Origin of the sequence: Bradyrhizobium sp. AZCC 1610 (assembly GCF_036924515.1) — a bacterium.
GTDB lineage: Bacteria > Pseudomonadota > Alphaproteobacteria > Rhizobiales > Xanthobacteraceae > Bradyrhizobium.
This window is the reverse complement of the sequence record NZ_JAZHRR010000001.1, coordinates 5631048-6084119: the sequence shown is the minus strand read 5'-3', so window position 1 is coordinate 6084119 and position 453072 is coordinate 5631048. Positions and strand designations below refer to the sequence as shown.

General features: G+C 62.1%; 432 protein-coding genes, 3 tRNA genes, 1 other RNA gene, 14 pseudogenes and 2 riboswitches (2 of these 452 running past the window's edge). Of the genes and pseudogenes, 259 read left to right on the top strand and 191 right to left on the bottom strand.

Annotated features, from left to right (window positions below; translation table 11 throughout):
* The 5 genes from V1279_RS29920 to V1279_RS29900 all read left to right on the top strand — a co-directional run.
* Positions 1–15, top strand: partial view of a putative quinol monooxygenase gene (locus V1279_RS29920; protein ID WP_212419428.1) — the end only. 285 nt of this gene lie to the left of the window's left edge; 15 of the gene's 300 nt are visible here — the last part of the coding sequence; its start codon lies beyond the left edge, outside the window; its stop codon occupies positions 13–15.
* 21 nt (positions 16–36) lie between these two features.
* Entirely contained in the window at positions 37–615 is a 579-nt protein-coding gene (gene ureE / locus V1279_RS29915) for an urease accessory protein UreE (RefSeq protein WP_334443404.1), read from the top strand.
* Positions 596–1333 carry an urease accessory protein UreF gene (locus tag V1279_RS29910; protein ID WP_334446624.1) on the top strand — a complete coding sequence of 246 codons (738 nt, stop codon included), beginning with the start codon at positions 596–598 and terminating at the stop codon, positions 1331–1333. Before ureE ends, V1279_RS29910 begins: the two co-directional genes overlap by 20 nt.
* Positions 1334–1465: 132 nt before the next feature.
* On the top strand, positions 1466–2104 hold the full coding sequence (gene ureG, locus V1279_RS29905) for an urease accessory protein UreG (RefSeq protein ID WP_334443402.1): 639 nt from the start codon (positions 1466–1468) through the stop codon (positions 2102–2104).
* A 375-nt stretch (positions 2105–2479) separates the two neighbouring features.
* Positions 2480–4129 (top strand): CHASE domain-containing protein, encoded by a 1650-nt coding sequence (locus V1279_RS29900; RefSeq protein WP_334443400.1) that lies wholly within the window; start codon positions 2480–2482, stop codon positions 4127–4129.
* 167 nt (positions 4130–4296) lie between these two features.
* On the opposite strand, the gene V1279_RS29895 is transcribed toward V1279_RS29900, so the two are convergent.
* Both V1279_RS29895 and V1279_RS29890 read right to left on the bottom strand, forming a co-directional pair.
* Positions 4297–4845, bottom strand: a complete 549-nt coding sequence (locus V1279_RS29895; RefSeq protein ID WP_057854563.1) for a sigma-70 family RNA polymerase sigma factor — start codon at positions 4843–4845, stop codon at positions 4297–4299.
* Positions 4845–5042 carry a NepR family anti-sigma factor gene (locus V1279_RS29890; protein ID WP_025588264.1) on the bottom strand — a complete coding sequence of 66 codons (198 nt, stop codon included), beginning with the start codon at positions 5040–5042 and terminating at the stop codon, positions 4845–4847. Before V1279_RS29890 ends, V1279_RS29895 begins: the two co-directional genes overlap by 1 nt.
* 305 nt (positions 5043–5347) lie before the next feature.
* On the opposite strand from V1279_RS29890, the gene V1279_RS29885 reads away from it, so the two are divergent.
* The 7 genes from V1279_RS29885 to V1279_RS29855 all read left to right on the top strand — a co-directional run bounded on the left by V1279_RS29885 (position 5348) and on the right by V1279_RS29855 (position 12430).
* Complete coding sequence (locus V1279_RS29885) at positions 5348–6154, top strand: response regulator (RefSeq protein WP_334443398.1); 807 nt, start codon at positions 5348–5350, stop codon at positions 6152–6154.
* Positions 6155–6330: 176 nt separating this feature from the next.
* Positions 6331–7329 carry a DUF808 domain-containing protein gene (locus V1279_RS29880; protein WP_334443395.1) on the top strand — a complete coding sequence of 333 codons (999 nt, stop codon included), beginning with the start codon at positions 6331–6333 and terminating at the stop codon, positions 7327–7329.
* A gap of 702 nt (positions 7330–8031) precedes the next feature.
* Positions 8032–9306 (top strand): MFS transporter, encoded by a 1275-nt coding sequence (locus tag V1279_RS29875; RefSeq protein WP_334443393.1) that lies wholly within the window; start codon positions 8032–8034, stop codon positions 9304–9306.
* A gap of 266 nt (positions 9307–9572) precedes the next feature.
* Positions 9573–10763 carry a DUF2235 domain-containing protein gene (locus tag V1279_RS29870; RefSeq protein WP_334443391.1) on the top strand — a complete coding sequence of 397 codons (1191 nt, stop codon included), beginning with the start codon at positions 9573–9575 and terminating at the stop codon, positions 10761–10763.
* A 130-nt stretch (positions 10764–10893) separates the two neighbouring features.
* Entirely contained in the window at positions 10894–11127 is a 234-nt protein-coding gene (locus V1279_RS29865) for a hypothetical protein (RefSeq protein WP_334443389.1), read from the top strand.
* Between the two features lie 4 nt (positions 11128–11131).
* Positions 11132–11743 (top strand): 2-hydroxychromene-2-carboxylate isomerase, encoded by a 612-nt coding sequence (locus V1279_RS29860; RefSeq protein ID WP_334443386.1) that lies wholly within the window; start codon positions 11132–11134, stop codon positions 11741–11743.
* 255 nt (positions 11744–11998) lie between these two features.
* Positions 11999–12430 carry a hypothetical protein gene (locus V1279_RS29855; RefSeq protein WP_334443383.1) on the top strand — a complete coding sequence of 144 codons (432 nt, stop codon included), beginning with the start codon at positions 11999–12001 and terminating at the stop codon, positions 12428–12430.
* 999 nt (positions 12431–13429) lie between these two features.
* Here the strand turns inward: V1279_RS29855 and V1279_RS29850 are convergent.
* The 3 genes from V1279_RS29850 to V1279_RS29840 form a co-directional block, all read right to left on the bottom strand.
* Positions 13430–13882: a hypothetical protein gene (locus V1279_RS29850; RefSeq protein ID WP_334443380.1), complete on the bottom strand. Its 453-nt coding sequence runs from the start codon at positions 13880–13882 to the stop codon at positions 13430–13432.
* A gap of 121 nt (positions 13883–14003) precedes the next feature.
* Complete coding sequence (locus tag V1279_RS29845) at positions 14004–14375, bottom strand: DUF883 family protein (RefSeq protein WP_334443377.1); 372 nt, start codon at positions 14373–14375, stop codon at positions 14004–14006.
* Positions 14376–14450: 75 nt separating this feature from the next.
* Positions 14451–15560 (bottom strand): AI-2E family transporter, encoded by a 1110-nt coding sequence (locus tag V1279_RS29840; RefSeq protein ID WP_334443375.1) that lies wholly within the window; start codon positions 15558–15560, stop codon positions 14451–14453.
* 226 nt (positions 15561–15786) lie between these two features.
* Here V1279_RS29840 and V1279_RS29835 point away from each other — a divergent pair, with 226 nt between their 5' ends.
* Positions 15787–16557 (top strand): L,D-transpeptidase, encoded by a 771-nt coding sequence (locus tag V1279_RS29835; RefSeq protein WP_334443373.1) that lies wholly within the window; start codon positions 15787–15789, stop codon positions 16555–16557.
* Between the two features lie 35 nt (positions 16558–16592).
* Positions 16593–17234, top strand: a complete 642-nt coding sequence (locus V1279_RS29830) for a DUF2865 domain-containing protein (protein ID WP_334443370.1) — start codon at positions 16593–16595, stop codon at positions 17232–17234.
* A gap of 96 nt (positions 17235–17330) precedes the next feature.
* On the opposite strand, the gene V1279_RS29825 is transcribed toward V1279_RS29830, so the two are convergent.
* Complete coding sequence (locus tag V1279_RS29825; RefSeq protein WP_334443367.1) at positions 17331–19424, bottom strand: methyl-accepting chemotaxis protein; 2094 nt, start codon at positions 19422–19424, stop codon at positions 17331–17333.
* A 207-nt stretch (positions 19425–19631) separates the two neighbouring features.
* On the opposite strand from V1279_RS29825, the gene V1279_RS29820 reads away from it, so the two are divergent.
* Positions 19632–19787, top strand: coding sequence for a Thivi_2564 family membrane protein (locus tag V1279_RS29820; RefSeq protein ID WP_334443364.1), 156 nt, complete (start codon positions 19632–19634; stop codon positions 19785–19787).
* Positions 19788–19850: 63 nt separating this feature from the next.
* Here the strand turns inward: V1279_RS29820 and V1279_RS29815 are convergent, their stop codons facing one another.
* Positions 19851–20051, bottom strand: a complete 201-nt coding sequence (locus tag V1279_RS29815) for a CsbD family protein (protein WP_334443361.1) — start codon at positions 20049–20051, stop codon at positions 19851–19853.
* A 158-nt stretch (positions 20052–20209) separates the two neighbouring features.
* Here V1279_RS29815 and V1279_RS29810 point away from each other — a divergent pair, with 158 nt between their 5' ends.
* On the top strand, positions 20210–20647 hold the full coding sequence (locus V1279_RS29810) for a hypothetical protein (RefSeq protein ID WP_161855475.1): 438 nt from the start codon (positions 20210–20212) through the stop codon (positions 20645–20647).
* Between the two features lie 101 nt (positions 20648–20748).
* Here V1279_RS29810 and tnpC read toward each other — a convergent pair whose 3' ends face one another.
* From tnpC to cysD, 7 genes are all read right to left on the bottom strand, one after another.
* A complete protein-coding gene (gene tnpC, locus V1279_RS29805) occupies positions 20749–22365 on the bottom strand; it encodes an IS66 family transposase (protein WP_334446238.1) in 1617 nt (538 codons plus the stop codon).
* Between the two features lie 95 nt (positions 22366–22460).
* Entirely contained in the window at positions 22461–22808 is a 348-nt protein-coding gene (tnpB, locus tag V1279_RS29800) for an IS66 family insertion sequence element accessory protein TnpB (RefSeq protein ID WP_334433644.1), read from the bottom strand.
* On the bottom strand, positions 22805–23179 hold the full coding sequence (gene tnpA, locus V1279_RS29795) for an IS66-like element accessory protein TnpA (protein WP_334433643.1): 375 nt from the start codon (positions 23177–23179) through the stop codon (positions 22805–22807). Before tnpA ends, tnpB begins: the two co-directional genes overlap by 4 nt.
* 295 nt (positions 23180–23474) lie before the next feature.
* A complete protein-coding gene (locus V1279_RS29790) occupies positions 23475–26168 on the bottom strand; it encodes a DUF2235 domain-containing protein (RefSeq protein ID WP_334443358.1) in 2694 nt (897 codons plus the stop codon).
* A gap of 252 nt (positions 26169–26420) precedes the next feature.
* Positions 26421–28583: a malate synthase G gene (locus V1279_RS29785; protein ID WP_334443356.1), complete on the bottom strand. Its 2163-nt coding sequence runs from the start codon at positions 28581–28583 to the stop codon at positions 26421–26423.
* A 132-nt stretch (positions 28584–28715) separates the two neighbouring features.
* Entirely contained in the window at positions 28716–30653 is a 1938-nt protein-coding gene (gene cysC / locus V1279_RS29780; RefSeq protein ID WP_334443354.1) for an adenylyl-sulfate kinase, read from the bottom strand.
* Positions 30654–30677: 24 nt separating this feature from the next.
* Positions 30678–31472 (bottom strand): sulfate adenylyltransferase subunit CysD, encoded by a 795-nt coding sequence (cysD, locus tag V1279_RS29775; protein WP_057854570.1) that lies wholly within the window; start codon positions 31470–31472, stop codon positions 30678–30680.
* Positions 31473–31725: 253 nt separating this feature from the next.
* Here cysD and cysG point away from each other — a divergent pair, with 253 nt between their 5' ends.
* From cysG to V1279_RS29715, 12 genes are all read left to right on the top strand, one after another.
* Positions 31726–33162 (top strand): siroheme synthase CysG, encoded by a 1437-nt coding sequence (gene cysG, locus V1279_RS29770; RefSeq protein WP_334443352.1) that lies wholly within the window; start codon positions 31726–31728, stop codon positions 33160–33162.
* Entirely contained in the window at positions 33159–33470 is a 312-nt protein-coding gene (locus V1279_RS29765; RefSeq protein WP_214489196.1) for a DUF2849 domain-containing protein, read from the top strand. Before cysG ends, V1279_RS29765 begins: the two co-directional genes overlap by 4 nt.
* A gap of 12 nt (positions 33471–33482) precedes the next feature.
* Complete coding sequence (locus V1279_RS29760) at positions 33483–35138, top strand: nitrite/sulfite reductase (protein ID WP_334443345.1); 1656 nt, start codon at positions 33483–33485, stop codon at positions 35136–35138.
* The gene (locus V1279_RS29755) at positions 35125–35640 is read left to right on the top strand and encodes a DUF934 domain-containing protein (protein WP_334443342.1); all 516 of its coding nucleotides are present in this window, start codon (positions 35125–35127) and stop codon (positions 35638–35640) included. The genes V1279_RS29760 and V1279_RS29755 overlap by 14 nt, the downstream gene beginning before the upstream one ends.
* Before the next feature lie 2 nt (positions 35641–35642).
* Positions 35643–36368, top strand: coding sequence for a phosphoadenylyl-sulfate reductase (locus V1279_RS29750; protein WP_334446623.1), 726 nt, complete (start codon positions 35643–35645; stop codon positions 36366–36368).
* A gap of 124 nt (positions 36369–36492) precedes the next feature.
* Positions 36493–37482: a sulfate ABC transporter substrate-binding protein gene (locus tag V1279_RS29745; protein ID WP_334443340.1), complete on the top strand. Its 990-nt coding sequence runs from the start codon at positions 36493–36495 to the stop codon at positions 37480–37482.
* A 69-nt stretch (positions 37483–37551) separates the two neighbouring features.
* Positions 37552–38358 carry a sulfate ABC transporter permease subunit CysT gene (cysT, locus tag V1279_RS29740; RefSeq protein ID WP_334446621.1) on the top strand — a complete coding sequence of 269 codons (807 nt, stop codon included), beginning with the start codon at positions 37552–37554 and terminating at the stop codon, positions 38356–38358.
* 10 nt (positions 38359–38368) lie between these two features.
* Entirely contained in the window at positions 38369–39343 is a 975-nt protein-coding gene (cysW, locus tag V1279_RS29735; RefSeq protein WP_334443337.1) for a sulfate ABC transporter permease subunit CysW, read from the top strand.
* A complete protein-coding gene (locus V1279_RS29730; RefSeq protein WP_334443334.1) occupies positions 39333–40382 on the top strand; it encodes a sulfate/molybdate ABC transporter ATP-binding protein in 1050 nt (349 codons plus the stop codon). The genes cysW and V1279_RS29730 overlap by 11 nt, the downstream gene beginning before the upstream one ends.
* A 152-nt stretch (positions 40383–40534) precedes the next feature.
* On the top strand, positions 40535–41083 hold the full coding sequence (locus V1279_RS29725) for a CAP domain-containing protein (RefSeq protein ID WP_442894836.1): 549 nt from the start codon (positions 40535–40537) through the stop codon (positions 41081–41083).
* Positions 41084–41219: 136 nt separating this feature from the next.
* On the top strand, positions 41220–42395 hold the full coding sequence (locus V1279_RS29720) for a DUF3734 domain-containing protein (protein ID WP_334443329.1): 1176 nt from the start codon (positions 41220–41222) through the stop codon (positions 42393–42395).
* Between the two features lie 5 nt (positions 42396–42400).
* Positions 42401–43189, top strand: coding sequence for a 3-hydroxybutyrate dehydrogenase (locus tag V1279_RS29715; protein WP_334443327.1), 789 nt, complete (start codon positions 42401–42403; stop codon positions 43187–43189).
* Positions 43190–43214: 25 nt separating this feature from the next.
* Here the strand turns inward: V1279_RS29715 and V1279_RS29710 are convergent, their stop codons facing one another.
* Both V1279_RS29710 and V1279_RS29705 read right to left on the bottom strand, forming a co-directional pair.
* The gene (locus V1279_RS29710; RefSeq protein WP_334443324.1) at positions 43215–44045 is read right to left on the bottom strand and encodes a sulfite exporter TauE/SafE family protein; all 831 of its coding nucleotides are present in this window, start codon (positions 44043–44045) and stop codon (positions 43215–43217) included.
* Positions 44046–44337: 292 nt separating this feature from the next.
* Positions 44338–45705, bottom strand: a complete 1368-nt coding sequence (locus V1279_RS29705; protein WP_334443321.1) for an oligosaccharide flippase family protein — start codon at positions 45703–45705, stop codon at positions 44338–44340.
* Between the two features lie 313 nt (positions 45706–46018).
* On the opposite strand from V1279_RS29705, the gene V1279_RS29700 reads away from it, so the two are divergent.
* On the top strand, positions 46019–46291 hold the full coding sequence (locus V1279_RS29700; protein ID WP_334443319.1) for a hypothetical protein: 273 nt from the start codon (positions 46019–46021) through the stop codon (positions 46289–46291).
* A 135-nt stretch (positions 46292–46426) separates the two neighbouring features.
* Here V1279_RS29700 and V1279_RS29695 read toward each other — a convergent pair whose 3' ends face one another.
* The gene (locus V1279_RS29695) at positions 46427–47263 is read right to left on the bottom strand and encodes a protein-disulfide reductase DsbD domain-containing protein (RefSeq protein ID WP_334443317.1); all 837 of its coding nucleotides are present in this window, start codon (positions 47261–47263) and stop codon (positions 46427–46429) included.
* 136 nt (positions 47264–47399) lie between these two features.
* Here V1279_RS29695 and V1279_RS29690 point away from each other — a divergent pair, with 136 nt between their 5' ends.
* Positions 47400–48050, top strand: a complete 651-nt coding sequence (locus V1279_RS29690) for a YqgE/AlgH family protein (RefSeq protein WP_334443315.1) — start codon at positions 47400–47402, stop codon at positions 48048–48050.
* Between the two features lie 205 nt (positions 48051–48255).
* On the opposite strand, the gene V1279_RS29685 is transcribed toward V1279_RS29690, so the two are convergent.
* On the bottom strand, positions 48256–49143 hold the full coding sequence (locus V1279_RS29685) for a TauD/TfdA dioxygenase family protein (protein WP_334443312.1): 888 nt from the start codon (positions 49141–49143) through the stop codon (positions 48256–48258).
* A gap of 269 nt (positions 49144–49412) precedes the next feature.
* A complete protein-coding gene (locus V1279_RS29680; protein WP_334443309.1) occupies positions 49413–50192 on the bottom strand; it encodes an SDR family NAD(P)-dependent oxidoreductase in 780 nt (259 codons plus the stop codon).
* Positions 50193–50291: 99 nt separating this feature from the next.
* Between V1279_RS29680 and V1279_RS29675 the strand changes: the two genes are divergently transcribed.
* The 3 genes from V1279_RS29675 (at position 50292) to V1279_RS29665 (ending at position 52069) form a co-directional block, all read left to right on the top strand.
* Positions 50292–50810, top strand: coding sequence for a GNAT family N-acetyltransferase (locus V1279_RS29675; RefSeq protein ID WP_334443307.1), 519 nt, complete (start codon positions 50292–50294; stop codon positions 50808–50810).
* Positions 50811–50831: 21 nt separating this feature from the next.
* Positions 50832–51566, top strand: coding sequence for an SDR family NAD(P)-dependent oxidoreductase (locus V1279_RS29670; protein WP_334443304.1), 735 nt, complete (start codon positions 50832–50834; stop codon positions 51564–51566).
* Between the two features lie 128 nt (positions 51567–51694).
* Entirely contained in the window at positions 51695–52069 is a 375-nt protein-coding gene (locus V1279_RS29665) for a CsbD family protein (RefSeq protein ID WP_334446620.1), read from the top strand.
* Positions 52070–52135: 66 nt separating this feature from the next.
* On the opposite strand, the gene V1279_RS29660 is transcribed toward V1279_RS29665, so the two are convergent.
* Together V1279_RS29660 and V1279_RS29655 are read right to left on the bottom strand one after the other, a co-directional pair.
* Complete coding sequence (locus V1279_RS29660) at positions 52136–53875, bottom strand: SGNH/GDSL hydrolase family protein (protein WP_334443302.1); 1740 nt, start codon at positions 53873–53875, stop codon at positions 52136–52138.
* Positions 53876–54031: 156 nt separating this feature from the next.
* A complete protein-coding gene (locus V1279_RS29655) occupies positions 54032–55408 on the bottom strand; it encodes a lytic murein transglycosylase (RefSeq protein ID WP_334443300.1) in 1377 nt (458 codons plus the stop codon).
* Positions 55409–55635: 227 nt separating this feature from the next.
* Here V1279_RS29655 and galU point away from each other — a divergent pair, with 227 nt between their 5' ends.
* Positions 55636–56514, top strand: a complete 879-nt coding sequence (gene galU / locus V1279_RS29650) for a UTP--glucose-1-phosphate uridylyltransferase GalU (RefSeq protein ID WP_334443297.1) — start codon at positions 55636–55638, stop codon at positions 56512–56514.
* A 210-nt stretch (positions 56515–56724) separates the two neighbouring features.
* Here galU and V1279_RS29645 read toward each other — a convergent pair whose 3' ends face one another.
* On the bottom strand, positions 56725–58218 hold the full coding sequence (locus V1279_RS29645; RefSeq protein ID WP_442894922.1) for a diguanylate cyclase: 1494 nt from the start codon (positions 58216–58218) through the stop codon (positions 56725–56727).
* Positions 58219–58384: 166 nt separating this feature from the next.
* On the opposite strand from V1279_RS29645, the gene V1279_RS29640 reads away from it, so the two are divergent.
* The 6 genes from V1279_RS29640 (at position 58385) to V1279_RS29615 (ending at position 64402) form a co-directional block, all read left to right on the top strand.
* Positions 58385–58642 carry a DUF7662 domain-containing protein gene (locus V1279_RS29640; RefSeq protein WP_334443292.1) on the top strand — a complete coding sequence of 86 codons (258 nt, stop codon included), beginning with the start codon at positions 58385–58387 and terminating at the stop codon, positions 58640–58642.
* Positions 58643–58900: 258 nt separating this feature from the next.
* Complete coding sequence (locus V1279_RS29635; RefSeq protein ID WP_334443289.1) at positions 58901–59404, top strand: copper chaperone PCu(A)C; 504 nt, start codon at positions 58901–58903, stop codon at positions 59402–59404.
* A gap of 121 nt (positions 59405–59525) precedes the next feature.
* Positions 59526–61310 (top strand): PQQ-dependent dehydrogenase, methanol/ethanol family, encoded by a 1785-nt coding sequence (locus V1279_RS29630; RefSeq protein WP_334443287.1) that lies wholly within the window; start codon positions 59526–59528, stop codon positions 61308–61310.
* A gap of 61 nt (positions 61311–61371) precedes the next feature.
* Positions 61372–61935: a c-type cytochrome gene (locus tag V1279_RS29625; RefSeq protein ID WP_334443284.1), complete on the top strand. Its 564-nt coding sequence runs from the start codon at positions 61372–61374 to the stop codon at positions 61933–61935.
* Positions 61935–62582, top strand: coding sequence for a hypothetical protein (locus tag V1279_RS29620; RefSeq protein ID WP_334443281.1), 648 nt, complete (start codon positions 61935–61937; stop codon positions 62580–62582). Before V1279_RS29625 ends, V1279_RS29620 begins: the two co-directional genes overlap by 1 nt.
* Positions 62583–62860: 278 nt before the next feature.
* Positions 62861–64402 carry a L,D-transpeptidase gene (locus tag V1279_RS29615; protein WP_334443279.1) on the top strand — a complete coding sequence of 514 codons (1542 nt, stop codon included), beginning with the start codon at positions 62861–62863 and terminating at the stop codon, positions 64400–64402.
* Between the two features lie 136 nt (positions 64403–64538).
* Here V1279_RS29615 and V1279_RS29610 read toward each other — a convergent pair whose 3' ends face one another.
* Both V1279_RS29610 and V1279_RS29605 read right to left on the bottom strand, forming a co-directional pair.
* The gene (locus tag V1279_RS29610) at positions 64539–67415 is read right to left on the bottom strand and encodes an EAL domain-containing protein (RefSeq protein WP_334443277.1); all 2877 of its coding nucleotides are present in this window, start codon (positions 67413–67415) and stop codon (positions 64539–64541) included.
* Between the two features lie 121 nt (positions 67416–67536).
* Positions 67537–68535 (bottom strand): NAD(P)H-quinone oxidoreductase, encoded by a 999-nt coding sequence (locus V1279_RS29605; protein WP_334443275.1) that lies wholly within the window; start codon positions 68533–68535, stop codon positions 67537–67539.
* A 109-nt stretch (positions 68536–68644) separates the two neighbouring features.
* On the opposite strand from V1279_RS29605, the gene V1279_RS29600 reads away from it, so the two are divergent.
* Together V1279_RS29600 and rcdA are read left to right on the top strand one after the other, a co-directional pair.
* On the top strand, positions 68645–68836 hold the full coding sequence (locus tag V1279_RS29600; protein ID WP_334443273.1) for a DUF1192 domain-containing protein: 192 nt from the start codon (positions 68645–68647) through the stop codon (positions 68834–68836).
* 461 nt (positions 68837–69297) lie between these two features.
* Positions 69298–69810, top strand: coding sequence for a protease adaptor protein RcdA (rcdA, locus tag V1279_RS29595; RefSeq protein WP_334443271.1), 513 nt, complete (start codon positions 69298–69300; stop codon positions 69808–69810).
* A 110-nt stretch (positions 69811–69920) separates the two neighbouring features.
* Here the strand turns inward: rcdA and rpmE are convergent, their stop codons facing one another.
* Positions 69921–70148, bottom strand: a complete 228-nt coding sequence (gene rpmE / locus V1279_RS29590; RefSeq protein WP_025588166.1) for a 50S ribosomal protein L31 — start codon at positions 70146–70148, stop codon at positions 69921–69923.
* A gap of 181 nt (positions 70149–70329) precedes the next feature.
* Between rpmE and V1279_RS29585 the strand changes: the two genes are divergently transcribed.
* The gene (locus V1279_RS29585; protein ID WP_334443264.1) at positions 70330–72186 is read left to right on the top strand and encodes an ABC transporter ATP-binding protein/permease; all 1857 of its coding nucleotides are present in this window, start codon (positions 70330–70332) and stop codon (positions 72184–72186) included.
* A gap of 123 nt (positions 72187–72309) precedes the next feature.
* Here the strand turns inward: V1279_RS29585 and V1279_RS29580 are convergent, their stop codons facing one another.
* From V1279_RS29580 to V1279_RS29570, 3 genes are all read right to left on the bottom strand, one after another.
* On the bottom strand, positions 72310–72759 hold the full coding sequence (locus V1279_RS29580; protein ID WP_334443261.1) for a GNAT family N-acetyltransferase: 450 nt from the start codon (positions 72757–72759) through the stop codon (positions 72310–72312).
* A complete protein-coding gene (locus V1279_RS29575; protein ID WP_334443259.1) occupies positions 72759–73787 on the bottom strand; it encodes a peptidoglycan -binding protein in 1029 nt (342 codons plus the stop codon). The genes V1279_RS29580 and V1279_RS29575 overlap by 1 nt, the downstream gene beginning before the upstream one ends.
* A 145-nt stretch (positions 73788–73932) precedes the next feature.
* Positions 73933–74931 (bottom strand): flagellar motor protein MotA, encoded by a 999-nt coding sequence (locus tag V1279_RS29570; protein WP_334443257.1) that lies wholly within the window; start codon positions 74929–74931, stop codon positions 73933–73935.
* Positions 74932–75106: 175 nt separating this feature from the next.
* Between V1279_RS29570 and V1279_RS29565 the strand changes: the two are divergent.
* From V1279_RS29565 to V1279_RS29550, 4 genes and pseudogenes are all read left to right on the top strand, one after another.
* Positions 75107–75283, top strand: a pseudogene (locus tag V1279_RS29565) (DUF1295 domain-containing protein); the annotation flags it as partial.
* 139 nt (positions 75284–75422) lie between these two features.
* Positions 75423–76466, top strand: a complete 1044-nt coding sequence (locus tag V1279_RS29560) for an SAM-dependent methyltransferase (RefSeq protein WP_334443255.1) — start codon at positions 75423–75425, stop codon at positions 76464–76466.
* 328 nt (positions 76467–76794) lie between these two features.
* Positions 76795–78000, top strand: a complete 1206-nt coding sequence (locus tag V1279_RS29555) for an efflux RND transporter periplasmic adaptor subunit (protein ID WP_334443252.1) — start codon at positions 76795–76797, stop codon at positions 77998–78000.
* 9 nt (positions 78001–78009) lie between these two features.
* Positions 78010–81162, top strand: a complete 3153-nt coding sequence (locus V1279_RS29550; RefSeq protein WP_334443250.1) for a multidrug efflux RND transporter permease subunit — start codon at positions 78010–78012, stop codon at positions 81160–81162.
* A gap of 693 nt (positions 81163–81855) precedes the next feature.
* On the opposite strand, the gene V1279_RS29545 is transcribed toward V1279_RS29550, so the two are convergent.
* Complete coding sequence (locus V1279_RS29545) at positions 81856–82458, bottom strand: DUF4337 domain-containing protein (RefSeq protein WP_334443247.1); 603 nt, start codon at positions 82456–82458, stop codon at positions 81856–81858.
* A gap of 183 nt (positions 82459–82641) precedes the next feature.
* Entirely contained in the window at positions 82642–83097 is a 456-nt protein-coding gene (locus V1279_RS29540) for a VOC family protein (RefSeq protein ID WP_334443245.1), read from the bottom strand.
* A gap of 283 nt (positions 83098–83380) precedes the next feature.
* On the opposite strand from V1279_RS29540, the pseudogene V1279_RS38020 reads away from it, so the two are divergent.
* A pseudogene (locus V1279_RS38020) lies at positions 83381–83629 on the top strand (phage integrase N-terminal SAM-like domain-containing protein); the annotation flags it as partial.
* Between the two features lie 715 nt (positions 83630–84344).
* On the opposite strand, the gene V1279_RS29530 reads toward V1279_RS38020, so the two are convergent.
* Together V1279_RS29530 and V1279_RS29525 are read right to left on the bottom strand one after the other, a co-directional pair.
* Positions 84345–85148: a class I SAM-dependent methyltransferase gene (locus V1279_RS29530; protein ID WP_334443240.1), complete on the bottom strand. Its 804-nt coding sequence runs from the start codon at positions 85146–85148 to the stop codon at positions 84345–84347.
* Positions 85149–85254: 106 nt separating this feature from the next.
* Positions 85255–86223, bottom strand: a complete 969-nt coding sequence (locus V1279_RS29525; protein ID WP_334384053.1) for a Bug family tripartite tricarboxylate transporter substrate binding protein — start codon at positions 86221–86223, stop codon at positions 85255–85257.
* Between the two features lie 298 nt (positions 86224–86521).
* Between V1279_RS29525 and V1279_RS29520 the strand changes: the two genes are divergently transcribed.
* Positions 86522–87460 carry a LysR family transcriptional regulator gene (locus V1279_RS29520; RefSeq protein ID WP_334443238.1) on the top strand — a complete coding sequence of 313 codons (939 nt, stop codon included), beginning with the start codon at positions 86522–86524 and terminating at the stop codon, positions 87458–87460.
* Positions 87461–88389: 929 nt separating this feature from the next.
* Here the strand turns inward: V1279_RS29520 and V1279_RS29515 are convergent.
* Positions 88390–88740, bottom strand: a complete 351-nt coding sequence (locus V1279_RS29515; protein WP_334443236.1) for a hypothetical protein — start codon at positions 88738–88740, stop codon at positions 88390–88392.
* A gap of 296 nt (positions 88741–89036) precedes the next feature.
* Here V1279_RS29515 and V1279_RS29510 point away from each other — a divergent pair.
* A pseudogene (locus V1279_RS29510) lies at positions 89037–89213 on the top strand (transposase); the annotation flags it as partial.
* Positions 89214–89435: 222 nt separating this feature from the next.
* On the opposite strand, the gene V1279_RS29505 reads toward V1279_RS29510, so the two are convergent.
* From V1279_RS29505 to tkt, 8 genes are all read right to left on the bottom strand, one after another.
* Positions 89436–90230 (bottom strand): inositol monophosphatase family protein, encoded by a 795-nt coding sequence (locus V1279_RS29505; RefSeq protein WP_334443233.1) that lies wholly within the window; start codon positions 90228–90230, stop codon positions 89436–89438.
* Positions 90231–90317: 87 nt separating this feature from the next.
* A complete protein-coding gene (locus tag V1279_RS29500) occupies positions 90318–91442 on the bottom strand; it encodes a tetratricopeptide repeat protein (RefSeq protein ID WP_334443231.1) in 1125 nt (374 codons plus the stop codon).
* Positions 91443–91451: 9 nt separating this feature from the next.
* Positions 91452–92153, bottom strand: a complete 702-nt coding sequence (locus tag V1279_RS29495; RefSeq protein WP_334443229.1) for a thiamine phosphate synthase — start codon at positions 92151–92153, stop codon at positions 91452–91454.
* A 17-nt stretch (positions 92154–92170) separates the two neighbouring features.
* Entirely contained in the window at positions 92171–93196 is a 1026-nt protein-coding gene (locus V1279_RS29490) for a class I fructose-bisphosphate aldolase (protein WP_334443227.1), read from the bottom strand.
* Between the two features lie 112 nt (positions 93197–93308).
* A complete protein-coding gene (gene fba, locus V1279_RS29485) occupies positions 93309–94376 on the bottom strand; it encodes a class II fructose-bisphosphate aldolase (RefSeq protein WP_334443225.1) in 1068 nt (355 codons plus the stop codon).
* Positions 94377–94425: 49 nt separating this feature from the next.
* Positions 94426–95622, bottom strand: a complete 1197-nt coding sequence (locus V1279_RS29480; protein ID WP_334443222.1) for a phosphoglycerate kinase — start codon at positions 95620–95622, stop codon at positions 94426–94428.
* Positions 95623–95755: 133 nt separating this feature from the next.
* Positions 95756–96763, bottom strand: coding sequence for a type I glyceraldehyde-3-phosphate dehydrogenase (gene gap, locus V1279_RS29475; protein ID WP_334443220.1), 1008 nt, complete (start codon positions 96761–96763; stop codon positions 95756–95758).
* Between the two features lie 140 nt (positions 96764–96903).
* A complete protein-coding gene (gene tkt / locus V1279_RS29470; RefSeq protein WP_334443218.1) occupies positions 96904–98889 on the bottom strand; it encodes a transketolase in 1986 nt (661 codons plus the stop codon).
* 286 nt (positions 98890–99175) lie between these two features.
* Between tkt and V1279_RS29465 the strand changes: the two genes are divergently transcribed.
* From V1279_RS29465 to V1279_RS29445, 5 genes and pseudogenes are all read left to right on the top strand, one after another.
* Positions 99176–99496 carry a DUF4164 domain-containing protein gene (locus V1279_RS29465; RefSeq protein WP_334443215.1) on the top strand — a complete coding sequence of 107 codons (321 nt, stop codon included), beginning with the start codon at positions 99176–99178 and terminating at the stop codon, positions 99494–99496.
* Complete coding sequence (locus tag V1279_RS29460) at positions 99493–99876, top strand: cell division protein ZapA (protein WP_334443212.1); 384 nt, start codon at positions 99493–99495, stop codon at positions 99874–99876. Before V1279_RS29465 ends, V1279_RS29460 begins: the two co-directional genes overlap by 4 nt.
* A gap of 52 nt (positions 99877–99928) precedes the next feature.
* Positions 99929–100089: non-coding RNA, 6S RNA (ssrS, locus tag V1279_RS29455), on the top strand.
* A 206-nt stretch (positions 100090–100295) separates the two neighbouring features.
* Positions 100296–100897: pseudogene (locus tag V1279_RS29450) on the top strand (5-formyltetrahydrofolate cyclo-ligase).
* The gene (locus V1279_RS29445; protein WP_334443206.1) at positions 100875–101696 is read left to right on the top strand and encodes a TIGR00282 family metallophosphoesterase; all 822 of its coding nucleotides are present in this window, start codon (positions 100875–100877) and stop codon (positions 101694–101696) included. Before V1279_RS29450 ends, V1279_RS29445 begins: the two are co-directional and overlap by 23 nt.
* A 9-nt stretch (positions 101697–101705) precedes the next feature.
* On the opposite strand, the gene V1279_RS29440 is transcribed toward V1279_RS29445, so the two are convergent.
* The 4 genes from V1279_RS29440 to V1279_RS29425 all read right to left on the bottom strand — a co-directional run bounded on the left by V1279_RS29440 (position 101706) and on the right by V1279_RS29425 (position 107441).
* A complete protein-coding gene (locus tag V1279_RS29440; protein WP_334443203.1) occupies positions 101706–103913 on the bottom strand; it encodes a xanthine dehydrogenase family protein molybdopterin-binding subunit in 2208 nt (735 codons plus the stop codon).
* A 5-nt stretch (positions 103914–103918) separates the two neighbouring features.
* Positions 103919–104935 carry an FAD binding domain-containing protein gene (locus tag V1279_RS29435; RefSeq protein ID WP_334443200.1) on the bottom strand — a complete coding sequence of 339 codons (1017 nt, stop codon included), beginning with the start codon at positions 104933–104935 and terminating at the stop codon, positions 103919–103921.
* Entirely contained in the window at positions 104932–105447 is a 516-nt protein-coding gene (locus V1279_RS29430; protein WP_334443198.1) for a (2Fe-2S)-binding protein, read from the bottom strand. The genes V1279_RS29435 and V1279_RS29430 overlap by 4 nt, the downstream gene beginning before the upstream one ends.
* A 236-nt stretch (positions 105448–105683) precedes the next feature.
* Positions 105684–107441, bottom strand: a complete 1758-nt coding sequence (locus tag V1279_RS29425) for a methyl-accepting chemotaxis protein (RefSeq protein WP_334443195.1) — start codon at positions 107439–107441, stop codon at positions 105684–105686.
* Between the two features lie 202 nt (positions 107442–107643).
* Between V1279_RS29425 and V1279_RS29420 the strand changes: the two genes are divergently transcribed.
* From V1279_RS29420 to V1279_RS29375, 10 genes are all read left to right on the top strand, one after another.
* Positions 107644–108390: a YebC/PmpR family DNA-binding transcriptional regulator gene (locus tag V1279_RS29420; RefSeq protein ID WP_334443192.1), complete on the top strand. Its 747-nt coding sequence runs from the start codon at positions 107644–107646 to the stop codon at positions 108388–108390.
* Between the two features lie 210 nt (positions 108391–108600).
* Complete coding sequence (ruvC, locus tag V1279_RS29415) at positions 108601–109128, top strand: crossover junction endodeoxyribonuclease RuvC (RefSeq protein WP_334443189.1); 528 nt, start codon at positions 108601–108603, stop codon at positions 109126–109128.
* Positions 109125–109742, top strand: coding sequence for a Holliday junction branch migration protein RuvA (gene ruvA / locus V1279_RS29410; protein ID WP_334443186.1), 618 nt, complete (start codon positions 109125–109127; stop codon positions 109740–109742). Before ruvC ends, ruvA begins: the two co-directional genes overlap by 4 nt.
* Positions 109739–110233, top strand: coding sequence for a hypothetical protein (locus tag V1279_RS29405; RefSeq protein WP_334443184.1), 495 nt, complete (start codon positions 109739–109741; stop codon positions 110231–110233). Before ruvA ends, V1279_RS29405 begins: the two co-directional genes overlap by 4 nt.
* A 127-nt stretch (positions 110234–110360) precedes the next feature.
* A complete protein-coding gene (locus V1279_RS29400) occupies positions 110361–110780 on the top strand; it encodes a cytidine deaminase (protein ID WP_065726757.1) in 420 nt (139 codons plus the stop codon).
* Positions 110777–111826 carry a Holliday junction branch migration DNA helicase RuvB gene (ruvB, locus tag V1279_RS29395; protein ID WP_334443182.1) on the top strand — a complete coding sequence of 350 codons (1050 nt, stop codon included), beginning with the start codon at positions 110777–110779 and terminating at the stop codon, positions 111824–111826. Before V1279_RS29400 ends, ruvB begins: the two co-directional genes overlap by 4 nt.
* 250 nt (positions 111827–112076) lie before the next feature.
* The gene (locus V1279_RS29390; RefSeq protein WP_334443179.1) at positions 112077–112988 is read left to right on the top strand and encodes a metallophosphoesterase; all 912 of its coding nucleotides are present in this window, start codon (positions 112077–112079) and stop codon (positions 112986–112988) included.
* 216 nt (positions 112989–113204) lie between these two features.
* Complete coding sequence (ybgC, locus tag V1279_RS29385) at positions 113205–113657, top strand: tol-pal system-associated acyl-CoA thioesterase (RefSeq protein WP_334443177.1); 453 nt, start codon at positions 113205–113207, stop codon at positions 113655–113657.
* Positions 113658–113724: 67 nt separating this feature from the next.
* On the top strand, positions 113725–114192 hold the full coding sequence (locus V1279_RS29380) for a nuclear transport factor 2 family protein (protein WP_334443174.1): 468 nt from the start codon (positions 113725–113727) through the stop codon (positions 114190–114192).
* A 4-nt stretch (positions 114193–114196) separates the two neighbouring features.
* A complete protein-coding gene (locus tag V1279_RS29375) occupies positions 114197–114766 on the top strand; it encodes a TetR/AcrR family transcriptional regulator (RefSeq protein WP_334443171.1) in 570 nt (189 codons plus the stop codon).
* A gap of 97 nt (positions 114767–114863) precedes the next feature.
* Here V1279_RS29375 and V1279_RS29370 read toward each other — a convergent pair whose 3' ends face one another.
* Positions 114864–115508, bottom strand: coding sequence for a glutathione binding-like protein (locus V1279_RS29370; RefSeq protein WP_334443168.1), 645 nt, complete (start codon positions 115506–115508; stop codon positions 114864–114866).
* Positions 115509–115616: 108 nt separating this feature from the next.
* Between V1279_RS29370 and V1279_RS29365 the strand changes: the two genes are divergently transcribed.
* A complete protein-coding gene (locus V1279_RS29365; RefSeq protein ID WP_334443165.1) occupies positions 115617–116270 on the top strand; it encodes a TetR/AcrR family transcriptional regulator in 654 nt (217 codons plus the stop codon).
* 233 nt (positions 116271–116503) lie between these two features.
* Positions 116504–116932, top strand: a complete 429-nt coding sequence (locus V1279_RS29360; protein ID WP_334443162.1) for a VOC family protein — start codon at positions 116504–116506, stop codon at positions 116930–116932.
* A gap of 56 nt (positions 116933–116988) precedes the next feature.
* Here the strand turns inward: V1279_RS29360 and V1279_RS29355 are convergent, their stop codons facing one another.
* Positions 116989–117954 (bottom strand): 2-hydroxyacid dehydrogenase, encoded by a 966-nt coding sequence (locus V1279_RS29355; protein ID WP_334446618.1) that lies wholly within the window; start codon positions 117952–117954, stop codon positions 116989–116991.
* A gap of 481 nt (positions 117955–118435) precedes the next feature.
* Between V1279_RS29355 and V1279_RS29350 the strand changes: the two genes are divergently transcribed.
* From V1279_RS29350 to V1279_RS29330, 5 genes are all read left to right on the top strand, one after another.
* Entirely contained in the window at positions 118436–118804 is a 369-nt protein-coding gene (locus tag V1279_RS29350) for a YciI family protein (RefSeq protein WP_334446617.1), read from the top strand.
* Positions 118801–120072 (top strand): RNA polymerase sigma factor, encoded by a 1272-nt coding sequence (locus V1279_RS29345; RefSeq protein ID WP_334443160.1) that lies wholly within the window; start codon positions 118801–118803, stop codon positions 120070–120072. The genes V1279_RS29350 and V1279_RS29345 overlap by 4 nt, the downstream gene beginning before the upstream one ends.
* Positions 120073–120276: 204 nt before the next feature.
* Positions 120277–120690, top strand: coding sequence for a DoxX family protein (locus V1279_RS29340; protein WP_334443157.1), 414 nt, complete (start codon positions 120277–120279; stop codon positions 120688–120690).
* Between the two features lie 37 nt (positions 120691–120727).
* On the top strand, positions 120728–121264 hold the full coding sequence (locus V1279_RS29335; protein WP_334443154.1) for an SRPBCC family protein: 537 nt from the start codon (positions 120728–120730) through the stop codon (positions 121262–121264).
* 163 nt (positions 121265–121427) lie between these two features.
* On the top strand, positions 121428–121841 hold the full coding sequence (locus tag V1279_RS29330) for a VOC family protein (RefSeq protein ID WP_334443151.1): 414 nt from the start codon (positions 121428–121430) through the stop codon (positions 121839–121841).
* 94 nt (positions 121842–121935) lie between these two features.
* Here V1279_RS29330 and V1279_RS29325 read toward each other — a convergent pair whose 3' ends face one another.
* The 4 genes from V1279_RS29325 to V1279_RS29310 all read right to left on the bottom strand — a co-directional run bounded on the left by V1279_RS29325 (position 121936) and on the right by V1279_RS29310 (position 125893).
* The gene (locus V1279_RS29325) at positions 121936–122373 is read right to left on the bottom strand and encodes a hypothetical protein (RefSeq protein WP_334443148.1); all 438 of its coding nucleotides are present in this window, start codon (positions 122371–122373) and stop codon (positions 121936–121938) included.
* Between the two features lie 180 nt (positions 122374–122553).
* Positions 122554–123342, bottom strand: a complete 789-nt coding sequence (locus V1279_RS29320; protein WP_334443145.1) for an SDR family NAD(P)-dependent oxidoreductase — start codon at positions 123340–123342, stop codon at positions 122554–122556.
* Between the two features lie 162 nt (positions 123343–123504).
* Positions 123505–125181: a methyl-accepting chemotaxis protein gene (locus V1279_RS29315; protein ID WP_442894835.1), complete on the bottom strand. Its 1677-nt coding sequence runs from the start codon at positions 125179–125181 to the stop codon at positions 123505–123507.
* Between the two features lie 214 nt (positions 125182–125395).
* Positions 125396–125893, bottom strand: a complete 498-nt coding sequence (locus tag V1279_RS29310) for a winged helix-turn-helix transcriptional regulator (RefSeq protein WP_334443140.1) — start codon at positions 125891–125893, stop codon at positions 125396–125398.
* Between the two features lie 115 nt (positions 125894–126008).
* On the opposite strand from V1279_RS29310, the gene V1279_RS29305 reads away from it, so the two are divergent.
* The 9 genes from V1279_RS29305 (at position 126009) to V1279_RS29265 (ending at position 131973) form a co-directional block, all read left to right on the top strand.
* The gene (locus tag V1279_RS29305; RefSeq protein WP_334443138.1) at positions 126009–126554 is read left to right on the top strand and encodes a dihydrofolate reductase family protein; all 546 of its coding nucleotides are present in this window, start codon (positions 126009–126011) and stop codon (positions 126552–126554) included.
* A 111-nt stretch (positions 126555–126665) separates the two neighbouring features.
* Positions 126666–127319 (top strand): glutathione S-transferase family protein, encoded by a 654-nt coding sequence (locus tag V1279_RS29300; RefSeq protein WP_334443136.1) that lies wholly within the window; start codon positions 126666–126668, stop codon positions 127317–127319.
* Positions 127320–127332: 13 nt separating this feature from the next.
* Positions 127333–127704 carry a nuclear transport factor 2 family protein gene (locus tag V1279_RS29295; RefSeq protein ID WP_334443134.1) on the top strand — a complete coding sequence of 124 codons (372 nt, stop codon included), beginning with the start codon at positions 127333–127335 and terminating at the stop codon, positions 127702–127704.
* 72 nt (positions 127705–127776) lie between these two features.
* Positions 127777–128970 (top strand): serine hydrolase domain-containing protein, encoded by a 1194-nt coding sequence (locus V1279_RS29290; protein ID WP_334443132.1) that lies wholly within the window; start codon positions 127777–127779, stop codon positions 128968–128970.
* Between the two features lie 230 nt (positions 128971–129200).
* Entirely contained in the window at positions 129201–129617 is a 417-nt protein-coding gene (locus V1279_RS29285) for a YciI family protein (RefSeq protein WP_334443130.1), read from the top strand.
* 33 nt (positions 129618–129650) lie between these two features.
* Positions 129651–130076 carry a YciI family protein gene (locus tag V1279_RS29280; protein ID WP_334443128.1) on the top strand — a complete coding sequence of 142 codons (426 nt, stop codon included), beginning with the start codon at positions 129651–129653 and terminating at the stop codon, positions 130074–130076.
* Positions 130077–130162: 86 nt separating this feature from the next.
* A complete protein-coding gene (locus tag V1279_RS29275) occupies positions 130163–130528 on the top strand; it encodes a hypothetical protein (RefSeq protein ID WP_334443125.1) in 366 nt (121 codons plus the stop codon).
* Between the two features lie 121 nt (positions 130529–130649).
* Positions 130650–131378 carry a TetR/AcrR family transcriptional regulator gene (locus tag V1279_RS29270; RefSeq protein WP_334443123.1) on the top strand — a complete coding sequence of 243 codons (729 nt, stop codon included), beginning with the start codon at positions 130650–130652 and terminating at the stop codon, positions 131376–131378.
* Between the two features lie 109 nt (positions 131379–131487).
* The gene (locus tag V1279_RS29265; protein ID WP_334443121.1) at positions 131488–131973 is read left to right on the top strand and encodes a DUF2852 domain-containing protein; all 486 of its coding nucleotides are present in this window, start codon (positions 131488–131490) and stop codon (positions 131971–131973) included.
* Between the two features lie 137 nt (positions 131974–132110).
* Here V1279_RS29265 and V1279_RS29260 read toward each other — a convergent pair whose 3' ends face one another.
* On the bottom strand, positions 132111–133007 hold the full coding sequence (locus V1279_RS29260; protein WP_334443118.1) for a LysR substrate-binding domain-containing protein: 897 nt from the start codon (positions 133005–133007) through the stop codon (positions 132111–132113).
* A gap of 131 nt (positions 133008–133138) precedes the next feature.
* Here V1279_RS29260 and V1279_RS29255 point away from each other — a divergent pair, with 131 nt between their 5' ends.
* Positions 133139–134575 (top strand): MFS transporter, encoded by a 1437-nt coding sequence (locus tag V1279_RS29255; protein WP_334443115.1) that lies wholly within the window; start codon positions 133139–133141, stop codon positions 134573–134575.
* Between the two features lie 66 nt (positions 134576–134641).
* Here the strand turns inward: V1279_RS29255 and V1279_RS29250 are convergent, their stop codons facing one another.
* A complete protein-coding gene (locus V1279_RS29250) occupies positions 134642–135094 on the bottom strand; it encodes a hypothetical protein (RefSeq protein WP_334446616.1) in 453 nt (150 codons plus the stop codon).
* A gap of 389 nt (positions 135095–135483) precedes the next feature.
* Between V1279_RS29250 and V1279_RS29245 the strand changes: the two genes are divergently transcribed.
* A complete protein-coding gene (locus tag V1279_RS29245) occupies positions 135484–136248 on the top strand; it encodes a serine O-acetyltransferase (protein ID WP_334443114.1) in 765 nt (254 codons plus the stop codon).
* 36 nt (positions 136249–136284) lie between these two features.
* Here the strand turns inward: V1279_RS29245 and V1279_RS29240 are convergent, their stop codons facing one another.
* Positions 136285–137550 carry a serine hydrolase domain-containing protein gene (locus tag V1279_RS29240; RefSeq protein WP_334443113.1) on the bottom strand — a complete coding sequence of 422 codons (1266 nt, stop codon included), beginning with the start codon at positions 137548–137550 and terminating at the stop codon, positions 136285–136287.
* 1207 nt (positions 137551–138757) lie between these two features.
* Here V1279_RS29240 and tolQ point away from each other — a divergent pair.
* The 7 genes from tolQ (at position 138758) to pal (ending at position 146536) form a co-directional block, all read left to right on the top strand.
* Positions 138758–139471, top strand: coding sequence for a protein TolQ (gene tolQ, locus V1279_RS29235; RefSeq protein WP_334443111.1), 714 nt, complete (start codon positions 138758–138760; stop codon positions 139469–139471).
* A gap of 37 nt (positions 139472–139508) precedes the next feature.
* Entirely contained in the window at positions 139509–139985 is a 477-nt protein-coding gene (locus tag V1279_RS29230) for a biopolymer transporter ExbD (RefSeq protein WP_334443108.1), read from the top strand.
* A 47-nt stretch (positions 139986–140032) separates the two neighbouring features.
* Positions 140033–140971 (top strand): cell envelope integrity protein TolA, encoded by a 939-nt coding sequence (locus V1279_RS29225; protein ID WP_334443105.1) that lies wholly within the window; start codon positions 140033–140035, stop codon positions 140969–140971.
* 71 nt (positions 140972–141042) lie between these two features.
* Positions 141043–142380: a Tol-Pal system beta propeller repeat protein TolB gene (gene tolB, locus V1279_RS29220; RefSeq protein ID WP_334446615.1), complete on the top strand. Its 1338-nt coding sequence runs from the start codon at positions 141043–141045 to the stop codon at positions 142378–142380.
* A 181-nt stretch (positions 142381–142561) separates the two neighbouring features.
* Entirely contained in the window at positions 142562–144895 is a 2334-nt protein-coding gene (locus V1279_RS29215) for a putative bifunctional diguanylate cyclase/phosphodiesterase (protein WP_334443102.1), read from the top strand.
* Positions 144896–145063: 168 nt separating this feature from the next.
* Positions 145064–145804, top strand: coding sequence for an N-acyl amino acid synthase FeeM domain-containing protein (locus tag V1279_RS29210; protein ID WP_334443100.1), 741 nt, complete (start codon positions 145064–145066; stop codon positions 145802–145804).
* Positions 145805–146044: 240 nt separating this feature from the next.
* Positions 146045–146536, top strand: a complete 492-nt coding sequence (gene pal / locus V1279_RS29205) for a peptidoglycan-associated lipoprotein Pal (protein ID WP_334443098.1) — start codon at positions 146045–146047, stop codon at positions 146534–146536.
* A 49-nt stretch (positions 146537–146585) separates the two neighbouring features.
* Here pal and V1279_RS29200 read toward each other — a convergent pair whose 3' ends face one another.
* Complete coding sequence (locus tag V1279_RS29200; protein ID WP_334443096.1) at positions 146586–147461, bottom strand: alpha/beta fold hydrolase; 876 nt, start codon at positions 147459–147461, stop codon at positions 146586–146588.
* Between the two features lie 181 nt (positions 147462–147642).
* Between V1279_RS29200 and ybgF the strand changes: the two genes are divergently transcribed.
* From ybgF to V1279_RS29180, 4 genes are all read left to right on the top strand, one after another.
* Entirely contained in the window at positions 147643–148791 is a 1149-nt protein-coding gene (gene ybgF / locus V1279_RS29195) for a tol-pal system protein YbgF (RefSeq protein WP_334443093.1), read from the top strand.
* A gap of 50 nt (positions 148792–148841) precedes the next feature.
* Positions 148842–149876 carry a tRNA lysidine(34) synthetase TilS gene (gene tilS, locus V1279_RS29190; RefSeq protein WP_334443090.1) on the top strand — a complete coding sequence of 345 codons (1035 nt, stop codon included), beginning with the start codon at positions 148842–148844 and terminating at the stop codon, positions 149874–149876.
* Between the two features lie 266 nt (positions 149877–150142).
* Positions 150143–152065, top strand: a complete 1923-nt coding sequence (ftsH, locus tag V1279_RS29185; RefSeq protein ID WP_334443087.1) for an ATP-dependent zinc metalloprotease FtsH — start codon at positions 150143–150145, stop codon at positions 152063–152065.
* A gap of 187 nt (positions 152066–152252) precedes the next feature.
* Positions 152253–153443 (top strand): ABC transporter substrate-binding protein, encoded by a 1191-nt coding sequence (locus V1279_RS29180; protein ID WP_334443084.1) that lies wholly within the window; start codon positions 152253–152255, stop codon positions 153441–153443.
* Positions 153444–153597: 154 nt separating this feature from the next.
* On the opposite strand, the gene V1279_RS29175 is transcribed toward V1279_RS29180, so the two are convergent.
* The 6 genes from V1279_RS29175 to V1279_RS29150 form a co-directional block, all read right to left on the bottom strand.
* Positions 153598–153795, bottom strand: a complete 198-nt coding sequence (locus V1279_RS29175; RefSeq protein ID WP_275185808.1) for a hypothetical protein — start codon at positions 153793–153795, stop codon at positions 153598–153600.
* 53 nt (positions 153796–153848) lie between these two features.
* A complete protein-coding gene (metE, locus tag V1279_RS29170; RefSeq protein WP_334443079.1) occupies positions 153849–156209 on the bottom strand; it encodes a 5-methyltetrahydropteroyltriglutamate--homocysteine S-methyltransferase in 2361 nt (786 codons plus the stop codon).
* Between the two features lie 107 nt (positions 156210–156316).
* Positions 156317–156531: riboswitch (cobalamin riboswitch) on the bottom strand.
* Between the two features lie 108 nt (positions 156532–156639).
* Entirely contained in the window at positions 156640–157560 is a 921-nt protein-coding gene (prpB, locus tag V1279_RS29165; RefSeq protein ID WP_334443077.1) for a methylisocitrate lyase, read from the bottom strand.
* Between the two features lie 10 nt (positions 157561–157570).
* Entirely contained in the window at positions 157571–158743 is a 1173-nt protein-coding gene (gene prpC / locus V1279_RS29160) for a bifunctional 2-methylcitrate synthase/citrate synthase (RefSeq protein ID WP_334443074.1), read from the bottom strand.
* A gap of 11 nt (positions 158744–158754) precedes the next feature.
* Positions 158755–160308 carry an MmgE/PrpD family protein gene (locus V1279_RS29155; protein WP_334443071.1) on the bottom strand — a complete coding sequence of 518 codons (1554 nt, stop codon included), beginning with the start codon at positions 160306–160308 and terminating at the stop codon, positions 158755–158757.
* Positions 160305–160736, bottom strand: a complete 432-nt coding sequence (locus V1279_RS29150; RefSeq protein WP_334443069.1) for an acyl-CoA thioesterase — start codon at positions 160734–160736, stop codon at positions 160305–160307. The genes V1279_RS29155 and V1279_RS29150 overlap by 4 nt, the downstream gene beginning before the upstream one ends.
* 134 nt (positions 160737–160870) lie before the next feature.
* On the opposite strand from V1279_RS29150, the gene V1279_RS29145 reads away from it, so the two are divergent.
* The 7 genes from V1279_RS29145 to V1279_RS29115 all read left to right on the top strand — a co-directional run bounded on the left by V1279_RS29145 (position 160871) and on the right by V1279_RS29115 (position 169769).
* Positions 160871–162292 carry a short-chain fatty acyl-CoA regulator family protein gene (locus V1279_RS29145; RefSeq protein ID WP_334443066.1) on the top strand — a complete coding sequence of 474 codons (1422 nt, stop codon included), beginning with the start codon at positions 160871–160873 and terminating at the stop codon, positions 162290–162292.
* Between the two features lie 144 nt (positions 162293–162436).
* A riboswitch (cobalamin riboswitch) is annotated at positions 162437–162651 on the top strand.
* A gap of 115 nt (positions 162652–162766) precedes the next feature.
* Positions 162767–165685 (top strand): ribonucleoside-diphosphate reductase subunit alpha, encoded by a 2919-nt coding sequence (locus V1279_RS29140; RefSeq protein ID WP_334443063.1) that lies wholly within the window; start codon positions 162767–162769, stop codon positions 165683–165685.
* A 26-nt stretch (positions 165686–165711) separates the two neighbouring features.
* Positions 165712–166842: a ribonucleotide-diphosphate reductase subunit beta gene (locus V1279_RS29135; RefSeq protein ID WP_334443060.1), complete on the top strand. Its 1131-nt coding sequence runs from the start codon at positions 165712–165714 to the stop codon at positions 166840–166842.
* Between the two features lie 275 nt (positions 166843–167117).
* Positions 167118–167933, top strand: a complete 816-nt coding sequence (locus V1279_RS29130; RefSeq protein WP_334443057.1) for a glycosyltransferase family 87 protein — start codon at positions 167118–167120, stop codon at positions 167931–167933.
* Positions 167918–168259: a hypothetical protein gene (locus V1279_RS29125; RefSeq protein WP_334443055.1), complete on the top strand. Its 342-nt coding sequence runs from the start codon at positions 167918–167920 to the stop codon at positions 168257–168259. Before V1279_RS29130 ends, V1279_RS29125 begins: the two co-directional genes overlap by 16 nt.
* A 323-nt stretch (positions 168260–168582) precedes the next feature.
* Positions 168583–169257, top strand: coding sequence for a TetR/AcrR family transcriptional regulator (locus tag V1279_RS29120; protein WP_334443053.1), 675 nt, complete (start codon positions 168583–168585; stop codon positions 169255–169257).
* A gap of 86 nt (positions 169258–169343) precedes the next feature.
* Entirely contained in the window at positions 169344–169769 is a 426-nt protein-coding gene (locus tag V1279_RS29115; protein WP_334443051.1) for an OsmC family protein, read from the top strand.
* Between the two features lie 9 nt (positions 169770–169778).
* Here V1279_RS29115 and pyk read toward each other — a convergent pair whose 3' ends face one another.
* Both pyk and V1279_RS29105 read right to left on the bottom strand, forming a co-directional pair.
* Entirely contained in the window at positions 169779–171215 is a 1437-nt protein-coding gene (pyk, locus tag V1279_RS29110; protein WP_334443048.1) for a pyruvate kinase, read from the bottom strand.
* Positions 171212–171793 (bottom strand): DUF1036 domain-containing protein, encoded by a 582-nt coding sequence (locus tag V1279_RS29105; RefSeq protein WP_334443045.1) that lies wholly within the window; start codon positions 171791–171793, stop codon positions 171212–171214. Before V1279_RS29105 ends, pyk begins: the two co-directional genes overlap by 4 nt.
* 200 nt (positions 171794–171993) lie before the next feature.
* Here V1279_RS29105 and V1279_RS29100 point away from each other — a divergent pair, with 200 nt between their 5' ends.
* Together V1279_RS29100 and V1279_RS29095 are read left to right on the top strand one after the other, a co-directional pair.
* Entirely contained in the window at positions 171994–172296 is a 303-nt protein-coding gene (locus V1279_RS29100; RefSeq protein ID WP_334443042.1) for a DUF1244 domain-containing protein, read from the top strand.
* Between the two features lie 256 nt (positions 172297–172552).
* Positions 172553–172828: a DUF2312 domain-containing protein gene (locus tag V1279_RS29095; RefSeq protein ID WP_334443040.1), complete on the top strand. Its 276-nt coding sequence runs from the start codon at positions 172553–172555 to the stop codon at positions 172826–172828.
* A gap of 131 nt (positions 172829–172959) precedes the next feature.
* On the opposite strand, the gene V1279_RS29090 is transcribed toward V1279_RS29095, so the two are convergent.
* The 5 genes from V1279_RS29090 to V1279_RS29070 form a co-directional block, all read right to left on the bottom strand.
* On the bottom strand, positions 172960–174567 hold the full coding sequence (locus V1279_RS29090; protein WP_442894834.1) for a DUF882 domain-containing protein: 1608 nt from the start codon (positions 174565–174567) through the stop codon (positions 172960–172962).
* A gap of 251 nt (positions 174568–174818) precedes the next feature.
* Complete coding sequence (locus tag V1279_RS29085; protein ID WP_334443034.1) at positions 174819–176954, bottom strand: L,D-transpeptidase family protein; 2136 nt, start codon at positions 176952–176954, stop codon at positions 174819–174821.
* A gap of 366 nt (positions 176955–177320) precedes the next feature.
* Positions 177321–178820, bottom strand: a complete 1500-nt coding sequence (locus V1279_RS29080) for a sigma-54-dependent transcriptional regulator (protein ID WP_334443032.1) — start codon at positions 178818–178820, stop codon at positions 177321–177323.
* 101 nt (positions 178821–178921) lie between these two features.
* The gene (locus V1279_RS29075) at positions 178922–179566 is read right to left on the bottom strand and encodes a TerC family protein (RefSeq protein ID WP_334443030.1); all 645 of its coding nucleotides are present in this window, start codon (positions 179564–179566) and stop codon (positions 178922–178924) included.
* 119 nt (positions 179567–179685) lie between these two features.
* Complete coding sequence (locus V1279_RS29070; protein ID WP_334443028.1) at positions 179686–180027, bottom strand: hypothetical protein; 342 nt, start codon at positions 180025–180027, stop codon at positions 179686–179688.
* A 78-nt stretch (positions 180028–180105) separates the two neighbouring features.
* On the opposite strand from V1279_RS29070, the gene V1279_RS29065 reads away from it, so the two are divergent.
* The 14 genes and pseudogenes from V1279_RS29065 (at position 180106) to V1279_RS29000 (ending at position 191118) form a co-directional block, all read left to right on the top strand.
* Entirely contained in the window at positions 180106–180438 is a 333-nt protein-coding gene (locus V1279_RS29065; RefSeq protein ID WP_334443026.1) for a helix-turn-helix domain-containing protein, read from the top strand.
* Complete coding sequence (locus tag V1279_RS29060) at positions 180435–180878, top strand: hypothetical protein (protein ID WP_334443024.1); 444 nt, start codon at positions 180435–180437, stop codon at positions 180876–180878. The genes V1279_RS29065 and V1279_RS29060 overlap by 4 nt, the downstream gene beginning before the upstream one ends.
* A 44-nt stretch (positions 180879–180922) precedes the next feature.
* Positions 180923–182785 carry a M3 family oligoendopeptidase gene (locus V1279_RS29055; RefSeq protein ID WP_334443022.1) on the top strand — a complete coding sequence of 621 codons (1863 nt, stop codon included), beginning with the start codon at positions 180923–180925 and terminating at the stop codon, positions 182783–182785.
* Positions 182786–182878: 93 nt separating this feature from the next.
* Positions 182879–183466, top strand: a complete 588-nt coding sequence (locus tag V1279_RS29050; RefSeq protein WP_334443020.1) for a dioxygenase family protein — start codon at positions 182879–182881, stop codon at positions 183464–183466.
* Positions 183467–183650: 184 nt separating this feature from the next.
* A pseudogene (locus tag V1279_RS29045) lies at positions 183651–183908 on the top strand (AbrB/MazE/SpoVT family DNA-binding domain-containing protein); the annotation flags it as partial.
* Complete coding sequence (locus V1279_RS29040) at positions 183908–184294, top strand: type II toxin-antitoxin system death-on-curing family toxin (RefSeq protein ID WP_334443018.1); 387 nt, start codon at positions 183908–183910, stop codon at positions 184292–184294. The pseudogene V1279_RS29045 and the gene V1279_RS29040, both read left to right, overlap by 1 nt.
* 97 nt (positions 184295–184391) lie before the next feature.
* A complete protein-coding gene (locus V1279_RS29035) occupies positions 184392–184544 on the top strand; it encodes an aa3-type cytochrome c oxidase subunit IV (protein WP_065743146.1) in 153 nt (50 codons plus the stop codon).
* A gap of 131 nt (positions 184545–184675) precedes the next feature.
* Positions 184676–185803: a Re/Si-specific NAD(P)(+) transhydrogenase subunit alpha gene (locus V1279_RS29030; protein ID WP_334443015.1), complete on the top strand. Its 1128-nt coding sequence runs from the start codon at positions 184676–184678 to the stop codon at positions 185801–185803.
* An 11-nt stretch (positions 185804–185814) separates the two neighbouring features.
* Positions 185815–186132, top strand: coding sequence for a proton-translocating transhydrogenase family protein (locus V1279_RS29025; RefSeq protein WP_334443013.1), 318 nt, complete (start codon positions 185815–185817; stop codon positions 186130–186132).
* Between the two features lie 43 nt (positions 186133–186175).
* Positions 186176–187573, top strand: coding sequence for an NAD(P)(+) transhydrogenase (Re/Si-specific) subunit beta (locus V1279_RS29020; protein ID WP_334443011.1), 1398 nt, complete (start codon positions 186176–186178; stop codon positions 187571–187573).
* Positions 187574–187591: 18 nt separating this feature from the next.
* Positions 187592–188398, top strand: coding sequence for an alpha/beta hydrolase (locus V1279_RS29015; protein ID WP_334443009.1), 807 nt, complete (start codon positions 187592–187594; stop codon positions 188396–188398).
* A 54-nt stretch (positions 188399–188452) separates the two neighbouring features.
* Entirely contained in the window at positions 188453–189550 is a 1098-nt protein-coding gene (locus V1279_RS29010) for a calcium:proton antiporter (protein WP_334443006.1), read from the top strand.
* Between the two features lie 15 nt (positions 189551–189565).
* A complete protein-coding gene (locus tag V1279_RS29005) occupies positions 189566–189850 on the top strand; it encodes a cupin domain-containing protein (protein WP_334443003.1) in 285 nt (94 codons plus the stop codon).
* Between the two features lie 206 nt (positions 189851–190056).
* Positions 190057–191118 carry a hypothetical protein gene (locus V1279_RS29000; protein ID WP_334443000.1) on the top strand — a complete coding sequence of 354 codons (1062 nt, stop codon included), beginning with the start codon at positions 190057–190059 and terminating at the stop codon, positions 191116–191118.
* Positions 191119–191129: 11 nt separating this feature from the next.
* Here the strand turns inward: V1279_RS29000 and V1279_RS28995 are convergent, their stop codons facing one another.
* Both V1279_RS28995 and rpsU read right to left on the bottom strand, forming a co-directional pair.
* The gene (locus V1279_RS28995; RefSeq protein WP_334442998.1) at positions 191130–191732 is read right to left on the bottom strand and encodes a tetratricopeptide repeat protein; all 603 of its coding nucleotides are present in this window, start codon (positions 191730–191732) and stop codon (positions 191130–191132) included.
* Between the two features lie 264 nt (positions 191733–191996).
* A complete protein-coding gene (gene rpsU / locus V1279_RS28990) occupies positions 191997–192302 on the bottom strand; it encodes a 30S ribosomal protein S21 (RefSeq protein WP_057838472.1) in 306 nt (101 codons plus the stop codon).
* A gap of 255 nt (positions 192303–192557) precedes the next feature.
* On the opposite strand from rpsU, the gene aqpZ reads away from it, so the two are divergent.
* Positions 192558–193280 carry an aquaporin Z gene (aqpZ, locus tag V1279_RS28985; RefSeq protein ID WP_334442994.1) on the top strand — a complete coding sequence of 241 codons (723 nt, stop codon included), beginning with the start codon at positions 192558–192560 and terminating at the stop codon, positions 193278–193280.
* Positions 193281–193303: 23 nt separating this feature from the next.
* On the opposite strand, the gene V1279_RS28980 is transcribed toward aqpZ, so the two are convergent.
* Both V1279_RS28980 and purE read right to left on the bottom strand, forming a co-directional pair.
* Positions 193304–194407, bottom strand: coding sequence for a 5-(carboxyamino)imidazole ribonucleotide synthase (locus V1279_RS28980; protein ID WP_334442991.1), 1104 nt, complete (start codon positions 194405–194407; stop codon positions 193304–193306).
* Entirely contained in the window at positions 194404–194892 is a 489-nt protein-coding gene (gene purE, locus V1279_RS28975) for a 5-(carboxyamino)imidazole ribonucleotide mutase (RefSeq protein ID WP_334442988.1), read from the bottom strand. Before purE ends, V1279_RS28980 begins: the two co-directional genes overlap by 4 nt.
* Positions 194893–195043: 151 nt before the next feature.
* Between purE and V1279_RS28970 the strand changes: the two genes are divergently transcribed.
* Positions 195044–195727 carry a GGDEF domain-containing protein gene (locus V1279_RS28970; RefSeq protein WP_334442985.1) on the top strand — a complete coding sequence of 228 codons (684 nt, stop codon included), beginning with the start codon at positions 195044–195046 and terminating at the stop codon, positions 195725–195727.
* Between the two features lie 109 nt (positions 195728–195836).
* On the opposite strand, the gene V1279_RS28965 is transcribed toward V1279_RS28970, so the two are convergent.
* The 3 genes from V1279_RS28965 to V1279_RS28955 all read right to left on the bottom strand — a co-directional run bounded on the left by V1279_RS28965 (position 195837) and on the right by V1279_RS28955 (position 196736).
* Entirely contained in the window at positions 195837–196088 is a 252-nt protein-coding gene (locus tag V1279_RS28965) for a hypothetical protein (RefSeq protein ID WP_334442982.1), read from the bottom strand.
* Between the two features lie 23 nt (positions 196089–196111).
* The gene (locus V1279_RS28960) at positions 196112–196324 is read right to left on the bottom strand and encodes a hypothetical protein (RefSeq protein ID WP_214490630.1); all 213 of its coding nucleotides are present in this window, start codon (positions 196322–196324) and stop codon (positions 196112–196114) included.
* A gap of 205 nt (positions 196325–196529) precedes the next feature.
* The gene (locus tag V1279_RS28955) at positions 196530–196736 is read right to left on the bottom strand and encodes a YdcH family protein (RefSeq protein WP_057851906.1); all 207 of its coding nucleotides are present in this window, start codon (positions 196734–196736) and stop codon (positions 196530–196532) included.
* 238 nt (positions 196737–196974) lie between these two features.
* Here V1279_RS28955 and V1279_RS28950 point away from each other — a divergent pair, with 238 nt between their 5' ends.
* Complete coding sequence (locus tag V1279_RS28950; protein WP_082646108.1) at positions 196975–197160, top strand: YdcH family protein; 186 nt, start codon at positions 196975–196977, stop codon at positions 197158–197160.
* A gap of 101 nt (positions 197161–197261) precedes the next feature.
* On the opposite strand, the gene V1279_RS28945 is transcribed toward V1279_RS28950, so the two are convergent.
* Positions 197262–198365, bottom strand: a complete 1104-nt coding sequence (locus tag V1279_RS28945; protein ID WP_334442975.1) for an NAD(P)/FAD-dependent oxidoreductase — start codon at positions 198363–198365, stop codon at positions 197262–197264.
* A 258-nt stretch (positions 198366–198623) separates the two neighbouring features.
* On the opposite strand from V1279_RS28945, the gene V1279_RS28940 reads away from it, so the two are divergent.
* The 4 genes from V1279_RS28940 (at position 198624) to V1279_RS28925 (ending at position 205851) form a co-directional block, all read left to right on the top strand.
* Positions 198624–201329, top strand: a complete 2706-nt coding sequence (locus V1279_RS28940; RefSeq protein WP_334442972.1) for a sensor domain-containing protein — start codon at positions 198624–198626, stop codon at positions 201327–201329.
* Positions 201330–201713: 384 nt separating this feature from the next.
* Positions 201714–203240: an ABC-F family ATP-binding cassette domain-containing protein gene (locus tag V1279_RS28935; RefSeq protein WP_334442969.1), complete on the top strand. Its 1527-nt coding sequence runs from the start codon at positions 201714–201716 to the stop codon at positions 203238–203240.
* Between the two features lie 110 nt (positions 203241–203350).
* Positions 203351–204820, top strand: coding sequence for a glycerol-3-phosphate dehydrogenase (locus V1279_RS28930; protein ID WP_334446613.1), 1470 nt, complete (start codon positions 203351–203353; stop codon positions 204818–204820).
* A complete protein-coding gene (locus V1279_RS28925) occupies positions 204817–205851 on the top strand; it encodes an adenylate/guanylate cyclase domain-containing protein (RefSeq protein ID WP_334442967.1) in 1035 nt (344 codons plus the stop codon). Before V1279_RS28930 ends, V1279_RS28925 begins: the two co-directional genes overlap by 4 nt.
* 37 nt (positions 205852–205888) lie before the next feature.
* Here V1279_RS28925 and V1279_RS28920 read toward each other — a convergent pair whose 3' ends face one another.
* On the bottom strand, positions 205889–207202 hold the full coding sequence (locus V1279_RS28920) for a tetratricopeptide repeat protein (RefSeq protein WP_334442963.1): 1314 nt from the start codon (positions 207200–207202) through the stop codon (positions 205889–205891).
* A gap of 150 nt (positions 207203–207352) precedes the next feature.
* Between V1279_RS28920 and V1279_RS28915 the strand changes: the two genes are divergently transcribed.
* From V1279_RS28915 to V1279_RS28905, 3 genes are read left to right on the top strand one after another with little or no spacing between them, the layout of a single operon-like run.
* Complete coding sequence (locus V1279_RS28915) at positions 207353–208531, top strand: ABC transporter ATP-binding protein (protein ID WP_442894833.1); 1179 nt, start codon at positions 207353–207355, stop codon at positions 208529–208531.
* Positions 208528–209442, top strand: coding sequence for an ABC transporter permease (locus tag V1279_RS28910; RefSeq protein ID WP_334442960.1), 915 nt, complete (start codon positions 208528–208530; stop codon positions 209440–209442). Before V1279_RS28915 ends, V1279_RS28910 begins: the two co-directional genes overlap by 4 nt.
* On the top strand, positions 209442–210257 hold the full coding sequence (locus V1279_RS28905) for an ABC transporter permease (RefSeq protein ID WP_334442957.1): 816 nt from the start codon (positions 209442–209444) through the stop codon (positions 210255–210257). Before V1279_RS28910 ends, V1279_RS28905 begins: the two co-directional genes overlap by 1 nt.
* Positions 210258–210261: 4 nt before the next feature.
* Here V1279_RS28905 and V1279_RS28900 read toward each other — a convergent pair whose 3' ends face one another.
* From V1279_RS28900 to V1279_RS28890, 3 genes are all read right to left on the bottom strand, one after another.
* A complete protein-coding gene (locus V1279_RS28900; RefSeq protein ID WP_334442955.1) occupies positions 210262–211113 on the bottom strand; it encodes a carbohydrate ABC transporter permease in 852 nt (283 codons plus the stop codon).
* Positions 211110–211982, bottom strand: coding sequence for a carbohydrate ABC transporter permease (locus tag V1279_RS28895; RefSeq protein ID WP_334442953.1), 873 nt, complete (start codon positions 211980–211982; stop codon positions 211110–211112). Before V1279_RS28895 ends, V1279_RS28900 begins: the two co-directional genes overlap by 4 nt.
* Before the next feature lie 439 nt (positions 211983–212421).
* Positions 212422–213807, bottom strand: coding sequence for an ABC transporter substrate-binding protein (locus V1279_RS28890; protein ID WP_334442951.1), 1386 nt, complete (start codon positions 213805–213807; stop codon positions 212422–212424).
* 1462 nt (positions 213808–215269) lie between these two features.
* Here V1279_RS28890 and V1279_RS28885 point away from each other — a divergent pair.
* Both V1279_RS28885 and V1279_RS28880 read left to right on the top strand, forming a co-directional pair.
* Positions 215270–215695 (top strand): hypothetical protein, encoded by a 426-nt coding sequence (locus tag V1279_RS28885; RefSeq protein WP_334442949.1) that lies wholly within the window; start codon positions 215270–215272, stop codon positions 215693–215695.
* Between the two features lie 190 nt (positions 215696–215885).
* On the top strand, positions 215886–216584 hold the full coding sequence (locus V1279_RS28880; RefSeq protein WP_334442946.1) for a TOPRIM nucleotidyl transferase/hydrolase domain-containing protein: 699 nt from the start codon (positions 215886–215888) through the stop codon (positions 216582–216584).
* A 206-nt stretch (positions 216585–216790) separates the two neighbouring features.
* Here the strand turns inward: V1279_RS28880 and V1279_RS28875 are convergent, their stop codons facing one another.
* From V1279_RS28875 to V1279_RS28865, 3 genes are all read right to left on the bottom strand, one after another.
* The gene (locus V1279_RS28875) at positions 216791–217033 is read right to left on the bottom strand and encodes a hypothetical protein (RefSeq protein WP_334442943.1); all 243 of its coding nucleotides are present in this window, start codon (positions 217031–217033) and stop codon (positions 216791–216793) included.
* A gap of 10 nt (positions 217034–217043) precedes the next feature.
* Positions 217044–217862 (bottom strand): hypothetical protein, encoded by an 819-nt coding sequence (locus V1279_RS28870; RefSeq protein WP_334442941.1) that lies wholly within the window; start codon positions 217860–217862, stop codon positions 217044–217046.
* A 224-nt stretch (positions 217863–218086) separates the two neighbouring features.
* Entirely contained in the window at positions 218087–218212 is a 126-nt protein-coding gene (locus V1279_RS28865) for a helix-turn-helix domain-containing protein (RefSeq protein WP_334442939.1), read from the bottom strand.
* 95 nt (positions 218213–218307) lie between these two features.
* Between V1279_RS28865 and V1279_RS28860 the strand changes: the two genes are divergently transcribed.
* Complete coding sequence (locus V1279_RS28860; RefSeq protein WP_334442937.1) at positions 218308–218526, top strand: hypothetical protein; 219 nt, start codon at positions 218308–218310, stop codon at positions 218524–218526.
* Between the two features lie 456 nt (positions 218527–218982).
* Here V1279_RS28860 and V1279_RS28855 read toward each other — a convergent pair whose 3' ends face one another.
* The 3 genes from V1279_RS28855 to V1279_RS28845 form a co-directional block, all read right to left on the bottom strand.
* Positions 218983–220185: an extracellular catalytic domain type 1 short-chain-length polyhydroxyalkanoate depolymerase gene (locus V1279_RS28855; RefSeq protein WP_334442935.1), complete on the bottom strand. Its 1203-nt coding sequence runs from the start codon at positions 220183–220185 to the stop codon at positions 218983–218985.
* 5 nt (positions 220186–220190) lie between these two features.
* Positions 220191–220610 carry a CopG family transcriptional regulator gene (locus tag V1279_RS28850; protein WP_334442932.1) on the bottom strand — a complete coding sequence of 140 codons (420 nt, stop codon included), beginning with the start codon at positions 220608–220610 and terminating at the stop codon, positions 220191–220193.
* A 97-nt stretch (positions 220611–220707) separates the two neighbouring features.
* The gene (locus V1279_RS28845) at positions 220708–220887 is read right to left on the bottom strand and encodes a DUF3072 domain-containing protein (RefSeq protein WP_334442930.1); all 180 of its coding nucleotides are present in this window, start codon (positions 220885–220887) and stop codon (positions 220708–220710) included.
* 96 nt (positions 220888–220983) lie between these two features.
* On the opposite strand from V1279_RS28845, the gene V1279_RS28840 reads away from it, so the two are divergent.
* From V1279_RS28840 to V1279_RS28830, 3 genes are all read left to right on the top strand, one after another.
* Positions 220984–221394 (top strand): hypothetical protein, encoded by a 411-nt coding sequence (locus tag V1279_RS28840; protein WP_334442928.1) that lies wholly within the window; start codon positions 220984–220986, stop codon positions 221392–221394.
* Between the two features lie 147 nt (positions 221395–221541).
* Positions 221542–221769, top strand: a complete 228-nt coding sequence (locus V1279_RS28835; protein WP_334442926.1) for a hypothetical protein — start codon at positions 221542–221544, stop codon at positions 221767–221769.
* 19 nt (positions 221770–221788) lie between these two features.
* On the top strand, positions 221789–222121 hold the full coding sequence (locus tag V1279_RS28830; RefSeq protein WP_334442923.1) for a hypothetical protein: 333 nt from the start codon (positions 221789–221791) through the stop codon (positions 222119–222121).
* A 263-nt stretch (positions 222122–222384) separates the two neighbouring features.
* Here V1279_RS28830 and V1279_RS28825 read toward each other — a convergent pair whose 3' ends face one another.
* Both V1279_RS28825 and V1279_RS28820 read right to left on the bottom strand, forming a co-directional pair.
* Complete coding sequence (locus V1279_RS28825; RefSeq protein WP_334442920.1) at positions 222385–222603, bottom strand: hypothetical protein; 219 nt, start codon at positions 222601–222603, stop codon at positions 222385–222387.
* 188 nt (positions 222604–222791) lie between these two features.
* Complete coding sequence (locus V1279_RS28820) at positions 222792–224717, bottom strand: AsmA family protein (RefSeq protein ID WP_334446609.1); 1926 nt, start codon at positions 224715–224717, stop codon at positions 222792–222794.
* Positions 224718–224996: 279 nt separating this feature from the next.
* Between V1279_RS28820 and V1279_RS28815 the strand changes: the two genes are divergently transcribed.
* From V1279_RS28815 to V1279_RS28805, 3 genes are read left to right on the top strand one after another with little or no spacing between them, the layout of a single operon-like run.
* A complete protein-coding gene (locus V1279_RS28815) occupies positions 224997–225734 on the top strand; it encodes a CoA transferase subunit A (RefSeq protein ID WP_334442917.1) in 738 nt (245 codons plus the stop codon).
* Positions 225734–226384, top strand: coding sequence for a 3-oxoacid CoA-transferase subunit B (locus V1279_RS28810; RefSeq protein WP_334442915.1), 651 nt, complete (start codon positions 225734–225736; stop codon positions 226382–226384). The genes V1279_RS28815 and V1279_RS28810 overlap by 1 nt, the downstream gene beginning before the upstream one ends.
* 4 nt (positions 226385–226388) lie before the next feature.
* Positions 226389–227060 (top strand): GNAT family N-acetyltransferase, encoded by a 672-nt coding sequence (locus V1279_RS28805; RefSeq protein WP_334446608.1) that lies wholly within the window; start codon positions 226389–226391, stop codon positions 227058–227060.
* Positions 227061–227157: 97 nt separating this feature from the next.
* Here V1279_RS28805 and V1279_RS28800 read toward each other — a convergent pair whose 3' ends face one another.
* From V1279_RS28800 to V1279_RS28785, 4 genes are all read right to left on the bottom strand, one after another.
* A complete protein-coding gene (locus tag V1279_RS28800) occupies positions 227158–227949 on the bottom strand; it encodes a phytanoyl-CoA dioxygenase family protein (protein ID WP_334442912.1) in 792 nt (263 codons plus the stop codon).
* Positions 227950–228113: 164 nt separating this feature from the next.
* Positions 228114–229760, bottom strand: a complete 1647-nt coding sequence (locus V1279_RS28795) for an ABC transporter permease (protein ID WP_334442909.1) — start codon at positions 229758–229760, stop codon at positions 228114–228116.
* A gap of 103 nt (positions 229761–229863) precedes the next feature.
* The gene (locus V1279_RS28790) at positions 229864–230889 is read right to left on the bottom strand and encodes a Fe(3+) ABC transporter substrate-binding protein (RefSeq protein ID WP_334442906.1); all 1026 of its coding nucleotides are present in this window, start codon (positions 230887–230889) and stop codon (positions 229864–229866) included.
* 214 nt (positions 230890–231103) lie between these two features.
* Positions 231104–232060, bottom strand: coding sequence for a threonine/serine dehydratase (locus tag V1279_RS28785; protein ID WP_334442903.1), 957 nt, complete (start codon positions 232058–232060; stop codon positions 231104–231106).
* A 65-nt stretch (positions 232061–232125) separates the two neighbouring features.
* Between V1279_RS28785 and V1279_RS28780 the strand changes: the two genes are divergently transcribed.
* Positions 232126–232443: an ArsR/SmtB family transcription factor gene (locus V1279_RS28780; protein ID WP_108523173.1), complete on the top strand. Its 318-nt coding sequence runs from the start codon at positions 232126–232128 to the stop codon at positions 232441–232443.
* 136 nt (positions 232444–232579) lie between these two features.
* Positions 232580–233065 (top strand): Crp/Fnr family transcriptional regulator, encoded by a 486-nt coding sequence (locus tag V1279_RS28775; protein WP_334442900.1) that lies wholly within the window; start codon positions 232580–232582, stop codon positions 233063–233065.
* Between the two features lie 72 nt (positions 233066–233137).
* Here V1279_RS28775 and V1279_RS28770 read toward each other — a convergent pair.
* The 10 genes and pseudogenes from V1279_RS28770 to V1279_RS28725 form a co-directional block, all read right to left on the bottom strand.
* A pseudogene (locus tag V1279_RS28770) lies at positions 233138–234073 on the bottom strand (sensor histidine kinase); the annotation flags it as partial.
* A gap of 430 nt (positions 234074–234503) precedes the next feature.
* Positions 234504–235196, bottom strand: a complete 693-nt coding sequence (locus tag V1279_RS28765; protein ID WP_334442896.1) for a response regulator transcription factor — start codon at positions 235194–235196, stop codon at positions 234504–234506.
* 219 nt (positions 235197–235415) lie between these two features.
* Positions 235416–235985 carry a hypothetical protein gene (locus V1279_RS28760; protein ID WP_334442894.1) on the bottom strand — a complete coding sequence of 190 codons (570 nt, stop codon included), beginning with the start codon at positions 235983–235985 and terminating at the stop codon, positions 235416–235418.
* Positions 235986–236252: 267 nt separating this feature from the next.
* Positions 236253–237101, bottom strand: coding sequence for a metallophosphoesterase family protein (locus V1279_RS28755; protein WP_334442892.1), 849 nt, complete (start codon positions 237099–237101; stop codon positions 236253–236255).
* A 373-nt stretch (positions 237102–237474) separates the two neighbouring features.
* Entirely contained in the window at positions 237475–238176 is a 702-nt protein-coding gene (locus V1279_RS28750) for a hypothetical protein (RefSeq protein WP_334442890.1), read from the bottom strand.
* A 52-nt stretch (positions 238177–238228) separates the two neighbouring features.
* Positions 238229–238417, bottom strand: a complete 189-nt coding sequence (locus V1279_RS28745; protein WP_420836838.1) for a hypothetical protein — start codon at positions 238415–238417, stop codon at positions 238229–238231.
* Between the two features lie 388 nt (positions 238418–238805).
* Positions 238806–240305, bottom strand: a complete 1500-nt coding sequence (locus tag V1279_RS28740; RefSeq protein ID WP_334442884.1) for a tripartite tricarboxylate transporter permease — start codon at positions 240303–240305, stop codon at positions 238806–238808.
* Complete coding sequence (locus V1279_RS28735) at positions 240305–240790, bottom strand: tripartite tricarboxylate transporter TctB family protein (protein ID WP_334442882.1); 486 nt, start codon at positions 240788–240790, stop codon at positions 240305–240307. Before V1279_RS28735 ends, V1279_RS28740 begins: the two co-directional genes overlap by 1 nt.
* Positions 240787–241755: a Bug family tripartite tricarboxylate transporter substrate binding protein gene (locus V1279_RS28730; RefSeq protein ID WP_334442880.1), complete on the bottom strand. Its 969-nt coding sequence runs from the start codon at positions 241753–241755 to the stop codon at positions 240787–240789. The genes V1279_RS28735 and V1279_RS28730 overlap by 4 nt, the downstream gene beginning before the upstream one ends.
* Before the next feature lie 117 nt (positions 241756–241872).
* Positions 241873–242532, bottom strand: a complete 660-nt coding sequence (locus V1279_RS28725) for a TetR/AcrR family transcriptional regulator (RefSeq protein WP_334442877.1) — start codon at positions 242530–242532, stop codon at positions 241873–241875.
* 165 nt (positions 242533–242697) lie between these two features.
* Between V1279_RS28725 and V1279_RS28720 the strand changes: the two genes are divergently transcribed.
* Entirely contained in the window at positions 242698–243363 is a 666-nt protein-coding gene (locus V1279_RS28720) for a glutathione S-transferase family protein (RefSeq protein ID WP_334442874.1), read from the top strand.
* Between the two features lie 36 nt (positions 243364–243399).
* On the opposite strand, the gene V1279_RS28715 is transcribed toward V1279_RS28720, so the two are convergent.
* Positions 243400–246519 (bottom strand): PAS domain-containing sensor histidine kinase, encoded by a 3120-nt coding sequence (locus V1279_RS28715; protein WP_334442871.1) that lies wholly within the window; start codon positions 246517–246519, stop codon positions 243400–243402.
* 290 nt (positions 246520–246809) lie between these two features.
* Between V1279_RS28715 and V1279_RS28710 the strand changes: the two genes are divergently transcribed.
* From V1279_RS28710 to V1279_RS28685, 6 genes are all read left to right on the top strand, one after another.
* On the top strand, positions 246810–247193 hold the full coding sequence (locus V1279_RS28710) for a phasin family protein (protein WP_334442868.1): 384 nt from the start codon (positions 246810–246812) through the stop codon (positions 247191–247193).
* A 243-nt stretch (positions 247194–247436) separates the two neighbouring features.
* Positions 247437–247871 (top strand): phasin, encoded by a 435-nt coding sequence (locus V1279_RS28705; RefSeq protein ID WP_334442865.1) that lies wholly within the window; start codon positions 247437–247439, stop codon positions 247869–247871.
* 218 nt (positions 247872–248089) lie between these two features.
* Positions 248090–248166: transfer RNA gene (locus V1279_RS28700), tRNA-His, on the top strand.
* A gap of 131 nt (positions 248167–248297) precedes the next feature.
* Positions 248298–248660, top strand: coding sequence for a hypothetical protein (locus V1279_RS28695; protein WP_334442863.1), 363 nt, complete (start codon positions 248298–248300; stop codon positions 248658–248660).
* A 134-nt stretch (positions 248661–248794) separates the two neighbouring features.
* Positions 248795–249124, top strand: a complete 330-nt coding sequence (locus V1279_RS28690; protein ID WP_442894832.1) for a hypothetical protein — start codon at positions 248795–248797, stop codon at positions 249122–249124.
* Between the two features lie 186 nt (positions 249125–249310).
* Positions 249311–249991: a ParA family protein gene (locus V1279_RS28685; protein WP_334442859.1), complete on the top strand. Its 681-nt coding sequence runs from the start codon at positions 249311–249313 to the stop codon at positions 249989–249991.
* Between the two features lie 176 nt (positions 249992–250167).
* Here V1279_RS28685 and V1279_RS28680 read toward each other — a convergent pair whose 3' ends face one another.
* On the bottom strand, positions 250168–250302 hold the full coding sequence (locus V1279_RS28680; protein ID WP_334442856.1) for a hypothetical protein: 135 nt from the start codon (positions 250300–250302) through the stop codon (positions 250168–250170).
* A 235-nt stretch (positions 250303–250537) separates the two neighbouring features.
* On the opposite strand from V1279_RS28680, the gene V1279_RS28675 reads away from it, so the two are divergent.
* On the top strand, positions 250538–250678 hold the full coding sequence (locus tag V1279_RS28675) for a hypothetical protein (protein WP_334442854.1): 141 nt from the start codon (positions 250538–250540) through the stop codon (positions 250676–250678).
* A gap of 48 nt (positions 250679–250726) precedes the next feature.
* On the opposite strand, the gene dapA is transcribed toward V1279_RS28675, so the two are convergent.
* The 3 genes from dapA to trxB form a co-directional block, all read right to left on the bottom strand.
* Positions 250727–251659: a 4-hydroxy-tetrahydrodipicolinate synthase gene (gene dapA / locus V1279_RS28670; RefSeq protein ID WP_334442851.1), complete on the bottom strand. Its 933-nt coding sequence runs from the start codon at positions 251657–251659 to the stop codon at positions 250727–250729.
* Positions 251660–252253: 594 nt separating this feature from the next.
* Positions 252254–253177 (bottom strand): LysR family transcriptional regulator, encoded by a 924-nt coding sequence (locus tag V1279_RS28665; RefSeq protein ID WP_334442847.1) that lies wholly within the window; start codon positions 253175–253177, stop codon positions 252254–252256.
* Between the two features lie 2 nt (positions 253178–253179).
* Positions 253180–254145 (bottom strand): thioredoxin-disulfide reductase, encoded by a 966-nt coding sequence (gene trxB / locus V1279_RS28660; protein ID WP_334442844.1) that lies wholly within the window; start codon positions 254143–254145, stop codon positions 253180–253182.
* A gap of 280 nt (positions 254146–254425) precedes the next feature.
* Between trxB and V1279_RS28655 the strand changes: the two genes are divergently transcribed.
* The gene (locus V1279_RS28655; RefSeq protein ID WP_025590348.1) at positions 254426–254905 is read left to right on the top strand and encodes an Lrp/AsnC family transcriptional regulator; all 480 of its coding nucleotides are present in this window, start codon (positions 254426–254428) and stop codon (positions 254903–254905) included.
* A gap of 82 nt (positions 254906–254987) precedes the next feature.
* Here the strand turns inward: V1279_RS28655 and V1279_RS28650 are convergent, their stop codons facing one another.
* The 5 genes from V1279_RS28650 to V1279_RS28630 form a co-directional block, all read right to left on the bottom strand.
* Complete coding sequence (locus V1279_RS28650) at positions 254988–255398, bottom strand: DoxX family protein (RefSeq protein WP_334446607.1); 411 nt, start codon at positions 255396–255398, stop codon at positions 254988–254990.
* Between the two features lie 426 nt (positions 255399–255824).
* Complete coding sequence (gene greA / locus V1279_RS28645) at positions 255825–256298, bottom strand: transcription elongation factor GreA (RefSeq protein WP_334442838.1); 474 nt, start codon at positions 256296–256298, stop codon at positions 255825–255827.
* A gap of 218 nt (positions 256299–256516) precedes the next feature.
* Positions 256517–259981, bottom strand: coding sequence for a carbamoyl-phosphate synthase large subunit (carB, locus tag V1279_RS28640; RefSeq protein WP_334442835.1), 3465 nt, complete (start codon positions 259979–259981; stop codon positions 256517–256519).
* A gap of 318 nt (positions 259982–260299) precedes the next feature.
* Positions 260300–260375: transfer RNA gene (locus V1279_RS28635), tRNA-OTHER, on the bottom strand.
* Between the two features lie 64 nt (positions 260376–260439).
* Positions 260440–261159, bottom strand: coding sequence for a class I SAM-dependent methyltransferase (locus V1279_RS28630; protein ID WP_334442832.1), 720 nt, complete (start codon positions 261157–261159; stop codon positions 260440–260442).
* Between the two features lie 78 nt (positions 261160–261237).
* Here V1279_RS28630 and V1279_RS28625 point away from each other — a divergent pair, with 78 nt between their 5' ends.
* Positions 261238–261816: a Dps family protein gene (locus tag V1279_RS28625; RefSeq protein WP_442894831.1), complete on the top strand. Its 579-nt coding sequence runs from the start codon at positions 261238–261240 to the stop codon at positions 261814–261816.
* A gap of 565 nt (positions 261817–262381) precedes the next feature.
* Here the strand turns inward: V1279_RS28625 and V1279_RS28620 are convergent.
* From V1279_RS28620 to V1279_RS28595, 6 genes are all read right to left on the bottom strand, one after another.
* Entirely contained in the window at positions 262382–262813 is a 432-nt protein-coding gene (locus V1279_RS28620; RefSeq protein ID WP_334442828.1) for a DUF2721 domain-containing protein, read from the bottom strand.
* A 27-nt stretch (positions 262814–262840) separates the two neighbouring features.
* Complete coding sequence (locus tag V1279_RS28615; protein ID WP_334442826.1) at positions 262841–264250, bottom strand: DUF1254 domain-containing protein; 1410 nt, start codon at positions 264248–264250, stop codon at positions 262841–262843.
* Between the two features lie 57 nt (positions 264251–264307).
* Positions 264308–265747 carry a DUF1254 domain-containing protein gene (locus V1279_RS28610; protein WP_334442823.1) on the bottom strand — a complete coding sequence of 480 codons (1440 nt, stop codon included), beginning with the start codon at positions 265745–265747 and terminating at the stop codon, positions 264308–264310.
* Between the two features lie 77 nt (positions 265748–265824).
* Entirely contained in the window at positions 265825–267279 is a 1455-nt protein-coding gene (locus V1279_RS28605; protein WP_334442820.1) for a DUF1254 domain-containing protein, read from the bottom strand.
* Between the two features lie 50 nt (positions 267280–267329).
* Positions 267330–268775, bottom strand: coding sequence for a DUF1254 domain-containing protein (locus V1279_RS28600; RefSeq protein ID WP_334442817.1), 1446 nt, complete (start codon positions 268773–268775; stop codon positions 267330–267332).
* A 92-nt stretch (positions 268776–268867) separates the two neighbouring features.
* Positions 268868–269536 carry a hypothetical protein gene (locus V1279_RS28595; protein WP_334442815.1) on the bottom strand — a complete coding sequence of 223 codons (669 nt, stop codon included), beginning with the start codon at positions 269534–269536 and terminating at the stop codon, positions 268868–268870.
* 230 nt (positions 269537–269766) lie between these two features.
* Between V1279_RS28595 and V1279_RS28590 the strand changes: the two genes are divergently transcribed.
* Both V1279_RS28590 and V1279_RS28585 read left to right on the top strand, forming a co-directional pair.
* Positions 269767–270876, top strand: a complete 1110-nt coding sequence (locus tag V1279_RS28590; RefSeq protein ID WP_334442813.1) for an HlyD family secretion protein — start codon at positions 269767–269769, stop codon at positions 270874–270876.
* A gap of 196 nt (positions 270877–271072) precedes the next feature.
* A complete protein-coding gene (locus tag V1279_RS28585) occupies positions 271073–271339 on the top strand; it encodes a hypothetical protein (RefSeq protein ID WP_334442811.1) in 267 nt (88 codons plus the stop codon).
* Here the strand turns inward: V1279_RS28585 and V1279_RS28580 are convergent.
* The 5 genes from V1279_RS28580 to V1279_RS28560 form a co-directional block, all read right to left on the bottom strand.
* Entirely contained in the window at positions 271336–272034 is a 699-nt protein-coding gene (locus V1279_RS28580) for a Crp/Fnr family transcriptional regulator (RefSeq protein WP_334442808.1), read from the bottom strand. The genes V1279_RS28585 and V1279_RS28580 overlap by 4 nt on opposite strands.
* Before the next feature lie 540 nt (positions 272035–272574).
* Positions 272575–273108: a hypothetical protein gene (locus tag V1279_RS28575; protein ID WP_334442806.1), complete on the bottom strand. Its 534-nt coding sequence runs from the start codon at positions 273106–273108 to the stop codon at positions 272575–272577.
* 121 nt (positions 273109–273229) lie between these two features.
* Positions 273230–273439 (bottom strand): hypothetical protein, encoded by a 210-nt coding sequence (locus tag V1279_RS28570; RefSeq protein WP_334446606.1) that lies wholly within the window; start codon positions 273437–273439, stop codon positions 273230–273232.
* A 220-nt stretch (positions 273440–273659) separates the two neighbouring features.
* Positions 273660–274850 (bottom strand): glutamine-hydrolyzing carbamoyl-phosphate synthase small subunit, encoded by a 1191-nt coding sequence (gene carA, locus V1279_RS28565; protein ID WP_334442804.1) that lies wholly within the window; start codon positions 274848–274850, stop codon positions 273660–273662.
* Between the two features lie 147 nt (positions 274851–274997).
* Positions 274998–275378 (bottom strand): hypothetical protein, encoded by a 381-nt coding sequence (locus V1279_RS28560; protein WP_334442801.1) that lies wholly within the window; start codon positions 275376–275378, stop codon positions 274998–275000.
* Positions 275379–275459: 81 nt separating this feature from the next.
* On the opposite strand from V1279_RS28560, the gene V1279_RS28555 reads away from it, so the two are divergent.
* Positions 275460–275915 (top strand): GatB/YqeY domain-containing protein, encoded by a 456-nt coding sequence (locus tag V1279_RS28555; protein WP_334442798.1) that lies wholly within the window; start codon positions 275460–275462, stop codon positions 275913–275915.
* A gap of 129 nt (positions 275916–276044) precedes the next feature.
* Here V1279_RS28555 and V1279_RS28550 read toward each other — a convergent pair whose 3' ends face one another.
* Positions 276045–276356: a hypothetical protein gene (locus V1279_RS28550; protein ID WP_334442796.1), complete on the bottom strand. Its 312-nt coding sequence runs from the start codon at positions 276354–276356 to the stop codon at positions 276045–276047.
* A 114-nt stretch (positions 276357–276470) separates the two neighbouring features.
* Here V1279_RS28550 and V1279_RS28545 point away from each other — a divergent pair.
* The 3 genes and pseudogenes from V1279_RS28545 to V1279_RS28535 form a co-directional block, all read left to right on the top strand.
* Positions 276471–276640 (top strand): annotated as a pseudogene (locus V1279_RS28545) (GTP cyclohydrolase I); the annotation flags it as partial.
* A 22-nt stretch (positions 276641–276662) separates the two neighbouring features.
* Positions 276663–278189, top strand: a complete 1527-nt coding sequence (locus V1279_RS28540; protein ID WP_334442794.1) for an FAD-dependent oxidoreductase — start codon at positions 276663–276665, stop codon at positions 278187–278189.
* 173 nt (positions 278190–278362) lie between these two features.
* Positions 278363–279973, top strand: a complete 1611-nt coding sequence (locus V1279_RS28535) for an acyl-CoA synthetase (protein ID WP_334442792.1) — start codon at positions 278363–278365, stop codon at positions 279971–279973.
* A 140-nt stretch (positions 279974–280113) separates the two neighbouring features.
* On the opposite strand, the gene V1279_RS28530 is transcribed toward V1279_RS28535, so the two are convergent.
* Genes V1279_RS28530 through V1279_RS28520 form a run of 3 tightly spaced genes read right to left on the bottom strand, consistent with a single transcriptional unit; the run spans position 280114 to position 281397 of the window.
* Complete coding sequence (locus tag V1279_RS28530; RefSeq protein ID WP_334442790.1) at positions 280114–280626, bottom strand: SRPBCC family protein; 513 nt, start codon at positions 280624–280626, stop codon at positions 280114–280116.
* Positions 280623–281090 carry an SRPBCC family protein gene (locus V1279_RS28525; RefSeq protein ID WP_334442788.1) on the bottom strand — a complete coding sequence of 156 codons (468 nt, stop codon included), beginning with the start codon at positions 281088–281090 and terminating at the stop codon, positions 280623–280625. The genes V1279_RS28530 and V1279_RS28525 overlap by 4 nt, the downstream gene beginning before the upstream one ends.
* Positions 281083–281397 (bottom strand): ArsR/SmtB family transcription factor, encoded by a 315-nt coding sequence (locus V1279_RS28520; protein WP_334442786.1) that lies wholly within the window; start codon positions 281395–281397, stop codon positions 281083–281085. Before V1279_RS28520 ends, V1279_RS28525 begins: the two co-directional genes overlap by 8 nt.
* Before the next feature lie 119 nt (positions 281398–281516).
* Between V1279_RS28520 and V1279_RS28515 the strand changes: the two genes are divergently transcribed.
* From V1279_RS28515 to V1279_RS28500, 4 genes are all read left to right on the top strand, one after another.
* On the top strand, positions 281517–282962 hold the full coding sequence (locus tag V1279_RS28515) for an LVIVD repeat-containing protein (RefSeq protein WP_334442783.1): 1446 nt from the start codon (positions 281517–281519) through the stop codon (positions 282960–282962).
* Positions 282963–282973: 11 nt separating this feature from the next.
* Positions 282974–283528 carry a hypothetical protein gene (locus tag V1279_RS28510; RefSeq protein WP_334442781.1) on the top strand — a complete coding sequence of 185 codons (555 nt, stop codon included), beginning with the start codon at positions 282974–282976 and terminating at the stop codon, positions 283526–283528.
* Positions 283529–283716: 188 nt separating this feature from the next.
* Positions 283717–284334: a LysE family translocator gene (locus V1279_RS28505; protein ID WP_334442779.1), complete on the top strand. Its 618-nt coding sequence runs from the start codon at positions 283717–283719 to the stop codon at positions 284332–284334.
* A 71-nt stretch (positions 284335–284405) separates the two neighbouring features.
* Complete coding sequence (locus V1279_RS28500; protein WP_334442777.1) at positions 284406–285380, top strand: DUF3592 domain-containing protein; 975 nt, start codon at positions 284406–284408, stop codon at positions 285378–285380.
* Here V1279_RS28500 and V1279_RS28495 read toward each other — a convergent pair.
* A complete protein-coding gene (locus tag V1279_RS28495) occupies positions 285377–286180 on the bottom strand; it encodes an N-formylglutamate amidohydrolase (RefSeq protein WP_334442774.1) in 804 nt (267 codons plus the stop codon). The two genes, V1279_RS28500 and V1279_RS28495, sit on opposite strands and share 4 nt — an antisense overlap.
* Positions 286181–286282: 102 nt before the next feature.
* Here V1279_RS28495 and V1279_RS28490 point away from each other — a divergent pair, with 102 nt between their 5' ends.
* From V1279_RS28490 to V1279_RS28480, 3 genes and pseudogenes are all read left to right on the top strand, one after another.
* Positions 286283–287203 carry a transglutaminase family protein gene (locus tag V1279_RS28490; RefSeq protein WP_334442772.1) on the top strand — a complete coding sequence of 307 codons (921 nt, stop codon included), beginning with the start codon at positions 286283–286285 and terminating at the stop codon, positions 287201–287203.
* A 7-nt stretch (positions 287204–287210) separates the two neighbouring features.
* Positions 287211–287303: pseudogene (locus V1279_RS28485) on the top strand (transglutaminase family protein); the annotation flags it as partial.
* 31 nt (positions 287304–287334) lie between these two features.
* Entirely contained in the window at positions 287335–287733 is a 399-nt protein-coding gene (locus tag V1279_RS28480) for a gamma-glutamylcyclotransferase family protein (RefSeq protein ID WP_334442770.1), read from the top strand.
* A gap of 141 nt (positions 287734–287874) precedes the next feature.
* Here V1279_RS28480 and V1279_RS28475 read toward each other — a convergent pair whose 3' ends face one another.
* The gene (locus V1279_RS28475) at positions 287875–288444 is read right to left on the bottom strand and encodes a chlorite dismutase family protein (protein ID WP_334442767.1); all 570 of its coding nucleotides are present in this window, start codon (positions 288442–288444) and stop codon (positions 287875–287877) included.
* A 313-nt stretch (positions 288445–288757) separates the two neighbouring features.
* Between V1279_RS28475 and dnaG the strand changes: the two genes are divergently transcribed.
* Together dnaG and rpoD are read left to right on the top strand one after the other, a co-directional pair.
* Positions 288758–290779 (top strand): DNA primase, encoded by a 2022-nt coding sequence (gene dnaG / locus V1279_RS28470; protein ID WP_334442763.1) that lies wholly within the window; start codon positions 288758–288760, stop codon positions 290777–290779.
* 394 nt (positions 290780–291173) lie between these two features.
* Positions 291174–293294, top strand: coding sequence for an RNA polymerase sigma factor RpoD (rpoD, locus tag V1279_RS28465; protein ID WP_334442761.1), 2121 nt, complete (start codon positions 291174–291176; stop codon positions 293292–293294).
* 91 nt (positions 293295–293385) lie between these two features.
* Here the strand turns inward: rpoD and tcmP are convergent, their stop codons facing one another.
* Complete coding sequence (gene tcmP / locus V1279_RS28460; RefSeq protein ID WP_334442758.1) at positions 293386–294534, bottom strand: three-Cys-motif partner protein TcmP; 1149 nt, start codon at positions 294532–294534, stop codon at positions 293386–293388.
* A 13-nt stretch (positions 294535–294547) separates the two neighbouring features.
* A complete protein-coding gene (locus tag V1279_RS28455; RefSeq protein WP_334442755.1) occupies positions 294548–295300 on the bottom strand; it encodes a DUF5131 family protein in 753 nt (250 codons plus the stop codon).
* A 192-nt stretch (positions 295301–295492) separates the two neighbouring features.
* Here V1279_RS28455 and V1279_RS28450 point away from each other — a divergent pair, with 192 nt between their 5' ends.
* On the top strand, positions 295493–295873 hold the full coding sequence (locus tag V1279_RS28450; protein WP_334442752.1) for a thiol-disulfide oxidoreductase DCC family protein: 381 nt from the start codon (positions 295493–295495) through the stop codon (positions 295871–295873).
* Positions 295874–295903: 30 nt separating this feature from the next.
* Here V1279_RS28450 and V1279_RS28445 read toward each other — a convergent pair whose 3' ends face one another.
* The 3 genes and pseudogenes from V1279_RS28445 to V1279_RS28435 all read right to left on the bottom strand — a co-directional run bounded on the left by V1279_RS28445 (position 295904) and on the right by V1279_RS28435 (position 298793).
* Positions 295904–296140 (bottom strand): hypothetical protein, encoded by a 237-nt coding sequence (locus V1279_RS28445; protein WP_057849867.1) that lies wholly within the window; start codon positions 296138–296140, stop codon positions 295904–295906.
* Between the two features lie 126 nt (positions 296141–296266).
* A complete protein-coding gene (locus V1279_RS28440; protein WP_334442746.1) occupies positions 296267–297808 on the bottom strand; it encodes a hypothetical protein in 1542 nt (513 codons plus the stop codon).
* Positions 297809–297888: 80 nt separating this feature from the next.
* A pseudogene (locus V1279_RS28435) lies at positions 297889–298793 on the bottom strand (OmpA family protein).
* A gap of 296 nt (positions 298794–299089) precedes the next feature.
* Between V1279_RS28435 and V1279_RS28430 the strand changes: the two are divergent.
* From V1279_RS28430 to V1279_RS28390, 9 genes are all read left to right on the top strand, one after another.
* Complete coding sequence (locus V1279_RS28430) at positions 299090–299842, top strand: lytic murein transglycosylase (protein WP_442894921.1); 753 nt, start codon at positions 299090–299092, stop codon at positions 299840–299842.
* 199 nt (positions 299843–300041) lie between these two features.
* Complete coding sequence (locus tag V1279_RS28425; protein ID WP_334442741.1) at positions 300042–300848, top strand: lytic murein transglycosylase; 807 nt, start codon at positions 300042–300044, stop codon at positions 300846–300848.
* 85 nt (positions 300849–300933) lie between these two features.
* Positions 300934–301218 carry a hypothetical protein gene (locus tag V1279_RS38015; protein WP_442894830.1) on the top strand — a complete coding sequence of 95 codons (285 nt, stop codon included), beginning with the start codon at positions 300934–300936 and terminating at the stop codon, positions 301216–301218.
* A gap of 42 nt (positions 301219–301260) precedes the next feature.
* Positions 301261–301656: a response regulator gene (locus tag V1279_RS28415; RefSeq protein ID WP_334442738.1), complete on the top strand. Its 396-nt coding sequence runs from the start codon at positions 301261–301263 to the stop codon at positions 301654–301656.
* 66 nt (positions 301657–301722) lie between these two features.
* A complete protein-coding gene (locus V1279_RS28410) occupies positions 301723–302340 on the top strand; it encodes a LysE family translocator (RefSeq protein WP_334442736.1) in 618 nt (205 codons plus the stop codon).
* 716 nt (positions 302341–303056) lie between these two features.
* Entirely contained in the window at positions 303057–304286 is a 1230-nt protein-coding gene (locus V1279_RS28405) for a GGDEF domain-containing protein (RefSeq protein ID WP_334442734.1), read from the top strand.
* A gap of 123 nt (positions 304287–304409) precedes the next feature.
* The gene (locus V1279_RS28400; protein WP_334442732.1) at positions 304410–305033 is read left to right on the top strand and encodes a peptidoglycan recognition protein family protein; all 624 of its coding nucleotides are present in this window, start codon (positions 304410–304412) and stop codon (positions 305031–305033) included.
* Between the two features lie 67 nt (positions 305034–305100).
* Positions 305101–305370, top strand: coding sequence for a hypothetical protein (locus V1279_RS28395; RefSeq protein ID WP_334442730.1), 270 nt, complete (start codon positions 305101–305103; stop codon positions 305368–305370).
* Positions 305367–305651, top strand: a complete 285-nt coding sequence (locus tag V1279_RS28390; protein ID WP_334442727.1) for a type II toxin-antitoxin system RelE/ParE family toxin — start codon at positions 305367–305369, stop codon at positions 305649–305651. Before V1279_RS28395 ends, V1279_RS28390 begins: the two co-directional genes overlap by 4 nt.
* A 111-nt stretch (positions 305652–305762) precedes the next feature.
* Here V1279_RS28390 and rpoH read toward each other — a convergent pair whose 3' ends face one another.
* The gene (gene rpoH / locus V1279_RS28385; RefSeq protein WP_334442724.1) at positions 305763–306662 is read right to left on the bottom strand and encodes an RNA polymerase sigma factor RpoH; all 900 of its coding nucleotides are present in this window, start codon (positions 306660–306662) and stop codon (positions 305763–305765) included.
* 215 nt (positions 306663–306877) lie between these two features.
* The gene (locus V1279_RS28380) at positions 306878–308038 is read right to left on the bottom strand and encodes an RluA family pseudouridine synthase (RefSeq protein ID WP_442894920.1); all 1161 of its coding nucleotides are present in this window, start codon (positions 308036–308038) and stop codon (positions 306878–306880) included.
* On the opposite strand from V1279_RS28380, the gene V1279_RS28375 reads away from it, so the two are divergent.
* The 3 genes from V1279_RS28375 (at position 307920) to V1279_RS38010 (ending at position 309039) form a co-directional block, all read left to right on the top strand.
* On the top strand, positions 307920–308258 hold the full coding sequence (locus V1279_RS28375; RefSeq protein WP_334442720.1) for a hypothetical protein: 339 nt from the start codon (positions 307920–307922) through the stop codon (positions 308256–308258). The two genes, V1279_RS28380 and V1279_RS28375, sit on opposite strands and share 119 nt — an antisense overlap.
* Before the next feature lie 132 nt (positions 308259–308390).
* Positions 308391–308465, top strand: a tRNA-Glu gene (locus V1279_RS28370).
* Between the two features lie 391 nt (positions 308466–308856).
* Complete coding sequence (locus V1279_RS38010) at positions 308857–309039, top strand: helix-turn-helix domain-containing protein (RefSeq protein WP_442894829.1); 183 nt, start codon at positions 308857–308859, stop codon at positions 309037–309039.
* Between the two features lie 389 nt (positions 309040–309428).
* Here V1279_RS38010 and V1279_RS28365 read toward each other — a convergent pair whose 3' ends face one another.
* The gene (locus tag V1279_RS28365; protein WP_334442719.1) at positions 309429–310022 is read right to left on the bottom strand and encodes a TetR/AcrR family transcriptional regulator; all 594 of its coding nucleotides are present in this window, start codon (positions 310020–310022) and stop codon (positions 309429–309431) included.
* A gap of 169 nt (positions 310023–310191) precedes the next feature.
* Here V1279_RS28365 and V1279_RS28360 point away from each other — a divergent pair, with 169 nt between their 5' ends.
* The 4 genes and pseudogenes from V1279_RS28360 to V1279_RS28350 form a co-directional block, all read left to right on the top strand.
* Positions 310192–311025 carry an oxidoreductase gene (locus tag V1279_RS28360; protein WP_334442717.1) on the top strand — a complete coding sequence of 278 codons (834 nt, stop codon included), beginning with the start codon at positions 310192–310194 and terminating at the stop codon, positions 311023–311025.
* A 60-nt stretch (positions 311026–311085) separates the two neighbouring features.
* Positions 311086–311382 (top strand): YciI family protein, encoded by a 297-nt coding sequence (locus tag V1279_RS28355; RefSeq protein WP_212423377.1) that lies wholly within the window; start codon positions 311086–311088, stop codon positions 311380–311382.
* 79 nt (positions 311383–311461) lie between these two features.
* Positions 311462–311539: pseudogene (locus tag V1279_RS38005) on the top strand (SDR family NAD(P)-dependent oxidoreductase); the annotation flags it as partial.
* A 5-nt stretch (positions 311540–311544) separates the two neighbouring features.
* Positions 311545–311679: pseudogene (locus V1279_RS28350) on the top strand (SDR family NAD(P)-dependent oxidoreductase); the annotation flags it as partial.
* A gap of 310 nt (positions 311680–311989) precedes the next feature.
* Here V1279_RS28350 and V1279_RS28345 read toward each other — a convergent pair.
* The gene (locus tag V1279_RS28345; protein ID WP_334442713.1) at positions 311990–312796 is read right to left on the bottom strand and encodes a GntR family transcriptional regulator; all 807 of its coding nucleotides are present in this window, start codon (positions 312794–312796) and stop codon (positions 311990–311992) included.
* Positions 312797–313006: 210 nt separating this feature from the next.
* Here V1279_RS28345 and V1279_RS28340 point away from each other — a divergent pair, with 210 nt between their 5' ends.
* The 6 genes and pseudogenes from V1279_RS28340 to V1279_RS28315 form a co-directional block, all read left to right on the top strand.
* Entirely contained in the window at positions 313007–313945 is a 939-nt protein-coding gene (locus V1279_RS28340; RefSeq protein ID WP_334442711.1) for a hydroxymethylglutaryl-CoA lyase, read from the top strand.
* Positions 313946–313947: 2 nt separating this feature from the next.
* Positions 313948–315165: a CaiB/BaiF CoA transferase family protein gene (locus tag V1279_RS28335; RefSeq protein WP_334446605.1), complete on the top strand. Its 1218-nt coding sequence runs from the start codon at positions 313948–313950 to the stop codon at positions 315163–315165.
* A gap of 49 nt (positions 315166–315214) precedes the next feature.
* Positions 315215–316261, top strand: a complete 1047-nt coding sequence (locus tag V1279_RS28330) for an ABC transporter substrate-binding protein (RefSeq protein WP_334442709.1) — start codon at positions 315215–315217, stop codon at positions 316259–316261.
* Positions 316258–317112, top strand: coding sequence for an ABC transporter ATP-binding protein (locus V1279_RS28325; protein WP_442894828.1), 855 nt, complete (start codon positions 316258–316260; stop codon positions 317110–317112). Before V1279_RS28330 ends, V1279_RS28325 begins: the two co-directional genes overlap by 4 nt.
* Positions 317109–317957: an ABC transporter permease gene (locus V1279_RS28320; protein ID WP_334442707.1), complete on the top strand. Its 849-nt coding sequence runs from the start codon at positions 317109–317111 to the stop codon at positions 317955–317957. Before V1279_RS28325 ends, V1279_RS28320 begins: the two co-directional genes overlap by 4 nt.
* Positions 317958–317967: 10 nt before the next feature.
* Positions 317968–318095 (top strand): annotated as a pseudogene (locus tag V1279_RS28315) (IS630 family transposase); the annotation flags it as partial.
* A 119-nt stretch (positions 318096–318214) separates the two neighbouring features.
* Here V1279_RS28315 and fabF read toward each other — a convergent pair.
* The 4 genes from fabF to V1279_RS28295 form a co-directional block, all read right to left on the bottom strand.
* A complete protein-coding gene (fabF, locus tag V1279_RS28310; RefSeq protein WP_334442705.1) occupies positions 318215–319477 on the bottom strand; it encodes a beta-ketoacyl-ACP synthase II in 1263 nt (420 codons plus the stop codon).
* A gap of 43 nt (positions 319478–319520) precedes the next feature.
* Entirely contained in the window at positions 319521–320681 is a 1161-nt protein-coding gene (locus V1279_RS28305) for an iron-containing alcohol dehydrogenase (RefSeq protein ID WP_334442703.1), read from the bottom strand.
* A 372-nt stretch (positions 320682–321053) separates the two neighbouring features.
* The gene (locus V1279_RS28300) at positions 321054–321905 is read right to left on the bottom strand and encodes an alpha/beta fold hydrolase (protein WP_334442701.1); all 852 of its coding nucleotides are present in this window, start codon (positions 321903–321905) and stop codon (positions 321054–321056) included.
* Positions 321906–321937: 32 nt separating this feature from the next.
* Entirely contained in the window at positions 321938–322516 is a 579-nt protein-coding gene (locus V1279_RS28295; RefSeq protein ID WP_334442699.1) for a TetR/AcrR family transcriptional regulator, read from the bottom strand.
* A gap of 213 nt (positions 322517–322729) precedes the next feature.
* Here V1279_RS28295 and V1279_RS28290 point away from each other — a divergent pair, with 213 nt between their 5' ends.
* From V1279_RS28290 to V1279_RS28270, 5 genes are all read left to right on the top strand, one after another.
* Positions 322730–323839: an efflux RND transporter periplasmic adaptor subunit gene (locus V1279_RS28290; protein ID WP_334446603.1), complete on the top strand. Its 1110-nt coding sequence runs from the start codon at positions 322730–322732 to the stop codon at positions 323837–323839.
* Positions 323840–323880: 41 nt separating this feature from the next.
* Positions 323881–324339 carry a nuclear transport factor 2 family protein gene (locus V1279_RS28285; RefSeq protein WP_334442697.1) on the top strand — a complete coding sequence of 153 codons (459 nt, stop codon included), beginning with the start codon at positions 323881–323883 and terminating at the stop codon, positions 324337–324339.
* Positions 324340–324453: 114 nt separating this feature from the next.
* The gene (locus V1279_RS28280; RefSeq protein WP_334442695.1) at positions 324454–327564 is read left to right on the top strand and encodes an efflux RND transporter permease subunit; all 3111 of its coding nucleotides are present in this window, start codon (positions 324454–324456) and stop codon (positions 327562–327564) included.
* A 420-nt stretch (positions 327565–327984) separates the two neighbouring features.
* Positions 327985–329184, top strand: coding sequence for an ABC transporter substrate-binding protein (locus V1279_RS28275; protein WP_334442692.1), 1200 nt, complete (start codon positions 327985–327987; stop codon positions 329182–329184).
* A 182-nt stretch (positions 329185–329366) separates the two neighbouring features.
* On the top strand, positions 329367–331166 hold the full coding sequence (locus V1279_RS28270) for an AMP-binding protein (RefSeq protein WP_334442689.1): 1800 nt from the start codon (positions 329367–329369) through the stop codon (positions 331164–331166).
* Positions 331167–331268: 102 nt separating this feature from the next.
* On the opposite strand, the gene V1279_RS28265 is transcribed toward V1279_RS28270, so the two are convergent.
* Positions 331269–331781, bottom strand: coding sequence for a winged helix-turn-helix transcriptional regulator (locus V1279_RS28265; RefSeq protein WP_334442687.1), 513 nt, complete (start codon positions 331779–331781; stop codon positions 331269–331271).
* Positions 331782–332015: 234 nt separating this feature from the next.
* Here V1279_RS28265 and V1279_RS28260 point away from each other — a divergent pair, with 234 nt between their 5' ends.
* Both V1279_RS28260 and V1279_RS28255 read left to right on the top strand, forming a co-directional pair.
* The gene (locus V1279_RS28260) at positions 332016–332642 is read left to right on the top strand and encodes a 2-hydroxychromene-2-carboxylate isomerase (RefSeq protein ID WP_334442685.1); all 627 of its coding nucleotides are present in this window, start codon (positions 332016–332018) and stop codon (positions 332640–332642) included.
* Between the two features lie 94 nt (positions 332643–332736).
* Positions 332737–333936: a CaiB/BaiF CoA transferase family protein gene (locus tag V1279_RS28255; RefSeq protein ID WP_334442683.1), complete on the top strand. Its 1200-nt coding sequence runs from the start codon at positions 332737–332739 to the stop codon at positions 333934–333936.
* A gap of 32 nt (positions 333937–333968) precedes the next feature.
* Here the strand turns inward: V1279_RS28255 and V1279_RS28250 are convergent, their stop codons facing one another.
* Together V1279_RS28250 and V1279_RS28245 are read right to left on the bottom strand one after the other, a co-directional pair.
* Positions 333969–334646: a glutathione S-transferase family protein gene (locus V1279_RS28250; protein ID WP_334442681.1), complete on the bottom strand. Its 678-nt coding sequence runs from the start codon at positions 334644–334646 to the stop codon at positions 333969–333971.
* Position 334647: 1 nt separating this feature from the next.
* Positions 334648–335391 (bottom strand): SDR family NAD(P)-dependent oxidoreductase, encoded by a 744-nt coding sequence (locus V1279_RS28245; RefSeq protein WP_334442678.1) that lies wholly within the window; start codon positions 335389–335391, stop codon positions 334648–334650.
* Between the two features lie 223 nt (positions 335392–335614).
* Between V1279_RS28245 and V1279_RS28240 the strand changes: the two genes are divergently transcribed.
* From V1279_RS28240 to V1279_RS28205, 8 genes are all read left to right on the top strand, one after another.
* Entirely contained in the window at positions 335615–336169 is a 555-nt protein-coding gene (locus tag V1279_RS28240; RefSeq protein WP_334442676.1) for a hypothetical protein, read from the top strand.
* A gap of 264 nt (positions 336170–336433) precedes the next feature.
* A complete protein-coding gene (locus tag V1279_RS28235; RefSeq protein ID WP_334442674.1) occupies positions 336434–337171 on the top strand; it encodes an SDR family oxidoreductase in 738 nt (245 codons plus the stop codon).
* A 15-nt stretch (positions 337172–337186) separates the two neighbouring features.
* Positions 337187–338368, top strand: a complete 1182-nt coding sequence (locus V1279_RS28230; protein WP_334442671.1) for an acyl-CoA dehydrogenase family protein — start codon at positions 337187–337189, stop codon at positions 338366–338368.
* A 21-nt stretch (positions 338369–338389) separates the two neighbouring features.
* Positions 338390–339514, top strand: a complete 1125-nt coding sequence (locus tag V1279_RS28225) for an acyl-CoA dehydrogenase family protein (RefSeq protein ID WP_334442668.1) — start codon at positions 338390–338392, stop codon at positions 339512–339514.
* Positions 339515–339528: 14 nt separating this feature from the next.
* Complete coding sequence (locus V1279_RS28220; protein ID WP_334442665.1) at positions 339529–340716, top strand: acetyl-CoA C-acyltransferase; 1188 nt, start codon at positions 339529–339531, stop codon at positions 340714–340716.
* A 21-nt stretch (positions 340717–340737) separates the two neighbouring features.
* Positions 340738–341751 carry an NAD(P)H-dependent flavin oxidoreductase gene (locus V1279_RS28215; protein WP_334442662.1) on the top strand — a complete coding sequence of 338 codons (1014 nt, stop codon included), beginning with the start codon at positions 340738–340740 and terminating at the stop codon, positions 341749–341751.
* A 115-nt stretch (positions 341752–341866) separates the two neighbouring features.
* Positions 341867–342520, top strand: a complete 654-nt coding sequence (locus V1279_RS28210; RefSeq protein WP_334442659.1) for a flavin reductase family protein — start codon at positions 341867–341869, stop codon at positions 342518–342520.
* A 15-nt stretch (positions 342521–342535) separates the two neighbouring features.
* Positions 342536–343312 (top strand): enoyl-CoA hydratase-related protein, encoded by a 777-nt coding sequence (locus V1279_RS28205; protein ID WP_334442657.1) that lies wholly within the window; start codon positions 342536–342538, stop codon positions 343310–343312.
* Positions 343313–343336: 24 nt separating this feature from the next.
* On the opposite strand, the gene V1279_RS28200 is transcribed toward V1279_RS28205, so the two are convergent.
* On the bottom strand, positions 343337–344548 hold the full coding sequence (locus tag V1279_RS28200; protein WP_334442655.1) for a multidrug effflux MFS transporter: 1212 nt from the start codon (positions 344546–344548) through the stop codon (positions 343337–343339).
* Between the two features lie 95 nt (positions 344549–344643).
* Positions 344644–345843 (bottom strand): acetyl-CoA C-acyltransferase, encoded by a 1200-nt coding sequence (locus tag V1279_RS28195; RefSeq protein ID WP_334442653.1) that lies wholly within the window; start codon positions 345841–345843, stop codon positions 344644–344646.
* Between the two features lie 279 nt (positions 345844–346122).
* On the opposite strand from V1279_RS28195, the gene V1279_RS28190 reads away from it, so the two are divergent.
* The 5 genes from V1279_RS28190 (at position 346123) to V1279_RS28170 (ending at position 351433) form a co-directional block, all read left to right on the top strand.
* Entirely contained in the window at positions 346123–346638 is a 516-nt protein-coding gene (locus V1279_RS28190; RefSeq protein ID WP_334442651.1) for a TetR/AcrR family transcriptional regulator, read from the top strand.
* A gap of 14 nt (positions 346639–346652) precedes the next feature.
* Positions 346653–348971 (top strand): molybdopterin-dependent oxidoreductase, encoded by a 2319-nt coding sequence (locus V1279_RS28185; RefSeq protein ID WP_334442648.1) that lies wholly within the window; start codon positions 346653–346655, stop codon positions 348969–348971.
* Positions 348972–348991: 20 nt separating this feature from the next.
* Entirely contained in the window at positions 348992–349696 is a 705-nt protein-coding gene (locus tag V1279_RS28180) for an SDR family NAD(P)-dependent oxidoreductase (RefSeq protein ID WP_334442646.1), read from the top strand.
* Between the two features lie 75 nt (positions 349697–349771).
* Positions 349772–350593, top strand: coding sequence for an enoyl-CoA hydratase-related protein (locus V1279_RS28175; RefSeq protein ID WP_334442644.1), 822 nt, complete (start codon positions 349772–349774; stop codon positions 350591–350593).
* A gap of 27 nt (positions 350594–350620) precedes the next feature.
* Complete coding sequence (locus V1279_RS28170; RefSeq protein ID WP_334442642.1) at positions 350621–351433, top strand: SDR family oxidoreductase; 813 nt, start codon at positions 350621–350623, stop codon at positions 351431–351433.
* A 183-nt stretch (positions 351434–351616) separates the two neighbouring features.
* Here V1279_RS28170 and acuI read toward each other — a convergent pair whose 3' ends face one another.
* Positions 351617–352603: an acrylyl-CoA reductase (NADPH) gene (gene acuI / locus V1279_RS28165; RefSeq protein WP_334442640.1), complete on the bottom strand. Its 987-nt coding sequence runs from the start codon at positions 352601–352603 to the stop codon at positions 351617–351619.
* Between the two features lie 522 nt (positions 352604–353125).
* On the opposite strand from acuI, the gene V1279_RS28160 reads away from it, so the two are divergent.
* The 8 genes from V1279_RS28160 (at position 353126) to V1279_RS28125 (ending at position 361284) form a co-directional block, all read left to right on the top strand.
* Positions 353126–353470 carry a winged helix-turn-helix transcriptional regulator gene (locus V1279_RS28160; RefSeq protein WP_334442637.1) on the top strand — a complete coding sequence of 115 codons (345 nt, stop codon included), beginning with the start codon at positions 353126–353128 and terminating at the stop codon, positions 353468–353470.
* 546 nt (positions 353471–354016) lie between these two features.
* Positions 354017–355636, top strand: coding sequence for a class I adenylate-forming enzyme family protein (locus V1279_RS28155; protein WP_334442634.1), 1620 nt, complete (start codon positions 354017–354019; stop codon positions 355634–355636).
* Positions 355637–355821: 185 nt separating this feature from the next.
* Positions 355822–356610, top strand: a complete 789-nt coding sequence (locus V1279_RS28150; protein WP_334442632.1) for a crotonase/enoyl-CoA hydratase family protein — start codon at positions 355822–355824, stop codon at positions 356608–356610.
* Positions 356611–356674: 64 nt separating this feature from the next.
* Positions 356675–357466 (top strand): SDR family oxidoreductase, encoded by a 792-nt coding sequence (locus tag V1279_RS28145; protein ID WP_334442630.1) that lies wholly within the window; start codon positions 356675–356677, stop codon positions 357464–357466.
* Between the two features lie 460 nt (positions 357467–357926).
* Positions 357927–358724: an enoyl-CoA hydratase/isomerase family protein gene (locus V1279_RS28140; protein ID WP_334442627.1), complete on the top strand. Its 798-nt coding sequence runs from the start codon at positions 357927–357929 to the stop codon at positions 358722–358724.
* Position 358725: 1 nt separating this feature from the next.
* Complete coding sequence (locus tag V1279_RS28135) at positions 358726–360018, top strand: CaiB/BaiF CoA transferase family protein (protein WP_334442624.1); 1293 nt, start codon at positions 358726–358728, stop codon at positions 360016–360018.
* A 271-nt stretch (positions 360019–360289) separates the two neighbouring features.
* The gene (locus V1279_RS28130) at positions 360290–360544 is read left to right on the top strand and encodes a hypothetical protein (RefSeq protein ID WP_334442621.1); all 255 of its coding nucleotides are present in this window, start codon (positions 360290–360292) and stop codon (positions 360542–360544) included.
* 50 nt (positions 360545–360594) lie between these two features.
* Entirely contained in the window at positions 360595–361284 is a 690-nt protein-coding gene (locus tag V1279_RS28125; protein WP_334442618.1) for a tripartite tricarboxylate transporter substrate binding protein, read from the top strand.
* A gap of 618 nt (positions 361285–361902) precedes the next feature.
* On the opposite strand, the gene V1279_RS28120 is transcribed toward V1279_RS28125, so the two are convergent.
* A complete protein-coding gene (locus tag V1279_RS28120; RefSeq protein WP_334442615.1) occupies positions 361903–362622 on the bottom strand; it encodes a hypothetical protein in 720 nt (239 codons plus the stop codon).
* A 577-nt stretch (positions 362623–363199) separates the two neighbouring features.
* On the opposite strand from V1279_RS28120, the gene V1279_RS28115 reads away from it, so the two are divergent.
* On the top strand, positions 363200–363703 hold the full coding sequence (locus V1279_RS28115) for a winged helix-turn-helix transcriptional regulator (protein ID WP_334442613.1): 504 nt from the start codon (positions 363200–363202) through the stop codon (positions 363701–363703).
* On the opposite strand, the gene V1279_RS28110 is transcribed toward V1279_RS28115, so the two are convergent.
* From V1279_RS28110 to V1279_RS28095, 4 genes are all read right to left on the bottom strand, one after another.
* Entirely contained in the window at positions 363683–364537 is an 855-nt protein-coding gene (locus V1279_RS28110) for an FAD binding domain-containing protein (protein WP_334442610.1), read from the bottom strand. The genes V1279_RS28115 and V1279_RS28110 overlap by 21 nt on opposite strands.
* On the bottom strand, positions 364534–366906 hold the full coding sequence (locus tag V1279_RS28105) for a xanthine dehydrogenase family protein molybdopterin-binding subunit (RefSeq protein WP_334442608.1): 2373 nt from the start codon (positions 366904–366906) through the stop codon (positions 364534–364536). The genes V1279_RS28110 and V1279_RS28105 overlap by 4 nt, the downstream gene beginning before the upstream one ends.
* Entirely contained in the window at positions 366903–367394 is a 492-nt protein-coding gene (locus V1279_RS28100; RefSeq protein ID WP_334442606.1) for a (2Fe-2S)-binding protein, read from the bottom strand. The genes V1279_RS28105 and V1279_RS28100 overlap by 4 nt, the downstream gene beginning before the upstream one ends.
* 230 nt (positions 367395–367624) lie before the next feature.
* The gene (locus V1279_RS28095) at positions 367625–368134 is read right to left on the bottom strand and encodes a hypothetical protein (RefSeq protein ID WP_334442604.1); all 510 of its coding nucleotides are present in this window, start codon (positions 368132–368134) and stop codon (positions 367625–367627) included.
* A gap of 267 nt (positions 368135–368401) precedes the next feature.
* On the opposite strand from V1279_RS28095, the gene V1279_RS28090 reads away from it, so the two are divergent.
* Positions 368402–368620, top strand: coding sequence for a hypothetical protein (locus tag V1279_RS28090; protein WP_334442602.1), 219 nt, complete (start codon positions 368402–368404; stop codon positions 368618–368620).
* A gap of 51 nt (positions 368621–368671) precedes the next feature.
* Here the strand turns inward: V1279_RS28090 and V1279_RS28085 are convergent, their stop codons facing one another.
* Complete coding sequence (locus V1279_RS28085) at positions 368672–369391, bottom strand: hypothetical protein (protein WP_334442600.1); 720 nt, start codon at positions 369389–369391, stop codon at positions 368672–368674.
* A gap of 107 nt (positions 369392–369498) precedes the next feature.
* The gene (locus V1279_RS28080) at positions 369499–370473 is read right to left on the bottom strand and encodes a zinc-dependent alcohol dehydrogenase family protein (protein WP_334442598.1); all 975 of its coding nucleotides are present in this window, start codon (positions 370471–370473) and stop codon (positions 369499–369501) included.
* 271 nt (positions 370474–370744) lie between these two features.
* On the opposite strand from V1279_RS28080, the gene V1279_RS28075 reads away from it, so the two are divergent.
* The 6 genes from V1279_RS28075 to V1279_RS28050 all read left to right on the top strand — a co-directional run bounded on the left by V1279_RS28075 (position 370745) and on the right by V1279_RS28050 (position 375985).
* Positions 370745–371215, top strand: coding sequence for a winged helix-turn-helix transcriptional regulator (locus tag V1279_RS28075; RefSeq protein WP_334442595.1), 471 nt, complete (start codon positions 370745–370747; stop codon positions 371213–371215).
* A gap of 312 nt (positions 371216–371527) precedes the next feature.
* Positions 371528–371854: a Grx4 family monothiol glutaredoxin gene (gene grxD / locus V1279_RS28070; RefSeq protein ID WP_247829583.1), complete on the top strand. Its 327-nt coding sequence runs from the start codon at positions 371528–371530 to the stop codon at positions 371852–371854.
* A 146-nt stretch (positions 371855–372000) separates the two neighbouring features.
* A complete protein-coding gene (locus V1279_RS28065; RefSeq protein WP_334442592.1) occupies positions 372001–372912 on the top strand; it encodes a LysR substrate-binding domain-containing protein in 912 nt (303 codons plus the stop codon).
* A 110-nt stretch (positions 372913–373022) separates the two neighbouring features.
* Positions 373023–374288 (top strand): aromatic ring-hydroxylating oxygenase subunit alpha, encoded by a 1266-nt coding sequence (locus V1279_RS28060; protein WP_334442590.1) that lies wholly within the window; start codon positions 373023–373025, stop codon positions 374286–374288.
* A 10-nt stretch (positions 374289–374298) separates the two neighbouring features.
* Entirely contained in the window at positions 374299–374805 is a 507-nt protein-coding gene (locus V1279_RS28055) for an aromatic-ring-hydroxylating dioxygenase subunit beta (protein ID WP_247829580.1), read from the top strand.
* 349 nt (positions 374806–375154) lie between these two features.
* The gene (locus V1279_RS28050) at positions 375155–375985 is read left to right on the top strand and encodes a Bug family tripartite tricarboxylate transporter substrate binding protein (RefSeq protein ID WP_334442584.1); all 831 of its coding nucleotides are present in this window, start codon (positions 375155–375157) and stop codon (positions 375983–375985) included.
* A gap of 341 nt (positions 375986–376326) precedes the next feature.
* On the opposite strand, the pseudogene V1279_RS28045 reads toward V1279_RS28050, so the two are convergent.
* The 3 genes and pseudogenes from V1279_RS28045 to V1279_RS28035 form a co-directional block, all read right to left on the bottom strand.
* A pseudogene (locus tag V1279_RS28045) lies at positions 376327–376566 on the bottom strand (tyrosine-type recombinase/integrase); the annotation flags it as partial.
* A 184-nt stretch (positions 376567–376750) separates the two neighbouring features.
* A complete protein-coding gene (locus V1279_RS28040; protein WP_334442581.1) occupies positions 376751–377686 on the bottom strand; it encodes a pirin family protein in 936 nt (311 codons plus the stop codon).
* 271 nt (positions 377687–377957) lie between these two features.
* Entirely contained in the window at positions 377958–378851 is an 894-nt protein-coding gene (locus V1279_RS28035) for a LysR family transcriptional regulator (protein WP_334442578.1), read from the bottom strand.
* A gap of 151 nt (positions 378852–379002) precedes the next feature.
* Between V1279_RS28035 and V1279_RS28030 the strand changes: the two genes are divergently transcribed.
* Together V1279_RS28030 and V1279_RS28025 are read left to right on the top strand one after the other, a co-directional pair.
* A complete protein-coding gene (locus V1279_RS28030; protein WP_334442575.1) occupies positions 379003–379656 on the top strand; it encodes a hydrolase in 654 nt (217 codons plus the stop codon).
* 610 nt (positions 379657–380266) lie between these two features.
* Complete coding sequence (locus V1279_RS28025) at positions 380267–381715, top strand: hypothetical protein (RefSeq protein WP_334442573.1); 1449 nt, start codon at positions 380267–380269, stop codon at positions 381713–381715.
* 1 nt (position 381716) lies between these two features.
* On the opposite strand, the gene V1279_RS28020 is transcribed toward V1279_RS28025, so the two are convergent.
* From V1279_RS28020 to V1279_RS28010, 3 genes are all read right to left on the bottom strand, one after another.
* The gene (locus tag V1279_RS28020) at positions 381717–382400 is read right to left on the bottom strand and encodes a class I SAM-dependent methyltransferase (protein WP_334446602.1); all 684 of its coding nucleotides are present in this window, start codon (positions 382398–382400) and stop codon (positions 381717–381719) included.
* Positions 382401–382410: 10 nt separating this feature from the next.
* Complete coding sequence (locus tag V1279_RS28015; protein ID WP_334442571.1) at positions 382411–383409, bottom strand: glycosyltransferase family 2 protein; 999 nt, start codon at positions 383407–383409, stop codon at positions 382411–382413.
* 687 nt (positions 383410–384096) lie between these two features.
* Complete coding sequence (locus tag V1279_RS28010; protein ID WP_334442569.1) at positions 384097–385278, bottom strand: hypothetical protein; 1182 nt, start codon at positions 385276–385278, stop codon at positions 384097–384099.
* Between the two features lie 487 nt (positions 385279–385765).
* Between V1279_RS28010 and V1279_RS28005 the strand changes: the two genes are divergently transcribed.
* Positions 385766–386392 carry a class I SAM-dependent methyltransferase gene (locus tag V1279_RS28005; protein WP_057855564.1) on the top strand — a complete coding sequence of 209 codons (627 nt, stop codon included), beginning with the start codon at positions 385766–385768 and terminating at the stop codon, positions 386390–386392.
* Between the two features lie 155 nt (positions 386393–386547).
* Here the strand turns inward: V1279_RS28005 and V1279_RS28000 are convergent, their stop codons facing one another.
* Positions 386548–387333 (bottom strand): hypothetical protein, encoded by a 786-nt coding sequence (locus V1279_RS28000; RefSeq protein ID WP_334442564.1) that lies wholly within the window; start codon positions 387331–387333, stop codon positions 386548–386550.
* 312 nt (positions 387334–387645) lie between these two features.
* Here V1279_RS28000 and V1279_RS27995 point away from each other — a divergent pair, with 312 nt between their 5' ends.
* Both V1279_RS27995 and V1279_RS27990 read left to right on the top strand, forming a co-directional pair.
* The gene (locus tag V1279_RS27995) at positions 387646–388233 is read left to right on the top strand and encodes a hypothetical protein (protein WP_334442561.1); all 588 of its coding nucleotides are present in this window, start codon (positions 387646–387648) and stop codon (positions 388231–388233) included.
* Positions 388234–388307: 74 nt separating this feature from the next.
* Positions 388308–389504 (top strand): hypothetical protein, encoded by a 1197-nt coding sequence (locus V1279_RS27990; protein WP_334442559.1) that lies wholly within the window; start codon positions 388308–388310, stop codon positions 389502–389504.
* A 324-nt stretch (positions 389505–389828) separates the two neighbouring features.
* Here the strand turns inward: V1279_RS27990 and V1279_RS27985 are convergent, their stop codons facing one another.
* From V1279_RS27985 to V1279_RS27965, 5 genes are all read right to left on the bottom strand, one after another.
* A complete protein-coding gene (locus V1279_RS27985) occupies positions 389829–390395 on the bottom strand; it encodes a hypothetical protein (protein WP_334442557.1) in 567 nt (188 codons plus the stop codon).
* Positions 390396–391228: 833 nt separating this feature from the next.
* Positions 391229–391495, bottom strand: a complete 267-nt coding sequence (locus V1279_RS27980; protein WP_334442555.1) for an HGGxSTG domain-containing protein — start codon at positions 391493–391495, stop codon at positions 391229–391231.
* Positions 391492–392154, bottom strand: coding sequence for a hypothetical protein (locus V1279_RS27975; RefSeq protein WP_334442552.1), 663 nt, complete (start codon positions 392152–392154; stop codon positions 391492–391494). The genes V1279_RS27980 and V1279_RS27975 overlap by 4 nt, the downstream gene beginning before the upstream one ends.
* Positions 392155–392463: 309 nt before the next feature.
* On the bottom strand, positions 392464–393414 hold the full coding sequence (locus V1279_RS27970; RefSeq protein ID WP_334442549.1) for a hypothetical protein: 951 nt from the start codon (positions 393412–393414) through the stop codon (positions 392464–392466).
* A gap of 67 nt (positions 393415–393481) precedes the next feature.
* The gene (locus V1279_RS27965) at positions 393482–396343 is read right to left on the bottom strand and encodes a penicillin-binding protein 1A (RefSeq protein ID WP_334442545.1); all 2862 of its coding nucleotides are present in this window, start codon (positions 396341–396343) and stop codon (positions 393482–393484) included.
* 145 nt (positions 396344–396488) lie between these two features.
* On the opposite strand from V1279_RS27965, the gene V1279_RS27960 reads away from it, so the two are divergent.
* From V1279_RS27960 to V1279_RS27940, 5 genes are all read left to right on the top strand, one after another.
* Positions 396489–397067, top strand: coding sequence for a hypothetical protein (locus V1279_RS27960; RefSeq protein WP_334442542.1), 579 nt, complete (start codon positions 396489–396491; stop codon positions 397065–397067).
* Between the two features lie 342 nt (positions 397068–397409).
* Positions 397410–398516, top strand: a complete 1107-nt coding sequence (locus V1279_RS27955) for a TRAP transporter substrate-binding protein (RefSeq protein ID WP_334442539.1) — start codon at positions 397410–397412, stop codon at positions 398514–398516.
* Between the two features lie 93 nt (positions 398517–398609).
* On the top strand, positions 398610–399173 hold the full coding sequence (locus V1279_RS27950; RefSeq protein WP_334442536.1) for a TRAP transporter small permease subunit: 564 nt from the start codon (positions 398610–398612) through the stop codon (positions 399171–399173).
* Positions 399170–400594: a TRAP transporter large permease gene (locus tag V1279_RS27945; protein ID WP_334442532.1), complete on the top strand. Its 1425-nt coding sequence runs from the start codon at positions 399170–399172 to the stop codon at positions 400592–400594. Before V1279_RS27950 ends, V1279_RS27945 begins: the two co-directional genes overlap by 4 nt.
* Before the next feature lie 351 nt (positions 400595–400945).
* Complete coding sequence (locus V1279_RS27940) at positions 400946–403732, top strand: UPF0182 family membrane protein (protein ID WP_334442529.1); 2787 nt, start codon at positions 400946–400948, stop codon at positions 403730–403732.
* Between the two features lie 82 nt (positions 403733–403814).
* Here the strand turns inward: V1279_RS27940 and V1279_RS27935 are convergent, their stop codons facing one another.
* The gene (locus V1279_RS27935; RefSeq protein ID WP_334442526.1) at positions 403815–404099 is read right to left on the bottom strand and encodes a hypothetical protein; all 285 of its coding nucleotides are present in this window, start codon (positions 404097–404099) and stop codon (positions 403815–403817) included.
* 411 nt (positions 404100–404510) lie between these two features.
* On the opposite strand from V1279_RS27935, the gene V1279_RS27930 reads away from it, so the two are divergent.
* On the top strand, positions 404511–405716 hold the full coding sequence (locus V1279_RS27930; RefSeq protein WP_334442523.1) for a S1C family serine protease: 1206 nt from the start codon (positions 404511–404513) through the stop codon (positions 405714–405716).
* Positions 405717–406031: 315 nt separating this feature from the next.
* Here the strand turns inward: V1279_RS27930 and V1279_RS27925 are convergent, their stop codons facing one another.
* Positions 406032–406181 carry a hypothetical protein gene (locus V1279_RS27925; RefSeq protein WP_334442520.1) on the bottom strand — a complete coding sequence of 50 codons (150 nt, stop codon included), beginning with the start codon at positions 406179–406181 and terminating at the stop codon, positions 406032–406034.
* 691 nt (positions 406182–406872) lie between these two features.
* Between V1279_RS27925 and V1279_RS27920 the strand changes: the two genes are divergently transcribed.
* Positions 406873–407178, top strand: a complete 306-nt coding sequence (locus V1279_RS27920; RefSeq protein ID WP_334442518.1) for a hypothetical protein — start codon at positions 406873–406875, stop codon at positions 407176–407178.
* Between the two features lie 281 nt (positions 407179–407459).
* On the opposite strand, the gene V1279_RS27915 is transcribed toward V1279_RS27920, so the two are convergent.
* The 4 genes from V1279_RS27915 to V1279_RS27900 form a co-directional block, all read right to left on the bottom strand.
* Positions 407460–407684, bottom strand: a complete 225-nt coding sequence (locus tag V1279_RS27915; RefSeq protein WP_334442516.1) for a tautomerase family protein — start codon at positions 407682–407684, stop codon at positions 407460–407462.
* Positions 407685–407749: 65 nt separating this feature from the next.
* Positions 407750–408139: an OsmC family protein gene (locus V1279_RS27910; RefSeq protein WP_334442515.1), complete on the bottom strand. Its 390-nt coding sequence runs from the start codon at positions 408137–408139 to the stop codon at positions 407750–407752.
* A 293-nt stretch (positions 408140–408432) separates the two neighbouring features.
* The gene (locus V1279_RS27905; RefSeq protein WP_334442514.1) at positions 408433–409503 is read right to left on the bottom strand and encodes an alpha/beta fold hydrolase; all 1071 of its coding nucleotides are present in this window, start codon (positions 409501–409503) and stop codon (positions 408433–408435) included.
* Between the two features lie 164 nt (positions 409504–409667).
* Positions 409668–410024 (bottom strand): YbaN family protein, encoded by a 357-nt coding sequence (locus V1279_RS27900; protein ID WP_334446601.1) that lies wholly within the window; start codon positions 410022–410024, stop codon positions 409668–409670.
* Between the two features lie 26 nt (positions 410025–410050).
* On the opposite strand from V1279_RS27900, the pseudogene V1279_RS27895 reads away from it, so the two are divergent.
* The 6 genes and pseudogenes from V1279_RS27895 to V1279_RS27870 form a co-directional block, all read left to right on the top strand.
* Positions 410051–410206, top strand: a pseudogene (locus V1279_RS27895) (TrbI/VirB10 family protein); the annotation flags it as partial.
* Between the two features lie 117 nt (positions 410207–410323).
* A complete protein-coding gene (locus tag V1279_RS27890; RefSeq protein WP_334442512.1) occupies positions 410324–410512 on the top strand; it encodes a hypothetical protein in 189 nt (62 codons plus the stop codon).
* A gap of 966 nt (positions 410513–411478) precedes the next feature.
* The gene (locus V1279_RS27885; RefSeq protein WP_334442511.1) at positions 411479–411880 is read left to right on the top strand and encodes a hypothetical protein; all 402 of its coding nucleotides are present in this window, start codon (positions 411479–411481) and stop codon (positions 411878–411880) included.
* Between the two features lie 16 nt (positions 411881–411896).
* Positions 411897–413786: a hypothetical protein gene (locus V1279_RS27880; RefSeq protein WP_334442510.1), complete on the top strand. Its 1890-nt coding sequence runs from the start codon at positions 411897–411899 to the stop codon at positions 413784–413786.
* A gap of 77 nt (positions 413787–413863) precedes the next feature.
* A complete protein-coding gene (locus tag V1279_RS27875) occupies positions 413864–414472 on the top strand; it encodes a hypothetical protein (RefSeq protein WP_334442509.1) in 609 nt (202 codons plus the stop codon).
* A 446-nt stretch (positions 414473–414918) separates the two neighbouring features.
* Positions 414919–415347 (top strand): hypothetical protein, encoded by a 429-nt coding sequence (locus V1279_RS27870; RefSeq protein ID WP_334442507.1) that lies wholly within the window; start codon positions 414919–414921, stop codon positions 415345–415347.
* 1021 nt (positions 415348–416368) lie between these two features.
* Here V1279_RS27870 and V1279_RS27865 read toward each other — a convergent pair.
* Both V1279_RS27865 and V1279_RS27860 read right to left on the bottom strand, forming a co-directional pair.
* Entirely contained in the window at positions 416369–416635 is a 267-nt protein-coding gene (locus V1279_RS27865; RefSeq protein ID WP_334442506.1) for an HGGxSTG domain-containing protein, read from the bottom strand.
* Entirely contained in the window at positions 416632–417294 is a 663-nt protein-coding gene (locus tag V1279_RS27860) for a hypothetical protein (protein WP_334442505.1), read from the bottom strand. Before V1279_RS27860 ends, V1279_RS27865 begins: the two co-directional genes overlap by 4 nt.
* A 409-nt stretch (positions 417295–417703) precedes the next feature.
* Here V1279_RS27860 and V1279_RS27855 point away from each other — a divergent pair, with 409 nt between their 5' ends.
* Complete coding sequence (locus V1279_RS27855; RefSeq protein WP_334442504.1) at positions 417704–419194, top strand: amidohydrolase family protein; 1491 nt, start codon at positions 417704–417706, stop codon at positions 419192–419194.
* Between the two features lie 2 nt (positions 419195–419196).
* Positions 419197–420126, top strand: a complete 930-nt coding sequence (locus tag V1279_RS27850; RefSeq protein ID WP_334442503.1) for a CobW family GTP-binding protein — start codon at positions 419197–419199, stop codon at positions 420124–420126.
* 91 nt (positions 420127–420217) lie between these two features.
* On the opposite strand, the gene V1279_RS27845 is transcribed toward V1279_RS27850, so the two are convergent.
* The 4 genes from V1279_RS27845 to V1279_RS27830 all read right to left on the bottom strand — a co-directional run bounded on the left by V1279_RS27845 (position 420218) and on the right by V1279_RS27830 (position 424050).
* Positions 420218–421192 carry a TRAP transporter substrate-binding protein gene (locus tag V1279_RS27845; protein ID WP_442894827.1) on the bottom strand — a complete coding sequence of 325 codons (975 nt, stop codon included), beginning with the start codon at positions 421190–421192 and terminating at the stop codon, positions 420218–420220.
* 14 nt (positions 421193–421206) lie between these two features.
* Positions 421207–422514 carry a TRAP transporter large permease gene (locus tag V1279_RS27840; protein WP_334442502.1) on the bottom strand — a complete coding sequence of 436 codons (1308 nt, stop codon included), beginning with the start codon at positions 422512–422514 and terminating at the stop codon, positions 421207–421209.
* Between the two features lies 1 nt (position 422515).
* A complete protein-coding gene (locus V1279_RS27835) occupies positions 422516–423061 on the bottom strand; it encodes a TRAP transporter small permease (RefSeq protein ID WP_334442501.1) in 546 nt (181 codons plus the stop codon).
* Between the two features lie 209 nt (positions 423062–423270).
* A complete protein-coding gene (locus tag V1279_RS27830; protein WP_334442499.1) occupies positions 423271–424050 on the bottom strand; it encodes a DNA-binding transcriptional regulator in 780 nt (259 codons plus the stop codon).
* A gap of 136 nt (positions 424051–424186) precedes the next feature.
* On the opposite strand from V1279_RS27830, the gene V1279_RS27825 reads away from it, so the two are divergent.
* Genes V1279_RS27825 through V1279_RS27795 form a run of 7 tightly spaced genes read left to right on the top strand, consistent with a single transcriptional unit; the run spans position 424187 to position 431307 of the window.
* Positions 424187–425005 carry an HpcH/HpaI aldolase family protein gene (locus V1279_RS27825; protein ID WP_334442498.1) on the top strand — a complete coding sequence of 273 codons (819 nt, stop codon included), beginning with the start codon at positions 424187–424189 and terminating at the stop codon, positions 425003–425005.
* A complete protein-coding gene (locus V1279_RS27820) occupies positions 424989–425921 on the top strand; it encodes a hypothetical protein (RefSeq protein WP_334442497.1) in 933 nt (310 codons plus the stop codon). Before V1279_RS27825 ends, V1279_RS27820 begins: the two co-directional genes overlap by 17 nt.
* A 24-nt stretch (positions 425922–425945) precedes the next feature.
* Positions 425946–426917, top strand: coding sequence for a DUF6282 family protein (locus V1279_RS27815; RefSeq protein WP_334442496.1), 972 nt, complete (start codon positions 425946–425948; stop codon positions 426915–426917).
* A 59-nt stretch (positions 426918–426976) separates the two neighbouring features.
* Entirely contained in the window at positions 426977–428056 is a 1080-nt protein-coding gene (locus V1279_RS27810) for an alpha/beta hydrolase (RefSeq protein ID WP_334442495.1), read from the top strand.
* A gap of 43 nt (positions 428057–428099) precedes the next feature.
* On the top strand, positions 428100–429068 hold the full coding sequence (locus tag V1279_RS27805) for a Bug family tripartite tricarboxylate transporter substrate binding protein (protein WP_334442494.1): 969 nt from the start codon (positions 428100–428102) through the stop codon (positions 429066–429068).
* A gap of 11 nt (positions 429069–429079) precedes the next feature.
* Positions 429080–429841 carry an SDR family NAD(P)-dependent oxidoreductase gene (locus V1279_RS27800; RefSeq protein WP_334442492.1) on the top strand — a complete coding sequence of 254 codons (762 nt, stop codon included), beginning with the start codon at positions 429080–429082 and terminating at the stop codon, positions 429839–429841.
* Positions 429842–429888: 47 nt separating this feature from the next.
* A complete protein-coding gene (locus V1279_RS27795; RefSeq protein ID WP_334442491.1) occupies positions 429889–431307 on the top strand; it encodes an aldehyde dehydrogenase family protein in 1419 nt (472 codons plus the stop codon).
* A gap of 30 nt (positions 431308–431337) precedes the next feature.
* On the opposite strand, the gene V1279_RS27790 is transcribed toward V1279_RS27795, so the two are convergent.
* The gene (locus V1279_RS27790) at positions 431338–432267 is read right to left on the bottom strand and encodes a GlxA family transcriptional regulator (protein WP_334442490.1); all 930 of its coding nucleotides are present in this window, start codon (positions 432265–432267) and stop codon (positions 431338–431340) included.
* 160 nt (positions 432268–432427) lie between these two features.
* On the opposite strand from V1279_RS27790, the gene V1279_RS27785 reads away from it, so the two are divergent.
* Entirely contained in the window at positions 432428–433258 is an 831-nt protein-coding gene (locus V1279_RS27785; RefSeq protein WP_334442488.1) for a dienelactone hydrolase family protein, read from the top strand.
* 1 nt (position 433259) lies between these two features.
* Here V1279_RS27785 and V1279_RS27780 read toward each other — a convergent pair whose 3' ends face one another.
* Genes V1279_RS27780 through V1279_RS27750 form a run of 7 tightly spaced genes read right to left on the bottom strand, consistent with a single transcriptional unit; the run spans position 433260 to position 441057 of the window.
* On the bottom strand, positions 433260–433787 hold the full coding sequence (locus V1279_RS27780; RefSeq protein ID WP_334442486.1) for a MarR family winged helix-turn-helix transcriptional regulator: 528 nt from the start codon (positions 433785–433787) through the stop codon (positions 433260–433262).
* An 18-nt stretch (positions 433788–433805) separates the two neighbouring features.
* Complete coding sequence (locus tag V1279_RS27775; RefSeq protein ID WP_334442484.1) at positions 433806–434540, bottom strand: SDR family NAD(P)-dependent oxidoreductase; 735 nt, start codon at positions 434538–434540, stop codon at positions 433806–433808.
* A gap of 6 nt (positions 434541–434546) precedes the next feature.
* Entirely contained in the window at positions 434547–435059 is a 513-nt protein-coding gene (locus V1279_RS27770; protein ID WP_334442482.1) for an aromatic-ring-hydroxylating dioxygenase subunit beta, read from the bottom strand.
* 1 nt (position 435060) lies between these two features.
* On the bottom strand, positions 435061–436374 hold the full coding sequence (locus V1279_RS27765; RefSeq protein ID WP_334442481.1) for an aromatic ring-hydroxylating dioxygenase subunit alpha: 1314 nt from the start codon (positions 436372–436374) through the stop codon (positions 435061–435063).
* Between the two features lie 11 nt (positions 436375–436385).
* Positions 436386–437351: a PDR/VanB family oxidoreductase gene (locus V1279_RS27760; RefSeq protein WP_334442480.1), complete on the bottom strand. Its 966-nt coding sequence runs from the start codon at positions 437349–437351 to the stop codon at positions 436386–436388.
* A gap of 2 nt (positions 437352–437353) precedes the next feature.
* Complete coding sequence (locus tag V1279_RS27755; RefSeq protein ID WP_334442479.1) at positions 437354–438898, bottom strand: indolepyruvate oxidoreductase subunit beta family protein; 1545 nt, start codon at positions 438896–438898, stop codon at positions 437354–437356.
* A complete protein-coding gene (locus V1279_RS27750; RefSeq protein WP_334442478.1) occupies positions 438895–441057 on the bottom strand; it encodes an indolepyruvate ferredoxin oxidoreductase subunit alpha in 2163 nt (720 codons plus the stop codon). The genes V1279_RS27755 and V1279_RS27750 overlap by 4 nt, the downstream gene beginning before the upstream one ends.
* A 278-nt stretch (positions 441058–441335) precedes the next feature.
* Here V1279_RS27750 and V1279_RS27745 point away from each other — a divergent pair, with 278 nt between their 5' ends.
* Genes V1279_RS27745 through V1279_RS27710 form a run of 8 tightly spaced genes read left to right on the top strand, consistent with a single transcriptional unit; the run spans position 441336 to position 447794 of the window.
* Positions 441336–442511, top strand: coding sequence for an acyl-CoA dehydrogenase family protein (locus V1279_RS27745; protein WP_334442476.1), 1176 nt, complete (start codon positions 441336–441338; stop codon positions 442509–442511).
* 41 nt (positions 442512–442552) lie between these two features.
* Entirely contained in the window at positions 442553–442957 is a 405-nt protein-coding gene (locus V1279_RS27740; RefSeq protein ID WP_334442474.1) for a RidA family protein, read from the top strand.
* Positions 442958–442999: 42 nt separating this feature from the next.
* Positions 443000–444127, top strand: a complete 1128-nt coding sequence (locus tag V1279_RS27735) for a cupin domain-containing protein (RefSeq protein ID WP_334442473.1) — start codon at positions 443000–443002, stop codon at positions 444125–444127.
* 10 nt (positions 444128–444137) lie between these two features.
* Positions 444138–445049 (top strand): fumarylacetoacetate hydrolase family protein, encoded by a 912-nt coding sequence (locus V1279_RS27730; protein WP_334442472.1) that lies wholly within the window; start codon positions 444138–444140, stop codon positions 445047–445049.
* A gap of 9 nt (positions 445050–445058) precedes the next feature.
* Entirely contained in the window at positions 445059–445202 is a 144-nt protein-coding gene (locus tag V1279_RS27725) for a hypothetical protein (protein WP_334442471.1), read from the top strand.
* Positions 445202–445705, top strand: coding sequence for a flavin reductase family protein (locus V1279_RS27720; protein ID WP_334446599.1), 504 nt, complete (start codon positions 445202–445204; stop codon positions 445703–445705). Before V1279_RS27725 ends, V1279_RS27720 begins: the two co-directional genes overlap by 1 nt.
* Positions 445706–445728: 23 nt before the next feature.
* On the top strand, positions 445729–446820 hold the full coding sequence (locus V1279_RS27715; RefSeq protein WP_334442469.1) for an NAD/NADP-dependent octopine/nopaline dehydrogenase family protein: 1092 nt from the start codon (positions 445729–445731) through the stop codon (positions 446818–446820).
* A complete protein-coding gene (locus V1279_RS27710) occupies positions 446817–447794 on the top strand; it encodes a 3-hydroxybutyryl-CoA dehydrogenase (RefSeq protein ID WP_334442466.1) in 978 nt (325 codons plus the stop codon). The genes V1279_RS27715 and V1279_RS27710 overlap by 4 nt, the downstream gene beginning before the upstream one ends.
* 22 nt (positions 447795–447816) lie before the next feature.
* Here V1279_RS27710 and V1279_RS27705 read toward each other — a convergent pair whose 3' ends face one another.
* The 4 genes from V1279_RS27705 to V1279_RS27690 are packed head-to-tail and all read right to left on the bottom strand — an operon-like array spanning position 447817 to position 452523.
* The gene (locus V1279_RS27705) at positions 447817–448521 is read right to left on the bottom strand and encodes an ABC transporter ATP-binding protein (RefSeq protein WP_442894919.1); all 705 of its coding nucleotides are present in this window, start codon (positions 448519–448521) and stop codon (positions 447817–447819) included.
* Positions 448522–448526: 5 nt separating this feature from the next.
* A complete protein-coding gene (locus tag V1279_RS27700) occupies positions 448527–450296 on the bottom strand; it encodes a branched-chain amino acid ABC transporter ATP-binding protein/permease (RefSeq protein WP_334442462.1) in 1770 nt (589 codons plus the stop codon).
* Complete coding sequence (locus V1279_RS27695; protein WP_334442460.1) at positions 450293–451336, bottom strand: branched-chain amino acid ABC transporter permease; 1044 nt, start codon at positions 451334–451336, stop codon at positions 450293–450295. The genes V1279_RS27700 and V1279_RS27695 overlap by 4 nt, the downstream gene beginning before the upstream one ends.
* A gap of 38 nt (positions 451337–451374) precedes the next feature.
* Positions 451375–452523, bottom strand: coding sequence for an ABC transporter substrate-binding protein (locus V1279_RS27690; RefSeq protein ID WP_334442457.1), 1149 nt, complete (start codon positions 452521–452523; stop codon positions 451375–451377).
* 139 nt (positions 452524–452662) lie between these two features.
* Here V1279_RS27690 and V1279_RS27685 point away from each other — a divergent pair, with 139 nt between their 5' ends.
* Positions 452663–453072, top strand: the 5' portion of a protein-coding gene (locus tag V1279_RS27685; protein ID WP_334442455.1) for an alpha/beta fold hydrolase. It continues 415 nt past the right edge of the window; 410 of the gene's 825 nt are visible here — the first part of the coding sequence; the start codon lies at positions 452663–452665; its stop codon lies off the right edge, out of view.

The window sequence follows — 453072 nt, the reverse complement described above, 5'->3', positions numbered from 1 at the left end:
GTGGAGAAATTCTGACGTGTCTTTGAGCAGGCTAGTATGATCCGCGCCACAAAAGTCCTGGGCCAGCACCGCTGGACGCAAGCCGCGGCCGACACCGTCGTGCTCGATTTCGACGACCGGCACCGGCGGCGGATGGCGATGACTGCTACTCGCGGGCTGGAGTTTCTGCTCGATCTGGAAAACGCAGTCGCGCTGCGCGGCGGCGACGCGCTGGTGCTGGAGGATGGCCGGCTGATCGAGGTGGTCGCGGCTGCAGAGCCCTTGATCGAGATCAGGGGCGCCGATCCGCTGCACCTGGTTCGCATCGCCTGGCATCTCGGCAACCGCCATTTGCCGACGCAGATCATGCCAAAAGGCCTGCGCATTCGCCGCGATCACGTCATCGAGGCGATGGTGAAGGGATTGGGCGCGCGCATCATCGAGATCGAGGCGCCGTTCGATCCCGAGGGCGGGGCGTATGCGCAGGCGGCTCATGATCATGCCGCGCATGATCATGGCCACCATCACCACGGTGATCACGATCACCATCACCATGACGATCACCATCACCACGACGAACATTGCGACCACGATCATCACCACGACGATCACTCCCATGCTCATGACCACAAGTGAGCCCGCGCCGGCCGACGCGAGCAGCGGAATGAATGCGGATGAGGCGGCGGCGCTGTACCGGCTGATGACCTGGCTGTCGCCATCCTTTCCGGTCGGCGCGTTTTCCTATTCCAGCGGCATCGAATGGGCGGTGGAGGCGGGTGACGTCACGGACGCCGCATCGCTGCGCGACTGGCTGGCCGCGATGCTCAATGAGGGCTCCGGCTTCTGCGACGCGGTGTTTTTGGCGCAGGCGCATCGCGCCGCATCCGCGCAAGACGGCGCCGCCTTGCGCGAGATTGCCGAACTCGCGGCTGCCTTCGTGCCCTCGCGCGAGCGCCAGCTCGAGACCTCGACGCAGGGCCGCGCCTTCGTCGAGATCGCACGGTCAGCCTGGGCCTGCGACGGGCTCGACGGCATGGTCGCCGCTTGCGACGGCAGTATGGTTTATCCCGTCGCGGTAGGCCTCGTCAGCGCGGCTCACGCCGTTCCGCTTGCGCCGGCGATGCACGCCTTCCTGCATGCCGTGGTGTCGAACTGGATTTCCGCCGGCGCGCGGCTGGTCCCGCTCGGACAAACCGACAGCCAGCGCATTCTCGCAAGCCTCGAAGCCGATGTGGCGGCCACCGCGAAGCGCGCGCTGGAGGCATCGCTCGACGATCTCGGCAGCGCCACCTTCCGCGCCGACCTCGCCAGCCTGCGCCACGAGACGCAGTATACGCGGTTGTTCCGGTCATGATGCAGCAGGCTGTAGCCCGGATGGAGCGAAGCGTAATCCGGGGCCGTCTCACGTTCGGATCAACCGATCCCGGATTGCGCTGCGCTCCATCCGGGCTACGATCGCGCAAGCGCAACGGAAAGAGCATCGCACATGTCTAACTCTCATGGTCCCCTCCGCATCGGCGTCGGCGGTCCCGTCGGCTCCGGCAAGACCGCGCTGATGGACCTGCTCTGCAAGTCGATGCGGGAGCGCTACGACATCGCCGCGATCACCAACGACATCTACACCAAATGGGATGCGGAGTTCCTGGTGCGCTCGGGCTCGCTGACGCCGGACCGCATTGCCGGCGTCGAGACCGGCGGCTGCCCGCACACCGCGATCCGCGAGGACGCCTCGATGAATCTCGCAGCCGTGGCCGACATGCGCGCGAAATTTCCCGATCTCGACCTGGTGCTGATCGAATCCGGCGGCGACAATCTCGCCGCGACGTTTTCGCCCGAACTCGCCGATCTCACGATCTACGTGATCGACGTCGCCGCCGGCGACAAGATCCCCTCCAAGGGCGGGCCGGGCATCACCCGCTCGGACCTGCTGGTGATCAACAAGATCGACCTCGCGCCGCATGTCGGCGCGTCGCTCGAGAAGATGGAAACCGACGCGAAAAGGATGCGGGGCGAGCGGCCGTTCGTGATGACCAATCTGAAGAAGAGCGAGGGGCTCGATCGCATCATCGGCTTCATCGAGACCAAGGGCGGCCTGCGCCCGGCGGCGAAGGCCAAAGCCGGGTAGGTCAAGACAACCGGCCAAGATGAACGGCCGGGCCAGGCGGGGCGAGCAAGCAGCCGGGCAAGCGGTCAGGCCCAGCGGCCGGGACGGGCGGCGCGTTAACATTAATAATCGGTCCGCCGCCCGCAGCCCCTGATTTGTCCGTCCTCGCCGGAACCAAATCGGCATTGTCAGATTATCAACCTCTGGCCCCGCCAAATCAGCGTTAACGGCGGCCGTGTTGTTTACCTCGCTGCCAACCTGTCAGTTGCGTGCTGATGAACGCTCCGTCATATTCGCCGCGGTTGGCCTTCGCGCTATTGCCATGTGCTTCTGCCCCGGCAGACTCAAAGATGCTTTCAATACGTCTTCGCCAACACGTCATTCCTGAGTAAGCGAGTGGTTCGGCTGGGCTTCATTATCGGCTTTATCGCGCTGATCGGAGTTCTGCTCTCCGGTCTCGCGGCCTATCGCGTTCACGAACAGGAGCTGGCGATCGACGGCATCGCGCTGTCCCGCGCCATCGACGTTCATGCCAGCCTGGTGCAGGACCGGTTGACTGAGCGCGAACTGCTCGCCCGCGTTGCATCCGGATTGTTTCGCGCGCCGTCGGCGGTGAAGGCCAATATGCTGCAGCCGCTACGGTCGGCGATCTATGCGTTCAAGACCGATTTCGTGATCGCGAACTGGATCGCGCGCCTCAAGCCGGGCGATCGGGCCGCGGCGCAGGCAGAGCTGAAGGGCGCCGGTTTCACCAACCCGACGATCAGGGATTTCGACGACCGGCCGCTCGACATCAAGACGATCGACAAGCCACTCGACGTCCTGATGGACCTCGAGCCGCGCAGCGCGGATACGCTGGGCTTTCCGGGCCGCGCCTACGATCGCCATTCGGTGATCGGGCCGATGCTGGCGCAGGCAGCCGCCGCCGGCAAGCCGGTGGCGTCGGACCCGATTCCGCTATTGCGGCAGAACGGGCCGATCGGCCTCGTGCTTGCGTCTGCCATTCTGAAGGATGGCACGGCGGATCCCGTGGGCTTCGTCACGTTCTCCTACGAGCTGGCGCCGTTGATGCTGACCAATGACGACCGCTCGCTGTTTTCGGTGGTGCTGAAGGACCCCAATGACGCCAGCGACGAATATGTCGCCAACGACCAGGGCGTGATCTCCTTGCGCGAGGTCAAGCAGGGCGATCCGTTGCCGTCGGTGGTGCGGACGGTGACATTCGGCGGTCGCGACTGGTCGCTCGGCTACTATGCCAAGAACAACGCCGCACAGCGCGCGCAGCAGACGGCGATCGTCGTGGCGGCCATCGGCTTCGCGCTCACCGGCATCGTCTGCGGCCTGTTCGGCTATGTCGCCTACAACAATCTGCGGCTCAGCCGCGAGATCCAGGTCCGGATCGGTTTCGAGCGGCGGCTGACCGCCGTCATCGACGAGCTCAACCACCGGGTCAAGAACATCCTCGCCGTGATCCAGTCGATCGTGACGCGCACGCTGCGCCACGGCTCCGACATGGACGTGTCGCGCGAGCTACTGATCGGCCGCATCCATGCGATGTCGAACGTGGTGACGCTGCTCAGCGAAAGCCAGTGGCAGGGCGTCAAGCTCAGGGGCTTGTTCGAATCGCGCGCGATTCCGCACGCCGACCGCATCGTGGTCAACGGTCCGGATATCTCCGTCAGCGCGCGGGCCGCGCAGTCGCTGTCGCTGTTGTTCTTCGAACTGGCGTCGCATTCCGACGAGGGCCTGTCGCTGGTCGGCAAGCACCCGCACATCGTCGCCAACTGGGAAGTCACCGGCGAGGAGCCGGATGCGGTCTTTCATTTTCGCTGGGAAGAGTTCAACACCAGCGCGGCGACGCGGCGGGAAGACAGTGATTTCGGCCTCATCCTGCTCGACCGCGTCGCGCCGGAAGCGATGGGCGGCACCGCGAAGCGCTATTTCACCGAAGTGAGTTACGTCTACGAACTCACCGCGCCGATGGAAACCGTCGTTGACATGACCGAGCGCGATCGCACCGAGCAGATTTCCGCGCCGGTGCGGTAGGGCTGCACTGAAAGCTAAGCCCTGTAGCCCGGATGAAGCGAAGCGAAATCCGGGGCCGGTGTATATCGTGGAATCCCGGGTTGCGCTGCGCTTCACCCGGGCTACAACGACGAACCAAAAAGGCGGCCCGCTCGGGCCGCCTTTTCCATGTCATTTCGCTGGCGTCATCACCCGCCATTGCCGCCGATCACCGCGCGCACGGTCTCGTCGGGTCCGAAATCCTCGGCGCCATCGACATAGAGCAGCGCCGACAGTTTCGAGCGTGCGCGGTTGACGCGGCTCTTGATGGTGCCGACTGCGCAGCCGCAGATGGCGGCGGCATCCTCGTAGGAGAAGCCGGAGGCGCCGACAAGAATCAACGCTTCGCGCTGGTCCTGCGGCAGCTTGTCAAGCGCGTTGCGAAACTCCTCGAACTCCAGATGCGCATTTTGCGCCGGCTGGGTCTTCAGAGTTTTCGCGTAATTGCCCTCGGCGTCCTCCACCTCGCGCCGCCGCTTCCGGTAGTCGGAGCGAAACAGGTTGCGCAGGATGGTGAACAGCCACGCCGGCAGGTTCGAGCCGGGCTGGAACGAGTCGATGTTGGCAATGGCGCGCAGCAACGTTTCCTGAACCAGATCGTCCGCACGGTCGCCATTGCCTGACAGCGAGATCGCGAACGCGCGCAGGCTGGGTACCGACGCCAAAATGTCGTCGCGAAGAGAGTCGGTGAGAGGCATTAGTCCCTCCCGTCAGTTTTTGCTGTTTCGTCGATCTGGGCCGCCGCCGCTTCGGGCCCGTCGAGCTTCCGGATCAGCTCTGCAAAGCGGTCCGGCACGCCTTGTCGGACCACGTCGTCGTACATGGCGCGGAGCTGGTGCCCGATCCTGGATTGAATCTCGGCATTGAGCCCGCCCTGCTTTTTTACTTCCTTCATGGTCTGATCCACGCTTCCCCGAGAGTTAAGTCTCTGTGGTTTCAAGAGGTTACCTCGAAATTGGGCCTAGGCCGCCGCGTTATAGGTCAAAGGCTAATGCGAATATGTGCGGATGGTTCCGAAATCTGGGAACTTTTTCTGGAACTTTTTTGTCCCCCGCGAGTAGTCGGGGTTGACAGGGGAACCGGGGTCCCCCCGCCGAAACTAAAATGGCGCCGACGCGGCGCTTTAAGGTTACGCCCGCCCGGCTGAGACCCTAAGTAAGTACGGCCAAGGATACGGCCTAAGATAAGGATGAAATGGGGATGTCCCGATCACAGCTCGTTGCTGAACATCTGCCGCTGTTGCGGCGCTATGCCCGTGCGCTGACCGGAAACCAGGCCTCGGGCGATGCCTATGTGGCCGCCATGCTGGAAGCCCTGCTGCAGGATGGCTCGCTGCTGGACGAACGGCACGGCCCGCGCGCCGGGCTGTTCAAGCTTTTCACCCAGATCTGGAATTCGGTGTCGCTCAACGACAACCCTGATGTCACGACGCTGGCGCTGCCACCGGAGCGCAGGTTGTCGAACATCACGCCGCTGCCGCGGCAGGCATTCCTGCTGCTCTCGCTCGAAGGCTTCTCCGAGGAGGAGGTGGCGTTCATTCTCAATACCGACATCGCCGAAACCCGCGCGTTGACGGATGCCGCCGGCCGCGAGATGGCGGCGGAAATCGCCACCGACGTCTTGATCATCGAGGACGAGACCTTCATCGCGATGGATCTCGAGAGCCTGGTGAAGAACCTCGGTCACAACGTGATCGGCGTCGCCCGCACCCATGCCGATGCGGTGGCGCTGGCCAAGAACAAGAAGCCCGGCCTGATCCTCGCCGACATCCAGCTCGCCGACGGTTCGTCGGGCCTGGATGCGGTCAACGAGCTGTTGAAGGTGTTCGAGGTGCCGGTGGTGTTCATCACCGCCTATCCCGAGCGCTTCCTGACCGGCGAACGCCCCGAGCCCGCGTTCCTGATCTCGAAGCCGTTCCAGCCCGCGATGGTCTCCGCGGTCGCGAGCCAGGCGCTGTTCTTCCAGCGCAACTCGCGCAACCGCGCACCGCGGGCGGCCACTGGCTGATCGAAGCGTCATAGCGTAGAGTTGGAATGATCCGGCGCGCTCCCCCCTGCGCGCCGGATTTTTGTTGAGATTTGATGACCTTTGCGGCTCATGTGCCGGAAGCGGCGCCCCCGCCAATGTCACTTGCCGCGGCAAAGGCCCGCGGCGCACCTTTGATTGAAAGGCGATAGAAATCGATGAGTATCGGGCTGATCGGCCTTCTCGATGATGTCGCCGGTATCGCGAAGGTAGCTGCAGCGTCGCTCGATGATGTGGCCAGCCAGGCTGCGAAAGCGGGCGCGAAGGCGGCAGGTGTCGTCATCGACGATACCGCGGTCACGCCCGGTTACGTGATCGGGTTCGAGCCGAAGCGCGAACTTTCCATTGTAGGGAAGATCGCCGCGGGATCGCTGCGTAACAAGCTGTTGATCCTGCTGCCGGCTGCCTTGGTGCTGAGCTACTTCCTCCCCTGGACGATTACGCCGCTGCTGATGGTGGGCGGTGCCTACCTTTGCTACGAAGGGGTGGAGAAGGTGCTGGAAGCGGTTATGCCCCATCAGGCGCACCAGCACGAAGCCCAGCTCGGCACGGTCGCATTGAACGCGCAGTCGGTTGAGGATGAAAAGGTCGCCAGTGCGATCAAGACCGACTTCATCCTCTCGGCCGAGATCATGGCGATCACGCTGGCGGCCCTCCCCGCAGGGAGCATCTGGAAGCAGGCGCTTGTGCTGGCGGTCGTGGCAATCGGAATCACCGTCGCCGTGTATGGCGTGGTCGCCCTGATCGTGAAAGCCGACGATGTCGGTGTGGCGCTGGCGCGGAGCGATCGCGCCTCGGCCATGGGCCGCGCGCTTGGACGCGGCATCGTTCGCGGCATGCCGGTGCTTCTGACGATTCTCGGCGTGGTCGGCACTGCCGCCATGATCTGGGTTGGCGGCGGCATTATTCTGCATGGCGTCGAGGTCTACGGTCCGCCGGCAATCGGCCACGTCGTCAAGTCCGCAGCCGAGGCTGTGGCCCACGCAATCCCGCCGCTTGCCGCGATCCTCGAATGGGCGGTCGAGGCAGCCATATCCGGCGTGATAGGCCTGCTGGTCGGCGCCGCATCGATTCCGGTCGTCGGATTTATCTTCGCGCCTGCATGGAAATCGCTGAAGCGCTTTCTGCACCGCCGTCAGAGTACGTCCGCTCAGTGAAGGGCCGCTTGTTTTCCCGCTACTGTGCCTCTCTGCGCTTGCGAGCGAGTTTCCTCCACGTCTGTTCCGTATCGAACGTACCCGGTTCCGCTGCGCAAAGCCGGGCTCACAAACCTTCGTATAGCCGGCCCATCCGTTTCGGTGTCGTCCACTTACCTCGGTACAATTGAGCATGGCGCGCGCGGATCCTAACATCGTCACGTCGAGGCAGGATGTACATTACGAATTGCCTGCGCATCGTCGATCTCTCCTCCCGGTCGTCGGCGCCGCCTGCCTCGTCACCTCGGTCGCCGCAATTTCCGTTCGCGCGCGACGATCAAGTGAGCTCGCGAAATGATTTCTGATTGAGCGTGCCATGTGAACCAGTTCACCTCCGGATCGCGACGCCGGCGTTATCATTAACTCTGGTGATTCACCGCCGACATTGGCGATTGCCGGCGTTACCGAGTTCGCGGCCAGGCACCTCCCCCTGGCTCGGGCCACCAGCCTCGAACGCTGGTCGGACTATCCGGCGCGCCCCACCTGCGCGCCGGATTTTTTGTGCGCAAGAGCCATGTGCGCGCTGATGGTGCTGACGCTTGGCGGCGTGACGCCGGCATTGCGGAAGACGGGACGGGCGGGATTGCTTGTTGAACTGCGCTCCACGCCCGCATAGGCTCGCTGCGGCAACAAGAAAACAAACGGGAAACGGCCCTTTAACCGATGCAGTCCGCCGAGCGGCCTTTGCCCTACCGCCGGGGCCTGATCATCGTCGCGACATTGGCCACCGCCTATGTCGCCAGCCATTTTTTCCGCGCCTCCAACGTCACCATCGGTCTCGACCTGATGCGCGATCTGGCCATCGGGCCGGAAGCCCTGGGGGCGCTGACCGGCGCGTTTTTCTTCGGTTTTGCCGCGATGCAGATTCCCTGCGGCTTCTTCTTCGATCGGTTCGGGCCGCGCTACACCGTGGTCGGCATGCTCATCATAGCCAGCCTCGGCGGCGCCCTGTTCACGCTGGCGCCGAGCTGGCCGGTGCTGCTGACCGGCCGGGTGCTGATGGGCGCCGGCTGCGGCGTGATGCTGATCGGCAGCATGGTGGTGATCTCCCGCTGGTTTCCGCCGGACCGCTTCTCGACGCTGACGGCCATGGTGTTGTCGATCGGCCTGCTCGGCAACCTCGCCGCCACCACGCCGCTCGCCTGGGCGTCGGAGGCGGTCGGCTGGCGCCCGGTGTTCGGCGCCGTCGTCGCCTTCACGGCGCTGGCGACTATCGCGATCTGGCTGGTGGTGCGCGACGCGCCGCCCGGTCATCCCTTCCTGAGCCGCAAGGTGGAGCCGCCCGGCGAGATGCTGAAGGGTTTGGTCGAGGTGCTGCGCAACCCGCGCCTGAAGCCGATCCTGGCGCTGAACTTCTGCAACTATGCCTGCACCTTCACCGTGCAGGGCCTGTGGGGCGGCGCATTCCTGCGCGAGGTGCATGGCTTAAGCCCGATCGCGGCCGGCAACGTCCTGCTCAGCGCCGTGATCGCCTACCAGGCCGGCATGCTCGCCTTCGGCCCGCTCGACCGCCGGCTCGACACCCGCAAGGGTATCGCGATCGGCGGCACGCTGGTGATCATTGTTCTGCTCGCGGTCCTGGCGCTGTTTTCTCACCCGCCGGCCTGGCTGCCGGTCACCGTCATCATCGCCATGGGCTTCTTCAGTGCCTCCAGCACGATGGTGATGACGCACGGCCGCGGCATCTTCCCCGATCGGCTGATCGGGCGCGGCATCTCGACCATGAACACATCAGTCATGCTCGGCGTCGCCTGCATGCAGACGCTGTCCGGAATCATCATCGGCGCGTTCGAACCGCTGGCCAGCGGCGCGCGGACGGAAGAGGCTTACCGCGCCCTGTTCGGCACATTGACGCTGGTCCTGATCGTTGCTGTCGCGATCTACAGCAGATCGCAGGATGTGAAGCCGAGTGAGGAGATGCGGGCGGTGGGGCAGTAGCCCCTGCGGCTTCATGGGTGTCGAGGGAGTTGCGACGCGCGGCAACGAGATCGGCTTCGGCACGCCTACCATTCACCGTCGATAGCGGCGGTTCCCTAGGTGCGACCGCAGCGGGAGGGCTAGTCAAGCCAGAAGGCTGATGCTGGTGAATGCAGGAGCGCGTATCCACAAGCTATCCAGCTTCGTCTGTTGTAATAATCACAACTCATGCGTTTAAGTGGTATGCCTCAAACATTGAATTGATCTCACAATTTTGAGTTTTAATGATGTCGGCCATATTCAGTGGATCTAATCCTGACGAGACACAAAAGGAATGGGATCCGGAAAGGGATGGGCACGATAGGTTTCGCGGCGGCGGCGGCGGTCGAATGCCGCCGTATAAAAACTGCAAGCACATTATCTTAGGTATCGATGGAACGTGGCAAGCTGCATATGCAGACATGTTTCAAAGCAACGTTCACCGCCTCAACGTTTCACTCAACTTCGAACAGCTCTCTGGTGATCGAAAATCGCAAATGTTTCTCTATTCTGCGGGGGTCGGAACAGCCAACGAAAGCTCCAGAGAATTTGCTGGCCTAACAGGAGAGGGTGTAAGGGAAATCGTACTTCAAGCGTACATTAACTTGGTCTCAAATTACGCGCCAGGCGACCAAATCTACTTGTTCGGGTTCTCGCGAGGGGCAGTCGCCGCCAGAATTCTTGCGGCGCTTATTTCCAGATCTGGGCTATTGAAGCCAGATTATTTGTCTCTGATCGAGCACGCTTGGATCGACTTTGTTCAAGACAGTCCACGGTTGAATTATTCTGAACTGCGCAACGTGGCTACACACTCCAATGTAAAAGTAGAGTTCTTAGGCTTGTGGGACGTTGTGGCGGGGCCTTTGTTTTCCGACACAGAAAGAAGAAAATATCGGCTCAAGCCCTTTCTTGATGAGGTAGTAAAGAAGGCAGTCCATATTGTTTCAATCGATGAGCGGCGCTGGTCTTTTGCTCCGCTACTTTGGGAAGGCTGCAGAGCAAGTCAGGCGCTTGAGCAGATTTGGTTGCCTGGAATTCATTGCGACGTCGGCGGAGGCTACCAGTCAACATTTCTCGCGACAACCAGCCTGTTGCTGATGATCGACAGGGTCGCTCATCATTGCCCCGAACTATCCTTCGATACAAACTATGTAGAAGGAACACTCCTCGGTCTCATTGAGAGTGAGGACATCGTCATAAACCACGAACGAGTTGTGAAAGAACGTAGACGAAAATTCGTTCAAGAGGTGAACTTCATCAATAGCCGCCATCCTTTGGCGGACCTGCTTGTGGGAAAATCTATCGCAATACGGAATGGCCCAGATCTCTATATTCCGGCTTTCGAAAACGGAGCTGCCATGCAGCCCATGAAATTTGCCGCTCCATATACGGATAGGGTAATTCAAGCAGTGAAACGGAAATTCGATATACTTTCATGAGCCAGACTTCAGATGGCGGCGACCATGATCGGCCTATCGCAATGGGCCTGCCTTGATCCCGGTTGCAGTGCACGATTGCCATTTCGCCCCAGCGGGAGGATGTTTCAACGCAGGCACAAGGGAGAGCGGCATGAGCAAGGCAGGTCTCGACAACCGCCAGGACGGCGAAATCAGCCACAAGCACGGCACCACCCCCATCGGCACATTGCGCAAGATTTACGGGCAAGGTTTTGCCGCCGGTTATCCCCCAACCGACAAGCTGAGCGATGTTTTGCTTCACCTGAACGAGACATCGCTGAGCCAGCTTCGCCGCGACTACAAGACCGGTCATCTGGATCACAAGATCACGAACGCCTCGGGCTGAGAGCATGCCAGTCACCATCGACTACTACATGACGCTCACCTCGCCGTTCACTTACCTCGGCAGCGCGCCGTTCGCCGAGATTGCCGAGCGAAATGGCGCGACCGTCAACATCAAGCCCTGCAAGTTCGGGCCGATCTTCGAGCAGACCGGCGGATTGCCGTTGCCGAAGCGCTCGCCGCAGCGGCGCGCTTACCGGATGATGGAGCTAAAGCGCTGGCGCGAGGTGCGGGGCATTCCGATCAATCTTGAACCGAAGCACTTCCCCTGCGACGACACTGCGGCGACCCGCCTGGTGATCGCGGCCAAGCTGCAAGGCAGGAATGCCCACAGGCTGTCGCTGGAGCTCGCCCGCGCGGTGTGGGAACGTGAGGAAACGCTCGCCGATCCCGCAGCGATCTCGTTGGCCGCCCAGCGCGCCGGCCTCGACGCCGCGGAGCTGCGCGCAGGCGGTCCTTCGGACGCCGAACTCAACGCGCTGCATGAGCAGTATACGCAGGAGGCCCTTAGCGCGGGCGTCTTCGGTGCGCCGAGCTACGTGCTGCCTTCGGGCGAAATCTTCTGGGGCCAGGACCGGCTGGAACTGCTGGAACGTGCTTTGAAGAAGCTGGCGTCTTGAGCAAGCGGCTTAACGAGCAAACGGCTTGGCCCAAAAAAGCAGGGTGCGACCGGCATCACCACGGTCGCACCCTACGTCGCCGGTCAATGGGGCAGGGGGAATAACCGGCTGCCGGGATGACTCCGAGCCCCCGGATTCGTTCCCGCGCTCCGCAGATTTTTTTCGAACACGGTTAAGTGATCGAGAAGCGCCGGACCCCCGGCGGCTCGGCTCGGGTTGTGTCCAGGTCGCCATTGGGGCGCGGGACAGAACGTCATGTCACAGATTTTCAAAGCATTTTTAGCCGCTCTCGCCATCTTTGCCACGTTTGGCGCCGTCCAGCTCGCGTCCGGCCATGACCTCACCGGCCGCCGGCAACTCGCCTCGACCGCTCCCACAGCCGACATCAACCGCGCCGCCAAGGCCGACCGCGCGGCGCTCAGAGCGGCGCAAAACCAGACCGATACGATTACGATCCGCAGCGTCGGCCTCGACGACACGTCCGTGGTGGTGCGTGTTCCCGTGGTCCAGGCGCCCGTGGTCCAAGGGCCCGTGGTTCAAGAGCCCGTGGTCCAGGAGCAGGTACGGAACCGCCCGGCACCGCCGGCCAAGCCCGGCGCCTCGAAGACGGCGATCGCCTGCGAACCGCCGGTCAGCGTTTTGACCGAGGTCGCAAAGCTGCTTCAGCCCGGCCGCTGCGTAACCTGATCGCGCCACGGTGCTGTGAAGCGAGCCGTTACCCCATCGACGGACTGCGAAGTGATTTGCTTTGCGCGCAAGCACAATCTCGACGCACACTTGCGATAAACTGGCACGACGGGCAAATCAGTCAAATCCTGTCCAGCCCTTCCCGCAAAAATATTCCGCTTAACACGCAGGCCAAATCACCGGCATAACTCCGCCCGTCTCACGGCGGATGAGGGGCGTTGGCCATCGTCACGAACGTGCGGTGAGATGCGATGGACGCGAGAGCTGCGACTGACGTGTGTGGCTCAAGCGTACGGCGAAGTCGTGTGGTCCGGACGCCGCGGTGCTGGCGTTAAGTTCTCGAGAAGCAAGCTTCTTGGGGGCGACGGTGGCAAGAAAGCCGTTCACCGGGGAGAGCTCGAAGTAAGCCGTAAAGCCATTGCGCAGGGAAGGCCGGGATGCTCCGCCTGTACCTGTATGCTCGTGTGCGCGTTCCTTGTGCGCAATTGCACACGAGACCGCGGGTGCAGCGCGCACCCGGTCTTCCCTGCGCCCTCTGACAAAGAGGGCGGGAAGTAGATAGCAAACCTCGGGCGCAATGCGTCGCGAGATCGCGGATGTATGTCGGCTCGTCGATCACACCTGAAAAATCCTTTCGTCGTCCCTGCGAACGCACTAGCGTATCTACACATCTTTCGAGTCGAAAAACTGACTCAAGATCAAGGACTTGGTTGTTAACCTGCGACCGAATTTCTTGCGTCTAGCCTAGCGCTGACGTGCGATTTCTCGGCATTCTCGCGGTAACTCTTTGAGAAGACTCCAGAAGATGTGTAGATGCCCTAGTGCGAACGCAGGGACCCATAGCCACCGGCCGAAGTGGTTTCGTAAGGTCGTAGTTACCTTGTCTTTTCTAGCAAGAACTGCCGCGGGGTATGGGTCCTTGCGCCCCGTGCGCAATTGCGCACTAGGCAGGGACGACGATGGAGCGGTTGCTGCGGTAACGCAGACAAACCGGCTCGCCTACTCCGCTGGTGCTTCGCTGGTACTGCTGCTGGCATTGGCGCGGCTGGCGAGAAATCCCAGCGCCAGTCCGCCGACGGCGAGGATCGGGATCAGCTTCTTGACGCCGATGGCGCGGATCACCTGGATGCCGGCCGCAACCAGCATCGGATCGGAGAGCATGGTCTGCGCGGTGGACTTCGCCATCTTCGCCGCCTGTTCGGCGCGCGCCTCGATCTGCTTCTTGCGCACCATGTAGCTGCCGGCCGCGATCAGAGTGACCACGAAGAAGAAGCCCGCGCCGGTCAGGCAGGCCTGCACCGGGCCGTAATTTTGCAGAACGAACACGAAGGCGGCGGCGCACAGAAATGCGGCGGTGATGAGCAACGCCATCGCCGCGGCCGCCGCCAGCGATGTCAGCCGCAGCGTGCTGCTGGCCGAATTCTTGAAATCGTCAATCCATCGCTGAAACATGGCCAAGCCTCGATCTGAAACGCCTCGATCTGAAAACAACAGCGCAACAAACCATGGCGCGCGCCATCATTACCGACGCGACAACGATCTGCGCCCGGGTCCAAGACTACCTGCGCCAAAACTACCTGCGCCACGTCAAGCCGATCAGCAAGCCTATGCCGAGAGCGAGGCCCACGGCTGCCAGCGGACGCTGCGTAATGGCGTCTTCCAGCGTCTCCTCGATGGACGAGGCTGCGTCTTGAGCGGCATCCATCATCGCGCTGCCGCGTTCGGACACATCTTCCACAGCCTGTTCCGCATTGGCGCGCGCCTGCTTGTAGCCGCGCCGCGCCTGCTTGCTGGCGGTGCCGGCAAAACTGTTGAGAGCGTCGGTGATTTGCTCGGTCAGGGCTGCGATATCGTTTTTCACGGCGATTACATCCTTCTGCAGGCGTTCATAGGTCGCTTTGTCGGTCGGATTTCTCGCCGCGGCTTCACCGTTCGTCGTCGACATCGAAAGCTCCCAGGTACTGAAATCAGGTGCGGAACAAACGCCCCGTCGAAGGGGAAGTTCCCGATGCGGAGTTTGCTAGTCCTCCGGCAACTGCGGCGAATCGACCGGCGTCAGATGCTCCTTCACGATCAGCGCGACGATCAGGAGCGGTGACGACAGGAACGCGCCCATCGGGCCCCACAGCCAGGTCCAGAACGCAAGCGTCAGAAACACGGCGAGCGCGTTCAGCGCCAGCCGGCGCCCGACGATCGTCGGCGTCAGGAAATGGCCCTCCAGAAAGGTCATCACTGCAAACATGGCCGGCGCCAGCAGGCCGGCGCCGATGGTCGGAAATGCGACGAGACCGACCACGACCAGGACGGCGAACATCGCCACCGGGCCGATGATCGGAATGAAATTCAGGATCGCAGCCAGCGCGCCGAGACTGGCCGGATTGGGCATGCCCGTGAGCGCACAGATCAGCCCGGTGGCGATGCCGACGCCGATATTGATCGTGGCCACCACCAGGAGGTAGTTGCCGAGATGGTCCTCGATCTCGTTGAGGATCCGCAGCGTCCGCAGCCGCCACGTCCGCTCGCCGAAATTCATGATCAAGGCCCGGCGCAATTCGCGCCAGCTCGCGATGAACAGGATCAGCGTCGCGATGAACAGCAGGAATTCGGCAAAGGTCGGCGACAGGAATTCCAGTGTCGGCTGCACCCAGTCGACCTTCGGCAGATGCAATGTCGTCAGCGTGTCGGGACCGCCCAGCAAGCTCTGCAACTCCTGCCAGAGCGCGAGCGGCCGGTCGAACACGTACATTTTCTCCTTCAGCCGCGCCCCGAGCTCCGGCAGTTTGCTGCTCCATTCGATGGCGGGCGAGGCGATCAGGCCGACCATAAAGGCCGAGCCTGCGCTGACGGCCGCCACGATCAGCACGGCCGCGACCGCGCGCGGGATGCGGTAGCGCTCCAGGAAACTGGCGGCCGGCGAGAGCATGGTGCCGACGATGAAGGCCATCGTGATCGGCAGAAAGAACGCCTTGGCCAGATAAAGTCCGGCGATGACGCATATGATCAGCAGGCCAACGAGGGCGATGGCCACCACTTCCGTGCGGCGGATCACCGGCGGAAATTCGGTCTTGCTGTCAGGGACCGGCGCGCCTCCCCGCTTGGCGGGCGAAGGCTTGGTGGGAATGACGCTCACAATGGCTTTCCCTCGCCCGAAACGGCGATGACACGGCAAAGGCGACGTCGCAAACCGGACTGCGAGCATAACGTGACGCGAACGCGCGGGTTCCAATCGCGCAGGCGTGAGCGGTGTCGCATCAGGCGCGCTGTGGCGTGGCGTCGGCCGCACGGAACCGCCGGGCCGCAGCCGCGTTTGTTGGTGCAGAGCATCCAATGATGCCCACATCCAGCGGGGCAGGCCCATGACACAGTCCACCGATCGCCGGCTTTCGTCGCGCGTGGCAAGCGCGCTCGTCCTCGTCAGCGCCGTCTTGCTGACGCCGTTAGTGACCTCGAGCGCTGCGAGTGCGCAGACGCTCGGCTACGCTTCGACCCAGCCGAATGGATATCCCGCCGATGAGGTGATCGCGTCGGACGAGGGTGCAACGCCCGAGCGGCTTCGCCGCGCCGTCGTCGCCTTTGGTACGGCGGAGGCGCCCGGCACCATCATCATCGATACCGGCAACACCACGCTCTACTACGTGCTCGGACAGGGCCGTGCCATCAGGTACGGCGTCGGCGTCGGCCGCGAAGGCTTTACCTGGTCCGGGGTGCAGACCATCAGCCGCAAGGCGGAATGGCCGGACTGGCATCCACCTGGCGCGATGATCGCGCGCCAGCCCTATCTGCCGCGCTTCATGGCCGGCGGTCCCGGCAATCCGCTCGGCGCGCGGGCGATGTATCTCGGCACCAGCCAGTACCGCATTCACGGCACCAACGATCCCTCGACGATCGGGAAATTCGTCTCGTCGGGATGCATTCGCCTGACCAATGAGGACGTCACCGATCTGTTCAGCCGGGTCGATGTCGGCACCAAAGTCGTGGTGCTGCCGAAGAACGCGCCGGTCATGGCGCGAGGCGGGGATACCAGGACCGGCATCGCGGCTCGTCCAGCCGGCGCGCATCTGCGCCCGGCCGCGGCCGCGCCTTCGGGCCGCCAGGCAATGAACCTTATTGCACCGCAAGTAAACTGAATGGATGCGTCGTGTTGCGTGACAGGAGAAGCTTGATGCGATCGGGAAAACTCACAGCATGGGGGGCAGCCGCGCTGATGTGCGCCTCGGTGCTGGCGCCGGCCGCGCAGGCCCAGGACTTCTTCTCGCAACTGTTCGGCGGCCTCGGCCGCCCGCGCCATCAGCCCTATATCCAGATGCCGTTCGGCAACGACGATGGCCAGGTCTACGCGCCGCGCGGCGAGGGGCGTGGCCGCTATGGCGGCGGCGGCCAGGCGTTTTGCGTGCGGACCTGCGACGGCCGTTATTTCCCGGTCACCGCATCAGACAATGCCAGCCGCGCGGGGTCCTGCAACGGTTTCTGCCCGGCGAGCGAAACCAAAGTGTTTTACGGCAGCAGCATCGACAACGCGACCGCCGAGAACGGCAAGCCCTACTCGGAGCTGCCGAACGCCTTCCGCTATCGCAATGAACTCGTGGCGGGCTGCACCTGCAACGGCAAGGACCAGGTCGGGCTGGCGCCAGTCAAGATCGAGGACGACCCGACGCTACGCAAGGGCGACATCGTCGCTGGCGAGAACGGCCTTCTGGTCGCAGGCCGCAGCGGCGACAGGCGCGGTGCGGAACTGAATTTCTCACCCGCCTCCGACAAGGTCCGCGCCAAGTATGGCCGTGTGCCCGTGGTGGCGCGGGAGTAATCACGAGCTGTCATGGCCGGGCTATCCATCGCCTTCGTAGGAATCTTGTGAAGATGGATGGATGCCCCGGTCAAGCCCGGGCATGACAGTAACGACTTACGCCGCGCGGATCTTGCCGAGGAAATCAGTGACCTGATTGCCCAGTTGCTGGCTCTGTGTCTCCAGCGTCCGGGAAGCCTGCTTCACATCCTCGGCGGCGGCGGCCGCCGCGTCCGCATCGGCCTTCACGCCGGTGATGTTGTCGGACACGTTCTTGGTGCCTTGCGCCGCAAATTGCGTCGAGCGCGTGATCTCTTGCGTGGCCGCGCCCTGTTGCTGCACGGCGGCGGCAATCGCGGTCGCGACCTCGTTGACCTCGCCGATGATGCTGCCGATGCCCTTGATGGCGTCGATGGCTTCGCCCGCGACCCGCTGGATGTCGGAGATCTGCTCGGAGATTTCCTCCGTCGCCTTCGCCGTCTGGCTCGCCAGCGATTTGACTTCGGAGGCGACCACCGCGAAGCCGCGGCCGGCCTCGCCGGCGCGTGCGGCCTCGATGGTGGCGTTGAGCGCTAGGAGGTTGGTCTGGGCGGCGATGGTGTTGATGAGACCGACGACCTCACCGATCCGCCCCGCCGATTGGGCGAGCCCCTGGACGGTGCCGTCGGTGTTGCGCGCCTGGCCGACCGCGCGGCTGGCGATGCTCGCCGCATGCGCCGCCTGCTGGCTGATGTCATTGATCGAGGCGCTGAGCTCTTCGGAAGCCGCGGCAACCGTCTCGACGCTCATCGAGGCCTCGCCGGAAGCCTTGCCGGCGATCTGCACGCGCTCGTTGGTCTGGCGCGAAATCGTCGACAGGCCGGCCGAAGTGGTCCGCATCTGGCCGGAAGCGTCGCCGAGCTGGTTGAGCGTCTGGCGCACCATGCTCTCGAACTCGCCGACATAGCTCTCGATCGCCTGTTGCCGCGCCATGGCGCCGGCGTTGCGCTCGCGCTCCTGCGCCTCGATCCGGGCCTTGTCGGCCGCCTGCTGCTTGAAGGTCTCGAGCGCGCCGGCCAGCGCGCCGATTTCGTCGTGGCGCGCGGCGTAGCCGGTATCGACGTGGAGGTCGCCGGCCGCGACCTTCAGCATGGCATCGCGCATGATGTGCAGCGGCTTGATGACGCGGCGGGTGACGATCGCCATGGCGCCGAACGCGAGCGCCAGCGCGCCGGCCAGCAGCGCGAGCTGCATCGCCAGCGAACGCTGGGCGGTGGAGCGCAAATGCGCGGCGTGATCCTTGGCGGCGTCGAGGGCGGCTTCGGCCACGCCTACGGCGGTGGCGAGACGTCCGACCGTGACCGGAGTCCATTGGTTCGGGGTCAATTCCGCCTTCTCGCCGGCCGCAATCTGCGTGAGCAGCCGATCGCGCAAGGCGAGATATTGCGGCTCGAAATAGCCGGTTTTGGTCGCGGCCATGGCGGCGGAAATCGGCGGAGGCAATTGCATCCCCGCCGCCGTCAATTCCAGCGCACTCCATGCGGCGTCGATGCCGCCGGCATATTTGGTATAGGCGAGCTTCGCCTCCGGCGTGATCTTGCCGGAGCTGAGCCCGATCGAGACGATCAGCGACGCTTCGCCGGCGGTGTTGCGCAACAGCCACGCGATCTGCTTGATCGCGAGCAACTGGTCGATCGTTGCATCCTGGTGATTGATGGCGGCGGCAACCGACCCGGACAGCTTGTCGAGCGTATCCAGCATCGCGGTCGCCGTGTCCATATACTCCTTGGCCAGTGTCTGGCGGCGCGAAGCCTTCGGCTTGCCCATCGCTTCCCAGAACTCCTTCTGCAGCGAGGTCATCGCCTTGAGCAGGCGCTCGAACTCGGGCACCAGCGTCTGCTTCTGCGCGAAGTCGATGCCGCCGAGCAGGCCGAGCGCGTTGTTCATCGCCGGCATTTCGATGTCGCGAATGTTGCGCAGGTACTTCTCGATGTCGGCTTCCATCGGCGCGTCGGAATTCAGCAGCCGGTTGGTCGTGGAGCGGTCGGTGCGCAGATTGTGCATTGCCTTGAACATGTTTGCGGAGGCATCCGCGATCACGGCGATGCGGCTCGCGGCCTGCAAGCGGCCCCAGGAGTCCCAGGCGTTGAGCGAAAATCCAACCACCACGCAGAAGGAGGTGACGAGGATGACGGTCTTCAGCAGCGCGGATACGGTCAGTCGGTTCAACATGATGGTCCCCCAAGACGCCCGGCCATTTGGAGGGACAACGGTAAAGACTTAGGCAGTTTGGAGCCGGGTAGTACTACGGGGTCATTGAAAACGCTTGCGATTTTTGCCGGGAGATTTGCAGTTCCCCAACCGGAACCTGCCGCGCAGGTTCACGTTAACAAACCGCTACCAGCGCATTTTTCGGCGAGTGCCGAAGGGGGGACCCGCATGCTTATAAATGTACTCATCACGTTCCTGGTCGTTATTCTCGTTCTCTATCTCATCAACCTGCTGCCGCTCGACGGCCGCGCCAAGCAGATTGCCCGTGTCGTCGTGATCATCCTCGGGGTGATCTCGCTCTTGAAATACATCGCCGTAATCTAGAGCCGATCAACAGAACGAAAAAGCCCCGGCACATGCCGGGGCTTTCATGCTCAGAAGCGTGACCTACTTCAACGTCCGGAACCAGTCGTCCACGTCCTTGTGGATCTGGTCCTTGGCAAAGCCGTAGCGCTGCTGCAGCTTGCCCTCGAGTTGCTCGCGGCGGCCCTCGATCACGTTGAGATCGTCATCGGTGAGCTTGCCCCACTTCTCCTTGGCGGAGCCCTTGAACTGCTTCCAGTTTCCTTCGATCCTGTTCCAATCCATCATCCCCTCCTGTAATCGAGATGTAAGCATCCGCCCAAGGCCGCGGGAGACTCTGGTCCGAACTCCAGGCCGGCCGTGCAATGATGTGTGGACGGCGTATTTTCCGCGATTGACGGCCGGTTCGTGCGATGGCCTCGTTTCTATCAAGGAGCGAGGTTATGCTGATCGAAGAGCAGCTTCGGGAGCGGCTAAAGAAGGTGGAAGCGCTATATTTCGGCGCGACCACTGCGGGAGAACGTGATGCCGCCGAAGCCGCGGCAGAGCGGCTGAAGGCCAAGCTCGAGGAGGCCTGCCGCCGCGATCCCGCCGTCGAGATGAAGTTCAGCTTGCCGGACCAATGGTCGGTCCGATTGTTCATCGCCTTGTGCCGGCGTTATGGCATTCGGCCGTTCCGATATCCGCGGCAGCGCTCGACGACGATCATGGTCAGGGCACCGCGCCGCTTTTTCGACACCGTGGTGTGGCGGCAGTTTTCTGACCTGCACACGGACCTCTGGCTCTATTTCGAGCAGACGACGGAGCGGCTGATCCGGGAGGCTATCCACGCCGATACTGCGGACGCCGAGACCGCAGTCGAGCCGGCCAGCCTGCGATGATGCGCATCATGCCGCCATCCCAGTTCGTTCGGGTGCGACACTCCAATTCCACGCCAGAAGATCGCGCAGCCCGTCGATGCCGTTTTGACCCGACGTGATAGTTAGGCTGCCTGAGCGGCGGCGGGATTTGACGCCGTGCGTTTCCATTCCCAGGGCAGCAGCTCATGGAGCCGCCCCTGCGGGATGCCGGCGATGCGGCCGAGTACGTCGGCAAGCCAGGCCAGCGGATCGATATCGTTGAGCTTCGCCGTCATGATTAGCGTGGCCATGGCAGCGGCACGATCGGCACCGCGTTCGGAGCCGGCGAACAGCCAGGATTTGCGTCCCAGAGCAAAGCCGCGCAGCGCGCGTTCGGCCGCGTTGTTGGTGAGGCAGATCCGGCCGTCGTCGATGAATCGCGCAAACCGGTCCCAACGCTTGAGCATGTAGTCGATCGGCTCGACAACGGAGGCCGAGCGCGACAGGCGGGCACGCTCCTCCCGCAGCCAGGCTTCCAGGGCCGTCACAAGAGGGGCGCTCTGCTCCTTGCGGACGCGCCGCCGCTCGTCAGCGACAAGGCCATTGATGCCGCGCTCGATATCAAACAGCATATCGATGCGCCTGACGGCCTCCAGCGCGACAGGCGAGATCGCGGCTGCCTTCTTGCCACGCCGGGCATTGGCGGCAATATCAGCCAACTCGAAGAACTGCCGCCTTGCGTGCGCCCAACACAGCGCCGATGTGATCGGCCCCGGCAAGCGGAACGCCGCGTAAAGCTCGTTGTACCCGTCATAAGCGTCGGCCTGCAGAATGCCGGCGAAGTCGCGAAGATGCCGGACGGGATGTTCGTGCCGTCGGTCGCGCGAGGCGTAATACAGCGCCGCCGGCGGTGCCCGACTGCCGAAGGAACGATCGTCACGGACGTAGGTCCAGATGTGCCCCTTGACCGTCTTGCCCTTCGCCAGGATCGGGATCGTGGTGTCGTCACCGTGCAACCGTTCCGCGGCCAGGACATGGGCCTCGATCAGCGCGTGGAGTGGCTGCAGCACCGTCGTGCAGGCGCCCACCTGGTCGGCCAGTGTCGATACGCTCAGATCGATCCCCTCGCGGGCATATCGCTCGCTCTGCCGGTTCAGCGGCTGGTGCTGGCCGAACTTCTCGAACAGGATCATGGCCAGAAGGTTCGGCCCAGCGAAGCCGCGCGGCGTCACATGGAACGGTGCCGGTGGCTGCGCGATCGTCTCGCAGCTCCGGCAGGAGAATCTCTCCCGCACCGTCTGGATCACCTTCCAGGACCTGGGAACGACCTCCAGCGTCTCAGTGACGTCCTCGCCGAGCTTCGACAGCTTCGCCGAGCCGCAGCAGGGACAATTCTCGGGCGCAGCAATCACCACGCGCTCACGCGGCAAATGCTCGGGAAAGGGTTTGCGCGAAGGTCGCCTGCGCTCGAACGACTTGACCGTCTCCGTTCGCGCCGCCGCTTTCTCCGCTGCCAGTTCATCCTCGGTTGCGGCGGCCTCCAGGTCTTCCAGTTGCAGTTCCATCTGTTCGAGAAGCCGCGCCGTGCGTTCCGAGCGGCTGCCGTAGAGTTCGCGCCGCAGCTTCTCGATCTGGAGTTTCAGATGGGCGATCAGCGCTTCATGGCTGGAGAGGTCCGCCTGAGCGGTGGCCGCCTCGGCTTTGGCGCCCGCCGCAACAGCTTCCGCTTCCACTCGCGCGGCGCGCTCCGCGAGGATCATCGCGTGGGCGGCAGCAAGATCGGACGGAAGCGATTCAGACGCGGGTTTCACAAGGCGATGGAATCACATCCATCATCGCCTGCAAGCCAAATCCATCATCCCACCGACGTCGGACGCCAACTTTCCTGCGGATGGCGCCAATCGATCCCCGACAGCAGATAGCCGAGCTGCGCCGGAGAGATCGTTATCGCGCCGTCCGCCACGCTCGGCCACAAAAAGCGGCCTCGCTCCAGCCGCTTCGTGAACAGGCACGCGCCTTGGCCGTCGTGCCAGATCACCTTCAACAGATCGCCCCGACGTCCCCGGAAGCAGAACAGATGACCGCTCAGCGGATCGCGCCGCAGCACCTCCTGCACCAGCAACGACAGGCTCGCAAACCCCTTCCTCATATCGGTGTGGCCGGTCGCGAGCCAGACCCGCACCCCCTGCGGAAGTGGGATCATGGGCGCTCCAACACATCGAGAACCCGGCGAAGCGCCGCCGCATCGACACCAGTGTCGACGATCACGCGAGGCCCGTGCATCAGCACGATCTCGATCCGGCCTGATGCCGTGGTCAGACAGGACGGAGATGGCACGTTCTCCGCAGGGACGACATGTTCCGGCACCGACGTCTGACTGCCCGCCAGGGATTCGCCTCGGATAATCGCCGGTGCAAACACTGTGGTCTCATCCGCCTCGACAAGCCGGCCTTCCCGAGCCAGCCGGCGCCACGTGAACAATTGGCTCGCGGACAGCCCGTTTCGCCGCGCCGTCACCGACACAAGCCGTGGCCCGCTATAGCTCTCCGCCACGATCCGGTGCTTCGCGTCCAATGTCCAACGGCGCCGGGCTCCCGTCGAGATAACGTCAAGCCGAGAGGTCTTCGGAATAGGCGTATGCTCAGTCATACGCCTATGTCTTCACCGTCACATCATTTCAGGCAAGGCGGCCTTCGCCGGAGGAATACATCGAGATGACGATCAACGGACAAAAAGCTCAGGCGTTCCTCCAAGACCGATGCGGCATCGTGACCGGCGATCCGGCGACTCCAGAGACGTCGCCGTCGATCTAATTCCTGATCGTGCCGGCGAAGCCCAGCACAAAGATCTGGATGATCATGATGACCTCTCAGTTCGACAGGCGGGTGCGCTGCACGCTTATCGTGGCGTTGCCGGAATTGTCCTTGTAGAAATAGTCGCGCTTCCACGGCCATCCCCACGCCGCATCGTTGGCGTACAGGAACAGTTCTCCGCTTCGCTTCGGAGTGATCTGAACGTCGAGCTTGTTGGTCCGGGTATCCTCGTCAGGTTCCAGCACGCGCTCGTCACTTCCCATCGATCCGACGCGCGCGATGATCTTGAACGGCTCCACGAACAGGTGACGCTTGAGGGGCCATTTGATCGCCTCCGTCACCTTGGCGACAAAACCTGAATTCAACCTGCCGCGGGTACTGACAACGGTGCCGTCGCCGTCTCGCCAGGCGTGATCCCTGTCCTTCGGATCGGGTGGCGTCACGGTGATGGTGTATTTCTGACCCTGCTCAAGCCAGATGCCCGTCGCGTGGCAGACCTCGCTAATATCCAGTTGCTTCAGCTTTGCGCCGACCGGGCCTATTTCGCAGGTAAAGGGACAGGTGGCGACGCTGGCGATTCGCGTTGAGAGCGGCTTGCCAGGTTCGGCTGGATTGGCCACCCGGCACACCGGCATGTCGTAACTGCAGTTGGCCCTGCGATCGTCGCAGTTGGGCTTGCGCATGGGGTCACAGACGGGTTGACCTTCTCCGCAAAACACGTCGCGGCCGTTGCTGCATTTCGGTGGGTCACCCGGTTTTGGACAGGAGGCAATGCCCGGAGAAACACAGGCGCCCAGACCTTGATCCGTAACCCTTGCGCCGCGGGCAATGGCGTTCGTGATATTGTCGCTCTGGCTGCAGACCCTTCCGCTGGCTTCCTCGAAGCTGAAAACGAGATGGCTGCCGAACAGGACAGCAAGCACAATAAAGCTGCAGGCAAACACCAACGGCAGTATGAAGAGCTTCAGGCCGCGAACCGTTGCTCGGTATGGTCGCCACGTGCGCAGATGGTAGACCATACCATTTGGGGTGAACAGCGCGATCCAGGTTGCCACCATGATAGCGGCGACCGAGTGGCTGATGTGAGCGGCCAGAAATTGCTCTCCGCTCCTGGGCAGGCGTATCCAGGCCGGCAGATGAGCCTGTCCAACGAGATAGGCGATGACCACAAGACTGATGACGCCACAAGCGATCCCGAGCTTTGACGGAGCTGCCGTCGGAGCGGAACGCCAGACACGCTCCATTCTGTCTTCGATTTTTCTTCCGAGCCTGACGCCAAGCCAGATCAGCAAAATGACGAGCAGCCCTAGCACCAGAAAATGACTGGGGTCGCGCGCATAGGCGTTGATCCACAGCGCAAGGCCTCCCGGCAGAACATGACCGACAGCCCTGATGGCTCCGGATACCAGGCTTAGCGGACTGGTGAATTCGCCCGAACTGGGGATGATGCGCGACAGTGGATAGATCGCGATATAGAGCGAAGCGAACACGGTAACGAAGTAGATGATGCGTCGCCGCCAGACGTCGTTCCAGATTTGCTCCTGCATGTCGCATCGCGCCGCTGCCTGCGCCTGGGTCTCCAGGTTTGCCTGCGGCTGGTTGCCGGCGTCGGTAAGGAGGTCATACCGCTGCGGGATGCCGATCGGCGCATATCGATGAGCGCCCCTCTGCGCGCGGATGATCGCCGTCTCGTGAATGGTTGGCGGATTGTTGTCGACACGATCGCCTTCGCGAAGTGAGAATCGCATATGGCTCAGGTCCTCGATCCGTCGCGGACCATAGCGGTAGTAACCACCGAGCCCGTTGCGGGAATCGTACAACCGGCCGTCCTTGTCGCGGCGCCATTCTGCATAGGCCATCATGTCGGGATCGGGATTGGTCGGCTGGCTCGGAATGGTCTTGAACTGCAGGCCGAGCGACTGGGCCTCCCGCATCATCCAATAGAGCGGAATATAGGCGAGCGAGTCGTCAGGGTAGCCGCCGCCGACGTTGGAATGAACGCCGGCAAACCAAACCTGGCTTAGACGCTCGCGCGGCACGCCCTGCTCGTTCCAGAGCACGGGATGGAAGGTTGTCCGCTCGTCGTCAAGCGACAGGGCGTGGCAGGCGCGCTGGATTCGCGGGTCGAAATTTCGATTGGGCAGCTCAAGCGGCCAGATATACTGGCTGACGCCGCGCGCCATCTCATCGATCGGTAATCCGTAGGCAGCGACCGTGTCCCAGACACCCACGAAGTCGATGCGTTCAACAGGTCGGTTCTGTGCCTTGTCGTAGCGTTTACCCGCCAAATAGAGGACAGCGTCGCGAAGCTTCCGAAATGGCCACTCAAGGCGCAGGAACGTATGGAAGCGCTCGGCACGATAGGCGCGATAGGCCATCACCGCCTTTTCGTAGAGCTCCGCCTTGGTCGCTCCGGTGACGAGCCCCTGGTGCAATACCAGGCCGATGACGACACGCATGGTGAAAGCGCCGCGGCTGAAGCCGAAGCCGAATATCTGATCGCCCGGTTGGTAGTTTGCGCAAAGGAATTTATAGATGTCGAGAACGTTGCGCTTGAGGCCCCATCCGAACACGCCGCCCAGGATCGCAAGCGGCTTGAAAGATGAGGTGCCGACGCCGTCATCGTAAAAGGCGACCTGATCGTTTCCCCTGAGATCAAGGCTCTCGAACACGCGCCAGACGTTGGACTTCCAGACCTTGCTGGCCGAATTGCCGGTGCCATCCGACAACAGGATGATGCGCTTGGACATGGATTGCCCCCGAAGAAAAAGCGATTTTGAAAATCAGCCCAGCCAAAATCAATAAAGCCAAAATCAATAATGAGAATGCCGCGTCCTTGCCGGACGCGGCATTCAAATACTGCCTCAGGTTGAGTATCCGCGCAAGTCACTGGCCGCAATCCGGGCCGTGATGCGGTTCGGGATCAGCGGGCTGCTTGCCCACCGAGCGGTGCAACGAAAAAGCCCCGGCATTTGCCGGGGCTTTCGAAAACGTCGCGCTTATCAGCCCGCGGCCTTCGCCTCGCGGCGGCGCGCGGTGAGGATGTATTCGGTGTAGCCGTTCGGCTGCTCGCGGCCCTTGAACACGAGGTCGCAGGCGGCCTGGAAAGCGACACCGTCGAACGAAGGCGCCATCGGCTTGTAAAGCGGGTCGCCGGCATTCTGCTTGTCGACCACGACCGCCATGCGCTTCAGCGATTCCATCACCTGGTCCCTGCTGACAACGCCATGCGCCAGCCAGTTCGCCAGATGCTGGCTGGAAATGCGCAACGTCGCGCGGTCTTCCATCAGGCCGACGTCATGGATGTCGGGCACCTTGGAGCAGCCGACGCCCTGGTCGATCCAGCGCACGACATAGCCGAGGATGCCCTGGCAGTTGTTGTCGATCTCCTGCTTGACGTCGTCGGGCGCCCAGTTCGACTGCGACACCGGGATGGTGAGGATGTCGGAAAGCTTTGCGCGCTGGCCGCCCTTGGCGAGTTCCTGCTGGCGGGCCTGTACGTTGACCTGGTGGTAATGCAGTGCGTGCAGCGTGGCGGCGGTCGGAGAGGGCACCCATGCGGTGGTCGCGCCGGCCTGCGGATGGCCGAGCTTCTGGGTGAGCATGTCGGCCATCTTGTCGGGCGCCGCCCACATGCCCTTGCCGATCTGGGCATGGCCGGGCAGGCCGTCGATCAGGCCCATGTCGACGTTCCAGTCTTCATAGGCCTTGATCCAGGGCTGCGCCTTCATGTCGTTCTTGCGGATCATCGGCCCCGCTTCCATCGAGGTATGGATCTCGTCGCCGGTGCGGTCGAGGAAGCCGGTATTGATGAAGCAGATGCGCTTCGACGCATTCTGGATGCAGGCCTTGAGGTTGATTGTGGTGCGGCGCTCCTCGTCCATGATGCCGACCTTCATGGTGTTTTCCGGCAGGGCGAGCAGCTTCTCGACCTCGCCGAAAAGCTCGCACGTTAGCGCGACCTCGTCGGGGCCGTGCATCTTCGGCTTGACGATGTAGACCGAGCCAGTGCGGCTGTTCTTGGTCTTTGACGAACCCTTGAGGTCGTGGATCGCGAGCAGGCCGGCCACCGCAGCGTCGAGCAGGCCTTCCGGAATCTCCTCGCCCTTCTCGTCGAGAACGGCGTCGGTGAACATATGATGGCCGACATTGCGCATCAAGAGCAGGCTGCGGCCATGCAGAGTCAGCTGCTTGCCGTCGGGCGTCTTGTAGACGCGGTCGGGGTTGAGCGAACGCTTCAGCGTCTTGCCGCCCTTCTCGAAATCGGCCGAGAGCGTGCCGTTCATCAGGCCGAGGGTGTTGCGATAGACCAGCACCTTGTCTTCGGCATCGACAGCAGTCACCGAGTCTTCCATGTCGAGAATGGTGGAGACCGCCGATTCCAGGATCATGTCGGCGACGCCGGCTGGATCGTCCTTGCCGATCGCATGGTTGCGGTCGATCTTGACCTCGACATGCATGCCGTTGTTGACCAGCAGGATCGCGGAAGGTTGCGCGGCATCGTCCTGGAAGCCTGCAAACTGCTCAGCCGACTTCAGCGCGGTGGCATTGCCGCTCTTCAGCTTCACGGCAAGCTGGCCGGCGATGACGCTGTACGACGTCACGTCGGTGTGGCTGCCGGTCGCGAGTGGCACAGCCGCATCGAGGAAGGCCTTGGCCTTGGCGATCACCTTGTCGCCGCGCGCTTTGTTGTAACCCTTGCCGCTCTCGCTCGGGTCATGCGGGATCGCGTCGGTGCCGTAGAAGGCGTCATAGAGGCTGCCCCAGCGCGCGTTCGCCGCGTTCAGGGCGTAGCGGGCATTGGTCAGGGGGACGACGAGCTGCGGTCCGCAGATCTTGCCGATTTCCTCGTCGACGTTGGCGGTCTCGACTGTCTTGGTCGCCGGCTCCGGCAGGAGGTAGCCGATCTCCCTGAGGAAGGCCGTGTATGCGTTCATGTCGAACGGCTTGCCCTTGTTGGCGCGATGCCAGCCATCGATCTTGGCCTGCAGCGCGTCGCGGAAGGCGAGCAGTTCACGATTTTTCGGCCCCAGCTTTTTGACGATGGCCGCGACGCCTGCCCAGAACGCGTCGGGGGAAATTCCGGTCTTGGGGGTCGCCTCCTTGGCGATGAAATCGAACAGGGCAGGGGCGATCTTCAATCCGTGGGCATCGACACGATTCATGATGGGCTTTCTCAAAAGAAATGGCGTTTACACGCTGTTTTCAGGCGAAAAGCAGCAAAAAACGCGCCAAAGGGGCAGCGTTGGCCGCCCTTTTAGCCCTAAAGCCGGGTCGATGAGAAGGCCCCAAAAGGCCTAGATGTTAGCCGCGAGGTCCACCAGCTCGTCGAATAAAATACCGGTCTCCGCCAGCATCCGCTCGATCTCGTCGGTCGCATCCGAAACCGTGCGGGTCGAGGTGTCGATGCTCAGCTCCGCCCGGGCCGGTGGCTGATAGTCATTGCCGATTCCGGTGAAGGCCTGCAGCGTGCCGGCGCGCGCCTTGGCGTAATGGCCCTTGGGGTCGCGGCTCTCGCAGATCTCGGCCGGCGTTGCGACATAGATCTCGCGGAACGTGGTGTCGGCGATGCGGCGGGCGGCGGCACGATCATCCGCCGACGGTGACACCGCGGCGACAACGGCGATATGTCCGTTGCGCGCCAGATGGGTCGCGACTTCGGCGAGCCGCCGGATGTTTTCGGTGCGGTCCAGCGCCGAGAAGCCGAGATCGCCGTTGAGACCGGCGCGCAGCGTATCGCCATCCAGCAGAATGGGCGAGCCGCCACGCGAAAACAGTCGGCGCTCCAGTGCACGCGCCAGCGTCGATTTGCCGGAGCCGGGCAGGCCGGTCAGCCAGATCACCGCTCCGTTGTGGCGGTAGCGCGCCGAGCGTTCCTCGGGACGCAGTGCGGATTCGACCGGCACGATGTCGATCGGGACGGCGCGCTGCCCGGCGTCGACCGACAGCACGAGGCCGCCGCCGGCGATGCGGCCGTTGACTTCGATCACCAGCCGCCCGGTGCGCGGATTATCCTGATAGGGATCGGCCGCGATCGGCTGCGCCAGCGAGATATCGATTTCGCCGACGTGATTGCGCGCGATCGCCTTGGTCTCCTCGTTGGAGAGTTCGCCGGGATCGACGGCCTTCTCGATCGCGACCACACTGGCGCGGCTTTCCCGCGTGCCGAGGCGGATCAGGATCTGATCGCCCTTCGACAGGGGCTTGTCGTGCAGCCAGAAGATCCGCGCCCGAATTCGCCGCGTATCGCGCGGGGTCGCGCCCACATGGGCGATGACATCGCCGCGTTCGATGAACAATTCACGGTCCAGCGTGATGCCGACCGAGCGCCCGGCGCCGTGACTGCCCATGAGCGGCGTCACCGGCCAGCTCTCGACGGTTTTGATCTTCGCGATCTTGCCGGCGGGCATGATGACGATTTCGTCGCCGGCGCTCAAGCTGCCGGACTCGATACGGCCCGCAACGATGCGGCGATCGTCGAATTTGTAGATCGCCTGCACCGGAAGGCGCAGCGCCAGCTGCTCCAGCGGCCGCGCCGGCTCGAGCGCGTCGAGCGCCTCGACCACGGTCGGCCCCTGGTACCAGCCGATCTGCGGTGTGTGCTCGGCAACGCCGTCGCCGTCACGCGCGGAAATCGGAATCACCGCTGACGGCGTCACGCCGAGGCCGATCAGATGCGCCGAAATCTCGTCGCTGATCTCCTTGAATCTGTCAGCACTGAAATCGACGCGGTCCATCTTGTTGACGACAATCGCGACCTGTTTGATGCCCAACAGATGCAGCAGATAACCGTGCCGCCGGGTCTGGTCGCGCACGCCTTCGAGCGCATCGATGATCAGCACGGCGCCATCGGCCTGCGAGGCACCGGTGATCATGTTGCGAAGGAATTCGGCGTGGCCGGGCGCGTCGATCAGCACGACGTCGCGCGAGCGGGTGCGGAAGCGGATTTGCGTGGTGTCGATGGTGATGCCCTGGTCGCGCTCGGTCTGCAGCGCGTCGAGCAGGAACGACCATTCGAACGGCATGCCGCGCCGCGCGCTGACCGCCTTCAGCATCTCCAGCTTGCCATCGGGCAGGCTGCCGGTCTCGTGCAGCAGGCGCCCGACCAACGTGGATTTGCCGTGATCGACGTGGCCAACGATGACGATGCGAACCTGCGGTCGCGTCGTGCCGTTTGGCATCGACGTGGTGCCGTTCGGCGTGGCCGAGACGCTTGCGGGGAGGATCATGTTCATTGCGACGCTCACACCAATTGTCCGTCAGAGATAGCCGGCGACACGCAGCCGCTCGAAAGCGTCTTCGGTCTCGTGATCCAGTGCGCGGCCGGCGCGCTCAGGCACCTTGGTGCCGTCAAGCTCGGTCAGGATTTCATCGATGCTCGACGCGGTGGAAGCCACCGGGTTGGTGATGTCCTGATCGCCCAGCGAGCGATAGCGCTTGCCGTCCTTCGAAAGATAGAGCGGGATGATCGGAATGTTTTCACGCTTGGTGTAGGCCCAGATGTCAGCCTCGGTCCAATGCAGGATCGGGTGGATGCGCAGATGCGCGCCGGGCGGCGGCGAGGCGTTGAACTGGTCCCAGAATTCCGGGGGTTGATCGCGCACATCCCAGCCGCCTTCGAGCCCGCGCGGCGAGAACACGCGCTCCTTGGCGCGGGTCGCCTCTTCATCGCGGCGAATGCCGGCGATCAAGCCGTCGAAACCATATTTGGTCAGCGCCCACTTCAGCCCTTCGGTCTTGCGCGCGGCGGAGCGCGCGGCCGGCGGCAGGGTCGGATCGACGGCGTCGATCGGCGGGCAGGGCTCGATCTTGAGATCGAGGTCCCACTCCTTGCCGAAGCGATCGCGGAACGCATACATCTCGGGAAATTTCTTGCCGGTGTCGACGTGCAGCGCTGGAAACGGCACGCGGCCGAAGAAGGCCTTGCGCGCCAGCCAGATCATCACGTTGGAATCTTTCCCCAGCGACCACAGCAGCGCGAGCTTCTTCAACCGCGCGAACGCCTCCCGCAGAATGTAGATGCTCTGCGCCTCGAGCTCGTCGAGATGGTCCATCGAGGGAGGCGGCAGCCGTCCGTCGGCAAAAATTTGTGGGACGGCGGAGCCATTCGCGACGTCGGCGCCGCGCAACCGGTCTTTGTTGGAGTCGGGGTTGAGAAGATGCATCTCTGGGCCTTGGCCTCGGGGGGCGAAAATTCTATAGTTGCGGTGCAATAGAGAAGAAATAATTTTCTCTTTGCGAGCGTTGAACGACACATATATAGAAAATAATTCCAGTCAACCCCGAAGTGGGGGAAGCGAGTTTCGCATGCGATTTCTACCCGTGTTTCTCGATCTGCAAAGCGGCGTGGTGCTGCTCGTCGGAGCCGGCGAACTCGTGCGCGCGAAATTGCGCTTGCTGGCGTCAGCCGGGGCGCGGGTCCGCTGGTTCGCGACCGACGGCAATCATGATCTTGCTGGCCTCGACGCCACGGATGCAGCGCGGATTGAGCCGGCTTCGAGCGATCCGCTCGCGGCCGACCTCTCGGGCGTCATTGCAATTCTCTGCGCCGGCGCCGGCGACATCGGCGTTGCGATGTCGGCGCGCGCGAAGGCGGTCGGGCTGCCCGTCAATGTGATGGACGACCTCGCGCATTCCACTTTCATCTTTCCTGCGATCGTCGATCGCGGCGACGTGGTCGTTGCCGTCGGCACCGGCGGCGCGTCACCGGTGGTCGCGCGCCGCATTCGCGAGCGCATCGAAGCGGTGCTGCCGGCGCGCATTGGTGATCTCGCCGCCTTCATCGGCAGCTTTCGCAAATCGATGCATGCGCGCATTCCCGAATTCCCGCTACGCCGCCGCTTTTGGGAACGCGTGATCGATGGCCCGATCGGCGCGCTGGTGCTCGCCGGCCGCAAGGACGAGGCTGAAAAAGCGCTGAACGACATCGCCGATCCTTCCGCCTTCGCCGGCGCGAGCAAGGACGGCAAGGCGGAAGGCCGTGTGACGCTGGTCGGCGCCGGGCCGGGCGATCCGGATCTGCTCACCATCAAGGCGCTGCGCGCCCTGCAGGATGCCGACATCGTTTTCTACGACGAGCTGGTCTCGCCGGAAATTCTCGATCGCATTCGTCGCGACGCCGCGCGCGTTCCGGTCGGCCGCCGCGTCGGCAAGCCCGGCGTCGGCCAGGATGCGATCAACAAATTGCTGATTGATGCTGCAAAGGCGGGACAGCGCGCCGTGCGGCTGAAGGGCGGCGATCCCTTCATCTTCGGCCGCGGCGGCGAGGAAATCGAAGTGCTGCGCGCCGCCGGCGTCGCCTATTCGGTAGTGCCCGGCATTACCGCGGGGCTCGGCGCCGCTGCGCAGTTCGAGGCGCCGCTGACCTACCGGCATGAGGCGCTGCGCATCACCTTCCTGACCGCGCACAAGGCAAAGGACGCCGAGACGGTCGACTGGTCGGTGCTGACAGACAAGAAGATGACCATCGTGGTCTATATGGGTATGACCGCGGCGCCGTCGGTCCGCGCAGGCCTGTTGGCCGCGGGCCGGTCGCCGCAAACCCCCGTCGGCATATTTGCGCGGGTGACGCGGCCGGATGCGCAGGCCGTGGTCGGTACGCTCGAAAACCTTCCCGCGCTGGTCGAAAAAATCGATGGCGGTCCCGCCGTCCTCATCATCGGCGACGTCGTGGCGCACTCCGCGCCGTGGCGCCAGTCCAACCTCAATCAAGTCATCTCCAAACTGCTGGATGCTGCCGAATGACCTCTCCGCTTCAACAAAAAATCAAGATCACCGGTCCCTCGATGGTGACCGCCAACCGCACCTCGGATGGCATTGTGATCTATCGCACCGCGCAGCAGGGCTGGTCGGCGAGCTTGTCGGACGCTGCGATCGTCCGCACCTCCGATGAGGCGCGGGCGCTGCTGGCCGAAGCCAATGCCGACGACGTCGGCGCGGTCGGCGCCTATATCGCGCCGGTCGAGCTCAAGGACAGCGGCGAGATCAAACCCGGCAATTTACGCGAACGCATCCGGTCGAAGGGTCTCACCATCGACCTGCTTCCGGCTTAAGGCTGATCCATCATGTACGCATATGACGAACTCGACCGCACGCTGATCACCGAACGCGTGTCCGAATTCCGGGACCAGGTGAAGCGCCGTCTCTCCGGCGAGCTCACCGAGGACGAATTCAAGATGCTGCGGCTGCAGAACGGCGTCTATCTGCAACTGCACGCCTACATGTTCCGCGTCGCCATTCCCTACGGCACGCTGTCGTCGACGCAGTTGCGAGCGTTGGCCCATGTCGCGCGCCGCTACGACCGCGGCTACGGCCATTTCACCACCCGGCAGAACATCCAGTACAACTGGATCAAGCTTGCCGAGCTGCCGGATGCACTGGCCGATCTTGCCGAAGTCGGCATTCACGCCATGCAGACCTCCGGCAACAACATGCGCAACGTCACCTCGGACCAGTGGGCGGGCGTCGCGCCGGGTGAGATCGAGGATCCCCGCATCTGGTCGGAAATCCTGCGGCAGCACACCACGCTGCATCCGGAATTCTCGTTCCTGCCGCGCAAGTTCAAGATCGCCATTACGGCCTCCGACCACGACCGCGCCGCGATCAAGATCCATGACATCGGCTTGCGTCTGTACCGGAATGCGGAAGGCGAGACCGGCTTCGAGGTGCTGGTCGGCGGCGGGCTTGGCCGCACGCCGTTCATCGCCAAGACCATCAAGCCGTTCGTGTCGCGCCGCGATATCCTCAGCTATGTCGAGGCGATCCTGCGCGTCTATAACCAGTACGGCCGCCGCGACAACATCTACAAGGCCCGCATCAAGATCCTGGTGCACGAGCTCGGCATCGAGAAGTTCGCGGCGGAAGTCGAGGAGGAATGGGAACATATTCGCGACAGCGCGCTGACGCTGGAGGATTCCGTGATCGAGGAAATCCGTTCGCGCTTCTCCTATCCGGCTTATGACAAGCTGCCGCACATGCCGGAAGAGCTGAAGAAGGCGGCGCATGATCCGCATTTCGAGGCCTGGCGCCGCAACTCGGTGTTCACGCACAAGGTGCAGGGCTATTCGATCGTGACGCTGTCGCTGAAGCCGGTAGGCGGGCCTCCAGGTGACGCCACCGCCGACCAGATGGATGCAGTCGCCGATCTCGCCGACAAATATTCCTTCGGCGAAATCCGCGTCGGCCACGAGCAGAACCTGGTGCTGCCCCACGTCGCCAAGCGCGATCTGCCCGCGCTGTGGAAGGCGCTTGACAGGATCGGCCTCGCGACGCCGAACATCAATCTGGTCTCCGACATCATTGCCTGCCCGGGGCTGGATTATTGCTCGCTCGCCAATGCACGCTCGATCCCGATCGCGCAGGAATTGACGCGCCGCTTCGCCAATCACGACACCGCGAACATGATCGGCCGCCTGCACATCAATATTTCCGGCTGCATCAACGCCTGCGGACACCACCATGTCGGCCACATCGGCATTCTCGGCGTCGAGAAGAACGGCGAGGAGTTCTACCAGATCACCATCGGCGGCCGCGCCGACGAGAATGCCCAGATGGGCACCTTGATCGGGCCGGCGGTGCCTTACGGCGACGTCGCCGATGTGATCGAGGACATTGTCGAAGCCTATCTTGCCTTGCGCGCGCGCCCCGACGAATTGTTCGTCGATACGGTGAAGCGGCTCGGCGTCGAACCATTCAGGGAGCGGGTCTATGCCACTCGTTAAGGACGGAAAAATTGCAGCCGACCTGTTCGTCCATGTGCCCGACGGCGCCGAACTGCCGGGCGATGGCGCGATCCTGGTTACGGCGGCGCGGTTTCTCGAAGATCCGCAAGCCTTGCTGGCGCGCCCCGGCAAGCTCGGCGTGATCTGGCCGAACAATCGCGACATCGACGATCTCGTGCCGTATCTCGACCGGCTGGCCGCTGTCGCGCTGGTGTTTCCGTCGTTCCGCGACGGCCGCGCCTATAGCCAGGCGCGACTCCTGCGCGAGCGGTACGGGTTCGAAGGCGAGCTGCGCGCCACCGGCCAGGTGCTGCGCGATCAGTTCGTGTTCATGCTGCGTGCGGGCTTCGACGCTTTCGAGGTGAAGAAGGACAGCGACGCGGCGGCGTTTGCGGCTACCACCAAGCGCTATTCGGTGTTCTACCAGCCGACCGGCGATGGCCGCGTCACCGCGCTCAATCGGCGGATGCAGTTGCGTCATTCGGAGAGTGCCGGCCAGTGAGCATGATCGTACAGCACGCCCTCGCCGCGGATGCGGCGATCCTTCATTCGGCGCAGACGCTCGATCATACCTTGCGTGACGCCTCGCCGGCGCATGTCATTGAAACCGCGCTGAAGACCGTCGGCCGCGAACAGCTCGCGCTGGTCTCGTCGTTTGGCACGGAATCGGCGGCGCTGCTCAAGGTGATGGCGGACGTCGATCCAGCCATTCCCGTGATCTTCCTCGATACCGGATGGCTGTTCGAGGAGACGCTCGCCTATCGCGACACGCTGATCGCAACGCTTGGCCTGCGCGACGTTCGTTCGATCAAGCCGCTGGATGAGGCGCTCTCACGCCAGGATCCCGATCGCGAATTGTGGTTTTCCGACCCCGACGCCTGCTGCCGTATCCGCAAGGTGGAACCGCTGGCGCGGGCGCTGAAGCCGTTCTCGGCCTGGATCAACGGACGCAAGCGTTTTCAGGGCGGCGCGCGCGCCGAGATTCCCGTCGTCGAGGACGACGGCGCGAAGCTGAAATTCAATCCGTTCGCCAACGCGTCGCGCGAAGAGATCGAGGCGATCTACAAGCTCGCCAAATTGCCGCCGCACCCGCTGGTCGCCTCCGGCTATCTGTCGGTCGGGTGCATGCCGTGTTCGAGCCGGACCGCGCCGGACGAAGACGCCCGTGCCGGCCGCTGGCGCGGCAAGGGCAAGACAGAATGCGGCATCCATACGATGAAGACTTCATAGGACAATGCCGTTGCGGCACCGCAAACAATGAAACGCGGTTCCGTTGACTGAACGCTCTTTCGCCGCGACTTATATGCTCCATGTTTTTGATGATGTGCCTCATCAAGCTGAATGGAGATCAACGATGATCCTTCGCATTCTGCCGCTCGTCGCGGGATTGCTCTGGGCGAGTTCCGCGCTGTCCGCCGACTACACCCTGCTCAACGTGTCCTACGATCCGACGCGCGAACTCTATGCCGATTTCAACAAGGCGTTCGCAGCGGCCTATCGCAAGGAGACCGGCAAGAGCGTCGAGATCAAGCAGTCGCATGGCGGCTCGGGCTCGCAGGCGCGGGGCGTGATCGACGGCTTGCAGGCCGACATCGTCACGCTGGCGCTGGCCTATGACATCGACGCCATCGCCGCCAAGGGGCTGATGGCGCCGGACTGGCAGAAACGCCTGTCGCTCAATGCGTCGCCCTATACCTCCACCATCGTATTCCTGGTGCGCAAGGGCAATCCCAAGGCCATCAAGGATTGGGACGATCTGATCAAGCCCGGCGTGCAGGTGATTACGCCGAACCCGAAGACCTCGGGCGGCGCGCGCTGGAATTATCTGGCGGCGTGGGGCCATGCGGAAAAGAAATTCGGCTCCGCTGACAAGGCGAAGAAGTTCGTCGCGGATCTCTTCAAGAATGTGCCGGTGCTCGATACCGGTGCGCGCGGCTCAACGGTGACATTCGTCGAGCGCGGCGTCGGCGATGTGCTGCTGGCGTGGGAGAACGAGGCATTCCTGGCGCAGCGCGAATTCGGCAAGGACAAGTTCGAGATCGTGGCGCCGCCACTGTCGATCCTCGCCGAGCCGCCGGTCGCGGTCGTCGACAAGGTTGCCGATAAAAAAGGCACACGCGCCGTCGCCGAGGCCTATCTGAAGCATTGGTATACCAAGGAGGGTCAGGAAATCGCCGCGCGCAATTCCTATCGGCCGCGCGATTCCGAAATCGCGAGGGAGTACGAAAAATCCTTCGCCAAGGTCGAACTTTTCACGATCGACGACGTTTTCGGTGGTTGGACCAAGGCGCAGAAAGATCACTTCGGCGAAGGCGGCATCTTCGACCAGATTTACAAGAATTGATCTGGCCGGCGGCCAGCCGTAGCGGAAGCAGGGGGATTTGTGAGCACAGCGGTCGCACGGCGGACGAGCTTGCCGGGGTTCGGGCTCACCATGGGCCTGACCCTGACGTGGCTCTCCGTCATCATCCTGATCCCGCTCGCCGGTCTGTTTCTCAAAACGCTCGAGCTTTCGCCCGGACAGTTCTGGGAAATTCTCACCAGCCGCCGCACCCTGAATGCGCTGAAGATTTCGTTCGGCCTCTCCTTTGCCGCAGCCTGCGTCAATCTGGTGATGGGGACGATCATCGTGTGGGCGCTGGTGCGTTATCGTTTTCCGGGCCGGCGGCTGTTTGACGCCATCGTCGACATTCCCTTTGCGCTGCCGACCGCGGTCGCGGGCGTGGCGCTGACGCAATTGTTCGCGCAGAAGGGATGGTTGGGAGCGCCGCTCGCCGAACTCGGCATCAAGGTCGCGTTCACGCCGATCGGAATTTTCATTGCGATGGTCTTCATCGGCATCCCCTTCGTGGTGCGGACGGTGCAGCCGGTCCTGATCGATCTCGATCCTGAAATCGAGGAGGCGGCCGCGAGCCTCGGCGCCGACCGCTGGCACACGGTGTTCAGAGTAATCCTGCCGAGCCTGATCCCGGCGCTCTTGACCGGCTTTGCGCTGGCGTTCGCGCGCGCGGTCGGTGAATACGGCTCGGTGATCTTCATCGCCGGCAATCTGCCGAACGTGTCGGAGATCGCGCCGCTCCTGATCGTGATCCGGTTGTCCGAATTTCGTTACGCCGATGCGACGGCAATCGCCGTCATCATGCTGCTCGCTTCGTTCCTGATCATCCTTGTCGTCAATCGCCTGCAACGCTGGGCGCAAACCCGCATTCCCGCGCATTGAGGGCCTGCTGATGTCGACGCAAACGAGCTTTGTGACGCCAGCGAGGCCGCTAAGGGCCTACGCGTCGACGGCGGACCTCGCGATCTCCCCGCCGTCGCACCGCGAGGCGAGCGACCGGGCGCGCGCGGTTGCTTCGCCGAAGGACCTGCGGACCGAGCCCGCACCCGTCCGCTTCATCATCATAGCGCTTGCAGTCGCCTTCCTCACCATCTTTGTCGTGCTGCCGCTGGTCGTGGTGTTCGCATCGGCCTTGTCGAAAGGCCTCAGCGCCTATTTTGCGGCGCTGGCCGAGCCGGAGGCACTTTCGGCGATCAGGCTGACGCTGCTGGTTGCGGCGATCTCGGTCACCCTTAACCTCGTCTTCGGGGTGATCGCGGCCTGGGCGATCGCGAAGTTCGACTTCCGCGGCAAGACCTTCCTGATCACGCTGATCGACCTGCCGTTCTCGGTAAGCCCGGTCATTTCGGGTCTCGTCTTTGTGCTGCTGTTCGGCGCGCAGGGTTATTGGGGCACGTGGCTGCAGGCGCACAACATCCACATCCTATTCGCGGTGCCGGGCATTGTGCTCGCGACCATCTTCGTGACCTTCCCTTTCGTCGCCCGTTCGCTGATCCCCTTGATGCAGGAGCAGGGCACCCAGGAGGAAGAGGCTGCTATCTCGCTCGGAGCATCAGGCCTGCAGACCTTCTTCCGCGTCACTCTGCCCAATATCAAATGGGGCCTGTTGTATGGCGTACTGCTGTGCAACGCGCGCGCCATGGGCGAGTTCGGCGCGGTATCGGTGGTGTCGGGCCATATCCGCGGCGAGACCAACACCATGCCGCTGCTGGTCGAGATCCTGTATAATGAGTATCAATTCGTGGCGTCGTTTGCGATTGCCTCACTCTTGGCGATGCTGGCCCTGATCACGCTGGTCGTAAAGACCGTTCTCGAACAGCGCCTGGACGAAGGACAAACCCCAAGGGACTATCCAAGTGACCATTGAAGTCAAAAATATCGTCAAGAAATTCGGCGCGTTTGCAGCCCTCGACGATGTCGATCTGAAAGTCGGCAAGGGCGAATTGCTGGCGCTGCTTGGTCCATCCGGTTCGGGCAAGACGACGCTGCTGCGGATCATTGCAGGCCTCGACTGGCCCGACGCCGGCGAGGTGCGGATCGACGGCGAGGACGCGCTGGGACACGGTGCCAGCGAGCGCCATGTCGGATTCGTGTTCCAGCACTACGCGCTGTTCCGCCACATGACGGTGTTCGAAAACGTTGCCTTTGGCCTGCGCGTGCAGCCGCGCGCCATCCGCAAGGACGAGGCCACGATCCGCGCCCGCGTCAAGGAGCTGTTGGATCTGGTGCAACTCGACTGGCTGGCCAACCGCTATCCCAGCCAGTTGTCCGGCGGCCAGCGGCAGCGCATTGCACTCGCCCGCGCGCTCGCGATCGAGCCGCGCATCCTGCTGCTCGACGAGCCCTTTGGTGCGCTCGACGCCAAAGTGCGGAAAGAGCTGCGGCAATGGCTGCGCTCGCTGCATTCCGAAATCCACGTGACCTCGATCTTCGTCACCCATGACCAGGAAGAGGCGCTCGAAGTCGCCAACCGCGTGGTGGTGATGGACAAGGGCCGCATCGAGCAGATCGGCACGCCCGGCGATGTCTATGACAATCCCGCCACCGCTTTCGTCCATGGCTTCATCGGCGAATCCATCGTGCTGCCGGTGGAGGTTGCCGGCGGCTCGGTGCGGCTCGGCGGCCGGCCGCTCAATATCGCCGCCGATGGCGCGGTCTCCGGTGCCTCAAAGCTGTTCGTCCGCCGCCACGACATGCAGATCGGACCGGCGGGAACCGGCTCGCTGGAGGGCGCGGTGCGCCATGTCCGCTCGTTCGGCCCGATCCAGCGGGCGGAGATCGCGCTCTCGGGCGGTGAGGGCAAGACCGTGATCGAGATCGACGCCCCGCGGGACCGGGAACTCCAGGCCGGTGAGATCATCGGCCTGCAGCCGCGCCGCTACCGGATTTTCGCGGTCCAGGATTGATGCCGTAGCCCGGGTGAAGCGCAGCGCAACCCGGGGTCCTTCTACGCGGACGGACCGTCCCGGATTGCGCTCCGCTCCATCCGGGCTACGGCGCTGCCGCCCCGGACCAACCACGAAATCGCTCCCCCGTTCACCATTCAGCCACGGTTGGTATGCAACAACGGGCGCGTCCAGCCTTCCGGATTCTTTGGGGGATTCTTTCAGTGAAACGGGCGACCATCGCCATTATCGGGCTTTTGCTGCTTGCCGGCTGCTCGGCAGACGTCAAAATCCCAGATCAGCCGGCCATGTATCTCGACATGGCGCAACCCGGCGCCACGCTCGATCCGGTCGCGGCGGCGATCATGATCTCGCAATACCGCCAGAACAACGGCCTCGGCACCGTGGTGGTCGATCCCGAACTGATCAAGCTCGCCGAGCAGCAGTCGCAGGCGATGGCGGCGCGTAACAAGATGGACCACAATGTGAAGGGCCCGCTGGAGAAGCGGTTGGGCGCTTCCGGCTATCCGGCGACGCTTGCGGTCGAAAATGTCTCGGCCGGATACCACACCTTGGCGGAGGCCTTCTCCGGCTGGCGCGACTCGCCGCCGCACAAGGCCAACATGCTCAAGAACGGTGTCACAAAATTGGGCATCGCAGCAACTTATGCTCCAGGCACCAAATACAAGGTGTTCTGGACACTCATCCTAGCATCAACCTGAAGCAGGTCCGGTTCGGGCTTGGATGCCTCACCGGGCGATAAACTCGGCGTGATCTTTGCTTCCGATCTCGTTAATTGACGCCGTCGCGATCTGCCGCCACGGTGCCGCTGTCATTGTCTACTAGTCGACGGTCACGATGGATTTCTCCGACTCTGCGCCAGCCACCACGCCCGCGATGGCGCAGCGTGTGCTGGTGCTGCAAGGCGGCGGCGCGCTCGGCTCCTATCAGGCCGGCGCCTTTCAGGCGCTGTGTCGCTCGGGTTTCGAACCGGAATGGGTCGCGGGCATTTCGATCGGCGCCATCAATGCTGCGATCATTGCCGGCAACGGTCCTGAAACGCGCGTCGATCGCCTCAAGGAATTCTGGGAGATGGTGTCATCCCCTGTGCCGTGGAATCCCGTCACGTCAGGCGACCGCGCGCGCTCGCTGTTCAACGAAACCAGCGCCGCCCTGATTGCCACCTTCGGTGTGCCGGGCTTCTTCACGCCGCGCATTCCGCCCGCACCGTTGTGGCCACCCGGCAGCTCGCAATCGCAGAGCTATTACGACACCGCGCCGCTCAAGAAGACGCTGGAGCGGCTGGTCGACTTCGATCGCATCAACGATCTGAAAACGCGGCTCAGCGTCGGCGCGGTCGGCGTGGCCTCGGGCAATCTCAGATATTTCGACAATTTCCAATTCAGGAAACTCGGCAAGAAGATCGGCCCGGAGCACATCATGGCCTCCGGCGCGCTGCCGCCCGGCTTTCCTTCCGTCGAGATCGAAGGCGAGCATTACTGGGACGGCGGCATCGCCTCCAATACGCCGCTCGATTACGTGCTGGGTGAGGAAAACAACCGCGATCTCCTGATCTTCCAGATCGATCTGTTCAGCGCGCGGGGCGACTTGCCGACGTCGCTGCTGGAAGCGGCCGAGAGGGAGAAGGACATCCGCTATTCGAGCCGCACCCGCATGAGCACCGACAAGAACAAGCAGGTACACAATGCGCGCAAGGCGCTGCGCGAACTGCTCGGAAAATTGCCCGACAATCTCAAGAGCGATCCGTCGGTGGCAGTCCTCTGCAACGCAGCCAGGGAAAACACTGTCACCGTGGTGCACCTGATCTACAAGAGCAAGAACTACGAATCATCGTCGAAGGACTACGACTTTTCGCATGTCGCCATGGTCGAGCACTGGAACGCGGGCGTCCGCGACGTGCACCTGTCGATGCGTCACAGGGATGTACTGGAGCGCCCGCAATCGGGCGAGACCATGATGGCCTACGATATGACGGGGGATGTTTCGAAGGCCCCCGAAGCCAAGCAGGAGTGAATGGAATGGGTACATTGAAAGGCAAGACCGCCGTCGTGACCGGCTCGACCAGCGGCATCGGATTGGCTTACGCGCGCGCTTTCGCCGCCGCCGGCGCCAATGTCGTCCTCAACGGCATGGGCGTGCCGGCCGATATCGAGCGGGAGCGTTCCGGCATCGAGACCGATTTCAAGGTCCGGGCCGTGCATTCGCCCGCCGACATGACCAAGCCCGCCGAGATCGCCGAAATGATCGCGCTTGGCGAGAAGACTTTTGGCGCGGTCGACGTCCTCGTCAACAATGCCGGCATCCAGTTCGTATCGCCGATCGAGGAATTCCCGCCCGAGAAGTGGGAAGCGATCATCGGCATCAACCTGTCGTCGGCGTTTTACAGCATCCGCGCCGCGGTGCCCGGCATGAAGAAACGCGGCTGGGGCCGCATCATCAATACGGCTTCCGCGCACTCGCTGGTCGCTTCGCCGTTCAAGTCGGCCTATGTCTCGGCCAAGCACGGCATCGCCGGCCTCACCAAGACGGTGGCGCTGGAGCTTGCGACCTTCAAGATCACCTGCAACTGCATCAGCCCGGGCTATGTCTGGACGCCGCTGGTCGAGAAGCAGATTCCCGACACCATGAAGGCGCGCAACATGACCAAGGAGCAGGTCATCAATGACGTGCTTCTTGAAGCACAACCGACCAAGGAGTTCGTGACGTCAGAGCAGGTTGCCGCGCTGGCACTGTTCCTGTGCAGCGACGATGCAGCCCAAATCACCGGCGCGAACCTTTCGATCGACGGCGGCTGGACCGCGGCGTAGGAAACAGGAGCGGCCGGGAGCACTCCTATTGGGTCGTGCTCCTGGCAAAGGCCGCGATGCTCTCTGGCGACAAATGCAGTTCGTTGAAGACAAGCTTGCCGGCGACCAGGACCAGAACAGAGGCCAGTACCACCCTCAACACGGTCTCCGGCACCCGAACCGCACAGTAGCTGCCGATAACGATGCCGGGCAATGAGCCTATCAGCAGCACACCCATCAGCGCCCAATCAACGGAGCCGAGCGCCCAGTGGCCGATGCCTGCCACCAGCGTCAGCGGCACCGCGTGCGCGATGTCGGAGCCGACGATGGTTGCCATCGGCAGGCGCGGATAGAGCAGCAGCAGCGCGGTTACCCCAACTGCGCCGGCGCCCACCGACGAAATCGAGACCAGCACACCTAGCGCTACGCCGACCAGCACGGTCGCGCGGGCGGTCGTCGAAATATCGAGCCCTTCCATACGCCGGCGGTATCGATCCATGATCGCCTTGCGGAAGATCAACGATGTCGCGGTGAGGATAAGCGCAAAGCACAGCACCAGATTGATCAGGCTGCGCGCGGATGCCCCGTTGAGGTCGAGTTGCCACAGCACGAGCAGCGTCACCATGCTCGCCGGAATGCTGCCGCTGGCGAGACGCATCACCGCCGGCCAGTGAATGCTGCGGGCCCAGCCATGCACCACGCTGCCGCCGGCCTTGGTAGCGGCGGCGTATAGCAGATCAGTGCCGACGGCGGTCGCTGGATGAATGCCGAACAGCAGGATCAGCAACGGCGTCATCAGGGAGCCGCCGCCGACACCTGTCATCCCGACCAGCAGGCCGACGCCGAATCCCGATGCAACGTACAGTGGATCAATCATTCCAGGATCAGATCTCGGTTCCAATGCTCAACTATATATCAACGTCGGTACAGCCGTTCCATCGATCGCGAAGGATCGAAGGAAATAAGAATGTTTCATGCGAACAGGTGAGCTCATTGGATATTTTCCCCATTATGCCAGCAACCGACGATAGCTGCGTCCTGCAGCTTCAAATGAGGCAGATACAAGGCATATGCGGAACCGGGGAAACGGGAAAAACCGATTGCTAACTAATTCAGGGCGAACAGGTCAGCGCGGGCGCGGCACTTGCTGTCTCATTGATCTTCCGGGATCAGCGTTTGCCGAACGCCAGCACGTGCAGTCCGAGCCGCCGGCGCACGATCCAGAACAGCAGCACCGTCTCGAACGCCAGCGAGATCGAGGTCGCAGCCGCAGCACCATGGCCGCCGAAGCGCGGCACCAGCATTACGCACAGCACGAGGTTCATGACGAAGGCGAGCGAATAGGCCAGCGCGCAGATGTGCTGGTGGCCGAGCATGTTGAGGAGACGCTCGACCGGGCCGATGGCGGATCGCACCACGAGTCCAACAGCCGCAATGAACATGATGTCGTAGCCGACCACGAATTGCGGTCCGAACAGCCACAGCAGCGGCTTGCCCAGCGCCAGCAGCAGGATGGTCGCGGCCAGCGACGGCCAGAACGTCCACTGGATCGCGTGCGCCACGTAGGCCGCTAGCCGCGGCTTGTCGCCCTGCGCGTGATATTCGGCAAAGCGATGCGCCGTCGTCGCCGCCATCGCATAGTGAATGAAGGAAACCAGCGCCAGCGTCTTCACCACGGCGAAATAGACGCCGACTTCTTCGGAGGAGCGGAACTGCTGCAGCACCAGCACGTCGGTGTAGGACAACAGCAGATAAAAGCTTTCCACCAGCAGGATCGGCAGCGAGACCGCGAGCCAGCCGCGGAAATCATAGGCCTTGGGGCCAGCCTCGATGTGGCCGCCGAGCCTGCGGTTCAGCACGATCATCTGGCCGATCATCGCGATCCATACCGCGGCGGCGCTGGCCCACATTGCGGCGGTGGCGCCGAGATTGAAGCCGAGCACGAAGGAGCCGGCCGTGAGGCCAATGATCAGCGACTGCCGCACGATGAATTGCGGCATCAGGCCGAGCTGCATCCAGTCATGCGAGCGGGCGATGCCGTCCTGGGTGTTGGCAACGACAAATGCCGGCAGCGTCAGGCAGCCGATATAGAGGGGAACGATCGCGTTGGCGTCGATCCACGGCGATAATCCGTTCACCGCGCCCGCCAGCAATAGCGAGACGATCGAGGAGACGGCGAGCGTCATCCAGCGGCTGCCGGAGAGGAAGCCGCGCAGCAGGGCATGCTCGCCGCGGGTTCGATACTCCGGAATGATCTTCTGCGCGGATGCCGAGATGCCGAAATCCATCATGCTGCCGAGCAGCAGCACCCAGGTCCAGACATAGACGTAGATGCCGTAGTCCGAGCCGCCCATCCAGCGCGCCAGCAGGATCTGCGCGAAATAGGCGAGCGCTGCGCTGAAGACGCGGATGATGAAGACCATGCCGGCCAGCCGCCTGGTGACGGAGGCTTCACTGGAGCCGCCAAGCAGCCCACGCAGGCGCGCGATCACGCCGGCAGGCGGAGCGGTTGCGGATTGCGTATCCATCACGGCCACAAGGGTGCATCCCCGAAACGTGCCGCGAGGCGGCGGCGATGGTCGGATGTATCAACCATTCGTTAAGATTCGGTTGGATGGCGGGCTAGCGAGGCGGCGTCCCCGCGCGGCGTATCCGGTGGCTTTGGGCCGCGACGTAACGTCACGTTTCAGGGCGAGATAGCTCCATCACGGCAAGTGACGCCCTGTAACTGAACTCTGCGACTGTGCTTCCGCGAACCCAAGCAGGCCCACGCAACCCAGCGCGCTGGAACTTTTCCGACCTTTTCCAACTTTTAGCCCTGGCCGCATGGTGCGGCCGGGGAGGATAAATATGAAACTACTGCTCGTCACCGCTGTAACGATCACCACCGCGCTGGCTGTCAGCCCGGCTTCTGCCCAGAAGGCTTCTGCCCAGAAGACGGGTTGCACAAGCGAAAACATGGCCAAGCTCGTCGCGTCCGGTAACGCTATGCCTGAGAGCCCCGGCAAATTTGCGATGATGAAAGAGATGGGCGCGGCGAATGCCGCCATGTCAAAGGGCGACATGCGTAGCGCTTGCAAGAGCTACATGCGCGCTCAGCAGATGAGCGGCCAGAAGAGCTAGGAGGACACACGTTTCTGAAGAGGAGAGCTGCCAAGCGCCGGCTCTCCTCTGATTGGAAAGCGTCGCTGCACCGGGTGGAAGCACCTTGCGGCATCGTGGCGCGGCTGAGCACGTCCGCAGCGTCGGCAGGTCGCGTTAATTCAGATTGACATTGAACTCGTAGGCCCGGTCGCCGCCGACCAGCGTCAATTTGAGCGCGGCGCCTTCCGGGCTGGCGCCGGGAGGCAGGCCGTCGAGTTCGAAGGCAAAGCGTTTGACGCCGGGCGGACTTTGCTCGACGAGCCTGGGAACCGGCAGCGCCCAGTCAGGCGTCGGCCCCTCGACGAACAGGCTGACCTCCTTGGCCTCGGGCGCGGTCACGTCGACCAGCACGTTGCCCTTTCCCTCGCGCTTGACGTCGCGGATGGTCAGCGGATTGGGGTCGCCGACATTGGCGGGCTTCGGCACGGTATTGAGCGCATCGGACAGGTTGCCGTCCTCGGTGCTTGCCACGCTGGCAAAAGCGAGTTCGGCATGGGCTTCGACGGGAATGCAGAGCTTGTCGCAAACCGCGTAGCTGATATTGGCCCGCAGCGTCACCGGCTTGTCGGCATTTTTGGCCACGATCCGCAGGGGCAACACGACCTGCTGCTTGTATCCCAACGCGGTGCCGCCGGCGCCGTCGTCAAATTTCTTCGGCGCCGGCCACAGCACGGTCACGGCTTCGACATTGTCCGACTTGGAGAAGTCAAAACGGGGCGGAACGCCGGAATCGCCGGGCGTTCGCCAATAGGTCTTCCATCCCGGCTGCAACTGGATGGCGACTCCGCCGAGCAGCACCGTGCCGCTGCGCGATCCCGCCAGCAACCGGACCGCGGAATGCGCGTCATGTTGCCACGGCGAGGCATCCTCGGCGCGAACTTCCGACGTCGCACACGCGACATACAATGCGGCGACGCCGAGCGCGGCGCGGAGGGGAACTATCACGATCATGGGACGTCTTTACAGGCAAGTTTCGAAGCAAACCATTGAATTGCGTGTGATCGGCCGCCGAATGACGCCGGAAGCTTGATTGACAGAAACCCAACCCGATATCAGGATATGCAATCAGCAAGAGAGGCCTTTGCGGATGAGCCCTGAAGGCAAAACATCGAAGCCCGTTCGCCGCAAAGCCGCCGGCTTTGGCGATAATTCGTCCGGCGAAGGCTACCTGGACGGCCGGCTCTTGATCGCCATGCCGGTTATGGGCGACCCGCGCTTCGAGCGCTCCGTCATCTACATGTGCGCGCATTCGTCGGAAGGGGCGATGGGCATCATCGTCAACCGCCCGGCCGGCAGCATCGATTTTCCGGGATTGCTGGTGCAACTCGACATCATCCAGAGGGCCGACCAGATCAAGCTGCCGGAAAACGCCGAGTCCATGCAGGTGCTGAAGGGTGGCCCGGTCGATACCGGCCGCGGCTTCGTGCTGCATTCGAGCGATTTCTTCATCCAGGATGCGACGCTGAATATCGATGACGGCATCTGCCTGACTGCGACGGTGGACATCCTCAAGGCGATCGCCAAGGGCACCGGACCGAAGCACGCGATCTTGGCGCTCGGCTATGCCGGCTGGGCGCCGGGCCAGCTCGAGGACGAGATTCAGCACAATGGCTGGCTGCATTGCGACGCCGACCCGGAATTGATCTTCGGCGACGACGTCGATGAAAAATACCAGCGCGCGCTGCGCAAGATCGGCATCGACCCCGGCATGCTGTCGAACGAGGCCGGGCACGCCTGAGTTCGTCGCCACCACAACAAAGGCGTCGTCCCTGCGAACGCAGGGACCCATACCGCGTGATCTATCGGGGAAGCGCGGTCGTAGACGCTCTGCGTTCGCCGATTATCATATGAGTTGCTGAACCGAAGCCGTCTTCCTTGTGCCCCTTCCAAGGGCCGCGGCGTATGGGTCCCTGCGTTCGCAGGGACGACAACGTGGAGATTTCCTACTCCGCCGCCTGCTGCTGCACCGTCGGCTCGGTGCCGGCAACGGTCGCGCGGCGCATGTCGCGGGGTTGCGACTGGTCGTAGCGCCGGACGCGGTGCATGGTCTGGCGGTTGTCCCACATCACGAGGTCATGCAACGTCCATTTATGGACATGGACGAATTTCGGCTGCGTGGCGTGCTCGGTGAGATCGCGCAGCAACAGCCGCGCCTCGGGCACGCTCATGCCCTTGATGGCGCCCGCATGCGATGACAGGTACAGCGACTTGCGGCGATGCACCGGATGGGTCCGCACCAGCCGCTGCAGCACCGGCTTGAACATCTCTTTCTCTTCGTCGGAATAATCGAGGAAGCCGAGCGAGCCGCGCGAATACATCAGCGAATGCTCGCAGATCAGATCCTCGATCTCGGCCTTGGTCTCGTCGTCGAGCGCGTCATAGGCCGCGCGCATGTCGGCGAATTCGGTGTTGCCGCCCTTGGGGTTCACCACCCGCGCCGACAGCAGCGAAAATTTTGCCGGGATCGGGCGGAACGAACTGTCGGAATGCCACAGGCAGTTGCCGAGATTGAACAGATGGGTGCGGCTGTCGCGCGGCAGCGGCTTGCCGTCCTTGCCGAGGTTGGAGACGTCGTTCAGCCCCGTGGTCAGCCGGTAGTCTTCCTTCTTGGTGATGGTGCCGCCCCGTGCCTTCTCGCGCTCGCCAAAATTCAGCGCAAAGGCCAGTTGCTGTTCGTCCGTGATGTCCTGGTTGCGGAACAGCAGCACGGCATATTTGTCCATGCCGGCTTCGATGTCGGCCGCTTCCTGCGGCGACAGGGGCTTGCGCAAATCAACGCCCGAAACCTCGCCGAAAAAATGCGGATGAAGCTGCCGGATCGTGACCGTCATGGCGTCTCTCCAGGATGCGGCGGGCGGTTCGTCCCGCTCTCTTTGTAGGAAAAATTACTCGCCGATCGCGCCGTGTCAACGCGACAGAGGCTGTGTGGTGCACACACCTGTCATGCCCGGACTTGATCCGGGCATCCATCAACCTTCACAAAGGGCTTTCGCAGTGGATGGATTGCCGGGTCCCGGCTACGCCAAGGCTTCGCCGTGGCTGTTCTGTGTTGGCGCGCCGAAGCTTTAGCGGAGGCGGCAAGCCCGGCAATGACGGGAAGTCACGCGTTTCGCGCCATCAGCCCGCCGTCCACGGGGATGACAGCGCCGGTCAGGAACGAGGCCGCCGGCAGGCACAAGCTCAGCGTCATGTGCGCCACTTCCTCGGGCTCGCCGTAGCGGCCAAGCGCGGTGCGGCGTCTGGCGTAAATCGTCTTGTGCTCCTCGGAAATCCGCTCGGTGATCGCGGTGCGGATCGGGCCCGGGCAGATGCAGTTCACCGTGATGCCCTCGCGGCCGAGCTCGACGGCAAGGGAGCGCGTCAAGCCGGTGACGCCGGCTTTCGCCGCCGAATAGGGGCCGTGCAATGCGGTCGCGCCGAGCGCCTCGGTCGATGCGATATTGACGATGCGCGGGCATTTCGATCGGCGCAAATGCGGCAACGCCGCGCGGATGATGCGCGGATGCGCGGTCAGCATCACGGCCAGCGCCTTGCCCCAGGCTGCTTCATAACCCTCGTCGTCGATAGCAACCCGCACGGAGATGCCGGCATTGTTGATGACGATATCGAGGGAGCCGAAATGTTCGGCGACGTCGTCGACGACCTTGATGATGTCGTCAGGCTTTGCGACGTCGAGCACCCATGCCTTCGCCGAACCACCAGTTGCGACGATCTCGCCGGCGACGGCGTGGGTGGCGTCCAAGTTGATATCGGTAACGGCGACTTTGGCGCCGTCGTTCGCGAACACCCGCGCCGTGGCGCGGCCCATACCGCTGGCGGCGCCGGTGACCAGAACGGTCAGGCCTTTAACCGAGCGGCTGAGCTGTTTGAATTCTGACATGACGGGATCCGGTCAAGGGATGCGAGGTGCGCGTTGCAGGATTGACAAGGCTGGCACCGATCCGCAGACAGGTCAAACGAAGCCGATCGAGGTGCAATCGTGATCAATATTGGCGGCCCGCAGATACGTCGCCTGGAGCCTGCTGACGCTGCCCTGTATCGAGAGATACGGCTGGAAGCTCTGCAGAGAAATCCGGAGGCTTTTGGCAGCACGTTTGAGAGAGAAAACGCGCAACCGCTATCGTGGTTCGAAGCGGCAATTTCCTGCGCGGCCATCTTCGGCGGATTCCTTGATGGGCGGCTTATGGGAATAGCTGGGTTTGGCGCGCAGGAAGGTACGAAGCACGCGCATAAGGGATTGCTTTGGGCCATGTATGTTCGAAGCGCTGCGCGAAAATCCGGGCTTGGGAAAATGCTTGTCGCGGCTGTTCTGGATCATGCGCGCGGGCGCGTGGAGATGGTCCAGTTGACCGTGGTAAGCGAGAATGAAGCTGCGCGGCGGCTTTACGACACCATGGGCTTTGTCGCGTACGGCTATGAAAAGCGAGCCCTCAAGCACGACGGGCGATATTACGACGAGGTTCTGATGGTCAAATTCCTCGACGAAGGTTTGAATTAGAAAACCAAAAGGATCGCAGGGATGAACGAACTGGATTTCAGCGGCAAGCAGGTGCTGGTGGTCGGCGGCTCCAGCGGCATCGGTAACGGCATCGCGCAGGCCTTCCGCGCCAAGGGCGCGCATGTGGCCGTCTGCGGCACCCGCGCGGACGCTGCCGATTATTCGCCCGACGAAGGATCGCATCTCGAAGGGCTCGACTATTTCCGGCTCGACGTCAGCGACGCTCAAGCCATTGAATCCTTCGAGCCACCTTTCGACAAACTCGACGTGCTGGTGCTGGCGCAAGGCGCGGTGATCTACCGCCGCGGCGAATTCAAAATGGATGGCTTTCGCAAGGTCGTGGAAGTCAACCTGATGAGCCTGATGGCGTGTGCAACGAAATTTCAGGCGATGCTGAGCGCGAGCCAAGGCTCGCTGATCATCGTCAGTTCGACTGCCGCCTATCACTCCACCATGGGCAACCCGGCCTACAACGCTTCGAAGACCGGCGCGGTCGGGCTGACGCGTACGCTCGGCGAGGCGTGGGCCGGCAATGGCATCCGCGTCAACGGCATCGCGCCCGGTCTGGTCGACACCAAGATGACCAAGGCGACGACATCAAATCCGAAACGCCTCGAAGGCGCGCTGGAGCGGATCCCGTTGAAGCGGCTCGGCACGCCCGCCGACATGGCCGGCGCGGCGCTGTTCCTGGCCTCGCCGCTTTCGTCCTACATTATCGGCCAGACCATCGTGGTCGATGGCGGGCTTATACTTTGAGCCAAGTCTTGTGAGCCAAGTCTCCTGTGAGCCATGTCCGTTGAATTGAGGCATTTCGAGCGGCCGGAACCCGAACGGGGCTCGCCGGTTAGCTCCCAAGAAAAACAGGAAAAACGGGAGTGACCGCGATGGACAAGGATCGGATTGCCGGATCGGCCAAGGATTTTGCGGGTAAGGTCGAAAGCACTGTCGGCGACATGGCTGGCGATGCGAAGACGCAAGCCGAGGGCCGCGCGCGCGAAGCGGCCGGCACCGTGCAAAATCTCTACGGCCAAGCCAAGGATGCCGCCCGCGACGCCACCGATGCCGCCGTCAACTATGCCAAGGACGCCTATGAAAACAGCGGCGACACCGTTCGCAGCGGCCAGCAAGCGGTGGCGAAGACCGTGCAGGAAAATCCGCTCGGCGCGCTGTTGGTCGCAGCTGGAATTGGTTTTGCGCTGGCGCTGTTGATGACGCGCCCGCCGCGCCGCCCGCCGCCGCGCTGGCGCTATTACGGCTAGAACGGTCCTCATTGGTTTGCATCGTCCGGAACGCGTGTCTCATCGAGAGGCGTCGGAGGTGAGGCGTCAGAATCGCGTGAGATTGCCCGGCGGGACCTCGGCCGATCGTCCGACACTACCCGGCGGGCGCGGCACGCCGGGGGCCACGGGTCCACGCGGCGGCGGTGCGGCCGCGGGTGGTGGCGCAGGCTGACGCGGCGCGGCGCCGAAGCCGCCGAAGAAATCGCGCAGCGACGGCCCGTTGGTTTGCGCCGGTCTGATCTGCATCGGCGGCGGCGGTCTCCTTTGTTGTTGCTGCAGTGTTTGCTGCGGCGGCGGCAGCAAAAGCTGCTTCTGTCCGGGCACTGCCGCCACCGTTCCGCCCGGCGAGGCGGCTGCTACCGGCGTGTCGCCCTTGGCCTGCTCGCGGCCGATTTCCCGGCGAGGCCAGGCGTAATCGTCGGCGCGACCGGCGGGTGGCGCCAGCGCTTCACCCTTCACCAGCGTGCGCGCAGCGAGCGCATCCACCCCGGCGGGGCGCGAGCCGGGACCGCCGAGCAACTGATCGGTGCCGACGGAAGAGGCCACCAGCGGCATGACGGGTCCGGCCAGCGGACGCGGCGCCGGCTGGCCGGGCGCGACACTGGCCTCGGGCGTTGCCGGTTCGATCGGCACGGCGATCGGCCCCGAGCGCGAAGCAAGCAGGCGCGTCACCTCGCGCTCGACATAATGCGCGAGCTTGCGCGCGCCGGGCCTGGAGAAGAAGACGCCGTCGGCCGTACGCAACTGGCGGATCTGGCCTTCGAAGTCGGGACCTTTTTGCAGGAAGCGGCCGGCTTCATCGACAAAGCCGTCCCAGACGTCGACATAGGTGATACCGGCCTTGCCGGCGCCGTCGCGATACAGCGCATCGAGGAACAGCATGTCGGACGTTCCCTTTTGCCCGCGGATCGCAGGCAGGCCGACCCACAACACCGGTACGCCCTTGGATTTCAGGATGCCGATCAGCTCTTCGATTTTCTTGGCGTAGAGTTCGACCCAGCGCTCGTCGCGGAATTCGTAGAGCCCGCCGCCGGAGCGCGCGCTCTTTTCGGGGGCGGCGATTTGCGCCGCATCATCGTCCTCGGCATCGTCAGCCGTTGCAGTATCAGCCTTCGCGGTGGCCGTGTCTGCCTTGGTTCCATCGGCCTTGCCAGCATCGGCCTTGGCAGTATCAGCCGAGCTTTCGGGCTTTAGCTTTGCATCGCCCGGCTTGCCGCGCGCTTCCTTCTTGTCTTCCTTCTTGTCGGCCTTCTTCTCGATGACCGCCTCGCGGATGGCCTGGCGGTCGTGGAGGCCGAGCATGACGACGATGGCATCCGGCTTTTCGGTGGCGAGGATGCCCTTGGCAGCCGCGGCCCAATCGGCGGGCTCGCCGCGCGGCTGATACTTGATCAGGCCGGAGACGGTCTTGTGCTTGCGGATCACGCCCATGTCGGGCTGCTCGCTATAGGCATCTTCGAGACCATAGCCGAGCCAGTCGGCCATGGCGTCGCCCAGCACCAGCACGTTACGTTCCGGCACCGTGTCGCGCTTGGCGGGCCCAGGCGCACGGGAGAAATCCTGGCGCGGCGCTTGTTGCGGGGCCTGTTGCTGGAATGGCTGAAAGAAATCGCCGCCGAACCAGCTGCCGCCGCTGCGCGGGGCGGGGCGGGAGGGCCCTCCGAAATTGAAGAACTGCGCCGACGCAGGTCCGACGATCCCGATCAGGAGCGCGATCGCAACCGCCAGCGCCACCAGCGGGCCGGTGTCGGTGAACACGCTCAAGAAGGACTTTGGCTTTCGCATCCGGCTCGGTCGCAATGGGTCGTGATGTGTCAAATATAGTAGAGGAATCGGGCCGCAAGCGGGCAGATTATCCCCATAAACCGAGGTTCCGACCTGACCGTCAAGGCTTCTGCCGAATCGTGGTTTTCAGGGTTACTTTCGGGGCTGAAAGCGGGATTAACGCCCCCGCAGCCGCTCCAGCACATCGGAGGAGGCGAATCCGTCCGCCGGAGCCCCGATCGAGGCCTGGAAGCCGCGGAGCGCCTCCCGGGTCTGGCCGCCGAACTGGCCGTCCGGCGTGCCGCGGTAGAAGCCGCGCTGGGCCAGGAGCTGCTGCAGTTCCAGCCGCTCCGCGCGCGACAGCACCCGTTCCTGCCGCGGCCAAGGCTGCACGAACGGCGCCCCGCCGCGCAGGCGGTCGGCAAAATGGCCGATCGCCAGCGCATAGGCCTCGGCCGGGTTGTATTTCATGATCACCCGGAAATTCTGCAGCATCAGGAAGCCGGGCCCCTGCGTGCCGGCAGGCGCCAGCAGATAGGCCTTCTCGGTCGTGTCCGGGAACGGCCTGCCATCGGCGCGCTTCATTCCCTGGCTCTGCCACTGCGCGATCGTCATCGCCTTGGCCTTGTCCGCCAGCATGAAATTAAAACCCTCCGGCAGCACCACCTCGTAGCCCCAGCTCCGCCCGGTCTGCCAGCCGTCCTTCTTGAGGTTGTTGGCGGTGGAGGCGATCAAATCGGCGGCGTTGTCGACGACGTCGCGGCGGCCGTCGCCGTCGGCGTCCACGGCGTAGCGCTTGAAGGCGGTCGGCATGAACTGCGTCGGCCCGAACGCGCCGGCCCAGGAGCCGCGCATCTGTTCGGGACGCAGATCGCCGCGGTTGAGGATTTCGAGCGCGGTGAGGAATTCGTCCTTGAAATAGGCCTGCCGGCGGCCGACGCAGGCCAGCGTCGCCGTCGACTGCACCACGTTGCGGTCGCCCATCTGCGTCGAGTAGTTCGACTCGATGCCCCAGATCGAGGCGATTGCGTAGCGGTCGACGCCGTAGGCTTTCTCCACCGCGTCGAACTGCGGCTTGTATTGTGCGAGGATCTCGCGGCCCTTGGCGAGGCGGTTGTCGTTCACGAGGATGTCGAGATAGTCCCAGATTGCCTTGGTGAATTCGGGCTGCGAATCCATCAGGTCCATGATGCGCAAATCAGGCGCAAGGCCTGCGGTGAAACGCTCGAAGTTTTGCTGGGTCACGCCGCGCCGTGCGGCATCAGGCCACATCGAGGCGACGCAATTTTGAAAGTTCGCGGCGGCCTCCCGGATCGCGGAGGCCGTCATCAGCGGATGGCCGGAAGCGCCGTCCTCGCCGCTCCAGGGCGGCGGGCCGCCGTCCGGGCCGGGCGTGGCCTGCGCCTGCTGCACCGGGCCGGATTTCGGTCCGGAGAAGATGTTGCCGAAAAAGTTCGAAACGCCGTTGCCGGAGGATTGGGCTTGAGATTGGGCCTGCCCGCTGGAACACAACAGCGCGGCCGCGATTAAGATCGCGCCAGTTCGATTGCTCATCGCTCGTTCCATTAGACCCATGCCGTGCCCGTCCGTCGCAATCAACCCCGCGCCAGAAAGGCCCTGTCACGGTTTCCAATAGCTTAACAGAGGGGATTTTGTTGTGGCGACCGGCGGGCGCAAGGGGCGGCGAGACGCTACCATACATCCGCCTTTGTTCAGGGGTGCAAACCGGCTATCAACGTGCAATCAAAGCACTTTCCTCATCTCCAAGGCCCTCGACATCCATGAAAATCCGTAAAGCCGTCTTCCCGGTCGCCGGTCTCGGCACCCGCGTCCTGCCCGCCACCAAGGCGATGCCGAAGGAAATGCTGACCATCGTCGACAAGCCGCTGATCCAGTATGTGGTCGACGAAGCCAGGGAAGCCGGCATCGAGCATTTCGTCTTCGTCACCGGGCGCAACAAGGGCGTGATCGAGGATCATTTCGACCGGATGTTCGAGCTCGACACCACGCTGGCTGCGCGCGGCAAGAAGGCCGAGCAGGACATCCTGGCGCGCGACCAGCCCGAGGCCGGCGCCATGAGTTTTACCCGCCAGCAGGCGCCGCTCGGCCTCGGGCACGCGGTCTGGTGCGCGCGCGACATCGTCGGCGACGAGCCGTTCGCGGTGGTGCTGCCGGACGAACTGGTGCTGAACAGCCCGGGCTGCCTGAAGCAGATGATCGAGGCTGCGGCCAAGCTCGGCGGCAAGTCCAATCTGCTCGCGGTGGAGGCGGTGCCCGACGATCTCACCCACCAATATGGCATTTGCGGCGTCGGCAAGCGGCTCGCCAAAAACATGTTCGAGGTCGACGGCATGGTGGAGAAGCCGCCGAAGGGCACCGCGCCGTCAAACCTGTCGATCACCGGACGCTACATCCTGCAGCCGGAAATCTTCAAGATCCTGGAGACCCAGGAGCGCGGCGCGGGCAACGAGATCCAGCTCACCGATGCGATGAAGACCCTCGCCAAGACGCAAAGCTTCTATGGCGTGGAGTTCGCGGGCGAGCGCCACGATTGCGGCTCGAAACCCGGCTTCCTGCGCGCCAACATCGCCTACGGCATGGCCCGCGCCGATCTGCGCGACGGCCTGCGCGCGGAGATGAAAAAGTATCTGGAGAAGTGAGGAGAGGGACGCATTCCGCGTTTCTCCGCTGTCATCGCCCGCCAACGGGTCGCGCGAATGCGCGCCCGATGACAGGCTCCGGCGGATGATCCAGTACTCCGTGGCATTGGTGATCGATCCGAAGCGGCGCGGCGTACTGGATGCCCGCCGGAGCCTGTCATCCGGCCGGCCAGAGGCCGGACCGGGTGGCGGGCATGACAAGACTGCGCCTTAAGCCACCAGCGCGAGCTTCGGGATCGCGGCGAGCACCGACTGGTTGCGGCCGTTGGCCTTGGCCGCGTAGAGCGCCTTGTCGGCCGCTTCGATGAGATAGGACCAGTCGATTGCCGCCGTCGGTGTCATGCTCGCCACGCCGACGCTGACCGTCGTGACGTTGGGGTCTTCCGCCCACTGCTCGACCTTCCGGCGGATGGTTTCAGCAACGGTAAACGCCTCCACCGCCGACAGGCCTGGCAGCAGTACCGCGAATTCCTCGCCGCCGTAGCGCGCCGGACAGTCGCCCGACCGCCGCACCGAGTCCGAAATGCAGATCGCAATGCCGACCAGCACCTGGTCGCCGGCCTGATGCCCGTAGGTGTCGTTGTAGGCCTTGAAGTGGTCCGCATCGATCATCAGCACCGCGACGGGGGTCTCGCTGCGTGCCGCCCGCCGCCATTCCAGATCGATTTCGGAATCGAATTTGCGCCGGTTCCTCAGGCCGGTGAGCGCATCGGTCGTTGCCAGCTCCTCCAGCTTGCGCTCGGCCTCGGCGCGGCGGCCGATCTCGCGCGCGAGGAACAGCGTGGTGCCGACCACGAACAGGATCAGCACCATCATGACCGCCCCGATCCGTAGCACCTCCCGGTGCCAAAGGCTCAGGATGCTCGCCAGCGGCTTTCCGACCACGACAAAGAACAAGTTCGTGCTGCCGCTTCGAACGTAAAGCCGCGGTGTCGGATCGACCGGCCCGACGCCGGCATAGGCGGTGCCTTGCTTCAAATTGTCCGCGCGCCACTTTGGCCGCTCCGCCAGATTCTTCCCGATGACATCCAGGTCGAAAGGCGTCCGCATGATGATCGTTCGGTCGCGGCGCAGCACCGTGATCGTATCGCCGGGATTGAGGGTCAGCCGGCCGAACAGGTCATGGAAATAAGTGAAACGGATCGAGCCCACCACGACGCCAAAAAAACCACCATCGGTATCGTTGATGCGCCGGCTGAGCACGATCGAATAGGCGCCGCGGCGCAGCATCGGGCGGCTCATGTAAAGGCCTAGATCGGGACTGGCGCGATGGACCTGGAAGTACTCCTCTTCGCTTCGATCCTCCGGTGCCGGATCGAGGCTTGCCGCGTCGTGCGTCAGCTTGCCCTGCGCGTCGAACACCTGGATCGCACCGAAATGTTTGGCGGTGGCGGCGTGATCGAACAGGATCAGGTGCTGGATCTCCCTGCTGACGCCCTTGATCTCCGGCATCACCAGATTGCTGGCGACGTTGCGTAGCGAGAGGTCATAGAGTTCGATATTTCGGCTGATGTCGGCATCGATGCCGGCTGCGAGATTTTCCAGAGTCTGGCGTGCTAGCTCTTCCTCGCCGCGGCGCATGTCGAGCATGACGCTGGTGCAAATCGTGGAGAACCCGATCACGGTCGCGATCGACGACGCGATCAACAGCTTCGCCGACAGCCGCCAGGGTCGGCGGCCGGAGTCTTTCCTGAACCAGCCAATTCTGGTCACAACGCTTTGCCGTCCAAATAACATAGACCGCTCCAAGCCTTCCGGTATGCGGCCGGATATGTTGTTGCGGCCTTAAACGGCGACAGCGATATGATAATCAGTTAACGCTTGGTTGCCGGGAGCGACGGTTTTGTGCAAATCGCCATTGGAGACACAGGTGAACGACTACGACCTGCTGCGGGACTATCTGAAGAAGCAGAAACTTCCTGAATTCGTGCTGAGTTTCGAGCAGATCGAGGAGATCATCGACGCGGCCCTGCCGCGCGCCGCACATCGTGCGTCATGGTGGGAAACCCTCCGTAGTCCACAAGAGAAAATGCCGCAGCGCGAGGCCTGCCTGGAAGCCGGCTACATCGCGACGCGGCAGGCGGATGGAAAGAGCGTGAAGTTCAAGAAGATGCCCGTGAGGCGGTGAGCGCGCGCCGTTCACCCGTCATCACCGCGCGTGCAGCGCCGCGTTTCCGCGCAGGATATCGATTGGTATGGAATATACCGGGCGAGCCTCCTGTTGGATTCATTTTCCAGACGCCGGCCCTACCGTCGCCTCAATTTGGGGCGCAACTAAAAAGACAAGAAGAAAATCAATCGTGGGAGGATGGCGCCGATGAGTCGGACGACATGGTCGTTTGGGCGTCCCGCGCCTGCAAATCTCTGATGGCCGCGGCGATAGCCGATGACCGCCATAGCGACATCAAGTCGTGATGGTGCTCTTGATCGGGCAGGGTGGGCTGCGCTGTTCGGCCGATCCCGCTTTCTCGCGCTCGGACTTGTTGCTGGTCTTGGGCTGGCGCCCGGCTTCGCTGCTGCAGGCGACGCACTGCAGGTGACGAGCGCCCAGGTGCCCGCCTCCGACGAGGTTGGTATCGATCTCCCGCTACTGATGACGATCAGAAACGATGCGGCCGAAGCCGACGCGATACTGCGCGTCCGCTGTCCGTTTGCGAATTTCGCCGTAAAGCACACCGTCGATCGCGGCGAAGGCGCGCCCGCCATGCGCGAGATCAAGTCCATTCCGATCCCGGAGAGCAAGACGATCGAACTCAAGCACGACGGATATCACGTAATGCTGCTGCAGACGCGGCAGAAGCTCGTCGACGGCGAGAGGTTTACATGCGCCGTCGTTTTCCAGAAAGCCGGAACCAAAGAAACGGAGGTGCAGGTTTCACGAACGCCGTGATCGCGACAGCGGACTGGTGAAGCCCGCTGAATGGGGCCCGTCAGCGAAACGCCCGGATATGCCGGACGTTCAATCCAACATGAACTGCCACAAGAACTTGCAAACAAGGAGGGCACTACTCATGGAACGATTTTCCGGTCACACAAAAATGTTAACGCGAGCCTGTCGGCTCGCCGTAGCGGTTGCTGCCGCAAGCGTGCTGGGCGCACTGCCTGTCTCCGCGGACGGGGTCAATCAGGAACGGCTGCTCAACGTCGACAAGGAGCCGGGCAACTGGCTTCATCATCATCAGAATTACTCGGCTCACCGGTTCTCCAGCCTGAAGGAGATCAACCGCGATAACGTGAAGAACCTGAAGGTCGCCTGGACCATGCACCTCGGCGGCATCGAGGGCGGCGGTATCTGGAGCCATGGCGGGCTGGAAGGCACTCCGATTGCCGAAAACGGCTTTCTCTACGTCACCGATGGCTGGGGTTCGGTCTACAAGATCGATGCGCATGGTGGCCGGGGCGTGCTGGTCTGGAAGATGGACCCCAAGACCGACCGTGACTGGGCTGGCGCCGTAGCATGCTGCGGCGTCGACAACCGCGGCGTCGCACTGTGGGGTGATCTCGTCATTTCCCATACGCTTGATGGCCGGCTGATCGCGACCAACAAGGAAACCGGCCAGGTCGTCTGGCAGCGCACGGTGGCCGATCCGGACAAGGGCGAGACGATCACCGGCGCGCCGCTGATCGTCAAGAACATGGCGATCACGGGCGTCGCCGGCGCGGAGTACGGCATCCGTGGCTGGATCGCCGCCACCGACCTTGCGACCCAGAAGGAGGTCTGGCGCACTTACACAATCCCGGGCAAGGGCGAGCCCGGCATCGAGACCTGGAAAGACAGCAACAACGCGGCTGCCGCCGGCGGCGGTTCGACCTGGGTAACCGGCACCTACGATCCCGCAACCGACACCATCATCTGGGGCATCGGCAATCCCGGACCGGACTGGGATAACGCCTACCGGCCGGGCGACAACCTTTACACTGACAGCTCACTGGCCCTCGACGCCACGACCGGCAAGATCAAGTGGCACTATCAGCACACGCCGAACGACCCCTACGACTACGACAGCGTGGCGGAAAACGTGCTGGTCGATATCCCCGGGCCCAGTGGTCCGCGGAAGCTCGCGCTCGAAGCGGACCGCAACGGCTTCGCCTATGCGATCGATCGCACCAACGGCAAGTTCGTCTGGGGCCTCCCCTTCGTCAAGAAAGTCACATGGACCAAAGGGCTCGACGCGGAGACCGGCAAGCCGATCGAGTATGACCCGAACAAGTCCGTGCAGACCTATATCGCGTCGGTGACGCCAAGCCGCACCAACATGGAAACCGACATCTGCCCCGGCAACATGGGCGGCAAGAACTGGCCGCCGACGGCCTACAATCCGGATCTGAAGCTCTGGTACATCCCGGTGATCGAGAGCTGCAATCGCATCAAGGTCGAGGTGATGACGCCGGACAAACTGAAACCGCGGGAGTTCTGGACCGGCGGCGGCCCGAGCCAGCCGTTCAAGATCACCGGCAGCGTGACGGCGATCGATGTGACGACCGGCAAGATCGCCGGCAAAATGGAAACGCCGTTCCCCAATCTGGGCGGCATGCTTGCGACTCCCGACCTCGTCTTCACCGGCCAGCCATCCGGCGAAGTGCATGCCCTTGACGCCAAGTCATTGCAGAAGCTCTGGGAGTTCAACACGGGCGGCGGCGTCAACGCGCCGCCGATGACGTTTACGGTCGATGGCAAACAGTATGTCGCCATTCTGGTTGGCCTCGGCGGCGCCTGGGACAAGTGGTTCATCGATTCGACGCCCGAACTGAAGAAGATACAGCCGGGATCGATGCTCTACGTGTTCGCACTCTGACATCCCAAAAACGGAGGGTCCGCCAACCGCGGGCCCTCCCGCTTCTTCGACAAGAGACGCAATGATGATCTTCAACCGATTCCCGGTGGCGGCAGGCCTGCTCGTGAGCGTCGTCGCCCTGAATTTTACGATTGGTACCGCTGCTTACGGCCAGTCGGCGCAAGCGCCGGCTTCGGATCCGACCAATGCCGGCAAGGCAGTGTTCAGCAAGGCCAATTGCATGGGTTGCCACAAATGGCACGGCAATGGCGGCGGTGGCTATGGCGGCGATGCGCTGTCGCTGCGCAGGACCGAGCTGACGCGGGATCAGATCATTGAAGCCGTCGGCTGCGGGCGGCCGGGCACGGGGATGCCGTTCTTCATGCGCGGCGCCTACGATGAGGTGAAATGCCACGGCATGAACCGCCAGGACGCGGGGGCACAGATGCCGCCCGAGGGCGGAACGTTCCTGCGGCCGAAGGATATCGAAGCCGTCGCCGACTACGTGATCGCCCATATCAAGGGAGCGGGCGAGCCCACTTACGCGGAATGCGTCGCCTTCTTCTCAAACACATCGCGTGTATGCGACGTCTACAAGACGCAGAAGTCGGATGATGCGACCGCCAGCACGGGGAAGAACCAGTGATGCGCAGATTAAAGTTGCCGGGAGTTCTTGCTGCGGGCCTCATGGCCTGGCTGGCGGTCGCGCTGGCGAGCTCGCCGGCCGGTACGGAAGAATTCGGCGGCAACGATCTGCGTGACATTCGCCTCGGAATGGCCGCGGCCGAGTTGGTGGAGACCGGTTACGTCGACTTCTACTGCGCGGCCGATCCGAAGCGCACATTGGCTGGCTGGAAGAGCTGGCGTGACTGTCCTGCCGACGCGAGTGGGACACGGGCGATCCGGTTTGGTTACGATCCCTCGACCAGCCGGGACGGCACCATGGTGGCAGGTCATCCTGCAATTCTGACCCTGCTGATCGACGATACCGGCCATGTCGCCGGTTTGCAGATCGAGACCGATCCGAAGGCGCGTCTCTATATCCGGAAGAAGGCGTTTCTGCTCGGGCTACAGGCCAAATCGCGCTACGGCTCGGACGGCTGGGCATGCACCGAGGGCCAGCCGGATGCAGGAGATCAGCCAGTGGGAGGCATCTACCTCAAGGAGCGCTGCACCAAGACGATCAGCGGCCGTTCGCTCATTGTCGAACGTAATCTGTTCCGCCGCCCCGATCAGGACATCAAGAGTTTCGTCGATGAAACGCGGATCAGCATACTGCGAGCCAGGGATTAGAGCATTGCCGATGGTGCTGGTTGCCTGAGTTGGTCTACCTCTGGAGCAGGCGTCGTCTCGCTTCATGCTGCAGGTCCAAAAAGTACCCAATTTCAGCCGCGAGTCACCCTTCCTGCTACGCGGGCTGTCGTATATGAGAGAATTGCCAACGGAACGTGCCGATAGTCTTAAGGAGCGAATTGGCGGCGTGGACGGCGGCGGCCGTTATTTAATCCAAAAGGCGCGATCTGATACTTGATCGACGGAAGCACGGACAGGCATTTCAACCGGGGCGTGGCATGGTGAATCGAGTTACGACGGCGCGATCCACCGTGGCGATGCGGTGTTGGGGTTCCCCCGCCATCGTGACGCTCGCGGTGATGGCCGCACTGACGGCGCTGACCGCCGGCGCCACGGCGAGACAGGAGCGCCCCAAGCCTCCCACCGAGGCGACGGCGCCGCGCGATGCAGGCGAGCCGATCATGGCGATCGTGTCGATCAAGACCCAGCAAGTCACTATCTACGACGCCGACGGCTGGATCCTGCGCGCGCCGGTATCGACCGGCACCGCGGGACGCGAGACGCCCGCCGGCGTGTTCGCCATCCTCGAGAAGAACAAGGATCACCGCTCGAGCCTCTATGACGATGCCGAGATGCCGAACATGCAGCGCATCACCTGGAACGGCATCGCGCTGCACGGCGGGCCGCTGCCCGGATATGCGGCCTCGCACGGCTGCGTGCGGATGCCTTTTGGCTTTGCCGAGAAGTTGTTCGACAGGACGCGGATCGGGATGCGGGTAATCGTCTCGCCTGATAACGCCGAGCCGGTCGGGTTCTCCCACCCGGCGCTATTCATGCCGAGCCCGGAGGCCATTGCGGCTGCACCGACCCGCGCCGAGACGCTCGCCCGCGAGGCCGCGGAGGCCGCCTGGACTGCCGGGGAGGCGAAGAAAGCCGCCGCGACAGCGGCGCGCGAGGCGGCGGCGCTCAAGGTGTCGCTTCGCAAGCTGGAGGGGCTCAAGACCCGCGCCGACGCCGGGCTCGCCTACGCCGACAAGGCGCTCGCCGCCGCCAGGACCGACGAGGCCAAGGCGCGGGCCGAGGACCTCAAGCAAAAGGCCGCCGCCAAGGCCGCGGAACTGGTGAACCAGATCAACACTGCCAGGAATGACGCGCAGTCGAAACCCGGTGCCGCCGCCGCAAGGGACGCCGCCAAGGCGGCCGAGACCAGGAAGGCCGACACCGCCAAAGCGGCGAGCGAGGCGAAGCTCGCGCTCGAGCCGGTCTCGATCTACATCAGCCGCGCGACGCAGAAGCTTTACGTGCGCCGCCCCACGCATAAGCCGGCACCTGACGGCGGCGGCATCGTGTTCGATGCGACGATTGAGGTTCCGGTCACGATCCGCAATCCCGAAAGACCGATCGGCACGCATGTGTTCACGGCGGTGGCGCGCAACGAGGCGAGCCTGCGCTGGACCGCGGTCACGATCGACAACGGCGACAACGCCAAGGCCGCGCTGGACCGTATCACCATCCCGCAGGAGGTGCTCGATCGCATCGCGCCGACCGCATTGCCGCGATCCTCGATCGTCGTCTCGGACGAGCCGCTGAGCAGCGAGACCAACTATCGCACCGAGTTCGTCGCGGTGCTGAACAACGAGCCCCAGGGCGGCTTCGTGACGCGCCGGCCGACGGTCGATGTCCGCGTTGCGAGCGACGACGTCCAGGGCGATGACGGCTTCGGCTTCTTCAATTTCCCGCGCGGTCCGGCCCCCCAAACCGGCAACACGCGCGGCCGCGGCGGCCAGTACTATCGTCCGGTGCAACCGGGCTGGTGGTAAGACGCGGCACGTCGCGCGCAGGGAAGGCGGGGACCCATAACCACAAGGCGTTGTTGTAGCGAAGGCAATTGGCCCCATCACTTCACGGACAGGCCGCGGCGTATAGGCCCCTGCTTTCGCAGGGGCGACGAAGAGGCTAGCTCGCCGCTTCGAGCCGTTCTTCCGTGAGCAGCCGCATCGCGGCGTCGGCGTCCATCGGCTCGCCGAAGGCAAAGCCCTGGGCGTATTCGCAGCCAAGCTGATAGAGCTCGACCGCATCCGAATCCGTCTCCGCGCCTTCCGCCACCACGTCCATGCCGAGGTCGTGGGCGAGCGCGATGATCGATTTCAGGATCACGGGGCGCGTGCCGCGGCTGGTGGTGCGCACGAAGGACTGGTCGATCTTGATGGTGTCGAAGGGGAAGCGCTGCAGATAGGCCAGCGAGGAATGGCCGGTGCCGAAATCGTCGAGCGACAGCCCGGTGCCGAGTTCGCGGATGCGGGTCAGCATCTGCGCCGCGTGCTCCGGGTTCTCCATGACCAGCGATTCCGTCAGCTCCAGCTTGAGCGTGCCGCGCGCCACCGAGGAGCGCGACAGCACGGTGCGGATATCGTGGATCAAATCGTGGCGCAGCAACTGCCGCGAGGAGACGTTGACGGAGGCAAAGATCGGCTCGCGCGAGCGCATCGCGCGCTGCCACACCGAAAGCTGCCGCGCGGTCTGGTCCATCACGAACATGCCGAGATCGACGATCAGGCCGATCTCTTCGGCAATCGAGATGAATTCCGACGGCGACATCCGGCCGAGCTTGGGATGATCCCAGCGCGCCAGCGCCTCGAAGCCGGCGATCGAGCGGTCTTCCAGCCGTACGATCGGCTGGTACAGGATCGTAATTTCCTGCCGCTCGATGGCACGGCGCAGTTCGCTTTCCAGCGTCAGGCGGTCGGTCTTGCGGGCGCGCATGGCGGGTTTGTAGACGTCGATGCGGTCGCCGCCGATGCGCTTGGAGTGATACATCGCAAGCTCGGCGTCCTTGATGATCTCGTCGGACAATTGCGTTTGCGGATCGGACAGCGCGAGCCCGATGGAAGCGGTCAGGAAGATCTCGCGGTCGTTGAAGGCGATCGGCGCGCGGATGGTCTTGCGGATGGTTTCGGCAAACGCGGTGATGCGCGCCGGATCCTGCTCCGATATCAGGATCAGGCCGAACTGGTCGCCGGCCAGCCGCGCCAGCGTGTCCTGCGGTTTCAGGATGCGCGTCAGCCGCCGTGCCAGCGTCAGCAGGATGGAGTCGCCGACCGCGATGCCGACGGAATCATTGACCTGCTTGAAGCGGTCGAGATCGATCACCATCAGCGTCGGTCGCAGGCTCGGCATGCTCTTGGTGAAATTGGCCACCGCGCGAAGGCGATCCATGAACAATTTGCGGTTCGGAAGACCCGTGAGGTTGTCATGCACGGAGTCGTGGAGCATGCGCTCTTCGGCGTTCTTGATCTCGGTGACGTCGGTCAGCGTGCCGACCACGCGCGAGACCTCGCCGTCGGAGCCGACCACCGGGCGCGCCTTCAGCGCGAACCACATGAAATGGCCATCGGGCGTGCGCAGGCGGAAATCCTGCACCAGTCGGCCGCGGCGCTGGTCGAGCACGCTGTCGAGCGCGGCACGGAAGCGATCCTGGTCGAGCGGGTGCAGCACCTCGAGCCATTTCGCCGCCGGCCCCTCCAGAGTGCCGCGTTTCAGCCCGAGCAGGCTTTCGGTCTCCGGGCTGGTGAACACCTTGTCGGCGGAGACGTCCCAGTCCCAGATCAGGTCGCCGGAGCCCGTCAGCGCCAGCGCGCGGCGCTCGACGTCGGATACCATGCCGGTGGTGGCGCCGCCGCCGGCAAACGCGTGCTGCATGACCGTAAATCCGATCAGCATCACGATCAGCACGAGGCCGCCGAGCAGGGCAGGGCCTACGATGTCGTTGGTGACGGAGCCCGCCACCGTCATGCCGGCTGCAATCACCCAGACCACCAGCAGGAACCAGGTCGGGATCAAGAGCACCGCGCGGTCGAAACCATGCGTCGAGAGATAGACGATCAGCGTAAAGCCGGCGAAGGCGATCAGCACCAGCGAGATGCGCGCGATGCCGGAGGCGACCGCGGGATCGAACAGCGCCAGCGCCACCAGCGAGCCGAGGAAGGCCAGCCAGCCGACGGTGATGTGGGAATAGCGCACGTGCCAACGGCTGAGATTGAGATACGCGAACAGGAACACGAGTAGCGTCGCCGCCAGGATCGCTTCGCCCGCCGCGCGCCAGACGCGCTCGGCGTTGTTCGACATGTCGAGCACCTTGCCCCAGAAGCCGAAATCGACGCCAATATAGACCAGCACCGCCCAGGCCAGCGCGGCGGCGGCGGGGAACATGATGCTGCCCTTCACCACGAACAGAATGGTGAGTACGAGGGCCAGAAGTCCGGAGATGCCGATCACGATACCCTGGTAGAGCGTGAACGAGTTCACCTTGTCCTTGTAGGCGTCGGGCTCCCACAGATAGAGCTGCGGCAGCTTGTCGGTGCGCAGTTCCGAGACGAAGGTGATGACGGCGCCGGGATCGAGCGTGATGCGGAAGATGTCCGCGGTCGCGCTTTCCTGGCGCTCCGGACGATCGCCGGTCGACGGCGTGATGGTGGCGATGCGCGACAGGCCGAGGTCGGGCCACAAGAGACCTGACGACACGATGCGATAATGCGGAGCGACGATCAGGCGGTCGAGCTGGTCGTCGGTATTGTTGGCAAGCGCGAACACAACCCAGTTCTGTCCGCCCTCGCGGGCGCGGACCTCGATGCGGCGGACGATGCCGTCGGTTCCCGGCGCCGTCGAAACCTGGATGCGGTCGGTTTCGCTGCGCTGGTGGTCGAGCACGGCGGTGAGATCGATGGCGGGCGCGTCACTGCGGACGCTGACCGCGTCAATGGCGTGCGCCGTTGGCGCGGTCGCAACAATCATGAGGCCCAGCGCTAACAGCGCAAGGCACCTGATCAGACGCAATGTCAGTACTCCGCGAACAACGACCCTCTCGGGCCTGCGAATGGCCCGGCGTTATCCGCGATAAATGACATGAAAGCGAAGCGAATCAAAGGGTTTCCGCCTTCGCTCCACTTGCGATCGGCTAAACCGCCAACACAATTTTGCCAATATGTGCTGACGTCTCCATCCGCCGGTGTGCGTCGGCGGCTTTTTCCAGCGGGAATGAGCTGTCCATCAGCGGTTTTACGCGTCCTTCGCGCAATAATGGCATGACCTTGGCTTCGATCGCCGCGACCATCGCCGCCTTATCCGCATTAGTACGGGGGCGCAGCGTGGAGCCTGTATGGGTCAGCCGCTTCACCATCACCTTGGCAATGTTGACGGTGACCTTGGGTCCGTTGAGGGTTGCGATCTGCACGATTCGGCCATCTACCGCGGCGGCGTCATAGTTGCGATCGACATAATCGCCGGCGACCATGTCGAGGATCAGGTTGGCGCCCGCATTGTTGGTCTCCGCCTTGACCACGGCGACGAAGTCCTCGGTCTTGTAGTTGATGGCTCTGATGGCACCGAGCTTGAGGCAGGCGTCGATCTTGTCCTGTGAGCCGACGGTCACGATCACTTTCGAGCCGAACGCGTTGGCGAGCTGGATCGCCATGGTGCCGATGCCGGATGAGCCGCCGTGGATTAGCAAGGTTTCGCCCGGCTTCAGCGCGCCGCGCTCGAACACATTGTGCCAGACCGTCATCAGCGTTTCCGGGAGCGCGCCGGCTTCCTGGATCGACAGCGAGGGCGGCACCGCCATCGCCTGCGCGTCTTGCGCAATGCAATATTGGGCGTAGCCGCCGCCCGCCACCAGCGACATCACCTTGTCGCCGAGCTTGTGCTTGGCCGCGCCTTCGCCGAGGGCTACCACCTCGCCGGCGATTTCAAGGCCGGGCAGGTCGCTGGCGCCGGGCGGCGGCGGGTAGGCGCCGGAGCGCTGGGCAACGTCGGGACGGTTGACGCCGGCGGCCATCACCTTGACCAGGATTTCGCCCGGACCGGGCGCAGGCACGGCGCGGGTTTCCGGCAGCAGTACCTCGGGGCCGCCGGGCTTGCTGATGCCGATGACGGTCATTTGCGCGGGCAGCTTTTCCATGATTTGTCCTTGCGAAACGCTAAAGAAGAATTTGAAGGCGGCCCCTGATTAGCCAGCCCGGCTCCGGCTGGCAACCGCTTCACAGGTTCGTTAAATACGGAGGAAACGCATGGCCATCGAGGATGACGACAAGCCGCGGAAAAAAATCACCCACGAGATCGGCCAGGATCTGTCGCTGCTGTCGGTCGAGGAACTGACCGAGCGCATCGCGCTGATGAATTCGGAGATCGAGCGGCTGCAAGCCGCCATGACGAAGAAGCGCGCGTCAAAGGATGCCGCCAATAGCTTCTTCAAGTCGTAGACATCGCGCGACGTCAACTTGTAGCCCGGATGGAGCGTAGCGCAATCCGGGAACGCACCATCCGGTTGCGCCGGCCCCGGATTGCGCTGCGCTCCATCCGGGCTACCCTTCGCAGAACGCAAGTCCAAACTCGGCCAATGGCCGACATGGCAAATAATCCCTAAAGAAAATCGTTCGTTTACGGTCCGTTAAGCTTTCTCCTTTATGACTGGCATCGTCCTCGTTTGGACACCGAGTGGCTCCTGTCCACTCTGTTTGACGCCTCCCTGTTATCAACTTCAAAAGCCGCCGGAAACGGCGGCTCTTTTTTGTGCGCAGCACGGCTATTTTGTGCCCCCACGAGCTGGAAACCATAAATCCGGTTGCCGCTGGACTCTCGACCTCGCCCGAGCAATGATTTGTTCATCATAAGCCGGTGGTTCACAGCCGGCGGGGCAAATAGTGGCGTGAGGGCGTTAACCATGGCGGACCGTTCGCAAAGCGAATCCGCGCTCGTTCAGTTCAGCGAGCGGCTTACCAATTCTGCGGCGTTCGGAACCCTGTTTCGGGAAGGCATGGATCTGGTAGAGGAAACCGCCGCCTATCTCGATGGCGACGGCCGCTCTGAGGCCAAGGCACTCGAACGTTCTGTCAGCCTCACTTACGCAACCGAAAGCATGCGCCTCACCACCCGCCTGATGCAGCTCGCGTCCTGGCTGTTGCTGCATCGCGCGGTCAAGGAAGGCGAGATGACGCTGACCCAGGCCAATCGGGAAAAAACCAAGGTCAAGCTCACGGCCGCCGAACCCGGGTCTGAAGACATGATCGCAAAGCTGCCGCAGCAGTTGCAGGATCTGATTGCACGCTCGATGAGCCTGCAGGCGCGGGTTCGCCGGCTCGACACCACGATCCACACGCCGCTAGCGGAACGGGCCCCGATCGGCAACCCGCTGGTGCCGCAGCTCAACCGCCTGAAGGCGGCTTTCGAGCAGTAAGCTCGGAAACTCCCTTCGCCCGCAATGACGGGTGAAAAACAAAAAAACGCCCCGGCAAACCGGGGCGTTTTTGCATGTCTGGGCGGGAGCAAGGGAGGGTCCGAAAACCCTCAATCCTTCTTGAGGAAGCCCGAAAACTTCTTCTGGAAGCGCGACACACGGCCGCCGCGGTCGAGGAGCTGCTGCGAGCCGCCGGTCCAGGCCGGGTGCGACTTGGGGTCGATATCGAGGTTCAGCTTGTCGCCTTCCTTGCCCCAGGTGGAGCGGGTCTGGTACTCGGTCCCGTCGGTCATCACGACCGTAATCATATGATAATTCGGATGAATTTCGGCTTTCATGGCATATCCTTCGGCGCGCCGGCGCCCGTCGCAAATGTCAGGGGATACGGGATTTGGCGGCTCTATAACGTAAGCCGCCTGCCAAAACAAGCTACGTATAAGCCCTGATTGGGAATCTCCCGGATTTGCCAGAGGGGCCCTGCGGGGCCTATCTGGGGGCGGCAAAAACCGGTCGGATTTCATGAGCGCAGCGGAACAGTTTGAAGCCACCCCCAGCACGCCTCCACGGCGCGATGCCCTGCTCGAGGAGGAGGCCTTCATCGAATCCCAGTTGACGCGGTCGCCGGCCAAGACGAGCGCCAAGCTCCGTCCGCTGCTGGCACTGGCGCCTTACGTCGCGCGCTATCGCGGACGCGCGGCTCTCGCCTTCATCTCGCTGACGATTGCGGCGATCACCACGCTTGTCGTGCCGATCGCGGTCAGGCGCATGATCGATTTCGGCTTCAGCCCCGAAGGCATCGCGCTGATCAACAGCTATTTCAGCGTCATGATCGCCATTGTCGCGGTGCTGGCTGCGGCCAGCGCGTCGCGCTACTACCTCGTCATGACGATCGGCGAGCGCATCGTCGCCGATCTCAGGCGCGACGTGTTCGCGCATCTGGTCTCGCTGTCGCCCGCCTTCTTCGATTCCGCGCGCTCGGGCGAACTGGTGTCGCGGCTGACGGCCGATACCACCCAGATCAAATCCGCGGTCGGCGCCTCGGTGTCGATCGCGCTGCGCAACGTGATGCTGTTCATCGGCGCCGCCGCCATGATGGTGATCACGAGCCCGAAATTGTCGGGTTTCGTGCTGCTGGCGATTCCGCTGATCGTGATTCCGCTGGTGGCGTTCGGGCGCTGGGTACGGCGGCTGTCGCGCAACGCGCAGGATACGCTGGCGGACGCCAGCGCCTACGCCTCCGAACTGATCGGCGCGATCAGGACCGTGCAGGCCTATACCAGCGAGCGACTGGCGACGGGCCGCTTCGGCGGCGAGGTCGAGCAGGCCTATGAGGCGGCGCGCAGCTCGACGCGAGCGCGCGCGGTGCTGACGCTGATCATCATCTTCATCGTGTTCTCCAGCGTCGTGGCGATCCTCTGGGTCGGCTCGCACGATGTGCTGACCGGCCAGATCACGCCGGGCCGGCTCGGCCAGTTCGTGCTGTATGCGGCATTCGCGGCCACCGGTCTCGGCCAGCTCAGCGAGGTCTGGGGCGAAGTCTCGGCCGCCTCGGGCGCCGCCGAGCGGTTGCTTGAGATCCTGCGGGTCAAATCGCAGATCACGGCCCCGCCGCAGCCGGTCGCGCTGCCGCAGCCTGCGCGCGGTGACGTCGGTTTCGAGAATGTCAGCTTCGCCTATCCGACGCGGCCGGACGCGCTTGCGATCGACAATGTCTCGCTCGCGGTTAAGGCGGGAGAAAAAGTCGCGATCGTCGGCCCGTCAGGGGCAGGCAAGAGCACGTTGTTTCACCTTCTGCTGCGCTTTTACGACCCCGCACGCGGCACGATTTCGCTCGACGGGGTACCGGTCAGATCGGCCGATCCGGTTGACGTGCGCGCGCGCATCGCGCTGGTGCCGCAGGACTCGGTGGTGTTCGCGGCCTCCGCGCGCGAAAACATCCGCTTTGGCCGGCCTGACGCCAGCGATGCCGAAGTCGAGCGCGCCGCCGATCTCGCCCATGCCACCGAATTCCTTCGGCGCCTGCCCGGCGGCTTCGCGGCGCAACTCGGCGAGCGCGGCGTGACGCTTTCCGGCGGCCAGCGCCAGCGTATCGCGATCGCGCGCGCGATCCTGCGCGACGCGCCGCTGCTATTGCTCGACGAAGCCACTTCCGCGCTCGATGCGGAAAGCGAGACGCTGGTGCAGACCGCGCTGGAAGAATTGATGCGCCATCGCACCACGCTGGTGATCGCGCACCGCCTCGCGACCGTGCTGTCCTGCGACCGCATTATGGTGATGGATCAGGGCAGGATCGTCGAACAAGGCACGCATGCGGAGCTGGTTGCGGCGAACGGGCTGTACGCGCGGTTGGCGCGGTTGCAGTTCGAGGGAGTTTGAAGCGACATTGCGTTGCGTAGCCCGGATGAAGCATAGCGCAATCCGGGATTCTTGAACGCGGGGCCCCGGATTGCGCTTCGCTCCATCCGGGCTACAACCGTACCGTTGAAGCGCGCAGCGATGTCACCCCTTCCACTCCATCCGCAAGACCGGACGCCCCGATGTCGGATTGACGTCCTCCCCGGCATGCCCAAAGCCGTTGCGCTCGTAGAAGCGGATGGCGCGGGCGTTGTCCTTGTTGACTTTTAGGGTAACGCCGCCGGGCGACAGGCGTTTCGCTTCATCGACCAACGCGCCGGCGAGTTTCGAACCCCAGTGATCGGGGCTGACCACGAGCTGGTCGAGATAGCCTGATCCGTCGATGGTCACGAACCCGATCAGCGCATCCGCGTGTTCGGCGACGATGATCGAAGCATTCGGCACCAGCTCGTTGCGCCAGCGCTCGCGCCACCACGCCACCCGCGCGGTGAAATCGATTGCGGGGTAGGCCTGCTGCCACGTCAGCCGCCACAGTTCGATCGCAGCGTCTTCGTCCTCGGCACGATAGGGACGGAGCGTGAAATCTGCGGTCACTACCGTTCCGTCAGCTTCAGCTCGATGCGGCGGTTGCGCTTGTAGGCGTCTTCGTTCGGCGCGGCGTCGAGCGGCTGGAATTCGGCAAAGCCGGCGGCGACCAGACGCTGTGCGGGGACGCCGAGGAAAACCAGATATTGCACCACGGCGATGGCGCGCGCCGACGACAATTCCCAGTTCGATTTGAACAGCGGAGAGTTGATTGGCCGCATGTCGGTGTGGCCGTCGACCCGCAGCACCCAGCCGATCTCGCTCGGAATCTGCTTGTCCAGATCGATCAGCGCCGTTGCAAGTTTATCCAGCTCGGCGCGGCCCTCGGGCAGCAGCAATGCCTGACCGGTGTCAAAAAATACTTCCGACTGAAAGACAAAACGGTCGCCGACGATCCGGATATCGGGGCGATTGCCCAGAATGGCGCGCAGGCGGCCGAAGAATTCCGAGCGGTAGCGCGACAATTCCTGCACGCGCTGCGCCAGCGCGACATTCAGCCGCTGGCCGAGATCGGCAATCCGCCCCTGCGATTCCTTGTCGCGCTTTTCGGAGGCCTCCAGCGCTTCCTCGAGCGCCGCGAGCTGGCGGCGCAGCGCGCTGATCTGCTGGTTCAGCACCTCGATCTGGGCGAGCGCGCGCGAGGACACCGTCTTTTCGGATTCGAGCGCCTTGTTGAGCTCGCTGGTGCGGCCCTGGGCGTCGCCGCCGGCGCTGGCCAGCCCCTCGTAAAGCCCCTTGATGCGGTCGCGTTCGCTTTCGGCGGCGGCAAGGCCGGCGCGCAGTTGCCCGACCTGGTCGTCGAGCGTGATCTTGCCGAGCTTTTCCAGCGACAGCAGGTCGTTGAGCTGTGCGATCTTGGCGTTGAGCTGCTCCAGCGCCTTGTCCTTGCCGGTGACTTCCTGCGACAGGAAGAACTGCACCACCAGGAATACCGACAGCAGGAACACGATCGACAGCACCAGTGTCGACAGTGCGTCGACGAACCCCGGCCAGTAGTTGAAACCGGATTCGCTGCGGCGTGCACGGGCGAGGGCCATTTTGAATTCTCCGACAATCTCGTGTCCCGGACGCGGTGCAGCGTGGAACGCTGCTCCGCAGAGCCGGGACCTACCAGCGATGGGTCCCGGCTCTGCGTCGCATCACTTTCGTGCTGCGCCGCGTCCGGGACACGAACATTCCACTTCAGCTCTTCTCGGGCTGCTTGGCGATCCGCTCCAGCAGCTTCTTGATCTCGCGGTTTTGCTCGCCCTGGCCGTCGGCCCATTCGCGGATCATTTGCTGTTCGGTGCGCATATGCGCGACCAGGCCCTGGATGGCCTCGGCGAGGTTGGCCATCGCCGCCGTGGTGTTGCGGCTGCCGCCGCTTTCCTCGACCACCGTGCGAAGCCGATCCATCGCATGCTGCAACTCGCCGCCGACGCCGGGTCCGCCGTCGCCGCCATATTCTTTCACCGTGGAGGCGAGCCAGTCCTCGAGGTCGGTATAGAAGCGGTTCTGCGCCTGGCTCGACTGCAGGTCGAGGAAGCCCAGGATCAGCGAACCGGCAAGGCCGAACAGCGAGGACGAGAACGAAATGCCCATGCCGCCGAGCGGGGCCGCCAGTCCCTCCTTCAGGGTGTCGAACAGGGAGCCGGCATCGCCGCCGACCTTCAAACCGTCGATCACCTTGCCGACCGAGCCTACGGTTTCGATCAGACCCCAGAAAGTGCCGAGCAGGCCGAGAAAGACCAGCAAGCCCGTCATATAGCGGGAGATATCGCGGGCCTCATCCAGCCGCGTCGCGATCGAATCCAGCAGATGCCGCATGGTTTGCTGCGAGATCGTCATCCGCCCCGAGCGCTCGCCGCCGAGAATCGCCGCCATCGGCGCCAGCAAGGTCGGCCGCCGCTCGATCGCCAGCCCGGGATCGGCAATACGGAAACTGTTGACCCAGGCCACTTCCGGATAGAGCCGGATCACCTGCCGGAACGACAGGATGATGCCGATCAGGAGCACCCCGCCGATCAGCGCGTTGAGGCCGGGATTGGCAAAGAACGCGACGATGATCTGCTTGTAGAGCACGATCGTGACCAGCGCGCACAGCACCAGGAACACCAGCATCCGCACCAGGAAAATCCGGGGCGAGGACAGTTTGCTCAGTTCGATCTCCATTTCGGAGCGGGAGGAAGGGCCTGAGGGCATTTGCAGGTGTCATCCGTTACGAAAAGCCGCGCTGGGGAACCAATATGGCACAGCGGGCTGGAGAAAAAAGCTGGGAAGCCGCGATTTCGAGTGGACGATGGTGGAACCTCTCCCGAAACCCGGCTTTGACATCAGCGTATTTTGCAACGTTTCGATGTCCAACCGGGATTTTTTCATGACGGCCTTATATCTTGAGGCGCCGTTGGCCAATGCCGCGTCGCTTTCGGTCCTGATGGCGGGCGCCTGGATGGTGCAGCAGCGGACCGGCAATTCCGGTTGGGTCGATACCATCTGGACCTTTTCGCTCGGCCTGGCCAGCGTCGGAGGCGCCCCGCCCAATGCCCGGCAGTGGCGCTATAGCGACCGCCGGTTGCGTACCAGCCCGATCTTCCCGCAGCCGCCGCCGGCATGATCCCGACCCGGAAGGGTCGCGTTAGCGCAGCGTGGGGACCGGCTTCGCAAAGCATCGTGCTTAAAAAGGGAGTGGTCACATGAGCTTCGTCTCCACGATCATGGGCACCGCCGAGCGCGTGCCGCTGCCCGACGCCATTATCCGGGCGGCCATCCACCAGCTCTGCTCGCGCGCCGCCACGAGGCTCGCCACCGGGAACGCGGAAAGCGATGCCTGGCTCGCCGACGAAATGGCGGCGCGCGCCATCGCCGAATATTCCGACGAGGCCGCTATCCGGCGCTACGAGGTGCCGGTCGAGTTCTTTGCCCGCCTGCTCGGTCCCAATCTCAAGTATTCCTGTTGCTTCTACAGGGAGGCGTCCTCGACCCTGCAGGAGGCCGAGGAGGAAGCGCTGCGCCAGACCGTCGAGCACGCCGATCTCGTCGGCGGACAATCGATCCTCGAGCTCGGCTGCGGCTGGGGTTCGCTGTCGCTGTGGATGGCGCGGCAATTTCCGCATTCGCAGGTCACGGCGATTTCCAACTCGAACGCGCAGCGCGAATATATCGAGGGCGAAGCGGGAAAGCGCGGCCTGGCCAATCTGCGCGTCATCACGTCAGACATGAACGTGTTCGTGCCCGAGGCGCGGTTCGACCGCATCGTCTCGATCGAGATGTTCGAGCACATGGTAGACTGGCGCGAACTGATGACGCGTCTGCGCACATGGCTGGAACCCGATGGCCGCTTCTTCCTGCACATCTTCACCCATCGCTCCGGCGCCTATCTGTTCGATCGCGCCGATGGCGAGAACTGGATCGCGCAACGTTTCTTTACCGGCGGCGTGATGCCAAGCCATCATCTGATCCGGCAATATGCCGATCTGCTCGAGGTCGAAAAGGAATGGCGCTGGAGCGGCACGCATTACCAGCGAACGGCACAGGACTGGCTGGGCAATTTCGACACGCACCGCGACGAAATCGAAGGCGTGCTCCGCAAGGTTTACGGCGGCGAGACCGCGTTGAGGATGCGGCGCTGGCGCTGGTTCCTTCTCGCCACCGCAGGCCTGTTCGGTTACGCCGGTGGCAGCGAGTGGGGCGTTAGCCATTACCGGATGAAGGCGGCCGGTCAGGCCGGCCTCAACTGATTCGTGCCGGATGCCTCGCGTTCCGGCATCTGCTGCAATCGTATGCAGCCAAACGACCGTTTCCTGTCGCTGGTTTTCGATCCAAACCAGGAACGCCATTGTGAACCCGGCTCACAATCGAGTGAGTCCGGAAAAATGGACGCTAATTCAGCGCGATAGCGGTTGTGTGACATTGAGCCGCCGCGAGACCGTATTGCGTCGCAGCAGGCTCGCCCTATTCTATATTCCATCAACCGTGAGTTCCCAAGATCGCTTAGGACGTCCTCCTACGACAACGTCGCGAATGCTCAATTCGCGCTCTCCAACTTGAACTGGGGCAATGCTTTCAATGTCCGGACTTCGAACGCAATCGGCATGCATCGTTTTGATGTTGACTGCGATGGCGCCGCTTTTGGCTGGCTGCAATGAACCCATCGCCGCAACCGCAGCGGCAAAGCCGCCCGACCCTGAGGTGGGCACTTTCACCGTCAGATCTCAGGCCCGCGCCATCGTTCGCGAATTGCCCGGCCGAATCGCACCCACCCGGGTTTCGGAAGTCCGTGCGCGGGTTTCAGGCATCGTCGTCGAGCGCCTGTTCGAGCAGGGCACCGAGGTGAAGGCCGGCGATCCCCTGTACCGGATCGACCCCAAACCGTTCGAGGTGGAACTGCAGGCGAGCGAAGCCGCACTGGACAAGGCGGAAGCCGCGCTCGATCTCGCCAGCCAGCACGCCCGGCGCATTGCGACGCTGACCAGCCAGCGCGCCGCGCCCGAGGCAGAGAACGAAAAGGCCATTGGAGCCCAACGCCAGGCTGAGGCGGAAGTTGGCAGCCGCAGGGCCGATGTCGCCCGCGCGAAACTCAATCTCGATTACGCAACGATCCGCGCGCCGATCAGCGGCGTCGTCGGCGCCGCGCTGGTGAGCGAAGGCGCGCTGGTGGTGCAGAACGAGACCACCAGCCTCGCCACGATCCAGCAACTCGATCCAATCTACGCCGACTTCACCCAATCGATAGCGGAGATGAACAAGCTGCGCCGTGCACTCGAAAGCGGCGACCTCGACCGGATCGCGCCCGGAGCGGCCAAGGTTCGCCTCGTGCTCGACGACGGCACGCTCTATCCGATTTCCGGAAAATTGCTGTTTTCCGAAGCCAAAGTGGACGCCTATACCGGGCAGGTCACGCTGCGCGGCCAGTTTCCGAATCCGAATCGCGAACTGCTGCCGGGCATGTATGTCCGCGTCCTGATCGAACAGGGCATCGATTCCGATGCCATGGCCGTGCCGCAGCAGGCGATCCAGCGCGATGCTGGCGGCGCCAGCGAGGTCTTCGTGGTCAAGGACGACGGCCGCGTCGCGACGCAGCCGGTCCGCACCGGCCCGATGCAGGACGGCTTCTGGCTGGTCAGCGAGGGCCTGAAGGACGGCGATCGCGTCATCGTCGACGGGTTCCAGAAGTTTGTTCCCGGCGACAAGGTCAAGTCGAAGGCGTGGATCGATGCGGATGCCTCGGTTGGTACAATTCCAGCCGCACCGGCGACGCAAGCGTCCCACTGAGATCGGGATATGCCCTCCTTCTTCATTGACAGGCCGATCTTCGCCTGGGTGGTTGCGCTTTTCATCTGCCTGATCGGCGCGATTTCGATTCCGCTGCTGGCAGTCGCGCAATATCCGATCATCGCGCCGCCCTCAATTTCGATCTCGACCAGCTATCCCGGCGCGTCGCCGGAAAATCTCTACAACAGCGTCACGCGGCTGATCGAGGAGGAACTCAACGGCGCCTCCGGCATCCTCAATTTCGAATCCACCAGCGACTCGCTGGGGCAGGTCGAAATCATCGCCAACTTCGTGCCTGGCACCGAGACCGGCGCGGCCTCGGTGGAAGTGCAAAACCGCCTCAAGCGCGTCGAGGCGCGGCTGCCGCGCGCGGTGATCCAGCAGGGCATTCTGGTCGAGGAAGCCTCCTCGGCCGTGCTGCAGATCATCACGCTGAACTCGGCCGACGGCTCGCTCGACGAAATCGGCCTCGGCGATTTCATGATCCGCAACGTGCTCGGCGAAATCAGGCGCATTCCCGGCGTCGGCCGCGCCACGCTCTATTCGACCGAGCGTTCCCTGCGCATCTGGGTCGATCCGGCCAAACTGGTCGGCTACGGCCTCACCGCCGACGACGTCAACAAGGCGATAACAGCACAGAACGCGCAGGTGGCCTCGGGCAGCGTCGGCGCCGAGCCGAGCACGCCGGAACAGAAGATTTCCGCGCTGGTGCTGGTCAAGGGCCAGCTCGCCTCGCCCGATGAATTCGGCGCGATCACGCTGCGCGCCAATCCGGACGGATCAACCGTGCGGCTGCGCGATGTCGCGCGCATCGAGATCGGCGGCTTGAGCTACCAGTTCAACACGCGGCTCAACGGCAAGCCGACCGCGGGCCTTTCGGTGCTGCTGTCGCCGACCGGCAACGCGCTCGCAACTGCCAGCGCCGTCGAAGCCAAGATGAAAGAGCTGTCGAAGTTCTTTCCGACCAATATCGGCTACGAAATTCCCTACAACATCACGCCCGTCGTCAAGGCCTCGATCAACAAGGTGCTGATGACGCTGGTCGAGGCGGTGGTGCTGGTCTTTATCGTGATGTTCCTGTTCCTGCAGAACATCCGCTACACCATCATCCCGACCATCGTGGTGCCGGTGGCGCTGCTCGGCACCTGCGCGATACTGATGGCGGCCGGCTATTCCATCAACATGCTGACGATGTTCGGCATGGTGCTGGCGGTCGGCATTCTCGTCGACGACGCCATCGTCGTGGTCGAGAACGTCGAGCGCATCATGGCGGAGGAGGGCCTGCCGCCGAAGGAAGCGACCCGCAAGGCGATGTCGCAGATCACAGGCGCCATCATCGGCATCACGCTGGTGCTGATGGCGGTGTTCGTGCCGATGGCGTTCTTCCCGGGATCGGTCGGCATCATCTACCGCCAGTTCTCGGTCACCATGGTGTCCGCCATCGCTTTCTCCGCGCTGCTGGCGCTCTCGCTGACGCCGGCGCTGTGCGCGACGCTGCTGAAACCGGTTGAAGCAGGCCATGGTCATGCGAAGAAGGGCGTGTTCGGCTGGTTCAACCGTGTGCTCGAGAGCGGCCGCGGCGGTTATACGCGCACCGTCAAGGGATCGCTGAAGCGCACCGGCCGGCTAATGGCGATCTACGCGGTGCTGTTCATCGGCCTGGGCTGGGCCTTCGTGCGGCTGCCCGGCGGCTTCCTGCCGGTCGACGACCAGGGTTTTATCACCACCGACGTGCAGACGCCGTCCGACTCCTCCTATGCCCGCACCGAGGCCGCGGTCGAGCAGGTCGAAAAATATCTCCGCGAGCGCGCCGGCGTCGAGGACGTCACGTTCCTGACCGGCTTCAGCTTCCTCGGCCAGGGCATGAACACCGCGCAGGCCTTCATCACGCTGAAGGACTGGTCGGAGCGGGGCAAAAAGGATTCCGCTGCGGCGATCGTCGCCGACGTCAACCGCGAGCTGTCTTCGATCCGCGACGCCAGGATTTCAGCGCTGCAGCCGCCGCCGATCGACAATCTCGGCAATTCCTCGGGCTTCTCGTTCCGCCTGCAGGACCGCGGGCAGAAGGGTTATCCGGCGCTGGTCGCTGCGTCCGATCGCCTGATCGCGGAAGCCAATGCCGGCCGCGTGCTGCAGAAGGTTTATGTCGAGGGCCTGCCGCCGGCGCCGCAGGTCAATCTGGTGATCGACCGCGAAAAGGCCGGCGCATTCGGCGTCACCTTCGAGGACATCAATCAGACCATCTCGACCAATCTCGGCTCGAACTACATCAACGACTTCCCGAACCGCGGGCGGATGCAGCGCGTGATCGTGCAGGCCGATCGCGCCAGCCGCATGAACGCGGACGACATCCTCAACTACAACGTCAAGAACAGCCGCGGGCAATTGGTGCCGTTCTCCGCCTTTGCCACGGTTCAGTGGTCGAGGGGGCCGACCCAGATCGCGGGCTTCAACTACTATCCCGCCGTGCGCATCTCTGGCGAGGCCAAGCCCGGCTTCACCTCCGGCGACGCCATCGCCGAGATGGAGCGGCTCGCGGGCAAGCTGCCGCGCGGCTTCGGCTACGAATGGACCGGGCAGTCGCTGCAGGAAAAGCTGTCCGGCTCCCAGGCGCCGTTCCTGCTTGGTCTCTCGGTGCTGGTGGTGTTCCTGCTGCTCGCAGCTCTCTACGAAAGCTGGACCATACCGCTCGCGGTGCTGCTGACGGTGCCGCTCGGCATCTGCGGCGCGGTGATCGCGGCGACCATGCGCGGGCTGCCGAACGACGTCTATTTCACCGTCGGCCTGATCACCATCATTGGGCTCGCGGCAAAAGACGCCATCCTCATCATCGAGTTCGCCAAGGATCTGCGCGCGCAGGGCAAGCCGCTGGTCGAGGCAACGGTCGAAGCCTGCTCCTTGCGCTTCCGCCCGATCCTGATGACGGGCCTCGCCTTCGTCTGCGGCGTGCTACCGATGGCGATCGCGACCGGCGCCGGCGGCGCCAGCCAGCAGGCCCTCGGCACCAGCGTCATGGGCGGCATGATCGCGGTGGTGATCCTGGCGCTCTTGATGGTGCCGGTGTTCTTCGTCAGCGTGCAGCGCGTGCTGGCGGGGGACCGCGAGAAGGTGGAGGAGGCGGCGGGAGCCGAGGTGGTCGGCCCGCCGGCGCCAGTGAAGTGATAGACGTTGTCATGCTCCGTGACCTCGCGACGCCAGGGCTTCGCCGGGACCTGCGGTCTCGGGACGTCGACAAGCCTTGGCGCAGGCGGCGGCCGATGCATCCAGTCCATGAACCCATAAATTTGCCGGGCTGACGCCGCGCCAGAGTCGGCTATGCCCCGATAGCCGACGTGCTGCTGCATAGCAGCGAAACGACGCTATGTGCCAACAACGGAAGTCAGAGCAAACTCGCAGCAAGATGCGTGAAGAGCAAAACCGCAATCACGAAAAAAACGAGCCATCCAATGCTGTGCTGAGCGTTTGGATTTCGATGGGTCTGAACTGCGCCCCAAATGAACACGCCCATCACCACAAAAATGGATACTAGAATAACTAAGCCTCGGCCCATAGGATGAGATGATATGTTGGTGTTTGTAAAATAATCGTTGGGCGTTTCACTCGCACTTTACTTAGGCAGCGCTGGCCCCAGCAAGTCTGCTTTGGGTCAAAAGCGTCGTTTACACCGTCCGACGAAGACTTCCGGTGTACCCCGGTGAACGGACATCGTCAGGGCCGATCGGCATGTCGCAAAAGTGCCAACAGGTGACATTCGCGAAGTGAAAGAACCCGCCAACTGAAGCGGCCTCAGTATAGTGCTCCCCTCGTCCTTGCCAAACAGCACCCATCCGACCGGCGCAGCGTGCGTGCGGACCACTATGCTGCCAGAAACGGTATCTCGACCGCCAGTGTATAGCCGTTGACCATCAGCAGGCCACCCGCGGCACCGACGATGCCGCCGACGATCGCAAGCCAGGGCAGCGTCGCGACGATCGAGACCGAGATCAGCACGATGGCGATCTGCAGAAGAGCTTCGGCATAGTCGAAGTAGGGATCCTGCTTCAGCGCATGGTCGCGCCTGCTCTCGTAGTCCTTGGCCCGCGCCATCAATTCCTTCTTGCCCTCCTGCGTCTCGGGCTCGGACTCGTAGCGTGCCGCCGTCTTGCGATAGGCCTCCGCTTTTGCCTTCAGGGCCGTCCTGGCCTCGGCGTTGAGGCTTCCGTCCTGCAGGAACGCCAGTTCGATCGCGTCGGCCGCGAGGTTGTAGTCGGTCTGGCGGATGTTCTTGGCCTGGTAGAAGGCATAGTGGTTCGCGGCATAGATGTTGTTGTTGGTCGCCTCCTTGTCGGCGTTGGCGCCGCCAAGCCCGGTGATGGCCAGCAGCATCGCCAGAATGGCGATGCTGACCGCCGCGCGCTGCTTGAAGCGGTCGTTCTCCTTTTCCTGATCCATCATGTCCGCTGCGTCTTCGGCTTTCATCGATCGGCTCCTCCTCGCTCCTAAAGGGCAGGCACGATAAACAACGGCGTTATGTCACCATCGCGACGCACGAGCACGTTGATTTGTTCCGCAGAATGCGGTCCTGCCTACACCGTGTTCGATAGCGGCTGGAAGGCGACATCACGGATTGCTCGGGTAACGGCGAGTCGCTAGTTGGAGGACCTAGCCAGAAGCGTCTGAGCCGCCCCGCTGCACCAACTCGAGGGTGATGCCCTCGGGACCCTCGAAGAGCCGTAGCTTTCGGCTGATGTAGTCCATTTCGTCGCTCAGCATGGTTACGCCGTTGGCCACGAGGTGCGCAGTGGCCGCCTCAATGTCGTCGACGCGGAACGCGAGGTGATTGAAGCCCCGTTTTCGCAGATTTGTCGGGTGCGCACCCGGATCGGTCCCTGGGATCGGCTCAAACTCAAGCAGCTGGATCTCGAAAGGATAAGCCGCTCCTTCGAGTGCGAGGGTGATGTGCTGCGCTTTCATGCCCGGCATGCCCATGTACCGGGCGGGAAGGCCACCGTCGATCGTCGCGACGTGATCTTTTCTGAAGCCAAGGAGCGCGAAGAACTCGATCGCCGCGCCGGCGTCTACCACCGCGATAGTAACATGATCCGGATTGAGTATCATATTGTTACTCCCTGTAATCCACGCGTGCGCTCGGCCGCGCGGCCATACGTCTGCCGGGTGAGCTGCCATCAACCGGCCCTCCCGCTCTTGCAAGGCTACCAGCTCGCTCCGTCGCACGGTAGGCGGGTTGGCCTGCGGCGAAGTCTGCTTCGGGTCAAAGGACTAAACCGCTCGCGCGGTAGGTCACTGCGGCTGTCGACACAGCCAAGAGGATAGCGCAACGGGGCGTCCTGTCTTGAGATCGAGGGGTTTCGACAACCTCACTCAAGACAGGAGCATCCCCATGACCGACGAGGCCATGAGCCCATTGCGGCGGCGCATGATCGAAGACATGACGATCCGTAAGTTAGCGCCAAAGACCCAACAAGGCTACATCCGCACCATCAAGGATTTTGCTATCTTCCTCGGCCGGTCGCCCGACACGGCGAGCTTCGAGGACGTCCGACGTTTTCAATTGCATCTGGCGGCGAACGGCGCGCACATCCCGATTCTCAATCATACCGTAGCTGCGTTGCGGTTCTTCTTCAGGATCACGCTCAGGCGCTCCGATATCATCGAGCACACCACATTCCTCCACGAGCCCCGCAAGCTGCCGGTCGTGCTCAGCCCGGAGGAGGTGGCGCGGCTCGTGGATGCCGCGCCGGGCCTCAAGTACAAGGCGGCGCTGAGTGTGGCTTACGGCGCAGGTTTGCATCGAGGTCTTCGAGTGCGGTGCAACGCCACGGCATCGGCCGACAGCTCCAACGAACCGCATCAGGATCGACACCTCATGACCGCGTCACACCCCCGCAAATCTGATCGTCGCACTAGCTGCCTTTCGACCGGCCACGGTAGAACGCGCTCAAATATCCAGCCGTCATCTCAAATCGTCCGACACTTCACTGCGGTCGACGCGACCCGCCGCTCATCCAGCAGCCGTTTCACCGTCCACCGGCTTGCTGGAGCGCCTCGACTCCATTCACACACCTCATCCGCGGCACTCAAATTCCCATAGTTCTCGCCGCGCTACCCACGTGCCCCCTCCCGCGGTTTCCTCCCTTGGAGGTTTGCGGACGCCGGCCCCGTGCCCGCAGCACCACCGTCATGGGGCCGGCATCCGAAAACCTTCACACAAGCCGACATACGCGGGTGCGCAGAAATTCCGCTCTAATGGAATGGCCCGGCCGTGCTCCGGCCCTGCCAGCATCGACAAGGAGCGGGCGCAATCGGGCTGCAATCCGCACCGAGTTTCCGTTCACTAGGGTTTGTCATCGCGTTACCATTCCTCGAACGGCCCAGGCACTACTTGCAAAACTGCGCGGGCCGTCCGGAAGGCCGGCCAGATAAGCTGCCCTGACGCTTGACTGGATCTGCCGCTGTGTCGGCTCAGGCAAACCAGCCAAGAACTCACTGTGGGTCCCTTGGCCGAAAACAGCCGGGATCCAAAAGTCTTCAAAGTTCTCGAAGTCCATCCGAATAGTGAGGAGTGTCGCAGCCACGTCCGAGAGGCCAGCATGCTGGAAAGCGGTCTGCAGCTCATTCGGCCGTGTCATCGGACGGATCAGTAGATCTGACCTTCGCTGCTCCGCCGGCGGATGGATCGCTGCAACCGTGTCCCAGAACATTCGCCGGCTTGGCATTCCTCCGAAAGTATCCCAGACCGCTGCGGCAACGACACCGCCCCGCTTCACAACACGAACCATCTCAGAAATGGCTCTGACCGCGTCGGGCACGAAGTGAAGAACCAGAAGAGATAAGGCCATTTCGAATTGAGCCGATTCGTATGGCAAAGCCATCGCATCGCCTTGTCGTACATTGATCGATGCTGCTCCCTTCCGGGTGTTTAGCGCCTCCACAAATTCGGACTCATAGTCCAAAGCATCGATCGATGCGGCTTTGCGCCGGGCGGCGATTTCGAAGGTCAAACTTCCGGTCCCACAGCCTACGTCCAGAACCGCACCACCCTCAACGAGCCCCGCGAAGTCAAGGAAATCTGAAGCAAGTCGTTTGCTCCACCGTCCCATGTAAGAGTCATAAGTCTCCGGATCCCGCGCCACAAAGTTCGAGGGCATTGTTCACCGCTTTTCCGTAGTTCAGGCGGACTACGCTCTTGGCTGTGAGCATCATCCAACCTCTTCAATGGCATTCGTTTTGGCATGCGTCCGCTGTGATAAGCGCCTACTCCAATTTCGCGCCGGAGCGCTTTACGACATCGGCCCATTTGGCCGATTCCTTCTTGATGAGCGCTGCGAACTCCTCTGGCGTCCCGCCAGCCGGCTCGTCGCCGATTTGCTCATAGCGCGCTTTGAAGAAGTCAGATTGGATTGCACGGTTGATGGCCGCGTTGAGTTTATCGGCGATCGGGCGAGGCGTGCCGGCTGGTGCCGCGACGCCAAACCATATCGGCGCTTCATAACCGGGAACGCCGGCCTCGGCGATCGTCGGCAGCTCGGGGAAGCCGGCCGAACGCTTCGGACCGGTGACGCCCAACGCCCGGATAGCCTTCTGCCTGGCATGCGGCGCGATGGACGTGAGGCTCTCGAACATGAGATCGACGCGCCCCGCAATGAGGTCCGTGATGGCGGCGGTCCCGCCCTTGTAGGGCACGTGCACGATGTCGGTGCCGCTCATGAATTTGAATAGCTCGCCGCTGACATGGCCCGGCGAACCGCTGCCCGACGACGCGTTCGAAAGCTTGCCGGGGTTCTTCTTGGCGTACTCGACCAGTTCGACGACGCTGTGGATCGGCAGCGAGGGCGCGACAGCAAGCAGGAGGTGCCCGGTCGTGACTAGCGCGATAGGCTGGAAGTCGCGCTCGATATCGTAAGGCGGCTTGGCGACCATATGCTGCGCGATCGCGAACGCACCGATACTGGCGAACAGCAGCGTGTAGCCGTCGGGCTGCGCCTTTGCGACCGCGTCATTGCCGATGACGAAAGCGCCGCCTGGCCGGTTCTCGATGATGATAGATTGGCCGAGCTCCTTTGACAGCTCCTGCGCGAGAATGCGTGCGCCATTGTCTGTGGCGCTGCCGGGGGCTTGCGGGACGACGATCTTTATGGCGCGCTCGGGATACTGCGCTTGAGCGGTTGTCGCAAAAGCGGCAGCGCATGTCAGGCTCGCGAACAAAAGCTGTTTTATGCACATCGGCTTTCTCCTTCGCTTGTGGTTTCACCTTCGGGGGCATGTCAATGCATTATCGCTCAGCAAGGCCAGGACGACGATTGATTGCTCGCCGCCGCTGAAGGTTCACGAGCTTTGACGGCATGTGACGTCGCTTGGTTCCTCTCCTCGGCTGCGCGGCTCCCACCTAGTGCGTCGCTCAGCGGTCAGTGGCATGCGTGAGCCATCTTCCAAGCTGTGTGAACACTGCCGCCGGACCGGACGCTCGTCCAATGCATAATTGTGCTAGTAAAGCATGCCGCCGCGGAATAGAAATGCCACCATGGATCTGAGGCGCCTGAAAACTTTTGTTACCATTGCCGAACTTGGCACGGTGTCCAAAGCGGCGGTGCACCTGCGCATTGGGCAGCCCGCGCTGTCGCGCCAAATCAGCGATCTTCAGCAGGAGCTCGAGCTACGTCTCTTTGATCGTGTAGGACGCCGCTTGGTTCTAACGGCCCAAGGCGAGCAGCTCCTCGTGGATTGTCGGCGCGTCCTAATCGACCTCAACAGCGTGCACGAGCGGGCAGCGGCGCTTCGGCGCGGCGACAGCGGAAGGCTGAAAGTCTTAGCCCCGCCGCACACGATTGAAAGCGTGCTATCCGGGTTTCTACCGCGGTATGCTGAGAGCTTTCCGCAGGTTCATGTCGAATTGACTGAGGCCCTTGGGCCTGAGCAACCCGCCCTACTCGAGCGCGGTGAAGCTCATGTCGGCATCAGAATTGACCCAGGTGATGATCCTCGCCTCGAGACGCGCGTCCTACAGTCCGCGGATGTGTTGGCTGTCAGTGCTGCAACCGTCGAACTCGGCAAATCCGGTGTCATAACGATCGAGCGGCTTATCTCATACCCGCTCCTGTTACCGTCGGGCTATTCCGTCCGCCGCCTGTTCGAGGCGGCTTGCCGCCTGGCAAAAGTCCATCCCAAGGTAATGCTGGAGAGCCGCGCATCGCATACGCTATTGACCTTGGCAGAGGCTGGGCAAGGTGTGGCGATCGTCCCATCCCTTCAGCGAACTGATCGCTACAAAGTGCGCGTCGCCCGAATAACGCACGGGGGCAAGCCCATTCGAGAACGCGTTGCGGTTCAGTGGGACAGGCGCCGTCCACTTCCGCCGTACGCCCTCACTTTTTGCGAACACCTGGCCCGCTACATGCACACCGTCTTCCCTGTCACAAAGCCTACCAAGACCAACCGCTCCGTGGGTCTTCGTGCGCGCTAAACGTCAACAGTTTCGTGGTCGAATTTTTAACCGTACCCCGTGATCCCCGTGTGACGTTATGTCTTCAAAAGGCACGCATCATGGTCCGAGAAGGGGCAGACGCGTCATTTCGACTGTGAGCCGACAACTTCCGATCTACCCCAATGAGCAGACATTTTCAGCGTCCGTCGGCATGTCTCAAAGGTGCCAGATGCAGACATCGCCGTTCTTAGAAAAGCCGACGATAACGGAGCCGCATCGCGGCGGTAGTGGACCAAGGCTTTCCCCTTGAGTGTGTAGGATCGATTATAGGCGTTTTCCAAATGCAAATGCGTGCGTCTCAAGGTAGATCAGCGGCGTGCCAGTTGCGAGAGCCAATCCGACGATGCTATCTAAAGTAAATCAAAGAGGGGGCGAGTGGCGCATGGTTTCGTATCTAAAGACTTGTGTTGGAGTGGTATTACCGACGCTCTTTTTGGCTGGATGCTTTCAGCACACCGTGGATGCGGGGACCGGTGCGAATGCTGTTCCATCGAACTATCGCCAACTCGTAGCCGCCAGTGTCGCATCCAGAATCGACGTGAGTGCATACCGTGATCCAAAGATATCGGCTCCGGTCGTCCGTAACGTCAGCGAGTTTGGCTTTGGAGCGAGACCAAGCGTGTGTGTTAGTGCGGTCCCGGTAGGCGGAGGCGAGTACCCGGCTTGGATTTTCGTATTTGATAACGGCAAGGTAACGGACATGCTTAGCCCGAGCAGAGCTCTCGGATGCCGCGGACTTGAGTGGTCGCCCTTCCCGGAATTCAGCCGCCGAACATGAGGTCTGCTTCGGGTCAATCGCGTCATTCTGACTGCCGGCAGATCACTTCCGGTCAGCACCGATAAACAGACATCCTGAGCCTGCTTCGGCATGTCTCAAAGGTGCCAATTGCGGAAGAGTGGTCGGGCCGTCAAGCACCCCTGTAAAGCAGGCCAAAACCAAAAACGATCAGCAGGAACCAACCAGCAACGCCAAGAACGAGTGACGGCATCTGGTTGGCGTAGTGCCAGTCGATCAACCTCAAAAGGCGTGATTGGGGGCCTACCATCTCACCAATGATTTCTCGGCACATGGCAAGAACTCCGAGACCCCCCATGGCAATCAAGAAGATGTTTAAACCAAACTCGATGAGAAATAGGATCGGATCGCTGGAGTAAGTGACAGCGTCGGGTCCGATAGCCATCCGCCTGTGCATCAAAAGGTGGCCCGTCTCGTACCACTCGCTCAAGCGTGCAGCTGAGACATAGGAGATGAGGCCCATGAAAATGCCAAACAGAAGAGAGGCGGCTATCCGAAGCATCCATCGGTTGTGTAGCAAAGGCACTAATATTTAATGACTTCTATTGCCTGAACTCTATCCAGATTGGACAGGTAGAGGACAATCTTTCGATGTCCGATTCGGGTCAATGGCTACACGAGCGACCCAGCGGCAAGTCCGGCCATTTCGGCTATGCCCCCAAAGCGGAAGTAAATTCAGAGCGGTTTCGCTATAGGCCGGTGCGGGTTGATGGCGCTACCGCGGACGTGATTCAAGCTTCGAAACCGGAGCCTCAAATCATGCGCTACGAATTCAGCGATGATGAGCGGACCGCCACTAGGCCGATGTTGCCGAACGAGCCGTGCGGCGTTTGGCGGGTAAATGACCGCCGCGGGCTCGATGGCATCTCTTGGGTCCTGCGTTCAGGCGCGCCATGGCGCGACCTGCCAGCGACCGATGGTCCCCGCACGACTTCTTAGAATCGCTTCGTTAGGTGGATGATGGATTTATCTCGCTGATTTGCCCGACGTGTCAAATGTCTACTTCGGCACTCGACGAGTGCCGGCTACTGTGCATGGGGTTGTTTTCAATATTTTGGCTGGGAGCGCCGAGGCTCCTCCGTGTCCTTCCGCCGCCTCCGGAAGGCTGCATCACCCGGCCGCGGATGAAGCGACGGCGCGTGGCTTGGAACCGTCGCCCTATTTTCCCAGCGGCCCCAGTATCTTCACCAGTTCTCCGTGCACATACTCGTTCCCGCAGATCACGTGACCCGTCTTCAGCGAATCGTCGCTGCCCTCCATGCCAGAGATCGTCCCGCCGGACTCCCGCACCATGATCTGCCCGGCTGCGATGTCCCAGGGCTGCAGATTGCGTTCCCAGTAGCCGTCGAGACGGCCGGCGGCGACGAAGGCGAGGTCGAGCGAGGCGGCGCCGAAGCGGCGCAGGCCCGCCACCTTGTTCTGGATCGCGGCCATCTCGCGGTTCGACAATTCATGGTCGCCGCGGCCGATATGCGGCAGGCCGCAGGCGATCACGCATTCATTGAGCTGGCGGCGGCCGGCGACGCGCAGCCGCTGGTCGTTGAGGAACGCGCCCTTGCCGCGCTCGGCGATGTAGAGATCGTCATTGGCGGGGTTGTAGATCACGCCGGCGATGATGGTGTCTTCGCGCCGCAGACCGATCGAGATCGCAAATTGCGGGATGCCGTGCAGGAAGTTGGTGGTGCCGTCCAAGGGATCGACGATCCAGGTGTGGGTCTTGTCGGCGCCTTCGCGCATTCCGCCTTCCTCGCCGATGAAGCCGTAGCCCGGCCGCGCCTTGGCGAGGTCCTCGTACAGCATTTCCTCGGCGCGCTTGTCGGCCTTGGTGACGAAGTTCGCGGGCCCCTTCAGCGACACCTGCAGGTGCTCGATCTCGCCGAGGTCGCGCTTGAGGCTGCGGCCGGCGCGGCGCGCAGCTTTCACCATGACGTTGATAAGGGCTGAGTAGAGCATGATGCGAGCTTATGGTGTGAGGGAACGGCCCAATGCCGTCAGGGGTTTGGGGACTGGGTGCCCTGCAGATGTGCCGGCGTCAAGGCGTCATTTGCTGGCGGTGCCGGTCCATTTTTTCGCGGCTTCCTGAACCTTGGCGCGATCCTCGGGGCTGAGCTCCGAGAGCCGCTCATCCAGCTCGGGATCACCCTTGCCGGCGGTCTTGGCGACAAGGTGCCACTTCAGGCCCTCGATCTTGTCCATAGGCGCGCCCTGTCCGGTGACCAGCACGCGAGCGAGGCGATTCTGCGCGATCGGCGAATTCTGCCGGGCAGCCTTGCGCAAGAGCGCGACCGCGGCCGGCTGGTTCTTCGGCGTGCCGGTGCCATTGAACAGTGCAATCGCGTACTCGACCTCGGCGTCGACATTGTCGGCCAGCGCAGCCGCCTGCAGCAGCCGCACCGCCTTGTCGATGTCCTTCGGCACGCCGGTGCCTTCCTTGTAGAAGGTCGCCAGCGCGTATTGCGCCTCCGGGTTGCCTGCGTCGGCCGCGGTGCGCAGCAGCTCGGCGGCGCGCCTGGTGTCCTGCGGCAGCGTGTTGCCGTCGAGATAGAGCAGCGCCAGATTGTAGGCCGCCTTGGGGTTGCCAAGCTTGGCGGCGGAGGCCAGCAGCTTGACCGCCTGCTCGCGGTTGGTGGCGCCGCCGCGGCCGGACAGCCGCAGCATGGCGAGCGCGAACATGCCTTCGCGGTCGCCGGCGTCCGCCGCGCGCTGGTACCAATCGGCGGCCTTCGCATAGTCGCGCTTGATGCCGAGCCCGTTGGCATAGAGCTCGCCCAGCATCGTCATCGCCTTGGGATCGCCGTTATACTGCGCGCGCGTGGTGGCGAGATCGAAGGCCGTCTTGTAGAGGCCGCGCTGGTAGGCGCCGTAGACGAGGTCGGCGTTCGGATCCTCGAAGCCGGCCGTCGGCGAGGGGGAGGGCACAGGCGTTGCCGTGGGCTTGGTCGTTATCGCGGGCTTGAGCGGCGCCGTCGGCGGCGCCGCCAGTGTCGGCGTCGCAGCGGGCTTTTTCGCTGCGCTCGGCGCCTTTGGTTTGGGCGCTTCCTTTTTCGCCGCCGGAGGGTTTGCGGGCGGCTGCGCGGCAGGCGGCGTCAGCGAGACCTGCGCGGTGGCGCCGGTCATCGTCATCAAGAGGCCCGCAAGCAGCGATATGGGACGCAGGAGTTTCATTGTCCGGCGTTATCCGTGCCCGGCCTTATCCGTGCCAGTGCCGGTCTTGGCTTTTCCGAACGCTGCTTCGTGCGCCTGTGCGATCGCCTGCGCGGCATCGATCAGCGCGGCCTTTGCGCCACGCGGGTCGGCCCAGATGAAATCGCCGACCAGCACAAAATCCGCGCCGGCGGCTGCGAATTCGGAAGCCTCCTCGCGCGAGGCGGCAAAACCGATGCAAGGCGGCTCGAACAGTTCGTCCCACCATTGCAGGCGCTCGGCAATCGCTTCCACCGAGGGCCGCTGGCCGTTGGCGTCGGGCTCGCCGAACAGCACGTAGTCCGCGCCCCGTTCGCCGGCGGCCATCGAATCGTGCCGCGTGGCAAGGCCGCCGACGCCGGCAATGCGGTCCGGCTTCAGCGACGGCAAGGCATCCTCCAGCGCGGCGAGGCCGTTCAGATGCGCGCCGTCGGCGCCTGCGCGCGCCACCAATTCGACATGGCCGTCGAGCAGGAGCGCCGCGCCGGCATTCTGGATCACGGGGGCCAGCGTCTTCACACGCGAAATCATGGTGCGCTGGTCGGTCTGTTTCAGCCGCATCAGCACCGCCGCGACGTCGGCCGCTGCCAATAGCTCCGGAAGCTGGGCCGCGAGCTGCGCCGGGTCGTCCACCTCTGATGTCGCGAGATAGAGGCGCGGCGCCGGGCGCGGCGGAACGGGTTTATTGGCCAAGTGTTTGTTAGCCAAGTCTAGGCGACCTTCTTTTCAAGGCCGGTTTCCCACTCGCCCTTGCTTGCCAGCGCATTCATCCGCGCGCGATGCGTGAAGGCGCGCTGGCCCGCGGCGATGTTCTCGGCCTTACCCGACCAGGCCTTTTGCGGCGCCGCCTGCAACGCCCGGCCATAGGAGAATGTCAGCCGCCAGGGGAGGCCGCCGATCCGGTTCATGGCGTTCAGATGTGCGGTCGCCTCCTCGTCGGACTGTCCGCCGGAGAGGAAGGCGATACCCGGCACGGCCGCGGGAACGCACGCCTTCAGCAGCCGCACAGTTTTTTCGGCGACTTCCTCGACGGAAGCCTGCTTCGCGCACTTCTTGCCTGAAATGGCCATGTTGGGCTTCAGCACCATGCCTTCGAGTTCGACGCGCTGTATCAGCAATTCCTGGAACGTCTTGTTCAGCACCCGCTGGGTCACGTCATAGCAGCGGTCGATGTCGTGATCGCCGTCCATCAGCACTTCCGGCTCGACGATGGGCACGATCTGCGCCGCCTGGCACAGCGCCGCATAGCGCGCCAGCGCATGCGCGTTGACGTCGATCGCGGTCATCGTGGGAATACCGGCCCCGATATCGATCACCGCGCGCCACTTCGCAAAGCGCGCGCCGCGCTCGTAATATTTCTTCAGCCGCTCGGCGAGCTTGTCGAGGCCGACGGTCACCAGTTCACCCGGACATTGCGGCAAGCTTTGCGTTCCCTCATCGACCTTGATGCCGGGGATCGCGCCGGACTGCTCGATCAGCTTGACCAGCGGCGTGCCGTCCTTGGCATTTTGCCAGATGGTCTCGTCGTAGAGGATCACACCCGAGACATACTTGCTCATCGCCTCGGTGGAGCGAAACAGCATTTCGCGATAGTCGCGGCGGTTCTCCTCGGTCGATTCGACCTTGATGGCGTCGAAACGCTTCTTGATCGTGCCCGAGGATTCGTCGGCGGCGAGAATGCCCTTGCCTGGAGTGACCATGGCGAGGGCAACCTTGTTGAGGTCAGCGAGATTCATCGAAGTTCTCCAGAAACATCATGCCCTTGCGCACCAAAATAGGCGGTTCTCGGGCAATTGCCTAGAAAACGTTCGTCGCACCGCGGGTCTTTGCGAGGCGCAGGCGGCCCGCTCAGGCGACCCGCGGGTCAAGCTCACCCTTGCTGTACCGTTTGGCCATTTCGGCCGTGGTCAGCACCTTCTTGATCTTGCTGGCCTGGCCAGCGGTATTGAATTCCTGCAGCCGCTGCTTGCACAGCTTGGCCATCGCCTCCATCGCCGGCTTCAGATATTTGCGCGGATCGAACTCTTCGGGATTATCGTTCAGGACTTTGCGGATCTGCCCGGTCATCGCCATGCGGTTGTCGGTATCGATGTTGATCTTGCGCACGCCGTTCTTGATGCCGCGCTGGATTTCGGAAACCGGCACGCCCCAGGTCGGCTTCATCTTGCCGCCATTGGCGTTGATGATCTCCTGCAGGTCCTGCGGCACCGAGGACGAACCGTGCATCACCAGATGCGTGTTCGGCAGCTTGCGATGGATCTCCTCGATCACGTTCATGGCGAGGATGTCGCCGTCCGGCTTGCGGGTGAACTTGTAGGCGCCGTGCGAAGTGCCCATCGCGATCGCCAGCGCGTCGACCCTGGTCTCCTTGACGAACTTCACGGCTTCATCCGGGTTGGTAAGCAGCTGGTCGTGCGACAGCTTGCCCTCGGCGCCGTGGCCGTCTTCCTTGTCGCCCATGCCGGTCTCCAGCGAACCGAGCACGCCGAGTTCGCCCTCTACCGAGATGCCGCCGAGATGGGCCATGTCGGTGACGGTCTTGGTCACGCCGACATTGTAGTCCCAGTCGCCGGGGGTCTTGCCGTCCGCCTTCAGCGAACCGTCCATCATCACGGAGGTGAAGCCGGACTGGATCGCAGTCATGCAGGTCGCCGGTTCGTTGCCGTGATCGAGATGCACGCAGACCGGAATCTGCGGATAGATTTCGGTGACGGCGTCCATCATGTGGCGGAGCATCACGTCATTGGCGTAGGAGCGCGCGCCGCGCGAGGCCTGGATGATGACGGGGGCATCGACCGCGGAGGCGGCCTCCATGATGGCCAGCGCCTGCTCCATGTTGTTGATGTTGAAAGCCGGCACCCCATACTCGTGCTCTGCCGCGTGATCGAGCAGTTGACGCAAGGTAATGCGAGCCATTCAAATTCTCCTGTATTTGCTGCGCCTTTGGCGCTCCATTAGTCTCGGTCTAACGCAGTTTCAGAACTTCGACGCCGGGCAGCGGTTTGCCTTCCATCCATTCGAGAAACGCGCCGCCGGCGGTCGAAACATAGGAAAAATCGCCTGATACTCCGGCCTGGTTCAGCGCCGCGACGGTGTCGCCGCCGCCGGCGACAGAAATCAGTTTCTTGGCCTTGGTCCGCTCTGCGGCATGCTTCGCCGCTACCATGGTGCCACGGTCGAACGGCGTCATTTCGAACGCGCCGAGCGGGCCGTTCCAGACCAGTGTCTTGGCGTCATCGATTGCGGCGTGAATCCGCGCAGTCGATTGCGGGCCGACATCGAGGATCATGCCGTCGGCCGGGATGGCGTCGAGCCCGTAGGCGTGCGACGGCGAATTGGCCGCAAAGTGATAGGCGACCACGGCATCGACGGGCAGGATAATGGCGCAGTTCGCGGCATCAGCTTTTTCCACGATGCGCAGCGCGGTCGCGGCGAGATCTTTCTCCGCCAGCGACTTGCCGACGCCGACGCCCTGCGCGTGCAGGAAGGTGTTGGCCATGCCGCCGCCGATCACCAGCGCATCGACCTTTGTCACGAGGTTTTCGAGCAGATCGATCTTGGTCGAGACTTTTGCGCCTCCGATGATCGCGATCACCGGCTTGGTCGGCGCCTCCAGCGCCTTGGAAAGCGCGTCGAGTTCGGCCTGCATGGTGCGGCCGGCATAGGCGGGCAGCTTGTGGCCGAGGCCCTCGGTGGAAGCGTGCGCGCGGTGCGCGGCCGAGAATGCATCGTTGACCCAGATGTCGCCGAGCTTTGCCAGCTCGCCCACGAACGCCGGATCGTTCTTCTCTTCCTCTTTATGGAAGCGCGTGTTCTCCAGACAAAGGATGTCGCCGTCCTTCATCGCAGCCACGGCCTTGGCCGCGGCCTCGCCGATACAGTCGTCGGCGAAGGCAACCGGCTTCTTGATGACCTGCCCCAGCGCCGCCGCGACGGGTTTGAGCGAATCCTTGGCGTCGGGTCCCTTCGGCCGGCCGAAATGGGCGAGCAGGATGACCTTGCCGCCCTTGTCGGAAATTTCGGTGATGGTCGGCGCGACGCGCTCGAGCCGTGTCGCGTCGGTGACGCGGCCATTCTCCATCGGCACGTTGAGGTCGACGCGCAGCAGCACGCGCTTGCCCTTCACGTCGACGTCATCGAGGGTGCGGAATGATTTTGTCATTGGCGGATCTCTTGTCCCGGGCGCAGCGCAGCGCGAAGCGTTGCGCTGCAGAACCGGGACCTACGCTTGCATGGGTCCCGGCTCTGCGAAGCAGCGTGAAGACACGCTGCACCGCGTCCGGGACACGAGACGGTTAAAGCAGCTTCCCCATCGCCACGGCGGTGTCGGCCATGCGGTTGGAGAAACCCCATTCATTGTCGTACCAGGACATCACCCGCACCAGCGTGCCGTTCTGCACCTTGGTCTGGTCCATGTGGACCGTGGACGAGTGGGGATCGTGGTTGAAGTCGATCGAGACGTTGGGCGCGGTGGTGTAGCCGAGGATGCCCTTCATCTGCTGTTCCGAAGCGCGTTTCATCGCCTCGTTGATTTCCTTCACGTCGGTCTTGCGCTGCGCGACGATCTTGAGATCGACCACCGAGACGTTCGGCGTCGGCACGCGGATCGCGACGCCGTCGAGCTTGCCCTGCAGTTCCGGCAGCACCAGGCCGATCGCCTTGGCCGCACCTGTTGAGGTCGGGATCATCGACATCGCCGCCGCGCGGCCGCGATAGAGGTCGCTGTGCAGGGTGTCGAGCGTCGGCTGGTCGCCGGTATAGGCGTGGATCGTGGTCATGAAGCCGGTTTCGATGCCGACGGTGTCGTTCAGCACCTTGGCGATCGGCGCCAGGCAGTTGGTGGTGCAGGAGCCGTTGGAAACGACCAGATGATCCTTGGTCAGCTTGTCGTGATTGACGCCGAACACGATGGTCGCGTCCGCGCCGTCAGACGGAGCCGAAACCAGCACGCGCTTGGCGCCGGCAGTGAGATGCGCGACGGCCTTGGCCTTGGCGCTGAAGATCCCGGTGCATTCCAGCGCGATGTCGACGCCGAGTTCCTTCCACGGAAGCTTGGACGGATCGCGCTCGGTGGAAACCTTGATCTTGCCGTTGCCGAGGCTGAGCGAGTCGCCGTCGACGGTCACGGTGCCGGGGAAGCGGCCATGCACGGAATCGAAGCGCAGCAGGTGGGCGTTGGTCTCGACCGGGCCGAGATCGTTGATCCCGACCACCTCGATATCCTTGCGGCCGGATTCGGCGATGGCTCGCAAGATATTGCGGCCGATGCGGCCAAATCCGTTGATCCCGACGCGGATTGCCATGCTCGTTTCTCCTCTGATAGCCGGTGCCCGCCCCGCGGAGACGTTCCACGGAGGTGCTTACGGCGGAACGCCCGGTTCGGCCGGGCGGGAACGGTCAAGATGGGGGTCTAGGTAGTCCTTTTTCCCGGTAATCTCAACCGTCAGCCCAAGCGCTTCAGGGCAGCGTTAACGACGGCCTCGGCGGTAATTCCGAAGTGCTTGAAAAGGTCCTTGGCGGGCGCGCTGGCACCGAAACCGTGCATGCCCACGAATTCACCATCCGGGCCGATCACGGCGTCCCAGCCCCAGCGCACTGCGGCTTCGATCGCGATCTTGACCGGGGCGTTGCCGATGATGGCCTTCCGCCGGTCCGCCGGCTGCGCCAGCAGCAGTTCGAGCGAGGGCACCGAGACCACCCGCGACGCGATGCCGCGCTCAGTCAGTTGCTTCTGAGCGGCCACCGCGATCTCGACCTCGGAGCCCGAGGCGAACAGCGACACCTTGGCATCGCCCTGTGCGACGACCAGCTCATAGGCGCCATGCGCGCAAGGATTGTCGTTGGGCGCTGAGGTGCGGAGCTGCGGCAGGTTCTGGCGGGTCAGTGCCAGCACCGTCGGGCCGTCGACACGGTTCAGCGCCAGTTCCCAGCATTCCGCTACCTCGACGGCGTCGCAGGGCCGGAATACGCGCATGTTGGGAATCGCACGCAGCGCGGCGAGGTGTTCGACCGGCTGATGCGTCGGTCCGTCCTCACCGAGCCCGATCGAATCATGGGTCATCACGTAGACGACGCCGTTGCCCATCAGCGCGGCCAGCCGCATCGCCGGCCGCGCGTAGTCCGTGAACACCAGGAAGGTCGCGCCGTTCGGCGCAAAACCGCCATGCAGGAAGATGCCGTTCATGGCCGCCGCCATGCCGTGCTCGCGGACGCCGTAATGGATGAAGCGGCCCTTCGGCGTCTTGGCCGAAAACGCCACTGCCGACTTCGCCCTGTTGTTGTTGGAGCCGGTGAGATCGGCGGAGCCGGCGAGGAATTCCATCGGCATCGCGGCTGCTATCGCCTCGATCGCGGACTCGGACGATTTCCGCGTGGCGACGTTCTGCGGCGATTCCAACAGCGCCTTCTTGTGCGCGCGCAGCGCCTTTGCCAGCGAAGCCGGCCGCTCGTGCCGCATCCGCCGCTCGAACTCCGCGCGCTTGCGGCTGCCGAGTTCAGCGAAGCGGGCTTCCCATTCCTCGCGCGCGGCAGCGCCGCGGCTGCCGGCCGCACGCCAGGCCGTCAGCACGTCGTCCGGCACCGAGAAGGCTTCGAGCGAGATGCCGAGTTTTTCCTTGGCGCCCTTGAGCTCTTCGGCGCCGAGCGCCTCGCCATGGGCCTTCGCCGTGCCGGCGCGCGTCGGTGCGCCGTAGCCGATGGTGGTCTTGCAGGCGATCAGCGACGGCTTGCTGGATTTTTGCGCGCGGGTGAGGGCCGCTGCGATCGCCTTCGGGTCATGGCCGTCGATCAGCTCGGCCGCCCAGCCGGCGGACTTGAATCGCTTCACCTGGTCGACCGAATCGGCGAGCGAGGTCGGGCCGTCGATCGAGATGCCGTTGTCGTCATACAGCACGATCAGCTTGTTCAGCTTCCAGTGCCCGGCCATCGCGATCGCTTCCTGCGACACGCCTTCCATCAGGTCGCCGTCGGAGGCGAGCACGTAAGTGTGATGCCCAACCACCTTCTTGCCGAACTCCGCGGCCAGCATCTTTTCCGCCAGCGCCATGCCGACCGAGGTGGCGATGCCCTGGCCGAGCGGGCCGGTGGTGGTCTCGACGCCGCTGGTCTCGAAGTTTTCCGGGTGCCCCGGCGTCTTGGAACCGAGCTGACGGAAATTCCTGATCTGGTCGAGCGTCATGTCCTTGTTGCCGGTGAGGTACAGCAAGGCATAGAGCAGCATCGAGCCGTGTCCGGCCGAGAGCACGAAGCGGTCGCGGTCCGGCCAGGTCGGAGCCGTCACATCGAATTTGAGGAACTGTGTGAACAGCACGGTCGCAATGTCGGCGGTGCCCATCGGCAAGCCGGGATGGCCGGATTTCGCCTTTTCGACGGCATCCATGGCAAGCCCGCGAATCGCATTGGCCATACGGGTATGATCGACCTGCGTCATGATGAAAATCCGCCTGAAATGAGGTGCTTGGTTGTGGGGCGTACCGGGCGAGGCCGCAATACGGGCGTGGCATAAGGGAAAGTCGGGGGTGGATAGCACCTCAATACCCGTGAGTCCAAGGCGAGGAAACGCCCTTCCGGTCCGAAAAGTTGCTTAGCAGTGCATAGCTTCGCGTCGGCGTTGCACTCGGCTCGCTTGCCACGTAAATTTCGTGCTCTAACCGCTTGCCGAACCGCGGATTTTGCTGCCGTGCGGCGGGCCTACGCGAAGGTGCGCGCTGCCTCCCATGAGCGATCGTCACACCAACGGGGCCGGCAATGCCGAGCCGGTCTATGCCGACATCGACGCCGCCACGCGGCGCCTGATGATGGCGCTCGATGCGCTCGAGGCCGCGGCCGAGCGGCGGCGCGATGCTGATCGCGACGAGAACGAACTGGCGAGCCGGATCCAGGCGCTTGGCGCCGATCGCTCGCGGCTCGCCGACGAACTCGACGGCTCGCTGGTGAAGACGCGGCGGCTGGAGCGCACCAACCGCGAGATCGCCGAAAAACTGGACGTCGCGATCGGCACCATCCGTGCGGTGCTCGATGCCGGAGAGGGCGAATGAGCCACATCAACGTCACCATCAACGGCCGGCAGTACCGCATGGCCTGCGAGGAAGGGCAGGAAGTACGGCTCCTGAAGCTCGCCGAGAACCTGGAAACGCGGGTCGGCGAGTTGCGCGGCAAGTTCGGCGAGATCGGCGATGCGCGCCTTACGGTGATGGCCGCGCTCACGGTGTGCGATGAACTGCTCGATGCCAACGCGCGCATCCGTGCGCTCGAGGGCGAACTCGAAACCCTGCGCAACGTGCGCGTCGCCGCCGCCGACCGCGCCAAGGCCACCCAGGTCGCTGTCGCCAACGCGCTCAACGCGGCGGCCGACCGCATCGAAAAGACCACGCAGATGCTGAACCGCACCATCGGCAGCGGCGTCGCGATCGGGTGAAGTGCTGCGTTAGCGCTGGCGGATCGAGCCAGTAGTGCTTACATTGTGCCTCGCGAAGCTGCGTCGTGCGTCAGGAGCCATATATCCCCGGGGCCTTATCGATCCTTTAGGGAACTGTCCCTGGCCGGGTCCGTGGATCCGGACATATGGTGCCCACCTACTTTCGTAGGGAACTCCGGGATCGAGTGCTTCAACGGCGTACGCGGCTTCGCACTTTGTTTTGTCGGTGAGTTTGTTTCCAAAGCTTTTCGGTGCATTGCCGTCTGATGCGGCGTGCCCAGCGTAGCCCGGATGGAGCGCAGCGCAATCCGGGACAGGCTGTTCGATTGCGACAAGGCCCCGGATTTCGCTGCGCTCCATCCGGGCTACGATTGCGTCGAAATCCTGTGCTTGCTGATGACGGCAGAACAAGACCCCGCATGACCGCAACCCTGTCGAAAGCCGACCTCCGCACCGCCGCGCTGGCGAAACGCGATGCGTTGAGCGAGGAGCAGCGCGCCGCCGCGGCGCAAGCCATGGCAAAGCACGGCGTGCCGTTTGCGATTCTGCCCGGCATGGTCGTGTCAGGCTATTCGCCGATCCGCAGCGAGATCGATCCTGCGCCCTTGATGCGCAAGCTCGCCGAGCAAGGCGCGAAGCTGGCGCTGCCGGCGGTGATGGCGCGCGGAAAATCGCTGGCGTTTCGCGCGTGGTCGCCCGACGACCGGCTGATGATGGGGCCGCTCGGTATCCTCGAGCCGTCGCCAGCCGCCGCCGAACTCATTCCCGATGTCATGTTGATTCCGCTGGCGGCGTTCGACCGCGAAGGCCATCGCATCGGCTATGGTGCTGGACATTACGATTTTACGCTCGCTCACTTGCGCAAGGCGAAGGTCATTACCGCTGTCGGCACCGCATTTGCCGTGCAGGAAATTAGAGCGGTTCCTGCGCTGCCGCACGACGTGGCGCTGGATTATGTGCTAACGGAAAAGAAAGTGTTCGATTTCCGGAGCTGAACTTTGCGTATTCTATTCGTGGGTGACGTGGTCGGCCGGGCAGGGCGCACCGCGATCTCAGAACATCTGCCCGGTATGGTCAGAGACTGGCAACTCGATCTCGTCGTCGTTAATGGCGAGAATTCCGCCGGCGGCTTCGGCATCACAGAGACAATCTATCAGGAACTGCTCGACGCCGGCGCCGACGCCATCACGCTCGGCAATCACGCCTGGGATCAGCGCGAGGCGCTGGTGTTCATCGAGCGCGCGCCGAAGCTGATCCGCCCCGCCAATTATCCAAAGGGAACGCCGGGCCGCGGCGCGGCCCTGGTCGATACCAAGAACGGCAAGCGTGCGCTGGTCGTCAACGCCATCGGCCGCGTCTTCATGACACCGTTCGACGATCCCTTCGCGACGCTCAACCGCGAACTCGAAGCCTGTCCGCTGCGCGAGGCGGCGGATGCGATCGTGGTTGATTTCCACGGCGAGGCGTCGAGCGAAAAACAAGGCATCGGCTTTTTCTGCGACGGCCGCGCCAGCCTCGTCGTCGGCACCCATACCCATGTGCCCACCGCCGATCATCAGATTCTCACCGGCGGTACCGCTTACATGACCGACGCCGGCATGACCGGCGACTATGATTCCATCATCGGCATGCAGAAGGAGGAGCCGCTGCGGCGCTTCACGACCGGCATTCCCTCAGGCCGCTTCGAACCGGCGGCGGGCGTGGCGACACTCAGCGGTGTTGCGGTCGAGACCGATGATTCCACCGGCCTTGCGCTGCGCATCGCGCCGGTGCGGGCCGGCGGCAGGCTCGAGCCGGCCGTGCCGGGCTTTTGGGCCTGACGAGGGTCGTCAATTAAACGAAACCACCTTGTCCAGCGTGATCGGCAGGTCGCGCACGCGCTTTCCCGTCGCATGATAGACCGCGTTGGCGATCGCCGCCGCCACGCCGACGATGCCGATTTCGCCGAGGCCCTTGACGCCGAGCGGATTGATGGTCTCGTCCGGCTCCTCGACGAAAATGACCTTGATGTCGTGCACGTCGGCATTAACAGGCACGTGGTACTCGGCGATGTTGGCGTTCATGATGCGTCCGAAACGCTGGTCGAACAATGTTTCCTCGTGCAGCGCCATCCCGATGCCCCACACCACGCCGCCCATGACCTGGCTATGGGCGGTTTTAAGGTTGAGGATGCGCCCGGCCGCGACCGCGTCGACGACGCGGGTCACGCGGATAACGCCAAGCTCTTCGTCCACCTTGACCTCGGCGAAGATGGCGGAGTGGACGTTGCGCGCGTGAGACTTGTCTTCGGCAACCTTGTTGGTTTCTTCGCGCGTGATGCGATCGGCGTTGCCGGCTTGCATGGCGCTTGCGATCGGGACCGCGCGGCTCGCATCGCGCTTGCTGACGATCTTGCCGTCTGTCAGCGCGACTTCGTCCACGCTGGCGCCCGCCAGCGGCGAATCCTTCACCCCCTTGGCAAGCTTCAACAGGTCGCCGCGAACCGCGTGGGCGGTATTTGCGATGGCATTGCAGACCGAGGACGCGATCCAGGATCCGCCTTCCAGCGGACATTGCGGTAGTGTCGAGTCGCCGAGCTTGACGCTGATACTGTCGATCGGCAGGCCGAGCATGTCGGCTGCGACCTGCGCCATGATCGTGTAAGTCCCCGTGCCGATATCGGAGGCCGCGGTTGCCACTTCCGCATGACCGTTGGCCGTCAGCACGATGCGGACCGTGGCGGGCATCTGCAGCGCTTCCCATACGCCTGAGGCCATACCCCAGCCGACCAGTTCGCTACCCTCGCGCATCGAGCGCGGCTCGGGATTGCGCTTGTTCCAGCCGAACTCCGCGACGCCCTGCCGGTAGCATTCGCGCAACTGCTTGCTGGTATAGGGGACATCCTCGCCTTGATGGCGCTCGGAATAGCATTGCAGCCGCAACTGCACCGGATCGGTGTTGAGCGCGATGGCGAGTTCGTCCATCGCGCATTCCAGCGCATAGACGCCGGTCGCAGCACCCGGCGCCCGCATGTCGCAGGATGTCGGCAGGTCGAGCTTCACGAGCTTGTGCGCGAATTTCGCGTTGGGACTTTTGTAAAGCAGGTTGCCCCAGCCGGTATCGTTGCGCGCGAATTCCTCGAACTGCGAGGTCACTGCGATGGTTTCATGCTGCATGGATTCGATCGTGCCGCCGCTGCTCGCGCCGAGCGCAAGTCGTTCGATGCTCGCCGGCCGATAGCCGAGCGCATACATCTGCGCTCTCGTCAGCATGACGCGCACCGGGCGCTTCAGCGCGCGTGCCCCGAGCACCGCCAGCACGACCTGGTATTGCGGGCGCAGGCCGGCGCCGAAGCCGCCGCCCATATGGGGCGACATCACGCGCACCTCGTCCGGCTTCATCTTGAACACGCCGCAAAGATATTTTTGCACGTTCTGCACGCCTTGCGTCTTGTCGTAGACGGTGAGCCGGCCGTCTTCCCAGATCGCGGTCGAGGCAAACAATTCCATCGGGTTGTGATGCTCGGTCGGAATGAAATATTCAGCCGCGTGACGCACGGCGGCGGACGCGAATGCCTTTTCGGCATCGCCGCGTGGCTTCTCCGGCGCGTCGATGGCAAACGCCCTGCTGCGCTCTGCGTGCAAGTCGGTGACGTGCGGCTCCTTCTGGTACTCGACTTTCACCATTGAGGCGGCGACGCGCGCGGTTTCCCAATCCTCCGCCAGCACCAGCGCGACCGGCTGTCCGGTGAAAAGGATCCTGTCGTTGTAGAGCGGGCGATAGGGCGAACCTTTCTCCGGCGCGACGTCGTCCTTGTAGGCGTCGTCCCTGTCGGCCATTGGCGGCCGGTTCCGATGGGTGAGCACGTCGATCACGCCGTCAACTTCCAGCGCTCCGCTGGTGTCGATGCGCACGATCCGCCCCCTGGGGATAGCCGACTCGACGACATAGCCATGAACGAGGCCGGGGACGTTGAACTCGCCGGCATATTTGGCTTCGCCGGTGACCTTGGCTCTGCCGTCGACGCGGGATGTCGCTGACCCGATATAGGTTGCCATGGCGCTCACCGTATTTTCTTGTCGGATAATGACTGCGGCATCCCCCGCGCGGCCTGACCGAGCGTCCGCACGACGGCGCGCCGCGCAAGGCCAATCTTGAAGTTGTTGTGTCCGTAGCCTCTGGCGCCGTGCAGCAGCCAATCCGCGGCTTGCGCAAACGCGGCCGCGTCGGGGCGTTGTCCGAGCAGGGCCGCTTCGGCCGCGGAACTGCGCCATGGTTTGTGCGCAACGCCGCCGAGCGCCACGCGGGCTTCCTTGATCGTGTCGCCATCGAGTTCGAGCGCTGCCGCCACCGATACCAGTGCGAACGCATAGGACAGGCGATCGCGGATCTTCAGGTAGGAATAGTTCGCGCTAAAGCCCTTCGGCGGAAGCTCGATGGCCGTGATGATCTCATCGGGTTCGAGGTTGGTGTCGCGCTGGGGGGTGTTGCCGGGCAACCGATGGAAATCCGCAAACGCGATGGTGCGCGCCCCGGCGGGACCGGCGACATGCACCGTGGCTTCGAGCGCTGCGAGCGCAACGCACATGTCGGAAGGATGCGTGGCGATGCAGGCTTGGCTTGTTCCGAGCACCGCATTGATGCGGTTGACCCCGTCGATCGCCGAGCAGCCGCTGCCGGGCTCGCGTTTGTTGCACGGCGTCGCCGTGTCGTAGAAATAGAAGCAGCGCGTCCGTTGCAAGAGGTTGCCGCCGGTCGAGGCCATGTTGCGCAATTGCTGCGACGCGCCGGACATGATCGCGCGTGCCAGCAGCGGATAGCGTTCCTCTATCATCGGATGGTAGGCGAGGTCGGTATTCGGCACCATCGCTCCGATCAGAACGCCGCCGGTTGAGGTTTGCTCGATGCTCCTGAGCGGGAGGTGCGAAATATCGATCAGCCGAGTGGGCTCCTCGACATCGTATTTGATCAGGTCGATCAGGTTGGTGCCGCCCGCAATGAACTTCGCGGAAGGATCTGTGGCGATCTGCCTGATGGCGTCGGCGACGTCGTTGGCGCGTGCGTATTGAAATGGGGTCATGATTGCTCCATCGCCTGCAGGATCGCCGCCACGATGTTCGGATAGGCGCCGCAGCGGCAGATGTTGCCGCTCATCAGTTCGCGGATCTCGTTGGGCGTTCTTGCCTTGCCCTCGGCGAGCAGCCCGGCGGCCGAGCAGATCTGTCCCGACGTGCAGTAGCCGCACTGAAACGCATCCTGATCGATGAAGGCCTGCTGCAGCGGATGCAGCTCGCCGTTGCGCGCAAGGCCCTCGATGGTGATGATCTCGGCGCCTTCCTTCATCACCGCCAGCGTCAGGCAGGAATTGATCCGCCGTCCGTCGACGAGAACGGTGCAGGCGCCGCATTGTCCGTGGTCGCAGCCCTTCTTGGTGCCGGTCAGGTCGAGATGGTCGCGTAGCGCATCCAGTAGCGTCGTCCACGGCGCGACCCTGAGTTCCATCTGGTTGCCGTTGACGGTTAGCCGGATCGGAATTTTCTCCGGCACCGAGGCAGTCCGCGTTACCCGCTTTGCTGTGCCAGATCGCGCCATGTTGATCTCCGCCTGCCTGGGCTGGCGCGCCGATGGTGCGCGGGACGGGCCAGCCTGCTTGACCTTTCGCGCTGAGGGACCAGCCGCGGTTTCAAGCCTGCCTATCAACCAGTTCGAACAAGGAAGGTTCAAAGCGAAGGCGCGATATGCGCATCCGCTTCACTGCGCAGTTTCAGCGCAGCCTTCGGCGCCGTCGCGCGCGACTGAATGCGAGCGTGTCCGCAAGGTGAGTGTGGCTACAGCCTGTAGGCCGTGCGGAAGCCGCCCCAATGGCGGCCTTTGACGCGGATCGGCACGTCGATTTCGCGCATCATCACGGTGTTGCCGTTGCCCATGTCGCGGGCGTAGCTCTGGATCAGATAGGCGCGCTGGTTGCGCCCGGCGGCAAGCCCGGCCGCATCGTTGAAGATGCGGCGGTTGCGGCTGTTGGCGGTGTTCCAGGTAACGTCGCCCGGCCGCTGCGGGTGCGAATAGATCTTGTTGTGCACCGGCAGGTAGCCGTTGGTGTCGATCATGGCGCAGAATGCCATCCGCTTGTCCTTGGCGAGGAACGCTTCCTGAAACGGCGGCAGGGCGCGGTCGGCCCAGTCCAGGATTTTGGTGCGGTACTGCACCGGGTTACTGCCCGGTATTTCGATATAGTTGGTGTCGAACATGTCTTCCATCGAGATGGCGCCGCTATCGACGCCGTTCTCAAAAATCTTCTTCAACGCAGCGCCGGCTTCCATCGCGCGGGTGACGGCCTCGGTATTGTCGTCCTGGATCGACCATAATTTGTCTTCGATCTTCTCCGTCAGCGCCGCATCCGGCCTTTCGAACTGCGCGTGCGTGCCGGCCTTCGACCGCTGGACAATGCGAATCCGGCAGGCGCCGATATCCTGCAGCGTCGCGTTGAAGCTCTGGCCCTGCGCCAGCGCTTCCGCGTCTGCCCCGCTGACCAGAATGCCACCCATGGAAATTTCGTAGACCGGTGCTGATATCGCCCCGCGCGGGGCGGCAATTTCGATCTTGAGGCTGCAGGGCAGCCTTTCGTCCTTGCGGCGCTCCTTGCGGTCGCCTTCTTTTTCTCCCTGGCGCAGCAGCACCGCGCAACGCGCCTTGAGCTTCTGCGCAAAGGAGGTGACGGCCCGCCCGGCCTTGGCGACGCTTTCGCCATGGGCTTCGGCTTCCTTGGTCGCGCTGTCGATTTCGGTAGCGCTGTCGCCGACCGATGCGATGAAGCTGGAAGCGGAAGCCGCATTGTCGGCCATTTCGCCTGTTGTCGCGTTCTGCTCGGCAACCGCGCCGTTGACGTTGTCGAACACCGGGCGGATCGCTTCGATCGCCTGCGAGATGCGATGCACGGCATCGACCGAGCCCGCGGCGTCGCGCTGCAGCGCGTCGATCTTCTTGGTGATTTCCTCGGTGGCGTTCTGGGTCTGCACCGCGAGCGCCTTCACCTCGGTGGCGACCACGGCGAAACCACGTCCGGCCTCGCCGGCGCGTGCGGCCTCGATGGTGGAATTGAGCGCCAGCAGCGTGGTCTGCCGTGCGATCTGCGCGATCAGGTTGACGACATTGCCGATTGCCGCCGATGATTCCCTCAAGCGGTCGACATTGGCGCTGGCTTCGCGGGCGGCGTCGCTGGCCTGATCGGCGAGCTTGCCGGCGTCGCGGACCTGCGAGCCGATCCCCTGCGCCGACTGGGTGAACTTGTCGGCGGCTTGCGAAAAGGTCGTCGCCGTGCCCTGTGCGGCGGTGGTCCGGCTGGTCAGGGCATCGGTGCGCCGGCGGATGGTGGAGAGCGTCGCCGCGGTGGCCTCGGCGCCGCCGGCGACCGAATTGGCCGCGCGCTCGAGTTGGCGGATCATCGCGCCAAGTTCGAGCTCCAGCAGCTCAAGGATTGCCTTGGCCGAATCGCCCTCGGTGCTGACGGCCGGGGCCTGCGGAACCTTGGCTTCAGCGGCAGGCGCAACCGCTTCCGGTACCTGCTTTTTGAACAAACCGAACGCCATGGGGTCTCTTGGAGGTTGAGGGCGGTTGCGAAATCCTCTCATCCGAGCATGAAGTCATGGTTAACAACTGCCTGATATTTCGGCGCGCGGTAGTACCACCATACCCGAATCGGCTGCAAATCTTTGATTTTGCCCGATTGCCGGCCTATAAGGCCGCGCTTTCACCCCACAGCCCCTCCGGACGAATCCAAGAGACCCCTGCATGGCCGGCCATTCCCAATTCAAGAACATCATGCACCGCAAGGGCAAGCAGGATGCCCAGAGGTCGAAACTGTTCGGCAAGCTGGCGCGGGAAATCACGGTGGCGGCCAAGCTCGGAACCCCGGACCCGGCCATGAATCCGCGGCTGCGCGCGGCCGTGATCGCGGCGCGCCAGGAGAACATGCCGAAGGACAATATCGAGCGCGCCATCAAGAAGGCGACCGGCGGCGACAGCGAGAGCTACGACGAAATCCGCTACGAGGGCTACGGCCCCGGCGGGGTGGCCGTGATCGTCGAGGCGCTGACGGATAACCGCAACCGCGCCGCGTCCGACATCCGCTCCTTCTTCGCCAAGTCCGGCGGCAATCTCGGCGAAACCGGCTCGGTCGCCTTCATGTTCGACCACACCGGCATCATAGAATATGATGCCAGCACAGCCTCCGACGATGCGATGCTGGAGGCCGCAATCGAGGCCGGCGCCGACGACGTGGTATCCAGCGAAAGCGGCCACGAGATCTACGCCTCGCAGGAAACCTTTCGCGAGGTTGCGAAGGCACTGGAGGCGAAATTCGGCGAAGCCCGCAAGGCAGCGCTGACCTGGAAGCCGCAGAATACGGTCGCCGTCGACGACGAGACCGGCGAGAAGCTGTTGAAGCTGATGGACCTCCTCAACGAGCACGACGACGTCCAGAACGTCTACGCCAATTTCGAGATTTCCGACGCGCTGATGGCGAAGATGGGCGGGTAGGGAATGTTCATGTCCCGGACGCGGTGCAGCGTGCAACGCTGCTCCGCAGAGCCGGGACCCATGCTGCTGGGTACCGTGCGGATAGATGGGCCCCGGCTCTGCGTCGCGTCACTTCGTGTCGCGCCGCGTCCGGGGCACGGCCAGCCTCATCCAGGGGATTTCCGTTCTCTTTATGTTTCGTTCACCCGGCTCTGGCGTTATCACTACGCCATGACACCCCCACCGATTCGCCAACCCGTCCGGATCATCGGCATCGACCCTGGCCTGCGCCGCACCGGCTGGGGCGTGATCGAGACCGAGGGCAACCGGCTTGTCTTCATCGGCTGCGGTTCGGTGGAGCCGCCGGACGGTCTGCCGCTGGCCAGCCGCCTGCTGGCGATCCATGAAGGGCTTGCCGCAGTCCTCGGCGACTTCAGGCCGGCGGAGGCCGCGGTCGAACAGACTTTTGTCAACAAGGACGGCGTCGCCACGCTGAAACTCGGCCAGGCCCGCGGCGTCGCCATGCTGGCGCCCGCGATGTTCGGCATATCGGTTGCGGAATATGCGCCCAATCAGGTCAAGAAGACCGTGGTCGGCGCGGGACATGCCGACAAGAACCAGATCGCTGTGATGCTGAAGATATTGCTGCCGAAGGCCGAGCCGAAATCCCCTGACGCCGCCGACGCGCTCGCGATTGCCATCACGCACGCCCATCACCGCGGCAGCGCGGCGCTGCGGCTGAAGGTAGCGAGCCTATGATCGGTAAACTGAAAGGCCTGATCGATTCCTACGGCGAGGACTACGTGATCCTCGACGTCGGCGGCGTCGGCTATCAGGTGCATTGCTCGTCGCGCACGCTGCAGGCGCTGCCGTCGCCGGGTGACGCGGCGGTGCTCTCCATCGAAACCTATGTCCGCGAGGACCAGATCAAGCTGTTCGGCTTCCGCAGCGACGTCGAGCGCGAATGGTTTCGCCTGCTGCAGACCGTGCAGGGCGTCGGCGCCAAGGTAGCACTCGCGGTGCTCTCGACGCTGCCGCCGGCCGAACTCGCCAACGCCATTGCGCTGCGCGACAAGGCCGCGGTATCGCGCACGCCCGGCGTCGGCCCGAAAGTCGCCGAGCGCATCGTCAGCGAGTTGAAGGACAAGGCGCCTGCATTCGCCAATGTCGATCCCGCCGTGGTGCATCTCGCCGGCGCGGTCGACGATCACCGCGCGCCACGCCCGGTCACCGACGCGATTTCCGCGCTGGTCAATCTCGGCTACGGTCAGCCGCAGGCGGCAGCCGCCATCGCCGCCGCCTCGCGCAGCGCCGGTGAGAAAGCCGAGACTGCGCAGCTTATCCGGCTGGGCTTAAAGGAGCTGGCGAAGTGAGTAGCGCGGCCGATAACGTGAGCGCCGCGGTGGGATTTACACCGAAGACGGCGCTGGTGTTCCTGATCTTTCTCGCCGCCGGCCCGCCGCTCGGTTTCCTGGTGCTGTGGGGAACGGCATTGATTTTCGGGCAAGGTCAACCTGCCACGAGCTACAACGCCTCGATCTATCTGCGGACGTTCGGCGTTTTTGCGGTAGCTTCCTATATTGCCGGCGGTGTGCAGGCGCTGTTCCTGGCCTTCGTGGCTTCGATCGCTCAAGCCGCATCACGGGACGGAATGGTGCCCTTCCGGCCGATCTTTTTTGGGTCGCTATTCGTCACCGTGGCGTACACCGTTTTTATGATGGTGAAACGCGCCGGTCCGCCTGCCTGGGAAGGGTTATCGATATTCCTGGTCCTGCATACTGGTGCCGCGATACTGAGCTGGCTGATCTGCAACACGCTCCTGTGGCCATTCCGCCGCCGGACCGCTAACCAGGTCGCGGCATGATCACATCCTCCCGCATTGTCACGCCCGGGCGCCGATCCAACGGTGTCGGCGATACCGCGCCGGGACTGAAGGAACTGGCGAAATAGACTATGTTCGCGACTGACTGTCGAAGGAATGCGTTGCTGCCATGTTGAGCGAGAAAGACCAGGAACTAATTGCCGCCGCGATTGACGCGATCAGGCCGCGTTATCGCAACAAGTGGCAGGAGGTCGGCGCTGCGATGCGCACCCGCGACGGCCGCATCGTCACTGGCGTGAATATCGATGCCTATATCGGCCGGATCGCCGTCTGCGCGGAGGCGATCGCCATTGGGCGCGCCATCACCGAAACCGGCGATCGCGGCATTGAGACCATCGTCGCCGTGCGCCATCCCAAGCCGGACGAGCCCGGCAGTATCGCCGTGGTATCGCCCTGCGGCATCTGTCGCGAGCTGATCCATGATTACGATGCAAAGGCGCGGGTCATCGTTCCCGACAATGGCCGCGAGCCGAAGGTCGTCACCATCGGCGAGCTTTTGCCGAACAAGTACCGGAGGGGCAACGGGTGAACACCCCCTCCCGCATCGTCACCCCCGAGCGCCGTTCCGACGATGTCGGTGACACCGCGCTGCGGCCGCAACTGCTCTCTGAATTCGTCGGTCAGGCGCAGGCGCGCAAGAATCTCTCGATCTTCATCGAGGCCGCGCGCAAGCGGGGCGAGGCACTGGATCACGTGCTGTTCGTCGGTCCCCCGGGCCTCGGCAAGACCACGCTGGCGCAGATCGTGGCGCGCGAACTCGGCGTCGGTTTCCGCGCGACGTCCGGTCCCGTCATTGCCAAGGCCGGCGATCTCGCCGCGCTGCTGACCAATCTCGAAGAGCGCGACGTCCTGTTTATAGACGAGATCCATCGCCTTAGCCCGGCGGTCGAGGAAGTGCTCTATCCCGCGATGGAGGATTTCCAGCTCGACCTCATCATCGGCGAGGGACCTGCGGCACGCTCGGTCAAGATCGATCTCGCCAAATTCACCCTCGTCGGTGCCACCACCCGCGCCGGGCTATTGACCAATCCGCTGCGCGACCGTTTCGGCATTCCGGTTCGCTTGAATTTCTACACCGAGGAGGAACTGGAAAAGATTGTCACCCGCGGTGCCCGTGTGCTCAACATCGGCATGACGCCTGATGGCGCCAACGAGATCGCGCGCCGCGCCCGCGGCACGCCCCGTATCGCCGGCCGCCTGCTGCGCCGCGTGCGGGACTTTGCTTCTGCCGCGGACGCAAGCTCCATCGACCGCGCCATCGCCGACCACGCGCTGAGCGCGCTGGAGGTCGATGCCGCAGGCCTGGATGCCATGGACCGGCGCTATCTCACGACGATCGCGCTGAACTACGGTGGCGGTCCGGTCGGCGTCGAGACCATGGCGGCGGCGCTGTCGGAGCCGCGCGATGCTATCGAGGACATCATCGAGCCGTTCCTGATCCAGTGCGGCTATTTGCAGCGCACCCCGCGGGGTAGGCTCCTGACCTCGCACGCCTTCCGGCATCTCGGCCTCGCCGAGCCCGCCCGCGATCCTGCGCAGTTCGGGTTGTTCGGCAACGGCGACAGCGACGATTGATCGCTTCGAACCGGGTCGCGGCAAACACGCACTAAGGGCAGATACTGAACTTGCCGGCCGCCTCCGACGGCCGGCTTGTGACATCCTCGGCGGCGTCTGGTGTTACCGTGCGCCCAATGAACTGAAGGCGCGCTGGTGGGGCAGAACCGCTGGTGAGAAGCTGCTGGAGGGCTGCTGACGTTCTGCACAAACGCACCGCAATTCGGGCTCAATCCGCCACCATGTTTGCGATGCATCACGATTGGATCACATGTTAACTCGCCGTCATTTTCTGAAAGCCATGGGTGGATTGGGCGCGCTCGGCGTCTCGACCACCGCTTACGGATTCAGCGCGCCGGTCGTCCGGCTTCGCGTCGTGCGGTACAACATCTCACCGCCGCAGTGGCCGGCAGGGCTCAAGCTCAGGATCGCCGCCATCGCCGATCTCCACGCCTGCGATCCCTGGATGTCGCTCGATCATATCCAGGAGATCGTCGAACGCACCAATGCGCTCAAGCCTGACATCGTCGTCATGCTCGGCGACTATGTGGCCGGACACCGCAAGGTGACCCGCTTCATTCCCGATGCCGAATGGGCCGCCGTGCTGGCCGGCCTGAAAGCGCCGCTCGGCGTGCACGCGGTGCTCGGCAATCACGACTGGTGGGAAGACAAGACCGTGCAGCGCGAAGGGCAGGGACTGCCGAGCGCAGGCCGCGCATTGGAGGCCGCCGGGATTCCGGTTTACGAGAACGACGCCAGGAAACTCAGCAAGAACGGCCATGCGTTCTGGCTGGCAGGTCTCGGCGACCAACTCGCCTATATGCCGGCGCGCCGCTTCAGGCCGCTCAAACGCATCGGCGTCGATGACCTCGGCGCGACGCTGGCGAAGGTCACCGACGACGCGCCGGTGGTTCTGATGGCGCATGAGCCCGACGTCGCCAAACGCGTGCCCTCGCGCGTTGCGCTGCAGCTCTCCGGGCATACCCATGGCGGCCAGGTGCGGATGCTGGGCTGGTCGCCGATTTCGCCGTCCGGGCAGCAACTCGCTTACGGTCACATCCGCATGAACTGCGACGTCGTCGTCTCCGGCGGCCTCGGCTGCAGCATCATGCCGTTCCGTCTCGGCGTTCCCCCGGAAATCGTGCTGGTGACGCTGGGGGCGGCGCGGCCGGCGGTGGCGTAGATTTGCTGCTCAACGTAATAGTTGCGCCATCTGTGCATTCGGTACCAAAGCTGTTACTTTGGACCTTATGGATTCATCCGCCGAACAAGCTAGGAAGTTCGCTGTGCTCAAGAGCCTTATCGAAGAGGGTATGGCTGACGTGGAGGCGGGCCGTGTTGTGCCTTGGGATCTGAAAGAGTTTCTCAGGCTGGCTCGCGAGCAAGTAAATCATTTGAAATGATTCCCTACCTCGACGGCGAGATCCGCGACGGCCGCCATCACATGCAGGTCCGTGTCTACTACGAGGACACCGATTTCTCCGGCATCGTCTATCACGCCAACTATCTGCGCTTCATGGAGCGCGGGCGCACCAACCATCTGCGGCTGATGGGCGCCTCGCAGCAGGCGCTGTTCGAACAGGCGCAGGAGGAGACACCGGGCTTTGCCTTCGTGGTGCGCTCGATGGAGCTCGACTTCCTGCGCCCCGCGCGGATGGATGACGTGCTCGATGTGGTGACATGGCCGGTCGCAGTGAAGGGCGCTTCCATCACGCTGGCGCAGGAGGTGCGGCGCGGGGAGGACGTGCTGGTCAAGGCCGAGGTGCGCGTCGCCTTCATCAGCGAGGGACGGGCGAAACCAATCCCGAAATCGCTGCGGCAGTTGATGAAGGCCGACTTGGCTTCGGATTGATTCTTGCCGATTGACTCTCTGTACCGATCGGTACAGTCTCGCCGGACTGTCAACCCGGAGAAACGTCATGTCGCGTCCGCCGCTGCCGCCCTTCACCCGCGAAACCGCCGCCCAGAAGGCGCGCATGGCAGAAGACGCCTGGAATTCGCGCGATCCGGTGCGGGTGTCGCTGGCCTATACCGAGGACAGCCGCTGGCGTAACCGCTCCGAATTCTTCCAGGGACGCGATGCGATCGTAGCCTTCCTCACCCGCAAATGGACCAGGGAGCATGACTATCGCCTGATCAAGGATCTCTGGGCGTTCGATCAAAACCGCATCGCCGTGCGCTTCCAGTATGAATGGCACGACGATGCCGGGCAGTGGCATCGCTCCTACGGCAACGAGCAATGGGAGTTCGACGAACACGGCCTGATGCGGCGGCGCGAGGCCAGCATCAACGATATCGCCATCAAGGACAGCGAGCGCCGTTTCCACTGGCCGGCGCCTGGGGCGCGCCCGGCCGATGTCGCGGGCTTAAGCGAGAACCCGCTGTGACGCGATGCTGAAGAAAGGCGTCGAGCGCAGGGAAGTGTTGCGCGCGCTCGGCGAGGTGTTTCGCGCGCATGGCTATGAGGGGGCCTCGCTGACGTTGATCACGGAGGCCACCGGGCTCGGCAAGGGCAGCCTGTATCATCTGTTCCCCGGTGGCAAGGAACAGATGGCGGCCGAGGTGCTGGCCGACATCGACGGCTGGTTCGAACTCAACATCTATGCGCCGTTGCGCGAGGCCTCCGATCCCGCGCGCGCGATCGCCGCTATGATCGCGGGCGTCGACCAGTATTTTCATTCCGGCGATCGCGTCTGTCTGGTCGGTATGGTCGCGCTCGGGGCGGCGCGCGACACGTTCGCCGCCAGCGTCGACGATTATTTTGCGCGCTGGCAGGCCGCGCTGGCGCAGCTCCTGCGGCGATCCGGATTGAGCAGGAGCCAGGCGCAGCGGCGCGCGGAGGATGCGCTGTTGACCATCCAGGGCGCGCTGGTGCTGGCGCGGGCGCGCAACGACGCCGGGATATTTCGCCGGGCGCTGAGCGATCTGACGGCGCGGTTGTTGGCAGGGGGCAGTCCGTAGCCCGGATGGAGCGAAGCGTAATCCGGGAATCGTCGCGCAGAACGTGCCAAGCGGTCCCGGATTACGCTTCGCTCCATCCGGGCTACGCTTACCCCTCTTACGCCGCCGCCTTATGCCGCGCGAGTTCGGCCTTGTACAATTCGAACTCCTCGGCGACCGCCTTCGCGATGCTGGGGCGGGTGCGCAGCCGCTCGTAATAGGCTTTCACGTCCGGCCATTTCGCCAGCTCGATCGGCGGCGTTGCCATCGTCCAGTTGATGATGGTGACGAGATAGGCATCGGCCACGCTGAAATGATCGAGCAGGAATTCGCGGCCCTTCAGGTAGTTCTCGAGATAGTCGAGCCGCGACAGGTTCTTGTTTAGCGCATAGGTCTTCGCGTCCTGCGGCGCCGTCTTGTCGAGCAGCGGCACGAACAGGGCCTTGTGCAATTCGGTGCCGATGAAGCAGAGCCATTGATGCAGGCGGCTGCGCTCCTCTGCAGATGCGGCCGAAATGCCGGCATTTGGAAAACGGTCGGCGACGTATTGCAGGATCGCCGCGTTCTCCGTCAGCACCGTGCCGTCGTCGGTGCGCAGGGTCGGCACCAGTCCGAGCGGATTGACGGCGCGGAAATCCGAGCCGTCCTTCTGCACGATTTTGGTCTTGGGATCGACCTCGAGATAGTTGGCTTCGGCGCCGGCTTCATACAGCGCGATCCTGGTCGCCAGCGAGCAGGCGAGCGGCGAGAAATAGAGATCCATGGTTTGCCTCCTTGGCGGTTGATCAATCGGGCCGGCGCTTAGGGCGAGCGGGATTGATTTTTATACTGTTCCGCATAATATAAATCCGGTCAAGGAATTTATTGCGAAATGGTACAAAAAAGGAAGAAGCCGCCGGTTACGAAGATCGACGCTCCCGTGCCGCCCAAGCGGCGGGGCCGGCCGCGCGCCTATCAGCCGGACGTGGCGCTGGGCAAAGCGCTCGATCTGTTTCGCAAGGATGGATTCGCGGCGACGTCGTTGGACGATCTCTCCGCCGCCACCGGCATGAACCGGCCGAGCCTCTATGGTGCTTTCGGCGACAAGCGCGAACTCTATATCAAGAGCTATCGGCGCTATCGCGACGACGCGCGCGCGGCCATGGCCAATATCTTTCGCGACGAACTGCCGATCCGGCAGCGGCTCGGCCGCATCTATGCGGTGGCGCTCGACATCTACCTGTCCGGTGAAGCAGGCCCCCGCGGCTGCTTCACGGTGATGACGGCGGCTTCCGAGGCGGTCGCAGATCCCGACATCCGCGCCCTGGTGCTGGAAGGCTTGACCGAAATGGACAAGGCTTTCGCCGCCTGCTTTCGGCGCGCCAGGGAGAAGGGCGAGCTATCCAACAGCGCCGATCCGGCCGTGCTGGCGCAACTCGCCTCCGCCACTATTCACACCATCGCCATCCGCGCCCGCGCGCAGACGCCGCGCGCGGAACTGGAGGCCATCGTCAACGGCGCGATCGACGTGATGGTCGGGGCCTAGCTCTGCTGCTTCCCTTTCGTGTCCCGGCCTTGAGCCGGGACCCATGCCTCCGCGATTTCTCTTTAGCGTAGTGGCGGACCCCTTCCATAGCGATCATGTCCGGTTGGCTCTGGGTCCCGGCTCAAGGCCGGGACACGATCTTTTCGGGACGAGTATCTTTCTTTTCGGATCGCTGTCGGTTTCCAGCTTCGTCGTTCGTCCTCGTCAGGTGGTCCAGCATCAGGAGCTCAGACATGACCGACCCCGTCCAGATCGTCACCCCCCATCTCGTCGTCCGCGACGCCAACGCAGCCCTCGAATTCTACAAGAAGGCGCTCGGCGCGACCGAAACCGTCCGGATGCCGGCCGAGGACGGCAAGCGGCTGATGCATTCGGAAATTCAGGTCAACGGCGCGCGGATTTTCGTCATGGACGACTTTCCCGAGCACCGCGGCTCCCATGGCGTGGACGCGGTGTTTCCGCCGGACCAGATCAAGGGCACGTCGGTGACCATGCATCTCGAAGTCGAAAATTGCGACGCCGCGGTGAAACGCGCAAAGGACGCCGGCGCGACCGTCACGCTGGAGCCGTGGGACTCGTTCTGGGGCGCGCGCTACGCCCGCATCATGGACCCGTTCGGCCATTCCTGGAGTTTTGCGCATAATCTGCCGGCGAAGGGGTAGGGGTAACCCCGGAGTCCTCCCTGCGAACGCGTGAGTTCGCAGGGACGGCCAAATCATCAATACCCGCGCCTGCGGTCCACCACATTCTCCAGCGCGCCGCCGGCCTCGAAGCGCGCGATCTGCTGCGCGACATATTTCGATATCTCGTCGGGATCGGTGTCGGCGGCGTTGTGCGGCGTCAGCACCACTTTTGGATGGGTCCAGAACGGGCTGTCCACGGGCAGCGGCTCGGTGGCGTAGACGTCGAGCGAGGCGCCACCGAGCGTGCCGTCGTCGAGGCATTGCAGGATGTCGGCCTCGTTCTGCAAGGCCCCGCGGCCGGCATTGATCAGCACCGGCGCGCCGAGTGGGCTGGTGCGGTTCAGTTTCCTGAAAACGTCACGGTTGAGAATGTGTCGCGTCTCCGGCGTCAGCGGCAACAGGCAGACCAGGATGTCGGTCCGCCGCAGGAACGCTTCGAACTGCGCTTCGCCGTGAAAGCAATCGATGCCGTCGATCGCCCTGGGGCTGCGGCTCCAGCCCGCGACGCGAAAGCCCAGGCGCTTCAGCACACCTGCCGCATCGGCCCCGAGCGTACCCAGCCCCATGATGCCGACCGTAACAGCCGCCGCCGCCCATTGCGATTTCGGCGCCCAGCGCTTTGCGCGCTGGGATTCCCGCAAGTAGGGCTCCTGCCGGTGGTGCATCAGCACATGCAGCGCGACGTACTCGGTCATCCGCGCGGTGAGGTCGGTGACGGCCACGCGCACCAGCGGCACGTCAGGCAATGAGCGGTCCGCCATCAGCGCGTCGACACCGGCGCCGAGATTGAAGATGACACGCAGATTGGGGAAGACGGCGAGTTCGCCCGGATGCGGCTTCCACACCGCGGCGTAATGCACCTCCGCCGGATCGAACGAGGCATCCGGCAGCAGCAGCACGGACCGTCCCTCGCAGACCTCGTCGAACCGGCCCTTCCAGCGCTGCGGCGACCAGTTTTCCGTCCCGCCATGCACCAGCAGGGCGAGCGCACCTTTGTTCACTGTCATTCTTTCGGCCGTCCCTTTCGCATCGCCACCCGGCGTGACTCCCATCACATAATCGATCGACCCGCTTCTCTAGCCTCCTTTCGTTCAACAAGGGAGGCCCTTCACATGCGCAAATTGCCGACGAGCAAAAGGTGCGCCGGATCACCGCCAAGTATGGCGTCAATTGGTAATGCGTAAAATCGTCATCGTAGCGGTGATGTCCTGGGCGGCGCTCGCCTCCCAGGACAGTCACCGCGACTTTGGCAGGACGAAGGTTGAGGCCGTCAGATGAAAACGGTCAGGTGTATCATTCTCATTCTCTGTGTGTGCGGTCTTTGTTCCAAGGCGATCGTCCACGCCTACAGGCACTTCAATCCGCCACCGCCTCCGATCATCGGCCCCTGACCGGCAACGGAACATCTGAAAATTTCTTCGACGCACCTGTCGGCAGCGGGCATAATCGTTCGTCATTATGACAACGGAGATGTCAGCCCTCATGCTTTACGCCATCCTTTGCTATCACGACGAAGACACCGTCGGTTCCTGGACCAAGGAACAGGACGCCGCGGTCATGAAGAAGCTTGCCGTCGTGCAGGACAACCTCGCCAGGCAGGGCCGGCTCGGTCCGGTCGCGCGGCTGCTGCCGACGACGGCGGCGACCACGCTGCGCAAGGACGATCCGCCGCTGGTGCTCGACGGCCCCTATGCCGAAACCAAGGAACAATTGCTCGGCTTCTATCTGATCGACTGCAAGGACCTCGACGCGGCACTCGACGTCGCCCGCGATCTCGGCGCGGCCAATCCCGGCGGCGCCTACGAGATCCGTCCCGTCGGCCAGTTTGCGCCGGGGAGTGTGCAGCCGTGACCGACGCCGCCTGGATCGATGCCGCGCTGACCTCGGCTCGCCCCCAGGCGGTCGGCGCGTTGCTGCGCTATTTCCGCAATCTCGACACCGCCGAGGAGGCCTTTCAGAACGCATGTTTGCGCGCGCTGAAGAGCTGGCCGCAGAACGGCCCGCCGCGCGATCCCGCGGCGTGGCTGATCATGGTCGGGCGCAACGTCGCGATCGACGATATCAGGCACAGCAAGAAGCAGGAGGCGTTGCCCGAGGACGAGGCGATATCCGATCTCGATGACGCCGAGGAACAGCTTGCCGAGCGGCTCGACGGCTCGCACTATCGCGACGATATCCTGCGGCTCCTGTTCATCTGCTGCCATCCGGACCTGCCGGCGACGCAGCAGATCGCGCTCGCGCTGCGCATCGTCTCAGGGCTGACAGTCAAGCAGATCGCGCGCGCCTTCCTGGTCTCGGAAGCCGCGATGGAGCAGCGGATCACGCGGGCCAAGGCCCGCGTGGCCGACGCCAACGTGCCGTTCGAAACGCCTGATGCGGCGGAGCGCTCTGAACGCCTCGCCTCCGTCGCCGCCATGATCTACCTGATCTTCAACGAGGGCTATTCGGCCTCGGGCGATACCGCCGAGATTCGCGCGCCGTTGTGCGAGGAGGCGATTCGTCTGGCCCGGCTGCTGCTGAGGTTGTTCCAGAGCGAGCCCGAGATCATGGGGCTGACCGCGTTGCTGCTGATACAGCATGCGCGCGCTGCGGCCCGGTTCGACGCCGATGGCGCGGTGATCCTGCTCGACGATCAGGACCGTACCAAGTGGAACAAGTCTCTCATCTCCGAGGGACTGGCGCTGATCGACAAGGCGATGCGTCATCGCCGCAGCGGGCCCTACCAGGTGCAGGCCGCGATCGCGGCGCTGCACGCCCGCGCCGAAAAGCCTGAAGATACCGACTGGACCCAGATCGACCTGCTTTATGGCGCGCTCGAGGTCATGCAGCCATCGCCGGTGGTGACGCTGAACCGTGCGGTTGCCGTATCCAAGGTGAAGGGACCACAGGCGGCGCTCGACATGATCGAACCATTGGCGCCGCGGCTGTCGAACTATTTTCATTTCTTCGGCGTGCGCGGCGCCTTCCTGATGCAGCTCGGCCGCAACGACGAGGCCCGCACCGCCTTCGACCGCGCCATCGCGCTGGCGAACACCTCGGCCGAAGCCGCCCACATCCGCATGCATCTCGACCGCCTGCAGCGCGACAGCCAGCCCCGCGGCAAAAAGGCGGGGAAGTAGTAGTTCCCATCGCTCTCCATCGTCATGGCCGGGCTTGTCCCGGCCATCCACGTCTTTCTTGCCGAGGCCGCTGAAGACGTGGATGCCCGGGACAAGCCCGGGCATGACGAAGCACACATCGAAATTTTTCATTCCCCCTGTCGGTTTCCGCTCTCCTCGTTCGTCTTGAAATCGAACAGCCATTCAAGACCACGGGGATCAATCATGACTGTCATCGCCGAGACCCTTCCGGCCTCAAAACCCGCACGCTGGACCGGCCGCATCATGAGCGCGCTGGTCATCGTGTTTCTGTTGATCGACGGCGCCATCAAGCTGGTGCCGTGGCCGGTCGTCACCGAAACCATGGACAGGATGAGCTATGGTTCGAGCGAAACGCTGGCGCGAAGCCTCGGCCTCATCACCATCGTCTGCACCGCGCTCTACTCGATACCGCCGACCTCGATCCTCGGTGCGATCCTGCTCACGGGCTATCTCGGCGGCGCGATGGCCTCGCATGTGCGGATCGGCAGCCCCCTGTTCACGCACGCCTTGTTCGGGCTTTATCTCGGCCTGATGGTGTGGGGCGGGCTGTGGCTGCGCGACAAGAATCTGCGCAGCTTGATCCCGTTCCGTCGCTGATGTGCTTCAACGGTCGTTCACGAATACGGAGCCAGTCATGTTTGAAGTCCTTGTCACCATCGCTGTCATATTGGCGATTGCCATTGCCGCAGTCCTCATTCTCGCCGCGACCAAGCCGGGCACGCTGCGCGTGCAGCGCTCGGTAAGCATCAAGGCGCCGCCGGAAGGGATATTTCCGCTGATCTCCGACTTTCATCAGTGGCTGACCTGGTCGCCCTACGAGCAGAAGGACCCGGCGATGAAGCGCACCTATAGCGGTGCGGAGCGCGGCAAGGGCGCGGTCTACGCCTGGGACGGCGACAAGAATGTCGGTTCCGGCCGCATGGAAATTCTCGAAGCCTCCGCGCCGCAAAAGATCGTCATCAAGCTCGATTTCTTCAAGCCGTTCGAAGGCCACAACACCGCCGAGTTCACAATGCTGCCGCAGGGCGATGGCACCCATGTCACATGGCTGATGCATGGTCCCGCACGCTTCGTGACCAGGCTGATCCAGGTCTTCATGAATCTGGACAACATGATCGGAAAGGATTTCGAAGCCGGCCTCGCCAATCTGAAGAAGCAAACCGAGAAATGAGCGCGACTACTATCGTGTCCCGAACGCGGCGCAGCACGGAAGTGATGCGAACGCAGAGCCGGGACCCATCGATGGACCCCGGAACAGCAGCGCATCACTTTACTTTGTGCTGCGCTGCATCCGGGGAATGCCGTAACTGATTAACAACCCCATGGAGCCAGCGATGCAGGTCAATCCCTATCTGTTCTACGACGGCAACTGCCAGGAAGCGCTGAAGTATTATGAAAAGGTGCTCGGCGCCCAGATCGGGGCGACGTTTCCCTATGAGGGCGCGCCGCCCGACATGCCGACGCCGCCCGACTGGAAGAACAAGCTCATGCATGCGAGCATCACGATCGACGGCGAGGTGCTGATGGCGGCGGACGCCATGCCCGGCGATTACCATCAGCCGCAGGGCTTTGCCGTCTCGCTGCAGGTCGAGGATCCCGCGGATGCCGAGCGCCGCTTCAACGCGCTCGCCGAGGGCGGCACGGTGCGGATGCCGTTCGGCAAGACCTTCTTCTCCAATGGGTTCGGCATGTGCGTCGACAAGTTCGGCATTCCGTGGATGGTAAACTGCCCCAAGGAAGACATGTGAGCGCAGATTGTAGGATGGGTGGAGCGAAGCGATACCCATCGGCATCACGAACGGAATTGATGGGTATCGCTGCGCTCCACCCATCCTACAAATCCTATCTGCACCGCGGATAGATCGCGGCGAGTTCGCGCCCGCGCAACAGCAGCAGCCGCGACGTCAATCCACCGCGGCGGCTGATCCAGTCCCGCACCGCCGCCGGATAGGCTTCCTGCACCGCGCGCGAGGCCTCCGGTTCGGCGTAGATCCGGCCACGGCCGTCGATCGAGCGAGCGGCATGAAATCCCAGCACCGCGCGGCGGGTTACGCAGATGCGCTCCTCCGGTATCGTCATCAGCAACAGCGTGCAGGCCGACAGGCATGGCCCGTCGATCACCACCCGCTCGCCGGATTGGCGCACCCGATCGAACAGTTCGAGAAACGGTCCGACCGCCCCGCCGGGGCTCGCAAGAATGCGAATCTCAGCGCGCGCGGGCAGGATCGCCGCGAACAGCGCGGCTGTGGCAACGACTACTTTGATGACCGCCATTCGCATGCGCGGCTCCTTCGTCAGACAACCTGCCTCCGGCCCAGTTACGCTGAGATATGTGGCAAGTTTCGTCAATCCTCCGCGGCGGAGACGCCGGCCCCGGCGGAGGTATGCCTTCACGGCTCTTGCCTTGTGGGAACCCCTCACACCAGCCCTCTCCTGGTCAAGGACGGGCAGAAGGATCCGTCACCCGTTCCGCCGCGCGCCGCGCAGCGTCGGCAGGCCGATGCCGGCGGCATCAAAACCGCCGTCGACCGCGAGGATCTGGCCGGTGATGTAGCTCGAGCGATCGCTGCACAGGAAGAAGATCGCTTCCGCCAGCTCCTCCTCAAGGCCGTAACGATTGAGCGGAATGGCGTCGTGATAGTCGGCGCGGATCTCAGGCGTATGGACCTGCTTCGCCATCGCGGTCTCGACCGGGCCGGGCGCCACGGCGTTGACGCGGATGCCGAGCGAGGCCAGTTCGACTGCGAGCTGTTTTGTCAAATGCGCCAGCCCGGCTTTGCTGGTGCCGTAGGCCGAGCGCAGCGTCGAGGCACGCACCGCCGAGATCGACGTGATGTTGACGATCGCGCCGCCGCCATGTTCGCGCATCAGCGGCGCGGCCGCTTTCGTGCACAGGAACGGCCCGGTGAGGTTGACCTCCAGGATCCGACTCCAGTCTTCGTCCGAAGTTTCGAGCAGCGGCGCGAACACCGCGATGCCGGCATTGTTGACCAGCGCGTCGAGTCGGCCGAAGCGCTGGTTCAACGTCGCCATCGCATTCGCCACCGCCATTGCATCGGAGACGTCGCAATGCAGCGCCAGCGTGTTGTCGGGGTCGGCGAGGCCTGCGACCGCGCTCCGCAGCAACTCGCCCTCGATGTCGAGCAACGCCACCCGCCAGCCCTCGGCGAGAAACCGTTTGGCCGTCGCAAGCCCGATGCCGCGCGCGGCGCCGGTGACGAGAGTAACTTTTTGCGGGGAGGGAGGCATGGGCGGGTCCGTTGGCGAGCGATGAATTTCCCGCTCGTATAACCCATGCCCCGTTCCGTGTCCCGGCTGCGGCGCAGTGAAATTCAATGCAGAGTCGGGCAGGCCCGGTACGATACGGGAGCAGTCCCGTATCGGGTCAATGCGCCTGCCGATGGCGAAGCGTTACCGCTGCGAGATCGCCTTCGCTTCCGCGGCGGCGCGCTGCATGCTGGAGGACATCTCGCTGGTGACGGTGCTTTGTTCCTCGACCGCGGCTGCGGTGGCCGTGACATATTCGCTGACGCCCTGGATCGCCTGCCTGATGCTGTCGAGCGCGCCGACGACGTCGCCGGAGATGCCGTTGAGATTTCCGATCTCCTGCCCGATCTTGTCGGTCGCCTGCTTGGCCTGGGTGGCGAGGTTCTTGACCTCGGAAGCCACCACGGCAAAGCCGCGCCCGGCCTCGCCGGCACGCGCCGATTCGATCGTCGCGTTGAGCGCCAACAGGTTGATCTGGCCGGTGATGTTGCCGATCAGTTCCACGATGCCGCTCATGGCCTGCGCCGCTTCGTTCAGGCGCTTGGCCTGGGTGTCGGCCGCCTCGACCCGCCCGACCGCGGTCGCCGCGGTCTCGCGCGACTTGGTCATGGCTTCGGAGATTTCCCGAACCGAGGCGTTCAATTCCTCCGCGCCGGCGGCCACCGTTTCCATCATGCCGCGCACGCGTTCGTTGCCCATGCGCACCAGCACCTGCGCGGTGGTGTCGGTGGCATATTTGACGACCTTGAACGGCTTGCCGTTGAGATCGAGGATCGGATTGTAGGACGCCTGGATCCAGATTTCCTTAGCCCCCTTGCCGATCCGCTTGTACTCGGCCGCCTGGTATTCGCCGCGGTTGAGCGCGGCCCAGAATTCGCGGTAGGCCGCGCCGTCGCGCTCCGACGGATCGACGAACATGCTGTGGTGCCGGCCGCGGATTTCGTCCAGCGCGTAGCCGACTGTCTTGAGGAAGTTCTGATTGGCGCCGATGATGGTGCCGTCCATGTTGAATTCGATCACGGCCTGCGACTTGCCGATGGCTGCGATCTGGCCGGCGAGATCCGCAGTCGCCAGTTTCTGGCTGGTGATGTCGGTGGCGAACTTCACCACCCGGAACGGCTTGCCCTTCTCGTCGAGCACCGGGTTATAGGAGGCAAGGACCCAGACTTCCCGGCCGCCCTTGCCGATCCGCTTGTATTCGGCCGACTGGTTTTCGCCGCGGTTGAGGCGCGCCCAGAACTCGCGGGAGGCCGCGCTGTCGCGCTCCGAGGAGTCCACGAACATGCTGTGGTGCTTGCCCTGGATTTCGGCGAGCGTGTAGCCGAGGGCTTTGAGGAAATTTTCATTGGCGGTAACGATGGTGCCGTCCATCTCGAATGCGATGACCGCCTGCGCGCGGTTGATCGCGGCGATCTGGCCGGCGTCCTCCATGCTCTTGATCTTGCGCGCGGTAATGTCGGTTGCAAACTTCACGACCTTGAAAGGCTTGCCGTTGCCGTCAAGAACCGGGTTGTAGGTCGCCTGGATCCAGACCTGCTTGGCCCCCTTGCCGATCCGCTTGTATTCGGCGGCCTGGTATTCGCCGCGCTTGAGCGCCGCCCAGAAATCACGATACGACGCGCTGTCGCGCTCCGACGGATCGACGAACATGCTGTGACGCTTGCCCTGGATTTCGCCGAGCGAGTAGCCAAGGGCTTTGAGGAAATTGTCGTTGGCGGTGAGGATGGTGCCGTCCATGCCGAACTCGATCACGGCCTGCGAGCGGCCGAGCGCATCAGCCAGCGCCTTGTCTGCAGAGGAGTTCTTGAGAAACTGAAACACGGAAAGCCTCATCCGGATCGAGGTGAAATAATGAGGCTGTCGACCAAACGTTTTCGAGCCTCGTTGCCAGGGTCCACGTTTGACCAAAGGAAGAAAGAATGCGTTAACGCTGTTCTCCGTAAGATGACGGATAGCATCGCAAAATAACGCGGACCTTAAGGATACATCCGCGCAACCCGCCCGCCGCGCGAGCATGGCGGGCGCGCGATTCGGGCTACCTTCCGTTCACGACGCTTTCGTAGGCCGCCTGCAGTCGCTCGCCGATCGACGGGCCCGTTCGCCTGCGCCGCTTCACGCCGAGATGGCTCTCGCGCAATTCATCCATGAACTCGGCCCACATTTTCGGTCCGCCCTCGCTGAGCAGCCGCGCGCGGATGCCGAGCTCCTCGCTGACGGGAAGATATTTGTAACCCCAGGCCGCCATCTGCGCGAGAATCGGCAACAGCTCGACGCCCTGTTCCGTCAGCGAATAGATTCCCTTCTGCTTGTGCGTGGGATCGTCCTCGCGGGTGATGATCCCCTCATCGAGCAGGGTCTTCAGACGGTCGGCGAGAATGTTGGAGGAGATGCCTTCCTCGGACTTTGTCAGCAGCTCGCGAAAATGCCGCCGGTTGCCGAACATCATGTCGCGGATGATGAGCAGGCTCCATTTATCGCCAAGCACTTCGAGCGAGAGATTGATCGGGCAGCCGGAGCGGCTGATGTCGGTCATGTTCGGTTCCAGACGGGCGGTCAGGCGCCCTTAAAAACTGCTTGCAATATTGCACCGGTTGTCTCAGGATACAACCGGTTGCAAATCGCAATCGGTTTTTAGAGGAGGTGCCGCGATGGCGAAGTTGATCATGTGGAACCTGATGACGCTGGATGGGTTCGTCGAAGGTCCGAACCGGGATATCTCCTGGCATTCCGACGTCTGGGGCGAGGAACTGGAGCAATTGTCGATCGAGCAGTTGAACGCCGCCGGCGGATTGATGTTCGGCCGCGTCACCTACGAGCTGATGGCCAATCACTGGCCGAGCGCGACCGGCGAGGTCGCCGATTTCATGAATTCCGCGCCGAAATACGTCTTTTCGCGCACGGTGACGAAATCCGACTGGAACAACACGCAGATGTTCAGCGCTGACGTCCCCGAGACCGTCGCCAGGCTGAAGCGCGACAGCGCCAAGGATATCTTCCTGTTCGGCAGCGCCGATCTCGCTGCCAGCCTGATCCCGCACGGATTGATCGACGAGCTTCGCATCGCGGTGAACCCGATCATTCTCGGCGGCGGAACGCCGCTGTTCAAGCCGGGCGAAAAGCGCAAGCTGAAGCTGATCGACAGCCGGGCGCTATCGACCGGCATCGTGATCCTGCGCTACGTGCCCGCAAGCTGATCGTCTTGCGGGCAGGGCCGTCAATACCTTGCGGGCAAGGCCCGTCAAATACTTTGCGGGCAAAGCCCGTCAATACGTTGCGGGCAAGGCCCGTCAACAGGGGAGATTTCAATGTCGCTGACGCTGCATTTCCACCCGCTGGCCTCGTACTGCTGGAAGGCGCTGATTGCGCTGTACGAGAACGACATTCCGTTCACGCCGAACCTGGTCGATCTCGGCAATCCCGCCGAGCGCGCAGCGCTGGTGAAGCTGTGGGGAACAGGCAAATTTCCGGTGCTGCGCGACGACGCGCGGAACGAGACCGTGCCGGAGTCCAGCATCATCATCGAATACCTCGACAGGAACTATGGCGGCCGGACCCGGTTCATCCCCGACGAGTCCGGCCGTGCCCTGCAGACGCGGTTGCGTGACCGCTTCTACGATCTCTATGTGCATCTGCCGATGCAGAAGATCATGCTTGACCGGCTGCGGCCCGAGGGCAAGACGGATCCACACGGCGTCGGAGAGGCGAGGGCGCAACTGCGGACGTCCTACGCTATGATCGATCAGCAGATGGCAAGCGGCGGCTGGGCGATGGGCGAGGATTTTACCCTTGCCGATTGCGCCGCCGCGCCGTCGCTGTTCTACGGCAGCATGGCCGAGCCGTTCGGCGACGCGCATAAGAATCTTTCGGCCTATATGGAGCGGTTGAAGGCGCGCCCGTCATTCGCGCGCGTGTTGCAGGAGGCGGAGCCTTATTTCCAGATGGTGCCCAAGGAGCCTTGAGAAGGAGCGTTGAATGGCGTCCACCAGCAGGGCGGATACGATCCGCGCCATCTTTGCGGCCTATCTGACTGATGACCGCAAGTTCGTCGAGAACGCGTTCAGCGATGATTTCCGCTTCACCAGTCCCTACGACGACAACATCGACAAGCCGACCTATTTCGAGCGGTGCTGGAACGGCAGCGACTGGATCGAACGGCACGAGCTGGAGCGGATTTTCGTCGAAGGCGACGAGGCCTTCGTGACCTATCGTTGCGTCGCCAAAGGCGGAAAGACTTTCCGCAATACCGAATTTTTCGTCTTCGAGGGCGACAAGGTGAAGCGCATCGACGTCTATTTCGGCGCGACCTATGAGAACGGCACGTTCGTCAAGCAGCCATCGGCCTGACCGGATTGTCGGTTTGGCGCAGGCCGGTTCGTCCTGCGTCAGATTGTCTTTGAATCACGGAAGGAACAAGGAATGAGCGACGCCCTCTTGAAGCCGCGCCTGGAGCGCATGCACGACGTCATGGCCGGCCATGTCGCCAGCGGTGACATTCCGGGCCTGGTGACGCTGGTCAGCCGCCGTGGCGAGCTTCACGTCGATGCCATCGGCAAAATGGCGATCGGCGGCGCGCCGATGCAGCGCGATACCATCTTTCGCCTCACCTCCATGACCAAGCCGATCACGGCGGTTGCCGCGATGATCCTGGTCGAGGAATGCAAGTTGCGGCTCGATGACCCCGTCGATTCCTTTCTGCCTGAGTTGGCCGACCGCAAGGTGCTGCGCGCCGTCGATGGGCCGCTCGATGATACCGTCCCCGCCCGACGCGCGATCACGCTGCGCGATCTCCTGACCTTCCGTCTCGGTCTCGGCATGCTGACGGTGTTTCCGGATCGCTATCCGATCCAGAAGGCGATCGCCGAAGCAGGCTTTGCGCCGGGGCCGGTATTCCCTTCGTTTCCGCCCGACGAATTGATGCGGCGCTACGGCACGCTGCCGCTGATCTATCAGCCGGGCGAGCGCTGGCTCTACAACAGCGGCACCGAAATCCTCTCCGTGCTGATCGCGCGCGTGGCGGGCACGACGTTGGCTAAATTTCTCGAGGATCGCATCTTCGCGCCGCTCGGCATGAAGGATACCGGCTTTTACGTGCCCGAAGCCCGCCGCGCGCGTTTCGCGACCGCCTATGCGCGGGACCCCGCCACCGGCGAATTGAAGGTATTCGACGATCCCGCCACCGGCAGATGGGCAAAACCGCCGGTGTTCGAGAATGGCAGCGGTGGACTGGTGTCGACCGCCGATGATTTCAACGCTTTTGCGCAGATGATGTTGAACGGCGGGCGGCTTGGAAGCGAGCGCATCCTGTCGCGGCCGTCGGTCGAACTGATGACGGCCGATCAGCTCACGCCCGCGCAGAAGCAGGGCTCCGAGCTGTTCCTCGGCGACGTCAAGGGTTGGGGCTTTGGGCTCTCTGTGTACACCGGGCGTGACGATCTCGCCCATGTGCCGGGTCACTTCGGCTGGTTCGGCGGCTACGGAACTTCGTGGTATTCCGACCCGCGGGAGAGTTTCACGGGGATCCTGTTGACGCAGCGGATGATGGAATCGCCGCAACCGCCGCGTGTGATGGCCGACTTCTGGACCTCCGCCTATCAGGCGATCGGCGATTGATGGCCAGGAGCATGATCCGGAAAAGTGGACACCGGTTTTCCGAAAAGATCATGCTCAAACAAAAAGATAGAGCGGGATGACGACTCGAAGAGAAGTCATCGCGCTCTAAGGTCAAATTAGATCCAAAATAATTTCCACTGACATGTCGGGGGCGTAAAAGCCCGCTCGTCTTGTTGACGAAGGCCGGCGCGGCAGTAGCCGGCCCAAAACGATCAAAACGGAGAACAGCGATGCGATTCATGGTGATTGTGAAAGCCAGCAAGGATTCGGAAGCCGGCGTGATGCCGAGCACGGAACTGCTGACCGCGATGGGCAAGTTCAACGAAGAAATGGCCAAGGCCGGAATCATGGAAGCCGGCGAGGGCCTGCATCCGACCTCGAAGGGCGTGCGGATCACGTATGGAAGTGGGCAGGGCAACGTCAGCCGTGGGCCGTTCGCTCTCTCTGGCGATCTCGTCGCGGGTTTCTGGCTAATCAACACCAAATCGCTGGATGAAGCGATCGAGTGGATGAAGCGCGCCCCGTTCCTCGATAGCGACGAGATCGAAATCCGCCAGGTGTTCACGACAGAGGATTTCGGCGAAGCGCTCACCGCCGAACTGCGCGAGCAGGAAGAGCGACTGCGGACGCAGACCGCGAAGAAGTGACGATCGCCATCCAAAGAACAAGGAACACCCACCATGCGATTCATGATGCTGATGATCCCCGTGGGCTATGAGACCGCGCCGCCGGACGTCCAGCTCGACCCCGAACGGGTCAAGGCGATGATGAAGTACAACGAGGCGCTCAAAGACGCCGGCGTGCTGATCGCGCTCGACGGGCTGCATCCGCCGTCGATGGGGGCGCGGGTTTCATTTGCCACCGGCAAGCCTGTCGTCACCGACGGCCCCTTCACCGAGGCCAAGGAAGTGCTCGGCGGCTACTGGATGATCAATGTGAAGTCGCGCGAGGAGGCAATCGCCTGGGCGAAGAAGTGCCCGGCCTCCGAGAACGAGATCATCGAAATCCGCCAGGTGCAGGAGATCGAAGATTTCTCCGAAGAAGTGCAACAGGCGGCCAAAGGCTTCGACGAGCTGCAGAAGGGAAATGCGCACAAGGCACGGTGAGTCCGGAGGCACTGCAACAGGGCTCCGCACGCCATTAAGTCGAGAGTCTATCGCAATCCGTCAACCGCAAAGGGAGGAGAAACCTCATGAGCGCCAACGATACGTTCCTCGCCGTCTTTCTCGGCAGCAAGACCAGTGCGAAAATGGCGGCCTGGAATGCGCTGCCTGAGGCTGAGCGGCGCGCCAGGGAGCAGCAGGGAATCGCGGCGTGGAAGGCTTGGGTCGAAAAGCACCAGGCGGCGCTCGTCGCCATCGGGGGCCCGCTCGGCAAGACCAAGAAGATCGATTCAAGCGGTGTTGCTGACATCGCCAACGAAATGGGCGCCTTCGCGGTGGTGCGCGCCGGCTCGCATGAGGCCGCCGCGAAACTGTTCGAGAACCACCCGCACTTTGCGATCTTTCCCGGCGAGCGCGTGGAGATCATGCCGGTCCTCCCGATCCCGGGCGGTTAGACCCGGGCGGTTAGAATCGTCCGGAATTTGCGTCGCCCCGCATGCCGTTAATCTTGATGAACGCCAGTTAACGCCTCAAAATAAGTGACCTTTTCACCCGGCTCATGTAAAAGCCTTTCACATGAGCTGGCGAAAGGACCAAGGCCGCAGCGAGCGCGGCTACCACCACGGCAATTTGAAAGAGGCTCTGCTGCAAGCGGCGCTCGGCCTGATTGCCGAAAAAGGCGCGGCCGGTTTCACCTTCGCCGACGCCGCGCGGATGGCCGGCGTCAGCCCCGCTGCGCCCTACCGGCATTTCCGCGACCGCGAGGAACTGCTGTCCTCGATCGCCCAACGTGGCTTCGAGCAGTTCGAAGCGCTGCTGACGCAGGCTTGGGACGACGGCCGGCCGGATACGGTTACGGCGTTCGAACGGGTCGGCAAGGCCTATCTCGCCTTCGCGCGCAACGAGCCCGCGTTCTATTCGGCGATGTTCGAATCCGGCATTCCGGTCGATTTAAATCCTACATTGATGGCTGCCAGTGAGCGTGCCTTCGCCATCATCCGGGCTGCTGCCGAGCGACTTGCTGCGCTGGCGCCGCCCGGCATGCCGCGGCCGCCGGCGATGATGATGGCGCTGCATATATGGTCGATGTCGCACGGGGTCGCGTCGCTGTTCGGCCGCGGCGACGCCGCGCGGCGAAAACTGCCGATGTCGCCGGAGGAACTGCTGGAAGCCGAAGTGCTGATTTACCTGCGCGGCCTCGGCTTCCCGACCGACCGCCGGCCAACGGACCAGAAGCCGCCAGGCCCGCCACCGGTGCCGCCTGCCGGCGGTGGACCTTCAGGCCCTTGGGGAACTCCCAAATAAAATTTTCGACGGTGCGGCGAGCCGCCCGCTTGACAAAAATCGTGGATGGTTTAGGTATGTAAATGTTATTTACATTCACAACGGCGTGATCGCCGTCATGGAGAGGGAAATGGCCTACACCGCAGATGTCAATCGATGGCGCGGCCCGAGGGAAGAGAACTATCGTCCGCATATGCTTGAGAGCCCCTGGCACCCCGGCTGGATCGCGGTGACCATCCTCGGCTTCATCATTTGGTGGCCGATCGGGCTTGCCCTCCTCTTTTTCACACTAGGGAGCAGAAAAATGGGTTGCTGGAGCAACGGTGATCGCTGGCAGAACAAGATGGAGCGGATGCAGTACAAGATGGACCGGATGCGCAATCGCATGGAAGGCCGTGGCTTTGGCGGCTTCGGCTTCGGTCCGCCCACGAGCGGCAACCGCGCCTTCGACGAGTACCGCATGGAAACCCTGCGCCGGCTCGAGGAAGAGCAGGTCGAGTTCAAGAATTTCCTCGACCGCCTGCGTCACGCCAAGGACAAGGAAGAGTTCGACCAGTTCATGGCGCAGCACAAGCCGCGTCCGACCCCGCCGAACGACCAGCCGCAGCAGGGCTAAAGCGAACAGCGTCGCGAGTGAGAGTTCAGCCTCAGGCGTGATGCCCCCATGATGCCTGATGGCGATACAGCCGCCCATCTGCGAGAGCAGGTGGGCGGTTTGTTTTTTACACACCCGAAATCGGCGGTGACGCGCCTTCATCGAAGAGATGTTTTCGCCGCCTCCTTTGCAATCCAGGCGACGAACCGTGCAACTCGTTTGTCGTTGGCGAGCGCCGCGGGCCAGCGGACAATATGCGCTTTGCTGGACGCCATATCCCAGCCTGACGACACGACGCGGCAAAGTCGCCGCTCCGCGAGGGCATCGTGAACCAGCAGTGACCGGCCCAGGACGACGCCGCTGCCCTGCAAGGCAGCAGCGATTGCGGTACCGAGATTGTCGAAGCGAAGCCCGGCCGGAGCGGGAGCCGCGATCCCGAGCCGCTCGAACCAGACCGGCCACGACCACTCCGCGCCATCGTTCCGGCCCACGTAACCCTTGTGCAGGATCGGCAAGGTGCCGAGTGCGCCCGGATCCTTCAAGGGCCGCCCGCGCGGCAGAAGCGACGGGGTGGCGACCGGGAAAACCATCTCGTCGAATAGCAGGCGTTGGGTCGAGGTCGCGCGCGCGCTGGCCTTGGGCAGCCACCGGATTTGCACGTCGAGATCAAGTGCGCGCGCCTGAACATCGCTTTCGATGATGAAGAGTTCGATCGCCACGTCCGGATGGGCGGACGCAAACGCCGGCAGACGCCTGACCAGCCAGTAGTCCGCGAGGGCGGAGCCGAGCCCGATTTTTAGCGTCGCCGGCTGCACCGTCGCACGCGAGCGGGCGCGCAGCTCCGCCATCTCGTCGAGCATCCGCCCCAACCCCTCGGCCAAGGTCACGCCGGCCGGCGTCGGCAAAAGGCCGGTCCCGGTGCGGTTCAACAACGGCGCGCCGACAAAGGCCTCGAGCCGTTTCAGCCGGTGGCTGATCGCGCTCTGCGTGAGCCCCAACTCACCAGCCGCGAGCGTCATGCTGCGGTGACGCAAAGCCGCGTCGAACGCGATCAAACCATCAAAAGGGGGAAGGGCACGCATGCGCGAGACTATGAAGGAGATTCATGCCGATGTGAACAATTAGCGTTGGCGTACTGCGGCGGCTCAAGACACCAGTAGTCGCCGCACAGCTCCGAGATCGCCCGATGAAACCGCCGACGAACATGCCCGACAGTGACAATGCTCAGCCTGCACCATCCATGGCGCCGGCGCTGCTTCTGGGGATGGCGGCTTTCCTCGCCAACTTTGACGTGACGGCGGTGGTCATTGTCTTGCCGGCGGTCGCACGTCACCTCGGGTTCGGCGTGGCTGGATATGCCTGGGTCATGGACGCCTACAGCCTGGCGTTCACAGGCGCCTTGCTCTTTGCGGGGGCGTTGGCGGATCGGTATGGGCGGCGGCGGGCGATGCTCGCCGGCAACGGCATTTTTGCTCTCGCGTCCTTGGCGTGCGGGATGGCCTGGGACGGACCGACATTATGGGCTGCCCGCGCCCTGCAGGGTATTGGAGCCGCATTCATCATGACCGGCGGCATCGCGCTGATCGCGACCGTCTATGCGCAAACGCAGGCGCGTACGCGCGCATTCGCCTGGCTCGGCGTCATGTCCGGCATCGCCATGTCTCTTGGTCCGACCATCGGTGGCCTTGTCTCATCATGGATCGGTTGGCGCTGGATCTTCCTCATCAACTTGCCGGCCTGCGCCTTGGTCGCATGGGGCGTGCCGCGGCTGGTCCCGGAAGTGCGCGAGATGGTGCCCCGGCCGCTCGACATCCTGGGTGTCCTGCTACTCACCACTGCGTTGGCTGTGCTGGTGGAGGCGCTGCTGCTCGGTCGCACCTCGATCGCGCACCTGACCGGCGGGGTCGCGCTGAGTGCGTTGCTGCTTACTGTATTCGCGACACAGCAGAGGCGCCTCGACAAACCGATCCTCGATCCCGACGTATTCGTTCAGCGAGCAATGATCGGGATTGCGATACTCCTGTTCGCCGTCTCAGTCGGCTATTGGGCGGTGCTCGTCTATTTGCCGCTGTTCTTCGCGACGGCCTTCCACTGGTCCTCGGAAGTGGCCGGTATCGCGCTCCTGACGGCCACGCTGCCGATGCTGTTCCTGCCGCCGTTGGGCGGCTGGCTTGTCGGCCGAATAGGATGGCGGCTGCATTTCGCCCTGGCGCTTGCAATCGTGGCAGCGGGCAACGTCGCCATTGCGATCGCGCTCATGTCGGGCGGCGCAGCACCGCCGATGATTCCGATCCTCTGCGGCATGGTCGCCATCGGGTTTGGTGTCGCGCTCGCCCACCCCCAACTGTCGGGCGCAGTCGTTGCGCTGGTGCCTCCCGATCAAGCCGGCATGGCATCTGCCGTGACCGTCGTCATGCGCCAGGCCGGCTTCGCAGTCGGTATCGCCGTTCTCGGCGCGGTGCTCCATGCCGACGGATGGGCGATCGGTTATGTCTGGCTGTTTTCGGTAGCCGCGATTGCATCGATAGCCGGACTGGTCGCGGCGCTCGCCTTGCTGCCCGCGCAAGCGGTCGCGTCACGTAGCAGCGCGACCTGCCGACCGGCCGTCACCCCCATCCGTTGAGATAGGCGAGGGCGAGCACGATCCATACGTCGGCGCCGGGACTCGCCATCCCCCGGGTGTCGAGGTTCACTTCTCTTTGGCTTGAGTTTCAATTTTGCCCGGAGCTGCGATCTTTTCCTTCATTGCAGCGCAGGTCTTGCGCACCTCCGCCGTCACCAACGAACAGTTCTCGATTTGAAGGAAGACGCGCTTGGCCTCCTCGCGGTACTGCCCTGCGGTTTCCTTCAGCTCCTCGATCACGGCGAGCGCCTCCTGGCTCATGGCCTCGCATCGCTTGACCTGCCCGATCAGCTCAACGCCTAGCTCCTCGATGTCTTTCGCCGCAGCTTCATATTCGCGGACAACCGCTTCCGCCGACAGCTTGCCGATCTCCGTGGCCCCGTCGCGATGCTCGACATAATCCGGCATCGCCAGATCCGGGGCGCTTACGGAAGGCGGCGCGAAATCGGTCGGCTGGGGTTCGCGAGTCGGTGGCAGCTTTCGAAATTCTTCCTCGATTTCGCGCTCAATATCGATCACGTCCAAAATCGGCTGTTTCGTTGATTGCACCATGGCAATGCTCCTTGTGAGCGGGCAAAAATCTTTCGCAATGTAGTCGAAGTGGTTAGTTGCTCTGGGGAAGCGAGCAACAGAATCCCTTTGGTAAGCTTGCTAGTTAAGCTTTACGTCCGCGATCCAGGTTAATTCTGGAACCGCCAAGGAGACGCCGCCGATGGCGAACATGCGCCGGATGTGGGGACAGCGGTAGTCAGGTGTTCGGAGGCGTTTACCAAAGCCGGCCCGATGGCGGGGAAAACTCCTGGCGATCGAAGGACACTCGCATTTCGGCTTCGGACCCGAAGCAGACGTTTGGCGTTGTTCGACAGCCGACATATGTTACGAGCCAGCACTGATCCGGGGCGGCCGCCATGATCCAGAATGAAATGCCTGTCGATCGGCTCTGGCACTCGATCCGGCGTGAAGCGGAAAGCGCGGTGGCGCGCGACCCGGTATTCGGCGCGGCGCTATCAACGGCCATTCTCGATCATCCTGACTTCGCTCACGCACTGGCGCACCAGATCGGCGAGCGGCTCGGCAGGAGTCCGGCGGATCGTACGCGGTTTGCGCAGCTTGCCCGGGACGCGTTCGGCAGTTCACCCGATCTGATCGATGCCGCGAGCCGCGACCTGCAGAGCATCGCCGCTCACGACCCCGCGACGACGGCACTTCTGCCGCCGCTGTTGAACTTCAAGGGCTACGTCGCGCTGCAGGCCTGGCGCGTCTCCAACTGGCTCTGGCGCCAGCGCCGCAGCGATCTGGCGTTGCTGTTGCAAAGCCTGTCGTCCGATCAGCTTCAGGTCAGCATTCACCCCACAGCATCGATCGGAACGTCGGTGTTTCTCGATCACGCCACCGGCATCATCATCGGTGCTTTCGCCGCGATCGGCGACGAGGTGACGATCCTGCAGAACGTCACCATCGGCCGGAAGCATTCGGAACCGGACCGCGCGCCAAAAATCGGCAGGGGCGTTTTGCTCAGCGCCGGATCGACCATTATCGGCGGTATCAGCATCGGCGATTTCGCCAAGATCGGCGCCGGCGCGGTCGTCGAACATGACGTGCCGTCCGGCTGCACCGCCGTCGGCGTTCCCGCGCGGTTGACCAATTGCCCGGAGACAGAGGTCCCAGCCTGACGCCGGGGCCGTGTACACCAAAGTCTGCGAGAAAGCTTACCGCACCATGGCGCCGTAGACGATGTCTTGGACCTGCTCACGATAGTACTTCCGAAGTTCGCCGGGCGCCGCCGTTCCCACGACGACGACAAGGCGCTCCTTCGGGTCGCAGAAGAACTGCGTGCCATAAGCGCCATTCCAGGTGAACTCGCCGGGATTGCCCGGAACCGAGGACAGACCCTCGCTGGTGCGCACGGCCACTCCAAGGCCGAAGCCAAAACCACCGCGATGCGGCTCCACGTTGGCCACGTTGTTCCTGATCTCCGGCCCAAGGTGGTTGGAGACCATGTGATGCACGGTCTTGGGCCCGAGAATGCGCTGACCGTCGAGTTCGCCGCCATTGAGCAGCATTTGCCCAAAGCGTACGTAGTCGCCCACGGTTGCAAATGCGCAGGCGCCACCGCAGTCGAACTTCGTTGGTGTATCGAGAAGTTTGATCGCCTGCGGCTTGCCCGTCAGCGGGTCATTGGGAAATGGCCGGGCAAGACGAGCGCGCTGCGCCTCCGTGGGGTGGAACGTGGCGTCCCTCATGCCGAGCGGTTGCCACACATTGCCGGCCAGGTAGTCGCCAAGCCGCTGCTCGCTCACCTTTTCAACAACCGCGCCGAGCACATCGATCGAGAAGCCGTACTCGAAAACCGTCGCCGGTTGGTGCGCCAGCGGCAGCTTCGTGATGCGATCGATGAACGCCTGCGTATCGCCCTCGATCGCCGGCGCCGTCCCGTCCGGGTACTGCCGCGCTACCGGGCTCGAGCTGTCCGGGCGTCCTCCATACATCAGGCCGGATGTGTGTCGATAAAGGTCGTGGATGTAGATCGGTGAAACCTGCGCTTCGAGCTTCAGCGAACCGTCCGCCTGCGGTACGCCGACCTTCATCTCGGCGAACGCGGGATAGTAGTCGGCAAGCTTTGCCTGAAGAGCCAGGCGGCCCTGTTCCATAAGTGTCAGGCCCGCGACGGCGGCCATCGGCTTGGTCATGGAGGCAAGCGCGAACACGGCATCCAGCGGCATCGGCGTGCCTTTGGTTGGATCAAGCTGGCCGTACGCCTTGTACTGAACGAGCTTTCCGTCGCGAGCTATCGCAACCACGGCGCCGGGCACACGTTTCGCGGCGATCTCGCGGGCGAAAAAATCGTCCAGGCGGGCCAGTCTTTGCTGCGAAAATCCCACGTCATCCGGCTTTGCCTCGGGCAGTGGCGCGGCATTCGCCGCATTGGCAGCGATGCCGGCAACAACCGCCGCGGCCATCATGAATGCCTTCATTGTCTTCTCCCTCGAATGCGGATCAGGCTCGCACGCTTATTATGGTTGGCGTCATGTTTAGATCACGCCCGTCCGAGCGACAAGGCGAGCGTTGAAGCAGGGCGGTTGTCCGGCCGTCGCAAAATTTGTTCCGCGCTGCCCGACGGGCAAAACAGCAAGCACCGACTGCGCCGTCGCGCGTTCAATGGTTGCCAAAGACGCTGCGCGCAAAGGCGAATTCCAGCAGCCATTTCAACGCGATTTGGGTCATCCAGATTGGCGCGCAAAAATATTTCGCTTAACATGCAGGCCAAATCACCGGCATAACTCCGCCCGTCTCACGGCAGATGAGGGGCGCTCGCGATCGTCACGAACGTGCGGTGAGATGCGATGGACGCGGAGGGCGCGCTAGACGTACGCGCCTGAAGCGTACGGCGAAGTCGTGTGGTCCGGACGCCGCGGTGCTGGCGTTAAGCTACGCAGAAGTTTCTGCGTAGCGACGGTGGCAAGAAAGCCGTTCACCGGGGAGAGCTCGAAGTAAGCCGTAAAGCCATTGCGCAGGGAAGGCCGGAATGCTCCCGCTGCCCTGTATGCTCGTGTGCAGTTTTGTTTGCGCAAATCGCACGCGAGACCGCGGGTGCAGCAAGCACCCGGTCTTCCCTGCGCCCTCTGTTCTCGAGGGTACAGTTCAAGTGCAAACCTCGGGCGCAATGCGCCGCGAGAACGTGAAGCTGTATCCACCGTCATTGCGAGCGAAGCGAAGCAATCCATTGTCACCCCATGCACCGAAAGATGGATTGCTTCGCTGCGCTCGCAATGACGTGGAGAGAGCTGGCCTCGCTCCATCCGCTCACCCTGGGGGCAGCCGCGGCGCGGCCGTTTCGAAGGGCGAGGCCACCTTCCGGGACCACTTATCCGGGCATGGAACCCGGGCCCCGGGCCCTGTAACCGCCCGGCCTGCCTCGATTTACGGCAGCCACATTTCCCTTTAGTAACCAAGTGTTAACTATGCTTAGCGTCTGGTTAGGGACGGAATGACGCGCTGATAGCCCTCGTTTTGACATGTTGGCAGGGGAAGCAAGGCCCGGCTTTCGGCGGGCCCCCCATGCGACACCAAGAGAGGCTCTCGCGCTGGCGCAAATCGCCGCGCCCGACGCGCGGCTGTGGTACCGGCAGCCATTTGCTCCCGGAGGAAAATAGGGACACTTGCGTTGAGAGGATACCGCTCATGAATCCCGCCGACGTGGCTCCGGCAGCCCTGCCGTTGGTCTCCGCCGACGTGTCGCTGATTGCGCTGTTCATGCAGGCCCACTGGGTCGTGAAAACGGTCATGATGGGACTCCTGGCCTGCTCGGTCTGGGTCTGGGCGATCGCGATCGACAAGATTTTCCTCTATTCGCGCACCAAGCGCGCCATGGACCGCTTCGAACAGGCGTTCTGGTCCGGTCAGTCGATCGAGGAACTTTACCGCGCGCTGTCAGCCAAACCGACGCAGTCGATGGCGGCGTGTTTCGTCGCGGCCATGCGCGAGTGGAAGCGCTCCTTCGAGAGCCAGTCACGCTCCTTTGCCGGCCTGCAGATGCGGATCGAGAAGGTGATGAACGTCTCCATCGCGCGTGAGGTCGAGCGGCTGGAACGGCGGCTGCTGGTGCTGGCGACGGTCGGCTCCGCGGGGCCCTTTGTCGGCCTGTTCGGAACCGTCTGGGGCATCATGTCGAGCTTCCAGTCGATCGCAGCCTCGAAAAACACCTCGCTCGCGGTGGTGGCGCCCGGCATTGCCGAGGCGCTGTTTGCGACCGCTATCGGTCTCATCGCCGCCATCCCGGCGACCATTTTCTACAATAAGTTCACGTCCGAGGTGAACCGGCAGGCGCAGCGGCTGGAAGGCTTCGCCGACGAGTTTTCCGCCATCCTGTCCCGCCAGATCGACGAGCGGGCGTGAGGACGGCAAATGACGAGCGCATCGTGAGATCAAGATCATGGCGATGAACATGGCAGGTTCGGCGGGTGGCGGCGGTGGACGCCGCGGCCGGCGTCGCGCCGCCGTGATGGCGGAGATCAACGTCACGCCGATGGTCGACGTGATGCTGGTGCTGCTCATCATCTTCATGGTGGCGGCGCCGCTGATGACGTCGACCATCGATATCGATCTGCCGGTTGCCAGCGGCGGCAAGTCGCTCGCGGCCAACGCTCCGCCGCTCACATTGTCGGTCAAGCGCACCGGCGGGGCCTGCAATTCGAACGTCGAACTCTATCTCGGGGACACGCTGATTTCGGCCAACGACCTGCTGCCCAAGATCAAGGCGATCCGGGAGACCCGGTCGGAGGCCGAGAGCGTGGTATACCTGCGCGGCGACAAGGACGTCTGTTACACGGATATGATGAAATTATTGGGGTATATTCGGACGGCGGGGTTCAAGGCGAATATCGTCATCGTGCCGGAGCAGGGCTCCTGAGCCATGCAGCGGCGCGCGACGGCTGAGGACGGAGCGGGAAAGCTCAAGTGAACGTCAAGGTCGACAAGACGGTTCTGGCATCGGTTGCCCTGCACGTCCTCGTGCTGGGGTGGGTGATGCTGTCGTTCTCGACCAAGGCGCTCGAAATGCAGCCGGAAGATTCGGTAGCGGTCGATGTCATTTCTCCCGATCAGCTTGCCAAGGTCATGGCGGGCATGAAGACCGGCAAGAAGGAAAACCCGAAGCCGCTGGTCGAGAAGGTCGCCGAAGCCAAGCCGGTCGACGATGCCGTCGGCAAGATCACCGATAAGGCGCCGGTCGTGACCGAGACCGCGCCGCCGCCGCAGCCGAAGGTCGAGGAGAAGCCGGTCGAGAAGAAGCCCGACCCGCCGAAGGTCGTCGAGAAGCCGAAGGAAGAGCCGAAGCAAGAGCCGAAGCCGATCGAGAAGAAGCCGGATCCGGTCAAGCCCGATCCGATCGCGGAAGCGATCAAGAAGGAAGAGAAGAAGCCGCCGCCGAAGCCGGTGCAGGCGGCGAAGCCGCCGGAGCCGCAGAAGAGGATTGTCGAACGGCACTTCGATCAGAATCAGATCGCCGCTCTGCTCGACAAGCGTGACCCGTCGCGTCAGGCCACGACCGGCGACACGCTGAATTCCAATGCCGCGCTCGGCACCTCGAAGGGCGCGGCTGCGGACAATTCCGCGACCTGGGGCGCGATGTTTCAGCGGCAGGTCGAACGGTGCTGGAAAAAACCCTATGGCGGAATCGAATCGCAGAAGCCTGAGGTTGCGTTTGCCATTCGTCTGAAGCGCGACGGCACCCTTGAAGGCTCGCCGGTTCCGGAAGGCGTTCCGGCGACGCCTTTCCTGCGCGTCTATCAGGAGAGCGCGTTACGCGCGATCCTCGAATGCCAGCCGTACAAATTGCCGGCGGCGCTTTACGAGGAATGGAAATATTTCGCGCCGGTGTTCAAGGAAAAAGTCTGACCGTGATCGCCGATTGGCGATCGCACATGAGCAAGATTGAAGCGATGACTGACAAAGATGGATTGCCGAACATGCCGTTCCGCCTGAGCCGCCGGCAGATCATTTCCGGAATGGCCGCGCTTGGCACGGTCACGGCCGCGCCGCTTCGCAGCGCATTTGCGCAGGCGCCGAAGCGGATCCCCATTCCCGAAGGTGAGTTTACGCCTCAGCCGATCGCGATATCGAATTTCGTGGCGGGCACGCCGGGTGACGCCGAGGTCGGCGTCGGCGTGTCGCAGGTCATCACCAACAATCTCAAGCGCAGCGGGCTGTTCGCGCCGATCGATCCGGCTGCGTTCATCGAGCGGATCACCAATCCCGACAATCCGCCGCAGTTCCAGAGCTGGAAGCAGATAGGCGCGCTGTATCTGGTGACCGGCCGGATGACTCGGCAGGGCGACGGCCGTCTGAAAGCCGAATTCCGCCTCTGGGACGTGAACACCCAGCAGCAGATGGCCGGCCAGCAATACCAGACCTCGCCGGAATATTGGCGGCGGATCGCCCACATCATCTCCGACCAGATCTACGAACGCGCGACTAGCGAGAAGGGCTATTTCGACAGCCGCGTCGTGTTCGTCCACGAGCACGGATCCAAGGAGCGGCGCATCAAGCAACTGGCGCTGATGGATCAGGACGGCGCCAATGTCCGATACCTGACCAAGGGCTCCGAGCTGGTGCTGACGCCGCGGTTCTCGCCGTCGACGCAAGAGATCACCTATATGGAGTTCGGCCAGGGCGATCCGCGCGTTTACCTGTACAACGTCGAGACCGGGCAGCGCGAGATCGTCGGCAATTTTCCCGGCATGTCGTTCTCGCCGCGGTTCTCGCCGGATGGCCAGCGCATCATCATGAGCCTGCAGCAGGGCGGCAACTCGAACCTGTTCGTGATGGATCTGCGTTCGAAATCGACGACGCGGCTGACCGACACGCCGGCGATTGACACCTCGCCGTCTTATTCGCCCGACGGCAGCCGGATCTGTTTCGAATCCGATCGCGGCGGCAAGCCGCAGATCTACACGATGGCGGCCACCGGCGGCGGGGCGCAGCGCATCTCGTTCGGCGAGGGCAGCTATTCGACGCCAGTCTGGTCGCCGCGCGGCGACTACATCGCCTTCACCAAGCAGGGCGGCGGACAGTTCGCGATCGGCATCATGAAGACCGACGGTTCTGGCGAACGGATCCTCACCTCGGGCTTCCATAATGAAGGGCCGACCTTTGCGCCGAACGGCCGGGTTGTGATGTTCTTCCGCGAGCCCGGCGGCAGCGCCGGGCCCTCGCTGTACACGGTCGATATTTCAGGTCGTAACGAATTGCGGGTGCCAACGCCTGGTTTCGCCTCCGATCCGGCATGGTCGCCGCTGTTGTCATAATGGAACCCGGCCGGGCGAGAGCGCGCTCGTTAACCGGCAAACATTGCCTAGCCCACTGATTTTTCTGGCATATTTTTTCATTCACCAAGCAATAGCAACGTTCCGGTAACGATGTTCCCTCAGAAAGACTTCATCTGCGAAGGGTAGAACTACGTACCCTAACAGGACGCGCGTTCCCGATATGCAGCTCGCAAGCCAGAGCGGAGAGTCTGATCAGCGACAGATATCGCCGAAGATTTCGGCGGCGCTGATCGATTCGCTCTTCGACACTCAAGGTCCGGTGCATGTAGGTATTTTCTTCCTGGCGGTCGCGGCCAGCCTGACCGCGCTGAAGACCGACGAAAATCTGATCTGGGCGTGTGTCGGATTGCTCCTGATGGCCGGAGCGATCCGGGCTTTCGATTTGCAACGGTACCAAGCGCGCAAAGCGAGCCTCACGGCCGAAGAAGCTGAACGGTGGAAAAAGCGATATCAAATCGGGGCGATGATCCAAGCCGCTGCAATCGGCATATGGGGCGCCGTCACTATGCTGAGCAGCGACGATGCCGTCGCCCACATGATTTGTTTGTCCGTTATTACCGGGGTCGTGTCGGGAGGTGCAGGCAGGGCCTACGGACGCCAATGGATATTCCAGTTGCAGGCTGCACTTGCCTTCGGTCCAACCGTGATCGCGCTGGCGCTGCGTGGCACGCCCTATTACGTCGCTATGTCAGTTATCACCGCCGCATTCCTTGTCGTTGTCATGCAGATGTCGGCCAATTTGCACCGCATATTCTTGCGGGCGCTTCTGGCGCGCGAGCGCGAGGCGGCGCTCGCCGGACAGTTCGATACTGCTTTGAACAACATGCCCCACGGTCTGTGCATGTTCCGCGGCGACGGAGAACTTGCGGTGATGAATCACCGCTTCTGCGAAATGATGGATCTGTCTGAAGATCTCGTGGAGCGGGGCGCGAACGCGGCCGACATCATCGCCGACTGCGTGAGTGCCGGATCGATCTCGGCGGCGAGTGGACAAATGATCCTCGCCGAAATCGAGAATTCGCAGGCCAAGGACATTGTCACCGCCGACCCCGACCTCACCAGAAACCGTTCGCTATCCTGGACCTTCCAACCGATGGCTGGCGGCGGCGCAGTCGTGCTCCTGGAAGACATTACCGAGCGGCGCACCTCCGAAGCCAAGATCAGTCATCTGGCGCGGTACGACGAACTGACCGACCTTCCCAACCGGGTCAATTTCCGCGACGAGATCGGACATCTTCTGTCGGCCCAGCAGGGCGCCGAACAGCTATCGGCATTGCTGTTCATCGACCTCGACCAGTTCAAGCAGGTCAACGACACGCTCGGTCATCCCTGCGGCGACCAGTTGCTGTGCGCCGTGGCTGGTCGCCTGCGTGAAATGCTGCGGCCCGAGGATTTCGTGGCTCGCTTCGGTGGCGACGAGTTCGTGGTGTTCCAGCAGAACATCCATTCCTCTGACGACGCTGCCGGTCTCGCCCGGCGCATCGTCGATCGCCTGAGCGAGCGCTACAAGATCGACAATCATCTGGTCGAAATCGGCGCCAGCATCGGTATCGCCATGACCTCGCGCGGCGTCAGCGCCGACACGCTGTTGAAGAATGCCGACATGGCGCTGTACCGCGCCAAGGCCGACGGCCGCGGCACCTTCTGCTTCTTCCGCGACGAGATGGCGCAGGTCGTCGAATCTCGCCGCATCCTCGAACTGGACCTGCGCAAGGCGCTGGCCAACGAGGAGTTCGAGCTGTTCTTCCAGCCGCTGGTCAATCTCAAGTCGGGACGGATATCCACCTGCGAGGCGCTGTTGCGCTGGAATCATCCGGTTCGCGGCACGGTTTCGCCGACCGATATCATTCCGGTCGCCGAGGACATGGGCCTGATCGTTGATCTCGGCCGCTGGATTTTGCGCAAGGCCTGCATGGAATGCATGAAATGGCCCGAAGGCGTCAGCGTCGCGGTCAACTTCTCGCCGCAGCAATTCCATCAGCGCGACGTGCTGAGCGAAGTCCGCTACGCGCTCGAGGTCTCCGGCCTGCCGGCTAACCGGCTGGAGATCGAGATCACCGAATCCTCGCTGCTGCGGAACACGCAGCTCACGCATGACGTGCTGTCGCAGTTGCATTCGCTCGGCGTGCGGATCTCGCTCGACGACTTCGGCACCGGCTATTCCAGCCTGAGCTATCTGCACAACTTCCCGTTGCAGAAGGTCAAGATCGACCGCTCGTTCCTCGAGGGCATCGACAGCGACCGTCCGTTGACGCTGCTGCGCGGCGTGGCGCGGCTGTCGGCCGACCTCGGAATGTCCGTGGTGGTGGAGGGCATCGAGACCAACGAGCAGCTCGAATTGATCAGCGCCGACGGCGCGATAACCGAGGCGCAAGGCTACCTGTTCAGTCCGCCGGTGCCCGCGGTGCGGGTTCGTCAGTTGCTCAATGCCTCGCACGGCCGCCGCCCGCCGGACGACCAAATCGTCGCGGTATCTTCGCGATCGATCGCCTGACTTCAAGCTAATCAGTCCCGCTTTTGTTCGTGCTCTCGACACGGCTCCTCCGGGTTTTTGCGGGCCCACAAGGGTAACCTTAACGTGGCTAAGCCTTTGCAATTTTGTTAAGGAGGCGTTAATCTTTTCTTTCACTCGTGGAAGTTGTTGGAAGGCTAGGAGCATCAGATGAAGGCTGGAGCCGAACCGCGCAAGCCGCTCTTTGTGCGGGGGGCAGGGCTATTTGATCGCGTCGACTACCGAGTCATCGAAACTCCCGAGGAAAGGGACGCTCTTTATTTGATGCGTTACAGGGCCTATCTGCATGGCGGATTGATCCTGCCGTCAGAGTCTCAGCGCGTCAGCGATCGTTATGACGATGCGCCCAACGCCTGGACATTCGGAATCTATGTTGACGGCGAACTCTGCAGTTCCCTCCGCCTCCACGTCCTGACGCCGGAATCGAGGACGTCCTATGCAACCGAATTGTTCGGCGATGTTCTTCACCGTCGCCTCGACCGAGGCGAAGTTATCATCGACCCGGCTCGATTTGTTGCAGATCCCGAAAAAGCCCAGCGGTTTCCGGAACTCCCCTATCTGACCGTGCGGCTGGCCTATCTGGCATGTGAGTATTTCAACGCCGATACCGGGCTCGCGCAAGTTCGTGCCGAGCATCAGGCGTTTTATCGCCGGGTCTTTCTGCAGGAGACCATTGCCGAACCGCGTTCGTTTCCGAACGTATTAAAAAAAGTGGCATTGATGGCCTGCGATTTTCCGGCCGTGCGGGAACGTGTCTTGACCCGTTTTCCCATTATGCGCTCGAGCGCCTTTGAGCGACGGATGCTGTTCGAGCGCCGGGCCGAGCGCAGTTTTTTTTCCAACGCGGTCGTTACACCCTTCGAACGGCCCTCGATTGTGCCGAACGCCTGAACCTGCGTGCCACGGGGATTTCTGGCTGAAAGCTAACCTCACTGCGGGTTTTTGGGCCGATTGGCACTTGCCTTCACCGTCGCGCCACATTTACAAACCATTAACTATCGCGGTCGCTTTTCACGGGTTGTCGGCATTTGATCGGGTCTGGCAAGGTTCCATCAAGGTTGACGGAACGTTCGCTTAACCATCGCCCTGTAGACCGATAACAGTCGAAAACGTGAGCGTGGAGGCTCCGGAATGAAATATCAGATGCGCATCCTCCAGGGATGGAAGCTGGCGGCCTTGGTCGCGGTGGCGCTGTCGATGGGCGCCTGCGCCAAGAACAACGTCGGCGCCGATGGCGCGATGGCGAGCGCGGCAACCCCGGGGAGCCAGCAGGATTTCGTGGTCAATGTCGGCGACCGCGTGTTCTTCGAGAGCGACCAGACCGAGCTGAGCCCGCAGGCGATCGCCACGCTGGAGAAGCAGGCGCAGTGGCTGCAGAGTTACAACCGCTACTCCTTCACCATCGAAGGCCATGCGGACGAGCGCGGCACCCGCGAATACAACATCGCGCTCGGTGCGCGGCGCGCCCAGTCGGTGCGCAGCTATCTCGCCTCGCGCGGCATCGATCCGAACCGCATGCGCACCATCTCCTACGGCAAGGAGCGCCCGGTGGCGGTCTGTAACGACATCTCCTGCTGGTCGCAGAACCGCCGCGCCGTTACAGTGTTGAACGCCGGCGCTTAAGCCTTCGGCCTTTCGCAAAATTCAAAACCGGCGCCTTCGGGCGCCGGTTTTATTTTGGACGGGCGATGAAGTTCCGGATCACCGCTATCGCCCGTTCAGGCGCATCGGGCACCACGGCATGCCCGCAGTTCGCAAATCGTTCGAACTGCACCAGATGGGCCGGCAGTGCGGCCGCAATATCCGCCTGGCTCTCGATCGGATGCATCGGATCGTCCTCACCACCCATCACGAGGGTAGGGCACTGGATGCGATGGAGGTCCGGGAACATGTTGAAGGTGTGGCTCTCGCCACCCGGTTTTGCGGAAAAGTGCAGCCCCACCGCCGGCTTTCCGACCGTACGGCTTCCGAGGTTTGGGTCGCGCGGCGTCCTCGTATAGACGGGGAAGGCGAGTCTTCGCCAAGCGTCGACTGCCGCCTGATCCCTCGGGCTGTCGACGTCCAGAAACCTGCTGCGCGCGAGCGCGCCCACTTCGGGCCCGCCGAAGCGCTCGAACAGCGCCACGCGCCGGTCAAGATAGGTGTCTCCAGCGGCTTCGGTGCTGATCAGCACCAGCTTCGACGGGTGGTCGGGATGGCGCGTGGCATAGGCCAGCGCGACCATCCCGCCGAAGGATGCGCCGAGCACGATCGGATCGATGATGCCAAGTACCTCGCAGAAGGCGCGCACGTCGTCGCCCCATTGCGTCAGGTTCCAGGCCTCTCGAGGACCGTCCTCGCTGCGGCCGTTGCCGCGATGGTCGAGATAGACAATCTGGGCGACATCGGACAAGGCGGAGTAGGCAGGCTTGTAAATCGAATGGTCGAAGCCGGGGCCGCCATGCAGCAGGAGGAGGGTCGGCTTTTCCCGCATCACCGGGCCGTCGGGCACCAGTTTCGCGCCCTCGACATCGAAGAACAGCCGCACCCCGTTCACAGACACGTGCATGAGCGGGTCTCCCTCGATTTGTGAACGGACGGCCGGATCGGGCGGCTTGTCTTGCAGCGGATACTAAACCATACCGGAATTCCGCGAACCGAATCGGAAATGCCAGTCACAATTCTGGCGTACTCCCTCTCTCAATGTGTTCTGCTTTCGTTTGACACGTGGTTTTCGTCGTCAGGGCAAAATGTCATCCAGATTCTTCAATGCTGCCGGTGCCGCGGCGATCGCCGCGATGCTGGGCTTGTCTGTGCAGACCTCGTCCGCACAGATCACGTTCCCGTGGGAGCGTTCTCCGCAAGGCTCCCCGCAAGTCCAGGCGCAGTCCGATGACGCCGACCTGGAAATGCGGATCCAGCGGCTGGAAAACCAGCTCCGGCAGCTGACCGGCCAGAACGAGGAACTGCAGTACCGTAACCGCCAGCTGGAGGATCGGCTGCGTCAGCTCGGCGCCGCACCGCCCGCGCCAGGCGGCCAGCCCCCGGTCACGCAGCCCGGCATGGCCGCGGCACCGCCCGCGGCCCAGCCCGGTCCGGCGCAGGGGCAACAGGGTTATCCGCAACAAGGTTATCCGCAGCAGGGGCCTCGCCAGCAGCAGGGCTATCCGCAGGCCCAACCCGGCTACGACCAGCAGCCGCAGATCGCGGCGCCTGCGCCGATCGTGCAGGACCCGGCAGCCCCGCAGGCCGGTGGCCGCCGTCGTGGTGATGCCTTCGATCCCAGCCAGAATCCCAACGCCCCCGGTGCGCCGCGTGCGCTTGGCGGCGGCCAGATGCCGATCGGAAACGAGGCGTCGATCGGCGCGCCTGGCGGGCGCGGTCCGGGCGAGCCGCTCAATCTCGGCGGCCCGCGCGACCCCGGAGGCGCCTTGCCGCCGCCCGTCGCCGCCGCACCGCCACCCCGCGGCCCCGGGGCCGGCGCCAGCGCCGCGCTGACCACGCTGCCGCCCTCGGCCACGTCGAAGGACGAATTCGATCTCGGCATCGGCTACATGCAGCGCAAGGACTATGCGCTGGCCGAAGAGACGATGAAGAATTTTGCGCAGAAATATCCGAGCGATCCGCTGGTCGCGGATTCGCAATACTGGCTCGGCGAGAGTCATTTCCAGCGCCAGCAATATCGCGACGCCGCGGAAGCGTTCCTCGGCGTCACCACCAAGTTCGACAAGTCGGGCAAGGCACCCGACGCCCTGCTGCGGCTCGGCCAGTCGCTGGCGGCGTTGAAGGAAAAGGAAGCCGCCTGCGCCGCGCTCGGCGAGGTCACGCGGAAATATCCGCGCGCATCTGCCGGCGTGAAGGCTGCCGTCGACCGTGAGCAAAAGCGGGTTAAGTGCTAAAGCGGAAGCCGGTCGAGGCCGCCATCGGCCTCGAATAGACTGGCGATGCCATGGCTGACGACGACCACGCGCCGATCTCGGTACAGCAAGCGAAAGATCTGTTCGCACATTGGAAGGCCGCGCCCGCGCTCGTGCTGGCGGTATCCGGTGGCCCGGATTCCCTTGCCCTGATGTGGCTTGCCGCCCGCTGGCGCCGCGCCTTGACGCGTGGGCCGCGATTGATCGCCGTCACCGTCGACCACGGCTTGCGGCGTGAGGCCGCGCGCGAGGCGCGCGACGTCAAGCGCCTCGCACGCACGCTCGATTTGCCCCATCGCACGCTGCGCTGGAACGGGCCCAAACCGAAGACCGGCTTGCCGGCCGCAGCCCGCGCGGCGCGCTATCGGCTGCTGGCGAAAGCCGCGCGGGCGAGCGGCGCCACGCACATCCTGACCGCGCATACCCGTGACGACCAGGCCGAGACGCTGTTGATGCGGATACTGCGCGGCAGCGGCATCGCCGGTCTCGCCGCGATGGCGCGCGAGACCGAGCGCGAGGGCGTGTGGCTGGCGCGGCCGTTGCTCGACGTTCCGAAATCCCGGCTCGTTGCGACGCTCGACAAGGCGAAGATCGCCTTTGCCGACGACCCCACCAATCGGGACATGAGCTTCACGCGGCCGCGGCTGCGCGCGTTAATGCCTGCGCTGGTCGAGGAGGGCGGCGACAGCCGAAACCTGGCGCGGCTGGCAACAAGGCTGGCGCGGGCGAATGCCGCGATCGAAGCGCTGGCCGACGGCGCCGAGCGCTATCTCGCCTTGAGAGATCGCAATGATGCCTCGCGCTTCGGATTCGATGCCGCCGCATTTGCCGGTCTGCCGGAGGAAATCCGGCTTCGGCTGCTCAAGCGCGCGATCGACCGGGCCGGCCACGAAGGGCCTGCGGAACTCGGCAAGGTGGAAGCGCTGCTGGCGGTGCTGGACCGGGCCATTGCGAATGGCGCGAGGCAGACAAGGCTGAAACAGACGCTGGCCGGGGCGGCGATCAGCCTGACGAAGGGGCGAATTCATGTCGATCCAGCGCCGCCGCGGCGGGGTAGCCGTGCGTGAGAAGCGTCCCCATATCCAGATATCTGTGATATCGGGACGAAGAGCCTTAACCACCCCGGAAAAACCTCGGATTTTGCGTCATTTTTTGACCGGGTATCGCGTTAAGATGCGTTAAATAGTCCCGTATGGTTCCCTTGGCATTGACCCGGGCGCCACCTAGATTGGGTGTAGTGGACCGGGGATTCTCGCCTCACTACCCAAGGAATACTCTAGGGTTACTGCCAAGGACATTGGGCCGCGATCCGCGCGACCACGAAGGAAGATCAATGAACGCCAATCTGCGCAACTTCGCCCTCTGGGTCATTATTGTCTTGCTGCTGTTGGCATTATTCACGCTCTTCCAGAATCCTGGTCAGCGCACGTCCTCGCAGGACATCTCGTTTTCGCAGTTGTTGAGCGAGGTCGACCAGAACCGCGTTCGCGACGTCGTGATCCAGGGGCCGGATATCCACGGCACCTTCACCAACGGCTCCTCTTTCCAGACCTATGCACCGAACGACCCGACGCTGGTGAAGCGCCTCTATGACGGCAAGGTCTCGATCACCGCGAAGCCCCCCGGCGACAACGTGCCGTGGTTCGTGTCGCTGCTCGTCTCCTGGCTGCCCTTCATCGCACTGATCGGCGTGTGGATCTTCCTGTCGCGGCAGATGCAGGGCGGCGCCGGCAAGGCGATGGGCTTTGGCAAGTCGCGCGCCAAGATGCTGACGGAGGCCCATGGCCGCGTCACCTTCGAGGACGTTGCGGGTGTCGACGAGGCCAAGCAGGACCTGCAGGAGATCGTCGAATTCCTGCGCGATCCCGGAAAATTCCAGCGCCTCGGCGGACGGATTCCGCGCGGCGTGCTCTTGGTCGGCCCTCCCGGCACCGGCAAGACGCTGATCGCGCGTGCGGTCGCAGGCGAAGCCAACGTGCCGTTCTTCACGATCTCGGGTTCGGACTTCGTCGAAATGTTCGTCGGCGTCGGCGCCTCTCGTGTCCGCGACATGTTCGAGCAGGCCAAGAAGAACGCGCCCTGCATCATCTTCATCGATGAAATCGACGCGGTCGGCCGTCATCGCGGCGCCGGGTTGGGCGGCGGCAATGACGAGCGCGAACAGACGCTCAACCAGTTGCTGGTCGAGATGGACGGCTTCGAGGCCAATGAAGGCGTGATCCTGATCGCCGCGACCAACCGTCCCGACGTGCTCGATCCGGCACTGCTGAGGCCCGGCCGCTTCGACCGCCAGGTCGTGGTGCCGAACCCTGATGTCGTCGGCCGCGAGCAGATCCTGAAGGTTCACGTTCGCAAGGTGCCGCTGGCGCCGGATATCAACCTCAAGACCATCGCGCGCGGCACGCCGGGCTTCTCCGGCGCCGACCTGATGAACCTCGTCAACGAGGCCGCGCTGACCGCCGCACGCCGTAACAAGCGCATGGTGACGCAGGCTGAGTTCGAAGAGGCGAAAGACAAGGTGATGATGGGCGCCGAGCGCAAGTCGCTCGTCATGACCGAGGAAGAGAAACTGCTGACGGCCTATCACGAGGGCGGACACGCCATCGTCGGCCTCAACGTTGTTGCGACCGACCCGATCCACAAGGCGACCATCATTCCGCGCGGACGGGCGCTCGGCATGGTGATGCAACTGCCCGAGCGCGACAAGCTGTCGATGTCGCTCGAGCAGATGACCTCGCGGCTGGCCATCATGATGGGCGGCCGTGTCGCGGAAGAACTGATCTTCGGCCGCGAGAAGGTCACCTCGGGTGCGGCTTCCGACATCGAACAGGCGACGCGTCTGGCGCGCATGATGGTGACGCGCTGGGGCCTGTCGGAAGAACTCGGCACCGTGTCTTACGGCGAAAACCAGGACGAGGTATTCCTGGGCATGTCGGTGTCGCGCACGCAGAACGCATCCGAAGCGACCGTCCAGAAGATCGACTCCGAGATCCGGCGTTTGGTCGAGGAAGGCTACAACGAGGCCACGAAAATCCTCACCGAGAAACGCGAGGACCTCGAGGCGCTGGCCAAGGGCCTGCTCGAATTCGAGACGCTGAGCGGCGACGAAATCATCGACCTGCTGAAGGGCAAGAAGCCCAACCGCGAGTCGGTACTGGAGCCGAGCGCGCCGCGCGCCTCCGCCGTCCCTCCCGCCGGCAAGCCGCGCCCGCGTCCCGATCCGGACCCCGGCCTGGAGCCGCAGCCGCAGGCGTAAGCGCGGATCGCATCTGAATAAAAAACGCGGCGGAGAGACGCCGCGTTTTTTTATGTCGCTGATGTCATCGTTAGCCATGGCGTGGTTCGGCACGCCATGGCATGCTTGCGCCACAAGAGAGAGCGTCGGCCGAGCCGCGCCTGTCGCAGCCATCGGCCCAAGCGCCCGTACATGGGAGGCGAAACCGATGCGTTTGCTCGCAGGATTTGGTGCGCTGGTGTTCCTGGCGCTTCCCGCATCTGCCGCCGAAATGCGCGGCGTCACCGCAACCGAAATCAAGATCGGCCAGACCATGCCCTATAGCGGGCCGGTGTCGGCGTTCGGCGCGCTCGGCAAGGGCGAGGTCGGCTATTTCAAGATGGTCAATGAGCGCGGCGGCATCAATGGCCGTAAGGTCAATCTGATCTCGCTCGACGACAGCTACGCGCCGCCGAAAACGGTGGAACAGACGAGGCGGCTGGTCGAAAGCGACGAGGTCGCGCTGATCTTCTCCTCGATCGGCACCGCGCACAACACCGCGATCGCGAAATATCTCCAGAGCAAGAATGTCCCACAACTGTTCCTGGCCTCCGGCGCCTCGAAATTTGCCGACATCGCGCAATTTCCGCAAGCCACCGTCGGCGTGCAGGCGCCGTTCCGCTACGAGGCCCGGCTCTATGCGCGCCATACGTTGGCAAAGAACCCGAACGCAAAATTTGCGGTGATTTCGCAGAACGACGATTACGGCCGCGACTATCTCGCAGGGTTGAAGGACGTGCTCGGCGACAAATACGATTCGGCAGTGACGGGAGCGACCTACGAAATCTCCGATCCGACCATCGACTCCCAGATCGTGAAGCTGAAAGCGTCCGGCGCCGACGTGTTCGTGATCGCGGCAACGCCAAAATTCGCCGCGCAGTCGATCCGCAAGGCGTTCGAGATCGGCTGGCGGCCGATGACGTTCCTCTCCAACGTGGCGGTGTGGATTTCCACCGTGATGGAGCCAGCCGGTGTGGAGGCCGGCACCGGCATTCTGTCCACCGCCTACGTCAAGGATCCCGACGATCCCGCCTGGAAGGACGATCCCGGCGTCAAAGGCTGGCGCGAATTCATGACCAAATACGTTCCCGACGGCGATCAGCACGACACTAACTACGTCAACGCCTATAACAGCGCGATGGTGCTGGAAGCGGTGCTGAAGGCCTGCGGCAACGATCTGTCGACCGAGAACATTTTAAAGCAGGCCTATTCGATCAAGGACTTGGGACTGCCGATGCTGCTGCCGGGCATCAAGGTCAATACCTCACCGACCGATCACGTGCCGGTCGACCAAATGCAGTTCATGCGATTCAACGGCAAGACGTGGGAGCGGTTTGGCGAGCTGCAGACAGGGAATTGAGGAGCTCGCTGCGTTCCCACCGTCATTGCGAGGAGCGGAGCGACGAAGCAATCCATCTCGCAGCGCGGGGATAGATTGCTTCCGCCTTCGCTCGTTGAGCTATGGCGGACAAGTCGCTTCACTCGCAATGACGTGGTTGCCGCCACGAGGTGAGCTATGCCTTCGCCGGGGCGCCGAGATGCACGGCCAGGATATGCTCCGGCGTCTCTACCACTTCGATCGTCTCCCCGTCGCCGCCAACGAAGGCGAGCACGGTGCGCTCGCCGTCGCGCGACATGCTGCCGACGAGCGCGATATTGATGTGGATGGGTTGCCCCGTCTCGAACCTCGTGCATTGAATCCAGAAGCGCATCGCAGTCTCCTTCGATCATCTGCAGCAAGACTAGAGAAGAGGTCCGTCTTGCGCTAGGCGGATGCCCGCAATTCGCGAGCCGCCGCGACCATGTTGACGAGCGCGGGTCGCACCTCTTCCCATTTGCGGGTCTTCAATCCGCAATCCGGATTGATCCAGATCTGGGCGTCGGCAAGCCGCTCTCGTGCCAGCCTGAGCAGGCCGGTCATCTCTCCGATCTCGGGGACGCGCGGCGAATGGATGTCGTAGACGCCGGGGCCGATTTCGTTCGGATAGCGATAGTCCCTGAACGCGTCGAGCAACTCCATCTTCGAGCGCGAGGTCTCGATCGAGATCACGTCGGCGTCCATCGCACCGATCGCGCCAATGATGTCGTTGAACTCCGAGTAGCACATGTGGGTGTGGATCTGGGTTTCGTCGCGCACGCCGGACGAGCAGAGGCGGAAGGCGTCGACGGCCCAGTCCAGATAGGCCTTCCAGTCGGATTTGCGCAGCGGCAGACCCTCCCGCAGCGCCGCCTCGTCGATCTGGATCATGCCGGCGCCGGCGGCCTCGAGATCGGCGACCTCGTCGCGGATCGCGAGCGCGATCTGCTGGCAGGCCTCGCTGCGGGCAATGTCGTCGCGGACGAACGACCAGTTCAGGATGGTGACAGGGCCGGTCAGCATCGCCTTCATCGGCTTTTTCGTCAGCGACTGGGCGTATTGCCACCACTCGACCGTCATCGGCCGCGGGCGCGAGACGTCGCCGAACAGCACCGGCGGGCGAACGTAGCGCGATCCGTAGGATTGCACCCAGCCGTGGGTGGTGAAGGCGAAGCCCGCGAGCTGTTCGCCGAAATACTGCACCATGTCGTTGCGCTCGAACTCGCCATGCACGAGCACGTCGAGACCAATGGTTTCCTGCCACTGCACCGCGCGGGCCGTCTGGTCCTGCAAATAGATCTTGTAGACTTCATCCGTCAGGGCTCCGCTGGCGTGCGCGGCCCGGGCTTTCCTGACTTCGGCCGTCTGCGGAAACGAGCCGATGGTCGTGGTCGGGAAGGCGGGAAGGTTGAAGCGCTGGTGCTGAACGCCGGCGCGCTCGGCGAATGCGCTGGCGCGGCGACGCATGGCGTCGTCGATGCCGGCGATGCGCGCCGCGACCTTCGCATCGTGAATTCGCGGCGAGGCCTTGCGCGCGGTGGCCGCCTCGTCCGAGACACGCAGGGCAGCTTCGACGCTGCCGCGCCCACCGGCGAGTGCCGTCCCGAGCGTGGTCAGCTCCTCGAGCTTCTGCACCGAGAACGCCAGCCAGCTTATGATTTCGGAATCGAGCCCTGTTTCCAGCGCCAGATCGATCGGGACATGCAACAGCGAGCAGGAGGGCGCGATCTGCACGCGATCCTTGCCGAGTTTCGCGATCACGGGTTCGAGCCGGTCGAGGATCCGGCTCAAATCCGCGCGCCAGATGTTCCGGCCGTCGATGATTCCGAGCGACAGCACGCGGTCTTTTGGAAAATTGACGAGGTCGTCGATCTGATCAGGCGCGCGCACCAGGTCGAGATGCAGGCCGGCGACGGGCAGCGCCAGCGCGGTATCGCGGTTAACGCCCAGTCCGCCGAAATAGGTTGCCAGCATGATCTTGAGCTGCGGCACCGCGTTGGCGATCTCTGTGTAGGCGTAACGCAGCGCCTGCTGCCCGACAATATCGAGGTCGAGCACAAGACATGGCTCGTCGATCTGCACCCATTCGGCGCCGCGGTAGGCCAGTTCGCGCAGCACCTCGATGTAGACCGGCAACAACCGGTCGAGCAGCGACAGCGGATTGAAACCGGCCTCCTTGCTCTTGGCGAGTTTGAGAAACGTGACCGGCCCGACCAGCACGGGGCGGGTCTGATAGCCCAGCGCCTTGGCCTCCTCGTATTCCTCGATCGGCTTGCGCGAGGCCAGGGTGAACTGCTGATCCTTCGTCAGTTCCGGCACCATGTAGTGGTAGTTGGTGTCGAACCATTTTGTCATCTCAAGCGCCGGCACGCCGTGCGCGGCGTCGTGCCCGTGATGGGCATGCCCGCAACTCGCCTCATGCGTTTTGCCTTGTGCACCGCGGGCCATCGCGAAGTAAGTTGCGAGCGGGACCGGGCCGCCGTTCCATCGATAGATTTCCGGAATCGCACCGACCATCACTGATGTGTCGAGCATCTGGTCGTAGAACGAAAAATCGTTCGATGGGATCACACTGACGCCGAGTTTCTTCTGGCGCGCCCAGTTGGCCGCGCGAAGACCGGCGCCGGCTTCGACCAGGGCTTTTTCGTCCGAAGCGCCCGACCAGAAACTTTCCAGCGCGAATTTCAGCTCGCGGCGCGGGCCGATCCGTGGCGTGCCGAGGGAGGCAACAGGAAGCGAGGAAGTGGAGATCGTAGAAGAAAGAGACATGGCTTAACCCCAAAAGTTGGGGGCAAAGGCCGAAGTGACACGTCTGGATTCCACGTACGGCAGCGCGCGCGGAATCGCAACCGCACCACCGGGACACCCCGCCCGAGGACGTGTATGTTGTCGAGGCAGGTCTCCTGGCTCGCGGGTCAGTGCTGCTGTCCGGCCTTCCCGAAACCACGCAAGGTCTCAGTGACGTTGTTGGACAGCGGCTCGCCGCTTACAGTTGCGGGGGCAGCTCCGGCTTTGGCTTTTTCGGCCGCACCGGCTTCCCTCTTAGCTTCGGGCCGAACGAGCCCGAAGAACCACGACCGGTTCAGTTAAGGTCAACGGCGATCTCAGTCAATATGAGATCTGGTAATCCCGCGTTGGTGCTCTCTGTCATCACCATTCGTTGTATTCCATTTCGATCGAAGCGCGATAGCGACATAATTCACCTCTGCGGCGTGCCTGCGGGGACGATGGTTCTGACGATGGAGGCGTCGAGCGCCTCGTAATCGTGCAGCCCGATCGTTGCGTAGAGCTCAGCGCGCGTCTGCATCTGGTCGAGCATCTTGCAGGTGCTGCCGTCGCGTTTGAGGGCGGCGAACAGATCCTGCTGGGCCTTGTTGGCGACGCGAAGCGACGACACCGGCCAGATCACCATCCGATAGCCCATCGCCTCGAACTCGGACGCGGTGAAGAACGGCGTCTTGCCGAACTCCGTCATGTTCGCGAGCAGCGGAACACCGGGAACGCGACTGGCGAATTCCTGGAACATCTCGCGCGAAATCATCGCTTCGGGAAATATCGCCTCCGCTCCCGCTTCCAGATAGAGCTTGGCGCGGGCCGCCGCGCCGTCCATGCCTTCGCTCGCCGCAGCATCGGTTCTCGCGATCAGATAGAGATGACGCCGCGCCTTTGCGGCGGCGGCGATCTTGGCCGCCATGTCGCGCCCATCCGCCAGCCTTTTGTCGTTGAGATGACCGCATTTTTTCGGAAGCAGTTGGTCCTCGATATGAACGGCCGCAGCACCTGCATCCTCGAAGGCGCGCACCATGTTCATGACATTGAGCGCTTCGCCATAGCCGGTGTCGCCATCGACCAGCACCGGCAGGCCGCTAGCGCGCGCTACCTGGCGGATGAAGAAGGCGGCTTCCTCGATGGTGATGATGCCGAGATCGGGCAGGCCCATCGAAGCTGTCATCGCCGCGCCCGACAAATAAAGCGCGGAGAAGCCGGCGTCGCGGGCCTGCAGCGCGGCCATTCCGTTGTGCGTGCCCGGCATCTGGAGAATGCCTGGCGTGCCCAGGAGGTCGCGGAAGCGGGCCCCGGCCGGCTTGTCGGCGAGATCAACACCCAGGAGATATACCATTGTTGCATCCTTATGCGGCGCGTGGGGCGATGGCGGCTTTGCCTCGCTCATGCAGCGGCACGAACTTCAGGTTCTCCGGGCCGATATAATTCGCGGCCGGGCGAATGATCTTGTTGTTGATGCGCTGTTCCATCACATGCGCCGCCCATCCCGACGTCCGGGAAATCACGAACAGCGGCGTGAACATCGCGGTCGGCACGCCCATCGCGTGGTAGGAGACCGCGCTGAACCAGTCGAGATTGGCGAACATCTTCTTGGCGTCCGCCATCACCGCCTCGATCCGGTCGGCTATTTCGAACATGCGGGTGTTCTCGCTTTCAATGCCGAGACGGCGCGCGACTTCCTTGATCACCTTGTTGCGTGGGTCGGCAATCGTGTAGACCGGATGACCGAAGCCGATCACGACTTCCCTGGCCGCGACGCGCCGGCGGATATCGGCCTCCGCTTCTTCCGTATCGCCGTAGCGCTTCTGTACTTCGAAGGCGATCTCGTTGGCGCCGCCATGTTTCGGCCCGCGCAGCGCGCCGATCGCGCCTGTGATCGCGGAATAGAGGTCCGACCCGGTGCCCGCGATCGAGCGCGCCGTGAACGTCGAGGCGTTGTACTCGTGCTCGGCGTAGAGGATCAGCGAGGTATGCATCGCGCGCTCGTGCGATGGCGGCGGCTTTTTACCATGGAGCAAATGCAGGAAGTGCGAGCCGATCGAATCGTCGTCGGTTTCGACGTCGATCCGGCGGCCGTGGTGGGCGTAGTGGTGCCAGTAGAGCAGCATCGATCCAAGCGAGGCCATCAGCCGGTCGGCAATGTCGCGGGCGCCGGGCTGGTTGTGATCATGGGCCTCGGGGAGGATGCAGCCGAGCGCGGAGACGCCGCTTCTTAAGACATCCATCGGATGCGCGGCGGCGGGCAGCAATTCCAGGGTCTGCAACACAGCGAGCGGCAACCCGCGCAGCGCCTTCAGCTTGGCCTTGTAGTTTCTGAGCTCCGACAAAGCAGGCAGGCTGCCGTGAACGAGAAGATGCGCGATCTCCTCGAATTCGCAGCTTTCCGCGACATCGAGAATGTCGTAGCCGCGATAATGCAGGTCGTTTCCGGTGCGGCCGACCGTGCACAGCGCGGTGTCGCCAGCGATCACGCCTGATAGCGCGACCGATTTCTTAGGCGGAGGCTTGATGTCCGTCATCTCAATCTCCCTTATCGATTGCCGGCGGCGCGCTGGATTGCAACCGGAGCAGTGTCGCGCCAGTCGAAGATGCCGTACGTCGATGTCGCGCCGAGGAATTTTGGATCGACCGTGAAGGTGAGTTCGGTCAGCTCGTTCGCCTTCAGCGAGACCAATCTTTCCACCGTTGCGATGAAGCGATCCTGCTCGGTTGTGGTGATCACACCTTCCACCAGGTTGCGGAATTTCAGGATGTAGTCCGGCCGCTTGAACGGGCGGGCGCCCAGCGGATGTGCATCCGCCAGCGCAATTTCGTCGCTGATGACGGAGCCGTCCTTCAGCTTCACGATGACGCGGCCGCCGAACGCTTTTTCCCTCGGATCGTGGCTGTGGTAGCGGCGGGTCCATGAGGGGTCTTCGACCGTCGAGATCTTGCGCCACAGCGCGACCGTCGCTTCGCGGCCCGCGCGCTCCGGGGCATAGGACCGTTCGTGATGCCAGCCGCCGTCTTCGAGTGCGACCGCGAAAATGTACATGATCGAATGGTCGAGCGTTTCGCGGCTCGCCTTCGGATCCATCTTTTGCGGGTCGTTGGCGCCGGTGCCGATCACGTAGTGGGTGTGATGGCTGGTGTGGATGACGATGCTTTCGATCTTCGAGAGATCGCCGATCTTCGGTCCCAGCCGGCGCGCCAGGTCGATCAGCGCCTGGCTCTGATATTCGGCTGAGTGCTCCTTGGTGTAGGTGTCGAGAATGGCGCGCTTGGGCTCGCCCTTCTCAGGCAGCGGCACCGCGTATTCCGCAGCCGGACCGCCGAGCAGCCAGGCGATGAAGCCGTCTTCGCCCTCATAGGCGGGTGACGGCGCGCCTTCGCCGCGCATCACGCGATCGACGGATTCAATCGCCATCTTGCCGGCGAAGGCCGGCGCATAGGCCTTCCAGCTCGATATCTCGCCCTTGCGCGATTGCCGCGTGGTCGTGGTGACGTGGAGCGCCTGCTGAACGGCCTGATAGATCGTCTCGGCAGGCAATCCGAGCAGCGCGCCGATCCCGGCGGCGGCGGACGGGCCGAGATGGGCGATGTGATCGATCTTGTGCTCGTGCAGGCAGATGCCGATCACGAGATCGACCTGAATTTCGTAAGCGGCGGCCAGTCCGCGCACGAGGTCTGCGCCCGTCAGTCCGCAGTGCTGGGCGACAGCCAGCACCGGCGGAATGTTGTCGCCGGGATGCGAATAATCCGCCGCCAGGAACGTGTCGTGGAAATCGAGTTCGCGGACGGCAACGCCGTTGGCCCAAGCGGCCCATTCCGGCGAAATCAGCTGCGACCGCGCCAGCCCGAACACGGTGGCTCCCGGCTGGAACGGATGCGCCTCGGCTTGCGTTCGCGCGCTAACAACGGGGCGCCGCGCCACTGAGGCTGCAGCGACGGCGGCGTTATCGATGATGCGGTTGCCCAGCATCTCCACCACATTGCTCTCGACCGCGACTGTGTCGGCGGCCACCTCGGCGATCTTCCAGGCCAGTTGGCTCGCGCGCGGGAGTTGATCGGCCGATTTGAACGTACGAACGCTATGCTGTTTCAAGACGCAGCTTCCTTCTGGATTGGATCGATCGTGGCTGGTTGCATGATCGGGACCGGACGGCCGAATTCGTTCACCGCGACCATCTCGAACGTTCCGCGCACCGCGGATTGCCGTCTGCCGCTGATCAGGTCTTCGCGAATCATGTCGACCGCGACCGTCATGGAGCTGCGGCCGACACGTACGACCTGGGCAACCAGCTCGACGAGTTCGCCGACATGGATCGGCTCGTGAAATTCGATCTTGTCCGAGGTCACCATGACGACGCTCTGGCGCGCGTGCCGCGCGGCTGTAACGAAAGCCGCCTTGCCCATCAGGCTCAGGGCGTGGCCGCCGAACAGCGTGCCGTAGTGATTGGCCTGCTCCGGAAACACCATCTCCACGAACCGGGTTTCGTCGGGAGGAAGGTTTGGCGACGCCGCTGAATGCATTTTCCTGCTCTGGACGACTTGTTATTCCCTCACGACTTCGCAATATCTACAAACGTGCACCATCGAAATGGCTGAAAAAGCATAGTCTTGCGAAGAAAAGCCGATTGATTTGCAAAGTTTGCGAAGGTGACGCAATGAAAAAGACCTTCATGGGCGTGCGGTTGAAAAGACTGCGTGAGGAGCAGCGCCTGACGCAGGCAGCACTTGCCGGCAAACTCGGGATCTCCCTGAGCTACCTCAACCAATTGGAAAACAATCAGCGGCCGCTGACCGTGCCGGTGCTGCTGGCGCTCAATTCGGTATTTGGCCTGGACGTGCAGTCGTTCGCCGAGGGCGACGAAGCGCGCTTGATCTCGGACCTCCGCGAAGCGCTGGCGGACCCTTCATTGGGCGAGACGATCGCTATCGCTGAACTTCGCGAGCTTGCGCAGAACATGCCTGCGGTCGGGCGCGCGCTGGTCAACCTCAACCGCAAATATCGCCACGCCGCCGAGCAATATGCGGCCATCTCCGCGCGGCTCGGCGACGACCGTCAGGCTGCAGCCGCGGTTCCGCCGTCCACGCCGTTCGAGGAAGTCCGCGACTTCTTCTATCTGCAGCACAACTACATTGCTGAGCTCGACGATGCGGCGGAAGCGATCGCCGGCGGCATGGAGTTACCCATCGGGCGGATGACGCCGGGCCTGGTGTCGTATCTCGAAAGCCGGCACGGCGTGACTGTCCTGATCGAGGCGAGCGACGAGTTGGGATCGGGAACGCAGCGCCTGTTCGATGGCCGCACACGAATGCTGCGGTTGTCGCCGAGCCTTGATCCGGGCCAGCAGGCGTTTCAGCTCGCGACGCAGATCGCCATTCTGGAACTGGACGAGGCGATACGTTCGATCGTTGACAAGGCAAAGTTCACCAGCCACGAATCGCGCGGCCTCGCCCGCATCGGGCTCGCAAACTATTTCGCCGGTGCGCTGATTTTGCCTTACGCCGCTTTCCTGACGGAAGCGGAGCGGTGCCGCTACGACATCGAGTTGCTCAGTCACCGGTTCGGCGTCGGCTTTGAAACGATCTGTCACCGGCTGAGCACCCTGCAGCGCCATAACGCGCGGGGCGTGCCGTTCTTCTTTATCCGCGTCGATCGCGCCGGAAACATATCGAAGCGACAATCGGCGACCGATTTCCATTTTTCGCGGGTCGGCGGGACCTGTCCGCTGTGGAACGTTTATGAGGCCTTCGCCAACCCGGGGCGTATCCTGACGCAGTTGGCGCGGATGCCTGATGAGCGAACCTATCTCTGGGTTGCCCGGACGGTGTCGCACGGCAGCGGAGGCTACGGAGCGCCTGCCAAGACGTTTGCGGTCGCCCTGGGATGCGATGTTCGCCATGCGGAGCGAATCGTCTATTCGCAGGGCCTCAAGATCGATCCGTCACTGGCGACGCCGATCGGCATGGGCTGCAAGGTTTGCGAACGGCCGGATTGTCCGCAGCGCGCGTTTCCACCGGTCGGCCGCGCCCTCCGAATCGACGAGACGCGATCCCGATTCGCGCCCTATGCCACGTCATGATCCGACATAGCCGGGATATCGGGGAAAACGGCTTTCACGCGGAGAAAGAATCGGCTTTCCGTGTTTCCCATCCCTCTGCGGAAATTTTTTTGGAAATTGAGGGCATCGATCTCCCGCGCCCATTGACATTTCGTTGCGAATATTACCATATATAGACGTCACGGTCCGCTGGATCGCAAGATTTGGTGGCTAAGAGGGAAGTCGGTGTATCGCGCGTTTGGCGAGAATCTGACGCTGCCCCCGCAACTGTAAGCAGTGAGTTGCTCCCGATTCACGTCACTGATGCGGCCACGCATTGGGAAGACCGGGTGCAACGGCGACCTGCGAGCCAGGAGACCTGCCGCGACACCGAAAAACGTCCACGGGCGGGGTGTCCCGGCGGTCGCTCGCAGATTCTTGCCCTGCCTTGCGCCGGGCATCCTATGCAGCGTCGCCTCAAGACATCCAGCCCCAACAACACTACGGGGTCTGCCGATGTCGCAATCTTCTCAACTCGTTTCTCCCGAAGCCAAAGGCGCTCCCTTTCTCGCGTTGCGCACCGAATCGTCAACTTCGCCGGAGGGTGCGTTGCCGATGCAGGTGATCCGCCGCAACGGCACGGTTTCGAAATTCGACGCCAGCAAGATTTCGGTCGCGATGACCAAGGCGTTTCTCGCGGTCGAGGGGCATGGCGCGGCCGCTTCCCGCCGCGTCCATGAAATCGTCGAGCAACTGACTTCCGAAGTCGTCGGCGCGCTGTCGCGCCGGATGAGCGAGGGGCGCACCTTTCATATCGAGGACGTGCAAGACCAGGTCGAACTCGCCTTGATGCGGAGCGAGCACCACAAGGTCGCGCGCGCCTATGTGCTGTATCGCGAGGAGCGCACGCGCCAACGCGCAGGACAGGACGCGGCCAACGCCGCTCAGCCGTCGGGCGAGCCTTCGCTGCGCGTCACGCTGGCGAGCGGCGTGCAGGTCCCGCTCAATATCGCGCGTCTGACGCTGATCATCGAAGAGTCCTGCGGCGGTCTCGAGGGCGTGGCCGCCGCGGCCGTGCTCGCCGAAACGCAGCGCAATCTCTATGACGGCATCGGCGAGGGCGAACTGGCGTTGGCGTCGGTGATGGCTGCGCGCACGCTGGTAGAGCAGGAGCCGAACTACGCCTATGTCAGCGCGCGGCTGCTGCTGGACAAGCTGCGCACCGAGGTGCTGTCTTTTGTGGAGGGGACGCCGACCAGCGCCTCGCAGGCCGACATGGCCGTGCGCTACGGCGAATATTTCCCGGCCTACATCAAGACCGGCATCAAGGCTGAACTGCTCGATCCTGATCTGGCGCGGTTCGACCTGAAAAAGCTCGCCGCGGCGCTGAAGCCGGAGCGCGATCTGGCGTTCCAGTTTTTGGGCATGCAAACGCTCTACGACCGCTATTTCCTGCATGAGCGCGGCAATCGCATCGAATTGCCGCAGGCGTTCTTCATGCGCGTCGCCATGGGTCTTGCGCTGCGCGAGATCGACCGCGAGGCACGTGCCATCGAGTTCTACGATTTGCTGTCGTCGTTCGACTTCATGGCTTCGACACCGACGCTGTTCAATTCGGGAACGCTGCGGCCGCAACTGTCGTCCTGCTTCCTCACCACCGTTGCCGACGATCTTGACGGTATCTTCAAGTCGGTCAAGGACAACGCGCTGCTGGCGAAATATTCCGGCGGGCTCGGCAATGACTGGACCCGCGTGCGCGGGCTCGGCGCCCACATCAAGGGCACCAATGGCGAAAGCCAGGGCGTGGTGCCGTTCCTCAAAGTTGCGAACGACACCGCGATCGCGGTCAACCAGGGCGGTAAACGCAAGGGCGCGGTCTGCGCCTATCTCGAGACCTGGCACATCGACATCGAGGAGTTCCTCGACCTGCGCAAGAATACCGGCGACGATCGCCGCCGCACCCATGACATGAACACCGCGAACTGGGTACCCGACCTGTTCATGCAGCGCGTCGAGGCCGACGGCGAATGGACGCTGTTCTCGCCGGACGAGACGCCCGACCTGCACGACCTCTACGGCCAGCCGTTCGCCGAGCGCTATGCGGCCTATGAGGCGAAGGCGGCGCGGGGTGAAATCCGCGTGTTCAAGCAGGTTCGCGCCACGGATCTCTGGCGCAAGATGCTGACCATGCTGTTCGAGACCGGGCATCCCTGGATCACGTTCAAGGACCCCTGCAATCTGCGCTCGCCGCAGCGCCATGCCGGCGTGATTCATTCCTCGAACCTCTGCACGGAAATCACGCTCAATACGTCGGACGACGAGACCGCCGTCTGCAATCTTGGCTCGATCAACCTGCTTCACCATGTGCGGGAGGGCCGGCTGGACGAGACGCGGCTGCAACGCAGTGTGACGACGGCAATGCGGATACTCGACAATGTCATCGACATCAATTTCTACACCATCCCCGAAGCGCGGCGTTCGAACCTGCGGCACCGCCCGGTCGGTCTCGGGCTGATGGGCTTCCAGGATGCGCTGCAGGCGTTGCGAATCGCGATGGCTTCCGACGCGGCTGTTGCCTTCGCCGATACCAGCATGGAGATGATTTCTTACTTTGCCATCTCGGCCTCGGCCGATCTGGCCGCCGAACGCGGGCGCTATCCGTCGTTCGATGGCTCGCTCTGGAGCCGCGGCATCTTGCCGATCGATTCGATCGAGCAATTGGCGGAAGCCCGCGGCGGCCTCGCGATGGACTGCAGCGTGACGCTCGACTGGGATCGCTTGCGCGAGCGCGTCAAAGCGACCGGCATGCGCAATTCGAACGTGATGGCGATCGCGCCGACGGCGACGATCTCGAATATTTGCGGCGTGGCGCAGTCGATCGAGCCGGCCTACCAGAACCTCTATGTCAAATCCAACATGTCCGGCGACTTCACCGTGGTGAACGAGTTTTTGGTACGCGACCTCAAGGCGCGCGGGCTGTGGGACGAGGTGATGGTCAACGACCTCAAATATTTCGACGGCAGCGTGGGCGCCATCGACCGCATTCCAGACGAGATCAAGGCGCTCTATGCCACCGCGTTCGAGATCGACAGCGCCTGGCTGATCGAGGCGGCCAGCCGGCGGCAGAAATGGATCGACCAGTCGCAGTCGCTCAACCTCTATATCGCCAACCCTTCCGGCAAGAAGCTCGATGCGCTCTATCGGCTGGCCTGGGCGCGCGGGCTGAAGACGACCTATTACCTGCGCTCGCGCAGCGCGACGCATGTCGAAAAGTCCACGCTGCGGGGCACCGACGGCAAGCTCAACAGCGTTGCTGCCGCACCTGTGATGTCGGCGGCCGCGCCGATCATCGTCCCGTACGCAATCACGGCGCCCGATCTGTCCGGCGCAGTGGCGTGTTCCATCGACAATCCCGAATGCGAAGCCTGCCAGTAAGCAGACAAGAAAAGAAGGAAACGACAATGCTCGACTGGTCCGAACCCTCCGCGCCCCAACGCCGGATGCCGCCTCCCTTGGTGGCGCAAACCGCTGTCGCGGCCGATCAAACCGGCCTCGGTACCATCGACCGAAGCGGCGGCAGGGTGTCCGTGGACGACAAGCGGATGATCAATTGCCGCGCCGACGTCAATCAACTGCTGCCGCTAAAATACAAATGGGCATGGGAGAAGTATCTCGCCGGCTGCAACAATCACTGGATGCCGACCGAAGTCTCGATGCAGGCCGACATCGCGCTGTGGAAGTCGCGCGACGGCCTCACCGAGGATGAACGCCGCGCCATCAAGCGCAACCTCGGCTTCTTCGCGGCTTCCGAAAGCCTCGTCGCCAACAATATCGTGCTGGCGATCTACCGCCACCTCACCAATCCGGAGTGCCGGCAGTATCTGCTGCGGCAGTCCTTCGAAGAGGCCGTTCACACCCACACCTTCCAGTACATCGTCGAGAGCCTCGGCCTCGACGAGGGCGAGCTGTTCAACATGTACCGCGAGGTGCCCTCGATCACCAACAAGGCGGCGTGGGCGTTGAAGCATACCCAGCACCTCGACGATCCCGATTTCAAGACCGGGACACCGGAAGCCGACCAGGCGTTCTTGCGCGATCTCGTCGCCTTCTATGTCATCTTCGAGGGCATGTGGTTTTATACCGGGTTCGCCCAGATCCTCTCGCTCGGCCGCCGCAACAAGATGGTCGGCATTGCCGAGCAGTACCAGTACATCCTGCGCGATGAATCGATTCATCTGAACTTCGGCATCGACGTCATCAACCAGATCAAGATCGAGAATCCGCATCTGTGGACCAAACCTTTTCAGGACGAAGTCCGTGCCATGGTGCGCGAGGCGGCCGAGCTGGAAGCGGCCTACGGGCGGGACACCATGCCGCGCGGATTTCTTGGGCTAAATGCGGCGTTGTGCGAGTGCTACATGCACTTCATCGCCAACCGCCGCTGCGCGCAGCTTGGGCTACAGCGGGTGTTCGACGAAACCGAGAATCCGTTTCCGTGGATGTCGGAGGCGATGGACCTGAAGAAGGAGAAGAACTTCTTCGAGACACGGGTGATCGAGTATCAGAACGGCGGCGCGCTGAGCTGGGAGTAGGGGACACTGTGTCGTCCCTGCTTTCGCATGCTTTCGCAGGGACGACGAGCTGATGGGCTCTCCACTCCCTCCACCCGGGCATCCTGCGTTCGCAGGGACCACGAAAACCGCCGTTGCCGCGCTAAAACTTAAGATTTCCTCAATTCAGTCTGGCCTATTGCTTTAAGGGTGTGCGCCTTCGGACAGGGCGCGCTCAGGCAAGGACCGCGCATGACCGCGCCTCTCTTTCCACCCTCAAGACCGCACACGAACCAGCCCCGATTCCGGCGTGGCTCGTGAAGGTGTGCCTTGTGTTGGCGGTTGCGAACGTGACGCTTTGCGGGGTGGCGTATTTCTCACACTGGTGGGTTTACGATCCGAACGGCCTCGGCATCCCGACCGATTTCATCAACGTCTGGGCTGCCGGCCGCCTGGTGCTCGATGGCCTCCCGGCACAGGCCTATGACTGGGACATCCAGAAGCAGGTCGAGGTCGCAAAACTCGGCCAGGATTTTGTCGGTTACTTCGCCTGGCACTATCCGCCGCCATTCCTGTTCGTCGCATCCTTGCTGGCGCAGCTTCCCTATCAGGTCGCGTATATCGGCTGGGTCGTGGCCAGCTTTCTGCCCTTTCTTGTCGCGATGCGCGCAATCGTCGGCCGCAACTTCGGCTACCTGCTCGCGCTCGCCATTCCGATTGCGTTCATCAATGCGCTGGTTGGCCAGAACGGATTCCTCACCGCGGCGCTGATCGGCGGTGCGCTCTATCTGATCCCGATACGGCCGGTACTGGCGGGCATCTGCCTCGGGCTTTTGACCTACAAGCCGCAATACGGGCTGCTGTTTCCTATCATGCTGATCGCAGCCGGGCATTGGCGCGTGTTCATCAGCGCCGGCGTAACGGCGGCCGTGCTGGCCGCCGCTTCCTGGCTCGCCTTCGGCATAGAGAGTTGGCTGGCGTTCTTCCACTGGATGCCGAAATTCTCGCAGGCGTTCCTGACCGAAGGCAAGGCCCCATGGTGGAAGCTGCAAAGCATCTTCTCGCTGGTGCGTTACTTCGGCGGCAGCGAGCCGCTTGGGCATTCCAGTGGGTTCCCATGGTGCTGGCGCTGATGTGGCGAAGCCGCGTGCGCTACACCCTGAAGGCCGCAGCGCTCGCCGCCGGCACACTGCTGACCACGCCCTATCTCTTCATGTACGACATGATGGTGCTGGCGATCCCGATCGCCTTCCTGGTCCGCATTGGATTGAAGACCGGTTTTCGCGCCTACGAGCTTCCGGCACTCGGCGCCGCCGTCGCCCTTATCGGTTGCTACATGTTCACCGGTATTCCGACCGGCCTTGGCGCCACGCTGGTCGTGTCCGCGCTTATCCTGCGCCGCGCCGGATCGTGGTGGCGGCATGAGCCGGCGCCAAAACTCGTCGCGGCAGGGGCGTGAACGGCGCGAGGCGATGGCGACGGTATTGTGCGCGAGGGACGTGAAATCGCAGCCGCTCGTTATGTGATGAGCACCGTCCACAGGGCTGCATCCGCAAACATTCCGGCCTCGTCTACATAGCACTCGTCTGGATTGTGGTCATCGTTTATGCTCGTTCGGTACTGGCCCTTCGCCAACCCGCGTTGCAAATCCGTCTTGTCATCAGGCGTGAATAGTTGTTCACTTCTTCAAAGCGATGAGTCCGCTTATCGCTCAAGACATTGTGCGCGCGTTCTGGCAGGCTCCACGGGGCTCGACGGCGCGCCGGGGACGGAAGACGCGCCATGGTGTATCGGCGAACCCATCAGGTCGTAAAGCGGCTGGCGGCGCGGCGTAGCGCCATCCTGGCGGCGGCGCGAGACGCTGCGGCCGAGGGCGGCATGGCGGCGGTGCAGATCGCCCCGGTAGCGATCCGCGCCAATGTCGCGGCCGGCACCGTCTACCGCTACTTCCCCTCCAAGGCCGAGCTGATTTCCGAACTGATCGCCGAGGTCTCGCGCGACGAACTGGCGGCAATCCGCCGCGCGGCGGATGCCGCTCCAGGGCCGTCCTCGGCGCTGGCCGGCGCCGTCACCACGGTTGCCGTGCATGTGCTGTCGCAGCGCAAGCTGGCCTGGGGCATTCTGGCCGAACCTGTCGATGTCGACGTCTCGGCGTCGCGGCTCGCCAGCCGCCGCGAAATCTCCGGCGAGATTGCTGCCAGAATCGATGCCGCGGTGCGCGCCGGACACCTCCCCGCTCAGGACACGGCGCTTGCCGCCACCGCGCTGCTCGGCGCGCTGCATGAATCGCTGGTCGGCCCGCTGGCGCCCGAGAATCTGGATGATCCCGCAAGGCTGCGCGACGCCGTGCAAACCGTCACATTGTTGGCGCTGCGTGCCGTCGGCGTAATGGATGCCCGTGCCCGCGGCCTCGTGGTGCAGGCGGTGCTGCCGGCAAAGGCGCTGGTCGGCGCCTGAACTCACCGCTGCTCGACACGCCTTTGTCGCAACCATTTGTCACGCTGCGGCTTATCGACGGGTTCACCCGTGATCAGGAGCATGCGATGACGACGACATCAGGATCCGCCAAATGGCAGGGCGGCATCAAGGACGGCAAGGGCACTATCTCGACCAAGAGCGGCGCGCTCAACGATTACCCTTACGGCTTTGCCAGCCGCTTCGAGGGCAAGCCCGGCTCCAACCCGGAAGAATTGATCGGCGCCGCGCACGCCGCCTGCTTCACCATGGCGCTGTCGCTGATTTTGGGAGAAGCCAAGCTCACCGCCGAACACATGGAAACCAAGGCCGACGTCGCGCTGGAAAAACAGGGCGATGGATTTGCCATCACCTCGGTTCATCTGACGCTGAACGCGAAGATCCCGGGCGCGGACAAGGCGACGTTCGAGGAATTGGCCGGTAAGGCCAAGGCCGGCTGCCCGGTGTCGAAACTTCTCAACACCGAGATTACGCTGGACGCGACGCTGCAGTAATCGGCGCCGTCACTTCTTCGCCCCGCCCTCCGGCTCGACATTGGCGATGCGCACCATGTTGGTGGTGCCGGGAATGCCGAGCGGCACACCGGCCACGATGATCACGCGCTGGCCGGCCTTGGCGAAGCCGTCACGGAACGCGATCGAGCCGGCGCGATCGACCATGTCGTCCTGGTCGTGCGCGTCTTCGGCCACCACGCAATGCACGCCCCAGACGACGGACAATTTGCGGCCGGTCGCAAGGTTGGGCGTGATCGCCACCACCGGCAGCTTCGGCCGCTCGCGCGCCACGCGGATCGCCGTCGAACCCGACGAGGTCCAGCAGATGATCGCCGACAATTCCAGCGTTTCGGCGATCTGCCGCGCGGCGTCGGCAATGGCGTCGCCGACCGTGTTCTCCGGCTCAGACCGCTGCGCCGTCAGCACCGAGCGATAGGTCGGGTCGCGCTCCACTTCCTCGCCGATGCGGTTCATGGTCGAAACCGCTTCGACCGGGAATTTGCCGGCGGCCGATTCAGCCGACAGCATGATGGCATCGGCGCCTTCATAGACAGCGGTCGCGACGTCGGAGACTTCGGCGCGCGTCGGCACCGGCGCCTGGATCATCGATTCCAGCATCTGGGTGGCGATCACCACCGGCTTGCCGGCGCGGCGCGCCATCCGCGTCATTTGCTTCTGCAGGCTCGGCACCCGCTCCAGCGGCAGCTCGACGCCGAGATCGCCGCGCGCCACCATCAGCGCGTCGGACGCGTCGATGATTTCTGCGAGCCGGTCGATCGCCTGCGGCTTCTCGATCTTGGCCATTACCGCAGCGCGGCCGCGGATCATGCGCTTGGCCTCGTTGACGTCTTCGGCGCGCTGCACGAAGGAGAGCGCGATCCAGTCGACCCCGGTCACAAGTGCGGCCTCCAGATCGGCGCGGTCCTTCGGCGTCATCGCCGAAACAGGAAGGTCGGTATCGGGCAGGCTGACGCCCTTGCGGTCCGACATCTTGCCGCCGATCACCACCCGCGTCACTGCACGCTCCGGCGAGGTCTCTTCGGCGATCAGGCGCACCTTGCCGTCGTCGAGCAGCAGCGCATGGCCCGGCCGAAGCGCTGCGAGGATTTCCGGATGCGGCAACTGCACGCGATTGTTGTCGCCCGGTGTCTTGTCGGAATCGAGCACAAAGCTCTGGCCGTTCTTGAGCTGGGTCGAGCCTTCGGCGAAAGCGCCGAGCCGCAGCTTCGGTCCCTGCAGGTCGACCAGGATGCCGATCGGGCGGCCATAGCTGCTCTCGACATTGCGGATGGTGTTGACCAACTCGCGCATCTTGTCGTGCGGCGTGTGGCTCATATTGATGCGGAACACGTCCGCGCCGGCCTCGAACAGCTTCCGGATCATCGCGCTGTCTGACGATGCCGGGCCGAGGGTTGCGAGTATCTTGATACGACGGAGCCGTCTCATTGCTTGGGCGCCGCGGCTGGCGGCAGACCCGGTCCGCTTGGCGGATTGGACAGGCCGGGAACCCCGCCGGGGCCGCCCGGTCCCATGGTGCCCGGTATTCCCGGCACGCGCTGCGCGGGTTGTTCGTTGGCTTCGGTCAGTTGCACGGTCCACGCTCGCTGTTCGCCTGTGTCGACCTCGAAGAACCCGGTGCGGTCGTAGCCGCGCGCCAGGCAATTCTCGGTACCCTTGATGGTGAATTCCTTGTCACGCGAACACATGAAGGCCTGCCCCGACCATTCGCCGCCGCGGTCATAGTCGAGCGCGTAGATGTAATAGTAACGGGCGACAAGAGTTCCGCGCAGCAGCGTCTCGCAACTGCGCGATGACACGTTCCACCAGCCCTCAGTGGTCCAGCCCTCGGCATCCTTGTAGCCCAGCGCAATGCCGACCCGGCTGGAGGTATTGTTGCAGAGCCGGAAATCGGCCGCCGCCGGACTGCTCCACAGACACGCCGCCGCCAACGCGAGCACTGGCATCAGGCCGGCGGTCATGCGTGCGGAGAGGGGGAACAAGCGGCGAGAATCTTTTGCGGTCATGCAGCGAAGCTATATCAAATCATTGACGATTTCGCGTGACCCGGCGGGACCTGTCAACGGCCGGGCACGCCTTTCCCGCGCTATGGGAAACCGGGACTCCACGTGCGATACCCACTTTTGCGCGTAGATATGGCAAAATCTGTGACAATTCCCACCTGATATCAATATGCTCGGCTCCCTATGACGCAGGACCCAAGGCCATGACGATCGACGACAAAACCAGAACGGAACTGGAAGCCGCCGTTTTCCGGCGCCTGGTCAGCCACCTGCGCGCCCGTACCGACGTCCAGAACATCGATTTGATGAATCTGGCCGGCTTCTGCCGCAACTGCCTGTCCAACTGGATGAAGGAAGAGGCCGACGCCAAGGGTGTCGCCGTCAGCAAGGACGAGAGCCGCGAGGCGGTCTACGGCATGCCCTATGAGGAGTGGAAAGCGCAACATCAGGGCACCGCCACCCCGGAGCAGTTGGCCGCGATGAAGAAGGTTCATCCCGGGCATTGATCCTCGCTTCGTAGCCCGGATGGAGCGCAGCGCAATCCGGGGCAGTGCCCACCGCGCGAAAGTTTCCCGGATTGCGCTGCGCTCCATCGGGGCTACGTATCCTTACCTTCCTGTGGGAGCGCTGTGGATGAGCGCGATGTTTCCTTGACGCAAGGCCCCCCGATCTTGAGGGTCAATCCTGAAAAAAGCGCCGTGCGGTAACGCGTGCGGCGCTTGATCTTTCAGTCTCACCTTCAGTTCCATTCAGGAGTACCCGATGGCCACCTCCGCCGCTGCCGCCGTCCAGGACGAGCCCGCGACAAAATTCGCAAAAGACCAGCTCAAGGCCATCATCGAGCGCATCGAGCGTCTGGAAGAAGAAAAGAAGACGATCTCCGAAGACATCCGCGATGTCTATGCGGAAGCCAAGGGCAATGGCTTTGACGTCAAGGCGCTGCGCACCATCGTGCGGATGCGCAAGCAGGACGCCAATGAGCGCGCCGAGCAGGAAACCATTTTGGAGACCTACATGCAGGCGCTCGGGATGCTGTGAGGCGTTGGCGCGTAGCCCGGATGGAGCGAAGCGAAATCCGGGGTCATCGCACAACACGGCCCGAGGGATCCCGGATTGCGCTACGCTCCATCCGGGCTACTGCCGGGTCGAGTGTGCGGAGACAGTGAATCTTAGCGCAGCGCGGCGGTGCGCAGCACGAACGACTGCGTCGGCAGTTGCGCGGTCGCCGATCCCGTGAAGCGGTCGCAGGTCATGCCCATCATCGGATCTTCCGAGAAGGTCATGGCGATCGCGGCCTTCGGCTTGACGAAGTGGCTGCGCATCTGGGTCATCTCGGTATCACCAAGCACCGTCGTCGACATCGCACTGCTTGCGCTCGGCGCCAGCATCACCACCCGCATCCAGATACTGTTGCCCTGGGCGGCGGCGAGACGGGTCGAGGTCGCGACCACGGCGTCCTGACCCTGGGCTCCCTTGGCGACCACGGTATTGATTTCGGTCGCGGCGGCACCGGCATTGCGCGCCGGACGGGTGGGACGCGGGATCGGCGCGGAGGCCGCGACGATATTCGTGCGGTCGACCGGCGAAGAAGCGGCCGGCGCATAGGCCATCGCCTTGTTGAACGCTTCGGTGACGCTGGCGGTCGGCTGCGGATCGGTGGTGGCGGCGAGCATCTGGCGTGCCCGGAGTGCCGCGATCTGGGCGGGGGTGGCCTGGTTAGCCGCGGACGGCACGTCGTCCCAGAAGCCGCGGGAATTGATGATATCGGCCGGCGTCTGCGGTTTGGGCTCGGCCTTGTCGGCGGAAGCCTGCGCAGTTTGTTTCGCCTCAGGCTTGGCTTTGGGCGCCGATACGATTTGTGCGTCGGCCGAGGCCAGCTGGATGGTCGCGCCGACCGGCTTTGCGCGCGGGGTCGGCACCGGATCGGCGGATTTCGCGGCTGCAATGCTGGCCGGTGCGGGCTTCTCGTTCTTGATCGGCGTGCTGGCGCCCTCGTCGTCCTCTTCTGTCGACTTGCCGCCCCTGAACAGGGCCGCGAACAGGTTCGGCATCTTCCCGACGGTTGTGGCGTCGTTGCCATTGCCGCGGCGGTCGATGTCGGCGCGGGCAAGCTCATAGCCCTTCAGCGGACCGCCATTGGAGGGCAGGTGGACGGTGCGTCCATCCGGGAATACCCTTGCCAGTTGATCGTGGGTCATGCGCGGCCAGTGACGGACGCTGCCGGTATCGAGATGGACGAACGGCGAGCCTGAGGTCGGATAGAAGCCGACGCCGCCACGCTGCAACCGGAGCCCAGCGGCACGGATCTGCTCGAGCGGCACGTCCGGAATGTAGAAGTCCATGGCGTGGCCGAGCGTGTGCTGGCTGAAGCGCGCCACGCCTGAAGAGCGGCGGCGGAGCATGGAGTTGGTGGCGGGGGAGCGGTAGGCAGAGATGATCTGGATCGGTTTCCTGCCATCGACGTCGCGGTAGACTTCCCAGAGGATGTCGAAGAGGTGACGATCCATCGTGGTCTGGTCCTGGCTGCGCCAGTCGCGGAGGAAATGATTGAGCTTCTTCAGCGCCTCTTCGTCGTAACGCCCATCGCGCTTGAAGGTGACGGTGAGGTCTTCGCCGGAATGGGTGTGGTGGAAAGAAAGGGTGCGGGTCTCGTTCAATGCGGTCGCATCATGCACCGAGCCGGCGCCGGCGAGCAGCAATAGCGCAGTCAGCCCGATCCGATATCCGGCCTTTGGCAGAACAAGCGGATTGAATTGGCGCGCGAAACCAGCCAGCACGTATGAGCCCACCCAGTCGACGAGTATTCACGGTGTTCTTTTGCAGACCCCGGCAAAAGAGGGTGAATACTTTCTTAAAGCGGGAGGGTTAACCGAAGTTTACCGTCCCGCTCCCCAGTTAGGCTTAACCTAACCCGTCGACTGTGGCGAAAAAGTGCCCGGTCAATTTAGAGGTGGATAATGGTTAATGTAAACGATCTCGCCGGAGTGACGAGATCGTTGATTTCGTTCGGAAATCTTGCTGAGCCGGACTAACGGGTGAACCGCTGTTGCGGCCGACGGCCGACCGGGGCGGGCGGCGTCATTGTCGATGGGCCGCCGAACAGACGCTCAAAGAACGAGGGTCCGGAAGAAAAGGTGTTGTCGCTGGCGAAGTTGACGCCGGGCGGCAAAGCATCCCTGGGACGCGAATAATTCGGCTGGGCATGGGAGACCATGACCTCCAGGTCCTTGCTACGGCCGTTCTTGAGCAGGGCGATCATCCCGGCGTCGCGGCCATAGATGTCCTTGCGGATCTGCAGCTTGCCGGCGTCATCCACGAACGCGGTCTGGTAGGTGATGTTGACCGGTATCGGCGTCGGGAATTTCAGATCGATCTCGCTGCGGCCGTACATGCTGCGGATTTTTTCCGGCGAGTAACGCTCGTTCGGCATCACGATGTTCAGCAGGGTCGAGGCGTACTGGTCGGGATTCTGCACCCGCATGCAGCCATGGCTGAACGCGCGCTCTTCCTTGGCGAACAGGTGCTTGTCCGGCGTGTCGTGCTGATAGACCAGGAACTTGTTCGGGAAGTTGAAACGGATGCGGCCGAGCGCATTGGCCTCGCCCGGCGGCTGCGAAATGTGGATGCTGCCGTCGCGGCGACGCTCGAGCCTCAGACCCATGCGATCCAGCACGGTTGGATCCTGCTGCAGGGCCGGCAGATATTCGTTGTAGATGATCGACGGCGGCACGTTCCAGGTCGGGTTGACCGTGATGAACTTCATCGTCTCCGTCAGCATCGGCGTCGCATGCTTGCCCGGCTTTCCGGTCACCACGCGCGTGGTCCAGACCGGGGCCCCGTTCTGCATCACCTTCAGCGTGAAGTCGGGAACGTTGAGAATGACATAAGCGTTGCCGAGCGAGGCCGCGCCGAGCTGGCGCGGCAGCCAGCGCAGGCGCTCCAGATTGACGAGGACGATGTCGATCTGCCGGTCGCGCTTCGGGCTGTTGATGGCCTTGACGGTACGGTCGTCAAGCACGCCGGTCGGCTTGAGATCGGCGCCTTCCTGGAATTTGCGCACGGCTGCGGCGACCTTGGCGTCGTATCTCGTATCGTCGGCGTTTTCGGTTATGCCGAGCTTGGCGCGCAGTTGCGGCACGCGCGGATCTTCCGGCGTGACCGCCGGCTGCTTCTTGGTGGCGGCCTTGAACGCCAGCGCGGGACCTTCCGATATGTGGATCATCGGTCCGTCGCCCTGGCCGCGCAGCTCGGCGAGCTTGGCCTTCAGTTCCTTGTAGGGCTTGTGCGGCGGGTTGTAGCCGTCGAGCGCGACGGACGCGTCCTTGGCGGTCGAAATGTTGGCGAGCACTTCCGCCGGATCGGTCGGGTGCTCGGGATACTGGATGTCGCCGGCAACCTGCGACCAGTGCATCCGGCCGCTCTGGGCCTGTCGCGCATAGTCGAGCATGCTCGCGGTCAGTTTCAGTTCGGCTTCGGCGAGCTGGTCCGGCGAAGCGGCGGCCGCAAAATCCGGCGCCGGATAGTCGGTCGGATTGAGGCCCTCGGCGGCGGCGTCCTTCAAACGGGCGATCACGCCCTTGCCGCTGTCGGTCAATTTGCCGGCTTGCGTCCATTGCGGCGCGTAGTCGCGCGCGGAGTAGAACTTCTCGACGGCGGCGCGCTCGTTCTTGCGGTCGAAGAAGCGCAGCGACTTGGCGCCGAGCATGTCGCGCAGGCGGTCGGCGACCGGCTGGTCGGCCGGTGCGACGGTGCTGACCTTCACCGGCTCCTTGGCGGGTTCAGCCGGGGGCGCGGGCGCGGTGGCCGTCGCAGCCGGCGGCGCGGCAGTTGCGGCATCGTTGGCCGCAGGCGTGGTGACGATCTCGGCCGGCTTTGGCTCGGCTGCCTTTGCGGCCGGGGCCGGCTCGGCCGGCTTGTCAGTTACTTTGGATGCGTCAGGCACCGAGGCGGTGGAGTCCATCTTGAAGTCGCCGACGGTCGGAGGCGGAACGTTGGCCGGTTCGGGACGGGGAACTGCTGCGTCGATCGCGAGCTCGGCGGCGCTGGCGCGCGGCGTCGTCGACTGAGCCGCCAGTGCTGAGGTCGCTGACACCGTGAGGAAAGTTGCCGCGACGGCCATCAGCACGCGGTCAAATCCCGCACGATTCGTCGAACAGTCACGCATCGTCACACCCCCTTGGGCGAACTGCCCCGACATGGAACAGTCGTTAGGTATCGTTCGTCACGGCTTGCGCGGGAAGCGCCGGCTCGATCGGTTTCTCAGTCGTTCGCCTGCACGCCACGGTTCAAACGCAGACGATACATGTGCCCCTTTCATGCAGCCAGCGCCATGCGGGACACTCACGACAAACTGACCTCAAACTACCCGTTTGCACTCGGGTCGTGCGGTTTTGCCACGCTCCCCGCCATTTGTCTGTCACCGCCAAGCCACGGTTCAAAAGCTTCCGAACGGTCGATGTCGTTGGTTTGCCACGATCTTTGCCGCGCCGGCGCCATAATCGCTTGGCGGGCCGTCCGCTCAGTTCGCGTCTCAATTAGCGTCCTGCGCGCCGCCTTCGGCCGGGTCGTTGGCGGCAGCTTCATCGAGTTTGCGGTAGAGCGTCGAGCGGCCGATCTTGAGCCGGCGCGCGACTTCCGACATTTGGCCGCGATAATGCGAGATCGCAAAACGGATGATCTCGTTTTCCATGTCTTCGAGCGGCCGCACTTCGCCTGCGGCGGTCAGCATCGCAAGGCTGCCGGCATTGGCGAGCGGGGCGATCGGTATTTCACTACCCGAAACCATAGCGGGCGCCGTCGACGGCGCGACGACCAACGGTTCGCTGTGCGCCAGCTGGCCGTCCGGCACGGCCAAGCCGATGGTCTGCGGGAAATCAGACAGGCCGAGCTGGTCGCTCTCGCTCATGACGACGGCGCGATACACCGTGTTCTCGAGCTGGCGGATGTTGCCGGGCCAGTCGAGCTGCGCGAGATGGGCCACGGCCTCTCCGCTGATGCCGGTGATGGTACGGTTTTCCTCGGCGGCAAAGCGCGCCAGGAAGTGGCGCAACAGATGCGGGATGTCTTCGCGCCGCATCCGCAGCGGTGGGATGGTCAGCGGCAGCACGTGCAGCCGGTAGAACAGGTCCTCGCGGAACGCGCCGCTCTTCACGAGGTCGAGCAGTTTGCGGTTGGTCGCGGAAATGATGCGGACGTCGACCTTCACCGGCTTGCGGCCGCCGACCGCCTCGACGGTACCTTCCTGCAGCGCGCGCAGCAGCTTTACTTGTGCTGCCAGCGGCAACTCGCCGACCTCGTCGAGAAACAGCGTGCCGCCGGAAGCTTCGACGAATTTGCCCATATGGCGTTCGGTGGCGCCGGTGAAGGCGCCCTTCTCATGACCGAACAGGATCGATTCCACGAGATTGTCGGGGATGGCGCCGCAATTGACCGCGACGAAGGGTTTCGACTTGCGTTCGCTGGAGCCGTGGATGGCGCGGGCGAACAATTCCTTGCCGACGCCGGACTCGCCCTCGATCAGCACCGGAATGCTTGAGGCGGCCGCCTTCTGCGCGGTGCGTAGCACGGCTGCCATGGTTTCGCTGCGGGTGATGATGTCGGCAAAAGTCAGCCGGCCTTCGCGGCTATGGCGGATACGCTGCAGTTCGCCCTTGAGCGCAGAAGTGTTGAGCGCGTTGCGCAGCGACACTTGCAGTCGTTCGAAACCGACCGGCTTGACCACGAAATCCTGCGCGCCGGCGCGCATCGCCGAAACCACGTTGTCGATGCCGCCATGGGCGGTCTGCACGATGACGGGAACGCTCACACCTGCGTCACGCATTTTTGCCAGCACGCCGAGCCCGTCGAGGCCAGGCATCACGAGGTCGAGCACGACCGCATCGATCGCTGGCGCATCCGGGGCGGTCAGCAAGGCCACGGCTGCATCGCCGCTGTCGACGACGAGGGGCTCATAGCCGCACTTCTGCACCATGTTTTCAACCAAACGGCGCTGCACCGCGTCGTCATCGGCAATCAAAATGGTGGCAGCCATGGCTCTCCCCGCACGCTACTGAAATGTATCGAATCGGGGCACTTTCGCCGATGCCGATTAACGCACCCTTAATCGTTGAGAACGGCGAAGTTGAGGAGCAGCTAGACGTTGAGGTGGGGCCACACCTCCAGCGCGCCGCGATAGCACATGTCGACGGCCACATAGAGGATGATCGCGAGGCCGACATAGGCGATCCAGCGGTGCTTCTCCAGGAGGCGCGCGATGAAGTTGGCAGCGAGCCCCATCAGCGCGATGGAAAGCGCCAAGCCGAATATCAGAATCATCGGATGCTCGCGCGCAGCGCCCGCGACGGCGAGCACGTTGTCGAGCGACATCGACACGTCGGCAAGCGTGATCTGCCAGACGGCCTGGCCAAGCGTCTTTTGATGGCCGACCGGGGCGGAGCCTTCGATCGTGCTTGCGGCTGAGAGACTCTGCACTTTCGGTTCATGATGATGCGACGTACGCAGCTCGCGCCACATCTTCCAGCACACCCAAAGCAGGAGAATGCCGCCGGCGAGCAACAGCCCGATGATCTGCAGCAACTGGACCGTCACGGAGGCGAAGCCGATCCGCAGCGCCGTGGCGGCCAATATGCCGATCACAATCGCCTTCTTGCGCTGACCCTCGGGGAGGCCTGCGGCTGCAAGCCCGATGACGATCGCATTGTCGCCGGCGAGCACCAGGTCGATCATGATGACCTGGAAAAGCGCTGTCAGGTGTTCCGAGGAGATTAGTTCCAGCATGCGGGCCACTCCGTTGATGGTCCAATCCGACATCGCAGTTCGCTTGAACTGCCAGAGGGGCCCGGGCTTGGACGCGCGTAGACAAAAGACGCAGTCAGACTGCGGAAAATGCTTTCCCGTTACTCAGGGTGATCCGTGAGGGTGAGGAGCCTGACCATCTGGTCCGGCTCGATCAGAACGGAGAGGACGATGCCGATGAACGTCAGGCTTCCGGCGAGGTCGAACCACATGATGCGGAATCGGTCGCGCCGGCAGAGCAGCGCGAAGCCAGCCGTCACAGCGGCAACCGCAAACAGCAGGGTGACGATCGCGGGCGCCAGCGCATCCGCCGGCACCACATTCCGGATTCCGAGGGCGGCGATCAGCGCCACGATCAGGATGCCGGCAAACAGCTCCTTGCCACGAGCGGAAGGTGCTCGGTCGGTCGTTCGGACAATCTGACTGCGATCCAAAAATGCCATCTGATTCTTATTCGCGAACTGAGATTGTGGTAGGGAACTTCACCGATCCTGGTATTCAGTTTGGCTAGTTTAGTAATCATGAAACGAGTAAAACATCAAGACGTTCCTGCTGTACGGTTGCCGGCCAAGCCGGCGCCGGAGGCAAAGCAATTGCGGAAACTGGCCGGGGATTGGCTGAAGCAGCGCAGGGCGGATGCCGAATTGTCGCAGGCGGATCTCGCTGCACGTCTTGGCCTGAAGTATTATACTTTCATCTCACAGGTCGAGAACGGCTTCAGCAGAGTTCCAACTGAAATCATGGGGGCATGGGCCAACGAACTGGGTATTGAACCGGCAGCCTTCGCTAAGCATTTGTTAATGTACTACGAGCCGGAATTGCACCGGCTGCTGTTCGGAGCGGAAAGCAAATGAGCGTCGTGGCGTTCGAGCGCAAACAGAACACCGTCGAATGGAGCGAAAGGGAACTGAGCACCATCCTGGCGGCGCTGAGCGCGGCGACTGCGCCGGGGACCGGACGCGAATGGGAAACCGGCACGACGGAAAAGGGCGACGTCCAATTTTATCTGCTGGGCCCGCTACCGGATCAGGCTTGCGAATTGTGCGTTTCCCGAATCGGCGGCCGCTACATCCTGGAAGACGGATTCGGCCGCCTGCTGTTCGAGCATCGCAACCTCGATCTTGTGGCGCTGCACGCCAGGGCCGCCGTCCCATCGACATCGTGGCTCATGGTCCGCGTGATCACGTTATGGTGTGCGATTCGCAGTGCGACCGACGACAGGCTTGAGTCGTGGCTCGTTGAGGGCGAAGAGCTGGTCGTCCAGTTTGTACCGCAACTCGTGGCTTTCGCCTGATCTCCCCGCCGATTTCCTGATCACCTCCCAATTTTGAAAGTGTCATGAGCGCAAAATCTGCGACCTCCCGAGCCGGCAAGTCGTCCCGCAAGCCCGCCACCAGCAGCAAGGTGACCGCAGCTAAATCCAAAACCGGCAAACTGCCGGAATGGAACCTCGCCGATCTCTATTCCGGTATCGCCGCGTCCGAGATCGCCCGCGATCTGCAAAAGATGGATGCCGACTGCGTTGCGTTTGAGACGGACTACAAGGGCAGGCTGGCGGAAGGCGTTGCCCGCGACGACGGCGGCCTTTGGCTCGCCGAGGCGGTCAGGCGCTACGAGGCGATCGACGATCTCGCCGGCCGGCTCGGCTCCTATGCCGGCCTCGTTCATGCCGGCGACAGCGTCGATCCCGTGATCTCAAAATTCTATGGCGACGTTTCCGAGCGGCTGACGGCGGCCTCGCTGCATCTGCTGTTCTTCGCGCTCGAACTCAACCGCATCGACGATGCCGTGATCGAGCGCGCGATGCAGGCGCCCGAGCTCGCCCATTACCGGCCGTGGATCGAGGATCTGCGCAAGGACAAGCCGTATCAGCTCGAAGATCGCGTCGAGCAGTTGTTTCACGAAAAATCCCAGAGCGGCTATGCCGCCTGGAATCGGCTGTTCGACCAAACCATCTCCGGCCTGCGCTTCAAGGTCGGGGCCAAGGAACTCGCGATCGAGCCGACGCTCAATCTGCTGCAGGACCGCGCGCCGGAAAAGCGCAAGGCTGCGGGGCAGGCGCTGGCCAAGACCTTCAAGGACAATGAGCGGACCTTTGCGCTCATCACCAACACGCTCGCCAAGGACAAGGAGATTTCCGATCGCTGGCGCGGCTTTCAGGATGTTGCGGATTCGCGCCACCTGAACAACCGCGTCGAGCGCGAGGTCGTCGATGCCCTGGTCGGCTCGGTTCGATCAGCCTATCCGCGGCTCTCGCACCGCTATTACAATCTGAAGGCCGGCTGGTTCAAAAAGAAAAAGCTCGCGCATTGGGACCGCAATGCACCGCTGCCGTTTGCGGCGACCGGCACGATCGCCTGGCCGGAGGCGCAGAAGATGGTGCTGACGGCGTATCGCGGCTTCTCGGTTGAGATGGCCGCGATCGCGGAACGTTTCTTTACCGATCGCTGGATCGATGCGCCGGTGCGGCCGGGCAAGGCGCCGGGCGCGTTCTCGCACCCGACCACGCCCTCGGCGCATCCCTATGTGCTGATGAACTATCAGGGCAAGCCGCGCGACGTGATGACGCTGGCGCATGAACTCGGCCATGGCGTGCATCAGGTGCTGGCGGCCAAAAATGGAGCGCTGATGGCACCGACGCCGCTGACGCTTGCGGAGACCGCGAGCGTGTTCGGCGAAATGCTGACCTTCAAACGGCTATTGTCGCAGACCAAGAACGCCAAGCAGCGGCAGGCGCTGCTCGCCGGCAAGGTCGAGGACATGATCAACACCGTGGTGCGGCAGATCGCGTTCTATTCGTTCGAGCGCGCCATTCATACCGAGCGCAAGAACGGCGAGTTGACTGCCGAACGCATCGGGCAGATCTGGCTCAGCGTGCAAGGTGAAAGCCTCGGGCCGGCCATCGACATCCGCCCGGGCTACGAGAATTTCTGGATGTACATTCCGCATTTCATCCATTCGCCGTTCTACGTTTACGCCTATGCGTTCGGCGATTGCCTGGTGAACTCGCTCTACGCGGTCTATGAGAACGCCTCCGAAGGTTTTGCGGAGCGCTATCTCGCCATGCTCGCAGCCGGCGGAACCAAGCATTATTCCGAACTGCTCAAGCCGTTCGGGCTCGATGCCAAGGATCCCAAATTCTGGGACGGCGGGCTGTCGGTCATATCAGGCATGATCGACGAATTGGAGACGATGAGCTAACGGGGGCGCCCCGCGGCCACGAAACGGATTTGTGATGGGCGCGGCCACAATTTCAGCCGCATAATGACGGTGACGACAGGAGGGGAGTGCCCCATGATCGACACCCCGACGCGGCGCGCTGTACTTGGAGCGGGAGTCTTCGCAGCCGGTTCGCTGCTTGTGGTCGATGGCAGCATGGCTCAGGCCCCGCTTGCTCCGACGCCGGAATGCCACGATGGCGAGGCGGCAACATTGCCGCAAACCGAAGGGCCATTTTTCAAGCCGTCGTCGCCCGAGCGGATCGAACTGCTCGAAGAAGGCATGGCGGGGCAGCCGATCGAACTGGTTGGCTTCGTACTCTCCCGCGCCTGCAAACCTATTGCCGGAGCTTTGCTGGATTTCTGGCAAGCCGACGACAAGGGCCGCTACGACAATTCCGGTTTCCGCCTGCGCGGCCATCAGTTCGCTGATGCGGAAGGGCGCTATCGATTGCGCACCATGGTGCCCGGCGCCTATGTCGGCCGTACGCGCCATATCCATGTGAAGGTACAGCCGCGCGGCGGCCGATTGCTGACCACCCAGCTCTACTTCCCCGGCGAATCCCTGAACCGTTCCGACGGCCTGTTTCGCAAGGAATTGCTGATGCGCACGGCCAAGAACGCGGGATGGCTGGCCGGGCGTTTCGACTTCGTGCTCGGATAGGGCGTTTTCAAGCGAAGCGGGGGTTCGCATTTCCAGGCGACATTCGAGGCCGGCCTGGAAATCCTGCTGAAAGGGATCCGGCGGACGGAGGGACGTAATGTAATACATTTGTCGAACAGGCCGAAGAGGCGTGTTATACATATCGTATAACGGAGTTGTTGCCATGAACAAGGCCCCTCGCGGCATGGAAGAGGCCTCTCGCGATTACAAGCTGGAGAACACCGCCCTTCAAATTCGGAAGATCGGCAATTCGGTTGGTGTGATCCTGCCGAAGGAGCTTCTTGCCCGGCTCAATCTCAAGGAGGGGGACAAGTTCTATCCGGTCGAGCAACCGGATGGCAGTCTGCGGCTTTCGCCGTTCAACCCCAAGCATGCGCGGACCATGGAAATCGCCCGCCAGGTCATGCACGAATATCGTGATACGTTTGCAGCGCTTGCAAAATGGGTGAGCCAATTTGGCTCGATATCGATGAAGTCATCGATATGCATGCCGAGCAACTGGCAATATTCGGTGGACTGGAAGGCATTCGGCATCGTGGCCTTCTCGAGTTGGCGGTTTTGCGATCAGCCAACCGATGGAATGACGGACGGGCGGATATGGCTGCACTTGCCGCAGCCTATGCCTTCGGTCTGGCCCGCAACCATGCGTTTGTGGATGGCAACAAGCGCATCGCGTTCCACGCCATGATGGTTTTCTTGCGCGGCAACGACATACCCTTTGCGCCCGAACCGGCGCACGCCACGTCCATCATCCTCTCCCTCGCCGCAGGCGAGGTCAGCGAGGAAAGCATGACCCGCTGGATCCGCGATAATTGGCCTTCCGAATGACCCGATAGGCAGGGAAGTGCGGCGCGTTGGCCGTTGCCCTGCCAAACGCTTTGCGGTAATTGCACGCGAGAAACGCGGATTTTGATTGGGGATTCCGATGGCTGACCATAACGAAGTGGCCTACACGACTGCTGACGGCAACGACTATGCGGCCCATGAGCAGACCTATGAAGGGTTCATCATGCTGGTCAAATACGGCACCGTCGCCGTCGTAATCATTGTCGCCCTGATGGGCTATTTCCTGACCTGACGCGTCGCTGCCTGCACCGCCCACGCCGGCGGTGGCCAACATTTGCACGCATGCCGGTTGCGAAACCGGTATCCAACTAAGCGAAAAAGACGCTAGTTTGCTTGCGCGCGCCTGCCGCGCCAGGGGGCCCCATGAAGATTGCCGTTGCCAAGGAAATCGATCCGTCCGAACCGCGGGTTGCCGCTTCCCCGGACACCGTGAAGAAATATAGGGCAATCGGCGCCGAAGTCGCGATCGAGCCGGGTGCGGGCATCAAGTCGGGTCTGCCGGATTCCGAATTCACCGCGGTCGGCGCCACCGTCAGCGCGGACGCGCTGAAGGACGCCGACATTATCATCAAGGTGAAACGGCCGGAGGCCTCCGAGCTTTCGCAATACAAGCGCGGCGCACTGGTCATCGCGATCATGGACCCCTACGGCAACGAAGCGGCGTTGAAGACGATCGCAGATGCCGGCGTCTCGGCGTTTGCAATGGAATTGATGCCGCGCATTACGCGCGCACAAGTCATGGACGTGCTGTCTAGCCAAGCGAACCTCGCCGGCTATCGCGCGGTGATCGAGGCGGCCGAATCCTTTGGCCGTGCGTTCCCGATGATGATGACCGCGGCCGGCACCGTTCCGGCAGCGAAAGTGTTCGTGATGGGCGTCGGCGTTGCCGGCCTGCAGGCGATCGCGACTGCGCGCCGGTTAGGGGCCGTGGTCACCGCCACCGACGTGCGGCCGGCCACCAAGGAACAGGTCGAGTCGCTCGGCGCAAAGTTCCTCGCGGTCGAGGACGAGGAATTCAAGAACGCCCAGACCGCCGGCGGCTACGCCAAGGAAATGTCGAAAGAGTATCAGGCCAAGCAGGCTGCTCTGACCGCCGAGCACGTCAAGAAACAGGACATCGTCATCACGACGGCCCTGATCCCGGGCCGGCCGGCGCCAAAGCTCGTCAGCGCCGACATGGTGAAATCGATGAAACCGGGCTCGGTGCTGGTCGACCTCGCCATCGAGCGCGGCGGCAATGTCGAGGGAGCGAAGGCGGGCGAAGTCGTCGATGTCGATGGCATCAAGATCGTCGGCTACACCAACGTCGCCGGCCGCGTCGCGCAGTCGGCCTCCAGCCTTTATGCCCGCAACTTATTCAACTTCATCGAGACGATGGTCGACAAGCCGAACAAGGCGCTCGCGGTCAATTGGGACGACGAGCTGGTGAAAGCCACCGCGTTGACCAGGGACGGCGCCGTCGTCCATCCGAACTTCCAGCCGAAAGCCTGAGGAGAGAAGCCATGGAGCACATCGCTCAAGTCGTCGATCCCTTCGTATTCAGGCTATCGATTTTCGTCCTCGCCGTCTTCGTCGGCTACTTCGTGGTCTGGTCGGTAACGCCGGCTCTGCATACGCCGCTGATGTCGGTGACGAATGCGATCTCCTCGGTGATCGTGGTCGGCGCGCTGCTCGCGGTCGGCGTTCCAATGATCTCAAGCGGCAGCGGCTGGGCGCGGGGCTTCGGCTTCATCGCGCTGATCTTCGCCTGCGTGAACATTTTCGGCGGCTTCCTTGTCACCCAGCGCATGCTGGCGATGTACAAGAAGAAGGTGAAGTGAACGGCGTGCACCTCGTGGTGACAAAGGCAAATGGGGACCTGAGATGAACGCCAATCTGGCAGCAGTTCTGTATCTCGTGGCGGGTGTGCTGTTCATCCTGTCGCTGCGCGGGCTGTCGAGCCCGGCATCGTCCCGCCAGGGCAACCTGTTCGGCATGATCGGCATGGGCATCGCAGTCGCGACCACGCTCGCCAGTCATCCGCCGGCGGATGGTGTCGCCTGGCTGCTGGTCATTCTCGGCATAGCCATCGGCGGCGGCGTCGGCGCGGTGATCGCGCGGCGGGTGCCAATGACCTCGATGCCGGAACTGGTCGCGGCCTTCCACTCGCTGGTCGGCATGGCCGCGGTGCTGGTCGCCGCCGGCGCGTTCTATGCGCCCGAGGCATTCGACATCGGCAAGCCCGGCGCCATTCACGCATCCAGCCTCGTCGAAATGTCGCTCGGCGTCGCCATCGGTGCGCTGACCTTCACCGGCTCGGTGATCGCGTTCCTGAAGCTTTCCGCGCGCATGAGCGGCGCGCCGATCATCCTGCCCGGCCGCCACATCATCAACATCGTGCTGGCGCTGGCGCTGGTGTTCTTCATTTTCGGTCTGGTGCGCTCCGGCAGCGCGCTCGACTTCTGGCTGATCACCATCATCGCGCTGGTGCTCGGCGTGCTCATGATCATCCCGATCGGCGGCGCCGACATGCCGGTCGTGATCTCGATGCTTAACTCCTATTCGGGTTGGGCCGCGGCCGGCATCGGCTTCACGCTCGGCAATTCCGCGCTGATCATCACCGGCGCACTGGTCGGCTCCTCGGGCGCGATCCTGTCCTACATCATGTGCCACGCGATGAACCGTTCCTTCATCTCGGTCATCCTCGGCGGCTTCGGTGGCGAAACCGCCGCGGCCGGCGGTGGTGGCGGTGAGCAGAAGCCCGCCAAGCTCGGTTCGGCCGACGACGCGGCCTTTATCATGAAGAACGCGCAGAAGGTGATCATCGTGCCGGGCTATGGCATGGCGGTGGCGCAGGCCCAGCATGCGCTGCGCGAAATGGGCGACCTCCTGAAGAAGGAAGGCGTCGAGGTGAAGTACGCCATTCACCCGGTCGCCGGCCGCATGCCCGGCCACATGAACGTGCTGCTCGCGGAAGCCAACGTACCCTATGACGAGGTGTTCGAGCTCGAGGACATCAACTCCGAATTCGCGCAGGCCGACATCGCCTTCGTGATCGGCGCCAATGACGTCACTAACCCGGCTGCGGAAGAAGACAAAACCTCGCCGATCTACGGCATGCCGGTGTTGCAGGTCTGGAAGGCCGGCACCGTGATGTTCATCAAACGCTCGCTGGCCTCGGGCTATGCCGGTATCGACAATCCGCTGTTCTATCGCGACAACACCATGATGCTGCTCGGCGACGCCAAGAAGGTCACCGAGAACATCGTCAAGGGGATGTAACGCGCTCGCAGGAAATTCATGACCACCCTGAAATGGCTGCTGATCGTCGTTTCGGCCGGTTATGTCTGCGCACTGCTCGCGTTGTTCTTCGCGCAGCGCGCCGTCCTGTTTCCGGTGCCGACCACCGCGCGCACAACGCCGCTAGCGGCTGGCTTTCCGGAAGCCGAAGAGCATGTCCTGACCACGGCTGACGGCGAGCGCGTCATCCTCTGGCATGTTCCGGCCAGGCCGGGCCGTCCGGTCGTGCTTTATTTCCACGGCAATGGCGATTATCTCGCCGGCTTCTTCGGTCGCTTTCGCGACCTGATCGCCGACGGGACGGGGATCGTCGCGCTGTCCTATCGCGGCTATGCCGGATCGAGCGGGCAACCAAGCGAGCAGGGATTGCTGCAGGATGCTGCGGCGGCCTATGCCTTCACCGTCGCGCGATACCGCGCGGACAGGATCGTCGCATGGGGATTCTCCCTCGGCACCGGCGTCGCAGTTGCGCTGGCGGCTGAACAGCCGATCGGAAAGCTGATCCTGGAATCCGCCTATACCTCCATCGTGGACGTGGCCGCCTCGGCGTTCTGGTTCGCACCGGTCCGCTTTTTGATGCGGGATCAGTTCCATTCCGACAAGCGCATCGCGAGGATCAAGGTCCCGCTGCTCGTCATGCATGGCGCGCTCGATGTCACGATACCCGTTGCGTTTGGCGAACGGCTGTTTGCGCTGGCGAACGAACCGAAACGGTTTGTCCGCCTTGCGAGGGGCGGTCACAACGATCTGGACAATTTCGGCGCGATTGAAATCGCACGAAATTTCATCAACCTTGCAAGGGGGTGATGGCCGCTTTGATGGGTGCCTCGGCCGTCTACGAACTTTCGAGGAGTTGATCGCATGAGCGAACACGGACCAATGCCGAAATCGGCCTGGATATTCCCGGCACTGGCGCTGCTACTGTTCGCCGTGGCCACCGGCCTCGGGCTCAGCTTCACGCCGTCGCCCGGCGGGCTTTTGTTCGCGGCCGTGCTGCTGGCGATCCTGTTCGGCACCGTGTTCGCGGCCGTGCATCATGCCGAGGTGATCGCCGAGCGAATCGGCGAACCCTACGGCACGCTGCTGTTGACGCTTGCGGTCACCATCATCGAGGTCGCGCTGATTGCGACCATCATGCTCGGCGACAAGCCGCAACCGGCGTTGGCGCGCGATACCGTTTTTGCGGTGGTGATGATCGTGTGCAACGGCCTTGTGGGCCTGTGTATCTTCATCGGGGGCCTGCGCTACCGCGAGCAGGATTTCCAGGTCTCCGGCGCCAACCTTTATCTCAGCGTGCTGTTCGTGCTGTCGACCATAACGCTGATCATGCCCAATTATACGCTGACGGCACCGGGACCGATCTATTCGGCGGCGCAGCTTGGCTTTGTGGACCTCGTCACGCTCATGCTCTACGGCGTGTTCCTCTATACCCAGACGATCCGGCACAGTGACTATTTCATCAAGGGAGGCGACGGTGCTGCCATCGCAACCTCATCCCTGTCGAACCGGATGCTGGCGCTCAGCATCGCGCTGCTGCTTATCTCCCTGCTTGCCGTGGTGCTTCTGGCGAAGAAATTTTCCCTGGTGGTCGATGTCGTGACCGCGATGATCGGCGCCCCACCTGCGTTCGCCGGCGTACTGGTCGCGGTCCTCATCCTGCTGCCGGAGGGAGTCACCGCTATTGCAGCCGCGCGCAACAACGATCTGCAGAAGAGCATCAATCTCGCGCTCGGATCATCGCTGGCGACCATTGGGCTGACTATTCCCGCCGTCGGCCTGGCCACCTACGCGCTCGACAAGGAACTCGTGCTCGGGCTCAACGGTCAGGGCATGGTGTTGCTACTGCTCACGTTCTTCCTGAGCATTCTCACCTTCGGCACCGGCCGCACCAACATCCTGTTCGGGCTGGTGCACATGGTGGTGTTTGCCGTGTTCGTGTTTATGGTGTTCGTGCCGTAATCGGAGAAGAATGAAATGCTTGCCGCCAAATCCGACGTTCAGGTCGACACATCAGAAGTCCGCGTCACCGAATGGCGGCTGGCGCCGGGCAGCGCTACCGGCGATCACACCCACGAGATGGACTACGTAATCGTGCCGGTGACCTCGGGCGAGATGACCATCGTCGCGCCGAACGGCGAACGCACCAAGGCGCAGCTCGGGGCCGGCAAATCCTATTTCCGGAAAGCCGGCGTCCAGCACGACGTGCTCAACGAGACGGCAGCCGAGATCGTGTTCCTGGAGGTCGAACTGAAGCCCTGACCTCCGCCCGGAGCCGTGGCCTGGGTGCCGGGCGGCAGCGGCGGGCGCATTAACTTCCTGGAAACGAAACCTGGATTTCCGGCTCGACCCAAGCGGTGTCGCCTCGACCTGCACGGGAACTGCTGAATTGCCATCGATCCGTCGCAGTTGATCCCTCAATGTGCCTCAAAGTTCCGGCAATTGAAGGACCGCGGGGAGTGGCCGGAATGCTGAATTACCTGAAGAAATTCGCCGTAGACATCTTTCCCTCGGTGGCTGCGACCGTCATCGGGGCGTACATCGTCAACCACTACATTGTGACCAAGCCCAGCGCCGACGCTCCTGCCGCTGCGGCGTCGACTGCTAATCCCAAGGGGGATGGCAAGGGGGATGGTAAGGCGGAAGCAAAATCCGATGCCAAGCCGGCCGAGACCACGGCCAGTGTCAGCAATCTTCCGGCTGCCGGCGTCAAGGCGAGGGGAATCTCCGAGAAGGCCATCATGGAGAAGACCGCTGCCGAACGGTCGGCGGTGGTCGAAAAGGCTCAGGAAAAAACTGAAGCGAAAACTGAAGCGAAGGTTGACGCCAAACCCGAAACCAAGTCCGCCGATACCAAGTCTGCCGATACCAAGTCTGCCGATACCAAGTCCGATGTGAAATCGGCCGAAAGTCCGGCCGACACCGCGGGCAGTCCCGCCGACCAGCGCCGCCATGCCGCGGCGCCGCGCGAAAAGGAAAAGATCAGGGTCATACTGCCGTCGCCCGTGCAGCCCTTGACGTCCTCGGCGGCCCCGGTTGCGGCGGCAGCACCCGCCGCCCCGGCCGAGGCTGCGGTTGCGCCGGATGAACGCCGCGATGCCAACGATCTGGCGCGCGCCGCGATCGAGCGCCTGCGCGTCAACGGCGAAACCTCTCCGCGCGCGGCCGAGACGGTCCGTGCTCCCGAGGCGCCCAGGGTTGCGAATGCGCCCGTGGTCGCCAATGCGCCTGCCGCGGTGAATGCGCCCGCGCTTCGTCCGCTGCCGCCCCCGATCATGGTCTCGGGTTCGCCGGCCGGCGAACCCTTTGGTCAGCCTTCGTCCGGTCATGCTCGGTCGCAGGCGCGGCCGCCTTATGCCGAGGCCAGCGACCCGAACCGTCCAACCCCGCCTGCCGAAATTCCGGTCTCGCGTCCGCTCGATCTGCGTGCCGAAGTTGCGGAGCCTTCCGTGCGCGAGCGTGCCACGGCGGCTGCCGAGGACGCGCTGTCGACCGCCAAGTCGCTCTTCCACGCGGTGCTGCCGAAATAATTCTGGAGAAGCTAGCCGCCGGTGCGCGCGAGGCCGCTTCGCGCGGCTTCGTCCTTGGGGCGGAGCGCGAGCGCACGGCCGTAGGAGGTGAACGCTTTGGCCTTGTCGCCTAGACGTTCATAGGTGACGCCGCGAGCCGACCAGGCTGGCGCGCTGTTGGGATCGGCCTGCACCGCCTCGTCGAGATCGGAAGCGGCTTCCTTTGCCTTGTCGATGGCGAGGTAGCTGGTTGCGCGCGCCAGCAGCGGCTCGACCCGTTGCGGCGTCAGGCCATTGGCTGCGGTGAAATCCGCGATCGCCTGCTCATGCTGCTTGTCGGCCTGATAGATCAAGCCGCGGCCGTACAGCGCCTGCACGTTGTAGGGATCGAGTGCGAGCGCGCGGTCGAATTCCGCCAGCGCTTCTTCGGTTTTGCCGGATTTGGCGAGAGTTTGGCCGCGCGTTGTGTAGCCTTGGGCGGCGCTGACGCTTTGTCCGCTGATCGTGCCCGTCGGTTTCTGCTCGACGGCCTGCAGCTTCTCCTTGTCTGATCCCCATGATCCCAGGTCGAATGAACAGCCGCCGAACGGGAGGGCCAGAACGGTGGCGAGTAGCGCGACAGGTATGGCCGTCAAGCGCGAAGCGCGGGGGAGGGCATTGCAATCCGTAACGGCCATGCAGCGGAATACTCTCGCGAGTCGAATACGGCATAGGTAACCTGATGAGCCGCAAAATGCATCGGTGAAAATAGCCGCAACAGCCGGCAAAGGAGATACGAGTGATCGAGCGCGCCGCGCGCGCCAGCTGATTATCCGACACAGCCGGATCTGTGCGATGGCAAAAAACAAAAACGCGGGCCCCGGGGCCCGCGTTTTCAATTCAAATCTTTTAGAACGAGCTCAGCGCGGTCCGCGCGGACCTGCGCCCGGGCCACCACGACCGCCAGCGCCGCCACGGTCGCCACCGGGACCTGCGCCGAACACCGGCTTGGGCTTCATCGGCAGCAGGCCTTCGCGCTGCAGCTTCTTGCGGGCCAGCTTGCGCGCGCGGCGCACGGCTTCGGCCTTTTCACGGGCCTTCTTCTCGGAGGGCTTTTCGTAGTGCCCGCGGAGCTTCATCTCGCGGAAAATACCCTCGCGCTGCATCTTCTTCTTCAGCGCCTTGAGGGCTTGATCGACATTGTTATCGCGGACGAGAACCTGCACGCGGCATCCTCTTTCAATTGATCGGATAGGAATTCTGGTAAAGTGAAGGGCCGGCGAAAGGCCTGGCCCTTAACCCTGAGCGCGGGCATGTAGCAGACAAAACCGCTGATGTCCACCTGAGAAGGCGGTTTCCGGCCCGGGAAGGCCACGAAAATCGGCGGGATTCAGGCGGTACGACCGCGGTTTCCTCAAATAACGAGCCCTTCACGGGCCCCTCCCTAGCATCCAGCCACTCAAAACATGCGGGAGGCGAATATGAATACCAAAAAATATGCCGCTGAAGCGATCGGCACGTTTTGGCTCACTTTTGCGGGATGCGGCAGCGCGGTCATCGCCGCCGGCTTTCCTCAGGTCGGTATCGGCCTGGTCGGCGTATCCCTGGCGTTCGGCCTGAGCGTCGTGACCATGGCCTATGCGATCGGCCACATTTCCGGCTGCCATCTCAATCCCGCCGTCACGATCGGCCTCGCGGCCGGCGGACGGTTTCCGGCGCAGCAAATCGTTCCTTACGTGATCGCGCAGGTGATCGGCGCTGTCGTTGCCGCGGCGTTGCTCTATGTGATCGCAAGCGGCGCGCCCGGCTTCGATCTGGCCAAGGGCTTTGCCTCCAACGGCTATGATGCGCATTCGCCCGGGCAGTACAACATGATGGTCTGCTTCATCACCGAAGTGGTGATGACCATGATGTTCCTGTTCATCATCATGGGCGCCACGCACGGCAAGGCGCCTGCGGGCTTTGCGCCGCTCGCCATCGGATTGGCGCTGGTGATGATCCATCTCGTCAGCATTCCCGTCACCAACACGTCGGTAAATCCCGCGCGCAGCACCGGGCCCGCGCTGTTCGTCGGCGGCTGGGCGCTGGCGCAGCTCTGGCTGTTCTGGGTTGCGCCGCTGATCGGCGGTGCGCTCGGCGGCGCGATCTATCGCTGGCTCAGCGAGGAGCCGGCCGGCGTCGTGGAAGGCTTGAAGACGGCGTGATCTGCAAAACGCGCCGGCAAGCGTTATTTCTTGCTTGCCGGAGCCACTTCGGTGACATGGCCCATCTTGCGGCCCGGCCGCGGTGCGCCCTTGCCGTAGAGATGAACCGTGGCGCCGGGCACCGTCAGCCATTGCTCGTAGTCGAGGATATCGTCGCCGATCAGGTTGGTCATGGTGACCTCGCCGTGACGAACCGGCTTGCCAAGCGGCCAGCCGGCGATCGCACGGATGTGCTGCTCGAACTGGGAGACCGAGGCGCCGTCCAGCGTCCAATGCCCGGAATTATGCACCCGCGGCGCAATCTCGTTGACCAGCACGTGCGGTCCGCCGTTTCCGGCAACGACGAACAACTCGACCGCGAGCACGCCGACATAGTTCAGGGCGTTGGCGATCTTCTCGGCGACGGCACGCGCGTCTGCGGCCAGCGCATCCGATATCGCGGCCGGTGCCCGCGAGATCTTCAGGATGTGATCGCGGTGCTCATTCTCGGTGACGTCGTAGCATTCCACCTCGCCGTCCGCCGAGCGCGCGGCGATCACGGAGACCTCGCGCTCAAACGGAATGAAGGCTTCGAGGATCGCGGATTTGGTGCCGAGGTCTTCCCAGACCTGGTTCGGATCGTCGCCGTCGCGGATGATGGCCTGGCCCTTGCCGTCATAGCCGAAGCGGCGGGTCTTGATCACGGCGGGAAGGCCGATGCGCGCGATCGCCGCGTGCAGGGTTTCAACCGACGACACGTCGGCATAGTCGGCGGTGCCGATGCCGAGCCGCTTGATGAAATCCTTCTCGACCAGCCGGTCCTGCGTGGTCTCGAGAATCTTCTGCGCCGGCAGCACGGGACGCCGCGCGGCCAGCACCATGGCGGTGGCGGCCGGAACGTTCTCGAATTCATAGGTGATGACGTCGACATCGTTGGCGAACAGCTCGAGCGCCTCGACATCGGCATATTCGGCACAGGTCGCGTTCAGCACCACGTCGAAGGCGGGCGAGTCCGGATCCGGCGAGAACACCTGGCATCTGAGGCCAAGGCGCGCCGCGGCCATCGCCAGCATCCGGCCCAATTGTCCTCCGCCGAGAATTCCGATGGTGTCGCCCGGCTTCAACTTCACCTCGCCTGAAGCCGTCACGCCGATCCCTCCGGGCGCTCTTTAACCGCGTCGGTCTGCTGCTTGCGCCAGACGGCAAGCCGCGTCGCCAGCGCCGGATCGTTCAGCGCGAGCACGCTTGCCGCCAGCAGCGCGGCGTTGATCGCACCGGCCTTTCCGATCGCCAGCGTTCCGACGGGAACACCGGCCGGCATCTGGACGATCGAGTAAAGCGAATCGACCCCCGACAGCGCCTTGGATTCGACGGGAACGCCGAACACCGGCAGTTCCGTCAGCGCCGCCGCCATGCCCGGGAGATGGGCTGCCCCACCGGCGCCGGCGATGATGACCTTGAAGCCTTGTGCCTTGGCGCCCTTGGCGAAGGCAAACAGCCGGTCCGGGGTCCGGTGGGCCGAGACGATGCGCTTTTCGCAATCGATCCCGAGCACAGCCAGCGTTTCGGCGGCGTGGCGCATGGTCTCCCAGTCGGACTGGCTGCCCATGATGATGGCGATGGGTGCGGTCATCTCGTCAATTCTGTTCGGGAATCCAGAAACATAGGCCGATTATAGGGTCGGCCCGCGGCTCATCCAAGGCGTGGCAAGGGATCAGGAATGGACTATCCTGTCTTGGTGAATCCCGGCAAGCCTTCATAAGCAAGCCTGCACAGGGAAGGCCATGAAGAAGAAAACCAGGGCGACCGCCTCCAGGGCCGGAAAACGCCCCAAAAGCGCGGTTTCCGGGCGAAAAGTCGCCCCGCGGCGGTCATCCGCACCGGGATCCCGGCCGTCGGCGGCGTCCAACGGCACCAAGGCAACGATTCGCCGGCTGAAGGCACAACTGGCCCAGACGCAGGCGCAGATCGAGGAACTTCAGGCCTCCGCCGATACCGACTTCCTGCTGGGCATTCCGAACCGGCGTGGCTTCGAGCGCGAACTCAATCGTGCGATTGCCTACATCAAACGCTATCGCGCCGGCGGCGCCCTGGTCGTGCTCGACGTCGATCGCTTGAAACCGATCAACGACGCCTTTGGACATGCCGCAGGCGACCAGGTGCTCAAGGCCATCGTCACGACGCTGCTCGCGCAGGTGCGCGCTTCCGACGTGGTCGGCCGACTCGGCGGCGACGAGTTTGCGCTGCTGTTGTGGAATCTCAGCGAGACCGATGCCAGGGCAAAGGCGGCCGCGCTGGAGGAAGCGATCGATCGCCTGAGTTTCGTGTTCGATGGCCGCACCATTACCGCGGGCGCCTCCGCGGGCGTCTTCGTTCTCGATACCCACTCCGAAGCCGGCCGCGCGCTGGAAGCTGCCGACAGCGCCATGTATGTGCGCAAGGCGCTGCGGCGGCACGAGGCATCGTGAAGTGCTGGAGATCTGTGGGCAAGGCGCGCTTGCGCCGTGCCCACCATCGGCAAGTAGGGAAGAAGATGGAGGGCACGCTTGCGCTTTGCCCTACAAATCCCGACGATCCTTAAAGCCCGCTGAGATCATCCGGCACATTGCCGAACTTGTGCAGCAGTTTCGCGTCGCCGAATTCACCCATCATGGGATCGCCGCTGCGGCTGAAGGCTATGGCGCCGATGCTGCCGGCCATCCGCGACATCGTCTCGGCGCGCCGCAACGCGATCGTTGGGCTCTGGCATTCTTCCGCGGCGCCCGCCACCGGCGAGCCACTATCGTCCTGCAGGAATGGCATCGCGACGTAATAAGTGACATCGGCCATTGGTTCGCTCCGGGTTTGATTGATCAGGCAGCGTCGCTCTCCGCATGGGAGGTTCGCGCCGGCACACAGCCGGCGGCGATTGCCGCCTGCAATTCCTCCAGTTCGGTTTCCAGATACTCGTTCGCCATGATCAGCGCCTTGATGGTCGAGCGCAGATTGCCGTCGCACATCGCGATGGCCTGATCGCAGGCCTGCTCGTAGCGGCTGTTGTCGGACAGGGACGATGTGACGGACATGGCTGAACTCCCGTGGCTGGCGGCAGGAAAGCATGTTCTCTTTTCGTTCTCGTAGAGTCAAGCTGCATCCGCCAGCCGGAAAGCTGTTTTTTCCGGCCAGGCGCCCGGCAAAGATCTTCGCGACGCCGGGCTGTGTGGATGTCGGGGAAAAGGATCTGCCGGAAGGCGTGCGGTTTTTGTGAACCGAGCGAGGCGCGCTCGACGATCAGGCGATGATGTCAGGCGTGATCTGGTCTTCGATGAAGGCGATGCGGTCGCGCAATTGCAATTTGCGTTTCTTCAGCCGCTGCAGCCGCAGCAGGTCCGGCGCCGGCGACTGATGCAGCGCGTCGATCGCCGCATCGAGGTCGCGATGCTCCTGCTGCAGGCGGGCGAGCTCGTTCTCAAGCTCGCGCTCATCATCGTCGGTCATGGTGTACGTTAGCTGAAAGCGCGATGAGGTTGTGAACGGATTGTCCTAGGCTGACAGTGAATATCGTCCCTGCGAGGCCGGTCCGCAAGCTGACCGGGTTCCCATACTCACGATTGATTACAGATAAATCCGAAAATATGAGAAACGCGATTCTGGATACCCATCGACAGATTCGTCGTCTGGTGTACACTCCCGCGTCCGGATCGAATCTGAGGTTCACCCACCGAGGAGATTTCGTATGGCACTACAGGCGCATCTTGTTGAACTTGAACGTAAACACAAGATTCTCGAGAATGAATTGCACGAAGCGCTCGTGCACCTTTCCACAGACGACCTGCAAATTGTCGAGTTGAAGCGCCGCAAGTTGATGGTCAAGGATCAGATCGAGCGGTTGAAGCATACCGCCGAAGAAACCCTCCACTAACCAGTCCAGCAGAGTATCGAAATCCCCACGCGACCGGATGGGCGCCGATGCGCTCATCCGTCCGCAGGAAACGCTGCGGCCATCGCACGCTGCGGCCATCGTCAGAGCTCTGCCAGCGTGCCGACATGATCGGCGATCGCGAGCGACGACGTCAGTCCCGGCGATTCGATACCGAACAGATTGATCAGCCCAGCGACGCCGTGATCAGCTGGACCCTGGATCAGAAAATCTTGGGTAGCGACGGCCGGCGGCACGATTTTCGGCCGGATTCCGGAATAGCTCGGCATCAGCGCGCCGTCCGGCAGCGTCGGCCAGTAGCGCCGGATCGCGGGATAGAAACGCTCGGCGCGGACAGGATCCACCGCATAGTCGATGCTCTCGACCCATTCGACGTCGGGGCCGAAACGAGCCTGTCCCGCCATGTCCAGCGTCAGGTGCACGCCCAACCCGCCGGGCTCCGGCACGGGATAGATCAGGTGTGAAAACGGAGCCCGCGCGCTGCAGCTGAAATAATTGCCTTTGGCCAGATAGGCGCAGGGGATCATCCCGACCGGCATGCCTTCGATGCTGCGCGCCACTGCGGGTGCGCTTAAGCCCGCCGCGTTAACGAGCAGAGTGCATGCAAGCGTCATCGGCGCGTCGCCGCCGGCTTCGATTTCGATCCGGCCGCCATCGGCCCGGGCGCGCAACAGCGGCGTGTGGAATGCGTAAGCTGCGCCGGCTTCCTCCGCATCGCCCCGCAGCGCCAGCATGTAGGCGTGGCTGTCGATGATGCCGGTGGACGGCGAGAGCAGGGCCGCATCGCAGTTGAGCGCCGGCTCCAGCGCCCGCGCCGCCTCGCCCGTCAGCAACTGCAGATCGTCGACGCCATTGGCTTCGGCATGCGCCCGGATCGACTGCAGTTTTTCGGTTTCGCTTGGTGTCGTCGCCACGATCAGCTTGCCGCAATTGCGATGGGGAATGCCGTGCTCGCGGCAATACTGGTACAGCGCTCGCTTGCCGCTCACGCACATCTGCGCCATCAGGCTGCCGGCGCGGTAATAGATGCCGGCGTGGATCACCTCGCTGTTGCGGGAGGAGGTGATGGTGCCGATGCCCTCAGCGGCCTCGATCACGATCACTTCGCGGCCCGCCTGGGCCAGCTGCCGTGCGATCGCGAGCCCGATCACCCCCGCTCCGACGACGACGCAATCGACCTTGTCCATGTCAGCTTCGGGCCCGGCATTCTGGCGTGGAAATCGGCGCCCGCCACGCTCGGCAATCATCGTTTCGTCCGCCGGAGCAGTCAAACAACCCGTTGGTTTGCCTCGAAATACGCCGCGAGCGCAGTCCCATTAGTGAAGCATTAATCATGTCAGGCCAATTGCCGTAATTTGGGTCATATTTTAGAATTGTGCGGGTAGTCATTTACCCGATCCAAACCCGTCAAGCCAGACACTCCGCCCGCAAACCTCGGGTGGGTAATGGCTGACAGGAACCGGCAGGCAGGACGGAAAAATTCGATTCCGGCGCAGGCCCTCGTCTGTCTGGTCGCCGTTGCTGCGCCGTGCGGACCTGCGTGGGCTGCCGCGCCTTCCGCGGGCTTTGCTCCGGCGAGCTATATCGGCGAACTCGATCCCAATCTTGTGTGGGAGCTGCTGCTCGGGGGGATCGCCGTCGTTTCCTTCCTGGTTGCGATCGGGATCTGGATACTGACTGCGTTGCGCGGGGCCAAGCGCGCACAATTGCAGCGCAGCGCATTCATCAGCTCGGCGCTCAACACGCTCAACCAGGGCGTGATGATGACCAACGCGCAAAACCGCGTGGTCTTCTGCAACGACCGCTTTCTCGAAATGTACGGGCTCAGCCGCGCCGAGATTTCGAGCTCCATGACCGGCCGCGAACTGCTCGAACTGCGCCGCGCACGGGGCCTGCTCAATCTCACCGTCGAGGAATTCAGCAAGCTTGCCCGCCGCCCGGAAGGCGTCGTCGCCGAACTGCCGGGCGGGCGATCGGTGCTTTCGAAGATCTTCCGCCTGCCCAATGGCGGGACGATCGGAACGCATGAGGATTGCACGGAGCAGCGCCAGCTGTCGCGCAAACTGGCATCGACCACCAAATTTCTGGAATCGGTACTCGACAACGTTCCAGTCTGCGTCGCCGCCAAGAACATCGATGACGGTCGCTATATCTTCGCCAACCGCGCGTTCGAGCGCTTCTCGCGCTTCTCCCGCGATCACATCATCGGCAAGCGCGCCGACGAAATCTTCCGGCCCGAAACCGCGAAGAGCATTGAGATGGCAGACCAGGCGGCGCTGAGCGCGCCGGAAGGCTATCACCGCGGCGAATACGTCGTCGAACGGGGCGACGACAAGCGCGTTCTCTCCTCGAATCGCGTGGTAGCGCGCAACGAGAACAACAAGCCTGAATTCCTGATCGCGCTGTTCGACGACGTCACCGATCGGCGGTCGCTGTCGCGCGAGCTCGAAAACACCAAGAAGTTCCTCGAACTGGTGGTCGACAACATCCCGGTGTCGCTGATCGTGGAGCGCGTCAGCGACGGGCGGTATCTGCTCGCCAACCGCAGCGCCGAGACCATTCTCAATCGCCGCCGCGAGGATGCCACCGGTCTAACGGCCTCCGACATCTTCAATCCGCGCGAAGCCAAGCTGATCATCGCGCGCGACGAGGCCGCGATCAAGAAGCGCGGCCTGCTTACCGAAGAGCACCCGATCTCCACCAAGGACGGGCTGCGGCTGTTCCTGACGCGCCGCATGACGGTTCTCGACGAGGCCGGCGAGCCGCAATATCTGATCAAGACCCACGAGGACGTCACCGACCGCCGCCAGACCGAGTCGCGGATGGCGCACATGGCCTATCATGACGGCCTGACCGATCTGCCGAACCGCGCCGCCTTCCTGCAGGCGCTGGCGCAGATGATCGAGGCCTGCGCCGGCACCGACGAGGAATTCGCGGTGCTGTGCGTCGACCTCGATGGCCTGAAGGAAATCAACGACGTGTTCGGCCATGCGATGGGCGACAAGCTCCTGATCGAGGTGGCCGGCCGCATCCAGGCTTCCGCCCGTGGCGGTGTGGTGGCCCGGCTCTCCGGCGACGAGTTCGGCCTGATCATCGACGGCAAGCAGCCTGAGGCCGGCAAGGCGCTCGCCGAAAAACTCGCGCAAACCCTGTCGGACGAATTCGTGATCGACGGCAAATCGGTGCGCACCGGGGTCACGACCGGCATCTCGGTATTTCCACATCACGGCTCGGATGCCGCTTCGCTGCTTGCCAATTCCGGCGCGGCGCTGTTCCGCGCCAAGGCGAAGTCGCGCGGCTCGATCAGCATTTTCGCGCCCGAGATGGACCAGCAGATCCGCGACCGCCGCGTGCTGCACCAGGACCTCTCGATGGCGATCCGGAACGGCGAATTGTCGTTGCACTATCAGCCGCAGGCCGCGTCGGGCGCAACGGTCGCCGCCAGCAAGATCATCGGCTTCGAGGCGCTGGCGCGCTGGATGCATCCGGTGCGCGGCTTCGTGTCGCCGGGCGAGTTCATCCCGCTGGCGGAAGAAAGCGGTCTGATCGTCGAAATGGGCGTCTGGATCCTGCGCGAAGCCTGCCGCGAGGCCGCCTCCTGGCCGGTGCCGATGCAGATCGCCGTCAACCTGTCGCCGGCGCAGTTCATGCGTGGCGACGTGGTCAGCCTGGTGCATTCGATCCTGCTCGAAACCGGCCTGGCGCCCGGCCGGCTCGAGCTCGAAATCACCGAAGGCGTGCTGATCGAGGATTTCGACCGCGGCCTTGCGCTGCTGCGGCGGCTGAAAGCGCTCGGCGTCCGCATCTCGATGGACGATTTCGGTTCCGGCTACTCGTCGCTGAGCTATCTGCAGGCGTTCCCGTTCGACAAGATCAAGATCGATCGCGCCTTTGTCATGAATCTCGGGCGCAACCCGCAATCGGCGGCGATCGTGCGCGCCGTCATCGACCTCGGCCACGGCCTCGAAATGTCGATCGTTGCCGAAGGCGTCGAGACCCAGGAGCAGCTCAGCTTCCTCGCGGACGAGGGCTGCGACGCGGTGCAGGGCTATTTCCTCGGCAAGCCCCAGCCGATCGGGCACTACGACGCGCTGGTCGGCCGCAGCGCCGCAAACAACGTCGAAACCGCGCGCAAGCTCGCCAGCGCCTGATTGCGCGAAATCGCGCCGCGGTGCATCGGGCGCCCAGAGATGCGATTGCATGCGATTTGATTTCGACGAGACCCTGGCTTGCCTTCCCTTGAAGGCCCGGCTATTTTTGCACGATACCTGATCGAGATAGGGAGGGCTGCGCGGTGACGACATTTTTCCGGCACTATCGCCAGCGTGGCCCTGTCAACGCCCTGCAAATCCGTTTGCAGGGCTGACCAGAGACTCTTTCGCAAATCTCTTCCTGGTCTGCTCCCGTGGCAATGCGGCTTCGAACGTCTGATCGTTCGCGCCCGCATTTCAGTAGCTCGCCGCGCTCCAGCACGAACATCCGATGATGGCTGCATGCCCCGGACGTCGTGTTGGCGGCAAGACCAGGGAACGATCATGACCCTTATCAATATTCGCAATCTTGGCGTGACGCTGAGCGCTCCGCTGTTTTCCCGGCTGGACCTTTCCATCAATGCTGGTGACCGCATCGGGCTCGTCGCAGCCAATGGACGCGGCAAGTCCACGTTACTGCGCTGCATTGCAGGCATGGCTGAGCCGAGCGATGGCGAGATCACCAGATCGCGAGGGCTGACCATCGGCTATGTCGAGCAAGATGTACCGTCCGCGCTCGCGGATACTCCGTTCTATGCGGCAGTGCTCGACATGCTTCCCGTCGAACGACGGGCAAGTGAAAGCTGGAGGGTCGATGTTGCCCTGGAATCGCTGGAGGTGCCAGGGGCGCTGCGGGAGAGGCCGCTGAAGCAACTGAGCGGCGGCTGGCAGCGGTTTGCCATGCTTGCCCGCATCGTGGTGGCCGAGGCCGATGTGTTGCTGCTCGACGAGCCGACCAACCACCTGGACCTCGCCAGGATTTGTCAGCTGGAAGCGTGGCTGAACGCGCTGCCACGGGATATGCCGGCCATCATATCGAGCCATGACCGCGCCTTTCTCGACGCAACCACGAACCGCACGGTATTTTTGCGACCCGAGCGGTCACAAATATTTTCGCTGCCGTATACGCGGGCCCGCGCCGCGCTCAGCGAGGCGGATGCATCGGATGAACGGCGCTACCAACGCGACGTAAAGGCGGCCCAGCTGCTTCGTCAGCACGCTGCAAAGCTCAACAATATCGGCGTCAATTCCGGCAGCGATCTTCTGTTGCAGAAGACGAAGCAACTGAAGCAGCGAGCCGAGAAGCTGGAAGATGCGGCAAAGCCGGCTCACCTGGAGCGATCTGCGGGAACGATCAAGCTGGCCAACCGCGGAACGCATGCCAAGGTTCTGATTGCGCTGGACGATGCCGCCGTCGCTACCCCCGACGGCAGGTTGCTGTTCAAGACCGGCAAGCAGTTCATCTGCAGGGAAGACCGAATCGTGCTGCTGGGGCCGAACGGGGCAGGCAAGACCCGGTTCGTGGCGATGCTGCGTCAGGCGATCGAAAGCCCGGAAGCTATGCTGGCCGGTATCAAGGTTACGCAGTCGCTTGCTCTCGGCTATTGTGAACAGAATCTTGCCGATCTTTCCGATGCTGACACGCCGATGCACATGATCGTCAGCCGTTTCGAGGTCGGCGATCAGCGTGCGCGCGCATTGCTCGCCAGTTCCGGCCTGTCAGTTGCGATGCAGAGCCGTCCGATAGGCCGGCTTTCCGGCGGACAGAAGGCGCGTCTCGGCATGCTTCTGCTGCGGCTTGCCCAGCCAAACTTCTATCTGCTCGATGAGCCGACCAACCACCTGGATATCGAGGGGCAGGAAGCGCTGGAAGACGAATTACTGGAGCATCAGGCAAGCTGCCTGCTGGTTTCACACGATCGTAACTTCGTGCGAACGGTAGGAAACCGATTCTGGCTGATCGAAAAAAAGAAGCTGGTGGAACTGGAAGGACCGGAGCGCTTTTTCGCATCGATCGGTGCAACCGCCTAAAGCGGCGGCTGCCCTTGCCCGGACTCGATTCATTTCCGGGCGCGGCATCCACTTTTGGCCATCATGACCTAGTGTAGTGAAGTCAGCTTCTCTACAAGTCACCCTTGCGTATGGCGGACTACGATCTCGCGATCATTGGCGGCGGATTGAACGGCGTCAGCATCGCGCGCGACGCCGCCGGACGCGGCCTGCGTGTCATTCTGCTGGAGCAGGGCGATCTCGGCGGGGGCGCCTCCTCGGCCTCGCCGCGGCTGATCCACGGCGATCTGGCTGGGCTTGAGCGCCGGCATTTCCTTCGCGTTCGTTCGGCGCTTGCCGAGCGCGACGTCTGGCTCAGGATCGCGCCGCATCTGGTGCGCCCGATGCGCTTTGCCATCCCCGCGCATTCGGACGAGCGCCCGGCCTGGCAGTTGCGGTCATGGCTCTTGCTCTACGACCGGCTGGCCTCGCGCAGCGGTCTGCCGGCCTCGGCCACCGTCGACGTCACCCATCATCCCGTCGGCAACGCGTTGAAGCGGCCGTTCGGCACCGCCTTTGAGTACTCCGACTGCGTCGTGGACGATACCCGGCTGGTGATCCTCACCGCCGTCGATGCTGCGGCGCGCGGCGCGGTGATTCGCACCGGCGCACGCTGCACCCGGGCCGAACGCGGCAGGGAGTGGCGGCTGGTGACGAAAGATCGCGGCTTTCGCCAGGTGATCACGGCACGGGCGGTCGCCAATGCTACCGGCGCCTGGACGTCGTCCGTTGCCGAGACGGTGTTGCGCGTGCCGCCGCCAAAGCTTGCCGCCATACAGATGGACCAGATCGTCGTTCGCCGCCTGTTCGACAGTGACAACATCTATGTGTTTCAGAACAGCGACGGACGGCTGATTTTCGCAAGTCCCTATGAGCGCGATTTTACCCTGATCGGCACCGCCAGCCACGCCTTCAAGGGCGATCCCGCCATCGTTGCGATGGCGGCGAACGACGTCGCCTATCTCTGCGATGCGGCGAACCGCTATTTCCGCGAGCGGATCGAGACGGTCGACGTGGTGCGCACGCTTTCCGGCGCCAACATGGTGATGAAGCCCGCAAGCAGGCTTTCGCCGCGCGACAGGGCGATGACGCTCGACTATGGACGCGGCAAAGCGCCGCTGCTCACGATTTTCGGCGGCGACGTCACCACCTCGCGGCTGCGCGCGGAACGGGCGGTCTCCAAGCTGACGCCGTTCTATCCGATGTCGGCGCGCTGGACCGCGAAGGCGCCGCTGCCCGGCGGCGATTTTGCGTGGGACCGCTTCGATAACGAGGTCGACGAAGTACGCGAACGCTGGCGGTTTCTCGGCGAGGAAGAAGCGAAACGTCTGGTCGCGGCCTATGGCTCGAACGTCAAGGCGATCTTTGGCGACGCCAAAGCGCGCGGCGACCTCGGCCCGGCCTTTGGGCCGGAGTTGACGGGCGCCGAAGTGCGCTATCTCATGCAAAAGGAATGGGCGCGATTTCCGGACGACATCCTGTGGCGGCGCACCAAGCTCGGCCTCACCATGCCGCCGGTGGATCGCGAGGCGCTGGTGGCGTTCATGGTGGCGTCAAGGTGAGCAATGAATCCGGCATGCGGCGCGTGATCAGGCCGACTGTTCTCCTGGCCATTATCGGCTTGCTCGGAGGAATAGCCTATCGCTATTTCATGAACGATCCGATCGAAGCGACGCTGCCGTACTATCTCCGGAGCAGCTTGCACGGGATGGGCATAACGCTGGCTGCCTGGGGCGTTCATCTCTACTTCACGTCGCGACGTAGTGCGTGGGTCAGCAAATGGCCGTTGCTGATGGACCTGGCGCTGCGCTCCGCGACCATGGCCATCGTCGTCGCGAGTGCGGCGCTCGTCTTGCAGGTGACGCTGTACTGGGAATGGATCGAGACGAAATGGCTGATCGAACAGTTTCCCGTGATTGTTGCGTTTAGCTTCTTCGCGTCCCTGCTCGTCCTGTCAACCTTCGAACTGACACGGCTGGTTGGCAGCCGCGTGCTCTTCAATGTAGCGCTCGGGCGCTACCGAAGCCCGGTGCGGGAGGCGCGCGTGCTGATGTTCCTCGACCTGGCAGGCTCGACCTCGCTCGCCGAGTCGATGGGAGAATTGCGCGTGCAGGGCCTGCTCACCCGGTTCTTCTTCGACATCGACGGCGCGATCGTCGCGCATGGCGGCGAGGTTCACGCCTATGTCGGCGATGAGGTCATCGTGACGTGGCCGCTCGACGACAGGATCTCGGGCGGACGCTGCATCGACTGCTTCTTCGCGATTGCCGACAGCATCGCGGAACGAGCGGACTCTTACCGCCAGGAGTTCGGCATGGTGCCGAGCTTCCGGGCTGGCCTGCATGCCGGTCAGATGGTGATCAGCGAGTGCGGCAGCTCACGCCGGCAGTTGGCCTATTTCGGCGATACCGTGAACGTGACGGCGCGGCTGCAGGAGCACTGCAAGGAGGTCGGCCGGAATTTGCTGGTGTCTGCCGACCTGTTGCGCCTCATGAAGCTCAAGCCGTCCTTCGCCGTCGAAGCGCTCGGGGAGGTTCGCCTGCGGGGCCGGGCCGCGGCCATAGACGTATTCGCTGTCGAGCGCCGTATCTGATCTCACGAAGGCTTCGGCTGCTTCTTCCGGGCTGCTTTCAGTTTTTTCGCTGCGCCTGCCGCGACCAGGCCTCGTCACGCGCCGAAGGCCTGCGGTCGAGCCGCGCCGAGATGCGTCGGGCGGCCCTGTCGCCGTGACCGGCGCGCATATGGGCGACGATCAGCGTGTCTTCCCATAACTGGCGCTGGGCGTGGCTGCCGCCGATCCGCGCCAGTTCGGAAATCGCAGGTTCGAGCAGGCGGACCGCACCGTCATTGTCGCCTGCGGCAAACGCCCGGATGCCGCGACAGAGGTCGATCGCGCAACTGCCCGGCGCCAGCTTGCCGTCGGCCGCGCGCGCTTCCAGTTGCGCCAGCCGCGTGTCCAGCGCATCGCCGCCTGTCATTGCCGCGGCCAGTGCAAAATGCACGTCGGCGAAGTGCGCCCCGGCTTGCGGAAAATATTTCTCGCCATAGGCCGCAACGTCCCGCCAATGCGGCTCCAGTCCGGTTTGGCCGGCCAGTGACAACCGCCACAACAGCGAGGCGCCGTCGGTGAAGATGTTCAGCGGAGGATAGGGCCGGCCTGCGGGCTTGATATGTTGTTCGTAGATCGCAAGTGCACCATCAAGATCGCCTTCGTCAAGGTTGGTCAGCGCGACGTGCCAGGCAAGATGCCCATGCAGGAAGCTCTTGCGATCATGCGAGGGCATCCATTGCGCGAGAAACTTGCGGCCCACGGCGATGTCGCCTTGCTCGAACATCGCATGCGAGAGGCCATGCGCGGCGTTGGCGTTTTCGGAACGCAGCGCCATCGCGCGTTCGGACAATGTCCGGCCGGTGGGGAGATTACCCGCCTCGGTATGCGACCAGCCGAGGTAACTGACGAACCACCAGTCCTCGCCATAATGCCGTGCGTGGCGTTCGCAGATCGCGAGCTTGGCGGCATCGTGGTCGGGGCGGCCCGAGAACGCGTAGAGGCCGAACGCGCCGAGCAGGATCGACAGCACCTGCGCGTCGCGCGGATATTCTTCGAGATGCGCCTCGGCGCCGGTCACGGCGACTTTCGGCTTGCTCTCGATCACGGCGGCCATGATTTCGACATGGCTTTTCTCACGCGGCGTCGCGCCGGCGGCCAGTTCACGGGCCTGTGCCGCCATGGCGCGCGCCTCGCCGCCCTCCATGTTGAGCTGATGCAGCCGCGCGCGGCTGATATGCGCCAGCGCAAAGCCGGGATCCTCCGCGATCGCCTTGTCGAAAGCATCCTCGGCGCCGTGCCAGGCCGATAGCATGCAGTCGACGCCGTCGCGGTAATGCGCCGCGGCGCGGTCCGAGGCGGTGGTCAGCGGAAGATCGTATCTGTCCCGGTTCATTGTTCTTGTCCTTGGGCAGCGAGGGGGAGGGCCAAGCCTAGCAGAGACGATGCGCGCGGCATCCACAATATTGTGGCTGCCCGTCACCAGCCGGTTGAGCGGATGCCGATCCGCCGCTAGCGTGCGGTCACGACGGGGCTGGCAGATCACATGACTGAGGAATCGCCGGATATCGGCAGGCCGAATATCGACGTATCGGCGGCACCCGCCGAGGCGGCGGCCGGTAACATGCCGCTGCTCCGGATCGAGGGGGTCTCCAGGAAGTTCGGCAGTTTTCGCGCGGTGGACCGGCTCTCGCTCGACATCCGGGCGGGTGAGTTCTTTGCGCTATTGGGCCCGAGTGGCTGCGGCAAGACCACGCTGCTGCGGATGCTTGCCGGCTTCGAGGCGGCCGACGAGGGCCGCATCCTGCTTGGCGGCCGCGATATCGCGCCGGTGCTGCCGCACGAGCGGCCCGTCAACATGATGTTCCAGAACTACGCGCTGTTCCCGCATCTTTCGGTGCGGGACAATATCGCGTTCGGACTAAAGCGCGCCGGGATGCCGCGCGCCGCCATCGACACCCGCGTCGCCGAGATGGTCGCGCTGGTCAAGCTTGATGGCATGGAGAAGCGCAAACCGGATCAGCTTTCCGGCGGCCAGCGGCAGCGCGTGGCACTGGCGCGCTCACTGGCACGGCGGCCCAAAGTTCTGTTGCTCGACGAGCCCCTGGCCGCGCTCGACAAGAAGCTGCGCGAGAGCACGCAATTGGAATTGATGGAGCTGCAGCGCCGGCTCGGCATGACCTTCATCATCGTCACCCACGACCAGGAAGAGGCGATGACGATGGCCAACAGAATCGGCGTGATGGATGCCGGCCGGCTCCAACAGGTGGCGACCCCGCGCGACCTTTACGAGGCGCCCGCCTCGCGCTGGGTCGCCGAGTTCGTCGGCGACGTCAACCTGTTCGACGGCGAGGTCACGTCGCACGAGCATCATCGCCTGACGGTTGCGACCCGCGACGGCGGCGTCATCGTGGTCGCGCAGCCGCGCCAGCCCGTCACCAAGCCCGTCGTCACGGTCGCGATCCGCCCTGAGAAGGTAAAACTGTCGCGCCGCGGCCTGGCGTCGGATGCGGTCAATTCGCAGTCGATCAATCGGCTCGAAGGCGTCGTAACCGATGTCGGCTATCTCGGCGGCTCGACCGTCTACAAGGTCAAGCTCGATTCCGGCGCGGTGGTGCGTTCGTCGATGGCCAATACCGCGCGGCTCGATATCGATACCCTTGGCGCGGGCCAGCGCGTGGTGGCGTGGTTCACGCCTGATGATGCCGTGGTGCTGGAGCAATGAGCGCGCGCCGCATTTTCGCGCAGCCGGCGCGCTATGCCGCCATCGCGCCCTATGTTTGGATGGTGCTGTTCTTCCTGGTGCCGTTCGGCTTCGTGTTGAAGATCAGCCTGTCGCAGACCGCGATCGCGCAGCCGCCATACGTGCCGGTGTTCGATTTCGCGGAAGGGTGGGCGGCGATCAAGGCGGCCTTCGCGCAGCTCTCGCTGGACAATTTCAGGCTGCTGGTCTCGGACAATCTCTACATCAGCTCTTATTTGCGTAGCCTCGTCGTCGCGGTGACCTCGACATTGATCCTGCTGCTGATCGGCTACCCCATCGCCTATGGCATGGCGCGGCTGCCGCAACGCTGGCAGGCGATTGCGATGATGCTGGTGATCGTGCCGTTCTGGACCTCGTTTCTGATCCGCATCTATGCCTGGATCAATATTTTGCAGCATGACGGCCTGCTCAACAAGGTGCTGCTCGCGCTGCATCTGGTCTCGTCGCCGGTGGTGTGGCTCTCGACCGACACCGCGATGTATATCGGCATTGTTTATTCCTATCTGCCGTTCATGATCCTGCCGCTCTATGCGACGCTGGCCAGGATGGATCCCTCGCTGCTGGAAGCTGCAAGCGACCTCGGTGCGTCGCCGGGGAGAGCGTTCTGGCTGGTGACGTTTCCGCTGTCCCTGCCGGGCGTGGGCGCCGGCGCGCTGCTATGCTTCATCCCGATCGTCGGCGAGTTCGTCATCCCGGATCTCCTGGCCGGCTCCGGCTCGATGATGATCGGCCAGACGCTGTGGCTGGAATTCTTTACCAACAAGGACTGGCCGGTCGCCGCTGCCGCCGCCGTCGCGTTGCTGATGCTGCTGGTGCCGCCGCTGTTGCTCTACGACCGGCTGCAGCGCCGTCAGCTCGGAGGTGCGGGCTGATGGCCGGCAAGGTCAACAGGCTGTCGCCGTTCAACATCACCGCGCTGGCGCTGGGGATGGCGTTTCTGTATCTTCCGATCGTAATCCTCGTCATCTATTCCTTCAACGCCTCGCGGCTCGTCACGGTGTGGGGCGGCTGGTCGCTACGCTGGTATTACGAGTTCTTCAACGATCGCGCGATGCTGGATGCGGCATGGATGAGCCTGCGCGTCGCTGCGGTATCGGCCACGATCGCAACGCTGCTCGGCACGCTGGCGGCAGTCGGGTTGGTCCGCGGTGAGCGCTTCAGGGGCCGGTCGCTGTTGTCAGGCATGCTCTATGCGCCGCTGGTGATGCCGGAGGTGATCTCGGGGCTTTCCCTGCTCTTGCTGTTCGTGGCGCTGAACGCCGAGCGCGGCTTCTGGACCGTGACGATCGCCCACACCACGTTGACCATGTGCTTCGTTACCGTGGTGGTGCAGTCGCGGCTCGCCTCGCTCGACCGCAGCCTGGAAGAGGCCGCGATGGATCTCGGCTGCGATCCGGTGCAGGCCTTTCTCTCGGTGACCTTGCCGCTGATCATTCCGGCGATTGCCGCCGGCTGGATGCTGGCCTTCACGCTCTCGCTCGACGATGTCGTGATCGCAAGCTTCACGACCGGACCCGGTTCGTCGACGCTGCCGATCCGGATCTATTCCGAGGTGCGGCTGGGCGTGAAGCCCGAGATCAACGCGATCTGCACCATGGTGATTGTGCTGATCGCGGTGGTCATCGTGATCGCTTCGCTCGCCTCGAAACTGTCGAGCTCGAAGGCCGAGAGCGCGGCGCCGCTCTAGCCCGTCACGACTTCACGGCGCCCGCGGTCAGTCCACCCACCATATAGCGCTTGAACACGTAATAGATCGCGGCCGGCGGCAGCGCGTAGATGAAGCCGGTGGTCATCAGCAATTCCCACGGCGAGTCGTCCGCGGCCAGGAAGTTGCCGAGCGCGACGGGGAGCGTGATCTCGGTGTCCTTGGAGAGCAGCAGGAAGGCGTAGAGATATTCGTTCCAGGCGAGCAGGATCGCGTAGGTGCCGATCGCCACCAGTGACGGCATCATCAAGGGCACATAGACCAGCCGGAACAATTGCAGCGTGGTGGCGCCGTCCATGGTGGCGGCTTCGTCGAGTTCGACCGGCAGCTTGTCGGAAGCCTGCTTCAGCACCCAGATCGCGTAAGGCGAGGCGATCGTCACCATCGCGAGAATCAGCGACCAGTGATTGTTGAGGAGGCCGTAATTGCCCATGGTGCGGTACATCGGCACGGCGAGGAACGCCGCAGGGATGAAGTAGGTGAACAATGCGAGGTTCATCACCCAGCGCCCGCCGGGGACGCGCAGCCGCGAAATCGAGAACGCGGCCGCGGTCGCGATCATCAAGGTCAGCGCGCCAGCGGAAAGCGCGATCACCACCGAATTGAGGAACTGGATCCAGAAATCGCGCAGGAAGTAATGCTGCTGGTGGAATACGATGCTGAAATTATTCAGCGTCGGATGCGTGGGCCAGAGTTTTCCCGCGAACGCGTCCTCCTTCGGCGAGATCGCGAACAGGAACATGTGGTAGATCGGCACCATGGTCCAGATGAACACGGGGATGCCGATCAAGAGCAGTTTTGCTTCGGTGCCGATTTCGCGGAGTGTTGGCAGCTTCATCGCGACAACCGTTTCATCATGAAATAGACCAGCGGCAGCACGAACGGCAGAGCGCAGACGATGGAGGCCATCGCGAGCGAGAGCTGGTCGAGCCGGAGATAGCGGATGCCCAATGTGGCCAGCACGTGGGTGAGGTCGGCGGGGCCGCCGCCGGTGAGCAGATAGACGCTGTTGAAGTCGCCGAGCGTCCAGATCATCGAGAGCAGCGTGCAGGTGATGTAGAGCGTCTGCATCGACGGCCAGGTGATGTAGCGGAATTTCTGCGACCAGCTCGCGCCGTCGACTTCGGCCGCCTCATAGAGGTCATGCGAGATCGCAAGCCGCCCGGTCATCAGGATCAGTGTCCAGAACGGCAGCGATTTCCAGATGTGCACGCCGATCGCCATGCTAAGCGCCACCGTCGGGTCGTTCAGCCAGTTCGGGCCGTCCTCGCCGGTGAACTTGAAGATCAGCTGATTGATCACGCCCCATTCCGGATTGAACATGAAGCGCACGGAGAGAATGGTCGGGATCGACGGCACCGCCCAGGGCAGGATGAACAGCACCGACAGCCATTTGATCCAGGTGCGCTGCTGCGCGAAAAAGCCGGACAAAAACAGCGCGATCGCCATCTTGATGTTGATGCCGACCAGCAGGAAGATCAGCGTGTTGACGGCGGCGCGCGCGAAGATCGGGTCGTGCCAGAGCGCGACATAGCTCGCCGGATGCCGCGCCAGCCACAGCCCGTAGCCGACGGGATAGACGACGAAGGCCAGAAACACGAGGATGTAGGGCGCGAGTAGCACGATGCCCCAGACTTGCGGCGTGGTCAGCCGGGCTGACAGAGGCGGGCTTGCTATCGCGTGATCGCCCGAAAGCGTGATTGCCATACGTTTACTCTTGAAACGAGATGCCGGCCGCGGCTACGCCGTCGTCCCTGCCTAGTGCGCAATTGCGCACGGGCGCAGGGACCCATAACCACAGGTCGTTGTTGTTGCGCAAGGTCGTCGACCAGCATTTTTCAAAACGACTGCCGCGGCGTATGGGTCCCTGCTTTCGCAGGGACGACAGCGAGAATGCTGTTGCAGTATCGGAGCCCGAAAGCGTGATTGCCATACGTCTACTCTTGGAACGAGATGCCAGCTGCGGCTACGCCGTCGTCCCTGCCTAGTGCGCAATTGCGCACGGGCGCAGGGACCCATAGCCACAGGCCGTTGTTGTTGCGCAAGGTCGTCGACCGGCATTTTTCAAAACGGCCGCCGCGGCGTATGGGTCCCTGCGTTCGCAGGGACGACGGACATACTTCCGCGGCGGCCAGCATCGTCTAAATCAACCCGCGACCTGCTTGATGCGGGCGATCAGTTCGTCGACGGCCTTTTCGACCGGCACCTTCTCGCTCACCACGCGGTTCATCGCCTTGGCCCAGACGTTCTCGTTGTTCAAAATCGTGAACTTCCAGTTCTTGGTGAAGTCGAACGGCGTGGTGCCGCCGGTGAACTGATTGTACACCGCCTTGCGATGGCGGTCAGCCTGCCAGAACGGGCTCTGCTGGCTGGCCGTCGTCACCGGGAACCAGCGGCCGAGCGCGCCTTCGATATAGGGCCGCACGTTCTCCTCCTGCAGCAGGAACTTGATGAACTCCTTGCCCTCGGCCTTGTTCTTGGCGACCGTGAACATCAACCCGGTCTTGACGTCCGAGCGGTACTTGATCGGCGTGCCGTCCGGCTTGTTGGGGAACGACGCGGTGATAATGGTCTCGTCGTAGTTCTTCTTGCCGAGCGCGCGCTGTTCCGGCGTCAGCGCCGGGTTGTTGGCGTCGTCGAGCCATTTCGCCGCGATCGAGATCGTGAAGTTGTGCGTCATCACGATCGTCTTGTTGTGGAAAGCTACGTTGTTGTCCGGATCCTTCCAGGTGGTGGAGGAGGGCGGCGTGCAGCCCTTGATGTAGGTGTCGGTGTAATCCTTCATCGCCTTGATCAGGTTTTCGCGCACCTTGGGATCGTCGACCGTGAGCTTGCCGTCGTCATCGACCAGCTTGACGTTGTAGGCGTCCATGAAGGTGTAGAACGACTGGAACGAGTCGGTGGATTCCACGCCCATCGGCTGGCCGACGGCGTAGACGCGCTGGCCGGTGGCCTTGCGCGCCGCCGGCTGCACCTTGTTGCACCAGAACGACCAGTAATCTTCCCACTTGGTCGGGATGTCGCTCTGCTTGAAGCCGGCCTGCTCCAGCATGTCCTGCCAGATCTGGACGTGCATGCTCTGCTGCTTCAGCGGGAAGCCGTAATAGGCCTTCTTCTTGGCGACGTCGTTATAGAGCAGCGCGGTTTCCAGCGTGTTCGGCGCGAACGCGGACTTCATCGGCGTCAGGATGTCGCCGAGATCCTCGAGCTTGCCCTCGAACGCCCATTTGCCCTGCGCCTGCACGTCATAGCTGTCGGAATAGGCGACATCGGGCACGGTGCCGGAATCCAGCGCCGCCACCGTCTTCGGGATCATGTCCTGGATGGCGTATTGCGACAGTTCGACCTTGATGCCGGTCTTGGCCTCGAATTTCTTGATCGCCTCGAGCAGCGCATCGTCCTCGGATTTGTAAAAGCCCTTGCCGAACCAGACGGTGATGGTTTTTTGCTGGGCGAGCGCGGGTGCCGTGGCGTAAAACAGCCCGACGGCTGCGACCGCGAGTGAAAGCCCACCTAATTTCTTGGATATCACGTTGTTCTCCCTCAAAACCCCGGCTTGTTAACCGGTTGGATAAAAGCCTAGCCCATGCGCGCGGCGCGATCCAGATGGGGCAAGGCCAACTTCTGTAGGGGGACATTCCGGGCGCAAATGCGGCAAACCACCGAATGCACCCCGGCGTTTTGGTTCAATCATTTTTGGTTCAATCATTTGCGCCGTCGGATACCGGAAGCGAGGGGAGGACCGCATGGCGCGAACCCGCGATCTCGCGGCGCGAAGCGCCCGAGGCTTGACCGAAGCTCTCGCCCAATAGAGGGCGCAGGGAAGACCGGGTGCGCGCTGCACCCGCGGTCTCGTGTGCAATGTGCACAAGGAAGTGCGCACACGAGCATACAGGTCCAGCGGAGAGCATCCGGCCTTCCCTGCGCAATGGTTTGACGGCTTATGGCGCGCTCTTCCCGGAGACGAATTCCTCTTGCCTCCGTCATCGGCGAATTGACGGTTTTGCGAGACCCGGTTGGGCTCGCGAAAAACCTCCGCCGATTTGACACCAGCCACGGGTGCCAGAACCACACGCTTTTGCCGTACGCAGCTTCCTTCACCAAACCATCCGACCAGCCATTTGCGACCGGCCGAAGTTTTGGCGGAGGCGTTCAAGCGCCGTTCGTCTACACGCTGTCGATCGCTCACGGAAAACCGCCCTGCGAACATGCCTGCGCGCCCAACGCTGCCGCATCCACCGCATCCCATCCCAACGTTTCGTGACGATCGCGATACGCCCCTCGTTCAAGGGATGAGGTGGGCGAGTTATGCGGGTGATTTGGGGGAAACGGGAAGGGGAATATTTTTGAGGGAGGGGACTGGATGGGTGAAATCAGATTGATTTGGTTGAGGAAATTAGTGTTTTGGCGCAGCGGGCCTGTGGTCGAAAGCGCTGCAAGTAGCCCGCATGAGCGCAGCGATATGCGGGAAGCGGATAGCGAAGGCGCCGGATGTCGCTGCGCTCATCCTGGCTTCTACGCTTGCTGGACGGGTGGATCGGGGAAATTCGCTGTGGCGCGCAAGTCTTCAAGCAGCAAAAGCATATGTTGTTGTTGATTTTCTTTCGGCTTTACGGCGTTGTGTAGGTGTCCCTTGGCGCATCCAGAAATCACTTGAATGCCAGTTAACGTGCAGCTCCGAAGAGGATACGAAAATTCGAGGCCACGCGCATGGCTGCGCTCGATTGAGTTCAAGACCGGACTGAAACTTGATCTAAGCCTTCATGAAGTCGTCGTGATCGTTGGACCGAATAACGCTGGAAAGAGTCTCTTCCTGCGTGAACTCCAAGGCTTACTGACAAACGGCCCCGCAAGTACACCGAGACGACTGGTAGTCGAGAGTGTCGAGGTCGAAACCGATTCGACCACTGAGCATGTGGTGCAGTTTGCGGCTTCCAAGACGCCCGAGAGGGTGCGATCGATTAGCTCGGATAACCCACCGCTCGACCTTCCGCATGGTCGCGTTTATCAGCACCAGGTCGTTAACACAAAGCGCGGGTTCGATTGATTCGGCTTCGGCGGGGCCGACACATCCTCTCCATTACCTTTTCGAGGACGATGATATTGAACTCCGGATTAGCAAGTTAGTCTGGCAGGCATTCGGAGAGGAGCTCGTGGTCAATCGCGGAGCGGGCTCTCATATACATTTACACATCGGTAAAAGACCTGAGCTTCCAGCCGGAAAGGACAGACTGTCGAGGGAGTTTCGGCAGGCCGTACACGAGTTGGATCATGTTTATAACCAAGGCGACGGCATCAAGGCGTTCGTTGGCCTGCTATTGCATACGCTGATACTCGACCGCGAGATCACATTGATAGATGAGCCGGAGGCCTTTCTGACCGCCTCAAGCAACACTTCTGGGTCGCGTACTGGCAACTGAGACTTCGCACCCCCGTCAGCTCATTATCGCGACGCACAGTAGCGACATCCTGAAGGGTCTTCTCGATGACCCGAACTCCCCGGTTCGGGTCATACGAATCCAACGCTCTGGAAAAGGAGCATCGGTTTCCGAACTGAATCCAACGCTTGTTCGTGATGCCTGGCGGGACCCACTGCTGCGTTATTCCGGCGTGTTCGACGGACTTTTTCATCAAGGTGTGATCGTCTGCGAGAGCGACAGCGACTGTCGATTTTATGGCGCAATGATGAATGCGGTTGCGGGAGAAGAAAGATCTCCAGATCTTCATCTTGTCCATGGTGGGGGCAAGGCCCGCGTTCCCGCTATTGTGCGCGCCCTCCATGCCATCAATGTGCCTGTTCGAGCCGTTTTTGATTTCGATGTGCTGAGCGAGGAAACGGCATTGAAAGGGACGATCGAGGCGCTCGGAGGAAACTGGTCCGAATTTGATCGCGACTGGCGAACTGTGAAGACCGCCATCGAAAGCAAGCGACCGGCGCTTCAGACGAGCGAGGTGCGGGAGAGGATCAACATTGTTCTGGAGGCAGTAAAGCAAGAGACCCTTCCTGCACAGTCTGCAAAAGAGATCAGAGACATTCTTCGCAGTGCGTCTGCGTGGTCAGAAGCTAAGAAGAACGGCAAATCGTTTGTTCCGCGAGGGCAACAAACAGTCGCGTACGAAAGACTGGCAGAAAATTTACGTCACTTAGGAATTTACTTAGTTGAGGTTGGCGAGCTTGAAGGCTTTTGTCCAAGTATTGGCAATCATGGGCCTGCATGGACGGTAAGCGTGCTGGAGGGTGATCTCGCAAATGACGCGGAGCTTACCTTGGCTCGTTCTTTTGCGCGATCCCTTCTATCTGGCTGGTAGGGCCGTGGGGCAGATTGAGTCGAAGGCGGAATCCCGCCACACGGTATCTTAGCAAGTAGGCCGCATGAGCACAGCGATATGCGGGATCATAGAATAGATTCCCGGATATCGCTGTGCTCATGCGGGCGACGCTTGCTGTCACTAGATTTCGGGTTGGCCTGCATCGCGCTTGGCAGCGGGTACTTGTTCAATAATCGGAAAGCTACTCAACAGGGCTCAAAAGTATACTTTCCTCCGCAACCTTTGCTTCGATCGCAAAACATCACCAATCGTTCTCCGCCCTCGCAGTTACCTCTAAAGCAAACATCGCCCGGCTGCTTTCCGACGCAATCCGGAGGATTGCCTCGATCCAAATCAAACTTCTCGACAAATTCTGAAAATGATTCTTCCCGCTCGAAGATTTTCAGTCCCTGCCTTTCTGCATCCGCAAGATTTTGCACTTCGCTCATTTCGCTCTCCCTACCTAGAAAGTCTGGATCGATTTGCCGAAGCTATGGCTTGACTAAGTGTCTCAACGTAGTTTTGCGCTTCCGCTCTCGGAGAGAGTTTGTTGGCATAGGTTCTCTTGCCTGTAGCCTCGCCAATGGTAATCGTAATGTCGTGCGTTCGTGTCCGTGATCCATTTAAGAACGGCGCATCTGGATTGGCTGTGACGTCGACAAATTTATAGGTTGGCGTTATTCCGCCGCCATACGTGATGACGAATGTCGCTTGGTAACTGAAAGCATCAAAGACCTTTTGTCGAACAGGAACTGTTCCAGGTACAGCAGCCAAGAACGCCTTATTCTCAATAAACTGACCAATCTTTAAATCGCTGGTGACGATGATCGGACCAGATCGGTCACACTCTTCAATCCATCCTTCGGCCAACAGGTCATCAAAGCGATACGTCATTCCGATAGTCTCCGCCCGAGTAGCATCTGCAGATGCCTGAATTCCTCCTGCAACAGACAATCGTTCAGCGTGAGGAAATGCAGGGATAGAGAAGCCAGGATTTATGGCGGACTTCTCGTCGGCGGTTATTTTGAGCGTGACTGCGGCTCCCCAGCCCGTGAGCCACTCGACGCTCTTGCCCAAGTATTGATCCGATCGACGGTACTTAAACAGAACGTCTTGAACACTTTTATGAAGTTCGCACTTGATGCGATTCACAATCGCATTTTCATCGAGCTTTTCTTCTTTGGAAGCCTGATATGGTTCTTGCATCTCGGGAAGGTGAAGACCACAGCCGCCGCAGCTTGCGACTAAACACAGGACTAAAAGCCGAAGCCTTGGCATTGGGAAATCCAAATTTTAAAACGAAGGCTGAGAATATACTCTCGATCGGATATTGAAATCGGAAGCTGTGCAATAGCTCTAGGCTAGTTTAGGTTGAATAAATTGCAGTGTTGCTATAATGCCGCTTTGAGCAAATAGCCCCGCACAAGCGCAGCGACGGGCGGGGCCAGAAGAACAAGACCCCGGATGTCGCCGCGTTCATCCGGGCCATGCTCGCTGATGCGTCAAGCCGCCGAGAGCCGCACGCGGACCCGGCTGCCGGTGGCTTCTGCGTAGCGCAGGAGCGTCTTGGTGCGCGGAAGCGTTTGGCCGTTTTCAAGCCGCGCGATGGTGGATTGGCTGGTGCCCATCCGGGCCGCAAGCTCGGCCTGCGACAGGCCTGCGCGCAGGCGAGCGGAACGGTTCGGCGGCTATCTCAAATTCCGGAGCCAACACATCATACTCGATGAATGAGGATCGTTGCCACGCCGTGACGCTCTGCTTCTACTTTCACAACTTCATGCGGATTCAAAAGACATTGGCCGTAATCCCTGCAATCGCTGCAGGAATTGCCGATAAAGTATTACATGAGGTTGGTTGCGCCGCGGTGATGAATGCAAACCAAGCGCCTGCTCTTCGTGGACCTTACAAGAAGCGGGTTACCGAAATCGAAATTTCAAACTGAGGCATTACCCAATTTTGAGATTGGAAAAGAACAAGACTGCCCCTGATGAGCCCCGCGATTCTGAGGACTGAAGATCGGGTACCTTCGCTTGGAGCGTGGCTACGCTGATGCATATCCGCTCTACGCGCTTGTGTGTTCCGAGTAGCAGCCTACCGCTCAGAAAGAATTCGCCAGGTCGATCTCCGCCTTCAGCGCCGTAATCGGCCGCTCGGCTTCCTGCCGTCAGGTTCTTCTCGAACTGTTTTGGCTGATAGGCCTCGGCACTGAGCGTGCGGAGCAAGTAGCCCGCATGAGCACCGCGATATGCGGGATCATAGGATAGATCCCCGGATATCGCTACGCTCATCCGGGCTACGCTTGCTGCTTCCGGCGCAACGCGGACATTTGGCGGCCGGGCGATGTCGTCTCAGTGCCCAACAGGCGACATCGCGAGATCGGCCGCCGACTGAGGCGGCCTTATTCGTCTGGGAGCGAATGCTCGAGAAAAAAACGAAGCATTTCCCTTGTTGCGTCCGGTCCTCGCGGATCAGTGTAGGAGCCCGCAGGGCTCCCTCCGGACCATGCGTGTCCGGCTCCGTGGATATTCCAGTACTCCAACATTCCGCGTCCACTCGCGTCGCTCAGGATCGTTCGGGTATAGGCATGCCCTCCGGGTACTTGCCCGCGATGCACCTTCTTTTGTGTGCTCATCGTTCCCAAAGACCGCTCAAGAATTTGATCGCCGTTGTTTGGATGAACGGTAGTGTCGCGATCGCCGTGAAAAACAATGGTCGGGACAGGTGGCCGGTCACCTGAAATTACCTTGTGATCGGGCCCGCCTTGTCGCATCGCGACAAGCGCAGAGGGAAGGTCGGTGGCGACCCCGCACGCGAGGCCAGAATGTATACCGATTGCCGCGTACAGATCGTTGTATGTTGCTCCCATGATAGCCGCGGCGGCCGCTCCGGCCGACAGCCCGCCAACGTAAACGCGCTTTCGATCAACCAAATAGTCATCCATGATTTGGCGAGTGATGCCCGCGATAAGCGAGGGTTCACCTCTGCCTCGCTGCTGGTCGGCTGTGCGAAACCAGTTCCAGCATTTCGCCTGGTTTGCCTGGCTGGGCTGAGCAGGATAGACCACGAAGCAATTTTGTTCCTCCGCGATAAAGTTCATCCTCGTACCGGCGGCGAAATCATCCGGCGACTGGGTACAGCCGTGAAGCATCACGACCAAAGGAAGCGGTCGCTCTTGATAGCGGCTCGGGATGAAAAGCCTGTAGGCGCGGCTTCCCGCGGGACTGCTGTACGTGCTTTCGATGAAGCGGGCGCCCTCCGGCACGATGTCCGGTGTGGACAGCGGGGCGCGCTTCATCACACCTCGCAGTCCGATCCCAGGGCGCGCCTCGTTGCGATCCAGTAACGCGCGGAGCATGCGCGGTTGCGCGGAGGGGCCGGGCTTTAACTCCGGATGACTATCCGTCTTCTCCTCAATAACATTGGCCTTCGCGTCAATGATGAGCGGTTCGCGTCCTGTAAGAGCGATGCGACCGTCGGTACGCGATGGCGTGTCTGGCGCACTCTCGCCGCGAAGCATGCGCTGAAGAAGCGCGGTGGCCTCAACGAGTTGGCCCGCGCGCGTGAGGCGTGTCGCCTCCCGAATTATGTGCTGGTTCAGCATAGCCTTCACCGCGTCCTGTCGGCGAGGGCGGCCTTCACCGCCGGACTGGCGTGCAATGCGCCCAGCACGGAAACTGAGGCAATGGTGGCGCACGCAAGCTCGGGCGTGACGTCTTGGGCGATGCTTGCAAGGCCCAAAACATTGATGTGCAGCATCTCACCCGCGCGCTGCACCGCTTCGAGATCCTCGCGGCTGTAGTTACGCAGACCGAGGTCCAGACTTTTTCGGGCCGTTGACTGCTTGACGACGTCGGCGTGACGTTCGAGCTGGTTCCGGATCGCTGTTCGGATGAAGTCGGTACGGTTCGAGTAGAACCCTTCCTGAACCATTAGATCGACGTGACCAAGGTCGACATAACCAAGATTGATCGTGATTTTTTCTGTTTCGGGCGGCCTGGGTCGAAGTTCCCGGACATTAGTTTCCATAATTGCACCATCCATATACCATCTACATGGATGGTATATGGATGTCCCCGATATCCTTCAAGGGCTGGCTTATCTTGTTGAAGCAACAGCCGACCGTTCAGAACGAGTTCGCCAGCTCGATCTCCGCCTTCAACACCGCAATCCGCCGCTCGGCTTCCCTGGCCGTCAGGTTCTTCTCGAACAGTTTCGGCTGATAGGCCTCGGCGCTGAGCGTGCGCAGCGTCGCCAGTTGGCGCGGCGTCATCGGCGCGTCGACCTGGTCGGGGAGGCGGGTCATCAGTAGCTCCAAAGAATCTTTAATCCGGCCTCGACTCTTAACTTGAAATTTGTTCTTTATTTGTTCTTATAGGGTTCAAGCCCAGCGAGGTGGCCCATGGACAACAAATTGAACGAAATTCGTAGAAAAATCAGGTTCTTGCGGGCGGAGATGCTGAGCGCGGAGGATAATATCCGTAAAAAGATCAACCGGGATGAGGACTGCTCGGAGGCCGCTGTTCACCTGATGTCCATGCGGGTCGTCATGCTCGGCCTGATCGGCGAGCGAAACCGGCTCGGCGGCGAGGAGCGGCTGCTCAATGTCGACGAGCGGCTGAAGCTGGATGTCCGCGCGGCCAGCAGGAAGCCCGCGAACGGGGCACCAGCGCGTTTTCCAGCGAAAGCCGGCCTCGGACTTGATCCGGGGTGGGGGCCGGTTCGCTTCAAGAAGACGCGTCAACTCAAAAATCCAGAGCCCCGTTCCGATTCAATCGGAGCACAAAAGGCTCGAGGCCGACGTGAGCGATGATCCGATTCAAACCCTGCGCCGGCGGATTGCCGAACTGGACCAGCTTGCGCGTCGGCTCGATCAATCCGGTCTGGATAATGCGAGGGCGCAGCTCCTGCTCTCGCGCAAGCGGGCGGAGCTGGAAGACTTCATCAACAGGGACCAGCGATGTCAGCACCGATCAGTTGGTACGACCATAACGCGGACAACCCGCCATGGATAAAAGCCCTGGCGGAGGTTCGGATCAGGGCGACGCGCGAAGGCTGGTGCCACGCGCATGTGCAGGCGATCATCGTTGCGATTGATCAATATGCCGAAGCGGCGCTGGGTAACCGGAGTTACTTCCTCAACAAGCCGTATGGGGTCGGGGGCGGCCGGAGCGATAACGTGCCGTGATCGTCCACCCGACGCGCTTATGATTTTCTACTCAATGGAATTGGGGCGTTGCATGCTTGAGCGATGCGGTTACAGGACGGCGCTTTATCTTTCGGCTTTGATTGCGGCCGTGAATTGGAGCTTTTTGATATATTCACGGTGGTATTTGCCGCACCTCGGCAATGGCATTGAGATTTATGCTGTGGCAGCGGTAGTTGTTTTGATCGGCCTTTGGCTACTGAGCCGGATTGTGCGCTATGCAGGTGCGGCGCTCTATTTTCTTTCTGCCGGAGTTGTTGCCTTTACCTTGTGGGACTTTGCCAAGCCGGTGCACGTCGGTGTCGTGTGGGCCCCTTACAATGGCGGTCCTTAGTCTCGCTGCCGCATTGATCCTCGTTTTCTCAAAGCCGTTCGCAAGAGAATTTGCCGCTGAGCGTGAAGAACGACCTCCGTACAAGAAGTATCTCCTTCACGCATTCACCTTCTTAATCGTCGTCGCGGTTGCAGCCGCTGCATTGATCGATATCGTCAGTTTTATCCAACTAGCCAGTGGCAAGTAGCTCGCATTCGCACGGCGATATGCGGGATCGGAGATAAGACGCCGGATGTCGCTACACGTATCCGGGCAACGCCTGCTTAGCCGTGGCCGGCGTTCTTGCGATGCAAGTTCGGAAACAGGAATATCAATGGAAGCGCCAGCGGTCCGATCATCGCAGCAATCCACGCCCAGATCTTGAAGCGCCGTCCGCGACGCTCAGCGATCCGACCGGCGAGATACATCGAAGCGATCGTAGCGACCGTCAGTAATGTGAAGAGCACATAGGCGTCGAAGGCAACGTCAACGTTGGTACTCATCCAGGCGAGCTCCAATCCTGCGTTGCGCCAAGCATAGTACGGAGTTGGCCGTCCGGCGACCGGTCCTCAAGCCGCTCTCGTTTAATTGACACTGCCAGCAGGTAGCCCGCATGAGCGCATGCGATATGCGGGACTAAGCGAGCAAGAATCCCGGATGTCGCTACGCTCATCCGGGCTACAGGACCGAGCTAGTTGGCCTTCGTTCCATCCGCCGTCTCCGGCGCTGCAGGCCTCGGCCCGCCACCGGTAAACCGCTCGATCACCGAGCGCACCGCATCGCGCGTCTTGCGGTCCTTCACTGCATCGAGCAGTGGGGCCGCGCCCGGCGAGCGGCGGATCAGGCTTTCGGGATCGGGGAATACCAAGGGATCGTCCCACGGGCCCTGCACCACGAAGGGCAGCTCAAAACCCTTGTCGCCGCCGGCCGCCGCCGAGGTCAGGCTGGCGACGCCCTTGAGGTCGTATTCGCGGGTCGGCACCGAAGCCGTGCCGGTCAAGCTCAGGCGCGTCGTCGGTCCGTCGACGCGGACGTCCTCGACAGTGGCGATGCCGTCGTTGAAGCGCACCGAGACCGTGAGATTGTCGTAGGGCGTCGAACCGCTGCGTAGATTGCCGCCGCCGGAAAGCGGCCGCCGCTCCAGCCGCTTCAACAGTTGCTCGACATTGAAGCCCGCGATCGCGCCGTCGTGACCGGTAAGCGTAGCGGTGCCGTCGAGCGAGGAGGCGAGCCCGAACGGGCTTGCGCCGGAAGCCACCAGCGAAAGGCCGAGATTGCCGCGGCCGGACAGTTTGGTGATGCCGAACAATTCATTGGCACAAGCCTGCAGGTCGACGTCGGTAAACTGCAACTGCGCCTTGACGTCGGCCACCGTGTCCAAACGCGCGATCCCGAACGAGCCCTTGGCAATGCCGCCATACATCTGCGCTTCGCCAACCGAGAGCGCCAGCGCGCCGCCGCGCAGGTTGGCGCCCAAGGCGGTGCGGCCGAGCTTGGTCCCGCCGACCGTCACCCGCGCCGCCGACAGGCGCATGTCGAGGTCGGTGGCGGAAAGCGAGGTGAGGTCGAACAATTGCCGGTTCCAGTCCCGCGCGCCGCTCGCCAGCAGGCGCACGGTGGAGATGTAAGGCGTGAAATCCAAATTGCCCGCGGCGAGCGTGGCCTGCAGCGTCTGGCGGCCGTTATTGGCGACCGTCATCACGCCCTCGGCGACGTTGCCGTCGAGTTCGACATTCACGTTGGTCAGCGCGACCGAGGCGCCGACGACATTGGCGCGGGCCTTCAGCGCGAAGCGGCCGAACCCGCCGCTGCCGGGCACCGGCTGTCCCATCCAGCGCATCGCGTTGCGCAGCGACAGGCTGTCGACGGTCACCGTGCCTTCCATCATCAGGCTGGTGCGGTTGGCGACCGAGCCGTCGAAGGCCAGTTTCAGCGGCGCGCTCACGAGGCGCGCCTTCAGGCCCGAGCGGTCGCCCGACAGCATCGCGACGAAGTCGCTGGCCGAGATCGAGCCGTCGACGCGCTCGTTGCGCCAGTCGAATTGCCCGGTCGCCGCGAATGAGCGCGAGATCGACGGCCAGGCCAGCGACAGATCGATGTCGCCGAGCTGTTCTTTGACCTTGTTGGCGGCGTCCTCATATTTGAGCACGCCGTCCTGGATCCTGATTTCGGAAAACGACACCTGGTTTTCGGCGCCGGGCTTCATCGTGCGCGCGATCCGCTCGACGAACGGCGTCCAGTTGCTCGCGCCGCCCGCTTCCCTGACGACGCGGATATGCGGCCGCAACATCATGACATCGGCGATTTCAAAGCGGCGCAGCAGCAGCGGCAGCAGGCGCAGGTTCGCGGTCAGCACATCGACCTGCAGCGCGGGGTCCATGGTGCCGCCGCCCTTCAGCCCGACATTGTGGAAGGAGACGTAGCTGCCCGGAAACACCGAAACGTCGATCGCGCCTGACACGATCAGATCGAGCCCGGTGACCTCGCGGATCTGCGCCTCGACGGCCTGCCGCAGCGCGTCGCGGTTGAGGAACCAGGAGGTTCCGATCAGGGCGAGCACGGCCACGCCGAACAGCGCCGCAATCGGCACCCCGAGGCGCTTGATTCCTTGGGCCATCGTCAATGACATATCCGGATCTGGCTAAACCGAACTCGGTTGATGCTACGGGGACTTGCTGATTAAGGGTCTATGTTGCTTAGGGCAGGCGGCGCAAAGGTTAAGCCCGTGCCAACCCACGCAACTTGAAGGGTTTTCTTGACGCTTTCAAGGCCGAGGTGGCGCCCGGCGGGCGGTTCGGCGGCATAATCCCCCGTCATTGACGCACCGCGAAGAATTCGCCTAATAATCCGGACATAATGCCGGCTTACGGCCGTTCCCTCCATCAGGTCAGATTCCATGAACAAGGTTTACCCCGACGCCAAATCGGCACTCGATGGCGTTCTCAAGGACGGCATGATGATCATGTCCGGCGGTTTCGGTCTGTGCGGTATCGCCGAAACCCTGTCGGACGCGATCCGCGATTCCGGCGTCAAGGGTTTGACGGTCGTCTCCAACAATGCGGGCGTCGACGGCATCGGCCTCAGCCGTCTGTTGGAGACGCGGCAGATCAAAAAGATGATCTCGTCCTATGTCGGCGAGAACAAGCTGTTCGCGCAGCAATACCTCGCCGGTGAGCTGGAACTCGAATTCAACCCGCAGGGCACGCTGGCCGAGCGCATCCGCGCCGGTGGTGCCGGTATCCCGGCCTTTTTCACCAAGACCGGCGTCGGCACGCTGATTGCCGAAGGCAAGGAAGTGAAGGAATTCGACGGCGAGAAATACATCATGGAGCGCGGCCTGTTCGCTGACCTCGCCATCGTTCACGCCTGGAAGGGCGACACCGCCGGTAACTTGATCTACCGCAAGACCGCGCGCAACTTTAACCCGATGATGGCGACCGCCGCGAAGATCACCGTCGCCGAGGTCGAGCACCTGGTTCCGGCCGGCGAACTCGACCCGGACTGCATTCACACGCCCGGTATTTTCGTCAAGCGCATCATCGAAGTTGGAACCGGCAAGAAGCGCATCGAGTTCCGCAACACCCGCCCGCGCCCGACAAGTGCGCCTGCGGCGGCAACGGGGAGTGAAGTCTGATGGCCTGGACCCGTGAACAGATGGCCGCGCGTGCCGCGAAAGAGTTGCGCGACGGCTATTACGTCAATCTCGGCATCGGCATTCCGACGCTGGTCTCGAACTACATCCCCGACGGCATCGACGTCTGCCTGCAGAGCGAGAACGGCATGCTCGGCATGGGCCCGTTCCCCTATGAGGACGAGGTGGACGCCGACCTGATCAACGCCGGCAAGCAGACGGTGAGCGAGCTACCGTCGACCAGCTATTTCTCCTCGGCCGATTCCTTCGGCATGGTGCGCGGCGGGCATATCGATCTGTCGATCCTGGGCGCAATGCAGGTGGCGCAGAACGGCGATCTCGCCAACTGGATGATCCCCGGCAAGATGGTGAAGGGCATGGGCGGCGCGATGGACCTCGTCGCCGGCGTCAAGCGCGTCGTGGTCGTCATGGAGCATTCCGCCAAGGACGGCCCGAAGCTTTTGAAGACGTGCAATCTGCCGCTGACCGGCGAGAAGGTCGTCGACATGGTGGTGACGGATCTCGCGGTCTTCACCATCGACAAGCACGGCAAGGACGGCATGGCGCTGATCGAACTCGCCGACAGCGTCACGCTGGACGAGGTGAAGGCCAAGACCGAAGCCGAGTTCCGCGTCGCGCTAAAGAACGCCTGACGTGATGGCGGCGGAGCGGTCGCGGCCTGCGATCCGTCCTGCGCGTCCCGAAGACGCAGGCTTTATTGCCCGCAATATCCTGGCCTCGCAGCGCGGCCCGTTCCCGCGCGGCTGGTTCGACATCGCGCTTGGCTGGGACGAGCCGCAATGCCTTGCGTTCGTCGAATGCATCGCGATCGCGAAAACGCAATCGTGGTGGCACATCACCCAATTCATCGTCGCTGAGGTCGAGGGTGAGCCGGCGGCATCGCTCTGCGCGCTGCCCGCTGAAGGCACCGAGGCGGCCGCGCGGGCGGCGATCCGGGAGGTGGCGACCGCGATAGGGCTGAGCGCCACCGATCTGACGGCGATCTTCCGGCGTGGCGCCTATGGAGCGAATTGCTGGGTGCAGGGCGGCGAGGGCGACTGGCTGATCGAGCATGTCGCCACGCTGCCGGAATATCGCGGGCGCGGGCTGGTGCAGGCACTGATCGCCCATGCGCTTGCGGCCGGAAAGGAAGCGGGCTTTGCGCGGGCCTCGATCTCGTTCCTTATCGGCAATGATGTGGCGGAGCGAAGCTATGCCAAAGCCGGCTTTGTCTTCGCCGAAGAAAAGCACGATCCGGCCTTCGAGGCGCTGACGGGCTCGCCGGGCTTTCGCCGCTTCGTGCGCGAGATCCAGGTTCAGGATCCATAAGCCGATCAAAGGTGTCGGATGGCGCTCCGAGCGCTTCGGACAGCGTCGCTTTTTTTGGAGGTACCTGGGACCGCTCGCGGTCCCGGGTATTGTCTGACTATCGCGTCAGCCCGCAAGCCTGTCGGATGGCGATCTGAACCGGCGAGGGTGGCAATGACGGATCAAACTCACCCGTCGGCAGCAGCGGCGGCTGTGCCATGAAGCGCGGCCGTTTCCCTCGGTGGGGTTGCGCAGCATGAACAAGGAACGGGTGACACAGATAGACGGTGCCCGCCGCACCGGTTGCCAGTTCAACCTCGCGATCTTCCGTCGAAGCGTAACCATTGGCAGAGAGCTGCCTGAGCGTCGCGCCTGCCTCGCCGTAGGGCAGCAGCTCCCGCGCGATGGTGGTGTGCGAACCTTTCCGTATTCTTGTGGGCGCATCGTCCGGGCCGACATCCGAGAACAGGAAGAGCATCAGCAATGCCCGTCCGCGGCTTTTCACATTGGCGCGCCATTCCATGAAATCCGGATTGTCGTCCCCAAAGCTCACGTCCACATGCCAGCCGTCATCACCAGGGGATTTTGGTGAAGGAAAGCGGATCGGAAAGGTGCCGAGGCCTTGTGGCGCAAGCCAACGGCGATCGCCGACCAGTTGATCGTAGGCTTTATGCAGGGATTGTGTGTTGGCGGCTTCAATGAATGGGGGCGAAGCCTTGGACCCCACCCGGATAACCGGTTGGATCCAGTTTTCGGGTTTGTCTGGCGAAAGACCAATATCCGCCCATAGTTGGTCCCTGCATTGCCTCGCAAGGTCGGTGCTGAAGGCATTTTCGATTCTGATGAAACCGTTGTCGATGAAGTTCCGGACCTGATGACAGGTCAGACCGATGTGCTCGGTTTTGGGCATACACATTTCTCCGTTCGGCCACCGCGTCAGCGCAGCCGTGTTGATCTGATCGGCGCGGATGCGCCGGAGCGGCTTGGGTCGCTCAGATCAGCGGGAACAATGTGGACATGAACATCATGATGGGGACGTATACTGAAGCGGAGCAGGGAATTTCAAGCAAAACATCACGCCGGCCCTGACGGTATGTCCGAAAACCGCGTCAGCCACGCCACCGGGCCGATGCTGGCGGCAACGATCAGTAGCGCCGCCAGCGCGCCTTCCTCGAAGCTGCCGCGGCTGGCGTACTGGTAGATCGAGGTCGCCAGCGTTTCGACGTTGAGCGGCCGCAGCAACAGCGTCGCCGGCAACTCTTTCAGGCAATCCACGAACACCACGATGACGGCGCCGAGCATGGCGGGGCGCAGCAGCGGCAGATGGATCAGCCGCATCGTCGTGGCCTGGCCGGCGCCGACGGCGCGCGCGCTGTCGTCGTAATCGCGCGGGATCCGCTCGAACCCTGCCTTGATGAATCCGGTCGGCACCGCCAGAAAGCGGATCACATAGGCGATGACAACGGCGGCGCCGGAGCCGATCACGATCAGTCCCGGCAGCGATTGTCCGAGCGATGCGGCGAGCGCGTTCAGCGCGTTGTCGATGGCGAGCAACGGCGCCAGCAGCCCGAGCGCCAGCACGAGCCCGGGCAGCGTGTAGCCCAGTTGCGCGATGTTCATCGCGACAAAGCGCAGCCTGCTCGGCCGCCAGCGCCAGGCCAGAATGGTCGCAAAGCCCAGCAGCAGCGCGGTCAGCGTGGCAAGGCTCGCGAACGCGACCGAGTTGAAAGCATCGCGCCACAACGCCATGTCGAAATTCGCAAACAGCCCGCGCTTGAAACTCTGATGCGCGAGAAACAGCAGCGGCACCAGAAATCCGAGACAGACCGGCAGCAGGCAGGCTGCGAATGCCAAACCGCCCTTGATGCCGGTGAGCGTCGTTCGTTGCGTCAGCCGCGGGCTTTCGGCGGAAAACTCCGTCGTGACATTGCGCCGTCCATAACGCTCGATCGCGATCAGGCCGGCCACGATCGCCAGCATGAAGCAGGACAATTGCGCGGCGCCGGCGAGGCTGCCGCGGTTGAGCCAGGTCGTGAACACCGAGACCGTGAGCGTGCGGACGCCGAGATATTCGCTGGCGCCGATATCGTTCAGTGTTTCCAGCGACACCAGCGCGACGCCGACCGCCAGCGCGGGCCGTGCCATCGGCAGCGAGATGCGCCAGAAGATGGTCCAGCGAGCGGCGCCGAGCGTCTTCGCGGCTTCAGCGAACTCCGCGCTCTGGAACTGGAACATCGTGCGCGCCGAAAGATAGACGTAAGGGTAGAGCACCAGCGCGATCACGATGATGGCGCCGGGCAGCGAGCGCATCTTCGGAAGCACCCGCACCGCGTCCTGCAGCGGCAGCCAGACCGTGAGCGTCCGGTGGACCAGGCCGAGCGGCTCGAACAAATCGACATAGACGTACGCTGCGAGGTAGGTGGGGATCGCGAGCGGCAGCGGCACCAGCCAGAGCAGTATTTGCCGGCCGCGGAATTCATGCAGCGAGATCGCCCACGCCGTGCCGGTGCCGATCGCGAGCGACAGGGCGCCGACGCCGCCGAGCAGGAGCGCGGTGTCGAGAAGGCTCCGCGGCAGCACATATTCGATGAGGGGCTGCCAGACGTCAGGCGCCGGCTGCATGGCCAGCGCGATGATCGAGATGACGGGAGCGGCGACAAGAATGGCGGTCGCGATCGCGATCGACGCGGCGATCCGGCCCGAGCGCGTGGTCCGGGTCACGCCAGCTCACATCGGCAAGAAGCCGGAAGCCCATGCAGCATTATGCCCTCTCCCGGGGAGGGAGAGGGCATGTTGGTGGAAATGCTTTTGCTACTTGGTGCGATCAATTATCGAACCCGACCTTGTCCACCAGCGTCGAGGCTGCCTTGCGGTTGGCGGCGATCTTGGCGATCGGCAGCGGATCGGCGGTGAGCTTGCCGTAGCCCGCAATCGTCGCGTTGACGGCGACGCCGGCGCGAACCGGGTATTCGTAGTTGGAATCGGCGTAGATCTGCTGCGCCTTATCGCCGACGAGCCACTCGATCAGCTTGACGCCGTTGGCCTTGTTGGGCGCGTTCTTCGCCAACAGGACGCCGGAGAGATTGACGTGGGTGCCGCCGCCCTCGAAGGTCGGCAGGATCACCTTGGTGGCTTCCGCCCACGGCTTCTTCTCGGGATCGTTGTTCATCATCAGCGCCCAGTAATAGGTGTTGCCGATGCCGATGTCGCACTTGCCGGCCGCGACGTCGCGCGCGGCTTCGCGGTCGCCGCCCGACGGTTTTTGCGCCAGATTGGCCTTCACGCCGCGCAGCCATTCCTCGGCCTTGGCCTCGCCGTACTTCGCCGTGTAGGCGGCGAACAGGCCGTTATTGTAGATGTGCTGGCCGGAGCGGATGCAGATCTTGCCCTTCCACTTGGGGTCGGCGAGTTCTTCGTAGGTGATCTTGTCCTGCTTGACGCGGTCCTTCGAGGCGTAGATCACGCGCGCGCGCATGGAAATGCCGGCCCAGTGTCCGTCCGGATCGCGATACTGCGCCGGCACAATCTCATCGATCACCACCGACTTGATCGGCTGCGTAACGTCGGCCTTCACGGCCTCGTCCATGCGGCCGATATCGACCGTCAGCAGCACGTCGGCCGGGCTGTTGGCGCCTTCGGCCTTCATGCGCTGCTCGAGCCCCGAACTCGCCGAGACGACGTTGACCTTGATGCCGGTGTCCTTGGTGAAGGCGTCGAACAGCGGCTGGATCAGCTTGGTTTCGCGATAGGTGTAGACGTTGACCTCGCCGTCGGCGGACGCCGGCGAGGCTCCGAAAGCGGTAAAACAAAGCAACGCTGCGGTTGCGGCGGTAGCGCGAAGGTTGATCATGAGAGTTGCCCGACAAAGCTGGTGAAGATTCCGGTTTCAGTAGCGCAGCGGCTGCCATGCCGTCAGCGACTGGATGTCGCGAACGGCTTCATTTAGAGCGATTCCAGTATTTGATTTAGAGCGATTCCAAATGTGGCGGGAGCTCAATGGCATCCGGGGCCGGAAGCAAGCGCGTGAGCCCGGATTGGACGGCTGTCACGCGACCTGTCGGCGATCAACGGGTGCGGTCGAAATCAACAGCGGCTGTGTTGCCGCCGCTGACGATGATCGCAATTCGTTCGCCCGCACCGGGCCGGTAGGCGCCCGACAGGATCGCCGCGAACGCTGCCGCGCCACCCGGTTCTGCCACGATGCGCAAGGCGCGCCAAAGCGTCGCCTGTGCGTCGGCAATCGCAGCGTCGGAAACCAGCACCGTTTGCCGTGCGTATTTCCGGACGATCGGAAAGACCCGGTCACCCACGCGTCTCGGCGCCAGTGAATCCGCCGCCAGCCCGCCGGCCTCCGCATCGACCGGCCGGCCAGCCTCAAAAGCCCTGGTCAGCGTGGGCGATGCAAGCGGCTCGACGCCGATCACCTTGATGCGGCCGGCGTACCAGGCGGCAAGTCCTGCGACCAGTCCGCCGCCGCCCACCGATACCAGCAGCGTATCGATATCCGGCGCCTGGCCGGCGAGCTCGAGGCCGAGCGTTCCCTGTCCCATGATGGTTTCGTTCTGGTCGAAGGCCGGCACCGGCAATGCGCCAGTTTGTTGCGCCCATGCCTCGCTGGCGGCGAGCGCATCGGCATAGCGGTCGCCCTCGATCGTGAGGTCGGCGCCGTAGTCCCTGATACGCTGCACCTTTGCCGGCGAAGAGACGCTCGGCACGAAGATCTTGGCCGGCTTGCCGAGCTTCATCGCCGCATAGGCGACGGCCGCGCCGTGATTGCCTCCGGACGCCGCCACCACGCCGGCCTGCGGCACGTCGCGGGTCAGCAGATTGGCGAAAGCGCCGCGCGCCTTGAACGAGCCGGAATGCTGCAGAAGCTCGAGCTTGAGCGTGAGGGGATGGCCGGGAAGGCCGAACTCGGCGCCATCGATCTGGACCACCGGCGTCCGCCGGATAAAGGGCCGGATCAGCCGCTCGCATTGGGCGATCATTTCCGACGTTACGGCATCCGCTGACGCACCCATTGAGACGCACTCCCAAAGCTTTGTTCATCGATTGACAGGAATTAGCCATTTAGCTAATTAGCAATATGGCTTCTTTCGAGGATGACGTCGAGTCTGCTTTTCGCGCGCTCGCCAGCGATCGGCGGCTGTTGATCCTGGAATGGCTGAAGCGCCCCCGGGCGCATTTTCGCCCGCAGGTCGACGGCGACCTTGTCAAGGACGGGGTCTGCGGCGTGTTGATTGCCGAGAAGCTCGGCGTCAGCCAGCCCACCGTGAGCGAGCATCTGAAGATATTGTCGCAGGCGGGCCTGGTGAGCGCCAAGCGCGTCAAGCAGTGGACGTTCTACAAGCGCGATGAAGCGCGCATCGCCAGGCTGAAAGCCGCCATGCTCGAAAAGATCTGATGCCCGGTCTTCGGCCGCGCCAGCGGGTGCTGACGCCGGACGTTCCGTGCTGACATTTTGAGCAGCGAAGCGCATGTTATCCGTTCGACCTTGGCATCATCAGTGCCTAGTCTTGCCTGGAGCGGAGATGATGCCAATGCGCGCGGTACTGGACTATTGCACCGGAGGGGTGGAACGAAAGGTGCCGGCCAGTACGGTCCTCATTCACGAGGGCGGCAAGACCGGGCATCTCTTTGTCCTGATCCGGGGGCGGCTTGAAGTCATCAAGGGCGACAGCGTCGTTGCCGTCCTCAGCGAGCCGGGGGCGATGCTCGGGGAAATGTCGGTGCTGCTCGAGCAGCCGCATACGGCAACTGTGCGCGCCGCCGCCGATTCCGTCGTCTACGAGTTCGACGACGCCGCGGCTTTCCTGCGGGACCAGCCGGCGATGGCGCTATTGATCGCGCGCTTGCTGGCGCAGCGTCTCAACGTCGCCAACACCTATCTGGCCGACCTGATGCATCAATATGCCGGTCAGGGTAATCATCTCTCGATGGTCGGCGAGCTCCTGCAGAGCATGATCAACCTGCCGCCGACGCAGGTTTCGCCAGGCTCGGATCGGCAATCCGACTCTCGACTCTAGATTTGCCTATGCCTGAGCAGCTTCTCTCCGCTTCTTCGATTTCGGGGGGGTCCGCGCGCCACTTGCCCGCGGCTAACGGATTGGCGCGGAAAACCAGAGTTTGAACTTGAGGCCCGGCGCGTTATCGAGCATTTCGATCCGCGCGTCGTGAAGACGGGCGACGGCAGCAACCAGGCTGAGCCCGAGGCCGTTTCCCGAAGCGTAACGACTGTGTTCGAGCCGGTAAAAGCGCTTGAAGACGTGTTCGTGTTCGTCAGCGGGAATTCCGGGCCCGTCATCGGCGATCGAGATGACCGGCCTGCCATCGAGATTTTCGTTCGTAACGACGACGTGCCCCCCGGCGCGACCATGCTTGAGCGCATTGTCCACGAGATTGGCGACGGCATCAAAGATCAGGTCACGATCGCCGGTCACCAGCACCTCGCGGTCGCCGGCAACGGTCAGGCGGGTGCCGTCCTGTTCGGCCGCGGCATCGTACAACTCGACAACCTCGCCGGCGATTTCGGCCAGATTCACGGTGCGGAACGCCCCCTTTCGTGCCTGGGTCTCAATTTGGGCAATCCGTGTGATTGACACGAATATTCGCAGGACAGCATCGAGGTCGGCGATCGTGTCGCCGATCAGCACTTGATCATGCTCGCCGATGCGCTGACCGTGATAGGCCTTCTCCAGCCGTCCGCGCATGCGTGTCAGCGGCGTCCGCAGGTCGTGCGCAACGTTGTCGCTCACCTGCTTGACTTCTCCCATCAACGTTTCGATGCGGTCCAGCATCTGATTGAGGTTTTCCGCGACACGATCCCATTCGTCATTAGTGCCGCGGAGCGGGATACGCTGATCCAGGCCGCGTTGCATGATGGCTCGACTGGTGGCGTTGATCGATTCGATCCGCCCCACCGTCCGCCGCGTCACCAGAATGCTTGCAAACCCCGCAACCACCACCAGCAATGCGGCGACCGAGATCACGGCCGTCTTGATCCGATCGGTAAAGCTGTCGAGGTCGCCGATATCCCTGCCCACCAGCAGGCGATCGCCGCTCGGAAACGTTCCGAGCATTGCTCGCAGCAGCGGCCGGTTGGTCGCGTTGGGTGACGATTCGAGCGCGCGAAACTCTGTCCATCCCCGCGCTGCCGTAGCCGTCGATGGCCATGCCTTGAGGTTGCCGGCGAGGGGGGCCAACGAAGGATCGGCCAGGATATAGAGGTTGTCCGCAAAACCTTTGTCACCTATGCGCTGTTGAATCAAGGCGATCAGCCCATCGCGCCCCGATCGCTCGTAAGCGCTTTGCAAGCTCAAATATTCGGTCACGATTGCTCGGTCCGATCGGCTGCGCACATAGGAGGAGGTGGACAGGTAGACGTAGCTGAAAAGCGCCGACACGATCACGCCGAAGGCCCCGATCGCGATCAGCGCTTGCTTGAACGTCGATGACGTTAAGGTCTTAGCCAGGAGCACGGAGACAGTACCCGATACCGCGAACCGTGTGGATCAGCGGATAGGCCTGCTGGCCGTCGACCTTGCGACGCACCCGCCCGACATAGACGTCGATGATGTTCGTTGAGGGATCGAAGTGAAGATCCCAGACGTGCTGCAGCAGCATGGCCCGGGATACGACGCGGCCTTCGTTGCGAACCAGATACTCGAGAAGCTGGAATTCGCGGGGCAACAGCGAAATGTCCTTGCCGCGCCGGCTTGCTGTCCGCGACACCAGGTCGATCGCGAGATCGCCAACGCGCAAGATGGTTTCTTTGACAATGGTGTCGCTCCGCCGGCCAAGCGCCTCGACGCGCGCCAGCAATTCGACGAAAGAGAAAGGCTTGACCAGATAGTCATCGCCGCCGGCGCGCAGGCCACGTACCCGATCGTCGACCTCTCCCAGCGCACTGATGATCAGGACCGGGGTGGCAATGCCGTCGTCGCGCATTTGACGCATGACCGCGATGCCGTCGATGTCCGGAAGCATGCGGTCCATCGTGATCACGGCATAGTCGTTGGCGACGCCGCGGCTCAGCGCCTCGCTGCCGCTGGCGGCTACATCCACCTGATACCCGCTGGTCGTGAGCGACTCGACAAGTTGATCGGCGGTTTCGGGGTCGTCCTCAACGACCAGGATACGGCGATGACCTCCTGTCATGGTTTTCCGTCTCCGGACGCCTGGCCAAAATTGAATCTACCTTGGCAAAATCAGGGAGCGCAAGGCTGACCTCTATGAAAGCTGATATATGAGAGAAATCAACTTCCACCGTAATCTCGGCGTTGCGCGAGTAAGGGCTCAAAAAAGGTGTGATGGCCGTCGCTGGCCGAAAGCCTGGCGACGACCATCGATGCCTGGCGTTACATCAATCGCGACGCGTTAGTAGTAGGCGTAGGCGTCGCAGACGTTGACCCGCCGCAGTCCGTATGGCGTCCATACCCTGCGCCAGCAGCTATCATAGGCGGCGTAGGCGAACGGCGCGCCGACGAACGCAAAGCGATGGAAGCGGTGATGGAAGCGGTGCCCATGGCGATGGAAGTGGTGCCCATCTCGGAATGCGAATCGCGAAGACCGGGGTCCAGAATGAAGAGGTGCACCCGCGAAACGGCCGCCGCTGAAATGCGTGCCTCCGCCGGGGCCGCCAAAACGCGGGCCTCCGCCGAAATGGCTTCCTGCGATGCCACTGGCTCGCCCGCCACCTACCGCGCCGCCACCCATGCTGCCGCCGCGCATGCCGCCTCCACCTACCGCGGCGCCACCCATGCCGCCGCCGCCGGCCTGCATGCCACCTCCACCTGCCGCGCCGCCGCCCATGCCGCCGGCGGGCCCGCCGCCTCCGCCTCCCATGCCGCCGCCACCGCCGCCACGCTGTGCGAGCGCCGGTGCCGCAAGGGCAAGCGTCGTGCTAAGCGCACCCGCGATGATACATTTAAGGAGCTTGTTGCCCATGCCAATCCTCCTGGTTCAATCGCAGCGACGGATACCGTCGCCAGAGGAAGACGATCAAGAGAGCCAGATGATCCAGTGCTTTCGAATGAATAATGCGACAGTTTCTGACACGGAAGTTAGTTTCGCCGTTTCGCTGTGCGAAGCATTTCGCCTTCGCGCAGGCGTGGAATGAGATCGCCAAGGAATCGCCAAGGAACTGATCGCCGCAAAGAAGGCCCAGCTTCCGCGCGAGGAATGGCCGGACCTGGAGTTCAGTTTGAGCGTGCATCATTTGCCGAGCCAGCCCGCAGAGCGCGGGGGGCTTGCCGACGACAAGAAAAGCGGATCGGCAATCCCACCCAAGGATGTAAGCCAGGCCGGCGGGTTCTCGATTCCCGCCGCCGGCCGCAGCAAGGGCGCGCGCAGGTCGATGTGTTGTGCTTCGCCGGCCGCAAGCCAGAACGCCGTGCCTTCGGCGAGATCGAGCACGATGCAGACCGGCGGACGGCCGTGCTGCAGGCCGGTATTGAATACCCAGGTCGTGCCGAGACGGTCGAACCACGAGCCGTCGGGGATGAACGGCGACTGATGCACGTGACCCGAGATCACCATTGACGGTTGATACTGTGTGATCCATTGCACCAGCTCGACGTCGCCGAAGAACCGCTTGCCGCCCCAGCTCGTCGGTGAATTCGCCGGCGGCGCGTGATGGACCCAGATCCAGCGTTGCGCCCGCTCGAGCGCGGCATCGCGAAGCTGGGATTCAATGCGGCCCTTGACCAGCGGCCCGTCCCACCACGGGCACACCGTAAAGTGCGTGCCGCCGATGGTGAGGCTGTCGCCGTCGCAAGCGATGCCGAGTTCACGGACGTCGCCGATCCAGCGCGCGATCTTTTCGCCTTCCGCGCTGCGTTCATCGAGGTCGTGATTGCCCGAGCAGAAAATGACCCGCGTCATGCCTGATAGCAGCGACAGGTATTTTTTCACGACCAGAATCTGCGCGCGGAAATCGACCAACGATCCGATATCGAGCGCATCGCCGGCGAAAATGACGACGTCGAATTCAGGCGCTGCCGCCAGCAGCCAGTCGAACTGCGGCAATGAATAATGTAAATCGGCAACGACAAGGCAGCGCATAAAAATCAAATCCAAAAAATGCCCGGGAAACAGGCGATCCGCAGACGGATGTATTCAGGCAGATTGGAGCAAGAATTGTGCCGTTCGTGATCTTCAAACGGGACCCAGCACCGCTGGAAGGACCAGGGCGCTGCCGAAATTCAGACCCGGCTCGATATGGAGGGCAATGAATTGCCCGAACGCACACGCGACTTTCGGCGAGAGCCACCGGCACAATACATGCCAGCTAAGTCTACGTTTGGCGCGTGATGCCGCGATTAGGGCGTTCGTCAAACAGGACTTCCGAGTCTGACGTAACGGATACTGATCTTCGGCTGGTGACGCGAAGGCTCATCCTTAGGGCCAAGGACTTGGGGCCAAGGACGAACGCGAGCTATTGTTCTGACGACAGGCGGATCATCTGGCGCCCGTCATTCATCGCCTTGAGATTGTTGACATAGTTCTCAGGACGCTGCCAGCGGTGAGGAACTTTCAATCCCATGAATTCTGCAATGCTGCCGATAAACGCAGTGCAATTCGTTGTTTCGGCGTTCCAGACCGGTGAACTCGCCTGCAATTTCTTGATGTATGCGAAAACCCTCTTTGCATCCGGCTCACTCAAGTAAACGCGGTAACTGGCGGTCAGGTATTGCGAATCAAGATCGCCATAGCTTGCCTTGGTCTCGGACGGCACCCACATCAGATGACCAAGTACATAAGGCACGTTGTCTCCCGCAGGGGTAAGGCCCGCGACTTCAACGGCTCGCTCGCTTGTCTTCCCGAACCAGACGAAAGCATGTCCCCAGCTCGCCGCCGTTCTGGCTCTGAAATCGACGTAGTACGGGCCCTTTGCTGATCCCGACCCTGGTTTTCGGGTCGACTGTGGCGCCCCTTTCGATTCACTGAACGCCTCACGGGAAACAAGCGCGTTCGCGTTGGCGGCGCGCTTGTCGACTTCCCGTTTGGGGGAAATGAGACGTTCCAGACCCGCGAGAATGTCAATCTCGCGCGCAGAAGCAGGATGGATTTCGCACTGGAGCAGGACAGCGAGTCCCGCAAGCAAGCATAGTCCTGATCTCTTCGGCCTGTTTGCCACGCTTCGCCCTTCAAATGTCGACGATAAAGCTCAGACTCAACGAGGATCTGAATCAATACCGCGCATAGGGCCGCGCCGCGACGGGCGTCTTGCCGATCGGGGTCTTCCCGATTGGGGTCTTGCCAATCGGCATCTTGCCGAGTTGGGCCTGCTGATAGACGGGCTGCCGGCGCGGGATGTCGGCAGCGCCAGCGGCAGTAACGACGGCAAGCGTTGCACCCGCTATAATCACAATTTTCATCACGGTACTTTTTCCTGTGGGTTAGAAGAAACAAGGCAGGAACCTGCTGCGCGCCCCCCTCAGACACGCCGTGAGCATGAATGTCGGAATACGTCTACAGTGCGGCAGGTCGCAGGATAGGTCTACAGTGCGGCAGATATGAGACATGAAGGAACCTCGACCCCTATTGCATCGATGGAGCGATGGCCGAACGCCGTTGTCGCGCCAATCCGTCCGAAGGCGATGACAAGGCGATATTGACGACTGGCCTACGTTGTTCGGCTAAGAGTCATTCGCTACAGCGGCGACCCAGCGGCAAGTCCAGCTATGTCCGCTGTGACGCCCGAAAGCGGAAGTCAATTCAAACTCGCCTTAATCCGAATTTGGCTGCGCGCTAATGAGCCCACGCCTAGTCCTCGCTCGCCCTGAACCGGCCGAGTCCTTTCAGCACGAACGGCGCCAGCAGCGCGATCAGCGCGATACCGAGCAGCACAGCCGACATCGGGCTCTGCAGCAGCACCATGGGATCGCCGAGGCTGATGGCGAGCGCGCGGCGCAACTGGCTTTCGGCGATCGGGCCCAGGATAAGACCGACGACGACAGGCGCGATCGGAAAATCGAACCGGCGCATCAGAAAGCCCAGCACGCCGAAAGCCGCCAGCATCGACAGTTCGACGACCGATGGCTTGGCGGCGATGGTGCCCATGGTCGCGAACACGAGAATGCCGGCGTACAGCCACGGCTGCGGGATCGCGAGCAGTTTCACCCACAGGCCTACCAGCGGCAGGTTGAGAACCAGCAGCATGACGTTGGCGATGAACAGGCTGGCGATCAGGCCCCACACCAGGTCGGGCCGCTCGGCGAACAGCAGCGGTCCCGGGTTCAGGCCGTATTGCTGAAAGCCCGCCAGCATCATCGCAGCCGTTGCCGAGGTCGGAAGGCCCAGCGTCAGCAAAGGCACAAGCGTACCGGCGGCGGAGGCGTTGTTGGCGGCTTCCGGCCCCGCAACGCCTTCGATCGCGCCCTTGCCGAATTCCTCCGGATGTTTCGACAGCCGCTTCTCGGTCGAGTAGGACAGGAAGGTCGGAATCTCCGCGCCGCCGGCAGGCAGCGCGCCGATCGGAAAGCCGAACATCGTGCCGCGCAGCCACGGTTTCCACGATCGCTTCCAGTCTTCCATCGTCATCCACAGCGAGCCGCGCACCGGCTCGATCTTCTCCTCGGCGTGATGGCGGCGCGATGCGACGTAGAGCGCTTCGCCCAAGGCGAACAGGCCGACTGCGAGCGTCGTCACTTCGACGCCGTCGAGCAGTTCGGGGATGCCGAACGCGAGCCGCGCCTGACCGGTGAGCTTGTCGATGCCGACCAACCCGAGCGTCAGCCCGATGAACAGGCTGGTCAGTCCGCGGATCGGCGAAGCTCCGAAGGTTGCGGACACGGTGACGAAGGCCACGCACATCAGCGCGAAATAATCTTCAGGCCCGAAGCGCACCGCGAAATCCACCAGCCACGGCGCGAGAAAGGCGAGGCCGATGGTGGCGATGGTGCCCGCGACGAACGAGCCGATCGCAGCCGTCGCCAGCGCCGGCCCGCCGCGGCCGGCCTTGGCCATCTTGTTGCCCTCGAGCGCGGTCGCCATCGATGCGCTCTCGCCGGGCGTATTGATGAGGATGGCGGTGGTGGAGCCGCCATACATGCCGCCGTAATAGATTCCGGCGAACATGATCAGCGAGCCGGCGGGATCGAGCTTGTAGGTCACCGGCAACAGCAGCGCGACCGTGAGCGCCGGGCCGATGCCGGGCAGTACGCCGACCGCAGTGCCGAGGAACACGCCGACCAGTGCATAGAGCAGGTTCATGGGCTGCACGGCGACAGCCATGCCATGCGCGAGCGCGGCGAAAGTTTCCATTACAGCAGTCTTTCCAGAGGCCCGGCGGGGAGGCTCAACGTCAGCAGCCGATCGAAAGCGAGATAGATCAGGGTGGTCATCACGATGGCGATGACGAAATCGGCGAGAATGGCGCGCCGTCCGAAGGCAGCCGACGTGGTGACGAACAGCGTTGAGGTCGCAAGGATGAAGCCGCCGCCGAGGCCGATAATGGCGATCAGCAGCGCCAGCCCGCCGAGAATCAAAAGTACCGCCCTGGGATCGGCGCTCTCGCGCGGCGGCAGGTTGCCGCGCAGCGCGTCGATCAGATTGCCGATCGCGAGAAGGCCGAGCCCGATGGCGATGACGACCGGCATTACCTCGGGTCCCATGCCGTACATCGTGGTGGATGGCAGTTGACGCGAGTCCCATACCAGCACCACGGCAAGGCCTGCGAGCGCCAGCGCAATGACGACGCCGGCACGATCGACGCGCCGCGCCGCCGGACCCCGCGGAAGGTCCGTCATGATTTGACGAGGCCGACCGACTTCAGCACGTCAGTGACGCGCGCGGTTTCCTTCTTCAGGAAATCGGCGAACGCATCGCCGGAAAGATAGGCGTCATCCCAGCCCTTCTGCTTGAGGATGTCCTTCCAGGCGTCCGACTTGACCATGTTCTCCACCGCGGTGCTCAGGGTCTTGCGCTGTTCCGGCGTGATGCCGGGAGGCGCGACCACCGAGCGCCAGTTGGCCAGCACAAGGTCGATGCCTTGTTCCTTGAAGGTCGGAATATCGCTGCCTGCGATGCGCTTCTCCGACGTCACGCCGAGCGCGCGCAATTTGCCGGACTTGATCTGACCTTCGTATTCGCTCAGTCCCGAAATGCCGGCAGTGACTTTGCCGCCGAGAATGGCCGCCAGCGACTCGCCGCCGCCGGAAAATGGAATGTAGTTGACCTTCTTGGCATCGGCGCCGATCGTTCCCGCAAACAATGCCGCCATCACATGGTCGACGCCCCCGGCCGAGCCGCCGGCAAACGTCACCTTGGCGATGTCGGCCTTCACGGCAGCGGCAAGATCCTGCGCCGTCTTGAGCGGCGAATTCGCCGGCACGACGATCACCTGGATCTCCTCGGTGAGGCGCGCAATCGGCGTCACTTGATCGAGCGTCACCGGCGACTTGTTCATGGCGAGCGCGCCCATCATGACGAAGCCGTTCACCATCAACTGGTTGCCGTCGCCCTTGGCGCCGTTGACGAACTGCGCAATGCCGACGCTGCCGCCGGCGCCGGCAACGTTGGTGACCTGGACGCTGCGGGCGATCTTGGCGGCGACCAGCGCCTGCTGCATCGACCGGGCGGTCTGATCCCATCCGCCGCCAGGTGCGGCGGGCGCCATGATCTTGAGCTCGAGCTGCTGCGCGAGGGCAGGCGCGCTGACCGCAAGTGTCAGCGCGACGACCGCGCCGAACAGGCGCGTATGAAACGGGATCATGGGATTTCCTCCAAGCTCACACAGGGAGACTGTGTGTCAATTGGTCGCATATCACCCGGAAAAGGCGCCGCTGTCCAGAAGGACCTTTACGTGTCCGAACCGGATCCGGAAGTTTCGCTACGGCTTTGAAGCGTGCGCGGCTTTGGCTTTCGGCATTTGGGCCTTCGGCATTTGCCTTGAGCGAAAGTGAAACGCCAGTTGCGCGGCACACGTCCGAAGAGGAGCCGTGCTTTGCGTTGCCTTGGCCTGGGCGATAGCGCCTGAATAAGACGCAATGACGAAGGTGGCCAAGGCCTCGGCGTCGAAGGCGCCGAGGAAATCCGCCCGCAGTTTGTCCGCAATGACCTTGCGCCAATTGTCATAGATCTTCTCGATCGCCTCTCGAAATTCGGAATCTGCCGCGCAAAGCTCGAGCGCCAGATTGTTGAGCGGGCATCCCAGAATGGTCCTGGACCGGTCCAGGGCCGTCGCGATCTGCTCGAACGCCGTGCGTATCCCTTCCTCCGCGCCGCGTGCGGACCTGACCGGCTCGAGCCAATGCTTGTCGACAGCTTGCGCGACGCGCTCCTGGATGACGTTAAGCGCAAGGACTTTCTTCGTAGGGAAATGATGGTGGAGCGCGCCCGCCGTCACGCCGGCCGCTCGAACAACGTCGTGGGTGCTGGTCGAGTGGTAGCCACGCTTCTGGAAGGCGTCCGCTGTCGCATCCAGGATGCGTTTTCTCACTCCGGCGGGATCGTTGGTTCGCGAGCGGCCGCTGGTTGGCTTCCTGGTCATGAGAGACTCCCACCCCTATCGGCATCGCAAGCGGTCTACCGGATTGACAAAAACAGGGCAACCTGTTTGTTTTTATCCCATCCGTGATGATGATTGAGGAGTGGGTAATCGATGCCCGAGAACGTTCAATCCGGCCGAGACCCGCATCGAAACAGCAATCGCAGAATGCGGCTGTTCTCCGGCCCCCTGAGTATGTTCGGCGCAAAGGTCCAGATCGCCGCGCACGAGAAGAACATCGATTTCGAACTGGTCATGGTCCCCTTCACCATGAAGGAGGGTTACGCGCCAAAGCATCCGGAAGTCCTGCGCATCAATCCAAAGCGGCAGGTCCCCGTGCTGATCGACGGCGACCTCGAGATATTCGATTCCACCCAGATTTTCGAGTACCTTGAAGACATCAAGCCGCATCCTGCGCTGTGGCCTGCGACTTCTGCAGCACGGGCCTGGTGTCGCCGGCTGGAGCATGAATCGGATGAGGTCTATTTCCCTCACATCATCAAATTGATGCAGCTCTGGAAAACGCCGCTCGATCCCGCCGCGGAGCTCGCGCGCGCGGGCGCCGCCGCCTATTATCGAACAATGGAGAGCGTGCTTGATGACCGCGACTTTCTCGGCGGCGCGTATTCCTTTGCCGATATCGCGTTCTATATGGCCCAGCTGTTCGGTGCGCGCTGGGGCGCCGACATGACCAGCGAAACGCCGAGGCTTCTGCAATGGCGGCAGCGCATGACGGCAAGACCGGCGGTCATCAAGGTCGTCGGACCGATGACCGATTACTTGCGCGGCCAGGGCCTCAGCGTTCCAGCGTTTCTTCCGTCAAAAGCGACGTGATCGACACCGCGGGTACGCGCGTCCGTTTGTCTCCGGTCAGGCGCGCGCGACCGCGTGCGGAAACACGATCTCGATCAGCGTGCCCGAACGGCTGCCGGTCCTGATCTGGAATTTGGCGCGGTTGGCTTCGACAAGCGCTTTGGTCAGCGACAGGCTGACGGCCGAACTCTCGGCCCGATCCGACGGCGCCGCGGTGCGGAACGGCTGGAGCGCGGCGGCAACCTCATTGTCGTTGAGGCCGTGGCCGGTGTCGCGGACCCGCAGCATTACCTCGCCGAAATCGGACAGCGCAGTCGAGACGATGACCTGGCCGCCGGCATTGGCGAGATGGATCGAATTGCCGATCAGGTTCAGCGCGATCTGGCGCAAGGCCCGCGCGTCCGCGATCACAGGCGGCAACATGTGCGCGAGCGAGGTGCGGATGATGATGCGCTCGCGATTGGCCTGCGGCTGCAACACCGCAACGCAGCTCTCGACCAGTTCGTTGAGGTTCTGGTTGGTGAAGGCGAGATCGAGCTTGCCGGTTTCGATCCGGGACAGGTCGAGCAGGTCGTTGATGATGGCGATCACGCGTTCGCCGGAGGCGCGGATGTCCTTCATGTATTCGAGGTAGCGCTCGTTGCCGAGCGCGCCGAAACGCTCGCCGATCATCACTTCGGAAAAGCCGATGATGGCGTTCAGCGGCGTCCGCACCTCGTGGCTGATCCGCGCCAGTACGTCGGCCTTGGCATTGGCGGCGCGTTCGGCCAGCCGGCGCGCCTCGCGCAATTCGCTCTCGGTCTGCTTGGCTTGCGAGAGATCGCGGAACACTGCGAAGAAATTCGGGCCATCAGGGCGGGTGCGGCCCATGGTCATCGACAGCGGGATGATGCCGCCCTTGCTTTCGCGCGCCAGCACCTCGCGGCCGTGATCGAGCAGGCTGGCGACGCCGGAAGCCTTGATGCCGGCGAGATATTCGAACACGCCGTGCCGGCTTTCGGGCGCGAACAGTTCCGCGAGATTGCGTCGCGCGAGTTCGTCGGCGTCATGGCCGAACAGCGCTTCGGCGCTGCGGTTGGCCGCATGGATGTTGCCCTCGGCGTCGAACATCACGATGCCTTCGGCCGTGGTGTCGAGGATGGCGGCAAGGTCTTCGGCGTTGGCATGGCCGACATCAGACGATTCGGAAGCGTCAGGCTCCGATACCGACGGTTCGAAGACGTCAGGCTCCGATGCTGGCTCGGCGCGCGCGATGGCGGCCGCGATCGCCGCGCCCTCATGGCGCGTGCCCGAGAAGATCAAGGCGAGGGCGGAATCGCCGTCCCATGAAATCGTGTAGAGGCGGGCCTCTGCCGCCGATGAGGGCGCATCTGCGTCCGCAGGTCCGCTTGCGGAAATCGTCACCGGTCTGCCGGTGTCCGATGTCGAGGAGGCGTTGGACGTGCCGGGTTCGACATAGAGCGCGTCGAGGCCGCCGGCTTCCTCCAGCGCGTGCAGGCTCGGATAGCCCATCTGCGTCAGGAAGGCGGGGTTGGCATAGAGCAGCCGGTCGAGCCGGTAGATCAGGATGCCGACCGGCAAGAGATCGAGCAGCGCCTTGTCGCGCGCCGCTTCGCCGCGCGCGGGCGGCTCTGGCGGCGCAAGCCATTCGGGCGGCGCGGCCAGCGGTTCGAAGATGGTTTCGCCGGCGGCGTCCAACGCCGCCCCGTTGCCGTTCTCGGTTTCGAGCCGCGCTGACAATTGCCGCGCGAGTTCGTCGAAGGCGCTGTTTTCAACCGGCGTCAACACTGGCTGCTTCGCTTCGCCGGGGACGCGGAACGGCAAGACGTTTGCGGCAGCGTCTGCCGGCAACTCCGTTGTGGTTTCCGTCAGCGTGTCCTTGGCGATTTCCAGAACGCTTTCGTTGACGATTTCCTGGACGCTTTCCTCTACGGCTTCCTTGGGAGGTTCCACGGGCGTATCCAAATCTTTTTGATGTGAAGGCTCTGCAGCAGAACTCTCTGCAGCAGAAGTTTTGGCAGCAATCGGTTCAGGCAATTCGTCTGATGAAGGCGATGCAACGCTGGTCGGCTCGGCAGATGGCGCGGTGGACGGTTCTTGCGGCGTCACCATCTCGCCGGACAATTCCGCCAGGCGCAGGGCGGCGAGCCGCGCCAGCGCATCGAAATCGCGACAGACGCCGAAGCCGCGATAGCCGATGAAATTCCGCGCCCCGTCGAAGATCGGCAGGCCGGACAGTTCGACGGGCAAGGTGCCGCCGCCGTCCACCGGCCAGTTCAGCATGATGCCGCTCCAGGTCGCGCCCGTCGCAAAGGCCTGCATCATCCGGCCGGTGGGATCTAGCCCGAAGGTCTCGGCGATCTCGCGCCATGGCCGGCCGAAAGCGGCCGTGGTGCGCGGGCCGATCAGGCCCAAAAATTCGTCGGTGCCGAGCGCGAAGCGGCCTTCCCGATCCATCTGCCAGGTGAAGCGCAGCGGCAGGCGGCGCGCCTGCTGGCCGGCAAATACTTCGATCGCAGGCGGTGGCGCGCGCGCAATGGTTTCGGCTGCGGGCGGCTCGCCTGCGGCGGCAGGCTCAAACGCATCGAACAACGCAAACTCGGCGGGCGCTTCGCCCGACGGTGCCGGCTGCTGGTAATCGGGAGCCGGTTGCGGCGCGACCGGTTGCTCGATGACGGGCATGGCGGGCGCGCTCGGCTGCAAGACTGGCTCTGACAAGACTGGCTCTGACAAGGTTGGCTCTGATGATGCGGTGGCCGGCCGCATCTCGTTATCGGACTGCGCCTGCGCCGGGCGCGGCGCGATCAGCGCGATGTTGCCGGCGGCGATCAGAACGCCGTGGCTGCCATTGGGAAAGTCGAACCGCGACGCGCCGCAGGTCGAGAGCATGCCGGGCGCTGCGCCAAATCCCTGCAAGCGCTCCAGCCGGATGGCGCCGTTGGCGAGCAGCCGGCCTGCGAGCCGCGCGATCTGCCGCCGGTGCCGGTCGGCCGGCCCGAAGGTTTTTTCGGCAAGGGCTGCGGCGCTGGCTGCGCCGAACAGGCGGGCGCCGGCCGGATTGGCCCACAGGATCCGCCTGCCGTCGGCGGTCCACAGCCAGGCGGGCAGGCGGCTCGCCGCATAGGCCGCCAATCGCGGATCGCCGGGCGCCAGCCACTGAAATTCCGCATCCTTCATCGCAATTACATGACCGTCCGGCTTCAAAATCGGCGCCCAAACGCTGAAAGCGTTAAGGGAACGTTACTATCGCAAGCCGGCAGCGGCAGGTCCACGGCCCGGCGGGCTGGCGGTAATCTAAGCGGCGGATAACCTTAACCCGGCTGGACCCTTTGGCCGGCCGCCGCGTTGGGTGGTTGCAAACGGCCGTCAAGGGTTCAACGAGGAACCTCCCCGGCGCCGCATCCGTCCCCGGAGCGGCCCCCTGACGGTATCCGGACGCAATCCCTGCCAACGCAAAGGAGCACACCATGAGCGACGATGTGCGAGACCGTTTCGAGATACCCAAGGAAATGCGATCGATGGCAGAAGCGAGTGTCGAGCAGGCCCGCAAGGCCTTCGAGAAATTCGTCGCCTCCGCGCAGGCCGCCGCCGGCTCCATCGAGGAGCGCAACGCCACGGTTCGCGCCGGCGCCAAGGATGTCAGCAGTAAGGCCATCGGCTATGCCGAGAAGAACGTGCAGGCCTCGCTCGATCACGCGGAGTCGCTGCTGCAAGCCAAGGACGTGACCGAAGTAACGCGGCTGCACAGCGAATATGTGCAGAGCCTGATGCGCTCGCTGGCGGAGCAGGCCAGCGAGATGGGACAGACCGTTACCAAGGCCGCCATCGACGCGACCAAGCCGAAAGCGTGAGCTGCCGCCATCGGCGAGAAGCTACCGCTGGCCTGATGGAACTCGCATGCCGGGTTAAATACGCGGCGATGCACCAGAAATTGCAGTGCGCTGCACAAATTTGACATGATATTGGTTCTAATTGGGCGAGCCCGTGGATGGGCACTTTCCGTGAGTGTGTGCGTGACCTTTCGGCCCGCCTTGCCTGCCCGGCGGTCCGCAGGGGGAAATGCCGTTTTAACCCCATTGTGAAGGATGCAAGCCGTGACCAGCCCCACCGATCCCTTCTCTGCCTCCATCATCCCCTTCGAAGTCCCCGAGCAGATGCGCGCGCTTGCCGAAAAGGGCGTTTCGCAGGCCCGCGACAGCTACGCCAAGTTCAAGGATGCGGCCGAAACCCATAACGGCACCATCGAGGCCGTGTTCACCTCGGCCAGCAAGGGCGCCAGTGAGTACAACGCCAAGCTGATCGAGTTCTTCAAGGCCAACACCTCGTCCTCGCTCGATTTCGCGCAGGAGCTGTTCGGCGTGAAGACGCCGGCGGCGGCGATGGAGCTGTGGACCTCGCATGCCCGCAAGCAGTACGAGACCTTGACGACACAAGCCAAGGAGCTCACCGAGCTCGGCCAGAAGGTCGCGACCGAGACCGTCGAGCCGATCAAGGCCTCGGCCTCGAAGCTCTACAAGCCGGCCGCCTGACCGCCTTCGTCCCTCATCGAGAAAGGCCCGGGCGATCGGCCCGGGCCTTTTGCTGTCGGGCAATGCTTTTGACGCCGTCCGCGACGCCCGGAGATGAACGCAAAATGCCTTCCGGACGACTATATAATCAGGCGCTTCCCGGCCTTGCCAAAGCGAGGCGTTGCACCTAGTTTCCGGCCCATTCGCAGGCCCCCTTTTTGAGGCCTCGCGTGAGGGATGCAGTTGTAGCTCAGTTGGTTAGAGCGCCTGTCTGTGGAACAGGAGGTCGGTGGTTCGAGCCCACCCAACTGTACCAGCCCTCACGAAGCCAACTTGCCTCCCGACCCACCGCAGCACTTGTGCTGTGGCGTGTCGTCCACCCGTGCTTGCGAATCCTGATCCGTTCACCCACAATTCCGCCAAGCTTTGCGCTGGGGGGGGGGATGGATGACGATTTTTCGAGCGGGGGATTTTCAGTTTGGTTTGCTGCTGGCCGTAGCGCTGTCGGTTTCGATCGGGCCCGCAGCCGGCCAGGGCTACACGCCCGAACAGGAGCAGGCCTGCACCGGTGACGCGTTCCGGCTCTGCAGTTCCGAGATCCCCGATATCAGTCGCGTGACCGCCTGCATGGTCGCCAAAAAATCCCAGCTCTCGCCGGCCTGCCGGGCGCATTTCAGGCCGGATCCCGAGCCGGGCGCGGCCGCGGCCAGGCCGGCCGGCCGTCCGACGGTCATCCGGCCCGCAACGCCGCGCAAGGCCGTAAGCGGCAAGCCGCGCAAGGCCAAAAAGCCGGCGAAACGCGCGACCTGACGGCGCGGGCGACCTGACAGCGCGGGCGATCTGACGACATTACGCCATTTTAAGGTTTCCTCGCGCGGCAGACTGACGCCTTGTTTGCGGCGCCTGCAATGAACATCTTCTTCGGGCAAGAGGAGAGGGTTTCATTGAGCGCACATCAAAAAGAACTGGACCGGCACTTTGCCTGGTTTCAGAAGAAGCTGCCGTCGGGGCCGTCGAAGTTCGTCGGCTGGGTACGTAAGCCATCATCGATCTACGTCCGTATTCCGCTCGCGTTTCTCCTGGTTGTCGGCGGCTTTCTCAGCTTCCTGCCGGTGCTCGGACTCTGGATGCTGCCGCTCGGACTCCTTTTGTTCGCGCAGGACGTGCCGCCGCTGCAGAAGCCGATGGCGCAAGGGCTCGGATGGATCGAGCGCAAATGGCTTGAACGCGAGCGTGCAAAACTCGAACGCGAGCGCGCAAAAAGCGCGCAATGAGCGCAATCAAGGTCTTGCAAGGCGGCCTTGCCGATTTCCGTTCGGTCACCGGGGTTGCACGGTGTGACTCAAAAACCAGCCTTGTTGGCAATTAAGTGGCTTCATCGCGGCACAGGATAAATTTTTCTTTCACGAATCAGCGCGCTGATTCATTTTCAGCTTCTGGGGTCAACTGGAGGCCAAGATATGAACGTAATTGTTTTCGCATCACGTAAGGGGGGCTCGGGAAAGAGTACCCTGGCTGCTCATCTCGCTGCCCATGTTCACAAGGCAACGAAGCCCATCCTTCTGGTCGATGCCGACCCGCAGGGATCGCTTACGCTCTGGCATAAATTGCGCGGCACCAACGAACCGCCGATCAAGGCCGCGGTGAATTCCGTCAGCGGCATCGTCGCTGCCGCCAAGCGCGACGGCATCGAATGGGTATTCATCGACACGCCGCCCAATCTGTCGGCCGTCGTCGACGACGCGATCCGCAACGCCACGATGGTGATCATTCCGGCGCGGCCCGGCGTGTTCGACGTCAACGCGGTGCAGGAAACGATTCAGACCTGCCGCTCGGCGCGCAAGCCCTACGCGGTCGTGATCAACGGCGCGCCTGCCGAACGCGACAGCGTCGAGAGCCGCATCGTCACCATCGCGCGCGAAGCGCTGGCTAAATTCCGTGCGCCGGTGTGGAGCGGCCAGATCACCAACCGCGCCGATCTGTTGATGGCGCTGAGCCAGGGCGAAGGCGCCCGCGAATATTACGCCGAAGGCCGCGCGGCGGCGGAGATCACCAGGCTGTGGGGCGCGATCGAACGTTCGATCAAGGCGATCCGCGGAACGGCATCGGCATCGGGCGCCATGCACAAGCAGGCGGCGTAACAACGCCGCTTTCTTTTCCCGGACTGACAAAGACGCGCGGCGCTCCGCGCGTTTTTCTTTTTGGGTGGCGAAGAACCCGTCATTGCGAGCGCAAGCGAAGCAATCCAGAAGGCCAAAAAGGAAGTCTGGATTGCTTCGTCGCTTCGCTCCTCGCAATGACGGAGGTAGAGGTGGTCTTACGCCACCATCAGCACGTAGAACACCACGACCGGCGACAGCGTCAGGATCACCGACCAGATGCCGACGCCCCACAGAATGTCCTCGGTGGAAAATCCCTGTTGAGGGATGGTGTTGTTGTTTTCGAAGTGCACGGCGCGCCCCCGCGTTTTTGTTGCTCCCGGCATCTTGATACGCGACCGGTTTTAAAGACCCGGTTGCGATTTCGCTTGCATTTGACCGCGCCTGCTACCGCCGGTTAACCACCGCGATATCCTGGTTAATGGCTGGTGAGTGCGAAGCCGCAACTTCGAGCGAAGGCCCGACCGCGACATTAAAATTTTAACTGTAGGTATTTCTCCTCAAGGAACATCACCGGGGGGAATGACAATGATCACGCATGACAAAAAATATCCGATCGGCGAACTCGCCCAGCGAGCGCATGACGTTCTGCTGGTGTCGTCGTTTGCCATCTGGGCGATGGTGCTCGGCTTCGCGCCGGTACTGACCTATCGCCTGCTGGTCAGCTGATCCAGTTGCTCCCTCCCGCCATCGAGGCGAGAGGGAGCCGGTCGCATCCTACGCCCGCCGCAACAGCTGCGGCCTGCGTCGCTCGATTTCCTCGTCAAGCAACGCCGCGAGCTCCGCGCTCACCTCCACCATCGGCAGGCGAACCTCGGCGCTGTCGATCAGCCCGCCGCGCGCCAGCCAGTATTTTGCGGGCGCAGGGCTCGGCTCGGCGAACAGCAGCCGGGTCAGCGCGGAAATGGCCTTCCAGCCCGCCAGCGCGGCGTTACGGTCGCCCTGCTTCAACAGCGTCCGCACCGATGCGAAGGCGTCGGTCTCCAGATGCGCCGACAGCAGGATCGCGCCATCGGCGCCGTCGGCGAGCGCTTCGTGATACAGCGCGTCTTCGCCGGTCAGCACGCGGAAGCCGGATGGCCGTCTGCCCAGGAAATCGATCGACTGCGCGCGGTCGGCGCCGCAATCCTTCATGCCGACGATGTTCGGATGCAAGGCGAGCTGCAGCAGCGTCTCGTTGGTGAGGCTGACGCCGGTCCGGTAGGGGATGTTGTAGAGCACGATCGGCCACGAGGCGTGATCGGCGAGTGCGGTGAAGTGCTGCACCAGGCCGCGCTGCGAGGGGCGGATGTAATAGGGGCTCGCGATCAGATAACCGTCGATCGGCCAGGTCGCCGTCTCATCCAGCGCATCCAAGAGCTTCGCGGTAGAGGCGCCTGACAGGCCCAACAGGATCGGCAGGTGGCGACCGCTGCCGGACAGCTCGCCGCGCGTTACCGTCACCAGCCGCTCGAGTTCGTCCGCACGGAGCGACATGCCTTCGCCCGACGTCGCCGCGAGAATGAAGCCATCGACCGGGCCCGCCGCGTAGTGCCTGACGAGCCGGCGTAACGACGCCTCGTCGAGTTCGCCGTCGCGAAACGGCGTGATGAGCGGCAGCCACAGGCCCTGCAAGCGGCTTGTGAGATCGTTAGTCGAAGGGGCAGTCATCGTTCCATCTCCTCATGGGGTGAACCGGAGACGGGACCAACAAAAAAACCCCGTCCAGACGGCGGGGCTTTCGGATCGCGGGTTGCGGCAGACTAGCGCGCGCGTCGATCTCGGGTCCCCAAGTGGGGACCTTTTTTCGACGACAAAGCTGCGCACGAACGCGTGATCATGTGCGGATGATGGTGGCAGGGGACCTCAATGTCAATCCGCGCAGCACCTTGGCCTGCCGATGAAAAAGACTTGTCGATGAAAAAGGCCTGTCGATGAAAAAGACTTGGGCCTGAAAAGACTTGGGCCTGAAAAGACTTGTCGATGAAAAGACTTGGGCGCAAAAAAAAGCCGGGCCCAAGAGAGCCCGGCTTGAGGTATTGGCCACGTGAGGCCGACACAATCACCTTCCAAGAGGGATTACTGAACTGCCGCGCCACTGGAGGAGGGGGACATATGCGCGACGCGACCGCTCAGCGTTTGAGCACTATGATCCTCATCAGTGCTGTGCAGCAACCGTCCAAGCCGCATGTCAGTCATGCGGTGAGCGGGCCCTCTATAAAATAGGCTAATCCGCAAAGCGGGATGACGAAACGTCACCGCTTCCTAGGAGGGCCAGCGCTGCGCCTTGCTCACCACGAAATCGCGGAACACCTGCACGCGTGCGACTGTCTTCAGTTCCTCGGGATAGACGAAATACGTATCGACTTGAATCGAGTCGGTTTCGCCGAACAGCTGCACCAAGCGGTTGTTCTCCTCGACCAGGTAGTCGGGCAGCGCGGCGATGCCGAGCCCCTGCTGGCAGGCGCGGACCAGCCCCAGGATATTGTTGACCTTAAAATAGGCTTCGCGCGGGCCCGAGCCGTTGCGGCCGGCGTCGATCAGCCAGCTGCGGTTCGCCAAATGCGGCGGCACCTGGGAATCGCCAAGCATGATGATGCGATGCGAGTCGAGGTCGTCGAGCGTCCGCGGCGTGCCGAAGCGCTTGATGTATTCGGGCGAGCAATAGGCATGGAAGCCGATCGAGAACAGCTTGCGCTGGATCAGGTCCGGCTGGGTCGGCTTGCGGGTCCGGATCGCGACGTCGGCCTCGCGCATCGACAGATCGAGATCCTCGTCGGTGACGATCAGCGAGATGCGGATATCAGGATAGAGCGCGGTGAACTCGTCGAGCCGCGGGATCAGCCAGTTGATGCCGAGCGCCGGCGGCGTGGTGATCTTGAGGTCGCCGCTCGGCCGCTCGCGGCTGTCGGTCAGCTTGGCGCGCGCCGCCTGCAACTGCATGAACACGTCATGCGCGGTGCGGAACAGCAAGTCGCCCTGCTCAGTGAGGATGAGCCCGCGCGCGTGGCGATGGAACAGCGACACCGCGAGCTCCTGCTCCAGCGCGCTGACCTGCCGCGATACCGCCGATTGCGAAAGGCCGAGTTGCTCGCCGGCATGGGTAAAGCTTCCCGCTTCCGCCGCCGCGTGAAACACCTTCAGCTTGTCCCAATCCATGTCCGTAGATCCGTTCCGCGTTCGAACCATGACTATTCTGCCGCCGCGCGGTCGCTCGCGCGCAAAGCCAGGAAACGTTCAGCCTCAAGGGCGGCCATGCAGCCGAGGCCGGCCGCCGTGACCGCCTGCCGGTAAGTTTCGTCGGCCACGTCGCCGGCGGCGAACAGGCCGGGAATCGAGGTGGCGGTCGAGTTCGGCGCCACCTCGACATAGCCGGAGGGTTTCAGCTTGATCTGGCCTTTGACGAGGTCGGTTGCGGGCGCGTGGCCGATGGCGATGAAGACGCCGTCGGCCGGCACATCGGTCAGCGTGCCGGTCCTGACGTTCTTCAGGCGAACATGGGTGACCTTGCCGGGATTTTCGGTGCCGCAGATTTCGTCGATCGCGGAGTCCCAGACCACCTTGATCTTGGGGTTCTTGAACAGGCGATCCTGCAGGATGCGCTCGGCGCGGAAGTGATCGCGGCGATGCACGATCGTCACCTGCGAGGCGAACTTGGTGAGGAACAGCGCTTCCTCGACCGCGGTATTGCCGCCGCCGACGACCATGACTTCCTTGCCGCGGTAAAAGAAGCCATCGCAGGTCGCGCAGGCCGAGACGCCAAAACCCTTGAACTTTTCTTCCGAGGGGATGCCGAGCCAGCGCGCCTGCGCGCCGGTGGCGAGGACCACGGTTTCCGCCAGATAGACGTCGCCGCTGTCGCAGGTCAGCCGGAACGGCCGCTGCGCCAGCTCAAGCTTGTTGACGAAGTCGGTGACAATCTTGGTGCCGACATGCGCCGCCTGCTTCTCCATCTGTTCCATCAGCCACGGGCCCTGGATGACGTCGGCGAAGCCGGGGTAGTTTTCCACGTCGGTGGTGATGGTGAGTTGTCCGCCGGGCTGGATGCCCTGGATCAGCACCGGCTCCAGCATCGCGCGCGCCGCGTAGATCGCTGCGGTGTAACCGGCGGGGCCGGAACCGATAATGACGACCTTGGCATGGATAGGCGCGGGCATCGGCGGATCCCTCTCTTATTCGGGGGTTTGTTCGTGACTTAAGCAGAAAGCGCCCGGAAGGACGTCGCGGGGCGCTGAAAGTGTCAAATCCAAGTCTAAGATATCTGGGTAGCTATGCAAGAATTGCAATTCATCCCAGCGAATTTTCCCCGGAACTGAAGTAACAATCGCGAAATATGGCAATGCACGCGCAATAAAATTGCGCAAGTCGCGCGGCCTGCGCTAAGAGAGTTGCCAGTAGACCTGCCAAGCGCAGCCAAAACCAGGGAACCCGACGCGCGTGTCGAAGAATCTTGACGAAATCGACCTCAAAATCCTTGCCGAGATCCAGGCCGACGGCCGAATCACCAACGTCGAACTGGCCAAACGCGTCGGTATTTCGCCGCCACCCTGCCTGCGCCGGGTCCGCACGCTGGAGGAAGAGGGCTACATCCAGGGTTACCGCGGCCTGCTGGATCCACGCCGGCTCGGCTTCGATGTCACGGTGTTTGCTTCAGTTCATCTGTCCAGCCAGGCGGACGCGGATTTGCGCGCGTTCGAGGATTTCGTCCGCGCCGAGCCGTTGGTGCGGGAATGCTGGATGCTGTCGGGCGAGGTCGATTTCATCCTCAAATGCGTCGCGCCCGACATGGCGACGTTTCAGGATTTCGTCACGCACCTGACGGCAGCACCCCACGTGCGCAACGTGCGGACGTCGCTGGTGCTGCACAATTCGAAATATGAAGCGGCGGTGCCGCTCGATGTGAAGGTTGCGGGCTGAGTCGCCTCAGCGTCATTGCGAGGAGCCAACGGGCGGCGCTTTGCGCCGACCCGTTGGCTCGCAATGACGAACAAGACTTCAGTTACTTCTTCCGCATCTCGTCGACGCTGTATGGCCCGCCGCCCGCGGTCGACAGGTAGAGGCAGGCGAAGCAGAACAGGATCGCGAGCGTGCCGCCGTTGATGATCGGAAAAAAATTCCTCGGCGCATGACCGATGAAATAAGCAAAGGCCATCTCGCCGGCAAGAATGAAGGCGACGGGCCGTGTGAACAGTCCGAGCAGCAAAAGCGCGCCCAGAATCAACTCGAGCGCACCGGCTATTCCCGGTAGCGACATCAACTGCACCTTGTTGAGGAAGGCGGCAGCGTTACCCTCCGGAATTGTCGGAAACTTCAGAATCTTCGCTACGCCGAATTGAAACAGCAGCAGTCCGGTAACGAAGCGAAACAGGCTCAGCGCCGTCGGCTGCCATTTCGCGAGCATCTTGTCGATTTGGTCCATGTCATCGTCCCCCTTTGGTTTGACGCGCTAGAACTTAGCGTGCCGATATTACACGGTGTTGGCGTATTGCGTGTGATGCCGACACAACACCTGTGAAACTGAATCATTCCCCTCGCGCGTGATCGGTTGGCAATGTCGTCGCGATTGCAGCGCAACAACGTAGCCGTGCGGCACGCGGCCTTCTTCCGCAGGTCGGAGTGCGCCTCCCGCCGCATCTCTTCTTGCGTCGAAATGACGACGCGTCGCCGCTCCGACCCCGGCAACGCAATCTCTCATTTAGTTATGGTCGATAATCATTATCGAAATTCAGTTATTATGAAAACCCGCCGCACCTCCACTCACAATCCTGTCAGTACGCAGCCAACAAAAAAGCCGCGTGGCAAACGCGGCTTTGTCGCAACAGTAACTTGCAGGTGACTAGCGAAACTCGACCTTGGTGATTTCATAGGCCTTGGCGCCGCCGGGAGCCACAACTTCCACGGTCGAGCCCTTCTTCTTGCCGATCAGAGCGCGGGCCAGTGGCGAGGTGATCGAGATGCGGCCCTTCTTGGCATCGGCTTCCGGCTCGCCGACGATTTGCCACACTGCTTTCTTCTCGGTGTCCTCGTCGATCAGCGTGACGGTGGCGCCGAACTTGACGGTGTCGCCGGACAGTTTCGAGATGTCGATGATGTCGGCGCGCGCGAGCTTGTCTTCGAGCTCGGCGATACGGCCTTCATTGTGCGATTGCTCTTCCTTGGCGGCGTGATATTCCGCGTTCTCCGAAAGGTCGCCATGCGAGCGCGCCTCGGCGATATGCTCGATGATGCGCGGACGCTCCACCGACTGGCGCTGCTTCAACTCAACCTCCAGGGCGGCATAGCCGCTCGCGGTCATCGGAACCTTTTCCATCATCATCTCTTCTGTCCTTCGATCGTGCGAACCGCCAAAAGGCTGCGCGCACGAGCCACGCTTTCGATTCGATCAGGCTTTTCGGCTCGACACGCGAGCCTGCCAGCCTATTGAGTTCCGGCCCCGTCAGGGGCCGGCAAACATCCAAACGAACGGTGGGTTCCAGCCTACCGGCCTTGTTGCCAATCGTTTAGCGGGCATTTGAGGCCGGCTGACGATCAGTTTTCGGAAAAGTAGCTCTGCAGGGTGCGGACCTCAAGGTCCCCGCCCAGATAGGCGCGGATGCCCTGGGCGGCCGCCACAGCACCTGAAAGAGTGGTGTAATATGGCACTTTATGCAAGAGGGCAGCCCGCCGCAACGAACGGCTGTCGGCCAGCGCCTGCGGCCCCTCCGTGGTGTTGAAAACGAGCTGGATATCGCCATTGGTGATGGCGTCGACGATGTGCGGCCGTCCCTCCAGCACCTTGTTGACCTTCTCGGTCGGAATGCCCTGATCGGTCAGGAAGCGCTGGGTGCCTGATGTGCCCATCACCTTGAAGCCGAGCGAGTGCAGCAAGCGCACCGCTTCCGCGATGCGGTTCTTGTCGATCTCGCGCACCGAGACGAATACGGTGCCCTTGCGCGGCACGCGGGTGCCGCCGCCGAGTTGGCTCTTGGCAAAGGCGATCTCGAAGGAGCGGTCGATGCCCATGACCTCGCCGGTCGAGCGCATCTCCGGACCGAGCACGGTATCGACGCCGGGGAAGCGCGCGAACGGGAAGACAGACTCTTTCACGCCGACATGGCCGAGCTGCTTCTTCTTCAGCTTGAAGTCGGCGAGCTTCTCGCCGGCCATGATCCGTGCGGCGATCTTCGCCACCGGCGTGCCGACGACCTTGGCGACGAACGGCACGGTGCGCGACGCCCGCGGATTGACCTCGAGCACGTGGATCTCGCCGTCCTTGATGGCATATTGCACGTTCATCAGGCCGACGACGTCGAGGCCGAGCGCCAGCTCGCGGGTCTGCCGCTCGAGCTCCTCGATCATCTTCGCATCCAGCGAATGCGGCGGCAGCGAGCAGGCGGAATCGCCGGAATGGATGCCGGCTTCCTCGATATGCTCCATGATGCCGACGATGAAAGTGTCCTTGCCGTCGCACAGGCAGTCGACGTCGATCTCGATGGCGTCGGACAGATAGCGGTCGAACAGCAGCGGATTGGTGCCGAGCACGGTATTGATCTGCCCGGTCTTGTCGTTGGGATAGCGCGCCTTGACGTCACCCGGCACCAGCTCCGGCAAGGTGCCGAGCAGGTAATCGCCGAGCTGGGTCTCCTCGCGGATGATCTGCATCGCGCGGCCGCCGAGCACGTAGGACGGGCGCACCACCAGCGGCAGGCCGAGATCGGCGGCCACCAGCCGCGCCTGCTCGACCGAGTAGGCGATGCCGTTCTTGGGCTGCTTTAATCTGAGCTTGTCGAGCACGCGCTTGAAGCGGTCGCGGTCTTCGGCAAGGTCGATGGCGTCGGGCGAGGTGCCCAGGATCGGCACATCGGCGGCTTCCAGTGCACGCGCCAGCTTGAGCGGGGTCTGGCCGCCGAACTGCACGATCACGCCGTGCAGCGTGCCGTTCTGCCGTTCGGTGGCGATGATTTCCAGCACGTCCTCGGCGGTGAGCGGCTCGAAATAGAGCCGGTCGGCGGTGTCGTAGTCGGTCGATACCGTCTCCGGATTGCAGTTGACCATGATGGTCTCATAGCCGGCGTCGGAGAGCGCGAAGCAGGCGTGGCAGCAGCAATAGTCGAATTCGATGCCCTGGCCGATCCGGTTCGGGCCGCCGCCGAGGATGACGACCTTCTTCCTGTCCGACGGCGCGCTCTCATCCGCGAGCGCGCCCGCGAACGGTGCCTCATAGGTCGAATACATGTAGGCGGTGGGGGAGGCGAATTCCGCAGCACAGGTGTCGATGCGCTTGAAAACCGGGCGAACGCCGAGCGCGTGCCGTTTTGCGGTGATCTCGGCCTCGGTGGACTCGGACAGCACGGCCAGCCGCGCGTCCGAAAAGCCCATCGCCTTCAGCATGCGCATGCCGTAGCCGTTCGGCGGCAGGCCGTTTGCCTTGATCTTTGCTTCCATGTCGACGATGCCGCGCATCTCGCTGAGGAACCAGGGATCGATCTTGCAGGAATTGAAGATCTCCTCGTTCGACCAGCCGAGCCGCATCGCCTGCGCCACCTGCAGGATGCGGTTCGGCGTCGGCGTGCCGAGGGCGGCGCGGATCGCGTTCTTGTCGTCGCCGCGCCCCAGCCCCTCGATCTCGATCTCGTCGAGTCCGGTCAGGCCGGTCTCGAGCCCGCGCAACGCCTTCTGCAGGCTCTCCTGGAAGGTGCGGCCGATCGCCATCACTTCGCCGACCGACTTCATCGACGTCGTCAGCGTGGTGGAGGCGCCGGGAAATTTCTCGAACGCGAAGCGGGGAACCTTGGTAACTACGTAATCGATCGTCGGCTCGAACGAGGCGGGCGTGGCGCCGCCGGTGATGTCGTTGGCGATTTCATCGAGCGTGTAGCCGACCGCTAGCTTGGCGGCGACCTTGGCGATCGGAAAGCCGGTGGCCTTGGAAGCCAGCGCCGAGGAGCGCGACACGCGCGGGTTCATCTCGATCACGACCATGCGGCCGTCGTCGGGGTTGACGCCGAACTGCACGTTGGATCCGCCGGTCTCCACCCCGATCTCGCGCAGCACCGCGATCGAGGCGTCGCGCATGATCTGGTATTCCTTGTCGGTCAGCGTCAGCGCCGGCGCCACCGTGATGGAATCGCCGGTGTGCACGCCCATCGGATCGAGGTTCTCGATCGAGCAGACGATGATGCAATTATCCTTCTTGTCGCGCACAACCTCCATCTCGAACTCTTTCCAGCCGAGCACGGATTCCTCGATCAGCACTTCGTTGGTCGGGGAGGCGTCGAGGCCGCGTTCGATGATGTCGAGAAACTCTTCCTTGTTGTAGGCGATGCCGCCGCCGGTGCCGCCCATGGTGAAGGAGGGGCGGATGATCGCGGGCAGCCCGATTTCGGACAGCGCCATCAGCGCTTCGCCGAGCGCGTGCTCCTGGTAACGCTTGCGGCGCTCGTTTTCGCCGAGCGTCCATTGCCGCTCGCACTCTTCCAGCGCCTCGCCCGACAGCTTCTCGCGCTCGGCGTGGTGCTTGTCGCGATAGGATTTCTTCAAAGCCGAGGCGTTGGCGAGCCGCGATTTCGGCGTCTGCAGGCCGATCTTCTCCATGGCGTTGCGAAAAAGCTGGCGATCCTCGGCCTTGTCGATGGCATCGGCGGTGGCGCCGATCATCTCGACGTCGAATTTGTCGAGCGTGCCCTGCCGGCGCAGCGACAGCGCGCAGTTCAGCGCGGTCTGGCCGCCCATGGTGGGCAGCAGCGCAAAGCCGCCCGGGATGACGTAGCGTTCCTTCTCGATGATCTTGGCGACGATTTCGGGGGTGATCGGCTCGATATAGGTCGCATCCGCCAGTTCCGGGTCGGTCATGATGGTGGCCGGATTGGAATTGACGAGGACGATGCGGTAGCCCTCTTCCTTCAGCGTCTTCACCGCCTGGGTGCCGGAATAGTCGAATTCGCAGGCCTGGCCGATCACGATGGGACCGGCGCCGATGATCAGGATGGTGGAGATATCTGTTCTTTTGGGCATCAGCTCTCAGACTGGAAATTGGGCACAAAAAAAGGGCGCGCATACCGCGCGTCCCCTAAGCCAAGAGCGCGGGTCACCCTCGCGCGCGGGTGGTCTTTAGACCAGATTCCGCACCCGCGAAACCCCCAAAAACTGGCCATCAACCACGATTTTCGGGAAAATCAGAGGTGTTTTGCCGAGGCCCGGCTTCGCCCTTCGGGCTACGCCGCGGCAGCCTTCGCCACGATAGGGCTTGCCGAGCCGTACCCGCCGTCGCTCTCCGAGCTATGGCGGGGCAAGGCTGGCTCGCCAAGCCGAAGCTGCGTCAGCAGCGAAGGCTGGAGGCCCGGCCTGGATTTGAACCAGGATAAAGAGCATTGCACTGCTCTCGCGTCGTCGCTTCCGCCACCGGGCCGAGGCGATAATTGCTCATCACGGCGCGGTGAACCACCCCTTACCGCACTTTAGGGTTAACAACCTCAGCGGGCGGTAAGACTCAATTGCGGTTGGAAAGCGTGCCGCGCCACGAAGGTCATCCGCCATGGGTTGTGGCCGATATTGAACGGGGCGCGCGAGGCTGAAAGGCCGGCGGCGGCGAGCTTCTCGATCATCTCGTCTTCGCGGTAGCGTTGCAGCCCGACACGGGTGCGCAGCTGCCGGTAGTCTGACAGCGCCGTACTCGCGAGGCCGTACAGGGCGTCTTTCAGGAAGCCGTGGGTGCTTGCGAATTTCAAGAGCGCCAGCACATCTCTGGTCATGCCGACTTCGGGCCGCAGGATGTCGCCGAGCACCAGGCGACCGTTGGGCTTCAATAGCCGGCGAATGACGGCAAACGCCGAATCCAGCTCCTCCGGCGTCATGTATTGCGCGACCGAATTCATGACGACGAGATCGACCGTTTCCTCCATCTTCCGCAAGTCATCCAGCGAGCGGACGCGGATCTTGGTGTTAGGCGCAAAGCGCGCGATCAGCCGGCCGCGGACACCGGGGGCAGGCTCGGCCAGATAGAGCTTGCCACAGGCGTCCGCCACCTTGGCGGCGGACAGCGCCTCGCCGCAGGCATAGTCCAGCACCACGGAATCCGGCGAAGAAATATAGCCGATGATGTCGCGCGCGATGATCTGGAAATGCAGGTCACGATGCAGCTTGCTCGCATAAATCGTATGCGTGGAATCGTAATAGTCGATCCATTCATCCATGCGCGCGCGTCCGTAAAATCAGCGGGTTCCGGCACCGGAACCAGCCTGAAGGTGATGCGTTAGGTCGTCCGACAGCCGATGTCCATCGCCGCCGCTATCCGGTTCCTAACAGGAAGGTGCAACGTGAGCAAAACCAACAACAAATCCGGCAAGGTATCCCCCGACCTCGACACGCCGACCGACCTGCCGCCGGCCGCGGTGGACAAGATCTCGGCGTCGCTCAATACGTTGCTGGCGGATGCATTCGCCCTGTATCTGAAGACCAAGAATTTCCACTGGCATGTCAGCGGCCGGCATTTCAACGACTATCATCTGATGCTGGACCAGCAGTCCGAAGCGATCTTCGCCACCACCGACCAGCTCGCCGAACGGGTGCGCAAGCTCGGCGGCACCACGATCCGCTCGATCGGACAGATCGCGAAGCTGCAGACCATCCAGGACAACAACGACGTCTATGTGCCGCCGCGCGAAATGCTGCGCGAGTTGATGGAAGACAACAAGAAGATGGCCGCCGCGATGCGCAAAGCCCACAAGCTTTGCGACGATCATGAGGATTCCGGCAGCGCAAGCCTGCTCGAAGTCTTCATCGACGAGACCGAGCGCCGCACCTGGTTCCTGTTCGAGGCCAGCCGCCAGGAAGGCGCCAACGCAGCGTGATCGCGGCGGCGCTTGAGCAGGCGCGCAGGGTCGGCCTTGGCATCTCTGCGGCCGGCTGCCTGCAGGACATTCTCATCGCGTCCAGGCCGGTTTTGCGGTAGGCTGCGGTGCGGCTTCGAACAGCGGCTGCCCGAAGCTTTTGCTGCGATCCGAAGGAGGCGGGAGATGCCTATCTCTTTTCCGATGATCGTTATGAGTTCGCAGTTGGTCGTCGCAGTGGCCGACGGGGTGCCGAAATTCGACGTTGCCCGGAGTTGCAAGCTCGACGTCGCTGCCACCGCGGGCCTGTCCGTTGACCAGTCGATAAAGAACTGCGTGAACGATGAACAGAAAGCGAAGCGGCAGCTCGCAAGCCAATGGTCGAAATTCCCCGCGCCAGGCCGGGCAAGCTGCATCTCGCAAGAGAGCATCGGTGGCACGCCAAGTTACGTCAGTCTGCAGACATGCCTCCAGATGGGTCAGTGGGCCCGTTAGCTGCTCTGGGCCGGTTTTTCACTCAGGCGATTGACGCTGGCGGCCTCCGGCTAATGCTAATGGGTGCTGGCGGGACGAAAGCATCACTGCGTCAGGCGTAATGATCAAACTCGCTCAGTGCGATTCGCACCTCGCGGGCAAAATCAACAAGCGATGCAGTGAAGGCACCAAGGGCAACCATGAACAGGATGGCCACCCCGCGCTCATGCTGAATCTGGAACAACGCACTTGCAAACGCGACGATGACAACGAGCGTTACCGAGATACTGCCGATCACGGCCCAGAAGATTGCCCGGTTCAGCATGGCCGCACGTCGCATCAGACGTGGGAGATCAGCCTTCAGCCGGCATCTCACATCGTCGTCGGATATCCCGTTCAGGACAATCGTTCTGTCAACGATACGATTTAGACGGGAGATCAGGACCGCAATGAAGGCCGCCAGCGCGCCCAGAAGGAACGCGGGCGCCGCAGCCTGCGAGATCACTTGGGATAGCTGACTGATCGATGGTGTCTCTGGATACATTGAATCCGGTCAGAACACTCCGCTCTCTTAGGTCACCCGCTGCAGTGGCGGTTGCTTCCACTTGCCGTCCGTTGCCGCTTCTTTCGGCCAGTAGAGGCGCATGATCATGGAGAATGGCCCCTTGGGCGCGGGCAGCCAGTTGGCTTCTTTGTCCTTGCCGGGGGATTCGTTCTGGACAATCAGCGTCAGCCCGTCGTCGGCATCGCGCTTGAGCTGCGGCAGCATCGGTGAATTGATAAGATAGCGGTTGAGCGGATTGGCCACGAGCAGGCTCTGCGGCTCTTCATACATGGTCAGCGACCAGAATGCGTTGACCGGCGGCAATTCGCCCGGCGCAAAACGCAAGGTGTAACGGTTGGCGCCCTCAAGCTTCTGCTTCGTCGCATCCACGTAATAAACCGGATACATCGCCTCCTGCTTCGAATTGCCGTAAATTCCAAGAACCGCGGCCGCCATGCGATACAGATAATTGTTCTTCAGATATTCCCGCGTGCCGAACACCTCGCCCGCGGTCACCTTCCCCTCATCAAATTCTTTCTTCAGGGCAGCAAAGTCGGCCCAGGCGTCGGCCATGCCCTGCTCGATGGCCGTCTTCATCTCGGGCGAGAGCTTGCTGGCGTCAAAGGTCTTGCCTGCCCCGATGCCGATCTTGGCGAAGCGCGCCATGAGTGCTTGCTCGGACGGGACCGTCGGGCAGAACTGCAGGACGAAGTTCAGGATGCTGAAGAACTGCGGCGAGGTCTTCTCTTCTGCGGGCGTGAGCGGCTTGATAAAATCGATGGCGGGGGCGGCCTTGGGTGCGGGCTGGCCGAGAAACGCGGAGAGCGTCTGCACCTTGTAGCCGGCCTGCACCTTCCTCACATTGTCGATGTCATCCGGGTTGAAGAGCTGTGTGCGATATCCCGGGAACGCAAGTTCGGTCTCGCAGCGAAAGACTTTCTTGACGCCGTTGGGCGCTTCGCCTTTCCAGCCCGGCCCGGCGAGCAGGAAGCTGCCGCCTCCATTGCCGGTCGTGCGGGTGCCGATGTAGTCGAAGTTGAAGGTGTAATAATCGATGAGCTGGACGCTGAAATAGCGCTCCTTTTCCATCGCCGGCACGGTAAGCACAAGAGGTTCGGCACGCAGGTCCGCGCCGATGAACGAGTAAAGCGTGTCCGAGTTGGGCGTCTGGATCGCCTTGTCTGCGGGCGAAAAGAGACGTGAGCTGTTCCATATCTGGTTGAAGGGTCCCTTGTATTCCGGGTTCGCCTTATCCATCCAATAGGCATGCTGGATGCGGTAGTTGTCCACGATCGGGAAGCCGTAAACGTAGGCTTCCTTGGCGATGGCGCGGGCTTCCGCCGGACTGACGCCGGCCTGGGCGTGGGCTGCCGAGAAATGGAGTGCCGGGAGCAAAGCAACTCCGCCGACAAAGCCTCTTCGTGTGACGGTTCTCATGACTCTGGACCTTTCATTTCGTTCGTGTCGAACCTGCCGACATCAGTAGCGGATCTATCAAACCTTCTTTATGCCGGGCGGCTGCCAGGTGCCTGCGCCCGGTGGCAGGATCGATGGTGCTTCGGTCTTCGGCCAGTACAGCCGCATCACGAGATAAATCTCGCCATTCGGCGCCGGCAGCCAGTTGGATTCCTTGTCGGCGCCGGGCGAGTCTTTCTGGATATGCAGGGTGAGAGAGCCGTCCGGATTCTTTTTCAGGCCGGGCAGCATCGGCGAGTTGATCAGGTAGCGGTTAATGGGATTTTCGATCAGCAACTGCGTCTTGCCGTCATACATCGTCACCGACCAGAAGGCTTCTACCGGCGGATATTGTCCGGCAGCAAAGGTGAGCGTGTATTTGTTCTTGGAACCATCGAGTGTCTCGCCGTCGGCGAGCGTTTTGGTAAGCGGGTAGACGGCTTCTGCGGCGTCATTGCCATAAATGCCGCCTTTTGCAGCTGCTGCCCGCTTCAGCCAGTCACCGCTGTAGAACAGGCGATCTCCGAACAGCGACCCGACCTTCCACCCGTTGATGTTCTTGCTGCCGGTTGCGAGGTATTTCTCTACTTTCTCGTCGCCTTCCTTCATTCCAAGCCCGATTTCGACTTTGTGTGTGAGCGGAAGGTCCTTGAAGTCAAAGGTCTTGCCCGCGCCGACGCCGATGCGTGCGAGTTTTTCGCGAATGGCGCGTTCTTCCGGTCCTGCGGGCGCAAACTGCAGGGCGAAATCGAGGTATTCGAAAAAGTTCTTTTTCACGAGCTCCGCATCGGCCTTGGGAAAGTCGATCGCAGGCGCCGCTGATGGCGCGGGTTGCTTGAGATAGGCCGACAACGGCTGCGCCTTGTAGCCGGCCTGGACCTTTACGACGTTCGGCATGTCTTCCGGGTTGAAGAGCTGAGTGCGGATGGCAGCGAAAGCAAACTGCGTCGAGGACGCAAAGACTTTCTTGATTCCGGGCGGAGTGGCTCCCTGCCAGTTCGGCCCAACGACCATGTAATCTCCGGCGTCGCTACCGGTCGCGCGGCTGCCGATATAACCAAAATTGAACGTGTTGCCGTCGATCAGCTGCACTGTGTAATAGCGAGTCTTTTCCACGGCTGGCACAGAAACAACCATTGGTTCGGCGCGCAGATCAAACCATAAAGTGGAATATGGCGTGTCGCTGTTGGGCGTCACGACAGCGGTATCTTTGTATGTCGCGACATACGCCAGGTTTTTGATCTGATTGAACGGCGCCTTGAACTGGCTGTTCTTCGTGTCCACGGCGAACTCATACATGACAGCGTAGTTCATCACGATCGGCAGCCCGTAGATGAAGCCTTCCTCGGCGATGGCCTTGGCTTCGAGGATGTCAGGCCATTCGGCTTTGGCCTGCGCGTTTGCCGGGACAGGCGTCGTTGTAGTGATAATGAGTGCAGCTAGCGCTGCGGAACGAAGAAGGTCGCGTTTCGTCAACATGGTGCCGGCTCCTCTTCAGGGATGATTGTTTTCGCGCGGTCGAACGCCGGCGCCGAAGCGCCGGCGCACCTCAACTTTCATTGGGCCGAAATGCCCACCGTTGTTTGCGACCTCACGACCGGCGGCGGATTCCATTTGCCGGTCAGCGCTTCCGACTTCGGCGCGTAGAGGCGCATGGTCAGATTGAATGGCGCTTTCGGCGCGGGAAGCCAGTTGGCTTCGAGCTCCTTCCCGGGGCTCGCGTTCTGGAAATAGAGATCCAGCGAACCATCCGCATTGTACGTGAACGGCATCCAGCTGCTCACCGCAAAGCGATTCAGAGGATTACCGACCTGGAATCCTTCCTGATCGTAGAGCGTGATCGACCAGAATGCATTGACAGGAGGCGTGGCGCCCTTCTCGAAGGTGATGGTGTATTTGTTCGCGCCATCGAGCGGCTTGCCGGTGTCATCGGCAAGATTGAGCGGATAGATGGCATCCTCGACTACGTTCGCGCCCAGCCCCTGCTGCGCGAGAATGGCCCGCTTCAGGTAATAGTTGCCATACACGCCCACCGTGTCGGTGTTCATCGACCAGCCGTTGGCAACCCGCGCCAGCGTCGGCAGCTTCCAGGCCATCAGCTTTTGCGCATCCTGCGGTGCGGTTTCCACCGCCCTCTGCACGGTGGGATCGAGCTTGCCGATGTCAAAGCTCTTGCCAACCTCGATGCCGATTTTCTTCATCTGCGCGAGGATCGGCTCGTCGGTGATATGAGGAGGATGCAGCTTGAGCAGCTCTGCGGCATTGGCGAAATAGACGCCCGCCGACATCGTATCGACCTGGGTCTTCGGCGGCGTCTTCATATCGACGGTTGGGTCCGGCTTGAACTCGACCGGCCTGGGCGCTTTGCCATACTCGGAAAGCAGGGTGACCTTGTAGCCGGCCTGGATCTTGCGAACCGCAGCATAATCCGGTGGGCCGTCGGTCTTGGTCCGGCCGATCAGCCAGACGTAGGGCGTCGGCGCGTTGATGCGTTGGGTGTCTTTCGGCAGCTTGAACTCCTCAGCGAACTTGTCGCGCAGATCCGGCCGCCAGCCTGGCGGCGTCACCAGAAACGTCCCGGCCTTGGTGCCCGTCGTGCGCCAGCCCGGTGACGCAAAAACATCGGTCCACATGTCGAGCATCGGCAGCAGATAGTAGCGTCCATCGGTGTCCGGCGCCGAGATGACGACGGGCTCCTTGGTCATGTCCAGCCACGAGGCGGAATACAGCGTGTCGAAGTTGGAGCGCACCACGCCCTTGAAATCCGCCGGCGGGTATTCGGCCACGTTCATGAACGTGTTCATCGGACTTTTGAAATCGGTGGTGCCGTTGGTGAACTGCTTGCGAGATACGTCCATCGACAGCAGCGGGTAGAAGTAAACATAGGCGTCGACCGCGATGGCGTGCGCCTCCTGCTCGGTGATCGGCGCCGCCGCTTGGGCCAGCGCCACGGGCGCGGCTGTCGCGCCGAGGCAAAGAGACAATGTCAGGGGCAGAATTCCTCTAAGCATATCGGATCCTCCTCTTCATCGCTGTGATAGTGTCGTCGCTTGCATTGCGTTCAATTCACCTTGACCACCGCCGGCGGCTTCCATGAGCCGTTGATGATGGAGGGTGAAGTATCCTTCGGCCAGTACATCCGCATCATGGGGAGGAAGTCACCCTTCGGTGCCGGCAACCAGTTTGCTTCCTTGTCTTTGCCCGGCGACTCGTTCTGGAAGTAAAGCGTCAGCGATCCATCCGCGTTGGGCTTCGGATTGTCGCGTGGGCTAACCGTGAACTTGTTCAGCGTGTTCGGGACGAACCACCAGCCCTGATCGATCAGGTACATGGTGATCGACCAGAAACCGTTAACCGGCGGTGTCTCGTCCTTGGCGAAGGTGAGCGTATATTTATTCGCACCGGTCAACTTCTGTCCGGTGGAGTCGACCTCCGTATATGGATAGACCGCGTCCTTCTCCTGGTTGGCGGGCCAGCCAAAGGCCGCGACCGTGGCACGCTTCAGATAGTCTGCGGGGCCATAGGTACCGAGCCCCTTAGACACTACCCAGCCGTTTACGATCTCGCCCATGCTGTTCTTGTTGCCCTCGATCTTCTTCAGGGCTGTCTGCGGAATGTCCTTCAGCGCCGCCTGCACCGCAGGGTCGAGCTTGCTCAACTCGAACGGCTTGCCAGGCACGATGCCGATTTTCACGATACCTGCGAGTATTGCGGCGTCATGCGCTGCCGGCGGAGCGTCTCCGCCCATCAGCTTGGCCATCAGGTTGAAATAACCCTCCGTTCCCATGCCAAGAATGACCGTCTGTGGCTTGTCGGTCATGCTGAAGCCGGGATTTGGATTCACCGGCGGCGTCACGGGCGTATACGGCTTGCCCCAGGCCGACAGCGGCGTGATCTTGTACTGCGCCTGCAGCGCGTTGACCGCTTTATAATCTTGCTCGGTGCCGTCGGCATAGGTGCGGCCCAGAATGACCATGTAGCGCGTCGCGACTGGGAAGTGCTTCGTCCCTTCCGGAACCACGCCTTTCCAGCCCGGGCCAGTAAACACGTAGTTGGCAGCCTTTCCGTCGGCTGTGCGCTTGCTCGGCGATGACTCGGAGTCCGACATCCAAAGATCGGTCACTTCGAACAGATAAAAGCGGCTGCCCATGTCTGGGTGACTGAAGACCTGCGGTTCGCTGAGATCGAGCCACGCGACTGAATACAGCGTGTCCGCATTGGGTGCGGAAACGCCGCGGTAGTCCGCTGGCGGATAACGGGGAACGTTAACGAACTGTCCCGTTGGACTTGTGAAGCCCTCCACCTTCGGCACATTACTCATCTGGACGCGCGTGACTTCGGTCGTGATCAGCGAATAGCCGTAGATGTAAGCGTCTTCGGCGATCTGCCGCGCCTCCGCTGGAGACAGAGTTTGGGCCTTTACAGGCAGTGTCAGCGCGAAGCCTGATGCGGCAGCCAGGCCGCTTGCGAGAGCTGCATAAACGAACGATCGTCTGGTCGATTTCATAGCGAATTCCTTTCTGAGGACATTCGATCGCGATGGAAAGCGGAGTCGATGGAACACGGGGAAGCGAGCGCTTCCCCGTGTGTTCATTCGCTTCAGTAACAGGGCGGATAAGGATAATAGCCGCAGGCCGGACGGGCGTAGGGGTGGTAGTACGCAGCCGCTCCATATGCGGCGGCGCCAGCGGCGCCGGCATACATGGCGCCGCGAAATGCCGAACGGCGGGCGACACCGGCAAACGACATCGGCGTGAACGGCCGGCCGATGATATCGATAAAGAGTGCGGCCCCGCCGTCCGCGCCGGTGATATCTCCCTCGAGGGTCTGAACGTTGAACGTCAGCTTGTCGCCTTCGAGCTTCGGGTTTTTCAGCACGACGACGGCGTCCTTCACTAAACCGTCCTTGCCGAACACGGACAAGGTTGCGTTCGGCGGGTTCTTGGCAAAACTGTCGTCGCCCGATCCCCATTCCGCGATCACGTCGGCCGTGGGCTGGTGGCCGGCGGATCGCACCGGACGGTCGGCAAATATGATCGCGCTGGGTGTTACGCCGGTCAAAGTGAGAGTGTCGCCCTGCCACGTCGCGCCGCGGGAGTTGAGCACGAACAGCGAGGGTACGATCTCGGGCTTGGCTGCCGCGGAAGGCGTGCCGATCGTCTTCATGGATGATGGCGCCGCAGCAGTTTGAGCGAATGCTGCTGCCGGGCTGACCAACGCCGTCACGACGAGCAGTCCCGCAACCTGAACCAGTCTTGCACAATTCATGTTTGCGTCTCCTGTTGCAACCCTGGTGGCTGCCGATCGAATGATCTGCGTGGCAGGTCACGCTTGGCGGCAACTATGGAAACGCTTCATGGCAGCGGCTATGCAAAAACCAGCCAAACGAAAAATAATGGCACGGAAGGCGATGCATACGCCGTGCCGATTTTGCATAGCGCGGCGCCGCGAACGTCCTATTAAAGAGATTTGGCATCAGCGAATGACGGGGCCGCGCCATGGTTATTATCCTGTGCCTCTACGTGGCTGCGATGTGGGCGGTATTCTCGAAGTTCAAGCTTGTTCGCTGGGGCTGGCTGTCGGGGACGGTCTCGATCATCATCGGGGCGTTCATTCTGGCGACATTTCTGGCGCTTTTTAACTATCTCACCCCGTCGGGGCGCGTGACGGTGACCGGCCGCGTGGTGGAAGTGACGCCGAATGTGACAGGACAAATTGTCGCGATCCCGGTCAAGCCGAACGTGCCGGTGAAGGCCAACGACGTGCTGTTTCAAATCGACCCGGCGCCGTTTCAGTACAAGGTCACGCAGTTGCAAGCCTCGCTCGCCGGCGCAAAGCAGCAGGTCGAGATCCTGAAATCGAATTACGATCAGGCGACCGCGAATGTTGCGGGGCTCACTGCACAGGTCGCCTACAACAAAAAGCGCCTTGCCGACATCCAGACGCTTGCAGCGGATATGGCAAACACGGAATTTCAGGAGCAGGATAAGCAAGTCCAGTACGAGACGGTGTCGGCGCAGCTGGTTGCGGCCAAGGCGGCGCAGCAGAGCGCCAAGCTCGCGCTGGATTCCGAGATCGGCGGCGTCAATACCACGGTCGCGCAGCTTCAGGCGCAACTCGACAACGCAAAATGGGAATTGTCGCAGACGGCCGTCCGCGCGCCTGCCGATGGCTACGTCACCGTCGTCGCTTTGGCGGTTGGCGACAGGGCGCTGCAGGCGCGCTCGGCGATGTCGTTCATCATCGAGAACGAGATCACGCTGGTCGGAATGTTTTCGCAGAACGGCTTTCAGACCATCAAGGAAGGCGCGCCCGTCGATATCGTTTTCGACAACGTTCCGGGCCGCATCTATCACGCGAAGATCACGGCTATTCCGAAGGGCATCGGTCAGGGGCAGGTCGCGGTGTCGGGAACGCTCGCGCGCACCACTGCGCTCGGCGGTGCGACGGTGTTTCCGGCTGTCATATCGATACCCGACGGGATGAGCCGCGACCAGCTCCGGCTGGGGATGTCCGGCAGCGCCACCGCCTTTGCCGGCAACGCGGGCGTGATCGGTCTTCTGGCGTCCATTCTGGTGTGGGTGAATTCCTACACGGCATATCTCTAGCCGGGCCAGACGCAAAATGGTCAGGATGCGTGAAAAAGCGCGCGTCTTTAGATTGTGCTGCAAGATTCCGATAATCAATTTAAGCGAGCCTGCGGAGGGCTTGGCTATGATGAAAGCCGCCCGATGAGCCCGTGCAGGATGATGCGGGTGCAACCGGGCCATGTGTTACTGGCTGTTCTAATTTGGAAATTGAGCGATGCAGAAAGTAATTGAATTTCGTGGCCCGAAGCCTGAAGCGGTGTCGGAGCCGCTGGCGGCGCCGCCATCCATCGAACCGATACTGGCGGTGGTCGATTCATTGTCCCGCACCCTCGATTGCATCAAGACCATGTGCGCGACCGAGCCGATCGGACCGATCCGCGACAAGCTGGAGACTGAACGGGCAAATCTTGTCATCGGGCTTTTCGTCGCCCGGGTCGCCGCGATGCGGCTGTCTTCCGGCGAGCCCGCGCCCGGCGTCTAGTCAAGCGGGCCGAGCAGCTCCTCATACCGCCGTTCGATGCGCTCGTAACAGTCGCAGGAGACGGCGTGCAGCCCCTCGGTATCGAGGATGGAAATGCGGCCGCGGCCGATCTGAATGAGACCGGCATTCTGCAGGGTGCGCTCGACCAGGTTGATGGTGGTGCGCTGAACCCCGAGCATCTGCCCGAAGAACTCCTGGGTCAGGCGGATGTCGTTGCTGCCCAGCCGCTTCCGGCACTGCAGGAGCCAGCGCGCCGCCCGGTTTTCCACCTGGTGCAGCGCCTGGCAGGCGGTCGATTGCTGCGACTGTGCCAGCAAGGAGAGATCGAACAGCGCAACGGTCTTTCGAAAGCTTTCGTTCTCCCGTCCGACCCGATGAACTTCCGCGGCAGGGATGCGGACGGCTTCGCCGGCGACCTGCACGATCGCATCCGCGAACGACGTCGTGATGCCGTGGATGGAGGAGGATCCGATCATGCCCTCGCGACCGACGATGGAGGTCTCGGCGGTCCCGCCCTGCTCGGTGCTGGCGAGGACGGAAATAATGCAGGAGCGCGGGAAATAGGCGAACTCGATATCCAACGAGGAGCCGTGGAGCAGTTCGCCATGTTCGACCGCAATCGTCCGCATGTGCGGTTTCAGCAGGGCCAGCGCTGAAGCATCCAGCTTACTCAGGAGGTGATTTTCAGCGGCCACGAGGAGCTCCAGCGCGAAGATAGGCGGGAGCTTCAACTCTCTCTGTCACCGATGCCTAGGACTGTAATCCGGCGATAGACCCACAGTGGGCGCAAGTAACGGCAATAGCTAATTAATTCGGGACTGATAGTCGGGTATCGGACACTTCAGCGGATATATTTGCAGCCACTATGCCAAGTGTCGGGTATTGGACGGATCGAATGGCGTTTTCACTAGTTAGTTAAGGCTTTGTGAATGGCTGTCGGCACGCGGAGTGCTAAACCGCCGACAGGTTCAACCCAACGCTGGTGAATGTCATGCTAGCCCCGGAAAAACCCCCTCCAGAGCTTTTGCCGATGCGCCCGCGTTGCCCCGATTGTGAGGCGCGGATGATCACCTCTGCCGTCTCGGATGGGTCGGAAGGCCTGGAGCAACGTACGTTCGAATGTCCAAAATGCGGCCACACCGAAACCAGGACGGTGGCGTACGATCCACTCGAATCCAGCGCCGTTGGCTGGATCAAGGGCGAATTGCGGCCCCCCAAATGACGGGCGCATTCGTCTAAGCCGCGCTGCCCTTCCATAGCCGGACCAGCGGGCCATCTTCTCCCCGCACCGGATCGGTCTTCGGTGGCTTCACTTGCGGGATGGTCTTCAGCGCCTTCGCATGGTTCTCCGGCGTCGGCCGCGTGATCTGCATCGGCGGTCCCGGCGGATAGGCGCCGACCACGCAGAAATCAACGCTTGCCGAGATCAACTGGTGGCCGGTCCCCGCGGGCAGGATTGCGACGTCGCCGGCGGAAATTTCCAGCGCCTTGCCGTGGTCACCGCCGAACTGCACACGCGCATGTCCACGGGCGACGCCGAGCGCCTCATGCACGGTCGAATGGTAGTGCAGATAATCGTAGACGCCGTTGCGCCACATCGCGCCCCAGCCATTGGCGCCGAACAGTCCCTCGACGGTCTTTTCGGGGTGATCGTTCGCAACGTCGACCGCGCCCTTGTAGACCAGGAACGGCATCGGGTTGTTGGGCACCAGGCCATCGTCCTCGAAGATGAAGGTGAGCGGTTCGATATCGGCGCTGACGACGGACATGGGCTTCCTCCGAAATCGTAGGGTGGGCAAAGCGAAGCGTGCCCACCACCAAGCACTCCGCAAGCAATGGTGGGCACGCTTCGCTTTGCCCACCCTACAAGATCAAACCAAAGCCAGCGCCTCACGTTCCCTTTGGAATCTCGAAAACCAGACACGTCGTCGTCGCATGCGCGAGCAGCCGGCCCTTGGCATCGGTAATGCGCGCCTCCGCGGTGGCGTGGCCGGTCTCGGCGGTGGAATCGAACGGCTCCACGTTCTGCATGATCGGCGGCGCCGGCAATCTGCCGTCAAAGATGGCGCGGACGAAATCGAGGCCCGACATCGACGCCATAACATGCGTCGGCGTCACGCCGTACTCGATATCAGGGGCGGGTTTGTCGCGTATGGGGTTGGTTCCTGCCACGAACTATGATGGTCATCATACTAAATCAGGTGGGATTAAGCCAGTGCCTTCGATACATATCAGGTGTCATGCCCGGACTTGATCCGGGCATCCATCACTCTTCAAAAAGATGGATTGCCGGGTCAAGCCCGGCAATGACGAGTGTGGCCTACGCCCGCTTGTTCGCCCGCATCAGATCGGCGAACCGCTTGAACAGATAGTGCGAGTCGCGCGGGCCCGGCGAGGCCTCGGGGTGGTACTGCACCGAGAACACCGGCTTGCCCTTGAGCTCGATGCCGCAATTGGAGCCGTCGAACAGCGAGATGTGGGTCTGCGTCGCGCCCTCCGGCAGCGTCGCCTGGTCCACGGCAAAGCCGTGGTTCATGGAAGTGATCTCAACCTTGCCGGTGGTCTCGTCCTTGACCGGATGATTGGCGCCGTGATGGCCCTGATGCATCTTCACGGTCTTGGCGCCGACGGCGAGGCCCAGCATCTGGTGGCCGAGACAGATGCCGAAGGTCGGCGTGCCCGAGGAGATCACCTCACGGATGACCGGGACGGCGTATTTGCCGGTCGCGGCCGGATCGCCCGGGCCGTTGCTCAGGAAAACGCCGTCCGGCTTCATCGCCAGGATGTCTTCGGCCGACGTCGTTGCCGGCACCACCGTGACCTTGCAGCCTTCACCGGCGAGCAGCCGCAAAATATTGCGCTTGATGCCGTAGTCGATCGCGACCACGTTGAACTCCGGCTCGCTCTGCCGGCCAAAACCCTTTTCCCAGACCCATGGCGTCTCGTCCCAGGTGAAGCGCTGGCCGGAAGTTACCATCGGCACCAGGTCCATGCCTTCGAGGCCCGGCCATTCGCGCGCCTCCTCCTTCATCCCGTGCAGGTCGAATTCGCCGCTCTTCGAGTGCGCTATGACCGCGTTCGGCATGCCCTTGGAGCGGATCAGCGCGGTCAGCGCGCGGGTGTCGATGCCGGAAAGGCCGATGATGCCGCGGGCGCGCAGCCACTGATCGAGATGCTTTGTGGCGCGGTAGTTCGAAGGATCGGTGATGGCGGTGCGCAGGATCACGCCGCGCGCGCCTGGCGTCGCCGCCATGTTCACCGTCTCGATGTCTTCCTCGTTGGTGCCGACATTGCCGATATGCGGGAAGGTGAAGGTGATCAGCTGCCCGGCATAGGAGGGATCGGTGAGGATCTCCTCATAACCGGTCATCGCGGTGTTGAAGCAGACTTCGCCGACGGCGTGGCCTTCCGCGCCGAGGCCAAATCCCTCCAGCACGGTACCGTCGGCAAGCACGAGGAGCGCGGTCGGTTTGTGGTCCGGCCAGGCTGAGGCGTTTACAGATGTTGTCATGAGCGCACTTCATAGTCGCAAGCGACCCCGCGCGTCAAAGCCGGAAGGCCAAGAAAAGCAAGGGATTCACATGCGTTTGCCGCATATTTGACAGCCGGTTCTGCCGGCCCCAGCCGGTTTGGGCCAAATCGGCCTGAAACGGGTCCCCTAGCCGCAGTAGGCCACTTTCGTCCACCAAGGCAGCAGGAAGACGATCACGGCAGCAAGATCAAGCGGGTAGAGCAGGAGCAGTTTGGTCTTCAGGGATATAGGCCGCGCGTTCGGCGCAGGAGGGTCGCCCGGATGGACCTCAAGATGATCGAAGTTTGCGTTCCAACCCAACCGGTATGTCAGGAAAGAAACCACGTCGTAGGCGAGCGGATACATAAAAACGGTCAGGAGTACGCCCGCAGCGGCGATCGCCAGCCACGACGGTGCGGCTTCAATGCGATGATCGCCAAGAGCTTCGCACGAAAGGGGGGCAAAACGGCTTGCCCAAAGCACCACAAGACACAATACCAGCGCAGCAAACTGCTTTTCGACCTTCATGCCAGTCCTTATATAGGCCGAGAGGATTAACCGAGCGTCTCTGGGCGAGACCTAATTCTCTGCATTCTCAGCGAGGAAACCATGCTGCGCGACGACATTAACAATGCGGTCAAAGACGCGATGAGGGCCAAGGACGAGCGCAAGCTCTCCACGCTGCGCATGGTCAATTCGACCATCAAGAACGCCGATATCGCCGCGCGCGGGGAGGGCAAGCCGCCGCTGTCGGACGCCGACCTGCTCGGCGTGTTTCAAAAGATGATCAAGCAGCGCCAGGAATCGGTCGAGCTTTACGACAAGGGCGGCCGCGCCGAATTGGCTGCGCAGGAGCGCGAGGAGATCGCGGTGATCTCCGCCTATCTGCCCAAGCAGATGTCGGAGGAAGAGATGAAGGCTGCGATCACTGCCGCCATCGCCGAGACCGGCGCTGCCGGCATGAAGGACATGGGCAAGGTGATTGGTGTGTTACGCGCGAAATTCGCCGGGCAGATGGATTTCGGCAAGGCCAGCGGCATGGTGAAGGCGGCGCTGACGGGATGATCGTCCGTAGCCCGGATGGAGCGAAGCGAAATCCGGGATCAGTCGGGCCGTGTTGTGAGATGGCCCCGGATTGCGCTTGGCTCCATCCGGGCTACGGCACTGAAAGCAGACGTCGCGTTGCTCGCGGCTTCAGTCGCAGACGCGCTCCCTGCGCGTGATCCTGCGGCCGTCGTCCCGTTCAATCGTCCTAGTTTCCCAGTGGCAGCGTTGTCGCGGGCCGACGGTGACACCGCCTGGGCCGACGCCAACTGTAGTGTCGGAGTCGTACCGGCGACGGTCCCTATAATAACGGTCGTCGCGGTCCCGCCCGACCTGAACATCGACGCCGACTTGGGCCATTTTGACGCCTTGCTTGACGTCTTGGGCCTTGGCCGGAGTAACGAGCGGGGCAGTCGTCAGCACAGCTGCGGCTGCCGCCACGGCAAAAGCGATCTTCATCATGTGGGGGCCTCCCTGGCTTGATCTGGAGGTTCAACGGGCACGAACACCTAGGGTTCCACCGGGGCCCCCACCTTAAGCTGCTCGATCACCGGCGGCGGCCAAGCTGACCTCTCCGCACACACCGTCAATGATGTCCTGGAACCGCAGGGCGTCGGCGTGATTATCAAGACATCGCACCACGGCATGACGACGCATGCGGCGTGCACCTCGTGACCCGCCGCATGCTGGGCTGCTTTCGCGACAACGCGCTGACCCGTCAGGAATTTTTGGGAATGGCGACATAGCGCAACGAGAGCGGAGGACGACATGGCCGATCAGCAAACGCCTCCCGCCGGTCCCGATCTTTCAAAGGGCATCCCCTTGTCCAAATTCGCCGGCGAGACCTTGCTCGGCCATGTCGGCAACGATGAAGTGGTGCTGGTGCGTTCGGGATCGGAGATCTTTGCGATCGGCGCCCATTGCAGCCATTATCACGGGCCGCTGGCCGAGGGCCTCGTGACCGGCGAGGGCATCCGCTGTCCCTGGCATCACGCCTGTTTCGATTTGCGCACCGGCGAAGCCACCCGGGCGCCTGCGCTCAATCCAATCGCAGTCTGGAAGGTCGAGCAGGAAGACGATCGCATCTTCGTTCGGGAAAAGCGTGAGCAGCCCAGGCCGCAGGCGAAGCCTGCCACCGATGTGCTCGGCCAAATCGTGATCGTCGGCGGTGGCGCGGCGGGCTTTGCCGCAGCCGAAATGCTGCGGCGGCAGGATTATCGCGGCAGCATCGTGATGCTGAGCAACGAGGCGGCGGCGCCGGTAGACCGGCCGAACCTGTCAAAAGACTATCTCGCCGGCAGTGCGCCGGAGGATTGGCTGCCGTTGCGGCCGGATGATTTCTACGCCGAGGCGAAGATCGACCTGCGGCTCAACACCGAGGTCACGTCAATCGACATCAACGCACGCCATGTCGTCACGGCCGGCGGTGAGACCATCCCCTACGACCGCTTGCTGCTGGCGACCGGCGCCGAGCCGGTGCGCCTGCCGATACCGGGCGTGGATCAGCCTCATGTTCACGTGCTGCGCTCGCTGGCGGATTCCCGCGCCATCATTGCGTTGGCCGATGGCGCCCAGCGCGCGGCTGTGATCGGCGCGAGCTTTATCGGGCTCGAAGCCGCGGCGTCGTTGCGCGCCAGAAACGTCGAGGTCCACGTCGTCGGGCTGGAGCAGCGGCCGATGGAGCGCGTGTTGGGGCCGGAGTTGGGCGACTTCGTCCGCGCCCTGCACGAAGAGCATGGCGTCATCTTTCATCTTGGTGACACCGTCACCGCGATCGACGGCAAACGCGCGATGCTGAAGAGCGGTGGCGCGATCGAGGCCGATATCGTGGTGGTAGGCGTCGGCGTGCGTCCCCGTCTTGGATTGGCCGAAAAGGCGGGGCTGGCGATCGATCGCGGCGTCGCCGTCGATGCCTATCTCGAAACCAGCGTCCCCGGCATCTATGCCGCGGGTGATATCGCGCGCTGGCCCGATCCGCATTCCCGTGGGAACATCCGCGTCGAACATTGGGTGGTGGCAGAGCGTCAGGGCCAGACTGCGGCGCGAAACATGCTCGGTCAGCGCGAGCCGTTCGATGCCGTGCCGTTCTTCTGGAGCCAGCACTACGATGTGCCGATCAATTATGCCGGACACGCCGAGAAATGGGATGAAATAACCGTGGACGGCAACATCGCCGGCAGGGATTGCCTGCTCCAGTACAAGCGCAACGGCCGCGTCCTCGCAGTCGCCTCGATCTATCGCGACGTTGCAAGCCTCAAGGCAGAGGTTGCGATGGAAAAGGCGATGTTACTTTAAGTCAGGGCAACAAAGCCTTTCCCGTCGTGCCGGCCTTGTGCTGAGCGCCCACGTCTTTAAACTTGCCGATAAGCAAGAACGTGGATGGCCGGGAGCGCAGACAAGTGTACGTAGTCTGCGCAAAAGCAGACTACTATGCCCGGCCATGACGAGGGACGGAAACAACAGACGCCATGCTCACCGAAGCCTCGACCTACGACGAGCTCTACCGCAATTTCCGTTGGGACATTCCCGCGCGCTTCAACATGGCGACCGCGTGCTGCGACCGTCACGCCGACGGCTCCGGCCGTCTCGCGCTTGTTTATGTCGATGAGGACGGCGCGACCACGCGCACCTCGTTCGACGAGGTCGCGGAAGCCTCGCGCCGTTTTGCCAACGTCCTGAAAGCCGATGGCCTGGTGCGCGGCGACCGCGTCGCGGTGTTTCTTTCGCAGTCCCTTGAATTGCCGATCGCCCATCTCGCGGCGTTTCGCTCCGGCATGATCTCGATCCCGCTGTTCGCGCTGTTCGGCGAGGACGCGCTGGAATTCCGCCTGTCGAATTCCGAGGCCGAGGCGATCGTGACGGATGAAGCAGGCTGGGCGAAGCTTGCGAAGATCCGCAACCGTCTCCCAGCGCTTAGGAATATCTACGTTATCGGCGGCAAGCCGGCTGCAGGCACAAAGCCGTTCTGGGCGTCGTTGAAAGCCGCATCGCCGGATTTTACGACTGTCGACACCTCGGCCGACGATCCCGCATTGATCATCTACACCTCGGGCACCACAGGTAATCCAAAGGGCGCGTTGCACGCCCATCGCGTCGTGCTCGGCCATCTGCCGAATGTCGAGATGTGCCACAATTTTCTGCCCCGCCCCGGCGATCTCATGTGGACGCCGGCCGACTGGGCCTGGATCGGCGGGCTGATCAACGCCCTGCTGGCATTCTGGTATCACGGCATTCCGCTGGTCGGCCACCGCGCGCGCAAATTCGAGCCGCAGGCGGCGATGGCGATGATGGCCGAGCTTTCGATACGCAACGTATTCCTGCCGCCGACCGCGCTGAAACTGATGCGGCAGGCCGGCGTCAAAAATCCCGGCGTCAAACTGCGCAGCATCTTCACCGGCGGTGAATCGCTCGGCGGCGAATTGCTCGGCTGGGTGCGCGAAACTTTTGGCATCGATGCGCATGAAGTGTTCGGCCAGACCGAGTGCAATCTCGTGATCGGCAGCAACTCCAACCTGTTTCCGATTCGCGCCGGCTCGATGGGCAAGGCGACGCCGGGCTTCGATGTGCGCATCGTCAACGACAAGGGCGAGGAATTGCCGAAGGGTGAGCGCGGCATCATCGGCGTGCGGCAGCCCTGTCCGTGCACCATGATCGAATACTGGAAGAACCCTGAAGCAACCGCCAAAAAATACGCCGGCGAATTTTTGCTGACCGGCGATCTCGGCGTGCAGGATGAGAACGGCTATTTCTGGTACGTCAGCCGCGAGGACGACGTCATCACCACCGCCGGCTACCGCGTCGGTCCCTCCGAGATCGAGCACACGCTGATGAAGCATCCGGCGGTGGCAATGTCGGCGGTGGTCGGCATTCCCGATCCGATCCGCACCGAATCCATCAAGGCGTGGATCGTGCTGCGCCCGGGCTTTGCGGCGAGCGATGAACTGGCGCGCGAGATCCAGGAGTTCGTCAAGGTGCAGCTCGCTGCACACGAATATCCGCGCTTCGTGCAGTTCGCCGACACGCTGCCGATGACAGCGACGGGAAAAGTGCTGCGGCGTGAGTTGCGGGCGCTGGGGTAGGGAGCTCTCACCGTCGTCCCTGCGAACGCAGGGACCCATACCCACCGGCGGTAATGATTTTACACGCCGGTAGTTATCTTTCTTCTCCAACAACAACAGCCGCGGAGTATGGGTCCCTCCTTTCGCAGGGACGACCATGGCTACGGCGTCCCGATGCCCAGCTCCTTCAGCGCGGCCAGCATCCGTTCCGGCGGCTGCATCTTGATCGCCAGCGCTTGGCCGGTTTCCAGCAGGCTCTTCAGGCTCGACAGGATCGCCGGCCAGCCGACGCGGCCACCGGACAGGATGTCGTCGCTGATGTCGCGGTCGTGCGATTGCAGCATCGTCAGCTTGACGACGTCGCCGGCCTGCTCGATCTCGTAAGTGACGAGTGTCGTCCCGAGCTTTTCCACCAGCGCCGGCCAATTGACGTTGAAGGTAACGGTGAGCTTCCTTGGTGGTTCGCACTCGATGACCTCACCCGAAATATGCAAGGCGCCGTCCGGCGTGCGCATGATGAAGGCGCCGCCGATCCTCTGATCGACTTCGACCGCATGGCCGGAAAAATATTGTCGGCTGGACTCGGCGCTGGTCAGCGCCTCCCACACCGTCTCGGGCGTGGAAGCGATGTAGATGGTATAGACAATGGCGGGCTTGAAATTCTCAATGTTCATGACGCGCCCTCGATGCCGAGCGCGGAAACGGGAATTTCCAGCGCGGTTCCGGATTCCAGCAGGCTCTTGAGGCTGGACATAATGGCCGGCCATCCCTTGGAGATGCCGTCCAACAGCTTGCTGCCCTCTGCAAAACCCTCATGCGTGAGCGTCAGCTTCACGAAGCTGCCGTGCTGTTCGATATTGAACACGACCTTCGAAGGCTTCTCGTTGCGGTATGCCTCGTTGGTCACATGCTTGAAAGTGTAGGAGAGTCGCCGCGGCCGATCGGCCTCGAGAATCTCTCCGGTATCGGTCGTGGTGCCGTTCATGACCAGCGCCAGCGGCGAGCCGACCTTCCAGTCGGATTTCAGCTCGGTGCCGAACCAGTAGCGTTTGGAGAATTCGCTGGACGTCAGTGCCTCCCACAATTTCTCCGGCGTGGTCTCGATATAGGTGACGTAGACAAATTCCGGCTTACTCATCACGCTTCTCCAGTTGCCGTTTCAACTCGCTGAGCGCGGCAAGTTTCCCGCGCTCGAATTTCTTGATCCAACGTTCGCCGATCTGATGGATCGGGACGGGGTTGATGTAATGCAGCTTCTCGCGGCCATGCCGGAGCGTGCTGACGAGGTTGGCCGCCTCGAGAATCCCAAGGTGTTTGGTGACCGCCTGCCGCGTCATGGCGAGGCCGTCGCAGAGTTCGTTCAGCGTCTGTCCGTTTCTGGCGTGAAGCCTGTCCAGCAGCGAGCGCCGCGATGCATCGGCAAGCGCTTTGAAGACCTCATCCATGGTTCGGATAATAGGCAACCGAATGGTTGCATGTCAAGGGCGTGTTTTGGGCGCAGCCCACCGCTGTGTTATCGTGCGCTCAGCCAGCGCAGATTGGCCTTGAACAGTCGGGGTGGAACATGAGCGGTCACCTTAAACTCGCAGCCTCGTTCTCGATTCTTTTCCTCGCATACTCAGGCATCGCTTGTGCGCAGCAACAAGTGATCGGCGCGCCGCCCGAAGCGCTCAACATGAAGCTCGTTGGAACCAGCGACCTGCAGGCGCGCAGCGCCTATCAGCCGACCATCCATCATCAGGGCGACCGCTGGATCGCCTATATCGGCCATCACGGCGGCAGCGACGATATTCCGGCGCCGGTCAATCCGCAGACCGGCAAGGCCGAGCCGAACGGCACGTCGATCGTCGATGTCACCGATCCCTCGCAGCCCAAATATCTGCGCCATCTCCCGGGCCAGGACGGCAAATATGAAGCCGGCGGCGCGCAGATGGTGCGGATCTGTGACGGCAAGGCGCTGCCGAAGGGCGATCGCAACGCGGTCTACATGCTGCGGACGTTCGGCGGCGAGGCGCATGAGATCTGGAACGTCGCCGATCCCGCCAATCCCGTGCTAATCATGCGGATTGCCGGATTAAAGGATACGCACAAGAACTGGTGGGAATGCGACACCGGCATTGCCTTCCTGGTATCAGGCGCGCCGGACTGGCGCACGCGCCGCATGACGCAAGTCTATGATCTCTCCGATCCCGCGCATCCGCAGAAGATCCGCGATTTCGGCCTTCCCGGCCAGGAGCCCGGCTCGACCGGCGCAGTGCCGACCGAACTGCACGGACCGATCTCGACGGGCCCTTCCGGCAACCGGGTCTATTTCGGCTACGGCACCAACAAGGGCGGTATCCTGCAGATCGTCGATCGCGAGAAACTGCTGGGCGGCCCCAGGGAGCCGACAACGGACAATCTGCGCTCGCCGGAAATTGCACGGCTGGCGATGTCGGCTTTCAATGGCGCGCACACGACGTTTCCGATGCCGGGCATGCCGATTGCGGAATTCACGCGCGACAAGGACGGCAAGACCCGCGACATCGTGATGATCGTCGATGAGGCGATCTTGAACGAATGCAACGAGCCGCGGCAGATGGTGTGGTTCGCCGATATCACGGTCGAGAACCGGCCGATGATGATCTCGAGCTATACGGTGCCGGAGGCGAGCGGGGCGTTCTGCGAGCGGGGAGGGCGGTTCGGCGCGCATTCCTCCAACGAAAGCATGGCGCCGGTCTTCTACAAGAAGATGGCGTTCATATCCTTCTTCAATGCGGGCGTGCGCGCGCTCGACATTCGCGATCCCTATCATCCCACTGAGGTCGGCTATTTCATTCCGGCGATCACGGCGGCGACCGACAAACGCTGCGTCAAGATCGACGGCAGGGATCGCTGCAAGGTCGCGATCCAGACCAACAATGTCGAGACCGACGAGCGCGGCTACATCTATATCGTCGACCGCGCCAATACCGGCCTGCACATTCTGGAGCTGACCGGCCCGGCGCGCGCCGTCGCCGGCCTTCGTTGAGGACGCCGGCGATGCGTCGCTGGCCGGTCATTGTGTCAGCCATCGTGGCGCTCGGTGCGCTGTCGGGCGCTGCGGCCTATCAACACGTCGCGCCGGGCCAAGATGAACAGAAAGGCGAGTGGCAGGAGATCGCCTGGCCGTTTCCCCGCGATGGTTGGCCCGCAGGCAAGGCCTTTCGCTGCGGCGTGGCTACGTGCGGCGGCGAGGTGGAGCTTTACCTGCGGCCGAAGATGGGTTTCTGCAACTGCGATCGCGGCGTCACCGACGACGACGAGGTCGATCGCGTCGCCGATCTCGATCTGATGAGCCAGCATTTTGCGCCGCTCGCGCCTGGCGATATTGTTCGGCTCGCCGATATGCCCGGCCGGATCAGGGCCTATGACCTCAAAATGCCCGACGGTTCACCGCACATCGCCGTCGGCGTCGCGGTCTCGCGCCGCTGCGATCTCCTCGTCGCGGTCGCGCGCGGCCGGGGTGACGCTTCCGAGGTGCGGCGCGCGGCGCTGGCGTTTCTGGCAACCGGCGAAATGACGCGCTGGATGACGGCTGCGATGGAAGGGCGTTGAAATATCTCCGTCATGCCCGGGCAAAAGCGCGAAGCGCGTCTTCGCGCCAGATATCCCGGCCATCCACGTCTTTTTATCGGTCGCGCTTTGCGATAAGACGTGGATGGCCGGGCATAGGCGAGCGGAAGCGACGCCGTCCTTCAGACGGCTATGCCCGGCCATGACGTTTCTCTCACCGGAATCTCCCCATGTCCCTTCAAGCCTATCTCGCCTTTGTCGCTGCCTGCATCGCGCTGGCGCTGTTGCCGGGTCCGGTGGTAACGCTGTTGATCGCCAACGGCCTGCGGCATGGCACCCGCGCGGCGCTGATCAATTGCGCCGGCGCGCAAACCGGCCTCGCCATCGTGATCGGTATCGTCGCGGTCGGCCTGACCTCGCTGATGGCGACCATGGGCTACTGGTTCGACTGGGTGCGCTTTGCAGGCGCCGCCTACCTCATCTGGCTCGGTATCAAGCTGATCCGTTCGCCGGTCGAAGGTGTCAACGCTGACGAGCCACCACCGCCGCCACGCGGCGGGTTTTTCCTGCAGGGATTTCTGGTGCTGCTCTCTAACCCGAAGGTGCTGGTGTTCTTCGGCGCCTTCATTCCGCAGTTCATGGACATGGAGAAGGACCACCTTCCGCAGGTGGCGCTGCTCGGCATCACCTTCATGGTGATCGCCGCCTCGACCGACGCGGTCTACGCGCTGTTGGCCGGCCGGGCGCGATTGTTCTTCTCCAAGCAGCGCACGCGGCTGCTGTCGCGCGTCTCCGGCGGCTTCATGATCGGTGGCGGTATCTGGCTGGCGCTGACGCGGGCAAAGTAAATCCGCTGGCGCTGTTGAACCCGCGACGGCGGCGGCACGTCTAATCCAGCGCCGTCGTTGGGGGATGACCGATGCCCGATCTGCCGTGGTTCGTCTATGCGATGCTGCTCGCCCCGCTCGGGCTGATCCTCGCCGCCGCCACCTACAAGTCGCTGCAGGTGCGCGCCGCGCGCGAATGGCCGTCGACCGCCGGCAAGGTGGTGGTCTCGAAAGCCGAGGTGCGCAAGGTCAAGGTGATCGATGGCGACCGGGAGGAGGGGCATCGCTTCGAGGAGCGCAACTTCGCCGACATCGTCTACGAATATTCGGTTGCGGGCAGGAAACTGCGCAACAACCGCGTCAGCATCGGCGAGGACCTTGGAAATTTCCAGGTCGCCGAAACCATCGCCAAATATCCGGTCGGCGCTGTCGTTACCGCTTTTTACAATCCGCTGCATCCGGACCAGGCGGTGCTGGAGCGCGACCTGCCGAAGGGTATGTGGGGTTGTCTCGGCATCGGCACCGCGATCGTGCTGGCGATCGTGTTCGGCTCGGCGGTCGGCCTGCATCAGATCACCGAGTTCGTCTCGACGCGGCTCCCACACCCGGAAAATTCTGCAGCGGCCGTTGCCTTCGGCGCTTTCGGCACCGCCGTGGCGCTGTTTGCGCTGGTCCTGCATCGGCATGCATCGCTGGCGATGAAATGGCCTGTCGTGACGGGCGCGATCAAGCTTTCCGACATCGAGCAGTACCGCGCTGCGCCTAAGGATGGACGGTCGCGCGGCCAGACCATGTATCAGCGCAGGGTGTCTTACATCTACAAGTACAACAATCTCACCTACACCAATACGCATGCGACGCTTGCGAGCAGCGTCGCGTCCACCTCGAGTTGGCTAGTTCGCAAATCCACCACTGATTACAAGAACGGTGCCAGCGTGAAGGTCCGGGTCAACCCTGATAATCCATCGCAGGCCACGCTCGAGCCGCGCACGGGCTTCGTCTGGCTGCTATGGCTCGCCGCCGCAGCGATCTGGGGCGTGGCGTATTACGCCGCCGTCCACGGCTAGGCGTACAATAATTGCCGCGCCCGCATCATGTTTTCGACCTCGCCAAGAATCCGCGCAAGCCGCTCCGCCCACGCCTTCTCTCCGGCGGGATCGCCGATCAAATCCTGGCGGATTTCGATTCCCGTGTTCATCAACCCGCGTGCCTCGCCGTGCACGGGGATGGTGTAGTCGGTCTCGTCGCTGACTGCATAGGGTTCGTTGTCACCGACCACGAGATCGCCCTCGGCGCGCAGCAGCTTTAGCAGCAGCGGCGGCAGATGCGTGTCGCGATGATAGAGCGTGCCGATATGCCAGGGCCGCGCGATCCCGGCATAGACGGGCGTAAAACTGTGCAGCGACACCAGCACCGTCGGCATATCGGCGCTCGCGCGCTGGTCGATGATCTCGTCGATGCGCCGGTGATAGGGATCGAAGATCTGCGCGCGTCGTATCTCGGCGGCCTCGCGCGAAATGCCTTCATTGCCTGAAATCGTCGTGGCCTCGCTGATGCGCGGGATCGCGCTTGCGACATGGGGCGGGCGGTTGCAGTCGATGACGAGTCGCGAATAGCGCTGCACGATCAGATGGGCGTTGAGATGCGCCGACAGCGCCTCCGCGACGCCGGCAATCCCGATGTCCCAGGCGATATGGCGCGTCAATTCACTCTCCGGCAGGCCGAGGTCGCCGAGCACGCGCGGAATGAGCCTTCCGTAATGGTCGCAGGTCAACAGGAACGGCGACCGTCCCGCTGCGTTAAACTCGCGGACCGGAGGAACATCTTCGGAGCTGAGGAGGAGGGTTGTGCTGGCGGCGGCGTCCAAAGCGTTTTCCTTACAGCGGTGCCTATCGAAACGGCACCCCGATCTACAATTGAGCAGGATTTGGTCTAGATCAGACGTACCAGAATCGACGATTGTTTGACGATGCCGCTCCTGACCATCAACCACAAGACCGTTTATCGCTACACCCGCCCGGTCGCGTTCGGCGAGCACCGCATCATGCTGCGGCCGCTGCCGGGCCATGATTTGCGGATACGCGCAAGCCACCTCGAGATCGAACCGAAGCCGATGCAGCTGCGCTGGATCCACGACGTGTTCGGCAACACCGTCGCGATCGCGACCTTCGACGAGCGCGCCGATACCTTGTCGTTCACGGCGACCGCCACCGTCGAGCACAATCCGGCGGAAGAGTTCGCGCTGACCGCGGACGATCCCGCTCATTTCTATCCGTTCCTCTACGACGACGAGGAATTTCCCGACCTGTTGCAGTTCGTCACGCCGCAATATGGCGATCCCAATGGCGAGCTGTCGGCCTGGGCGCGAAAATTTCTCGACGCCGAGGGGCCGACGCCGACCTTCAACATCCTGAGCGGCATGACGCATGGCATTCGCGAGGCCTTCAATTATCGCAAGCGCCACGAGCAGGGCACCCAGCATCCGCTCGACACGCTGCAGACCGGATCCGGCACCTGCCGCGACTATGCGCTGTTCATGATCGAGGCGCTGCGCCGGCTCGGCATCGCCGCGCGATTTGTGTCCGGCTACATCTTCATTCCCGGCGACGGCGCGCATGGTCATGTCGGCGGCGGCTCGACGCATGCCTGGGTGCAGGTCTATCTGCCGAGTGCGGGGTGGATCGAGTTCGATCCGACCAATGGCATCGTCGGCACCCGCGATCTCATCCGGGTGGCGGTGGCGCGCGATCCGCGCCAGGCGGTCCCGCTGCACGGGACGTATCTCGGCCCAACCGATGCGTTCGCCGGCATGGAGGTCGATATCAGCGTCGTCTCGGCCGGCGAGGCGACAGCAGCGCAACACGGGGAACAGCAGGCGGAAAAGGTCTGACCCATGGAGAGATGCCGCCGACGTCGCGCTGTCCACGAGTTTCGGGCGGATTGATCTGGTGAAGTTTTTCGTCATCAGCGACGAGGTCGTGCCGGCTTGATCCCGGGCGCATTGACGGGATAACTGCGCGCATGATTTCAGATCGTCTGTTCGTCTACGGCACGCTGATGCGCGGCTTCGACCATCCGATGGCGCAGCTTTTGTCGCGCAGCGCGGATTTTTTGGGCGCAGCCACCTGCCGCGGCCGGCTCTACCTCATCAAGCATTATCCGGGGCTGGTGCTCTCGGATGACGCCGGCGACGTCGTGTTCGGCGAACTGTATCGCCTGCGCGACCGCGACGCGCTGCTCGGCGAACTCGACATGTATGAAGCCTGCGGCGCAGGCTTTCCGGAACCGACCGAATATATCCGCCGCATGCTGTCCGTGACGCACGCGGACGGCGCGGCCGGCGAAGCGTGGACCTATGTCTATAACTGGCCGGTCACCGGCCTGCCACAGATCGCCTCGGGCAAGTTTCTGGAGCAGTAGCTCTCTTGTCCCGGACCAGGTGCGGCGCGTAGCGCTGCGCCGCAGAGCCGGGACCCAAGGCCACGCCTGTTATGCCGCAAGAGTGGGCCCCGGCGTAGCAGCGCATCGCTTTCGCGCTGCGCAGCATCCGGGGCACGAGAATCAAACACCCGCATCCAGCCGCTCGCGCTCCATGCGGATATCCACCTCGCGCTCGACATAGCGCCATTCCTCAGTGGCGCGCAGCGTGTGGACCAACTCCTCGAACCTGTCAGCATCGGCGGGCGCGTATTCGAACCAGGTCAGGAAGTCGAAGGGCTCGCCGAGATCGCGGCAGTGATAGAGCTGACGGGCGACCGTCGGCAGATATTTCAGGCTCGCCGCAATGTGGTGCGATCTGTCCTCAAAAATCTGCCGCCGCTCTTCCTGCGTCAGCTCCCACCACGCCGCCGATTTCTTGATCGGGATCAGCGCGGCGCAGGTTGCCTCGGGGCGGCCGATCTCGGCTCGAACGGCATCAAGCCGTTTCTTTTCGTCGCGCTCGGTATAGCGCAGGTGGCTGGCGACGCCGGCCAGCCGCCAGGAGGTCGGCGAGGGCAGGATCGGCAGCGCGATCGATAGCGAATGCACGACCGACAGGGCCGGCGTCGGCGAAAGCGACGCGCCCCTGACCGGCCCGAACCGCGTCACCCGCCACGCCCCGCTATGGCCGCCCCGGAAAACCGTGAACATGGAGGTATGGAAGCCCGGAACGGGGATGGGTTCAAGCGGAGTCGACGCCGCATACTACGTCATGCCCGGGCTTGACCCGGGCATCCACGTCTTTCTTGCTGGCGATGCCAAAGACGTGGGTGGCCGGGACATAGGCGAGCGGAAGCGACGCCGTCCTTCGGACGGCTATGCCCGGCCATGACGAAGGAGGGATTGTGCCGCTTCCGGCCCTGTGAATAGCCGGGAGAAGCCCGACAACCTTCGTATTTTCCCGGCGCATCCCTATATCGATGATCGGTTGGCAACCGCCACGACTCAGGCAAAAACTCACCCCATGCGCTTCTCGCCTCAATTCCTCGACGAACTGCGCGCCCGGCTTCCGGTCTCGGAAGTCGTGGGCCGCCGCGTCAAGTTAAAGAAGGCGGGGCGGGAGTTTAAGGGGCTGTCGCCGTTCCAGCAGGAGAAGTCGCCGTCGTTCACGGTCAACGACCAGAAGGGCTTTTACCACGACTTCTCCTCCGGCAAGCATGGCGACATCATCTCGTTTTTGATGGAGACCGAGGGCGTCGGCTTCGCGGAAGCCGTCGAGCGCCTTGCCGCGATGGCCGGCATGGCGCTGCCGGCGGCGACCCCTGACGCCGCGCGGCACGAGCAGCGCCGCAAGACGCTCCATGACGTAATGGAACTCGCGGCAAAATTCTTTGCCGACACGCTGGCGTCGCGTAACGGCGCCAAGGCGCGCGGCTATCTCGGCGACCGCGGCATTTCTCCGGCGACGCAGCTGCAGTTTCGCCTTGGCTATGCGCCGCCGGATCGTTTCGCGCTGAAGGAGCATCTGGGCGCACAGGGCATTTCGACCGAGGACATGGTGGAGGCGGGGCTGCTGGTGGCGGGCGAGGACAAGCCCGTTCCGTTCGATCGTTTCAAGGATCGCGTGATGTTTCCGATCACCGATGCGAGGGGCCGCGTCATCGCCTTCGGCGGCCGCGCGCTGGAAAAGGACGTTCCGGCAAAATACCTGAACTCGCCGGAAACACCGCTGTTTCACAAGGGCGACAATCTCTACAACCTGTCAACCGCGCGGCAGGCGACGCATAACGGCTCGCCATTGATCGTGGTCGAAGGCTATGTCGACGTCATCGCCATGGTCACTGCGGGCTTTGGTGGCGCCGTCGCGCCGCTCGGCACGGCGCTCACCGAAAACCAGCTCGCGCTGCTCTGGAAGATGGCGGACGAGCCGATCCTCTGTTTCGACGGCGACCGCGCCGGGCAAAAGGCGGCCTATCGCGCCGCCGACCTGGCGCTGCCTGCTCTCCTTCCCGGCAAGAGCCTGCGCTTTGCGCTGCTGCCGGAAGGCCAGGACCCTGACGATCTCGCGCGCTCAGGTGGGCGCGGCGCGATCGAGGAAGTGATATCAGCCGCGCGTTCGCTATCTGACATGCTCTGGTCGCGCGAGATCGAGGGCGGCAGTTTTGCCACGCCGGAGCGGCGTGCGGCGCTGGAAGCGCGGATTGGCGAACTCAGTAACGGCATTCGTGACGAGGTCGTGCGGCGTTACTATCGCCAGGATCTGGCCGAGCGCCTGCAGCGCACTTTTGCGCCGGACGGCGGCCGCGGCGGTTACGGCAGGGGCAATTTCCGCGGGGGAGGGGGAAGCGAATCAGGTCGCCGTTTTGCCCCGCGCAGCGGCTTCAACCAGGGCCCCGCTGGCCGATTCGCCGCCCGGGGCGGGCGCGGGCCGGGGGCGGGCACAAGCCCCGTGATCGCGTCCGGCCCCTACCAGGCGGCCAGCCCGCAGCTCGCGACCAGCCCGATCATGCGCGGCCAGCGCAGCGCCATGTCCCGCCGCGAGGCGCTGATTTTGCAGTCCCTGATCAATCACCCGTGGCTCCTGCACGACCATCTGGAGGAGGTGGCCGCGCTGGAACTGGCCCATCCCGAGGCAAATAAGTTGCGCGCCGGCGTTATCGCGGCCTTCGCCAACGACCATCACCATTCTCCTGACGTCGAGGAGCAGGCCGAGAAAATGCGGGCCGATCTTGAGGCGCGCGGATTAGGCGAGGTTCTTCAAAGGGTTGAGCGGGCGATCACGACCTCGGCCGTGTGGGGCACCAAGCCCGGCGCGGCGCGGGAAGATGTTTTGGCCACCTGGCAGCAACTCGTTGTCTTGCATCAGAAAACGCACGCCCTACTTAGGGAGAAGAAAGATGCCGAACTGGCGTTGGGCGATGAGCCCAGTGAGTCCAATCTGGCATGGCTTAAGGACGTGAGCGCCCGGCTGGAGTCGCTCGACGGCACGGAGGCCCTGATCGAGGGTTTTGGCGAGCTTTCGGGCCGGTTCCTGAAGAGCGTGTGATAAAAAAATGATGCGGACGGCGGCGGCCGTGCCCGCAAAAAGACTCGCCAAATCCATGGTTTGGCGGCAAAAACAGGGTTAAGCGAAGCTTAATAGTCCGAAGGTTACTTTAACGGCGCCGAAGGGCTATTGGCATAACACCGGCGATGGCGGTCAAAGGGGTGGCGACAGTCTGCGCCGCCCTTTGCGCGTCGTGAGCATGCGGAATATTCAGGGGGCACGGGCGTGATCCGGAAAAGTGGATATCCGGTTTTCCGAAACGATCACGCGCTAAGAGCAAGGATCTAGCGGGTTGGCTTTTCAAACAAAAGACATCCCGCCGACGACTTCAGTAATTCAGAGGCGGGTGGCGTTGCGCGCCATCCCGCACGAGCGCGTTTCGGGAGCTTGATGAATGGCCACCAAGGCAAAGACGCTGCAGGTTAAAGACAAGGAAAAAGACGACAAGGCAGCGGACGCCCCTGAGAAGGATTCTGCCGACGCGCCGTCGCCGTTGCTCGACCTTTCCGATGCCGCGGTCAAGAAGATGATCAAGCAGGCCAAGAAGCGCGGCTTCGTGACCTTCGATCAGCTCAACGAAGTGCTGCCCTCCGACACCACCTCGCCCGAACAGATCGAGGACATCATGTCGATGCTCTCCGACATGGGCATCAACGTGTCCGAGGCCGAAGAGGCCGACGCCGACGAGGAAAAGGAAGAGGCCGACGACGACACCGACAACGAGCTTGTCGAGGTCACGCAGAAGGCCGTCACCGAAGTCAAGAAGTCCGAACCCGGCGAGCGCACCGACGATCCCGTCCGCATGTATCTGCGCGAGATGGGCACGGTGGAATTGCTGTCGCGCGAAGGCGAAATCGCGATCGCGAAACGCATCGAGGCCGGCCGCGAGGCGATGATCGCAGGGCTGTGCGAAAGCCCGCTGACCTTCCAGGCCATCATCATCTGGCGCGATGAACTCAACGAAGGAAAGATATTCCTCCGCGACATCATCGATCTCGAAGCCACCTACGCTGGCCCCGACGCCAAGAACAACATGAACCCGGCGTTGATCGCCGGCGCCGGTGCTGACGCAGCTCCCGTTGCTGACGCCAATGGCGCGGCTGCGCCTGCGCACGTCGCGCCGCCCGCGGCCCCGCCGTCGGCGACCCCGTTCCGCGCCGCGCCTGCGCCCGGTGCGGACACCGAAGAGAAAGATCCGGCCGAAGCCGCCGCCGAAGGCGACATGGACGACGACGAGTTCGAAAACCAGATGTCGCTCGCCGCCATCGAGGCCGAGCTGAAGCCGAAGGTGGTCGAAACTTTTGACAAGATCGCCTCCGAATACAAGAAGCTGCGCCGCCTGCAGGAACAGGATATCGCCAACCAGCTGCAGAGCGAGTCGCTGTCGCCCTCGCAGGAGCGCAAGTACAAGAAGCTGAAGGACGAAATCATCGTCGAGGTGAAGTCGCTGCGCCTGAACCAGGCCCGTATCGATTCCCTCGTCGAGCAGCTCTACGACATCAACAAGAAGCTGGTCTCGTTCGAAGGCCGTCTGCTTCGTTTGGGTGACAGCCACGGCGTCGCGCGCGAAGACTTTTTGCGCAACTACCAGGGCTCGGAGCTCGATCCGCGCTGGCTCAACCGTGTCTCGAAACTTTCGGCAAAAGGCTGGAAGAATTTCGTCCATCACGAAAAGGACCGCATCAAGGAGCTGCGCCATGAGATCCAGTCGCTGGCAGCCCTCACCGGCCTCGAGATCGGCGAATTCCGCAAGATCGTGCACGGCGTGCAAAAGGGCGAGCGCGAAGCGCGCCAGGCCAAGAAGGAAATGGTCGAGGCCAACCTGCGTCTCGTGATTTCGATCGCCAAGAAATACACCAACCGCGGCCTGCAGTTCCTCGACCTGATCCAGGAAGGCAACATCGGGTTGATGAAGGCGGTCGATAAATTCGAATACCGCCGCGGCTACAAGTTCTCGACCTACGCCACGTGGTGGATCCGGCAGGCGATCACGCGCTCGATCGCCGACCAGGCGCGCACCATCCGCATTCCCGTGCACATGATCGAGACCATCAACAAGATCGTGCGCACCAGCCGCCAGATGCTCAACGAGATCGGCCGCGAGCCGACGCCCGAAGAGCTCGCCGAGAAGCTCGGCATGCCGCTCGAGAAGGTCCGCAAGGTCCTCAAGATCGCGAAAGAGCCGCTCTCGCTGGAAACGCCTGTCGGCGACGAGGAAGATTCACACCTCGGCGATTTCATCGAGGACAAGAACGCGATCCTGCCGATCGATGCGGCGATCCAGTCCAACCTGCGCGAAACCACCACGCGGGTGCTGGCCTCGCTCACGCCGCGAGAAGAACGCGTGCTCCGCATGCGCTTCGGCATCGGCATGAACACCGACCACACGCTGGAAGAAGTCGGCCAGCAGTTCAGCGTGACGCGCGAACGCATCCGTCAGATCGAGGCGAAGGCGCTGCGCAAGCTGAAGCATCCGTCGCGGTCGCGGAAGCTGCGGAGCTTCTTGGACAACTAATTCAAGCTCGCCATTGCCGGGCTTGACCCGGCAATCCATCCAAAAAACAAGCGGCGGGCGAAAGCCCGCCGTTTTGTTGAGAGTTACGAAGCTAGCTGAGTCTCAGCCTTATTGTGTCTTGGTCACGGGGCTTACGATTGCCGCCGCCCCAAGTATTTTCGATCGTGCCAATTTTTGCCAAGTCGACACAGATATCTTTTACGTTCGTCACTCGCAGCACGTAAACCTGAAGAAGCGTCTCCCAGATACTCGAAAAAGATGTCGGGCCGAACTCGCGCAAAATTCTTAGCGCCTCCTGTGAAGCTAGCCCTTTTTGTTCTTCGACGATTTTGTCAATCGTGGTCTCTTGAACATCTGCTTCAAAGCCGGAGAATAGGTCGGGTGAACCTGATCGGCCTTCACGCTTACGCTCTTTGGCGTCGGCTCGGTCGCGCGCATTAAACTTCAAGGCGTCGTATTCGGTCTCACGAAATGTCTTTAGTCCATCGCGCGACTTCGTTCCGTAGGCGATAAAGAAATGGGGGCGATCTGCCGTCGGTCGGTCTATCTTTGTCGACACCACGAAATCAAATTTTCCGGCGAGCGCTAGGTTGTCACGAAATAGTTTTTCGACTGCGCGCCCTCGGGGAAGAGTTGGATCAAGTCGCGCTTCCCATTCTGGGCCCCCGAGAATGGGGTCGAGAGATGCAATTGTTCTTGCGTCGCTCATTGAAGCGGCGCGATTTACAAAATCGTACATGAAATTAAGTAGTACTTCGCATTTTGGTCGATTAAAGAGCGGTCCGATCTTGCTTAAAGAGTATCCTGTCCATCCCGTTGGATCGATGAAGATCAGAGGGAAGGAGCGGTCGATGAAAGCTTGTATTTCGGATATCGCGCTTTCGAATTCACCGCAGTAAGTCTTGATCTCAAAATCTTCTGTGGGACGGTGAAATGGAGAAATGGCCGAGGCTAGCTTGGTGTAGGCTTGACGGTTACTTTCGGAAAAGAAGCAGCGAATTTTTCGACGTCGCCCCGTCTGAGTTTGAATCTTCTGTTGCGCATCCTGCAGAACATTGATTGCGATCATGAAGGATGAATCGATAAAGTCCTCAGTCTTAGTTTCCCATGGACCTGAAAATCCGTCGACGTAGGTAATGTCAGAAAACCGAAGAACTTTGAACGCGAGCGCCTGAAGGTACCGTCTTAGAATGAAATGCTTGGCCTTGGTTTGCTCGCGACCGAAATAAGGATCGGTCACAGCTTGTTCCTTTCTATTCAGCGGCCTCTAAACGTACATCCCGATAGATGCTCGGGTATTGATTCCACTCGCGACCTCGGAGAAGACGCCCGCCGGATTTCGGCCGTACGCCACCCCATTGTTTGAAGAAAAACGCAACCTTGTCAGAGCGGCATTGATCTCGGATTTCGATCACCCATTCTTCTTCCATGGGACGAGAGCGCGGACCACTCTCGCCGCCCACGATAGCCCAATCGATTCCCTTGAGGTCAATCTTGCCTACCGAACCAAGTAGAGGTTCGAACGAGACGAATCTAACAGATGCCTGAGCGCCCTTTAGATGCTTCAGCCGGACAGTATTTTTTGCATCTTCGACTGATACGCCAAGCCAGACGTGGGGCGGTGCTTTGTCTGTACCATATCGATTGCGAAGGTAGCGGGTCATAAGCGAACTGCGCTTGGTCAGAACTTGGAAAGTGTGCCAGTCAGCCGCTTCCATAGTGTCAAATACGGAATCAATGAAGGATCGCGGTATCTCTTTATGAAAAAGGTCACTCATCGAATTGACGAAGATGCGCCGCGGCTGTCGCCAACTCAGAGGTTGCGTTAGGCGCTCAGGTCGCAGCTTCAGGTCAAAGCCATTTTCAAACGGGTGGTTCGGTACGCCGCGAAATCGTTCCGAGAAACGCTCGGCGTAGCAGAAGTCACAGCCGCGCGTAATTTTGGTGCAACCCGTGACTGGATTCCACGTCGCGTCAGTCCATTCGATTTGCGTCGAAGCGGCCATAACAGTCACCATAGAACAAAAAGAGAACAAGGGCAACTCAAAAGCAATTTATCAGAGACCGTAAAGCCTTAGGTATGGCTGAATTCCCGGTCCACCCAGGACAAGCTGCGGATGATTGGGAGATCCAACTATCGACATAGAGGTGATAGAGACGCGCGGCAGTCTCTGCCGTTCTCGATAGCTGAGGACATCATGCCTGATCATCGTCTTGTTGTCTGGTACAACACGCGCTGCCCCGTTTGCGATGCAGGCATCGACTGGCAGCGCAACAAGTTGCTGGCCGCCGTCCGCGCGGGAAGCATTGAATTCAGGGACATCAACGAACAACCGGAGGCGCTGGCGGCTTATGGCGTTTCGCTCGACGACGTGCGCCGCCGGCTACATGCCACGGATGAGGCTGATCGGCTGATTGTCGGCGCGGATGTCGCGATCGCGACCTGGCGCGTGACGCCGGGCGAGGGCTGGCTCGCGTCGCTGTTCGGCAATCGTATGATGTTGCCGTTGACCCGGTTTGCGTACGATCGATTCGCGGACCTGCTGTTCGCGTGGAACAGGCGAAAAGGGCATTGGTGAGGGCGATCGCGCCCGCCTACGCTCGCAGCTCTATTTCTTCTTCGCCCCGACCCGGCTGATGCTCTTGATCGCCAGCGGAGTGCGGCCGGATTTCTCGGCGATTTCGCGGTCCTGCTCCATGATGTATCCGCGCGCCGGCTCGTCGCCGTCGAGCCCGCCGAGCAGCTCGGACGGCACGCGCCGGTTGGAGCGTTGCGAGTCGTCCTCATAAACGACGTTGAAAAAGGCAAATTCGCCTTTGGGATTGGTCCCGGGTTTCTTGGCCATGGGCGGCTTTTCTTCGATCAGCGAGACGTTGTCAAAGAAAAATAGCGGGTCTTTGGCTGGTAAGCCTGGTCAATGCGCCGCGGGACAAACGCGTGGACGAGCGTGCGGCCGGCATCCGCAAGAAATTCAATCGCATGCCGGATTTTTGGCATCCCCGACCGTGAGGAACGTAATCGTGGCCGGTCCGATCTCAATCGAACCTGGCGGCGATGTCACCGCGGCAAGCCGCGGAAGATCGTCATTCGGTCCGAGATCCAAGGCCGTTCCATTCAGCTTCGCGCCGGCGCTTTGCAGATGATCCGCCGACAACGTGTAGCGCTCGCTGGTCACAGGCAATCGCAAGGTTGCGGCGTTCGTCCGGTCCGTATTGATGGCCAGTAGTGCGACGGCCCCACGCACGCCTCGTCGGCAATGCGCATAGAGGCGCATCCCATCGTGCACGCCGGCGTCAAGAACGGTTGTGCCCATCAGCCTGCGCCAGAGCAGCGCCGCCCAATAGTTTGGCCGCGGCTGCAACGTCTTCTCATCAAGCAGGCCGTAGTCACTTGCGGCAAGCGTGTTGTGCGCAACCATTTTGACGCCGGCTCTGGCAAGCCGGCCAAGCTGATCGAGATATCGGAACGTATCGAGGAAAGTGGAAGCCCAGGGATTGCCGCCGCAAGCTGTTTCGGCGGTTTCGGTGAGCCACATCGGCTTATCAGGCGCAAACTCGTCCCTGAGCGATTGGTAATACGCGCGCGTCTGGTCCGTGCTCGCCAGCCACGCTTCCGAAAGGGCAGCCTCGGATGTGGTTTGACCCGGAGCGCATCGTTGCGAGACGGCGCCGTAGTGATGATAGGAAAAAACGTCGATGCCGGATCCGGATGCTGCAAGCAAGTCCCGCGTGCTGAGGAATGATGGCCTGGATGATTGCGGCGCTGCTGTCTCGCCGATCGAACCGGGGCCCAGAACCATCACATCCGGTTCGCTCGTCCTGATGAACGCAACAAAGGCTTTGAAGTCCCGCCCGTAAGCTGCCGCGTCATAGCCATCAGGTGCGCCGCCCATCGCGGCCAGCGTCGGCTCATTCATGAACTCGGCGGCGGCAATTCTGCCACCGATGGATCTGGTATAGGCGAAGAAGCGACGCGCCTGATCGCTCTGCCATCGGCCTGCCGCGTCCCGGACACCTGGGCCTGTGGCCATCGAGGTCACGATCTCTGCGTTAACCGCGCGGGCTAAGTCGATGACAGCTTTCCAGCGTTCGCGGCTTAGCACCGCGCGGAAGCCGTTGGGCGGTGTGGCGGGCGTCTCATCGTTTTCAGCAAAGTATGTGGTATTGGCCCAGGTGCCGCTGACGCGCATGTAGGCCGGGGCCAGCGCGGCAGCCAATATGCGCAGTCGGGAGTTCGACAGGTCGATGGGCTCCCGATACGCGTAGAGGTCGGGATTGCTGCCCGCCGGGACATTGCCGGCATTATCAGCGCCGCGCGCCGACGGCGCTGAGGCGCTCGCCCTATAGGGCTTCCAGAACCGTCCGCCGGTGACCTCGACCATTTCCAAATTGTACGATTGAAAACGCTCGTCGACGGTGCCGAGACGGGGCAGTCGTGAAGGGTCTACCGAAAGCGTTGGCGCCTGCGCGGTTGCCTTCTGGCTTCCCGTTAGTGCGGCGATCGCAATTCCCATTCCGACTTTGAAACCATTGGACCTGGTCATAGCCATTGTCCTTGGAGGGGCCAAATCGGACGTCGGCCCACGCGTTGAAGCTACGGCGCCACCAGCTCCACCCGGCGGTTCAGCGCGCGGCCGGCCTCGGTGGCATTGGAGCCACCGGCGCAAGCAGGGCCACGCCCGCGGTGCGCAGCCGCGGCGCGCCGATGCCGTAGTTCTTCACCAGCTCGGCGGCGATCGCCTCGGCGCGGCGTCGCGACAGATCAAGATTGTAGGCGAATGGCCCCTGGTTGTCGGTGTGGCCGACGATGAAGACGCTGAGTCCGACCTGGGCGGTCAGCAGCTTCGCGATCTGCTCGAGGGTGGGGCGGCTTTCGGGCTTCACCTCGGCCCTGTCGGTATCGAAATAGATCCCGTAGAGCGCGATGCGGCCCGTCTCGCGGAGGCCCTTGGCCATGACAGCCGCATCCACCATCTTGTTCTCTATCGCGCCTAGCTCGGCGATGACGAGCTGCGCATAGATCTCGCGGTTGTTTTCGCTGACGATGAGGCTGGCATAGGTCTCGCGCCCGCCGTCCACCTTGCGCCCCGCAAAATAGTGATAGTTGAAACCGTCCACCCACATCTGCGGGATCGGCAGCGCGTCGACGGCTTCCGAAAAGGGAATGCCGCCGCAGGCGTCGACGTCGCAGGTAAGCAGCCTCTCGAATCCGGCCTTCACCAGTTGGGTCTCGAAATTGCGCGACACTTCCAGGATCGAGGGACCGGGATTGGTGCGATAGGCGATGCGGGTAATGCGGCCTTCCAGCCGCCGCGCGTCGACAGGCTTACCGTCCTTGAAGGCGGCTCCCTGCATCCGCGCCGCATCAAAATCCTTCACCTGATATCCCGTGATGACGCTGCCGCCGAACCGCCCGATGCCGGGATAATCCCTGGCGCCGGCCACGTCGCGCGTCTGCGCGGAAGCGTTCGTCATCGCGCCAAGCGACATGGCGAGCATCAGGAGGATCGGCCTGAACAGTATGCGCGGTAAGCCCATGGGAAATCCATTTGTTCGAGAAACGATCGGGGGGAGCGGTAGGACGAAGTATGACTTGTAAAGGTCGCGCCGGCAGATCAACCGGTTCAAATTAGTCGCAATCATGGCCATTTTCGGGGAGATTCGGCCCGTGCGTTTGCCGCAACCCTCGAAGCGCGGCCAAGGACGTGCTAGAAGCCGATGCTTATTTGCAGTGCTCTCTCAGGAATGGCTTTTCCATGCTCCGCATCGCATTTGCTTTCAGCGCCACCCTGGCCATGGTCGCATGCTTCAACTCCCAAGCCGACGCCGCGCAATGCGGCAGCTCATCCGCCGGCTACGCCGCCTGGAAGGGCGAGTTCGCCGGCGAGGCGCGGGCCAAGGGCGTCAGTGCCTCGACCATCCAGGCCCTGATGGCGACGAACTACGCGCAGGCGACCATCAATGCCGATCGCGGCCAGCGCAGCTTCAATCTCTCGCTTGACCAGTTTCTTGCCAAGCGGGGAGCTGCGACCATCGTTGCGAAGGGACGGCAGCTCAAGGCGTCGCAAGGCGCGCTGTTCGCCTCCATTCAGAGCCGCTACGGCGTGCCGCCGGGGCCGCTGCTCGCGATCTGGGGAATGGAGACGGGGTTCGGCAGCCAGCGCGGCAATCAGAACATGCTCGCCTCGATCGCGACGCTCGCCTATGACTGCCGGCGCTCGGCCTATTTCACCGAGCACCTTTACGCGGCGCTGCAATTGATCGACCGCGGCGCGCTCTCTCCTGGCCAGCGCGGCTCGATGCATGGCGAAGTCGGCCAAACCCAGTTCATGCCCAAAGCCATTCTGGCCTACGGCACCGGCAATCTGGAAAACGCCGCCAATGCGCTGACCTCGACCGCGAATTTTCTTAAAGCCCACGGCTGGCGCACGGGCGCGGGCTACCAGCCGGGCGAGCCGAACTTCGCCGCCATCCAGGCCTGGAATGCCGCCGGCGTCTATCAGAAGGCGATCGCGCTGATGGGCCGTCAGATCGACGGCGGCGAGTAGGGGGCTCAATCAAGCGGTCGTCCCTGCGAACGCAGGGACCCATAACCACAGGCGGCTATTGTTGAAGCCAAGCCGTCAAACAGCCCGCTTTAACAAGATCGGCCGCGGCGTATGGGTCCCGGCTCAAGGCCAGGACGACGACGTTTCGCACACCGCTTTCCCATGGCATGATCGGCGCGAGACGTAACAAAGGATTCGCATGCGCATACTTCGTTGGGCCATTTTCCTCAGTGCCGTCATCTGTTCCACCCCCACTTACGCCGCCCGCTGCGGCGGCGATTTCAACACCTTCGTGGCGGCGATGTCGCAGGAGGCTCAGGCGGCCGGCGTATCGCAGGCCGTGATCGGCCAGGCGCTTTCGGGTGTGACGCAGGATCCGGCGGTGTTGGCCTTCGACCGGCGCCAGCGCGGCACCTTCAACAAGACATTCGAGCAATATGTCTCGACCCGCGTCGGCCCCGGGCGCATCAACATCGGCCGGCAGATGCTGCAGCGGCACGGCTCATTGCTGGCGCGCATCGAGCAGCGCTTTGGCGTGCCGCCGGAAATTATCGTTGCGATCTGGGGATTGGAGTCCGATTACGGCAAGGGCGACATCGGCAAGATGCCGGTGATCCGCACGCTCGCCACCATGGCGCATGATTGCCGCCGCACCGAACTGTTCCAGGGCGAATTGCTCGCAGCGCTGAAGATCGTGCAGCGCGGCGATCTGCCCTTGCGCGATTTGATCGGCGCCTTCGCCGGCGAAATCGGCCAGACGCAATTTCTGCCGTCGTCCTACATCAAGTACGGCGTCGACTTCGACGGCAACGGCCACGTCGATCTCCGCCACAGCGTGCCCGATGTGCTCGCCTCCACCGCGAACCTCCTGCACGTGAGCGGCTTCAAGGCCGGCGCGCCGTATGGCGAGGGGAGTGCGAATTTCGAAGCGATGCGCGAGTGGAACAGGGCTACGATCTACCGCAAGACGATCGGCTATTTTGCCGACAGGCTGGTGGGACGGTAGCCACAGTCTCAGCTCGTGCTTCGCACGCCCCGGAATGGCGATGGGCTGTAGCTGCGTAGGTGGCTGGTTTTTCTCGATGCCGAGAATGATGCGCTGTGCCGCGATCGGCGGCGTCGTCTTGGCGATGGCATCGAAGCGGTCGATCGATTGCGCGCGGCGCGCATTGTCGGTGATAGCAGCGCCGGTGCGGGAGTTGCGCACGATGTTGGTCAGCACCCCGGCGCCGGTCATGGCGGCCGCACTTCCGGATATCGCAGTAATGGGGGTGGACTCAATGCAGGTCGAGAAAGAAGACGGGTTCCGCAACTTTCGCAAATTGGAACTGAACAATAAAGCGCTTCGGGCCTTAACGTCGACTACCCGACACTAAAGACGCCCTCAAACGGCGCGATCCTTTTCGGAGGAGGCCACCATGGGACAATCGAAACCATTTCGCGCGACCGCCCTCATCGTCGAAGACGATCCGATGCAGCGCGACATGATTTGCCTGCTGCTGGAAGAGAGCGAGGTCGATGTCATCGAATGCGAAAGTGCGGAGGCTGCGGAGCTGGTGCTGGAGCGCGCCGCCGGTAGTCTGGTCCTGATGATGACCGACGTGCAGCTCGCCGGCAACATGGATGGCGTCGAACTCGCGCACATCGCCAGGAAGTACAATCCCGACATGGGCGTGATCGTCACCTCGGGCAAACCGCTGCATCAGGAATTGCCCGAGGGCGTCCAGTTCTGGGCCAAGCCGTGGGTGCCGCTCGACGTTATCCGCGAGGCGGAACGGATGATATATGAAAGGCGGCATCACGGCGAAGGCTGACCGCGCGCGTTCGTGAAGAGCGGCGCCATGCTTCCACGTCCGAGATTGGCGTGGTAATGCCTGACCATGACGCTGTCGTTCTTGTTGACCTCGCTGATCGTGGTCGCTTCCCCCGGCACCGGCGTACTCTATACGCTCGCGGTGGCGCTGACGCTTGGCGCGCGGCCGAGCGTTGCGGCGGCCTTTGGCTGCACGCTGGGCATCGTGCCGCATATGCTCGCCGCCATGCTCGGGCTTGCCGCCGTGCTGCATACCAGTGCTTTGGCATTCGCCGCGCTGAAATGGTGCGGCGTCGCGTATCTGCTCTACATGGCCTGGCAGGCGTTACGCGAGACGGGCGCGCTTTCGATCGATACAGGCCCGGCCGCCGCCACCCGCTCCAGCCGGCGTGTCATCGTGACCGCGATCCTGATCAACATCCTCAATCCGAAACTCTCGATCTTCTTCCTGGCCTTCCTGCCGCAGTTCGTCGCCGTCGATGAGCCGTACCCGCTGGCGCGGATGCTGGAATTGAGCACAGCCTTCATGGCGATGACGTTTGCGGTGTTCGCGGCCTATGGCCTGTTCGCAGCCTCGCTGCGCGACCGCGTCATCACCCGCCCAAAGGCGATGGCCTGGCTGCGCCGGAGTTTTGCGGCGGGATTTGCCGCGCTCGGCGCCAAGCTGGCGTTTGCGGAGCGCTAGGCGGTTCAGCTGTAGCCCGGATGGAGCGAAGCGCAACCCGGGACAATCGTTCCGCTGCGACAAACCCCGGATTTCGCTTCGCTCCATCCGGGCTACGCGTTCGCGCCGCCGGAATCAAAAAGGCGGACCCTAAGGCCCGCCATTTCTCCAAATTACACCCGGAGTTGGGAGCCCGGGCGAAGCTGAGCACTCCACCCGGGCCAAAATTCACTTCTTCTTCGACTTCTTGGCCTTCTTCGCCTTGGCCTTTTTCGCCTTCTTCGCTTTCTTAGCCATAGTATCCTCTCAAGGTTTTCATGGATTGAAACGCGACACCGAGGCATGCTTGGCGGAGGGCCAGCCTCGCAACATCCTCGATGACAATCCCAGCAGATTCGGAGGCCGCTGCCGCGTGCTGTCATGGCGTTGTCATCGCGTTATCCACAGTTGTTATGCATTTTGATGCGATTTTTTGCCGAAACGAGCCTCGTCACCTCTGTTCGCATCGCGCGCATCAAGCTTAACGATGTCCGAACGTCGACGATCTTCATCAATTCAAAACCACAGTTTGGATTGGCCGGCGGCAGTCAGAGTCCATTAAGCGGCGCGGATGCACCTTGTCCCGCAAGACGACGGGGCAAGACAACAAGAATCGTCGTGGGAGAAGGCTCGAGGCGGAAGTCCTGAGCGGTCGTTAGACAACAGGGGGGACGGGACGTGCGCGTCCCGGGTTCGCGATGCTGAGCGTTCCGACGCTTTGGACGGTGTTCGTCATCAATTTTCTCGCGCTGGGCCTGATCTGGGCCTACGTCATGCGCAGCTATCCGTTGTTCGAAGCCGCGCGGTTCTGGACCGGTTCGGCATTCGTTGCGGCGGCCGGTGCGACGATGGCGATGCTGCGCGTGGTTTTCCCGGATACGCTGGTACCGCTGCTGTTCGCCGGCACCGCATTGGTCCTGGCGATCTGCCTGGCTGCGATGGGCATCCGGAAGTTCTTCCATCAGCCCGTTTCCTGGCGCCTCACCGTGCTGGTCACCGGGCTTACCGCGGCCGGATTGTGTTTTTTCACTTTCGTCCATGACAGCGTGCCGGCGCGGATGACCGTCTTCACGATCGCCCAGGCGCTGCCGATGGTGCTGAGCCTGAAGCTGTTGCTGAGCCGGCACGAGGGTCGCGTCAATCCGGGCGCGCGGCTGGCCGGCGTCGTCACCATTCTCATCATGGCCATTTTCGTCGCCAGGTGGATCGGCGCGGTGACCACCATGGGCGGCGGGTTCTCCTATATGCATTTCAGCCCGGCGCAATCGGTTGTGATCCTGGTGCTGGTGTTCCTGTCGATGTCGCTGAATTTCGGCTTCCTGCTGATGGCGATGGACCGCCTGCGCAACGAGGTCGCGGATCTCGCGCTGCTCGACGACCTCACCGGCGTCGGCAACCGCCGCTATCTGCTGCAGCGCCTCACGGAAGAATGCGCGCGCTCCGAACGCAGCGGTCAGCCCTTCGCGTTGCTGGTGATCGATCTCGACGGCTTCAAGGCCATCAACGATACCCACGGCCATGCCGCCGGCGACGCCTGCCTGCAGCATTTCACCCTGATGGCGCAGACCCGCCTGCGGCCCGGCGACATGCTGGCACGGACCGGCGGCGACGAATTCTGCATCGTGCTGCCGTCCTCGACGCTGCGCGAAGGCGCCATGATCGCGCGCCGCGTGCTGGAGGTCTGCCGTGCGGACGCCGAACAATGCACCGGCAACGACATTCCGGTCGCGGTCTCGATCGGCGTCGCGCAATGGGCCCGCGAGATGGGCGCGTATCCCGACCGCCTGATTGCCGCCGCCGACCATGCGCTCTACGACGCCAAGAAGGCCGGCCGCAACGACTTTGCGACCTACCACCCGGCACCGCCGCTGGTGCCCGAACCCGCAAGCCCGCCAATCTCCGACATGGCCCTGCGCAAGCGCGCCTGAAGCGTTTTCGGGCGAAGCATGCCCTCGGACTTGATCCGGGGGTGGCTACCGGTTCGCGTGAAGAAAACGCGTCGAACAAGGTCGCCGAGCATGTTATTGAGGTCCGTCACCGGGCCGTGAGACATGAACCTTCGTTCGCTTGCGCTGGCGGTTTGCGCCTTCGCATTTTCCGTATCCGCCTCCGCGCAAACGTCCGACCTCGCTGCGATCGCGCGCTCGTCGGGCACACCAGATATTCCCGGGTTGAAGATGGTCTGGCTCGCGCCGTGGGGCGACGTTGCGAAAGCCCATCCCTGGCGCAACATCATCGTGCATCAGACCGAAGGACCGGCTGGCTCGGCGCGCGACGGCGCGCAGGCGCAGTCGAAGAACCCGACGCGGCGCGGCGTCATGGTCTGGGTCGAGACCGACGGCACGGTGTACTGGGCGGTCGCCGAACATCTCGTTCCGACTCACGGCGACGGCGCCAACCGCAACGACAACAAGTATATCGACAACGGCCCGACCTACCGGAAGGTGGTCGGCGACAATTCGGTCGGCGTGGAATTCGCCGGCAACTATCCCGACGTGACGCGCGGCCCGACCGAAGCGCAGATCGCGGCGTGGCGGATTCTGGTGAAGGTGCTGCGCGCGCGTTACGGCATTCCGCGCGAGCGCGTCTATGCGCATAACTGGATCGACTACAAGGACGCCCGCTACTGCGAAGGTTGCGCGCTGGCGACGATGGCGCGGGAGTGGGGGGAGTAGGAGCGCATACGGGGGCGGCATACCCCCAAGTCTGGATTAAGGGGGCATTTTCAGGTATAATTCAACCATGAAAACTCAGACCATAGAAATCGACGACAGCACCGCGTCGGTGCTTAAACAGCGCGCAGCAGAGCGTGGTGTGACCGTGCCAGAACTGGTTGCAGAGTTGGCGACAATTGCGGTCAGCCCGGTAGCGGCAGACGCCGGCGAAATCGCTGAATTGGATCGGCGCTGGAAGGCGTTCGAAGCGCAAGACTCGGTGGCATCGAACGACGAAGTCGTGCGATGGCTTCAAACATGGGGCACACCCGCGTTTCGGAGCTGGCACAATCGATGAAGCTGGAATGGTCGGACGCTGCTCTTGCCGATATTGACCGTTTCGTTGAATTTCTAAACAGGGAGCATCCGTCGCTTGCAGGTGTCGTGGCCGGTGAAATCATCGGCAAGGTGCGAGTGCTGTCGGAACATCCAATGCTGGGGCGGCCGATCGCCGGGCGGGAAGAGTACCGACAAATTGTATTGCAGGTCCTGGGTGCGGCTTACGTCTTCCAATATCGCTTCGACGGAAAACGTCTGGTGATGCTGCGTGTATTCCACCCGAGAGAAGCGCGAGATTGAAAACGCCCGACGCCGCCTCGAATTCCGTTGCGTCGAGTTGGTCAAGGCACCCCAAAAACAAAAAGCCGGCGTCGCCGCCGGCTTTCGTCAACTGTTACCTCGATCGCGCAATCAGTATGCGGCTTCGAGCGCTTCCGCTTCTTGCCGGGCAATCGTGCTCTTGACGGCCGACTGCACCTTTTCGAAAGCCCGGACCTCGATCTGCCGCACGCGTTCGCGCGACACGCCGAATTCGGCGGCGAGGTCTTCCAGCGTCATCGGGTCTTCCGCCAGGCGCCGCGCCTCGAAGATGCGGCGTTCGCGCGGGTTGAGCACGCCGATGGCGCCGTTCAGCGCCTGACGGCGATGATCGAACTCCTCGTGCTCGGCCATGACGGCTTCCTGGTTGGGCGAGTTATCGACCAGCCAGTCCTGCCATTCGCCGGCTTCACCGTCGTCGCGGATCGGTGCGTTGAGCGACGCGTCGCCGCCGAGGCGGCGGTTCATGTCGACCACGTCCTGATCCGTCACGCCGAGGCGCTTGGCAATCAGCTTCACCTGGTCGGGGCGGAGATCGCCCTCGTCCAGGGCGGAGATCTTGCTCTTCGCCTTGCGTAGGTTGAAGAACAGCTTCTTCTGGTTCGCGGTGGTTCCCATTTTCACGAGCGACCAGGAACGCAGAATGTACTCTTGTATCGACGCCTTGATCCACCACATGGCGTAGGTAGCGAGACGAAAACCCTTCTCGGGCTCGAACCGCTTGACCGCCTGCATCAGGCCGACATTGCCTTCCGAGACGACCTCGGAAATCGGCAAGCCGTAGCCGCGATAGCCCATGGCGATCTTGGCCACGAGCCGGAGATGGCTGGTGACAAGGTGATGTGCCGCGTCGCGATCGTCATGTTCGCGCCAACGCTTGGCGAACATGTATTCCTGCTGGGGTTCCAGCATTGGAAATTTGCGGATCTCGGCGAGGTATCTAGACAGGCCGGATTCTCCATTGAGAACCGGCAACGTAGCTGTACGGGCCATTTGAGCGCCCTCCAGTGGTTCAGGCCCCCGATAGCGGCGGGCCCGGCAGATGATCGCTGTGTTAAAGCCGACCAGGCTGCGATGTTCCGCGCTGGATATTCAGCGCAGGTGCAACATAGCCGAAAACGAACAAATAGGGAAGGAATGCTGACGTCACGTCCCCGTGTGACAGCTATAACCTGTTGGTATAGCTTATCTTTCCTGAAGAGGCTGCGTCATAGGGCCGCTTCCAGCGCCCGTTGCAGGAGGAGCAGATCCTCCGGCAGAGCCGCCTCCCAGTGCAAAAGTTCTCCGGTTCGGGGGTGTTCCAGGGCGAGCAGATAGGCGTGCAGGGCCTGCCGGCCGAGCGCGGTGAGCGCTTCCTTACCTTGGGTACCGAGCTGCCCGGCCTTGGTCTTGAAGTGCGGGCCGTAGACGGCATCGCCCAGCAGCGGGTGGCCGATATGGGCGAGGTGCACCCGGATCTGATGGGTCCGCCCGGTCTCGAGCTGGCAGGCGAGAAACGAGGCAACCGGCTTGCCGTCGCGCCCCTGATAGGCCGCCTGCAATTCCCAATGGGTGATCGCCTCGCGGCCGCTCTGGCGCACCGCCATCTTTTCGCGGGCAAACGGATGCCGGTCGATCGGCGCATCGACTGTGCCACGCTGGCGGTTGGGTACCCCCCAGACGAAGGCCATGTAGCCGCGCTGCATCGGACCGGTGCGGCCGTGATCGGCGAATTGCGCGGTCAGCGATTGATGCGCCTGGTCGTTCTTGGCGACCACCATCAGCCCGGTCGTGTCCTTGTCGAGGCGGTGCACGATGCCCGGCCGGCGGACGCCGCCGATGCCGGAAAGGCTCGCGCCGCAATGGGCAATCAGCGCATTGACGAGCGTGCCGTTCTCATGGCCTGCGGCCGGATGCACGACGAGACCCCTGGGCTTGTCGATGACGATGATGTCGTCGTCCTCATAGACGATATCGAGCGCGATATCCTCGCCCTTAGGCTCCGGCGAGACGGCTTCGGGGACGTCGATTGTGATCGTATCTCCAGCAGCGACATGATAAGCGGGGTCGCGGATGGGGGCGCCTTTGGCGGTAACGAAACCGGCCAGAATCAGCGCCTTCAGCCGCGAGCGCGACAGTTCCGGGCGGAGCACCGCGAGCACGCGGTCCAGGCGGGGCGACCCCTCGTCGCCGCCCACGATGAGCTCCAGCCTTTGACCGTTATTTGAAGAAGAGTCTTGTTCCAATGATGAGCCTTGTTGAGAGCCTTGCATGACCGATACCGTTGCGCCCGAACCGACCCCCGACCAGGCCGCGCTGATCGCGCGGGTGCGGCGGATGATGCTGATCGCGGGCCTGACCTCGGCCTTGGCGGTGGCCGTGGTTCTGATCGCCGTCGGGTACCGTCTTTACCGTGGCGAGGGAAGCCCCGCGGCAGTCGCGACGGACATTATCGCGACGCTGCCCAAGGGCGCCCGCATCGTCTCGACGGCGGTCGCCGGCGAGCGGCTGGTGCTGACGCTGGATATCGGCGGGGTGACCGAAATCCGCACCTTCGACGCCAGAACGCTGAAACCTGCCGGAAAGCTCAAATTTGTCAGCGAACCCTGAGACCTGCGCGATCGGCCCAAAATACCCCGGGCCAGGCCCAAGGATGCCAGGCAACAGATTTACCCAACCGTGCGAGGGCCTTCAGACTTGCCTTGCCCACCGCACATTTCGCGGCTATTCCCTGAGGCCAACGCTCCCTTCGTCTAGCGGTTAGGACGCGGCCCTCTCAAGGCTGAAACAGGGGTTCGATTCCCCTAGGGAGCGCCAGCAAACTCAGGCACTTAGGTAGCCATCAGCCGCGTTCGTTGAATAACGGTTGAATAAGACGCTAGTGAACAGCGGCGAACGCTTGGGGAATTTTGCTGCCGACATAAGCAGACTAGCCTCGGCGCGATGCCTCACTGTGGCTGGCGCATTCTCGAAAAATTTGCTCGCCGCCCTTGGTGTCCGGGAATATTCAAACCGCCGCTGACGTGCGCTGTCGTACGCGAACTCCCTCGGATGTTCGCATTGACGTTGCTCGTCGCACAATCAACTCTTGTCGTGTCGAGCTTTGTGCGAATAGGAGGGCCACGTGAGATACAATCGACGAGAGAAAACTGGCGGACGACAGTCACAAGTCAGTCTATCCTCTCCGAAAGCCGCAGAACCGAGCACGATGCCATTCGCCCAGCGGCTCACCTGCACGATTGAAGATGCATGCGAAGTGACCGGCTTGGGACGCACGAAGCTTTACGAGTTGATAGGAACTGGGCGTATCGTCACGACCACGATCGGACGTCGGCGACTAGTAGTGGTGCGCTCACTTCTGGCGCTCCTTGACACCAACATTTCGAACTAATGGACATGCGACTTAAGGGAGCAACCCCCAGCAGCACGGTGCGGGGGCGCGCTCAGGGGGAAAAGGATCATGCGGGCTTGGGAGCGGATAGGCTCGGCGGCGACCGGCAGAGTTCATCGCCTCGGAGAGAAGTATACTGTAACCATCCGGTATCGAGGATGAGAATCCCTCCCTCTCCGCCACCGACTTTCGGCAGCGAAAAAGTCCTTCAATATCAGGTATTTCTCGAACCGCCGGAAAATGACGGTGTAGCACCACGGTGTAGCACCGTGGTGACCTAAATTGCCATCATTGAGACGCCAGTGAAAGGGGTTATCCAAGCGAGCGCAATTTCAACGGATGGCTCGAGAAGGTGCGTCGGCGGGTCGGAGGCGGCGCCGATCGGCTCATCAAGCAGTTCGAGAAGATTTCGCATGGCGTTTCACCAGATCATTCGAGACCGTGTCGATGATCTCATCGGATAGTGCGGGATCTGGCACCACGCGGGAGAGGACAACCGATCCGATCATCTCGGCGAGCGCCGTTATCGCCGCGCTCCGCTTCGCTTTTGCACTGCTTCCTGGCACGAGCTTGGTTAGAAGCGCGATATAGTTGCTGACGATGCTGCCGAAGCACTCCCGCAGCGCCGGATCGTCGTGACGTGCCGCGTCGGCAGCCATTGCTGCAAGGCCGCACCCCTGCCCCGGATCATCGCGGTGGTAGCGCGACACGTAATGACGCATGAGGGTCTCCAGCGGATCATCGCTCGCTGCAATACGGCCCGCGATATCCTCGCTCATATCCTTGTAGGCCCGCTTGACCGCTTGAACGATGAGGTCGTCCTTTGACTTGAACTGCCGGTAGAAGCCTCCGGGAGTGAGCCCGGCAGCCCTCATCAAGTCGACAAGCCCGATACCGTCGATCCCACGTTCCCGGAACAGCCTTGCGGCGGTCGCGATCACCCGCTCGCGATTCTGCTCGACCGTTTCCTTGCTGACCTTCACGAGCCCTTTCCTTCCGATGGCGGCGGCCGACACACAACGCCGGCGTGACCTCTTTCGACGGGGCTCGGACCCGGCGTCCGGAAGGCCCTTGACAATGATTACATACATAATCATAAATGGACGATGATTACGATCATAATCATTAGCGGCGCTAACAAGGGAATTCGAGATGGCACAGGCACAATCACGCACAGCGGGCGAAAAGGTCGCCCTGATCACGGGCGCTTCCGGGGGCATCGGGCTTGCGGCCGGAATTGCCCTGATCCGCGCGGGATATCGGGTGTTCGGCACTAGTCGTCAGGCCGCGCCCGACGAGGTGCGGCAGGGCATTCATATGCTCCGCTGCGATGTCACCGATGATCAGTCGGTCAAGCAACTGATCAAGGATGTCGTCGGGCTTGCAGGCCGGATCGACGTGCTCGTGAACAATGCCGGCCGTAGCTTGATCGGCGCCGCCGAGGAATCATCTCTCGATCAAGCCCGGAGCCTGTTCGACATCAACGTCTTCGGCATCCTTCGCACCACCACTGAAGTGCTGCCCATCATGCGCAAGCAGGGCCGGGGCCGGATCATCAACATCAGTTCGGTGGCAGGCTTCCTGCCCGGACCGTATACAGCGCTCTACAACGCCACCAAGCACGCCGTCGAAGGCTATTCCGAATCGCTCGATCACGAACTGCGAACATTCGGCATTCGTGTCTCACTGGTCGAGCCAGTCTTCACCCGCACCGCGCTGGAAGAGAATGGCGCCAAGCCCGACCGGATCCTGAGCGTCTACGACAAGGGACGCGCGGCCATGAACGCGACTTGGCGCAACGGCATCGCGGCCGGCGATCCCGTGGAAGCCGTGGCGGACAAGGTGGTGCAGGCTGCCACCGAAAAAGAGCCGAGCATTCGGTACGCGCCCGGAAAGGTGGCGGGTCGTCTCCGCCTGATGCGACGCTTTGTTCCTGAAAAGACTTTCGAGAAGAGTTTTCGCAAGCAGATGGGCGTGGCCGATTGATCGCGCTACTCGAGCGATCGCCAAGCAAGCAGACATGTCTCTTTCACCGAGGAGCGACCCATGAAGTACTATTTGTGCAAGTACATTCCGCCGCGCGCTGATTTTCTCGCGACCATGACCGCCGATGAGAAAGCATGGATGAAGCAGCACGGCGCGTTCCTGGATGACCTGCTCGAAAAGGGGCAGGTCGTCGCGCATGGCCCCGTCATGGACCCGAGTGGCGGTTATGGCGTGTCGCTCTATCAGATCGCCGATGACCAAGAGATAAAGGCGATCACCTCGGAAGACCCCATCGTGAAGAACGGCGCCGGTCACTATGAGCATCACCCGATGCTTCATCTGAAGGCGCGCGGCTGACCGCGCCGCTCCGACGATTTGTCATCATCGATCCCCGGCAGAGCATCCCGATACTCGAAACTCAATTAGGACAACATCCATGACGACCGCACTCGTTACCGGCGCCTCGAGCGGCATCGGCGCAGTTTACGCACGCCGCTTGGCCGCACGCGGCCACGGCCACGCACCGAGATTTACGAACGAGCTGGTGGCGACGCCAGCAAGGTGCCCAATGTCATGGAGGTTGAAGATATCGTGGATGCGGCCCTGGTCGGCTTCGATCGCAAGGAATTGGTGACAATTCCGCCGGTGCCCGACGTTCGGCCTGTAGTGTCTCTGCCATGTCGGTCGGCGCCGTCGCCACTGAAACCCTATCGCCCATTGCCGCTTGAAAGCGGTCGAGCATTGGGAGATCGGTGCGGCAGCCCTCAGCCGATAGGGTTTGCCCAGCTATTCGAGGACAGCGACGAGCCCCATCGGGCTTCCGGCTCGGAAGCCATAAGCAAGAATCGGTTCCATTGGAATGGGGCTAAATACCTTGGGGCAGATCGAGATGGTCTCAGGATTCCTCGATAAATGGTGGGGAAATAATTGAGATCGGATTATTAGAGTACCAAACCTGACTCTTTCACCCACCGCTCGTGAGCGGCGAATGTCGCAGGTGACGCATCATCAGCTTTGCGGCATCGGCGTTGCGTCCGGCTTCGAGCAGGTCGAGCATGCGAAGATGATCTTTGATGTGGCGCCGTACTCCCGGTCTATCGGCAAATGTACCGTAAGCGAACAGGCGACGTATTGAGTTCACGCGTTTGAGCGCTTCGAGGAAGAACGAATTATCGGTGCCGCGCATGATCTCTTCGTGAAATTCGCAACCTGACTGGAACACCTCGCTGAGCGACATTTGCTCGAATTCGCCTCCGAGAATCCGAAGGTGGCGCTGACGCAGCCGCTCGATGGTGCCCGAGGAGAGGCGATAGCCCGGCTGCGTTATCGCGGCTGGCTCGATAACGGCGCGGAAAGCGAGGCTCTGTTCATAGGCTTCCGGACTCGACAACATTTCGGCGAAGCGCCAACCGTAGCCCGGCATTCGCTCCATCCAGCCTTCCGCGGCCGTGCGGTCGAGCAGGCGCTGCAGTTCCGGCCGGCTCAGCCCGTAGCGACGCATCAGTTCGGATTCGGTGACGTTCGCCGGCAGGCGGTTGCCGAGGCGATCCACAGCGATCGCGGCATACGCCTCGTCGCCGTGCCTGAACGTCGCAAGCGCCGACTCTGCCGCCACGCTGCGCGTGTCCTTGGCGAGGACGAAGCCGCAATTGGGCTCGCTCTTCGCCAGCCCGGCGGTCGCAAGTGCTCGCAGGCCCAACCTGATCGGCCCGCGCGAGAGATCGAGTTCATCCGCCAGGCGCTGCTCGATCAGCCGGTCGCCCGGCTGCATTCCCTCCCGCCGTGCCACTTCCAGAATGCGGTGTGCCGTGAGCTCGGCACGGCCTGAAGTTGACCGGGCACCGCCATTCCTGACGGACCGATTTTTGGGATTGTCGAGCGTCGGCACGAGCACACACCGTGATGTTTGGACTTGACAGAGCGTTTCATAGATTGTTCTTTGTTGCAAGAAATAACAATTCCCTCTGGGAGGGTCGAAGCGATGGCGAACGCGCCGGACGTCCATATTTGCGAGGCTGGTCCGCGTGACGGCCTGCAGAACCTCGATATCTTCCTTCCCACCGAGGCGAAATGCGCGCTGATCGACGCCATCGTCGCGGCGGGGGTGCGCGAGATCGACGCGGGCTCCTTCGTGCCGCCGAAGGTGGTTCCGCAATTTGCCGATGTCGAAATCGTCATGGCGCATGCGCTCGCGCGCAAGGAAGCCGCCACCATCGGCGCGTTGGTGCCTAATTTCAAAGGCGCCGAGCGCGCCATTGCCGCCGGCGTCGACGCCATCTATTTCGTTATCTCGGCGAGCGAGACTCACAACCAGGCCAATGTTCGTCGCACCATCGGCGAGCAGCTGGAAGGATTCCGCGCCGTGCGTGCCGCGATCGACGCCAGGCCGGTCGGCAATCGCCCGCACCTCGTCGGCGGTATTTCGACGGCCTTCGGCTGCTCACTGGAGGGGCGCATCGGAGAGGGCGCGGTCCGCCGATTGGCTGCGGCCTATGCCGAGGCGGGTGCCGACGAGATCGGGTTGGCCGACACCGTCGGATATGCCACGCCGCCCCTGATCAAGCAGATTGTTCAGGGCGTGCGTAGCGACCTCGGCGTGGCAATGAGCTTGCGGCTGCACCTGCATGACACCCTCGGCATGGGGCTCGCCAATGTCGTTGCCGGACTTGAAGCCGGCATCCACCGCTTCGATGCGGCGGTGTCCGGTCTCGGCGGGTGCCCTTTCGCGCCTGGAGCGCGTGGCAATATCGTGACCGAGGATCTGGTCTTCATGCTGGAAGAAATGGGCCTCTCGACCGGAATCAACCTCGACCGGCTGATGGCGACGCGCGCCATTCTCAGCGCGCACATTCCGGCCAGGCATCTGACAGGCCATCTGCACGAGGCAGGAATTCCGAAGGCGTTGCGGAGGGCCGCGTGAGCATGGCGGACCAGTGCGCAACCGGGCGTACCAATGATCTGCGCCCGCTCGCGGGTCTGCGCGTCGTGGAGTTCAGCCAGATGGTGATGGGTCCCACCTGCGGGCTCATCCTCGCCGACCTCGGCGCCGACGTCGTGAAGGTGGAGCCGCCCAAGGGCGATCGCACCCGTTACTTCAAAGGACCGGCGGCGGGCTTCTTCGCGACCTATTGCCGCAATAAGCGCAGCGTGGCGATCGACACCAGCTCAACGGACGGCCAGGCGGTCGCACGCCGCCTGATCGAAAAAAGCGACGTGATGATAGAAAACTTCCGGCCGGGTCTGCTCAAGCGTACCGGGCTCGACTACGACTCGGTCGCGAGCTTCGCGCCGCATGTCATCTATTGCTCGCTGAAGGGTTACCTGCCGGGTCCCTATGAGAATCGCCTCGCCCTCGACGAGGTAGTGCAGATGATGGGCGGCCTCGCCTACATGACCGGTTTGCCTGATCGGCCGATGCGCGCCGGCGCATCGGTCAACGACATCATGGGCGGCATGTTCGGCGTGATCGCCATTCAGGCAGCGCTCGCCGAAAGGCAACGTACCGGCCGCGGCCGCTACATCCAGAGCGCACTTTACGAGAACAATGTGTTCCTGATGGCGCAAGCGATGATGTACGAAACCGTCACAGGCCAGCCGTCGGTCCCCTATTCCGTCAAGGACAGTCCGTGGCCGGTTTACGACCTGTTCGACACCAAGGATGGCTCGAAGCTCTTCGTCACCATCGTGGGCGAGGAGCAATGGCAGGCCTTTTGCCGCGCGTTCGACCGGGAGATTTGGCTGAGTGATCCGCGCTTCGCCTCGGGACAAGATCGCGTTGACTGCCGCGGCTGGCTCATTCCGGAGATCGCAAGCATCTTCAAGCAATGGGCTAAGGCCGAACTGTCCGCTGTGCTTGAGAAGCTGGGTCTGCCTTACGCACCTGTGAACACGCCTGGCGATCTCTTCGCCGATCAGCATCTGAACGCTTCGGGCGGACTCGCCGACATTCGCCTTCCGGATGGTCGTAGCGCCAGAACACCATTGTTGCCCATATCTATGGATGGCCAGCGGCTGCAGAATCGGAGTGATCCGCCGCAGATCGGTCAGCACTCCCAGGATGTACTGAATGAGCTCGGCTTCTCCTCGATCGACATTGCAAAGCTGGCGCGGTCAGGCGCCATCGCAATGACGACGGGATGAAATTCCGGGTACCCAGGTCCGCTAAAAAATAAACTATCAGGAGGAATGCATGCTCGTTACACGCCGCCATGCCATCATGACGGGGGCAGCTTTGGCCGCAACGCCCCTTCTGCCTCGAATCTCGCACGCCGAAGCCAGGCTGGCCACTCTCGCGTTCGGGCCGGTCAGCCCAATCTACGCCATCAGTATGGTCGCGGACTTGAAAGGTTACTTCAGGGAAGAGGGCGTCACACTGAAGCTGTTGACCGGCAACGCCGGCACGTTCGGCCGTCAGACGCTCGCGGCCGGACAGGTGATGTTCGCGCATGGCGATGCCAGCCATCCGCTGCAGCTCACCGCGCGCGGCAAGCCGTGCAAGATATTGCTCGCGACCGAAGCGGTCGCGTCCTATGCCAGTGTTGTGGTGCGCAAGGATCTGTACGATGCCGGCATTACTTCAATCGAAAAACTCGCCGCCTATAAGCGGCCGGACGGCGCCAAGCCCATTGTCGCGGCAACGGCGATCGGATCCGGCACTTGGGTATACGGCACCTATGTCTTCGAGGCGCGCGGGCTCGCCGACAAGGTGAACTGGGTGGCCGGCGGCGGGTCGGCCACCATGTTTCCTTCGCTCGAGACCAGGCAGTTCGACGCCATCATGGCGGCCCCGAGCTGGATCGTCGAGACCGAGACGAGAGGTTTCGGCAAGGCCATCTACAACACCGCTGAGCCGGGTGTCTTCGAGAAGGATTTCGGCGGCACCTTGCCCGTGCTCGTCATCTACGCGCTGCAGGACACCATCGATCAGGACAAGGCGACCGTGCAGGGTGTCGTCAACGCCATCTACCGCGCGATGCGCTGGGTGAAAACGACACCGCTGGACGAGGTCCATGCTCTGGTCGCGGACAAATATTTCGCGGGCATCGACCCGGTCGCGGTGAAGGCCGAGCTCGGCTTCGACAAATCGACCTGGGTCTATGACGGCCGGATCGATCAGGCGTCCTATGATCGCGGCGCAAAGCCCTGGTATCGCAAGGGCACGGATATCCCCGAGACGAAATATCAGGATATCGTCGACATGAGCTTTCTCGACGCGGCTCAGGCGAAATACAAGTGACCGACGTGACCTCCGCCCCAGTGTTGTCGGCGCCGCAGGACACGCCTGGCGGGGCAGGTCCCGTCCGCATCGCGGTCGACGGGCTCACCAAGGTGTTCGGCGCGCCGGGCAGAGAGTTCACCGCAGTCGATAATGTCTCCTTCAAAGTGCGTGAAGGCGAGTTCGTGGCGCTGCTCGGCCCGTCCGGCTGCGGCAAGAGCACCATCCTTAACATGGTGGCGGGGCTGTTGCCGCGCTCCAGCGGACGCATCCTGATCGATCAGGATGACATCGAGGCCGGCAAGATCAACCGCAAGGTCGGCTATGTCTTCCAGCGCGACACTGTTTTCCCGTGGCGAACGGTCGAGGCCAATATCGGCTACGGCCTTGAAATCGCAGGGCTCCCCAAGGCGCAGCGCAAGGCGCGCGTCGCCAGGGCGATCGACACCGCCGGCCTCACCGGCTTCGGAGACAATTTTCCGCGGACGCTCTCCGGCGGCATGCGCCAGCGCGTGGCGTTGATGCGCACGCTGATCATGGAGCCGGAAATCCTGCTGATGGATGAACCGTTCGGCGCGCTCGACACCCACACCAAGCTGGAGATGCACGCGACCCTGCTGGAGATATGGGAGCGCGAGCGCCAGACCGTGCTGTTCGTCACCCATGATCTCGGCGAAGCGCTAACCCTGGCAAGCCGGATCATCCTGCTCTCGGCGCGCCCCGGCCGGCTGAAGGACGATTTCGATGTCCCTTTCCCGCGCCCGCGCGATCCGGTGGCCTTGCGCGAGACCGAAGAGTTCGGCAGGCTCTATTCGCGCATCTGGCATTCGCTCGGCGAGGAATTCCGCCGGACCAAGGCGGACGCCGCATGAATCGCCGTGTCCTCATCCTGTTCTGGCAGCTCGCAATCCTGGCCTTGCTGCTCGTCGTCTGGCAATGGGGCTTTGACTGGAGCAAGGCGCTGCTGCCGAGGGCCTGGGTGCCAAAGATCCTCGATCCCTATTTCATCGCAAAACCGTCGGCGATCTGGGCCAGTTTTCTCAAACTCGGATGCCTGCGCCCGGGTGAAAGTTTTATGGCCTGCGTTGGCGCCGATCCGAACAATCTCTGGTTCGCCACGCTGGTGACGCTGAAGAACACCTGGTGGGGGTTCCTGTTCGGTTCGGCTTCGGGCATCGCAGCGGGGCTGATTCTCGGTCGGTCCGATCTCCTGGCTCGGATTTTCGGGCCCTATATCGTTGCGCTGAACTCGATTCCTCGCATCGCCGTAGTGCCTCTGATCATCCTGATGTTCGGACTCGGCGACATGTCGAAAATTGCGACAGCCTGGATCGTTGTGTTCTTCGTGGTGTTCTTCAATACCTTCGAGGGCACTCGGGCGGTCGACCGTGATCAGATCGCCGCTGCCCGTCTGCTCGGCGCCAGCGAATGGGCGATCCTGAGGACGGTGGTCGTGCCCTCGGCGCTCGCCTGGGTATTCGCTTCGTTGATGCCGGCGGTCTCCTTTGCGCTCATAGGGGTCATCGTTGGCGAGTTCATCGGCGCGGAACGCGGGCTTGGAAAACTCATCATTGAAGCGGAGGCCCGCGCCAACGCGAGTGAGATGATGGTTGCCATCTTCGTGATGATGGTAGTCGGCATGGTGCTCGCCTACATCGTACGTTTGCTTCAGTCTTACTTGCTGCGATGGCAGCAGCAATTTGAAACTCAGGCATGAGGTGGAACGCAATACGCTCAACACCCACAAGAGAAACAAAGAGCGGCTCAAGGCCCACTCCAATGTGAAATTTCATTTCACACCGAAAGCCCGTCCTGATTCAACCTGGTCGAAGTATGGTTCTCGATCCTGCAGGGGACTCAGCGGCGCTTCTTCACAAGCCGCAGGGTAGCGCCTCGTTTCGCCCAAGCCGCACGGCCCCCAGCCGTGCTTGATTGATCAGTTCTTTGGGGAAGATACCGCTCGCCGGGAGGATGTCATTGCCAACGTCGAAAGATGACGCTGGCGTTGACGCCTCCGAAGCCGAATCCATTCGAAATCGCATGCTCTATCGTCATGCGCCTGGCCTCACGAGAGACGAGGTCGACGCCTTCCGCGGCCGCGTCGCCATTTTCGAGATTGAGAGTGGGCGGCGCGACTTGGTCGCGTAACGCGAGGATCGTGAAGATCGCTTCCGCTCCCCCGGCTGCGCCGAGCAGATGACCAGTCGCCGATTTGGTGGCGCTCACGGCAATTTTGCCGTCGCGGCCAAACACGGATTTGATCGCTTCAAGTTCGGAAACGTCGCCAACCGGCGTCGAAGTGGAATGGGCGTTGAGATGCTGGATATCGCCGGGGTTGAGCCCGGCCTGCCTCAAGGCGCCTTCCATCGCGCGACGCGCGCCGTCTCCGTCCTCTGGTCCTGAGGTGATGTGGTAGGCGTCAGCCGTCGTGCCGTAGCCGGCGATTTCCGCGATCGGTTGGGCGCCGCGGCGGAGCGCATGTTCCAACTCTTCGATGACGAGGATGCCGGCACCTTCACCCATGACGAAGCCGTCGCGGTCGCGGTCGAAGGGGCGGGACGCGCGCGCTGGCGTTTCGTTGAAGCCCGTCGAAAGGGCCCGGGCGGCGGCGAAGCCGCCGAGGCTCACAAGATCGATGCAGGCTTCCGTGCCACCGCAAATCGCGATGTCCGCTTCGCCGGTTCGAATGAGGCGTGCGGCATCGCCGATCGCCTGCACGCTCGCGGCGCAAGCGGTAACGGGCGTACCGATGGGACCCTTGAAGCCGTAGCGGATGGAAATATGACCGGCCGCGAGATTTGCGAGAAAGGAGGGCACCGTGAAGGGTGAGAGGCGCCTGATCCCGCGCTGATCGGTGGTGCGAACCGCCTCGACGATTGCCGGAAAGCCTCCGATACCCGATGCGATCACGGTCGCCGCGCGCTCAAGCGAGTGTGCGTCGGAAGGAGTCCATGCCGCTTGTGCAATGGCCTCGGCCGTGGCGACCAGTGCGAACAGGATGAAGCGATCCATCCTCCGCTGATCCTTGGGAGGCACGACCAGATCCGGATCGAAGCCGCCATCCGGATCGTCGGCCTTTGCCGGCACGATTCCAGCGACCCGCGCGGGCAGGGTAGCAGCCCATTCGGGAAGGGCAGCCAGCCCTGAACGGGCCGCGAGCAGGCGGGACCATGTCAACTCACTGCCGCAACCCAGCGGTGATACCAGTCCCAACCCCGTAACGACGACACGACGCATAATCAGTTACCTTCCAATCTTGGTCCATCGTCGCTGATGGCAGCTAAGCTGCCATTCGCAGCAGATCGATGATCTCGGCTTCGTTTTTGAAGGGCCGCGGATTGGCCTGTACGAAGCGATGATTGATTGCAATCTTGCTAATCTGATCGAACTTTTCTTCGCCTATACCGACATCGGCGAGGCGGCCAGGTAGTCCAAGTGCTCTTGTGAATGCTGCAAAGGCGTCTGCGGCGTCGCCACCCGGAGCGCCAAGTGCCGTCGCCAAACGCTTCTGCGCCTCCTCGGTGAATGGTTTGTTGTAGCGGAGAAGGCTCGGCATGATGACAGGTGTGCAGTAGTAGTGGGGAACCTCGAAGGTGCCTCCAAGCACATGGCCAATGCCGTGGCTTGCTCCCATCGGGACGCGTGCCTGGAGGCCATAAGACGCAAGCCATGAGCCGTATTGGGATTGCCGACGCGCCTCCAGATCATCAGGCTGCTGCAAGGTCCGGAGCATTCCCTCGCGCAGAATGCGGATGCCCGCCAAGACGACTTCATCAGCTAACGGGGTGCCGGCGGGCGAGCACAATGCTTCGATACCGTGATCCATCGAGCGCGTTCCCGAGCCCATCCAAAGGTTCGATGGCGTTTGAAGGGTGAGGGCAGGGTCGAGGATGATCGCCAGAGGCATCATTTGGGGATGGAAGAAGATCTGCTTCAACTTATGGCGCTCATCCGTGACGAGCGCTGCTGCATTGTATTCGCCACCATTCAGCGTGGATGGTATTGCGATCTGTCGGACACCCGGCGAGCGGAACGGAGAATGGCTCACGCCCGGACCCATGAGGAAGGGATCAAAGCCCGCTTCATCGCGGATATCGTGTTCCATCGCCATGATGACTATCTTGGCGAGATCGACGGCAGAACCGCCACCTACAGCCACGATTAGATCGGCTCGCGCCTCCTTTGCATGAAGGGCAACCTCGGCAGCTTGCTTGCGTGTCGTGTGCTGCGCAATTCCATCGAAGGTCGCTGCATGTTTGTCGCCGAGCGTACGCCGGATCTTCTCGATCTCGTCGGTCTTTGAGTTCAAGGTTCGACTGACGATAAGGAAGACGCGCTTTGCGTTCAGCCGCTCAGCCTCTTCGTTGATGGCTTCAGACGCAGCTTTGCCATAGACCACACGATCGATTGCTGGAAAGTTGTGTGCACCAGCCCTGCGCATTTTTTATCCTCCAGTTGGAACGGTGGCCGAAGCCGATAAGTCGCTGTTATATGATGATAACCATTCTATTTGGATCTTTGATGCTCTGCAGGCGGTGATGAAGAGATAACTAAATCGCGACAGTCGTAGTCGCCGAAAAGCGGCGTTCACGATTGCAATTGATGGACACGGTCATTCGGCGTCCCAATCGGGCGTTGTTCGGGGCTGGATCCGAAGACCTTCAACTTCCCGCTCAAGCTTGCGACACGATCTTCCAGCCTGACCATGTAGTCACCGCGCGAATCATCCATGCTCAGAGTCTCAGCCCAGTAATTCGAGCCCTTCCAAAAGCGCCTGAACATAGTTGCGCGCTCCTGTGGTTGATCACTGCGATCATTCTGTCGCCAATATCACGCGAGCCAGCTCCGACGGATTCTCAACAGCTGAGAAGTGGCCAGTATTCTTCAGCGTCACCATCTGCGCGGCAGGAATCAGCGACCGTGTACGTTCGCGTTCATTTGGCCGAGACCAATCGCTTTCGCCATAAATGAGGGTCACAGGCGCAGAGATCTGCCGATAGTATTCGCGTGCCTTGCTCCAGGATCGCCAGCCTGCCAGCACCTTGCGTGCGATCCGCTTGTATCCCGGGCGGTGGGCTACTTCATCGAACTCAGCAAGCAAATCGGCCGGCAGTTTGCGCGGGTCGTGATATCCGCCGCCCATGATCTTGCCGAGAACCATCTTGTTTTCGAGCGACGCATTCACCGCGCCGAGCACCGGGATCTGCAAACTTCCGATGATGAAATTCGCGAACCAGTTGCCGCGTCGAATGCCGTCCCCGTAGCGGGTCTCGTAGTCGTAGGGGTTGATCGCATAGACCCGCTTCACCCGCTGTGGAAGCGACGCCGCCACTGTAAGGGCCAATGCGCCGCCGATCGACTCGCCAACAATCGTGACGTCCGAGAGATTAAGCTCCTCGATGAAGCGAATGACGGCCTGCCTGAAGTAGGGTTCGTCGAAGCTCGCGCTCGGATCTATCGGTGAGTGGCCGTGGCCCGGGAGGTCAATGGCGTACACCGTGTGCGATCTCGCGAGGAGGGGCGCAAGACTGCGGAAATATTCGAGCTGCGTCCGGATCGTATGTATGAGGAGCAGCGGAGGCCCGCTGCCGGTCTTTTGAAAACGTACACTTAGCTTATCCGATATCTTCAGCAAACTTGGTTTGGCTTCAGTCATGCTGAGCATTCGATCTCTCCGTGCTGCGAGGGGGCGCGCTTTCAAGCGGCAGCGGCGTTGCGAACCTGTTCGGCCGCGGCATCCAAAAGCGCCTGAGCCAGATCAGGGTCATTGACGACGCGCGATAGCGTCACCGCGCCGACCATCGTCGCGAGAATGGCCATGGCCTTGCCGCGGGAGGCCTCGTCGCCGGTCCCGGCGATGAAGCGGCCGAGCACTTCGAGATGCGCCTTGATTCCCGCTTCGAATTCCGCCTTCACGTCGGGGCCCTGTCGGGCGGCATCTGAGCCGAGTGCCACGATCGGGCAGCCGTCCATCTTTTCTCCGCGATGGTCGCCACTGAGGTAAAACGCGATCACCGCGCCAAGCGGATCATCAGGATTCTGAGCGGCCGCGTCCGACCATCGGCCGGACGCGCTCTCCAATGCGCGCTTGGACGCCTCTACCGCCAGATCCTCTTTTGAGGCGAACTGCTTGTAGAAGGCACCTTGGGTTAGGCCGGCCGTCTTCATCAGATCCTTGAGCCCGATGCCATCAAAGCCGCGCTCCCTGAAGAGGCGACTCGCCACGTTGATCACGGTTTGCCGGTTCTTCGCGGCTTGAATGCGACTCACGCGCATCTTGGACCTCCATTTGGATTTTGGTCGAACTCTATAACTCAGATAGAGTTCGAGCGCAATCTATCAAGTGGGGCATGGCGGAATCTGAGGCCCCTGGGTCGAAGTGGCCTATTTCGCGGGATCACGTTTTCGTCAGCGCTCCAATTTAGATTGCGATCGAACTCTAATATGATTATAGAGTTCGAACGAAATCTAAGTGGCTTGGAGATGGCAATGAGAAAGAGCAGACTTTTGGTCTTGGCAGGTGTCCTGATCGGGGCGTCTGGAGCAGCCGTCTTCGCTACTCTTGCTATTCCCGCCCAAGAAGCTTCCGCGGCGCGTGACCCGAGGCAGGAACCGCCGATGGTCAGACTGGCGACGGCAGCGCGGGTGAATGGATCCGAACGCGGCTTCACGGGCATCATCGGGGCGAGGGTGCAAAGCAACCTCGGGTTTCGTGTCGCCGGCAAGATCGTGGAACGGCTGGTGAATACCGGTCAGCAGGTCAAAGCCGGTGAGCCGCTGATGCGGATCGACGAAACCGACCTTCGCCTTGCGGTCACGGCGAAGCGCAACGCCGTTGCCGCAGCGCGTGCATCTGTCGTTCAGACCGACGCGGATGAACAGCGATACGCCAAACTGGTGAGCAACGGATGGGCTTCCCGACAGCGCTATGAGCAAGCGAAGGCAGCGTTGGATACGGCCGAGGCGCAACTCGCCACCGCCGAAGCCGATGCGCGGGTCGCCGAGAATGAGGCGACCTATTCGGTTCTGGTAGCGGATGCGGACGGAACGGTGGTCGAAACGCTTGGCGAGCCCGGGCAGGTCGTCTCCGCCGGCCAGACAGTCGTTCGGATTGCAAAGGCCGGCCCCCGCGAGGCTGTGGTTGCGCTTCCCGAAACGATCCGGCCAGCCATCGGCTCCGCGGCCGAGGCCCGCGTGTATGGGGCCGATGGGCGGCACTATGCGGCGCATCTGCGGCAGTTGTCGGATTCCGCCGATGCTCAGACCCGTACCTATGAGGCCCGTTACGTGCTCGACGGTGAGGCGGCGGCAGCACCGCTTGGCGCGACGGTAACCATTCGGTTGGCAAGCCAGGCGAGTCAGCCGGAAGTCCAGGTGCCGCTGGGAGCCGTGCTCGATGACGGCCGGAAGACCGGTGTGTGGGTTTTGGATAGCGCCACCTCAACCGTACGCTTTCGTCCAGTCAATCTTGTTCGAGTGAGCAGCGAAACCGCCGTGATCTCCGGATTGAGCTCTGATGATCGGGTTGTTTCCCTCGGCGCTCACCTCCTCCAGGAGGGCGCTCGCGTCAGGACTGCGTCTGAAAACAACGGAAACTAACGAGCGTCAATCTTTCCGCGATCACCGTCGGAGGACGGCAAATGCTATACAGCTACATTGTCAAGAAAGAGATCCGAAAGACCTTCGACCACGTCAACAACCATCGCTGGGATGACGCGGTGAAAGCGGTCGCGCCGAATGTCCATCACCGCGTTTCCGGCGCCCACGCGCTTGCTGGTGAGCGCCACGACAAAGAAGCGCTGCGCCGCTGGTTTGAGCGTCTCGGCCGCGTCCAGCCCACTCTTCATATCACGGTCAACAACATCTGGGTGACGGGCTGGCCGTGGCATACCACCGTGTTTGTCGAGTGGGACGGCACCGCAACGCTGCTCAACGGCGACGCGTCGTACGTCAACCGCGGTCTCCACGTGTTCACCCTGCGGTGGGGTAGAGTTTATGCACTCGAGGAATTTCAAGATTCACAGGAAGCGGCCCGTGGCCTTGCCGCCCAAGCGGCAGCGGGCCTCAAAGAAGCTGTCGCCGAACCAATTGTAAGTTAGCAGAAGCGCAGCCAGAGGCGCGCGTTCCTTAGAAGCGCGGTTCACTCGGCGCCCACCTGCTGCAGGACGGCGCGAGCGCCAGGACGAACGTATAGGATTAGGAGTGGCCAAGTGATGAATTTCAATCTTTCCGCGATCGCCGTTCGTGAACGGGCCGTCACCCTGTTCTTCATCGTGCTGCTGGCGGCGGCAGGCGCCTACGCCTTCCTCATGCTCGGGCGGGCGGAGGACCCTTCCTTCACCATCAAGACCCTGACGGTCACGACCGTATGGCCAGGCGCGACGTCGCGCGAGATGCAAGATCAGGTCGCCGAACCGTTGGAGAAGCGGATTCAGGAATTGACCTGGTACGACCGGGTGGAGACGACCACACGGCCAGGTTACGCGTACATGACGGTTACGCTGAAGGACAGCACACCGCCATCTAGCGTGCAGGAGGAGTTCTACCAGGCCCGCAAGAAGCTTGGGGATGAAGCACGCAAGCTGCCCTCTGGTGTGCTCGGCCCGTTCGTCAACGACGAATATTCGGACGTGAGCTTCGCCCTCTATGCGCTCAAAGCGAAGGGCATGCCGATGCGGGAGCTCGCCAGGCAAGCCGAGACTATTCGCCAGGACCTCCTGCACGTGCCCGGCGTCAAGAAGATCAACATTCTCGGTGAACGTCCCGAACAGATATTCATCGAGTTTTCCTATGCCAAACTGGCAACTCTCGGCGTATCGGCACAGGATATTGTTGCCGCCTTGCAGCGGCAGAACACCCTCACACCGGCAGGCTCGATCGATACCAAGGGGCCGCAGGTCTTCATCCGGGTCGACGGCGCCTATGACAGCGTACAGGCGATCGCCGACACGCCGATCGTCGCTGCGGGGCGGACGCTGAAACTCTCCGATATCGCCGGAGTCCGCCGCGGCTACGAGGACCCTCCCACCTACCTCATCCGCCACCAGGGTGAGCCCTCCATCATGCTCGCGGCGGTTATGCAAGAGGGCTGGGATGGCCTCGCGCTCGGCAAGGCGCTGGAGGAGAGGTCCGCAGCTATCGCTCGGACGCTGCCGCTCGGGATGACTCTGGCCAAAGTCAGCGACCAGGCCGTCAACATCACCTCGGCGGTTGACGAATTCATGATGAAGTTTGCGATGGCGCTCGGCGTGGTGCTGCTGGTGAGCCTGCTCAGCCTCGGCTGGCGCGTCGGTATCGTCGTGGCGGCTGCCGTCCCTCTGACGCTTGCCGTCGTGTTCCTCATCATGCTGGAAACCGGTCGGTTCTTCGACCGCATCACGCTCGGCGCCCTCATTCTGGCGCTTGGCCTTCTCGTGGACGACGCCATCATCGCCATCGAGGTGATGGTGGTGAAAATGGAAGAGGGCATGGACCGCATCAAGGCGGCGGCCTACGCGTGGAGCCACACTGCGGCGCCAATGTTGTCGGGCACACTGGTGACGGTCGCCGGGTTCCTGCCGGTGGGCTTCGCGCGCTCGACGGCCGGCGAATATGCCGGCAACATCTTCTGGGTCGTGGGGTTTGCCCTCATCGTCTCCTGGATCGTCGCGGTGATCTTCACGCCCTATCTTGGCGTCAAGATGCTGCCCGCGATCAAACCGGTCGAAGGCGGTCACCACGCGATCTACGGCACACCGAACTATCGGCGCCTGCGAAGCGTCATCACCTTCGCCGTGCGCCACAAGTTCGTAACCAGCGCCATCGTCGGCATCGCCTTCGCGCTTTCCGTTGTCGGCATGGGCGCGGTCAAACAGCAGTTCTTTCCGACGTCCGACCGCCCCGAAGTGCTGGTGGAGGTTCGTCTGCCGGAAGGCACCAGCATCGGGACGACGACCGCTACAGTCGAGAAGCTCGAACACTGGCTGAACCACCAGTCGGAGGCCAAGATCGTTACGAGCTATGTCGGTCAGGGCGCTCCCCGATTCTTCTTCGCGATGGCGCCGGAGCTGCCTGATCCGGCCTTCGCCAAGATCGTCGTGCTTACATCGGACGCGGAGGCGCGCGAGGCTTTGAAGCACCGGCTCCGACAGGCGGTGTCAGAGGGGCTTGCGCCTGAGGCCAATGTGCGCGTCACACAGCTTGTGTTCGGACCCTACACGCCGTTCCCGGTCGAGTTTCGGGTCATGGGGCCTGATCCGGCGCAACTATACGCTATCTCTGAAAAAGCGCTCGGTATCATGCGTGGCGTTCCCGATGTGCGGCAAGCGAACCGCGATTGGGGCAATCGCACACCCGTGCTGCGCTTCATCCCGGATCAGGATCGACTGAACCTCATCGGCCTCTCGCCAGCGGAGGTGGGCCGACAACTGCAGTTCCTCCTCACTGGCATCCCCGTTACGCAAGTCCGCGAAGACATTCGCAATGTCCCCATTGTGGCACGCAGCGCCGGCGGCGAACGGCTGGATCCCACGCGCCTGGCGGATTTCTCACTGATGAGCAGGGACGGCCGCCCGATTCCGCTCGACCAGGTCGGCCGTTCGGAAGTCCGACTTGAAGAGCCGATTATGAAGCGCCGCGATCGCACGCCCGTCGTCACGATTCGGTCTGATATCAATGAGGCAACCCAGCCTCCAGAGGTCTCCAAGGAGATCAAGACGGCCCTTCAGCCACTGATCGCATCCCTTCCGGCCGGCTATCGCATCGAAGTAGGCGGATCGATCGAGGAGGCAACCAAGGCCAATGACGCGTTGGCGACGGTCTTTCCCGCCATGATCGCCGCCATGCTGATCGTCATCATGCTGCAGGTGCGATCCTTCTCGACGATGGCCATGGTCATGCTGACGGCACCGCTCGGGCTTGTCGGCGTCGTGCCCGTGTTGCTCGCCTTCAACCAGCCCTTTGGATTCAATGCCATTTTGGGTCTGATAGGACTGGCCGGCATCCTGATGCGCAATACGCTGATCCTGACCGAACAAATCAAGGAAAATCGAGCTGCCGGCCTTGATGATTATCACGCCGTCATCGAGGCCACGGTGCAACGCACGAGGCCGGTGATCCTGACCGCACTTGCCGCCGTGCTGGCCTTCATCCCCCTCACGCATTCCGTCTTCTGGGGATCGATGGCCTATACGCTGATCGGCGGCACCGCGGTCGGCACGGTGCTGATCCTGCTGTTCCTTCCTGCGCTTTATGCCGCGTGGTTTCGGATCAAGCCGACTGCAGATGAGATCCATGAGGATTCTACGGAGGAACCGGAATTGCGAACAGCAATGGCTGCCGAGTAGGGCTCTGTTTGTCGGGCGAGACGGCTCAATTCCCGCCCGTTGGCTTCGCCTGATCATACGAGGGCGGTTGCGCAATCTTACCGCGGTGGGACAAAGCCGCCTCGCCACGCGCTTCTTCATTGTCTCCAAACGCGTCACGTTAGTTTGATAATAGAATGGACGTGTCGGCTGGGAGGGGGCACCCCATCACTCTCCTGGCTGGTATTCAGCGTGCGATCGCGGGTGGCTCCCCACGAGCTAATGGCTCCATACCAGAGATTTGCTGCAATAGTTGAACTCGTAAGTTTCCGCCAGCGCCGCGAGGCCCGTCGCCGGCCGGCCGGCAGACGATCATCTAAGAGCTTGACGGGTTCTAAAAAAGAACTGTAGTCTCGCGAGAACGACGTACCCCGGAAGGGTGCGCGTTCGGGAGGACGAGCAATGGTGGTGAAATGGAAGGCTGTTGCGGCTGTGGCTCTGCTTTTGAGCGGTCCGGCATTCGCGGCCGACGAGCCGGGAATCTCTGCTACCGAAATCAAGATCGGGGGGGTGTTTCCCTTCAGTGGACCTGCGTCATCGATCGGTCTCGTGGGCAAGGGAGTTATGGCCTATATTCAGTCGGTCAACGACCGCGGCGGCATCAACGGACGCAAGATCAGCTACATCGCGTATGACGACGCATACAGCCCTCCCAAGGCCGTGGAGCACGTCCGCAAGCTGGTTGAGAGCGACGAAGTGTCGTTCATGTTCGGCCAGCTCGGCACTCCCGGCATCTCGGCCACCGCAAAATACCTGCGGTCGAAGGGGGTGCCCAGCATCGCAATTATCAGCGGGTCATCCAAGTTCACGGACGTCGCCAATTACCCGCTCACCACGACAGGTCTTGTCAGCTACGACACCGAAGGAAAAATCTACGCCAAATATCTGACGAGGGCATTGCCAAACGCCAAGTATGCCATCCTCTATCAAAACGACGATCTCGGCAAAGACTATGTCAACGCCTTCAAGGGCTTCCTCGGCAAGGATTTCGACCGAAAAGTCGTGAGTGCTTCCTATGAGGTCACCGAGCCGACGGTTGATTCACAGGTCGTCAATCTGAAAAGCTCCGGTGCGGACGCTCTTGTGATCGCCGGCACGCCGAAGTTCGCCGCTCAGGCCATCCGGCAAGCCTCCGTGATCGGCTGGAAGGCGACCGTGATCATTAATTTTCCTTCCGGCTCGGTCGGAGGCACGCTCGCGCCCGCCGGTCTCGACAAATCGGTCGGCGTGATCGTCGGCACGACCAACAAGGATGTTCTGGATTCGGCATGGAAGGATGACCCGGGCATGCAGGCCTTCAGGGTGTTTTTCGACAAGTATTTGCCGGGCGCCGACATCACCAATGGAAGTTATCTGACCGGCTATCAGCAAGGCATCCTGCTCGAGCAGATTCTGAAGCAATGCGGCAATGATCTATCGCGCAAGAATATTCTTGCACAGGCCAAGAACCTGAAGGATTTCGTCGTTCCGACGGCGCTGCCAGGCATCAAGGTCAACACCACCGATACAGAGAACATGATCTGGACGCAGATGCGATTGCAGCGGTGGAGCGGCACGAGCTGGCAAGCCTTCGGGGAAGTGCTGGACGCCAAGTCCGAGTGACCTCGCATGGGCGAAGCGACGGGCGCGGCAGTTCGCGCGTTGAGTGTGAACTGCCGGCCGGTCTGGCCTGGCCGCCTGATTGACGGCTTGCAGCGTTGGCGCAGCAGCGATGGGCACCAGGAGTGGTGAATCGAGTCTCGCGCGCTGATCGGATATCGCAGCAATTCAGGAGATTATTTTCGATGTCGAGGGCACTGACGTTTGCGCCGAGGGAGCTTTCCATAGAGCGTCGAACCGACGGCACGCTCATGTTGAGCTCGCCCCTTGAGTTGGGAAGGTGTGACTGGCGCATCACGGATTTTCTTCCGACCTGGGCAAATTCTGCTCCCGATAGAATTTTTCTGGCGCAACGCAATGTGAACGGGGGATGGGACGAGATCACCTATCGCGAAGCATGGTTGCAGGTTCAGGCGGTCGGCCAAAGCCTGATCGATATGGGCGCAAAGCCCGCTGACAAGCTGGCGGTACTTTCAGGAAACTCGATTGAGAACGCGGTGATCTCGTTTGCCGCGATGTCGATGGGGGTAATCCTGGCGCCGATATCGCCAAACTACACGCTGATGCCCGGCGGCCTGGCTCGTCTCAAGGATATCGCGGAAGCGCTGCGCCCGAAGTTCGTTTTCGCTCAAAGCGGACGCGACTTTTCTGCGGCCCGCTCTATTCCCGAACTGGCAGCCGCAAGCTGGATCAGCGTCGATGGCGCGCCCGACACGTCGCCTTTCCTTGCCCTGACTACCCGAACTGGGAGTGAAGGATTCGAGCGTGCATCACGCGCGGTGTCTTGCGATGACGTCGCAAAGATTCTCTTCACGTCCGGTTCGACCGGCTTCCCCAAAGGCGTGCTCAACACCCACCGCATGATGGCGAGCTCCCTGCAAATGGGGAGTCTGCTGGTGTCTCCTCCGGAGGCGCCGGTGCAGGTTGAGTGGCTGCCCTGGCATCATACGATGGGCAGCAACGTAATCCTTCACAGCATTCTCAAGAATGGCGGGACGCTCTACATCGACGATGGCCGGCCGCTCCCTCAGCTCTTCCACAAGACGATCGCGAATCTCAAGGAGATTTCGCCGACTGCCATGTTCAACGTGCCTGCCGGCTATAATCTCTTGTGTGACGCGATCGAGAACGACCTCGATCTTGGCGCCAGCGTGTTCAAGCGGCTGGATCGATTGAGCTATGCCGGAGCTGCAATCTCGCAGGGCACGCTTGAAAAGCTCAATCGGCTGACATCGTCGATTACCGGCCGGCGCATTCCGGTCATGTCGGGCTACGGCACCACCGAAACGGCTCCAACAATCAGTACGACCCATTGGGCGACCGACCAGCCGGGCGAGATCGGTCTTCCCGCGCCCGGTCTGCGGCTAAAACTGATCCCTGTTTCCGATACTTACGAGGCAAGGGTCAAGGGACCCAATGTTACGCCAGGTTATCTCGAAAGGCCGGATTTGACGGAAAAGGCCTTCGATGAGGAAGGCTTCTATCGCATCGGCGACACCGTCTCGTTTCTGGATCCTCAGAATCCGGAACTCGGGCTCCGATTTACGGGCAGAATTTCCGAGAACTTCAAACTTGCGAACGGTACCTGGGTCTCAATCGGGAATATGCGTGCGGCGATCCTGGCTGCAACGCGCGGCGTGTTGCTGGATATTGTCGTCGCGGGAGAAAATCGTGAATCGTGCTCGCTGCTCTGCTGGCTGAATCCGACCGAGGCTGCACGGATTTCGAAGGCTCCAGCCGCCGATTTAGCCTGCGACCCTCTCGTGCTTCAATTTCTGAAAGCTCGTTTTCAGGAATACAACGAAACGGTTGGAAGCAGCGAAAGAATCTGCTCGTTCTCCGTGTGTAAGGATCCACCGTCGCTGGCGGCAGGAGAAATCACCGACAAGGCTTACGTCAATCAACGCGCTGTGCTGAAGAATCGTTCTGAGCAGGTCGAACGCCTCTACTGTGGTGGAGCGAGCCCGGATGTGATCCGGGTCTAGCGGCACCAGAGTGCATCTCGTGTCAGCCAGAAGCGGCCGCGGATGCTCGTGCGTGCAACGACCTGCTGCGGGAGGACTGGTGCGACGCTGCCGATTGCCACCTCAAGCGGCCCGGGAGCGCGCCTTGGCCTTGGAATTCTCTGACACTTTGATCGCCGGTTTGCTTCGGGCGCCCGGCCCCGGGTGGGTGTGAACCTCCTTGGCCGAGAGGGGCTCGCCGCATTCGGAACATACCATGACGGGGTCGAAGTTCTTTCCGCACTTGCGGTGCTGATGCAGCAACGGCCGACCGCGTTCGTCGACCATGTGGGTGTCTCCCCAATGCACAATCGCCATCATGATCGGATAAAGGTCGAGTCCCTTTTGTGTTAGGATATACTCATGGCGTTTCGGCGAATCCTGATACGGAATGCGTCGCAAGACGCCCTGCCGGACCAGCTTCTTCAGCCGCTCGGCGAGCAAATGGCGCGTGATTCCGAGCGCGGACTGGAATCCCTCGAACCGGCGCGTGCGCAGAAAGCATTCGCGCAGGATTAGAAGGGTCCACCGGTCACCGATCACGCCAATGGTTCGGGCCATCGAGCATGGCTCTTCCTCGAGTTCTTTCCATTTCATCAGCGATCTCCAGTCATCCTGCCCGTTTACCCCCTTCGAATCTCGGGGGAACCGACAAGCCACACCATTCTAGATAGGTACTAAATTCCAAACAATCCCTTGCGGTTCAAGTTAAATCAGCCCAAACGGGCCAGAATTGACAGTTCTAATTCAGAACTGTATGACTCCTCGAACCAAAGCCGGGGCGATCGGACCGATGCCCGGCCACGCAACGCGCTCTCGGAGAAAGCCGACATGACCCTCAAGGTGGAATTCCAGTTCGATTTCGGCAGCCCGAACGCCTATTTGGCGGAAGTAGCCATTCCGGGGATCGAACGGCGTACCGGCGTGAAGTTCGAGTACGTCCCGGTTCTGCTCGGCGGCATCTACAAGGCAACCGGCAATATGTCGCCGTTCGATTCGCTTCGCGGAATCAAGAACAAGCCGGAATACCAGGCGCTAGAGACCCAGCGCTTCATTCGCCGCCACAACGTCACGAAGTTTCGTCCCAATCCGTTCTTCCCGGTCAATACACTGATGCTGATGCGATGCGCCGTCGCAGCCCAGTTCGAAGGCATGTTCGAAACCTATTTTCGCGCAGCGTATCATCATATGTGGGAAGAGCCGAAGAAAATGGATGATCCTGAGATCTTTCGGAGCGCATTTATCGGGATCGATATCGATCGGTTGATCGCGCGAGCGCAGCAAGAAGACGTCAAGAAAAAGCTGATCGACCTGACCAACGACGCCGTCAGCCGGGGAGCATTCGGCTCGCCGACTTTCTTCGTTGGAAAGGAAATGTTCTTCGGCAAGGATCAGCTTCGTGACGTCGAGGAGTCGATCGTCGAACAGACCCGTCAGCCTATTCCGAAGACGGCGTAAAATCGGACCTCGATATCCGCGAATATGGTAATCAGGGCTGGACGACAATCTAAGTTCGGCTCGGGCCCAGAATAACAAAGTACAGGGGAGTGCCATGCCTGGTCCGCTCAACGGTGTTCGTGTCCTCGATCTGACTGGCGTGGTGTCGGGCCCCTTCGCGACCATGTTTCTGGCGGATCAGGGCGCCGACGTCCTGAAGATCGAGCCGATCGGCGGCGACATCACCCGCCGCAGCCGTGCCACCATCGACAAGGGCGGGGAATTCTCCGCGCTGTTCATCTCTTCGAACCGCGGCAAGCGTTCGCTGTCGATTGACGTCAAGAGCGCGGCCGGCCGCGAGGTGCTCGCCAAATTGGTCGCGCAGGCTGATGTGCTGGTGCAGAACTTCCGGCCCGGCACCATGGAGCGGCTCGGTCTCGGCGTCGATGAGGTGCGCCAGCGGCATCCACGCCTGATCTACGTTTCGATCAGCGGTGTCGGCGATACCGGCCCGTACGTGAAGAAGCGCGTCTACGATCCGATCATTCAGGGTCTGTCCGGCTTCGCCGATATCCAGTCGCAGCCGGTCACGAATCGTCCGCAGATGATCCGAACCATCGTCTGTGACAAGACCACTGCTGTTTTCACCGCACAGGCAGTGGCGGCGGCGCTCTACGCCCGCGAGAAAACCGGGCAGGGCGATCATATTCAGGTCGCGATGCTGGATGCGATGATTTCCTACCTGTGGCCGGAAGGCATGATGCAGTACACCGTGGTAGGAGCCGAGGCCACCGCCGCCGATCCCAACGACCGGCCGGATCTCGTGTTCAAGACCAGCGATGGCTACATCACGGCCGGCACCATTTCGGATTCCGAATGGCAGGGCTTTTGCCGGGCCTCCGGCGATCCCGAGCTTGCCAAGGATCCCCGCTTTGCGACGCCATCGGCGCGTTCGGTCAACGCCACGGCCCGCATCAACAAGATGGCGGAATACATCGGCCTGCATACGACAGCCGAATGGCTGGAGCGCCTCGACGCTGCCGACGTGCCGTGCGCGCCGATCCTGCGCCGGGGCGAAATCATCCACAATGAACAGGTGATCGCGCGTCAAATCATCGCGGAGTTCGATCAGCCGAAGGTCGGGCGGGTAAGGCAGCCGAAGCCGGCGGCCCGCTTTGAGATCAATGAGGCCGCGATCGGCGGGCCTGCTCCCCGGATCGGCGAGCACTCGCGCGACGTGTTGCGGGAACTGGGTTACGACGACAGCGCCATCGACAAGATGGTCGCCGGGCGCAGCGTTCGCGTGGCCGTCTGAACCGAAGCCTTTTCGCGACCGGCGAACCTCTGTTAGCCTTTCGCCGCGCCCGGGGTAATCGGTGACACCGGGACATTCGCGGCCACAGCCCGCCGATAAGCCTCCCGCCCCTGGATACGTTCGAGATAGGGTTGCGCGTTGTCGCAAATACCAACGCCGTAAGCGATGGCCCAATCCAGGCAAGTCGTCAGCAGGATGTCAGCGCTGGTAAATTGGTCACCCATCAAGAACGTCCGCCCATCTGCCAGCGCCACCTCAACGTGTCGTAACTGTTGCCGAAAATACTCGCCGGCTTGTGCGACGACTTCGGGCGCAACTCCATAGATGTGGCCCAATGCGTCTGCGCGATGGCGGCGCATGACGTAGAGGCTGGTGGAGTCGAGTTCGGCCACGATAAAGAAGCACCATTCCAGCCAAGCGGCGAACTCGCGCTGGGTTATGGGAATCAGTGAACGGTCGGGCGTCGAATAGGTTCGCGACAGATAGGCGACGATCGCGGCGCTTTCGCCGATGCAAAAATCGCCGTCCTGCAGCAAGGGAATCTTCTGGCGGGGATTGAGCCTGGTGTATTCAGCGGTTTTGGTCTCGCCTGTCCGCGGCCCGATTGGCTTGGATTTGTAGGACAAACCAAGTTCGTGCATGGCCCAGTGCGCACGAATGGTGCGGCTTGTGCCAACGCCCCACAGGGTAAGGTTTGGCGTCACGTTCATGTTACCACTTCTCCACGGACGGACGCAGATCCAGCTCGTGAGTCCAGCCATCTCTGCTTTGCTGGTGGGTGAACCAATAGGCGTCAGCAATGGAAGACGTCTTGGTCAGGCTATCTGGGGGAATTTCGCTTGCCTCGATCCCTTTTGCTGCTTTCATGCGCTGGTGAATCGCCTCGCTGTCGACGCCGGCGTCGATCAGGAGATGCACGACATGAATGTTCTTCGGTCCGAGCTCGCGCGCCATCGCCTGGGCTACTGCTCGAAGTCCGAACTTCGCTGAAGAAAATGCCGCAAACCCCTGGCCGCCACGTACACTGGCGGTCGCACCCGTAAAGAAGATGGTGCCGCGTCCGCGCGGCAGCATGAAGCGGGCAGCCTCACGTCCGACCAGGAAGCCGCCGTAGCAGGCCAATTCCCAAGCCTTGAAGAACAGCTTCTCGGTTGTCTCCAGCAGTGGCTTGTTGACGTTCGATCCTGCGTTGAAGAGGCAAACCTCGATGGGCCCGAACTCTTTTTCGATCCGCGCGAATATGCCTTGGACCTCTGCTTCCTGGCGGGCATCGACGCTGAAGGCGTGAATGTTATGTCCCTCAGCCCTCAGCTCGCCCACGAGCCCCTGCGACTTAGATGCATCGCGCCTGCAGATGCAAACTGTATAGCCGCCCTTCGCAAAACGCCGGGCGACGGCGGCTCCGATGGCATCACCTGCACCTACAAGTATCGCTACGCCGCGGCTCTCTGCCATTCGGTTTCCTGCATTAGTTCTTATTTGATACTGTAATCGTAGCGGCGGCAGGATACGTTGTAAATCAGGCTTTTCGCCTGTTCTAACAAATAATTTGGCAGCCACATTGTCCCTTAGGAACCTCGTGATCTGAATTAGGGATTGACGAGTTCTAAAAAAGAACGTTAGATAGTTGGCGGACGGCCGCGCTGCAAAGCGGCACGGTTTGGTCGGGAGGTCGGTCGTGGCGGAGCTTTCAAAGGCGATCAATCTCGACGAGATTGCTGTCGGCTCGCCGCGCCGCGTCCATGGCGTGACGGCAAGGCAGGTTGCCGAAGCCCCCGACCGGATCGCGCTGGTCGAGAACGGGGCGTCCAGCAGCTACCGAGATCTGGAGCTGCGCGTTAGAGAGATCGCTACCGTCCTCTCCTCGCTTGGAATCAGAACGGGCGACTTCGATGTGCTGCGTTCTCACCACGTGGTTGGCACGTTGCTGCCGGGAGTGGAAGGGCGCCTCAGAACGATCGACGGCATACCACTCTCAAAGGAACAAGTCGGAGAACTCCACGTGCGCGGGCGCAACGTGGTGCGCGGCTATCTCCGTGCACCTGACCTTACAGGCAAAGTGATCGACGGCGAAGGCTGGTTCAATACCGGTTATGTTGCCCGCTTTGACGGCGATTGCCTGTACATTCTCGGCCGTACCAAGGAAATGATTGGCGCCCTCTCGGGCCAAGATCGAGGCAATTCTCAATTCACGCAAGGACGTGCAATCCGCCGTCATCGGACGAGGCCTTAATGGCGACGGGGAGCTTTTCGCATTCGTGCAACCGTCGCCGGGATCGCGCGTCAAGGTGACGCATCTGATACATACCATCGAGCCTTGGCTCACTGCGTATATGCCGCTGCCGAAAATCGTCGTCGTCGATGTCTTACCGGGAAGCTCAACCGGCAAGATGCGCGAGCATGAACTCGCGGCCTGTTTCCATCGCGACCGAGCTGCTGCCAAACAGGTGGCGAGATTCCAGCGACGAACTCACTTAACCTGACCGGGAGAACGCCTTTGCAAAAGAGAAACGCAACCGTGGCCGTGATCGGCGCCGGGGACTTTATCGGCGGCGAGATCGCAAAGAAGTTCGCCTCAGAGGGCTTCACGGTGTTTGCCGGGCGCCGTAACGGCGCCAAGCTCGAGCCGCTCGTCAAGGAGATCGAGAAGGCCGGCGGCGAAATTCACGCGCGCTCCCTCGACGCACGCAAAGAGGAGGAGATCATTTCCTTCCTCGGTGATGCCGACAAGCACGCGCCGCTCGAGGTTTGCATCTTCAACATCGGCGCTAACGTCAATTTTCCAATTCTGGATACCACCGAGCGCGTGTTCCGCAAGGTATGGGAGATGGCTTGCTACTCCGGCTTTCTCGCCGGCCGGGAAGCGGCGCGGCTGATGGTGCCGCGCGGCAAGGGCAATATCTTCTTCACCGGCGCGACCGCGAGTCTCCGCGGTGGGGCGGGTTATGCGGCGTTCGCCAGCGCCAAGTTTGGCCTGCGCGCCGTGGCACAAGCGACCGCACGCGAGTTGGGTCCCAAGAATATTCACGTGGCGCATCTCATCATTGATTCCGGCGTCGATACCGAATGGGTGCGCCAGCGGCGGATCGAGGCGCTCGGTCCCAATGCGCTGGATGATCCCGACGCTTTGATGCCGCCGTCCTCGGTCGCGGAATCCTATTGGCTGCTTTATCAGCAGCCCAAAAGCGCCTGGACCTTTGAACTGGAGATTCGTCCCTTCGGCGAGAAGTGGTAGCTGGAGCTTCTCACGATGGAACTCAATCTTTCCAGCGAGGACGCAGCTTTTCGTGACGAGGTGCGCGCTTTTATTGCGGAGAACTACCCGCAGGAAATGCGCGTTCCAAACCCCGAGACCGATCTGACCAAGGAGCAGTCGCTGCTCTGGCACCGCATCCTCCACAACAAGGGTTGGGTGGCTCCGCTCTGGCCCAAGGAATATGGCGGCCCCGGCTGGTCGGTCACGCAGCGCTTCATCTTCGAACAGGAGACCTCGCGCGCCGGAACGCTGCCGCCGCTGGCGTTCAGCGTCACCATGGTCGGCCCGGTCATCTACACCTTCGGCAACGACGCGCAGAAAAAGAAGTATTTGCCGCGGATTCTCTCCGGGGACGACTGGTGGTGCCAGGGCTATTCGGAGCCGGGCTCCGGTTCCGACCTCGCTTCGGTTCGCACCAAGGCGGTGCGCGACGGCGACCACTACATCGTCAACGGCCACAAGACCTGGACGACGCTGGCCCAGCATGCCGACTGGATCTTCTGTCTGGTGCGGACCGACCCTTCGGCAAAGCCTCAGGCCGGCATCTCCTTCCTGTTGATTGACATGAAATCGCCCGGAGTCACGGTGCGGCCCATCATCACCATCGACGGATCGCACGAGGTGAATGACGTCTTCCTCGAGGACGTGCGGGTGCCCGTCGAGAATCTGATCGGTGAGGAGAACAAGGGCTGGACCTACGCAAAATTCCTGCTCGGCAACGAACGCACCAGCATGGCCGGAATCGGCCGCTCCACGCGCTATCTGGACCGGCTGAAGAAAATCGTGAAGGCTGAGATTCCGGTCGATGATCCGGCGCATCTCGAATTCCGGCGGGATATCGCCCGCATCGAGCTCGACGTCTTGGCGCTGGAGGCGACCGAGCTGCGGGTGGTGGCGCAGATGGCGCGGGGTATCGATCCGGGTCCCGCGGCATCCCTGTTCAAGATACGGGGCACCGAAATCTTCCAGAGCATCACGGAGTTGACCCACCGTGCGATCGGCAATTACGGGCTTGCGCTTCGTGAGCAGCCGGTGAGCGCCAACCGCTTCATGCCCGGGCCGGACTATGGCCATACCGCGTCGGAGAAATACCTGAACGCGCGCAAGCTCAGCATTTACGGCGGATCAAACGAAATCCAGCGCAACATCATTGCCAAGGCGGTACTTGGCCTTTGAACCAGCAAAGCGGGACCTCGAATGGATATCCAGTTCACTGAAGAGCAGGAATTGTTGCGGTCAAGCGTGCAGCGTCTGCTCCGCGACCAGTATGATTTCGATGCGCGCCGCGGGATCGTTGCCTCCGACGAAGGCTGGAGCCGGACGCGTTGGTCATCCTTTGCTGAGCTCGGTTTGCTCGCCGCGCCATTCTCGGAAGAGGCCGGCGGCCTCGGCGGCGGTCCGCTTTCGACGATGATCGTGATGCACGAGTTCGGCCGCCATCTCGTGGTCGAACCCTTCGTCGAGACCATCGTGCTCGCCGGGCGCTTGCTCGAAAGCGAGGGGTCTCCCGCGCAGAAGAGCGAATTCATTCCCGACATCATCGCAGGAAAGTCGATCTGGGCGCTTGCCTGGACCGAGAAAGCGTCACGTTTCGATCCAGCCAATGTCGCGACGACGGCGCGACGCGAGGGCGATGACTACATACTGGTTGGCGAGAAGGCCGTGGCGATCGCCGCGCCGTGGGCGGATTATCTGATTGTTTCCGCACGCACCTCGGGGGACCAGCGCGACCGCGACGGCGTCAGCATGTTCATCGTGGATCGCCAGGCGGCGAATCTGCATCTGCGAACTTTCAAGACTATTGACGGCCGCCGCGCTGGCGAGATCAGCCTGGACGGCGTAAGGGGCCGCTTGCTCGGCGGGGAGGGTGCGGCCGCGCTGGAGGCTTGCCGTGATCGCGCCATTGCCGCGTTGTGCGCCGAAACAGTCGGCGCCATCGGGGAGCTGAACGCAGCGACACTGGAGTACAGCAAGACCCGAAAACAGTTTGGCGTGACGCTCGGCAGCTTCCAGGTGCTGCAGCACCGCATGGTCGACATGTTCATTGCGCATCAGGAGGCCCTCTCGTTGATGCAGCATCTCACCCTGAGCCTGGCAGCCAATGAGCCCGGCCTGTCCAGGCTCGCGTCCGGCGCAAAATCGAAGGTCGGCTACGCGGCAAGGTTCGTCGCCGACCAGGCTGTGCAGCTTCACGGCGGCATGGGCATGACCGACGAGCTCAATGTCGGACATTATTTCAAGCGAATCTCCTCCATCAACATCCAATTCGGCGATCCCGCGTACCACGTGCTGCGTTACGCGCAGCTCGACGCGGCCGCCTAAGCAAAGAGGCAAACATGACGACTGAAGCAGTAATCGTTTCCACCGCCCGCACCGGCGTCGGTAAAGCCTATCGCGGCGCGCTCAACAACACTGAAGGCCCAACCCTGGCTGGCCACGTGATGGCCGAAGCGGTGAAGCGGGCCGGCATCGTGCCCGGCGAGGTCGAGGACGTGGTGATGGGCTGCGCGATGCAGCAGGGCACCATGGTGATGAACGTGGCGCGCAAGGGCGCCATCCGTGCTGGCCTGCCGGTGACTGTTGCCGGCACCACGATTGACCGGCAATGTGCCTCCGGCCTGCAGGCGATCGCGGTTGCCGCACGCTCGGTGATATCAGACGGCGTCGAGATCGCGATCGGCGGCGGCATCGAATCGATCAGCCTCGTGCAGAATGAGCACATGAACAAGTTTCATGTCGTCGACGAAGAGTTGATGGCGATGAAGCCCGAAATGTACATGTCGATGCTGGAAACCGCTGAGGTCGTTGCCGAACGCTACAAGATCGGTCGCGACAAGCAGGATGAATACAGCCTCGAGTGCCAGCGCCGCGTGGGTGCAGCGCTGCAGGGCGGTCGCTTCAATGACGAGGTCGTGCCGATCACGACCACAATGGCGGTGGTCGACAAGGATACCAAGCAGGTCAGTTATCAGCAGGTGACGCTGTCGAAGGACGAGGGTCCGAGGCCGGACACCACCGGCGACGGCCTTGCAAAGATCAAGCCCGTCTTCGAAGGCAAAACCATCAGTGCGGGCAATGCCAGTCAGCTCTCCGACGGCGCCTCGGCCTGCGTGATCATGAGCGACAAGATCGCGGCAAAGAAGGGCCTCAAGCCGCTTGGCATCTTCCGCGGGTTCGTTGCCGCCGGCGTCGAGCCGGACGAGATGGGTGTGGGCCCGGTCGCAGCGATCCCGCGGCTCCTCAAGCGCCATAACCTGAAGATCGACGACATTGATCTCTGGGAGCTCAATGAAGCCTACGCGGTGCAGGTGATCTGTTGCCGCGACAAGCTCGGCATTGATCCGAACAAGCTCAACGTCAATGGCGGTTCGATCGCGATCGGTCATCCGTACGGCATGACCGGGGCGCGGCTCACGGGCCACCTCCTGATCGAGGGCCGGCGGCGCAAAGCGAAATACGGCGTGGTGACAATGTGCATCGGCGGCGGCATGGGCGCGGCGGGTCTGTTTGAAATCGTCCATTGATTGGAAACGCAGGAGATTCTCGTGAAGACAGCGATTACTGAACTGTTCGGCATCAAGCATCCGATTATCCAGGGCGGCATGCATTATGTCGGCTTCGCCGAGCTCGCCGCCGCGGTGTCCAACGCCGGGGGACTCGGGATCATCACCGGCCTGACGCAAAGGACGCCGGAACTGTTGGCCAAGGAAATCGCACGCTGCCGCGACATGACCGACAAGCCGTTCGGCGTGAACCTGACTTTCCTTCCGAGCTTTACCGCACCGCCTTACCCGGAATACATCGCCGCGATCAAGGAAGGCGGCGTCAAGGCAGTGGAAACCGCTGGCCGCAGCCCCGAGCAGTACATGCCGGCGTTGAAGGCGGCCGGCATCAAAGTGATCCACAAGTGCACCTCGGTGCGGCACTCACTCAAAGCCGAGAAGATCGGCTGCGACGCCGTCAGCGTCGATGGCTTTGAATGCGGCGGACATCCCGGAGAGGACGACATCCCGAACATGATTCTGCTGCCGCGCGCGGCAGATGAGCTGAAGATCCCCTTCGTTGCATCGGGAGGAATGGCGGATGCGCGGAGCCTCGTCGCCGCTCTGTCGATGGGCGCGGCCGGCATGAACATGGGCACCCGCTTCGTCGCCACCAAGGAAGCGCCGGTCCACGACAACGTAAAGCAGGCGCTGGTCAAGGCGACCGAACTCGACACCGTGCTGGTGATGCGCGCGCTGCGCAACACCGAGCGCGTGCTGAAGAACAAGGGGGTCGACGAGCTGATCGAGATCGAGCGCGAGAAGGGCGCAAACCTGAAGATTGGCGACATCCATGAGCAGGTCGCTGGCGTGTATCCCAAAGTGATGATCGACGGCGACATGGACGCGGGCGCCTGGAGCTGCGGCATGGTCGTTGGGCTTATCAACGACATTCCGACGGTGAAGGAGTTGATCGAACGTATCATGGCGGATGCCGAGCGAATCGTCCGTCAACGCCTGACTGGTTTCCTCGATGGCGCCGAGCAAAGGCCGGCTGCCGCCCGGGCGATCGCGTAGCCGGATGTTCTAACGAGGCGATACCCACGCACGGTTGTGCGTGGGGTGATTGTTATGGCGAAGCTCGATTGACCGGCAATGGATAGCCTTCGGCAGTCTCGGGGAAGAGGATTTTATGGATCTGGCCGACTTCCACTACTACGAACCTTCAAAGGGCCACGGGCTCCGACATAATCCATTCAACGCGATTGTCGCGCCGCGTCCGATTGGTTGGATTTCGTCACGCAATGCGGCTGGTCAACTGAACCTCGCTCCATACAGCTTCTTCAACGCGTTCCTCTACGACCCTCCGATAATCGGGTTCTCCTCAATTTCGTGGAAGGACACCGTCAAGAACGTCAGCGAGACCCGCGAATTCGTCTGGAATTTGGTTACGATGGATCTGGGCGAGCGCATGAACGTGACGGCGACGCCTCTCGACCACGGCGTGAGTGAATTCGAAGCCGCAGGGCTGACGCCAATACCCGGGCGCCACGTAGCTGTGCCGCGGGTCGGCGAGAGCAGGGCTGCAATGGAATGCAAGGTCGTCGAGGTCTCTCAGCTGGCGAATGCACGGGGCGAGAAGGTAGAAGGATGGTTCGTACTCGGCGAGGTCGTCGCAGTATACATCGACAAATCGTTGATCGAGGATGGTGTCTACAACACGGCGCTTGCGCGTCCCATACTGCGCGCCGGCCGTGGTGGAGATTACCTTGAGGTCAAGACGGAAAACATGTTCGAGATGAAGCGCCCACCTGGCAGTAGCAAACCGGAATTCCACGGCACCTGATTGGAGGAACGATCGATGACCCAGCATGTGAAAACCGAAGTCACCGCGGGCATCATGACGATAACGCTGGCCCGTGCTGAGAAAAAGAATGCGCTCAGCAATGCCATGTACAGCGCCATGTCGGATGGGCTGGAGCGCGCGGAGAGAGATCCGGCCATACGGGTCGTTCTATTTCAGGGAGATGGCGACAGTTTCACGTCCGGGAACGATATTGCCGATTTCAGCGCCCAAGCCAGTGGAAGCGATACAGGGGAAAGCCAGGCGTTCCGATTCATTCGCAATCTCGGTAATGCCACCCGTCCTCTCGTCGCCGCTGTGCAGGGCAACGCCGTAGGTGTCGGTACCACGATGTTGCTGCATTGCGATTTGGTGTTTCTTGCCGACACGGCAAAGCTGATAACACCGTTCGTAAATCTGGCGTTGGTCCCGGAGGCGGCTTCGAGTTGGCTGCTGCCTGCCCGCATCGGGCATGTCCGCGCATATGCCATGTTTGCATTGGGAGAACCGATGGATGCAGCGGCCGCATTGGCCTGCGGCATGGTCAACGCCGTGGTGCCGGCAGCAGATTTGCGCGCCAGGGCCTGGCAGGCCGCCGAAGCCCTGACCAAACGACCCGCAGGTTCTCTTGGTCACACCAAGGCGCTCATGCGCGAAATGGACAGGATAACTGCGCAAATGAACCGGGAAAGCGCGTTGTTTGCCGAGCGGTTGCAGACCGGCGAAGCGCGCGAAGCGTTCGCGGCATTTGCCGAGCGGCGTAAGCCCGACTTCACAAACCTGACGAGCGACTGACAACCCGTCCGGTGTCGAAGCCAATCAATGCCTCGGCCCCCACATGTACAGGCCTAGAGCCAGCAGTGAAAACGCGCTCAGCACCACGCCCAGCGCCAGCATTGCTTCATGCGACACCGTGGCAGCAAGCCATACGCCGATTGCGGCGTTCATCATCTGCCAGAAGCCCAGCAGCGCCGAGGCCGCGCCAGCTTTCTCCCCGAATGGAGAGAGCGCGCGGGCGGTAGCCAGTGGACTGACAACGCCCATGCCGAGGAGAAATACGCACATCGCGCCCAGAAACGGCAAGAAGGTCGGGCTGATCATCGAGATGAGCAGGATCGCAACGCTGCTGGCGGCCGTTGCCCACAGTCCTGCCCGGATCGGGTGATCGAGCCCGTAGCGTGGTGCCAATTTCGTCGCCAGCATGCCCGCGGCGAATACGATAAAGACGGTGCCGGCGAAGAAGAGGCCGAGCTGGATCGGCGTGAAGTGCAGCGCTTCAATGAATAGTCGCGGTGCAGCCGAAAACATAGAGAACAAGCCGCCTATGATCAGGCTCGCGGTTGCAGCCGGGATGGCGAAACGCCGATCGCCAATCAGACCAACATAGGTCCTGGCGATGGCGACAAGATTGAGCGGAGTGCGGATCGAATTGTGGGTTTCGCCGAGGATGATGCTGTAGGCAACGGCGCCAGCCGCGGCAAAGGCCGCGACAAGAGCGAATTCGGAGCGCCAGCCAAAACTGTGATCGAGTGCGCCGCCAAGCAGCGGCGAGAATCCGGGGGCTGCGGACATCACGATCATGATCAGCGCCATCGCCCGCGCCAATGCTGGCCCACTGAACATGTCGCGGGCGATGGCGCGAGACAACACTGACGTCGCGCAAGCGCCAGCAGCCTGCACGACGCGGCCGATCAAAAGATTAGGTAGATCGGTTGCCAGACCGCACCAGACGCTGCCGCCGAAGAACACGGCAAATCCGATCAGGACTGGCCAGCGTCTGCCGTAGCGATCCGAAAGCGGTCCGACCAGGAGTTGGCCTATCCCGAACACCGCAAGAAAGACGGTGATGGCGGATGTGACCGCCGCGCTGGTGACATTCAATGAGATCGCAATTTGTGGCAGCGACGGCAGCAAGATGTTGGTCGCGAGCGTTCCCATGGCGGCCAGGACGGAAAGAACTGCGATCTCCAGGCCGCTAGAGACGGGAACGTCCCTCGGCACGCTTTTGGTCGTTTGGCACTGGCCAGCCATGGGAACTTTCGCGCTAATAGGATAGGCAGGTCACAAGGCGGCGAGTGACGCGGTTCGCGCCGCTCGCCGAGCCATTTCTGGTCGGATCGGCTGTGCTACCTGCCGACGACGCGCTCGATCGCGATGGCGGTGGCTTCACCGCCACCGATGCAAAGGGCTGCAACGCCGCGTTTGAGGTTCTGCGCCTCCAGCGCATGCAGCAGCGTCACGATCAGGCGCGCGCCGGTGGCACCGATCGGATGACCGAGCGCGCAGGCGCCGCCATTGACGTTCAGCTTCTCCCTGGGGATGCCGAGATCCTTCTGTGCAGCCATCGCCACCACGGCAAAGGCTTCGTTGATCTCGAACAGATCGACATCGCCGACGCTCCAGCCGACCTTGTCCAACAGCTTGCGAATGGCCGGGATCGGCGCGGTGGTGAACCATTGCGGTTCCTGGCTGTGGGTGGCGTGGCCCTTGATCTCGGCCAGTACGGGGAGGCCGTCGCGATCCGCGAGCGAGCGCTTTGCAAGAATGAGCGCCGCAGCGCCATCGGCATTGGCGGAGGAGGCGGCCGGCGTGATGGTGCCGTTGGCGCGGAACGCGGCTTTCAGCCCGGGGATCTTGGCGGGATCGACCTTGAGCGGGTGCTCGTCATTGGCGATGATCCGCGGCCCGGTCTTTTCGGTCAGTGTGATCGGCGCGATCTCGGCTTTGAATGCGCCACCCTCGACCGCCTTGCCGGCGCGGGTCAAAGTCTCCATCGCGTAGGCGTCCTGATCCTTCCGGGTGAATTGATAGGCTTCCGCGGTGGCCTCACCGAAATCGCCCATCGAGCGGCCGGTCTCATAGGCGTCCTCCAGTCCGTCCATCAACATGTGATCGATGATCCGGTCATGGCCGGCGCGGTAACCGCCGCGTGCCTTGGCTAAGAGATAGGGCGCATTGCTCATGCTCTCCATGCCGCCCGACAGTACGATCGAGGCCGAGCCCGCATTGATGATGTCGTGGGCGAGCATGGTCGCCTTCATGCCGGAGCCGCAGACCTTGTTGATAGTGGTGGCGCCGGTGGCATCCGGCAGTTTGGCGCCGCGGGCGGCCTGGCGCGCCGGTGCCTGACCTTGTCCAGCCGGCAAGACGTTGCCCATGAAAACCTCATCGATCCGCTCGGGCGCCAGCTTGGCCCGTTCCAGCGCCGCGCCGATCACGTGGGAGCCGAGCTTGTGGGCGCTGAGAGGCGACAACTCGCCCATGAAGCGGCCCAATGGCGTGCGGGCGGCGGAAAGGATGACGACGGGGTCCGAAGCGATGGCCATGGCGAACTCTCCTGTTGATAGGTGTTGTTATATGACGATAGTCATATAAGATAGCCAGCATTGCAATGAAATGTTGCCGTGATCTTCAAGGAAGCGCGGTTCCAGAATTGCTCGGAGGGAATGGGGACGGTTTTGCAGCCGACCACCTTAGGACCTTGCACGGAGTGGCAATGCGATACGTAGAAGACCACAGGCGTCAAACCCACGATCGGATCGTTGAAAATGCCTCCTACGGTTTGCGCCAAAAGGGCGCGGAAGGGGCTCAGTGTTGTCGAGTTAATGAAGCTCGCGGGTCTGACCCACGGCGGTTTCTATAACCATTTCGAGTCGCGTGCCGCGCTTGTCAGCGAGGCGATCGCCTTTGCGATGGACCAAACGACTGGGCGATGGAAAAAACTGGCGAACGGGAAGGCCGACGGGGAACGCTTCGAGGCGTTGGTCGCCGATTATCTTAGTCCCCGGCATCGCGACAATCCTAAACACGGTTGCGCGCTTCCAACCCTGGCCGTCGATGTCGCACGATCGAGTCCGAGCGAGCAGCAGGCCCTGGCTTCCAAACTGGAGAAAATGATCGATGCCCTTGTCGAGTTGCTTCCCGGTGAGCCACTTGGACAGGCCCGCCAAATCGCGACAGGCGCTATCGCAACCATGGTGGGATCGATCGTGCTGTCGCGTGCCGTCGGCGCGGGGAAACTTTCCGACCGCATCCTCGATGCCGGACGCAGGACCGCAGGCGGCCGGACTCGGAAGCCGCAACGAAGGACAACAAAGGCGACGCGCTGCGAAAAATCATAACAAGGGAGGTCTCCATGACGGCCGGCAAATGGCTCAAGACAGCCTGCAACCTGTGTTACATCAATTGCGGGATTGAAGTCTTGGTGAATGACGGGCGCCTCGAGAAAGTGCGGGGCGACCGTTCGAGCCCGAAATCACAGGGCTATCTGTGCAACAAGGCGACCCGAATTCCATATTATGCGCATCACAGGGATCGGCTCACGACCCCGCTGCGTCGTCGCGCCGACGGCGGCTTTGATGCAATCGAGTGGGACGTTGCGATCGCAGAAATCGCGGAGCGGCTGCGAGACATCGTCGACAGGTATGGCGGCAAGAGTATCGCCCTTTACGGCGGTGGCGGGCAGGGCAATCACGCCGGCGGCGCCTACGCCAGCGGATTGTTGCGCGCGCTGGGTTCGCGCAGCATCTTCAATGCCCTTTCGCAGGAAAAAACCGGCGACTTCTGGGTCAATGGTCACATGTTCGGCAGCCAGACCTGCCATACCGCCGAAGACGTGCATCATTGCGATCTCTTGCTTGTCATCGGCGCAAATCCCTGGATCGCGCACGGCTTCCCCAATGCGCGCGATCATCTCAATCAAATCCGAAAGGATCCCGCACGCAAGCTGATCGTCATTGATCCCAGGCGAACCGAAACCGCCGAAATGGCGGATCTGCATCTCGCGGTTCGTCCTGGTGCCGACACGTTTCTCCTGGGCGCGCTGCTGGCCACGCTTGTCCGGTCCGGCCGGATCGATCATGCCTTTATTGAGGAGCACACGATCGGCTTTGCGGAAGTGAGGCAGGCGCTATTAGATGTCCCCGTTGAAGAATGGGCTGCTGCCGCCGATATCTCGATCGCGGACCTGGAGCGTTGCGCCGCGATGATCGTGGCGGCGAAGGCCATGGTGGTGCGGGTCGAGCTTGGCATCCAGCAGGGCATCAACTCGACGCTCAACTCCTATCTCGAAAAGCTTCTGATCATGCTTTCCGGCAATTTCGGCCGTAAAGGTACCAACCAGTTGCATAGCTGGCTTCAACCGCTATGGGGAAATTCTCCGAACCAGACATTCGCACCGACCGGTGACGCGATTATTGGGGGCCTGTTGCCGCCCAACATTTTCCCCGAAGCGGTACTCAAGGACCATCCCGACCGGTTGCGCTGCGCCTGGATCGACAGTTCCAATCCCGCCAACACGGCCGCAAACACCGAGGCCGTGGAACGCGCGCTGCGCTCGCTCGACCTATGCGTTGTGGTCGACGTTGCGATGACCGAAACCGCACGGCTCGCGCATTACGTTCTCCCGGCGTCCTCACAGTTCGAGAAAACCGAATTCACCCTGTTCAATTTCGAATTTCCGACGAACTATTTTCATGTTCGTGCCGGTGTGTTGCCGCCGCTCGCCGGCACCTTGCCGGAACCCGAGATCTACACGCGGCTTGCCATCGCCCTGGGGCTTCCGCCAGGTGACAATGTGCTCGCGCCCCTGCGGGAGGCGGCGCGGCGTTCGCGAGCCGAGTTCGCCATCGCCTTTCGTGCTGTCATCGCTGAAAACCCCGGCGCGGTCGCTGCGCTCGTGCTCTATCACACGCTAGGGCAGACGCTTCCGGACGGCACGGCGGCCGCGGCACCCTTATGGGGGGCGGCGCTGGCTTGCGCGAAGCGATCGCCGCAAGCGGTGCGACGGGCGATCGGCGCATCGGACGAGGTGGCGGATCACCAGCTCGGCGATCTCCTATTCGACACTATCGTAGCCACCCGGCAAGGCACTGCCGTTACCCGGCACGACTATGATGAGGTCTGGTCATTGATCAGCCATTCGGACCGCAAGGTTCGGCTGGTGGTCCCGCAGATGCTGGAATGGCTGGCACGGCTCGATCCGCAAGCAGCGGGCGCGCCAAAAGAGTTTCCGTTCATGCTGGCGGCGGGTGGCCGCCGCATGTTCAACGCCAACCAGATCTTTCGCGATCCCGCGTGGCGACGCGAGGATCCGGACGGCGCCATGTTGATCAATTCGAGCGATCTGAACGCGTTGGGTGCGAAGGATGGTGACTGGATCGCCGTCGAGTCGGTGGTCGGACGGCTCGTCGTCCGCTGCAAGGTCGACGATGCCATGCGGAATGGCCAGCTGGCGCTGCCGCACGGCTACGGTCAGGCATACCCGACGTTGGACGGAGAGCGCCTGATCAACGGGCCGCGCATCAATCTGCTCACCGAGAGCGGCAACCGCGATCCCATAGCGGGCACGCCCTACCACAAGAACGTAGCGGTTCGCCTGGCCCTGGTGTCCGCGCACGAGGCTGCCACCTATCAGTCGCAGTCCGAGCGAATTCATATGAGAGCGGCTGGATAATCGCTCGAAGGAAGCATCGAATGACCGAGAAACCAATCGCGATCGTCACCGGGGTAGGGCCGGGCACGGGAGCTGCCATCGTCAAGCGGTTCTCTGCCGGCGGGTTCCGTATCATAGCGCTTGCTCGTTCAACGGAGATCATCAATTCCCTTGCGCAAGAGCTTCCCGACGTGCACGCGATGACCTGCGACGTCTCGGACGAGAGCCAGGTGCGGACCGTGGTTACTGACGTAAGACGCCGTTTCGGCGCGGCCGAAGTTCTCATCCACAACGCAGTCGGAGGAGGCTGGGGGAGCTTTCGCGAGATCGACCCGAAGATGCTCAAGGGCAATTTCGAGGTCAACGTGATGGGCTTGTTGTACCTGGCCCGCGAAGTGGCTCCTGGCATGATCGAGAGAGGTAAGGGCGCGATCCTGGTGACCGGAAACACGTCTTCGATCCGAGGCAAAGCAAATTTTGCCGGCTTCGCTCCGACAAAGGCGGCGCAGCGTATATTGGCCGAGTCGATCGCGCGTGACATGGGGCCTCTCGGCGTCCACGTCGCCTATCTTCTCATCGACGCCGTGATCGATACGCCCCGGATGCGCGCGCGGATGAGCGACAAACCGGATGAATTCTTCATCAAGCCTGCCGCCATTGCCGACGAACTGTACCATCTCTACGGTCAGGACCGATCGGCCTGGTCATTCCTCACGGAACTGCGGCCATTCCGCGAAAATTGGTGACCCTGGCCAGCAAAAGTTAATGCGCCTACGCGTGGCGAAGAGCTCTCCAGACGCAAGACTTGAAAGGTCAAAACCATGACTGATGGGTCAATCTCGATTGATACAGGGACGGACGAACTACTGTGTGCAATCCGGGATCGCGTCGCAGTGATCACCTTGAACCGACCGGAAGCACGAAATTCGCTTTCCGACCATCTCACGCCAGCGCTGCGCCGGATGATCAAGCGCAACGGTGATGATCCGGACGTCGGTGCACTGCTGATTACCGGTGCAGGCAGCGCTTTCTGTTCGGGCGGCGACGTCAAGGGGATGGGCGGCAACTCTGCCGCACCGGCCCTGTCATTCAGTGACAAGGTTGCGCGATTGCAGGAACGTCAACGAACCCTGACCGGCGTACTCGTCTCGGTGCGTAAACCAACCATCGCGGCCTTGCCGGGACCGGCTGCTGGCGCTGGGCTTGCGATCGCGCTCGCCTGCGACGTTCGTATCGCGGCCGAGTCCACCATCATGACGACTGGTTACGCTAGGATTGCGCTCACGGGCGATTACGGCATTTCGTGGCTGTTGACCCGGCTGGCCGGGACGGCGCGTGCCCGCGAACTGATGTTCCTGTCCGAACGGATCGATGCACGCCGCTGCGAAGCACTTGGACTGGTAAATCGCGTGGTGCCTGATGTTGACCTGCAGAGCGAAGCGTTCGCATGGGCGAGGATGTTGGCGAACGGTCCGGTGAGCGCCTATGCCGCCATCAAGGATAATCTCGACTTTGCGCTATCGGCTGACTTCCTGACGTCATTGGATCACGAGGCCGAGAAGATGGTCGTTGCGGCGGGTACGGCGGAGCACACCGAAGCCGTGCGAGCCTTTATCGAGAAACGCGCTCCCAGTTACAGGTGAGGCTGATCGAATTACTGAAGAAATAGATTGCCGGCCACCAAACGCATGCGAGCAAGCAACATGAATCAATCCAAGCGCGACACTCAACCTTCCGTACAGGACGTTGCACTCATTGTCGGCGGCGGCCCGGGCATCAGCTCGAGTTGCGCCCGGCTGTTCGCGGAAAACGGCATGCGTGTCTGCGTCGCAGCCAGGAATCCCGAAAAAGCGGTCCTTGAGACCCTCGAAAAGACGCACGGCGCACGTCGATACGCCTGCGATGCCAGCGAACCGGCGGCCGTGGCGCAGCTGTTCGAGAATGTCGTTCAAGACATCGGGACGCCGAGACTTGTGGTGCATAACATCGATGGCCGGGTGCCCGGCATTTTCCGCAAGAACGTCATCGAAGCCGATCCGATCATGGCGCTCGAGACACTTCGAAACTCGGCGTTCTCTGCATTTCTGATTGGTCAACAGGCCGCCCGGCTTATGCTCGGAAACGAACCCGATGCCAATGGCGCGAGAGGAACGATCATCTTCACGAACGCCAGCGCGGCACTCAAGGGCTTCCCATCAAGTGGCGCCTTTGCAATGGCATGTCATGCCAAGTCCGGACTCGCGCAAAGCATGGCAAGAGAACTGATGCCGCAGGGGATCCACGTTGCGAATGTGCCGATCGACGCCGCGATCGGCTGGACTCAAGCGGACGGGACCCGCGCGCACCGGCTGGCGGGAACGACCGTCGACGACAACATGGCCGACCCCGTCCATATCGCGAAAACCTATCTTCAGCTTCATCAGCAGCATCGGTCGACCTGGGCGTTCGAAGTCGTGCTCCGACCGTGGGCCGAGAAATGGTGACTCGCACTTGCTTTGGTCCGGACCTACGAAGCGCGATTGACCATTGCCTTTCGAGTTGACGTGCCTCTCGCCGGCATCGACCGCAAAGTTGGCATATATTGGACTCCGAGAGGGTTTGCTGTCTTGTTGCCGCGCGTCCGATTTTCATCGAGGCGTCGCCAAGCAAGTCCGGTCGCAACATAGCTAGGCATTGACGTCGACGACCGTGCGGCCCTGGACCTTCCCGGCGAACATTTGGCGCACCACATCGGGGACCTCTGCGAGGCCGACCACCTGCGTCGTTCGGGCGAGCTTGTTCAGGTCCAGGTCGCGAGCCAAACGCGACCATGCCTCGATTCGCGCCTCCTGCGGGGCATTCACCGAGTCGATTCCAGCAAGTGTGACGTTGCGCAGGATGAACGGCAGAACCGTTCCGGGAAGATCGACACCCTGAGCCAGGCCGCAGGCCGTCACCACGCCGCGGTACTGCGTCTGCGCCAGCACGTTCACCAGCGTATGACTGCCGACGGAGTCGACTGCTCCCGCCCAACGCTCGCGCGCGATAGGAGCTCCGGGCTCCGAAAGCGTCCGCCGATCGATGACGTCGGGCGCACCGAGGCTCCGCAGATAATCGGATTCTTCAAGACGTCCAGTAGATGCAACAACGCGATAGCCGAGATCGGCGAGGAGGGCGATCGCGATCGAGCCGACGCCGCCGTTGGCGCCGGTTACAAGGATGTCGCCACGCTGCGGTGTGATGCCGCCATGTTCGAGGGCGAGCACCGACAGCATCGCGGTGTAACCGGCCGTTCCGATCGCCATGGCGTCCTTTGTCGAAAATGGCGCCGGAATCTTCACCAACCATTCGCCTTTCAGCCGTGCCCTCTGGGCATATCCACCATGATGGGTCTGACTTAATCCCCAGCTGTTGGCGACGACGCGGTCTCCGACTGCGATGCCGGGATAGGAGGATGCCTCCACTGTTCCAGCAAGATCGATGCCGGGAATGAGGGGAAACTGGCGAATGACCTCCGTGCGCCCGCTAATGGCCAGCGCATCCTTGTAGTTCACGGTCGAATAGTCGACGGCGACCGTAACGTCGCCAGGCATGAGATCTTGCTCGTTCAGTTCGACCACGCTGGTGGTAATCTTTCCATCGGTCTTTGCTGCCAGCAGTGCCTTGAACGTCATCGCCATATCCTAGGTCGGTGTTGCGTTGTCCACGGACCTATGGTCGCGCCTCTTTTTCGCAAGAAGGCACAATTAAAGCGGCTACTATCATTTATGGACGTACCCGACGCATGCCAAAGCGCGGAGTCAGGCCTTGGCCGATATGACAGCGGGCCTGACATGACGACGGAGCGTCCCGAAGCCTGGGCAGGCTACCGGCCATGCCGAGGCTTATCCGTGCAGCCGCTCCGGCGCGCGCCGTCAGTGAGTTCGTTGCCGAAATCACGCCGCTGTCTTGCAGGAGGCTGCGAGCATCTATTGTATTATGATCGTCATGTGATATAAATCCTGACGTCGGTTCAAATGGCATCGACGGCAACATCCAAAGACGTCAACCGAGCGAGTATGACCGGAGTTTAGGGTCCGCCCACCCGAATTCGTGCCTGCATGCCGCAGAACGCATAATTATAGCAGATGCGACCATTTTTGGAGGTGTCTATGCGTCCAAGGCGGTTTGACGCGAAAAGCGGATGTGCGGTCGGGGTGACACTGTCCGTCATTGGCGGCATGTGGAAGCCACTGATCCTGTTTCATCTCTTCGCCGGCAAGAAGCGGTTCATGGAATTGTCCCGAGCCATCCCTAACGCCACGCAGAGAATCTTGACGCTCCAATTGCGCGAACTGGAGGCCGATGGCGTGATCGTGCGCCATGCCTATCCGCAGATTCCTCCGAAGGTGGAATATGAAATCTCTGCCTTCGGGCAGAGCCTGGGGCCTGTACTGCTTTCGCTTCGGAGTTGGGGCAAGCACTATGGAGGTTCCATTGAAGGCGTCCCGCAGTTGCACCAGGCGCTTGAAGATCGCCAGCTAAACGCATGCTCCCTGTAACGTGAAATTGAGTGATGCGTGCGGACTTTGTGCTGCGGATGCCTGAGCAGTCGAGATGTTTCACCGTACGGCGCCCAATGAGCTGGCGTCGTACGGCGAGTTGCCAGCTTCAGCCAGTGTTCACTTAGCGATTAATGCCGCAGTGGCGTAGCAATGACGCGATTATTGCGAGCCGCTAACGACGATGCCTGTGCCAAACTTCTCCAACCTGCGCACGCGAAGCGAGCATTCGCGTGGGATCAGCTGACTCTAACGAGCGCTGAATATCGCGACTGCGCGTGCCAACGAGCAACGCACTTCCCCAAATTAGTCTTATCCCACTGATTTCTCCGAATAATCTGCGTCTCAATCATTCAATTCCAAATAGGAATTGAGCGCGTAGGATGGAAGTCATCCTTACTTCGAGAACGGCGTACAACCATCCGGCTTGACAGTTCTATTTTAGAACTATTTACTTTTGGCGGCCGATGGAAGTGAAGGAGTGGACTCGCCCGTTTGAAGGGAGGCCACGCAGCACCCCCGAAAACAAGGCGCGAGGAGGATGGCATGAGGAGCGTGGACGAACTCACTGCGGCCGAGCTGCTGGACGGCCTGCCGTCCAGGGTACACGAGGTCTACGCGCCGTTCGTGCGGGACATCCCGGATCATCCGGCCTTCGTGGAAGGGGGGCGTTCGTGGAGCTACCGGCAATTCTCGGAAGCTGTCGACGCCGTAGCGAAGGATCTTTCCAATTTGGGGATCAGGCCGGGCGATCGCGTGATGATTGCGAGCGAGAACAGCGTGGCCCTGGGAGCGATGCTCTTCGCGGCGAGCAAGCTCGATGCTTGGGGCATTGCGGTTAATCCCCGCCTATCAGCCAGGGAGATCGACCTGATCAGCACGCACAGCGGCGCCAGGCGTGTGCTGTTCAACTCGGCACTTTCGAAGGAAGCCGCCGATCACGCCAGCCGCGTCGGTGCTAAAATCGGCGCCGTGGGGCCATTCGGTGGAATCGGTATTGGTCCACTCAATGCGGATGCGCAAGCGGAGCCCGTCGAGAAAGATGGCGCCCGCCAGGTCGCTGGCCTCTTGTACACCTCGGGCACGACCGGTGCTCCGAAGGGAGTCATGCTGAGCCACCGCAATCTGCTCTTTACCGCAAGGACTTCAGGAATTCTTCGCCAAAGCGGTCCAGCCGACCGCATCTACGGCGTGCTGCCGATGTCCCACATCGTCGGGTATTCGATCCTGCTGATCGCCACGCTGATGCACGGCGGCACATTGTATGTTGTGGCCAAGGCCGATCCCGCCGCGCTGGCCCATGCCATAGCCGAGGAGGGGATTACGAGCCTGTTCGGTGTTCCCGCCACATATCAGCGTCTGCTCGAACACAAGGCGGTCAAGGGCATCCAACGACTCGAGCGAGGCAAGCTGCGGATCATAGCCGTCGCTGGCGCTCCGCTCGACCTCGATCTGAAGAAGCGGATCGAGGACGAATTCGGAATCCCGCTATTGAACAATTACGGCATAACCGAATGTTCGCCGGGCCTGTCGGGTGTCCGTTCCGAACACCCAGTCTCGGACGAGTCAGTCGGCCCCTTTCTTCCCGGTATTGAGCACCGGATCGTGGACAGGCAGGGCAAGGAGGTGGTGACCGGCGACGTGGGCGAATTGCACGTCCGAGGTCCCAACGTGATGCTTGGTTACTATCGCTCTCCCGAGCAGACGGCCGCGGCGATCGATGACCAGGGATGGTTCAACACAGGAGATCTCGCCCGCGTGAACGGCGAGGGCCATCTCTACATCGCAGGCCGCACCAAAGAACTCATCATCCGCTCCGGCTTCAACGTTTACCCCGCCGAGGTGGAGGCGGTGCTGAACGCGCACGACCAAGTCGTTCAATCGGCCGTGGTCGGGCGGACCGTCGATGGCAATGAGGAGGTCGTCGCGTTCGTGCAGCTTCTCCCCGGCGCCAGCGTCAGCGCCGAAGAGCTGAAGTCATACACGGCCCAGCAGCTCACTTCGTACAAGCGGCCGACTCAATTGATCGTGCTCGATGCTCTGCCCTCAGCCTCCACCGGTAAGATACTCAAACACAAGCTGCGAGAGATGGCGATCGAACGGGCGGCGGGAAACACGTCCGATGCCGCAGCCGCGGGACGGACCGCGTTCGCGGCGCTGAGCTGAGCGATGATCCAGAACTAAACTTCGAAGCAGGGCGCACCGCCAATGAATAGCCGGTTATCCGAATCGTTTGTAGCCGAACCCTCGGCGGCCGTTCCAAGCTGGCAGGCAAAGAACAATCGGCTGCACGCCGGTCGACCGAGGAGCCTGCGTCGCGCAGCCGCCTGGAAACAAGTGGAGACCAGCAAATGAGCGAGAAAACAAAAGTCGGTCAGATCCGTACCGAGGTGCATGGGCACGTCTTCAAGATCATCATCGACAACGTGGCGAAGAAGAATTCCTTCAGTCCGCAGATGATGGCGCAGATGTCGGATGCGATGACGCTTCTCGACCGAACGGACGATTACTGGGTCGGGGTGCTCTGTGCCGAAGGCCCGGATTTCACGGCCGGGCTGGACATGCCGAAATTCTTTGGACCAAAGGCCGAGAATACCGACATCAAGCCCGGCAACATCGATGCGTTCGCGCTGAAAAGCCGGTGCCGCAAGCCAATTGTAACGGCAGTACAGGGGATCTGTTTTACGATCGGCATCGAAATGATGCTGGCTGGTGACATTGTCGTGGCGGCCGACGATGCCCGGTTCTGCCAAATGGAATCCAAACGTGGAATCGCGCCATTAGGTGGCGCCCACTTTCGCTATCTGACCCGGGCCGGCTGGGGAGATGCGATGTATCATTTGTTTCTGTGCGACGAGTTTAATGCGGCAAGAGCGCACAAAATCGGGCTTGTTCAGGAAGTCGTCGCTCCCGGCCAGCAAATCGCCCGCGCAATGGAGATTGCAAATCTGATCGCCAAGAACGCTCCGATCGGCATTCAGGTAACCAAGGAAGCCGCGCTGAAATACATCGAGGCCGGCGAGGCAGCTGCGATCGATTACATTCCCAAGATCAAGGATCGCGTTTTCAGCAGCGAAGACATGAAAGAAGGCATCCAGTCTTTCGTGGAACGCCGCTCGGCAGTGTTCCGCGGGAAATAGTAATCCCGCGGATCGCCACGTAACCGCGCAGCAGAACTTTGTCCACAAGCTTGAGGATTTGACTATGGGAAGCATCAAGAAGGCATTCGATCTCACCGGCAAGAATGCCCTTGTTACAGGCGGCTCCCGTGGCCTTGGGCTGCAGATCGCCGAGGCGCTAGGCGAGCAAGGGGCTCGGGTCTTGATTTCGTCTCGCAAGGCGCAAGACCTGGAAAAAGCCCAAGCGCACCTTGCCGGTCTCGGCATCAAGGCGGAGTGGATCGCTGCGGATAATTCCAGGGACGAAGACGTCAAGCGGCTCACTGACGAAGCGATCAAGAAGCTCGGCCGGGTGGACATTCTGGTGAATAACGCCGGCGCCACTTGGGGCGCGCCGACCGAAGATCACCCGATCGAAGCGTGGGACAAGGTGATGAATCTGAATATCCGCTCACTGTTCCTGCTCAGCCAACAGGTTGCAAAGCACTCGATGATTCCCAACAAGTATGGCCGCATTATCAACCTTGCTTCGATCGCGGGCCTGTTCGGAAGTTCCGGAGATATGCAGATGGTTGCCTACAATACAAGCAAGGGCGCCGTGGTTAATTTCACGCGGGCCCTGGCGGGTAGTTGGGGACGCTACGGAATTACGGCCAATGCACTGGCGCCCGGCTTCTTTCCGTCGAGGATGACGAAGGGCACGATCGAAGCTGTCGGGGTCGAAAAGCTCGCCGCCGGCGCGCCGCTCCGCCGCATCGGCGACGAGGACGATCTGAAAGGCGCCGCGGTTCTCTTCGCCAGCGACGCCGGCAAGCACATCACCGGTCAGATCCTTGCCGTCGATGGCGGTCTGACTTCGGTGATATCGTCTTCCTGAAGTTCTCTGTCCAGCCGCTTTCGATTTGGTGGTGATATGCGCCAATTTGCAGAATTCAGGTGTTATATGATGTAGGCAGGCTAGAGAAAATGATCGAAATCATCTCCGGGTTGGTCCCGAAGAGGTCGCCATCAGATGCGTGACAGGCCGCCGCCGGCGCAATTGCCACTACGGTCGGTTCGATCGTGCTCGCACGTGCGTCCGGTGACGAGCGGCTGTCTGACGCTCTTTTGGAAGCCGGTCGGCAGGCAGTGCGCAATCAGACCGCACCACGGAAGCCTCTCCAGCGGACCGAATCTGAGTTCCTCTTTCCGAGTGCATAGCCTCTAGGGCACTTCGGCATATCGAGCGTAAACCATTTGATGCAAACTATGACTTGCAAAATGCAAGCTGTGATGTAACCTGCATTTGCAAATCAAATGATGCGGTCGCAAGAGCCGCCGGCAAACAGGAGGCAGCTTTGTCCGAGGATGCGTTGGTGACGCGCGAACAGCGCGGCAATATTTCCGTTTTGACAATGGTTTATCGGCCGTACAACCTGCTCGGCCCCAAGCTCCTTAACGCGATCGTGGAGCAGGTGGAGGCAGCGCAACGGGCAGGCAGCCGCGCCATCGTCATCCGCAGCGGATTGCGGCATTTCTCCGCCGGCGCAGATCTGGATATCTTCGAGAAACGTGTCGAGGCAGGCAGCGCAGATCAGGGCGGTGAAAATCGGCGACTGAACGGCGTCGAATTTCTGCGCTTCATGGAGCTTCTGCCAATCCCGTTGATCGCCAGTGTTCACGGCGTTTGCCTGGGCGGCGGTCTCGAGCTTGCGCTATCTTGCGATTACATCATCGCGGCCGCTTCGGCGAAGATCGGCTCGGTCGAGGCAACGCTTGGGCTACATCCTTTGCTGGGCGGAATTCAGCGGCAAGTGCAGCGGATCGGAGCGCAGCGCGCCAAGGAAATGTCGATGCTGGCGCGGCGCTACGACGCGCCGACGCTGGAGAAGTGGGGATTGATCAATCTCACGGTGCCGGAAGAGTCGCTGGAGACGGCCACGATGGCGATAGCGGAGGAGTTTGCGCAGGGGCCCACCGTGGCACATGCTGCGACCAAGGAGCTCGCGCATATCGCCGTCAACCAGGGCGTCGTGGCCGCCGACGAGGCGATGGCAAGAGTACAGGCGCCGATTTGGGCCTCGGAAGACCTCAAGACCGGTCTTGCGTCATTCCGCAAGAACGGGCCGGGTCTCGCCAAGTTCGCGGGGCGCTGACATGAGTGGCCCATTGAGCGGAATCCGTGTTGTCGATTTCTCGCGCGTGCTGGCTGGTCCGCTGTGCGCTCGGACTTTGCAGGACCTCGGAGCCGAGGTCATCAAGGTCGAGCCGCCAAGTCCTGACGTCTCGCGCTTTGCGTTTCCGTCGACCGACGGGATGTCGGGCTACTACGCCCAGCAAAATGCCGGTAAACGCAACGTCAGCATCAATCTCAACATCCCGGGCGCCTATGAGTTGGCGCTGAAGCTCTGCGACACCGCTGACATCGTGGTCGAAAACTTTCGTGCAGGGACTCTAGGCTTCTTCGGTCTTGATTACGAGACGCTGTCCAAACGCAACCCGCGCCTGATCTATGCGTCGATCACCGGCTATGGCCAAGGCGGTCCATGGCGTAGCCGGATGGCCTATGCGCCAACCGTGCAAGCCGAGGCCGGCTTTACCGAAAACAGTGTTCGTCACTATGGCAGCGCGCTCACCGAGCCGCGTACCGATAGCCTGTCGCATGCCGACGTCTATGCCGGCTTGCAGGCCGTGATTGCGATTCTTGCCGCGCTCAACAGCCGGCAGAACACCGGGCAGGGCCAATATATCGATGTCGCGATGGCGGCGACGCTGCTCGCGGTCAACGAGCGCGCGCATGTTGACCTATCGGACGATGACATCGGGGCTGAGCCGGCAGTCCTCGGGGCCACCGATTGCTCGTTCTTTACGGGGCCGCAAGGCGAGCACTTCACCGTGGCCACTAGCATCGTCGGCAGTCGGACCTTTCCGTCGTGGCTGCGCGCCATGCGCCGCGTCGATCTGATGGAAGACCCGCGCTTCTCCAGCGCGGCCGCGCGCCGGCTGAATTTCGGGGCGCTGCACCAGATCATCCAGTCCTGGATCCTGACCTTTCCTGACATGGCCACCCTCGACGCGCAGTTCGATGAGGCCAAGATCGCGATGGGCGAGATCCGGTCGATCAAGGAGCTCACGGCATCGGAATGGAGCGATTACTGGGGCGCCGTTCAATATGTCCCTGACCGTAGCGGCGGCGAGTACCGCCTGCCGGGCCGGCCGTGGCGCTTTTCGGCAGACGAGTTGACGCCAATCGGCACGCCTGCCTTCCAGGGCGAGCATAATTACGCGGTGTTTAGCGAACTCGGCGTCAGCGAGGTGGAATTGAAACGTCTGAGTGATGCTGGAGTCCTTGTTTCGCATTCGCGCGCGGCCAACACTCCCGAAACATCGGTCGTAACCGTGACGCCAAAAGAGGATCAACAGGAAGCACAAGGCAGGAGGACAGCCTAAGGCATTTTCCGAAAGGCGGCGGTTCGATCGATACAGCCCATCGTAGTTGTACAAGTATTTTTCGTGAATTGATGATGTAGATGGATCAATTCTCAGAATTCAAACAAGATCAGGTCTCACCGCAATCGTGGACAATCATAATTGTCGGCTGGAGTGTAACTGTCGCTACGTTCGTTGCATTCTTCATTGCGGTTTCATAGCCCAGTGAATTGACATAGTCGGACCCGAAATTTCACGGGGTCATTGAGAAATCGAGACCGAGAAAGCTTATATGACAATGCGTTTTCTGAACACCGCTTTCATATTGCTGTGGCAGGCGTTGCTTTTACCCTGGACGACAGAACCGTCAATTGCGCAAAACTACCCGACAAAGCCCCTAACTGTGAAGGTGGCATTTCCGGCTGGAGGTCCAGCTGATGTTTCGATCCGCGCTGCGAACGTGGTGTTGGAGCGGCATCTCGGCAAACCGATTGTCACGGAAAATATCCCTGGAGCTAACGGTTCGATTGCTGTAACCGCCGTCTGAAGGCTCCGGCCGATGGCTATACGCTGCTCGGTACCACAGGCTCGGACTTCATGACGGCGCCTGCGACCATTTCGTCCGCGAAGTACGAACCTGAGAAGTTCAAGCTAATAGGCATTGTCGGCGATTCTGACTTCGTCCTCTTGTCGAGCAAGGCGCATTCGTTCAAAACGATCGACGAGCTAATCGACTATGTGCTTAAGCCGGGAAGTAAGGAATTGATTTTGGCACATTGGGGCGCCGGATCTTCGCCGCAGGTCGTTGGAGCCGATTTCCAGACGCGGACTGGTGCAAAATTTCTGGAGGTGCCGTACAAGGGTGCCGCGCCGCTGATCGCGGATATGCTAGGCGCTCACATCGACCTCGCGTTTGTGCCGATTGGCGGTGGAACTCTTAGTCTCATTCAGGCGGGGCAGGTCAACGCCATCGCCATCGCCAGCGCAGAGCGCAATCCGGCCCTACCGACCGTTCCGACTATTAGCGAGAGTACAAAAGTCGGTAAGTTCGAGTACAGTATCTGGTCGGCGTTGTTTGCGCCGCCGGGTACTCCGGACGATGTCATCGCGCGTTTGAATGATGCGTTAAACGTTTGGAGTTCGAGTGACGAGAACCTCGAGAGAGTCAAAGCAAACGCGTCGCGGCGAGTCGCGCCGATGGACGTTTCTCAAGCAATGAAATTCTTCAAAAGCGAGCGGGAGAAGTACCTGACGGTCCTTGGATCGCTATCTCTTAAACCGCAGTAGGGTAGCGACTTCGAAAGCACGACCGATCTCAGAAACAGCGCTGCGGCAGCGATTCGAAGTGGAACGATCCGAAGAACGTTCCCTGGACCAGGGGATTTCAGCCGTCGTTTCTCAACGAAGGAAGGGTTTACGGCCACTATCTTGCCGCGAACCACCCCAAACGGAAATTTGCAGCGTTATACCAGCACGATGATTACGGTCTCAAGCCCCGAAAACCTCGCAAGAATTAACCTCAACGCTTCTCGGAGACTGGAGCCCATGAGCACGGCACAGGCAGCCGCCTTCTTGAAGAGAGAGCAAGAAAAATTCAGCGCGATCATTCGCTCGCTCAAGCTTGAGCAGCAATAGGCTATTGCCAATAGAAAGAACGGACCATTAAGAAGCGGAAAAGACATCGTCGCCGCAACCCAGAATAGAGGTTGCGCTTGATCATTCGCGGGGCGGTCAACCGATCGATAGCGATCGAGACAGCAGAAGAGTTGACCGGGGCCTTTGGAGATACTCCCCAATTTCGATCGCTGGGTTGCCTGCAACCAGCGCCATGCACGCAGGGTTAACCGATCAGACAACTCCGGTCGGCACCCGGACGGAAGCGCGCGGCGAGAGGCCAAATTCTCCCTACGCAACAACGCGAAAGTTCGACATATCGAGCGAAATTATTAGCCTGTCGCGCAACACATCGTACTTCTTGTTGCACAAATACGCGCGACGTTTCGACGGTAGTTTGAACCCATTTACGTCAACAATATCGAGCGCATAGTTCGCAATATTCACGCCCTCGGCAACGTCGAGGGTATAGTCCTGCCGCCGCACGAGCATGTCCTCGCCAAAATAAAATTCCTGCGCACGACTATGGGTCGCAAACCTGCTCGGCAGAACCACGCGGATTCCGCGCCATACCTCGCCGTTTTCCTCGAGCGGTTCAATATCCCAGATTTGCGCCCCTTCCACCGTCAGCGAAAACGGCGAGGTCAGATAACTCCACATCGCGTAACCGCCAAAATAGCCTCGATGAAGCGGGTCCCACGGGGTGTCCAGATCATGACCGGCGAACGCCGAGCGGGGATCTAGCCGTTCCATGACGGGTTTTCCATCGAGTGTTTCGATGGCAACGCGATCCGCACAAAAGGACGACCGCTTGTCGGAAGCTTCCACAGGGGTCATGAAACAGGCCTGCTCCTGCATGTTCGCCGAGGTGCGCAACGCCCCCCGCGTTTGTTCGACCTTTCTCTTGAGCAATTCACCGCTGCTTACGACATCGGTTTCGATGATGCTGAACTGCTTCCAGCGCTCAAGTCCACCGTGCGCCTCAAGCGCCCGCTCTAACAGCTTGTTCATATCAGCCTCGGTTATGCGGAATATCGCGCTGCGTCGCTTTAAGGATGATCATCATCATGAGATGTGGATGTCAACTCGTATCGAATGATAATCATCATCGGTTTCCAAGGCGAGTGCTGCAGATCTCCGAAGCTCAGGCTCATTAGAACCGTGAAAATGTCATGGTAAAGGCTTCCAGACTCTACCGTGAACGGGGCTTTGACGTCTTTCATTGAGCGATGTCATGAAGGCAGCCGTCAGGCGGCGAATATAGAGGATCCGGAAATCAACATGCTGATGCCCGGCATCAGGTCCCGGCCCGAATGGTTTCGCTCCGGTGAAATCGATGCTGCTTTGCCGACTGGTAAGGGAGCGCTGGCAGCCGTTCGGACCGCTGATCGAGGCCGCAGCCGGCCTGTGAGCGGGAAGCCAGGTAGCGAGAAAAAGCCGGCAAACGCTCGATACCGGGCGCGATGCGCTATGCTACACTGGACAGACCTGAATCCAGTTCCAATATGGATGCGTAAGCTGGATTCGTTGCCAAGGGAAAGCGATGTCGAGTGCGAAGAAAAGCCGCCTTGCTAATAAGGAATGCTCCATGGCCCGCGCAATGGAGGTGGTCGGTGATCGCTGGTCCATCCTGATCCTGCGTGAGGCCTATTACGGTGTGAAACGCTTCGACGAGTTCGAATACTATATCGGGATCGCTCCCAATATCTTGAGCACCCGGCTGAAGAAATTCATCGATGCCGGCGTCATGGCGCGGGTGCCGCTCCCCGAACACGCCGGGCGATACGAATACGTTCTGACCGAGAAAGGACGAGATTTTTTTCCGGCCTATCTCGCGCTTAAGAAATGGGGTGACGACTGGCTGGCTGAGCCCGCAGGGCCGCAGGTCGTGTTCCGCGAACGCGCCGCCGGACGACCGGTCGAATATCCGGCATTGCGGACGAGCGGCGGCAAGCCGTTGCGGCTTGAGGACGTCGAGATCGTTGCCGGTGCAGGTGCTGTTCCATTCAACCGCAAGCGATTTGGTGGCGATGCCGCCGATCGTACGGCGGCCGGCCCCAAGGCGCCCGTTTCACGACGCAAGCGCAAATAACGCGCGCCTGGTCTCGATCCGGATCAGATTCGCGCGGTATTCCGCCGAAGCGTAGCGGTCGGAGAGGCACTCGGTGGTCTCACTTAGCAATTTTGCCGCCTGCTCGATGTTGTCCGGCGAAAGTGTCTTGCCGATCAGGAAATCGGAAGCGCGTTGGCCGGCGAAGGCGTGGTTCGCTGCACCGGTGACGCCGATGGAAATCTCGTCAACCGCCCCCTCTTGCAACCGCACGCCGACCGCGATTCCCACGACGGCAAAGCCGCTCGCGGGATGCCGGATCTTTCGATAGATGAAGTGCATGCCAGTCCTCGCCCGAGGGATATGGACGCTTACGAGAATTTCGTCCGGTTCCAGCACAGTCGAAAAGATATCGATAAAGAAGTCCCGCGCCGCCACCCTTCGGAGGCCATTCGGGCCCACGATCTCGATCTCTGCCTGCAGCGCCACCACTACCGCCGGCCAGTCAGCCGCGGGATCGGCGTTCGCGAGCGAGCCGCCGATCGTGCCGCGGTTACGCACCTGGGGATCGGCAATCAGGGTGGCTGCCCGGCGAAAGACCGGTAATTCCCTGTACAGGGGCTCGGAAGCGAACAGTTCGGCATGGGTGGCCAGTGCGCCGATCCTGATGCCGGTTTCGCTGATCTCGATTCCCTTGAGCTCGGCGATGCCGCTGATATCGACCAGCAGTTCGGGGGACGCCAACCGCAGCTTCAGCGCCGGCAGGAGGGTATGGCCGCCAGCCAGGAGCTTTGTTCCGTCGGGATCGTCGCGCAACAGATCGATCGCCTGGGCGAGCGATGACGCGCGGACATAATCGAAGGCTGCGGGGATCATTGGGCCGCTCCCATGCGTGCTTGTTGCACCGCCGCCCAGACCCGTGGCGGCGTCAGCGGCATGTCCAGATGTTTGATACCGAATGGTGACAAAGCATCAAGCACGGCATGAACCATACAAGGCGGGGCGGCAATCGAACCGCTCTCGCCGATGCCCTTGACGCCGATCGGATTGGTCGGCGAGGGAGTTTGCTGGAATAGCGATCGGATGTTCGGCACATGCTCGGCGCGCGGAACGGCATAATCGAGCAGCGAACCGGTCAGCAGCTGCCCATTGTCAGAATCGTAGCTGACCTCTTCATAGAGCGCTTGTGCGATGCCCTGCACGACGCCGCCATGGATCTGGCCGGCCGCGAGACGGGGATTGATCAGCGTGCCGACGTCGTCAACCGCGACATAGTCGAGGATATCGACGATCCCGGTTTCCGGATCGACCTCGACATAAGCGAGGTGGACGCCTGACGGCGAACCCATGCCGGTCGGGTCGTAAAACACCGTCTCATCAAGGCCCGGCGCGACGCCATCCGGCAGTTTATGCCCGACATAGGCCATGCGGGCCACCTTCGGGAAGGTTACCGGCGCGATATCGGTACCGGGCACGCTGAACGCGCCGGCCGAATAGGAAACGTCCTTCTCGTCCACTTCCAGCATGCCCGCCGCGATCTTCTTCGCCTTTGCGACAATGCGTTGGGAGGACACGTGCACGCTGGATCCGCCGACCGCCATCGAACGGGAATTGAAGGTGCCGTGGCCGGCCTGTACCTGGCGCGTGTCGCCCTGTACGATGTCAATGTCTTCAATCGGAATCTGCAACCCATCGGCAGCGATCTGCGACAACGACGTGATATGGCCTTGTCCCTGGCTCATCGAGCCCGAATAGATCGTGGCTCGTCCGCTGGAGTCGATGCTGACCCGCGCGCTTTCCCAGCCGCCCCGGTCGAATCCGCTCATGGCCAACCGGCGTGATGGTGCCATCCCGCACATATGCGTATAGGCGGCAACGCCAATGCCGCGATAGATGCCGCTTCCGCGCAAGGCTTGGCATTCGCTGCGGCGGCCTTCATAGTCGAAAGCCGCGAGCGCCTTGTCGAGCAGTCCCTGGTAATTGCCGCTGTCGTACATGACGCCCGTGCTGCCGTAGGGCCGATAGGGAAATTCCGCCGGTTGAACGAAATTCTTCCGCCGCACTTCGACCTGGTCGAGCTTGAGGTGGCGTGCCACCGCATCGATCGCGCGCTCGGCAATATAAGCGCCTTCGGGCCGCCCATAGCCGCGATAGGCATCAACCGGCACGGTATTGGTCACGACGACGCGGGAAATAGCCTCATAGTTGTCTATCTTGTAAGTTCCGGTTCCAAAGTTGATGGTATTCACGGTCGGACCGCCGCTCGCCATGTTCGACAGGTAGGCGCCGACGTTGCCGAGGGTCTCAACCTTCAGGCCGAGAATCTTGCCGTCGTTCCTGAACGCTACCTCGATATTTTCCGTATGGGCGCGACCATGGCTGGTCGATTGATGGCTCTCGGAGCGGCTCTCCCACCACTTGACCGGTGCGTCAAGTTCGCGCGCGAGATAGGGGCAGAGCAGGTCCTCCGGATACAGATGCATCTTGGCCCCGAAGCCGCCTCCGATATCGGGTGCGACCACCCGCAATTGATGCTCGGGAATACCGACCGTCTCGGCGATCCAGCGTCGGTGCATGTGGGGAACCTGACTGCCGATATAAACCGTCAAGGTGCCGTCCGGCTCAAGCGAAGCAACGATCGCGCGCGTTTCCATGCACGTGGGGATCAGGCGGTTGTTGACGACCCGCAGGCCGATGACATGATCGGCCTCGCGGGCGGCGTTCTGGTAGTCGCCGCCGCGTACTTTGTAGATCGTGGTGATATTGCCCGGAACGTTGTCATGGAGCTGCGGTGCGCCCTCCCGGATCGCGACTTCTTCATCGGTGACGGCGGGGAGCACCTCGTAATCGACGTCAATCATGCCGACGGCGTCATAGGCTTCAGCCAGCGTTTCCGCCACCACGAGTGCCACGCACTCGCCGACAAAGCGAACGCAATCGGTCGCGACAACCGGACGGAACGGTACCTTGCTGCCGGGAATGACCCAGTTCGGCACGATCGGGCCGATCTTGCCGGCGAGCGCCTTGCCGGACAATACAAGGCGCACACCCGGTGCGACTTTGGCTGCCGACAGATCGACGTTTCGGATCTTGGCGTGGGCGTGCGGCGATCGCAGTACTGCCATATGCAGCATGCCCGGCAACCTGACATCATCGACGTATCGGCCCTTGCCGGCGAGAAATTTGAAATCCTCTTGTCGTCTGAGCGGCTGACCGATAAGGCGGATCGCAGTTGTATCGTTCATGGCTGGTCGCCTTTCGATACGAGGCTTTCGATGGCGCGGACGATGTTGTGATAGCCGGTGCAGCGGCAGATGTTACCGGCGAGGCCGTGTCGGATGTCATGCTCGCTCGGATTGGGCTGGTCCCTCAATAGCTGGCGCACGCTCATCACCATGCCCGGCGTGCAGAAGCCACATTGCAGAGCGTGATGCTCATGGAACGCCGCCTGAACCGGGCTGAGTTCGGCCCCTATGTCGGTCAGGCCCTCGATCGTTGTGATCGACGCACCGTCTGCCATTACGGCCAGCACGGTGCAGGACTTGATTGCCTGTCCGTCGATCTCCACAGTGCAGGCGCCGCACTGCGAAGTATCGCAACCGACATGCGTTCCGGTGAGGCCAAGGTCTTCCCTGATCAGGTGGACCAGCAATTTTCGCGCTTCCACTGCGACGGTCTTGCGCGTGCCGTTGATCTCCAAGGTTACGACGTGACGGTTGTCGGGCTCGGGCATGCATCCTCCTGATTACGGCACGCTGGCCGCCGTACTTCTTTATGAGAGCCGGATATCGGCAATATCGATCGCGACCGCGACGCCTTCGGTGATCGCGGTGCCATCGGCTCTTCGACGATAGGCGCGCCGCCTTGTCGCGATCCTGACGCCATCAAAATCCCGGTATTGGGAAGTGCAATGCGCGGTCGGGATTCCGCCGGTTACGATTGCGCTATAGTCAACTCTCGAGATCAGGCCTTCACCGTCGATATAAAACACCTGTTCGGGACAATGCGTCGCGTCACCTTCAGCCGGCGTCGGCTCTCGCCGTGTTCGTCCCATGGCTCGATCTCTTCCGTCTTGAAGCCCGGCAGCACGAAGAGAAACGGGGTGTTGAGATAATTCCAGATCGCGTAGCCGCTGAAATAGGCGAGATGCAGATCGTCCCAGGCCGTCTCAACTGCGTGCCCTTGAAAGGAAGCGCGCGGATTTACCCGGCTCTTGATTGGCTTACCGTCCGATGTCTCGATTGCGACCGCCTCGGGCCCATAGACGCTGCGCCAGTCCGGATTCGTAAACGGCTGATAGTAAACCCGCTGGCTTTCGGTAACGGCCGTAACGCGGACCTGCTTCAGCGCATCGGGCCAGCCTTTTCTTGCCCATAGCAGGCCGGTGATCGACATATTGCCCTCGATCGTCCTGGCCGATTTCCAGCGTGTGACACCGTGAGCGTTGAGGACAAGGTCGCGCAGTTCGCTCATATCCATTGCCCTCCCGTTGTGCATTGATCAAACTCTAATAATAAGAGTTACTGGAAGGCAAGTGAATTCTTGCATGAAAATTCCCGGTCTGGCCTTGGATAGCGGGCCAGGCGAGTTTACTCTGGTAATAAGAGTTATTCGGAGGTCCACGCAGATGCGCTCGAAGAGTTTTGAGGGAATGGCTTGTTCGATCGCCGGGGTGCTCGATGCCGTCCGTCTGCAATGAACTCTACTGTCCTTCTGCTATCGCCGGGGACACACGACGCCATGATTCATAGCAGCCCACTAGTGTCCCCAGAGCCGAAGGGAAAAATAATACTTTCGCCAGAAAATGTATCGCTGTTGGAAAGAACCTCTTTTGAAAGGCCCTCGACATGCCGCAACTTCAGCAATGTCGACGTCACGATCATCTACAAAGCCGACATCGATCAGCGTGCCGTGCTGATCCGCCGTATTGCCTCGCTAAGGCAGGCTGCCCTTGCATAACAACGGAGATACCCATTTGTTTGCGTGCTTCCTGCCGTCTCAATGCTTTTCTTAAGTCAAGGTAATTGCAGAGATATCAATACCGACGAGGACAGATTCAGTATTTAGAGTTTCGTCCGGGTTTCTCCTGAACGCGCGCCGTTTGGTTGGCATCATAATCCCTTGAATGTTCTTGTACTCGGACATGTAGTGCGCGGCTGGAGCGCCACCGGCCACAAGCGTGGTATAATCCAAACGAGCGATGAGCCCGTTTTCGTCGACGTGGAATATCTGCTCCGGACAGTGAGTTCCAACCTTCTCGGGAAAAGTGATCTTCAGCCGCCGGCGTACCGTGCCTTGATCGGTCCACGGATCTATTTCCTCCGCTTTGGCACTCTCAGTGACAAACATAAATGGAGTATTCAGATAATTCCAAATTGCATACCCGGAAAAGTAAGCCAGATGCAGCCTATCCCACGTAGTCTGAAGGGTGTGTCCTTCAAACGCCTTTCTTGGATGTACACGCTCCTCAATAAGCTTCCCGTCGATTGTCTCTAGCCGAACACGATCCGGTTCGTAGATGCTTTGCACGCCTTCTTCGGTAAAGTGCGTATAGCAAGTTCGCTGTTCTTTCGTTTGCACCTTCAATTGAACATTTTTGAAGACACCGTCCCATCCCTTTCTTTTCCAGTGCTCACCATGCATCGAAAGGTTGACATCGATCGCGTTGAATTTTCGCCATCGTTCAAGAGTTCCGTGAGACTCAAGCACCAGATCTAAAAGAGCAGTCATGTTTCCTCCGGTTCGCCCTATTAGAATTAGGACCATCGCTTTCCATATCGGACTAGCTGCGGTTTCAGGCGCCCTAGAGTTCAGGGCGCCTGACCGTTGATTATCCATTAGTTGGGTTTCAGAAGGACTTTCCCGCCTTTTTGCGCATGCGCAATGGCCTGAGTTGCCTGCTCGAGCGAATAAACGCCGGCGACCGGAACGTACAGTTTGCCTTCGGCGATCAGTCGCTCGGCTGTCCGCGTGTGAGCCGCAAGCTTTTCGTGTGCATCTCGAAAGCGCGGATATCCCAGCCAAAACCCTTCCAGGGTCACCTGCTTGAAAATAATGTTCAGAGGACTCATGGCCGCGGGCTTTCCGCTGGCGCCGCCATAGGCGACCATCTTGGCGTTCGACGTTAGGCAAGACGCAACCGAGTGCGAGGAGTCGCTACCCACGCCGTCGATGCCCAGCTTAATTTTAGCATTGCCGGTCGCCGCTGCGACCTGCTTCACAACGTCGGGTCCATCGACAAGGACGACGTCAGCTCCGGCTGACTTCAGCTCATCCACGAGTTCGGGTCTGCGCACGAGGCTTACCGAGCGAAGTCCGAACTCCTGTGCAAACGCAATGACGCTGCGTCCCACACCGGAATTGCCGGCGTTCTGGATGACCCAGTCGTCCTTGCCGAGTTCGACATACTCGGTCAAGAGCAATGCCGCTGTCAGCGGATTGATCCGAAGCATTGACAGCTGTTGGGGATCGGCTTGCTCAGACAAGACGATGAGATCGGCGGCCGCGACCGTTATGGCCTGCCTCCACACTGGAAGTCCGGTCGGAATGGCGACACGATCGCCAGTCTTTACATTTTTAACCGAGGCTCCAACAGCGATAACGCGTCCAATAGCTTCGTTCCCGAGCGGCGCCGGCGGCTGTGGCCTGATCCCATACCTGCCACGGATCATCAGAAGTTCAGCGGGACTGATCGCTGAGTATTCGACTGCGACCGTGGCTTCATTTGCTGCCGGCGGTGGGGGTGGATCGCTTTCGACAACTTCAACCACCTCTGTGGGATTGCCAAACGTAGACATTTGCAAAAACTTCATTGTCCCTCCGCGAGAGCCGTATGGCTCATTCCGCCAACTAATCTCATGGGTTCGCTGACGGCTCGACACAAAACCATGCTAAGTTCGTATAATGAACTGTCGGAAATGGTTGGCGCTTGTGTTCTTTAACTCTAATAATAAGAGTGACTGGAAGGCAAGTGAATTCTTGCATGAAAATAGTCTGGCCTTGGATAGCGGGCCAGGCGAGTTTACTCTGGTAATAATAGTTATTCGGAGGTCCACGCAGATGCGCTCGAAGAGTTTTGAGGGAATGGCTTGTTCGATCGCCGGGGTGTTGGATGCCGTTGGCGATCGCTGGGCAGTCCTGATCTTGCGCGACCTGTCGCTGGGTTTGAGCAAATACGAGGATTTGAGGAAGTCGACTGATGTTACCCATGCCACCTTGTCCGACCGCCTCAAGCATCTCGAGGAAAATGAACTGATCGAGCGGCGGCAGTATCAGTCGGGTCCCGATCGTTACGAGTACCTCCTGACCCGAAAGGGCAGGGACGTCATCCTCGTCGTTCAGGCGCTTGCCCAGGTCGGGGACAAATGGGGAATTACCGGGGACGCCGGCCCCCCTCTCAAATTCATCAACAGGAACAGCGGGCGCCAGGTGAAGCTGGCGCTCGTGGATGAGAAGTCAGGCGAGGTGGTCCGCATGAGGGATGTTCGGCCTCAGGCCGGTCCAGGCGCCGACGACCTGGTGAGGTGGCGGCTGACCAAGTTCGATCAACGATGATTTCGGTGCATGGGGAAAAGCGCGACGAGATATGAGGGGTGCCTCTCCCCGGCTACAGTCTTCAGGATAGGTACTTAAGTCAATTCTATTTTAGAATTGACGTTCCCGAGAATGGGTCGTTTATTGCGATTGAAGACTCCCCAGGCAAGCGGTATCGACTTCCGCTGACTTGGACCTTGGGCCGGCTGCATTGCAGCTGGCCCTTTTTGCGAATCAGCATAGCCGTCGAAGTAAGTTCTAAAATCGAACTTATAGATTTCTCGCTCGGGCGGTAATTATTATCGCTCTTGCCGACCAACGGAGGGGAGAAACATGAGCGTTGCAGACTTCATTCGCAGCGAAGTGAACGCAAACGAGATTCTTCTGTTCATGAAGGGCACGCCGACGGCGCCGGCTTGTGGATTCTCTGCGCAAGTCGTCCGGATACTCGACCATCTCGGCGTTCCATTCAGATCGCACGATATCTACCAGTCCGAAGAGCTGCGCCAAGGTATCAAGGATTACTCGGATTGGCCGACGATTCCACAACTGTACGTTCGCGGCGAATTCGTAGGCGGCTGTGACATCGTGACGGAGATGTTCCGATCTGGGGAATTGCAGGCCCTTCTCCTGAAGCAGCCGCAAGCAGAGCAGTCCTGAGCGCACGCTGCCGCAACATCGAGATCCCCGGTTGTTCCTGTAGGCCATGTTAGCCACTGCGAAGCGCTGCGGCGGTGCTACAGATCCGAGAAGGGGTGGTCTGCCAATGCGGCATTGGTTCGCCAGGGCTGCCATGGAGGCCGATAATGGAACTGCGTCGCCTGAAATACATGTCAGTTCTGGCCGAGGAATTGCATTTTGGAAAGGCCGCCGTGCGTCTCGGCGTCGCGCAGCCGGCGCTCACGCAGCAGATTCAGGCGCTCGAGCGCGAACTCGGCGTCGAACTCTTCTATCGGACGAAAAGGTCGGTCAAGCTCACCGTCGCCGGCCGGGTCACGTTGAACGAGGCGATCAGGACCCTCCAGCAAGCCGAGAAGACTGTGCTGGTGGCGCGTCAGGCGGGCCGGGGCGAACTGGGACATATCGAAATTGGATATGTGGGTTCAGCCATCTTCACCGGCGTTCTGTCGAAAGCAATTTCCCGCTTTCGCGAAGCCAATCCTCTCGTGGAGTTTCGCCTAAACGAGATCGGGATTGTTCAGCAATTGGACGACGTCAGCAGTAGTCGGCTTGATCTTGGTATCCTGCGTCTTCCGGTGAAATCACTGCCGCCCGACCTAGCGATCGTATCGCTGCACCGCGAGCCGATCATATTGGCGATACCGCGCGGGCACCGGCTCGCGCGGCAAAAGAGCGTGACGCTAGAAGCATTGAAGTCCGAGCCGTTCGTTGCCGTCCAGATCCAGGAGGGAAGTGGTTTCAACGCGCAAGTTGCCCAGATATGCGCCAAGGGCGGATTGTCGCCGCAAATAACTCAACGCGCGGGACAATTCACGGCTCTGGCAGGTCTGGTTGCTGGCGGTCTCGGCGTGGCGTTCGTGCCGGACTCGCTTCGTCATCTGCAAATTGCCGATGTGGTGTATCGGCCGTTGGCAAAGATCAATCAGCACTCCGATCTGGCGATGGTCTATCGCAAGTTGGAGCGGGCGCCAGCGGTCATCGCTTTTGTTGATCAGTTGAGGGGATCGGCGCGTCCAGCGACCGTGAACCGCCCCTGATACGGTTTACTTATTTATTTCGCTCAAATGATTATTGGCAATTACGTCGCTCGGTTCGGTAGTCTCTTTTGAACGCCTCTAAATTCGGCGAGACAAGGGAGAATGACGAGATGCTTACGACACCGCTTCCGAGTTCTGCCTCTGCCGGGGCACTGGATTTCAAATGGCCCGCCGAAGGCGTCGCGCGTGCGCCCTATCGTCTCTTTACCGATCCGGAAATCTACAAGCTGGAGCAGGAGCGGGTTTTCAGGGGGCGTTCCTGGAATTATCTTTGTCTCGACGTCGAAATCCCGAAGGCGGGCGACTATCGCACAACGGTGATCGGCGAAACGCCAATCATCGTGACCAGGGACCATGAGGGCGAGGTCCATGCGATGGTCAACCGCTGCGCTCACAAGGGCGCGCTGGTGTGCCTCAAGAAGCAGGACAATGTCGCGAGCCTTACCTGCGTCTATCATGCCTGGAATTACGGCCTCGACGGACAATTAAAGGGCGTCGCGTTTCGTAACGGGATACGCGGACAGGGTGGGATGCCAAGCGATTTCGACGTCGCCAAGCATCGCCTTCAACCGATCCGCATCGAAAATTTCTGCGGAATTATCTTCGGAACATTTTCCAACGAGGTCGAGGACGTCGAAACCTATCTGGGTCCCGACATGGCGCAGTTCATCAAGAGAAATCTTGATCGCCCGCTTCGTGTCCTCGGCACGCACAGCCAGACTATTCACAATAACTGGAAGCTATATGCCGAAAATCTGCGCGACTCATATCACGCAACCCTGCTCCACACCTTCTATACGACCTTCAAGGTAAATCGCCTGGATATGGACGGCGGGATCATCCTGTCCGATGAGAAGTGGCACCATTTGAGCTTCGCGTGCCGCGCCAAGCTGCAAGAAGCCGCCGAGTATTCCGAGGCCAAGGTCCATTCGGCCAACTACGAATCCGCTCTCGAGGGGCCGGGGTTACTGGAGGCCTGGGAGGAATTCGACGACGGCATCACCCACAGCATCCAGACCGTTTTTCCCAACATGTGCATTCAGTTCACACTGAATTCGCTCGCCATCCGTTTTTTTGCGCCGAAGGGAGTCGACAAGACCGAGCTGTTCTGGGTTTACCTCGGCTATGATCGCGACACCGAGGAACAATCGCAAATGCGTATCATGCAGAGCAATCTGACGGGTGCGGCAGGTCTGGTCTCGCTGGAGGATGGTTGTATCAACGAATTCGTCCAGCGCGGCACCCGCAACGATCCGGAATGCTCATCTTTCATGGAAATGGGGGGGCGGGTCGCCGAATCCGAGAAGAACTCTCGTGCGACGGAGACTGCCGTCCGCGGTTTCTGGCAGGGTTACCGCGGCATCATGGGATTCTGAGGAGCAAGCCATGCCCAGCGTAATCGAAGAGCCGGTCGCGCAATCCAGTGGCGATCGATACCGCGAAGCAGCGGACCTGATTGCCGCCTATGGCCATGCAATGGACGATGGGGAGATCGATCTTTGGCCGCAGTTCTTCGTGCCGAATGGCTTGTATCTCATCACGACCAAGGAAAATCACGAGGCTGGCCTGCCTATCGGTATCATGCGGTGTGTCGGTCGTGGAATGATGATTGATCGGGTCAGGGCTTTCCATACCGCCAATATTTTCGAACCGCATACCTACAACCACATCATCGGCTATCCCACCATGTCGTATGACAAGGCGACCGGTTGCGTGACTTCGCGTTCCAACTTTCAGGTCATTCGCATCATGGAGACCGGCCGGATGGATCTGTATGCCACCGGAAAGTATCTCGATGTGATTCAAGAGGAGGGCGGTTCCTTCAAGTTCAAGGAGCGTGTCGTCGTCCTGGATTCTCGAAATGTCGATATCCTGCTCGTTGTCCCGCTCTAAATGACCACTTGCGCTCGGTCAACTCCGTGGCGTCGTTTGCCCTGACGATCCGCCCTTGTCGTTTTTGTGCCGGAGGGACGGTCGCAGTCTGGCGGCTAAAGAGGGCAAGGGTGCCGGCATGAAGGAAAATTGCGGCAAGCTCGTCTACGGAAAAAGCCCGGTGGGTTCAACTCGCGGAGTAGATCGACCAGCCACGGGAGGAGTAGCCGTGAGACGACTAGTTCTGTATTTGCTTGCCGCTTCCTTCTTACTTCAGGTAAGCGCCGCCCGAGCCGAGATATTTCCGACGCGGACTGTCCGACTCATTGTTCCGAATCCCGCGGGCGGGTCAAACGACGCGGCGGCGCGTATGCTGGCGCAGGCGCTTAGTGAGATATGGCAACAACCGGTCGTCATCGAGAACAAACCTGGCGGGGGCGGAAATATCGGTACCCAGATGGCAGCTGACGCGCCGGCTGATGGGTACACCTATCTCGTCAGTTCACCCGGTCCAATTACCATAAATCCATCGCTCTACAAGAAGCTGCCGTTTGATCCGGCGAGGGACTTCGTGCCTGTTGCCCTGTTGGCAACCGTTCCAATCGTCTTGATAGTCAACCCAAAAGTGCCCGCCTCAACGCTCAGGGAGCTTTTGGATCTGGCGAAACACGGAACCGAAGAGCTCAATTACGCTTCGTCTGGAATTGGATCGACGCACCATCTGGCGGCCGAATTATTCAAGAAGATGTCGGGCGCCAAACTAAGGCATGTGCCGTATCGGGGTGCTGCGCCGGCGATGAATGATGTTATTGCAGGCCACGTCCCCATTCTTTTCGACAACTTGCCAACCGTCATCCCGCAGGTTCAGGCCGGCACCGTGCGCGCCTTGGCCGTTGCAAGCCCCAAGCGATTGAGCTCACTTCCCGATGTGCCGACATTTGAGGAGGCGGGATTGGTTGGTTTTGAGGCATCTTCCTGGTTCGGGGTGTTGGCTCCGGCGAAAACGCCAACCGATATCTTATCCAAAGTGACTGCTGACATTGAGCGGGCTCTGTCGAGCCCGAGCGTACGAAAGAGCTTCGAAGTGACAGGCGCGGAAGTCGGTACGGTATTCGGTCCGGATTTCGGACTATTCATGAAGCATGAAAATGAAAAGTGGGGAGACGTTATCAAGAGCTCTGGCGCGACAATCATAGAGTAGACGACGCAAGTTCACCTACCTAGCCGATGTCGATGTTCTCGGCCAAAAGTGGCGAGCAGGGCATGTCCACGCGCAATTGGATGCGAGGGATTCGGCGGTTGGGAGGTCTCAGGCCCGACCGACCAGCTTCTCGCGCGCGGGTGGATCACTTTCCAATGGTGCGAAAATGAGCTCCACGGGCGGTAGCTCAAGCGGTGGATTTTGGCCTAGGAAGGTCGAAAATGCTTGATCTCTCAATGGGGATTGACTGACACTCTCTCCGCCACTGCACTGTTCTCCTTTGTCTCCGATCGTTCGAACCGACAGCAAAACAGCGAGTCACGCGACAACGGCTGATGCGGCTACGCGCGTTTTCCCATCGGCCCCACGTTTCCATCACTCCGCGGCACCAGGGACACGACTGCCGCCCTTGCGAGGTCTTCCAAGGCGGTCGCAATGTATTTCGCGTAGTGCCGCTCGATCATTTTGACTGAGGTGTTGTGCAGTTTGGCGACCTGTTGGATGGGCAAGCCCTTTCGGAGACCGCGCACGATGCTCGAGTGCCGCAAAGCATAGGGAATCACCTCCGGCATAGCCAGCCGATACTTGCCGGCGATCTGCAAGTATAGATGCAGGCGGAACACGTCTCGCCCCAACTGAGGTAGTCGAGGAGGGGCCACTTGTTGCTCACTTTCCCTGTCTCCATCCAGCATTCAGCCGGCACGCGACGTCGTTCATGTCCTCGACCGCCCGAGCCTTGTCCGGCGATCACGTTATTAGCGCCGGTCAGTCCGGAAGAGGAATGTGCTCATCCCGGTCATCGACCGGGAGATCGAAGCGCCCCTTGCCCCAGTTCTGCGCGCGCCATTCGGCTTTGGCCTCCTCGATGCGCTCCTGCGAAGACGCGACGAAATTCCACCAGATGTAGCGAGGGCCCGGAAGGGTCGCTCCGCCGAGGATCATCAGGCGCGCGCCTCTGTCGCCGGCCGCGACAGTGATCCTGTCGCCGGGACGGAAGACCATCATCCGACCTGCCTCGAAATCCTGGCCGGCGATCGAGATCGAGCCTTCGACGATGTAGATGCCCCGATCCTCGTGATCGTGCGGCATCGGCAACCGGCATCCCGCGTGGAGCTTCACGTCGGCGTAGAACGTCTCCGAGTACATTGTCGCGGGGGCCTTCTCACCATAGGCGTCCCCGAGGATCAGCCGGACCGAGACGCCGCGATCCTCGATAACCGGCAGCGCCTCCTTGCCACGATGCTCGAACATCGGTGCCATATCCTCGTGACGCTCGGGCAGCGCCAGCCAGGTCTGAATTCCGAACAGGCTGTTCGGACCGCTTCGGGCGGCCGCTGATGTGCGCTCGGAATGGGAGACACCGCGCCCGGCAACCATCCAGTTCAATTCGCCGGGACGGATGATCCGGTCTGCCCCGGTGCTGTCCCGGTGATGGAAGTCGCCGCGATATAGATAGGTGACGGTGCCGAGACCGATATGCGGATGCGGTCGGACATCGACGCCTTGCCCGGTCAACAGCTCGGCGGGGCCGGCCTGATCGAAGAAGATGAATGGCCCGACCATCTGCCGCTTGGGTGCGGGCAGCGCGCGCCGAACCTCGAAGCCGCCCAGGTCTCGAGCGCGCGGGACGATGAGCGTTTCGATCGCGTCGAGGCCAACCTCATCGGGACAGCCCGGTTCGATTGCCGGGTTCCAACTCATGCGCCTCATCCTCTCTTGGGTTTCCGGGAGGCCTCGCCCTTGCCGATGCGCATGCCCGATTTCGATCAGTCCGGACCGCGCGAGCGGGAAGAGCGTTCTCGGCCCGACGAATGCCTAAACTGGCGAGCGACCGTCTGCCCAACTAGCCCTGTGATACGTCAAGCTGTGTCGCAGTAAGTGGAACGTGCGGGCAATGTGGTCGAGCTCAGCGGCTCGCAGTGAAGCGACTGTCGAGCGCAATTCCTCAATAAGGCTTCGCGCCGTTCGTGCGTTAACGGTCGAGCCCCCAAACGTCCGGATTTCGTGCGAAGTACTCGATCAGCATTTCGATGAGGACCCGGACTTTCCGTGTGGGGTGATTACCCGGCGGTCGGACGACATATACGCCCGCCGAAGGTGGGGGATGGCGTGTCATCACCGGAACCAGCGCGCCGGAGGCCACATATTCGTGTGTGATGCAATCGGGGAGCCAGGCGATGCCGAGTCCTGCCGCCGCGGCAGCGGCAAGCGCCGTAGCGTTGTCGGCCTTGAACCTGCCCTGCGGCTGAACCGTGACGACCTTGTCGCCATCCATGAACTGCCAGGCTTCCGTTCCTTGCATGAGGGCCTGATGGCTGACGAGCTGCTCTACCGTCTCAGGTGAACCGTGGGCTCTGATGTAGTCCGGGCTTGCGACAAGCTTTCCATAGATCGGCCCGACGCGCTTCGCGATCAGGTTGGAATCCTGAAGGTAACCAACCCGGATCGCGCAATCGAAACCTTCGGCGATCAGATCGACGAAGCGATCGCTGTAGGAGGTATGGATGTGGAGCTTCGGGTGCTGATGCGCCATTTCCGCAAGCACTGGGGCGAAGTGAGTCGGGCCGAAAGAAAGCGGCATGGCAACCCTCAGGCGGCCGCGCAGCTCACCGGTCGGGAGGATCGTTTCCCTGGCCGTATCGATCTCGGCGCTGGCTCGGGCCGCATGATCCCTGAACGTGATCCCCGCTTCCGTAAGCGCGGCGCCGCGGGTCGTTCGTGCAAGAAGCTGAACGCCAAGTTCCGCTTCTACCCGGAAAAGCCGCCGACTGACGATTGACTTGGAGACGCCGAGCCGACGCGCGGCGGCCGAAACGCCCCCTGCATCGGCCACTGCGACGAATGTTTGCAGATCTTCGATGTCCAATTCGGCGTTCCTCTCTTCGCGACACAGTTGGCCTGACTATGACCCTACCGCATCGCCGAAAGGAACAGCAAATTGCGTCCAGGCAACGTCGCCCGCTGGCGCATGTCTCCCGTGAACCCATTGCCGTCCATAGGCAGAGAAAGGAAGTCTTATGACCCCTCGTAACGGACTTGCTTCGCTTCTTCGTCCCGAAGACTCGGTACTCGTTCTGATCGACCACCAGCCCTACCAGCTCGCGAACCTGAACAGCCACGATCCGCAAGCTGTGGTCAACAACACGACCGCGCTGGCGAAGCTAGCAAAAGCCTTCAATGTTCCGACCATTCTCACCAGCGTGATCGCAGCGCGCGGTGGACTTCTCTTTAAGCAGATCACCGACGTATTTCCGGACCAGGAAGTCATCGATCGCACCTGGGTGAACACCTGGCAGGACGAGAATGTGGTGAACGTCGTCACGGCGACCGGCCGCAAGCAGCTGATCATCGCGGGCCTGTGGACCGAGGTCTGCGTCGCAATGCCTGTCATCCAGGCCGCCGGCGAAGGCTGGGACGTGACCGTGATCACCGACGCGTCGGGCGGGATTTCGAAGGAGTCTCACGAAGTTGCCATCCAGCGAATGATCGCGGCCGGCGCGAACGTGATGACCGTGATGGCGCTCGCTGGCGAATGGCAACGCGATTGGGCGCGCACCGAGCATGTCGAGGAGCTGACCGAGATTCTCATCCAGCACTTCAGCGGCAGCGGCATCGCGTATTTGTGGGAGCAGCAGTTGCTCAACACGCCGGTGCCGGGCAACGCACGATGATCTGAGCGGGGGTGCAGAGGTTTTCGAGCGACGCGTTGCGAAAAGGCTGATTGCTTATCGAGCCTCGTCACCCCCTCTCAATAGGAAGGCCGTCCATGCCTGGAGCCGTGCCTCCGCCAAGGTATGAGGATCAACCACGCGCATCCCATCTGGGGCCGTAATGCGCCAGCGCCCAGACCAAGGTCTGCTTCGTAGTAGCTTTGGTAGGCTTCGGATGTTCTTGGTGGTGCCTGCGCGCCGGCGGCTGCCATGTCATAGCGCTCCAGCGGAGACGTAGTTATCGGTTTCATCTACGCTGGGGCGTCTCGCAAGATGTCGTCGAATTAGACGATGCCGTCTTCGATCGAGCGATAAGGCCGTCGCAGGCGCTCGTCCGCGTCAGCTGACCTCGCGCTACAGTGAGATCAATCTGCGGTTAACGGCGTCCGTCTTGGCGGACTGCCGGTCCGTTAAACGACTGCAGTTCGTGCCCGACGGCGAGAGCCGTGGCGTAAGGGTGACTTAGCGATCCCCGGCAAGACGGATTTCCTCCATGGAGGTCCGCCACCGGCTGCCATTTGAGCCAAAAGGGCAAAGAAGAATTAGTACTTCCATCTTAACGTGTCTCCTCATGAGCGATCACGCTATTCACAGCGCCTCCAAATCATTGACGATCCACGCGGCATTGCCCTGGCTGGTCGGCGCGGGCGTCTATGTCTTGCTGTTGACGCTTGGACCGCAGCTCCTGAACGATCCGGACACCTATTCGCACATCGCGGTCGGACGCTGGATAATATCTCACGGCGCAGTGCCTGACCGCGACCCGTTTTCCTTTTCCATGCATGGCGCGCCGTGGATCACGTTCGAATGGCTGTCGCAAATCGTCTATGCGGCCATGTATGCACTTTCCGGCTGGGCCGGGGTGGTGGCGTTGGCTGCGGCGGCGATCGCACTCGCGCTCGGTCTGCTGACTCGGTTCCTGTTGCGCGAGCTGGCCCCCACACCGACGCTGCTCATGGTCCTGGCAGCGATCGTACTGTTGTCACCGCATCTGCTTGCGCGTCCGCACGTGCTGACACTGCCCATCATGGTGACATGGGCGGCGGCCCTGGTGCGCAGCATGGACCGGCGTACGACGCCTCCACCTTATTGGGCGCTCCCACTGCTGGTGCTGTGGGCCAATCTGCATGGCAGCGTCGTGCTGGCGCTCGGGCTGATTGGCCCGGCCGTGCTCGAGGCGCTGATCGACGAGAAGCGCAGCGAATGGCCGCGCGTCCTATTGCGCTGGCTGCCCTTCACTTGCTTGGCGGTTGCAGCTTCCTGCCTGACGCCTTACGGGCCGGCCCCGCTGCTAGTGCCGCTCAAGACCCTTGGCCTCGGCGAGGCGCTGATGTTAATCGCTGAATGGAGGCCGCAGGACTTTGGCCATTTCAATAACTTTGAGTTTCTGCTGCTAGCGGGCATTCTCGCGCTATCGCGCGGAGTGACTCTGCCGGTGGTGCGAGCGCTGGTGGTGCTCGGCTTGCTTCATTTTGCGCTGGCCCAGGTGCGGAATGCAGACCTGCTGGCCCTATTGGCGCCTCTGTATCTGGCGGCGCCGCTGGCGCGGCAGTTTGGCACGCAAGCCGAGGATAACGCGGGCGGCTCGGCGCGCGGCGTGACCCTGATGGCTTTGAGCGTGATGGTCGTGGCAACCGCGCTGGCGCAGGTACGGGATATACGCCCGGCGTCGCGCAATACGCCGGAGGCGGCTGTGGCTAGTGCCGGTCTCGCCAAGGCGAGAGCCGTGTTCAACGACTACTCGTTCGGCGGCTATCTAATTTTCTCCGGCATTCCTACTTTCATTGACGGCCGCGGCGAATTGTTCGGTGGCCAATTTATCGTGCGGCAAAATAGCGCTGTGTCGCTTGCCGACCTTGGCGATTTTCTCAAGTTGCTCGACCAGTACAAGCTCGACGCGACACTGCTCCAGCCAAATACACCGGCGGTAGCGCTACTGGACCGCTTGCCGGACTGGCGCCGTGTCTATAGCGACGAAGTGGCGGTGGTGCACAAGCGGCGAGACTTGCCGAAAAACTAGCTCAGGCAGTGCCAAAAGCGGCGTATTGCGCACCGAGTGGCACATTACTTAAAGTAGTATCGACGCGCCGCGCCGGCTCAGCCTCTGAGGGCAACAACAAAAAGTAGCGCGTGCCGATCTCGTGCAGGCCGCTGGAGGCCATCAATTTTCGCGCCTTGCTGGCGCCGAGCAAGACGGCATCGCGGTCGAATTCGCAACGTGCAACGGCAAGACGGGTCAGTGGATTGAGCGGATTGTGTTCGATGACGCAAACGAGTCCCCCGGGCCGAACAACGCGCCGCATTTCACTCATGAAATGCGGCCAGTTGGCTGGCACGACGTGATGCAACACGCAGATCGCGGTCACCAGATCGAAACTTGCGGCGTCGAAGGGAAGGTTGCTGCCGCCAAAGGCGTAATAGGCGACATCGCGGTTATCGGCGCGGGCTTGCGCGATGCTGGCCGGGGAAACGTCAATGCCAGTCAGGTGGCTGACCATGCCGCGCAGCAAAGGATGAAAGCTGCCAACGCCGCAGCCGACATCGAGCATGGCGGGCTTTTGAGGCCCGAGCCGCTGCGCAATCAGTTCGCGGAGCAGATCGGCTTTGGCGCGCATGAAGAAACTGTGCGGCAGGCCGCTGAAGTTTATGGAGGATTGAACAACGTCCCGGTAGTTGCTGCGGTAGCTGTCGAAAAGCTCTTTCATGCGGCCATACTCATTCGTGCAATTCTCTAAGCGCGGGGTGTGCCGGCGTAGCCTGATCACGCTCAAAGCCTAGTCGCTTCTGCACCACATAGAGGGGGCGCCTTTTAACTTCGGCATGAATGCGACCTACATAAAGTCCAACGATGCCCGTCATCAGCATATTTATGCCGCACAGTAGCGAAACGATGACGATCGTCGAGGACCAGCCGGCGACTAAATGGCTGTCATTGCTCATCCACAACATTAGCACCCAGCCGCCGTAGAGCAGCGCCAGACCCGACACCACGACCCCACACCAGATTGCCCACCGTAAAGGTGCATCGGAGAATCCGAGCGCCGCGTTCACAGCAAGCCGCGTCATTTTAAACAGCGGATATTTAGTTTCGCCGGCGGCGCGCTCAAGGCGATGGAAAGTCACTTCGGTCTGCCGGAAGCCGAGCCAGGCGATCATGCCACGCACAAAACGATCCCGCTCCGGCATCTGGCGCAACACGGCGAGTACCTTTCGGTCGATGAGCCGGAAATCGCCGACATCGGCAGGGATGCCGACGTCGGTCATCCTACCGAGGATCCGATAAAATAGATGGGCCGTGGCGCGCTTGAACCGGCTTTCGCCGGCGCGCGACAGACGGCGCGCATAGACGACATCGTGACCTTCCTCCCATTTGGCGATCAGTTGTTCGACAACTTCGGGCGGATCCTGCATGTCGGCGTCCATTACGACGATTGCTTTGCCTTGCGCCGCATCCATGCCAGCGGTGATGGCGACCTGATGGCCGAAATTGCGGGAGAGGCCGATATACCGGAAGCGTGGGTCGCGCTTAGCGAGAGCTTGCAGCACGATGGAACTAGAATCGCTGCTGCCGTCATCGACGAAAATTGCTTCTGCGGGCTCGCGAAGCCGAGCAAGAAGCAGGTCGAGCCGGCGCAGCAGTACCGGCAGCACGGCTTCCTCGTTGAATACCGGGATGACGATGCTGTAGCTTATCGGCCTAGAATCGATCGCCATTTGAGAGGTCCACTCCGTCGAACGGGCGGAAGCCTACAACACCGATGGTTAAGGTGGCCTTGTCGCGACCGATAAGGACGGATCCTTCTGAAGCGTTTTCGTACGGTACTCCCGGCCGACTGGGCAAAAGAGACACGGCAACCCTCGTGCCGCGTCGACGGCCAATATTTAGGGCAGCTGACGGCGAAGTTGGACGGTCTGGTTCCGATTGACCTTACCAGGCTAGGGCGTGCGGTGAATTTTATAGAGAACAAAGCGCCCAGATCTGTCCAGTTCCTCCAGCAGGTTGGGCAGCGGGTTCGCCACACTCGGCCCGAGCACATTAGTCATAATCCCGGTGCCACGTACGGACGAAATGAGGAACTTCAGACCGCGTTTGGCCCGCGACGATCGCGGTAAGCACGCGCATCGGTATCGGCCCTCCATATGGAAGGGCAAGACCCTGGACGGCAGCGCGCGCCTGCACCGGCTGCTTGCCTACCTCGGTGAACAGGTTCGGGACAAACGCGTTGGCAAAATGCACCGCCAGCGTAGGCGAACGGCTGCAGGCGGCTTATGAGAAGGTGATGGCGAAGAGGGCCAAAGGCTGACGTCAGCGAGGCGCAACCCGCGATTGCCTGACGAACGTCGCGGGACAAGCAGCCTCACGCATACGCAAAAACGGCAACTGTCCCCTTCATAGGAAAGCTATTGAGCCGCCGTCACTCGCAACGATTTCCTCAGAGCACGTTGGGGGCTCGATTCCGGATCCGCGATCGGGCGGCGGTAGGTCGCGACGCGGCGCAGCCAGCCGACCTCGAAGACACGGTTGGATGGAAGGTTGCGAACCCTCTGCTGCAGGACGAACTGCGCCGCATCGGCGAATTCGGCGCGCACGGCCTTCGGATCGCTGGTATCACCGTTCATCCTGAGCAGCACCTGCTTGAGACCCCAACCCTGCCGCCGCCCGGTCTCCCTGTCCATGGCGGCTTCGTTCGGGTTGGTGCCCTCGCCCTTGAAGTTGATGTAGTCGATCAGCGGATAAAAATTCTCGGAGGCGCGAATGACGCGCGTGAACTGGATGACGATATGTTCGCGCTCCGTGCCGTCGGGCGTCGTCTTGAGGATCTTCTCCATCGCACCTTGCGCCCGCGCCACCATGAATTGCGTCTGCTCCGCCACGGTGTCGAGCAGAAACTGCCTCAACTCTTTCATCTGCGGTGAGTTGGAGTTCTTCCTGAACTCGGCCCGGCTTGTCCACGGGTTGGCCGGAATTTGCGTCTGGTCCAGCCAGGCGGGCAAACGCACGTTCTTCTTGCGCATGAATTCGAGCAGGGCCGGAAAGCTCTCCTCGAAAGGCAACCATTTGCCGACAGGAAACCAGATGCAATGACCGATGCCCAGGGAAGCAAATTCCTCGTGCGCATTCCATGACGTGATCGCATCACGTTTTCCGTCTGTTTCATTCAGCCAGATCTTCTGGCCGATCTTCTTCGCCAGATCGTCCGGCAAGACGAGCTGTGGTACAGGTAAATCCTTGGCCTCGTGGCTCGATTTCCGTGCTTCCGGCATTTGAACGGCAGCTTCCGGCGCTGGCTTCTGCACCTCAGGCTGTCGCAGGACTGTTTCGGGTTCCGACTTCTGCGTGTGGGATGCTTGCGCGACGCCAGGCCCACCCTGCTCTTTTTCGTTATCAGCGACGCGTGTCGCGGCCGGCGCGGCTATTTCCGCCAATGCCGCTTGCGTCGCCATGCCAGCGACGATGACACACGAGAGCAGCAATGAGCCGCAAGCAAGCACCTTCGCGCTGTACCGTCCGGGTTTCGCTTGCCATGCCGTTCTCCTGCCGCTACCCGCACCACGCCAGCGGCCAATGAAATCACCGCCCATGTCCATGTTTCCGAAGGCTAGCCTGACGGGAAGGGTCGTGCGGACGAACAACACGATGCGTATGGCGAAATCGTGGGGTCATAGCGGCGGCCCGGTGCCGGCGCGCCACATGGGCGACAATCCTGCGCATCGCGCCGACGACGGGGGCGAGAAAGCGGTCCCTGAGAACATCCCGAGAATGCTGATGCGCGTTCGACCGACACCTCCCGCACATCGGCGCGCAGTCCGCTGCACGTTGTGCTAGATATTGCATGAAGAGCCGGACTGCCGGCCGGTATTGGAGTGAATGCCCCTCGATGACCTGGTATTACGGTGACAGTGCATAAAATTCTTACCGGAGTTGAGTGCACTGTCACCGTAATCCTGGACTACATTGCTGATCGCTCCCCGCAGGGATCCGCACGCATCGGCTGAACGTATTCGCGGGCATGTTCGCGGTTGGCACGTTGGCGGCCGCCGTAGGTTCGAGATCGAGAGGAGCGCAGGCATGAGCACCGACCGGGACACCGTGCTGTCCTATGACGCGGTCGCGGCGGAGTACGCCGCGGAGGCCGCGGCGATGCCCGAATGGGTCGCGACAGAGATCGATGCGTTCGTGACCGAGCTGGGTGGCTCGGGCAGGGTGCTGGAGATCGGAAGCGGTGGCGGGCGAGATGCACTAGAGCTCGAGAAGCGGGGGATGAGCGTCCGGCGCACCGACATCTCGAAGGGTTTCATCGAACTGCTTCGCGAGAGTGGCTTCGAGGCCGACCTGCTGGACCCGCTGACCGAAGACCTGACCGACCCGCAGCGTCCCGGCACGCCGTACGACGGGATCTGGGCCTGTGCCTGCCTAATTCACGTCGCGCGCGAGGATTTCGGCACGGTGCTTGGACGGCTTGCCGAGGCGACCCGGACCGGTGGCCGACTGCACGCCTCGGTTAGAGAGGGCGATGGCGAGGATGTGTCCACACACGGCAGCGCGTCGGCGCCTCGGCGGTACGTCGAGACGTACTGGCGCGAGCCCGCCCTGCGGTCCGCACTCACAGACTCCGGCTGGATCGTCAGCGACGTACGTCGGTGCATCGGAAGGCCGGATGATCGGTGGCTGAGCGTTCGGGCGAGTCGGGCATGAGGCACACAGAGTTCTGGGCCCGAATTACGGTGACAGTGCATAAAATTCTTACCCGGAATTTGAGTGCACTGTCACCGTAATCCCAGCGACATCCGGGAATGGTCCATCCTCGCATATCGCTGCGCTCATGCGGGCTACTCGCTGCAATTTAAGCTTCACGATTTGTCGTGTTCGATGGCTTCCATCGACCTCACTAGTTCAGTCAGCCGCCGCCGGCCTTTTGGTCGCGGCGGCACATGAATCTTCCGGTGGTAGACCATCCGCTCCTCCTCGTGCTGGACCTTCCCAGGATCCATGCTTGGCTCAACGTCGAGCAACAGCGGCTCTTCCTCGTCGGGCTTTCTGGCGACCTTCGCGGGCTCCACCCGCCGCGAGTTCGGCGGCCGCTCACGCAGCATGGGCAGGTTCTCGAAGATCAGTGCCTGCCGCATTTTCTTCCGATCCTCTTCGGAGAGCTCCGTAGAAATTTCCTGCAGATCGTCTTGAACGTCCTTGAGCTGGGCTTGCAGCTTGTCGATCCCCATGGACTCGGCTGCCTTATCGAGCTGTTCGATCTTCTTGAACGCCCGGTTGATCTTACCGGGTGTCTTTAGTCGCCGCTCGACCCGGTAGACCTGGCCCTTATTGACCTTGGCAGCCTCGGTAAATGCGCCGCACACGTCCACGCTATATTCGCGGGCGTCCTTGCACATTTCCTGAATGCTTTCCTTAAAGCCCTTGTAGTCTGCGATCGCGCCGTAAACCGTGAGCACACCTGCCACAGACACCCACGTCTTCAGCGACCCTTCTTCGAGCCGGACATCGACGGTGACGCCGCCGCCGTAAATGTCCAGCGCCGCCTTAACCGCGATCTTCTCTGCACGACGACCGAGACTGTTTAAGCGTTTTTGGCCGACCTTGTATGGCTTCAAATGAATGTACGTCTGGGCAAGCTGAACCAAATTCACCCCCACCGCAGTCAAAATCTGCCGATACTACCGTTGATTGCTCGGTAAGGCTATCCACACCCCCTTTCATCCCCACCTCACAGGGGTGGTACAATGGTCCATCCCCGCATATCGCTGCGCTCATGCGGGCTACTTGCTGCGAGGGGCGTGAGGCCCCTTGGAGGTGAAGCCGCCCGAGCAATGCGAGGGATTATCTAGTCCGGGGACATGAACTCACTCCGCGCGATGGGTAGATTTCATTGCGATGCGTTGTCGATGCGTTCGGGCTGGCAGCACGACCGAAGCCTCCAAAGGAAAGGAAGCGACTTGATATACGAATATTCTGCGCAGAACCACGATTGGGATCTGACGCTTCATGCCGCCGCCGAACTGATCAAAGCGGGCTTGATAGCAGACAAGCAGCCAAGGGCTGGTACCTTATCGATGGGCTTTTCCTTCTTTACCGGAGGGATGGTTCTATCTTTCGCTGCAATCGAGAGCTTTTCGGCATCGGTCGCTTTCTCGATGCCCTCGCACGAGCGCTTCTCAGATTTCGACTTCCTGCGTTATCGCAATGCGCGGCGCTTCTGGGACAAGATGGAAATGCTGATGTCCGCTGCTGGTATCGGGATCGATAAAGGTAATGGCCTGTTCCAGCATGTCGGGCAGATGCAGGAATGGCGTAATCTGGTGACACACGCATCGCCTTACGAAATCGAACCTACCGAGATCGAGAACACGAGAAGTGCTCCCGGCAAGCTGCACGAGAAGAAGAGGCGTCTCGAATACACGAGAATGGCCGATCCTGAGAATGCTAAGAAATTCTACGGGACTGCGCTCGACTTTATCAACCTGGTCACAGACCGGACCGGCATAAATCCTCGCGCTTCAGCGACATTTAGGCCAATGGCATAATCACCGATGCCAAATCGGTGTAAAAGGTGCCTTTCTACAGTCAAGGATGACCTTGTAGTCTATATATTATTCCCATGCCGCAAAAGCTCCGTACCGATTTTCCTTCTGAACTTGAACCTATACGCGAGGCCGCGCGCCGCGCACTTGGTTCCGTAAAACCTGCAACGGCAAGTACTCCAGCCGATAAACATTTTCTATTCAACGCCAAGCGGACTGATGCAGGCCGTAATCTCCCGGCCCCCCACCTCGTCTACTTCGTTCTGGTCGACCTTCTCGACTATCGCGATCTAGGAAGATTCGAGAAATTGGCGTGGTCGATCCCAATCGAGTTCAACGGGCGCGCCTTTCTGATCGAGCACCGGAAGTTTGGCGTCGGTGTTTTCGCTGCAGACATCGAGAAAGACGAGGCGGGTGCGCAGCAAATCGTCAATCACATCCACAAGGCTGTGAAAGCGGCACGGCCGTTTTTCGATTGGTTAGCCGCTAAGGCAATCGACGAGTCCACTGTCAATGTGACCAATAAAAGCATCTCGCTTTTTGACCGGTTCGAATTCCTGCGCGATAGTTATCGCCTGAAAGAGAACGAGGCTGAAACCCGGAAAGATGAACGGGTTGTCAAGACGGGTAAGGCAGAGAGCGGCGGAGATTGGCAAACAATCTCCTTTCCGGCCTACCGCCTTCGCACGGAGGCAAGATGGCTCGGCCTTTCGGCTATCGAAGCATTTTTTAGTTGGACCGAACACGTCTTTATCCATATCGGCATCCTGCGTGGCAAGCTAACGAGCGCAAATGAGGTTACGCGTGCCGCGGAAGCCAACTGGCCGACGAAGTTCAAGCTCGCCTTTGATCTATCGGACGAACGTTCGAAAAGACTCTACGATGAACTACTCATAGTACGCAAAGAATTGAGAAATTTTGTCGCGCACGGCTCATTCGGAAAGCAAGGCGAAGCATTCCGTTTCCATTCGTCTGCCGGTGCTGTACCCGTGCTGCTGCCGGACCCGATAGGCAGCCGCAGATTTGCACTCGGGCAGCCCAGCGCTTTCGATCTACAATCTGCATTGCAGACGATCGAGGAATTCATCGCGCATCTGTGGGAGGGGCCTCGTGCGCCAGCCAAAATTTATATTCAGAAGTACGAGCTGCCGCTTATCCTGACAATGACGCACGACGGCACCTACGGAAGGGCAATGACGTCAATCGAAGATATGACGTTGTTCGCAGGCCATCTCGCCGGTCAAATGGACAATGCCGCCAATATGGATTGGTAGGCAACGGTTATTTGTTGTCTACGCTCGCATGGCGAGGGAATTGGAGAGGTATTGGTGACAGTGCATAAAATTCTTACCGGAGTTGAGTGCACTGTCACCGTAATCCGGAGATAGCTCCGGCGGTCCAACACTTCCGCGCACCATTGGCGTGTGAATTACAAGCGGCCCCTTTTAGCAAGCGTAGCCCGGATGAGCGCAGCGACATCCGGGGGATGGTCCATCCCCGCATATCGCTGCGCTCATGCGGGCTACTCGCTGAGATGATCTTGAAGCAATTGCAACTTCGTCCATAGCTGGCGGCGGAGAGTTCGTCCGAACACTCTCCTAGCTAGGTTCTCCGATCAAATAGGACACAAACTCTTCAGTGAAATTGTACCGCGGTACGGAGTTAAACGCGATGTCGTATATCGCCCCCGCATGCTCCATGATCGTCATCATCGAGAGCAAATAGTCGTGATCTTCATGGAAATAGTAGAAGAGCGGCGTTGAGCCGCGATTATAAGTCACCTTCTTCGATAGCACGATGAATTGCCTAACCAAGGGCTGCTCTTTCAAATCCTTGCGCATCTCAGCGAGGAGTTTTGGGGCCTGTTTTTCCAAATTGCAAAAGGATGCGGCCCTGCGGACTGTAAAGCCGCGCGCCTCAAGCGCGGCCATATGCTCCGCCGTCTCCTTCCATTCATGAAGAACGGCCGAGGTGTAGGTAATTTCATCATCATCGATTAGCTTTGCGTGTGTCTGACAAAGCCAGATGCCGTTGGTGATGCTGCTTCGCACCTCAGGGGTGAGCGTATCGTCGTAGCGCGCTCCTCCCGGCGAGGCCGCTGATATGTGAGCCGCCACGCCGACATTGGTGACGCCGTCGCCGCCATCTGGTCCTGAGGTTGGCAATCTGCAATCTGGACAAGAGCATTTCATGCCTGCCCTTTTCGCCAATCTATCGATAACGGACCTGCTGAAGTCATCTCTAGCCAAGCTGTCACCCCGATTTCTATTTTGAGTTTGGCTCGCGAAAGCGCCATACGTCCGGGAGGTTTGAACTCTCGTATCCTTGCTATCCACAGGGGATCGCGTTCGCTCCTGCCTACCTCCTTGATATTTCGTAGGCTACGTCGTAGCCTACGAAATGAGAGGGAGTAATAGATCATGGCAAGACCCAGCATCCGTGCCGTGCCTATGACGGCGGCCGAACGTCAACAGTTGGAACGTGAGCGTAACAGACGGGCGCGGCAAGCTGTGCTTGGCTTGCAAAGCTTTTTGCTGAATGCGGTTGACTGGGAGCAGAAGCGAATGCTCTCGCAGCAAGAAATTCTAGGTTCGTTGTACATGCTGACTAGATGGGCTGTTGAAGGTCCGGCATTCGTTAGCGAGACCCGTTTGACATTATCGCCCGACCGGCGTGCCTTCACTGCCAACGCGTTCGATCGGTTCAATATCGATTTGCCGTTTTGTCGTTCGTGTGGGGACGATTTGGTAGACGACGCATCGGGCGGATGGCAGCGGTGCAAGTGCACGCGGCGCACGAGAGCCGCTTCGTCGGGCGGCCGACTAACGGAGTAGGAAAGATGGCTGTAGGACCAGTACAAGCATTCGTGTTGGACAATGAGCACGACGCATATGACTACCTCACCGCCCCGGCGAGTTAAGGGACGCGTGCTCAATTACGGCGCCGCTGCTTAGGCCCTGATTGCGCCTCACGCAGCGCACCCTTCTGCGAAAGCCAATCACTTCATCTCATCCAGCAGCTTCCGCGCTTCACCCAACAGCGCCTGAATCTGCCTTCGCTCGGCGATCACATCCCTGGTAAACAGGCCGTGCTTGCGCGCGTTCTGGTTGGCCTTTGGCGCGCCGGATCCCTGTGCACCGCCGTGCATGCGGCAGCGCTTCCTGCCGTGCACGGCCGGCGAGCGACACGCGCCGCGGGAACGGGTTTTGGCGCCACAACGCGGGCTCGCCAGCATCGGGCCGGTAGTTCTGATGTGATCGCTCACGCCTGTGCTTCCCGCCTGGCATCAGCGGAAGCGGTCCCTCGCTTGGAGCCTGCGGCCTTCCGCGCCTTCCGCGCTGCGGATGCCGGGCTCTTGTCCGAAACGATCACGCTGGCATGCTGCGTGACGTTGCCGACAATGGCCTTGCCGCCGTCGCCGACCGACACGTTCTGCACGGTGATGGCAGGCTCGCCATGGCTCCGGTAGCGGTTGAGCGCCTCGATCTGGGCGGGAAACGTGCGGGCGAGCCTGCCCAATGCGCGCGCGGCGCTGTCGTGCCGGGCGAGGTCTTCCGCATTCGCGAGGTGATGGGCACATCGCATCGCCATCACATGAACGGAAACCATCTGCGCCACCAGCATGGCCTCGACAGAATCCCGGGGGCGAATGCTCTTCACCATCGAAATCATGAAAGAGACGTTGACCTCGTCGGGACTCCCGCCGCTCACGCTGGCCCTGACCAATTGCCGGAGGATGCCATCCATCGATTCGCGATCGGGTGCCCCCAGCGCGTTCGCCATGAGCTGTTCGCCGATTTCAGGGTCTGGATGATCGATCGAGAATCCGTGCGACAGGAGCTTTATCCGCGGGATTGCGGCGGCTTTGGTCTGGTCGGTCGCGGCAATCGCCGTTGGCATAGCAAGGTCTGGAGCGGTGTTCATGTCGATACTCCCTGGCAGGCGCGCGGCAAGCGCGCGGTTCGACCACGCGGAGGTGATCGTTCGCCTCGGCGATCTGGTGCAATTTCAATTGTGGGTGAGGATCTGAGCCGCAATCGTACCGACGCGCCCGCTATTGCGGGGCGACGTAGATTTATAAGATTGCGGGATGATGAAGGAATGCCGCTGATTTGCCCGACGTGTCAAACTGTTTTCGAATGCCGGCGGCCGCCTGCTACTTTGCATGGGGTTGTTTTCGATATTTTGGAAGCGCGTGTGTCGAGGCGCCATTCGTTGGCGAACACGCTCTGCTCATTCCCGCTCCATCAATTCGGCGATCGCCTTGATGCGGCTTCTGGCGTATTTCGGCAGGCCGGCGCTCAGCGAATCGCCGCTGTTGAAGGAGCTGTTGCCCATGAGCAGTTGCGCGGGCACGAGGTTTCGCAGAATGGGTGTTTTGCTGTATTCCCTTTGCTTGTTCAGCACGTCGTTCCTGACCGCAATCACGATGTAGACCGTCGCGATGGCGGCTTCCCGCTCGGTCGGATGCTGTTGCAGAACCGCAAGCAGCTTGCCGAACTGGATGACCTGGTTGACCCAAAAGATGTTCTGCTCGAGCCCGCCGGTGACTGTGGAGTCGAGCCCTGTCAGGCTCGGCAGCTCGGCAAGGTGCGGCTGCGTGACCAACATGATCTCACTCTGGAACTCAATGAAATCCGGAATGGGCTTTTTGCTCTCCTCGCGCAGCTTGTTGGCAAGCTGAATGCCCGCCGGAATTTTCCCTTCGAACATGTAGCGGGACTGCACGCAGATCGCCTTCGCGTCCTCGCACCATTGGCGATTCGGCTGACGGTTGTGCGCGGCGCCCGCGTCCTTGTTGGGAACAGCATCGCCCGCCGTGATCGGCCGGTGCTTGACTGCCGGATCGATCTGCTCGAGGAACGCGACATTCGCATACCGCGACAGATCCAATGCCGCTGCCGGTCTTGGAAGTCGAAACCGCGCCTCCGCCTGGTAGACCGAGAGCTTCAGCTTGGTTTGTTGGTTGAGCGTGGGCTCAACGAAGCTCGGGAACAGCGAGAGGAAGCGCCGCTGAACCGGACGTGAGCGGGCCCAATCGTCGAACGGAATGAGCCCGGTCGAGGAATCGGCGAGCTTGTCGTTGCGTTGGTCGGCGAAGATGACCGTGCGCGGTTTGATCTGTGCGATCGGAACGCTGGCGACTGCGGGCACATCCTCCAGCTGGAATTCCTGCGCGGCCACGCCCGTGCAAGTGGCCACGCAGGCGGCGATGAGGACAGCGGCACGGTGGAGTCTCATGGCGCCAATCTCAATTCAGCCGCCGCCAGAAATAATCGGGATCGACTCGGAGCGGCGGTCGCGGGCGGTCCTCGTCATCGGGATATCCGCGCCAGGAGGGATATTCGCGCGGACCAAGACGCCAGTTCGGGAATGGAAAGGGCGGCCGGTTATCGCCGTAAAGGCGGTTATCGTTGAACCACTGCTGGAATGGCCCGTCGCCTTCGTCATGACCGCCACGATAGGCGTAGCGTTCTGCACGCGAGACGATCCGAAATTGCGTATCATCGATTCTGCCCGCCGGGTCCCTCTTGAGGTACTCGGTGAAAGCGCGCCCGGAGCCGGCCGGTGCAGGATCGCCGGTATGGGGATCGATCGACAGAGCAACGAGTTGACGCATGGCTTCGCGCGAAGGGCCGTTCAACGCCGTCTTGGGAGCATGCAGCTCCCAGGCTGCTTGCACGATCGGCTCGAACATCGGCAGCGCCACTTTCCCTCCGGTCTGGCCGCGCCCAAGGTTGCGGCGCCCGCCGTCGCCATTGTCGTAGCCGACCCAGATGGCGATGGTGACGTCATTTGTGAAACCGACGAACCAGGCATCGGCCGAATTATCAGTGGTACCAGTCTTGCCGCCGGCATAGGGCGAGAGATGCTTCACCACGCGCGCGGTTCCGCGCGCGAGCACGCCCTGCAGCATTGATTTCAACTGGTAAAACGATGCGCGGTCGGCGAAGCCGATCCAGGACACCGCATGCGGATCGTGCCGGTAGATTGGGCGGCCGTCCTGTTCGATCGTTTCGATCGCATGGGGCTGGGGTCGTGCGCCTTCGTTGGCGATCGCTGCATAGAACGCCGCAAGGTCGATGAGCCGCACAGTTTGGGCACCGAGCACGAATGGGTAGTAGCGCATGCACTCCTTGTAGAGCTGCGCTTCCATCGCGATCTCGCAGACCCGGTCGAGGCCTCGCTCGGCGCTGTCGTCGAGACCGGTCGCGAGCAGTTGCGCGGTGGCGAGATTCCGGGAGTTTTCCAGCGCACGCCGCAGTGTAATGGCGCCCGAAGCGCCGCCCTCGTAGTTCTTCGGCGACCAGAAACCGCGCTGGCGCGCGTGGACCGTCGCCCCGATCGGTGCCAGCGTAATAGGTTCGTCCATCACCAGCGTGTTAGGCTGCAATCCCTTCCGAAGAGCGGCGAGGTAGGTCAGCGGCTTCAAGGTGGAGCCGGGTTGCCGCAGGCTCTGGACGACGCGGTTGAGCTGGCTTGCCGGATACGAAAAGCCGCCCGCCATCGCGAGAATGCGGCCGGTTTCGTTCTCGAGTACGAGCGCCGCTCCCTGCACGGTCGGTCGAATGCGCAGATCGGCACGCGCCGCTTGCTTACCATTGGCTTTGCGCACCTGCACGTAGACCACGTCGTACGGCTTGAGACTGCGCCGGATCGCAGTGCTCCAGGTGTTCAGCGGCAGGATGCTTCCGTCGGTCAGACCGACGTTGATCGCATGGCCGCTCTTGCCACGCGTATTCTCCAGGACGACCGCCGATTCCCAGTGAACGTCATAGAGAGGTAGCCGCGTCGTCTTCAACGCCACGAGCCAGGCCGGCTCCGTGGCCCTCGGGTCAGCCGCTTTGAGACGGACAGCATCGGAAATGTTCGCCTCGGGTCCCTCAAATTTGTAACGATTGGTATTCAGCTCGTACCGCGCGAGGCCCTCCTGCAATGTCGCTTCGACGACGCGCTGCAAGGCCGAATTGACGGTCGAGCGCACCGTGTAGGAGGAACTGGTGAGAGTATCGAGGCCCGCGACCACCTTTGCCTCGCGGCCGATGTGATCGACGAAGTGAAAGCCGAAGTCCCGTCGCGTCGGCCGGTACTCGACGAGCTGCGGCAATACTGCTAGCGCCGCGGCGGCGTCGATCATGGCGTCGTCCTGCATGCGGCCCAGCACGTAGGCAAGGCGCTCGCGCGCGCGTTCAGGGTGGTGGTCGGGATTGAAGTAGTTAGGTCCCTTGGCGAGCCCGGCGAGCAGTGCGCCCTCGACTGCGGAGAGCGCCTTGGCTGGTTTGCCGAAATAGCTGCGCGCCGCCATCTCGATGCCCCAGGCTCCGCGACCGAGATAAATCGAGTTGAGATAGAGCTCGAGGATTTCCGCCTTGGTCAGGGCGCGCTCCATCCGCGAGGCAACGATCATTTCGCGCAGTTTTCTTTCGTAAGTGATGTCGTTGCCCACCAGTAGGTTCTTGGCGACCTGCTGCGTAATGGTCGAGCCGCCCTGCGGCCGGCCCGGCTGCGCGAAGTTGCCGATGAAGGCGCGGACCAATCCGCGCTCGTCAATGCCGGCGTGTTGGAAGAAGCGCTTGTCCTCGGCGGCGATGAATGCGTTGCGCACCGCTTCCGGGATATCCGCAAGCTTGACCCAGATGCGGCGATTGTTCGGCGCGTAAATCTCGGCAACGCGCTCGCTCTTGTTGTCGAGGACTACGCTGGTGCCAGGAAGCCTGAGCTGCTTGAGCTGCACGGCGTCGGGCAGATCCTTGACCGCGCTGTTGTAGAAAGCGATGACCTGACCAAGATCGACCGGAGATTCTTCCACTTTTTCGACCTTGCAGAACTGCCTGTAGGCCATCTGGAGGTCGGCCAGATTCAAGCCTTTGAGCGCCTTGATCTCGCTGCTCAACGCCTCCTTGTCATCCATGGCAGTGGCAATCAGATCGTCCAGGTTGATGTCCTCGATATCGAAAGCCTTGCGCATGTGGGCGCAGCCGGCACCCAAAAGCTGCGCCACCTCAGAGCGGTCGCGCACCGCATCGAACTCCGTCTTGACCCCATCCGGCCGGGTAGTGACCTGGCTGAAGGCAAGCGCCGTGGCGAAGATCTTGATGAGAATCGAGTCCATGACCTGCCGCCGGTCGAAAGCCGCCTCCGTAAGGTCCCGCTTTTTCTAGAACACTAAACAAGGCTGTACTGAGGAAAAAGTTCCCTAGCCCCGGAACCAACGCTGCGGCCAGTGCGTTTTAGAGCACCACATTGGCAGCGCACTCATGAATGCCCCTCTTCCAATCGTGCTCGCCGCGGCGCTCCTCAGCGCCGCCATCGCCACGATGCCTGCGGATGCTGCTTCTCGAAAAAAGAACACCCGGGCTCTTGCCGCGGTCCCCCCTGCAGCTGGCGTCGCTCAGCCGCCCACGGACAGATTTTTGGCCTGCGACGTCCGGGTGCGAGACTATCTCCGCGAAGGCGGAGCCGCGATACGGGTCACCAAGATCGAAGTGGATGATGCCCGACTGCAGTTGAACATTCATCATGAGTACGGAGAGGCGGGAAAGTCGTCTCGAAAGCATCTGCGCGGGGACAGCGAAGAAGAAATGCGCAAAAATCTGCGCGGAATATTGGATGAGTTCGCGGCGGCTGCGAAGGCCGCAGCAGCTGGTCGCGCTTGGTATGTGATCGCTGCTCGCAAGGTCATGCCGGACCTACGCGACGGTTCGGGCGAGAACACGAGTCCGTGGACGGCCATTGTCCTCGCGGATTTCGAGGGAAAATGCAGACCCATCACGTTCTATCAGTCTGTCGATCGGAACAAGCTCAATCCCGAACTGAGCAAGAAATTGGAGGAGTGAAGTTTTGCGCTTGAAGTGATTTGCAGTCGTGGCGACGGCGCCTGGACGCCATGAGGCGCGGTGGCCGCTCCGCCCCGGAGCAGGCCGAGCTTTCGCCATATGCTCCATCGGTAGGAAGGTCGACCGCGGTGCACCAAGCAGCGGTAAATCCGCCGGCGCGACGCCCGCAAAGCGTGCCACGCAGCAAGCGGCCTGCCGGCGCTTCCTGCGGCCACAAAGCAAGATGACAACTTGACGCTACAGTGGCAGACTTGGTTTCAAGGGCCCGGCACGGCAGCAAACAAGAAAATAAGAACGAAGCGAACGCGCCAAGGCCACGTCGTCAAAGGGAGGAGAGGACTCATGAAACGCTTGTTTCTGGGATTAATCACCGCTGCCCTGATGGCATCGGTGTTTGTCGGATCCACCACTGCAGTCATAGCGCAGACGAAGACGCTGAAGATGCAGGCCACGTGGCCGGCGTCGCTCACGCTCTATGATAACTTCACCTACTTCGCCGAACGGGTGAACAAGCTATCGGCCGGCACGCTGAAGATCGAGGCAATGCCCGCCGGCCAGGTCGTGCCGGCCTTCGAGGTGCTGGACGCGACCCACAAGAAGGTGCTCGACGGAGCGCATGCGTGGGCCGGCTACTGGACCGGCAAGAACAAGACCGCGATTCTGTTCACCGGCGGTCCCGGCGGCACCTTCGGCATGGACTACATGGACGTGATGGGCTGGTTCTATCACGGCGGCGGCCTCGATCTTTACAACGAGTTCTATCAGAAGGAGCTCAAGCTCAACGTCGTCGTATTCCCCATCCTGCCTGCAGGGCCGCAGGCTTTCGGCTGGTTCAAGAAGCCGATCCAGACGGTGGAGGACATGAAGGGCATGAAATGCCGCCAGACCGGCATGGCCGGCGAAGTCTGGCAGGCGCTCGGCTTCACGGTGGTTAACATGCCGGGCGGCGAGATCATTCCCTCCGCGCAGCGCGGCGTGATCGATTGCGCGGAGTGGGTCGGCGGCATCGAGGACATGCAGCTCGGCTTCCACAACGTCTGGAAGTACCACTATTCGCCCGGCCTGCATGAGAACGTGACGGTCGGCGAAATCGTGATCAACGGCGATGTGTGGAAGGAGCTCAGCGCTCAGCACCAGGAGATCATCAAGTCGGCGGCCAACGAGACATTCCTCGTCTGGTGGACCAAGTGGCAGCGCCAGAACGCCGATGCGCTGATTGAGATGCAGCAGAAGCACGGCGTACAGATCCTGCGCACGCCGACCGAGATCCTGCTGACCTTCATCAAGAAGTGGGACGAGATCGCGGCGGCCGAAGGCGCCAAGAACCCGTTCTTCAAGAAGGTGCACGACTCGCAGAAGACTTATGCCAGCGCTGTGGTGCCGTACAAGCGGTCCTATTTCCCGCCATACTCCTTCATGGCGAACTACTACTTCCCGGTCGAGAAATAGGGCTTCGTCCGAGGGCGGCCGGTTAGGCCGCCCTCCGTTCGCGCGCGGGCGGCCTGCGTCGCGCCGCACGAACGGTCGGCGGTAGGGTGTGGGATGGCTGAGATAACAGACAGGCAGTCGCCAGCGCTGCTGGCCATAATCCGGATCATCGACGGCTTCACGGATCGCACCGGCACGATCATCTCGTGGCTGTCGGTGCCGCTTGTTCTGGGCGTCGCCTACGAGGTTGGAGCGCGCTACCTGTTCAACGCTCCGACCATATGGGCCTACGACGCAACCTATATGCTCTACGGCTCGCTGTTCATGCTCGGCGCTGCTTACGCGCTGCACAAGGGCGCTCACATCCGCACCGACTTCTTCTGGGAGAAGTTCTCCATCCGCAGGAAGGGCTTGATCGACACGATTTCCTATATCGTCTTCTTCTTCCCGAGCCTGATCATGCTGTTGCTGATCAGCTGGAACGAGTTTCACTACGCCTGGCAGATCAACGAGATGTCGGACCAGACACCGTGGCGACCGGTGCTGTGGCCGTTCAAGTTCGTCGTGCCGCTCGCCTGCCTGTTGCTGCTGATCCAGGGCGTGTCCGAGTTGATCAAGAGCATCTACATGCTTCGCACCGGCGTCGAGCTCGAGCACAAGGAGAAGGTCGAGATATGACCGCAGAAGCGCTCATCGGCCTCATCATGCTCCTGGTGCTGCTCGGAGCGATTTTCATCGGCGTGCCGATCTCGTTCACGCTGCTGTTTCTCGCCTTTGCGTTCGGCTACGTGGGCATGGGTGCGACGGTCTTCGATCTCGCCTACTTCCAGACCATCGGCCTGATGAAGGAGGAACTGCTGGCCGCCGTGCCGCTGTTCATCTTCATGGGCTTCATCACCGAGCAGGCGGGGCTCATGGAGCGCCTTTTCACGGCGTTCCGCATGCTGCTTGCGCCGGTGCGCGGCGCACTCTTCCTCGTCGTCATCCTGACCTCGACCGTGTTCGCGATGGCGACGGGCATCGTCGGCGCAGCCGTCACCGTTCTTGGCATCATGGCCTCGCCGATCATGACGAAGGCGGGTTATGACGCCAAGCTTTCAGCGGGCACCATCACTGCGGGCGGCACGCTCGGCATTCTGATTCCCCCGTCGGTAATGCTGATCGTGATGGGGCCGGTGCTCGGGGTGTCGGTCGCCGATCTCTATGCTGCAGCCTTCGGGCCGGGCTTCCTGCTGGCCGGCATGTACATCGCCTATCTGATGGGCCGCGCCTTCCTGAACCCCAAACTCGGGCCGCCGGTACCAATGGACGAGCGGATCTACTCGGCGGGGTACATTGCGCGCGAGGTAATCATCGGCACGCTGCCGCTGCTCGGGCTCATCACGGCGACGCTCGGCTCGATCATCGGCGGTTTTGCGACGCCGACGGAGGCCGCCGGCATCGGCAGCGTCGGCGCACTGATCCTGGCCATCGCATATCGCAGGTTTTCGCTCAGCGGACTGCAACGGGCGCTGATCTCGACGATGGCGACGTCGAGCATGGTCCTGCTACTGGCGGTCACGTCGAACATTTTCGGTGCGGTGTTCGCCCGCCTTGGCTCGGCGAACTGGATCACCGAGACGATGCTCGGCCTCCAGTTGCCGCCCAGCCTGATGTTGATTGTCGTGCTGTTGCTCATTTTCCTGCTGGGTTGGCCGTTTGAGTGGCCAGCCATCATCCTGGTGTTCCTGCCGATCTTCTACCCGGTCGTGAAGGGCATGGGCATCGACCTCGTATGGTTCGCAGCATTGGTTGCGGTGGTGCTGCAGACCGCCTTCCTGTCGCCGCCGGTCGCCATGTCAGCGTACTATCTCAAGCAGGTGGTCAAGGGCTGGAGTCTCGCGACGATTTACGCCGGCATGTTCCAGTTCATGATCCTGCAGGTGATCTGCGTTGGGCTGATGATTGCCTTCCCCGGCATTGCGACCTGGTTCCCGCACACGCTGAACGAGGCATCACGCAGTCAGGTGATTCCCGAGGAGTACAAGAAAATCCTGGAACAGCAGAAGCGGGCACCGGGCCTGGAAGACGAAGACTGGCTGACACCAAAAAAGAAGTAGCCTGGCGTCGGCCCGATGGAGTCAGCCCTTGGCGCAGATTGTTTGCCTAGGGAGCGCCAAGTCGCCCGGACACCCATGCCAAATGCACCCAGGTTCCGCGACATCATACGATGCTGCTGCTCCGGTTTTCCGGAGCATCTGGTTGCTCGATAACTGACTGATAGCCAGCCGTTGCACCTGCCGAGTTTGCCGCTTTGCGCGTTCTCTGCTTTTCGCCTTCTCAATTTGCTGCAGTGCGCTGTTCCGGGGGGCCGGCGACGCAGCTTCGCGCATCCGCGTCCCCCCTTTTGCCGCGCAATCCCGACCACGAATCAAGCGGCAGGCGTCCCTCATTTCCGCTATTCTCGGGTCATGACGATCGGGATTACCGGACCCGAACGGAAGGCACCAAGGCAAAGCGCCGTGGTCGGGTCCATCATTGCGGCCGTCTTCGCCGGAATTTGCCTGATCCTGCTCTGGCTCACGAGCGACTTCCTAGTTGATTGGCTGTGGTTTTCCGCGATCGGTTATCCGCAGGTTTTTTGGACGACAATCGGCGCCAAAGCCGTCGTTCTTTTTGCAGTCTGGACCGGGACTGCGATCGTCCTGTGGTTGAACGGATGGCTCGCCGTGCGTTTTGCCCGACGGCAGCCGCCGCAATCTGTCGCGGCGTTCGTGTGGAATCTTACGGGCAATGTGCCACCGCCCGACCTGTTGGCGGGCGTGCGCGATCGGCTGCGATGGTCCCGGGTTGTCGCGGGCGGTGCAGGTTTACTCGCACTGCTGGTTGCCGCGGCAGAAGTCGGCAATTGGGGCGCCATCCTGCAGTTTTTCTATCACGTTCCCTACGGCGCCGACGATCCGCTCTTCAACAAGGACATCAGTTTCTATCTCTTCGTGCTGCCGGCCTATATCCTCGTAAAGAACTGGATGCTGCTCACACTCGTTCTGAGCGCGCTGTTCGCCGCAGCGATCTACTGGGTGCATGGCGACATCGAATACGACATTCATCGTCGATCGATTTCGCCGACAGCAATCGCGCACGGTTCGGCGCTGCTCGCTCTCCTCTTCGTCGTGAAGGCCTGGTCGTACGTTCTCGATCGTTATCTGCTGCTCTATGGCGACAACGGCGTCGTCGTCGGCGCCAGTTACACCGATGTGCATGTCGGGCTACCGGGCCTGTGGCTGATGATCGGGCTGTCGATCATTGCGGCGTTTGCTGCGTTGGCAAACCTCCGGGTGAGGACCTACCGGCTTCCTGCCGCCGCGGTCATGCTTGTCGTGATCGGCTCTTTGGTGCTGTCCGGCGTGGCTCCCGTGCTGTTCCGGCAGTTCTTCGTCAAGCCAAGCGAGCTGGAGCTGGAGAAGCCCTACATCGAACGCAACATCGCGCTCACCCGGCAGGCATACAATCTCGATCAGATCGCAGCCAAGCCGTTTGCTGCCGAACAGAAGCTTACCTTCAAGACGCTCGACGCCAACAAGGCGACAATCGATAATATCAGGCTGTGGGATTGGCTGCCCTTGTCGGACACCTACGCGCAGCTGCAGGAGATCCGCACCTACTACAAATTCCATCATCTTGACGTCGATCGCTACTGGCTCGATGGCTCCTACCAAAGCGTAATGATCTCGGCCCGCGAACTGCGGCCCTCGTTGCTGCCGCCGAATGCCCAGACCTGGGTCAACCGCCACGTGCTGTTTACTCACGGCACCGGCGCGGTGATGAGCCCGGTCACTCGCAAGAGCGCCGAAGGGCTGCCATTCTTTTATCTGCGCGACATACCTCCTGTTGCGGACGGAGGCCCCCAGATCCGCGAACCGCGCATCTACTACGGCGAAGAGCACGACAGCTACGTCATCGTCAAAGGGAGCACACCTGAGTTCGACTATCCGAAGGGAAAGGACAATGTCTACGCGGCCTATGACGGCACGGGCGGCGTCCCGATCGGAGCGATGGTGTGGAGAGGCCTGTTTGCTTATTACTTCAACGACCCGAACCTGGTGCTCTCAAGCTACATCACCGCCGACAGCCGGATCATGATCCGCCGCAATATCCAGGAAAGGGTACGGACGATCGCTCCGTTCCTCAGGCTCGATCACGATCCCTATCTGGTCATCAGCGATGGGCGGATGTTCTGGATGCAGGATGCCTATACGGTGAGTTCCTATTTCCCCTATGCACAGCCGGCGCAAGGGTTGGATCTCAACTACATTCGCAATTCAGTGAAGGTTATCGTCGACGCCTATAACGGAACCGTCGACTTTTATCTGATGGACACCGGCGACCCGGTCGCCGCAACCTTCCAGCGCATCTTTCCGGGCTTGTTCAAGCCGTTCGCGGCCATGCCGGCGGACCTGCAGAAGCACATTCGCTATCCGGAGGACCTGTTCCTGATTCAGGCACGGCTGTATCAGACCTACCACATGGAGGCGGCCGACGTTTTCTATAACCGCGAGGATCTCTGGCAGTTTCCGCGCCAGCCGGGCGGCGGCGGCACCGCAATGATGGCGCCTTACTACATCATCATGCGACTGCCCGGCGAGCCGCAGGCCGAGTTCTTCCTGATGCTCCCGATGGTGCCCAGCCGCCGCGACAACATGATCGCGTGGCTCGCCGCGCGCTGTGACGCGCCCGACTACGGCAAGCTGATCGTCTACGAGTTTCCCAAGGAGAAGCTCGTCTATGGACCATTCCAGATCGAAGCACGGATCAATCAGAGTACCGAGATATCGCAACAAATCACGCTGTGGAACCAGATGGGCTCGCGGGTGATCCGCGGTGCGAACTTGCTTGTGATCCCGATCGAGAACTCGATCCTTTATGTAACGCCGCTCTATCTGCGAGCGGAGCACGGACACCTGCCGGAGCTGAAACGCGTGATCGCAGCCTACGGTGAACATGTGGTGATGAAGGAGACGCTAGCCGAGGCCTTGTCAGCGCTGTTCATAGAGCCCGGAGCCGCGCCGGCGGCTTCAGGCACGACACAGGAGAAGCCCGTCACAGGCCCGGCGGCAAATCAGGCACGGGAGGCGCTTGATCGCTACAATCAAGCCGTGGAGCGATTGAAGTCCGGAGATTGGAAAGGCTTCGGCACGCAGTTCGACGCAATGCGCGAGCTCCTGGAGGAAATGGACCGACGCTCCACCGGCCACTAGGCCCCGAACTTTCAGTCCAGCGCTGCCTCCGATGGCAGCGGCAGCGGCCAATTGCTCTCCCTTGCCGAATATGGCGGCCTAATCAGGATTGAGAGAGGTAGCGTGGCAGCTCGGGCTCGAACTCGGGAAAGTAACGGGAGATCACGGTGACGTCGAAACGCTGCAGGATCGATCCCTGGGGTTCGCGATCAAGCAGGAACTGGAACGCCGCCTCGACGCAATTCTCGGGCGTGTGTGTGCCCATCGTCAGCCGTTCGCAAGTATCTCTTGCCATCGTGACGTGATGGCGCGTCTCGCCGTTTCCCACACGGACGATGACCTCGAATTCGAGTGGATCGCCTTCGCCGGCTCGCTCGACCTTGATCACAGCCTGCCTTCACCGAAATCGTTCAATTCGAATGTCGTGGCAGATCCATCCCAACACAAGGGCCGACGGTTCAAAGAAAGTTGCGAAGGCTCGCCGCAAGTTCAGCGGACGCTCCGGCGAACGGATGGAAGTGAGGCGAGCGTGTGCTGCGTGGTGGAACTGCGACCGTACGGAAAGATCACGTTGGGCTCTGTGCGGGATCTTCGGTGACGAGGCGATCAGTCGGCGTCGCTTTGTGGCATTTGGATGACCTTCCTTATCCGCCTTGGAATGGAACTGCTGGCGCGGCAGATTGTTGAACCCCCCGTTGCCGCGAGCGTCTGACCGCTCTCGCAGAACTGACGGCGAGCCGAACGTACCGGCGTCTGACGTCAAACCGCGGTGAGGCGATGACAGGCTATGGAGGCGCACATGGCTCGTGGAGGTTTGGTTTTCATCTGGCGCCGGGCGTCGATGATGGGCGGGACGATCGCTTTCGCGATTCCGGTGATAGCGAGTATCGCGCAGGCAACGGTAAATTCTCCGGGCCAGACTTCCTTCGTGGGCAGGCCGGCGACATTGATCGATCGGGTTGCTGATACTGAGGATGGTGGGCCCGGCGATTTCGCCGATCTCGCCGAGAAAGTTCAACCGACCGTGATTGGGGTGCGTTCCAAAGCGACTGCGATGCGCAAATTTGGTGCGCCTGAACAGCGCGCTCCGAAAGGGGAGATTCCAGGGGCAGATCCGGATGCGCCCGATCGAGGGAGGGCACCGACACTCGAACTCATCAATGCTGGATCAGGCTTCTTCATCTCTCCGGACGGTTATGCCGTGACCAGCAGTCACGTCGTGGAAGACAACGACACGGTCGAGATCCGAACCAGCGACGACAAGGTCTATTCGGCAAGAGTCGTAGGTAGGGACTCGTGGAGTGATATCGCCTTGATCAAAGTCGACGGACGCACGGACTTCAGCTACGTGAAGCTCTCCGACCAGCCGCCGCGCGTGGGCGATTGGGTGCTTACCGCCGGGAATCCGCTTGCGGTCGGAGGTACCGTGACGGCCGGCATTATTTCAGCGCGCGATCGCGACATCGAGGTTGGTTCAGCGAAGGATTTCATCCAAATCGATGCGGCAATCAACAGCGGCGATGCCGGCGGCCCGAGCTTCAATACCCGAGGCGATGTCATCGGTGTCAACAGCATGATCTTTTCACCCTCCCAAGGCTCGGTGGGCGTTGCTTTTGCGGTCCCGGCCGATACGGTCAAGGCAGTGATACCGCAGCTGAAAGAAAAGGGCGCGGTCACGCGCGGATGGCTCGGGACTAAAGTTCAATCGGTCACTCCTGAACTTGCCGACGGCCTCGGATTGAGCAATCTCCGCGGTGCGATCGTGGCAGCGGTTCAAGACAATGGTCCCGCTGCGAAAGCCGGATTGAGAAGCGGAGACGTGATCACCTCCGTGGGTGGTGAGCCGGTCAAGAACGCCAACGAGTTGACCAGGAAAGTCGGTGCGATGGCGCCGGGCTCTTCGATCCAGCTCACGGTGCTTCGGCAAGGAAAAGAGAGTTCATTGAGCGTGACCTTGGGTCAGCAGCCGAATGAACCCAATGCGTCCGCGGCGAATCCAAGATAGCTGGCGTTCGGAGCAGCTCGCGAAATCTCGCCGCGAGAAATTCGAGGGAGCCGGGGTGACTGGTCGATCACGCGCGCTGAAATTCACACTGCGGTGACGGTGGATTTCGGCGTAGGTTTCGGGGTTACACCAGCGATTATTTCAACTGAATTGGCTAACGCCTCGAAGGATTTTCGGAACGAGTCTCTACTTTCCTTCATTGTTTGAAGGATAACGCCAGCTTGCTCGATCTGCACATCACTCAGAGCAAATACAGGAGTGCTGTGCTTTTGCGATTGGGCGATTAGAGAATTGAAGTCGGAAATATTGATTAGATTAAACGGCGTATTGCTCGGCTTTCGCGGCATTAAACTCAGCTACCGAAACCGACATGCCAGCAATATCCATGGCCGGGACAAATTCTTGGAGTACCGTTTGCTTGATGATGTCGATCCATTGCTGAAACGATTGCGCCGGGTTGCCCATGTGCACTCGCGACGAAGGGCGGCGTTACAGCAGGCCCATAGGTAGTCTGCGCGATGATGGAGTAGTGCCGCTGATTTGCCCGACGTGTCAAGCGCTCGCGGAATCGCTCAAGGCATCATGCCGGCGATTATTGCTACTTTGCATGGGGTTGTTTTCCATATTTTGTAGTGGGAGCGCGGCTTCCTGCCGTCAGCGAAACTCGCTGTCATAGTCGTCCTCAACGACAACCGCATTGTTGCGCTCGGTCCAGGCAAGCCGCGCACGTCGACGCGACAGGCTCATGGCCACGCCGAGGGGATATGTGAGGGCGTCACGTAGACGGCCCTGGCCCCGGCCGGCAGCGACGGCACGATCAGGCCCTCGATCGACATTGCGCGTTCGCCGCTGGCGCCGGCGCATGATCTTGCGGCTAGGGCGCCGCCGGCGGAAGCGTCGTCTGTCCAGCATACCAGGATCGAAATTAGAAGCTATTTAAGCGATCGACCTGTAACGGCGACGTGCTCGTCGCTCTTTCCCAGTTTCGAGCCATTCAAATTTTCAAACGCTGGCGATAGCTTGATGGCGATCACATCAGGGCGTATCGGTCCTTGGCGTTGATGGGCGGATCGCGCAGAGGTTCACTTCTCTGAGCGCATTGCTGCCCAGGCGGTTGCCCGTCATGGCGCGAACAAGGAAGAGGGCGCGAGTAATCATGCAGCCAGATACTGACAGCGAATCTGCCGGCGCAGAGATGCATCGGTCCATCATGACGGCTTTCTGCGATGTCCTTCGTACCACCCAGCTTCCGCCCATGACGGTGATGACTCTCGCCGCGTCGGCTCTCGGAACGGTCTACAGGGAAGTCGCCGATCAGCATCGCTCCGATGGCGGTTGTCCCTGCGGCTGGAAGCCGAATCTGCGTGCTGATGTCGAGGCTCTGCAGGCCGCGCTGGCAGCGACAACACAGGCTGTCCCGCCTGCGGACTTGCGCGTCATGCAGGCCGTCGGACGTGCATGAGCCGGAATGTGCGATCCCCGCCGGCCTGATCTATAGCGGTTAGGTTCGACGCCGTCGTCTACGTTGATCCCGCCGGATGCTTCGGCGGCATCGATGCCCGATACCTTGGCGCCGCGGGCCGCGGCCATCTGCGCCGCCATGCCGGCGCCGCAACCGACGTCAAGATAGCACGTGCCAGACGTCACGCACGCGCGCAAGACCAACCGTCCTGCGCGATGGGGCCCGGAGGGTTCCATTGCTGGTTCAGCGGCTGCCTCCGCCGAGGACACTGTGGCCCGCCGCTATGCTGCCCGTCCGGCAGCGATTGCCTTCACCTTTTCGGACGTCAGCCTTTCTCCGCCGATCGCCCAGTCGCCGCTTGCGACCTCGTTGATCTTCACCCAGGTGACGCCGCGCATGTTCTCGCCCTCCACGGCGACCATCGCTTCGGTCACTTTCTCGATCATCTGTTGCTTCTGGGCCGGTGTGAAAACGTCTCGAATGACGTGAATATCGACGAGTGGCATAGTCTGTTGCTCCTGTTTCTGCGTCCAAGTTTTTCGATCGCCGCGAACCTCTCGACGCGGCTCATTCAGCGGATGCAATGGCTGCCCGGTCCGCGGAATCTCGTGTCCACCGCGATGTCGCCGCGCAAGGTCTGAAGAACGACGCAGCAGCGCTCGGCGACTGATGTTAGCCTACTGATCTGCGCGGGATCGGTGTTCCCTTCGGCCTCGATGAGCACGTCGACATCGATCCGCTGGAAACCGACCGGGACCTGGCGGTCCACCACCAGACAGCCGCGCACGTCGGCGAAGGCCCTCACCTCGACCGCGAGGGTCTTAAGCGCGATTCCCATGCGCACCGCGATCATCCGAAGCGTAGAGTCCAGGCAGGCGGCCAGCGCTGCACACAGCATGTCGCCCGGATTCTGCAGATCGTGATCGCCGCCAATGGCCCGGTGGATGCCGAAATCCAGCAAGACCTCACCATCGCCAGCGACGACCGCACCATGGAATGGATCACGGTCTATGTTTGCAGCCCGCGCGTGATCTGCGATCTGCGCGTGCTCCGGCCTCTCGCGATAGCGCCTGCGCAGAGGTTCCTGACGCGGCGTTACCATATCGATTGTGCTTGCGCTCATCGGGCCCCTCCCATGTCTGCTGGCCGATGATGCGAGGATGCCCCAAGGCAGGTATCGGCGCATGAGGCGCCAGTCCCATCGATGCGTATTATTTTTCGGTGAAAAGTCCGGATTCGGGACGTTTGTCCCGTTCAGTTGCGGCCGAGGCCGGCCTCGCGCGCGGTGACGATCGCCTGCGCGCGGCTTGCAAGGCCGAGCTTGGCAAAGATCGTCGTCAAGTGATTTCGGACGGTCTTCTCGGAAATGCGCAGCAGCTTCGCAATCTCACCGTTGCTGAGCCCGCGCGCGACTCTGTCCAGTATCTCCCTTTCACGCGCCGTCAGATCGGACAACTCGCCGGTCGCCGCCGTCTTGACAGGCTCGTCAGCCCTGAGGAAGTCGTCGAGCTCGTTGCGGAACACAGACCAGGCTTTCTCATGCGGAAGCAAAATGTGGTTCTTGCTCTCAAGCGGCACGAACCGAGCATTCGGTATCATCGACGCCACTTGTCGACCCGACTCGAACGGCACCATCGCATCGCCGCGAACGTGAAAGACAAGTGTCGGCACGCTTACCTTGCCCGCCTCAGTGCGTATGTCGAAGGCGTGGAAGGCATTCCAGAGCCGGCAAGCGGTCTCAGGCGAGGCACTGCGCCGCTGCAACTCGCCAATCCATTTGAGCTGCTCCTTGCCACCGTCCGGCATCAGGAGATTGGCAAAGACCTCGCGGAAGGCCCCGGCGTCCCGGCCCCAACCGATCTCGATCATCTGCGCGAGTGTTTGGGCCTGCCTCGCAGTTTTCTCTGCTGCACCGTCGACATAAGCACCGTGAGGATAGGCGCTGTAGAGGACGAGTCTGCTGACCCGGTCCGGGTGGCGCGCCGCATAGGCAATCGCGACTGAGCCGCCCTGGCACAATCCAAAAAGCGGGAACCGGCGCAGGCCGGCAGCATCGACCACCGCTTCGAGGTCGGCCACCCAGGCATCCAGCGAGAAATCCGTCACGTTCCTGTCGGAAAGGCCCGAGCCTCTGGGATCGTGGCGGATAAGCGTGTGCCGCTGCACGAATACCTCCATCCAGTGTCGCCAGACCGGACTCTCCCAATCGATCTCGAGGTGCGTGAACCAGTTGTTCACGCGAACAATGGGTGGTCCATGGCCGGCCGTGGCGAAGGCAATGCGCACTCCGTCGCGGGACGTGCAGAACCGTATCGTCTGCTTCATCAATGCTCCGTTGCCAACATGTGACGATCATTATACGCCATCCGTGACGGCGCGTGTCTGGGATGTTGGACGAAAGGTTGGGGCGTCTGTTCTGAAACGCCTTGAAGAACAATGGTATATTCCTTGCCCAAACGTTTGGGCAACCCATTGAATGCACGGCGCCGTCAAGCCGACGGTCTGGTGATGACGTAGACCAGACCCACAAGCATGAGTGTGCCGACGCATGCCATCAGGATCGGGCCAGGCGCGCTTCCGATCCAGAACAGCAGGAATCCGGCGCTTATGCCAGCAAGGGCCAGCAGTTTCGCTCTCAGAGGGATCGCGCCGCGCTCCCGCCACGCACGCAGCGCCGGCCCGAAGCGAGGATGGGAGAGAAGCCAGTTTTCGAGCCGCGGAGACGATCGTGCGAAGCAGGTCGTGGCGAGAATAAGGAATGGCGTCGTCGGGAGCACCGGCAAGAATGCGCCGACAAAGCCGAGGGCGATGAAGATAAAACCGAGAGCAAGGTAAACACGACGCATCAGCCGCAACCATAATGCAAAAGCGAGGGCTTGTAATTCCAGCCGCGCCCCTCACGGGCATCCAATCCGATCTGCCGGTGAGGGTCACGGCGCAGGTGACCGGGCATGTCTATGACACCTCGACCGGAAAATTCCTACTGATCTCGCAGGGTGCACGATTGATCGGTAGTCAGGCCGCGTTCGAAAATATGGGATGCTAGAAAAATGGATTGGTAGGGCAGGTTGGATCAGGCTTCGCCGACGTGCCTTGCGGAACTGCTCGCGGGCCGGCTTGCGTTCCTGGGTGCGGGAGTGGCGAAATGGGTGACTTGGTGATCAGCGGCGCCGGGTGGTGCATCCCGCAAGCGGGATGGATGCCATTGGCGATGTGGCTGCTTGATGGTCAGATCCGCGCCTGCGCGGACAAGGGTGCGCTAAGACCGCAAAATTCCTTGGATGCCATCATCACACTTGGGTGTATCGCGACCCGCTACCGTCGCTTGGCTTGAAGCCGGCCCCGATGATCTTTCGATGCACTCAATGTCTTCTCGTAATTTCTTTAGCTCGAAATACGCTTTGACGAAGTTGAAATCAGCTGAAGTAGCCGTAGCGGGACGTTTGCGCATTTCAATCCCTCCGCTCTCTCCATGAACCTATAGATCGTCACACGTGCGCTTGAAAAACGGAGCGTGCGGACTCGTAGAGGTCAAACCACGTAGCCCTCGACGAGTCCGCAACCACCGCGCCGCTTTGGTGGCCCCCGTCGTGCACGCTTACTGAAGTTTTGCGCAGAGTCTGTAGCGCGGCGAACACAGCAACACTGAACTCACGAATGTGGTAACGGAGTTACAGTTGGTTCCCGCTGTTGGACGCTTAACCCAAATCTTCCCGTCCCCTTTGCTGAAGCGATGCCGCAATATCGGCGATCGATCTGAAGAGGCTACCGTCGCGATGAGTGCCAAAGATGTGGAGCGATACGCATGATGCGTCGGCATCGGTGGAGGTGGTCGTCGGCCCGAAAATCTGCCTCTATTGGATTACGGTGACAGTGCACGAAACTCTCACCCGCAGTTGAGTGCACTGTCACCGTAATCCTTTCTCAATAAGAAGCCGAAAGGAATGAAGGGTAAAGAGGCGTTAGTTACGGAGGATTTGATCGCCCATGCGGAAGCGGTCGAGGAGCTTACGCTTGAACTGGTGTCATTCTCCAAAATGATCATCCGAACGTTCGCACGGAACAGCGGTCGATTGAGCACGCCGCCTCATGACTGACGTAAGCTACGACCACCAATGACCGTTACGACGGTTTGCAACATTCGCCGGTCAGGACAAGCAGAGGTATTTCTAAAATCATAGCGATTCCAGAATGTGAGGCCGGCTGGCGGATTTCTTGCAAGTCTTGTGGTGTTCGTTCTTAAGTTGCGTTACCACGAAGGCAAGTTGGATTGAAACCAACATGCGCCGGGGGAAGCAACATGGAAGGTCTCGGAGATGCATTGGCCGCAAGCGGGCCAGATCGGCAGGAGAAGCTGGAAGCGGCATCCAACGCGCTGAGAGATGAACTGGAGCAACTCGGCACTAAGATAACGGCGCTTGCTCTCACCCTGCCACCAGCGAGTTTGCTTGGCTATATTTGGGGACAAGCATTTATTAAGCGCATACAGAGCGGCTTGAACAATGACGATGAAGGGAAATCGCCTGGCTTTGAACTGCTTCAGCTAGCGCTGGAGTATCTTCATGCCGTTTCGAGTGGGAACAACGGCCCATTCCCCAGCGGCGTGGTGGATGAAGGGAAAGCTAAAGAACTTCTCTCCCTCTTCGAAAGAACTCAGAACGAAGACGATGCAGTTTTGCTTGGTCAGCAGTTTGGCCAATAGGTCGAATGCGACTGAATTGCAGAGCGATTTAGATTTCCAGGCGAAGAGCACTTGGGTGCTTATCCGGGGCCATAGACACCAAGTTCTTGAAGAAGAGTTCTTCCGGTTCGCGCTCGCACCCCATGATGACCAACTCAAACAGTCGTATGGAATTGGCGCGGTTGACATTGCTGCCGGGATGCAACGCATCGCAGATACATTTCGCGCGGGGCACGCAAATGCTGCGGACACCCTCAAGGAACAACACGACCGAACAGTCGAATTGTCGGAGCGGGAACAGGTTTCTCTCGAGGAGGCCGTCAATCGAAATAGAGAAGAAGACCCCGGCCTCGAAGAGAAAGTCAGCAACGCGATACGAGACCTATTTCAAGGAGGTGTCTGCAACGTATCGCGTCACTCAGAACTGCCGCAAGCATTGCTTGAAGATATGGGGTATCAGCCGGGCGGCGAAACGAAGTTCTTTCAAGCGGGGCCACTAGTAGGCACACCCCTTCGAACGCTGCCAGCACGCATACGGCCGCTCGTTCGTCTTGGGAACGATTACTATGCCACTGACGGTCAGTTTGTTCGCGATTCAGCCTACCGGGCTATTCAGCGCGGCCTGATCGGTCGAGACAGCTCCTATCGCGAAATCTGGAACCACAGGCAGAAGAAGCTGACTGAAGAAGCTCTTCCGGAAATATTAAAAGAGCAATTGAAGGCAGCTACAATCTACAACGAAGTTTACTTCAAGGACCCTGCAACGGACCAGTGGGTGGAGACCGACACGGTCGGCATCTTAGACGATACTCTGTTCGTTGTTGAGATAAAGGCGGGCGTGATGGCTATGCACTCGCCTGCAACTGATTTTGAGCGGCACATCCGCGCAGTTCGTGACTTAGTCATCAAGGCGTTTAGCCAATGTAGGCGCTTTCTCGAATATTTGGCGAGCGCGCCAGAAATGCCCATCTATAAGCTGGAAGCTGGCACGTACAAAGATGTCGCCAAACTAAGGCTTGATACCTTTCGTAAGGTCGTGCCTATCGGACTTACTGTGGAGGCGTTCACGCCATTTTCGGCAATGTGCAAGGAGCTTCCCGAGATCACGCCGATACTGGGAAAGTATCCATTCATTTCCATGTCCATCGACGATCTGTTCGTCTTGAAGCGCTTTCTCCCTTCTACGGGTATGCTGTTCCACTATCTAGACGTTCGTCAGCACGTCGCTGGTATCCGTGATGCGATGATGTTTGATGAGCAGGACCACTTGGGAGCCTATGTCTCACGAAATCGGTTTGACCACGATATGGTTGAGCAACTGAAGAAGGCCGATCGAGTGACGTGGGACGGGTTCAGCGACAAGATAAGTAACTATTTTTCTGGAACTGACTGGCAGAGTACACCTGTTCCCCAACAGAATTTTCCTGCTGAGCTCTTAACTATCCTTAGCGGTCTCGACGTCTTTCGTCCGAAGGGTTGGTTGGAGTTTGACGCCCATCTGCGTGATCTCAGTGGGGACAGCCGTGAGAACCTAGCGTCGCTTGTGCGCGAGCTTTTGCCTAGCTTGAAAAGATATCCTGAACGTAGCTTTCTGTTCGACGGTCACACACCGCTTCAGGTATTCATTCATTCGTCAGATCATACAGTATCCGTTGCCGAGGTTACGCATCGGGGCGAAGTGGCGTGCTTAATCTCCCAAAGGCCGGAGGTGCTTGTACTGATCATCGGCTACGCAGATGAAGGGATATCTTCTATTCGGCTTGATAAGGTTCGGTCCCCACCCATCATCCGTGCCGACTATGCCGCGCTCGTGTCGGAAGCGGATGCCAAGCGGAAGTCCTACAGAAAGCTAGGTGGTGCCAAGGGACATCGGTCCGCAGAGAAAATCTCAAAACGTGCGAGAAGGCGAAATCGACACAAACGATAGAGCGCTTGTAAGGGGTAGTAATGGGCAGTAGCCGGCCTTATTCTCTTCCAAATGGACCGTTGCGAGTGAGCCAGGAAATGTCCGACGAAGACGACGGGGGGCGCAGTCTCGGTGAAACCATTGAGACAAACATCCGTCCTTGGAATGGATTCTGGAGCTGGAAAGACAAGCCGATCGGTGAGCTTGGTGCCGCTCGCGAGATTCTCGCAGTGGCTGGTATTGATGTCCGTGATCTTGTCTCACGCGGCAAGGACGATCCGCCTGACTGCGAAGGCAACATCGACGGGTGCCGAACTGCCGTTGAAGTTACTGAACTCGTCCATGAGCCAACGCTGAAACGTTCCCTGAAGGCATTGCAGCAACGAGCATCCGGAATGGAGCCGAATAAGCCGGAAGCCTACTTTGTGTGGCAACAGGCCGATCTTATTCACGCGCTCCAAGAGCGCATCGACCAGAAAGACCGGGCCAAGCTGAAGGGTGGCCCTTACCAACGATACATCCTTGTCATCCCCACGGATGAGATGTTTTTGGATGCCTCGCAGGTGGAGAAGTGGCTGAGCAGTGCAACGTTCCAGGCTGATCGTATCTCGGACGTACTGTTGGGCCTTGCCTATGAGCCTGAGAGCAAGTGCTGCCCAGTTTTCAAACTTCACGTAATCCGTCGCGGTCCAACGGTATTACGGTGACAGTGCATAAAATTCTTACCCGGAGTTTGAGTGCACTGTCACCGTAATCCCCAGACGCTACGGAGACGATAAACTTCCTAACGCCGGTTCCTGACTAGACAAAGGCGACCGATGCTGACCTTGGCGCGGGCGGGCCGCCGACGTTATCCGACGAATAATCCACTCTACCAATAGGTCGTCAAAACTCTTTGCAAGGGATTTCGTGCAACGTGAGAAGAAAGGTAAGCGCGAGACGGGAGTCAGCACGAACCCTCGTCGACAAGAATGAAAGATGAGCTGGAGGACGCTGTAAAGGGAGGCGAGCTTTCGTCCCGAAACGATCGACTTAAGGAGAGTGTGGGAGGGGCAGGAAAAGAGGAAGGGAAGGAAAAACAAAAAAGAGGGAAAAGAAAAGGGGAGGGGAAGGGGGAAGGAGAAAGGGGAAGGAGAAAGGACACGCAACTGCCGTGTACAAGTTGGCAAAAGCTGCGCTTTGCTTTGGGATAGGTATGGAAATCTTAAAAGAAATGCATAGAATAGGATGGGAGCAACATCGTAGGGTTGAGAGACCGATGGCCAAATCAGCAGGTAAGCTTAGAAAGAAAGTTTCCGCGAAAGCTAAGGGTTTTCGGGTTGTAACTCATGATTCGGCGTCGGGGCACTTCGCATTTCCATCTGCGAAAACGGTGAAGAGCGTCGGGGCCTATCTAATTACGAACGCTCGGGCTAACGCTAAGGTTAAGACCGTTAGAAAGGCCTACAAAAGCGCTGGGCATCAAATAGTCGGTACGACCGGTGATGGGGTGATTATTGTTAAGCCGGCGGGAAAGCCGGATAGCTTTAAACTTAGCAACCTGAAGAAAGCCCTTTCTGACGTAAGGGTGGCAAAGGGTTAAGGATGGCGAAGGCATCTCCGCTAGGAGTGTTCATCAACTGTCCGTTTGACCGAAAATATCAGAAATTCTTTGACGCTATAGTCTTTACAGTCATCCGATGTGGTTTTTCAGCTCGGTGTGCCTTCGAAATTGATGACGGTAGTGGCACTCGCATCGACAAGATCATGGCGTTGATAGAGGAATGCCCCTACGGTATCCATGATCTTTGCAGGACCCAACTAGACTCCAAGAGCCGCCTTCCGCGCTTCAATATGCCCATTTGAACTCGGCATTTACTTAGGCGCAAAACGATATGGGAACTTGGTTCAGCGTCGTAAGCGATGCTTGGTTCTCGACCGAGAGCGGTTCCGCTATCAGAAGTTCATCTCTGACATTGCTGGCCAAGATATTCATTCCCACAATATGGCGGTTCCTTCGCTGGTCAGACAAGTGAGAGATTTTCTTAGAACGATCGGCCCTCACGTTCCCGGCGGCGCTCGAATAGCTGCAGACTATGAAAAATTTCAGAAGGACAAGGTGAGAATCTGCAAGAGACTGGATCTTGATAAGACTGACCTAACTTTTCACGATCTTACTTTTGTAATCGCGGAATGGATAGTTGAAGACGCTGCTTGACCGCATCGCAGAAAATTCTGAAAGAACTGCAGGAAGTGGTCGTGCGGATGCGGCCAGGGGGAGTTCCGCGTCTTAGTTCTTTGACACCCATTCAAATAACTTGCTCCATTTATCCGGTGCACCACACTGCCAATTCAAGATTGCGTCATACCGCCACGACAAAACAGGCCGACATTGCTCGCGCTAGCTCTTCCTTAAGAGCGCCCTAATGCAATCTTGCTTTTGGCATACCTTGGCTTGGTCTGTGCAATTACGGTGACAGTGCATAAACTCCCCAGAGTTTGAGTGCACTATCACCGAATCCCCAATGCTTGAACGGCAAGTATGGCTAGCTAGAAATCGAATGCTGTCAGTGCAAGACAAGGGCAAGCTTGCCAACGCGTAGCGCACCCTCTGCGAAACCCACTCACTTCATCTCCTCCAGCAGCTTCCGCGCTTCACCCAGCAACGCGTGAATCTGCCTTCGCTCGGCGATCGCATCCCTGGTGAACAGGCCGTGCTTGCGCGCGTTCTGGTTTGGCCTTGGTGCGCCGGATCCCTGTGCACCGCCGTGCATGCGGCAGCGCTTTTTGCCGTGCACCGCCGGCGAGCGACACGCGCCGCCGGAACGGGTTTTGGCGCCGCAACGTGGGCTCGCCAGCATCGGGCCGGTAATTCGGATGTGATCGCTCATGCCGGTGCTTCCCGCTTGGCCTCGGCGGAATCGCGCCTTCGCCTGGATCGCGCGGTCTTCGGTGCATTCCGCGCAGCGGATGCCGGGTTATTGTCCGAAACGATCACGCGCGCATGCTGCGTGACGTTGCCGACAATGGCCTTGCCGCCATCGCCCACGGACACGTTCTGCACGGTGATGGCGGGCTCGCCATGGCTCCGGTAGCGGTTGAGCGCATCGATCTGGGCGGGAAACGTGCGGGCGAGCCTGCCCAACGCGCGCGCGGCACTGTCGTGCTGAGCGAGGTCGTCCGCATTCGCGAGGTGATGGGCGCATCGCATCGCCATCACGTGAACGGAAACCATCTGCGCCACCAGCATGGCTTCGATGGAATCCCGGGGCTTGATGCTCTTCACCATCGAAATCATGAAGGAGAGGTTGACCTCGTCGGGACTCTCGCCGCTCACGCTGGCTTTTACCAATTGCCTGATAATGCCATGCATCGCTTCGCGATCGGCGACCCCCAATGTATCAGCCATGAGCTGTTCGCCGATTTCAGGGTCTGGATGGTCGATGGCGAATCCGTGCGACAGAAGCTTTATTCGCGGGGGCGCGGCAGCTTTGGTCTGGTCAGTTGCTGCGATCGTCGTTGACGTCGTGAGGTCCGGAGCGGTGTTCATGTCGAGATTCCTTGAGGAACGCGCGCAGGCCACGCGCGCGGTTCGGCCACGCGCAGGCGATCGTTCGCCGCGGCGAGGCGAGAGCAATTTCAATTGTGGGTGAGGGTTTGAGCCGCAATCGCTCCGACGCGCCCGCTATTGCGGGGCGACGGGCGTTTACAAGATTGCGGAATGATGAAGGAATGCCGCTGATTTGCCCGACGAGTCAAATTGTTTTTCGCTGCATTCATGCCGATAGCCGATGCTACTTTGCATGGGGTTGTTTCGATGAATCCGCATCGGCGGAGGTGGTCGCCGGTCCCAAAATCTGTCTCTATTGGAGCCGAGACCGCCCGTGCGTGGGCGCTCCAGGTGCCTGCGGCGCTGTTGCGGGCCTTGCCTAAAGTTTTTGCGTGTGGGGAGTGCCGATATGAGCGGCTTGGTGATCAGCGGCGGCCGGGTGGTGGATCCGGCCAGCGGGATGGACGCGATGGGCGATGTGGCGGTGCTGGATGGCCAGATCGCCGCTGTCGGCACGGGGCTCGGCAGCGCCGAACGGGTGATCGACGCAACCGGGCTGGTGGTGGCTCCCGGCTTCATCGACCTGCACGCCCACGGCCAGTCGGTCCCGGCCGACCGCATGCAGGCGTTCGACGGGGTGACGACAACGCTCGACCTCGAGGCGGGCGTATTGCCGGTCGCGTCCTGGTATCGGCGCCAGGCTGCTCGTGGACGCGTGCTGAACTACGGCGCCGCCGCCAATTGGGCCTTCGCGCGCATCGGCGCGATGACCGGCTCCAACGCGGAAAGCTCGCTGGAGGCGTTCGGTAATGCCATGCGCGATCGCCGCTGGATCGACAACGTGGCTAGCGACACGGAGGTGGCCGGCATCCTCGACCGCCTTGCCAATGGACTGAACGAGGGCGGCATCGGTATCGGCATTCTCAACGCCTATGCCCCGGGCGCCGGGGTGCAGGAGCTGACCGCGGTGTGCCAACTGGCGGCGGCGCATGATGTGGCGACCTTCACCCACGTCGCCTACATGTCCCGTATCGACCCGGAAAGCGCCGCCGAGGCCTATATCCGCCTGATCGGCTATGCCGGCGCCACCGGCGCGCACATGCACATCTGCCACTTCAACTCTTCCAGCAAGACCGACGTGGAGCGTTGCGCCGTGTTGATCGCCAAGGCGCAGGCGCAGGGCCTGCCGATCACGGTGGAGGCCTATCCGTACGGCACCGGTTCGACTGTGCTGGCGGCGGCCTTCTTCAGCGATCCGGAGTTCGAGGCGCGCAATGGCCTCGGCTACGATTCGGTGCAGCGTGTGACCGACGGGCGGCGCTTCCGCGATCGGAAGGAACTGCTGGCAGCACAGGCGGAGGAGCCTTCCACGCTGGTGCTGTGGCATATCCTGGATACGGAGAACAATCCGCACCATCGTGACCTCCTGGATATCTCGGTGCTGTATCCCGGCGGCGCGATCGCATCCGACGCGATGCCCTGGACGCTGTCGGACGGCAGCGTCTACACCGGCGACGCCTGGCCGCTGCCGGCGGACGCCACTTCGCATCCGCGTTCGGCGGGTTGCTTCACCCGTTTCATCCGCGAGTGGGTGCGTGAGCGCAAGGCGCTGTCGCTCCTGGAAGGCGTTCGCAAATGCGCCCTGATCCCGGCGGAGATTTTGGCTGCGAGCACGCCCGCCATGCGGGCCAAGGGCAGGCTGCAGCCGGGCGCGGATGCCGACATAGTCGCCTTCGATTTCGGCACGCTGACCGACCGGGCGACTTTCTCGGCGATGAACCGCCCGTCGGAGGGTGTGCGGCACTTGGTGGTCAGCGGCCAGCCGCTGATCGCCGATGGCGTGCTGGATGTGGCGGCGAGGCCCGGCCGGGCGGTGCGCCGGCCCGTTGCCGAGAGCTGATTGTGCCGGTCCCGATCCTGCTGGTGACCGGCTTCCTCGGGGCGGGCAAGACCACGGTCGTGAACCACCTGCTGGCGCATGCGGAAGGGCGGCGGATCGCCGCCGTGGTCAACGATTTCGGCGCGATCAACATCGATGCGGAGCTGATCGCGGGCGCCAGCGATGGGGTGGTCAGCCTGAGCAACGGCTGCATCTGTTGCTCGCTGGAAGGCGATTTGCTGCGCACGCTCGCCGCCCTGCTGCGGCGTGATCCGCGGCCGGAGTTCATCGTGATCGAAACCAGCGGCGTCGCCGATCCCTCGGATATCGTGCGCAACCTGATGGATCCGATGATCTGGCGGGAGGCGCCGCTGGAAACGGTGCTGTGCGTGGTGGACGCGACGACAGATGCGGAGACGTTGAACGACGCGCTGCTGCGGGCTCAATTGCGGGCGGCCGACGTGGTGGCGCTGAGCAAGGTGGATCTGGTGGACGCGGCGGGTCGCGCACAGCTGCGCGATGCCGTCCGGACGCTGCGCCCGGCGGCGGTGATGGTCGATGCTCTGCATGGCGAAGTCCCCGCAGCGCTGCTGTTCCCCGCGGACGTGGACCGCGTGCCGGTGCCGCGCGCGCCGGGGCCACGACGGCCGACGGCTGACCGGTTCGAGACGCTGAGCTGGACATCGGAACGGCCGGTGTCGCTCCCCCGGTTGCAGCAAGCGATCGGTCGGCTGGCGCCGAAGCTCGCCCGGGCGAAGGGGTTGTTCGAGACGGTGGAGCAGCCCGGGCGGTTGATGGTGTTTCAACTCGCCGGCGGGCGCGCGACGTTGGCACCGGGCGGCGCGCTGGCGGCCGGGGTGCCGCGGGCACGGATCGTATTCATTGCCGAGATCGGGGTTCTATCGATCGCCGAGATCAATGGGATCATGGAAGCGTGCATCGAAACCGGGTGAAGTGAGCGGGGCCGATCGCCTCTCCTCCCTGCGAGACTGTCGCGTCCGGCAATCGAACGCCGGACGCGACTGGAACGCAATAACGATCGTCTTATTTTTTATAGGCAGCGATCACGGCTTCACCATCGGGGCCGGCCTTCTTGAGCCAATCGGCCGTCAACTGTTCCCCGATCTTCTCAAGGCCGGACTTCAGCGCCGGAGGTGGCGGCAGCACCTTCATCTTGTTGGCCTGAAGCTGCTCAAGGTACCACTTCGCCTTTTCCTCCGCGAGTTTCCAGCCGCGTTCTTCGGCGACCGCTGCCGCCTTGAGGATCGCGTCCTGGGTCGGCTTGTCGAGCGCGTCAAAAGCCGCCTTGTTCACGAAGGTGACGTTCTTCGGAATCCAGGCCTGCGTATCATAGAAATGCGTCATGGTTTCCCAGGCCTTGCTGTCGTAGCCGGTCGAGCCTGAGGTCATGAATGCGTTTACAACGCCGGTAGCTAGCGCCTGCGGCAGTTCCGCCGCCTGGATGGTGACAGGCTGCGCGCCGACGAGTTCGGCGATGCGCGAGGTGCCGACATTATAGGCGCGCCACTTCAGGCCTTTCATGTCGTCAATGGTGTTGAGGTCTTTCTTGGCATAAATGCCCTGCGGACCCCACGGCACCGCGAAGAGGAGCAGAAGACCTTGCGATGCGAGCTTCTTTTCGATTGCGGGTTTCGAGGCCAGCCACAGCTTTTTGGCTGCCGGATAGCTCGTCGACAAGAACGGGATAACATCGATGCCGAACATCGGATCTTCGTTCTCATGCAGTGAGATCAGGACCTCACCCGCCTGCGCCTGTCCGGTGGCGACCGCGCGCTTGATTTCCGGCGCCTTGAACAGCGACGCCGCGGCATGCACGGTGATTTGCAGCTTGCCGCCGGTGGCGTCGCCGACATCCTTGGCAAACGCGATCAGGTTCACCGAATGCGGATTGTCCGCCGGATAGGCCGCCGGAAGGTTCCATTTGGTCTGCGCCATCGCCGGGCCGGCAAGAGCCGCGACGCAGGCGGCCATCGCGCACGTCTTAATAAGCTTTAACATGATAACACCTCTTTCTAGCCAGGGAACGCTATCCGCGGCAGCAGCATCACGATATCAGGAAAGACCGTGATGATGGCAACCGCCAGAACGAGCAAAAAGAAGAACGGCAGGGCCGCCTTGGCGACCGTGTTGGAATCCTTGCCGCTCATGGTCTGCAGGACGAACAGATTAAAGCCGACGGGCGGAGAGACTTCCGCCATTTCCACCACCAATATGAGGAAAATGCCGAACCAGACGAGGTCGAAGCCGGCCTGACTCACCATCGGAATCACGATGGCGGTGGTCAGCACGATCATGGAAATGCCGTCAAGTGCCGCGCCGAGCACGATGTACATGACGGTCAGCGCCGCGATCAGCGCATAGGGGCTGAGCTGGAGGCCGTTCACCCAATTCGCGAGCGCCAATGGGATGCCGGTATAGGCCATCGACGTGCCCATGTAGGAAGCGCCCGCCAGGATCAGCAGGATCATGCAATTGACCCGCGTCGCACCCATGACGCTCGCCCAGAAAGATTGCCAGGTCAGCGCGCCTTGCCACCATGCGATCGCGAGCGATCCCAACACGCCCCAGGCTGCGCATTCCGTCGCCGTCGCCCAGCCCATCAGCAACGACAGAAAGACGAAAACGATCAGCAGCAGACAAGGAATTAGATTGAACGATTCTGCAATGCGCCTGCGAAGGCTCATGGGCGGATCGGCCGGCGGCGTGAGCTTCGGATTGGCGAGCGACCAAACCGCGATGTAGCCGGAATAGAGCACCATCACCAACAGACCCGGCAGAAATCCGGCAAGGAAAACCTGAATGATGGAGACGTTCGCCTGCACGGCGTAGACCACCATGGTGATCGACGGCGGGATCAGGATGCCGAGCGTGCCGGCACCGGCCAGCGAGCCGAGACTCAAGTTTTCGTCATAGCCGCGCTTCTTCAATTCCGGGAGCGCAATCTTGGCAACCGTGGCGCAGGTCGCGGCGGATGATCCCGACACCGAGCCGAATACGCCACAGGCGAGCACGTTGACGTGCATGAGCCGGCCCGGCAGCCAGTTCAGCCAGGGCGCAAATCCACGAAACATTTCCTCCGATAGGCGCGTGCGGAAGAGAATTTCGCCCATCCAGATGAAGAGTGGCAAAGCCGCGAGCGACCACGACGCGCTGTTGCCCCACACCGTTGTCGCAAGCACGCTGCCCGCCGGAATGCCGCCGCCGGCGAACTGCATGCCGGCCCATCCCGTCGCCATCAAGGCGACGCCGATCCAGACGCCGGCACCGAGCAGCAGCGCAAGAAATCCCAGCAGGATGGCGGCGATGGAGAGAAGCTCCATATCAGACCCCGCTCTGCATGGCGCGTTCGACGATCTCCTCGGCGCTCTGCGGCTTCGGCAATTCGTAGCGCGGCGCGAAGCCGCGCAGGACATGGACCAGCTCATCCACAAAAGCGATGAAAAGAATCACGAGGCCGCCACTGTAGCCGAGTTGCGGAATCCACAGCGGCACCGCGATGACGCCTTGCGAAATGTCGGAAAATTTCCATGACTGCCAGGTCATGATCGAAGCATGCCACGCGAAAAAGCCGATGAAGCCAACGCCGACGAGGAGGGCTGCGATCTCGACATAATGGCGTACGTTGTCGTTGAGGCGGTCGATCAAGAGGCCGACGCGGATCATCTCGCCGTGCTTGAACGTATGCGCGAGCCCGAGGAAGGCCGTCGCCGCCATGCACCAGGAGATGAAATCATCGCCCGCCGGAATATTGATACCGAGCGGCCTGCCGCCCGACAGCAGCAGCATCAGCACAAAAATCGCAATCAGGAAAAGTCCGGCGAGATAACCGGAGAAGAGGTAGATTCGATCAAGAAACACGCGGATCATACTGTGTCCTTCTCCTCGCACGCCTATTGCCCGCAAGCAATAGAGGTGCCACTTCCAATAACTGTCCTCTTCCGGAAAGAGTCTATCGATCCTGGCCGTGGGCGAAAGCAGACCACTGAAAATCAGTCCCCAGAAGAAGGTGACAGGGTTTCGGAATTGCTCCGGGCCGTCAAGGCCAAGCTCGTGGCGGATATGGTCAAGCGTAGCCTCTACTGCTGCAATGATGAGACGCTTGCGGCAATATTGTCGGCCAGCGCCTTCACAAGAGGCACGTAGCGCTGGACCACGTCCGCGTGGTCGAGCGCCGACGTGAAGTAGGTCATGCCGACGGTGGCCAGCACGCGCCGGTTGACGATGATGGGAACGGCAATCGTGCCGGACGAGCGCGGCTCGACCATCGGGTCGCGTTCGGCGAAACCCTGCTTGCGGATCGTGCCCAGCAAAGCCAGCGCGCGTTTGCGCTCGGTGGCGAGCATGTCTTCCGGCTCCTGCGACCGTGCCAGCATGTCGAGCAGCATCGAGCGTTCGCTCGTCGGACAGAACGCCAGATAGGCGCGCCCCAGTGCCCGCCCGAGCAGGCTGAGGTGCGTGTTGAGGGTGCCGTGAAATGGCGAGACCGGGCTGTCGGGAATGGTGCTGAAGCGGACCACGACAGAGCTCCTGTCGAGAACGGCGATGGCGATCGGCCAGTGATACTGTCGCGTGAAGGCGAGCGCCCACGGGCGCGCGGCCTCCACCACTAGCGGATCGCCGTGAAAGCCGTTGCTTAGCGATTTGACCCGCGAGGCGACCGCGTAGCCGCCCTGCCGCCGGTCGTTGGCGGCATAGCCCATCGCGCATAGCGACTTCATCAACCGCACCACGGTCGATTTCGGCAGCCCCGTCGCCTTGTGCAGGCGATCGATCGAGGTGACGCGGTGGCGGTTGAGCTCCTCCAGTAGCAGGAGCGTGCGCGAGGCGGCTTCGACGGTGTCAGACTTGAGCGGCATACAATGATATTCCACCTGGTGGAACGCAGTGGAATAGCTATGGCCCAGAGGCGCCCGTCCTGCAATGGTTTTCGCCAAGCCACGTCGGTACCGGTCTTCTGAAGGCGGCCCGGGCAGATGGCGGGGAGGAACAGCCGTGTCCGGAGACGTCGTCAGGCCCCATTTTTCGTCATTCCGCCGCCGCTTCTCCGCGCGGCAGACCGTCGTTGGCTCGTTCATCAAGACGCCGACCACGCATGCGACCGAGATATTCGGCGCGCTCGGCTATGATTTCGTGGTGATCGACGAAGAGCATGCGCCGATCGATCGCGCGATGACCGATGTCATGCTGCTGGCTGCGCGCGCCAGCAACCTCGCCGGCATCGTGCGGGTGTCATCAGATGATCCGGCCAAAATCCTGTCCTGCCTGGACTGCGGCGCGGCCGGTGTGCTGGTGCCCCATGTCGCTACCGTCGAGAAGGCGCGCGCGATTGCTGCCGCCGCGCGATACCGCGGTGGACGGCGCGGCTATTCCGGTTCGGCCCGCGCCGGCGCCTATGGCGGCACTCCGATGTGGGCCCTCGTTGACGAGCAGGATGCATCGGTCTGCACGATTGCGATGATCGAGGACGCGGAAGCGCTCGATCACATCGATGCCATCGCTGCCGTCGATGGAATCCACGGGTTCTTCATCGGCCGTGGCGATCTCACAGTCGCCCTCGGCGCCAAATCGTCGGCCGATGCGTCCGTGAAGGATGCGGTTATCAGGATCATCGCGGCGGCGAAGAAAGTCGCCAAGCCGGTCTGCGTGATGGTGGCGAGTGCTGCGGAAGCCAAGGATTTTGCCGACCTCGGCGCCAGCGCCTTCATCATCTCGTCGGACCAGGGCCAGATGCGCCGGGCCGCAGCACAAACCCTTACCGACTTCAAGACCCTCGTTCAAACCACGGATGGCTCACATGTATCACAGCACTGATCCCCGCGCAGCGCTCGCTGCCGCTCCGGTCGGCGCAAAACCCACCGCCACCCATTTCGCAGGCGCCGAGTATGCGAAGTTTTACGAAACGCCGCCGGCCGAAAATCAGAACGGGGCGCGCACCTGGTACGCCCGCGGCCAGAACTTCATCATCGCCTATAGCGACGCCGACAAGGGCGCCGTGCTGAGCCGGACCGACCAGCCCGACGAATATGTTGTGCTGCTTCCCGATCCAGGGGCGGGCGCCGAGATCGTGTGGGGCAGCGAGCGCAAGGTTGTCAACGGTCACTCCATCAGTTTTGTGCCGGCGGGCGCAAGCTCCGTCACACTGCTGGGTGCCGCCAAGGTAGTGCGCATGGTGACGACGCGATCGGAAGATCTTGCACGGCTGTGCTCAAACGCAGCGTCTTACGCGACGCCGCATCCCAACCTGCCGCCTTTCGAGCCGTGGCCGGAGGCGACCGGCGGCCCTAAAATCCGAACCTACAGCCTCGACGTCGCGGCAACGCCGGGTAGGTTCGGGCGGATCTTCCGCTGCTCGACCTTCATGGTGAATTTCCTCGAGCCGAAAAACGGCCCGCGCGATCCGAGCAAGATGTCGCCGCATCACCACGACGATTTCGAGCAATGCTCGCTGGCGCTGGCCGGCACCTTCATTCATCACCTGCGCTGGCCATGGACGACCGACATGGCCCAGTGGCGCAACGACGATCACGAGAGCTGCGGATCGCCCTCCATCGCGGTGATTCCCCCACCCTCCATTCACACCTCGCAGGCCGTCGATCCCAAGCTCAATGTTCTCGTCGACATCTTCTGCCCGCCGCGCATGGATTTTTCAGCCAAGCCGGGCTGGGTGCTGAACGAAGACGACTATCCGATGCCCGCGCAAACTCCCGCCGGAAAGTCCGCCGCCTGACACGTAGCCGAAAGGGTCCTGACCATGGCCGACCAACAAGTGTCCTATCCGAGCACCGTACCGCTGCCGCCGCTGTCGCGGGCGGCGGAAGTTGCCGAGCTTCTGGTCGGCGCGGTCGATCTGCACTGCCATAGCGGTCCGGCGGCCATGCCGCGCATCCTCGATCATCACGAGGAACTGCTCGATGCGGCAGCCGCGAAATTCCGTGCCGTGCTCTACAAGGATCACTTCTATGCCGGCATGGCGCATGCGATCCTGCTGGAGAAGTTGTTCCCCGAAACCAATGTGAAGCTGTTCTCGGGTATTGCGCTGAACAATGCGTCAGGCGGCATCAACCCCCACGCCGTCGATCACGCCATCAAGCTCGGCGCCAAGGCCGTCTGGATGCCGACGTTGTCGGCCGCGAATCATATCAAGGCCATGGCGGCCGGAAATTCGACCTTTCCAAAGACCTCGCAGAAGATGCTCGATCCGATTCCGCTTTCGGCGCTCGACGCCAACGGCAAGCTCACGGACGACACCAGGAAAGTCATCGATCTTATTGCCGAGGCGGACATCATCCTGGCCGGTGGTCACCTGCCGGCCAGCGAGCTGCACATCCTGTTCGATGAGGCGGCGCGGCGCGGCGTCAAGAAGATGATGGTCAACCATCCGACCTACATTGTCGGCTGCAACGACATCGATATCCGCCAGCTGGTCGCGCGCGGCGTCAAGATGGAACATTCGATCTGCATGTTCATCGAAGGCAAATCCCTGAAGTACAGCCCGGATGATCTCGCGCACCTGATCGAGGTAGCCGGCATCGACAACACGATCCTGTCGTCCGACCTCGGGCTGCAGGGGTCGCAGCGTCCGGTCGATGGCTTCCGTAGCATAACGCAGATTCTGCTCGATCTGCAGATGCCGCGCGCCGCCATCAGGAAGCTCATCAGCGACAACGCCGCACGGTTCCTGAATCTTCCGGTGAGCCAGCCGGCCGCGCAGAACGCCGCATAGAAAAAACAAGCGCAAAGATCGCGAAAAGCGGCGCGCACCATTTGGGGAGGAGGCAGATCATGAGTTGCGGTAGAGTCCATTTGACAGGCTGGAAGCAGTTGCAGCCGTTTGCTGCGGCATTATTGTTTGCCGGACTAAGCAGCACGGCGTTCGCCGAAGAGGACCGCAAACCATCGAAGCCTCCGATCATCCTGGAATCAACGGGTGCGTACGAGGTAGGCGGCAAGGTCGTTACCAAGCCCGGCGACCCCAGCCAGACACTCTCCTGCGACCATGGTTACGTCGAATACTTCATCCCCGCGAAGAGGCGCAGCGTCGGCCTGATCATGTGGCACAGCTCCAGCACGAAGGTTTGGGAAAACCGCTGGGACGGCGGCGAAGGCTACAAGAGCATTTTCCTGCGCAAGGGATATCCGGTTTACCTATGGGACGGCCCGCGCGTCGGTCGCGCGAACTGGAGTTGCGAGCCGATCGCCTATACGCCGGACTATTTCGATCAACGCAACTTTGCCGCCTGGCGGTTCGGCCTGACCTATCTGAACTGGCATCCGGGGCTGCAATTCCCGACCGCCGACAAGGAAGCCTGGAACCAGGCGACGCGGGCCCGTTACGACGAGTTCGATACGTTCGAGAATGCATTGTTGCAGGCGGAGGCCGGCGGCCAGGCCATCGACAAGATCGGACCCGTCATTGCTGTCACCAATTCCGCGGGCGGCTGGCGCGCGCTGTTGTCGGCACTGAAGGCAAAGAGCGACAATATGAAGGGCATCGTTGCCTACGAAACGCCGGGCTTCGTCTTTCCGGAGGGGGAGGGGCCCGAGCCCAAGCCGGGTGCGCCGTACGGTCCCAATTCCGTGCCGCTCGCGGAGTTCAAGAAGCTGACGAAGTTTCCGATCCAGATGGTGTTCGGCGACTACACCGACACGCGTCCGATCTGGGCCTCCTCCGTCAACGTGGCGCGGACCTTCTGCGGTATCGTCAATCGTCACGGCGGCGATTGCGAGGTCTTGCTGCTCCCCGATGCGGGGCTGCGCGGCAACACGCACATCGCCTTTGCCGATCTCAATAACGAAGCCGTTGCGGACGAATTATCCAAATGGTTGCACCGCAAGGGCCTGGACAAGTTTGCTGCAGAATAAGCGCTGGCCCGAACGCGAGCCCCGCACACAACTCGGAGGAAACATGCGCCTGCTCTCTTTCGGCTTCCTCGGCCTCGCACTTGCCATTTCGCCATGTCACCACGCCGTGGCGCAGGAGTGGCCGAACCGTCCGGTCACCATGGTCGTGCCGTTCCCGGCCGGCGCCGCCGTTGATACCCTTGCGCGCGCCGTTGCGCACGCGCTGAGCGAAGACTTCGGCAAGCAGTTCATCGTCGAAAACCGGGCGGGAGCGGGCGGCAATCTCGGTGGGACTGCGGTCGCCAAGGCCGCGGCCGACGGCCATACGTGGCTGTTCGGGACGCCGGCGCCGATCGCGCTCAACAAGTTCATGTACAAGGGCCTGCCTTACGACTCCGAGCGGGATTTCACGCCGGTCGTGCTTGTCGCCAAGTCTCCGATGATCATTACAGCGACATCGGACTTTCCGGCGAAGACGCTTCCCGAGTTGATCGCCTATGCCAAACAGAACCCGGGCAAGGTCAATGTCGGCCATCCCGGCAACGGCACGCTCGGGCACATTACCTCGGCGCTGATCCAGCAATTTGCCGGCGCGGAGATGACACATGTGCCTTATCGTGGCTCGGCACCGCTGATCACGGACCTGCTGGGCGGACAGGTCAACGTCGCCATGGATTTCATGCCGACCTATCTGCCGCTGGTGGCCAGCGGCAAGATTCGCGCGCTGGCGGTGACGACGAGCCAGCGCGTCGCGCAGCTGCCCGATGTGCCGACGGTGCAGGAAGCGGGATTCAAAGGCTTCGAGGCGACCGCGTGGTACGCGATCGTCGCGCCGACCGGTACGCCGCCTGACATCGTGAGTAAGGTAAACAATGCGGTGAACTCCTTTCTGAAGAGTGCAAAGGGCAAGACCATCCTCGAGCAAAACTCGCTGCAAGGCGTCGGAGGCTCTCCTGATAACCTCAAGACGTTTATCGACGGCGAACGCGCCAAATGGCGTCCCGTGATCGAGGCTGCAAAGATCACGATGTGAGGCCACCATAGATGACTGGTATTGAAATTCCTGCGCTGTCGGTCCCGAAGGTCGCGCTCGTCACGGGTGGCAATAGCGGTATCGGCAAGGCGACGGCGGCGCGGCTTGCCGCCATGGGTTCTGCTGTCGTGGTCGGCTACAACAGTCGCCGCTCACTTGCCGAAGAGGTGATCGGCGGCTTGCAAGGCAGCGGTCATCTCGCCATGCGGATCGCGATCGACGATCCGGCTTCTATCTCCGAGGCCACCGCTGCCGTTGACAAGCAGTACGGGCGGCTCGATGTGCTGGTCAATTGCGGAGGCGCTACCACCCCTGTGCCTGCCAACGATCTCCAGGGATTGACGGACGATATCTTCGACCGGACCGTTTTGCTCAATCTGCGCGGGCCGTTCGCCATGGTTCGCGCCTTCCGCCCCTTGCTGGAACGCGGCAGCGGGGCAGCCATCGTGAACATTTCGTCGATTGCAGCTCGTACCGGCTTGGGCAGCAGCCTGGCCTATCTGGCGGCAAAGGCGGGCGTCGATGCGCTCACGATCGCGCTCGCGAAAGTACTTGCGCCGAAAATCCGCGTGTTCTCGGTCTCGCCGGCCGGTGTGGATACGGATTTTGTCGCCGGGCGAACTCGTGAAGCGCTGCAGAAAGCCGCCGAAAGACTGCCGCTGGCCCACGTCACCACGCCCGACGATGTCGCAAGGGCGGTGGTTGCCTGCATCGTCAACCTGACCAGTTCGACGGGAATTGTGGTGCCGGTGGATGAGGGCAGGCACCTCTAGAAACGCACCGCAACGGTAGCGCGGCGTAACGTCGTGGACGGGAAACAATGGAAAAATTGAAATTCTATATCGATGGCGCCTGGGTGGATCCCGCCGCGCCGTCAACCATCGGAATAGTCAACCCGGCGACGGAGGAGACATTCGCGCAGATCAGCCTGGGCTCGAGGCTAGACGTGGATCGAGCCGCCAAGGCAGCGCGCCGCGCTTTCGCGACATATTCCGTAACTGATGTCGAAGAGCGTCTGTCCTGGCTTGCGAAGATCATCGAGGGCTTCAGGGTGCGCCTGCCGGAACTGGCGCGGATGATGACCTTGGAGATGGGCGCGCCGATCACGTTTGCGACCCAGCGTCAGGCAACGGTTGCGCTGTTTCATTTCGAGGAGGCGGCGCGCGTGCTTGCGAACTACAAGTTCGAGGAGCGGATGGGGACCGGGATCATCCGCCGCGAACCGATCGGTGTCTGCGGACTGATCACACCGTGGAACTGGCCGCTGAACCAGGTTGCCTCCAAAGTCGCACCGGCACTCGCCACCGGCTGCACCGTCGTTCTGAAGCCCAGTGAAATTGCGCCGCTCAGCGCGATGTTGTTGGCGGAGATCGTCGACGCCGCCGGTGTCCCGGCGGGCGTCCTCAATCTCGTCAACGGCTGTGGACCCACCGTGGGCGAGGCGATCGCCGCCCACCCGGAGATCGACATGGTGTCTTTCACCGGATCGACGACGGCCGGCGTAAGAGTGGCCAAGCTTGCGGCTGATACGGTCAAGCGCGTCGCGCAGGAACTGGGCGGCAAGTCCGCCAACATCATCCTTGCCGATGCCGACCTGAAAACCGCCGTGATCGAAGGCGTTCACGCTTGCTACACCAACGCCGGCCAAAACTGCCAGTCTCCCACGCGTATGCTTATCCCCCGCGCGCAGCGGGACGCGGCATTCGCGGCTGCGCGTGAGGCTGTCGACACCATTCGCTTAGGTGACCCGCTCGATCCGGCGTCCACCATGGGGCCACTGGTGAGCCAGGCGCAGTTCGAGAAAGTGCAGGATCTCATCCAGTCCGGCATTGATGAGGGGGCGACGCTGGTGGCCGGCGGAACGGGGCGGCCGGCCGATATCAACCGTGGACACTATGTTCGTCCGACTGTCTTCGGCGATGTGACGCCGCAAATGAAGATTGCACGTGAGGAAATCTTCGGCCCGGTGCTGTCGATCATGAGCTATGACACCGAGGACGAGGCGATCGAAATCGCCAATGACACGCCGTTCGGATTGGCGGGCTTCGTGCAATCCGGGGATATTGACCGCGCTCGCGCTGTCGCCAACCGCATCCGCGCAGGACGCGTCTATCTCAACGGTGCTCCTTTCGACCGCAGCCTGCCCTTTGGTGGCTACAAGCAGTCCGGCAACGGACGAGAGTTCGGGGTCTTCGGATTTGAAGAATATCTCGAGGTGAAGGCCATACTCGGCTACTGAGGCTGGCGGTTTCGCGGGCGAGGGAGACCCTCAGGCGGCGGGACGGAAATGTCCGGGCGGATGTTTCGTATCGCGCCGGATCAGCCGTCGCAGCGTGGAAGGCTCCGCATATCCGATCCTCCGCGCGATCTCTTCGACTGACAGGCGCGTGGTCTCGAGCAGGAATCGCGCGGTCTCCAGCCTGATGCGTTGCACGAACTGAATCGGTGAAACGCCGCAGGTCGCCGCAATTCGCCGGGCAAATGTCCGCGGCGCCAGCGCGACGGCTTCGGCCAGTTCTTCGATCGCAAAGTCGCGCGCGATGTTGTCGCGCACCCATTTCTCGGCCTTGGCAATCCTGGGGTCCTGGCTCGCCAGATAGGTAATCGCCATGAATGGCGCCTGGGAGCGCCGCTCGTCCAGCAGGAGATAGTTGGCGCAGGCCTTCGCCAGGCCCGGTCCAGCGAACCGACCGACGACGGCAAGCATCAGGTCCATCTGCGCCATGGCCGCGCCACCGGTTGCGATCGGCCAATCGGCGATGACCATCTGCTCCGTCAGCAGTTCGACTGCGGGATAGCGCTGACGGAACAGCGGCGCGAGCCACCACGTCGTGGTCGCCCGCCGGCCGTCGAGCAAGCCCGCCTCCGCCACCAGGAAGGTGCTCGCGCAGGACGCGGCGAGCATGGCACCGGTCGCGTGCGCCCGCGTCAGCATGTCGCCCGCGCGCCGGCACATTGGGCTCTTCAACTTTGTGTCCAGTTCGTCTGCCGACGCCGTTCCAAGGCCGGGGACGATGACGAGTTCGGTTCCTCGCAGATCGACGTTGCTGCGGCGGGATCCGCAACGCACCGTCGTAACCTTGAATGGCAGAACGCGCTTCGCAGCGCTGATCCGGTTGGCGGTTGCCAATACATCGTGGGTGATAGCCGCGCTCGAGGCCATGCACCCCTCGATCTCGACAACCGCAACTTTGGTCATGTCAAAAAAAGCCCGATTAATGTCAATTTTGACACTAGCCCACGGGCCTCGAAATCGCAACGATATCCGTGAAGACATCGCCCCGGGGCCTTGGCCGCAGGCACCTTTGGCCCTGCGCTGCGGCCTGTGAGTATTCATCGACCAACAAGGGATTGTGCCGATGCCGAAACGATCCATGAAGCAGGATGATCCGCTCGAGGATTTCAAGCGCCGCGACATCACGCTCGACGGCGTCAGCAAGGTCGTCTACGTGGCTGGCGCGGGGCCTGCCGTCATCGTGATGACGGAGATGCCGGGCATCAGCCCGCATGTCGCGCGGTTTGCCCGCTGGGTCCGCGACGCCGGCTTCACCGTCTACATGCCGTCGCTGTTCGGCCGCGATGGCGCCGTACCAGGCGCGGAGGAGGGCGCTGCGATCTTTCAGCGCGCGTGCGTAAGCGCCGAGTTTCGCGCCCTGGCGTCAAACGAATCCAGTCCCGTGACGAAGTGGCTCCAGTCGCTGGCGCGATTTGCGCATCGCGAGTGCGGCGGTCCCGGCGTCGGTGCCATCGGCATGTGTTTTACGGGAAACTTCGCGCTGACCATGATGCTCGAACGATCGATGCTGGCGCCGGTGCTCTCGCAGCCGTCGCTGCCGCTGAACAATCCGGCAGGCATTGAAATCGCTCCCGACGAGATCAAGGCCGTCCGAGAACGGCTCGAGCGGGAAGATTTGAGTGTCATGGCCTATCGCTTCGCGGGCGACAAGTTCTGCATGGCGCAACGTTTCGCGGCCTATGCGGAAGCGCTCGGCGACCGCTTCGTCGGGCGGGTGCTTCCGGACAGCGCGGCGAATACCGATCTTGCGCCGTTCTTCGAGCGCCACGTGACGACCCCGCATAGCGTCGTCACCGCGCACCTGATCGACGAGGCCGGCCAGCCGACGATCGCGGCCCGCGATGAGATTTTGGCGTTCTTCAGACACAGGCTCGCGCCTTCGCCCGGGGTCTAAGTCAGGAGTGCTTGTCGAGGCGGCGCTTGAGTAGGGTCAAATGTTGCAGCAGATCCGACTGCGCGACATGTGACAGTTCGCCGATCAAGGCGATCACCCATTCCTCATGCCGGCGCGCCATCCGGCCGAATTCCTTGGCGCCTTCCTGCGACAAGCTCAAGCGGAAGGTGCGGCGGTCCTCGGAATCGACTTCGCGATGGATAAAGCCATCGGCTTCCAGCTTCTGCACGAGCGCCGTGATCGCGCCGTTTGAAACCATCAGAAGTTCGGAAACTTCGGACATGGTCGCGCCTGCAGGCTTGCGCGCGAGCTGCGCCAGCAGGTCGAAGCGGGCCAGCGTGGTGTTGAACTCCTTGCGCAGCCGGGCGTTCAGCGCCTTCTCGATCCGGGTGGCGCAGGAGAGCAGTCGCAGCCAGATGCGCAATTCCAGATGCGCGCCGTCGGATTCGTGCGTCGGCTCGGCCGGCCGCAACGCTTGTCCGCGCGCGCCCTTCGGGGATCTGGCCTTTCGTTTGACTGTGGCATCCATGGCTGGCGTCTCACCGGGCTAGATGGAAATCGATCCGATGCTGGCTCCGCCGCAGACATACAGCGTCTGCCCGGTGATGAAGTCGGCATCAGGTGAACTGAAGAACGTGACCGCGCGCGCGACGTCGGCGGATTTGCCGAGGCGACCGAGCGGAATCGACTGCGCCAGCTTTTTGGCGCGTTCGGATTCCGGCGACATCACGCTCTCGAACATTTCGGTATCGCCGATCGGGCCGGGTGCGACGACATTGACGGTAATGCCGAAGGGCGCAAGCTCCAGCGCCCAGGTCCGCGCCATGCCGATGATGCCGGCCTTGGTCGCCGAATAGACCGTGCGCGTGGCGGCCCCGAGCGCGGCGCGGGACGACAGCAGCACGATGCGGCCGAAGCGAGCTTGCTTCATGCCAGGCAGCGCCGCCTGCGCCAGCGCAATCGCGGCGCCGAAATGCAATTGGGCCAGTGCGCCGACATCCTCGTCAGCGACCTCTTCCAGCGGCTTGGCGCGGATCGCGCCGGCATTGTGCACGACGTGGGTGATCGCAACCTTCGCGGCGATCTCCGCCGCCGCCTGCCGCGTCGCGGCCGCATCGAGCAGGTCGACCTCGCGCGAGGAGAGCTTTGGATGGCTCCAGTCGGGCTTGCGCCGCGACAGCGAAATCACGTCATAGCCCTCGGCGAGGAGGCCGCGGGCAATCGCCGCGCCGATGCCGGTATTGCCGCCGCTCACGATCGCCGTGTGATGGACCACGCTCATCCTCCGTCACATGAAGAGCTGGATGTTGCCGAAGGCAGCATCGCAATTGATCACGTCGACGCGCTTCAGATTTATCTTCAGCCTGCCGTCTTCGACACTCATATGATGCGTCGCCCAGGCCGCATAGAGCGTCTGCTCTTCCAAGCGAGTCTCGACATAATGCATCGCCGTCCAGGTGACATAGCTGTTGGCGGCGGTGTTGCGCGAATCAACCTGCGGCGTCTGCAGCACATGATGGCAGCGGCTCTTCGGCTTCTGGCTAAAAGTCCGCGCGCCCTTGAGCCGCTCGACCCGGATCGAGAGCAGCAGCTTGTCCTCGTACATCAACGAGCAGGTCAGTCGCGGATCGGTTTGATTCCATTCCAGCGGCATCCAGTAGAAGGCGTCGTCGGCGTACATGTCGAGCCATTCGTCGAAACGCTGCTGGTCGATCAGCCGCGCCTCGCGGACCACGAAGTCGATCAGTTCCTGGTCGGTCGGGACCGCACTCTTGAGTGGGGCGTCGGCGAGCATGCTCATGTCACATCCCCATCGTCATGAACTTGGACCACGCCCGGAACTGGTGGCGCATCGGCCACTCGCTGGTCCCGTTGACCGCCACATTGGTCTGTTCGGCTTCGTCGGGGCTGTAGAGGCGCTGGAGGTTCACCCATTCGTTGCCGTTCGAGTGCAGGCCTTCCTGTGCCCGCTCGTACATTTCGAGGTCGTCATGGCCGACGATGGAGGTCGGGGCATTGATCAGCCGATTGTACATCAGCGTGCGCTCGAGCAGCATGTCGGGCGCGTCGACGAGTTGGAAGGTCCAGGATTCAACCAGCGTCTTGTTGGCCGCAATCGGCTTGAAGTGCCGCAACAACTGGATCGGTCCCTTGATCATGATGTTAGGGAAGTAGACCGTGTTGTGCCGGTTCTCGTCGAGGATCGCCTTGGCGCGTTCCTCGCCGTAGGCGGCTTTCATCTTCTCGAAATAGCCAGGCACCGCCGAATAGTCGGAATGGATCGAGTGGTGCACGCCGGTGTGGCCGTGGCCGTTGTCCCAGATACGGATACCCATGTTTTCGAAGAACTCGTACGAGCTCATGAAGGGGGCGATGATCTCCACCGCCATCGGCTTTTTGGTGCCGGGCGGCGCCTTCTTCCAGACCTCGACCACGGTCCCGGCCGAGGATTCGTGCGCCACCATCGGATGGCAGGTGTCGGTCTGGTTTTCGACCAGCATCTTCCAGTTGCAGTTGTGCATGTAACGCAGCACGCCGCCGGCGACCTTGAGCTGGCCGACCGGCGAACGGTCGATCATGTTGTCGAAGCTCGACAGGCTTTCGCCGAAGAAATCCTCGAAGTCGAGGCCGCCGTCGTTGATCTTGGCAAACAGGAAACCGCGATAGTTGCGGACATGGCGCACCGGCGCCATTCCGGTCGCGGCATGGCTCTGCTCGAAGCCGGTGTTCTCGTAGCCTTTCTTCAAGGGAATCGCGAGCAGTGAGCCGTCGGTCTTGAAGCTCCAGGCGTGATAGGGGCAGCGGAAGAATTTTCCGGTGTTGCCGCAGGTTTCGGACGTGATGCGCGTGCCCTTGTGGGGGCAACGGTTGTGCAACACGTGCACCTTGCCGTCGGTATGGCGCACGAGAAGCACCGGCTGCGTGCCGATTGTGGTGCCGAAATAATCACCGGCGTTAGGGACCTGGCTGTCGTGGCCGACATAGACCCAGCTATTCGGGAACACGTGCTCCATCTCGAGCTGGAAAACTTCCTCGCTGACATAGACGTCGCGGTGAACCTCCTGGTCGCGTACCAGGGCGCGAATGGCCGCGACGTTGCCGGCATATCGGGTCATGCGTTCCTCCATCACAGGTCGAGCACGAGTCTCTTGGTTTTCGCGCGCGAAACACAGATCTGCATCACCTTGTTCGACGCCTTCTCGCTTTCGTTCAAGATGTAGTCGCGATGATCGGGGATGCCCTCGATGACAGGGGTCTGGCAGATGCCGCAATCGCCGCGCTTGCAGTCATGTATCGGGTCTTCGCCGGCCTCGAGCAGTACATCGAGGATGGTTTTGCCGGCAGGAATCTCATAGACGCGTCCGCTGCCCTTGAGTTCGACCTCAAAACTGGCGTCGCCGGATTTCTCTTCGGGTGCGCTGAAGATTTCGAAATGCAGGCGCCCCTGCGGCCAGTTCATCCGCTTCGCCAGCGCGATGGCAGCTTCGATCATCGGTAGCGGCCCGCAGAGGTAAAGCGGCACGTCCGGCGCGAGCCGCGTCATCAGGCCCTCGATGTCGAAGAAGTGACCGGTCTCGTCGTCGGCGTGGATGGCAGCGCTTGCGCTGGTCAGCCGCTCGATGTCGCCGAGAAAAGGGAGTTCGCTGCGGCTGCGGCCGGCGTAGTAGAAGGAAAACGGCCGCTTTGCCGCGCTCAATTCGCAGGCCATCGTAAGCAGCGGCGTCACGCCGATGCCGCCTGCGACGAGTGCGACTTCGCCGGCGCCCGCGCCGAGCGGAAAATTATTCGCCGGCGGTGAGATCGTCAGGCGATCGCCGGTCTTGAGACCATGCATATAGGTCGAGCCGCCGTGGCTCTTGCTTTCCTGCAGCACGGCGATGCGATAGGCGGCGGGATGTTCGGCCGCTGCGCGCGGCGAACCCGTCTCGATCAGCGAATAGGAGCGCCGGCCGACATCGGGCAGATGCACGTCGATATGGGCGCCGGCGGCCCAGCCCGGCACCGGGGCGCCGTTGGCGCGCGCAAGCACAAACTCGCGAATGCGCGGCGTGAGCGCCTCGGCCTTCGACACCACGACCTCGAATTGATCCATCCTCAGGCGTCCTCGAACAGTGTCTCGACCGTGCGCAACGCGCCGTCGAGCTCAGTGCCGTCGGCGTCCTTCAGCGCCACCTTGATCAACCGCTGCACCCATTCAGCAGCATCGGGCCGGCCGGCCAGGCGCTCGGACGCAAGCATGACCTTGTCGAACTTCGATTCGCCGCGCGAATGCGTGTCCGAGTAGCCGGCGACGAGACGGCGGGCCTCGCACGCGGCGGTCGCGAGCGCGGGATCGTCAGCGGCGAATTTCCTGATGCGTAGCGCCCATTGATCGAGATGGCGCATCTCGCGGACATGCCGCAGCGTGCGGCGGCGGAATCGCCGCAGGCCCGCCACGCAGTACAGCATCAGGAACGCCGACGGCGCGGTGGTGCGCAATTTTCGTCCACGATCAACGAGCCGGGCGAGCCGTTCGCTGCGCTCGACCTTTTCACCGAGCCGCGGTGGCAAGAGCCCTGCCATTTCCTCGATCCTTGGATGGAAGAATTCAGTGATCCCGAGGATTTGGTCATCGCCGGCCCGCGCCTCGCGGCGCACCCGGTCGAATCGTCCCGCGCGCGTCTTGAGATCCGCTACGCGGATGACGTCGTCATAGGCCATCGCGACCGCGAGATACTTCGCAAAAGCCTGCATCAGGCCGATCGCGTCGCGCGGCATCGCTTCCAGCCGGTCGAGATATTCGCTGCCATAGGCGACGTCCTGATAATCGACGACGCGTTGCAAGCCGGCCGCGACGATGCCGTGCAGCTCTGCCGGCAATTGCCGCGCCCGCGCGACAAGCGCGTCATAGCTGGCGTGGCCAATCGGCTCGAGGCGCGGAAAACGTTTGGCGAGCGATGGTTTTGCTGCGGGCTTGATCTTCGGATCCTGCTTGAGCGTAGCCTCCGCCCGCTCGCGGCCGGCGGTGAAGGCGCGCAGGCTGGCATCGACGCCGACGCCGGCGGCGCGGATCGTGGCTTCAAAATTCTCCGTCGTGAAGGGCAGGGCGCCGGAGCCCGCGAGCGCACCGAACAGCACCGAGGAAACCACGCTGCCGGTGGCGTCGGCGATCTCGGCCATGTCGAACGCGATGAATCGGTTGGCCGCGACATTGGCCGCCTCGTAGACCTGCGCCGCGTCGGCGGTGCCGTCGCCGGGCGCGGTCTTCTCGATCACGGCCAACGAGCGGTGCGAGGAGCCGATCAAAAGCGTGCGGTCGGGCGAGACCAGCCCGCGCAAAATGGCACGGCCCGCCTCCATCAATTCGGCGCCAATCACGATGTCGACCTTGCCCGGCGCCGGCATCAGCGACAGCACCGGGTAACGCTCCGGCTTGCTCGCGTCGGGTGCGATCATCTCGATGTAATAGATCGTGGCGCCGGTGCGCTGGGCGACGCCGGGCACCGAGGTTGATTGCGCGAACCAGCCGCGCCGCTCGGCCAGCGCCACGATCCAGTCGACCAGCACGCCGCCGCCCTGGCCGCCCATCGCCAGCACCGCGACGGTGATGGGGCGGGCCTGACTGAGCGCGATGGAGGAAGGGGCTATGGAGACGTTCATACCGCCTCCTGTTGGAACATGATCCGCCGTCCCGCTCGCCAGTGCTGCAACGTGCCGATCAGCCGTCGCCAGATGCGGTCGAGCCGCGTTTCGAACGCGGTCGGATTGGAAACGACGTCGGCGCGATAGAAGGAAGGACACAAGACGGCGGCGTCCGCGACCTCGCCGCAATGGCCGCAGCCGACGCAGGTATTGTCGACGGCGGCGACCGGATTGTCCTTCAGGGGATCGCTGGTCGGCTTCACCGATAGCGACGGGCAGCCCGACAGGCGGATACAGGCATGGTCGCCGGAACAGACGTCCTCGTCGACACCGAAGCGCTCGCGCACGATGCGTTCTCCGCGCTTGGCGGCGGCCGCGACCTGCGGCTTCACCCGCCGCTGCTTGTTCAGCATGCACTCCGACGAGGCGACGATGATCTTCGGGCCCTTTTCCTCCGTCGTCAGCGCCTCGCGCAGCGTGTCGCGCATGCGCGTGGCGTCGTAGGTGCGGTCGATCTGGCGCACCCATTTGGCGCCGACGCCCTTCACCGCCTCGACGATCGGATGCTTGGTCGAGCGCGAACGGTTGTCGGCGCGAGAAGAGGGGATGTCCTGGCCGCCGGTCGCGGCGGAATAATAATTGTCGACCACGACGATCACGCCGTCGTGCTGGTTGAAGACGGCGTTGCCGACGCCGCTGGTCAGCCCGTTGTGCCAGAAGCCGCCGTCGCCCATCATCGAGATCGAGCGCTTGCTCGCCGGAACGTTGAAGGCCGAGGCCGACGCCGGGCCGAGCCCGTAACCCATGGTGGTGGCGCCGATATTGAACGGCGGCAGGATCGAGAACAAATGGCAGCCGATATCGGCGGCGATGTGATGCGGGCCGAGCTCCTTCTCCACGAGCTTCATCGCGGAAAAGATCGGCCGCTCCGGACAGCCGGTGCAGAAGCCCGGCGGCCGCGGCGGCACCACGTCGGCCAATGCACGGATCTTGTCATCGACCTCGACGCGGTCGATGTTCGGCGCGCGCGCGGCATCGGGAAGCACGTCCGCTCGCCAGCGGCGGATGAAGGCGCCGATCGCTTCGCCCATGACCTGCGCGGTGTATTCGCCGGCCATCGGGAGCAGGTCCTTGCCGTGCAGCTTGGCCGGAATGTCGGCGTTGCGCAGGATCTTGTGCAGCGTCTGTTCGATGAATTCGGGCTGTCCCTCCTCGACCATCAGAACCGCCTTCTTAGACTGGCAGAAGTCGATCACCTCGCGGTCGACGATCGGGTAGGTCACGTTCATCACATAGAGCGGCACCCGCGTCTCGCCCCAGATATCGGCAAGGCCGGCCTCGCGCAGCGCGGTGATGACGCCGTTATACATGCCGCCCTGCATGATGATGCCGATATCGTCGATATCGCCGTCGAACGTCTCGTTCATGCCGCGCGCGTGGATGAATTCGACCGCCGCCGGCCAGCGCTGCTCGATCTTTTCCTTCTCGTGCAGGAACGAGGCCGGTGGCAGCACGATGCGGTTGGTGTCGCGCGACGGCTGTTCGAGCGCGCGGGCAAGTGGAAAGGTGGGGCGGACATTGTCGCGGGTGGCGAAGCGGCCATGGACATGGCAGGCGCGAATCCGAACCTCCAGCATCACAGGCGTATTCGACGCCTCGGATAGCTCGAAGGAATCGTGCACGGCCTTGACGATCGACGCCACGTTGGGCCGCGGATCGACCAGCCAAAGCTGCGACTTCATCGCAAACGCGTGCGATCGCTCCTGCATAATGGAGGAGCCTTCGCCGTAATCCTCGCCGATAATGACGAGCGCGCCGCCGGTCACACCGCCCGAGGACAGGTTGGCGAGCGCGTCGGACGCGACGTTGATGCCGACCGGCGCCTTGAAGGTGACCGCGCCGCGGATCGGGTACATCACGGAAGCCGCAAGCGTCGCCGCCGCGGTTGCCTCGCTGGCGCTTGATTCGAAATGCACGCCGAGGTCGGAAAGGATATCCTGCGCATCCGACAGTACGTCCATCAGATGCGAGATCGGCGCGCCCTGGTAGCCGGCGACATAGCTGACGCCGCATTCGAGCAATGCCTTGGTGATCGCGAGGATGCCTTCGCCGCGAAATTCCTGGCCGGCGCCGAGCTTCAGGTCTTCCACCTCGCGCGCGAAAGAGCGTTCTGCCATGCTCGCCTCCTCGGCCTTGCGGGGGAACTCCGGATGACCGAATATAATTTTAGACATCAAACAAAAATGATGTCAATCGGACTTGCGGGGTTACGCATGGCAAAACACCCTGCGCGGATTTAGGTGCAGTTTTGCAGCCTATTTCGTGAGCTTCATGCACAGCCGGCCGGCTTCGGCGCCGGATCGGCTCGCTTGACAGGATATTTTAGCCATGAAACATTATTGGGGCGCGTCGCGCCTGGTGGCGCACGCTAAGGCGGCCCTTGCGGGAGACTGACATGACCCCGGTTTCGCAATTGCGCGGGCCGTCCCGCGAACATCTCGCGTGGCCGTTCTTCGATTCCCGCCACCGCGATTACGCTGCGGCGCTCGATGCGTTTGCAGCCGGTCTTGGCGATACACATGGCGGTGACGTCGACGAGATTTGCCGTTCGCTGGTTCGCAGACTTGGGGCTGCGGGATTGCTGGAGGCGTCCGTCGCGGGCGATCGGCCGGATGCGGTGATCGATTCCCGGCTGATTTGTCTGGCTCGCGAGTCGCTGGCCTGGCACAGCGGGCTCGCCGACTTCGCCTTTGCGATGCAGGGACTTGGCACCGGTGCGGTGGCGATTGCCGGTTCGCCTGAAATGCGCGCGCTGGTGCTGCCGAAGGCGCGGCGTGGCGAGTGGGTCGCCGCCTTTGCGCTGTCGGAGAAGGAAGCCGGCTCCGACGTTGCCGCCATGGCCTGCAGCGCCCGGCGCGAGGGCGATCATTATATTCTGGATGGCGAGAAGACGTGGATTTCCAACGGCGGCATCGCCGACGTCTATACGTTGTTTGCGCGAACGGGCGAGGCGCCGGGCGCGCGGGGCATTTCGGCCTTTGTGGTGCTTCCGGACGATTCTGGTTTCTCGATTGCCGACCGCATCGACGTGATGGCGCCGCATCCGCTGGCCACGCTGCGGTTCGACGCTTGCCGGATTCCTGCGGCGCGGTTGTTGGGCACGCCGGGCGAAGGTTTCAAGATCGCGATGCGCACGCTCGATATCTTCCGCGCGTCGGTCGCAGCCGCAGCACTTGGTTTTGCCCGCCGCGCGCTGGATGAGGCAACAGTGCACGCGCTGTCACGGCGGATGTTCGGCGGCGTACTGGGCGACCAGCAATTGACGCAGGCAGCCCTCGGCGACATGGCCGCGGGCGTCGATGCCAGTGCGCTCCTCACCTATCGCGCCGCCTGGCGGCGCGACGTGCAGAAAGCTGCCACGACGCGCGAAGCCGCCATGGCGAAGATGGTCGCTACCGAGACCGCGCAGACGGTGATCGACCGTGCCGTGCAGATGTTCGGCGGCCGAGGGGTCCGTTCGGGCGAAATCGTCGAGCAGCTCTACCGCGAGATACGCGCGTTGCGCATCTATGAAGGCGCAACCGAAGTTCAGAAACTCATTATCGGACGCGATGTCCTGAAGGTGGCTTAGCCGCGCAGGCGTCCAGTCGCGTCCTGCTACGGGAGTGAGAAATGTTCGAGTCTTTGCAGCCGCCCGGTTGGGCCAAGCCGAGCGGTTACGCGAACGGCATCGCCGCCCGCGGCAAGATGATCTTCGTCGCAGGCCAGATCGGCTGGAACGAACAATGCAAGTTCGAGTCGGATGATCTGGTGGATCAGATCGGCCAGACCTTGAAGAACGTCGATGCGGTGGTGCGTGCCGGCGGCGCCGGGCCGGAGCATATCGTGTCGATGACCTGGTTCCTGCTCGACCGCAAGGAATACTCGGCGCGCCTGAAGGAGATCGGCGTGGCCTATCGCGGCGTCATGGGCCGGCGCTTTCCGGCCATGACGGCGCTGCAGGTATCCGGGCTGATCGAGGATCGCGCCAAGGTCGAAATCCAGGCGATCGCAATGATACCCGACCAGATGGACTGACAACGCGACGCCGGACACGGCGCCAACTCACAGGAGAGCGACATGGCAACGAAAGCTCGTGAGAACCACCGGGAAGACGTGGCCGGACGGGCCAATGTCGAGGACACGCCTGAGTTGCTCGCCTATTACGACCAACTCGAAAGGCTGGAGGCCGGCGCGCTCTGGACGGTCGCGAACAAGATCGAGCCCTGGCAGCCCAAATCGTCTTCCGTTCCGGTGTTGTGGCGCTATGAGGACCTCCGCGCGCATGTGTTGCGCTCCGTCGAACTGGTGTCGCCGGAGAAGGCCGGGCGGCGCGTCATCTATCTGAACAATCCCGGCCGCCGTGAGCATGCCGCGGCGGTCGGCTGGCTCTATTCTGGCCTGCAGGTCATGCATCCGGGCGAGGTCGCATCCGCCCACGCCCATTCGGCTTCCGCCCTTCGCTTCATCATGGAAGGCGAGGGCGCCTACACCATCGTCGACGGCCACAAGATGACACTCGGCGCCAACGATTTTGTGCTGACGCCGAACGGCACCTGGCACGAACACGGCGTCTCCAGCGACGGTGCGCCCTGCATCTGGCAGGACGGGCTCGACATTCCCCTGGTCAACACGCTCGAAGCCAACTTCTACGTCGTTCACCCCGACCTGCAGCAGAGCGTCGGCTATCCCGTCGACGACATGACGCACACCTGGGGCAATCCCGGCTTGCGTCCGGCGGGCGCCGAATGGTCCAAGGGTTATTCGCCGCTGCTGAAATATGAGTGGGGCCCGACCTACGAGGCGCTGCAGCGCTACGCCAAGGCCACCGACGGCTCGCCATATGACGGCGTTCTCATGAACTACGTCAATCCGGTGACCGGCGGTCCGGTGATGCAGACGATCGGCGCGTCGATGCAGATGCTGCGGCCGGGCGAGAGTACGCGCGCGCATCGTCACACCGGCAGCTTCATCTATCAGGTGGCGAAAGGGCGCGGCCACTCGATCATCGACGGCAAGCGCTTCGACTGGAAGGAGCGCGACATCTTCTGTGTTCCGTCCTGGGCCTGGCATGAGCATGTCAACGCCTCCGCCAGCGAGGACGCCTGCCTCTTCACCTTCAACGACCTGCCGGTCATGCACGCGCTCGGGCTCTACCGCGAGGAAGCCTTTGGCGACAATGGCGGCCGGCAGCCCCTCGTATCCTAGGAGAGCAACAGTGCGTCTTGTTACCTATCGCGGCACCGTTGAGGCCGCTGCCCGTCTTGGCGCTGTTGTCGACGATCTGGTCGTGGACGTCGAGAAGGCCGGCCAGCATGCCGGGGTTTCCCTTCCCTCATCGATGCTCGATTTCATTGATCTGGGACCGCCGGCACTGGCGGCCCTCAAGAAGATATTGAACGAGGGCAAGGATAACTGGCCCGTTGGCGCCGCATTGCCGCTGGCGAATGTCAGGGGGCTGGCGCCGATCCCGCGTCCGCGCAAAAACATCTTCGGCATCGGCCTCAATTATGTCGAGCACGTCGCGGAATCGTCCCGTGCTCTCGATACCGCAAAGGACCTGCCCAAGCAGCCGATCATCTTCTCGAAACCGCCGACCAGCGTGATCGGGCCGGACGAGGCCATCCATCACAACAAGGCGATCACGCAGCAACTCGACTGGGAAGTCGAGCTTGCCGTCGTGATGGGGCGAACCGCGCGGCGGGTATCGGAGGCGGAAGCACTCGGCTTCGTGTTCGGTTACAGCGTGATGATCGACATCAGCGCCCGCGACAATCGCCGCGCCGGCCAATGGATCTACTCCAAGGGACAGGACACTTATGCGCCGTTCGGGCCGTGCATCGTCACATCAGACGAAATCACCGATCCGCACGCGCTCGATCTCTGGCTGACGGTGAACGGCGTCGAGAAGCAGCGTTCCAACACGCGCCACATGCTGTTCAAGGTGCCGCTTCTGATCGCGGATATTTCGGCCGCGATGACGCTCGAGCCGGGAGACATCATCGCGACGGGGACGCCCGAGGGCGTCGGCGCCGGGCGAACTCCGCAGGAATGGCTGTGGCCGGGCGACGTGGTGGAAGCGGAAGTGGCGGGCATCGGCCGGCTGCGCCACCCGGTGGTGGCGATCTGAGAGGCCGGCATGATTTTCGACATGGAGACGCTGGAAGCGCAGAACCGCTACAAGATCCTGACGGCCACGGTGACGCCGCGGCCGATCGCCTGGGTCACCACGCTCTCCGCGAGCGGCGTGATCAATGCCGCGCTTTCAGCTTCTTCAACGTGATGGGGCATGAGCCGCCCACTGTCGCGATCGGGCTTCTGGCAGGCTCGGAGCGCTTCAAGGACACGGCGGCGAACATCCTCGATACCGGGGAATTCGTCGTGAACCTCGTTGGCGAAGCCAACGTCGAGGCCATGAACATCACCTGCATCGACGCGCCGCCCGAGATCGACGAACTAAAGCTCGCCGGATTGACGCCAGCTGCCTCGAACGCGGTGCGCCCGCCGCGCATTGCGGAATCGCCGGTATCGTTCGAATGCCGGGTCCTCAGTTCGCTGGTGACGGGGCCGCGCCAGACCGCCGTCATTGGCCGCGTGGTCCGCGCCCATGTCGATGACGCTGTCATTTTGGACAAGGAGCGCTGTCACATCGACACCCAGGCGCTGCGTCTGATCGCACGCATGCACGGAAGCGGCTGGTATGCGCGCTCCACCGACCTGTTTCAGATCGATCGGCCGACCTGGGCTGCGTGGCAGGAAGAGAACGTCAAGGCGAAACCTGTGTAGCGGGATCTGAAGCGGAGGACGTCGTGAAGATTGCAGTGTTGGGTGGCGGCAACGGTTCGTTCGCGGCCGCCGGCGACTTCGCCTTGGCCGGTCACGAAGTCCGGTTGTGGCGGCGAAGTCCTGGAGATGTCGAGGCGCATCGTGCGCAGGGCGGCATGATAACGGTCATCGATCGATCGGGCCGCCGTGATATCAGGCTGGCTATGGTCACGTCTTCGATCGCGGAAGCCATCGACGCAGCCGATCTCATTCTGTGTCCAGCGCCGGCCTTCGCGCAGCCCGCAATCGCTGAATTGGCCGCGCCGCATCTGCGCGAAGGCCAGGTGGTGTTCCTGCCGCCCGGCACGTTCGGCTCCTACATCTTCGCCCGCGCTGCGAAAGACGCGGGCAACCGCGCCGAGATCGCAACCGCGGAGACCGGGACCCTGCCGTGGCTGGCGCGCAAGCAGGGTCCTTATGCCGTGCGCATCTCCGGCAGGGGCGCGCGGTTGCCGACCGGGGTGTTTCCGTTGCGTCTTGCCCCGCACGCGCTCGGCGTGATCGGACGCGCGTTTCCGAACGCCATCGAGCCATGCGGCGACGCGCTGTCGGGCGCGCTGATGAATGCCGGCCCGATCATTCATCCGCCGCTCATCACCATGAACGCCGGCCCGATCGAACATTTCGACAAATGGGACATCCACAAGGAAGGAACCCAGCCGGCGATCCGCCGCGTCACGGACGCGCTCGATGCCGAACGCATCGCCATCCGCGAGGCGCTTGGCTACGGAGGGCCGCATTTCCCCCTTGCCGACCACTATTCGCGCGACGGAGAGCCCTGGATGTATGCGCGCGATGCCCACGACCAGCTTACGGATTCCGGCGATTGGTCGGAACGCCTCATTCTCGTCGAGCATCGCTATATGCTGGAGGATTTGCGTCTCGGCCTGTCGTTTCTCGCATCAGTCGCAGGCCTTGCGGGTGTGCAAACGCCGCTCGTCAAGGCGTTCCTCGCGATCGGTTCCGCCATCACCGGCAAGGATTTCGCGGTGGAGGGCCGGACCTTGTCTTCGCTCGGCCTCGGCGATCTCGACCGAGCCGCCTTGCAAAATCTTTTGGCCGAGGGTTTTCGATGAAGCCGGTCATCGGATGCCTCGGCGCCGGACGAATGGGTCGCGGGATTGCGGTCGTGTTCGCATTCGCCGGTCACCAGGTCGTCGTCGTCGACTTCAAGGAACGGGAAGCTGCGGCATTTGAGGCGCTTGCGGTTGAGGCCAAAGCTGAAATCCGCTCGACACTCGAGATTCTCTCGCGCATCGATCTACTCCCGGCAGAGCTTGTGTCCACGATTGTCGAACGGATCACGATCGCGTCCCGGCAGGAGGCGGCTGCGGCGCTGCCGCGCTGCGATGTCATCTTCGAAGGAATGCCGGAAATCCTCAGCTTGAAGCAGGCCGCGCTGGTCGAGGCGTCGCGGCTGGCGGGCGAAGGCCCGATCATCGCTTCGACTACGTCGACCATACTGGTCGACGATCTTGCGGGATCGATCGAGCATCCCGGCCGCTTCCTCAATGCGCACTGGCTCAATCCGGCCTATCTGGTGCCGTTGATCGAATTGTCACCCGGTAGGCTCACCGCGCCGGAGGTCACGGAGCGGATGAAGAGTTTGCTCGAAGGCATCGGCAAGGTGCCGGTCGTCTGCGCGGCACGGCCGGGTTTCATCGTTCCCAGAATCCAGGCGCTGGCGATGAACGAAGCCGCCCGCATGGTGGAGGAGGGCGTCGCGTCGGCGGAGGATATCGACAAGGCCGTGATCTATGGCTTCGGATTCCGCTTCGCGGTGCTCGGCCTGCTCGAGTTCATCGACTGGGGCGGCGGCGATATCCTGCACCATGCCAGCCGCTATCTGGTCGAGGCGCTCGGCGATAGTCGTTACGCCGCACCTGACATCATCGCGGCGAATATGCGCGAGGGACGCATCGGCATGAAGACCGGGCAGGGATTCATGAACTACGAAGGCGTCGACCAGGCCGCCTATCGCGAGAAGCGTCTTGCGGCCTTTGCCGCGGCGCTGCGGGCCATGGGTCTTGCCCGGGAACCCGTCGCTTGAACGGGGCGCGGCGCGCCTCGCGTCAGTGACCGCCGAGATACGCCGCGATCAGTTTCGGGTCGTGGATCAGCGTGTCCGCCGGACCGGACTGGATGATCTCGCCGGTCTCCAGCACATAGCCGTAATCCGCGGTCTCCAGCGCTGCGCGGGCGTTCTGCTCGACGAGCAGGACGGAAACGCCGAGGCTCCGCAGCGAGGCGATGGTGCGGAAGATTTCGCGGACGATCAGCGGCGCGAGGCCGAGACTGGGTTCATCGAGGACGAGGAGTTTCGGCCTCGCCATCAGCGCGCGGCCGAGCGCCAGCATCTGCCGCTCGCCGCCCGACAGCGTGCCGGCAGCCTGCTTGCTGCGCTCCTTCAGCCGTGGGAAACGGTCGAACACGTCGTCGAGGCTCTTACGTGTTGTCGAGCGATCGCGCAGGCTGTAGGTGCCGAGCAACAGATTGTCGGCGACCGACATGTCGGCGAACAGTTCGCGCTTCTCGGGCACGAGGCAGAGGCCTCGTTCGACGCGGCCCTCGACATCGATCCGCGCAAGATCAGTCCCCTGAAAGACCATCCGCCCGGTGGACTTCAGAAGCCCGATCGCCGCCATCAGGAGGGTGGTCTTGCCGGCGCCGTTCGGACCGATCACGGTCACGATCTGCCCCTGCTCGACGGACAGCGAGACGTTCCGCACCGCCTCCACCTTGCCGTAGGCGACCGAGACATTCTCGATCGAGAACATCTGTGTCACGCGACACCTCCGAGATAGGCTTCCTGGACGCGGGCGTCGCTGCGGATCGCCGCCGGTTCGCCTTCGCAGAGCTTTGAGCCGAAATCGAGCACTACGATGCGGTCGACCAGCGACATCACGAACTCCATGTCGTGCTCGACGAGAAGGATGGTCAGGTGGTCCGCGCGCAGCGACCGCAGCAGTTCGGCGAGCTTGAGCTTTTCCTGGCGACGCAGGCCGGCTGCCGGTTCGTCGAGGACGAGCAGCGTCGGATCGGCGGCGAGCGCGCGGGCGATCTCGAGCACGCGCTGATTGCCCAGCGGCAGGTTGCCGGCGAGCTCGAACGGCTTGTCGCCGAGCCCGACCCGTTCGAGCTGCCGCAGCGCCTCGTAGCGTGCGCTGGCTTCTTCCGCCCGGTTCAGGCGCAGGGCGCCGGCGAGCAGGCCGGTTTTGGTGCGCGAATAGGTACCGAGCAGCACGTTGTCGAGCAGCGTCATGCGCGGGCGCAGCTTGACGTGCTGGAAGGTGCGGGAGATTCCGGAGCGGGCGATGTGGAACTGCTGGTCGCGGCTGATCGATCGTCCCGCAAACGCGATCTCGCCGCTGTTGGCGCGGAGCGCGCCCGTGAGCAGGTTGAACATCGTGGTCTTGCCGGCGCCGTTCGGCCCAATCAGCCCGAGGATCTCGCCGGACTTCACGTCGAAGCTGACATTGTTGACGGCGACGAGGCCGCCAAATCGCCGCTGCGCGTCGCTCACTTCAAGAAGCAGCGTGCCGGGCGGCGGTTGCTCGCGGCGCGGCAACGGCGCCGCCGCTTGCGGGCGGGATAGTTTGAGGCCCGGGAGAAAACCCGCGAGGAACGGGACGATGCCCTGCCGGGCGCGCTGCAGGAACAGGATGAACAGCGCCGAGAACGCTACGATCTCGAGCTGGCCGGAAGCGCCCTTGGCGATCAGCGGCAGGTAGTCCTGCACGGAATTCTTCAGAAGCGTGACGATCGCCGCACCCACCACGCCGCCCAAAATGCTGCCGGCGCCGCCGACCATCGCCATCATCAGATATTCGATGCCCATGCCGGCCTCGAATGGTCCGGGGCTGACGAAACGGCCGAGATGGGCATAGAGCCATCCGGACAGCGCGCCGAGGAAGGCGGCGATGACGAACGTCACCAGCTTGATCTGGAATGCGCTGATCCCGAGGCTTTCGACCAGGGTATTACCGCCGCGGAGCGCGCGCATCGCGCGGCCGATGCGGGAGTCGAGCAGATTGTAGCAGAGGAGGAGGATCGCAACGACGATCGCCCAGATCAGGAAATAGATCTGCCGGCTCTCGACCAAGGCGAGCGGGCCGATCGAGATCGGCGGAATGCCGGAGATGCCGTTGTGTTGACCGAGGCCATCGATGTTGCCGAACAGGAACGCGATCGCCAGTCCCCAGGCGACTGTGCTCAGCGACAGGAAGTGGCCCCCCAGGCGCAGCGTCACGAAGCCCAGGATCGCAGCAATGCTGCAGGTAAGGACGACCGCCAGCACCAGCCCGAGCCATGGCGAGTAGCCGTTCACCGCCGTGACCCAGGCAGTTGAGTAAGCGGCGACGCCGACGAAGGCTGCCTGGCCGAACGAAACGATGCCGCCGACCCCGGTCAATAGCGCCAGCCCAATGGCGGCAAGCGCGTAGATGCCGATGTAGTTCAACAATGTGACGCTGAACGGATTGAGCACGAAGGGCGCCGCCACGAGGCAGGCGATCGCCGCGGCAATGATGAGACGGATCTGCTGCAGTGTCATTCCTCGACTTCCTCTTCGGAATGATGCGAGGCGAGCGAGCGCCAGAGCAGGACGGGGATCAACAGCGAGAAGACGATGACGTCCTTCAAGGTGCTGCTCTGGAATGAAGCGAAGCTCTCGATAATGCCGACGCCGAACGCACCTAGCGCCGCGCCTGGATAGCTGGCCATGCCGCCGACGATGGCGCCGACAAAGGCTTTCAGGCCGAGCAGGAATCCGGAGTCGTAGAAGATGGTGTTCACAGGTGCGATCAGGATGCCGGAGACGCCCGCCATCAGCGATCCCAGCAGGTAGGCGATGGTCCCGGCGCGCGCCGGCCTGATTCCCATCAGCCGGGCGCCCGTGCGGTTGAGGGCGGTCGCGCGCAGCGCCTTGCCAACCAGCGTGAAGTCGAAAAAGAGAAACAGCAGGCCGCTGAACACCAGCGCTGCCGCCAGGATCAGTATCGTCTGTCCGGAAACGTGAACACCGGCGATCTCCATTGCCATCGACGTCAGCGGCTCGGTCCTGACGCCTTCAGGGCCGAAGAACAGCAAGCCAAGTCCGACCAGCGCGAAGTGCAGCGCGACCGAGACCGTCAGCAACAACAGAACCGAGGCGTCCGCGATTGGGCGGAACACGATCCGGTCCAGGAGCGGCGAGATCGGCATGATCAAGAGCAGCGCCAGCACGATCCGGACCGGCATCGGCGGATTGAAGCGCATCGTCAGCCAGACGATGCCGACGACAATCAAGGGCAACACGAGATAGCCGAGGACGGCCTTCGGCACCGCGCGGAGTTCGCCTGTGCGCGCCAGCGAGATGACCTCCATCACGCAGGCCATGCAGGCCAGCACGACGACAAGCCCGACCGTTCCGGGAAGCTGCCTGGCGTCGAGCGCTGCCAGCGTCAGCGCGGTAAAGGCTGCGATGTCGCCGAACGGAATGAAGATCACCCGCGTTACGGTGAAGATCAGCACGGTGCCGATCGCCACCAGGGCGTAGACCGCCCCGGTCGCTATTCCGTCGATCGCAAGGATCGCTGCGATATCTGCCGTCATGCCGTCGGCCGTCCTTCCGTGTTACCCGCAGGTACCGCTCAGGGCTGGTAGGTCCAGGCGCCGTTGTTCAGGCGGACGATCACCAGCGCGCGCTCGTCCACGCCGTGGTAGGCGCCGGGCTTGAAGTTGTAGACCGCGTGCACGCCCGAGAGCTCCCTGGTGTTGAGGATCTCGTCGCGCATGGCCTTGCGGAATTCGACGGTGCCGGGTTTCGCGGTCTTCAGCGCGCGCGCCGCAGCGGACGTGAAGATCATCCAGCCGTCGAAGGAGTAGGCCGAGAACCCGTCCGTGGTCGGGACATTGTTGGCTTTCAGGAAGGCGGCGCGAAAGTCGAGCGCGAGCTTCTTGGCGAAATGGTTGTCGGGAAGCTGCTCGGCCACGATGACCGGACCGGCCGAGACCTGAATGCCTTCCGCGGCCTTGCCGCCGACGCGCACGAAATCGGGATTGACCAGTGCAACTGTGCCGTAGGTCTTGCCCTTGAAGCCACGTTCGCCGAGCGCGAGCAGCGGCAGCGCGCCCTGCGTGCCTGATCCGCCGATCAGCACGGCATCCGGACGCACGGCGAGAACTTTAAGGATCTGGCCGGTGACCGACGTATCGACGCGCGCGTAGCGCTCGTTGGTCAGCACCTTGATGCCGTCGTCGGTTTCCACCGCCTTGGCTCCGTTGTAGACGAGATCGCCCCAGGCGTCGGAGAAGCCGATATAGCCGATGTTCTTCATGGCATCGCGCTTCATGCGGTCGGCGACGACCTTGACCAGCAGCGAGGCGGGCTGCGGAACGGAAATGCCCCATTGATCCGCGGGATTGGGCTGCCCGATCACCGGGGAGACGGCGATCATCGGCACCTTCAGTTCGGTCGCGACCGCCATCATCGCGATGGTTGAAGGCGCCGTTGCGGTGCCGATCAGGAGATCGACCTTCTCTTCTTCGATGAGCTTGCGCGCGTTGCGGGTCGCGGCGGAGGGATCGGAGCCGTCGTCGAGCTGGATCAGCTTGATCTTCTCGCCGTTGACTTCGTTCTTGTATTCCATGGCGGCCTGGATGCCGCGCCCGTACGGGATGCCGATCGAGGAGCCGGGGCCACTGAGCGACGTCACGAATCCGATCGTGATGTCGGCCTGTGCGGTCGAGGCCGCGACGAGGCCGCCGATGAGGGCAGTCAAACTCAACATCTTGCGCATTGCATTCCCCTTGGTTGAAAACAGCCGCGACCTGAGCGAAATGTCAGCATGGATCGAGGTCGGACCAGCACGATCGATGCCGCAGTTGTTGCCGAAAGCCGGCGCGGGCCTGGTCCCCGCATCCGGATGGAGTTATGAAATGAGCGCCACCAGCACCGGTTCCAACGTCGAGCGCCGCTTCGTCACGACGCGTCTTGGCCGCATCCACGTCGCCATGGCGGGAACCGGTTTTCCTGTTCTCCTGCTGCACCAGACGCCGCGCTCGTGGGATGAATACCGCGACGTGCTGCCGCTGCTCGGCCGCGATTTCCGCGCGATCGCGATGGATACGCTCGGCTTCGGGGATTCGGACCGGCCTGCCGGCGACCCCTCGATTGAACTGTGGGCCGAGGGCGCGTTCGCGCTGCTCGATGCGCTGGAAGAACCGCGGGCCGCGATCGTCGGTCATCACACCGGCGCGGTGATCGCGGTCGAAATGGCCGCTTCGGCGCCCGCGCGCGTGAGCGCGCTGGTGCTCTCGGCCTGTCCTTTCGTTGATGCAGCGCGCAG

Bases quoted from the DNA above. Each gene is read 5' to 3' on its own strand.
- ureE (WP_334443404.1), top strand. From the start codon at position 37: ATGATCCGCGCCACAAAAGTCCTGGGCCAGCACCGCTGGACGCAAGCC.
- V1279_RS29910 (WP_334446624.1), top strand. From the start codon at position 596: ATGCTCATGACCACAAGTGAGCCCGCGCCGGCCGACGCGAGCAGCGGA.
- ureG (WP_334443402.1), top strand. From the start codon at position 1,466: ATGTCTAACTCTCATGGTCCCCTCCGCATCGGCGTCGGCGGTCCCGTC.
- V1279_RS29895 (WP_057854563.1), bottom strand. From the start codon at position 4,845: ATGCCTCTCACCGACTCTCTTCGCGACGACATTTTGGCGTCGGTACCC.
- V1279_RS29890 (WP_025588264.1), bottom strand. From the start codon at position 5,042: ATGAAGGAAGTAAAAAAGCAGGGCGGGCTCAATGCCGAGATTCAATCC.
- V1279_RS29885 (WP_334443398.1), top strand. From the start codon at position 5,348: ATGTCCCGATCACAGCTCGTTGCTGAACATCTGCCGCTGTTGCGGCGC.
- V1279_RS29880 (WP_334443395.1), top strand. From the start codon at position 6,331: ATGAGTATCGGGCTGATCGGCCTTCTCGATGATGTCGCCGGTATCGCG.
- V1279_RS29875 (WP_334443393.1), top strand. From the start codon at position 8,032: ATGCAGTCCGCCGAGCGGCCTTTGCCCTACCGCCGGGGCCTGATCATC.
- V1279_RS29870 (WP_334443391.1), top strand. From the start codon at position 9,573: ATGTCGGCCATATTCAGTGGATCTAATCCTGACGAGACACAAAAGGAA.
- V1279_RS29865 (WP_334443389.1), top strand. From the start codon at position 10,894: ATGAGCAAGGCAGGTCTCGACAACCGCCAGGACGGCGAAATCAGCCAC.
- V1279_RS29860 (WP_334443386.1), top strand. From the start codon at position 11,132: ATGCCAGTCACCATCGACTACTACATGACGCTCACCTCGCCGTTCACT.
- V1279_RS29855 (WP_334443383.1), top strand. From the start codon at position 11,999: ATGTCACAGATTTTCAAAGCATTTTTAGCCGCTCTCGCCATCTTTGCC.
- V1279_RS29850 (WP_334443380.1), bottom strand. From the start codon at position 13,882: ATGTTTCAGCGATGGATTGACGATTTCAAGAATTCGGCCAGCAGCACG.
- V1279_RS29845 (WP_334443377.1), bottom strand. From the start codon at position 14,375: ATGTCGACGACGAACGGTGAAGCCGCGGCGAGAAATCCGACCGACAAA.
- V1279_RS29835 (WP_334443373.1), top strand. From the start codon at position 15,787: ATGACACAGTCCACCGATCGCCGGCTTTCGTCGCGCGTGGCAAGCGCG.
- V1279_RS29830 (WP_334443370.1), top strand. From the start codon at position 16,593: ATGCGATCGGGAAAACTCACAGCATGGGGGGCAGCCGCGCTGATGTGC.
- V1279_RS29825 (WP_334443367.1), bottom strand. From the start codon at position 19,424: ATGTTGAACCGACTGACCGTATCCGCGCTGCTGAAGACCGTCATCCTC.
- V1279_RS29820 (WP_334443364.1), top strand. From the start codon at position 19,632: ATGCTTATAAATGTACTCATCACGTTCCTGGTCGTTATTCTCGTTCTC.
- V1279_RS29815 (WP_334443361.1), bottom strand. From the start codon at position 20,051: ATGGATTGGAACAGGATCGAAGGAAACTGGAAGCAGTTCAAGGGCTCC.
- V1279_RS29810 (WP_161855475.1), top strand. From the start codon at position 20,210: ATGCTGATCGAAGAGCAGCTTCGGGAGCGGCTAAAGAAGGTGGAAGCG.
- tnpC (WP_334446238.1), bottom strand. From the start codon at position 22,365: ATGATCCTCGCGGAGCGCGCCGCGCGAGTGGAAGCGGAAGCTGTTGCG.
- tnpB (WP_334433644.1), bottom strand. From the start codon at position 22,808: ATGATCCCACTTCCGCAGGGGGTGCGGGTCTGGCTCGCGACCGGCCAC.
- V1279_RS29790 (WP_334443358.1), bottom strand. From the start codon at position 26,168: ATGTCCAAGCGCATCATCCTGTTGTCGGATGGCACCGGCAATTCGGCC.
- V1279_RS29785 (WP_334443356.1), bottom strand. From the start codon at position 28,583: ATGAATCGTGTCGATGCCCACGGATTGAAGATCGCCCCTGCCCTGTTC.
- cysC (WP_334443354.1), bottom strand. From the start codon at position 30,653: ATGAACATGATCCTCCCCGCAAGCGTCTCGGCCACGCCGAACGGCACC.
- cysD (WP_057854570.1), bottom strand. From the start codon at position 31,472: ATGGACCATCTCGACGAGCTCGAGGCGCAGAGCATCTACATTCTGCGG.
- cysG (WP_334443352.1), top strand. From the start codon at position 31,726: ATGCGATTTCTACCCGTGTTTCTCGATCTGCAAAGCGGCGTGGTGCTG.
- V1279_RS29765 (WP_214489196.1), top strand. From the start codon at position 33,159: ATGACCTCTCCGCTTCAACAAAAAATCAAGATCACCGGTCCCTCGATG.
- V1279_RS29760 (WP_334443345.1), top strand. From the start codon at position 33,483: ATGTACGCATATGACGAACTCGACCGCACGCTGATCACCGAACGCGTG.
- V1279_RS29755 (WP_334443342.1), top strand. From the start codon at position 35,125: ATGCCACTCGTTAAGGACGGAAAAATTGCAGCCGACCTGTTCGTCCAT.
- V1279_RS29750 (WP_334446623.1), top strand. From the start codon at position 35,643: ATGATCGTACAGCACGCCCTCGCCGCGGATGCGGCGATCCTTCATTCG.
- V1279_RS29745 (WP_334443340.1), top strand. From the start codon at position 36,493: ATGATCCTTCGCATTCTGCCGCTCGTCGCGGGATTGCTCTGGGCGAGT.
- cysW (WP_334443337.1), top strand. From the start codon at position 38,369: ATGTCGACGCAAACGAGCTTTGTGACGCCAGCGAGGCCGCTAAGGGCC.
- V1279_RS29725 (WP_442894836.1), top strand. From the start codon at position 40,535: ATGCAACAACGGGCGCGTCCAGCCTTCCGGATTCTTTGGGGGATTCTT.
- V1279_RS29720 (WP_334443329.1), top strand. From the start codon at position 41,220: ATGGATTTCTCCGACTCTGCGCCAGCCACCACGCCCGCGATGGCGCAG.
- V1279_RS29715 (WP_334443327.1), top strand. From the start codon at position 42,401: ATGGGTACATTGAAAGGCAAGACCGCCGTCGTGACCGGCTCGACCAGC.
- V1279_RS29710 (WP_334443324.1), bottom strand. From the start codon at position 44,045: ATGATTGATCCACTGTACGTTGCATCGGGATTCGGCGTCGGCCTGCTG.
- V1279_RS29700 (WP_334443319.1), top strand. From the start codon at position 46,019: ATGAAACTACTGCTCGTCACCGCTGTAACGATCACCACCGCGCTGGCT.
- V1279_RS29695 (WP_334443317.1), bottom strand. From the start codon at position 47,263: ATGATCGTGATAGTTCCCCTCCGCGCCGCGCTCGGCGTCGCCGCATTG.
- V1279_RS29690 (WP_334443315.1), top strand. From the start codon at position 47,400: ATGAGCCCTGAAGGCAAAACATCGAAGCCCGTTCGCCGCAAAGCCGCC.
- V1279_RS29685 (WP_334443312.1), bottom strand. From the start codon at position 49,143: ATGACGGTCACGATCCGGCAGCTTCATCCGCATTTTTTCGGCGAGGTT.
- V1279_RS29680 (WP_334443309.1), bottom strand. From the start codon at position 50,192: ATGTCAGAATTCAAACAGCTCAGCCGCTCGGTTAAAGGCCTGACCGTT.
- V1279_RS29670 (WP_334443304.1), top strand. From the start codon at position 50,832: ATGAACGAACTGGATTTCAGCGGCAAGCAGGTGCTGGTGGTCGGCGGC.
- V1279_RS29665 (WP_334446620.1), top strand. From the start codon at position 51,695: ATGGACAAGGATCGGATTGCCGGATCGGCCAAGGATTTTGCGGGTAAG.
- V1279_RS29660 (WP_334443302.1), bottom strand. From the start codon at position 53,875: ATGCGAAAGCCAAAGTCCTTCTTGAGCGTGTTCACCGACACCGGCCCG.
- V1279_RS29655 (WP_334443300.1), bottom strand. From the start codon at position 55,408: ATGAGCAATCGAACTGGCGCGATCTTAATCGCGGCCGCGCTGTTGTGT.
- galU (WP_334443297.1), top strand. From the start codon at position 55,636: ATGAAAATCCGTAAAGCCGTCTTCCCGGTCGCCGGTCTCGGCACCCGC.
- V1279_RS29635 (WP_334443289.1), top strand. From the start codon at position 58,901: ATGACCGCCATAGCGACATCAAGTCGTGATGGTGCTCTTGATCGGGCA.
- V1279_RS29630 (WP_334443287.1), top strand. From the start codon at position 59,526: ATGGAACGATTTTCCGGTCACACAAAAATGTTAACGCGAGCCTGTCGG.
- V1279_RS29625 (WP_334443284.1), top strand. From the start codon at position 61,372: ATGATGATCTTCAACCGATTCCCGGTGGCGGCAGGCCTGCTCGTGAGC.
- V1279_RS29620 (WP_334443281.1), top strand. From the start codon at position 61,935: ATGCGCAGATTAAAGTTGCCGGGAGTTCTTGCTGCGGGCCTCATGGCC.
- V1279_RS29615 (WP_334443279.1), top strand. From the start codon at position 62,861: ATGGTGAATCGAGTTACGACGGCGCGATCCACCGTGGCGATGCGGTGT.
- V1279_RS29605 (WP_334443275.1), bottom strand. From the start codon at position 68,535: ATGGAAAAGCTGCCCGCGCAAATGACCGTCATCGGCATCAGCAAGCCC.
- V1279_RS29600 (WP_334443273.1), top strand. From the start codon at position 68,645: ATGGCCATCGAGGATGACGACAAGCCGCGGAAAAAAATCACCCACGAG.
- rcdA (WP_334443271.1), top strand. From the start codon at position 69,298: ATGGCGGACCGTTCGCAAAGCGAATCCGCGCTCGTTCAGTTCAGCGAG.
- rpmE (WP_025588166.1), bottom strand. From the start codon at position 70,148: ATGAAAGCCGAAATTCATCCGAATTATCATATGATTACGGTCGTGATG.
- V1279_RS29585 (WP_334443264.1), top strand. From the start codon at position 70,330: ATGAGCGCAGCGGAACAGTTTGAAGCCACCCCCAGCACGCCTCCACGG.
- V1279_RS29575 (WP_334443259.1), bottom strand. From the start codon at position 73,787: ATGGCCCTCGCCCGTGCACGCCGCAGCGAATCCGGTTTCAACTACTGG.
- V1279_RS29570 (WP_334443257.1), bottom strand. From the start codon at position 74,931: ATGCCCTCAGGCCCTTCCTCCCGCTCCGAAATGGAGATCGAACTGAGC.
- V1279_RS29560 (WP_334443255.1), top strand. From the start codon at position 75,423: ATGAGCTTCGTCTCCACGATCATGGGCACCGCCGAGCGCGTGCCGCTG.
- V1279_RS29555 (WP_334443252.1), top strand. From the start codon at position 76,795: ATGTCCGGACTTCGAACGCAATCGGCATGCATCGTTTTGATGTTGACT.
- V1279_RS29550 (WP_334443250.1), top strand. From the start codon at position 78,010: ATGCCCTCCTTCTTCATTGACAGGCCGATCTTCGCCTGGGTGGTTGCG.
- V1279_RS29545 (WP_334443247.1), bottom strand. From the start codon at position 82,458: ATGAAAGCCGAAGACGCAGCGGACATGATGGATCAGGAAAAGGAGAAC.
- V1279_RS29540 (WP_334443245.1), bottom strand. From the start codon at position 83,097: ATGATACTCAATCCGGATCATGTTACTATCGCGGTGGTAGACGCCGGC.
- V1279_RS29530 (WP_334443240.1), bottom strand. From the start codon at position 85,148: ATGCCCTCGAACTTTGTGGCGCGGGATCCGGAGACTTATGACTCTTAC.
- V1279_RS29525 (WP_334384053.1), bottom strand. From the start codon at position 86,223: ATGTGCATAAAACAGCTTTTGTTCGCGAGCCTGACATGCGCTGCCGCT.
- V1279_RS29520 (WP_334443238.1), top strand. From the start codon at position 86,522: ATGGATCTGAGGCGCCTGAAAACTTTTGTTACCATTGCCGAACTTGGC.
- V1279_RS29515 (WP_334443236.1), bottom strand. From the start codon at position 88,740: ATGGGCCTCATCTCCTATGTCTCAGCTGCACGCTTGAGCGAGTGGTAC.
- V1279_RS29505 (WP_334443233.1), bottom strand. From the start codon at position 90,230: ATGCTCTACTCAGCCCTTATCAACGTCATGGTGAAAGCTGCGCGCCGC.
- V1279_RS29500 (WP_334443231.1), bottom strand. From the start codon at position 91,442: ATGAAACTCCTGCGTCCCATATCGCTGCTTGCGGGCCTCTTGATGACG.
- V1279_RS29490 (WP_334443227.1), bottom strand. From the start codon at position 93,196: ATGAATCTCGCTGACCTCAACAAGGTTGCCCTCGCCATGGTCACTCCA.
- fba (WP_334443225.1), bottom strand. From the start codon at position 94,376: ATGGCTCGCATTACCTTGCGTCAACTGCTCGATCACGCGGCAGAGCAC.
- V1279_RS29480 (WP_334443222.1), bottom strand. From the start codon at position 95,622: ATGACAAAATCATTCCGCACCCTCGATGACGTCGACGTGAAGGGCAAG.
- gap (WP_334443220.1), bottom strand. From the start codon at position 96,763: ATGGCAATCCGCGTCGGGATCAACGGATTTGGCCGCATCGGCCGCAAT.
- tkt (WP_334443218.1), bottom strand. From the start codon at position 98,889: ATGACGCAGGTCGATCATACCCGTATGGCCAATGCGATTCGCGGGCTT.
- V1279_RS29465 (WP_334443215.1), top strand. From the start codon at position 99,176: ATGAGCGATCGTCACACCAACGGGGCCGGCAATGCCGAGCCGGTCTAT.
- V1279_RS29460 (WP_334443212.1), top strand. From the start codon at position 99,493: ATGAGCCACATCAACGTCACCATCAACGGCCGGCAGTACCGCATGGCC.
- V1279_RS29440 (WP_334443203.1), bottom strand. From the start codon at position 103,913: ATGGCAACCTATATCGGGTCAGCGACATCCCGCGTCGACGGCAGAGCC.
- V1279_RS29435 (WP_334443200.1), bottom strand. From the start codon at position 104,935: ATGACCCCATTTCAATACGCACGCGCCAACGACGTCGCCGACGCCATC.
- V1279_RS29430 (WP_334443198.1), bottom strand. From the start codon at position 105,447: ATGGCGCGATCTGGCACAGCAAAGCGGGTAACGCGGACTGCCTCGGTG.
- V1279_RS29425 (WP_334443195.1), bottom strand. From the start codon at position 107,441: ATGGCGTTCGGTTTGTTCAAAAAGCAGGTACCGGAAGCGGTTGCGCCT.
- V1279_RS29420 (WP_334443192.1), top strand. From the start codon at position 107,644: ATGGCCGGCCATTCCCAATTCAAGAACATCATGCACCGCAAGGGCAAG.
- ruvC (WP_334443189.1), top strand. From the start codon at position 108,601: ATGACACCCCCACCGATTCGCCAACCCGTCCGGATCATCGGCATCGAC.
- ruvA (WP_334443186.1), top strand. From the start codon at position 109,125: ATGATCGGTAAACTGAAAGGCCTGATCGATTCCTACGGCGAGGACTAC.
- V1279_RS29400 (WP_065726757.1), top strand. From the start codon at position 110,361: ATGTTGAGCGAGAAAGACCAGGAACTAATTGCCGCCGCGATTGACGCG.
- V1279_RS29390 (WP_334443179.1), top strand. From the start codon at position 112,077: ATGTTAACTCGCCGTCATTTTCTGAAAGCCATGGGTGGATTGGGCGCG.
- ybgC (WP_334443177.1), top strand. From the start codon at position 113,205: ATGATTCCCTACCTCGACGGCGAGATCCGCGACGGCCGCCATCACATG.
- V1279_RS29380 (WP_334443174.1), top strand. From the start codon at position 113,725: ATGTCGCGTCCGCCGCTGCCGCCCTTCACCCGCGAAACCGCCGCCCAG.
- V1279_RS29375 (WP_334443171.1), top strand. From the start codon at position 114,197: ATGCTGAAGAAAGGCGTCGAGCGCAGGGAAGTGTTGCGCGCGCTCGGC.
- V1279_RS29370 (WP_334443168.1), bottom strand. From the start codon at position 115,508: ATGGATCTCTATTTCTCGCCGCTCGCCTGCTCGCTGGCGACCAGGATC.
- V1279_RS29365 (WP_334443165.1), top strand. From the start codon at position 115,617: ATGGTACAAAAAAGGAAGAAGCCGCCGGTTACGAAGATCGACGCTCCC.
- V1279_RS29360 (WP_334443162.1), top strand. From the start codon at position 116,504: ATGACCGACCCCGTCCAGATCGTCACCCCCCATCTCGTCGTCCGCGAC.
- V1279_RS29350 (WP_334446617.1), top strand. From the start codon at position 118,436: ATGCTTTACGCCATCCTTTGCTATCACGACGAAGACACCGTCGGTTCC.
- V1279_RS29340 (WP_334443157.1), top strand. From the start codon at position 120,277: ATGACTGTCATCGCCGAGACCCTTCCGGCCTCAAAACCCGCACGCTGG.
- V1279_RS29335 (WP_334443154.1), top strand. From the start codon at position 120,728: ATGTTTGAAGTCCTTGTCACCATCGCTGTCATATTGGCGATTGCCATT.
- V1279_RS29330 (WP_334443151.1), top strand. From the start codon at position 121,428: ATGCAGGTCAATCCCTATCTGTTCTACGACGGCAACTGCCAGGAAGCG.
- V1279_RS29325 (WP_334443148.1), bottom strand. From the start codon at position 122,373: ATGCGAATGGCGGTCATCAAAGTAGTCGTTGCCACAGCCGCGCTGTTC.
- V1279_RS29320 (WP_334443145.1), bottom strand. From the start codon at position 123,342: ATGCCTCCCTCCCCGCAAAAAGTTACTCTCGTCACCGGCGCCGCGCGC.
- V1279_RS29310 (WP_334443140.1), bottom strand. From the start codon at position 125,893: ATGACCGACATCAGCCGCTCCGGCTGCCCGATCAATCTCTCGCTCGAA.
- V1279_RS29305 (WP_334443138.1), top strand. From the start codon at position 126,009: ATGGCGAAGTTGATCATGTGGAACCTGATGACGCTGGATGGGTTCGTC.
- V1279_RS29300 (WP_334443136.1), top strand. From the start codon at position 126,666: ATGTCGCTGACGCTGCATTTCCACCCGCTGGCCTCGTACTGCTGGAAG.
- V1279_RS29295 (WP_334443134.1), top strand. From the start codon at position 127,333: ATGGCGTCCACCAGCAGGGCGGATACGATCCGCGCCATCTTTGCGGCC.
- V1279_RS29290 (WP_334443132.1), top strand. From the start codon at position 127,777: ATGAGCGACGCCCTCTTGAAGCCGCGCCTGGAGCGCATGCACGACGTC.
- V1279_RS29285 (WP_334443130.1), top strand. From the start codon at position 129,201: ATGCGATTCATGGTGATTGTGAAAGCCAGCAAGGATTCGGAAGCCGGC.
- V1279_RS29280 (WP_334443128.1), top strand. From the start codon at position 129,651: ATGCGATTCATGATGCTGATGATCCCCGTGGGCTATGAGACCGCGCCG.
- V1279_RS29275 (WP_334443125.1), top strand. From the start codon at position 130,163: ATGAGCGCCAACGATACGTTCCTCGCCGTCTTTCTCGGCAGCAAGACC.
- V1279_RS29270 (WP_334443123.1), top strand. From the start codon at position 130,650: ATGAGCTGGCGAAAGGACCAAGGCCGCAGCGAGCGCGGCTACCACCAC.
- V1279_RS29265 (WP_334443121.1), top strand. From the start codon at position 131,488: ATGGCCTACACCGCAGATGTCAATCGATGGCGCGGCCCGAGGGAAGAG.
- V1279_RS29255 (WP_334443115.1), top strand. From the start codon at position 133,139: ATGAAACCGCCGACGAACATGCCCGACAGTGACAATGCTCAGCCTGCA.
- V1279_RS29245 (WP_334443114.1), top strand. From the start codon at position 135,484: ATGATCCAGAATGAAATGCCTGTCGATCGGCTCTGGCACTCGATCCGG.
- V1279_RS29240 (WP_334443113.1), bottom strand. From the start codon at position 137,550: ATGAAGGCATTCATGATGGCCGCGGCGGTTGTTGCCGGCATCGCTGCC.
- tolQ (WP_334443111.1), top strand. From the start codon at position 138,758: ATGAATCCCGCCGACGTGGCTCCGGCAGCCCTGCCGTTGGTCTCCGCC.
- V1279_RS29230 (WP_334443108.1), top strand. From the start codon at position 139,509: ATGGCGATGAACATGGCAGGTTCGGCGGGTGGCGGCGGTGGACGCCGC.
- tolB (WP_334446615.1), top strand. From the start codon at position 141,043: ATGCCGTTCCGCCTGAGCCGCCGGCAGATCATTTCCGGAATGGCCGCG.
- V1279_RS29215 (WP_334443102.1), top strand. From the start codon at position 142,562: ATGCAGCTCGCAAGCCAGAGCGGAGAGTCTGATCAGCGACAGATATCG.
- V1279_RS29210 (WP_334443100.1), top strand. From the start codon at position 145,064: ATGAAGGCTGGAGCCGAACCGCGCAAGCCGCTCTTTGTGCGGGGGGCA.
- pal (WP_334443098.1), top strand. From the start codon at position 146,045: ATGAAATATCAGATGCGCATCCTCCAGGGATGGAAGCTGGCGGCCTTG.
- V1279_RS29200 (WP_334443096.1), bottom strand. From the start codon at position 147,461: ATGCACGTGTCTGTGAACGGGGTGCGGCTGTTCTTCGATGTCGAGGGC.
- ybgF (WP_334443093.1), top strand. From the start codon at position 147,643: ATGTCATCCAGATTCTTCAATGCTGCCGGTGCCGCGGCGATCGCCGCG.
- tilS (WP_334443090.1), top strand. From the start codon at position 148,842: ATGGCTGACGACGACCACGCGCCGATCTCGGTACAGCAAGCGAAAGAT.
- ftsH (WP_334443087.1), top strand. From the start codon at position 150,143: ATGAACGCCAATCTGCGCAACTTCGCCCTCTGGGTCATTATTGTCTTG.
- V1279_RS29180 (WP_334443084.1), top strand. From the start codon at position 152,253: ATGCGTTTGCTCGCAGGATTTGGTGCGCTGGTGTTCCTGGCGCTTCCC.
- V1279_RS29175 (WP_275185808.1), bottom strand. From the start codon at position 153,795: ATGCGCTTCTGGATTCAATGCACGAGGTTCGAGACGGGGCAACCCATC.
- metE (WP_334443079.1), bottom strand. From the start codon at position 156,209: ATGTCTCTTTCTTCTACGATCTCCACTTCCTCGCTTCCTGTTGCCTCC.
- prpB (WP_334443077.1), bottom strand. From the start codon at position 157,560: ATGGTATATCTCCTGGGTGTTGATCTCGCCGACAAGCCGGCCGGGGCC.
- prpC (WP_334443074.1), bottom strand. From the start codon at position 158,743: ATGACGGACATCAAGCCTCCGCCTAAGAAATCGGTCGCGCTATCAGGC.
- V1279_RS29150 (WP_334443069.1), bottom strand. From the start codon at position 160,736: ATGCATTCAGCGGCGTCGCCAAACCTTCCTCCCGACGAAACCCGGTTC.
- V1279_RS29145 (WP_334443066.1), top strand. From the start codon at position 160,871: ATGAAAAAGACCTTCATGGGCGTGCGGTTGAAAAGACTGCGTGAGGAG.
- V1279_RS29140 (WP_334443063.1), top strand. From the start codon at position 162,767: ATGTCGCAATCTTCTCAACTCGTTTCTCCCGAAGCCAAAGGCGCTCCC.
- V1279_RS29135 (WP_334443060.1), top strand. From the start codon at position 165,712: ATGCTCGACTGGTCCGAACCCTCCGCGCCCCAACGCCGGATGCCGCCT.
- V1279_RS29125 (WP_334443055.1), top strand. From the start codon at position 167,918: ATGGTGCTGGCGCTGATGTGGCGAAGCCGCGTGCGCTACACCCTGAAG.
- V1279_RS29120 (WP_334443053.1), top strand. From the start codon at position 168,583: ATGGTGTATCGGCGAACCCATCAGGTCGTAAAGCGGCTGGCGGCGCGG.
- V1279_RS29115 (WP_334443051.1), top strand. From the start codon at position 169,344: ATGACGACGACATCAGGATCCGCCAAATGGCAGGGCGGCATCAAGGAC.
- pyk (WP_334443048.1), bottom strand. From the start codon at position 171,215: ATGAGACGGCTCCGTCGTATCAAGATACTCGCAACCCTCGGCCCGGCA.
- V1279_RS29105 (WP_334443045.1), bottom strand. From the start codon at position 171,793: ATGACCGCAAAAGATTCTCGCCGCTTGTTCCCCCTCTCCGCACGCATG.
- V1279_RS29100 (WP_334443042.1), top strand. From the start codon at position 171,994: ATGACGATCGACGACAAAACCAGAACGGAACTGGAAGCCGCCGTTTTC.
- V1279_RS29095 (WP_334443040.1), top strand. From the start codon at position 172,553: ATGGCCACCTCCGCCGCTGCCGCCGTCCAGGACGAGCCCGCGACAAAA.
- V1279_RS29085 (WP_334443034.1), bottom strand. From the start codon at position 176,954: ATGCGTGACTGTTCGACGAATCGTGCGGGATTTGACCGCGTGCTGATG.
- V1279_RS29080 (WP_334443032.1), bottom strand. From the start codon at position 178,820: ATGGCTGCCACCATTTTGATTGCCGATGACGACGCGGTGCAGCGCCGT.
- V1279_RS29075 (WP_334443030.1), bottom strand. From the start codon at position 179,566: ATGCTGGAACTAATCTCCTCGGAACACCTGACAGCGCTTTTCCAGGTC.
- V1279_RS29070 (WP_334443028.1), bottom strand. From the start codon at position 180,027: ATGGCATTTTTGGATCGCAGTCAGATTGTCCGAACGACCGACCGAGCA.
- V1279_RS29065 (WP_334443026.1), top strand. From the start codon at position 180,106: ATGAAACGAGTAAAACATCAAGACGTTCCTGCTGTACGGTTGCCGGCC.
- V1279_RS29060 (WP_334443024.1), top strand. From the start codon at position 180,435: ATGAGCGTCGTGGCGTTCGAGCGCAAACAGAACACCGTCGAATGGAGC.
- V1279_RS29055 (WP_334443022.1), top strand. From the start codon at position 180,923: ATGAGCGCAAAATCTGCGACCTCCCGAGCCGGCAAGTCGTCCCGCAAG.
- V1279_RS29050 (WP_334443020.1), top strand. From the start codon at position 182,879: ATGATCGACACCCCGACGCGGCGCGCTGTACTTGGAGCGGGAGTCTTC.
- V1279_RS29040 (WP_334443018.1), top strand. From the start codon at position 183,908: ATGGGTGAGCCAATTTGGCTCGATATCGATGAAGTCATCGATATGCAT.
- V1279_RS29035 (WP_065743146.1), top strand. From the start codon at position 184,392: ATGGCTGACCATAACGAAGTGGCCTACACGACTGCTGACGGCAACGAC.
- V1279_RS29030 (WP_334443015.1), top strand. From the start codon at position 184,676: ATGAAGATTGCCGTTGCCAAGGAAATCGATCCGTCCGAACCGCGGGTT.
- V1279_RS29025 (WP_334443013.1), top strand. From the start codon at position 185,815: ATGGAGCACATCGCTCAAGTCGTCGATCCCTTCGTATTCAGGCTATCG.
- V1279_RS29020 (WP_334443011.1), top strand. From the start codon at position 186,176: ATGAACGCCAATCTGGCAGCAGTTCTGTATCTCGTGGCGGGTGTGCTG.
- V1279_RS29015 (WP_334443009.1), top strand. From the start codon at position 187,592: ATGACCACCCTGAAATGGCTGCTGATCGTCGTTTCGGCCGGTTATGTC.
- V1279_RS29010 (WP_334443006.1), top strand. From the start codon at position 188,453: ATGAGCGAACACGGACCAATGCCGAAATCGGCCTGGATATTCCCGGCA.
- V1279_RS29005 (WP_334443003.1), top strand. From the start codon at position 189,566: ATGCTTGCCGCCAAATCCGACGTTCAGGTCGACACATCAGAAGTCCGC.
- V1279_RS29000 (WP_334443000.1), top strand. From the start codon at position 190,057: ATGCTGAATTACCTGAAGAAATTCGCCGTAGACATCTTTCCCTCGGTG.
- aqpZ (WP_334442994.1), top strand. From the start codon at position 192,558: ATGAATACCAAAAAATATGCCGCTGAAGCGATCGGCACGTTTTGGCTC.
- purE (WP_334442988.1), bottom strand. From the start codon at position 194,892: ATGACCGCACCCATCGCCATCATCATGGGCAGCCAGTCCGACTGGGAG.
- V1279_RS28970 (WP_334442985.1), top strand. From the start codon at position 195,044: ATGAAGAAGAAAACCAGGGCGACCGCCTCCAGGGCCGGAAAACGCCCC.
- V1279_RS28965 (WP_334442982.1), bottom strand. From the start codon at position 196,088: ATGGCCGATGTCACTTATTACGTCGCGATGCCATTCCTGCAGGACGAT.
- V1279_RS28960 (WP_214490630.1), bottom strand. From the start codon at position 196,324: ATGTCCGTCACATCGTCCCTGTCCGACAACAGCCGCTACGAGCAGGCC.
- V1279_RS28955 (WP_057851906.1), bottom strand. From the start codon at position 196,736: ATGACCGACGATGATGAGCGCGAGCTTGAGAACGAGCTCGCCCGCCTG.
- V1279_RS28950 (WP_082646108.1), top strand. From the start codon at position 196,975: ATGGCACTACAGGCGCATCTTGTTGAACTTGAACGTAAACACAAGATT.
- V1279_RS28945 (WP_334442975.1), bottom strand. From the start codon at position 198,365: ATGGACAAGGTCGATTGCGTCGTCGTCGGAGCGGGGGTGATCGGGCTC.
- V1279_RS28940 (WP_334442972.1), top strand. From the start codon at position 198,624: ATGGCTGACAGGAACCGGCAGGCAGGACGGAAAAATTCGATTCCGGCG.
- V1279_RS28935 (WP_334442969.1), top strand. From the start codon at position 201,714: ATGACCCTTATCAATATTCGCAATCTTGGCGTGACGCTGAGCGCTCCG.
- V1279_RS28930 (WP_334446613.1), top strand. From the start codon at position 203,351: ATGGCGGACTACGATCTCGCGATCATTGGCGGCGGATTGAACGGCGTC.
- V1279_RS28920 (WP_334442963.1), bottom strand. From the start codon at position 207,202: ATGAACCGGGACAGATACGATCTTCCGCTGACCACCGCCTCGGACCGC.
- V1279_RS28915 (WP_442894833.1), top strand. From the start codon at position 207,353: ATGACTGAGGAATCGCCGGATATCGGCAGGCCGAATATCGACGTATCG.
- V1279_RS28910 (WP_334442960.1), top strand. From the start codon at position 208,528: ATGAGCGCGCGCCGCATTTTCGCGCAGCCGGCGCGCTATGCCGCCATC.
- V1279_RS28905 (WP_334442957.1), top strand. From the start codon at position 209,442: ATGGCCGGCAAGGTCAACAGGCTGTCGCCGTTCAACATCACCGCGCTG.
- V1279_RS28900 (WP_334442955.1), bottom strand. From the start codon at position 211,113: ATGAAGCTGCCAACACTCCGCGAAATCGGCACCGAAGCAAAACTGCTC.
- V1279_RS28895 (WP_334442953.1), bottom strand. From the start codon at position 211,982: ATGGCAATCACGCTTTCGGGCGATCACGCGATAGCAAGCCCGCCTCTG.
- V1279_RS28885 (WP_334442949.1), top strand. From the start codon at position 215,270: ATGGTCGCGTTTATCAGCACCAGGTCGTTAACACAAAGCGCGGGTTCG.
- V1279_RS28875 (WP_334442943.1), bottom strand. From the start codon at position 217,033: ATGAGCGAAGTGCAAAATCTTGCGGATGCAGAAAGGCAGGGACTGAAA.
- V1279_RS28870 (WP_334442941.1), bottom strand. From the start codon at position 217,862: ATGCCAAGGCTTCGGCTTTTAGTCCTGTGTTTAGTCGCAAGCTGCGGC.
- V1279_RS28865 (WP_334442939.1), bottom strand. From the start codon at position 218,212: ATGGGCACCAGCCAATCCACCATCGCGCGGCTTGAAAACGGCCAAACG.
- V1279_RS28860 (WP_334442937.1), top strand. From the start codon at position 218,308: ATGAATGAGGATCGTTGCCACGCCGTGACGCTCTGCTTCTACTTTCAC.
- V1279_RS28855 (WP_334442935.1), bottom strand. From the start codon at position 220,185: ATGCTGAACCAGCACATAATTCGGGAGGCGACACGCCTCACGCGCGCG.
- V1279_RS28850 (WP_334442932.1), bottom strand. From the start codon at position 220,610: ATGGAAACTAATGTCCGGGAACTTCGACCCAGGCCGCCCGAAACAGAA.
- V1279_RS28845 (WP_334442930.1), bottom strand. From the start codon at position 220,887: ATGACCCGCCTCCCCGACCAGGTCGACGCGCCGATGACGCCGCGCCAA.
- V1279_RS28840 (WP_334442928.1), top strand. From the start codon at position 220,984: ATGGACAACAAATTGAACGAAATTCGTAGAAAAATCAGGTTCTTGCGG.
- V1279_RS28835 (WP_334442926.1), top strand. From the start codon at position 221,542: ATGTCAGCACCGATCAGTTGGTACGACCATAACGCGGACAACCCGCCA.
- V1279_RS28830 (WP_334442923.1), top strand. From the start codon at position 221,789: ATGATTTTCTACTCAATGGAATTGGGGCGTTGCATGCTTGAGCGATGC.
- V1279_RS28825 (WP_334442920.1), bottom strand. From the start codon at position 222,603: ATGAGTACCAACGTTGACGTTGCCTTCGACGCCTATGTGCTCTTCACA.
- V1279_RS28820 (WP_334446609.1), bottom strand. From the start codon at position 224,717: ATGGCCCAAGGAATCAAGCGCCTCGGGGTGCCGATTGCGGCGCTGTTC.
- V1279_RS28815 (WP_334442917.1), top strand. From the start codon at position 224,997: ATGAACAAGGTTTACCCCGACGCCAAATCGGCACTCGATGGCGTTCTC.
- V1279_RS28810 (WP_334442915.1), top strand. From the start codon at position 225,734: ATGGCCTGGACCCGTGAACAGATGGCCGCGCGTGCCGCGAAAGAGTTG.
- V1279_RS28805 (WP_334446608.1), top strand. From the start codon at position 226,389: ATGGCGGCGGAGCGGTCGCGGCCTGCGATCCGTCCTGCGCGTCCCGAA.
- V1279_RS28800 (WP_334442912.1), bottom strand. From the start codon at position 227,949: ATGCCCAAAACCGAGCACATCGGTCTGACCTGTCATCAGGTCCGGAAC.
- V1279_RS28790 (WP_334442906.1), bottom strand. From the start codon at position 230,889: ATGATCAACCTTCGCGCTACCGCCGCAACCGCAGCGTTGCTTTGTTTT.
- V1279_RS28785 (WP_334442903.1), bottom strand. From the start codon at position 232,060: ATGGGTGCGTCAGCGGATGCCGTAACGTCGGAAATGATCGCCCAATGC.
- V1279_RS28780 (WP_108523173.1), top strand. From the start codon at position 232,126: ATGGCTTCTTTCGAGGATGACGTCGAGTCTGCTTTTCGCGCGCTCGCC.
- V1279_RS28775 (WP_334442900.1), top strand. From the start codon at position 232,580: ATGCGCGCGGTACTGGACTATTGCACCGGAGGGGTGGAACGAAAGGTG.
- V1279_RS28765 (WP_334442896.1), bottom strand. From the start codon at position 235,196: ATGACAGGAGGTCATCGCCGTATCCTGGTCGTTGAGGACGACCCCGAA.
- V1279_RS28760 (WP_334442894.1), bottom strand. From the start codon at position 235,985: ATGGGCAACAAGCTCCTTAAATGTATCATCGCGGGTGCGCTTAGCACG.
- V1279_RS28755 (WP_334442892.1), bottom strand. From the start codon at position 237,101: ATGCGCTGCCTTGTCGTTGCCGATTTACATTATTCATTGCCGCAGTTC.
- V1279_RS28745 (WP_420836838.1), bottom strand. From the start codon at position 238,417: ATGAAAATTGTGATTATAGCGGGTGCAACGCTTGCCGTCGTTACTGCC.
- V1279_RS28740 (WP_334442884.1), bottom strand. From the start codon at position 240,305: ATGGAAACTTTCGCCGCGCTCGCGCATGGCATGGCTGTCGCCGTGCAG.
- V1279_RS28735 (WP_334442882.1), bottom strand. From the start codon at position 240,790: ATGACGGACCTTCCGCGGGGTCCGGCGGCGCGGCGCGTCGATCGTGCC.
- V1279_RS28730 (WP_334442880.1), bottom strand. From the start codon at position 241,755: ATGATCCCGTTTCATACGCGCCTGTTCGGCGCGGTCGTCGCGCTGACA.
- V1279_RS28725 (WP_334442877.1), bottom strand. From the start codon at position 242,532: ATGACCAGGAAGCCAACCAGCGGCCGCTCGCGAACCAACGATCCCGCC.
- V1279_RS28720 (WP_334442874.1), top strand. From the start codon at position 242,698: ATGCGGCTGTTCTCCGGCCCCCTGAGTATGTTCGGCGCAAAGGTCCAG.
- V1279_RS28715 (WP_334442871.1), bottom strand. From the start codon at position 246,519: ATGAAGGATGCGGAATTTCAGTGGCTGGCGCCCGGCGATCCGCGATTG.
- V1279_RS28710 (WP_334442868.1), top strand. From the start codon at position 246,810: ATGAGCGACGATGTGCGAGACCGTTTCGAGATACCCAAGGAAATGCGA.
- V1279_RS28695 (WP_334442863.1), top strand. From the start codon at position 248,298: ATGACGATTTTTCGAGCGGGGGATTTTCAGTTTGGTTTGCTGCTGGCC.
- V1279_RS28685 (WP_334442859.1), top strand. From the start codon at position 249,311: ATGAACGTAATTGTTTTCGCATCACGTAAGGGGGGCTCGGGAAAGAGT.
- V1279_RS28675 (WP_334442854.1), top strand. From the start codon at position 250,538: ATGATCACGCATGACAAAAAATATCCGATCGGCGAACTCGCCCAGCGA.
- dapA (WP_334442851.1), bottom strand. From the start codon at position 251,659: ATGACTGCCCCTTCGACTAACGATCTCACAAGCCGCTTGCAGGGCCTG.
- V1279_RS28665 (WP_334442847.1), bottom strand. From the start codon at position 253,177: ATGGTTCGAACGCGGAACGGATCTACGGACATGGATTGGGACAAGCTG.
- trxB (WP_334442844.1), bottom strand. From the start codon at position 254,145: ATGCCCGCGCCTATCCATGCCAAGGTCGTCATTATCGGTTCCGGCCCC.
- greA (WP_334442838.1), bottom strand. From the start codon at position 256,298: ATGGAAAAGGTTCCGATGACCGCGAGCGGCTATGCCGCCCTGGAGGTT.
- carB (WP_334442835.1), bottom strand. From the start codon at position 259,981: ATGCCCAAAAGAACAGATATCTCCACCATCCTGATCATCGGCGCCGGT.
- V1279_RS28630 (WP_334442832.1), bottom strand. From the start codon at position 261,159: ATGGATGAATGGATCGACTATTACGATTCCACGCATACGATTTATGCG.
- V1279_RS28625 (WP_442894831.1), top strand. From the start codon at position 261,238: ATGTCCATCGCCGCCGCTATCCGGTTCCTAACAGGAAGGTGCAACGTG.
- V1279_RS28620 (WP_334442828.1), bottom strand. From the start codon at position 262,813: ATGTATCCAGAGACACCATCGATCAGTCAGCTATCCCAAGTGATCTCG.
- V1279_RS28615 (WP_334442826.1), bottom strand. From the start codon at position 264,250: ATGAGAACCGTCACACGAAGAGGCTTTGTCGGCGGAGTTGCTTTGCTC.
- V1279_RS28610 (WP_334442823.1), bottom strand. From the start codon at position 265,747: ATGTTGACGAAACGCGACCTTCTTCGTTCCGCAGCGCTAGCTGCACTC.
- V1279_RS28605 (WP_334442820.1), bottom strand. From the start codon at position 267,279: ATGCTTAGAGGAATTCTGCCCCTGACATTGTCTCTTTGCCTCGGCGCG.
- V1279_RS28600 (WP_334442817.1), bottom strand. From the start codon at position 268,775: ATGAAATCGACCAGACGATCGTTCGTTTATGCAGCTCTCGCAAGCGGC.
- V1279_RS28595 (WP_334442815.1), bottom strand. From the start codon at position 269,536: ATGAATTGTGCAAGACTGGTTCAGGTTGCGGGACTGCTCGTCGTGACG.
- V1279_RS28590 (WP_334442813.1), top strand. From the start codon at position 269,767: ATGGTTATTATCCTGTGCCTCTACGTGGCTGCGATGTGGGCGGTATTC.
- V1279_RS28585 (WP_334442811.1), top strand. From the start codon at position 271,073: ATGCAGAAAGTAATTGAATTTCGTGGCCCGAAGCCTGAAGCGGTGTCG.
- V1279_RS28575 (WP_334442806.1), bottom strand. From the start codon at position 273,108: ATGTCCGTCGTCAGCGCCGATATCGAACCGCTCACCTTCATCTTCGAG.
- V1279_RS28570 (WP_334446606.1), bottom strand. From the start codon at position 273,439: ATGGCGTCGATGTCGGGCCTCGATTTCGTCCGCGCCATCTTTGACGGC.
- carA (WP_334442804.1), bottom strand. From the start codon at position 274,850: ATGACAACATCTGTAAACGCCTCAGCCTGGCCGGACCACAAACCGACC.
- V1279_RS28560 (WP_334442801.1), bottom strand. From the start codon at position 275,378: ATGAAGGTCGAAAAGCAGTTTGCTGCGCTGGTATTGTGTCTTGTGGTG.
- V1279_RS28555 (WP_334442798.1), top strand. From the start codon at position 275,460: ATGCTGCGCGACGACATTAACAATGCGGTCAAAGACGCGATGAGGGCC.
- V1279_RS28550 (WP_334442796.1), bottom strand. From the start codon at position 276,356: ATGATGAAGATCGCTTTTGCCGTGGCGGCAGCCGCAGCTGTGCTGACG.
- V1279_RS28540 (WP_334442794.1), top strand. From the start codon at position 276,663: ATGGCCGATCAGCAAACGCCTCCCGCCGGTCCCGATCTTTCAAAGGGC.
- V1279_RS28535 (WP_334442792.1), top strand. From the start codon at position 278,363: ATGCTCACCGAAGCCTCGACCTACGACGAGCTCTACCGCAATTTCCGT.
- V1279_RS28530 (WP_334442790.1), bottom strand. From the start codon at position 280,626: ATGAACATTGAGAATTTCAAGCCCGCCATTGTCTATACCATCTACATC.
- V1279_RS28525 (WP_334442788.1), bottom strand. From the start codon at position 281,090: ATGAGTAAGCCGGAATTTGTCTACGTCACCTATATCGAGACCACGCCG.
- V1279_RS28520 (WP_334442786.1), bottom strand. From the start codon at position 281,397: ATGGATGAGGTCTTCAAAGCGCTTGCCGATGCATCGCGGCGCTCGCTG.
- V1279_RS28515 (WP_334442783.1), top strand. From the start codon at position 281,517: ATGAGCGGTCACCTTAAACTCGCAGCCTCGTTCTCGATTCTTTTCCTC.
- V1279_RS28510 (WP_334442781.1), top strand. From the start codon at position 282,974: ATGCGTCGCTGGCCGGTCATTGTGTCAGCCATCGTGGCGCTCGGTGCG.
- V1279_RS28505 (WP_334442779.1), top strand. From the start codon at position 283,717: ATGTCCCTTCAAGCCTATCTCGCCTTTGTCGCTGCCTGCATCGCGCTG.
- V1279_RS28500 (WP_334442777.1), top strand. From the start codon at position 284,406: ATGCCCGATCTGCCGTGGTTCGTCTATGCGATGCTGCTCGCCCCGCTC.
- V1279_RS28490 (WP_334442772.1), top strand. From the start codon at position 286,283: ATGCCGCTCCTGACCATCAACCACAAGACCGTTTATCGCTACACCCGC.
- V1279_RS28480 (WP_334442770.1), top strand. From the start codon at position 287,335: ATGATTTCAGATCGTCTGTTCGTCTACGGCACGCTGATGCGCGGCTTC.
- V1279_RS28475 (WP_334442767.1), bottom strand. From the start codon at position 288,444: ATGTTCACGGTTTTCCGGGGCGGCCATAGCGGGGCGTGGCGGGTGACG.
- dnaG (WP_334442763.1), top strand. From the start codon at position 288,758: ATGCGCTTCTCGCCTCAATTCCTCGACGAACTGCGCGCCCGGCTTCCG.
- rpoD (WP_334442761.1), top strand. From the start codon at position 291,174: ATGGCCACCAAGGCAAAGACGCTGCAGGTTAAAGACAAGGAAAAAGAC.
- V1279_RS28455 (WP_334442755.1), bottom strand. From the start codon at position 295,300: ATGGCCGCTTCGACGCAAATCGAATGGACTGACGCGACGTGGAATCCA.
- V1279_RS28450 (WP_334442752.1), top strand. From the start codon at position 295,493: ATGCCTGATCATCGTCTTGTTGTCTGGTACAACACGCGCTGCCCCGTT.
- V1279_RS28445 (WP_057849867.1), bottom strand. From the start codon at position 296,140: ATGGCCAAGAAACCCGGGACCAATCCCAAAGGCGAATTTGCCTTTTTC.
- V1279_RS28440 (WP_334442746.1), bottom strand. From the start codon at position 297,808: ATGGGAATTGCGATCGCCGCACTAACGGGAAGCCAGAAGGCAACCGCG.
- V1279_RS28430 (WP_442894921.1), top strand. From the start codon at position 299,090: ATGGTCGCATGCTTCAACTCCCAAGCCGACGCCGCGCAATGCGGCAGC.
- V1279_RS28425 (WP_334442741.1), top strand. From the start codon at position 300,042: ATGCGCATACTTCGTTGGGCCATTTTCCTCAGTGCCGTCATCTGTTCC.
- V1279_RS38015 (WP_442894830.1), top strand. From the start codon at position 300,934: ATGATGCGCTGTGCCGCGATCGGCGGCGTCGTCTTGGCGATGGCATCG.
- V1279_RS28415 (WP_334442738.1), top strand. From the start codon at position 301,261: ATGGGACAATCGAAACCATTTCGCGCGACCGCCCTCATCGTCGAAGAC.
- V1279_RS28410 (WP_334442736.1), top strand. From the start codon at position 301,723: ATGACGCTGTCGTTCTTGTTGACCTCGCTGATCGTGGTCGCTTCCCCC.
- V1279_RS28405 (WP_334442734.1), top strand. From the start codon at position 303,057: ATGCTGAGCGTTCCGACGCTTTGGACGGTGTTCGTCATCAATTTTCTC.
- V1279_RS28400 (WP_334442732.1), top strand. From the start codon at position 304,410: ATGAACCTTCGTTCGCTTGCGCTGGCGGTTTGCGCCTTCGCATTTTCC.
- V1279_RS28395 (WP_334442730.1), top strand. From the start codon at position 305,101: ATGAAAACTCAGACCATAGAAATCGACGACAGCACCGCGTCGGTGCTT.
- V1279_RS28390 (WP_334442727.1), top strand. From the start codon at position 305,367: ATGAAGCTGGAATGGTCGGACGCTGCTCTTGCCGATATTGACCGTTTC.
- rpoH (WP_334442724.1), bottom strand. From the start codon at position 306,662: ATGGCCCGTACAGCTACGTTGCCGGTTCTCAATGGAGAATCCGGCCTG.
- V1279_RS28375 (WP_334442720.1), top strand. From the start codon at position 307,920: ATGACCGATACCGTTGCGCCCGAACCGACCCCCGACCAGGCCGCGCTG.
- V1279_RS38010 (WP_442894829.1), top strand. From the start codon at position 308,857: ATGCCATTCGCCCAGCGGCTCACCTGCACGATTGAAGATGCATGCGAA.
- V1279_RS28360 (WP_334442717.1), top strand. From the start codon at position 310,192: ATGGCACAGGCACAATCACGCACAGCGGGCGAAAAGGTCGCCCTGATC.
- V1279_RS28355 (WP_212423377.1), top strand. From the start codon at position 311,086: ATGAAGTACTATTTGTGCAAGTACATTCCGCCGCGCGCTGATTTTCTC.
- V1279_RS28345 (WP_334442713.1), bottom strand. From the start codon at position 312,796: ATGCAGCCGGGCGACCGGCTGATCGAGCAGCGCCTGGCGGATGAACTC.
- V1279_RS28340 (WP_334442711.1), top strand. From the start codon at position 313,007: ATGGCGAACGCGCCGGACGTCCATATTTGCGAGGCTGGTCCGCGTGAC.
- V1279_RS28335 (WP_334446605.1), top strand. From the start codon at position 313,948: ATGGCGGACCAGTGCGCAACCGGGCGTACCAATGATCTGCGCCCGCTC.
- V1279_RS28330 (WP_334442709.1), top strand. From the start codon at position 315,215: ATGCTCGTTACACGCCGCCATGCCATCATGACGGGGGCAGCTTTGGCC.
- V1279_RS28320 (WP_334442707.1), top strand. From the start codon at position 317,109: ATGAATCGCCGTGTCCTCATCCTGTTCTGGCAGCTCGCAATCCTGGCC.
- fabF (WP_334442705.1), bottom strand. From the start codon at position 319,477: ATGCGTCGTGTCGTCGTTACGGGGTTGGGACTGGTATCACCGCTGGGT.
- V1279_RS28305 (WP_334442703.1), bottom strand. From the start codon at position 320,681: ATGCGCAGGGCTGGTGCACACAACTTTCCAGCAATCGATCGTGTGGTC.
- V1279_RS28300 (WP_334442701.1), bottom strand. From the start codon at position 321,905: ATGCTCAGCATGACTGAAGCCAAACCAAGTTTGCTGAAGATATCGGAT.
- V1279_RS28295 (WP_334442699.1), bottom strand. From the start codon at position 322,516: ATGCGCGTGAGTCGCATTCAAGCCGCGAAGAACCGGCAAACCGTGATC.
- V1279_RS28290 (WP_334446603.1), top strand. From the start codon at position 322,730: ATGAGAAAGAGCAGACTTTTGGTCTTGGCAGGTGTCCTGATCGGGGCG.
- V1279_RS28285 (WP_334442697.1), top strand. From the start codon at position 323,881: ATGCTATACAGCTACATTGTCAAGAAAGAGATCCGAAAGACCTTCGAC.
- V1279_RS28280 (WP_334442695.1), top strand. From the start codon at position 324,454: ATGAATTTCAATCTTTCCGCGATCGCCGTTCGTGAACGGGCCGTCACC.
- V1279_RS28275 (WP_334442692.1), top strand. From the start codon at position 327,985: ATGGTGGTGAAATGGAAGGCTGTTGCGGCTGTGGCTCTGCTTTTGAGC.
- V1279_RS28270 (WP_334442689.1), top strand. From the start codon at position 329,367: ATGTCGAGGGCACTGACGTTTGCGCCGAGGGAGCTTTCCATAGAGCGT.
- V1279_RS28265 (WP_334442687.1), bottom strand. From the start codon at position 331,781: ATGAAATGGAAAGAACTCGAGGAAGAGCCATGCTCGATGGCCCGAACC.
- V1279_RS28260 (WP_334442685.1), top strand. From the start codon at position 332,016: ATGACCCTCAAGGTGGAATTCCAGTTCGATTTCGGCAGCCCGAACGCC.
- V1279_RS28255 (WP_334442683.1), top strand. From the start codon at position 332,737: ATGCCTGGTCCGCTCAACGGTGTTCGTGTCCTCGATCTGACTGGCGTG.
- V1279_RS28250 (WP_334442681.1), bottom strand. From the start codon at position 334,646: ATGAACGTGACGCCAAACCTTACCCTGTGGGGCGTTGGCACAAGCCGC.
- V1279_RS28245 (WP_334442678.1), bottom strand. From the start codon at position 335,391: ATGGCAGAGAGCCGCGGCGTAGCGATACTTGTAGGTGCAGGTGATGCC.
- V1279_RS28230 (WP_334442671.1), top strand. From the start codon at position 337,187: ATGGAACTCAATCTTTCCAGCGAGGACGCAGCTTTTCGTGACGAGGTG.
- V1279_RS28225 (WP_334442668.1), top strand. From the start codon at position 338,390: ATGGATATCCAGTTCACTGAAGAGCAGGAATTGTTGCGGTCAAGCGTG.
- V1279_RS28220 (WP_334442665.1), top strand. From the start codon at position 339,529: ATGACGACTGAAGCAGTAATCGTTTCCACCGCCCGCACCGGCGTCGGT.
- V1279_RS28210 (WP_334442659.1), top strand. From the start codon at position 341,867: ATGGATCTGGCCGACTTCCACTACTACGAACCTTCAAAGGGCCACGGG.
- V1279_RS28205 (WP_334442657.1), top strand. From the start codon at position 342,536: ATGACCCAGCATGTGAAAACCGAAGTCACCGCGGGCATCATGACGATA.
- V1279_RS28200 (WP_334442655.1), bottom strand. From the start codon at position 344,548: ATGGCTGGCCAGTGCCAAACGACCAAAAGCGTGCCGAGGGACGTTCCC.
- V1279_RS28195 (WP_334442653.1), bottom strand. From the start codon at position 345,843: ATGGCCATCGCTTCGGACCCCGTCGTCATCCTTTCCGCCGCCCGCACG.
- V1279_RS28190 (WP_334442651.1), top strand. From the start codon at position 346,123: ATGAAGCTCGCGGGTCTGACCCACGGCGGTTTCTATAACCATTTCGAG.
- V1279_RS28185 (WP_334442648.1), top strand. From the start codon at position 346,653: ATGACGGCCGGCAAATGGCTCAAGACAGCCTGCAACCTGTGTTACATC.
- V1279_RS28180 (WP_334442646.1), top strand. From the start codon at position 348,992: ATGACCGAGAAACCAATCGCGATCGTCACCGGGGTAGGGCCGGGCACG.
- V1279_RS28175 (WP_334442644.1), top strand. From the start codon at position 349,772: ATGACTGATGGGTCAATCTCGATTGATACAGGGACGGACGAACTACTG.
- acuI (WP_334442640.1), bottom strand. From the start codon at position 352,603: ATGACGTTCAAGGCACTGCTGGCAGCAAAGACCGATGGAAAGATTACC.
- V1279_RS28155 (WP_334442634.1), top strand. From the start codon at position 354,017: ATGAGGAGCGTGGACGAACTCACTGCGGCCGAGCTGCTGGACGGCCTG.
- V1279_RS28150 (WP_334442632.1), top strand. From the start codon at position 355,822: ATGAGCGAGAAAACAAAAGTCGGTCAGATCCGTACCGAGGTGCATGGG.
- V1279_RS28145 (WP_334442630.1), top strand. From the start codon at position 356,675: ATGGGAAGCATCAAGAAGGCATTCGATCTCACCGGCAAGAATGCCCTT.
- V1279_RS28135 (WP_334442624.1), top strand. From the start codon at position 358,726: ATGAGTGGCCCATTGAGCGGAATCCGTGTTGTCGATTTCTCGCGCGTG.
- V1279_RS28130 (WP_334442621.1), top strand. From the start codon at position 360,290: ATGACAATGCGTTTTCTGAACACCGCTTTCATATTGCTGTGGCAGGCG.
- V1279_RS28125 (WP_334442618.1), top strand. From the start codon at position 360,595: ATGACGGCGCCTGCGACCATTTCGTCCGCGAAGTACGAACCTGAGAAG.
- V1279_RS28120 (WP_334442615.1), bottom strand. From the start codon at position 362,622: ATGAACAAGCTGTTAGAGCGGGCGCTTGAGGCGCACGGTGGACTTGAG.
- V1279_RS28115 (WP_334442613.1), top strand. From the start codon at position 363,200: ATGGCCCGCGCAATGGAGGTGGTCGGTGATCGCTGGTCCATCCTGATC.
- V1279_RS28110 (WP_334442610.1), bottom strand. From the start codon at position 364,537: ATGATCCCCGCAGCCTTCGATTATGTCCGCGCGTCATCGCTCGCCCAG.
- V1279_RS28105 (WP_334442608.1), bottom strand. From the start codon at position 366,906: ATGAACGATACAACTGCGATCCGCCTTATCGGTCAGCCGCTCAGACGA.
- V1279_RS28100 (WP_334442606.1), bottom strand. From the start codon at position 367,394: ATGCCCGAGCCCGACAACCGTCACGTCGTAACCTTGGAGATCAACGGC.
- V1279_RS28095 (WP_334442604.1), bottom strand. From the start codon at position 368,134: ATGAGCGAACTGCGCGACCTTGTCCTCAACGCTCACGGTGTCACACGC.
- V1279_RS28090 (WP_334442602.1), top strand. From the start codon at position 368,402: ATGATTCATAGCAGCCCACTAGTGTCCCCAGAGCCGAAGGGAAAAATA.
- V1279_RS28085 (WP_334442600.1), bottom strand. From the start codon at position 369,391: ATGACTGCTCTTTTAGATCTGGTGCTTGAGTCTCACGGAACTCTTGAA.
- V1279_RS28080 (WP_334442598.1), bottom strand. From the start codon at position 370,473: ATGAAGTTTTTGCAAATGTCTACGTTTGGCAATCCCACAGAGGTGGTT.
- V1279_RS28075 (WP_334442595.1), top strand. From the start codon at position 370,745: ATGGCTTGTTCGATCGCCGGGGTGTTGGATGCCGTTGGCGATCGCTGG.
- grxD (WP_247829583.1), top strand. From the start codon at position 371,528: ATGAGCGTTGCAGACTTCATTCGCAGCGAAGTGAACGCAAACGAGATT.
- V1279_RS28065 (WP_334442592.1), top strand. From the start codon at position 372,001: ATGGAACTGCGTCGCCTGAAATACATGTCAGTTCTGGCCGAGGAATTG.
- V1279_RS28060 (WP_334442590.1), top strand. From the start codon at position 373,023: ATGCTTACGACACCGCTTCCGAGTTCTGCCTCTGCCGGGGCACTGGAT.
- V1279_RS28055 (WP_247829580.1), top strand. From the start codon at position 374,299: ATGCCCAGCGTAATCGAAGAGCCGGTCGCGCAATCCAGTGGCGATCGA.
- V1279_RS28050 (WP_334442584.1), top strand. From the start codon at position 375,155: ATGCTGGCGCAGGCGCTTAGTGAGATATGGCAACAACCGGTCGTCATC.
- V1279_RS28040 (WP_334442581.1), bottom strand. From the start codon at position 377,686: ATGAGTTGGAACCCGGCAATCGAACCGGGCTGTCCCGATGAGGTTGGC.
- V1279_RS28030 (WP_334442575.1), top strand. From the start codon at position 379,003: ATGACCCCTCGTAACGGACTTGCTTCGCTTCTTCGTCCCGAAGACTCG.
- V1279_RS28025 (WP_334442573.1), top strand. From the start codon at position 380,267: ATGAGCGATCACGCTATTCACAGCGCCTCCAAATCATTGACGATCCAC.
- V1279_RS28020 (WP_334446602.1), bottom strand. From the start codon at position 382,400: ATGAAAGAGCTTTTCGACAGCTACCGCAGCAACTACCGGGACGTTGTT.
- V1279_RS28015 (WP_334442571.1), bottom strand. From the start codon at position 383,409: ATGGCGATCGATTCTAGGCCGATAAGCTACAGCATCGTCATCCCGGTA.
- V1279_RS28010 (WP_334442569.1), bottom strand. From the start codon at position 385,278: ATGGGCGGTGATTTCATTGGCCGCTGGCGTGGTGCGGGTAGCGGCAGG.
- V1279_RS28005 (WP_057855564.1), top strand. From the start codon at position 385,766: ATGAGCACCGACCGGGACACCGTGCTGTCCTATGACGCGGTCGCGGCG.
- V1279_RS27990 (WP_334442559.1), top strand. From the start codon at position 388,308: ATGCCGCAAAAGCTCCGTACCGATTTTCCTTCTGAACTTGAACCTATA.
- V1279_RS27975 (WP_334442552.1), bottom strand. From the start codon at position 392,154: ATGAACACCGCTCCAGACCTTGCTATGCCAACGGCGATTGCCGCGACC.
- V1279_RS27965 (WP_334442545.1), bottom strand. From the start codon at position 396,343: ATGGACTCGATTCTCATCAAGATCTTCGCCACGGCGCTTGCCTTCAGC.
- V1279_RS27960 (WP_334442542.1), top strand. From the start codon at position 396,489: ATGAATGCCCCTCTTCCAATCGTGCTCGCCGCGGCGCTCCTCAGCGCC.
- V1279_RS27955 (WP_334442539.1), top strand. From the start codon at position 397,410: ATGAAACGCTTGTTTCTGGGATTAATCACCGCTGCCCTGATGGCATCG.
- V1279_RS27950 (WP_334442536.1), top strand. From the start codon at position 398,610: ATGGCTGAGATAACAGACAGGCAGTCGCCAGCGCTGCTGGCCATAATC.
- V1279_RS27945 (WP_334442532.1), top strand. From the start codon at position 399,170: ATGACCGCAGAAGCGCTCATCGGCCTCATCATGCTCCTGGTGCTGCTC.
- V1279_RS27940 (WP_334442529.1), top strand. From the start codon at position 400,946: ATGACGATCGGGATTACCGGACCCGAACGGAAGGCACCAAGGCAAAGC.
- V1279_RS27930 (WP_334442523.1), top strand. From the start codon at position 404,511: ATGGCTCGTGGAGGTTTGGTTTTCATCTGGCGCCGGGCGTCGATGATG.
- V1279_RS27925 (WP_334442520.1), bottom strand. From the start codon at position 406,181: ATGGGCAACCCGGCGCAATCGTTTCAGCAATGGATCGACATCATCAAG.
- V1279_RS27920 (WP_334442518.1), top strand. From the start codon at position 406,873: ATGCAGCCAGATACTGACAGCGAATCTGCCGGCGCAGAGATGCATCGG.
- V1279_RS27915 (WP_334442516.1), bottom strand. From the start codon at position 407,684: ATGCCACTCGTCGATATTCACGTCATTCGAGACGTTTTCACACCGGCC.
- V1279_RS27905 (WP_334442514.1), bottom strand. From the start codon at position 409,503: ATGAAGCAGACGATACGGTTCTGCACGTCCCGCGACGGAGTGCGCATT.
- V1279_RS27900 (WP_334446601.1), bottom strand. From the start codon at position 410,024: ATGCGTCGTGTTTACCTTGCTCTCGGTTTTATCTTCATCGCCCTCGGC.
- V1279_RS27890 (WP_334442512.1), top strand. From the start codon at position 410,324: ATGGGTGACTTGGTGATCAGCGGCGCCGGGTGGTGCATCCCGCAAGCG.
- V1279_RS27885 (WP_334442511.1), top strand. From the start codon at position 411,479: ATGGAAGGTCTCGGAGATGCATTGGCCGCAAGCGGGCCAGATCGGCAG.
- V1279_RS27875 (WP_334442509.1), top strand. From the start codon at position 413,864: ATGTCCGACGAAGACGACGGGGGGCGCAGTCTCGGTGAAACCATTGAG.
- V1279_RS27865 (WP_334442506.1), bottom strand. From the start codon at position 416,635: ATGAGCGATCACATCCGAATTACCGGCCCGATGCTGGCGAGCCCACGT.
- V1279_RS27860 (WP_334442505.1), bottom strand. From the start codon at position 417,294: ATGAACACCGCTCCGGACCTCACGACGTCAACGACGATCGCAGCAACT.
- V1279_RS27855 (WP_334442504.1), top strand. From the start codon at position 417,704: ATGAGCGGCTTGGTGATCAGCGGCGGCCGGGTGGTGGATCCGGCCAGC.
- V1279_RS27845 (WP_442894827.1), bottom strand. From the start codon at position 421,192: ATGTTAAAGCTTATTAAGACGTGCGCGATGGCCGCCTGCGTCGCGGCT.
- V1279_RS27840 (WP_334442502.1), bottom strand. From the start codon at position 422,514: ATGGAGCTTCTCTCCATCGCCGCCATCCTGCTGGGATTTCTTGCGCTG.
- V1279_RS27835 (WP_334442501.1), bottom strand. From the start codon at position 423,061: ATGATCCGCGTGTTTCTTGATCGAATCTACCTCTTCTCCGGTTATCTC.
- V1279_RS27830 (WP_334442499.1), bottom strand. From the start codon at position 424,050: ATGCCGCTCAAGTCTGACACCGTCGAAGCCGCCTCGCGCACGCTCCTG.
- V1279_RS27820 (WP_334442497.1), top strand. From the start codon at position 424,989: ATGTATCACAGCACTGATCCCCGCGCAGCGCTCGCTGCCGCTCCGGTC.
- V1279_RS27815 (WP_334442496.1), top strand. From the start codon at position 425,946: ATGGCCGACCAACAAGTGTCCTATCCGAGCACCGTACCGCTGCCGCCG.
- V1279_RS27810 (WP_334442495.1), top strand. From the start codon at position 426,977: ATGAGTTGCGGTAGAGTCCATTTGACAGGCTGGAAGCAGTTGCAGCCG.
- V1279_RS27805 (WP_334442494.1), top strand. From the start codon at position 428,100: ATGCGCCTGCTCTCTTTCGGCTTCCTCGGCCTCGCACTTGCCATTTCG.
- V1279_RS27800 (WP_334442492.1), top strand. From the start codon at position 429,080: ATGACTGGTATTGAAATTCCTGCGCTGTCGGTCCCGAAGGTCGCGCTC.
- V1279_RS27795 (WP_334442491.1), top strand. From the start codon at position 429,889: ATGGAAAAATTGAAATTCTATATCGATGGCGCCTGGGTGGATCCCGCC.
- V1279_RS27790 (WP_334442490.1), bottom strand. From the start codon at position 432,267: ATGACCAAAGTTGCGGTTGTCGAGATCGAGGGGTGCATGGCCTCGAGC.
- V1279_RS27785 (WP_334442488.1), top strand. From the start codon at position 432,428: ATGCCGAAACGATCCATGAAGCAGGATGATCCGCTCGAGGATTTCAAG.
- V1279_RS27780 (WP_334442486.1), bottom strand. From the start codon at position 433,787: ATGGATGCCACAGTCAAACGAAAGGCCAGATCCCCGAAGGGCGCGCGC.
- V1279_RS27775 (WP_334442484.1), bottom strand. From the start codon at position 434,540: ATGAGCGTGGTCCATCACACGGCGATCGTGAGCGGCGGCAATACCGGC.
- V1279_RS27770 (WP_334442482.1), bottom strand. From the start codon at position 435,059: ATGAGCATGCTCGCCGACGCCCCACTCAAGAGTGCGGTCCCGACCGAC.
- V1279_RS27765 (WP_334442481.1), bottom strand. From the start codon at position 436,374: ATGACCCGATATGCCGGCAACGTCGCGGCCATTCGCGCCCTGGTACGC.
- V1279_RS27760 (WP_334442480.1), bottom strand. From the start codon at position 437,351: ATGGATCAATTCGAGGTCGTGGTGTCGAAGGCCGAGGCGCTCACGCCG.
- V1279_RS27755 (WP_334442479.1), bottom strand. From the start codon at position 438,898: ATGAACGTCTCCATAGCCCCTTCCTCCATCGCGCTCAGTCAGGCCCGC.
- V1279_RS27750 (WP_334442478.1), bottom strand. From the start codon at position 441,057: ATGGCAGAACGCTCTTTCGCGCGCGAGGTGGAAGACCTGAAGCTCGGC.
- V1279_RS27745 (WP_334442476.1), top strand. From the start codon at position 441,336: ATGACCCCGGTTTCGCAATTGCGCGGGCCGTCCCGCGAACATCTCGCG.
- V1279_RS27740 (WP_334442474.1), top strand. From the start codon at position 442,553: ATGTTCGAGTCTTTGCAGCCGCCCGGTTGGGCCAAGCCGAGCGGTTAC.
- V1279_RS27735 (WP_334442473.1), top strand. From the start codon at position 443,000: ATGGCAACGAAAGCTCGTGAGAACCACCGGGAAGACGTGGCCGGACGG.
- V1279_RS27725 (WP_334442471.1), top strand. From the start codon at position 445,059: ATGATTTTCGACATGGAGACGCTGGAAGCGCAGAACCGCTACAAGATC.
- V1279_RS27720 (WP_334446599.1), top strand. From the start codon at position 445,202: ATGGGGCATGAGCCGCCCACTGTCGCGATCGGGCTTCTGGCAGGCTCG.
- V1279_RS27710 (WP_334442466.1), top strand. From the start codon at position 446,817: ATGAAGCCGGTCATCGGATGCCTCGGCGCCGGACGAATGGGTCGCGGG.
- V1279_RS27705 (WP_442894919.1), bottom strand. From the start codon at position 448,521: ATGTTCTCGATCGAGAATGTCTCGGTCGCCTACGGCAAGGTGGAGGCG.
- V1279_RS27700 (WP_334442462.1), bottom strand. From the start codon at position 450,296: ATGACACTGCAGCAGATCCGTCTCATCATTGCCGCGGCGATCGCCTGC.
- V1279_RS27695 (WP_334442460.1), bottom strand. From the start codon at position 451,336: ATGACGGCAGATATCGCAGCGATCCTTGCGATCGACGGAATAGCGACC.
- V1279_RS27690 (WP_334442457.1), bottom strand. From the start codon at position 452,523: ATGCGCAAGATGTTGAGTTTGACTGCCCTCATCGGCGGCCTCGTCGCG.